The following is a 439,524-nucleotide window of genomic DNA, read 5'->3' as shown; positions in this document are numbered from 1 at the left end:
CTTTACCCAGCTCAAAGCACAAATCCACACAAATACCGCCGAAAATCCACCACCTACTGCAACAAAACCAAAGCCATCCACGTGAAAAAACACACCCCAAAATCCCCACCTACTGCAACAATAAAGGCCACGACGGAAGCTGGACTCATCAAACCCTAGGACCCTACAGCCGGGCCAAAGCGTTTGCGTTACATTCCCTTTTGGGCACACTAGATCTTTCTTGCTTCGGATTCCTGGAAACCCCGGTTTTTCAGGCATGCGGGGGCGATGAGCTGGCGTTTTCTTTCTTGACGCTTTCTTGCTTCTGGAGGGCTTTTCGAACAGCGGTCCCGTTCGTGAGGCTGCGGGGTGGAAGGCGGTTTATACCTTGTGAGTAGAAATACTCGATGAAAGGTAATTGACTATATTTATCCCCGTTGTTATTGACTACGCGCTGCTCAAGGACGTGGCTGTTGTGGCGCTGTCGGCTCGCGGTGAGTGCCGGGCTGAGGTGTGCAGGCTTGTCGACGTCGGAAAGCTAGCGACGTCGTGGTTCTTAGAGGTGGCGGTGGGGAATACCGACCATAAGGTGGGCTTATTTAGCGCGGTGGTGCGGGAGTACCCGGCGCTGTTTAGGAATGTCCGCAGGTTTAGCACTGTGGTGCCTGCGCTGCAGGCGGATTTCGCGCTCGCGCGGAACGAGAAGAATTCAATCATCCACCCCATCGAGGAGAGCATGGTGGTGGCGACCGACGCGTTGCTCGGCACCGGACACCGGGCCGGGATCGCCGCGGGGTCCACACGCGGGCGGGTGCGGGCGCGGTCGTTGCTGGTAGAAAGCGTGGCAGACGCGGAGTTCTGGGCAGTGGAGATGGCGCTTGCCACCTGGGCTAAAAAAACGCCGGTTCTGCACATTCTCACCGACCCGCAGATCGTGTACAAGGCGCTCAACGGCATCGAGAAGCCCGCTGGGTGCAGGAACTCCCTGCGAATGTGGCCAGCACCGAGGTGTTCGTACACTGGGTGCGTGGGCACCGGGGCAACGTGCTCAATGAGCTGGCGAACGATGTGGCTATGTATACGCGTCGAAAAGCGTGCTGGTCGGGCGAGAGCTGGGCAACATCGTGCCGGCGGCGGGGTACGCGGCGTAAATTCATAGTAGGTACGAACCACCGAAGAAAGGCTCGCCATGGCATCCTCCAAACAATCCCCTGCCGTCTGCGGGCTCATCGGAGCTATCGTGGTGCTCGTCGTCGCGGTTGCGGTGCTGATGTTTTTCCTGCTGCGCTCCCCCGACACGACAACGACAGCAACCGTCACGGAGACGACGACCAGCGTCCCGGAAGAAACAACCGCAGTGGCCACCACCGCTGTTGCTGCTGCGACACCGACGACGGAAGAAAAATGCGGCACGCTGGCCAGGAACGCGACCAGCGGGATGACCGACCCGGTTCAGAAGTACTGCGACGGCGAATGGATGTACGCGGTACAGGGCCAATCCGATCGCTACAGCGCCTACCGCTGGGACAATGGCCACTGGGCGCAGTACCTGACGCACCGGGATGCCGGGAACAGCTTCTGGTGCTACGACCGCTCTCAGCTCGTCGCCGACGGCGTGCCTGCGGACATGATCAAAGTGATGGCACTGTGCGAATACGGCGATCCGACGCGGGATCCGGCCAGAGGCGAGTTCGCGTGGATGGGGCCGGGCGTGACGTGTGACGGCCGCTGGATCCTCATCGTCGAGTCGGTGCTCGTGGGCCCAGGTGAGGCGGCTCCGCTTGTCATCGGCGATGCGATCGACAGGTGGCCGGGCGCCTACTCCACGCCGGGTAGTGCCTGCTCCTCGATGCGCCCGAAGTACGAGGGCAAAGAGGTGTGGGCGATTTACTACGACGCGGGGCACAGCGTAGACGAGGTGTGCGCGCTGAAGGCGAAGTATGGGGGGAACGCTCGGTCGATGAACAACGTCGGGGACTTCTCGGATCCCTGCTAAAGATAGGGAAAACGCCCGACCGGGTGCGGCCGGGCGTCGAAAAGCGAAAAACTAGTCGAGACCGAGAGCCTCAGCGATGGTGAAGTGGAGGTCGGTCTGGTCCGTGAGCGGTCTGGACAGCGGGGGTCGCGTCCTCGATCTCGGCGGTGGAGACGTTGCCCGTGGCCTTGCCAGCTTGCCTGATCGATGTCCGGACTCCGATGGTCGCGCTGCGGGGAGTAGCTATGTCGGGTGCCCGGGCGGTGGACAGACAAAAGGCACCAAAAAGATGCTGGACAGAAGAAAAGGTGCACCGTCTATCGGGTGACGGGTTTGGTCGGCGGGCCTTTCCGCAGGCCCGCTACTAAATCTTCCTCGGCTTTTTCTGGCAGCTGTTCGAGGCACGGGAGGGAATGGCTGGTGCATGGTTTTTAGTGGGGCTGTCTTTACACTCCTCCCCTCACCCTTCCTGTATCCCATATGTGCACTTTTTCACGTATCTTCGACATATTAATTTAATAGGTTTACGAGGTGTACATATGGAGTTCTAATCCGGCAGCTGCGCCGGAAGCTCTCTAGCGAACAACAACTGTATATATGACGCATTGACGTAGAGGTTTACCCGTCCCACCTTGCGCTTTTCTAACAGATCCAGATCTGCCAGCTGGTTGAGCCACTTGGCCCCCGTCTGGCGCTGGGCAAGCTGCGCCGTGACGATGTCGTCTACACGAATGTAGGGCTGAGTGAAAAGAAGGTTTGCCAGTTCATAGGCGGGAATGGTGGAAAACTGAGACCGGATCTTGTCTTCCACGACGCTACGTGCGTGGTCGATATCGTCGACAAGCTGATACGTCCACCGCGAGGTTTCCTCGACAGCCGTAAGCATGAAGACGATCCATTCTTGCCACCGACCGCGCCGAGTCACATCATTCAAGCGGCGGTAGTAGAGATTCTTGTTGCGCACGATGAAACCAGAAAGGTAGAGAACCGGGCTGCGCAGGATGCCCAAATCTCGCAGCATGAGGAGGTTGAGAATCCTGCCGGTGCGGCCATTGCCGTCCGAGAAGGGGTGGATTGCCTCGAACTGATAGTGCGCCATCGCCATCGCAATGAGAGGCGGAACCTCACCGGGATCATTGATGAAGCGTTCCCACCTGGATAGATGGCGTTCAATGACGTCCTTGCCCTGTGGCGGCGTGTAGATAACTTCCCTTGTGCGAGGATGTGCGATGACTGTGCCCGGCTTATCTCTGACTTCAACCTCAAAGCCGCGCAGGCTAGCGCACACTCGCTGCGCGAGCTTGGCGGTCAAAGGATGCCCATGGTCAAGGAGCTCATCACCAATGCGCAACGCCGCCCGATAGCGCAGCGCTTCTTTGGTTGCCGGTGTCGCAGGGGCGTTCTCCTTTAGCGCATCCGCGCGGAAAAGCTCGTCATTCGTGGTAACAATGTTCTCGATCTCCGAGGATGCTTGGGCCTCGAGGAGCGGGACGGTTTTGATGAGAACAGTAGGATCCGGAAGCCTTTTCACAGCCTCATCGAGCCTGGCAATCGCAGTGGACGCACCCACCAAATGGCGCAGGACTTCCGGCGTATCAAAGTCAGAAGGCGGAAGTGGCGGAAGGTCTTGGAATGGCTCCTTCGGGTTGTAATCCATAGCCAAATCCTAGCCCACACGGAGTCCTATATGTACACTTTTTCGCGTTTCTTCGACATATTAATGTAATAGGTTTACGAGGTGTACATATGGGGCAGGGTGGGAAGAACGATGCCGAACTGCGGGGCGATGAATGCACCGAGAGCAGCGAACACACCGAGGACGATGCCGGCGATGGCGCCGTCAGAAAGCTCAGGAGCCCGAGAATCGCAGAGAATGATCCATTCATAGGCGCCGGAGGGGAAGTCGACCGTACCGCCCTGGTTCTGTTTGCAGAGCTTGACCGCTTCATCTTGGACTGTGTAGTACGCCAGCAAGCCCTTTCTAACGTGGGCGATTTCCTTGGCGTACGTCTCTTGTAAACCGGCAGGTTGGCCGCGATCGAAGTCCGCATAATCTATTGATGGCTTGTCAGAAGGCTTGACGGTTATTGGCTCTTCCGGTTTTAGAGTGCGTTGATTTTGTTGGTGAGGCCTCCGGAGTGGATGAGGCATCGCAAGATGTAGTGGTTGAGGTTTTTAAAATCCTAGGGCGATGCAGCGGAGGTGTTCGAGACATCCGTTGATCGCTTCGACTGGCCCGTTGGAGACCCCTCAGCCGAAAAACGCGAGTATGTCACGACGCCGCTTATGAAGGCTGCGTCCTAGTTGGGCTATCTCCTTATGTGCCTTGCCTTTCATGACATTCACCTGTAAAGATCAACAGCCCTATCTACGTCCTGTGCAGAGCCCAGCATCGCTTCTAATCTATGCTTGTCTGCCATCGACTCAACTGTTATCCCCTACTACTGAGCGCTGGTGTAGACCAGCGCACTTTACTCCACGACCCCGGATCGCGTCCGGGGTCGTTGTATATCCAAAAGACTACGGCAATAATCCAGCACCGGCATTTTTTGCTTGAACCGGGCTTTCCCGAAGCAGCGGGCGTTGCCAGTCGCGATGACGGTGAGAGGGGCGCTCAGGCGCGTGCTCAACGGGTGCGGATGAGGCCGGTGAGGACGAGGAGCTGGCCGGGGCCGAGGGCGAGGGGGAGGAAAAGGAGTTCCCAACCGGTCGCCGGGAAGCAAATAAGGACGGTTTGGATGAGGAAACCGACGAGGCAGAGAGCGTGACCGGCGGAGATGAGGCTCAGCAACGCGAGGCCGCCGCCGAAAGGGATGACCGAACTAGTGAGGAGGGCGGCGAGGACGAGGAACGTCCAGGCGATCGCCGGGAGCGACACGATGACCGAGGCGATGCTGATGCGAGTGAGGAGCGTCATGGTGGCAAGCCTGCCGTGGGCAGGCCGAATGGCCCGCGGGGTGCGGGCTGTGTTGGCGCGGGGGGGCTTTAGCCGGAGGGACAGGGGTCGATGGGGAGGCGGAGCTGTTTGCGGACGAGACGGACGGCGCCGCCCTGGGCGCAGGGATGCATGTTGAGTTGGAGGGGGCCGCCGAACGCGGGCTTCCAATACTCGAGGCCGTCGGTACGCACCATACGGCCGTACATGGGTTTGTCGGGGTCGTCGTCGTTGCGGCCGTTGAAGAAACTGCACAGGAGCATCAAGTTTTCGGAGACCGTCTTGCCGCCGTTTTTGAAAGCCTCGATGTGGTGGACTTCGCACTCCGTGGCGGGGGTCGAACAGCCCGGGTGGGGGCAGACCGGATTGCGAAGTGCCTGGTTGAACCACTCGAGGAAGTCGGCGTGGCGGGAGTCGGGCGTCATCGTCACCGTGTAGACGCCGAAGTTCTGCGGGGCGTACGGGTGGACGAGGGCGGCGAGGAGGAAATTCGACAGTTTTGTGTGCACGATCTCCTCACCCGAAATCGTTGCGCCGTTGGTGAGGGAAAACCGGAACTTGCCGCGCTCCTCTTCGGTGAAACCCGTAAACGACATGTCCAGCGGGACGAGGAGACACGGGGTCGCTGCGGCGGGGAGCGTGCCGTCGTTTGCGGCCAGCGCCAGCCTGATGAGACCGTTGGCGGGGCAGGACTTATCCGTCGCGCGGGCGCGGTCGTAGATCTGCTTCACGCGGGAGGACTCTGCGGTCAGGGTGAGGGTGGCGTAGGTGGAGTTTTTGATGCTCCTATACGTCAGTTTCTTGTCTGGGTTGTCCGCGTGGTGCGTGTTCAGCTCCTGGAGGAGACGGGCGCCCTCAGCGTTGATGCGGGTGATGTCCGGGCCGAGCGGGGCGAGTTCCTCGCGGAGCCGCCACGCGTAGGCCTTCTTCTCCAGCTTCGCCACCTGGGATTCGATGGCCTGGAGGGAACGGAAGGTGTGGCCGGCTTCGCGGGCGGCGTCGCGGGCGCGCTGCTGCATGCGGGGGGCGTTCGTCGAACCGAAGTAGATGTTGCCGATCTTCACGACGGCGGCGGCGGTGGTCGCGTCGAGACCCCGGCAGACGAGAACCGCCTTCGGCGTGCCGAAGGCATCGCCGGCGATGTCAATCGCCTGGGCCAGGATGCGGATGAAGTCCCCCGTAATGCTCACAGGACAGATACTAGGGGACGTCGAAAAGCTTTGCAGTGCAAGCGGAAACAGTGCAGGTCAGGGCGGGCGGTGTGGATCTAAGAAAAGTCAAAAGGTTTCCTGCACACTTGTTATCTATTTCCGCAAAAGCGTTGAGCGCGAAACCGCATCCATGTTACTTTCTTGTTCGGACAGTTAAAACGTATTCCAATAGCTTTTCCCGTTGTCCCTACTGTTACGACACAGTCTCATGGTGTAGCTGTACGTATCAGCCGGGGCAAGAAACCCCGACTGCCCTCTATCGGAAAAGGAGCGAAAATGAAGAAATCCATAAAGCATGGATTGGTAAGTGCATTAACAGCAATGACTGTTCTTGTATCTGCAGGCGCTGTAACTCAGGCCGCCCCACAAGGAGTAGACCCAACTGAACCATGCACTGATTGCGTTCAGGAAAACGCACCAGATCGCGCCCGTCCTGTCACTGATCAAAACGAATACGATCGTGCAGTATCAGCGGTAAACGACTCTCTACGTTCCGGCCAACTGAAGAGCCCCACCGACATCAATCAGTTCGATTTCGACAAGGCGACAGTACTCGAGATCGAAAAAGAGGGCGACCAGTTTCAAACTGTAACTATCCCCCTCAAGGGAAACAGCCCACTCAGTAACTTCACGGTCGTCTACAACCACGACGGTTCTGTTTCGAACTATGCCGAATCACAGTTCTATGAGGGTCAAGACGGTAAATTTGCGATAGACCAATGGTCGAACGGGGAATACCAGCAAACCAAGAATCTCGACATCGATTACATGTCCGATGATGAAGTTGAGTCTGAATTCGCGAAAGTCCGCGAGCAATCTGAGCCGATGGCACAAGCAATACGTGAAGAGCGCGGTGTCGGTAAGGTAGCAGCGTGTCTCGCAACTGTCGCAGGCATCGGTGGACCCCTCGGCTATGTGATCGCCGGCGCTTGTGCGGGATCCTGTGTTTCCCCAGATCCTGCTACGAAGACAGTGTGTGCAGCGTGTATCGGTGCCTACGCCGCGCTCGGGGCGGGAGGAATGGGTGCTGCCGCTGCCTGCTTCCAGCTTTGGTGATGAATCGTGAAAAATGAAAGTAAATCTAAAGCAATAGCAATTCTTCGTATTGCGATTGTGGCTGCGATCCTCATGGTTGCGCTCGCGCTGGCGATGAACAGGATTTTTGTCGGCTTCGTTGTCGCGGCGATCGCGGGTGTGTTTCTCGTGTACTTCCTGGCCAAAGATCGTCGCTACCTGAGGTAGGGCGAGGCGGCGTCGATGCCTTCATCCCTGGCTTTTCGGAGCGACTCCGACATGCCGGGGATGGACTGGAGGTACAGCGTTTCCTGAATTGCTCGCCACGCATCCTCACCGACGAGGACGGCGTTTCCGCGTGGCTCTGTGATGGTGACGGGTTCCGAATCCGCGTTCACCTGGTCGATGAGCCGGTCCAGGTTGGCACGGGCTTCGGCTGCACTGAGTGATGTTATGGATGAGACCTCCGGGATAAGCGTACGCCAGGTCTGAGGTGACGGCCACGAGACCGCCTTCTTCGGTGTATTTGGCGACCGGGGACTTTTTGGACAGGATGTCTAATGGCTTTTTGGACGCCTACGGCGGTGGAATAGCCATCCGGCTATTCCATTGCACAAGCGCAGAAAAGTCGCAGATTTCGATCCCGTTCGTGACGGCAAAACGATCACACAGTTTTGCAAAGAACTGGGCATCTCGCGGCAGACGTATCACAACATCAAAAACCGGATAGCGCAGAAGGGACGATCTGGCATCATGCCGGATTCGACTGCCCCGAGGCACCCGGCAGGAAAATTCGAGGACTCCGCCAAGATCGCAGTCGTCTACGCCAGACAAACGTTGATGGAGCAGGGCTTGGATTATGGGCCTTGGTCGATCTACTACTTCTTGTTCGACTCCGTCGGTGCCGATCGCACCCCAGCACGCTCCACAATCGCTTTGTGGCTAAATGAACTGGGGTTTGTCGACGCTACTGCCCGCAAACGACCGCGAAGCTCCTATAAGCGCTTCGCCCGTGATCTCGTTGGCGAACTCTGGCAGATCGATGGTCTGGTCTATCGCCTCTTCGACCATGCGCACACACTCGTGACGATCTACCAGGTCATCGACGATGCCAGCAGATTCGATGTCGGAATCAAAGCCTTCGCTTCACTGGAAAACGGCACTGACGCCCGCTCCGTGCTGGCCGAAGCGTTCGCCACCTACGGCAAACCCCAAGAAGTCCTTTCTGACAACGGCGATGCATTTGCCGCCTACCACCGTGGATACCTCTCGGCGACTGAAACCTGGCTCGCCAGCGAAGGCGTCCTCGCCATTGCCGGGTTCGCTCCGACAACCCAGGGAAAAGACGAGCGCTCCCACCGCACGCTGACCCAGTTCCTCGACGCACGCCACCCCGCAAGCCTTGCCGAGGTCAACACCTATCTCGCTGAGTACCGGCAGGTATACAACGAGCGACGACGGCACCAATCACTGCTGGTCGGCAAGATGCACATCACCCCACGCCAGGCCTTCGAGACCTTCCCCAAAGCACCCTCGCCCACGCAACCACTTGGCCCTGACGAGGTCTGGGCCCGCGTGCTTGCCTACAACCAGGCACACAACCCGCAGGCAGCATCCGAAGTGAAAAACGGTCCCGGGGAAGCGGCAACTTCACCCGAGACCAGCACCGATGACATGGCAGCTCAACACGGCATACCTCCCACCGATACCCCCACACTAACGGTGCCGACGACACAACCAACAAACGATTGGGGCATCCCAGACCAGCTCAGTGTGAGCAAAAACGGCGTCGTCCGCGTGTGTAGCTACGGACTCTACATCGGCTTGAGATTCAAAAACCGCAAGCTCTACGCCACGGTCACAGACGACGAAGTCGCAGAGTTCTTCACAGCCCACGACGGTGAGTTCCTCTTCAGCGTGCCACTGCCGGTCACACTTCATCACAGGCCACCAGGCGGGCAAATCAACATCAACCTCGTCGAAGAGATGAAGCACTGCCAACCACCCCGGATGAACCCGAAACTGGCCAAGCCCCGACCGAAGCGCAGGCCGCAAAAATGATCCGCTAGAAAGTGTCCAAGAACTCCATGGACTCCGGGTCCAATAAGTCATTAGACTCCGTGTCCAAAAACTCTATAGACATAACACGATTGGCCTAAATTACCGCCCCTAATACTGAATAATGGATGTCTGGGTGGGGGCATTGAAAGAACTCACGACTTGCGAAATGGACTGGCTACGTAGGCTCCCAAGGCTGGTTGACTGTGGGGATTGGCTAAGCTTTGTGCTTTTCCTCACAACCGTGTTTCGAACGAAATACCTCATGCTTAGCAGCGCAGATATTTGTATAGAGCCATTGGCTCGCTCACTTCGTTGGCATTCCTCAGGACCCTAAGAAGACATGAAAAACGGGACACCGTGAAGGTGTCCCGTCGTAGGCACGCCATTTAGGCGTAAACCACAACCTGAATGATGAGGAGGACTGCGCCAAGCACGAGTTGGAATCCAACGATCGGGATCGCGTACTTCAACCAGTGGGAGAACTTTACATGGAGCATTTGGAGAGTTGCCATTATCAGGCCTGTCGGTGCAATGAACAGCATTGCGTACTGGCCCCAGTTGAATGCGGAAACCGCAACAAAGCGGGGGATTCCGACGGTGTCCGCCAGCGGCGCCATGATCGGCATGGAAAGCACTGCGAGGCCGGAGGAAGAAGGAACCACGAAGCCGAGCAAGAAGAATACGAGCATGAGCATCACGATGAACACCGGGCCGTGCATTCCGGACACAAGTCGAGTTGCGCCATCGAGCATGGTATCGGAGATCAAACCGTCATTGAGAATTTTGTTGATGCCACGAGCAAGGCCGATGATGAGCGCTACGCCAACCATTGAGGAGGAACCTTCAGTGAAAGCGTCAACAATCTCCGCCTCAGACATGCCCTTCTTGCCCAAGCAAGCAATGACCATGATGACGATCGTGATGGTGAGGAAGGACGCAGCCATGGTCGGAAACCACCAGCCTTGGCTCATAACGCCCCAAACCATGAGGGGGAATGCAAAAGCGAAAAGCACCAAAGTGAATTTCTTCTGCAACGTGAAATTCTTAACCTCGTCGCTTTGGGACTCAACACCCCATTCCTTTTGGAAATTTTCGCGATCCTCGAAGCTGTAGGAAAACTCCGGGTGTTCCTTAACCTTCTTGCTGTACCAGTGAATGTAGAACAGCAGAACAATAGTGCCGATGACCAAACCAGCAATGCGCCAGCCCATACCTTCGGTGAACTGAATACCTGCAGCATTCGAAGCAATGATTACGGAGAATGGGTTAATCGTCGAGAACGCAGACCCCATCGAACCAGCGAGGAAGATCGCGGCAATGACCGTAATGGCATCATATCCAAATGATATGAAGATCGGTGCGAGAATCGGGTAAAAGGCAACTGCCTCTTCTTCGAGACCACAGAAAGAACCGCCCATAGCCATGAGCAAAGAAACTGCCACAATGAGGAGGAATTCGCGGCCCTTGGTCTTCTTGGTGAGAGCAAAAAGGCCAGCTTCGAAGGCGCCCGTGGCGCGAACGGCACCAATAAGTCCGCCGAGGACGAGAATGAAGACGATGATGTCGACAGCTTCAATTGTGCCCTCGACCATGCTTACTGGAATATCAGCGAACGACGCAGCGTGCTGCGCGACGTATTCGAAGGTTCCCGGTACAGAAACAGGTTTGCTCAGAGAGCCAGAGAGAAAGCTTTGAATATCGATTGAAACACCGAGGTTATCCAATGTTTCCTGTGTTGCTGGAAGAACATCCACCGAGCCGTTCGGATGAGTGAGGTTGAGCATTCCTCCCTCAGAATCGTACGAAATCTTTGAATACAAACCGGCAGGAACAAACCGCGTAGCGATGGCGGCGATGACAGTCAGCACAAAGAGGATGCTGAACGCGCTGGGGAAGTTAAAACCACCCCTCTTCTTGGTCTTTCCCTCCTCCGTGATTTCTTCGGGGGGCGCGGCCGACTTGTCGTCTGCGGAAATTTTTGTAGAGGACACGTGTTTCCTTTCTTCCGATGTCCTACTGAAAAGCGTTTGCGCACAAATGTTTCCCCCATCCAGAATCTGGTGGGGGAAACGGAAGGTCAGGACGCTACTCGTTTCCCCTTTACAGGGTGATGGTAGTGCCGGCACCCTCGCTGAAGACCTTGTCGGCCTTGTCCAGGGAGGTAATGATGGCCTTGCCCCCATTGCTGTTCTTCACGAATTCGATGCAGGCTTCGACCTTGGGGAGCATCGATCCGGGGGCGAACTGTCCCTGTTCGATGTACTCCTCAGCTTCCTTGACCGTCATGTGATCCAGATCCGTCTGATCTGGCTTATTGAAGTTGATTGCGACCTTTTCCACGGCGGTGAGAATCAGGAGGGTGTCAGCATCGATCTGGCGTGCCAATAGGGCAGCAGAGCGGTCCTTATCGATCACAGCGGACACGCCGTGCAGACCATTTTCGTCGCGAACAACTGGAATTCCGCCACCGCCGGATGCAATGACGACCGAGCCTGCTGACAGACTCTGGGAGATGACCTTCGACTCGAGGATCTCAATCGGCTTCGGTGAAGCGACTACACGACGCCAACCGCGGCCAGAGTCCTCTACGTAAATGTCACCTGTCTCATCGTGCTTCGCATCGGCCTGCTCCTTGGTGAGCATCGCGCCGACAGGTTTCGTCGGATTTTCGAATGCCGGATCATTCGCGTCCACAACCGTCTGAGTTACCAAGGAGAAGGAGTTCTTATCCATACCACGGGCGGTGAACTCATTGTCGAGAGCCTGGGCAAGGTGGTAACCAATGTAGCCCTGCGACATTGCACCACACTCAGCGAAGGGGAACTCAGGGGAGGAACCGGTTTGAGCGGCAACGTCAGTTGCAACCTTGATGGAACCTACCTGTGGTCCGTTGCCGTGAGTGATGAGCACCTCAATTCCCTGCTCGACGAGGTCAGCAAGCGGTTTAGCGGTGTGGCGGATCAGTCGGAGCTGCTCCTGTGGATCATTGCCGAGGGCATTTCCACCGAGTGCTACAACCATCCTGCGCTTAGATTCAGTCATCTTAAACTCCAAAAAGTAATTGCTTCCTCGTCGCTTGCCGCTGCACAATCGACAAGAAGGGACGAGGTGAAATAGATAAATCCCCCGATAAAAGACCTTTCGGATCAAGCCCTTTTGAGCTTGATCCGATTACAACGGACTACTTCAGCGTTGCGTACATAACGGCCTTGATGGTGTGCATACGGTTCTCAGCCTCATCAAAGACGCGGGAACGCGGACCCTCGAAGACCTCGTCGGTAACTTCCATTTCGTTGATGTTGAACTTTTCAGCGATCTGAGCGCCAACAGTGGTCTTAGTGTCGTGGAAGGACGGCAGGCAGTGCATGAAGATTGCATCATCAGCAGCCATATCCATGAGCTCCTGATTAACCTGGTAGGGCTTGAGCAGCTCAATGCGCTTCTTCCACAGCTCGTCGGACTCTTCGCCCATGGACACCCAGATGTCGGTGTAGATGACGTGTGCGCCGGTAGCTGCTTCCTTGACATCGTCGGTGAGAGTGACGGAACCGCCGGTCTCTGCGGCGATCTTCTCGCACTCGGAAACGAGCTCTGCCTTCGGCATCTGGTCCTTCGGGCCACATGCAACGAAGTTGAGTCCGAGCTTTGCGCAGACAACCATGAGGGAGTTCGCGACGTTGTTCTGGGCATCACCCATGAAGACGAACTTCTTGCCCTTGAGGCCATCAGTGAAGTTCTCCTCTACGGTGAGCATATCGGCAATCATCTGGGTCGGGTGGAATTCGGTGGTCAGACCGTTCCAAACCGGCACGCCAGCGTTGGCTGCGAGGTCCTCGACGTTGGACTGTGCGAAGCCACGGTACTCAATGCCGTCGTAGAAGCGACCAAGAACGCGAGCGGTATCCTCGATGGACTCCTTCTTGCCCATCTGGGATGAACCCGGATCCAGGTAGGTGACACCCATGCCCAGGTCGTAGCCCGCGACCTCGAAGGAACAACGGGTACGAGTTGATGTCTTCTCGAAGAGAAGGACGATGTTCTTGCCCTCGAGGTAACGGTGCGGAGTGTTGGTGAGCTTGAGCTGCTTGAACTGCTTGGAAAGGTTGATCAGGTAGCGAATCTCCTCCGGCGTGTAGTCGAGGAGCTTCAAGAATGAACGACCACTAAGGCTTACTGGCATGTTGTCAATCCCTTCTGTTAGGCCACGGCATCGTTTGGGTGATGTCGTGTGCGGCTGGAGCACTTCGCTCCCGGAAGGCCGCTGATTCCCACTTTCGTTTCACTCGAGGGTTGTTTACAAGGACAAGAAATAGTAGGCGAGTGTGTAAATTTGGTTCATGCAAAAAGCAGGGAAAGTCAAGCTAGGTAAACCCGCTCTAAACGAGTTTATATACCAAGGTCAGAGGTCAATTAAAGCGGACGGGAAACTTTAGAATTTCAGATTTCGCACTCGCCCAATTCACGGGGGGTTTCATCCTGTTTAGGAATCTAAGCTCATTTCAATACCAGGTCAGAACCCCCGGAATGGGGTGATGAATGGTTACAAAGGTGAAACGGTGTCTCACGCTACTCAAAAGAAGAGAATTCGTGGCATACCTAACACAAATCGAGGTGTTTAACGGGGTGAATCAGTGGCCCCGGATTCAGGATCATCGTCTGCGTTGCTAAGGCAACTGCACAGAGTTCGGACATCTACCGGTTTATTCAGGATGAGTTGATCTGTGTTGGAGGGGATCCCGGGAGATGAGCGAAGCGTGATGGGGAAGCAGCGGATGGGGCTAAAGCTCGCTAAAGAAGGATTTCACAATTTCCTCGCGGCCGTTTTTCTCCGTCTTTTTCGAAATATTGTGGATGTGCACCTTGACTGTCCCGATGGCGATGCCCAATTCGTCTGCGATTTGGCGGTTCGAATGACCGCTAATTAGAGCCCTAAAGACGTCCTGTTCCCGCTGCGAGAGCTTGTATTTTGTGTAATAATCTTCAAACAACTGATCGGCGAACCGCTGGCGCTCGCTGTCAATCTCAGCACGGGGTGCTTCCTGGTGGAGCAAGAAAAGTCTTCGACAATGAAGTAGGACATAAAGCCCTACGCCGAGCATAACAAAGTTCTCCGCGAAGTTGCGCTCGGAAAGAAATGGTGACATTTCGTAATCTGGACGAATGATCGGCATGACCAGTTGGAAAATGATATTTTCGCCGATGATTCCCAGAATCCCAATCGTGATGAAAAGGCCGGGAATTCGGAAACGTCCCATCCTCGTTCGGTCAAATTGGTCGCTGGTGCGTAGGTAAATGAGGAGCATGGCTATTAGCAAACCGAGCGAAAAAACGTTTCGCACAGAGAAGAATGCAAATTGCCGCCAATGTGGATCTGGGATGGCAAAGTAGGCGACTGCGCTCAAGACGGCAAAACTACCACCAACTATGTACCTCCAAAATTTAGCTTTCTGGGAATAGTTGAGCATTACTGTGGAAAAGCAAACCAAAATTCCTGCGCCATAGAGGACAGACTCGAAGGGGTCGGTGATGTGACTTGCTTCTAGATGGGAGCTGACGGGAGTGAATGAAGGGCGAAAGACCAGTGTGACATCTAAGCAGTAGATGACATAGGCCAAGGCAAACCACAGGTAAATTTTATTTCTGCTTAGCATCAGTGCACTAAACGAGACTCCGGAAATGAAAGCGGAAATAACTAGTAACAAGATTGTGTAATAGAACAAAATCACTGTTTCTGGCCACAGCCTTTCTATTTTTTCAACCAAGCCAACGAGTCCGATAAGACAAAGAATACCGCAACTTAGTTGAGGCATAATTTGGAGGGTTGCTGGGAAAATTTGGGTTTATCCGGTCTGAACTGCTGATAAACCGCAGGTGGAAAAAGTATATTTTTATAAGCAACTAAAATGTGATGAACATCTCGCCGACAGATCTTGTGCTAGTGAATCCTGTCGCTAAAATTAGTACTCGGCAATATCCTTTAACGGACCGCACAGAGAGGCGGGGAAGGAGGCGCTCGATGACTCAGGATCAGAGTAGTGATTCTGCTATCGTAGATAGCGGTGAAATCTCTCAGTTGATTTCTAAAATCGCGCACCAGATAGTTGAAAATAATACGCCAGAAGCTTTTGGCAATGATGACGTAGTTCTTTTGGGAATTCCGTCAGGGGGAGTTCCGCTGGCACAGCGGATTAAGAAAGAAATTTCAGAAATTACGGGGGCCAACACACCGATCGGTTCTCTCGATATCACCCTGTACAGAGACGATCTGAAATGTCGTCCACACCGAGCACTTCGCCAGACAATGTATCCTCTAGGCGGAATCGAAGGAAAAACTGTAGTCCTCATCGACGATGTTTTGTACTCCGGCCGTACAATTCGGGCGGCGCTCGATGCACTGCGTGATCTTGGTCGAGCGAAGCGCGTCCAGCTTGCGGTGCTCGTTGACCGTGAGCAGCAGGAGTTCCCAATTCGAGCCGACTTCGTCGGCACCAAGATCCCTAACATCGAAGGTCAGAATCTGGTGTGCGAATTGCAACCTCTCGACGATTGTGACCGAATCACAGTTCAAGACGAGGAGAAGTAATGAAGCACCTAATTTCGATCGAGGACATCACCGCTGAGGAAATTACTCAGTTGCTGGATCAAGCTGACGAGTTCCGTAATGCGTTGCAGGGTCGGGAAATCCAGAAAGTACCGACGCTGCGGGGTCGTAAGGTCGCATCACTGTTCTACGAAAATTCCACTAGAACTAAATCTTCCTTTGATTCGGCCGCTAAGGCTCTTAGCGCGGACGTTCTCAGCATCTCCGCTTCAAGTTCAAGTGTGAAGAAGGGCGAATCCCTCCGGGACACCGGCCTCACTCTCAAAGCGATCGGTGTTGAAGCCTTCATCATGCGCCACCCGAGTTCTGGAGCCCCGAAGCTTCTTGCAGATTGGGTTGCTCCTAACGGTGAGGGCCCCAGCGTAATTAATGCGGGTGACGGTTCTCACCAACACCCGACTCAGGCTCTGCTCGATGCTGTCACTTTCCGCCAGCATCTCGGGGGATTCAAAGATAAGTCAATCGCAATCGTGGGTGATCTACTTCACTCGCGCGTTGTACGCTCGAACGTTGATCTCCTGAGCAAGATGGGTGCAAAGGTGTATCTTGTTGCACCTCCCACTTTGATGCCGGCTGGAGTTGAAACATGGCCCGCCGAAATCAGCTACGATCTTGACCCGATTATCAAGGACCTCGATGCTGTGATGTTGCTTCGAGTTCAGCAAGAGCGCATGTTGGGTGGATTCTTCCCCAGTGATCGTGAATACACAGCTCGATATGGACTGACATCGGAGCGTTTGGCCAAGATGCAAAAGCATGCTCTAGTAATGCACCCCGGGCCCATGATTCGCGGAAATGAAATTGAATACGCTGTCGCGGACAGCTCTCACTCCGTAGTTCTAAAACAGGTTTCAAACGGCGTCTACCTCCGTATGGCCGTACTTTTCACGCTACTGTCCGGGAAGGATGAACTGTAAGAATGAAGACCCTCATCAAGAATGTCCGCCCTTATGGCGAGGGTGAAGCTGTCAATGTCCTCCTTTCAGACGGTGTAATCGAATACATTGGCGCTGAAGAAAAGAAGGCCGACGAAGTTTACGATGGCTCCAACAATGTACTTCTGCCAGGTATGGTTGACCTCAGCGCAAACCTAGGTGAGCCCGGAGAAGAAGAGAACGAAGATCTCCGTTCAGGCTCTCAGGCTGCCGCGAAAGGTGGTATCACCGCCGTGTTTGCTCAGCCCAACACCAATCCGGTCATCGACGAACCGGTAATCGCCGAGGCGATCACTTTAAAGTCCTCAGAGCTCGGACTTTGCGATGTTATCCCGGTTCCGTCCATTACCAAGGGGCGTAAGGGAGAAAAACTCAGTGAGTTCGGTCTGCTGCGTGATAGCTTTGCTCACACCCGCTTCTTCTCTGAAGGCAAAAAGTCCGTAGCTAACTCGGTTATCATGCGCCGGGCAATGGAATATGCGCACGGGACTGACGTGGTAATTAGCGAATTCTGTCAGGAAGAGAAGCTTTCTGAGAATGCTTACGCTCACGAGGGTGTTTACTCGGGCAAGGCCGGTATTCGTGGAATTCCTCGCAGCGCCGAAGAATCAATTGCAGCCAGGGATGTTCTTCTGGCCCGCGAGTTCGATGCTGAGCTTCACTTGGCTACCATTTCTTCTAAGGGAACGGTGGAAATCGTTCAGCACGCCAAGGAGGACAAGACCAAGGTGACAGCATCTGTAGCTGCTCACAACCTTGTCCTAGATGATTCAACAATCGCAGGGTACGACGCAATCTATAAAGTTCTGCCTCCGCTGCGTGCTGAAGAAGACAAAAAAGCGCTCGTCGAAGCTCTGCTCGATGGAACCATCGACTGTGTTGTCTCTGACCACACGCCGGTTTCCCGCGAGCACAAGGCCGTGGAGTTTGATCGTGCCACCCCTGGCATGATCGGCTTGGAAACCACGCTGCCACTACTCGCGGAGACCTTTGTTGAGTCTGGCAAGGCCGATTGGCACTTTATTGCCAAGATCTTCTCTGAAAAGCCTGCAGAAATTGCTGGCCTTGAGGATCAGGGCAAGAAGATTGAGGTCGGAGCACCTGCAAACCTCACGGTTGTGAACGAAGATGGCAACTGGACTGTCGAAGAGGACGCCCTGGCATCGAAGAGCAGCAACACCCCGTTCCTTGGCAAGAAGTTCAAGGCACAGGTTCAGCTGACATTCCTGCGAGGTAATGTAACCTACCAGGCGTAATTCAACAACCAAAACCTCCGGAGGGTACCCACGGTAAGCTGTGGGTGCCCTTTGCTATTTGATTTGATGGTTCATTACGCTGAGTCCATTGTTGCAAATCATAAGAGACTCTGAGACACAGAATCCAGGCTATCCTTCCGGGCTGACATGTCGGAGAAGTTGCAGGGTGTACTCAACGGCCAAATATTCGATTGTGTGTACCACGTCAGTTTTCTCGATAACCATAACTCCGATCTGGTGTAACCCAAAATATGGCATTGGCACGAGTAAGGAGAGTTTTTCGGCCAAGCCCACAAACAATTATGAAGTCACCGAAAGTTGAGAGCTGAGTCACGAGCGTAGCTGTTGCGCGGGGGCATCTAGTAACACCGTGGTGACTATCCAGTAACGCAATGGTGAGTATCGAGTAACACTTTGGGGGAAGATTCTTCTGACCGCGTGACAACAGGGCACGTGGCATAATCAGAGGAGTCCGATCATGACTGATTACCGGGCCGTGATGGATCTTGTCTTACAAGGCTGGTCCGTCCGTCAAATCTGCTCGACTGTGCGATGCTCACACACCACAGTGCAAAAAGCCCGCCACACAATGGCGGCACACCAGATCACAACCGATGAACAACTCGCCGGTATCACCTGTCTTTTCGGGGTAGTTGGTACCGTGTGTCTGGGGTTGCCTACAAGTTGTGGACAGTGGTTTAGGCGGCTTCGGGGGTAACCGCCGGTTTCTTGGTGGGTGGGTCGGTGATCTGGGTTTCGAATTCGACGGGGCTTATCATCCGATACTGGAGTGGCGACGCCGCCGGTTGTAGACTATTTCAATCCACCGGGCGACCGCCTTTTTGGCTTCGCTTCTGGTGGCCCATGTCCTCCGGTCGTAGAATTCCGTTTTCAGGGTGGACCAAAACGACTCACTCATCGCATTATCGAAGCACGCGCCGGTGCGTCCCACCGATTGGGCGACACGAGAGTGTCTAATGGTTTGTGTGTGAGGGATTCACACTCATTGAAGGAGTTAGGCCATTATGTCTACTGTGGCACGTAGAGACCCGGCTGATCAGGCCAAGATTGATGCTTCGGTGTCGATTCGGGGTAGTTGGTACCGTGTGTCCGCGTAGTTGGCGTTACTGGAACACCGGTACCAACAAACCGCATCTGACAGACGCTCGACAGAAATGGCTTTTCACACTCCCAAAATCACGTATTCCCAAGCTTGGAGTAGTTTTATATTAACTAAAACTCATGTAAAAACAAGAGGTAGGAGACTGATCCAAGTTGTTCCGTCATTTTTTCGACGCGCTATTGTCAAAGAAGGATGACAAGCCATTAGATGAAGGCGACGGATTTTTCCGACCCCAACTTAGCAGCGATCGAGATTGGATTTTACCGCCGCGCATAGCGAAGAAGTACGATCGAAACACTTTTAACTATAAGAAGCCATACTTCCCCTCAGGGATCACCGGGCAAGCATACTTTCCTTACCGATGGAGAAAGCTCTCAGATTTCCCCAGAGCTGTCAAAATTGTACCTCAACCAGATAATACAGTAGATTGTCACGCTTTGAAAGTCGTTCACGAGACGAAACAAATTGGTTGGATAAAGGCCGAAATCGCAGCATGGCTGGCGCCTTACGTGTATTTGTTATTGCAGGCGGATAGCGAATGTTTAGTTTATTTGACGGAGCCCAATACAGAGGAATGGGAAATGTCCGGGGGCCATGCCATCCGAGATGTGCAGATCGGCGTGATGATTCTTCCAACGCTAGAGTTTATTTGGAAAGTGTTTCCGCCTCAGCGCATTTGGCGAGAATTAGATATTATTTGGAATAGCTTACCGAGCGATGTCGCAGAGAGAATTCACAAGCTCCACTGGAATCTTGACGAAGAAACAGCAACCGTTTTCAAACAAATAGGCCAAGAAAAAACTAGCTACCCTTTCGCCTTGCCTGCAACTGAGGATTGGATAATTTCAAATTACCTCTGCTGGTACCGGCGGATTGTTTATTCGCTCCAGGATAAACGCAGAAGAGCGGATCGTAATATCAAAATTTGCCAATTGGATAAGGCCGGGCTTCCAAGAAAGGAAATCGCTACTCAAACAGGACTTGCGCGGAGCACTGTTGCCAGCTTCGTGAGAAAGGGACGAGATCCCAAAATTGTGAAGTCATGGATGCAAATAAGAGACTCTATTCCTGCTGAGGAGGATGAGCTCAGAGAATACATTGCAAAAAATCACCAACCCCGCGATCCGCGGTAGACGGGTTGCAAAAAGACGCAGCAACTCGCCGATTGACGCTCAAGTACCGACATTTGGCGGGTAATTGCACGATTCGGTAGTTAAAACTCAGAACCACTAATTACGGCAACAACATAGGAAAAATGTTGTCAACCTCCCCCGTTCACAGAGGAACAGGGGCGAGATTGGCTGGCGGGAGGTGCTACACGAGAGCACCGATGATGTAATCCCACACGGCGGAGGTGACCAGCATGATGATGAATGCTGGAATCATTACTGGGACCGTGCGCTTGACCAGGTCGACAGGCGAGACACCGCCGAGACCCGCGACGGCGATCACGACGCCGGCGATGGGAGACATGGACCGGCCGATGCCGGAGGCGAGCTCCATCGGCTGCGCCAGGAACACGGTGTGAACGCCGAGGGGCTGCGCAATGCCCGGGGTGAGCTCAGAGAACGCGAACCAAGGTGCGTTGCCCGAGCCAGTAAGCACCGCAGCGAGGAAGATGATAAGGGCCATGATGATCATGATCGGCAGGGCACCCATGTTGAGCTTCTGCGCACCACCGACGATGTAATCGATGAACCCGAGCTGTGTAAGACCAGCGGCGAACATTTGACCGCCGACGATGAGGGTCACGATGTTGACGAACTGTCGCCCCATACCGTCGAAGAACACCGACATGGCCTGCGAACCACGCTCAAAGGAGCGGTAGCGGATCATCTCACACACCACGGCCAGCAGGCCGGAGATGATCATGGCCGTGGCCACGTTCATTTTGATGGTGGTGATAACGAACGGCGAGAACACGATGAGCAGCACCAGCGGGGTGAACGGCAACAGTGCGTAGAACTTGGGCACCGGCTTCACCTCGACTGCCTCGGTTGCTACAGCACCCTCAGCCTGGGCTGCGCTCGCGCCACCCTTGGCATCCGCGCGGTTCTTATCCATGCCGGCAAGTTCCTGGCGAATATCGTCCCAATCGGCGTTGTCAGGAGTCGTGCCCGCTTTGCGGTCCATGTGGCGCTGGACGAAGTAGTGCAGGACGCAGACCGAGGCGACAACGACGACGGCGACGGGGAGCTGGTAGTGGATGAAGTATTCCTGCACCGACATCTCCGAGATCCGGGCGGCCATGTTGGCGTTGGACGAAGCCGGGCCCAAGTCCAGGCACGACCCCGTCGCGATGACGCCAGTGGCGGACAGCCGGGAAATGCCCAGGGAGCGCAGCAGCGGGTAGACGGTCACCATGAGCAGCATGGCCAGGCCGGCCGCCGAGGGAATGATGAGGCAGAGGCACTGCGCCAGAATGTACGTGCAGGCGAGGACCAAATAGGGCTTGTTAATCTTGGCCAGGGGTTTGGTGGCGATGTTGACCAACGCCTCAGACGCACCGACCTTCTCCATGACCAGCGAGAAGCCGCCGACAGCCATGATGATGAGGCCGAGCTCGGCACCGAGGTGGCCGAAAGTGGCCCGGATCTGATCGAAGACATCGAGGAGGGCGCTGCCTGTAGACTTGTCCTCGGCCATGAGGGGTTTCATGGACAGGGGGATGGCGCACAGGAGCATGAACAGCCCGGAGAAGATGAGCACCGTTTGCGGGTGGTACCGGTGGAAAATGAGGTAGGCAACTACCGCGATTGTTGCTAGTGACAGCAGAAAACCGAACATTAGAATTCCATTCAGTGTTGTGGCGGTCGCCTCAGCGGGGAGGCGACCGCGAGGGACTTACTTGCTCGGCATGTACGCCATAGCAGTTGCGGTGAACACCTTGACGCCCTTGACGAGCACCGACTCATCGACGGAGAAGTCGACTGAGTGCAGGCCCACCTTCGAGGGGGTGAAGAACAGCATGAGGGAGGCCTTGCCGCCGTTTTCCTGGACTCGCTTCATCATGTAGGAGTAGTCCTCGGAGGCGGTCATTTCTTCCCACTGCGGGTTCTTCGGACGAATTCCTACAGCCTCGCCGGCCTTGGCGATCTCGTCCATGAGCTCCGGATCGGACTCGAGGGAAATTGCCTCGCCCATCTTTTCCATGGTGAAGTCGCACTCGTACATCTCCGCGGCCGCCTTCACGACGGTGCGGGCGCGATCGGCCATGTACTGGTTGATCTCGGTGTTTTCGCCGCGCACCTCCATCTCAAAGTGGGCGTGCTCGGCCACAATGTTGCGGGTATCGCCGGCCTGAAGCTTGCCGACGGAGACGCGTGTGGAGCCGCCGGAGTGGCGGGAAATGGCGTACAAGTTGAGCACCGCCGTGCAGGCCGCGAGCAGCGCGTTCTTGCCCTTCTCCGGCGCGCCCGAGGCGTGGGCGGCGAGCCCCTTGAAATCAACGTCAAACTTGGAGGTAGCGAGCGCTCCGCCGGAGCCCGGCGCGAAATCGAATTCCTCGAAAGCATGGGGCCACACGTGCTGGCCAAGCATGATATCCACGTCGTCGACGTGTCCTGCTTCGACCATGGCCTGCGCGCCCCGGACGCCCTCTTCTGCCGGCTGGAACAGGATCTTTAGGGTGCCGGACCACTGGTCCTTGAGCGCGGCCATGGCCTTGGCCACGCCGAGCCCCATGGTGATGTGGGCATCGTGGCCGCAGGCGTGCATCGACGCGGGGTGCTTGGAGGTGAAGCCGTGGTCGGCGGGGAAATGCCCCTCCGCCGTGGTCTCGTTGAGAGGGAGGCAATCAATATCGAAGCGCATGCCGATGACGGGACCCTCGCCGTTCCTCATGATCGCGACGGCGCCGGTATGGCCGCCTGCGATCGACTTGACGAACTCCGCATCGGCGCCTTCCTCGATCGCTCGGGCGATAGCCGCCTTGTCATCCTCCTCGGAGGGCAAACCCATGCGCGCATCTTCCTTGCACGCATCCTTGCCGGTAAGCACTTCATAGCCCGCCTCACGAAGTTCGGATACGATAAGGGAAGTAGTGCGGTACTCGAGGAAGCCGAGCTCCGGGTGCATGTGAAAATCGCGACGGGATTTCACAAGCTGCTCCTTCAGACCATCGACGTAATTCACGACGTTCTGTGCAGTTTCTTCTTTCAATTCAGGCATGTAATCCATTCCTTATTTGAATCCAATGAAAACGCAGACTGCCAAAGGGCTTGTGATGTGAGCACTGAAAACACCCGAAAAAAATTCGAAAGATGTATAACACACAATTCGCCAAACGCGGTCTTGCGTTGCGGAACTTACGAAAAGCAATCGCACACTCAGCATTGTTGGAGCGGAAAGACAGGTTCGCCCGCAAAGACGGCCGCTAATCGGCGCTGGGCTAAGCACTATCATCTCTGGTCCCGTGTGAATGCTTCCGTGTTGAAGTTTAGGAACACCAAAAACTGACATTCCTCTATGCCTCCTAGACATCGCCTCGTACTTAGCGACTCCGCGTTGCCGGCTCGCTTTGAGACTTCGACTAGTTATTTCGATTGCAAAATTTATACTACTCGTCTGAAGTCTTAAATCCAGTCGAAAGCAAATACCAAATTATTTTTATTATCAATAATATACGGCTCTGACCATTCGGGTACAAATTGCCTCCACCTATCATTAACCCGCCACTCAAAACTCTCATAAATCCTCAACAAGGGGCGATAAAAGGCGTGTTCCCATCCAAACTCACCCCGAAACTACGTCTCTGGCCTAAAATGGTGAACATAGGTCTGACGTTCACAATCAGGCCCCGCCAAAACAGGAAGGCAAAACGTATGAGCAAGACTCTCGAAAACGCATCCGATATTGAACTCCAGGCCATCATTGAGCAGGAGAAGGCTTCAAGTCGCCCAGGTAGTGAATTCACGGGGCTAAGCCTTCCCCATGTCATTCATGAGCTTGCCAAGAGGCTCGTAGGCAAACTGACCGATACCAACATCTCATGCGTCATTTCTTGCGAATCAGAAAGTGACGTACTGAGTTACGAAATTGCACGTCAGCTCGACGCACGTGGCGTTCGCATGTGGGAAGACCTTGGCCGTTTCTACTGTGACCACGAATTCAAAGCAGATGACAGGGCTCTCCTTGTCATCGTTGATTCCGATCGCGATGTTCTCGTCGATGCTGCTAAGACAATCACTTCTAACACCGGCGCCAACCTCGTAGCCTTAATTACTCTCGACTCATCAATCTCACGTGACGACATTCCACAGGTGAGTTTCCCCTTCGCTTCATAGGCCACACCACCACACATACCCCGCGACTCAGATGTACACGCAACCGCCAGTACATCTGAGTTCTAGTCATGTCTGTCAAGACCCGGTTCAGTGAATAGCGTAGGACCCCTTTCCTCCCCATGGGGGCAAAGGCCAACTAAAGCGGTAAAGCAAATTAACCCGTTACTATCTATTTTCTTCTGTCCTTATTCGCATACTCCTATATTTCAACCAATCGGGCAGAACCGGCTAAGCAAAACAGTTCACATAGTCATCGGACAACGATGCATAGTAATAGCTACGGACCGTTGCACTTAATTCATCTCGAAATGCTCCATGCTCTGAAGCGTTCTTGCCCTGACCTTGACCAATTGGGATCTGGCCCCAACCCTAGTTTCATCTTTTGTTAAACACCTCTTGTCGGATGCGGTTTGTTGGTACCGGTGTTCCAGTAACGCGGTGTTATGTGTCATTACCTTTTGCACGCTTGATGTCATGACATTGTGCACAGTTTCATGAACTATTTTTGCTGTGTGTCGGACACAATCGGATAATGAGTAAGGCAATTCCTCCGGCGATTCGCCGGAAAATTATTGAGTTCGACCCTTTCGACGGTCACGGTCTGTCTATCACCGCGTTTTGCGAGCAGTTGAAGATCTCCCGCCGCACGTTCTACAACATTCGTGCCCGATACGATGAGGAAGCAGGTTGGAGTATATCGGCAAGCTACCGGCTGTGATCGTGCCGGATAACGCGTCAACCGCAACATATAAACCGAGGAGGGATTCCTCGTACAGGATGGTTACCGACCGGTATGCCGATTTTGGTTCCTACTATGACATCACAATTGTGCCGACCAGGCCAGGAAGACCGAGGGATAAAGCAGCAGTAGAACGCGCTGTGTCCATCGCCTATAAAAGGATTCTGGGGTACTTCGACGGGGAGGTTTTCCACAGTTTGGAAGACCTTAATGAGCGATCACTACCCGGGTGGAAGACATCAACACCGTGATGACACGGGCTGATGGCACTACCATAAGGCAGAGGTTTGATCTGGAGGAAAACCAGTGATGCGTAATCTTCCAGCGACGCCTTTTACCCAAGTGGTGTGGAAACGGTTGAAGGTGGACCGCAACTGGCATGTCACCTGCGACTACCAGTACTACTCAGTGCCGTACACCCTGATCGGGAAAACACTTGTTGCTCGTGTCACCCCACAGGTTGTCTCCCTTTTTGATGGGGATCTACTGGTGGCAGAACACACACGTCTAACGGGGTTTAAATACCGGTATTCCACCGATCCGCAACACAGTCCTCATGGCCAAGACACCACCCACAAGGCCTTAACCCGTGATGAGCTTATTCGTTGGGCATCATCGTTTGGACCTGCAACTCAACAGGTGGTGGAGATGATTCTTGCCCGTAACAGTGCGGCGATTCCACGCGGGTTGATCCAGGCCCGTAATGTGCTTGCCAACCTGGGCAAAAAACACCACAAGGCCACCCTGGAACCAGCATGCCAGCAAGTCCTGGATAAAAAGCTTGTCCCCACCTTCAGTGTGATCAAAAGGATCCAAACAGATATCGCCCACACAACCATCCCAGAGGGTGCGTCCGCACGAAACAAGGATACTGGCCGAGCCACAGACCACATGCGCACGAAAGCGGTGGCAATCACCCCTGACCTTCACGATGCGGTGTTCATCCGCCCCGTAGACCACTACAAGGAGAAGTAAAAACCATGACAACCCTCAACGTCGACAACGCTTTTGCTGTTGATGAAAACAAGAGAAAAAGAATGAGAAGCCTTAGGGTATCCACCTTCGGTGACATCTTCTTCAAACTGGCAACAGAGGACACCTACGCCGATGCTCTCCCCGAGGACGTGTTCCTCGCAGCAGTCGATGAAGCCTTCGAACAACTCCGCCAACCCAACATTGGCAAAGCCATAGACCGTGCAGGCTTTCGCTACCCGGATGCCACCCTTGCCGAGATCATCCGACCGCAAGAGCGAGGCATCAACATGCGCCAACTGAAACGCCTCGCTGCCACCAACTGGCGGGAAACCCCCACCAACCTGCACATCTTCGCACCCACAGGCACAGGAAAAACCTACCTCGCCTGCGCAATCGGTGTAGCTGCCTGCCACAACGAATACACCGTGGCCTACTACCGATTGGATCAACTCGTCGATACGCTTGCGGTCTTCTCACCCACCGACGAGAAATACCTGGACACGATGAAAAAATTGAAAAACGTCGACGTGCTCATCATCGACGATTTCCTCACCATAGGTATCAACCAGCGCGGACAAGAAGACCTAACCAAGATCATATTCGACCGCGACGGCAGACTACCGACCATCGTCTCCTCCCAATCCACAGCCGCCTACTGGCTACAAGCCCTCCCAGACCGTGTCGGCGCCGACTCACTAGTCAGCCGCCTCAACAACGGCCACCGCATCCAACTAGGTGACTACGACATCCGCCAAGCACTGACACCACCCGAACCCCAATAACAAAAACCAAGGGGGCAGCCCAAAAACTGCCCCTACCAACAACCCGGAAACCACCCCTACCAACTCTCCAGAAAGTCCCTACCAACTAACCGCATCTGACAGCCTCTACGATATCGACGATGATTTCTTTGAGGATGATCTAGCGTAAGGGATATCAGCCATCTCGAAATCCCAGCTAATACAAAAGGCTGCCCCACCTTCTAGAGGTGGGGCAGCCTCAGTGACCTCGAGCAGAGAAGCATTCTGCAGGTGCTAACAAGCACGGAACCAATCTGTTGCTGTTAAGACACGATCCAATTTTTGAAAGGAAAATTTACAGCTGTCTTTCTTGTCAAGGTCATCACCAGGAAAGACCAATTTTTCAACGGTTGATTCCAATGTTAGACAGGAAAATCCAAATCTTCAGCTAGAGAGTACGAGTACTGCGTACCACGCCGCGTTACTGAATCCGAAGCGTAGAAGGTGGCTCGCTTCAGAGAATCTCGAAGGGTAAATCCTGCATCCAGGGACTGTGCGAAGCAACCAATAAAGGCATCGCCTGCTCCAGTCGTATCCAGGGCCTCAACTTCGTGGGCAGGTAGATCGAATACTCCGTCTTTGTTCAGGCAAATTACGCCGCGGCAGCCGAGCGTTACGATAACGTTCCTCATGCCTTTTTCAACCAACGATTGCGCTGCGATGCGGATTTGGTCGATGGAGTCCACGGGCATTCCGGTGATTAAGCCGAGCTCGCTCTCGTTGGGTAGGAAGTACTCGCATTTGAGAATCTTCTCAATGTCGAGATTGGGGCTAGCTGGTGCAGGATTCAGGATTACAGGAATCCCGAGCTCTTCTGCCAACTCGATGGTGAAGTACACCGTCTCCAGCGGGATCTCCAACTGCATCACGATCAAACTGCATTTTGCCAAATCGTCCTTGGCAGCTTCTACATCTTTAGGAGAGAGGTGAGCATTTGCGCCCTGGACGATGAGGATCGAGTTTTGCGAACTCTTTTCCACGAAAATTGGTGCAACACCGCTCGTGGCTTCAGTATCCAATACATACTTCGTGGAAATCCCGTTGGCAGCGAAGTTTTCCTTCGTGTGCGTAGCGAAATTATCGTTACCTACGCGTGTCACCATGAGGACATCGGCCCCCATACGTGCTGCTGCAACGGCCTGGTTAGCACCCTTTCCACCGCAACCCATCTGGAAATCAGGAGCCTCAACGGTTTCGCCCGGCTTAGGCATGCGGTCGACGTAGGTTATTAGATCGACCATATTGGATCCGACAACTGCAATCATTTCTTAGCTCCTTTTGCCTGTACGAACATGGAAGTTACGTGTCTCTCCGGCCTTCAACTCGATCATCGTTCCAGCCTTACGAGCTGCCGCAGCTCCTTCTGGACGGGAAGTGCCGGGGATCAGGAACGCGCAAACCTTTTGATCCGCGTTATGTAGAATCCAGCGTGTACCGACATTGAAATCTTTAGACGGGAATTCAATGAAGTAATCCCCCATTGTGACGGAGACTTCCTCACCGTATTGAGGCAAATTATCCGCGAACCAAACGATCTCTGGATCATAGTGGGTAGCTTTCGAAAGCTCTTCGACCTTCGGATTTGTAATCAAACCATCGAGCATCTCGCGCCACTCATCTGTTGGATGCACGTGATCAGGAATCGAGCTCCTTACAGTGAAAGCACTATCAGGCAAGCTACCACCGAATTTTGCGCCATCTTCGTACAAGTAGTTCATGTGGCACATGTACTGCAGAGGCATCGGCTGATATTTGCTGAGGTTAGTAACCTCCATATCGATATCGAAGAAACTCTCCCCAGCGTGCAGACGTACAACAGGCTTGGCCTCGTAGTGATCGCCAAATCCCTTGGTGTACTCGTACCTTCCACTGATCGCGATAGTGTCTTCAGAGACCTCGATCCACGCTTCCCCGAACGGTGCGCAGGAGAATTCCCCGTGGAGAGGATGGGTATCTTCAGGTCCCGGGCATCCAGCGGATAGGAGCCCCGAGTGGAAAGCAAAGCACCCGTACGTGTCGGTGATTTCAGTGGCAGGCTGAGGATACGTGAACATATTCTCCATCCGGAGCGATTTTCCATCGACCTCCACATTCCAGAGAATTTGCCCCATAAATGGAAGAACCTCTACTGTGACTCTGTCAGAACTCAGTTTTACGGATTCAATCCCGGTTGGATATGTCCAGCCTCGGACCTCAAACTTATCCGACTCGAGGAGGACGGTCTCGCTCCGTGGAAAATTTTCGCGGGCCAGATTAATTTTGGTTACCATGTCGATTCTCCTTTAAACCAACACCCTGTACCGCTTGGACTTCTGGTACAGAGAGACAAAGTGAATTAGAACTGCGGCGAAGCAAACGAGGCTGACAGAGAAAGCGATCTGCATGGATCCTGTCATATCCGAGACCAAACCTTGAAGTAGTGGAATTACCGCTCCACCGATGATTGACATCACAATGACAGCTCCACCTGTTTCCGTGTGACGCTTATCTTCAATTGCGTCCAAGGTGCGGGAGTAAATTGTTGCCCAGCAAGGCCCAAACAGCCCAGAGGTGACAACTGCGGCCCAGACGGCGGTCATGTTCGGAACAAACATGACGTACAGCAGGCTAATACAACCTAGTACTGAGTACCCTACGATCACGAGGTTCGGATCAAACTTAGACATCAAGATGTTTGCAATAAATTTGCCGATGAAGAACGCGATGAAAGAGAAGATCATAAATGTACTCGCGCTACGCTCGTTCAAGTTGTGGTCAAGTTCCAGTGCAAGGCGGATAGTGAAGGACCACACTGCAGTTTGCATACCGACGTAAAGGAACTGTACGAGAATTCCTTGCAGGAAACGACGGTTGTTGAGGAGATACCTAAGAGTTTCGCCAATAGTAGCATTGGCCTGTTCGCTGAGATTTTGAAGAGGTTTGCACGCCGGCATTTCGGTCAGTGCCACAACAGTGAGCAGCACCACCAGAATCAAAATGAGGTACTGATACGGTTGCAGAGTCCGCTGCAACATTTGCTCTCCAAAGGTGACTCGCTCTTCTGGAGCCATTGCAGCCATCTGCTGCTTTAGTGCACCTCCCTCGGTGAATACGAGGTATTTCCCAAGGAGAATGCCCGTGATCGAGCCGATTGGGTAGAACGTTTGGGAAATGTTGAGACGAAGCGTTGAACTCTTTTTGGGCCCAAGCATCGTTGAGTAGGTGTTACATGAGGTTTCCAGGAAACTCAGGCCAATAGCGAGAGCGAACAGTGCCACGAGGAATACACTGTAGGTTGCCATGTGGGAGGCCGGGAAAAACAAGGTACATCCGAGGATGTAGACTGCGAGGCCGATCATGACACCGACTTTGTATGAGGTCTTCTTGATTACTCTCGAGGCGGGAATGGCGATGAGAAAATACCCACCATAGAAAGCTGATTGAACAAACGCGGAAGCAAAATCCGAAAGAGTAAAGATCGACTTAAACTGCGTGATGAGGATATCGTTCAAGCTGGCCGCTGCTCCCCACATCGGGAAGCAAACTGAAATCAATATGAATTGAAACCATGGAATCCGATCGAGATATCCATCTTCCTCTTGTTTAGCAGGGTTTACAATCGGTGCTTTCATAGCAGTTTAGCTCCATTTGACGTCCCGATTCGGGTGGCTCCCGCATCAACCATGTCCTGGAACTGTTCCGGTGTACGAATGCCGCCGGCGGCTTTGACTCCCATTTCTTGCCCAACAGTCTCACGCATGAGTCGGACGTCTTCTGCCTTAGCTCCGCTCGCTCCAAAACCAGTGGAGGTTTTTACAAAGTCAGCTCCGGCTTCCTTCGCGGCTAAGCACGCGTGCTTGATCTGCTCATTGTCGAGGTAGCAATTTTCGAGGATTACTTTGACGATCGTGGATTCCGAAACGGCCTCCACAACTTCGCGGACATCATTTTCAACGAAGTTCCAGTCGCCATCCAAAGCCGCTCCGATGTTAATCACCATATCGACTTCATCTGCACCATCTTTCACAGCCGTCTTCGCCTCAAAGGCTTTCACCTCTGACGTGTTGGCTCCCAGTGGGAACCCGACAACGGTACAAACTTTTACGTCGGATTCTTTGAGCAGTTCCGCTGCATGGGCAACCCATGTTGGGTTAATACAAACAGAGGCAAAGTTGTGCTCGATTGCCTGGTTTACAAGGGTGTCAATTTCCTTCTCGGTCGCGGTGGCTGCGAGCAACGTGTGATCGATGTACTTGGATTTCTCCATCACATACCTTTCCATTTGTGAATTCGTCTGATTACAAATGTTATGGATCGGCGACACGAAAGGCAAGAGCTTTTTTTACATTTGTTATGTGAGGTTCAACACAGCCTGGGCGGTAACTTGATCAACGACGAGATGAGTTGCCATTCCGCAGCTCAGAGCTGTTTCTAAAATCTCAACTTTCGCCAAACCAGTTGCAACGAGAAGCCGAACAGGGAACGTACGAACCGCATCCAGGGGCACCCCAACGGTGCGTTCGTCAACTTCTGGACAACAGATTTTCCCCTCTCTGTCGACCCAATGAGAGCAAATATGCCCGACGCTTTCCCGTAAAATCTTTTCCTGCTCATCTTTAGAATAGTTACCGGAGCTAAATAGATTCGACCCCTTTCGAGCTGCGCCGACCGTGAACACACCAATGTCTACGTTTGCACCCTGTTCGCAGATCGACGAAATGAAAGGCTCTTCCAAAACGAGACGTTTCACCTGCGCACTCTTAAACACCGCCGGTAAAGGAAGTACAATCGCTTCCGCGTTAAATGCAGTTCGGTAAAAATTGATTGTCCCCCAATCACTTTCCCCCGAATTAGATAAACTAATTCCGCCTTTAAGCTGAATAACTTTCACACCGACTCGGTCGAGAATGGCCAGATTCTTTCCAACGCTTCCAATCGTTCGACCACCCGTGATACCAATTGAATCACCATCTTTGACTAGCTCTGAAAGGACTTCTGCTGCTGTTTTACAAACGCTTTCTAATACGTTTCCACCGTTTTCCCATACGACCATGGCCTCCTTAAGGCCGTATCTGAGCTCAAGTTCCCTACTTAACGCTTTACCCATCTTTCGCGGATCTTTTATTTCGATCCTGGCGAACCCTTCCGTGCGGGATAGCGATAGTAGTTTTGAAACCGTAGGGCGTGAAATTCCAAACGCCTTGGCTATTCGGGCTTGTGACCAACCCTCTAAGTAGTAAAGTTTGGCAGCGTCGATCGCCAATATTTCACGCTTATTCATCTTGGTGACACTCCTCACGGTAGTTTTCAAGAACTAGCAAACTGTAACCGACAGTTGTTAAACACCTGAAATAAGAACAACCGAATACTTTCGCTGGATTTAGGCATGCGCTACATTTTGAGAACTTCGACAGTTCTTACCACTAGTGCTCTATCTTTATTTGTCGTACTTTTACCGTTTCACAGTATCGCTAACTCAGGAAGCACTAGCTACAGCATTGAGCACATAATCTATTAATCACACACCTGATAGTTGTGGTTTAGCATTTCATATCATTCAACTAGTGAGGTCTTTTCCGGTAGAAAACAATTCAAAATTTTATTTTGACCATTAGATGAGAAAATCGAGAGAACCGACCACGATCGAGGCTCCAGAAAAGCACCTTCACAATGGTTGAATCTTATAATAATTCGGTTTCAACACCTGCCATGAACATCATGTCCACTCCTAAAAGGGACGACTTCCGTTCAGCAGCTTTTCCGCTTACCCTCTTAATATTTCAATCTTCCTAATTATACGGATCTACCCCTCTTTTAATTAGCATTACACGGGTATTCAACCCCAACGAATAGGGGTCTCCCCATGGAACGAGCCCTGATTTGGGCCGCCATCATTGCCCTGGTGCTGAACCTGATTTTCACGCGTGATCCAGTGTGGCTTACGTGGATTCCTCTGGTCGCAATACTCGCCTTTGAGGCCATCCGCCTATACAAGGACAGCAAATCCCCCGCAAGCACCGAAAAGTGGAACGGCAAGCCTGTCTCAAGGGAGCAGCTCGAGGAGGCCAAGGCACCACGGGAAGAGAACCCCGGGATGACGATTCCCGAGGCCCTCAACAAAACGTCTGGTCAGTGACCGCAGCGCACTACCCCAGCCGCTTCACCGCATCAACCACCAAGTCCCAGAACCTCGGCGCGTCGAGCTTCGTGGCCACCTGGGTGTGGCAATCGGCAGGGGCCGGGGCGCGGAAATCCGCGACCGTCATGCCGGTGGTCAGTGCCCCGGTGAGCTCCACATCAACAGGCACCTTCTGGGTCTGCACGATGGACGGATCGATGAGGTAGGCGATGGTGCAGGGATCGTGGACCGGCGGGTCGTCGAAGCCCTGGGCGTCCTGGTAGTTCTTGCGGAAGGCGGCGAAGAGGGCGACGACGAAATCCGCAAGATCCGTGCCCAGGGCGGTGAACTTCTCCTCCACCTCGGGGGTAGCAAGCGCCTGGTGGGTAAGGTCCAAACCCACCATCGTAACGGGCCACGCCTCGTTGAACACGATGTGGGCGGCCTCCGGGTCGATCTTGATGTTGAACTCGGCAACAGCAGACCAGTTGCCCACGTGGTAGCCGCCACCCATGAGGACGACCTCTTTCACGCGCTCAACGATGCGCGGCTCAAGGCGGGCTGCCAAAGCAATGTTGGTCAGCGGCCCGGTGGGAACGAGCGTCACCGTGCCGGGCTCCTCGCACATGACAGTATCGATGATGAACTGCACGGCGTGGTCGGGCTGCACATCCACCCGGGGTTCGGGCAGCTCATAGCCGTGGATTTCCATGCCGGTATCGCCGTGGATGTCCTCGGCCACCTCCACCGGACGCACGAGTGGGCGGGTCGCACCGGCGTAGAGGGGGACGTCGAGAAGCTTGGAGATGGTGAGGACCTGCCGGGCGTTGAGGGTGACCTTGTCCAGGGTCTGGTTGCCACCGACCGTCGTGACACCGAGCAGTTCGATGTCGGGGTTGCCGGCGGCCAGGAGGATGGCGACGGCGTCATCGTGGCCGGGGTCGCAGTCGAGAATGATCTTGTGCATGGGGGAACCTTTCTACGCAACCTGCGCTGCGAGCGTATCGGAGATTGTTTCTGGACGGGGGATGAGGAATGAGGTGGCCAGGGCGCACACCAGGAGGATCGCGCCGGTGACCATGCCGGCGATGTATCCACCGCCGTTATCGGCGAAGATGGTGGCGACGGCGAAGAGGATGGCGAACGACACGCCCGCGCCGAGGTTGAACGCGCCGGCGTTCATGCCCGGCAGGTAGCCCTGGTTATCTGCGGGCGAGAGAACGATGCCGAGGCCGTTGAGCATGATGTTGGCGATGCCCGCGTAGGTGATGCCGACGAAGAGCGAGATGACGAGCAACCCCGCGCGCGTGGGGTGACCGGCGATGACGATGGCGCCGATGACACCGATGAGCGTGCCGGCGATGCCCACCTGGAGGACGTTCTTGTAGCCAAACTTGGCGGCGAGCATCCCGGCGATCGGCCCGAAGGCGAGGCCTGCCAGGGCGTACGGGGTGAGCGTCCACCAGGAAACGGTGCTCGCGGAGATCCCCGGGCCGTTGGTGGCATCCTGGGCCAGGTTGGGGACGAGCCCGTTCATGATGGCGAACACGCCCGTCATGGTGAGCAGTGTGGTGAGGAGGAGCGCCCACGTGCGACGCTGCTTCATATACTCCACCGTCACCAACGGGTGCTTCACCTTCTGCTCAATCTTCCAGAACACAATCACACCGATCGCACCGATGACGATGAGGGCGACGACGAGGAGCCAGTTGGCGGCCTCGATCTTGCCGGCCTCGTTAAACGCGGTGAGGAGCGCGCCGATGGCGATGGCCAGTGGCGCCACGCCCTTCCAGTCCATGGGGAACGTCTCCTCCGCGGTGGACTCCAAGGTGGCGAGCCGCACGGTGACGACAGCAATGACGCACAGGACCGCCATGACCCAGAAGATCGAACGGAACCCGAAGTGGCCCGCCAGCCACCCGCCGGCGAGCGCATCCACGCCGCCGATGCCGCCGTTAACCGAGGTAATGATGCCAAGCAGGAGGGCGTACTGCTTCTCGTTGGCCACCTGCTGGCGCAGCATGATAAGGCACAGCGGCACCGTGGGGCCCGCCACGCCCTGGATCACGCGCCCTAAGAACAACACGGTGACGTTGGGGGCGAACGCCGCCACCAGGCAGCCAAGGCCCGTCACCGCCATCATGCCGATGAGCACCTTCCGCCTGCCGATGAGGTCGCCCCAGCGGGGCAGGAACAGGGAAAACAGGGCCGCCGCGGTGAAGAACGCCGTCTGCGTGAGCCCGATCTGCGCGGAGGTGGCGTCAAGTTCCTTCTCCATCGTGGCAAGCGCCGGCGACAGCATGGACGCGTTCAGCTGGAACGCGAACACTGCCGTGAGAAGCGCCGCCATGAGGGGGACGACGTTTTTCGTCCCGGGGATGTTTGTGGGTGGTGTGGGGGTCTGTGATGACATGGGGCACCACTCCTTTCTTGATATTTATTGGTCTTGTGGTGGGTTGCTAGCAAGCAGTACGTCGAAATCCTGCCGGCGCTGCGTGTAGCCCTGCGCGCCCGGCGCGGAGCACGCGGCGGTGGCGGCGGCGATGCCGTACGAGGCGGCGCGGGTGAGATCGGCGCCCTCGGCAAGCAGGGCCACGGTCGCCCCCACGAAGGCATCGCCGGCGCCGGTGGTATCGGCGACGTCGCAGTTCATGGCGGGTATGTGAGTCGTCTCGCCTCCGGCCGCGATGTAGGCTCCGGCGGGGCCGGCGGTGAGTATCGTCGACAAGCCAAAACGGCGGTGGATGGCGCCGGCGAGCGCCGTCTCAGGCTCCGGCGCTGTGGGTGTGGAACCGAGGAGTGTGGCGGCCTCCGTCTCGTTGACGATGAGGAGGTCGACGTGCGCGAGGAGGGAGGTGTCGGCGGTGGCGGGCGCGAGGTTGAGGACCGTGGTCGCGCCCTTCTCCTTGGCGAGCGCGAGGGCGTGCCCCGTCACGGGATCGGGGATCTCGCGCTGGCAGACGACGACGTCGGCGCTGGTGAGGCTCTCGAGCGCTTCGGTCACGTGCTCGGTTGTGATGGTGGCATTGGCGCCGGCAATGAGGACGATGGCGTTGTCGCCGTCCTTGCTGATCTGGATCATGGCCTGACCGGTGGGCGTTCCGGGCTCATCGCCCGGACCCGTTTGGCTGGTAAGGAAGTCACGGTGGAGGTTCTCCTCCCCCGCGATCGCCTCGGTGATGGTCATGGCGGCGCCGTCGCTACCGAGGTTGCCCACCATCCATGTGCTCGCGCCCGCGCGCGCTGCGGCCACCGCCTGGTTGAGCCCCTTGCCGCCGACGGCCTCCTTCGAGCTTGTGGAGGAGATGGTCTCGCCCGCTCTCACGAACGCGTCGACGTAGAGGAACCTGTCCAGGTTCGCGCTGCCGACGACGAACACCCTGCCCTTACTCATTGTTTGTGCTCCTTATTGTTGTTTTTTGTTGTGTCCCCCACCCGGAGCCTCCCAGGCAGGTAGATCTGTTGCTTGTTACGTTTCCTGTTCGTCCCGGTTTCCTCGATCTCCTGTATCAGCTTGTCGACGGCCATCCGTGCGAGCTTCTCCTGCGGCTGCACGAGCGTGGTGATCCGGGGGTACAGGGTGGTGGCCGAGGTAATGCCGTCGAAGCCGGCGACCATCGTGTTCAGGTTGTGTTCCTGCAGGCGGCTGACGATGCCCGCAGCCATGAGATCGTTGCACGCGAAGATGGCATCCGGAAGATGGGCCTGGTCGAGCGCATCGACGAAATCGATGCCAGCCTGGGAGGTGAAATCGCCTTCCTGCTCGGTGACGGTCGCGCCGTGGACAGCCTGGTAAAAGCCAGCTCTCCGCTCCTGGGCGGCGGGGATCGATAGCGGGCCCGTGAGCAGGCCAAACGTGGTCGCTCCCCGCGTGAGGAGGTGTTCGGCGACGGTTCTCGCGCCCTGGACGTTGTCGACGCTGACGAACGTGGCGTGGGCACCCGGCAGCGGCCGGTCGATGCACACCATGGGGATTGTTGTTTTCGGCGGGGTGGCCTTCGGCCACGACGAGCTGGCCAGGATGATCCCATCGACCGCGCCGCCACTTTGCAGGTTGTGGAGGCACTCGGGGAGGCTGTGATCCCCCGCGATGAGCACACCGAAGCCACGCTCACGGGCGGCTCGCTCGATGTGGAGGAGCAGCTCGAAGAAGAACTGGTTTTCAAACCCCGGAAGCACCACGCCGATCTGCTTGGTTTGTTGCGTCCGCAGGGCTCGCGCCATCCGGTTGGGGTGGTAGTTGAGCTCGTCCATGGCCTGCTGCACCTTGGCTTTGGTGGCGGGCGCGACGGCGCTTGTGCCCGAGAGGAAGCGGGAAACGGTGGCGGTGGAGACGCCTGCCTTGAGGGCGACGTCGGCTAGCGTGGCCGTTGTTACCATGGTGCGCCTCCTTAGCTGACCTCAATGTAAACGATTACATGGCTGAGCGTAGCGCGAATTGTTCGTTCTCCTAAGCAATTGCCAAATGTTGCATTTTTCACTAGCCCCGCCTGGTACCCCCTCCGGGAGAGGTGCGTGGTGAGAAACTTTGTGCCGAAAATTTCGGCACCAAGTTGGGGGCGTTTTTGCGTTTGCCCAGTTGGTCAGGTTTGCTACCAGAATTTTGGTGTCGCTTTTTTCGGTTTAGGGTGGAAACTAGTGCGCGGTGGCGCGCGTCTTTATGGCGGCGGATTGCGTCGATACCTAAAGTTTAGGGCGCGATGCAGCCGCGGAAAGGCGTTTTGCCTGGTGGTCAGGTTTGCTACATGTGCATCGCGGCCGAAACTTTAGGGCCGCGGGTGAATTGCCGGGTGGTTGGTGGGATGAGGCGTGAGGAGGGCGTCGAAAAGCGAAGAAAGGGGTGAGATACAGCACAACCGTTGAGTTAGAGGCGAGGGGGGCATAGCGTTGAATGCAGGACCTCAAGTTAGAAAGAAAGCAATGGCCAACAAACTCCTCGCCCTCGCAGTAACCGCAACGCTCGCCATGGGGGTGAGCGCGTGCAGCCCTAGCCCCGATCCCGAGCAGGAGGCCAGCGACCGTACGGTGACGCTTGCTCTGTCCACAGAAAAGAACCCGTTCTTCCTGCAGGTGCGCTACGGCGCGCAGGCCAAGGCCAACGAACTGGGACTGGACCTCAACGTGGTGGATGCCGGAGATGACCCGGCGGTGCAGGAAAGGCAGCTGGCGGAGGCTGAGGCTCAGTCGAAGGTGGTCATCGTCAACCCGACGGATTCGGATGAGGTGAGGGGGAGCGTCGAAAAGCTCAATGAAAAGGGGGTACCCGTCATCACGCTCGACCGAGCGGTGAACGGCGGCGAGGTTGCCGCGCACATCAGCTCCGACAACGTGGAGGGCGGGCGGGAAGCCGCGGGTGAGCTCGCCAAATCGATCCGCGAGCAGGGCGAAGTAATCGTACTGACGGGGCTTGAGGGGTCCAGCTCGTCCGAGGACAGGCTCGCCGGGTTCCAGGAGAAGATCGCGAGCTACCCCAAGATCCGCGTGGTGGCCGTGGAGGCGGCGGACTTTGAGCGCTCGACCGCGCGGGAGGTTGTGCAACAGCTCTTGGCGGCGCACCCTGACGTGGCCGGGATTTTTGCGGAAAACGACGAGATGGCGCTGGGGGCCGTGGAAGCGCTTGGCGAGCGCGCGGGGAAGGACGTCAAGGTCATCGGCTTCGACGGCACCGAGGAAGGCGTCCGCGCGGTGAAGAACCGCCAGCTCATCGCCACCGTCGCGCAGCTTTCCTCCGAGCTCGGGGCGCGGGCTGTGGAGGAGGCCGGGACCATCCTGGACGGCGGCACGCCTGACAAGGAGATTGCCACCAACGTGGTGGTGGTCACCCGCGACAACATTGAGAAGTACCGGCCGCTGTAGAGGCTTGGTCTTGGACAGGAAAATTCATTCCGCCGCCAGCTGGAGTTCACCTGAACGTCACTTTGCGGATCTAACGTAACCTCCCGGGTGAGCTATGTAGCTAACCCCTCTTAGTTAGCTTCACGCCCTGTGTGGGGTGAATACGGAAGGAAACGCAATGTCCAACCAAACTCAGACGTTGCCGGACGTGGATATCACGACGGGGACGACGAAGACGGATTGGCGCTGGCACCTCTGTTTCGGCGGGCTCACCGCCGTGGCCCTGGTGTGGACGATCATGTGGGGCTTTGACTACGTCAGCGCCGACGCCAACAAGGTGATTCTCATCACCGCCATCATTTTCGCGCTCTTCATGGCGTTCAACATCGGTGGTAACGACGTAGCAAACTCGTTTGGCACCTCGGTGGGTGCTGGCACACTCTCACTCAAACAAGCACTGCTGGTGGCCTCTATTTTCGAGGTTTCCGGCGCGCTGCTTGCCGGCGGGGAGGTGACCGCTACCGTCCGCTCCGGGATTGTGGACCTCAGCGCCATCAACGGCCTGGACGCGATGGAATTTGTGTACATCATGATGTCTGCGCTGCTGGGCGCCGCCATCTGGCTTTTGGTAGCCACCCGCATGGGCTGGCCCGTATCTACCACCCACTCCATCGTCGGCGGCATCGTCGGCGCTGCCCTGACCGTTGGTTTTAGCACCCACAAGGGTGGATGGAGCATGGTGCAGTGGGACGAGATTGGCAAGATCGCCATCTCCTGGGTGCTCTCCCCCGTCCTCGGCGGTATCTGCGCATACCTCCTGTTCAAGTGGGTGAAAACCTCCATCCTGGTGTACAACGAGCACGCCGATCAGGAGCTGCGCGAGATTAAGACGCGTCGCGCCGAACTCCGCCAGGCACACAAGACCAGGTTCGCCCGCCTCGATGAGCTCCAGCAGATTTCCTACACCAACGCCATGGCGCGCGACGCGGCACTTGTGGCCGAGGAGGACTACGACCCCGAGCTGCTGGAATCCGAATACTACAAAGAGCTGTACAAGATCAACGCCAAGCGCGATCAACTTGAGGCGCACAAGGCCCTGGAAAACTGGGTGCCGCTGCTGGCCGCCTTTGGTGCCATCATCATCACCGCGATGATGCTGTTCAAGGGCCTGAAGCACACCCCGATTGACTTCTCCAGCCTGCAGAAGATCCTCATCATGGGCATGGTGGGCGCTGTGGTGTGGATGGCCGTGTTTATCTTTGCCAAGTCACTGAAGAAGAAGTCCCTGTCTACCGCCACATTCCTTCTGTTCAGCTGGATGCAGGTGTTTACCGCCTCTGCGTTCGCCTTCTCTCACGGCTCCAACGACATTGCTAACGCCATCGGACCGTTTGTTGCCGTCCTCGATGTGCTCAAGACCGGCGAAATCAACGACGAGGCCGAGGTCCCCATCGCCGTCATGATGGCCATGGGCATCGGCCTCATCTCCGGCCTGTGGTTTATCGGCCGCTACGTGATTAAGACCGTCGGCTCCGGACTCACCCAGATGCACCCCTCCTCCGGGTTCACCGCTGAGCTCTCCGCCGCCGCCGTGGTCATGGGGTCCTCGCTTCTGGGCCTGCCCGTGAGCTCCACACACATCCTCATCGGCGCCGTGCTCGGCGTGGGCATGGTGAACAAGGCTGCCAACTGGAACCTCATGAAGCCCATCGCCACCGCGTGGGTTGTCACGCTTCCCGCAGCCGCCGTCATCGGCGCGGTGACCGTGTCCATCCTGCGGGTGCTGTTCTAAGACGCGGGGCGCCCCGCTTTTGGTGGAGACAAGAGCCGATACAGGGGGCTGTAGCAAACCTGACATGTACACGGCGTGTACATGTCGAGGAAACGTGTCGAAATTAGGGGGTCGATTTCGACATGTCACATTTGCTACGTGGCGTGAGCTGGGTGTGGCGTGGCGAGCGGGAGGGAGGAGCAGAGGGCGAGAGGGGCCGTCGACAAGCTAAAATTACCGGAAAGCGAAAGGAAAGCGATGACAAAAGCCCGCACACTCTCCGCCATCATGATGTGAGCATCGATGCTCACCGCCTGCTCGGGCGAGGGCGACCAAGCGAACATGGACCCGGTCACGCTGTACACCACGGTCACCCAAGAAGCGCCTGAGGCCCACACCCCCGATCCGACACCCCAGCCAGACAGCAACCCCACAAACAACGAGTACGGAACAGACGACGCCGGCACAGCCTATGCCAACGCCATCGCCCAGGTTCCGGACTGGAACGGGTACGGATGGGAGCCACTCGACATCGACGGATACGACCCGTGCGCGGCACTCTCGTGGCAATTCGTAATGCTTGAACGAGGCTTCGCCTCTTCGCCGCACCACATCCTACTTTTCCACTACGGCGAATACCTGGGCACTGCGACCCTGGTGCCGTACGGCTTCGCCGCCGACATCACGCGCGTCAGCGACGACGAGATCGCCGTCACCTACCACTACATGAAGGAAGGGGAATCCCTCGCGTTCAACTCAGGTACAACCGAAGCGAGTTTCCGCTGGGACGAAGCACAACAAAAGGTTCTCATGAGCGGAGAGGTGCCGCCCCAGAGGTAGGGGCCGGGCTCCGCGCGTTGCGGCGCCGGTTTTGCGGGGTTTTTGTGACAGGTTTGCCATTGGGTGGGGGATCGCTGACAGGCATATTAGAACATCTGTTCTTATGGTGGGCAGGCAACGGGAGGTGAGGTTAATACCTTTGCGTGTGTAAGACAGGTTGACGAAAGGTAGACGGCCATGATGGTTCCAATGGTGCTGGATTACGCGGCGAAAGCCGAGGCAAAATCCGTGTTCATCGCGATATCCGTGGACGGGATGTGCACGGTGACGGAGTGTTCGCCACAGCGATTTAGACGCTTGGCGGTTGAGAGTTTCATCGAGCTCGTGGGCGAGCACGCGGGCGACGAACTGGTGGTGTACAGCTCGATTTGCGAAATTGGTGCCCTGGTGAAGGCGTACCCGGCGTTGTTTGGGACGGTTCACATGTGCTCGACGGTAGGCGGAGTGTTGGCCGCCGACTTTGAGGCGGCGCGGGCGGCCTGCCGGAAGGCCATCGAACCCCCGGAGCGGGCCTGCGTGGTAGTAGCCACCGATGCCTCCATGCGGGATCGTTCGCACCGGGCGGGGATCTCGTTAGTCTCCAGCAACGGGCTGGTCAAGGCGCGTGCCACGAGCGTGAAGAACATTCACGACGCCGAGCTGTGGGCCATCGACTACGCGCTCGACGCCTGGGTGGGCGAGACTAAGCAGCTGCACATCCTCACCGATTCACGGTACGCGTACCAGGACTTGAGCTCGCCCACGCTGGCCGGGCACCTCAGCGACACGACGCGGCTTCCGCTGCGCCGCTGCGCCTGGAACCTGTACCGCGCCTACGGGCACACCGACGTGCACATCCACTGGGTGCGCGGCCACAACGGGCACCCGCTCAACGAGCTTGCCGACGAGGTGGCCATGTTCACACGCAGGAACGACAGCTGGGGCCTGGGCGAGACCCAGGCGGCGATGCTGGAACGCGCCAGGGCGGCGTGCGCTCAGCTGGTGGACGGGTCAGCCGCTGAGGACTTCGTCCCCGCCGTGAGCGGGCCCGATGCGTGGGTGAGTGTCACATGCGCGGCGTAACGGCTGTGGCGCTGCGGCTGCGGGCGAATGGCCGTAGAATATCCGGTACAAGGAGCGGCACTCATGAATAACTACACCTACGTGGACGAATCCGGCAGGCACATGGGAGGCCGCTGGCGCACTGTGGCGATCGCACTGGGCGTGATCATCGCGCTCACACTCGCCGGAATCCTCGCCTGGCTCATGACGCATCGCTCACACGACGTGGTGGCCGAGCCGACGACTGTGACCTCTTCTAACACGGCCTCTTCCGTGGCGACGAGTTCTGAGGCGACTACGAGCACCGAGGCGCAGGACGCTCCCGCCGAGTACACCATGGACGAGAAGTGTGGCAACCAGGCACAAGCAGTGCTGAGCAATTACACCAGCCCCGCCCAGCTGTACTGCGACGGAAACTGGATGTACGCGGGCGACTACCCCTCCGACCACCAAAGCCTCTACTACTGGACGGAGGCCGGCTGGAAAAGTTACGACACAGACGGCACAACCGGCATCGCCGATTACCCCTGCTACAAACCCACAAGCCTGAAAGCCCATGGTATTCCCGACCGGCTCACGTCGATGCTGACTGTGTGCGAGCCCGAAAGCTCCGGCACCGCGGACGACGAGTTCGCCTGGTTGGGACCCGGCATCCAGTGCGACGGACGCTACATCCTCATCGTGGAATCAGTGCTCGTCGAGCCGGGAGAAAATCTCTTTGATAAGGCGGCGGCCGGGCAACAGAAATGGCCCGGTTCCTCCGTCACCTCCGGTAGCGCCTGCTCCTCGATGCGCAGCACGGTGGACGGCAAAGACGTGTACGCCATCTACTACGACGCAGGCCACAGCGTGGACAAGGTGTGCGCCCTCAAGGCCAAGTACGGTGGCAACGCGCGCTCGATGAACAACGCCGGGGACTTCTCTGATCCCTGTTAGAGGCTCACTTCACGATATTGAGTATCCGCAAGAACGCGGGCATGGAGGTTGACGGATTGGGCCCCACAGCTGACAACCGCGTAGCGTGCGCCCCCAAAGCTCGGTTACTTGCCACCGTGAAATTTTCGATGGGAAAGCTGGCGGTAATGTTCTTACCGCTCAACAACTTGAGACGGCGACAGGCATCATCCAACTGCTTGGACGTGCGGTAACTCTTGTCCTCCGCGTGCCACACCAACCATGTTTCGAACTTGAGATTAGAAACAACCACCTTAATTCCGTGTTCCTTGGCTGCCCTTAGCGCCCGCTCAAGTTTGCTACGGCCACCGGGGGTGGCCTCATCCCACCGATCCACATCCACCACGGCGAAACACTGCTCGTAAGGCACCTCATCCCCGTGAGAATTCGTAGCTGTGCGCTCTTGCTCGGCTTTCAGCTCGACACACTTCTTCACCACAGCTTCCGGGTTCGATGTCCACTGCCCTGTACCTTTCTTGCGAGGTCTCGGACGAATATCAAGGTTAAAATCCCGGTCTTTGATGTATTGATGTAGTCGCTCTAAGTACTGAGGCTCCGTCAATTCCCCCTCGGTGACAACCAGGATCTTGCGTCTTCTTTCCGGCCGCATGCGGTTGGTAGGGCTAGAACGCGGTCCCGCTTTCTTCTTCCGTCCACTTGGCTTCGGCCTTCTACTCATCGTGATCCGCTCCAGCGCGAATGAGACCCTTGAGAGTGGAAGGGGAAATTTCGGGTATCGCACCGTAGCGGCCGCTAAGGTAACGCCGTTCATAGTTGGCATCATCACGCCTATCGAAGTTGTCCAGACTGAAGTACGAAGAACTCCCGGCAGGTGACTTCTCTGCAAACCAGAAGTTGGCGGGCGTGAGGTGCAACTTCTTCCTGTTCTCTAGCAAGTTCGTGTTGTGAGTGGTGAGGAGCAACTGAGCATTGTTGATGTTGACTTCCGGATCGGCGAAGGCCGACACAATCATGAACAACAGCGCGACGTGCAAGCTCGCATCAAGCTCATCCGCTACCAAGAAATCGCCGTTACGGAGCACGCTGAGAAGGGTCGGTGCGATAGACAGCCAACTCTTTGTGCCATCGGATTGATCGGCCAGGCTCAGCTTCGCCTCTCCGCCTTCGGCGTGGTGGATAAACCTCAGGCTATATACAATGTCCTCAAGCTCCTCATCGCTAAACTTGATCGCAAGCTGGCGTGACTCCTCGCCCGATTCCTCACCAGTGTCATTCAAAGCGGCGAGGAGACGCTTCACATCCTGCATGATCTTCGCGGGAATCTTCGTCTCATCCAGCACCACGCTGGTGATGCCAGTATCTGCAGCGACGAGAAGCGAGGAGACATCATTCAAATTCAGGTCTCCATTTCTAATCTGCCGCACCAAGCTATTGATACGCATGTTCTCATAATCGGACCCAGTGGGGAGGAACTTGATCCTCGTCACCAGCTCGCGCGCGACGTGTCCCAGAACGGGGAGCTCATCCCGAAATGCCACGGAAAACAGCAGCTCCTTATCGGAGGCACGCTCGTAGGCCTTTTGGTTCTTCTTTGAAATCGCAGATTCCGTCCAGTCCACGTCCTCAGGCGTCCGCGAGAAGACTGACGACCACCTGGCAGATGGCACTCTGCTCAACCATTCGCTGTGGATCCTCTGGGCATCCAGCTCGAACCCGTACACGTACCTGACACCATCAACGACAAAGTCCCACTCGAAGAAGCTCGGCTCAGTGCGTGATGTTTCGTCGAGAAGAAAAGGACGATAGGGCAAAGGCTGATTCTCGTCAGCCGCACGCCAGATCGTTGCCGATCCTTGAATCGCCTGCAGGCCAAACCGCATTGCCGCCAGGAAATTGCTCTTACCCGAGGCATTAGCTCCATGGATAATGCTCACGCTCCTGGTAGCACTGTCCCAGCCACCGCTGGGGGCACGGGGCGAATCCAGCCCCTGAGCGAAAGTCATCGTTTGTTGCTCACGGATGCTGAAACAGTTCCCAACTGTAAAAGAAAGGAGTCTCATGCCCAAATTGTACAATTAATTGCCACTTTTCACCGGATTCCGCTTAATTTAGCACTTTAATTTGCCCTTTTACTTGATCTTGTTCGCGGGGATTGAACGTCGACAAGCGTAAAAAAGCCCGCCTCAAGGGGCGGGCACAGGGTGACCGGGAGCCTACTTCAGACCCATCGCATCGGAGATGGTGAAGAAGAGGTCGGTCTGGTCGGTGAGACCGGCGACGTTGACGGCGCCCGGGCCGAAAGCGGCGACACGGAGCTGCGTGCCCGTGTGGCCCTGGTCCTGGAGATCGAGGTTCTCGCTGGTAGCGTAGCCAACCGTGAGGGTCGAACCGTCCTTGGTGGTGAGGTTGCGGGACAGGCCCGGGTAGACGGCCTCGCGGGCCTCCTCGACGGACACGTTGTTCTTCTCGGCGATCTTGTCGATATCCTTCTGGCTCATGTTGCCGACGATCTGCGAGGTGTGGGCGTGATCGGCGGTGACGATGACGAGGGTCTCGCCGTCCTGCTTGGCGAATTCGAGGGCCTTTTGGACAGCCTCGTCAAGGTCGACGGTCTCGCCGATCTGGCCACAGGGGTTGGCGGCATGGTCCTGCTTATCGATGGACGCGCCCTCCACCTGGAGGAAGAAGCCCTCGTCACTGTCCTTGAGAACGTCGATGGCCTTCTGCGTCATCGCGGCGAGCGTGGGGATGTCCGCCGTGCGCTTCGGGTTATCCGTGCAGGTAGCGGACTCCTGAAGGTAGCCATACTTCTCCGCCTTGGGACCCTCCCAACGAACGGGCATGTTGCCCTCGGCAAACAGGCCGAGAACCGGCTTATCCTGCGTAGCCTCGGTGATCTTGTCCAACTCGGCGGCGTTGGTAGGAACGACGTAGCCCTTCTCCTTGGCGTAATCGACAACCGTCTTGCCCTCGCCCTCACCAGCGCGAATGGTCTGGCCGAACGCCTTCGACCCACCGCCCAGCGTGATATCTGCGCGGGTCTCGACAATCTGCTCGGAGATGGAACCCTTGCCGCCCTTCTCCTTCAGATCGTCGCCACACTTTTCTTCATCCTCTGGGCCGTAGCACTTACGGGCCTTGACGTGGGCCGCCTGGACGGCCGGAGTGGCGTCCTCGATCTCCGCGGTAGAGACGTTGCCCGTCTTCTTACCCGCCTTCTTCGCCTTTTCCAACAGCGTCTCCTGCGGGGCGCCGTGGATATCGACGGAAATCGCGCCGTTATACGTCTTGGTGCCCGTAGACCAGGCGGAACCGGAGGCGGCGGAATCCGTGACGTAGTTTGGCTTGCCCTCCTTATCCAAGGAATAGTGCGTGTACTGGCCGGTGACCGGCAGGGCATCGATGCCCTTAAAGAAACCGCCCGCGCCCTCGGCGTAGTTGCGCGCCACCGTAATCTCCGAATCGCCCATACCATCGCCGATGAGGAGGATGACGTTCTTGGCGCCCGTCTGGCTAATCGCGCTCTTCATGAATTCCGTCTGGTCGCCGGTGAGGCGGCGGGCGCCACCGTGGGTGGTGATGTCACCGTGGGCGGCGCGGTTGGCGATCTCCGAATTGAGATCCGCCTGGGTGCCGGCGGCGTTGTGAATGGATGGGCTGTTACTGCTGGTAATGGAGTTATCCGAGGCGCTATTCGGGGTTGAGCAGCCGGCCGCGAGGACAGCCGCGAAGCTAAGGCCGAGGCCCATTTTTAGCATGCGATTCATTCTGTTTTTCTCCTTTAACTGAACTTTCAGCAAACGCGCAATTCGCGCTCCGGTCGAAATACTAAATCTTTCAGTTTTCCTGAATCTTTCAACAGAATGAATAATGGCTTAATAACTGTGCGGGGGTGACGGGCTGAGGAACCGTTCACGGGGGCGTCGACAAGCGATGAAGGAGCGATACTTTAAGCTAAGGGTACCCTAAGTTTAGAGATTGGAGAGTGAGTGAAGACTACCCATTCCATCATCGCGTTTGCCCTGGCCATCTGCCTCGGGCTGACGCCACAGGTCGCGGCGACACCGGCTGTGCCGACCGAGGCGACGACAAAGGATTCGGACGCGCGGCAGTGGTCCGGCATCGACGGCACGCGCTACGGCGACAGTATCCGCAGGACTTCCCGCGTCACGTACACCGACGCCGGGGTGCCACTACAGGCATCGTGCAATCTGACCGGCGATATACGCAATGACCTAGTATTTATCGATGCCGCCCGCGGGAAAATGCACATCGTTGATCACATCCCCTACGGCTCCGACAGCGACGACGTGACCCTGCCGATCGGGGCGCAGGACGGGGTTGTGTCTGTTGACCTGCCCGCGGGGACAACCGGGGTGGCCAGCTGCATCAAGGTTGAACGCGGCGCACCCGCGAAAATCGCCGTGGCCAGCGGAAAGAACGTGTTCATCGGCGATTCAACCGGGTTCCCCAGCACACCGACGTACACGTTTGACGACGATGTGACCGCCATCGCGCCGGTGACAGCCGGTGTGGACGTTCCGGGAATGGTGGTGGCCGCAGGCGGATCCGTCCACTACTTTGCGCAGGTAGACGGGACCGCGGCGACCACGGTGTGGACGGGCGCAGGTGCCGTAGGAACGCTCGCACCGATCGGCTACGCTGCGGGGGACTCGCCGACGATCGGTGTTGGCGCACCGAGTTCGGCAACGGCCTACGCACTGCCCCTCGACGCTCCAGCGGGCCCCATCGGCTCTGGCGCAACGACTATCACCGGCGGCCCGTCCTTCGGCACATCACTCGTGGGCATCGGCGACGTCAACGGCGACGACCTCGACGATTACGCCGTGGGCGCACCACTAGCCAACGACCACACGGGCGCGGTAGCGATCGTGTACGGCACTAGCTCGGCGGGCGGAAAAATCGCCGTTGACACCGCATCGGTGGGTCCCACACCCGTTGTGCGCGACGGCACACCCGCGGGCACCCTCATCAGGCAGGTGGGACGCGGACGCATCGGGACGACGCTCGCCTACATCCCGCAATACGATCCCGACAACCGTGGCGCACTCGTCATCGGCCGCCCCGACCACGAAGAACACCCCGGCGCGGTGATCGTGAGCGAAACCGAACTCAACCGGAGCTGGAACACCGGTGGCGGCCTCGATAGCGTCCCTAGCTCCTCCTCCGTCTTCCTCGCCAGCGAAGAAGGCGGCGACGGCGACGGCGGATACAACGTCGGTGTAGTCGCACCGTTCGACTCCGACACCGACCTCACCGCCGTCTACACCGCGGACACCAAGGGCAAGATCGACGTGTGGACCGTGGACATGCGCAGGCAACACGAAACCACGCCCCCGGCATCACCCCTCTACCCCGCGCCACCCGCACCTTCTGCTTCAGCTGCGTACACGCCGGTGGACGAGGTCGCGGCAAAATCCTGGCTCGGAACCTTCACCGGTGGCCTCGGCGGCGCGCTGGCCAAGGGCAGCTGCGACGTGACTGGCGACGGCATCGCCGACATCATCTCCGGCAACGCCATCCGCTCCGAGTACAAGTTCGACCCCTTCTACGAGGATTCGACCCCCACGCACGGCTGGGTGTTCAACGTGACGGGCGCGGTGCAGATTATCCCGGGTGGCACGCCGGGCGGTGTCATCGGCGAGGGGGCCGCGGATTCTGGTCGGGAGGATCCTTCCCGGGACGGCAAGGGCGTTATTACCCTCGTAGGGCCGCGCACCACCGCCGACCCCAGCACCGATTCCGCCGTCGGCTTCTCCGTCGCCTGTCTCGGCGACGTCAACGGCGACGGCGTATCCGATATTGCCGCCAGCTCCGTCACCACAGGCAAAGTGTGGGTAATCTACGGCGGTGCCACGCTCGCCTCCACGTCGCTGGAGGACCTCTCCCCCACACGCGGATACGTCATCACCCTGCCACCCGACGGGGCAGGCGGTTACCAGGTCACCCGCGTGGGCGATGTCGACGGCGACGGACTCGCCGACGTTGGATTCGTAGTTTCTAACGCCGCGCTGGCAATGCAGGACCTGTCCAAGACATACGGCTCGGCCTTCATCGTCCGCGGCAACGCCACGGGCCAGGCCGTCACGATGACCTCGCTGGAATCCCCCGCTGTGCTCCTGCGCATCAACTCACCACTGGGGCACACGTTCAACGCCTTCACACCCGTCGGCGACGTCAACGGCGACGGGCACGGGGACTACGTGGTCACCGACTTCAACAGCTTCACCCCGAAGGGCACCGTGCCCGGCGCGGCGTGGGTAATCTACGGGGGCTCCGGCGGACTCGTCGACCTCGGTGGCGCATACCCCGGGTACGCGCTGACCGTGGACGACTCCGCGTCTTTCCGGCTCGGCGCCGGCAACTCGATCGCCCGCGGTGGCGACGTCAATGGCGACGGGATTGGCGATTTCGTCATCGGCTTCGACGGTGGCGCCATCATGAACCAGACCGAGGGTGGCGTGGCGCTCGTGCTGGGGACCCCTGATGCCTCGGTGACCGAGCGACACATCGATCCGACGGGTGCCACCACCGATGATCATGTGCGGATCGTGACCGGTGCACAAAAGGAAAGCGGCTTCGGCTGGGCGGTGGACACCACCCCCACCGGCTTGCTTGCCATCGGTGCCAGTGGCGAAGGCGCTAACGGCGCGGTCCACGTGCTCCGCTTGGCCGATATCCCCGCCGGTGCGACACCCATCAGCGCACTCGGTGACCGCGTCACCACCATCGACTCCAAGGGGGAGCGCTCCCGCTTCGGGCGCACCGTGGCCTTTGTTGGCAATGTCCTGGGCGAGCCAACGCTGGCGTTTGGTGGCGACGGTGTCATCGACAACCCCGCCACGGAGGAAGAAGGATATGCCCACTCCGCACATATCCTCGCCGTCACGGCACAGTCGGTGACACCGGCTGCACCCGCAACCGGCAGCGGGGACTCCGCCGGAAGCAGCTCACCTGCGGAAATCGGCGGAATCGTCGGCGGGATCGCAGGTGCCATCGCGCTCGCTCTTGGAATTGCCGGGCTTATTCAGCAATTCTTCCCCGAGCAGCTGAAACAATTCCTCGCGGGGCTCCGGTAGCCCGTTGCCATCCCCGGGACGACGTGTGGTGATCACCGCCGTTTCCCCCGGGGATTTCTGCATTCTGGTGGCTTCAGGGGCTTAGCGACGAGCCCAGGCCCCGATGGTGCCAGGAACCATGGGAGGAGCCTCACCAACGATGGCCCTGATGTTGGCATCCTGCTCCAGCTCCGGGGTCACGGTCTTGATATTGCGCGACCGCTTGTTCCGGCCCTGCGGTGCCATTCCCATGGGCATCACACCTCTTGTTGCCCCTGCGCCACGGGCAGCTGTGTTAGTGGCACCGGCTGAGCCCATCCCCGCACCAGACGCGACCTTTGCGGTCACTCCGCGCTGCGTAAATTCTGAGCCGGTCGCCGCGCCTCCACCCGGCGCGAGAAGAGAACCCGCTGCTGCAAGACCTGCTCCCGCTCCGACGCCGAGACCAGCACTATGTCGATCGCGGTTGCCCATGGCGCGTAACGTGTTACGAGTTCCTGTTCCCCCACGCGTGGCGCTTAGCCGCTTGCGCGTCGCATCAGCATTTGCTGCAGAGGTGCGCAGCGACGACCCGCTACTTGCTTTGCTACGAGCTGCCCTCACACCGGTTGAGGAGCCGAAGCGGGATTTCTTCCCACCGGTATTTCCACGCCCGCCACGTGGCGCACCCATAGGTGCCGCCGGCACCATGCCGGAACGACCGGGGGCACCGATCGCGGGTGCTCCCACCTTGCCCTCGGGCACCAGCCCCGCCGCATTCGTACCGGAATTGCCGATCCCTGACACCTGCGGGGACGCAATGGCTGAGGCGGTGCTCTGTGGCGTTGTCCCAACCTCGCAGGCATCCAGCCCACTCACACTTGTTCCATCACCTGACGCGTTTGCCGCTGTGAGTTCGTGTAATTCCCTGACCAGTGCCTTGTCCGGATTACCCGTCCGGATCCCTTCAATGTGGCGTTCCAAGTCCTTCTTGGCCGTAGTCGCAATGTCCTCCAATTCGGCCTCGAGTGTGCCTCCCTCCGACGGCGGCACCGACACATCCAAAAGAGAATGCACGCGGGGCTCCGCCAGAGTGAGAAGCGGTGGCATGGCGTACTTTGCATAAGCCAGGAGTGCGAGCTTTTCCTCCAGCTGCCTCACCCCGGGCACCGGATTTGTCATGATCTGGCCATTAATGAACGCCGCCTCCGCCGTCCCTAACTTGTGCGTGAGGTTCATTCTCCCCGTCCACCGCGACATCGCCTGCGCATTATGCGAAAAGGATTCCGTCGCTTCACTGGTCCTGCGGATTCTGTCCACTATCGCGTCAATCGCATCCCCCTTATTTGCTGCCTGGATATCGTTAGCCACCTGGCGCAACCGGGCCGTCGCGTCGTCCATCGATTGCGCAGTTTTCTTCCACGCGTCCACTGCTTCCCCTATCGCGGATGTTTCAGTAGTGAAGTAGCTGCGCAGCAAATCAATGACGCTCGTGGGTGGCACCACGGTCTTTGGGGAGACCACCAGCGGCACGGGCGACACAGTTTCCGCCAAGGTCACCGTCCCTGTCTCCTCCCCCACACCAGCGCATCCACCGCCTTCAACCGCATCCAAGGCCTGGGAAAAACACCGCTCCTGCGCCTCGAAGCCTTGCGCAGTCTCTTTCACGCCAAGGGCCAGACCCTCAATAATCTTCGCTAACCCCTTAGTTGTCCCAGTTGCCGATGCGGGACCCGAATTCAGAACTCGCGCATGCTCGACACCTAACTGATCTAAACCCGAGACGCGAGTGAAACCGTTAAGACGATCAGATACCCATCGATGTGCTGGAGAAATATGAATTGGAATTATTATTTTCTGGAGGTCACGAACTGCATCTAGTAGTTGTCCAGCATTAATTTGTACGATACTCATTGAGTTTCTCCCCGATTAACAAATCAAAATACGTTTCAGCGATCGGGCAAGCATCCGCAGGATCGATCCGATCGCCAAATGTGGGAATATAAAGAACTTCAACAGTGCCCCTCGGAGTTTCCGCGGCAATTGAGCAGCCCGTTTCTCCATCTTGCGAGTACGCCAATGATGGGGTCTTCTCCGGAGATGGTTGATAATTCAGCGGAACGCCATCTTCCTCAAGTCGAGCTAGCTTAAACGCGGCACCATTGACCAAAATCGACCCTTCATTAGCATCGAAACTACAGGAATCCAGGCCATCTTTTTCGACCAAATACTTGTCCGCATCCGACCTCCTCAGCCCCGCTTCCTGTACCTGCGCATCCGTGATATCTTCGCACGGCTTCGCCAGATGAAAGTCCGGATCTGACCGGTCAAAAAGGTACGGCTCATCCTCCGGCGCAAGCCCCTGCGGCACGCCGAGCAGCCTCGCGCAACCCGTCAGACACAGAGCAGGCACGACGACAAACACAAAAAGGCGTGCAAAGATCCCTACCTCTTTCACTCCAGGTTCCTTTCTGTCGGTTATGCCTACACTTCTTAGACTGAGTGACACCGACCAACGGTTCCATTCACAGCAAAATTTTTTCGCATGACGTAGTTACATCTTTTTGTAACTGGTAGCGCGCAACCTTGCATGACGAAATGGGACCACGCACCCCCATCGGAGGGACTAACGGTGAGGGAGGCAGGGACGGTGACAGGGGGACGTCGACAAGCAAGAACAGGGTCGACGGGGTGGCCGGCTTAGGCCTCGATGGCCAGGGGCTGGTTGGGCAGCGGGGCGTTGCGACCGGCGGAGGTGAAGCACTCACCGGAGGCGAATTCGAAGCGGATGAGGCGGGGATCGTTCGGATCAACATAGACCTTGACCAGGCCTTTAGTGATCAAATCGTGGCAGCCGGCGCAGACGACCAGCAGGTTATCCAGGTCAGTTTCGCCGCCGGAAGCCCAATCGATGAGGTGGTGGAACTCAAGGAAACGGGTGTGGGTACAGCCGGGCATAGCACACCTGTAATTCCAGCGCGTGAGCAGGGCAATCTCCTGCTCTCGACTGACCAGACGCCGACTCCGGCCAAGGGCCAGGTGGTTGCCCTGGTGGTCAATCCAGTGGTTACGCACCGCCGAACCGTAGATAAGCCTAATCACCTGGCGCGGATCCGCACCCAGCTGACCAGGGAGGATCAGGCGGCCATCTTCTTTGAGGATGACGTTGACCTCGGCACCGGGGGCGCGCACCGAGGAACGCGGCTGACTGCGGACGATATCGACGACGCCAAACAGCGCCACGAGCTGCAGGTTCTTGCGGGGATACCCGAACCGAGTGATGGAGTCCCGCGCGGACTTTCCCGTGCCGGCATCCTTTGCCGTGGGATCCTTAGACAACGGACGAGGCGGATCGAGGATATCGCCTAGCGTTATTTTTGGCCGCTGCTTAGGCCTCTTCGTAGCGGGTGCGGGCTCATAACTGTACGACCTCCGATCTTCCTCGAGGCACTTATCAAGTGTGGGATCCGGCAACGTCGCGTTGGCCCCCGGGTGGGCAATCTGGTCCTGGAAGATCTTCTCCGACTCCTCCTTGGACACCTCCCTCAGGTGAGCCAACTCCCCGACCTTCAAAGCCGCGAGGAACTCCGCGCCATGGACCGGGTTGAGGAGCCCGGAGACGCGGACGTTGCCGTTCTTCTCCACCACGCTGACCCGGAAGTACTCCTCCTCATCCGGCTTCTCGTTGTGGTTTCGCCCGGCAAGCTCATCCTCGAGATTCTTAAAGGGCAGGGAGATGGCGAGATCGACAAGCTCGCGCTCGTTGTCCTGTGTGATGTAGGCGAGAAGCTTTCTCACCTTGGAATAGGACAGGCGAGCCGCGCAAAACGCCTGGGAAAGGTAGTCAAACTCGAGAAGCTTCACCCCCACCCTGCAGTACTCGTAGGCAGTCCGCTCCGAAATCCCGAGCTTGGATATCAAAAGATTATGCACCGCCGAGGCACCGGCCCAGTGGGCTAACCCCATCGCGCAGTAAATACCAATTGTGAGCAGCAGGCGCGCCCGCTGCATCGTCGCCAGGTAGAACGCTCCAGTCATACATTCCATCAGCTCGGGCGGGGTGGGAAACTCCTCGTCCACCACATCAACTCTTCCACTCGCTCTACACCATGCTCTACTTATCCTGATCCGAGTTAGCTCTTTCATAACCCCGAAAACCCTCCGAAAATTAGTACGTGTGTTCGTTTATAGAACCGAGCGTACACGCCCCACCGCAGCTTGCAAAGGGCATTTCGGTAACGTTTTCATAACGATTCGAACAGTTCGAACATGGCCTCTGACCTTCGGGCTATTCTTGCGTCACTTCGGGCGCTATCGGGCATGGACGTGGGAACGGACACGGAACGAAATGTTTGAAAATTGCAGGCGGCCAGGTCACGACGTTGACGGAGTGCGCCACGGCGCAATTTCGGACACAACCAGAAGGGTGTCTTAGAAACGGAAGCGTTCGGGCACGACGGTGGAAACGGACACGGAACGCAATGTCGGATAATTACAGGGCACCAGGTCACGGTGATTGCGCGTTGCGCCGTTGCGCACAAACAGACAAAAACGGACGTGCGTGGATAGGGCTGAAAAGTTTTTCCAGCGAAGAGGGAAACCGACCTTTAAAGTAGAAAGGGTGTAGTACTCCTGCGGATCAGAGAGGCGGTTGAGGTGATGTTCATTCCCGTTGTCATCGATTACTGCCAGGTCAGCAGGAGTGATAATCAGGATGTGGTGGTGTCATGCGGGGGTCACTGCGAAGTGTTGCAGGCGTGCAAGGGCGAGTACGCGCGAGTGGCGGTGGAGCGGTTCATCGGGCTGGTGGGCGACCACGTGGGCGAGCAGCTGGTGGTGTACACATCCATTAGGGATATCGCGGCGCTGGTGGACGCGCACGCGGAGCTGTTTGGGAACGTGACCGTCAGTTCGACGGTGACGCCGGGGCTGGCTGACGACTTCCGCAAGGTGAGAGAAGAGGTGAGAGAGAGGCGTCGACAAGCGAAAATAGCGGAGACGTGCGACACGGGGGCGGCGGGGGTGGTCGCGGCGACGGACGCGTCGATGGGATGCGCGGCGGGGAGGGCCGGGATCGCGATGGTCTCGACGACGGGGCTCGTGGAGGCGCGGGTGGTGAGGGCGGCGACGATCCTCGACGCGGAGTTCGAGGCGGTGCTCATGGCGCTGATGAAATGGGTGGGAAAGGCCCATGAACTGCACGTTCTCACCGACTCGCTGTACGTGTTCCGGGCGCTCAACAGGCCGTCGGTGCGCAGGAGACGCTCCGAGGTGGGTCGGAATGCGCAGCGCAAATGTTGTCAGCTGCTCTTCGGCGCGGTGGGGTTAACGGACGTCCACGTGCACTGGGTGCGCGGGCACACGGGCCACCCGCTCAACGAGATCGCCGACGAGGTGGCCATGTTTACCAGGAGAAACGGCGAATGGGGGCTTGGCGAGGCGCAGGATGCCATGGTGAGCCGGGCGCGCGAGGCGCTGGAGAGGACGGTGGCGGGGCGGGCGATGATCGACTTTGTGCCGGCCGCCGGCGACAGGAACGTGCGGCGCGGACGGCTCTAGCGCTTTGTTGCTCCAGATCCCGCAAAACACGGGTTTTTCGCGCATAAGCGGTCCGTGACCTGCGGTATTTTTATTTGACGCTTTGTTGCTTACGGCCGTGGCAGCCAGGAACCGAACGGATCGCGCTGCTGGCGCTCACACGTGGGGCACAGGGGGCCGGTACCGATGAACCGGGTGTGGCACTTGGCGCAGGTGGTGAGGGTGCCGGAGGCAAGTGCTACGACGGGGGCGGGGTCCTGGCTAGCGGCGCGGGACAGGGCGTTGTAGGGGCACACGTCGATGCACACGCCGTCGGCGCGGCAGCGGGTACGGTCGTGGTACAACGTGGCGACCGACGTATCCGTCGTCGCCACCCACAGGGCCTGCTCGGGGCAGACCTTGGTGCACACGCCGCAGGCGATGCAGCCAGTGGCGGTGAGCGCGGGAAGTGCGGGGCGCAGGGCGGAGACGTCGACGCCACGGGCCGCGAGGACATCGAGGGCCTGGGTGAGGCGGGTGGTGTCCGGGGCGGCGGGGTCGACGGGGAGCTCGGTGGCAAGACCGAGGAGGCTGCGTCGGGAAACGGGCGGGGCCGTCAGCGGCTCGACGTAGCGGAAGCGGGGCTCCGGCCCGTCCCAGGGTTCGGTCAGTGGCTGCGGGGCGCCGTCGACGTAGACCTGTGCAGCGCCGCAGGCGAGGAGTTCGGCCGGGCGCACGTCCATGGCCAGGGGCGTGACGGAGCGCGGGTACCGCTTAGTATGGTGCGTGGTGAGGACGATGACCGGGCGATCTGCCGCCACCCATACGTACAGGCGGCGGCGGGTGGCGCTATCCATGGAGGAACTGGTTCACCTCGTGGAGAAGCCCCTCGGTGAGATCCGGCAGCGCCTGGTAGACGGCGGTGGTGGCGTTGTTGCGGACCGCGGAAAGAACCTGCGGGGCGAACCGGGTGAGGTGCTCATCGAACATCTCGATGGTGGGCGCTTTCGCCTCGGCGTTGCCGGAACCGATCTCGTAGCAGCCGGTGGAGACGAAGGCGATCTCGTAGCCGATGTGATCATCGGGGTACGTGCCCTGGTTCGGAACGGCCAAACCGAATGCCGCGTACAGCTCACGGACGCGCATCGTCACCTCGTCCTCGAACACGAGGCCATCCTCGGTGACGTACGGGGACTCGTACGGCTGCGCGAGCGATGCGCTCACCCCGGTGAACAGGTAGAGGTGATCGTGGTCGAGGGCCTCCTTGGAATCGCGGGGGCCCTGCTTGAGGCGGGCGATGCCACGGGCCGAACGCTCGTCCTCAAGAGGCCAATTGTCGAGCATCGAAACGTCGAAAAGCGAATCGACGAACGTATCGACGGGTGAGGAGAGGAACAACCTGGAGAGGACGGAACCTGCGGCGTGAATGCGACGAAAATCGGTCATCAGATACCGATCCTGTCCATCGACCCGTAGAACATGAACCGGCCGATCACCTCCGAGACGATGACCAGCAGGTAACTGGCCGTGACCAGGGCGAGGACCGTATTGGAACGGGTGAGAATGCGCTCCTTGTTGTGCTCCTGCGCGCGCGTCATCTTGATGAGGAACATCCCCATAAGTCCCGCGCCGACGACGAGGAGAACGAGGCGAACAACGAGGCCAGCCATGGTGAACTCCTCCACCGGCGGGTTGACGCCCGCGGGGCGACCGTAGTTGAACAGCGCGATGATGATCTCCAGCGGCAACAGCAACACCGTGACGAAGCCGAAGCCGTTGAGGCACTCGCGGATCAGCGAGGCGGCCTTGATATCGTCCGTATCTTCGCTCTCACCACGGGGAACGATCCGCTCAGCGAGCCGAAGGATGGGCGAATTGCGCATGTAGGGGTGGGCGGCGAACGCCGTTGCGATGGCGAGGGTGCCAAGAAGCGCCGCGGTGGTATAGAACTGCGCCGGCGTGGTCCAGTGGTTCCAGCTCGGGACGGTTCGGAGCAAATACACCGACGACATGATCCACAGGAAGCCGATTCCCCACAGGGCCGTGATGCCGGCGAGGAGTTGCCGCACCTTGGGCGTGAACCAGCGCTTCCACTGCACGAACGAGTACGCAAACCCGAGGGCAGCAAAGCCGACGCCGAACCAAATCTCGCGCGACAACGGGCTGGTGAACGGGTTACGCAGGGCGTTGGGAGAATGGAACGGATCGCCCAGGTGGAAAATGGACGCCATGAGCGCCAGCACCATGATCGGGCCGAGCGCGTAGAGGGCCGGGTCACTCACCCGGTCGATGGTCTTGGAATCGTACTTAGACCGGGCCAGGACCTGGACGAATCCCAGGACGATGAACCCGCCGACCGCCATCTGGGCGAGGACGGTAAAGGCCGTCAATGGCCATTCACTCATATGCATGTTAGATCTCCTCGACGTTCAGGATCTCACCCGTGCGGTTATCCCACGGCTGGGCATCCTTGTGGGGGGTAATGACAAGATTCGGCTTGGTGATCGTGGGATCCGGCAGCGGCGCGATGCCATTTTCGGTGCCGTGCTTTTGACGCAACTGATCAATCGAGCCGAACTCCAGGGCCCGCGACGGGCAGGCAGCCACGCACGCCGGGGTCTTGCCCTCGGCGCGGTAATCCGAGCACAGGTCACACTTGGTCATGTGGCCCTCCTCGGCGTTGAACTGCGGTGCCGAATACGGGCACGCCCACTCGCAGAACCGGCAGCCCACGCACTTGGTGGGATCCACCTTGACGATGCCGTCCTCCTCCTTGTGCATCGCCGTGGTGGGGCACACCTGCACGCAGATGGGGTTCTCGCAGTGGTTGCACGAGATGGACGTGTAATAGGTGAACACGTCCTGGTTAAACGTGCCGTCCGGGTTGACGTTCCACGTGCCGCCCGAATACTCCACCACGCGGCGCCAGTTCACGCCGATCGGCGTATCGTGCTTATCCTTGCAGGCGATCTGGCAGGCCTTGCAGCCGTTGCACAGCGTCTGATCGAAGTAGAAACCTAGCTGAGTCATTTACTTATCTCCCTTGATCTTCTCCACCTGCACAAGCGCGGTGTGCTGGGCATTGCCCTTGGCCAGGGGCGACGGGTGCCAGCTGGTGAGCGTGTTCATGGATGCGCCCTGGTCAATGCCCTTGGTATCCGGGTTGTACCACGACCCCTGTGGCACGGCGACGACACCGGGCGCGATGCGCGGGGTGACGCGAGCCGTGGTGTGAATGCGGCCGCGATCGTTGAACACAGCGATCTTGTCGTTATTTTTGATGCCACGCTGCTTGGCGTCGATGGGGTTGATCCACGCGGTCTGCGGGTGGGCATCGTCGCGAAGCCAATCGACGTTGCCGTACGACGAGTGCGTGCGGCCCTTCATGTGGTGGCCGAAGCACTGCAGCGGGTACTTCTCGTTCTTCTTCGCCTCCTCGGCGCCCTCCCACGTGGCCACGTACTCCGGCAACGGGGTGAGCACATCGCCGGGAAGGTGCTCCGGGAACTCCCATTGCGTCGCAAGCTCGGCAATCTTGGACGAGTAAATCTCGATCTTGCCCGACGGGGTCTCCAGCTTGTTCTTCACCGGGTCCTCGCGGAACTCCTTGAGCGGGATGACCGACTCGCCCGCCTTCTTCCACACGCCCATCTCCTTGAGCTCGGCGTACGACGGCAGGCCCTCGACCTCCTTCTGCGACTCCGTGATCGTGCGCTCCACCCACTGCTGCTGGGTGAGGCCCTCGGTGAACTTGTCCTTCACGCCGAATCGGTCCGCCAGATCCGACATCACATCGTAGATCGGGCGGCACTCGTACAGCGGCTTGATCGCCTGCGAGGCGAGGATGGAATAACCCATGCTGCCCGACGACCCCTCCTGGATCACGTCCTCCTGCTCCGAGGTGGAGCAATCCGGCAGCACGTAATCCGCGTACCGCGCCGACACCGTCATCTGGATATCCGACACGACGATGAGCTCCGCCTTGGCATCGTCCCGCAGGAGCTCCACCGTGCGGTTAATGTCCGCGTGCTGGTTGGTCAGCGCGTTGCCGGCGTACTGCCAGATCATCTTGATCGGCACGTCCAGCTTGTCCTTGCCGCGCACGCCGTCCTTGGTCTTGGTCATCTCCGGCCCGTGATCGACGGCATCCGTCCAGCCGAACACGGAAATGGAGGTCTCCACCGGGTTTTCGGTATTGGTATTGAACGGGTACTGCATGTCCAGCGAGTACGACCCCTCGCGGCCACCGGTGCCGCCACCGGGGATGCCGATGCACCCGCACATGGCCGCCAGGGTGAAGATGGCGCGGGCCTGGTTCTCGCCGTTGGCGTGGCGTTGCGGGCCCCAGCCCTGGTTGATCGCCACCGGCTTGGCGGTACCGATCTCGCGCGCCAGCTGCTTGATCTTGGTGGCCGGCACGCCGGTGATGTGCGCCGCCCACTCGGGGGTCTTTTCGACTCCGTCCGGGCCCTTGCCCTCGATATAGGAACGGTAGGAGGCGTTCTTGGGAGCCCCCTCCGGCATGTGGTCCTCGTCGAAGCCGACGCAGTACTTATCCAGGAAGGCCTGGTCCTGGAGGTTTTCGGCGATCATCACGTGGGCGATACCGGCAATGAGTGCGGCATCGGTCCCCGGCCTCAGGGCAACCCAATCGTCGCCAAGCGCAACGGAGGTCTCAGAATACCGGGGGTCGACAACGATGGTCTTCACGCCGTGCTCGCGCTTAGACCTCTGGGTGACGAAGGTCTCGCCGCCGCCGGACATGCGCGTCTCCAGCGGGTTGTTCCCGAACAGCACCTGGAGCTTCGAGTTCTTGATGTCATCGAAGCTATTCGACGCCACCCACTCACCGTAGTGATACGGGTACGCCGCCGTAATCTGGCACGTGGAATAGTCCGAGTAATGGTTGAGGTACCCGCCGATGAGGTTCATGAGCCGCGCAAACGGCGTCTCCGCCGGCGGCCACGAACGCGCCACCGTCCCCCCGAGGGTGCCCGTGCCATAGTTCAGATAAATTGACTCATTGCCATAATCTTTGATGAGCTGCTTCATCTTATCGGCGATCTCGTCGAGCGCCTGATCCCAGGAAATCTCGATCCACTCGCCATCGCCGCGCTTGGTGCCGGGCTTGCGCTTGAGCGGCTTCTTCAGGCGATCCGGGTTATAAATGCGGTGCCTGATCGAGCGACCACGCACGCACGCGCGAATCTGCTGCGTGCCGATCTCGTTATTGCCGGTGTTATCCGGCAGCACACGCACGATCTGGCCATCCTTGACCACCAGGCGCAGCGGGCAGCGGGAACCACAGTTCACCGTGCACGCCGACCAGACGATCTTCTCCTCCTCATTCTTAATCGGCTCGTAGGCCTGCGCTTGCGGCTCGGTGGCCCCAGGGAAGGTGTTAAACACAAGGGCAGCGCTGCCGGCTGCCGCCGTCCACCCGAGGAAACTCCGCCTCGTGATGTCAGGTGCGGTCATACCTGGTCCTTTCTCCACTTTCGTGATACTTTTCTCCCCTAATCCTATCGTTCATATGTTTAAATTGCGATTTGTGCCACTTTTTGGTACTTAGGGTGACCTATGTCATGGTTTTGAACGTTGTTGAAAACCGCTGGCACCTGCCGATTTTGCGGTTGACGAGCATAAATAGGAAACATTTTGGTTGCTATTTTTGCGCCACGGGCGGTGGGGCCTTCGTGGGCCGCAAGGCTGCATCGGTTTTCGGCCGGCACGTCTTTCTATGTGTCGATCCGGGCGGGACTGTGGAGATTTGCTGCGCACGCACGTACCGGGGTGTGCGCAGTGCGTAGCTGCTGCTGACGGACACGGTGGCTGCGCGGTAGCGGTCTAGTTGGCTCTGGCCAAACATTGGCGTGGGATTAGGTGCCGAAAATTTCGGCACCAAGTTTGGGGGTGCTTCCGCGTTTGCCCTGTTGGTCAGGTTTGCTACACAATCTTGGTGACGCATTTTTTCGGTTTGGGGTAGAAACTAGTGCGCGGTGGCGCAGCGGTTTCCTGCTGCCGCGCATATCCGGACATCTTCGGGCATGGCTGTGGGAACGGGCACGGAGCGTTTTGTCGGAATGTTCCGCGCACGCAGGTCACGGCCTTTGTGGAGTGCGCCGTTGCGCAAAAACGATCAAAGTCGGACACGATGACTGCGAAGTCGCACACTAGTTCGTTGGTGGAAACTAGTGCGCGGCGGCGCACTGGTCCCCCGCTGCGCAGGTTCAGACATGCTCGGACATGACGGTGGGTTCGGACACGGAACGATTCTTCCGGGTTGGCCGCGCACGCAGGTCACAGGCTTTCTGGAGTGCGCAGCTGCGCAAAACCAGAAACACTCGGACACGATGACTGCGCGTCCGCGCACTAGTTCAGTGGACAAAAAGAGTGCGCGGTGGCGCAGCGGTTTCCTGCTGCCGCGTAAATCCGGACATCTTCGGACATGACCGTGGGAACGGGCACGGCGCGTTTTGTCGGAATATTCCGCGCACGCAGGTCACGGGGTCTGCGCCGTGCGCAGCTGCGCAAAAACGATCACAGTCGGGCGCCTGTGGGTGCGCGGCCGCGCACTAGTCGGTGGACAAAAGGAGTGCGCGGTGGCGCACTGATCCCCCGCTGCGCAGGTTCGGACATGCTCGGGCATGATGGTGGGAACGGGCACGGAATGCTACGTCCGGATTTCCCGCGCACGCAGGTCACAGGCTTTGTGGAGTGCGCAGCTGCGCAAAAACGATCACAGTCGGACACGATGACTACGCGTCCGCGCACTAGTTCGGTGGTGGAAAGTAGTGCGCGGAGGTGTTCCCCAGTTTCGGACGCGGTCGGGCATATCTGTGGGAACGGACACGGAACGATTCTTCCGGGTTGGCCGCGCACGCAGGTCACAGCCTTTGCACCGTGCGCAGCTGCGCAAAACCAGAAGCACGCGGACACGATGACTGCGCGACCGCGCACTAGTTCGGTGGACAAAAAGAGTGCGCGGCGGCGCACTGGTCCCCCACTGCGCAGGTTCAGACATGCTCGGACATGATGGTGGGATCGGGCACGGAACGCTTTGCCAGATGGTCCCGCGCACGCAGGTCACAGGCTTTCTGGAGTGCGCCGTTGCGCAAAAACAATCACAGTCGGGCGTGGTGGTGGCGTGTTTTGATCCGTGATTTTTGTCCGGGTGCCGGGGCGTATCGGGTTTGTTTGGGTGTGGGTATGTAAAACGGGCTTCGATGTCCTGGTCCTGACGTCGAAGCCCGTTTTGGGTTGCTCCCGTTTGGGGTGTCTGTGAAAGGCTTGTGTGACACCCTTGGGGGGGCAAGTTTTTAGGAGGATAGTTGTGCGCTGAGGCTGGTGAGGGGGCCTCCGTCTGCGGGGAGGTCTTGGACTGCCTCGTAGAGCTGTTGGGTGTTGGTGTTGATGGTTTTGAGGTCCTCGAGGATTTGGATGGAGGCGGGTACTTCCTCAGGTGGTGCGATGGTGCTGAAGACCATGGCGTCGTAGAGGGGGGCTTGGGTGCCTGCGGGGGTGGGGGTGGCAATGCCGGTGTGTTGGGTGATCCAGTCGTAGTGGTTGGCCACAGGTACCCACCAGCCCAGCGCCCCGGTGAGCCGGTTGTCGGCGGGGCCGGAGTTGGCCAGGGAGGCTACGCCTGCTAGTTGGCCGTTGATGAATAGGGGGCCGCCGGAGTCGCCTTGGCCGAGGTGGCCGTTGTAGACGTTGCCTTCGAGGAAGGTGTCTGCAGGGTTGATGGCACCGGGGACGTTGGTGACTTGGCGTTGGACTTCGACTTCTGCTTGTTGGATTGTGGTTTTGTTTTGTTCGCGGTAGGAGCCCCAGCCCATGGAGTAGCCGGCTTGGCCTTCGGTGGTGTAGCTGGTGGCTAGTGGGGCGACGGGGGACTGCATGGTTTTGGTGGTGTGTACCAGAAGCAGGTCGGAGTCGGGATGGGCGATGTAGTCTTTGACGCGGGCGGTTTCGCCGTGTTCGGGGGCACCGACGGAGACGAAGGAGTAATCGCCGCGGCCGATGCAGTGCTTGGCGGTGATGATCCACGTGGGGGCGATGAGCGTGCCGGTGCAACTCTTGTTGCCGATTTGGACACGGGCGGTGGAGTCGGCGATGGTGCCAACTTTAGCGTCGGTGCCGCCGGTGATTGCCCAGGCGGTGGTGGGTGCTACCAGGGGGGCGATGGCGACGATGATGGTTGCCAGTGCCGTGGTGACCTTTCGTGTGACGGTGCTCATTTTCTTGTGCCTTTCACTGTGGTGCAGGTCGATTTCCAGGACCAGTGGGAATCATTTCCTCCCTGCACCTTCAACTGTAAAAGACCTGGTAGGGGTCGTAAACCGTGCTGGTTAAGGGGTGCTTTTAAGCGAACTCTAAGCCCCTAAAACCACTTAACAGTGCAGGTCAGAGGTGGTTTCTGAAAATTCGTGAGGTTTGGGTATTTTTCCTTAAAAAACAGTGAAAGCCAGGCACCGTTTCCCTCAGTTTCATCCCGTGAAAATGTGAGAATTGACCGCCCTATGAGATGGTTTTAGCTGTTAAGAAAAAACTTTATAATGTGAACTAGCCCACACCTAGTGTGTGGGGGTTAGATAGGAAACAGCGGGAATCTTTATGGTAGCGGTGGTGGTGTGCAGGCTTTTTAAGAAACTTTCATTAAGGTCTCTCACCTGGGGTACGCGCCGGATACGTAAATGTATCTAAGACTTTATCCCGGACTGTTTTGCCTGGTAGTGGTGCATGAAGGCAGGTTCTCACAGGAAGAATACGGACCACCGGAGGCAAGGCTCAAAAACCCTTACTTAAGATAGGAGCACACCCCATGAAAGGAACCCCATGAACGCCCCCCAAAGCCACTACGACAGCATGACACAGCACGCGACAACGCAGGTCATCGCCTCTTATTCGACGTCGTTTGGGCTCAGCACGGCGCTGTTATCCCGCACCATTAGAAACGATATCCGCAACCTGTACGCCGTGGTGCGCATCGCCGACGAGATAGTGGACGGGGCGGCGGGGCCGGACGAGGCGCCGGCACTGCTGGACGAATACGAAGATGAGGTTAGAACGGCGGCGAAGAAACGGTTCCACACGGACCCCGTCCTCCACGCGTTTGGCATGACGGCCAGGCACTGCCACTTGGAGGACGAGCATCTGCAGGCGTTCTTTAATTCCATGCGCGCCGACCTCGCCCCGAGGCAGTTCACCGCCGACGAACTCGCACAGTATATATATGGGTCCGCAGAAGTCATCGGACTCATGTGCGTGGCAATCTTCTTTGCCGATCACAAACCACCGGTGGCCAGGGACGTGGTGGAGGAAGGGGCAAGACACCTGGGGGCGGGGTTTCAAAAGGTGAATTTCCTGCGTGACCTGGGCGACGACTCGGCTCGGCTGCAACGCAGCTACTACCCACGGCACCTCACGGTGGCGCAGAAGGCCACCATCATCGCCGACATCAGGCACGACTTTGCCGTGGCGGAGCCGACCATCGCCTACCTGCCGCGCGGCGCGCGGGTGGGTGTGCGGGCAGCCTACGGGATATACCAGCGGCTCACCGATGAGCTCGAGGCGATGACACCGGAGGAGCTGCTCACGAAGCGGGCCTCGGTGTCGGCACGGGAGAAGGCGCTAATCGCCGGCCGGGCGCTGGTGTTCCCAGCAAAATAGGAGCCGCTCGACGAGGCGATCGCGGACGCCCGGGTCGAGCTGCTTAAGCGCCAGGTTGGTGGGGCGGCACACGACGACGAGCTCGGCGGCGAGCTTGTCGGAGCCGAGGCCAGGGGGAACGAGGCCGGCGTCGGCGGCCTGGGTGAGGAAACCGTTCATGAGCTCAATGAGCTCCTTGCGCTTCTCCATGACGCCGGCGGGGATGGCATCCGGGTCCTCGGGAACGAGGACGGTGATGAGGGTGCCGATGCCATCGTGGACGAGGCCCCACACGAAATCGGACCACTTGGCCCGCGGATCCTGATGAAACTCCCGAGAGAGTCGAAGAATGCGTTTGCGGAGGCCGTCGAGAAGATAGTAACCGCAGGCAATGTCAAGATCGCGGCGGGTGGGGAAGTTGCGGTAGAGGGTGGCGATGCCCACGCCCGCGCGGCGCGCGATGTCATCGAGGGTGATTTCACCTGCGGGGACATGACGGAAGACGTCGCAGGCTGCGTCGATGATGGCCTGGCGCCGTCTCGCAGCGTCTGCTCGCATGAACTATCCTTTCTACTTGACAAGTCTGTGTGACGGGCGTAACTATAGTACAACCGTAAGTGATAGTGAAACCTCCGGTTAGAGGAGTAAGAATGGACGAAGCTGTAATTTCAGCACGTGATTTGCAGGTGGCCGACGACCGCCCGCCCATCACCATGGATGTCATCGAGGGCCTCACCCTCCTCATCCATGGGCGAGAGTCCCATGCCACCGAGTTGAGTCTCGTCCTCGGCGGCCGCGTCCGGCCCCGCGCGGGAAGCGTGGCGTTAGGCGGAGAAACCCTCGGGCCCAGGAAACTGTTCAAGCGTGTGGCGCTCGCCGGCGCCCCGGAGATTGACACCCTGGAGCGCGCAACCAGCGCGAAGGAAACCATCAGGGAACAAATAGCGTGGGCGCAACCGTGGTACAAGCCGGCGCCCAAGGACCCCATGAGCCACGCGCTCGCCGAGCCGTGGCTTGAGCCACTGGCGCTTGACATCGACCCGAAAACCGCGATTGGCAACCTGCGCGTTATCGACCGGATCCGCGTGCGCGTGCTGTGCGCACTAATTGCCAGACCCGACGCCGACCTTCTCATCGTGGACGATATCGACCAGCTCCGCGCCGTCGACCTGCGCGACGAGCTGTTGAGAAACCTCAAGGCTGTGGCTGAGAAACTCCCCGTCATCGCCTCGTCGGTCAACCCCGACGCTTATCACATTGCAGATACCATCATCGACCTGAGGGAGCGATAAAAAATGGGTGCATTTCATCTTGGAACAAACGCCAGGCGCTTTGGGCACGGCGTTATCCCGCCGCTCGCCTTCCTCGCGGTCTCCATCCTGCCACTGCTGTTCGGCGGCCTGTTTGTGTGGAGCTACGCCGACCCGCTAGGCAACCTGCACAAGGTGCCCGTGGCCATTGTCAACTCCGACGCGGGCGACAAGGGGCAAACAGTTGCCGACAAGCTCGTGGAATCCAACGAGATGGACTTCCACGTGGTGAGCCCCGAGGACGCCGAGAAGGGCATCGCCGACGGAACCTATTACCTGGGGATGGAGATCCCCACCGACTTCACCGACTCGGTCACCAGCATCAAATCCGACAACCCGCACCAGGCGACGCTCGCCGTGACGCTCAACAACGCCAACGGGTTTATCACCAGCATGCTGGGGAACCAGGCCACCACGCTCATGGCCGACACCATCTCCACCACCGTCTCGCACGAGGTGGTGGACCAGCTGCTCGTGGGGTTCAACACCGTGGGCGAGGGGATGGACAAGGCCGTCGACGGCGCAGGTCAGCTCGCCGACGGTGCGGGTCAGCTCCACGCCGGCGCCGACAAGGCGAAATCCGGTGCGGGGACGCTCAACGAGAAACTCGGCGAAGCAGCACACGGCGCAGCTTCGCTCGCCAGCGGTGCCGATGAACTAAGCGCCGGCGCGGGGAAGCTTCACGACGGCGCGGCGCAACTCGACGGCGGGCTCGGCACCGCGCTCGACGGCGCCACGACGCTGTCCGGCGGGCTCACCAAACTGCAAAGCGCCACCGCCCAGCTCGGCGACGGCGCAGGTAAAATCTCCGGCGGCGTGGACACCCTTACCGGGTTCGCCGCCGGGGTGGACGGCATCGTCGCCCAGCTTAACCAGGCTGCGGGTCAGCTCGACGCCCTCCCCTACCCCGAGGCGCACGGCCTGGCCGCCCAGGTTCGCGCCACCCGCGACTCCATCACCGCCAACGGCTCGCTCGGCCAGATCGCCGCCCTGCGCGACGGCGCCCACCAGCTCGCCTACCAGCTCGGCAATCCCACCGCCGACTACCGCTTAGGCATTGACCAGGCCACCCAGGGCGCACGATCGCTTGTCGACGGGCTCACCAGGCTCAAAGACGGCTCCGGCACGCTGCTCGCCGGCACCACGACTCTCACCGACGGCACCCAACGGCTCGTGGTGGGCACCCACCAGCTTGCCGACGGGACCTCCCAGCTCGCCGCCGGATCCGACCAGCTCGTCGTGGGACTGGGTGACCTGAGCGACGGCGCCGTCCGACTCGACGACGGCGCGGGAACACTCGCGCTCTCCCTGTCTGAGGGAGCCAAGAAACTCCCCCGCTTTGACGACGACGCCACGCGCGACGACGCCGCTACGGCCGGCAGCCACCCCGTAGGCAAGAACCTCGTGGCCGACACGCTCACCACCTTTGGCGTGGGGCTCTCCCCCTTCTTCCTTTCACTGTCCCTGTGGCTCGGCTCCCTCATCCTGTACATGGTGCTCAAACCCATCAACAGGCGCGCCATCGACTCCGGCACCTCGCCCCTGCGCGCGGCGCTGACGATCATGGTCCCCGGGCTCATCGTGGGCACCATCCAGGCACTGCTCCTCGCACTCGTGCAGACTGAACTCATCGGCATCGAACCCGTCCACCCACTGGGATACGTAGGGGCACTGGTATTCATCGGCGCCAGCTTCAACATGGTGGTCCTATCCATCTACTCCTTCTTCGGCGCCACCGTGGGCAGAGTAATCGTCATGGCGCTCATGTCCCTGCAGCTGGTCTCCTCCAACGGCCTCTACCCGCCGGAGGTGCAACCAGGGTTTATCCAATGGGTCCACTCCTGGGACCCGATGCGGTACTCCACCGACCTGCTCCGCCACGTCCTCGTAGGCAACTTCCCCGGCGACCCGCGGCCGGAGACGGCCATGTGGGTACTCCTCGGCCTCCTCATCGGCGGCATCCTCATCACCGTGTTCTCCAACTACCGCGAGCGCGTCATGATGCGCAAGGACCTCCACCCCGAGCTCACACTCTAGACCCCGGTTGTATTTAAGGCCCTGGACCCGGTTTTGCCGGGTCTGGGGCTTTTTGGGACTTTTGGGGATTCTGGGGGCTTGGCCGGCAGTTTTTTAGAGGGGGTTCGGGTGGGGCTTTCGGGGGTACGGAAGCGCGGTGTTTTTCTTACTCCTCTGAGTTGTAGCACGTTTGCCGCCTAGGTTCTTGCGATATCGGGGATTCCAGAGACGCAAGAAAACTACCGTTGTTCACAGCACCGCTGCCATAGCGCGACACGTGGAGCGGGAGTGCGCCGTTGCGCAATCAATGCGGGCAGGTAGTGCGCAAGCTACCTCCATCGCCACGGTTCTTGCCATGACGGGGTTAGCATGTGTGCAGTGCGCCGTTGCGCAATGGATTAGTGCGCCGTTGCGCACTAACAAACACACTCGGGCATATACGGGGTTCAGTTAATGCGCACGCCAACATGCCCGGGCATGATCGGGCAAACCGTGCGCCGTTGCGCAATCGAACAATGCGCCGTTGCGCAATGCACGAGTGCGCCGTTGCGCACTAACAAACCTGCTCGGGCATATACAGGGTTCAGTTAGTGCGCACGCCAACATGAACAGGCACGGTCGGACAAACAGTGCGCCGTTGCGCAATGGAGGATTGCGCCGTTGCGCACTCCGCTCGTTGGGTCGCCAACGCTCGTGTGGCCTTGAGGGAGTAGAGGATGTCATGACCCGGTGGAAACAAAGGCCTATTTTATTGGCTTAAAGCAGCATGAAACTGCTGGTGTAAGTAGACCTAGAAAATGCAGTGCGGAACGGTTCAACGTGGAGTTTAAAGAACAACATGGGGAATACGAAAAGGCGTGGCCACCAAGTTGATGGTGACCACGCCTGTGGGTCTATGCAGCTGGTGAACTAGTTCTTCTTATCGGAGGAACCGTTCATGATCGCGTCATAGATCTTGCCCTTGTCGGAGGAGGAACCGTTGTTATCCTTGCCCTGCTCCGAGGAGCCATTCTGGGATTCTTCGGAAGAGCCGAGGATGGTCATTCCGTGGTCGAATCCTTCGGGCTGGCAGGCCTGGGCGATGAGGGTGGAGGCAAGGGCCACGATGCCGAGGGCGCCGAGGGCGTAGCCAAGCGGCCTGAGCTGCTCGCCAAGCGGGGCGAACTGCTGGTTGATGGCCTGGATCTGGGCGTCGATCTGGGCCTGAGCCTCGCGCATCCACTCCGGGCGATCATCGCGGCGGCCGTGGCGACCGTGGTCGCCCCAGTTATCGTGGTGCCTGTCAAACTGCTCCTGGTACTGGCGGATCAGGGCGTTGAACTGGGCGTTGGCGGCGTTGATCTGCGGCTGGAGGGCCTGGGAGATCGGGCCGCCAATGGCTGCCAGGATGGCAACCGGCAGGAGCCAGAGGATCGGGCTGTTGGTGGCAAAGGCGTTGGCAAAGCAACGCTGCACCTGCTCCTCGGACGAGCCGGAAGCATCCGGGTTCGGCTTCGGGGTGCTGCCGTTTCGCTGGTCCGTGACCACCACGGAGGTGATGAGCTCGTGACCATTGGGGGTGGTTACCTTGACAGGGATCTCCACCACAGAATCCTTGGCGGTCTCCGGAGGCGTGACCTGGATCTCGCCGGTGTCCTTGTTGATGGTCGCCGTCCAACCCTCGGGCATCTTACCCAGCTCGTAGGTGTTGCCGTCCTTGTGGCCAGAGAACACCGGGATGGTGACCGTCTTGCCACTATCGGTGGTGATCACCTGCGACGGATAGGTGGGAGTGCGCTCAACAATCGGCTTGTTCGGAACGGTCGGATTGTCCGGCGTACTCGGGGTGCCGCCACCGAGGACGGTGAACACGGCGTAGGAGGTGTAGGAAGCGCTACCGTCCTTCGGCGTGACGGTGACCGGGACCTTGACGTAATCGCCAGGCTGAGCGTCCTTCGGCGCGGTGGCGGTGACGTTGCCGTTAGCATCAACGGATACCGTCCAGCCCTTGACCGTGGCGGGAACCTCGAAGGTGTTCTCGGTGCCCTGCGGGTCAGCCTTGTTGGTGACCTGCTCGCCGGGGTTCACGCTCTCCACCTCGTACTGGACGCGGGTGGACTCATCGTTGGGGTTGGCGGGGATGCCGGCCACCGCCGGTACAAGGGTGGTGGTGCCATCCTTGAAGGTCACCTTCACGGGGATGACAACGCTATCGCCCGGCTTGGCGGTCTTGGGCGCGTTGGAGGTCACCGTGCCGTTCTCATCGACGCTGGCGGTCCAGCCTTCAATGCCGGGCTTCCAGGACGGATCGATCTCATAGGACGCGCCCTCGGGGAAGACGGACTTCTCAAAGACCGGAACCTCGGCGGAGGTGCCAGGCTGCTGGTCCACCTTGGCGTAGGTGGGCGGGATGTTCACCGACTTTGTCCCTACGCGGAGGACGCGGTCGACCGGATCGGCGGTCTTCACGGTGGTGGTGGTGGGGTCGCCCTGTTTCTCGCCATTGACAAGCTTCCACACCTTGGTGGTGACCTCCTCGCCGTTGGCGCCCTCGGCATCGGTGATCACGGTGCCGGCTGCCAGCGTGTCATCGAAGATCACCTTGGTTTTAAACGGAACAGGTGAGGTGACAGCCTCGGTTATCTCGGTCTGCTTGTCTCCGGTGCCGATGGTGATGACCTCGTCCTTGGGCTCGGTCACCACGGTCTTTGTTACCTCGCCGTCGTCTCCGAGGGTGAACTTGGTCTCACCGGGCACACCCGGCTTCACGCGGTGCTCGCCTGCGGGCAGGCTCGGATCCTCCACTACCTTGACGCCGTAGGCCGTGGACCTAGTCCAGGTGGGGGTTGCGCCCTTGGTGCCAACGCGGATGATCTCCGGGGTAGGCTCGGTCACCCGCTCCTGGGTGGACTGAGTGTCGGTGACCACGGAGTTTTCGATGGTCTTGGTGGTGGTGATGCGGAGAACGCCCGGTTTGCCGACTTGGGCTACCTCCTGGGTTCCCGCATCCATCGTCGGATCGAAGACTATCTGGGTCTCATAGGCGATATCGACATCGGTGACGGTGACATCCTTATTCTCAGTCAGCGCACCGACGCGAATCTTCTCGTTGACGGGCTCTTTTGTCCGCTCGGTTGTCACTTGCGGGTCGCCGCTTGGTTTGCCGTCGACAAGCTTCTGAGTGGACGTCTCCGTATCCTCACCGAGGGCACCAGCCTGGTCAACAACCTTTTGACCGGGGGCAAGCTTCGGGTCGACGGTGACCTCAGTGGTGAAGGGAACCGGCTTAGTGGTGGTGGTGACGAGCTCGGTGGCGCCGGCCTTGGGGCCGTACTCAATGATCTCCTGGACGGCGTCCTTGGTGGTCTCCTCGCTTGTCGACGTCGCCTTCCCGCCGGTGGCCTCGAACTTCACTGTCTTTTTCAGCTCGCCATTCTGGCCCTTCTGGACCACCTTGGTCTCGCCGGGCTTGAGGTTCTTGTTCTCGCGCAGGACCGTCTGGTAGGGCACGGGCACCGTCCAGGAGACAGAATCTTGAGCTGGCTTGGTGCCCACGACGACAACCTCGTTGACTGCCTTATCGGTTGTCACCCACTCGCCGTTTTGAAGCTCAGCGCGACCGGGCTTGCCCACGGTTTCGGTCTTGTACGTCCCCGACTCAACCGTGGGATCGTACTTGTACTCCACCGTGAACGGGATCGGACGAGTGGGCTGAGCAGCGACGTTGATCTCCGCGGAGCTCACGTCCGTGGTGCCATCGGCGTAGGTGACCTTCACAGGCACCGACACCATATCGCCGGGCTGGGCCTCCTTGGGGGCGGTGGCAACAACGTTGCCGTTATTATCAAGGCTCACCGTCCACGTGCCGTGGTCGGTGGTCACCGCGTACTCGGGGTTGCCAAACTCGTTTTTATTGCCGGTGGGCTTGACCTTATCCGATGCCTCAATAGCGTACGGATCATTGGCCGACACGTTGACATCATCGGGCTTGTCCATGTTGAGCGGACTCGTCACCGTCTCGCCCGGGACCACCGTCTTGGGCGGGTAGATGGGCGTGGCCTCGTAGTTATTGGTGAGGTTCACCACGAACGGGGCGTACACAACATCCGAGCTGCCATCCTGGTAGTGCACCGTGACCGGCACATCGATGTGGTTGCCCGGGCGGGCATTCGCCGGCGGGGTGGCCGTGACGTTGCCGTCCTTATCCACCGAGACTTTCCAGCCGTTGACGTCGCTTGGCACCTCGTACGGGGTGGTGGGCTGGAGATCGCGGGCAGGCGGCTGAGAGCCTTGCGTGATATTGCTGGTCACAGCGTTGCCGGGGGTGGTAGTGGACTGTTTGTAATCCGGGCTATACACGCGGGACTGATCGCCCACCACAACCACGGTGGCGAAGGTGGTATCGGTGGAACCATCCTTGTAGGTCACCTTCACCGGGATATCCGCGGAACTGCCGGGAACGGCCTTTTCACTAATCGGGGTGGTGATAACGCCCGTTTCCGGGTCGATTTCCACCATATCCCACGTGATGTTGCGAGGCGGTGCGATATAACCGGGCTCGTTTGGATCCGTGATGATGGAGTACTTGGGCTCGGACAGTGCATGCATGCGGGTTGTATCCACCTTGCTGGTGGTCTTGGTGCCCGGCTTGCCACTGACCGTGGCGTAGGACGGATCGTTGGCGTCCTTATCCGCGCCGACGACGGTGAACTCCGCCGGCACCAATGCCTTGGAGCCATCCGGGTAGGTGACGCTGACGTTAATGGTCGCGATATCGCCCGGCTGCGCGTCCTTGGGCGGGGTGGCCGTAACGGTACCCGACTCATCGACGGTCACCGTCCACCCCTGGGGGAGCTTCTTAGGAAGCTCGTACTTGGCCAGCTTTGGATCGCTGAGCTGCGTCCTAATCGTGCTCTCCACCGGATTGCCGGCCGTGGTAACACGCTCCAGGTACTCGGCGGCATCCTTGCCGTCGCCCTTGCCGTTCACGCGGAACGTGCCCGTGACGGTCTGATCGGCAACGCCGCCGGCGTAGTGCGCCACCACCGGCACGGTGAGAAACGCCCCCGGCAGCGCCGTATCCGGCACCGTAGTGCTGATCACGCCGGTGGTGGGATCGATTGTCACCTTCCAATCGCCGATGGTTGTCTCGGTGGCACCATCCTGGAACGAGTACGAGGTGGGCATAGCATCATCGGGCTTGCCGCTCAGGCCGTTTTTCGGCTCGACCGGCTTGAGCGAGAGCCCATCTTTCACCACACCCGCGGTGGAACCGTAATCCGGCACCTTAATGTTGGAGACCACCTGGAATGGCGCCTCAACAACATCGGTGGTGCCATCGGGGTAGGTGGCCTTCACCTTGGGGGTAATGGAGGAGTTATTGGGGGCATCCTTAGGCGATGTGGCATGCACCGTGCCGTCTGCATCAACGGTCACCGTCCAGCCCTCCGGGTAGCTACCCGGCACGACCTCGTAACTTGCGGGTGTAATCGGGGTGCCCTTGCCCAGGATCCGCTTGAGTGCGACAGGCTGAGTAAGGTCCGCGCCCTGCAGGCCCATGGCCGGCTCCGTGGGGTAGGCCACGTCCGTGACCTGCGTATTATTGGGCTTCACGATAGCAAGAAGCGGAATGGAATCCACCGACCCGTTGGTGTATGTCACCTTCACCACCGGCTGGGAGAAGGTGCCCGGCCGCGGCTCGCCGCCACCAAACGGGGCTGTGACCTTCACCGTGTAATCGCCCTTGTCGGGATCGACGAACTCGGCCTTCCAGCCCGGCTGCACGAGCTCGGTATCAAGCTCCACCGTGGCCAGCTGGTTTTTAACCAAGTCCGCGATCTTATCCTTGATCCCGGTGAAGGTCACCGACTGCGCGCTCGTTGCCGGCTTGCCGTCTGCAATGCCGGAAATGATCTGCACCTGCGTCGGGTCATACTGCGGATCGTGGTACTTTTCATCGTCCGTGGTGATGGTGTGGGTGGAAATCTCATTGGCCACCTTGTACCTGTCCAGCGAATCGATCGATGCCTGGTAGACGTAGGTATCATCGGCGAACTCGTTATTCTTCGGATCCGTAGCCGCTGCCTTGAGCTGAGCGAGGTCGCGGGGAAGGGCGACGGCGGTGAAGTTCACGGTGTCATCGTCTGCCCACTTTTCACCGATAAACTTAGGCCACGTGTAGTACAGGTCCTTCCCGTCCCGTTGCACCTCGCCCGCATAGCTGCCCCTTTGGGTCTTGGCCGAGACCCTGATGCGTGGCAGCGAGGCATCGTCGGCGTTAATCGTGCCGATCTTCACCTGCTCGCCGGGCTTAATCACCGCCTTATCCACATCTAACCAGTCAATAGTGATGGGCGAGCAATCGAATTGCTCGCTCGGCCAAGGGTTGACCTGGGCCGTGACACGAGTGTTACCACCCGAAAAGTATTTTTTGCCCGGGTTATCCGCTGTGTATTGGCTCTTCCACGCCGAGACGATGCCATCGGACGTGGCCATTTTTTTCACGTCGTCCTCGGAAAAATTCTCGTTAAGATTGAGATTTCTCTGCGATCTACTAGATGTGATAGTCAGGCGTTCGGTGCTCTCGCGGTTGACCTTGGGGATATCTTTATAAAGCTCGGAGCCTACGGCCATAGCCGGGATATCCCCGGGGTTAACCGGAATCAGGCCCGAGTCGGTCAAGGAGAGTCTGGCAAAAGTACGATCCTGAGAATTGGTGATGCGGTACTGAAAGCCGTAGGCCCGCTTATCCGGCGATTCAGTGCCGGGGTTGAGGGTAAATGTCTCCAGGCCGGCCCTTTGCTGATCACCTAGCGGGGCCGAGAATTCAACCACGCAGCTGCCATTACCGCTGATGTCAGAGACCTTCTGGTTATTCTTTTCAATGAAGGTGTCACTCTGCTTCGCGGTGACATCTTCCCCCACGGGCTCCGCCGCGAACGCCGGTGACACAGCCGTCAGCGTTCCTAGAGCCAGGGAGATGGATGAAATGACTGAAATGACGCGCCTGCGCGGCTTCGGGGCGCTCGAACCACCTTTGGTCTCCACGGTGGATCACTCTCCTACTCGTTTATTTTTTATGGATAGGGTTGACGGTTTTGAGTCCAGACTCTTTAATATTTTACCAGGCTTTTCACAGCGCTTCTAAAATCGGCGGTGAGCTACCACTCATCTTTTCTCAGCGAAACACGCTTGGAACGAGAGGTTGACCCGGTTTGCAGGCCCTGAACTGGGCGCATAGGCGCTGTTCATAGGCTAATAACGCTCCGACTGGGGTTCACATTATGCTGCGCTTATATAACCGCTCACGTTAGTGATAGAAAACACATAAATTACGGCGAATGAGTCCCCCGAGCGATGCATTTTATGCCACATTACTTGCCGTAATTCCACGGCGGAACCACGGCAGCTACGGTGAAGGGAGGAAAGGAGATCCCACACGATGACCAAACGGGCGAGCCTTGTGGCGCTTGTGATTGTGGCCATCGTCATCTACGGGGTGTGGTCGCAGCACCGCAGCGTCGGCAACATAGGCGGCACTGGCGGGACCGCAGTTACTGAGGTAACTGCTGCAATTGCGGTGACTGCGGTAAGCACCGCCCGCGATGAGCTGCTCTCCCTTGAGGTCAAGGGGAAGGCACCGAAGAAGGACAACCCCGGCGGGATGTACCAGTACTCCCGGGACAGGTTTGGTCAGCGGTGGTCCGACGACGTCACCGTGGACGGCGGGCACAACGGCTGCGATACCCGCAACGATATCTTGCGCGCCCAACTCGATGACGTCACCATCAAGCCGGGAACCCACGAGTGCGTGGTGTTATCGGGCAGGTTGGTGGACCCGTACAGCGAAGAAAGCGTGGAGTTTGTTCGCGGCCACAGCGATGTGGAGATTGACCACGTGGTGGCACTGGCAAACGCCTGGCAGACGGGTGCGTTTGCGTGGGACGACGAGAAGCGACGAAACTTTGCCAACGATCCGGCCAACCTGCTCGCCGTGCGCGGCGACCTCAACAGGCACAAGCGCGACGGCGATGCCGCGACGTGGCTGCCGCCCCGCGGGCGGTGCGAGTACGTAATAAGGCAGGTGAACGTCAAGCACACCTACGGCCTGTGGGTGACAAAGGCGGAAAAGGACGCGCTGGAGCGGGTGCTGGACGAGTGTGGCGAAGCCTAAGATACTGTCAGCCCGCTTACCGATTCGTGCGGTAGTACCAAATGTCGGCGATAAGCGCCACGAGGTGCCCCGGGGCAAAGGCGATGGGGAAATCGAGCCCATCGACGGCGGAGTTGCCCCTGGATGCCCAGATGCGGTACGCAATGAGGCCTAGACCGACACCACGTACGATGCCGCCATGAGGATGAGGGGACCTGTTGTGAGCTGGCCTTTTATGAGGGTGACGACGCTTGAGATGAAACCGACGACGGCCGTGGGGAAGCTCAAAGAAGAAGAGGCCTGCGCTGGAATCGAGGTTGTTATTTTGAAAACCTTAGCTAACCCATTTACGCATAAGAAAGCGAGCATGGGCAGCCCGATGATGGCTAGACGTGACGTATTTGAGAAAAACCATGCGCCCCAGAATACGGAAAAAACACCAGACAAATAATTACCCGGTGCTTCATAAGCGTGGAGCATAGGAGAATCGAACTCCTGACATCCTGCTTGCAAAGCAGGTGCTCTACCAACTGAGCTAATGCCCCTTTGTTCCTGGTGGGCCTAGCAAGAGTCGAACTTGCGACCTCTTCATTATCAGTGAAGCGCTCTAACCAACTGAGCTATAGGCCCCTTCGCGGAACGTGTATGTACTTTACGTGCCGCTTGGAACGTTATGCAAATCAGCTGGTGAGAGCGCTAAAAGGGGGCTATCGTCGGTTAGACATGGTGATGGAGATGCCGCCGGTGAAGCCCGCGAAGGCGTTATACAGCGCCGCGGTAATGGGTGCCATAACCACGATGAGGAGGGCGACGATGGCCCCGAGGAGGGTGGCGGCGCCGAGGACGATCTGGAACGTGATGGTTCCCTCGCCGCCGGCACCGCCAATGACGGCGTTGACCGCATCCCACACGCCGGCCGCATCGAGGCCGACGTAAAGGAGGCACACGCAGATTACCCAGGCTACAAGCCCCGCCAGCGCGAGGAACAACGCCGTGCGGAGGACACTCAAGGCGTTGATTCTGGTGATCGCTACTCGGCGTGAAGCCATCCGGTTACTCCTCTTCGTCAGTGGGGACGCCGTTGGCATCGACGTCGGCGTCGTCGGTGTCATCGACGGTCAGCTGGTTATCGTCGAGAGGCAACGGCTCCTTCGGATTCTTCTCCGCGGGACCGGTCACCTCGCCGCGAGCGATAGCCTCGGCCTGTTCTTCACCAGATTCTTCCACGTTCCGGTCGATGGCGTACAGCGAAACGCCCTTGGGCAGGTTGACCAGGCGCACACCCATGGTCGACCGCGAGGACGGGCGAATCTGCGACACCTCGGTGCGGATGACGCCGCCCACGGAGGTGATGGCCATGATCTCGTCTCCCTCGTTGACCGCCAGCGCGCCAATAAGCTTGCCCCGCTTGGGCTGGTACTTGAGGGTGGTGACGCCCAGGCCGCCGCGGCCCTTGGCCGGGTACTCCTCCATGGCGGTGCGCTTGCCGTAGCCGCCCTCGGTGGCCACGAGCAGGTAGTCTCCGTCGGAGGTGACGCACATGGATAGCAGCTCGTCGTCCTCCTTGAAGCGCATGCCCTTGACGCCAGCGGTGGCGCGGCCCATGGGGCGCAGGACGTCGTCGGCGGCGGAGAAGCGCATGGCCTGGCCGCGCTGGCTGACAAGGAGGAGGTCATCCTTACCGGAGGAGAGCACCGCGCCGATGAGCGAATCGCCCTCGTTCAAGTTGATGGCGATGAGGCCCGCCGAACGGGAGGACTCGTAATCCGTCAGGCGCGACTTCTTCACCCGGCCCTTGCGGGTGGCGAGCACGAGGTACGGCTCGTCCTCGTAGGACTGGATCTGGATCACCTGGGCGATCGTCTCGCCCGGCTGGAACTCCAGCAGGTTGGCCACGTGCTGGCCGCGGGCCGTGCGGGACGCCTCGGGGATCTCATACGCCTTGAGGCGGTAGACGCGGCCGAAGTTAGTGAAGAAGAGGATCCAATCGTGGGTGGAGCACACGAAGAAGTGGCGCACGACGTCATCCATCTTGAGCTCCGCGCCACGCACGCCCTTGCCGCCGCGCTTCTGGCTGCGGTAGGCATCCACCTTGGTGCGCTTGGCGTAGCCGCCCGAGGTGATGGTGACGACGACGTTCTCCTGGGCAATGAGGTCCTCGTCGGTGACGTCACCGGTGGCCGCGACGATGTGGGTCCGTCGCTCGTCACCATGCTTTTCGACGATCTCCTTCAGCTCGTCTGCCACGATCTGGCGCTGGCGTTCGGGCTTATCGAGGATATCCTTGAGGTCCGCGATGGTCTCCTCGAGCTCAGCCAACTCGTCGATGATCTTCTGGCGCTCGAGGGCCGCCAACTTCCTCAGCTGCATGTCGAGGATGTGCTGGGCTTGCTCCTCATCGACGTCGAGAAGCTCCATCAACCCACGGCGAGCGTCGTCGACCGTAGCGGACGCGCGAATGAGCGCGATGACCTCGTCCAACGCATCGAGGGCCTTGACCAAACCGCGCAAGATGTGGGCGCGCTTCTCGGCGGCGTTGAGGCGGAAACGGGTGCGCCGGACGATGACATCGACCTGGTGGTCGGTGTACAGCGTGAGCATTTGATCCAGACGCAGGGTGCGCGGGACACCGTCGACAATAGACAGCATGTTGACACCGAAGTTGGACTCCAGCGCCGAATGCTTGAACAGGTTATTGAGCACCACGCGCGGGACGGCATCGCGCTTGAGCGTGACGACGATGCGCATGCCCACGCGATCGGAGGACTCATCATCGATCTTGGAGGCGCCGGGGAGCTTGCCGTTATTGATCTGATCAGCGATGTTGCTCACCAGGTTATCCGGGTTCACCATGTACGGCAGCTCGGTGATGACGATGTACGTGCGGCCCTTTTCCTCCTCGATGGAGGTGACGCCGCGCATCTTCACCGACCCGCGGCCCGTGGTGTAGGCATCCTTAATCCCCTGGTCGCCGACGATGAGCGCGGCGGTGGGGAAATCCGGGCCCTTGACGCGCTCCATGCACGCCTCCAGGGTCTCCTTATGGGAGGCATCCGGGTGATCGAGGATCCAGTAAATGGCCTCTGCCAGCTCGTTCAAGTTGTGCGGCGGGATGTTGGTGGCCATGCCCACGGCGATGCCGTTCGAGCCGTTCATAAGGAGGTTGGGCACGCGCGACGGCAGCACCGTGGGCTCGGCGGTCTTGCCATCGTAGTTCGGCTGGAAATCGACCGTGTCCTCGCGGATATCGCGCACCATCTCCATAGCGAGAGGCGTGAGCTTGCACTCCGTGTAACGCATGGCGGCCGGGCCATCGTTGCCGCGGGAACCGAAGTTGCCCTGGCCCTGCACCATGGGATAACGCATCGACCACGGCTGCGCCAGGCGCACCAACGTGTCATAAATGGCCGAATCGCCGTGCGGGTGGAACTGGCCCATCGTATCCGCCACCGGGCGCGACGACTTCACAAACCCGCGCTCCGGGCGGTAACCCGAATCGAACATGGCGTACAAAATGCGACGGTGCACCGGCTTGAGGCCGTCGCGCACCTCCGGGAGCGCGCGCCCCACAATGACGGACATGGCGTAATCGATGTAACTCGACTGCATCTCATCATTGAGATCGATCGGCGTCACCCGATCAAAAAGAGTATCGTCAGACACTTAACTGCCTTTCTTGTAAAGCTTGTATACCATCTTACAGGCTCCTACGGGTGTAGATGGGTGTGGTGGCGGTATCAGTGCGGTATCATGGGGGGCTATGGAAAACATTCTCTTGGGATCACAGCGACCCGCCGTTGTTTCAGCACTGACTAATGTGGCACACTCCGTTATCGAATCCACCGGCGGCATCACCGGCATGGCGCTCAAGGGCGGGCTCAAGACCGCCACCGCCGTCCGCGACGACATCGTCCCCCACGCCATCGACACCCTCCTGCCCGACCTCGCCGCCGCGCTCGAACCCTACTGGAACACATACTCCGCCGGAGGTTTTGCGGGCAGCTTCGGCGCCTACCTGGCAGAAAACTCCTCCTCCGTCACCGCCGACCTCGCCGCCATCGCCGACGGGTACGTGGAGGGCCACGACATCGGCGCACTGAAGAAGCTCTACACCTCCGCCCGCAACAAGGGGCTCGAGGTACTGGGCAAGCACCTGGGCGAACTGGGCGACACGCTAGAAAAGTTCGCCTAACAGTGGCCATGACACTGCGCCTCACCCCCACCGAGGAACGCGCGCTCACCCTCCTCGCAGATTCCTGGAATCTCACCAAAGCCGACGCCGCCCGGCGCGCCATCATGACCGCCGCCACCCGGATGCTGCGCGACGAGGAGGCGCGGCAAGCCGCGCGTGAGGAATTGACCAGGTACGGGCTGTGAGGCTCGACACCGACACCGTGGCGGCGATCGCGGCTGAGGTGTGTGACACCACGGGGGCACGCGTGGTGCGGCCATGGGCGCTGGCGGCGGTGGCCGGGGCGTGCGAGGGAGTCATCGGGGTGGAGCGGGTCGGCAGCAGCGCTTCTGCTGCGGACGCCGTGCTTTTGCTGCAGCCGCTGGACCGCGCCAACGGGGTGCTGGCGCGGGTGGTGCGGGGGGTGGCGGAGAAGTAGGTTTTTCGGGGCTGCTTCTGGTGCGCTGCGCCAGGCTCGGCTGATGTAGCGGAGCTGCAAAGAAAAACGTCACCGTTTGCGATGTAGCAGATGTGACCGCCTGGGAAAGAATGGGGTTTGCTACAGGATCCGTTGACATTTTTCTTAGCGGTTGCGCTACTATCCCCAGGCCATCCATCCCCCCAGCCACTTGTTGGATGCGAGGGGAACCCCCACGGCCCACGACTCCTCCAGTTCTTTCAACCATAGGTTCTTTGCCCAGTTTGCATTCGCGTCGATCCGGATGACATCGAGATGCTCAGCGCGAAGGAGGCGTTGCCGGGAGTGCTCGCCTTGGATTGATCTTTTGGGGGGCTGGCCGTAATTCCCTCGGGTTTTGCCGCGCCCGTCGTACTCGAGGACGATGGAGGTCTGGGGGAAGAGGAAATCCACACGCCCGATGCGGCGGCGGAAAGCGTCCAGGATGATGGGCTGTTGAATAGGTGAAGGGTAGCCGGCCTCAAAAAGACGCGACTTTACGTCGCTCTCGCGGGGACTTTCGGAGTGGCCGTTGATGAGGCGAACGGCGGTGCGGGCCACCTCGGCACCGGTGAAGCCACTGCGCCTTTTCAATGAGTAGCGCAGCTTGCTGAGCGTCGTAAGCCGCACCCGGACGGCCCAATCGCCACAGCGGACGGCGTCTTCAATGCCGTACCAGCGCGCGATGTCGACGATGGTATCCGCCGGCGACGTGAAGTAAATCTCCTGGCCGCGGACGGTTAAAGAGTAAAGGTACTCCTTGGGCAGGCGCCTCTTGTTGATACCGGGGCGCTTCCTGCCCTCACCGACAATGTCTACATCATTCGACATCCAGGTTTTGGTGGGCATCCCGTGCATGACCGCCGCCGCCCGCCCGGCCAGAACCCGGCCCTCGAGCCCAAGGGCACACGCCCGCAGCACGTACTGATCCCACGAGTTCTGCTCCCGGAAAAAGTACTTAGGAACGTAGACCCCGCGCGCCAGCTGAAGAACGGATCCGCTCTTCAGCTGGCGCTGGATTTCTTCACGTAGTGGCGCGCTCAGCCCCCGGGTAAGGATTACATGCTCCCCCATTTTCATACAAGGGATCCTGCCACGGCACGGGGGCGCCCGCCACTCGAGCGGAGGTTAGGCCATTGTCACTGTGGCGACGGTGTCGCCCTGGGAGACTGCGCCGGTGATGGCGTGGACCTCGGCAACCTGGGACTTCTCACTGAGGACAACAGGGGTAATGAGGTTTTTGCCCTTTTGCTTGAGTCGGGCAAGGTCGACCTCAATGATGGGTTGGCCAGCGGTGACCTGCTCGCCCTGCTGGGTAAGGACAGTGAAGCCCTCGCCCTTGAGCTCGACGGTGTCGAGGCCGATGTGGACGAGGACATCGAGGCCCTCGGTGGTTTTGACGGAGAAGGCATGGCCCGTCTTGAAGACCATCTGGAGGGTTCCCGCGGCTGGGGCGCAGACCAGGAGGGAACCGGAGGTGGACTGGGGTGCGACAGCGAAGCCGTCGCCAAGCATTTTGCCAGAGAAAGTCGGGTCAGGGACGTCGGCGATCGTGGCGGCCTGGCCGGCGAACGGTGCCTGGAGCTCGACGGTAACCTCCTTCTCACCTTCGAGGGACGCATCGGTGTGGCTCATTTGGCGGGCCACCTCGTCGTACACAAACTGTACCTTAGGTCCGACGACAACCTGAACATTCTTCTGCGAGGGTCGGATGACGCCGGCGATGCCGGACTTCTTGATCGCCGACTCGCTGACCTTGACGTTATCCTTCACCTGGACGCGCAGGCGCGTGGTGCAGTAATCGATGGAATCGATGTTGTCCTCGCCGCCGAGACCCACGATGATCTGGCGGGCGACGTCGGAGGTTTCGGCGTCGGCAGCAAGAGTGGCACCATCGTCGGCCTCGTCCTCACCGCGGCCCGGGGTGTGGAGATCCATAAGCCCGATGAGGAAGTAGAAGATGACAAAGTAGAGGACGAAGAAGATCACGCCCATGACCAGGAGCATCCACCAGTTATTTGCCAGCGGGTTGCGGGCAGAAAGGAGCATGTCCACGAAACCGGCGGAGAAGCCGAAGCCCGCCGTCCAGTGGAAGGCCGCGGCGATAGCGACGGAGATACCCGTGAGGACTGCGTGGACGACGTAGAGCAGCGGGGCCAAGAACATGAAGGAGAACTCCAGGGGCTCCGTCACACCCGTGAAGAAGGAGGCCAGAGCGGCGGCGAGCATGAGGGAGCCGACGACCTTGCGGCGCTTCGTGTCCGCGCGGAGGTACATGGCCAGTGCTGCGCCTGGGAGGCCGAACATCATGATGGGGAAGAAACCGGCCTGGTAACGGCCCACGAAACCGACGACCTGGCAGGCGCCGTCCGCCCAGATACCCGGGCAGGTGGCGGCCGTCGTCGCGGCGGCGGCGGCCTCGATCGTCTTGCCGCCGGCGAGGAAGTTACCAATGTCGTTGATGCCGATGATGTCGAACCAGAAGATCGAGTTCAGGGCGTGGTGAAGACCCGTCGGAATGAGGAGGCGGTTAGCGAACGCGTAGAGGCCGGCACCGACCGCGCCCATGCCCTGGATCCACGTACCGAAATCGAAAAGCACACCGTAGATGAGCGGCCAGAGGAAGTAGAAGATGCCGGCCAGGACGATGGAGAAGAGCGATGTGAGAATCGGGACAAGACGACGGCCGGCGAAGAAGGCCAGCGCATCCGGAAGCTTCGTGGCGTGGAAGCGGTTGTAGACCCAAGCGGCGAGGATGCCGACGGCGATGCCGAAGAGGACGTTCTTCGGGCCGACGGCGGCCCAGCCCTGGGAGGCCCAGTCGAGGGCCGCCTCATCAGACATGGACTCGAGGTCGACGCCACGGTAACCGGCGACCGCCTCTTCGTCGAGAAGCGAAATCAGGGTGGTGAAGCCGAGCCAGCCGGACAGGGCCGCAGCGCCGTTGTGGTCTTTGGCCAGACCGAACGCGATCGCGATGGCGAAGATGACGCCGAGGTTGTTGAGGACCGCGGAGCCGGCGGTGATGAGGACGGCGGCGAGGAGGTTGCCTTCGCCCCAGCCTTCTGGATCGATCCAGTAGCCGATGCCCATGAGGAGGGCGGCGACCGGCATGATGGCGACGGCACCCATGAGGGCGCGGCCGAGCTTCTGGAACGCCGTCATGATGACATTGCCAGTTTGTGATTTTTCTTTTGTGGGAGATGTCGCGGTGGACATGATTCCTTCTTTCTCCTGGGTGGGGAGTTACGTGCTTGGGCGAACCGATTGCCGCCAGCCGTGGAGGAAAACCGCAAGGTAGGCGGCCTCCCCCGCCGCGTGCGACGGCAGCGTCGGGACGTCGATCATGCGACACAGAACCTGCTGCGCCACATCGAATTCGGAGGGCAGATCGCGTTCAATCGACCGCCTCGCCAGATTGGAACGGAACTGCTTCGACCCCACGCGATTGCTCATCCTCGTGAGCTCCAACGCGAGGGAATGATCCACAGTCCCGTCAAGGTTGGTGGTTGTCGCCCCAAGCCGCGCGCACACAAACCGCAGCAACCCCGCCAACTCGTTCGCCACGGCCAGAGGCTGCTTCACCGTCACGCCCTGGCGGGCCGCGTTGAGGTGAAGGGCGATGAAGGCCGCTTCGTCGACAGGAAGGGTTGCGTTGGTGGTATGCGAGTTGATGTAACTCACCATGAGCTGCGCCGCCTGAAATTCCAGGGGGAAGGCCGCCCGGATCTCATCCACCAAAGAGTTCCGGATCTGCTCGCCCGAGCCCGCACGCTGCACCGCAAACGAAATATGCTCAGCAAGTACCACGTACACCGAGGGGTGCAGACCACCAAGCAGGTCAACCGCCAAATCCACCGCCGCCGAGATCGTCTCCATCACCGCCGGGTCAAGCGACAGCACGCCTTTGAGGAACTGCGCCCGCTCCGGGCTCAGCTCCAGGTACTGCCGATCCGCCGTCGCCGGCGAAATCTCGTCGCCCGGCTTGCGCTGGAAGCCAATGCCGCGGCCGACGAGGACCTGGGTGTCGGTGGTTTGGGTTTCGGTTTGGGTGGTTTGTTGTTGGGTGTTTTTGGTTTGGGCTGTGTTTTGGGCTGTGTCCTCCCCTGGTACCCCGCTGGGGACGCGGACAAGCACGGCATTGTTGCTGAGAACCCGGATAATCCTGGGATTTCTTGCACCTTCAGTCATGACTTTCTCCTGCGTATCGCTGCGGGAGGGCACCAAACGACACCGCGCGGGCATGCGTCCGTGGGTATGCGGGGCTGTGATCCTGTGGGTTTGGCACCCGAATTTCCAGTCATGCCTGATCGAATCAGTAACACCCGGAGGGCTAGAACGCCTTTAGTATAAGCCCTCCTACTGCCCCCACCTCAAAAATATTTCTTCTTTTTTTCCTGATCGTTATTTGAATCACCCGCACATGGGGTGATTTTGCTGTGAAACAATTAAAAATTAGGGATATACGTCACAAGGGGGCGGGATGGATAACGAAAAGGCGGTCGTCGCTCAGCGGCTCGGAGGCCGTGTCGACGATCGCCTTAATCGCTTGTGAGTCTTCCACCGCAGTGTCCGCCTTTTCACTTGCGTCACTGCAATCACAACAGAATCAACTGTCCCATGCGTCACATACTTGCGTCAAGTCTTATTCCCCTTAGGGGGTAAACATTGTGTGGCTTGGGGCGGGGTTGTGCGGGGTTTCGGGCAGGCCATCTTCATGCGATGAGGTGCACGCTGACAAGCTACCATATAGAATTAGCGAATCTAGTGGGAAGAAAGAACATGAATTTTTTGCAAATAAAGAAAAGCATTGCTCGCCTGTTTGATACCCAGTCGCCTAGCTTGATGAGCGGGCTTCGTGAAGCAATGAGCCTCATGGATGGAATCCATCTCACTGATGATGAGTTCAGGGATTATCTCGTCAACGGTTCGGAATCTGATGTTCAACCACTAGTTTCGTTCATTACTGCTGCGATGAAGTCAGAAGGCGATAAATTACGTCCCGAAACAGAAACTGTTCCAGATACACCCGAACGACGTGATTGGGTACTGAGCAAACTTGGCTTGACCAATTTTACCGATGAAGTTGCAAAACTGATGGTCTACGCAGAGCCAACTGTGATTGTGGATCAGGTGTTTGAGGACTGGTACACACCTGACCGGGCTGCCGAAAATGCCAATTACTGGAACGATTACCAACGAGTGCTTTCTCGCAACGGGTGGGACGCATCTTCCATTTCTGCTGTCGACGATCAAGCGACCCAGGTTTTACGCCGTCTTGAGGATCCTACGGCGGAGCATTATCTCTCAGCTCGTGGTCTTGTTGTCGGCTACGTCCAGTCTGGTAAAACCGCCAACTTCACTGCTCTAGCAGCGAAGGCAATTGATGCCGGATACCGCTTTATCATTATTCTCGCCGGCACCATGAATAACCTGCGGGAACAAACTCAGCGCCGAATGGATAAAGAACTGTGCGGTAAAGAGGCTGTGCTCGACGGCTTGGTTTATGAAGAATTAGACAAGAACGAGGTGAAATATGAAACGTATTTCACCGATGATGAGGAGTGGGAGCGGGATTGGTCTGAGCGCGGCGGTGCTTTCCTAAGCCACGGGGAACCATATGGAACCTTGGGCTTCCCACGTATCCGTCGTGTGACGACTTCGAAGAGGGATTACCAGCGATCGGGCACGAACGTCATCGAAATTGAACGTCCAGACAAGTCAAAGCCAGTGCATGATCCAGCCAACCTCGAGAACATGAAGTGCCTTGTCGCGGTGGTTAAGAAGAACGCCACTGTCCTGCGAAACTTCAATTCCGATCTTCGTCGCGCTGCGAAAGCAAACTCAGATTTCAAAGACCTGCCCGTCCTGGTCATCGACGACGAATCGGACCAGGCCTCAATCAACACGAAGAATCAGAAAAACCGTTCCAAGAAGGAAGAGTTCGAACGCACTGCAGTTAACGACGAGATTACCCAAATCTTGCAGAACTGCCCGCGTGCCCAGTATGTCGGATATACCGCTACACCATTTGCCAATGTCTTCATTGACCCAAACGATCCTGTCGACCTCTACCCTCGTCACTTCGTATTGATGCTCAATGAGCCACCCGCCTACCGAGGTGCCAGATGGTTCCACGATCGCTCTGAATTTGTCGATGGTAGCGAAATCCCAACTATCGAAAACTCTCAAAGCAAGGCTTTTATCCGAGATCTACTAGACGCAAGCTCAGCTAGCGATGATTTTTATGATGAAACCCGTCGCGACGAGTTGCAAACTGCACTCGACATGTTCGTGCTAACGGGAGCGCTCAAGAAATACCGTGAAACCAAAGATCCCAACTTTTCATTCCGGCACCACACCATGCTCGTTCATGAAGGCGTAGGAACGGAGATCCACCAAGATGCCACGCAGATTCTTCGAGAACTGTGGAGGAAACGCGGATACAATCTCGGCCGTCCGATCCCAGAGATGAAACGCCTGTTTGAGGAGGATCTCCTTCCTGTCATGCAGGAGGGACGATACAACCCTGGGTACCCAGTACCGGAGAACTATGCAGAGCTGATTCCTTTTATCAACGAGGCATACGCCGAGATGATGGTGGGTACAACACCACTATCCGGCCCGATCCTGCAGGTTGATACCGATGGCAACGACTCCCCGAACTTCGAGGCTGGAAAAGTGTGGAAGGTCCTGGTTGGCGGGGCGAAACTTTCCCGTGGTTACACGGTGGAGGGCTTGACCATTTCCTACTTCCGTCGTCGCGCCGGCAGCGCCGATACTCTCATGCAGACTGGACGGTGGTTCGGTTTCCGGAAGGGTTACCAGGATCTCGTCCGTCTGTACGCTCCGGCCGACCTTGTGGATATGTTCGAAGCGGCAATGCACGACGAGGAGATTTTCCGGATCAACATCCGAGGATATGCGGAATTGGATAACAACAATGCTCCACGCTTAACCCCCATGATGCTCGCCCCGCTTGTGAATCAGTCATTGCCATTCTTGAAGCCAACCAACAGCAGCAAGATGTTCAATGCCTACATCACTAAGCAGGCCGCAGCACCGAATGCAGTGGAGCTAAATGCCATCCCTGCAAAGGAACAACCCACCGAACTGGCGGAAAACTTCCGGAACGTTGCACTTCCCATGTTGAAAACCATGAAGGAAACGCCTTTCAAGGCTGTATATGCCCGTGAGGAAGGTATCCGTTCCGGGAACATTAAGCGCTACTCCGGTACAAAGTATTACTACTGTGGCACCATGCCTGCACTACAGTTCCTCGAGATCCTCGAATCAATGAAGTGGAACGATGCTGGTGCCTTCAAGGCAGACATGGTGATGCCACGAATTGAATACCTTCGTGGATTACTTGGTACGGGTCAGCACTCCAATGTGGCGATCTCGGACTTCACCGAGGTAGGCATCATCCTGCCGAAGAACAAGGGCAGCCACGACACCATTTCGATCCCGGGTATTCCCTTCGAGATTCCTCTTGTTGGGCGTTCTCGCCGTGAAGGTCGTCACGACATCACTGGTACCGACCGAAAAGACACCTATGTAGTTGACAGCATCGCCGCGGGCCATCCCATAACCATCCCTCGTCTAGGTGAGCTAGAGGACCATGCAGAGGAATTCGGGATCGACGTTAACTCGTATGATCCCGCGGACGAGCCTTTCAACCTTCACCTGGATACAGCTCATAAGCGTGGTGCCGTACTATTGACGCTTTTTGATGATCGTGGCAGCGACGTTATCGATCAGGCGAAGAAAGATGGGACGTACACACCACCGAACTGGGAAAAGGGTGAAGTTGGCGTTGCCCTCGCCATCGGTTCTCCTCACGCTGCGCTTGTAGGCAGCGAAGGAAGCCTAGAGTGGAGTGTCCGCCGCGAAGCACCGACTGGTGAAGAAGCCGCTCCAATCGTTGATGAAAGCGAGATGAACCAAGAGCAGGATATTCAGCTAGCCAACTAGTTTTTCCCTCGCTGCTCCAATTCTGCCTTTGCGGCTGCAGTCAACAAAGCGCTCCAGACCTCCACATTCGCGTTGGATTTCTTGGTCCTCTTTTGGATTGCAGTATCATTAAAGAGAAGATAAAGCAGGGTCTTCACAATGGGTGCGTCATTCCCCGCACCCCTTCCCGGGTTCAACAACTTACGGTACTTGGAATTGATGAAGATGCAGTGGTTCGGCTGGTCGATTTCAACAAATTCGTCGCCTCTGAGCCGCTTGTATTTGATATCAACCGGGTCAGTAAAGCGCAGGTTTGCCTGTTCTTCGATAACACGCTTGATCTGTGGTGCAATGCCTGTCCCTGCTTCAGAGATCGGATCTGCGTTGCCGGACTTCTGGTTCGATCTACGGAGTACGTCGCGCGCATCAGCGCACACACCCTCGAATGTGAGATCCGGATCATCAATCGCGACCAGCGAATCAATAAACCGGTGAAAGCCCTCATTCAATAAAACACTGCGTTTCTGCGGGCTAACCGTGACAAAGTCGTCAATCACCCGTGGATCATCGACAACAATGCGCAACAACTTGGTGTTTTTGCTTGTCCGCCTAAATCCGCTCCAGCCACCACTTGTGAGAAGGCGGTCCGCATCGTAGAAGTAAAACCCTTGATGCCCCATTGGATCCTTCCCCTCGAGGATGAACTCATCGAGGGTAGACCTGTTATTCCAGATATGTGCAGTGATACCCGGCGCGTCGGGCTGACCTTCGACAGTTAGCACCCGCGGATAATCTTTCCGTGGCGACTTCCTATACCCAACCGGGTTAATTGGCTTGACCTCAGGATTTTGTACCCAATCCGTGTCATCCCAGCGGGTGAACATGGGCAGCTGCAATTCGCCTCTTTCGATAAACCGGTGGTAGCGAATCCCGATATGCCTGCGAACCTTTTCAACAGTATCGGAGATGAAGAGAATCCCTTGTTCTTCATCATCTCCGCAGTACACACTGGTGAGGCGGTTCCAAATAATGCTTGTCCCATGTTTCGGTGTGAGCATGCCTGCCCGAAGGTTCCATACATCCATCGCTGAACGCTCATTCAGCACACCCGCGTTGAACGTGTGTTTTTTCAATTGGTAACCGGACGAATGCTGCCCGCGCTGGCGGGACACGATAGTCATCACGTTAGCGTTACTGAATGAGCCTTCCTTCATGCCCATTCCGTAGCGACCAATATTTTGCTCGTTTCGCGATTGATGTCCGCCCAAACGCAGAATATCCTGCATCTGTTCCTTGGACATGCCGACCCCATCGTCGTGGATGCCGATCTGCACCAAACGAAACCCATCCACGTGGAAATGCAGAACAACCTTAGTGGCGCCGGCATCGATGGCGTTATCAATCAGTTCATCCAGACCGGTGACCAGGTCATGGTTTGCACCAATAGAGTGATGGATCGCCTCCGTTGGGGGAAGTGCAATAACTTGGTCAATTTCGCTGGATATCTCAAGCGAACTCATTCGCTGACTACCTCAACCCTTCAACGATTCGCACGGTCTCCATAGCTACGCGCACAACCTTTCCGATAAGGTCCACGATGTAGCGCGGGTTGCCAACCTCTTCTGCCCAATCGTTCGGGTCGTTGACGATTCCGGAAGCCTTGTCCTTTTTGACCTGGTAACGATCGATAAGCCAGGCCACAGCAGAGCGTGCACCCAGCATGTACTCGTCGGCCTCCGCAGGAATACCACAGATTGTCACGCGCTTGTTGTAAATCAGCTTCGTCACATCGTTTACGTTCTTACCCGTCTCCGGATCCTTCTTCTTCGCCCACTTCATCTTGACGACGCGCCACGTCTCCCGATCGGACTCGTCACCCTTGACCTGGATATTCAGCGGGAACGGATCCACGTCCTCATAGCCGACGTGCAGATCCATCAGTTTCTTACCCGCACGCGCAAACTTGTCGAACTCTTTGCGAGAACCAGGTGTTTCAATGTGTGGCAGCATCTTCTTCAGATCCGCCTTGTACATCTCCCGGTACGCCGGATCGTGCAGCTTGCCGTACACAAAGTGGAAGATGTCATCGCCCGTGATATCCGCACCAAGCGCATCCCAGTACAGCTTTTTGATATCTGGCGTAATGTTGTCCTCACGGACATACCCGTCAACAACCTCACCAACCTGGCCGTAGATGGAGGTCTCCCCCTCCCCTACCGTCGCGCCTTCGGCGAAGAGGCCACCATCGGTGGACTCGACAAGCTTCCATGTGAAGCGGGTGAAGAATTGTGTGCCCTCCGATCCATAAAAATTCAGGTCTGGCAGAATCCTTGTCGCGAAAACACAATAAGGCTTAACTGCCCCTACAGTTGGTTGCATGAAACCAATGTTGGGATGCTGTCGAGTTGGAAACATCGACGGCAGCTGATATCTCCTATCGTTGAATTCTTTTGCGAAATAACCACGTTGCTTGAAGAACGGGCGATAAAGCGAAGTGTAGACACGCTCTGGTCTTTTAGTGACTTCGGTACCACGAGCCAATTCTTGTTTCAGATTCACACTCCACGACCCCTTTTTAGAATCGACCAGCTCCGGGTGAGACGTAAAGAGTTCATCCACACCTGTTCCGGAATTTTTCAGTAATACCTGCGCCTCGTTGTAGTTTGTGATGTGGATATCGATATTAGAGAGGAGTTTTTCCTTTGAAGAGTTGTAAGCCCAAGCATCGCGAGCGGTAGATAAACCACGAGAATGCGTTGCAAAGAACCTGGTTACCTTATCCTTCTTCTCCCCTATGACTGGCCACGTGGCGAACTCGTCACTGCGCTTATTTAACCAATCACCGTGTTTATTCGGGGTGATCGTCTGCCACTCGATTTGCTCGATGCTGGTTTTCTCAGCAGCTTCGAGTTTCTCCTCTCGCTTTTGATAGTCCGGTGTTTGGGCGTAGTGCAACGTGAACCCGGATTGGTTCGGATCCTTCACACCGATGAATACGGCAACTCCGACGCGAATATCGAAAATGTTTCCGCCTTCCCGCTTCGCCTGCTCCCCTGCCATGCGGGAATTGCCTCGGAAATTGTAGACGTAAACGTCAGTAAAATCCTCAGCTAGTGAAAGACGCACACCGTCACTCGTATTGCCGTCCAACCAACCATTATTTGAGACAAAAGCCACCACGCCCTGGTCCTTGATGCGGTCCGTGGCCCACCGGAAGGCGCGAAGATACGAATCATAGAGTGAATTCTTGTTCGTACCTGTAGATTTCGCAGCGTAGGTTGCAGCAATGCGGGAATCCAACGTCTTGTACTTCATGTTCGCATTGTTGTCATTCGCACTGGTCTGTCCCACCGAGTAAGGCGGGTTGCCGACAATGACGTTGATCCTGGCTTTCTTTTGCCGTTCTATGCGATCATTATTGTCGACGAAGAAGCCGAGATCAGGCGTGTCGCCTTTTTCGTGGATCTGGAAAGTATCGGCAAGGGCGATGCCATCAAAGGGGACGTAGTCCGGTTCGGGGTCGCCGTTGCGCTGGGCTTCGGCGGCGCGGAGGGCGTTGTAGGTGGTCTCGATGTTGACGGCGGAGACGTAGTACGCGAGGAGCATGATTTCCGTGGCGAAGAGCTCGCCGGCGTACTTGCGGGCCATGTCGTCCGGTTTGATGAGGCCAGACTGGAGCAAACGAACCATGAACGTGGAGGTGCCGGCGAACGGGTCAAGGATGCAGACCCCTTCGTCGGTTAGCCCCTTACCGAAGTGGGTGACCGAGACGTCGTTGGCGGCGCGGAGGATGAAATCAACGATTTCTACCGGGGTGTAGACGATACCGAGCTTATCCGCATCGCGTTTGAAGGCCTTTTGGAAGAAGCGCTCGTATAGCTCCTTGATGACCTGCTGTTTACCGGAGGCGCTCGAGACTTCGGCGGCGCGGACGCGGACCGACTCGTAGAACTTCTCGAGGGAATCGGTCTCGGACTCGAGGTTCGCATCCGAGAGGGCGTCGGCCATGCGCTGCATGACCTGAGCAACCGGGTTGTGCGCGGCGAAATCGTACTCCGTGAACAGAGCATTAAAGACCGGGGCGGTGATGAGGTGCTGAGAGAGCATCTCCACTGCCTGCTGCTCCGTGATCGAATCATTGAGGTTGCCACGCAGGCCCTCGACAAAGGCGTCGAACTCGCGACGGAGTGTTGGGTTTGCGGTTTCCAGGAGGGCGTTGATACGGGTGATCTGCGCCTGCGCGATCGAGGCGACATCGCCTGCCCAATCCTCCCAATACGTGCGGGTACCGACCTTGTCGACGAGCTTGACGTAGAGGGCCTCCTCCCACTTTTCCAGGGAGAAGAGGGCGATCTGCTGGGCGGTGTTATCAGTGTCCAGGTACGCCTCCGGACTCTTCGTATCCGTCTTGTCAAGCTCCTTGCGCGGGTCACCGACGTGGCCGGTCTCGATCGGGAGCTTCTCAACGTTGCCGCCGTTAAGGGCGATGGAGTTGACCTTCGCGTTGAAACGATCGTCGTGGGCGCGCAGCGCGTTGAGGATCTGCCAGACAACCTTGAAACGCGTGTTATCGTTCAAGGCTGCCGACGGGGACATATTCGGCGGAACCGCCACCGGGAGGATGATGTAGCCGTAATCCTTGCCCTCCGCCTTACGCATCACACGGCCGACGGATTGGACCACGTCAACCATGGAGTTACGCGGATGGAAGAAAATCACCGAATCCAGGGCGGGAACGTCGACGCCCTCGGAAAGGCAGCGGGCGTTAGTGAGGACGCGGGTGACCTCCGTATCCTGTGCATCCTGGGCGGACTGGAGCCAGGTGAGCTTCTCGGCGCGCTCCATGGCGTTCATTGTGCCGTCGACGTGGTCGACCTCGATGTCCAGATCGACGTTGAGAAGGTCGACATCGTTAAGAGCTGCTGCCTCGCGGAGGGTGTCCTGGTAATGGTGGATGAGCGCCGGATACTGCTCCGCAATCGCCTTCGACGTCTTAATGTCCTTGGCGAAAGCCACGGCGCGGTGCATCGGCTCTGCTGCTTCGTCGAAACCGTATTTCTTGCCCTGCTCCCTGCCCGAGCGCTTGGCGAGACCATTCCACGCACCGATCATGGACGAGGCAAGAGTGAGATTAATGCCCTCCGTGCCACCACGGCCCATGACCTCAGCGGCAACATCCTCATCCACCGTCATGACGAGGACCTTGTAATCGGTGAGCAGACCCTTTTCCACCGCCTCGCCGAAGCCCAGGCGGTGGAACTCTGGGCCGTAGATGGCCTCGTCATCCATGGAGGCGAGCTCTGCCGAGTGTTCTGCAGCTTTGCCCTTCACGTGGTCGTCGAAAAGCCGAGGAGTAGCCGTCATGTACAGGCGCTTGTTGGCCTTGATATAGCTAGCATCGTGGATACGGACGAAGTTGGACGCATCCTCCCCCGCCAGCGTGACACCCGTGGTACGGTGCGCCTCATCACAAATAACCAGATCAAAGGGGTCGAGACCGTGCTCCTGGGCGCTGTGGACCGCGGGCAGCGACTGGTAGGTGGAAAAGACAACGTGCAGGCCAGAGGCGCGCTTGCCGCCAGCGTTCAGGCACGCGGCGATCTCCTCACCATTAGTGGAAACAGGAATCTCCACATCATAGGCAGCGATATCCTCCGCCTTCTTGCCGACCTTCGCATCCGAACACACCGCATAGGAACGAAGCTCAACAGTGGACTGCGCCGTCCACTCCTTCAGTGTTTGCGAAAGGAGAGAAATGGACGGGACGAGGAATAGCACACGAGCGCGGCCCCCCCCCGCCGATTTGCGTAGGCTTCTGCAAGACGCAGGGACGTAAACGTCTTACCCGTGCCACACGCCATGATCAGCTTGCCGCGATCATGGGATTCGAAGCCCTGCAGCGTCTTATCGATCGCCTCCTGTTGATGCTTGCGCGGAGTGAACGGCTCCTTGCGGGTGAGGTTCACACGCATCTGTGACCCAGGGAAGACAACATCCCAATCCAGCGGCGACTGCGCAATATCATTCAGGCCAATGCGCTGGCACGGGATGAGCTGATCTTTTAAGGCATCCTCGGCGTTGTGGGACCAGCGATCCGTCGTGGCGATGATCAGGCGATTTTTGAAATGCTCCTTGCCGTTTTCGGTTTCGAAGCTGCGGCCCGAATCCTCGAAGAAAGAATCGATCGCGCTCTTTTGGAGGTAGGTTTTCTCCTCGTAGAACTTGCACTGGATCGCCGTCCACGAGTGGTCCTCGCGGCGGCGAGCAACCAGGTCAATGCCGGTGTCCGGGCCGTTCGCGTAACGCCAATCGGTCCAACGGAAGACCTCGTCATACTCCGACGACAGCAACGGATCCGTCTTGAGGAAGTTCACCATCAACTTCTCAAAACCGATGCCATACTTGGCCTTCGGCTGATTCTCGCGGAGTTGGGCAAGGGCTTCTCTAAACGTGGACATGATGGTAATTATGCCTTGCTTTACATGAAAACACGTCAACATTAAACGCGAAGTTCGTGCGGTTCAGCGGTCTGTTCATCGAGTCTCCCGGAGTGTAGGCATCAACCGGATGTACCTTTCTACATTACCGTTTGGTGCTACACCCTGCAGTTATTGCCAAGAACAGGTTTTCGGATTCCACCTTTTCTGAGCAGTTATCTGTTCCGGTGACACCGTGCTTTCCTCCGGCAATCTGGCAAGCACTGGGTTTAGACACTGACCAGCGAATTGAAGGGCATCATCCAAGGTAGTGGTGCCTCTTGCGAAAATTTTGTTATCTCTGGCAGTTTTGGCGTATCCACTATCCCATTTTTGGCCAGGAGAAATCATCTCTTTCGGTAGCGTCATTCTCCGTCTTTGATGCTCGTGGCTGAGAGTTCTGACCAGCTTCTCGAAATCGAATTCTTGGGTCTGAAGAATCGTCAATATATCAAGCAAGTCATGGTACCTAGTACTAGCCTCTCGCCCCTCCCGGTGGCGCTCATACATCGCACAAACCTTATCTGCGAGATGGCTCTCGATCGGTGTAGCAGTAATCGCGAATTCGGGAATGTCATAGCTAGTGAAAGAAGACAAGACCGGCTTCACCATGATCTCTTCGGTTGGCTCCTGTGTATGTCTGTGAACTGTGACATCAACTTTGAAAATTTGAAACTGTTTTCCCCCGTAATTCACTTGAATGTGTACTGCCATAGTAGGTGTTGCATACCCGGTGTCATCGCCGACCGAATGGGTACCAACCTTGGTGACAAAATAGGTAAACGGATCACCGCACTTTCGTGAGCAGATATCCGCGAATTCTTGTTTCACCTCTTGAGAGTCGGACCAAGCCTGATCTCGTGAAAAGTCCATATCTGAGGTATAACGGCCGCTTCCATTGCGCATGAGGAGCGAGGTTGCCCCCTTTAATGTCCACCCCGGGTCTGGCACGCTATACAGACGACCAAGGAGCCCTTCAAAGGCGATCTGATGTCTCAAATGTTCAATAGAAACTCCTCTAGCCACTGCCTCTTTCTTGATCCTCTCATTCAGTGCCCGCTGAAGATTCTTATTCCTCGCTTGACTCATCATTAGCCTCCGTTTCAGCTATCGAGTCATCCTGGCCTTGGTCTTCATCCGCACTAGTCTTGTCGGATTCATCGGCTGCTTCGACTTTGTATTTGTGATTTCCAAAAGCTCCGGGAAGAAGTTGATTCCAGTTTATCTTTTGGGATTGCACTAAAGCCTCGCTGAGTTTCGCGGCTCCCAAATTATCAATCCAATGGCCACCTTTAAGCGCCTTCTCGATCTCTTCAGACCCGACGATTAGATTTACTTGCGGAGACCAATTCTTCATCAATGCTTCGACTTCTCGCATGACCATCGGCTGCAGCATTTTTCCAAATTTTTCTCCCTGCTGAGCGAGCTGCGTTGCTGCAACATCAGCAATGTGGGGTTTGGCCAATTCCATTTCTGGTCTTTCCAGACTTTCCATCGCCATCTTAAATGCAGGGGATACTTGTTCCATCAGCTTGTTGCTGATCGTGTTAGCACGCTCAACGAGATTCTTCTGGCTCTCCAATGGAGCATTTTCAAGATAAAACTTGTCCACTAATTCACGGCCAGATGTTGCACCATAATGAGTACAGTATTCGTCCAGCTGTGATGCCAAAGAAAGATACCCAACGTTTTCCTTCTCTAAAGCATCAGCGACAATCATCGAAAGGTACTCACGCTCGATTTTTTGTGCTGCCAGGTCAACCACTGTCCTCTTGACGGACGTAACTGGTAAACCATCGACATTGACGATGTCTTCCCTATCTATTTTCTGGTTGCTCAGGATTTTGATCCCAGATCTCGACGTTTGCTTCCGGAACGTCGCTGAAAATGTATCCACCTGAGGGATAAGGTTCCCGATGCGGTGGATAGCAGCTGCAGATTCATGCGATACGACAATCCTCGGCCCCTCTTCCCAACGCTCCGATAGAAAGTGCTTGGGATCCAGAGAAATCCACGACGCTTGAATGTCCGAAAGAGCACCCATAGGTGCGGAAGGCAAATAGTAGACACCGTGGCTGGACTTATACAGGACACCTTTCTGGGCAAGCCGATTGATCTGCACCCGGGTAATCCCCTCCCTTTGCGCTTGCGCGGTTGTAACAATGCCCCACTGATCGGAAGCAATTGTTTCTAGAGTCTCCAAGATATTACCGGATCCCATGACTCACCTACTTCAAAAGTAACCTTGAATACTTTGAATGTATCACCCAAGAGCGAAACATTTCAAGTAATTGCTGATACAAATAAAGTTCTCGCCGACCGAGGATCAAGCTACCCAGGTATCGACTGAAGTACTTATCACTACAGGGGGAGCCCACCGGTGTAGGCGTCTCCGTGTTCACCAGCAAAATGCAGCGCAAACCACTGTCTACGATGGCTTTCTCATTCGAGGCAGAAAACATGCCTGCACCACCAACCACAGTGATTTCAATAAGCCGCTAGGCTTCCTGCATGCGACGGATCCTAGGAAACATGTGTATGCCCCAGTAGTTGTTGGACACGGAGTCTCGGGGCTTTTTGGACTGGGAAAAATGGTGCGCATTCGAAGCCTTGTTTCCTGCAAGAATACCCACCAACAACAGGACAAACCTTGAAAACCGAGTCACTGCTGAGCACCCTTTTTGACCACAAACTGTAGTCCACTCGCTGACACCGATGCAGAAACCAACGTTTACTGCAGCTGGACCACCTTGGCAGGCATGGTGAAACTTTCGGGAGACTACGGGGTTAAGCGCACACGCTACGTTAGTGAACTAGTCCGCTCTATCCTATTGCCTATACCTTTGGGTAGATGAACCACTGCATTAAGTAGACAGCAATCATAGGCACTCCGCAGAATCCAGCTAATACGTAAATGATTCTGACGGTATCGGCGGAGATTCCATATGTTTCAGCCACTCCGGCACAGACCCCTGCTATACGCTTATCTTTTTCGACCCGGTGCCATTTATTTTCTTGAAACATTATGAATATCCGTACTCAAATGTCGAGATGCCGCCACTGCTGCTTAGCACGTTTGTACTTACAACGATTCCGAGACACTGTTCGTGACGGTGTGCTCGAATTGCATCGTAGCCTAGTTTTCCTGCCACCGTTAAGATGGCGATTGCCACAGGGCCTGTAGCCCCGAGTGCAACCATCCAAGGGAGAGCTGCAATCGCTCCGGCTTCTCCTGCCGCGCCGGTCGCTTTCATTTCCTGCTCGCTCAACTTAATAGTAGCTTTCTCCCAACCCCAATCGATCTGCGGATCTGCAGTAACAGGGAAAGCTGTTTTTGAGTCATGCTCAACGATTTGTACAAGAGTTCCATTCTCAACTACGAGTGAGGTTTGGAGGGCAATGCCATTAGCATCGTAAGCCCAGGAGTTACCGATCGTTGCCAGTAGGTTTCCGTCTAGGAAAATTCCCATAGAGTCTGCGCTCCCTTCGCTAAATGGGATGACTTCAGCTCCTTGTGAAATACTGAGAGGAAAGCGATATTCGGTAGGTGCCTCTGAGTTCCCGATATGGATAAGCGTCTGCATACTGCTTTCAAATTTATTCGTTTCGAAAGAGTAAGCTTTCGTTGAACGCTTAGAGCGACATTCCTTGCCCTAATACTCATCACTGCATTTGACCAACGACGGCAGTTCGAATCCTTAGGTTAACGTCCTCCAGAGAGGCCTCAATCTGAGAAAAATCCTCATTCCAACCTCCCCCTCTTTCAAAACCCTGCTGTCCCGAGAGTGCCAGTGCAGTGAACTCGAGGTTCTTGATGAGTCCCAACCACCTGATCACCAAGGAAGGTAACAAGGTGATCGACTGCTTCCACACATGCGTTCATTTCTTCCCGGGTAGGTTCGTAGACTTCGCGAACCGCTCTATTTCTCAATTGCTCGACCTGCTCCGACCATGCAGCAATAGGTTCTGGGGCCTCTCGACCCAACCGATCATTTCTGGATAAAAGGAAACAGGCCATTACTCTCGCATTGGAGTTTTTATGAATCACTAAGTCTCTTCCGGGGTAAGAACGTAAACTTCATAGTCGTAGTGTGGCGCTTAGCCACGACATAGACCCATCTCCAACCCTGACCCCTTGAAAGTAACCACAACAACTATGCCACCGAAGCCCTCCAACCCTCACCGGATCATTCCCGTCACGGTCGTATCCAACGAGCAGCTCGCCCCGCGTCTCCACCGCGTAACCTTCACAGCTTCCGACTTCGCTGACTACCCGTTGGACGGCCCCGATGAATTCTTCGGCTTACTCATGCCGCGACAGGGCGAACAGTTCCATCCCTTTGACCTTGGCGACAGTAACATCCGCGCAACGGTGGCTAACCTCCCGGAAGAAACCCGCCCCGAACTGCGCTGGTACACCATCCGAGGGTTAGATCCGGCCACGAGCACCATGTGGACTGACGTGGTCACCCACGGAGATTCCGGCCCCGGCTCTCGCTGGGTTCGGCGCGCCCTCCCCGGCGATACCGCCGGCATGTATACGTGTGGGGCAATCTGGGTTCCGGCCTCCTCACCGCAACTCATGATTGCCGACGCCTCCTCTATCCCCGCCCTCCGCCACGTCCTCGCCCACCTGCAAAGAACCAACCCGGAAGCGCTGGCGCTCACCGACATCATTGCTGTAATCACCGACCTTGACGAGGTCGAACCTGACTTCTCCACCGAGTGGTCGCCCCAAGTGCGCAGCCTCACTGTTGTCACTACTTCTAAGACTTTGGAGTCGGACGCTACGCTGGCTTCCCTCCGCGACCATTACTCACCCGAACACGGGAGTCTGCCTAGGTCTCTGTGGGCGTGTGGTGAAGGCAGTCTGGCAAAAACAGTACGCAAATTCGCGGTCGATGAGTTGCAGCTGTCCCCCGACGTCATCGAATGGAGCCCATTTTGGTTCCACGGGAAGGCCCGCCCCTAGCGTCCAGGCTTTTCCCAATCCTAGCCGGGCTGGCTGGACCTGAGCGCCTGCGTATTCGTTCTCCGTTCAGCCAATGCCTTTCGCGATAACGGACGTTCGAATGGAGGAAAGATGAAATAATTTTTCTCCAACGCGCATCTGCGTCTGTCAGATCTACAGGGTTCCCCGCGGAACTATCACCGGGCTTTCACCATGCGGATCCTCCCAGACTTCCGCCCTCAGCCCATATGCTTCCGCCAGCACGTCCGGGATCAGAGCCTCAGCCGGAGTCCCCTGGGCAAGGATCTGCCCGTCCTTCATCACGATTAGAGTGTCCGAGAACATCCCGGCCAGCATCAAATCGTGCAGCACCATGACTACAGCCTTCCCCTTCTGCGCCTGATTGCGCGCCAGCTCCAGCATTTCCATTGCATGGGCTGGGTCTAGAAACGTGGTCGGCTCATCGAGTAATAGCACCGGAGTATCTTGCGCCAACGTCATCGCCAACCATACGCGCTGGCGCTGCCCACCGGACAACGAAGAAACCTCGCGATCCACCAAGTCAACAATCCCGGTTGTTTCGCAGGCATGGGCAATCACCTCCCGGTCACGGGCCGATTCTCCACGCAACCAACCTTGGTGAGGATGTCGACCGCGGGCTACCAGCTCCCCCACCAAGATCCCCTCTGGCGCCATGGGGTGTTGCGGCAGCATCGCGATCCGCCGGGCCGCATCCTTGGTGTGTAGCTCATGGACGATCTCACCCTGAACGTATACTTCACCGGCCCGCGGAGTGACCAATTTAGACATCGTCTTCAGCAGCGTTGACTTCCCGCACCCGTTTGGACCAATCAGAGTAGTGACCTGTCCTGGGTATGCGCGCACGCTAACCCCTTTGAGTACGTCCCGGGCTTCGGAGTACCCGGCGTACACCTCAGTTGCGTTCAGAATCGCCTCGTTCTCAACCATTGTTGCCTCGCTTGTTCATTTTCTTGATGACCAATCCCACCAGTGCAATTCCACCGATCACGGAAGATACCGCCCCGACCGGAGCACTCGTTGGTATGAACCCCGCAATCACCGCGCACACCCCCAGCAGTGCCGCACCGGCGGCGGCCGACACCATCGGTGATGGCGTTCCGGTATTAGCCACGATCCTTCCCAGGTGTGGCGCGATCAGCGCAATGAAACCGATCGGCCCCACCACAGAGACCACCACAGCCGCCACGCCTGTTGCCGCTATCAACAGGGCTGCCCGCCGTGCCTTTATATTCACACCTAGCGATGATGCCGAACTGTCATCGTGCGCAAGGACGGGTAGATCCCTCGCGCACCACAAGCCGATGGCGATGAATGGTGCCAGACCGACCAACAACGGAATCAACGCATTCATACGTACGAACCCTGTGGAGCCCGCTAGCCAAGTCTGAGTCTCGGCCGCCCGCAGGATTTCGGCTTTGAGCAGCAGGTAGCTCACGACTGCTTGGAGCATGAGAGACAGGGCGAAACCGATGAGCACAATCTTGTCGCTGGTACCCACGCCACCCAGCAGGGTGAGCATGACGAGTACCGCCACGGCCCCGACCATCGCTAGCCCGGCGCGCCACCAGAACATGGGCAAATCTTCCAGCCACGTCGGCCGGACAGTGACAGTGCCCAGTACCACGAGCACGGCCGCCCCGGAGGTCACACCCAGGATGTCTGGGGAGGCGAGGGGGTTTCTGGCCATTGTTTGCGTCCATGCGCCGGCGGTACCTAAGGCCGCACCGACAATCATCGTGGCTAGCGCCACGGGCAAGCGCAGGTCCCACACCACGGCAATTTGGCGAGCGGTACCGCCACCACGGAGCACGTCGAGTACCTCCGCCGGGGACATTTTCACTGTGCCTTGTCCCAGGAGCACGAGGTAACAGGCAAAAGCCACGACCGCGAAGAACCCAGTGCTGCCCACGATGCGTGCGATGCGGTTGCGCCGCTGGCAGGTGAGCTGCTGGGTGAGATCCTCGGTGATGGTTTGCAGGGAATTGTTCTGCGGTGAATGTGTCACTGCATGCTCCCCGCTTTCTGACAACTCGAACGCCTGCGCACCACAGCAATCATCAGTGGCGCACCCAGGATGGCGATAACGATAGACATCTCTAACTCCCCCGGACGCAGTACCAACCGACCCACAATATCCGCAGCGAGCACCATGATTCCCCCGGTCAGCGCCGCCGGAAGTATCAGCCGGGTTACCTGCGGACCCAGCACCACGCGCATCACGTGCGGGGCGGCGAAGCCGACGAAAACGACCGGGCCTGCTGCCGCCGTCGCGCTGCCCGCGAGCAGGACCACCCCGAGCGCTGAGAGCAGTCGCGCAAGGCGGGGTGAGCCACCGAGAGCTTGGGAGGCGTCATCACCAAAGGCCAATAGATCCAATGGTCGGGCGGCAATCAAAGCAAGCACAAAGCCGACTACCAGGCCCGTCCAAGCCAGCACTATTTCACTGAAGCCACGGCCGAAGGTGGAGCCCACGACCCAGTGGCGCATGCTATCGAGGACGTCGGTGTCGAACAGGCCGATGAGGACGGTGCCAGAGCGCAAGGTAGCATCCACGCCCACGCCCACCAAGAGGAGCGTTATGGGATCAGGGGCACGGCGCGCAATGAACATAACCAGTCCGGCTGCGAGTGCGGCGCCGACCAGCGCGCACGATGCGGCACTGCCCACGTTGGTAACCACCCCGACAACAGATCCAAAGGCCACGGCGAACGAGGCCCCTGAGGTGATGCCGATGAAGCCCGGATCGGCCAGCGGGTTGCGCGTCCACGCCTGGGCGAGAACCCCAGCAACGGCCAGGGACGACCCGACTGCGAAGGCTAGAAGCGTGCGAGGGACGCGCAGGTCCCAAATGATGCTGCCAAGCTCTTGCTTGCTGGCGCCGCGGAGAGCCTCGAGCACCTCGGCGGCCGGAATGGAGCGCGAGCCTACGAAGAGGGATGCGATTGCCACGACGACGCTGGCCGCGATGAGGGTGGCAATGGTGCGCTTCATACGGTCTTCACGGGAGCTGACGGGGAAGGTACGAAGTGGTTTTGTACCGCCAGCAAGGTCGGATGTTCCGGTAGCCGTGCCAGCCGTACAGCTAGGTCGGCGAGAGCGCAAACGAGTGGCGAGGAAATCAGATGACATTAGGTTATGGAGTTTCTGTGGGATGTGTTGAAGTCGGCGCTAGTACGAGCCGCGCAGGCAGGTGTCAGCTACTTCAGTTGCTCTGCGAACTTGTCAATTACCCACGGAATGGTTACCGGGTTAGGCATGCTCATCGCATTTCCCACATCGGTTTCTAAGTACCGCACACGGCCGTCCTTAACTACATCCAGTTTCTGGAAAGTCGCATCCTTCTTGAGTGCATTCAGGGCACCGTTGTAGTCCAGTACAAATAAGTAGTCCACGTTGTTGAGCTTGGCGTAGTTTTCTGGAGCATAGTCCACGAAGAACGACGAGCCATCGCCCTGCAGCTCCTTCGGGTTGGTGAAGCCCAAATCCCTAATGAATTGGCCACGGCCGTCGCCGTCGGTGTACAGACCAATCTTGCCCTCGTAGGGCATCACGATGGCCGCACGCTTGCCCTGCAGTTCTGGGTGGTCCTTCTTGAATTGGGCGAACTTTTCCTCGGTCTCCTTGATGAGCCTGTCGCCCTCCTCCTCTTTGCCGACGGCCTGGGAGATCGTTTCAACCTGCTTGTCCCACGGAATCTGCCAATCCTGATAGCCCTCGGGTTTGACTGTGGTGCTGGCGATCTTGTCCAGGGAGGCCTTCGCCTGGGCGTCCACCGCTTGGTTCACCGCGATGATTTGGGTGGGGTTGGTAGCGGTGACTTTTTCTAGGATGTCGACGGTGAAGCCACTGGCCGTGTTAAAGATTTTCTCCGGTTTCGCATCCCCAAGCAGATCCTCCGACCACGGACCCACGCCAGATTCTGAGCCGTCACCTTCGGCACCCCATGGGGCAATCGCAACGGGCGTGATACCGAGCGCCAAAAGGGTATCGGCATCCCCCAAGCCAAGGCTGGCCACGCGCGAAACCGGGCTGCTCTCGGTGGAATCGTTCTCGCCATCGCCTCGAGCGCATCCCGTCAGGGCAAGGGACGCCACAGTAAGGAACACCGTTATGGCCTTGGCATGTTTGGAAAAGAAGTGCATGGTACTCCTTGGTTAGTTGTGGCCGGGTGTGGAGCTTCCGACCTGCGGAGTCACGTGGACTTGAACTGCCCCGGCGTAGCACACCCCACCATTTTTGGTAACACTTATGTAGCGTTATTCCGTGACTGCTGACACATTACCCGCCGTTCATACACTAGGCAAGCCTTACCTTACGCTTCTCCGTCCGTGCGTGACATACGTCAAGTTTTCTTCCACATGATTGGGATGCCACGCGCTGCTCATCTTTCACGCGGTCGTGCGACGTATTTTTGCGGTTGTCCCACCTCCGCGCCCATACCGCACGACGACAACGTTCCCAGGTAACTTGGCTCAAACCTGGTGGATCAACCCACGGTGAGCATCCGGGAAAGCGGTAGAGGGGGGCGTCGAGAAGCTAGAGGGAGAGCTTGAGCAGGCGCGCGGCGTTGGACCACAAGATCTCCTTCTTCTCCTCGTCGGCGAAGCGGGAGGTCCGCACATAGTCGAAGGCGCGGACGTACTTCTCCTCCTGGAAATACGGGAAATCGGAACCACCCATCAGCTGCGAGACGCCGAAGGTCTCCGCGGCCAGGGCCAACGACGGCTCGTGGAAGTTGGCGGCGTCGAAAAAGAACTTCCGCAGGGACTCGTTCGGCGAGGCCGGGAAGGCGTCCCAGTCCTCGTAGTTATCCTCGATGCGCTGCGCCAGCATGGGGAGATCGCCGCCCAGGTGCGCGACGTGGAACGTGATGTGTGGGAAACGGCGCGGTATATCGGCCTTCAGGAGCTCCAACGTAGCCGTCGCATCCTCGACAGGCGCACCGTTGACCCACTCCAGCTTGTGGCGGAGCAACCACGGCGAATTAACACCGCAGCCAGTCGGGTGAATATTGACCACCATGGCGTGTTCATCGAGGAAGCTCCAGACCGGGTCGAGGGAGGAATCCGACAGATAGGGCTGCTGCGCCAGCAACGTGGGCAAGCCGATGCCACAGAACTGACCGGAATTTTCGATCCACTCCAACTCCTTCAACGCCGCGTCGACGTGTTCGCGTATTTCATGCCGTACCGGAAACTGTGGCCTGAATCATCAGGGAGGGAATCAGTCAAGCTCTTGTGGATGTAGATTTTCTTCTTGTAGGACTTGCAGTGGACAACTGTCCAAAACTGATCCTTACTGCGGCGAACCAGCAGGTCAATGCCGGTGTCCGGGCGCTTCGCGTATGGTAGGTCTGACCCTATCAGGGGATCCGTCTTGATCAACTACTCAAAACCAATGCCATACTCGGCTCTGGGCCGATTCCCGCGGAGGTGGGCAAGGGGCTTCTTTAAACGTCAACATGGTGATGATAATTGCGCCTTGCTCTACCTTTTCCGTGGCCGCAGGCACTGTAACGCGCCTACCAGGACGTAGGATAGATATAACAGTTAGCCGAAAAACTAGGGAGAGGTAGGACAAAGATGAAGACGAAGCGGATGGTGGCGGCGACGGTGGCGTCGGCAATTGCGTTGACGGGGGTGACCAGCGTGGCTGGTGCCGAGGAAACGCAGAAGGGGTACCAATGCGTAGCTAACGGCACCACGTACACGAACCCGCTCGTGTGGTCTGCACCCGTTGTGGGCATCATCAGCATCTACGCCGCCATCCCCGAGAACATCCGCGCCCAATACGGGCTGCCCACCTCGCAGAACGTGCGGGACATTATTGGGCAGGCGCTGCCGCAGGTGGACAAGCAGCAAGTGGAGAAGTTCGTCACCAACGGGACGATCGCCGCGTTTTCCATCTTCAGCTTTGTGATCGGTGCGCTGGCCAGCGCACCCGGGTACTACCAAAACTGCGTCACCGACATCAAGACGCCGGAGACCGGGGATAACTCCGAGACGGAGTGGGATAGCTCCAAATGGCGGGGATCCTCTAAGGAGTAGTGATGTGGGGGCTCGTCATTCGCTGTCCCAGGCGAGCCCCGGGGCGAACCACTGATCGGAGGGGAACCGGCCGCGTAGTGGCCAGAGGCGGTCAAGCTGGCGGAGAAAAAGCTTGGACTTCCAGGAAGCGTTATCGATGCGAATCGGCGTTAGCGCCTCGCTTTCGAGTTGGCGGTGGCGGGTGAGCTCGTCGTTTACGGATTCGGCAATGGGTTCATCGAACTCGCCGTGGGTTTTGCCGACGCCGTCGTACTCGAGGGCGATGGATCTATCGGGGTAGAAGAAATCGACGCGGCCGATGAAGGCGCCGTCGGTATCCAAGATGCTGGCTTGCTGGAAGGGGGCGGGGAAACCGGCCTGGAAAAGGGCGACCTTGACGTCGGATTCGCGGGGGCTTTCCGAGAAAGCGTTGATGAGGTGGACGGCGGTGCGGGCGGTATCGATGCCGGTGGTTCTGGCTCTTTGCGCGAGAGCGTAGAGGAGCTCGTCTTCGGTGGTGAGGTTGGTGGCGACGGCGAAGTCGCCGCAGCGGACGGCTTGGGCAAGACCCTCCCAGCGGGCGATATCGATGACCGTCAGGGCTGGGGAGGTAAGCGAAATTTCAAAACCGCAGACGGTGGTGGTGCGCAGATCGTCCCTTGTGAGGCGGGTCTGGCACACGCCTGCGCGGGGTCTTCCGGTGCCGATGATGTGCACCTGCTCGCGCTTGTGGACGATCGCGGGCATGCCCCACAGGGCCGCCGCTGACGCACCGATTAGTGGTCGTCCCTCAATGCCCAGGGCGGCGCAGCGGAGGAGGTACTTATCCTCGCGGCTGAGTTTTTGGTATTCCTCCTGAACTACGTAGACGCCGCGGGCGAGCTGCATGTGCGCATACACCGCATTGCGCTGAAAAGAGTTAAGACCCCGAGTGAAAAGAAGATATTCCCCCACATTCATGGCTCACATTTTCACACAGGGCGGGGGTCTATGCCACGTGAGCAGAAAAAGGTAGACGTTTGACGCGTAGCAAAGCTGACGAACTTGGGCGATGGGAGCAACCCACGGATAGGTGTCTACCTTTTGTCAGGTGGGCGCGAAAAATGCCCCGACACACGGGCGTGTGCCGGGGCGTCGTCACCGCTCGGGTTTACACGTCGAGGAAGCGGACGTCCTTGGCGTTGCGGGTGATGAAGGTGCGGCGAGCGACGACATCGTCACCCATGAGGATGGAGAAGAGCTCGTCGGCACGCTCGGCGTCGTGCAGGTCGACGCGGCGCAGCGTGCGGTAATCCGGGTCGAGGGTGGTTTCCCACAGCTCGGAAGCGTTCATCTCGCCCAGACCCTTGTAGCGCTGGATGCCGTCGTCGGTGTTGATCTTGCGGCCGGCCTCGAGGCCCTCGGCAAGAAGCTGGTCGCGCTCGGCGTCGGAGTAGGCGAAGCCGGGCTCACCTTTCTGCCACTTGAGCTTGTACAGCGGCGGGTTGGCGAGGTAGACGTGGCCTTCCTCGATGAGCGTCGGCATGAAGCGGAACAGCAGGGTGAGCAGGAGAGTGGCGATGTGCTGGCCGTCGACATCGGCATCGGCCATGAGGACGATCTTGTGATACCGCAGCTTGGAAATATCGAACTCGTCGTGAATGCCAGTGCCCAGGGCGGTGATGATTGCCTGGATCTCGGCGTTTTTAAAAGCACGATCGAGGCGCGCCTTCTCCACGTTCAAAATCTTGCCGCGCAGCGGGAGGATCGCCTGGAACATGGAGTCACGGCCGGCCTTGGCGGAACCGCCAGCGGAGTCGCCCTCCACGATGTAGAGCTCGGACTTTTCCGGGTCCTTGGAGCGGCAATCGGCAAGCTTGCCGGGCAGGCCGCCCATATCGGTGGGAGACTTCCGGCGCACCATCTCGCGGGCCTTGCGGGCGGCCAGGCGCGCCTGAGCCGACGAGGAGGCCTTCTGGATGATGATCTTCGCCTCGGCGGGGTTCGCCTCAAACCAGTGCGTGAGGTGCGTGTTCACCACGCGCTGTACGAAGGACTTGACGTTGGTGTTGCCGAGCTTGGTCTTGGTCTGGCCCTCGAACTGCGGATCGCCGACCTTGACGGAGACGACGGCAGACAGGCCCTCGCGGCAATCGTCGCCGGTGAGCTTGGGATCCTTCTCCTTCACCAGCTTGTGATCGCGCGCGTACTTGTTCATGATGCTCGTCAACGCCGCACGGAAGCCCTCCTCGTGCGTGCCGCCCTCGATCGTGGCGATGGTGTTGGCGAAGGTGTAGACGTTTTCCTTGTACGAGGTGTTCCACTGGAGGGCCACCTCGAGCTCGAGATCCTCCTCCTCGTCCTCAAAATCGACGATGGAGGGGTGGAGCGCCGTCTTCTTCTTATTGAGGTATTCGACGTAATCCTTGAGACCATTGGGGTAATGGAACTCAACTGACCGGGGGGTGACCTCCTCCTTCTCGGCCTTCGACGGAGCGTCGGCAAGCTTCTCATCTACCTCATCGAGGGACAGTGAGTCAGCCTGGAGCAGCGACTCATCGGCCTCGAGGGACTGCTCCTCCGCCTGGTTCTTGCGCTTATCCGTGAGCCGGATGAACACGCCCTTGTTGAGGAACGCCATCTGCTGGAGACGGTTGGCGATGGTCTTGTAATCGAACTCGACCGTCTCAAAAATGTCCGCGTCCGGCCAAAAACGGATCTTCGTGCCCGTGCCGCGGGCCTTGCCGCCCTTCTCCAGATCGTCCGGAACCTGGTTATTAAAACGCTGATACCAGTGGAAACCGTCGCGCTTGATGTCCGCCTCCACGCGCGTGGACAAGGCGTTGACCACGGAAATACCCACGCCGTGCAAGCCGCCGGACACCTTGTACGAATCATTATCGAACTTGCCGCCCGCGTGCAGCTGCGTCATGACGACCTCGACCGTCGGGCGCCCCGTCTGGTGCATCTCCACCGGGATACCGCGGCCGTTATCCGTGACCTCCACACTGCCATCCTCGTGCAGCACAACGTCTACCTTGTCGGCGTACCCCGCCAAAGCCTCATCGATCGAGTTATCCACGACCTCCCACACCAGGTGATGCAGGCCGCGGGACCCTGTCGAGCCGATATACATACCCGGGCGCTTGCGAACCGCTTCCAGCCCCTCGAGTACAGTAATCGACGTCGCATCATAATCGTGATGCTCCGGGTGCATTTGGTCAACCAAGTTTTCCTGAGATTCAGCCACGATAAATTCGAAACTTCCTCGCTATTTTTAGACGTGTAACATACGTTATTCTACACTGTCGAGGGGGACCACACACAAATAGGTTCATCCGCCTGACGGGCACGTGACGGGGGAATACGCGTATTTTGCCTCGTCGGTTGTTACGGTCGCGGGGCTCTTGTTGTTTTCGCTTGCCGACGGCTGGGGCTGGGGTGGATTTTGTGGTTCGAGCTGGTCTCGGGGTTGGCGCGGCTATGCGGGCTGGGCGCTGCGAGCTGGGGTTGGGGCTGGGGGCTGCGCGGCTTTGCGAGCTGCGAGCTGCGAGGGTCCGAAACTTTCGGCCCCAATCTTGGGGCAATTTTGTGTTTGCGCAGGTGGTCAGGTTTGCTACAAAAAATCGGGGACGGTTTTTTCGGTTTGGGTTGGAAAGCAGTGCTCGGCAGCGCGGGTGCGGGGGGTTTGTAAATTAGATACCGAAAATTTCGGCAGTAAGTTTCGGCCGGTTTTGTGTTTGCGCAGGTGGTCAAGTTTGCTGCAAAATTTTGGTGTCGCTTTTTTCGGTTTGGAGTGAAAAGCAGTGCTCGGCAGCGCGGGTGCGGACACGTTCGGGCCTCACTGTGGGAACGGGCACGGAACGGCTTGTCGGATATTTATGATTGTACTGGTCAAAGGTTTTGCGCAGTGCGCAACGGCGCAAAAACGGAAGCATACGGGAATCGGGAGGGTTTGGCGTCGACTCAGGGTAGGCTCGGAGAAACGCTGACGGTGGCGCTCAGCGTTTCGGGCACGGGTGTGGGGTCGGGCACGGAGCGGTTTGTCGGAATTTTGTGCGCACGCAGGTCACAGGGTTTGCGCAGTGCGCCGTTGCGCAAAAACAGAAGCATACGGGCATAGGTGACGCTCCCCTAGTCTTGCGCGGGTCGTGTGGGCACGGCTGCCGCTGACTCGGCACGCAGAGAGGGAAAAGAATAGGGTCCGAAAGTTTCGGACCCAATCTTGGGGCGAATTTGCGTTTACGCAGGTGGTCAGGTTTGCTACAAAAAATCGGGGCCGGTTTTTTCGGTTTGGGGTGGAAACTAGGGCGGGGTGGGCTATCCGTAGGTGTCGCGGGGGCCGCGGCCCTTGACGTGGAGTCGGCCCTTGCGCCAGCTGGGGGGCTTGGGGCCGAAGATTTTGAGCTGGGTGATGATGTTGGGGCCGATCATCTCGGCGATCGTCTGCAAGATGCGGCGCTGCATGAGGCGGAGGTTGGTGGCCCAGGCAGTGGAGTCGCAGGTGATGAAGAGGGTGGAGCCCTTGACCATCTCGATTTTGGTGTGGGCGGCGATGTCGTGGCCAACGACGCTCGGCCATTGGCCCATGATCCAGCCTGCGGCCAGGGGCTTTTGCCAGCCCTGCTTTTTGATCTCGCGGCCCAAGATGGAATTGAAATTCTCCACCTTGCGGGGCTTGAAGAGGCGGCGACCGTCCTTGCCGGTGGGGAAACGGGTGGTGCGGGGTCGCAAGCGGCCGCCCGTGGCGGGGTTGGGATTGGCGCCGACGTGGCCCATGCGCTGGAGTTTTTCGAAGGAGGCGACGAAGAAATCGTCACTCGGCATCGGGCGTCGCCTCCTCTACGTCGAGGCGGGAGGTGCCGTTCTCCAGGAGGACGGTGTGGAGGGTGTGGTCGAGGTCGGCGGGGATGTCGGTGGGGACGGCGGTGGTGATGAGGACCTGCTCGGCGCGGTCGATCATGGAGGTCACGGCCTGGCGGCGGGGGTTGTCGAGCTCGGCGAAGACGTCGTCAAGAATGAGAACCGGGATGCGGCCCGAGGCGGCCATGAAGCGGAAGACGGCGATCTTCAAGGCGATGGCAAAGGACCAGGTCTCGCCGTGGGAGGCAAAGCCCTTGGCGGGCGAATTACCGAGCATGAGCTGGAGATCATCGCGGTGGGGGCCGATGAGGGTGCGGCCGGCCTCGATCTCGCGGGGGCGGATCGCGGCCAGCGAGGTGAGGAGGAGGGCCTCCGTCTCCTCGGTGGATTCTCCCTGGTCACGGGTGAGATAGGAGATCGCCGGGGGGCGGGAATGCGGCGCGATCTCGAGGTAAGCGGACTGCACAAGCGGCTGGAGGCGGGCCACGAGTGCGGCCCGGGAAGAGACGAGGGAGGCCCCAAGGTGAGCAAGCTGACCATCCCACACGTCGAGAAGCCCAAAGTCGGGGGACCCCTGTTTGAGCAGGGCGTTTCGTTGGCGCAGGACCCGATCGTACTCGGCCTTGGTGGCCGAGAACAGGGGCGTCTCCTGGGCGATGACCGAGTCCACGAGCCGACGGCGACCCTCCGGCTCGCCGGTGACCAGCGACAGATCCTCCGGGGAGAAGAGGACGCAGCGCACGCCGCCGAGGATCTCGCGCGGATTGCGCAGGCGCGTGCGGTTGAGCTGCGCGAGGTTGGCGGCGTGGGGCTTGACCGTCATGCGGACGGTGAGCTCGCGAGTACCGGACACCACCGTGGCCGCCAGCTGCGCGGCCGCCGCACCCTCCCTGACCAGCGGCGCATCCCGGCTGACGCGGTGGGACGAGAGGTTGGCGAGGTAATAGACCGACTCAACGATGTTGGTTTTGCCGAATCCGTTCGAGCCCGTGAAAACCGTGACGCCCGGGGATAGCTCCAGGTCAAGGCTCGGCCAGCTGCGGAAATCCTTCAGTGCCAGGTGGCGGACGAACATGTTAGCCCGGCAGGCGCACCGGCATGAGCAGGTACGTCATGTGGCTTTCCGGTGAGGGGAACTGGCCCTCGGCGTTCTTCTCGGGGATCTCCTCCGGCTCCGGGATGAGGATGGCCGAGCGGTTGGAATCCGTGAACCCGAACATGACCCGCTTGGACCGCATGACGCCGAGCCCATCGCGCAGGTAAGCCGGGTTGAACGCGATGACGAGGTGATCCTCGGCGCCGGCAAACGACGCGGGCAGGACCTCCTCGGCAGCACCCGACTCGGCGTTGGCCGCGGTGAGCGAGACCTGGCCGGCGGAGAACGTCATGCGGATCTGGCCCGACTTATCGGCGACGAGCGACACGCGCTTAATGGCCTTGAGAAGATCCTCAACGTCGCAGGTGGCGACGTAATTGTGGGCCTTGGGCAGAAGCGGGTTGTAGTTGGGGAACTCGGCGTCCAGAAGGCGGGTGGTGGTCTGGCGGTTTTCCGTCACCATGCCGATGAGGCCCTCGCCAAGGGCGATTTCCAGTGGCGTGTTGAGGCCCGTGTCCATGGATTTTGCCGTGTCTTGCAAGGTGCGGGCGGGGATGAGGAGGGTCTCGCCCTCGATCTCGCGGGACGGCTGCCACTGCAGGTGGCGAACCGCCAGGCGGAACCGGTCTGTGGCGGCCATGACCAGGTCGGATCCCGAAATCTGGACGTGAATTCCCGTGAGCATAGGAAGCGCGTCATCCTTGCCGGCGGCCGTGGCGACCTGGGAGACGGCCTCGGTGAACTGGTGCGGATCGACGGTGCCCGCGACGGTGGGCATCTCCGGCAGAGAGGGATATTCATCAAGCGGGATGATGGGCAGCTCGAACTTCGCCGTGCCACAGGAAAGTTGCAACTTCGAGTGAGCCTCGTCCGTTTCCACCTCGACGGTGCCGGCGGCAAGCGAGGCGGTGATGTCACTAATGAGCTTGCCGGCCACCGCTAACCTGCCGTTTTGGATCACCTGGGCGTTGAGGCGGACCTTGGTGGAGACCTCGTAATCGAAGCCCGCGAGCTCCAGGCCCTCGTCGGTGGCGGTAATGACAAGACCGCGAAGCACAGGCTGCACCGGCCGTGCCGGCAAGTTGTGGGCAACCCAACTTACCGCGTCGGCGAAGTCGTCCTGAGCTACACGGAAGGCGACAGCCTGAAATTCCACTTTTTCTCCTTTGCTTGGCGTACGTCCAAACCTACCCCGTAGGCCGCGGGCTACGAAAAGTTATCCACGAGCCCTCTTTCTTCTTGTAATTCTAGGTAACCAATGTGGTAAAGGCAGTAGGTCCTGTGGAAGGTGTGGAAAATGACAAAAATTCGCCGGTCGGCTCGCGTGTCGCGGGTGTGTATGGGGGTGTGAAATGCTTGTGGATAACTCCCCCCGGTCTGTGGATAACTTTGTGGTGGGTCGGGTTATCCACACTTTATCCACAGGTTCGAGGTTGTCATTCCACAACGGCCACCTGCGGTTTGTGAATGTTGTGAACTGGGCTTTTGGGAGTGTTGTGATGAATTTCACCAAATTACAAAGCCGTAATTTCACAATTGTGAATAAGGTTGTGGATAACTTTCGAAAGTGCTACTGGGCTGGGGAATACTTGTGGAGGAGGGGTGCGCTCGGGTGAGTTGTGCACAGGGGGTGAGAGGTGAACGCGGACAAGCAAAAAAAAGTCCCCCGAGGGGGACTGTGATCTTATTGCTGGGGGTGCTGGGCGGCCGCCTGTTTGATCTTCTGGGCGAGCTGCTGAACCTCGTTGTACGTGTCGCGGTTCTTGGACATCTCCTTGCGGATTTTGCGATCCGCGTACATCACCGTCGTGTGATCCTTGCCGAACTCCGCGCCGATCTTGGGCAGCGACAACGACGTGAACTCACGGCACAAAAACATGGCCAGCTGCCGCGCATGCGACACGGGACGCGTCTTGGTGCTGCCCTTGAGCTGCGAGATCGGAATATTGAAGAAGCGGGCCGTCTCCTGGAGGATATCCGCCGGCGTGATGTCGACGTTCTGCTCGGCGCCGATCAAGTCGCTCAACGCCTCGCGCACCAGGTCAGGGGTGATGAGCCGGTGCGTGAGCGACGCAAACGCCGTGACGCGGATGAGCGCGCCCTCCAAAGAACGGATCGAACCCGGAAACGGCGTGGCGATCTCCGTGAGCGACGCCCGATCGATGGTGACGTGCTCGGCGATCGCCTTCTTCTCCAGGATCGCGATGCGCGTTTCCAAATCCGGCGGCTGAATATCCGTGATGAGCCCCGCCTGGAACCGCGTGCGCAGGCGATCCTCCAAGGTCACAAGCTTGTTCGGCGGCCGATCCGACGACAGCAAAATCTGCTTATTTGCCTGGTGAAGGGCGTTAAACGTGTGGAAGAACTCCTCCTGCGTGCCCTCCTTGCCCTCGAGGAACTGGATATCGTCCACCATGAGAATGTCGAGGTTACGGTAGCGGCGCTTGAACGACTCCTGGCGATCATCGCGCACCGAATTGATGTAATCGTTGGTGAACTCCTCGCTGGACACGTACATGACGCGGATCGACGGGTTGAGCTGCAGAGCATAATTGCCCGTCGCGTGGAGGAGGTGGGTCTTGCCGAGGCCCGAGCCGCCCCAGATATACAGCGGGTTGTACGCCTCCGCCGGGGACTCCGCCACCGCAAACGCCGCCGCGCGCGAAAACGCGTTAGACTTGCCCGTCACAAACGAATCAAACGTGTGCTTGGGGTTAAGGGACCGCGCCTGGGGTTGGGTTTTTGCTGTGCTTTGGGCTGTTGTGGTTGGCGGTTGGCTCGGGGTTGGGGTTTGGGTGGTTGGGGCTTGGGTGGTTGCCGGGTAGCTCGGGGTTGCCGGGTTGAAGGTGGTGGGCTGCGCGGCTGGTTTACTTGCTGGGGCGTACGGGTTTTGTTCCGGGGTGTCCGGCTCCGGGATCGACGTGGGCGGTAGGGAGTCCTCGACAAGCGACGTATCGACGCTGACGGCCAGGTGGATCGGGGCGCCGGTGAGCTCCTCCCACACGAGCGAAATCGCCTCGCCGAGATCGTTTTCGATGACCCGCTTGGCGATCTGGTTCGGGGTGGCGAGGACCGCATGGCCCTGAACAATCGCAATCGGCTTGGTGATGCGCAGGTAGCTGCGCTGGGAGGCGGTGAGGCCGTCGAGAGGAAAGTCCGGGTCGCTGGCGCGCGATACGAGCGCCTCGGTAACCTGCCGCCAGGTATCGACCGGGGAAGATGAACTGTAATTCACGGCGGCGGACGGTCTTTCTACATCGGCGGACAGTAAGCACACAGCGCTGACTGATGGCCCTTGTTGCTCGTGTTTGGGCAGCCTGGGGCCGGTGACGGACTGTGTTATTCACAATCTATCAACAGGGCTGTGGATAACTTTTAACACCCCTCCTTTGCTGCCTGACTTGCTGGTTTGTGTGAAAGCTTCAACCTGAAGTTGGAAGTTATTCACAAGCCGGGCGCACACAGGGGTGTGAAAAGTTGTGTACTTCTAGATTTACATGCAGGTAGGGGGTTATGTCTAAAAGGCTCAACTTCGGCTCAACCCCCCGACATCTCAAGAGGCTGCGGAGCCCGCTCTCCGGTGGGGTGCGACAGGCCTCAAAAGTGCGACGCGCACCCTGGGGCGATGGCGCTGAGGTAGGAGTGCCACAGATGTAATTACCCTTTTGTAATTAGGGGGTAATCTTTTTTCCGCCGTTAAGGTGGTGATTTGTGATTTGGTGTTTGGGGGGTATTCGCGTAGGCTATAACGGTCTGTCATACGCACCGGTCGCGTTTTTCGCGTCTACGCTGCGTGTGCGTGTGGATTCTCCGGCATCTCATCCCGCCAGGTAAGGGCCATCCTCTTGGCACTGACGAGAGCCAGAACCACGTGAAATTGAACGTATGTAAAAACTTGTAAAGGAGTGTTCACCGTGGCAAAAGGAAAGCGGACGTTCCAGCCGAACAACCGTCGTCGTGCCCGTGTTCATGGCTTCCGTACCCGTATGCGTACCCGCGCTGGTCGCGCAATCGTGTCCGCACGCCGGAAAAAGGGCCGTGCTCGCCTGAGTGCTTAAGTGTTACCTCGGCCTAACAAGCTCACCCGGAGCGACGACTTCCGGAAAGCGGTAAAAAATGGGGTGCGCGCGGGGAGTCACGTCCTCGTAGTGCACGCCTACGACCGCTCCACGGACATCGCCCGTGAGGGTGGGCCACGAACAGGCCTGGTTGTTTCGAAAGCCGTCGGGAATGCTGTGGTACGCCACCGCACCTCCCGGCGGCTTCGTCATCTGGCCTACACGGCGATGCAGGGCGGGACGATGAGGCGTACCTGCGACTACGTCATCCGGGCGCTCCCCGCCATCGCCACCGCCGAACCCAAGGAGGTGGCCCGTGAGTTCGACAGAGCACTCGCCAAAGCGCACAAACGACTCGACGAACACCAGGCCTAACCTCGCCCAACGGGCAATCCTCTTCTATCAGGATCACCTCTCCGGCCTCAAGCCGTACTCCACCTGCCGGTTTGACCCAGTGTGCAGCCAATACGCACTCGAGGCGATTGGCAAAAAGGGTACTGTGGTGGGCATAATCATGGCGATAGTGAGGATTGCCAAGTGTGGCCCCTGGCACCCAGGTGGCTACGATCCTGTTAAATGAAGCTACCTAAGACCCTCGAAGGAATAGATAGTGCTTAACTTTATTTACTGGCCAATTTCCGCCGTGCTGTGGTTTTGGCACAAGGCGTTCGGGCTCATCATGAACCCGGACTGGGGCATCACGTGGGCCCTGTCCATCGTGATGCTCACCTTCACGGTGCGCGCACTCCTGCTCAAGCCCACCATCAACTCCATGCGCTCCATGCGGAAAATGCAGATCCTGCAGCCGCAGATGCAGGCCATTCAGGAAAAGTACAAGAACAACCCTGAGAAGATGATGGAGGAAACCCGCCGCGTGCAAAAAGAGGTGGGCGCCTCCCCAATAAAGGGCTGCCTGCCCATGCTCGTGCAGATGCCGGTGTTCATCGGCCTGTTCCACGTGCTGCGCTCCTTCAACCGCACCGGCACCGGGCGTGGCCAGCTGGGCATGTCCATTGAGCAGAACTACAACACGTCGAACTACATCTTCGGCGTAGACGACGTTCGCTCCTTCCTCGAGGCCCGCCTCTTCGGCGTGCCGCTGTCCGCCTACATCTCCATGCCGGAGGACATGTACCACGCGTTTGGCGAAGGGGACTTCACCCGCACCAACGTCATCATGGTGGCCGCCCCGTTCATTCTGCTCATCGCCGTGGCAACGCACCTCAACGGCCGGTTCTCCGTCAACCGCCAAAAGGAGCGCCAGGCCTCCGGCAAGCAGAAGGCACCCGAAAACGACCAGGCGCAGATGTCCATGAACATGATGAACAACATGATGCTCTACTTCATGCCGCTCACCATCCTGTTCACCGGCGCCGTCTGGCACATCGGCCTCCTGTGCTACATGGCGGGCAACAATATCTGGACCTTCTTCCAGCAGCGTTACGTGTTTAACAAGATGGACGCCGAAGAAGAAGCCGAGGAGCAAGAGCGCCAGGCGAAGGCCCAGGCCACCGCTCCAAAGGTGGGCGTCAAGCCGAACAACCCGAAGAAGCAGAAGAAGCGCAAGAGCAACTAGGTTCACGCTCCCACAACCGGTCACCAACGCGTGGCCGGTTTTTTGCCGCCGGCGTTCATGGCGGTCTGACGGTACAGCGGATTGAGGCGCCGAAAATTTCGGCACCAAGTTTGGGTTGATTTTGTTTTTTCCGTGTTGATCAGGTTTGCTACAAAATCTTGGTGTCGCTTTTTTCGGTTTGGGGTGGAAACTAGTGCGCGGTGGCGCAGTCCTCCACCAGGGCTGACATTGCTGTGGGTTCGGGCACGGTGCGCCGTTGCGCAAAAACGATCACAGTCGAACACGATGACTGCGCGGCCGCGCACTAGTTCGGTGGGGGAAAGCAGTGCGCGGTGGCGCACTGCTCCCCCGCTGCGCAGGTTCGGACACGTCCGGGCACGGGTGTGGGATTGGGCACGGAACGCTTTGCCAGATGGTCCCGCGCACACAGGTCACAGGCTTTCTGGAGTGCGCCGTTGCGCAAAAACAGAAGCACTCGGGCGCTGGTGAGTGTGCGGTGGCGCACTGGTTGCCCGCTGCGCCGGTTCGGACATGACCGTGGGTTCGGACACGGAGTGGTCGGTCGGATTTTTCCGCGCACGCAGGTCACAGACTTTGTGCGGTGCGCCGTTGCGCAAAAACGATCACAGTCGGACACGATGACTGCGCGGCCGCGCACTAGTTAGGTGGTGTGAACTAACCGTGTGAACTAACCGGGGGTGAAGGCTAGGGTCCGAAAGTTTCGGACCCAAGTTTGGTTCCGTTTTGAGTTTCCCTCTGGGAAGTAGGTGTGCTACAAAAATTTGGGGACGGTTTTCGGTTTGGGTTGAAAACTAGTGCGCGGCGGCGGAGCCGGGCTTCCGATTTGCGGAAGGGGCCGGCGTGGGTGGGGTGTAGTAGAATTTGTTGCGCTATGACAAGTATTGAGGAGCTTATCGACAAGCTGTTTGGGGAACGAGCCGATCTCGCGCGGGCGTACCACGATTCCCTCGCCACTGACGGGCTGACCAGGGGATTTATGGGGCCGCGGGAGAAGGACCGGCTGTGGGACCGGCACATCCTGCCGTGCGCGCTGACGCAATCTCTGTACAGGGAGGGGGCCAGCGTGGTCGATGTGGGGTCGGGAGCTGGCCTTCCGGGTATTCCCCTGGCGATCGCGCGGCCGGACCTCGAGGTAACCTTGCTCGAGCCTTTGCTGAAGAGGAGCAACTACCTCCGGGAGGTCGTCGACAAGCTAGGGCTAGACAACGTGTGGGTGGCGCGGGGGCGAGCCGAGGACAAACCGGTGGGGAAACAGGACTACGCGATGTCGCGGGCGGTGGCGCCACTGGCGAAGCTGGCGAAGTGGTCGCTGCCGCTCGTGCGGAAAGACGGCGGCGAGGTGCTGGCCATGAAGGGCGATAGCGCGGCCGAGGAAATCGTGCGTGACCGGGGGAAAATCAAGGGCACGCAGAAGCCGGAGATTGTCACCTTGGAAAACGAGGCGCTCAGCCACCCGACCATCATCGTTCGACTCGTCCGGGTAGCATAGGAACCTATGGAGGATAATGTGTTTGGCGACACGCCGATAGCCGAAGCCGCCCGGAGGGCAGCGCAAATCCGCAGCCTAAACGCCGATAAACTGCCGGCGCCCGAGGAGACGCGGATCATCGCCGTCGCCAACCAAAAGGGGGGCGTGGGCAAAACCACGACCGCCGTCAACCTCGCCGCAGCGCTTTCGCTCGCCGGGCTCAAGGTCCTCGTCATCGACCTCGACCCGCAGGGCAACGCCTCCACCGCGCTCGGCGTGGAACACTACTCCGGGACGCTGTCCAGCTACGAAATGCTCATTGGCCAGTGCGAACCCAGCGAGGCCACGTACCCCTCGAGCTTCACAGACAACCTCTACTGCATCCCCGCCACGCTCGACCTCGCCGGGGCGGAAATCGAACTCGTCTCCATCGTGCGGCGCGAATACCGGCTGGCAGACGCGCTGGCGAAAATCGACGGCTACGACTACATCTTCATCGACTGCCCGCCGTCGCTCGGGCTGCTCACCATCAACGCGATGACCGCCGCCACCGAGGTACTGCTACCCATCCAGTGCGAATACTACGCGCTCGAGGGCGTGGGGCAGCTGCTCAACAACATCACGATGATCCGCGACAACCTCAACTACCGGCTCCACATTTCCGCCATCGTGCTGACAATGTTCGACGGGCGCACCAAGCTTTCGGCACAGGTGGAAAACGAGGTTCGCGGCCACTTTGGGGAACTCGTACTCCACAACATCATCCCCCGCTCCGTGAAGGTGAGCGAGGCCCCCGGCTACGCGCAGACCGTCCTCGAATACGACCCCGGCTCCCCTGGCGCCGGTGCCTACATGGAGGCCGCCACCGAGCTGGCGACCCGCGGCACGATGGACGGCTACGAACCAAACCCGAAGGACGAGGGGTAATGACAGGAAAGAACTCGAAGAAAGGCGGGCTGGGCAAGGGCCTGGCCGCACTCATCCCCGAGCGGCGTGAGGAGAACCCGCACCTCGGGGACTCGGCCGCGGATATCCTGCTCGGTGGCGGCGGCTCTTCCGGCCGGCAGCGCGGGTTTGCCGACGGACGGGCCAAGCAAGAGGCGCGGCAGGCGGCGCGGAAGGCCGCTGCTGGTGTGGTCTCGGCTGCGGATTCGGGCTCGGCTGCGGATTCGGGCTCGGCTTCGGCGGAGCAGCTGGGCGCCAGCTACCAGGAGATCTCCGTTAAGGACATCGTTCCCAACGCCAAGCAGCCACGCAGCGACTTTGACGAGGATGCACTCAACGAGCTCGCGCACTCCATCAAGGAATTCGGGCTGTTGCAGCCCATCGTGGTGCGGCCCATTGCCGAGCCGGCGAAGCGGCTGGGCGCGCACTTTGAGATCATCATGGGTGAGCGGCGCTGGCGGGCGGCTAGGAAGGCCGGGCTCGACACCATCCCGGCGATCGTCCGCGAGACTGAAGACTCGTCCATGCTGCGCGACGCGCTGCTGGAAAACATCCACCGCGTGGAGCTCAACCCGCTCGAAGAAGCGGCCGCCTACCAGCAGCTGTTGGAAGAATTCGACGTAACACAGGCGGAGCTCGCCGAAAAACTCGGCCGCTCCCGGCCCGTCATCACCAACACCATCCGGCTGCTGCAGCTGCCCGTCGGCGTGCAACGCAAGGTGGCCGCACGGGTCATCAGCTCCGGGCACGCGAGGGCCCTGCTGGGGCTCAAGGATCGCTCGCTCGCGGAAGCGCTGTGCACCCGGATCATCGCCGAGGGGCTCTCCGTGCGCGCCACCGAAGAGGCCGTCACCTTGGCCAACCGCGGTGGTGCCGACGAGGGTCCCGCGAAGAGGAAACGGGAACCCGTGCCGCTTCCCGCCTACGCCGAGCAGGCCGCGCACCGGCTTGCCGACGGCCTGGACACCAAGGTCACCGTCAACGTGGGCAAGAAGAAGGGCAAGATCGTGGTGGAATTCTCCGGCCGCGAGGACTTCGAACGCATCGTGGGGCTATTGGAAGGACACTAAATGAGGCTCGCGCCCATCGACTCGGAAAACTTCCGCACCCTGCCGGTGTACGCGCGGCTCTCGACGTACTGGGAGCTCGACCCGGCGACCGCCAAGGACCTGACCTCCGGGGAGCGCGAATTTGAGAAGGAAGCCTGGGTGGCGACGGTGGGCAACTGCGGGTTCACCTTTGGGCCCTCGGCCATCTTCTACTGCCACCCCGACATGGCGCCCGGGGCGGTGCGCCTGGACACGGCCCCCGTCTCCGGCGACGCGCAGCTGGTGACGAGCATGTTTGTGGACCCCGGGTTCACCGACATCGGCATCGAGGCAGTGCTCATGGACTCCGTCATCATGGAGGTCACCCTCGGCGGCTCCCCCGCCCTCGAGGCGTTCGGCTGCATGGCCGAACCCACCGAGGTGGAGGCCGTCTCCGGGTTCTTTAGCGCGCAGTTCCTCGAATCGTGCGGCTTCAAGCTCATCAAACGCGGCGAGAACGTGTCCCGCTACCGCATCGACCTGCCCCCACGTGACCGCGTGCTCTCCATCGGGGCGCTGGCGGATATGGTGGCATCCATCTAGGGTCGCTGCGCCAGCGCTAGCGAATACCCTCCTGCTCCAGGAGCTTGGAGAAAGTGAACGTGCCCGTCGGCTGATCGTCGTTATCGAGAAGGTACAGGCGCTTGACGGCGACGACGACGGCCTCAGCGATCTTGTTGCGCTGCACCGGATCCGTGAGGATCTGCATGTCCGTGGAGTTGGTGACATACCCCGCCATGACCTGGACGGTGGGCATCTTAGTCAGGCGCAGGAGCTCCCACGTGCGGGCATGGTTGCGGCAATTGCCGAGGTCCGTGCGGGCCACGATCTCGCGCTGAATGTAGCCCGACAACATCTCGCCCGTCAGCGAGCTCGCGCCGTGGGGGGAACCGAAGTAGAACGTGGCGCAGCCGTGCGCCTTGTCGTTGTGGTACCGGTCGAGCCGCAGGCTGATCATGACGTCCGCGTTGAAGGCGTTGGCCACGTCGGCGCGGCCGGACTCCGTGGGGTCATCGACACGCGGGCGGGACAGGATCGTCTCCATGCCGGCGGAAATCATCCGGCCCTCGATGCGGGTGGCGAGATCCCACAGGATCTCCTCCTCCGTGATGCGGCCGAACTTGCCCTCCGTGGATAGGCCCTTGTTCTCGCCGCCAAGGCCCGGATCGATGACGACGCGCTTGCCGGACAGCAGCGGGCCGGCGTTGCGCACCACCTCGCGCTCGCGGATCGCCAGCGGGTTGCCGCCGGTGATGTGGCGGCCGAGGAGACTCAAGGCGCGGACCGTCTCCGGGCCGCAGATGCCATCCTCGGTGATGCCCGAGTTGAGCTGGTAGCTCTTCACGGCCTCGTAGGTGAGATCGTCGTAGTGGCCATCGACCTTGTCGGCGTAAAAACCGAGCTCCTGCAGCTGCGTCTGGAGCTGGACCACGTCATCGCCGACCATCTCGCGACCGGGGATGAAATTGAGCACGCGGGTGCCGAGCGTGTACGACGCCTCCCGCAGCGCACGCAGGGTGGGCTCGTCGATCATGCCGGTGGCAAGGATCCCTCGCGACTGCTGGAATGCACGCAGCAGGTCCGACAACTGATCGTCGAAAAGCGTCTCCTCGACGCGGAAGTTGTCGCCCAACGGTGCCTCAAAGGCGTCGTTACGCCCGAGGCGAGCGAGAGTCGCGCGAACCTCAGCCACCCGAGGACTGCGGTCCCCGACCGAGAGCTTCTTAAGCACCTACACGTCCCTTCTTTCTCAGTACCCGCACCATTGTAGTGGGCCGGCCGGCGCGCGCCTAGTTGGCGTAATTTTCCACCAACGCCAAAATCTGCGGCGCCGGGCGCACGCCCGAAAACTCCTCCACCTTGCGGCCGCCCGCGAACAACATGACCGTGGGAACAGCCATGATCTGGTGCTGCATCGCAAGCCCGCGCTCCTCGTCCACGTTCACCGACGCGACAATCGCGGAATCGCCGAGCTCCTCCGCGATGTCCTCGAGGATGGGGGTCAACTTCTTGCACGGGCCACACCAGCTCGCCCAAAAATCCACCAACACCGGCACGTCGGAGGTGAGGGTCACCTCATCAAAAGTGGCTTCCGTCAGTTCCTTCATAGCCACAATCCTACTGGAGGGCCTGCAGGTAGTGCTCAGCATCAAGCGCCGCGCGGCAACCCGACCCCGCCGCCGTCACGGCCTGCTGGTAATGGTCATCCACCAGGTCACCGGCGGCAAACACGCCCTCGACGTTGGTCTTGGTGGAGGGGTGGGCGACCTGGACGTAGCCCTTGGCGTTGAGCTCCACCTGGCCATCCAAGAAGCCGGAATTGGGCTGGTGGCCGATGGCGAGGAACATGGCGTCCATCGGGATTTCCCTGGTTTCCCCGTTGACGTTGAGCACGAGGCTTTCCACCTTCTCCTCGCCCTTGACCTCCGTCACCTGGGCATTAGTGATGAACGTGATCTTCTCGTTGCTCTTCGCGCGCTCCAACATAATCGCCGACGCCCTAAACTCATCGCGCCGGTGAATAATCGTCACCTCGCGCCCAAACCGCGTGAGGAACGTCGCCTCCTCCATCGCCGAATCACCGCCGCCGACCACGGCAATCTTCTTGTCCTTAAAGAAGAAGCCATCGCAGGTGGCACACGCCGACACGCCATGGCCCTTGAGGCGCTCCTCGCCGGGAACTCCCAGGTAACGCGGGGCGGCACCCGTTGCGAGAATGATCGCCTTGGCCTGGTACACATCGTTACCCACATGGACGCGCTTAATCTTATGGTTAAGCTCCACGCTGTCCACATACTCCATCCTGAGATCCGCGCCAAACTTCTCCGCCTGATCCCGCATCTTATCCATGAGATCCGGGCCATCCACGCCCTCGGGGAACCCCGGGAAATTCTCCACCTCTGTGGTGGTTGTCAAAAGGCCGCCGGCATCGATACCCTCAAACACCAGCGGCTTCAGCTCCGCCCTCGCGGTATACAGCGCCGCCGTGTACCCCGCCGGGCCCGAGCCGATAATGATCACATCATGGATCTCTTCGTGCACGGTTTCCTCCTGTGGCTCCTGCGGTTGCACGAGGTTGACATTTCCGCCGAGGCCCGAGACGGTGAGGCCGAAATCGGGGGCTGCGGTGGAGTTCTGGGTGTTTTCTTTCTCGGCCACGGTGGCTGTGTGCTCCTTTAGCGATCGGTTCAGTCCTATTCCTAACTTCCAACAGTCTAACCTGTCCATTTATGCCACCGCGTAGACCAGGGCATTCGGTCCTGGCTCGGGTTTTGGCTTGTCGACGCCGTCCATCCCGCGTTTTGCTCCCGTGTCCCCCGCCGCTGTGGCTGGGGCTGGTTGTGGGATCGGGTACCAAGTGGTCCGTCGGAATTTCGGCTGCGTGTTGGTCACGGGATTTACGCGGTGCGCGGCCGCGCACTAGTTAGTAGTGCAAAAGGGTGTGCTTTCGGAGCGTGGGGATTTAGGTGCCGAAAATGTCGGCACGAAGTTTGGGGCGCTTCGGCGTTTTCCCTGATGGGCAAGTGTGCTAAAAAATCTTGGTGTCGCTTTTTTCGGTTTGGGGTGCAAACTAGTGCGCGGTGGCGCACTTTCAAGCGCAATCGGGCGTAGCAGTGGGATCGGGCACGGAACGCTTTGTCGGATGATTCCGCGCGCTCAGGTCACAAGATGTGCGTGGTGTGCCGTTGCGCAAAAACGATCACAGTCGGACACGATGACTGCGCGGCCGCGCACTAGTTCGGTGGGCAAAAGGAGTGCGCGGCGGCGCACTGCTCTCCCGCTGCGCCTGTTCGGACACGTCCGGGCACGGGTGTGGATTCGGGCACGGAACGCTACGTCCGGAATTCCCGCGCACGCAGGTCACAGCCTTTCTGGAGTGTGCCGTTGCGCAAAAGCGGAAACTTTCGGGCACCTCTGGGTGCGCAGCCGCGCACTAGTTAGTAGTGCAAAAGGGTGTGCTTTCGGAGCGTGGGGATTTAGGTGCCGAAAATTTCGGCACCAAGTTTGGGGCGCTTCGGCGTTTTCCCTGATGGGCAAGTGTGCTAAAAAATCTTGGTGTCGCTTTTTTCGGTTTGGGGTGCAAACTAGTGCGCGGTGGCGCACTTTCAAGCGCAATCGGGCGTAGCAGTGGGATCGGGCACGGAACGCTTTGTCGGATGATTCCGCGCGCTCAGGTCACAAGATGTGCGTGGTGTGCCGTTGCGCAAAAACGATCACAGTCGGACACGATGACTGCGCGGCCGCGCACTAGTTCGGTGGGCAAAAGGAGTGCGCGGCGGCGCACTGCTCTCCCGCTGCGCCTGTTCGGACACGTCCGGGCACGGGTGTGGATTCGGGCACGGAACGCTACGTCCGGAATTCCCGCGCACGCAGGTCACAGCCTTTCTGGAGTGTGCCGTTGCGCAAAAGCGGAAACTTTCGGGCACCTCTGGGTGCGCAGCCGCGCACTAGTTAGTAGTGCAAAAGGGTGTGCTTTCGGAGCGTGGGGATTTAGGTGCCGAAAATTTCGGCACCAAGTTTGGGGCGCTTCGGCGTTTTCCCTGATGGGCAAGTGTGCTAAAAAATCTTGGTGTCGCTTTTTTCGGTTTGGGGTGGAAACTAGTGCGCGGTGGCGCACTTTGAAGCGCAATCGGGCGTAGCAGTGGGATCGGGCACGGAACGCTTTGTCGGATGATTCCGCGCACGCAGGTCACGGGCTTGATGGAGTGTGCCGTTGCGCAAAAACAGAAGCACTCGGGCACCGTGAGTGCGCGGCCGCGCACTAGTTTGGTGGTGGAAAGTAGTGTGCGGTGGGTGGTGGCTATGCGGCGGCGTCGACTGAGAGGAGGCCTTTGAGCTGGTCGCGGGCGCGGGCGCGGCGGGATTTGATGGTGCCGGGGGCGCAGTGGAGCTGGGAGGCGGCCTCGGCAACTGAGAAGCCCATGACGTCGGTGAGGAGGACGGCGTCGCGCTGCTCGGGAGGGAGCTGGGAGAGGGCGTCGGCAATCCACAGGATGCCCTCGAAGCGGTCGACGTGGAAATAGGAAAGGGTGTCGGCGATGCCGAGGTCGGCGTCGACAAGCGGGAGCTCGGCGTTGACCTTGGGGCGGTAGTAATCGTAGCTGGCGTTGACGACGAGGCGGAACAGCCAGGTGCCAAAGGAGCACTCGAAACGGAAGGCGTGCAGGCGCTGGCTGGCGCGCAGGAGCGCGTCCTGGGCGATATCCCACGCGTCCGCGACGTTGCGGGCGCGGCTGCGCGCAATGGTGAGAAGCCGCGGCAAGTGGCGCTGCGCCAGGTGCGTGAAGGCCCGCGAATCGCCGGCCAAGTACAGACGAATGAGCTCGTCATCCCCCATAATGATCCCCCTTGAATACACGGGGGCGTCTCCCCCGTGCCCCTCATTATGGCAGCGGGTGAGCGGACGCGCAGCGCCCCCGTGCACAACGCGTTGTGCGCTTAAGTCATGACGGAGACCAGGAACATCGTCAGCGTGGCGATGAGCACGAGGATGCCGATGATGGCCGCCACCATGACGACCTTGCCGGTGGTGGTGTAATCGCGGGCACCAAAGCCGGTGTGCGGGGTGGGGTGCGGGATGAACTCGTCGGTGACGTCGTAGTTCTCGCTGGCGGCGGCGAGGTCCGCGGCGATCTCTTCGAGTGGTCGCCCGTCGGGGGCGTCCAACTCCGCGCGCAGAGCCGTAAGCCAGGAGGGAACCGAGGGCGAATGGACGTCGATAAGCCTGTCGAGGGTGGCGGCGACGAGGCGACGGGGGTCGGAGGAAAAACCGGCGACCGGGAAGGCGTTGTGGACCGCGCCGTCCGTGCCGATGCGGAGCTGATCCGGGGAGTGGACACCCGTGAGCGTGGCGACCTCGGCAGCCGCGCGGGCCGCCTGAGCTGGGTCGAAGGAGACCGCATCGAGGGACTTGCCCTCCACCCAATTGTTGATGACGAGCGAGCCCGAGCGGTAGTCGACCACCTTGCCCGGGGCCGATGTCGGACGATCCGTGAAGGTGAGGGCGACGGGCGCGTTGTGCTCCGTATCCATCGCCATCCACAGCGTCACACCAGGCCAGCCGCCGTGCGAGCGCAGCAGGCGGAAGCGGCCGGAGAGGATCGGGGCGCCGGGAACGAGGCGTGGACGGCGCACCTCGCCCGCGCTCATCGGCGGCAGCGTGGCCAAGGTGGAGACGATATCCTCGTTCGAGCCACGGCGCACGAGGCGCTTGATGAACGACGGATCCGCCCTGTACATGATTACGCCCGTGACCGCGAGAAAGACGACGCCGCCGATGCCCGTGCGGACGAGGTACCACAGCGACGCGCGGGTGGCGATCGTGTGCGCCAGGCCGAAATCGAGCGCCAGGGCCACCGCGACGCCGACGAGGGAGGCGAGGAGGGCGATGACCGACGCCTTGATGATCTTCTTGTTGCCCAGGTGGCCGAGCTTGCGGCGCAGAAGCACCGTGCCGATCACCGCGCCGGCCACGAATCCGAAGCCGTTGGCCGCGCCCAGGAGGACCACGACGTTGCGGGTGGAGGTGGCCACCAGCGGCGCCAGCATCGACAGCAGGACCTTAGTCAGCGTGATGCCCGCGATGATCCACGTGGGCGTCCACGCCTCCTCGCGGGCGTAGAAAACACGCAGGTGAAGGAGGACCGCCGCGTACGGCAACAGGGTAAACGCCGATGCCGCCAGCGTCACGCCGATGAGGTTCGCCGTGCCGGGATCCATATTGAGGTAGCCGAACAGGCCGCGGCCCATGTGCGGGCCGAAGCACGTCATGAACACGACGACCGGGATGAGCGCCATGAACGTGAGCCGCATCGCCAGCGTCAGATCGCTGACGACGGCCTCGTCGTCGCCGTCGGCCGCGTTGCGCGACAGGCGCGGCATGATGGCAGTGAGGAGCGTCACGCCGATGATGCCGTAGGGCATTTGGAGGAGGAGCCACGCCTGCATATAAATGTTCGGTGCCGCCGCATCGGCCGAGGCCGCAATATTAATAGTGACGAAGTAGCCGGCTTGGGAAATGGCCACGTAGACGATGATCGCCATGGCCATGCCGCCGAACTGCTTGAGGCGATCGTCGATCCCCCACAGGGGGCGCAGATCCACGCCCAACTTTTTTAGGGCTGGCAGCATGACCACCGTTTGCACGACGACACCGAGGGTGGTGCCAAGGCCCAAAAGGGCAATCCGCGGGTTGAAGATCCCCACCTCCTCCGGGGCGAGGTGGCCGGGGATAATCCAGTACAGCGCAAACGTGGCAAGGCACACGACGTTGTTGATGACCGGCGCCCACGCCCCCGGTTTGAACACGCCCCGCGTGTTACAAATGGCCATGAACAGGGCGAACACGCCGTAGAAGAAGATCTGCGGGAGGAGCAGGTAGGCAAACGATGTGGCCTGGCCGGTGTTCACCTCGCCGTCGCCAAGCAAGAGGTACGTGAGCACGGGGGCGCCCGCCACCGCGATCACCGTCACCACGCCGAGCAGCGTAAACGTCAAGGTGGCCAGGCGCCGGATGAACGCCGCGCCGTGATCCTCGTCCTCCTGCTGCGCGCGCACGAGCACCGGCACGACCAGCGCCGTGAGCACCGCGCCGAGGACGATCTCCGTGATGAGGTTGGGCAGCACGTTGGCCGCGTTGAACGTGGACGCGATCGCCGCGCCCAGCGTGGCCGAGATGGCGAGGTTGCGCAGGAACCCCGTGATGCGGCTGACGAGCGTGGCAATCGCCATCGACCCCGTGGAGCGCACCACGTCCGCGTCGGAGGCCTGCTGGCCCGCGTCCGCGGTAGTCGCCTGGGCGGCCGCGGGGGTGGTAGCCGCGCTCGGAACCGGGGCCGGGGGTGCCGGCTCGACGATCCGTCTTCTTGCTCCTTGGGTATCAGACACGGTGCCCATTCTAAAAGGTGGGACTTAAAAGTCCTAGTGGCGCCTCCGCCGCAGCGCCAGGCGAACGACGAAGAACAACGCCGTGACGATCGCCACGAGCCACACCCACCAGTTAGAACCCTTCGTCTGCACAGTGATGGTCACCGGCTCGCTGATCGCCGCGCCCGCGTCGTTGGCCAGCCACAACTTAATGCTCGCCTGCTCTTTCTGCTTCGGCACATCCGCCGTCAGCTGCGTGGTGATCGACCCCTGCGCGGGAATCCACAGCGTCCCCGGCAGCGCCACCGTCGCATCCTCCGACTCCGCGTGGATGGTCGCTTCCACCGGTAGCGGCAGGCCGTTTTGCGCCACGATGACCACCGGTGAGCTATTCGACGTTCGGGTGTACACGTTTCCGGGTGGCAGCAACGTCACCGACCTGCGCAGTTGTTGCAGCACGTCCCGGCCTGCGTCGAGCTTCACCCGGGTGGCGGACGTCGCCTGCTCATGCAGGTCGATGGAGCGCCGCCGATAGAGACTCAGCGACTCCACGATGGAGCGCCGCAGCGGGGCGGTGAACCCCTCCGGGGTGACCGCGATGTTCGGGTCCTTCACCATGAGGTTTTTAAGATCCGCCGCGTAGCGCAGCTGCTGGGCCGCGGTGGTGATCTCGACGTCGGTCAGCCCCGTGGGATCTACCTGCGGCGTGGCGGGCTCGTACGGCGGCACCGTGAGCTGCGCGGGGTCCGGCACCTCCTGGGCGAGCATCGCCGCGTCGGCGGCCTCCACCAGGCGCGGGGGCACGATCACCGGCGGAGGCGTGGTTGTGGGATCAGCGGTCTGCCGGGCGAACTGGATCGCCGCCGCCGCCGACTGGCGACGCGCCGCCGGCGAATCCACCGCGTACCTAAACCGCGTCAGCGGATCCGTGTAGCCCACCGTCTCCGGGTGCTCGCCGAGGGTGGCGAGCTGCGCCGTGAGTCCGTCGCCGGTGATGGCGCCCGTGCCCTGCGGCAGCGCCGCCGCCGTCTCCGGGGTGATGTAGCCCGACGACGGCACGACGAGGTTCTTCGCCACCGGTGTCTCCAGCTCCTCCTCGAGCACCGATGCATCGAGCGCCTCGCCGAGCACGCCGGCGCGGGTCGCCGCCGTGAGATCCGCGCCGCCCCACGGCAGGGCGACGACGCAGCGGTTCTTCGCCACCTCACGCAACCGGGCCAGGAACTCGCCCGCCAGTGCCGCACCCTGGCCGGGGGTGGACGAGGTGTCCTTCTTGGCGGTCCAGCGTTCACGCAGCCGCACCGTCGGCTCTACTGGGGAGGGGCGGGTGGACGCGACCTGGTAGCCGTCGGACATGCGGGAGAGGACGTCGACAAGCTGGGGGTCGATGGCGAGACACGCGTGACCGCCCGGGTACAGGTCCAACAGGCGCGCCAGACGACCGCCCGGGCGCAGCTCCGCCATGAGGCTCTCGTCGCGCAGGAGGAGCGGCGGGCGCTCCGGCGCGGTCCCCGTCTCGCCCGGGACCAGCGGAATGTCCGCCGCCAGGGGCCACAGAAGAGCCACAGCTCCCGCTGTGACCGTCGAAATGGTTTCGCTCGGCGAATCGGTTTCGCTGGGCGAAACCGTTATAAGGAAATGGGTGGTCTCCTCCCCCACCCGCAGAAGAACTGCGTGGATGCCCGGCTCGGTGATGCCCAGCTCGGCAAAGGTGAAGTGGAACTGGCCCACCGGGAACGTGGGGCCCGGGATGGGATAGGCCTCCGGGTTGAGGCCCAGCAGGTTAAACGCGCTGGGGAGATCGCCGACCGGGGGCGCCAGGAAAATCTGCGCCTGCGTGCCGAGGGACTCCGGGGCCTCCACCGTGCCCGTGACATCGTTATCGGTGATCGTGAGCTCCGTGAGCTTGACCGCGCCGGTATCCCCCACCCTGAGCATGGGGTTCACCCACTGCTCGGCGACCGCCTCCGACGTGGGAGACGCAGGGGCGGGCAGGGCGCCGGCTGTGACCGGTTCAAAGCCGCCCACCGGAGCGAGCGCTCCAGAGACGAGGAATGACGCCGCCGTCGCCGCGGCTGCCAGCTTGACACACCACTGCCTCACCGGGGAGTGCTCCTCCCCTGCTTCTTCTCCTGGCGCGCAAGCTCCGGCAACGTGTCGTGGGCGATGCGGGCCAGCTTGCGCTCGTCGGAGTAAGCAAGGCGCTCCACTAGATGAGCAGCCGGAACCCAGGCAACTTCGGTGACCTCCGGATCTTCGTCGTTAAGCTCCCCATCGACGTACCGGAGGAGATGATGATGGACCGTCTTGTGGACCCTCTTGCCCTCCGACACGAACCAATAATCAATGGTCCCGAGGTCGGCGAAGACCTCACCGACGATGCCGGTCTCCTCCCACACCTCGCGCTCGGCGGTGTGGCGGTGGTCCTCACCAGGCTCGACGTGGCCCTTTGGCATCGACCACAACAGGCGGCCGCGGCGATCGAGGCGGCCGATGAGCGCCACGTATACCGCCGACAGATCCACCTCGCCACGATCGTTGACGGCCTCCGGCAGGCCCGAGATGACAAGGCCGCCCGCCGAGGTCTCCACCGACACCGGCCCGCGCGGCGCCGGACGGGAATGGCGGCGCTGCGTGGAACGCTTGCGGGCGGCGGCTGAGGTGCGCTTTCGCTTGGTGCGAGAGCTCCGGTTGTTGTGGGAGGTCCCGGAGCTGTGGTTCTTGCCGGAACCGTTGGATTTCTGGGAGCTCCGGGAGGATCTGGTGCTCCGGGAGGATCCGGAGCCGTGGTTATTGGCCGCCGCGCCCGAACGGCCACGCCGAGGACGCCGACGACGACGCCTCCGTGCGGGTTCGTTCTCGGTCATGGACTTGATGTTACCCACCTCCGGTAACATTAGCGAAGTGATTGAGCTGGAACCGTACAAAGAAATTCTCACCTCGCTCGCAGGCGAGTTTAGCCGCCGCGGCGAAGAACTCTACCTCGTCGGCGGCTCCGTGAGGGACAGCTTCCTGGGCAGGCTCGCGGGCGACCTCGACTTCACCACCTCCGCCCGGCCCGACGTCACCCACGCCATCCTCGAGGAATGGGGCGATGCCGTGTGGGACACCGGCATCGAGTACGGCACCATCTCCGCAGCTAAAGACGGCCAACAGGTGGAAATCACCACCTTCCGCGCCGACACCTACGACGGCGACTCCCGCAACCCCGTGGTGACATTCGGCGACACGCTGGAAGGCGACCTCATCCGCCGCGACTTCACCATCAACGCCATGGCCATCGAGCTGCACCCCGACGGCAACCACGTGTTCCGCGACCCGCTGAACGGGCTCACCGCCCTGCAAAACCGGGTCATCGACACGCCCGACGCGCCGTCCATCTCCTTTAACGACGACCCCCTGCGGATGCTCCGCGCGGCACGATTCGCCTCCCAACTGGAATTTAACGTCGAAAAGCGGGTACAGGAAGCGATGGCGACGATGAGCGGGGAGATCAACCGAATCACCCGCGAACGTATCCAAGCAGAGCTCAACAAACTACTGTGCGGTGCCGCCCCCGAGCGCGGGATCGACCTGCTCGTGGAGACCGGGCTCATGGAGCACATCTACCCCGAAATTTCCGCGCTCAAGGCCGAGGGCGACGAGCACCACCAGCACAAAGACATCTACCAACACTCGCTCACCGTCCTGCGGCAGGCCATCGACCAGGAAGAAGACGGGCCCGATCTGGTGCTTCGGTGGGCCGCGCTCACCCACGACATCGGCAAACCCGCCACCAAGAAAATCCTGCCCGACGGGCAGGTCACCTTCCACCAACACGACGTGGTGGGCGCCAAACTCGCGCGCAAACGGCTGCGGGCCCTCAAATACCCCAAGCAGGAAATTCGCGACATTTCCCAGCTAATCTACCTGCACATGCGGTTCTACGGATTCCCCGACGGCGACTGGACCGACTCCGCCGTCCGCCGCTACGTGTCCGACGCCGGCCCTCTCCTGCCACGGCTGCACAAACTCGTCCGCGCCGACACCACCACGAGAAATAAGAAGAAAGCCCGGTGGATTTCCGGCGCCTACGATAGGCTGGAACAACGAATTGAAGAACTGGCAGCCGAGGAAGACCTCGCCAAAATCCGGCCCGACCTCGACGGCAACGAGATCATGGCCATCTTGGGCATCGCGCCCGGGCCCTCGGTTGGAAAGGCGTGGAGCTACATGAAGAACCTGCGGCTCGACCGCGGGCCGCTAGACCACGACGAGGCCGTCGCCGCTTTGAAGGAATGGTGGGCCGGGCAGTAGGTCTCTTTGGGGCTGGTTGTGGGCTGGTTGTGGGCTCTTTGGGTGGTTGTGTTTTTGGATAGTGTCTTTGGATAGGAGGAACAAATGAATGATGGACGATTTATAGACCCGTCCCCGTCGACGGAGATCGACACCGGCAGGCTCATCGTCGCCGCGCCGGGCAACGCCTACGGCTTCCTCCAACGATCCGTGCAGCTCATCGTGCTCGTGGAAGAGTCAGCGGCGATCACGGTCACGCTCAGCCGGATGACAGACGTGCCGCTAGCAGGCATGATCGATCCCTGGGTGCCACTGTCCGGGAAACCGCACGCCTTCTTCGCTGGCGGCATGGCAAACCGCCGCAGCGTCATCGGCATTGCCACCGGACACGGCGTCGACCTGGAATTTACGCGCTGCCCCGGGGTGGGCATCATCCGCGTGGAGGGCGACCCCGCCAGGTACATTGACACCATCGGGCAGGCACGCTTCTACCTCGGCTGCAACGCCATGGGGTTGGACGATCTGCGCGCCGGCATCGATGCCGGCCAATTCAGGCTCCTCGACGGCACGTCGGACCTGGTTTTCGCGCCACGAGCCGTGGATATTTGGCGGGAATGCATGCGCATGCTTCCCGGGGCCGCGCCGCTGTGGTCCACCTTCACGCCATACGACGAAAATTAGTTTCTCCTCTTCCTCTTTGGCTCCCGATCCTTCGGGTGGGCAGCCACTAGAAATGCAGTCACCATGGGAAATCCCCCTACTGCTCCCGGCCCGCCGGGCTCGTCCGATTCCTTTGGCAAGGTGTTTGCCGAAAGCCTCCGCACCATGTGGCCCGTCGGCCTCGGCCTCATCCCCCTCGGCCTCGCCTTCGGCGTGCTCATGGTCCAAACAGGGTTCGCCTGGTGGTGGACGCCCATCTTCTCCCTCGTGATCTACGCCGGCAGCGTGGAATACCTCGCCATCTCCATGGTCACCTCCGGCATGGGGCCGCTAACCGCAGCATTCACCGGCGGCATGATCAACTTCCGCCACATCTTCTACGGCATCACGTTCCCCCGCCACCGCGTCCGCTCCTGTCTGGCACGCGCCTACATCACCTACGCGCTCACCGACGAGGTGTACGCCATCGTCTCCGCCAAACGGATCCGCAACGGCACCTCCATCGTGCTCATCACCGCACTGTGCCAAACCATGTGGGTGCTCCCCGGGATCTGTGGGGCACTCTTCGGGCAGGCGCTTCCCGACGGCCTCCAGGGCATGGAGTTCGCACTCGTCGCCCTCTTCGTCGTGCTCGCCTTCGAGTCCTTCAACGCCACGAGGTTGTGGGAGTTAGTCGGTGTGGCGGTATTCTTGGGGCTGGCAAGCTACCTGCTGTTCCCCTCCAACCTGCTGGTCTTCGCCCTCTCGGCATACTTTGTGTTCCTGCTTGGACGCTGGAGGCTCTGCAATGCTGAGTAACTCCTTGCCCGACGGTGTGACCCCCGCCGACGTGTGGGCCGTCCTCATCCCCATCTGCATCATCACCGTCTTCCTGCGGTGGGTGCCGTTTGCCGCCACCAAGCGGCTCCGCAACTCGCGGATCATCGACTACCTCGGCGCATCCATGCCCATCGGCGTCATGGTCATCCTCGTGGTCTACACGTACTTCGGCCAACGCTCGGCGCAGGGCGGGCTCGTGGCGGCAGGGCTCGCTCTCGTAGTCACCATCGCCATCCACTGGTGGCGGCGCTCCCCCGGGCTCTCGATCCTCGGAGGAACTCTGTTCTACATGCTGCTCGTCAACATCGTATGGTGACGGCTCGGCGGGGAAATATCGTCGACAAGCCGAAAAAACCGACTACAGGGAGCGACCAGTGGCGCGCAACCACAGGACCTCGAACTCCTCCTCCGACAGGCGGGTCGCCGTCACGTCCGGGAAATCATCATACGAATCCGGGTGCGGGACCGTATCCAGGGGCAACGCCGGGTCGCCGTGGACCTCCCCATGATCGATGAAACCGGGGAAATCGTCGCCCTGCTGCTCGATGAGGCGCAGCACGCGACAACTCTGGGAATCGAGTTCCTCCAGCTCAGCGATGCTAACCGGGGCGATAACGTCCGGATCCTTCAACTCAATCTTGATAAAATGCTTAGCCACGACTCCGAGCATACTTGGATGCCAACCACGAACACATCATGAGCTGCACCTGGTGGAAGATCATCAACGGCAAAATCAACAACACAGTCGGCTGACCAGCGAAGATAACCGCCGCCATGGGAAGGCCGGTGGCGAGCGACTTCTTCGTGCCACAGAACTCAATCGCGATCGTATCCGCCTCGTTAAAGCCCAGCTTAAGGGCGACAAACCGCGTCAGCCACAACATAAACGCGACGAGGACTATCGAAAGCACGACGAGAAACACGATGTGGCCAACGGCAACCGAGGACCAAATCCCCTCGACCATACCCTCCGAAAACGCCACGTACACCACCAACGCGATCGAGCCGCGGTCCACCACCTTCGTGGCACCACGCTCCGCAATCGTATGCACCCAACGGTGCGTGAGCTGCCCCAATACAAACGGCAGCAGCAGCTGGATCGCGATATCTGTGAACACGGACGCATCAATGTGGAACTCCCCCGACTGGCCCATGAGCAGCATGACCAGAATCGGAGTGGCGAAAACGCCCACCAAGTTCGACGCGGAAGCCGACACAATCGCGCCCGCCACGTTGCCCTTAGCGACCGACGTAAACGCCACGCTCGACTGCACCGTCGACGGCACAAGAGTGAGGTAAAGGATTCCCATATAAATCCCGTGAGGAATGAAGAGCTCCAGCGGCTTCAACGACATGCCGATAATCGGGAAAACCACAAACGTAAATGAAAGGATGAGGAGGTGCAAGCGCCAATGCTTCAAACCCGCCAGCGCTTCCGAAGTGGATAGGCGCGCGCCGTAGAGGTAGAAGAGGAGTGCGATGCCCAAGGATGATGCAAGTTTAAAGGCATCGGCGACCCCGCCACGTGCTGGGAAGAATATCGCCAACACCACCGCAGCGAGGATGAGGACGATCAGTACATCGACTTTCAGGCGCTTGAACATGGTGTACATGTTACTTGCGGGGCGGTCGCGGTCGCATATCTGTTGCTCGGTAGTTTAGGGCTTGGCGTGGCTTTGTAGCTTTTGTAGCCTATCGGTGGCGGGGTAAGGAAATCCCTTTAACTAGTTACGGAAAGAGAATTGCCGTCCTGCGAAACCTGCGCCTGCGTCAGCGGTTTAGTCGCGGGACTATTGAGAACCGAGCCATCGACGATGGAGAATTCCGACCCGTGCTTTGTGCACTTCACGCGGTCCCCCTCCACCTTCGTAATGGGCGTGCCCTGGTGGGGACAGGTCTGCGAGTAGGCAACGTAATTTCCAGCAGTGGGCTGCGCAATGATGAAGCCATCGACGATCACAGCCGAGCCGACCGGAACGTCATCAACTGACACGTTGGCGGACTTGCTTCCACAAGCGACGAGGAGAGCGCCAGCAAAGGTGGTGGCTGTGCCGAGCATGAACATTCGGCGAGAACATTTGGGAGAAGTATTTTCGCTCATGCACTTAGTATAGGCCAGACCACGTTGCTCCATGTTGTATCTCCTGGTGGAGGCCATTTTCCGCGCGGCGACGAGGTTTTCGCGGAAGTCTTAGTGATGTACCGTGCGCTCCATTCGTGGTGGTTCATGTGCCTTACCGTTGTTTAAAGTATTGGCTTTGAAGTGGTGGTTTCACGTGAAACATACTGGGTGTTTGGGTTGGCGAAATCACTTGGGTAGGTAGATGTCATTTTTCGGGTACGAATGAATGGAACGGGTGTGTGAATTAGATGCACCTTTCCGTTAGCCATTCTAATGCGGTGTTTTTGGCTTGGTGTTTTTTGGGAGATTCCAATTCTACGCCTTCTTGGTATTGTGGTCTCAAGTCTGAGCTGGTGAAATTGCGGAAGTTGGCAGAGTACTGACCAGCCGGGTGGCTTCCACCGCCCCGAAAGTATGGACAAGGTTCAGTGGGCAGCGAGCAATTTCGCGGCCGTGCTAAGGAATAGAACAGGCGTCTTTTTTTGGGGGTGTCGGTTCGTTGGTTGAGGCTACCTAGGCGCCTGCAATTTGATTTGGGACCGGGGGCGGCCATCGTTGATTTCCCGTTGGATTGGGGGTGTCCCCTGGTAGCCACTTGGGAGCAACTTGATGTGCCTGCGAACCTTCTTTGGGCGGATTCCCTTCAGACTTGCGGGTCGCATCTCGGGGCGCAGTGGTAGTGAAACGCGTCCGGGTAGCTTGATGTCAAATTTAGCTCGGTGGGAGGGTTCGATTTATTTGTGGCCGAACAGCTGTGTCGCTCTACTCCCCCGACTTGTGATTGGCCTCACCTCGTCAGAACGGAGGCGCATTAGAAAGAACCCACCTCAACTGGATCCTGGATGGGGGCCAAGTGAGGTGGGTTTACTTTGAGTTTGTACTTTTTTCAACGTTACTAGGTATAGGGTTAAAACGTCACTGTGACGATTTAATTTGGTCCATTTACACCGCGCGGGTCGCAGCTTTCATTTCCCTAGTGAAGTTGGCAAGCTCGTCGAGCATAGCTCCCTCATCGTTAACGGTGCGGGGAGTGGGGTGACTCCCCTTTACGTGTTGTTCGATAATCTTCGTTATCGCGGATCCTGAAATCGCCGCGGAAGCGCCCGCTGCGATGGCATCGGTTACATGCTGTGGCGTGGAAATCCCGAAGCCGAGTACTACCGGGGCACCTCCGTAGGCCTGCAAGTTGGATACAACCTCGTGTAGGCCAGTAGTCTCGGAGGCCCACTCGGTTCCGGTGACGCCGTCCCTGGAGATCGCGTAAATGTAGCCCTCGGAGCTGTGAGCAACACCCTCGAGTGTCTCTGAACTTGCGTGCGGCGGTGCGATATAGATGGGCGATACTCCTGCAGCTTTGGCGGCTGCGGTAAATGGTTCGGACTCGCGCACCGGAACGTCGGGTAGCAATACCGAGTCGGCCCCGGTCGCGCGAACCTCGTCGTAGAACCTCTCCAACCCGTGTACTACAGCGACGTTGGAGTAGATCAACAGCCCGATGGGAAGATCAGGGTGGCGGTCACGTACCTTCCGAATTATTCCGAAGGCATCGGCGACCGATACCCTGGCATCGAGCGCTCTCACGTGAGCGGCCTGGATGGTGGGCCCGTCGGCGATCGGGTCGGAGAACGGAACGCCCAATTCGAGCGCGTCGGCGCCCGACTCGATAAGAGTCTCAATTATGTGTTCTGAGACTTCAGGATTGGGGTCTCCCAACAGGACGAAGGGGATGAATCCTCCCTCTGACTTCTCTTTGAGCGAGTTGAAGAGTGTGTCGTAGCGCTTCATGATCTATACCTCCAGCTTGTATTCGGGGTGCTCTTCCAGCGTGTGGCGAATGTGGTCAATGTCCTTATCGCCGCGGCCAGATAGTGAAACGAGAATGTTGATATGCTCCTTGTTCTCCTCGGCTTCCCGGGCCCGCTTGAGCGCGTACGCGAGGGCGTGCGATGACTCCAAAGCGGGGATAATCCCTTCCTTCAGCGAGAGGATCTGGAATGCCTTCAGGGCTTCCTCATCGGTTACACCGACGTACTGCGCGCGACCGCTGTCGTGGAGGTAGACGTGCTGAGGTCCAACAGCGGGGTAATCCAATCCTGCGGAAATGGAGTAACTTTCCTCCACCTGACCGTCATCGGTTCGCATGAGGTACGTTTTCGCACCGTGGAGAACGCCGGTCTTTCCCGCGTAAATGGCCGCACCGTGTTTGCCTGAATCAAGACCCATGCCCGCTGGCTCCGTGCCAACTAGGTCTACACCTTCCTCATCGATGAAGTCGGCGAACATACCGATGGCGTTTGACCCGCCGCCGACGCATGCGACAACCACATCGGGAAGCTTCCCGGTGATTTCCTTCATCTGCTGCTTGGCTTCACGCGAAATCACCCTGTGAAATTCACGGACGATTGTGGGGAACGGATGTGGTCCGGCGGCCGTTCCCAGCAGGTAGTGAGTAGTTGCGTAATTGGCTGTCCAGTCACGAAGAGCCTCGTTAACGGCGTCTTTCAAGGTCCCGGATCCGTTATTCACTGACACGACCCTGGCACCCATTAGCTCCATGCGGTACACGTTGGGTTGCTGACGTTCAACGTCGACCTTGCCCATGTAGATGACGCATTCGAGGCCCATGAGAGCGCAAGCCAGAGCGGTAGCGGTGCCGTGCTGCCCAGCGCCAGTCTCGGCGATAATCCTCGTCTTGCCCATTCTCTTAGCAAGCAGTACCTGCCCCATGACTTGGTTCGTCTTGTGGGCACCACCATGGACAAGATCCTCCCGCTTAAGGAAGATGCGGGCGTAACCCCTCCCCTGCCCTTCGAGAGGAAGGTTGCGACATTCGGTTACCGGAGTCGGTCGGCCCAAAAAGTCCTTGAGAAGGTGGTGAAGTTCATCGAGGAACTCTGGGTCATCCATGGCATCAACAAAAGCTTTTTCCAGCTGGTCGAGGGCTGGAAGAAGCGTCTCGGGGACAAACTGTCCACCGTATTCACCGAAGTAGGCCGGAAGGATTGTCTTTCTATCGGTCATAGTTAAATCTCCTGATTTCGTTGAAGGTTGCAAAAAGCTTGTGTGCGTCTTTGTACCCGAGGGCATTTTCGGTCTGTGAATTGAAGTCTAGCCCTCGAGCTCCCACGGTGAGAGCTGCTGTGACATTTTCTGGGCCGATGCCGCCGGCGAGGAGGGAGTCCTCCAGAACCTCCGGTGGGATCCTCTCCCAGTCGAAGGCCGAGCCGGATCCTCCACTGCCGTTGTCGAGCACGAGGGTAAACTTCTCATCCGCGCAAAGATCGGCGGCGATGGCGGCCGCGTTGGGCGACGACATCGAGATGGCCCGCCAGACTGAAGTCTCGGGCCCAACAGAGGCCTGAACTGACGCTAGGTACTCGAGTTCCTCCTCGGCTGTAGGCAAGAGTGGGGAATGAACTTGTACAGCGTAGAGCCCGAGGCCGGCGAATTCGTCCCAATCTTCGGTTCGCCGGGAGACGCCAACGTACTTCAAACCCGGCTCGGCATCAAAAATATATGAGGCAGTTTCACGTGAAACATGGCGAGGTGACGATTCGTCGATGATGAGGCCACCATACAACGCACCAGCCGCACGCGCAGCTTGGGCCTCATGAGGAGTCTGCAAGCCACACACCTTGTTCTCTCCAAATAGCAACTTGCGCGCGTTGAAGTCGACGTCTCCCTCCCTCACGAGGTTCGTGCCAACGAGGAAGCCGTCGACAACCCCACTGAGCCGTTCGATATCTCGCTTGGTGCGGATGCCCGATTCTGAAATGAGCCGCACGCCTGAGGGAGCCAAGCCGGCGAGCTCCTCGGTCCGGGAGATATCGACCGAAAGGTCATTGAGGTTTCTGTTGTTGATGCCAATGATTTTGGCACCGAGCGCAGTCGCTCGACGCATCTCTTCGGGAGAGATGACCTCGGTGAGGACGTCCAAATTCCATGAGTTGGCTAGGGAGGATAGAGATCCATAGTCGTCGTTGCTTAGGACGGAGAGCATAAGAAGGATGGCATCGGCCCCAAAGTAGCGAGCTGCGTAGATTTGTACCGGGTCGATGATGAAGTCCTTACATAGAACCGGAAGGTGCGTCGAACGAGTCACCGTAGCCAGGTGGTCGTAATCACCGTTGAAGTAATCCGGTTCGCACAGAACAGAAATCCCGGCCGCGTAACGGGAGTAGACCGCTGCGAGTTGATCGGGGTGGTAATCGGGCCGGATCGATCCGAGCGAAGGGGATGCGGACTTGCACTCCATGATGACGCTCGGTTCATCAGCGCCCAGGGATTCGTATAGTGACCGGGTTGACGGCGAAACAACGGGGTTCTCCCCTATGCGTCGTCGGATTCCGGCAAGATGTGTTCTGTGGTTGGCAACGATTTTGTCCAAGACTGTCGGCATTATGCTGTCTCCTTCGTGGTGAGCAGGTCGAGGATTCTGTCGAGTATGACCGGCCCTTGGGGGGTGAGAATGGACTCGGGGTGGAACTGGACTCCGTATGCGGGTGCGTCGCCGCCCCTGGACGAGCACGCCATAGCCACGGGCCCAAGAGAGGAACTGCACGTCCCGTCGCACCGCACGGTCGCGGGGAGCTCGTTGGCCGGTATGCCCAGGCTGTGGTATCGAGCCACGGGAACCCGTCCGTTTGGATCAGTCAGGCCTTCGAATATGGCCGAAGTTTCACGTGAAACATCCATGCCGTCAGTCTTTCCGTGCACCGGGCCACAGGGCCGCACGCTCACGCCTTCGTGCAGCAGCAGCGCCTGGAACCCCAAGCACACGCCGAGAATCGGAACGTGACCAAAGGCCGAGGAAACCACGTCCATGAGGCACCCGGCATCGCGCGGGTGGCCGGGCCCGGGACTCAGCACGAGCGCGTCGGGCGCGGAAGACAATACTGTAGAGGCCGGAACCGTGTTACGGAAAACGGCACATTCGTGGCCGAGCCCGACCAGGGTATCGACCAGGTTGTACACGAAAGAATCCTGGTTATCCAGCAGAGTAATCTTCATTATCGCACCACCTCGAGCTTGCTGCCCTGCGCCTCGGCGATAGCGCTGAGTGTTGCGAGGGCCTTGTGATAAGTTTCGTTGGCTTCGGATTGGGGGTCGGAATCTCGGACGACCCCGGCACCGGCCTGAACCAGCGCCGAGCCTTGTTGAACAAAAGCTGACCGAATAACGATGCAATTATCCATGTTCCCCTGCCCATCGAAGTACCCCACCGAGCCCCCGTACGAGCCGCGACGCGCGTTTTCGACCGAGCGCAGCAGCTCCGTGGCGCGAATCTTTGGGGCTCCGGTGAGCGTCCCCATGTTCATGCACGCGCGGTAGGCGTCGAACGCATCGTACCCGTCTGCGAGCGTCGCTGTGATGCGGGAAACGAGGTGCATGACGCGGGAATATCGATCGATGTGCATGAGGTCGACCACCGTGCGCGTCGTGGGCGCCGCCACTCGCGCGACGTCATTGCGGGCGAGATCAACGAGCATGGTGTGCTCGGCCAGTTCCTTGCTATTGGTTCTCAGCTCGAGCTCGGTGCGGATGTCCAGCTCCTCCGTCGCTCCCCGAGGTCGGGTTCCAGCGATCGGACAGAGCTGTAGGAATCGGTGCTCGGCGTCGTATTTAAGGTTGGATTCCGGCGAAGCTCCGAAGAGCTCGTAGGGCTTACCCTCCGCGTCTAGCCCACGAATGTAGAACATGTACGGTGAGGGGTTGGCATCGCGGAGGCACCGGTAGGCTGCGAAGGCATCCGGACACGGAATCTCGAATCCTCGCCCAGGTACGACCTGGTAGATGTCACCGTTGTAAATATTCTTCTTTAGCTTTTCGACGTCCTCCCGGAACGTTTCATCGTCAGGAACCGCCGTGGCTCGTACGGTAGTCGGTGCAGCAGCACCGATTTCGGGGGCCTCGGCATCTGCACCCGTATAGGCTTCGATACGCGCGGCGTAGGACTCCACCAGATCCGCGTCGTAGCCGTACAGAATGGCAGTGCGGGAGGTGTGGTCCTCAACGAGGAGAACGTCGGCGAGGAGGAACTGGTAGTCGGGGAATCGGTTTAAAGATTCCGGTACCGGTGGGAGTTCCTCAAACGTGGCGAGGTAATCAAACGCGATGCCGCCGGCGAGATAGGGCAGCCGCGATGCGTGCCCCTCCCCCGCGCTACCTGCCGATTGCTGTGGCGTGGCGGCGGCGAGGATCGCCCGGAGCACGTCCATCGTGGAGGGCTCCTTCAATCGGGCGGACTCCTCAAAGGCGCGTGCGCGTGTATAGGTGAGCGGAACGTTAAGGCGGGAAACGATTTCGCGGCCGCGCTCGTTGAGCGACTCGGCGGAAACTGTAAATTGGTTGCACGTGAGCCGGACGGAAGCCACGAGGACAGCCACGGATTGCAGCCCGTCTTTTGATTCGATGTCGGCGGACTCGAGCAGCACGGAGGATTCCGCCTCTCGGCCGCCGAGCGCATCGAAGAGCGCGGAGGCGTCCGCGTGGTAGCGCACGTGGCGGGCGTGCTCGTACAGTGTCATTGTTGTCCTTTCCGTGGGGGCTGGTCGGCGCCGGAGGATTGCTATAAGGGGTGCCATGAGGGATGAGGGCCTGCCCTGCGACGAGCCCGGGCTGTGGACCGGGCAGCTGCGAGTAGCGTCCGCGGAAAGGAGAGTAAAAAAATTCCCGCGAAGACTAGGTTCCTCGCGGGTTGCAGAGCAGAAACATCGGACCCGCGAGCTATTTCGCGAGCCACCACCAGTTGTAGCAATGTTTCTCTAAACGCATGGTTGGGATGCTACCAGGTGAGTCGGTGGCCAGCTCACCAGCACCCTAAGTAGGGGGTATGTAACCAGAACACACGTTCGATAATAGCTAAGCTGTGGTGTCGGATCCATCCTGGCGCGAGCGCTGGGCCGCCTTGCGCACAGCATCCACGTCGACCCTGACCGGCGCCGGTTGTGAGTCGCCGCCCTCCCCTGCCGAGCCGTCGGTGCCACTGTCCGCAGCGGCCGAGGAGGAGGCGTCGTAAAGCGCGGAGAACCGTGCCCCGCTGCCGACGCCGAGCGCGAGCAGGACCAGCCCCAACAGAGTCGCGATGACGGCGAGGATCCACGAGCCGCGGTAGCTGAACAGCGCGGCGAAGACAAAGGCGAGCGCGCCGATGAGCCAGAACGGCCCGGCGACGAAGTGGGCGCGCTCCCAGGCCTCGCGGGATTTCCGGGTGCCGGCGGTGATGATGCCGATGTGGGAGTTGCCGGGGAAGTGCCGCGTCCAGCCGAGGACGCCGGCGATGCCCATGATGATGGCTAGGATGGCGCAGATGACTGCGCAGACGACGGTCGCATTCATACGGTTTACTGTACCGCCTGCCGCCAACGGGATTGCCCGCACAGGTGGGGCAGAAAAAACTACACCCAACCTATTTGAATATTATTCACAGCGGGCTATAATCCTCGTATGGATTTTAAGAAGTTGAGCGGAAGTCTCCTGTTCCGCATCGTTGTCGCGATTATTCTGGGAATTATTGCGTCGTTTATTTTTCATGGCTCTGGCTGGGGTGTTGCCATTTCCAGGATCTTCGTTACCTTTAACGGCCTGTTCGGCAACTTCCTCGGCTTCTTCATTCCGGTTTTGATCTTCGCCCTCATCGCGCCGGCGATCGCCTCCCTCGGCCGCGGCGCCGGCAAGTGGCTGGGTATCACCACTGCCATTGCTTATGTGTCCACGATTATTTCTGGCTTCATCGCCTACGGCATCGCTTTGAGCCTGTACGGCTGGCTTCTTGCTGGTAACAGCACCGCCAAGGTGGATGATATCGATGCGGGCGCGTTGCAGCCCTACTTCGAAATCAAGATGCCTGCGCCGATGGACGTGATGACGGCGTTGTTGCTGGCGTTCACGGTGGGCGTGGCGATGACGGCCGTGAAATCGGATACCTTGTTCCGTGGCACGCAGGATCTCCAGCGTGTCATTATGCACGTGATCAGCGGTTTTATCATTCCGCTGCTGCCGCTTTACATCTTCGGCATGTTCCTGTCGCTGGGCATGAATGGCAACCTTATTAATACCCTGTCCGCCTTTGGTAAGGTGCTCCTCCTCGCGGTGATCATGACGTGGATTATCCTCGTTGGCCAGTACATTATCGCAGGTCTCATCGCCGGCAAGAACCCGTTCACGTCGCTGAAGAATATGCTTCCGGCGTACGCGACGGCGCTCGGCACGTCCTCGTCAGCTGCGACGATTCCGATTACCTATGGGTGCGCGAAGAAGAACGGCGTGACGGACGCGGTCGCCGGCTTCGTCATTCCGCTGTGCGCGACGATCCACCTGTCCGGCTCGATCCAAAAGATTGCCCTGTTCGCGTTCGCGATTGTGTGGATGGACGGCATGGATTTGCCGCCGACGATGGCTATCGGTTTCATCCTTATGCTGGGCATTTTCATGATTGCGGCGCCGGGCGTTCCGGGCGGCGCGATCATGGCCGCGGTCGGTTTGCTGCAGTCGATGCTGGGCTTCGACGATGATCAGGTTGCGCTTATGATTGCGGCCTACATTGCCATCGATTCCTTCGGCACCGCCTGCAACGTCACTGGTGACGGCGCTATCGCGATGGTTGTGAACAAATTCGCTCGCGGTGATATCAAGCGCACGGCCGAGCTCGCCGAGTCCTCCCCCCTCGATTACCAGGCCGAGGCCGCGGCGTCGGTGTCCAAGGATTCCTAGCTTGTCGACGTCCCTTTCTTACTCACTTCGGTAGACCTCACGGTCTCCTGCGGGCGCCCCTGACGGGGCGCCCGTTTTTCATTTCTCTTCACGCGTGCACCCCCACGCCCGTGTGCGCGCACGCGCCCGAGCCAAAACGCGCGGGTGTACGTCTATCTACTACACTCTTGTTGCATGACGAACGACTCTTTTACGTACCGGTACGATGCGCGCTTGGCGCATGACATTGAGAAGAAATGGCAGGGCTATTGGGCGGATAATAATGTGTTCGCGGCCCCGAACCCGGTGGGTGATCTCAAAGAGCCGAATGCCGAGCTGCTGAACAAGCCGAAGCGCTTTGTGCAGGACATGTTCCCCTACCCGTCGGGCGCGGGCCTCCACGTGGGCCACCCGCTGGGCTACATCTCCACGGACGTGTTTGCCCGCTACAGCCGCCACAATGGCTTTAACGTGTTGCATACGCTGGGTTACGATGCGTTTGGCCTGCCGGCGGAACAGTACGCGATCCAGACGGGCACGCATCCGCGGGAGACCACGGAGAAGAATACTCACAACATGGAGCGCCAGCTGGGCCAGCTGGGCCTCGGCCATGATAAGCGGCGCGCGATTCGTACGATCGATACAGATTATTACCGCTGGACGCAGTGGATTTTCCTCACTATTTACAATTCCTACTTCGACGAGGATGAGGAGAAGGCGAAGCCGATCAGCGAGCTGGAGAAGAAGCTCGCGTCCCGCACGGACATGACCCCCGAGCAAAAGGCTGATTACGTCGATTCGAAGCGCCTCGTCTACCGCACGAAGTCGCTGGTCAACTGGTGCCCGGGCCTGGGCACGGTGCTCGCCAACGAGGAGGTCACTGCCGACGGCCGCTCGGAGCGCGGCAACTTCCCGGTGTTCCGCAAGGAGCTCTCCCAGTGGATGATGCGCATCACTGCTTACGGTGACAGGCTTATCGACGACCTCGCTCTGCTCGACTGGCCCGAGAAGGTTAAGTCCATGCAGCGTAACTGGATCGGCCGTTCGACGGGCGCGGAGGTCGATTTCACCATTCGCTGCGACGCTGGCGCAGGCGAAGCCGGCGATCTAAGCGGAAACGACGAGGTCGTTTCCGTCTACACCACCCGCCCCGATACCCTCTTCGGCGCGACGTACATGGTGCTCTCCCCCGAGCACCCCCTCGTCGATAAGCTCATGGATGCCGAGGGTGACACCCCCTACGAGGCCAGCACCAACCCGCAGTGGACGCTCGGCAAGCAGACCCCGGCCGAGGCCGTCGATGCCTACCGCCTCTCCATCGCCGCGAAGTCGGACCTGGAGCGGCAGGAGAACAAGGAGAAGACGGGCGTCTACCTGGGCGTGAAGGCCGTCAATCCGCTCAGCGGCGCGGAGGTCCCGGTGTTCATCTCGGATTACGTGCTCATGGGCTACGGCACGGGCGCGATCATGGCCGTGCCGGCCCACGATACGCGTGACTACGAGTTTGCCACGGTCTTTGGCCTGCCCATCGTGCCGGTTCTCGATGGCGGCAACATCGAGGAGGAGGCGTTTACCGAGGACGGCCCGCATATCAATTCGGATTTCTTGAACGGCCTTAACAAGGAGGACGGCATCGCTGCCGCCATTGAGCGGCTCGAGGAGAACGGCACGGGCCGCGCCAAGAAGCAGTTTAAGCTGCGTGATTGGCTGTTTGCGCGGCAGCGTTACTGGGGCGAGCCGTTCCCCATCGTCTATGACGATGAGGGTCGCGCCCACGCCCTGCCGGAGGACATGCTCCCGGTGGAGCTGCCGGATGTGGAGGACTACAAGCCGGTGACGGCGGATCCCAATGATCGCAATTCGGAGCCGCACCCGCCGCTGGCCAAGGCCACGGACTGGGTGAATGTGACCATTGACCTGGGCGATGGCCCGAAGCACTACACGCGTGATACCAACGTCATGCCGCAGTGGGCGGGGTCGTCGTGGTATCAGCTGCGCTATATCGATCCCACCAACAGCGAGAGGTTCGTTGACATTGAAAACGAGCGCTACTGGACGGGCCCGCAGCCGGATCTCTACGGCCCGCAGGACCCGGGTGGCGTGGATCTGTACGTCGGCGGCGTCGAGCACGCTGTGCTGCACCTCTTGTACGCGCGTTTTTGGCACAAGGTGCTCTTTGACCTGGGCTTTGTCTCCTCCAAGGAGCCGTACCGCAAGCTCTTCAACCAGGGGTACATCCAGGCCTACGCGTACACGGACAAGCGTGGCGTGTACGTCCCGGCGGCCGAGGTAGAAGAGAAGGACGGAAAGTTCTTTTACCAGGGCGAAGAGGTCAATCAGGAGTACGGCAAGATGGGTAAGTCCCTGAAGAACGCAGTCTCCCCCGACCAGGTGTGCGAGGACTTTGGCGCGGATACGCTGCGTCTATATGAGATGGCAATGGGTCCGCTGGACATGTCGCGCCCGTGGGCGACGAAGGATGTCATCGGTTCGCATCGTTTCTTGCAGCGCCTGTGGCGCCTTGCCGTTAATGAAGAGACAGGTGAGCCGGTGTTCACAGATGATGAGCTCACGGCTGATGATGAGAAGCTCCTGCACCGCACGATCGCGGGTGTGCGCGATGATTATGAGCATCTGCGTATCAATACCGTTGTCGCCAAGCTCATCGAGTTGACCAACCACCTCACCAAGCACTACCCCGGTGGCGCCCCCCGCGCGGCCCTCGAGCCGCTGACCATCATGGTGTCCCCCATCGCCCCGCACATCGCCGAGGAGCTGTGGTCGCGCCTCGGTCACTCCGGCGGCATCACGTACGCCCCGTTCCCCACGTTCGACGAGTCTTTGCTTGTCGACGCCTCGGTGGAGCTTCCCGTCCAGGTCAACGGTAAGGTGCGCGCTCACATCACCGTTGCGGTTGAGGCGTCTCGGACGGACGTCCTCGCCGCTGCGAAGGAGGCGGCCGCCTCGCAGCTCACGGGTAAGACGGTGGTGAAGGAGATCGTCGTCCCCGGACGCTTGGTTAACCTCGTGGTGAAGTAGTTAAGCGAAGAATTTCTTAAGGTACCGGGCTCGCCGTTGTGGCGGGCCCGGGTTTTGTTTGTTATCCACCAGGTTGAGGCGGCTTTTTCCCCGGTAAGGACTTTAATAAAACCTTATGGTGATAGCCAGACAAGTAAATATTCATTTATCTGCAGATTTAAGAGTATACTGTGTGTGACCTGTAAATATACGTGGCAGCTGGCATCGGAGTCAGTGCGCTACCAGCTAAATCAAAGGATCTATAACTGTGAGTTCACATGCTTTGCGGAGGAGCCGTCCGCGCGGCTTCTCCATCGCCGCTGCAGCGGTGTCCCTGACTATGGTGTTGCCGGGCCTCGTCCCGGCACAGCCGCCCCAGGCGGTGGCGCAGGAGGCCCCGGCTGCTGATGCGGGTGCGTCGCAGGACGCCAAGCCTCAGCCGGATATGTCCGATGCTCCCACCGACCCGCAGGCCGTGGAGAACGGCTTCTACGATGGCGCCATCGTCTCCCCCGGCGTGAAAGATGCCAAGGGCACGGTCAACGGCAGCGTCGTGGAGATGGGCATGACCCCCACGGAGTGGATCGCCGATGCCGTTACTAACGGCACGCCACTGGGGGGCATTGAGGTCTACGCGCAGTGGACGGAGAAAAACAAGAACGGCCAGATTTCCTCGCCGGTGTACAAGACCACCACAGCGGAGGACGGCTCGTACTCCATCGCGTTGAAGCCGTACAAGGACGCCAACGGCAAGGAGCACACGTTCGAGGCCGATCCCACGGCGGCGTTCAAGGAGAAGGTGCAGCTGTGGTTCCGCGCTCCCAACGATAACGAGGAGCTGTTTTGGGCGTATGGTTACCGCCCGGTGCCTGACGGCATTGTGGTGGATACCACGGGTGGCGCGAGCTGGACTGGTGGCCGCGTGCGCGGTGCCAACGCGATCTTTAAGGCGAAAGAGGATCCGTCGCTGCCGAACCACAAGCCGAAGGATCAGTGGGTGACGCAGTCGCCGGAGAATCTGAAGGGTGGCAACGGCGATATCAACGGCCGTATCTACTGGAACTGGGTGCAGGGCGTGGGTTCGCTGCGCTGGCAGGACGTGAACAACCCGAACCACGATCGCGGTATCCCGGATGTCCAGGTGGTGGCTTCGTACCTGTCGGATGACGCGGTCAACCAGATCGAGGCCTACTACAACGAGCATAAGGCCGACTTCAATAACCACCCCCTGCGCGGCAAGGGGTGGACGCCGCAGGACCAGAAGAAGCTCAACGATTGGATCATGGAGCAGGTCAAGGCGCACCCGGAGTGGATCGCCGAGACGGTGCAGACCGTGACGGATGCCAAGGGCAATTACAAGATCCGCTTCAACGGCACGTACGGAATGGATAACCGCAAGCCCGGTAAGGTGCCCGCCGACAAGGTGGGCAAGGTCGCCGGCAGCCCGCTCGAGGGCTCGTGGGGCGATAGCGGCCTCGCCAAAGACACCAAGCACGTCAACTGGAACTGGATGTACGTGTCCACGCCGAATATGCCGCGTGTGGCGGGCGTGACCACCCCGTGGCGCAACGAGAATTGGGGCGGTTCTAAGTACGCGAACTGGGATCCGGTGGGTACCGAGATCCCCAATGGCGTGACCGCCACCCAGACCATCGCGGCGGATTACTTCTCGCCCGTCAATATCGGTGCGCTTACTCCGCATGCCGTGTTTGACGTGCTCAAGTACGATACGCGGAAGAATTTCGCCACCCCGGGCGTGACGGTGCACACGGGCGCCACCGGCTGGCCGTCGCAGGCCGACCAGAAGTACAAGATCGTGTGGACCGATCCGAACGGCAACGAGATCGAAAGCTGCGAGGCCACCGCCGACGCGAACGGCATGATTCCCACGTGCCCCATGGTGGTGCCGAAGGATCTGAAGGAGGTCTCCACCTACAACGCGACGCTGTACGCGCTCCCTGATGGTGACGATCCGCTCATCATGGGCATCGATAGCTTCACGGCTATCCCCGCCCGTCTGCACACGCCGTACGGCACGGTGGGCCAGGCATACCCGCTGCAGGATCCGGGTAACCCGGCGAACAAGGACGGCAAGGTTGCCGCGTTTGTTGAGGTCCCGGAGAAGATCGGCGATTCCCCGGTGACCTGGACCTACGAACTCGATCCCACCACACCGCTGCCGGCGGGGCTGACGTTTGACCCGAAGACGGGCACGATCACGGGCACGCCGACGGAGTTCGGCACGTGGCCGGTGAAGGTGACGGCGGTTGGTTCCGTCCCTGGCGCGAACAATGAGACCAAGGAAGTTCGGGTCGGCACCACCAATAATCTCACGGTGACCAAGGCGACGATGGTGGATTACACCTTCAAGGAGGGCGAGAAGGGCTCCAAGCCGATCACTGTCCTGGGGCTTCCCGAGGGCGTCAAGGCGACCAACTTCAAGCCTGTCGGCGACCTTCCGGCTGGCTTCTCGCTCGCCCCGGACGGCACGTTGACCGTCGATGAGACGGCCAAGACGGGCCTGTACGAGGATGTCACCATCCAGTACGACGTCGTCGATAAGGACGGTGTCACCCACACCATCCAGGGCAAGGGCAAGGTTGTTGTCACCCCGAACCCGGCGTTGGTGAAGCAGGATAAGGATCTCTACGAGCCGCAGGCCCCGGCCGAGACCGCCACCACCGAGCAGGGCGGCACGGTGACCACCAAGCCGTTGTCGTTCGATGATCCGGCGACGGATGCCACGGAGACGGCCCCCGCCGGCACGCAGTTTGCCCCCGGCAAGGACGCGGACGGCAAGGATGCTCCGTCCTGGGTCACCGTAGATCCCAAGACCGGCGCCGTCACCGCCACCCCGGGCACCGACGTTGCGCCTGGCGTGTACCAGGTCCCGGTCACGGTGACGTACCCGGATGGCACGTCGGATACGGTCAACGTTCCGGTCGAGGTCACCAAGCGCACGCCGGACGCGGAGCGTTACAAGGCCGCCTACCCGTCCACCCCGACGAGCGTGGCGCAGGATTCCACGGGCACGGTCACCGAGCCGAGCTTCGACGATCCCTCCACCGCCGACGTGAAGGAGACCGTGCCCAACGGCACGAAGTTCGGCCCCGGCAAGGGCACCGACGGTAAGGAAACTCCGAATTGGGTGACGGTCGATCCGGATACCGGTCGGCTCACGGTCAAGCCGGGCACCGATGTTGCCCCCGGCACCTACCACGTGCCGGTGCTGGTCACCTACCCCGATGGCTCCACCGCGACAATCTATGCCGATGTCGAGGTGACGGAGAAAAAGCTCACCCAGGCTGAGGCGAGCGTTCCCGCGTACCCGCAGGCCACGGAGGTGTCGCAGCGCGGCGAGGCGAAGGTCCCGGTGACCTTCGACCGCCCGCGCACCTCGGAGACCGAGACGATGCCGGAGGGCACCACCTTCAAAACCGGAACGGCAGCTCCGTCCTGGGCCACCGTTGATTCCAAGACCGGCGAGCTCACCGTCAAGCCCGGTGCGGACGTTCCGGCCGGCGATTACAAGATCCCGGTCGAGGTCACCTACCCCGACGGCTCGAAGGAGACGGTCGAGGTCCCGGTCAAGGTGACGCCGTACGTCTCGGACGCGGAGAAGAACAAGGCCACCTACCCTGCACAGCCGACGGTGGTGGGCAAGGACGCCGAGAAGACGGTGCCGGCCCCCACGGGCGTCAACGGTGCTCCTCTTCCGAATGGCACCACCTTCGCGCCCGGAGCAGACGCACCGACGTGGGCCACCGTCAACCCCGACGGCTCCGTTACCCTGAAGCCCGGCGCTGACATCAAGCCCGGCGAGTACAAGGTCCCCGTCGTCGTCACCTACCCGGATGGTTCGACGCAGACGGTCGAGGTCCCGGTCACGGTTTTGCCCACGGCCGCCGCCGTCGAGCCCACCGCGCCGGCCACCACGCCGGTCAACGCCGGCGAGAAGGCCACCACTGCCCCGTTGCTTTTCGACGATCCGTCGACCCCCGCCACCGAATCGGCCCCGGCTGGCACGACCTTCGCCAAGGGCGAGGGCGCACCGGACTGGGCGACGGTCAACCCGGACGGCTCCGTCACGGTCGAGCCTGGCAAGGATGTCCCCACCGGCGTGACCGAGATCCCCGTCGTTGTCACCTACCCGGACGGCTCCACCGATACGGTGAAGGTCCCCGTCAAGGTGAACCCGTACGTGACCCAGGCCGAGAAGACGCAGCCGAGCTACCCCAAGTCCAACACGATGGTGCAGGCCGGCCAGGAAACCACGGTTCCGGCGCCCACGTTCGATACCCCGGCTCCGGCGGGCACCACGTACGCACCCGGCGAGGGCGTTCCGTCCTGGGCCACGGTCAACCCTGATGGCTCCATTTCCATCAAGCCCGGCAAGGACGTGAAGCCCGGCGACTACACCGTTCCGGTGAAGGTCACCTACCCGGATGGCTCCACGGACATCGTCAACGTCCCGGTGACGGTGACGGAGGCGCCGAAGGACGCCGCCGTCAATAAGCCGCGTTACTCGTCCGAGGATCTCACGGCGGAGGCCGGCAAGGGCCCGGTGACGGGCACGGCCCCGAGCTTCGACGATCCGACCACCGCCGACAAGGTGGAGAAGGCTCCCGCGGGCACGACGTTCAAGGCCGGAACGGACGCACCGACCTGGGCGACCGTCGATCCCGCGACCGGCGCCGTGACGGCCAACCCGCCAGCCGGCACCAAACCCGGCACGTACAAGATCCCCGTCGTGGTCACCTACCCGGATGGCTCCACCGACGAGGGCACGGTCGCCGTCGTGGTGACGGCCCAGAAGAACGCCGCCGCCTACCAGCCGGCGTACGAGACCACCGAGGTGACGCAGGGCACTCCGGCTACGGTTGCCGCGCCCAAGGATGAGAACGGTAAGGATCTTCCGGCTGGCACGACGTACAAGGCCGGAACGGACGCACCGGCGTGGGCCAAGGTCAATTCCGATGGCACCATCACTGTGAACCCGGATGCCACCGTCCCGGCCGGCCGCTACAACATCCCCGTCGAGGTCACCTACCCGGATGGCTCGAAGGAGACCGTCATGGTGCCGGTGAACGTCACCGAGGCGGCCCCGACCAAGGTTGAGAATAAGGATTCCTACGATCCGATCGCCCCGGCCGCCACCACGGTGGAGCCCGGTAAGTCCACCACGACCCCTGCTCCGACGTGGGCAAACGGCAAGACCGCTCCGGCAGGTACGACGTACAAGGCCGGAACGGGCGCACCGTCCTGGGCCACGGTCAACCCCGATGGCACCCTCACCCTCAAGCCGGATTCCACCGTTGAACCCGGCACGTACAACGTCCCGGTTGTCGTCACCTACCCCGATGGCACCACGGACACGTTCTACGTCCCGGTGACTGTTGCCGCCCCGACGGCGCAGAAGACGCAGGCCCAGCAGTCCGAGCCGCGGTACAAGGCGAACGACACCGCCGTTCAGGCCGGGACCACGGTGACGTCGACGGCCCCGTCCTTCGATGATCCCACGACCCCCGCCACGGAAACCGCCCCGGAGGGCACGAAGTTCTCCTTCGATGGCCCGTCGTGGATCACCGTCGATCCTGCCACCGGCCAGGCCACCATCGCCCCCGGTGCCGATGTCAAGCCCGACACGTACCCGGGCACGGTGAAGGCCACGTACGCTGATGGTTCCACCGACGAGATCCCGGTCAAGGTCACGGTGCTGCCGGCCAACGATAACCACCGCTACGAGCCGTCCCCGGCCTCCCCTGGCGCCTCCGTCGCCGCCGGTGAGACCAAGCCGAACGTCACGGCGGTGAGCTTCGACGATCCAGCGACCCCCGCCAAGGAGACCGCCCCCGACGGCACCACGTACAAGGCCGGTGCGGACGCACCGAAGTGGGTCACCGTCAACCCCGACGGCACCTTCACCCTCGCCCCCGGCAAGGACGTCAAGCCCGGCACGTACAACGTCCCGGTCGTCGTCACCTACCCAGATAACACAACGGATACGGTGACGATCCCGGTCACGGTCACCCCGCGCACCACGGACGCCGAGGCACTCCAGCCCCGCTACGCCTCCACACCGGTCACCGCTGGTGAGAAGGCCACCGTTCCTGCTCCGCTTGTCGACGCCTCGGCCGCGCCCTCCGGAACCTCATACAAGGCCGGCGACGGTGTGCCCTCGTGGGCCACGGTCAACCCCGATGGCAGCGTGTCGCTGGCACCCGGCAAGGACGTGGAGCCCGGCACCTATAAGATCCCGGTCGTTGTCACGTACCCGGATGGCTCCACGGAAACGGTCGAGGTCCCGGTGACGGTGGGCGCCCCTGTTAAGCAGGCCGATAAGCTCGCCCCGCGCCTGGATACGGCCTCCGTCCCCGGCGGCACGCTGTCCGAGGCACCGGTCATCGCCGGCGAGGTGATCTCCATGCCCACAGTGTTCCCGGGTGCCGAGGCCCCGGCCGGAACCACGTACACCGGCGATCGCGCGAACCCGTCCTGGGTGACGGTCTCCCCGAGCGGCGGCGTCACCGCAGTCCCGCCGGCCGATGCCAAGCCCGGCCGCTACCCGGTCAAGGTGCTCGTCACCTACCCGGATGGCTCCACCGACGTGATCGAGACCACCATCGTGGTCAAGGCTCGCCCGCAGCTCACGCCGAACTACGGCCCGGCTCACCCGGTGAAGGCCGGCGAGCAGCTGGTCATCGACCCGCCGACGGTGGACAACCCGTTCACCGAACAGGTCGAGCGCCTGCCGGAGAACACCTCGTTCGCCCTCGGTAAGGATGCCCCGTCCTGGGTCACCATCAATCCCGCGACCGGCGCCGTGACGGTCGCCCCGGGCGAGGATGTCGCCCCCGGCACGTACGAGATCCCGGTCGAGGTCACCATCGGTGGCCAGACAAAGACCGTGATGACGCAGGTGACCGTCGTGGTGACCAAGAAGGCCGAGGAGGCCACGCTGCCCGATGCTCGCAAGCACCAGCCGCAGTACCCGGCCAAGACGCCACGCGTCACCGCCGGGAAGGACGGCTCCGTCGCGGCCCCGAGCTTCGACGATCCGACCACTGACGCAGTGGAAGAGACCCCGGAGAAGGTCTCCTTCGCCCCCACGGATGAGACTCCCTCGTGGGTGAAAGTCGACCCGAAGACCGGCGCGCTCACTCTCGCCCCTGGCGCGGATGTCGCCCCCGGCGGCTACCTCGTCCCGGTCAAGGTAACCTACGCCGACGGTTCGAGCGAGGTCGTAAGCGTCCCGGTGATCGTCGAGAAGCCGAAGGCTGAGCGCCTCAGCGATGCCAACCAGCCCGCCTACCCGGCCTCCACCCCAATGGTGTTCGCCGGAAAGCAGGCCACGGTCCCGGCCCCGAGCTTCGACAACCCTGCCACGGAGGGCACCGAAACTGCCCCCGCCGGCACCACCTTCGCGCTTGGTAAGAACGCTCCGACCTGGGTGACCATCGATGCCACCACCGGCGCGCTCACCCTCGCCCCCGGTGCCGACGTTCCCGCCGGCACGTATCAGATCCCGATCGTCGTCACCTACCCCGACGGCTCCACCGACACGGTGTACCAGGACGTCGCGGTCGTCGTCTCCGGCCTCAGCTACGCGCCCACCAAGGTGGGCGACAAGCCGGTGACCCTGCCCCTCGTCTCCGACAAGGAGCTCCCCGCGGGTGCCACCTTCAAGGTGACCGAGGTTCCCCAGGGGTGGGACAACGCCGTCACGGTTGACCCGAAGACCGGCGCCCTCACCGTCACGGCCCCCAAGGACGCCAAGCCCGGCACGTACAGCATCATGGTGACCGAGTTCATAGGCGGTGCCCCCGTGAGCGCCGCCGTCGCCACCGTGACGGTCCCCGAGGAGCTGAACATCCCGGCCATCGTCGGCGGTGTCCTCGGTGGCCTGGCGGTTCTCGGTGGCGGTGCCTGGGCCCTCAGCCAGCTGGGGATCATCCCCTCCGGCTCTGACAACCCCGGTTCCCACGCCAAGCCCGAGGCTCCCGAGGCTCCCGCTCAGCCCGAGACGACCAAGCCCGACACCACCAAGCCTGGCGACCAGCCCGGCCAGCAGGGCAAGGGCGACGGCAAGGCCTCCGAGCCGATTCGCTCCGGCGACAAGGCGCCGAGCAACGCCAAGCCTGGCAAGCACGCCAAGAAGGACCTCGCGTCCACCGGCGTGCAGTACGTGCAGATCGCTGCCCTCCTGGGCGCGCTCTCACTGCTCATCGGTGCCGCGTTCATCGCGCTGCGCCGCCGCCGCGAAGACTAATTATTAGTCACGCATAGGGCCCCACCTCCCCGGTGGGGCCCTTTGTGCTGCTCGAGCCTTGCCCCAAGCTCCACATAGTTCACACCACCGAATTAGTGCGCAACTGCGCCGCCGCGCACTACTTTCCCCCACTGAACTAGTGCGCGGTCGCGCATGACGATGAGCTTCGGCAAGCTCGTGCCACCGGGCGGAGTGCCCGCCCGCGCCCGAGTCTGCGCCGCCGCGCACTAGTTTCCCTCCAAACCGAAAAAAGTGGGCACGATCTTTTGTAGCAAACTTGCCCAACGGGGCAAACGGGAAACCGCCCCACGATCGGGGCCGAAAGTGTCGGACCCAAGTTTGCGTGGGAATATTTTCAGGTGCAGAACTAGTGCGCGGTCGCGCACAGAAGCTCGGCACCTGCAGTCCCCTCGCGTGTCATACTCGATGGCTTTGCCACCGCGCACTACTTTCCCCCACTGAACTAGTGCGCGGTCGCGCGCAAAGCGATATTTCGGGCCTGGCCGAGAAACCTGGCGGAGAATCCGATCGTGCCCGCCCGCGCCCGAGTCTGCGCCGCCGCGCACTAGTTTCCCCCCAAACCGAAAAAAGTGGGCACGATCTTTTGTAGCAAACTTGCCCAACAGGGCAAACGGGAAACCGCCCCACGATCGGGGCCGAAGTTTTCGGACCCAAGTTTGCGTGGGAATATTTTCAGGTGCAGAACTAGTGCGCGGTCGCACACAGAAGCTCGGCACCTGCAGTCCCCTCGCGCGTCATACTCGATGACTGCGCTGCCGCGCACTACTTTCCCTAACCGAACTAGTGCGCGGTCGCGAATAAAGCCAGATCTTTGACCTGGCCCAGCGGTCTGGCGGAGAATCCGATCATGCCCGACCGCGTCCCACACTGCGCGGCCGCGCACTAGTGTCTACCCCAAACAGAAAAACGCAGCACCACCCACCTAGTAGCGAACCTGATTAGCCGCGCAAAGGCAGAAGCACCCCAAACCCCCAGCTGCTAACTACCCGGAACCATAAATGCTGTCGCGCAAACCGCCCGCGCCACGGGCCGGCTCCACTACGGAAGAACATATGAGAACATATACCGCCTTCGCGCTCACCGGGCTCGTCGCGGCCGGCCTGCTCGCTGGTTGCTCAACCAGCACCGCGTCTGAGGATCCGCTTACCGTCACCACCACGTCCACGGAGCCCGCTTCCACGGAGTCCACGCCCACCGAGGCGCCCAAAGAAGCCTGCACCGACCCCACCATGGACCTGGCGGAAACGCAATTCGGCCTGTACCTCAGCGACGAGGCTCTCCCCTCCGACCCGTCCCCGTGGACTTTCGAAGTTGAGGAGAACCAATTCGATCCGTGTGCCCAGTTGTCCTGGGTGGTCCTGGAGGGCAAGAATGACCCTGGTAAGGCCCTGGTGTTCTTCCATGGCGAGGATATGATCCGCGATCAGGAGCCCGTCGTCTTGCCGGTGGCGGATGTGATCCGCGTGTCGGATACGCAGGTGAAGGTCGGCGATACTACCTATACCCTCGAGGGCGAGAGTCTTACGGTGGACAATCCGTCGCAGGGCCAGACCCTCAGCATTGCCACTCCTCCGCCGGCCCGGGAGGCTATCACCAGGTATTACGGCAACGTCAACGGCAAGCCGTGGGACCAGGAGCTCAAACCATCCGGCATGTACACCTACCCCATCGGCGAGCACAACCTGTTGTGCAGTAACCCGTATGAGGGCAGGATCATGTGCCAACGCGGCAACTTCCCGCACGTCAACACGATGGAGCAGGATGGCCTCATCGATGACCAGTCAGCCGATGTCGCGATGATGTCGTTTAGCCTACCCTTTTACTTGGAGACGCAGTACCTCCCCGGCGGCAACATGGAGGGCGACGGCACGCTCGCGCCGGGCACGTACCGGCAGGGCGATCTCCTCATCAAGTACACCGGCGACACCCTCACCTTCACCAATGGCACGGTGGCCTACGAGCTTGGCGACGGCATCGCCCGCTTCAACGACGATTCCCCGCTCCTCCTCGATTCCATCAAGGCCTCCGAGTACCTCCGCAGCATCGGCGGCTAGAAAAACCGCACACAGATATGGTCTGACCACTGCTAAAACCGCAGTTGGTCAGATCTGCTACAACCGGTTGTGCCAACTTTTTCTTAAATCAGCCCCAAACCCAGCCCAAAACCCCCAAACCTACCCCTGGCACCGCGGGCACCAGTACAGCTTGCGGCCCCCGTCCACCTCCATCGAAATGGGCGTGCCGCACACGAGGCACGGCTCGCCCGCGCGCCGGTACACGTACACCTCGCCGCCGTGCGCGTCCACCCGCGGTGGCCTGCCCTGCGCCTCGGGCGAATGCTGCGCCCTAACCGTGTCGATGCGTCCGTGCTCCTCCCCGTAGCGCATCAAATCGACCAGATCGGCCCAGATCGCCGCCTGCTGTTCCTCCGGCACGGAACTAGCCACCTCAAACGGCGAGATCCCCTGCCTGAACAGCACCTCGCACCGGTAGATGTTGCCCACGCCCGCGTACAGCCGCTGGTCCATGAGCGCCGCCCCGATGCTCCGTCGCACCCGCGCCAGGTTCGGTGCCTCCGTTCCGGTCACCAGTGGATCTGCTCCTAGCTTGTCGACGGCCCCCTCAACGTCCGCACCACCCACCAGCCGGCACCACTGTGGTCCGTGCAGGTCGGCGGCGACCAGGGAATCGGAGATCCGCATCCGCACCACCCCCTGCGGCGGGGCGAGCGGCGCCACCCGGAACTTCCCTATGAGGCCCAGGTGGATATGAACAAAACGAGACCCCGCGAACTCGATGAACAAGTGCTTGCCGTACGCCCGCGCGGCGACCAGCGACGAGCCGTCGAGAAGCCGGGCCTCGGCAGCGAAGCGCCCCTGCGGCGAGGTGACGTGGACACGGTGACCACCGAAGGCGTCGGTAAGCGTGCGAGCGAGTCGGTGGATGACGTGTCCTTCAGGCATACTCCATTACTTTACTGGGCGCAGTGTGCTGCAGCCGAGGAGCACCAGGCCCACCACGCCAAAGGCGAGGAGCGCCGAGGAGAGTCCCAAGGACCAGTTGCAGCGATATACGAAACTAATTTCCGAATTGTCAAGAAGGCTAGGGAAGCTGACTTGAACGTATTCGTGGATAAGGATGCGGAACAAGGCATCGCCATTGTTAAGGATGTGCGAGATAGCTCAAGCTACTATCCGTTTACGGCCAAGGGTTGCATCAATGAGGTCAGGAAGAGGCTCAAACGGGCGAGAATCACAATCAAGTGGAAAGGCGAGGATGTAACCTTCAACAAATTTCATTTCGACTTGTTCGTCAGAGTATTTTCCATGAAGTCCAACGCCAAGTTTGCCTACGATCGCAAAGCAAAGAATGAGAAAGCTTCTTCTTGGATTTATTCTCAGCAGGCTATTGATTTCATTGTTCGCTATCTAACGAAGGACCCAATGAACTGTCTCGACCAGCTGAGGCTGAAGACCACCGAAAAGATATAACAACAAAACGCCGACCCCGGGAGCAAAGGAGTTCTCGGGCCGATCAAGCCTTACTCCCATGTGGGAACCCAGCTTTATCCTTCTCGGGTCGACGTCTTTGGCCCCGAGCTTACAATCCTCCTTCCTCCCCCGCAAGAGCAACCGCGCTCGCAAGCCACAGTAACCGTCTGTACTACTATGGGGGGACGTGGAAATAGGATTTGATCGCGATAAGTACATTGAGATGCAGTCGAAGCACATCGCCGAGCGCCGCGACGCCATCGGTGGCAAGCTCTACCTGGAGATGGGTGGCAAGCTCTTCGACGATTACCACGCCTCGCGCGTGCTTCCCGGGTTCACGCCCGACAACAAGATCGCGATGCTCGAGACCCTGAAGGACGAGCTCGAGATCCTCGTGTGCATGAACGCGAAGGACCTCCAGCGTCAGAAGGTCCGCGCCGACCTCGGCATCACCTACGAGGATGATGTTTTGAGGCTTATCGACGTCTTCCGGGGCCGGGGTTTCCTCGTCCAAACGGTGGTCATCACCCAGTTCGAAGACGATAACACCCTCGCCTTCGATTTCCGCGACCGCCTCGAGCGCCTCGGCCTCACCGTCCGTCGCCACCGCGTTATCCCTGGTTACCCCAACAATCCCAACACCATCGTCAGTGACGAGGGCTTCGGCCGCAACGAGTACGTGGAGACGTCCCGCGACCTCATCATTGTCACCGCGCCGGGCCCGGGTTCCGGCAAGCTCGCCACGTGCCTGTCGCAGGTCTACCACGATAACAAGCGCGGCATTCCCGCAGGGTACGCCAAGTTTGAGACGTTCCCCATCTGGAACCTCCCGCTCGAGCACCCGGTCAACCTCGCGTACGAGTCGGCCACCGTCGATCTCGCGGACCTCAACGTCATCGACCCGTTCCACCTGGCGGTCTACGGCGAGCAGGTGTCTAGCTACAACCGCGATGTCGAGTCGTTCCCGCTGCTCAAGACCCTCCTGGAGAAGTCCACCGGCAGTTGCCCCTACCAGTCCCCCACGGACATGGGCGTCAACATGGCCGGTTATTGCATCGTCGACGATGACGCCTGCCGCGCCGCCGCCGGCCAGGAGATCATCCGCCGCTACTACAAGGCGCTTGTGGAGGAGAAGCAGAACGCCCTGGACGATACTCTTTCTTCCCGCGCCGCGATGGTGATGAACAAGGCGGGGCTGTCCACCTCGGATCGCGCCGTCGTTGCCCCGGCCGTCGAGCTTGCCCAGTCCACCGGTGCCCCCGCCTCGGCCCTCCAGCTCGCCACCGGCGACATCATCACCGGCAAGACCTCTCCGCTTCTTGGCTGCTGCTCAGCCATGCTCCTCAACGCCCTCAAGCACCTGGCGGGCATCGGTCGCCATATCGATCTGCTCTCCCCCGAGTCGATCGAGCCGATCCAGACTCTCAAAACCAAGCACCTCGGCTCCCGCAACCCGCGCCTCCACACCGACGAGGTGCTCATCGCCCTGTCGGTGTCGGCCTCCACGGATGACAACGCCCGCCGCGCCCTCGATAAGCTCGGTGAGCTCTACGGTTGCGACGTCCACACCACCACCATCCTCGGCCCCGTCGACGAGGGTATCTTCCGCAACCTCGGCGTCCTCGTCACCTCCGAGCCCGTCTACCAGCGCAAATCGCTGTACAAAAAGAAGTAAATGCGCGTTTCCCGCCGACTCCTCGTCGCGAGCCTCGTCGCCGCCCTTACGGTCATCGTCCTTCTGACGGTGGGAAAATCCGCGGTCACCATCCCCGGCCTGTGGCAGGCGAGCGTCCAGCACACCCGCACGTTCCGCTGGGTCCCGTTCGGCGATTTCTTCCGCTATTCTCACCCCCTCATCCCCCTGTATTACCTGCTCGGCAACGTCGCCCTCTTCGTCCCCCTCGGCTACGTCCTCCGCCACCGCCTCACCCTCCGCACCACCGTCGCCGCCGGCGCCCTGACCTCCGCCCTCGTCGAAGCCTCCCAGTTCATCTTCGCCCTCGGCTACACCGACCTCAACGACATCCTCAACAACACCCTCGGCACCGCCCTCGGGGCCGCCGCCTTCCACCTCTTTGGCCCGCGTCGTTGGGCCCACGCCATGATCCTCGCCTCCCCCCTCGCTGTCCTCTCCCTCTACGCTCTTTTTTCGCTTGTCGACGTTTAGTAGCTGCCCCCGAGCCACGTCCCGGACCCCTTTACTTCCCACCCCGGACTATCAAGCCCCCCTCGGACCTCATTCCTCGTAATCATCGTATGGACAGTTGTGAGGGGCTAACTAGTGCGCGGCCGCGCAGTGTCCTTAGAACTGCTTTCGTACTGCTAACTAGTGCGCGGTCGCGCAGTCCGCGCAGCGGCCCGCCCTGGATCGCGATATGTTTGTAGTACGAATAAGTGCGCGGTCGCGCACCGTGAAGTGTCATGAACTGCTCCTTTATTCCCTTGGGCTACGGATTAATGAGCGGCGGCGCGGGGAAATTCAACGAGTCTTGGTGTTGTGCTGGTTGATAACTTGCCGCATCATACTTCACCCCGGAAGGTATGTCCGGTGTGGCTGAAGCACTGCGCGGCGGCGCACTAATTAGCACCGCAAAAACAGTGCGCGGAGCTGGTTGGGGTTGGGATGTGCCGTGCCCTATTCCTCTCGTAGTTGCCTGCGGTGAAGCGCACAAGTGACGTATACGACTGAAGCACTGCGCGGTCGCGCACTAGTTTTTGCCGCAAAATAAACCGTATGGACAATCGCATATCACTGCCTAAACGTGGGAACACGCCGGTCATGAGCCTGCGAAAGTATAAGAGTTCGAATGCATCGAACTGTTACCAAACTGTTACAAAAAACCCTAGGCAGGGGAGGTATGACGGTGTAGGCTCAAACTTGTAATAGAACACACATACTAATTTGCGGGAGGATTTTCGGGGGATATGGACGAGATAGCTAGAAGCCGTACATCCCGGGCATGGTGCCGAGCACAAGGTAAAGAGGTCTCTGCAGAAGTGAAGTTGCCCGGTCCTCAGGACCTGATACGCTGCCTCAGCGCGAACTTTGTTTCCACTACGATCTATAGAGCCCGCTTGTTGTTGGCTATCGGGATCTACTGTGAGATGGGTCTATCAAAGTGCGTGGGAGCATCCACGGACCATAATTACTTGGTTGCCAAGTTGGGGATATCTCACCGCACGGCATTTGAATATTGCCAGGTAGGCAGGCGGCTTCTGGAGTTTGACTACCTGTCGGAAGTGTTTTGTTCAGGCAAGCTTTCGTATTACAAGGTGCGTAAGTTGATCCACTATCTCTCGCAGGAAAATGAGCATGAGTTGGTGGATTTGGCGGTCTCGTTGACGTATGACGGCCTGGAGGAGCAGCTGGCGGGCAAAGAGAAGAATGAGGAGCCAGGTGAAGAGGAGTATTTCCGGGTCTCGGTCGACGATGATACTGGTAAGGTGCACTTCTCAGGTACATTAAATCCAGATCACGGGGCTCAATTTTTGGCGGCCCTGAAGATCGGGGAACTTGCCCAGTTGCGCGACGTTGGGTGCGACGAAGCCGAAGAGATCTTCCAAGGTCGGGATGCTAAAGCTAGCGGGAGAGGCGAACAAGGTACTGCCACTGAACCTGCACCTAAACTTATGCCTGTGCTCGAGGGCGAGTTAGTGGATTCGGACGAGAGCATCGAGGAGGACCTGAAGTTCTACGATTTCGAACCAGCCAAACATCCGCAACAAAGTCGCCCGAGTTTTTCGTTGCAGGATGTTTTGGCACCGCCTGAAAGCCAGCCATCGGACCAGCCAGACGTTCCCGCTGCTGAAAAGAAAAAGGATGCCGCTCGTGAGTCCGTTACCAGGTTTGGAAAGACGCGCCGCTCTCTCTATCTCGACGCGCTTTTCGGTGTCATCGATGTAGTCCGCAGTCAGCCACGTTCCACGGTGCGAGCACCGGGGGCCCAGGTCAACGTGATAGTCAAAGAAAATGGCCAGATGTATCTCCCGGACCAGCTTGGTGCTGATCCACGCCACGTCATGCGCCTTATTTTGGATGGGGCGTTCCGCTATCACTGGGTCGATCACAACGGTAATCACCTGGCGCTCGGCCGCGAGCACAGGCTGGTGACAAAGGACCAGGAGTTTGCGCTGCTTGCACGCTGGAATTACCGTTGCGCGATGCCCGGCTGCGACCACTCGCGGTTCCTGGAATTCCACCACATCTTCGATTGGGCTTCCGGTGGCGAGACGGACATGGATAATCTCCTTCCCCTGTGCGCCGGCTGTCACGCGCTGGTCACTCGTGGGCTGGTCAAGATTTACGTCGATGAGCATGATCCGCGTCTCCTGCGCTTCGAGTTCCCCTCCGGCGACTGCTTCACCTCCATCGGTCGCACGCCCCCGCGCCTCAACGATCAGCTCCCCTTCGATGCCCAGCCCCGCCCCCACGTTCCGGAGCGCGTGTTTAACCTCGAGGCCGGTGAGGTGCCGAACTTCGATGATGTCCCTGTTTCGGTTTAGTTCTCTCTTGCTTGTCGACGTCCTCTTCTCACCGTTCCTGCATCAGTCACCGAAGCCCCGGCGTGAATCACATGCTGGGAAAAGAGATTCGCGCCGGGGCAGGGCTAGGCATGAAATGAACGAACTTTCTTACTTCATCACCTCGCTTTCGTTAGTATCACTGAGGTTTGCTTACTGTCTGCTGAAGGCCTGGAGAGCCTGCTTGAAAAACAGCTCTCCAAAAAACTTCACCAGGGCGGCCACCACGGCCACCACTCCTACGCCACCGATGATGGCGGAGAGCCACTCGATTCCGGCCTCAAGGTCGGAGCCTTTCTCGGTGTCGACACCGGTGGACCCGGAGGCCTGCACGGCAGTTCCCGTGGTGGTCGGAGTCGCGGCTTCTGCTATAGGCAGTGCACCTACGGTGAGGCTTGCTGCGAGACATAGTGTGAGCGGAGTTCGTGTGCGCATGGTGGCTGGTCCTAGAAGTGCGGCAGTTGGTCTACGAGTGCCTGCAGTTGCTCCCCGAGGCCGGGAACCGCCCCGTTCACCGCGGCGGCGATACCGGCGATGATGAAGCCAAGTGCGGCGAGGATGCCGATGACAACGCCGGCGAACTTCCCTGAGTCTTGCCCCATCTCCACGGAGAATTGTGCGGAGCTGGTCAGCTCGTTGGGGGTGGTTGCTGCGGGGTCTTTGCCGTCGTCGTAGTCAAGGACGAGATCCACGGCGGAGTTAGCGAGCTCCTCGCCTACTTCGTAGTGCTGCAGGGATTTCACCATGCCGGTGGCCGCGTAGCTGGTGGCATCCTGGAAGTTGGAATCGTGACCGGGTGCAATGGCGCTGGGCAGCGAGAACGTGATCAGCGGCTCTTGGGTTCCGGTCTTATCGATCTTGTTTTCTTCCTTGCCGCCAACAACCCCGGAGACCACGTAATCGCCCACCAGCGTCGCCTTCGTGTCGTCTACCGTGATCTTGAGGTTGGAGTAGGTGAGATCGAGGCCGTGTTTGCCGGGTCCACCGAAGTTCTTGTGGCCGATGATGTGGACGGAGCCGCGCAGCGCGACGCTGCCATTTCCGGTCGCATCGAGGTGAGTGGCGCCTGGATCAACGGGAAACAGGAATTGGTTTTGCTCCTCGGAGAAGCTGGCACCATCGGTGAAGCTGAAGGAACCTTTGGCCAGTGGCCCGCGGACGTAGCTAATAAAGGAGGATTTGATTGGCCACGCGAACGTGCCACCGAGGAGTGCGTTGCTGTGTGAGGCAGTGGTGCCACTGTCAGCCGTCGATACGGTCGGCGTTTCCGCTGCGCCAGCTGGAGCAACGACCCCCATAGCAAGTGCGCAGGTAACACCTGCCGCCAGGAGAGATTGTGAAAGGAAACGCGTGGTCATAAATGTGAGATCCTTCTAACTACTGTGCGTCTTACGTGGGGTTACAGGCCAAATGCGTGCAGGTCGAGCCCGGGGATGAGCCCGTTGGCAATGGCGGCCGCTGCGGCGCCGAGGATGGCGAGCACGCCGCCAATAACGCCGCCGATGATGGCGCCGATCTTTTGCTGTTCTGTCATCGTGGAGCTGCCGGAGGCGGTGTTGTCGCCCTGGTTGCCGGAGGCCTTGTCCCCCACGGTGAATGTGGTGTTGATGCGACCGTCTTCCACGGGCCCGGCCTGGTAGGCAAGCAGTGCCTTTTCCACGATGGGCTCGAAAGAGTAGGACTGGTCCTTGATGGATAGCTGCGCGCCAGCGCTGGGCGAGAGTGCCTTGTCCAGGGTGAAGGAGGCAAAAGTAGCGTCGTTCTCGTCCACGCTGGTGGAACCCGCGCCGGGCATTGCACCCTTGGCCTTGATGTCCATGGTGAGCGTGGCCTTGGTGCCGTCGGCGATGGTGATTTTGATGTCACTCATCTCAACGTCGAGCATGTACTTGGTGATCTTCCCGTCTGTGCGTTCGGGGTGGGAGAGGAAGTGGAGGTCGCCCTTGTAAGCGAGGGTGCCGTTACCGTCGGCGCCGATCGTGGAGGCGGCGGGGTTGAGTTCGAATTTGAAGGTCCCAGGGTAGTTCTTGGCCCGGTCGCGGGGCACGTAGGTGGCGCCGTCGGTGGCGGAGATCGTGGGCTCGAACACCTTCATGTTCATGTAGTTGATCCACGATTCCTTGATCGGCCAGTCGAGCTCGCCCGAGGTCACCGTGTAGGTGTCGGCCGCGGCAGGGGCCGCGCCAGCCAGCGGAGCCGAAATCCCGCCTACCATAGTTGCCAGTGCAACGGCGCTTGCAGCAGCGCTGCGTGTGAGTACGTGCATGAGAGAACCTCCAAGTACAAAGCCTACAAACACAGGTAAGGCTAACCTTACGTCGAATGACAAAATTAGGAAAGAGGGGGTACACCCGCCCGCTCCGGCTGCACCACGACTGAACCGCCGACACCCCCATCCCGCGACACCCGAATCGGCCAGTCGTACACCTCGCTCAGCACGGATGATTGAAACACCTGGTCCACCCCGCCACATGCGGCCACGGCCCCGTCGCGCAGGCAGTAGAACCGGTCGCAGTAGGCCGCTGCCGCGTTCAAATCGTGGAGCACCACCACCGCGGTTCCACCGGCGGCGGCGAGCCCGCGAATGATCCCCAGTGTGCGCTCCTGGTAACCGATATCCATCGCCGCGGTCGGTTCGTCGAAAAGCGTTACCGGCGTCTCCTGTGCCAGCACCCGCGCCAGCGCCACCCGAGCGCGTTCGCCGCCGCTCAGCGTCATGATGTCCCGGTCCGCGAGCTTAGCCGTCCCGGTGAGTTCTAGTGCCGCCAACACACGCTCCGCATCGTCCGCCGACCTTTCCGTCCCGGCCCACGGTCTCCTTCCCATGGATACAACGTCGCGCACGAGGAACGAGAATGCCACGTTGACATCCTGCAGCATAACGGCCCGCACCTGCGCAAGCGCCCGCGCGGACGAAGAATTCGGTGCAAGCCCACCGATTGTGACGCTCCCCGCAGCCAGCGGCAGATCCCCTGCCAGGGCGGCGAGGAGCGTCGATTTGCCGGCTCCGTTCGGTCCGATAATTCCGGTGACGGTGCCCGGTAGCGCGGTAAACGTCACGTCCCGCAGTAGCGTTGCCCCGCCCACCCGCACAACAACATCGCGTGCCTCAATCACCTGGCCACCCCCTTCTTCATCATTCGCCGCAACAGGTAGAAGAATGTTGGCCCGCCCACGAGTGCGGTGAAGATCCCGATGGGCAGGTCGGCAAAGGGGATGACGGTGCGCGAGAAGACGTCGGCGGCGCCGATGAGTGCGGCCCCACCGAGCGCGGAGGCGGGCACGAGGATGACGTTGGATGGCCCGGCGACGGTGCGCACGATGTGCGGAATGACGAGCCCGACGAACCCGATGAGCCCGGCGTAGGATACGGCGCCCGCGGTAAGCAACGTCGCCAGCACGATCGCCACCGCCCGCAGCCGTGGCACGTTGATGCCCACGTGGGTGGCGGCCCGCTCGCCCAGGGCCAAGAGGTCAAGTTGCTTCATAATCAAAAGCGCCCCGCACACGCCAAGCACGACGATTGTCCCCACCACGCCCACGTGCGCCCACCTGGCGCCGGAGAGCGTTCCCATCTGCCAGAAGATGATTTGCTCCCGGGAGGTGGTGGGCGCGAAGAAGATCATGAACGAGATCATGGCCCCGGCGACGGCGTTGACGGCGATGCCCACGAGGATGAGGTTGACCACCCTGATCTGCCCGTTCCAGCGCGCGAGCGTGTACACGAGCACGGTGGTTGCCATGCCAAAGAGGAACGCGGCCACCGGCACGGTGGAGGTGCCGAGCGCCGTCACCCCGCTGACGATCACCAGTGCCGCCCCCACCCCGGCGCCGCTGGTGACACCGATGACGGACGGTTCCGCCAGAGGATTGGCAAATACCGCCTGCATGAGCGCCCCGCCGACCCCGAGGGCAGCGCCCACAAAGAGCCCGAGCACGAGCCTGGGCAGCCGAATCCGCCACACGACGGAGGCATCCATGTCGGTGGCGTGCAGCGGGCCTACGGCCACCAGCCTGGGAAGCGAGCGCACGGGGATCTCGTACTGCCCCACGCATGTCGAGGCCACGGCGATTCCCACCAGGGCCACCGCCAAGGTCACCACGAGGATCGCCCGCGCCCGCCGCCGCCTCACAAACGCCGACCCAGCCGACCCAGCCGCTCCAGCCGACCCAGCATCAGTATCAGCCCCAGCCCCAGCAGCGCCCCTACCCCACATACAGCGCCTTCGCCGCGCGGAGCAGGAGTTCGCCGGTCTGCGGCCCGAAGGCGAGCGAGTCCCCGTCGGGTAGCACGAGCACGCGGGAGTGCTGCCCGGCATCCGTTTGGGCGACCCCGGGCCTACTCACAAGCCCAGAGATGGAGCCGGTTGATTCGAGCCCCTTGGTCATCATGACGAACACCTCGGGGTTGAGTCCGGCGAGCGCCTCGGGACTGGCCGGTGAGGGCGCACCGATTCCGGATTCTGCGGCCACGTCTTCCCCACCGAGCGCACCGATTAGGTCCTCCGTGCTGTTCTCCTTGCCCAGGATGTAGAACACCCCGCCGGTGCCGCGCGCGTACAAGAACGCCATCCGCATGGGTGTCTCAGGCGCGAGCCCGGCAATCACCGAGCGAGCCTCCTCAACTTGGTCCACCGACCGTTTGGCCAGCGTGGCCCCCTCGGAGGGGAGTCCCACCACGCCGGCGACGTTTTCGATATCGGTGCCCAAAGTCGCAAGCGACCGGGTGGGGTTCATGATGACGGTGGGGACCCCGGCGGCGCGGATCTGCTCGATGGCCTCGGGCGGGCCGATGGAGTGGTCGACGATGACGAGCGTCGGCTTGAGGTTCAGCACGGCCTCCACGTTGATGTCGTGCCCGCCGACGGTGACCACGGGAACGTCGGCAAGCGAGTCCTCGGTGGAGCTCACGGTGCGCCCCACGATGTTCGGCCCGAGCCCCAGCCCACGCAGGGTTTTCGTGTACGTCCCGTAGAGGTCGAGCGCGAGGATCCGTGACGTGTCGGTCACCGTCACATCGTTGCCGTCCGCGTCGGTGAGCTCGACGGGCAGCGCCGGCTTCGGGTTGTCGGTGACCGGTTCCACCTCGTCTAGCTTGTCGACGCTCACCACCCCGTCTCTCGCCCGAGGGTCGACAGTGCTCGCCCCGGACAGCTCGTCACTGAGCTTTCCTGCCTGCGGTGAGTCCCAGCTCGCGCACCCGCTGACGAGCGCCACCACGCACGCGAGGCTCGCAAGCCATGTGGCTACCATTCTCATCACTTTCCTCCTACCCGACGCGCGGTTCCGCTGAGCGCCGACCCGCCAACCACGAACGCCGCGACGATGAGCAGCACCACCGTCGAGTCGAGGTTCGTCGCCTGCCCGCCGGCGGTCGACGTCTTGATCTTAAACTGGTCGCCCTTCGGCGCCCCGTCGCGCGAGTCGGAGGTGGTGGCCTGCGTATCCAGCAATCCGCCCCCCGCCTTGAGCGCCGCGGCCTTCGCCTTGCCGTCCGCAGGCCCCGCACCCGCAGAGCCGCCCGCGCCCGCAGTCGCCCCCTGCCCCGCCGCGCAGTTCGCTGCCCCGCCGAGCGATGCGGTGAAGCTCACGGGGTCGAGCGGCGCGCCGGGCTCGTAGAAGTCCGCAAACGCGGCTGCCCCGGCACTGGTCAGCGTGGCGTTCGCGGTTCCGGAGGCGGCCCCGTCAGACACGTCCAGCGTGGAAAACGCCAGGTCTGCGATCGCCACCCGCCCGTAGTCGTGCGCCGTGCCCTCCACGTCGTTCGACGTCACGGTGGCCACGAGCTGCCCGGACTGCCCGGAGAACTGGATCTCAATGTTGGAGATGGTCATGTCAAGGATCCCGCCGTGCCCATAAAAGTTGAGGGTGCCAGGAAACGCGATGGTGCCCTCGGACTGGTTCACGGCCCCCTGGTCGCCGTTGAACACGAACGCGCCACTGCCCTCGTCCCAGCTCACGCCACCGAGTTTCCACCCGCCCTTGGCAATCGAGCCGCGGATGTAGTTCCTAAACGAGCTCCTCACGCCCCACTGCGCGGTCGCGCTCGTCACCCCCGTCCCCGCGCTGCACACATCCTTGCTTGTCTGCGTCCCCCCGCCCGTTCCCTCGGACCTGCCGCTGCGCTGTGTCTCCCCTGCGGCGGGCGCCCCCACCGTGCCCACGTAGTGCTCGGCCTTCGTCGTGGCCGCCGAATTCGCTGTCGAATTCCCCGCAGTGCCCGCAGTTCCCCCAGCACCCGTCGGGGCCGCCGGGATCCCGTTGACACGCCCGAGCAGCTTCGTCGAGTTGTCCATCACGTTGCCGGAGTTGACGATGAGCCCGTTGACCTCCACGAGCGTGTCGTTGAGGTTGCCCACAAGCCCGGCCACGCCGGTCGTGGCACCGGAGTCGGTTTTTCCTACAAATCCGCTTCCGCCACCGGTGGAACCGCTACCTGCGGAACCGCCGCACATTCCCAGCGACCCGCCGAGGTCGTCGAGCTGCAGGCCGGGCTCGTAGAAGCCGCCGAAGATGGTGGCGCCGCGCTCGGTGAGGTTCGTGGACCCGGCGAGGCTCACGCTTCCCTTGGTGAAGCTGATCGGGTTGCTAAACCGCACGGTTGCCAGCACCTCGCCGCTGCCGTGTGCCATCGGCCCGATGTGGTTGTAATCCATCCCCTCAAAGGCGCGGGAATCGTAGTCCACGAGGAGTTCCCCCTGGTCGCCGTCGACCCGCAGTGTGAAGTTGTACAGCTTCATGTCCAGCAGGTTGACGTCGTGGGCGTGGTGCCCGGTGAAGTGCACGCCGCCCTTGAAGCGGATGGTGCCGGCGCTGTCGGAGGTGATGTCGGCGGAGGCGAGTGGGAAGGAGAAGTCGCTCGCGCCGTCGGAAAAGTCGATGGCGCCGTGGGCTGCCCCGGTGGCGATGTATTTCCTGTAGGACTCTTTCACGCCCCAGTGGAGCGCCCCGGAGGTCACCTCCTTGCAGGTGTTGGCTGCCGCGACCGGTGTGCCCCCACCCGCGACTGTACTCAAAAGAACCAGGAATGTGGCTGCTACGAGGGCTAGCAGCCGTCTCGTCAACGTTACTGGCATGTGTCTTTCCTCTGGGAGTTCGCTGTCTTATACTTAGCGGTTAGATGGTAAGGGTAGGCTAACATGGCCCACGTTGACCAGTGAGGAGGTACCCCCGTGGATGAGCTGCGCGCCTTCACCCGCCTTTACCCCGATGTTGATCCCGCCACCCCCCTCCCCCTCACCCGCGGCGAGCGCCTCTCCATCACCGTCGCCACCGCCGTCCTCGCCTACGGGGGCTCCCGCGGCGATCTCCTCGTCACCGGCGCGGGCCTCGCCCTCCTCCTCTTCGCCCTGGGCGTGGTCGCTTTCTCCATCCCGCGCCGGGTGCGTCACGAGGCTCGCATCCGCTTTCCCGGCGTCGGCTGGGTCGAGGGCTCCTTCACTAAAACCCTCCTCACATGGGCCGTCATCGCCGTCCTCGTCCTCGCCACTCTCCTTGTGGCGCCCGGCCTCGCGCCCGTCACGGCGCTCGTGTCCGCCGCTCTCCTCTGGTTCGCCCTGGCAAAATGTGCACCGATATGGTCAGACCACTCCTAAACCTCCAGGTGGTCACATCTGCTACTTTCTTTTCTGTCAACTTTTTCCACGCGCCGGCGCTACACTGGTGGTTATGACATCTCTCCTTGCAGGCAAAACGGCCCTGGTCACCGGCGGCTCCATGGGCATCGGCTTCGGCATCGCGCAGGTCCTCGCGTCCCACGGTGCCCGCGTCGCCGTCACCGGTCTCACCGATTCCGAGCTTGTCGACGCCTCCTCTCAAGGTTTCTTGACCCTCACCCTCGACGTCCGCGACAGGTCCCAATGCGCCGCCGCCGTGGACGCAGTTGTCGCCGAGTTCGGCGAGCTCACCATCCTGTGCTCCAACGCGGGCATCTACCCGCAGGCCACTATCGCGGAGATGACGGAGAAGGATGTGCATGACATCTTCTCCATCAACGTGGCGGGCACCATCAACATGGTCCAGGCGGCGCAGCAGGCGCTCGCGGATACTGGCCGCGGCCGCGTCGTCGTCACCTCATCTATCACCGGCAACTACACGGGTTTCCCAGCGTGGAGTCACTACGGAGCCACCAAGGCGGCCCAGATGGGCTTCGTCCGTTCTGCGGCGTTGGAGCTCGCCAAGGATAAGACCACCATCAACGCGGTCATGCCCGGTAACGTCCTCACCCCCGGCCTCGAGGCGATGGGCGAGGCATACCTCAAGCAGATGGCCGCCGCCGTGCCGCTGGGGTACCTGGGCGAGCCGAAGGACATCGGCGAGGCGGTGGCGTTCCTCGCCTCCGACGGCGCGCGTTACATCACCGGCCAGTCGATTGTTGTTGATGGTGGCCAGATTCTCCCGGAGTCTCCCGACGCTTTAAAATAACCTCGTGACCGTAAACAAGATTCTCCTGTACTACAAGTTCGCGCCCCTTGCTGATCCGGAGGCCATCAAGCTGTGGCAGAAGGAGCTGTGCACCCGCCTCGGGCTTACCGGCCGGATCCTCGTGAGCAAGCACGGCATTAACGGCACGGTGGGTGGCCCCATCGATGCCTGCAAGGCCTACATCAAGGGCATGAAGCAGTACCCCGGCTTCAAGGACACGGAGTTCAAGTGGTCGGAGGGCACGGGCCATGATTTCCCGCGCCTCACGGTCAAAGCCCGCGACGAGATCGTCTCCTTCGGCGTTCCCGAGGAAGTCAAGGTGGACGAGCACGGTGTCGTCGGCGGCGGCGTCCACCTCAAGCCTGAGGAGGTCAATAAGCTCGTGGAGGAGAATCCCGACGTTGTCTTTTTCGACGGCCGCAACGCCATGGAGGCCCAGATCGGCAAGTTCAAGGACGCCGTCGTCCCCGATACCCACACCACCCACGATTTCATCGGCGAGCTCGAGTCCGGCAAGTATGACTGGATGAAGGACAAGCCAGTGGTCACATATTGCACCGGCGGCATCCGCTGCGAGATCCTCTCCGCCCTCATGAAGAACCGCGGTTTCGACGAGGTCTACCAGATCGACGGCGGCATCGTCCGTTACGGCGAGAAGTTCGGCAACGACGGCCTGTGGGAGGGCTCCCTCTACGTCTTCGACGACCGCATGCACATGGAATTCGGCGAGGGTTCCAAGCAGCTCGGCCACTGCGCCGACTGCGGTGCCCCCACCAACACCTTCTTCAACCGCGACACCCCCGACGGCACCCGCGTCCAGGTCCTCCTCTGCGAGGACTGCGCTGCCAAGACCCACGCCGAGTAGCCCCACACAGCCCCCACCCCGGCAAAACCCCACACCGATATGGTCAGACCTCTTGCATTTACCCAGGTGGTCAAACCTGCTACAAAGTTTTCGGCCAACTTTTTCCATCCGGCCCGCCAATCCAGACTCGATGGCTAGGCGTCCAGACCAAGTAGCGCTCTCCCTTGCTCTGTTAGTCCGACTACTAGGGGCTTCTGGCTCAGTTTTGTGGCAAGTCCTCGCTGCTCCAATGAGTTGAGCGGAGATCGCACGGTTTGCTTCGTGCGGTCGAGGAATTGGGCGATTTCATCCCATGTAGCACCGCTTCGTGGCCCAAAGAGATCCACTTGACCGAGGAGGAAAAGGATCTTTTGTTCGTAGTCGGTGAGTTCTTCTGAGTTACTACTTTCCCAGTCGGTCACTACGTGACTTAGCCTTGCGAGTGCAGTCAGCTTTTCTGTCAAGTTTTCCGTGCGACTTTCTTGCGCGTGTTGCAGAATTCTCATCATGCTGTCCACAAAGAAAGTCGCTTCGCCGTGGTTAAGTGGGTGTTCCGTCTCTTTAAATGCTTTGTAATAAGCCTTCTTCTCACGCATTATTTCTGCAGAAAGTGAAAGAGCTGTAGGGGCAGAAAGCAAAGGTTTGAGGCGCAATCCGAGAAGGAAGCGGCCAAACCTGCCGTTTCCGTCGTAGAAGGGGTGGGTGTGTTCGAGGATGAAATGCTCAACCAGCGCTCGCATGAGTGCCGAGCCCCCTTCCATCTCCTGCATGTCGAGCATCGCTTGGAGACGTGTGTGGATCTCCGCTTCAGTTGACGCACCACGGTGAACCGGATCCGGATTGACTCCGTCAATGATCGATACAGGTCCGCGTCGGAACAGCTCCCCATCTGGGCGGTCATCCGGACTGATCTCGTCTTTCAACAAGGTGTCATAAAGTTCACGGAGGCCCGATAGTGACGTGGGGAGTTGTGCGGACGTGTCTGTTTCAAAGAACAGGTGGAATGCCCTCGCCATTTCTTGGAATCGCTTGCGTGTCTGTCCGTTCGGTTGGTTTCTAGCGGCAACCAGTGCCTCTTGGATCTCGTGCCTGGTTGAGTGTACGTTTTCGATTTCGTTTGTCGACTGAATTTCCTCGACAAGGAGGCTATACAGGTAATGAAGCTGTGCCGCTTGCGGAAGCTGGCCCCATAGGCGCGTTAGCTGAACCTCATTGCTCCACACCCGTTCGAGTTGGGCGAGAATTTCGTTCGTGACTACAACGAAGAGCTCATCGTCTCCTATTTTATAGTCAAGTAGAAGGGCTCCGGGTGCGGAGAGCCTGCGCTGCAACTCACCGTTAACGTTGAATTTATCCTGGTTAGAGTGCTGATGGAACAGTGTCTTGAGGCTCTTGTATCCCGTCATAATCCGGCTCCTTGGGTCGAAACTGACTATAAGATAGGGGGTTTATTTTCTATCCTATCTTACAAAAAACGCCATTTTTAAAAGATAGCCTCTGTGATACTTAGCCCCATTGCGAGGTCTGCGCCGCCAAAAAACATGCGGAGTAGCCCCGTCTATCACGATTGGGCGTAACCCTCGGTAGCACTTGTTACCACCGGGCGGTCCATAATCAGCTACCAGTACTTACGCCCACTTTTTCTCACGCCCTTGCCCTCACCCCGGCAAAACCCCACACCGATATGGTCAGACCTCTAGCATTTACCCAGGTGGTCAAACCTGCTACAAAGTTTTCGGTCAACTTTTTCCACCCGGCCCGCGAAATGCAGACCCGGCCTGCCGCATGGCGGGCGCTATCTTCCAAAATCCCCCAATTTTAAAAGATAGTGAGCCAAATCGTGGCCCTATCTTATAAAAATCGCCATTCTTAAAAGATAGCAAACAGGCTACCCTTAGCTGCCAAGCCAACCCAAATAACCTACTTCCCCGCCGCCTCATACTCAGCCGAGCTCACCGGCTCGAGCCATTCGTTGGAGGCCTCGGTCCCGGGGATTTCGATGGCGAGGTGCGAGAACCGCGAGTCGGCCGCGGCACCGTGCCAGTGCTTCACGCCTGCGGGGATCGAAATAGCGTTCCCGGGTTCCATCAAAACTGCAGGTGAGCTCCATTCCTGGTACCACCCTCGCCCGCCGACGCACAGGAGCAGCTGCCCGCCGCCAGTTGTCGCGTGGTGGATGTGCCAGTTGTTGCGGCAGCCGGGCTCAAAAGTCACGTTGTTCACCGGCAGCGCCCCGCCGACCACGGGCGCGAGGTAGCTCTGCCCCCGGAAGTACTGCGCGTACGCGTCGTTGGGCTCGCCCACCTCGAACATCAGCGAGCTCGCGTACTCCTCCAAACCGGAACCCAAACTCCCGGAACCCCCAGACTCAGTCCCTGCGTCCGCCTCGCGGACCCCCACACCTCTTTGGCCAGGTTGAACACGGCCCACTCCTTGGGCCGCCCCACGTACATCGTCGCATGCGTGATAATGGCCGCGATCTCTGTCCGCCTCACTGACGTTCTCCAGGTGGCACTTGAGGGAGCTGTCGGTGATTCCCGAGCTCATGAGCGCCACGACGGTGACGATGCACCTGGTCTTGGTGTCGATTCCGCCCGCGTTCCACACTCGCCGAATGGCACGCCGTCGTTGAGTTCCGCAAACAGCGGCGCGAACGCTCCGAGTTGTTCTCAACCTGCGGTTTGTGTGTTTCTCGTCTCTGTCCCCCATCGTAGCCCGTCGCTCGCCTGTCCATGTTTCCTCCTTTTTCGCTTCTCGACGCTCATTCTCACCCCTCCTCCCCCACCCGCAACTCGTACGCCTGCTTCTTCCCACCCCAAAACATGTGCGCGACCGCGCACCCCTCCCCTCCCTGACTTTTAACCCCCGAACTAGTGCGCGAGTGCGCGACCGCGCACCACGCCGCATCGCCCAACGTAGGCCACCCCGCCATCCTTGTATAGTACTTTCTATCGGAAAACTAGTGCGCGGTCGCGCACGAAACCTCCTGAGGTTAATGTGCTCCGCCCATCCCCTTACTAGTCCCGCGCACTGCTTAGCACCTGCAAACTAGTGCGCGGTTGCGCACAAACCTCCTGAGGTTTCCGTGCTCTGCCCATCCGCTTATCAATTTCGCGCACAACCTTTCATAGCAAAACCAGTGTGTAACTGAACAGCCCGACTATCCCCGTGCGACTTCCTCGACTCATCCTTTGTACACTGCTTAGTACCTGCGAACTAGTGCGCGGTCGCGCACACTGACCCTTCCATGTCGAGGGCATCTACCGGTTTCGCGCACTATGTCGCCCCAGCCTCCGACGCACTACGTCGCCCCAGATCCCGCGAATTTCCCCAGCCCGACTCCACTCCAACCCGCCTATAATCGTGAGAGTCGGCCCGCAGAGCGACCCCCAAAATGCCAAGTCGCCCCACAAGGCCAAGCCGCGCGCACAGCGCACAGCGCCCACCCCACAGAAGGAGCACGCGCATGATCTACACCATGCAATACGAGTCGCCCCTAGGACCGATCGTGGTTTCTTGCGATGACCACGCGGTCACGGGCCTGTGGTTCGAGGGCCAGAAATATTTCGGCAGCACCCTCCCCGCGGAGTCCCTCCCCAAGGAGTCCCCATCCCCCGGTTCAACAACCCCCACCCCATCCCCCGAAGCAACTCCCACCCAAGCCCCCGCAACACCCCAATCCCTCCACCCCCTCCTTGCCGAGGCCACGCGTTGGCTGGACATCTACTTCAGCGGCCGCCGCCCGGATTTCACGCTTTCCCTGCGCCTCCCCGCCACGCCGTTTCGCGCCCTGGTCAGCGAAATCATGCTCGAAATCCCGTTCGGCACCACCACCACGTACGCCGCCATCGCCGCCGAGGTCGCCCGCCGCCAGGGTCGCTCATCCAGTTCCGCCCAGGCTGTCGGCGGCGCCGTCGCCCACAACCCCATCTCGCTCATCATCCCGTGCCACCGCGTCGTCGGCTCGAACGGCAGCCTGACAGGGTACGCCGGCGGCCTGCGCCGCAAAATCGCACTCCTCACCCTCGAAGGCACCGACACCACCGGCCTGTTCGCGCCCCGCCACCCCACCGCCTGACCTTCGCTCCCGACGCCCCCTCCCCCATCCTCCCCTCCCCGGGCCTCCTCTCGCTGCATCCTCCCAGCGCAATCCCGCCGGACCAGCCGATCCCGCCAGCTCCACCCACTCCGCTCTCGCCTCGGCAAAACCCTATACAGATATGGTCAGACCTCTCCGAAAGTCCCAGCTGGTCACATCTGCTACATCCGGTTGTGTCAACTTTTTCCACCAGCCCCTCCCAATCACCACCATGATCCCAACCGCCACCTAGACCGCCACCAACCCCCGAGCCCAAGACCCGCCCCACCCCATTCGAACACCAGTCCAAAATCGGCATAACCCGCGAAACCTCAGCCGTTAGCATAAATCCGCTCACTATTTAGAAAGGTTTTGTGGTGGGCTGAGCCCCCACTTTTAAGCTATGGCGAAAATTACAATTGAAGAAATTTTTCTCCTCCAAGGTCAGGGCCTCACCCAGGCGGAGATTGCCCGCAGAGCAGGCGTGACGCGGCAGTATATTTACAAACTCCTGCGTGAAAGCGGCTACCGCAGCGAGTTCGCACTGCAGACGAGGTTAATCCGCAACAATTTCCCCTGGGAACTGGAGAATAACGAGGTCATGGATAACACCGTGTACATCCAGCTGTGGCTGGCGGCGCGGTTCAACCACAATCCCGCCTCGATTAGTAAGACTTCCACCGAGCGGGTCCGTGCCCTCATCCGGAAGCTGGTCCGTTTCCACCAGGTCATCGATTATGACCCGCATTATCCGTGGGTGAAAGGCCTGTTTAACACCCGCGGCCTCGCGTTCCTCCCCCGGTCACTGACTGATGAGAACTACATGATCAAAATCCGCCCCGGCGTCACGCTCACCGAGGTCGGAAAGACCCTGTGGCAGATGCCCGACCTGAAAAAGTTACGGTTGTAGTCCCTCCCCTTTTCGCTTCCCGACGCCTCCCTCCCCGCAGGCCCACGACAGCTCAGCTTTGCTGGTTTAAGAGCGCCTAGGTGTGAGGATTCCTTCCGTATACATTTGGGATTCGCCGATGAGAGCGGAACACTGGTCTAGGAATCCATCGCGTAAATCTGCGCACGTGAGAAACTCGTTCATGGCTACGATGACAGCGAAGACGGAGTTAGAAGCGTAGTTGCCAAAGAGATCCCTTGCTTGGCGTTTTGCCTCGGGCTGAATTCTAGGTGGCTTTAGGACGACCGAATTCCACAACCGGGAGTAGTGCGCGCAACGGTTTCTTAGGAAGGTAAACGAGTGAAGCTGTGAGGCCAAGAAGGGTTTCTTTGTTCCAAGCATGGAGCACACGGCCTCGTAAACTTGGTTGTGATCGTTTCGGTACTGGATTGCCTTGGAAAGAGTCCCGAAGGACATTACCTCCACGGCTGCCCATACCGGAACGCCATTAAACCGGCGATCGTTAATCCCGTGGCTTTCGAACTTGGCGATGAACGGTTCTTTCGATCGTTTCAATTCACTGATAATGAGTTCGTTCGTTGGAACAATTCTCCGATTCGATGGGGGCAGAGTATACGCATCCTCGCGCAGATACTTTTCGTAGGGACTGTGTATATCAGCCTCGCAGTGCGCGAACGCCGTCCGGGTGGTTACTGCAATTTGTTGTAATGCTTCAGTGAGAAGTGAACGGAGCTTACTGTCCTGGGCGTAAATTTGATGAACGTCCTGCCACGTGGTACCGGCGCGAAAACTCTCGTCGCCGTGAGCTGGTGCATTTTGAAAGTATCTGAAGTATCCAGAAATCCGGTAGTAGCTGTTACGTTTCAAGAAGCTCTCAACGCTGCCGTCTTTAGGGCACAACAACCCCGTGCCTTCATTAACTCCACTTGGCGGGGAATCGAGAGGAACTCCTTGCGCCTATTAGCATCCACCGTGTCAGAATAGCAGTGGGAACAACATAAAGCCCCCCTCTCGCGTGACGCTGATCTTACGAGAAGCTTGGAGGGGGGATCTGTCCTTATTAGTTTAACTTACCTAGTGCTGATCAGCAAGCGGCATAGCTTGGTAGGGATCCGCTCACGACGGGTCAGGACCAGAAAGTGGTATATCGGTAACTTCTGATTCGGAGACGGTGTGTGTAGTGGAGCAGGTCCGCGGCCTCGCGTTCCTCCCCCGCACACTTTCCGACGAAAACTACATGATCAAAATCCGCCCCGGTGTCACGATCACCGAGGTCGGTAAAACCCTGTGGCAGATGCCCGACCTAAAGAAGTTACGGTTGTAGCCCCTCCCCTTCCCGCTTCTCGACACCCACCTCTCGTCCATCCTCCCCTCCCCAGGGCTCCCCCACAGCGCATCCTGTGTGGCAGGCGGGCCGACAGGCACGAAGTTGATAACCAACCCGCAGAATCGCCCTCCGCGGAAGATTGCTGTGATGAGGAAGATAATAGCCGCGGCAAATGCCACGACTCAACCTGTGCAGCCATTCTTATCTAACTGGTTAAGGATTACAGGTTTGATTGCTACCCGGATCCCCCACGTGTCAGTTCCCAATTCGCGCACATTCCGCTTAAGTCAACCATGCGGAGCTAGAGATTAGCCGGCTGAAAGGATTCCGCCTCCTTGGGTCTGTTTGTGACTTACTTTGGATTGGATACACCAATATATGCAGCTTAATCCACTGCTCTTATTCTTGAAGCAATGAACCTTGGTGAGGAGCATCAAAGACTTTGCAAATATAGTCGAGGTCATCGAGCAAATAGAGTTGTCAGCAAAAGAAATGGAGGGGTCCTAGTACGAATTCAATATTCGCGGTGTGATCATGTTCCAGTTGGATGACTAAGTCTTTATTACCCTAACTTGGTTGAGTTGACATGGAACGGTTGCATCGACCATGCGTGTCAACTTACGCTGCTCTAGTGGATTACGGTTTCGATAAGCATTGATCCGATGTTCTGTTTTCGCTATTGAATTTCGACCACGAAATCTTCCGGTGCGAGGAGCAAGAGGAGGGGAACTTACTTAGGGAAAAGTTGCTATGTCGCCTTTTGATAGCCTGAAATTTGGTACTGATAGATAACCACCCGTCGAGTATTGTTAAGTTCACGGTCTCAATGGGCCACAATTCACTAGATTATAAAAAGTTGGTATCTATATGCAGTGTTCATGCGGTAGGCAAGTGCGATCTGGGGATCAGTTTTGTCCAGGATGTGGTAGGCCCTTGACTGGGCAGTCGTACACAATCAATAACAGTAGGAACAAGGTCGCCGGCAACCAATACCAAGCTGGCAGGGATATTTATCTTTCTTCCGACGGATCTTCATCGAAACCTCAAGCGTCTTATGAAGCAGTTCCAGTATGGCGCAGCCCTTTTACTCAAGCTGTTCTGTCCTGGATAGGGGTAATAACAGGTATATTAGGACTAATCCCGTCAGCTAGGATCATTGGTAATGTTTTCAATCTGCCTCAATTGGTGTCGAGCAATGCTTTGGATTCTTCAAACTTGTTAGCCCCACTGGTGAGTCTTGTTGTTCTATTTTTTATTTGTATAGGCGCTATTAAACTTAGAGAAATAGCTCAAAAGCAGATCCGTGTTCCAATTCCATTCGTGCAAGACTTGGCAATGAGCGGCCGGGGCCATCGAATTAACGTCGAGCGCATTGCAGCTGAAATGTGTCCGATTTGCAATGGCCGGTTGAAGTATTACAGCAAACCTGTCGAGTCGGGAGGAAAAAAATACCCGTTTTGGAATGCACACGTAATCCGGAACACTCCTGGTCAGTGGATCCCACTGATGCAATTATATAGAACTAACCTATATTCGTCTCCCCATTTATAAAATTGAGTACTTCTTTCTGTAACGGATTCTGTAGAGATCAGACGCTTTCTTAATGGGATTCCGCTAAACATTCGGGGGCTATCTGCAAAAATCCGTCTTGGCAATGTTTGTCGAGACGGTTCGAAGAATGAGTCGTCTTCTGCGTCGAAAAAGTCTATTGACCGTTCCTATTGCACCTCTTTATGCTCGAGGGCGGAAAGGTGACTGCGGGGCACACGGGCTAGCTGAAAGTACTTCCGAAAGCTCTAGGTTGTCTCTTCGATTTTTTCAAATTTCTTGCTGAGTTGTCGTTCTTGAAAAAGATGGCACTTGAGATGACTCTAAAGCCGAAAGAGGTACTGAGAGCGGTTGGAAGTGCTGGTGATTTTATCTGTTTCTCACTCTGATGGTAAACAACCAAAAAATAAAAAAAGTTAGAAACTCCTTAGCAAGACGCGAGAAATAAGCTAAAATTGCATTAGAAGATTCTGACTTTGAAAAGGAAGTCCAACATGGCAAGAGTCGATACAAAATCGCGCACGATTCAGTCTCTCTATTCTTTGTATGCGGCAGATAAATTGCGAGTCAATCGTCGGTACCAGAGAAAATTGGTCTGGACACTTGAAGAAAAGCAACGGCTAATTGAATCTGTATTGAACGAGTACCCAATTCCCGCGATACTCGTCGCGGAGCACGAAGACGGTGTGTTGGAAATTATCGATGGTCTTCAGCGTCTCCACACGTTGATGTCATTTATCGAACAAGAATTTCAAGACTGCAACAACAATGTGTTTGATCTAGAAAAATTCCCAACAGCCAAAGATAGAGTTGCTGAACGCGAATCAATGGAGCAAACGAGCCATATTGATAATGAAGGTGACTCGTCTGAAAAGAGCTACATTGCGGATTCTACAAAGTTCTTGGACTATGAAATAGCGATGCTGGTGATGAGAAATGCGTCACTGAGTGAAATTGAGGATGTCTTTCAGCGGATTAACGCATACGGTCATCAATTGAGCGATCAGGAAAGACGGCAATCGGGTATCGATAGCGCCTTTTCGGCATTTGTCAGGAACATTGCTGCTGACATTCGAGGTGATCAAACTTTTGAGACGCTCCCTCTCTCCAAGATGCCATCCATCTCCATCGATATGCCAAAGACGAAATTCGGATACGAGATTCAGGCCGGGGACGTATTTTGGAATCGACATGGGATACTCCTAGGCAAACAACTAAGGGATAGCTTGGATGAGCAGTGTTTGGCAGACTTGGCCGCTTGTATCGTAGGAAAGAAGCTAATACCAAGGACAAAGGATGCTCTCGACAAGATCTATACACGAGGGAGTTCGGAAAGTAAGCGTATTCAGAGTTCGTTAGATATTTTTGGCGAGGATAATTTAAGAGACCGCATACGGGAAGTCTTTAACGTAATCGATAGAGTTGTCAGCGCATCGGATGATTCAAAGTTGCTCAACCTGTTGTACACCAAGACTAATAATAACGGTTTTCCTGCAGTGTTCACGGTGCTGGCCATAGCATTTTATCAAACAATGTTCCCCTCAATAGATGGGGACAAAATGAGGGTTCTGCCAAAAAAGAATGAAAGATTGGTAGCTGAAGCTATTAAAGGAACCGCAAATGATGGCAAAATCGAAAGCGGTAAACAGGCTACGAGCGTAGATCGAAGAGAACATAACGTTAACGCCATCAAAGGTTTGATCGGTGACTACTTTGAAGAAACAGAGATTGGTCCCTTTCTCGGTGTTGGGGAAGGTCTCATTGACACGATAATTAGGCGATCGAAGATTGAAAGTCCGAGTTTTGAACTGAAGCAAGGAGGTTTAAGTCTTGGGTCAAAGCGTTCTTGGAATAAGAACGCTGTTGAAAAGATTATGCATACATTTGTTGCAATGGCCAATAATGGGGTTTCGGGCGACCAATACCTTCTAATTGGTGTGGCCGACAAGGACGCAGACGCGGACCAAATAGCGAGAATCGATGCGATTAGTCCTATTCGGGTTGCAGGTGTTTCCGTCGTGGGTGTGGATCGTGAGGCTAAGGCGTTAGGGATCTCACTCGAGAGTTACCAGCAGAAATGGAGAGATGCAGTTGAGAACTCGAAGATTAGTGAACCCTTGAAGGGGCAGTTGCTCTCTAATATGAATTACAGTCCATACCGTGGGCTGGGCGTTATCATTTTCAAAGTTCCTGCTCAAGACAAGCTTTCGTTTTACGATGGCGAGGTGTACATACGCAAAGGCGATTCCACACGGAAGTTAATAAATGCCGCTGCAGTTATCGATGTAAATACTCGATTTGAAAAGCGATAAACGTAGTTGGCCTCCTAGGGATCAGGGCTGCTAGATTGCGAATCATGAAAACTGGCCGTCAGTACAACTTTCGGCAGTTGGGCGAGTAAGTTGAAAGATTATGCGGTTTGTGGGGAGTTGTTCGCTCCAAATGCTAGATATCCCAAATCAAAATTCGACTGTTCCTTGATTCGCAATCTGTGTTATACCACTGATCGTCTGCATTGATAGAGGTGGTATTCGCTAGAAATTGCTCAACGAAGAAGCCCATAGGGTGAGATCTAAGTGGTGCAGTCAACAATCGTCACTTAACGCCTCGGCGCAAATGGGAATATGTGGTGCCCCTTAGTCGGCCAGGCTCGAAAGAATCTGGATGCGGTGGAGTATCAAGCCTTTCCGGTCGCGCCTTCGGCAAGGGCTAATAGAACTGAGATTGGGTTGCCTCCTGCGATATGAAGAACTTGCACTTCTGAAATAGAAGTATCCATGACTAATCGGAGTATTTTATTGATTTGGATCTAACCCGCTTTTGCCATCGAACTTGATTCAGCAGCTAAATTATCTAAGGAGTTGGGCTGAAATTAATGCGACAGTTACAGTAAAAGAGCGATGTTTGTAGCTGGCCTAAGAAAAGCTGGATAATGTATGCATTTTGCCTTCAAAATCTTTAGGATCATTTGCAGGGGATTGGCTTTCAGGGTGGGGAGTGAAATGCCTACAGGGGTCTAGATATGGCGCCGGTCTTGTTTTAAAAACGACCCCTATGTTAATTTGAATTCATGAAAATGGCGCGCGCATTCGATCCTACTGTCAAACCAGATGCGGCTACGGGATTGTATGATAAGAAAACCCTGGCTAAGGGGCTGGGGGTGAAACCCTCTACAATAAAAACACTCAAAGCTCGTGGCCAAGTTCCAGACCCTACGACCATAATTGGTGGTGTCTCCGTTTGGTCGGCGGACGAAGTGTTTTCATTCTATGGGTTGTCCGATGCTAAGGAGGGTTGGCGGCTGAGCGGGTTGCCTGAAGTGAATGCGGACTTGCCAAAGGTAGTAGATCTGTTTTCTGGGTGTGGAGGGCTTTCGCTCGGATTTCAGATGGCTGGATTTGATGTGCTGGCTGGCTATGATAACTGGCCTTGCGCTGTTGATACTTATAGAGCTAATATGTCCCATAAAGCACAACTATTGGATCTGAGCGACATTAAGCTAACGATTTCCACGTTAGAAGCCCTTAACCAAGAGTTATCTTCTCAACCGGCCTTTATAGGGGGGCCGCCTTGTCAGGACTTTTCTTCGGCTGGGAAACGGAAAGAAGGTGCTCGGGCTGATCTGACAGAAAAGTATGCTACCTATGTAGCTCATTTCCAGCCCCCATTTTTCGTAATGGAAAACGTTGCACGGGCCCAGCATGCGGATGCATTTAAATCTGCAGTGTCAACAATGCAGCACGCAGATTACAATGTGCGGTACCTTGTAATTGACGCAAGTAGAGTAGGTGTCCCGCAAATTCGAAAACGTTTAATTACTTTCGGTACCAAGAGCCAAGAGCTCACTGATCGCATTTTCGAGATGCTCATTAGAGAACAATCGGATCATCAGACAACGATCCGAGAATATTTCACTGAGCAACTTGGAAAGCCACTTGACATCGACTTTTACTACCGCCATCCGCGTAGTTACGCGCGTCGTGGAATCTTCTCCGTTGATGAGCCGTCACCGACAATTCGTGGTATGAATCGGCCTATACCGAAAGGCTATCCAGGTCACAAAGGTGACGCTGGGCCAATCGAGAAAGCTCGTCCGCTCACTACTATGGAGAGGGCTCTGATACAGACTTTCCCAGACAACTTTCATTGGATTGGATCCCGCACGAATGTAGAGCAGATGGTGGGGAACGCAGTTCCTGTTCTCTTGGGACGCTACATTGGTCAGTCAATTTCTAGAGGGCTTCGAGAATCGAACCTTGCAGACTAGTTGAATTTTTCCCCTTTATCTGACTGCTTTCTTTCATAGTCGATGTTAAGTGATAGCTTCTGAGCGGGGTAAGAGAAGTCAGGACTTCCGTGGTGAGCAGATTCTTGCGCATCTCTAAAACCGGCAGCGTATCCTCGGGATTCTGCCTTACGTGTCAAATACTGCAAGGCAATTGCCTGGTCGAGCCGACGCTCAGGAAGAAGTTCGTCAAAGGCCTCTTCCGCAATGATATCTTCGATGGAATAGCGAGAGAGCCTTGGGTGAAAAAACTCCTGCGATGCCAGATACTTAAGTGGCGCATTTCCGGCAAATGCCCCGGCTTTGTCAGTCTGGAAACCGAAGCTCATACTATCCTTTGTGCGAGCGAAGTTGAAAGTACCCTGGGAAGCAAATTCGTAGAGGCATGATATTAGCCACATTAATGCTCGTGATGGGCGAGACACTGATCCTTCTTTCCGTGAAGGTTTGGCGGCATCTATAAATAGCTGGAGAAAAGCCATATCTGTCCATACAAAAGCATCAAACGCATCGTCATCCAATTCAGGAGACTGTCCTTTTGTTCTCCAAACTGCCGTAATAACAAGAGGTGTTTGTACCTGAATTCCAGCTCGAATTAGGTTTACCGCAGCCTCCCTAAAGGCATTCACACGTGTACTCATGAAGCTGGCATCGCTCCAACGATAGTCATGAGGGTGCCCCAGCGCGTCGTTAATAATGTCAAGCATTTTGAGACGGTTTTCTACTCCGAACGAATTGGCTATTGAGAACGCGATTTGCTCTACAGTAGAAGGCCTTGTAACGATTTCGCACGATTGTTTTTCTCGTGACTTCTTTGCTGTTGAACTTGTAGGAACCACAACGAGCTTTATCTCAAAAGGACGAGTGTGTTTCGCTTCGTTGGCAACTACGACATCAGATTTATTCGCTCCATTGTGAGTGTATCGGTTGTATCCGTCATAAACCGTCTCGAAGTTAAATCTTGCAAGTGAAGGCTCCACACCGATGATTTTCCTCCATGGAGTCATCATGTGAGTAGTTGAGACATCACCGTTGACGGTTTGATAGGCGCGAATCACCGGGATGTCCAGTTGCAAATTAATTGAGAGATACTGAATCATAGCGAGAGGAAAAGCATTTGTGAAAATATTCTTGCCCATAGATCCCGGTGAAGTGAAATCGTGATTGGATCTGTCCATCCCGAAAAGAAATGACAAGGGTTTGCCTTCCTCTTTCAACTCATGGCCGGCTTTCTCTCTTGAGCTTTTCGACCTTTTCTCAACCAAACTGCCAAACAGCAAGCTTACTGCAGGCAAACTAATTTCGAGTCAAATCTTGGGATTTGGGTGTAAGAATTGAGAGAAATGTTCGTGAAGTAGCTTGCTGAATATGATTTGGAACGGAGACTGAACCCCTCAGAGGAAAATGCCTTGGCTATTGACAGTGACAATTGCGAAACCAAGGAAGAGACGAGATACAGCTGCTAATCGGAGAATTGGAACTGAATTTTCATGGGAAAAGGCGAAATAGATACCCGACAATGTGGGTTCTGGGCTATCAACTAGCAGAAGTTTAAGCCCCTATCCCCGCCCAATTATCGCAATCGTCCCGAATGATGTCATCCACCCGAGGGTGAAGGGGATGAGGACCCACATGACGGCGAGCCAGGGCCACCAGCGGTTGTAGGTCTTGAACTTGATGTAGCACTGGATGCCGGCGCCGACGAGGCCGCCGAAGGAGACGATGAGCGGGGCGACACAGATGGCGATCTCCGCCCAGCGGGTGCACAGCCAACTGGCTAGTCCCGCGTCGCACAGCGGGCCGCCGCCCGCGCGGGCGATGACGGCGACGAGGAAGCCGGTGATGATCGTGAGGATGGGGACGGCGAATCCCCAGACGACGGCCTGAACGGAGCTTGTGTGGCGGCGTTCGAGGCGCAGGAGCGGGTCGAACTCGTAGTCGAGCTCCGTGTAGCGGGGCTTCTTCTTCATCGGGGCCTCACTTCCGCCGATCCGATTCAAGGGCCACGCCCGTGGCCCCATCGTGACCGTTGGGACCATCGTTACTGTGACGGGCCACGTTGGTGGCCCGCGGCCGGATCATGATCTCCGTCGGCGTGGCGTCGGGGGTGGTCGCCAATGCTCCCATGATGACGGTGGCCACGGTTGCGGGCTGGATGAACTTCGCGCCGTCGTAGGTGCCGCCCTCTGTGGCGACGATCTTTTGCTGCATGGGCGTGTTGATGCGCCCGGGGTGGATGCTCGTGACGCGGAGGGCGGGCTCCTCCTGGCGCAGTGTGTCGCACCAGGCCTTGGCGGCGAACTTGGAGGCGCAGTACGTGCCCCAGCCCGCCTTGGCGGTAAGCCCGGAGCCGGAGTTGACGTAGATCACGTGGCCGCCCGCGGCGCGGAGGGCGGGCAGGAGCGCGTTGGTCATGAGCGCGGGTTGGGTGACGTTGACATTGAAGGCGCGGTCCCATTCGTCGCGGGTGGTGTCCTCGAGGTTGTTGAGCTCACAAACGCCGGCGAGGTAGATGGCGGCATCCAGGGGTTCGTCAAAGCCTCCGAACCCGTCCGCATCGTGGAACCACGTCACGCCCGGCACGTCCGCAGGCTCCTGCCTGTGCCACTGGGCGTAGACCTCGTAGCCTTTCTCAACGAGCAGCGGGAGGAGCGCCCGGCCCACTCCCCCGGTTGCGCCTGTGACGAGTGCTTTCATGCGGTACCCCTTTCTGTTCTCCCCTTATCGTATCCTCCCGGTCGCGGCTGCGAGGCGCGCCCATCGCCTATTCGGGCTTCCCCGCCGGGATGACGATCGCGGGGGTTTTGATGTTGCGGAGGATCTCGCCGGCGGTGGAGCCCACGAACACGCGCTCGAGGGTGCCTACGGGAGTTGAGCCGAGGAGGAGGAGGTCGCCCTTCTTCCACCGTGGGGTCTCCATGGCGTCGGCGACGCTCGGCCCGTAGGCGAGCTCAGCTTCCACTGTCTGCTCGGGGTGCTTGTCCGCAATGCTGTCGTGGAGCGAATCGAGGAATGCGAGCGCGTCCTCCCGTGAGGAGTGGTGGAGCTCGGACTGCAGGGAGGTGGGCGTGTCCACGTCCTCCCGCAGGATGGCGAGCACCCGGACGGGCACGTCGAGGCGCCCGGCGAGCCCCAGGGCGGTGTCGAGGGTGTCGGAGTCGAACTCGAGGGAGGTGAAGGCCACCGTCAGCCGCTTGACGCCGTGCTTGGCCAGCTTTGGGGCGCGCGGGGTGAGCCCCAGCGCGTAGGGCGAGGAGTGCAGGAGCGCATCGACGGTCGAGTTGGCCCGGAAGGAGCCCTTGCGGGCCGCGCCCTGGGAGCCGAAGAGGATGATGGAGGCGTCGAAGTCGGTGGCGATGTCGTTGAGGAGGGCGGCCTGCGACGAGCCGTCGACAAGCACATTGACGGGGTCGTCCCAGGAGTCCTCGGGAACACCGGCGGCCGTGAGCGCCTTCTTGGCCTGCTGGCAGGCGCGGTGAGCCTCCTTGGCCAGCTGTTTTTCGTACTTGGACGTAAGTTTGGACAGCGCGAGCCAGGGGCGCACGACGATGGTGGCCGTGCGGACGATGGTGGGGGTGGTGCGGCTGAGCCAGGCGGCAAACTCGAGGGCTTCGTTGCCAGAGGCGTTGGGGTGCCAGGCAACGAGTAGCCTCAGGGGGGTTTCGCCATCCACGGATACCTCTTTATTGTTGATTACGTTAGTAACACCAATTGTGCCTCACCCGGGCGTGCAGGCCTAATCCACCCTCCAGTCTATCCGTGCTACCCGCCCCGCGGGCTACTTTTCGTCGCTGTCGCGGCGGGCGTTATACGTGGTGGCGAGCTTGTGGATGACGGGTACCATCTTGTTGCACAGCTCGAGCTCGTCCTCGTTGAGCACGGAGAACACGTCGGCGAGGTGCTCGGTGCGCTGCTTGCCCACCTGCACCACGGTGTCGTGGCCGAACTCGGTAATGGAGACGAGGATGCCGCGGCGATCGTACGGGTCGCGCTCCCTCTTCACCATGTTGCGTTTTTCCAGGTTGTGGATGGCGTTGGAGGCGGTGGGCATCTGGATGCCTTCCCGCTGCGCGATGTCCGAGACCCGCGAGGGGCCATGCTTGTCCAGCATGGAGAGGATGGTCAGCTGCGGGCCGGTGAGATCGGCGCTGTCGGCGAGCCGGAAGTAAGTGACGTACAAGGCGGTCATGTCGGCGCGCATTTTCTCCGCGACCTCGTAAGGTGTCACGCTCATGAGATTTACAGGTCCTTTCCTCGCATGGCATCGGCTCGGTAATGCGAGGCATTATCGAGCACGAATCAATATGGACTTCAGTTTAGCGTGAAAACCATTTATCTACTCAATCGTTTAAGGCATTGTTTACCGGGCATATCCCACAAATAATCTCATGCTTTGGAATAATCTTCCCTCTGTGCGGGTGGGGTCCGGCGGCGCGCCTATCGGTGACTGACCACTCACCAGCGGGGATAGAGGTGTATCGTTCGTTCTAACTAGGTTTATCCTATCGGTTCGGGAATTTGCTAGAATGGTCGAACTGTCTAGTATCCGAGACAATTCGTTTGTCTCAGTGAGGAGAAACACACCATGCCCGCCATCCTTCCCTGGGTCAGCCACGGCCTCGAGCGCGCCCGCCTGCTCCGCGATTACCGCGCCGACCGCATCGACGAATCCGCCGTGCACGACGCCGATTTCCTCCTCATCGCCGCCGCCAACTTCCACGGCTACCCCACCGACAAGGCCTGCCCTATCTGCGACGAGCCAGGCCTGCGCACCGTCTACTGGGTCCACGGCAACGAGCTCGGCCGCCACACCAACACAGCCCGGTCGCTGGAAGAAATAGACGAGTTCTCCCGCGCCGGCCTCACCTTCGACCTCCACGAGGTCGAGGTGTGCCCGGCCTGCAAGTGGAATTTCCTCCTGCGTACCACGATGGTCCTCCCTCAGGAGCCGTCTCAGCGTGAGCCGAGGGAATAACCGTCCGCCTTCCGGGAGATGTGCGGCACTGCCGGGGCTTTCCGCAAAGTTGCAGTAAGTTAATGTCACGGTTTTTCCCCGCCTGTGTGTCGCGCGCGGCGGGGTGCGCATTGCGCGGTTGTGCCCATGTGCATTCGGGATTGCGGCGGGGGTCGGTTTTTTGCGGGATTCACGGGGGTTTTCGTGCCCGCCGCAAAGTTCCAGTAATTTACTGGAACTTTGTAAAACGCGACCTGGGGTTTTGTTTTCGAGGTGCCGCAGAGTTCCAGTAATTTACTGTAATTCTGTATTTCTGGCTGTTCCGCCGGTGTGCGGCGGGGTGCGCATTGCACGGTTGTGCCCATGCGCGTTCGGGCTCGCGGCGGGGATCGGCCTCCCTCGGGCCGGTTTTCTGCGGAATTCACGGGGTTTTCGTGCCCGCCGCAGAGTTGTAGTAATTTCCTACAACTTTGTAAAACGCGACCTGGGGTTTTGTCTTCGAGGTGCCGCAGAGTTGTAGTAAATTATTACAAGTTTGCATTTTGCCAGTTCGGCGGTTCGTCGCGCGGGGCGGGATGCAACCGACGCACGATCCGCTGCCGGTTCGGGAACGGCACGGGCGGAGCCAAGCGGCGGAACGGTGAGCCGCAGATGCGGAGCGGAACCGCACCGGTGTCCAGTGTGGATTACGCATTGCACGGCGTAAAGGGGAAGAATGATAATAAAGGCCTGTCAGCTGGGTGCGCGCATTGTGTCAGGTGCTGTGGCCTGGAGGTATGGGCGGCCGTGTGGCAAGGCACGCGGTGGCCTGTATCGTGCCTGTTAAGCTAGCAGAATCAGCAAGATCCTCCGAGAGAATTGGGATACCTGAGTTAATGTCGAACGATAATTCTGGGTCGCATAGGAAAAACGAGCCGGGTGCCGGCGGGAACGCCAAAACCGGCAAGGCCGCAACAACTGGCAAGGCCGGCCGCACACGCGGCGGCAAGTCCGGTGCGAAGCGCGCCGGGACGGCTACCCGCGTGTCCGCACACGGCGACGGTGGCGGGCGCGGCCCCTTGCCGGTGTGGGGCAAGATCCTCGTCACGCTGCTCGTTGTTGTTGTGGCGGTGCCGCTCATGCTGTTTGGCGTCGCGTATGTCAGGGCGGATATCCCGGAGCCGGGCGAGCTGACCAACCCGCAGATCGCCACGATTTATGCGGCGGACGGTGAGACGCAGCTGGCCCGTCTCGTGCCGCCGGAGGGTAACCGCCGGCAGGTGAGCCTGGATAAGGTGCCGCAGCATCTGCGGGAGGCGGTGCTGGCCGCGGAGGATCGCGAGTTCTACACCAACCCGGGTTTTTCTCTTAGTGGCTATGCGCGTGCGGCGTGGGGCATGCTCACCGGCAATGAGTCGGCGGGCGGCGGTTCCACTATTACGCAGCAGTATGTGAAGAATGCGCTGGTGGGCAACGAGCGCACCATCTCGAGGAAGCTGCGGGAGCTCGTGGCCAGCGCGAAGATGACCAACCAGTGGTCCAAGGATGAGATCCTCGAGGCGTACCTCAATACGATTTATTTTGGGCGTAATGCCTATGGCGTGGCGGCGGCGGCCGACGCGTACTTTGGCAAGGATTTGTCGCAGCTCACCCCGGAGGAGTCGGCGGTCATCGCGGCGGCGATTCAGCGCCCGAGCCAGCTCGATCCGTGGGTGAACCGCGAGGAGGCGGAGCAGCGCTGGAACTACGTGCTTGACGGCATGGTGCAAACCGGCGCGATCACGCAGGCGCAGCGCGTTTCGGCGCGTTACCCGGAGACCATCGATCCGGCGAATAACCGGGCGTTTACGGAGGCCACGGGCGCCAACGGGTTGCTGAAGAACCGCGTGGTGGAGGAGCTTGCCACGGTGGGGATCTCGGAGGAGGACGTGGAAACGTTGGGCCTCAAGGTCACTACCACCATTGATGCGCAGGCGCAGCAGGAGACGGAGGAGATCGTCAAGGAGAATCTCGCCCCGCAGGTGGACAAGATGCGCAGCGCGGTGGTGTCCATCGATCCGCGCAACGGTGAGATCAAGGCGTACTACGGCGGCGAGGATCCCAACGGTTGGGATTACGCGAACGCGCCGGTGCAGACGGGCTCCACGTTCAAGATCTTCGGCCTGGCGGCGGCGCTCCAGCAGGGCATCCCGCTCAACCGGATGTACTCGTCGGATCCGGTGCAAACCGGTGATGCGACGGTGACGAACTCGGATGGGATGACGTGTGGCACGTGCACCATCCAGCAGGCCACCAAGATGAGTCTCAACACGAGCTTCATTCGCCTGCAGAAGGACCTGAAGAACGGCCCGGTGGACACGCAGCACATGGCGTGGGCGCTGGGTGTGCGCAAGAACAACCCGGACGGGTCGCAGACGCTGTCGGAGGCCAACGGCGAGCCGTACGAGGGCATCATTTTGGGCCAGTACCCGTCGCGCCCGCTGGATATGGCGGTCGGCCTGTCCACGCTCACCAACAACGGTGTGTGGCACCAGCCGCACTTCGTCCGCAAGGTGACCACGGGTTCCGGCGAGGTGCTCTACGAGTACAAGCCTAACGAGGGCGAGCGCCGCGTGGATAAGAACACGGCCAACGGTGTGACGGCGGCCATGCTGCCCATCGCCGCCTGGTCCAACGGCAACGTGCTGGGTGGCGGCAATCGCCCGAGCGCGTCCAAGACGGGCACCACACAGTACGGCGAGTGGGGCACCAAGGATGCGTGGATGATCGGGTCCACGCCGCAACTCGCCACGGCCGTGTGGGTGGGCAACTCGGATAACTCCCTGCTGGTCAACTCGTGGGGCGGCTCGGTGTACGGCGCGGGCATCCCGGCGACGATCTGGCGCCAGGTGATGGATGCGCAGCTGGCTAACGAGCCGGTGGAGGAGTTCGATCTGCCCATCGGCCTGGGCTACAACGCCGCTGGTTACGGCGTGGGTTATGGCACGAGTTACCCCACGGCGACGGGGAGTACGGCCACGTCGTCCGCACCGTCGGCAAGCCAGGCCCCGGGTGAGGGTGCAGGAACGGGTGCCCCGGCGCAGTCCCCGGCCGGTGAGGCCCCAGCCCCCGCACCGCAGGCCCCGGCGCCGGCGCCGTTGCCCGTCCCCGAGGTCCCGCAGCTTCCTGATCTCGGAAATCTCATCCCCCCGGCGGCGTAGCGTGACGCGCCCGGCCCGCGATACCCACCGCGTCCTGCCCTCCTTCACGGAGCCGCTGGCGCGCGGGTTTGTCGAGTTTCTCGGCGGCCCGGTCGGCCGTTACGCGCTCATCGGCCGCCAGCGCGTGTGGTCGCCCGTCACGGTTCTCACGCTTGTGGCCATGGTGTTTCTCGCCCTGGCCTACATGTTCCGCGTTCCCTGCATCACCGGTTCGCTTGTCGACGCCCAGTGGTCGCTCAACTGGTCCGGTCACCGTCAGTACGTGGCTGCCTGCTACAACGATATCGTCCCGCTCTACGCCGTCGAGGGCCTCGAGGATGGGCACCTCCCCTACGCGTACTCGTGGGACGATGATGGCCAGACCCGCTACATGGAGTACCCGGTGTTAAGTGGCTACTTCATGTACCTCATGGCTGCGGTCGCCCGCTTCCTACGGGCGACCGGCTTGGTGGGCATCCTGCCCATGCCGGAGGTAACCGTCTACTTCACCGTCACCGCGTTCGTCCTCGGTCTGTGCTGGGTGTTCACGGTGCGGGCGTGCTGCAGGCTCGCCGGCAACCGGATCTGGGACGTGTGGCTCATCGCCGCCTCCCCGCTCGTTATCGTCCACGCGTTTACCAACTATGACGCGCTGCCCATCCTGTGCGCCGTGCTCGCCGTCGAGGCGCTGGGGCGCCGGCGGTTCGTGTGGGCCGGCGTGCTCGTGGGGCTTGGCACGGCCTTCAAGCTGTGGCCGTTGTTCCTCCTCGGCGCGGTGCTCACGCTCGCGGTGCGGCGAAAGGACTTTCGTCCCTTCGCGCTGACAACTGCCACGGCGGCGGTGACGTGGCTGGTCGTCAACGTCCCCGTGGCGCTTGCGTACCCCACGGGCTGGCGCGAGTTCTTCCGCCTCAACTCCACCCGCGGTGCCGAGTGGACCACCGTCTACGAGCTGGTCCGGCGCCTCACGGGGGTTGGACTCGAGCCAGAAACGCTCAACACCGTCAGCCTCGTCCTCTTCGGCGCGGCCTGCCTGGCCATCTTCGTGTTCGGGCTGCGCTGCCCCAAAGAGCCGCGGCTCGTCCAGCTCTTTACCCTCATCGTGGCGGCGTTCCTCCTGTTTAATAAGGTGTGGAGCCCGCAGTACTCGCTGTGGCTTGTGCCCCTTGTGGTGCTGGCACTCCCCCACTGGCGCCTCGTGTTCACGTGGGCGTGGGCGGAGGCGCTCGTGTGGCCGATCCTCATGTGGCACCTGCTCGGCACGGAGAACAAGGGCCTCGGCCCGGAGCTTCTCAACGTCGCCGTCATTGTCCGGGACGGTCTCCTCATCGCCGTGTGCGTGGGTATCATCTATGTGTTGATGGATAAGAGCGTCGATGTGGTGCGCACGGCGCACGGCGGCTTCGATCCGGTCATGACAAAGTTAAGGAACTGAATTCTATGTCGATGTGGGTGATCCTGACCATCGTGTCGGTGGCGCTCGGGTTTGTGGCGTTCACCATCGCCTTTGCCATGTTTTATTACAAGAAGAGCAAGTGGGCTATTCTTGCGCTCATGGGGGCGGCATTCCTCCTCGTCACCGTCATCCCGCTGTACGTGGCGATCTGGCAGGCGGCGTACGTCTAATGTTTGGACCGTTTACTATCACCCAGGTTGTGGTCGTCGGCATCATCGTCGTCGCCATCGGCTTCGTCGGCCTCGGCGTGGCCTACTACTCGTTCATGGTGACAAAGAACATGAAGCGGGTGAAGATCGGCGTCGGCGTTGCCATTGTCTGCATCCTCGTCTTGCCGTTCGGCTTTACCGTGGCCTCTACTTTCATGCCTAACGCTCCGATTGGGTAATGAGCCTTCCGTGGTGTACCCTGGGGTGGTTGCTGACGCAACGACCCTCCTGCCACGCTCATCGTACGAGTGTGGCCGAAATTTGTAACTACTAGACCATAGGAGGTGATGAGGTCCCGTGCGTCACTACGAAGTAATGGTCATTCTTGACCCTTCCCAGGACGAGCGCACTGTCGCCCCGTCCCTAGACAAGTACCTTGACGTTGTCCGCAAGGAAGGCGGATCCGTAGATAAGGTTGACGTTTGGCCGAAGCGCCGTTTGGCATACCCCATTAACAAGAAGGATGAGGGCATCTACGTTGTCCTCGATCTGACCTGCGAGTCGGATACCGTTCTTGAGCTGGACCGTCTGCTGGGCATCAGCGAGCTGGTGCTGCGCACGAAGGTTCTGCGGGCAGACCGCTAAACACCTGCCGTTCTACATAACACCGGCGCGTGTGACCGTCCGCGTTTAGGATGGGAAGCACACGCCACGTAGAGCACAAGTGAGACGTCCACCAGCATCGGAAAGGTAAGAAATCATGGCCGGAGAAACCCCCATTACCGTTATCGGCAACCTCGTTGCCGACCCTGAACTGCGCTACATTCCGTCGGGAGCAGCAGTGGCGAACTTCCGTATCGCCTCCACGCCCCGCACGTACAATCGCCAGACCGGGCAGTGGGAGGATCAAGAGGCCCTGTTCCTTACCTGCAACATCTGGCGCGAAGCAGCCGAAAACGTGGCCAACTCCCTCACCAAGGGGATGCGCGTCATCGTTAACGGTCGCCTGCGCCAGCGCTCGTACCAGACCCGCGAGGGCGAAAACCGCACCATCTTCGAAGTCGAAGTGGATGAGGTCGGCCCGTCGCTGAGGTACGCCACAGCCCAGGTCACCCGCAACGAACGCGGAGGCGCTAACGGCGGCTCCGGCAATTTTGGCGGTGGCCGCGGCGGTAACTACGGATCCGGCAACGGCGGATCCGCCACCGGTGGTTCCAACTACGGAGCTACCAACGGCTACGGATCCGGCAACGGTGGATCCGCCGGAACTGGCGGTTTCGGCGGAGGTCAGATGCAGCAGTCGCAGCAACAGCAGCGGCCGCAGCAGCAGAGTGACCCGTGGAATAGTTCGAGCCCTGCCGATGGTTTTGGTGGAGAGGCCGCCGGAGATCCTCCGTTCTAAGCGCCTCATTACCTACATTGTGAAACAGCCAAACTTTTAACGAAACTTATAGGAGCGATCATGAAGCTGATCCTCAACGCTGCGGTTGACAACCTCGGTGTCGCTGGCGACATCGTCGACATCAAGCCCGGCTACGGACGTAACTACCTGCTTCCCCGCGGGCTCGCCATCGTGGCTACCCCCGGTGCAGAGAAGCAGATCGAGGAAATTAAGAAGGCTCGCGAGATCCGCGCGATCAACGACCGCGAGCACGCCATCGAGCTCAAGCAGCAGCTCCAGGAGCTGAAGGGCGTGACCATTAGCGTCCGCACCTCCAACAAGGGCAAACTGTTCGGCTCGGTCAAGGCCGATGACATCGCCAAGGCCGTCAAGGCTGCCGGCGGTCCGGTTCTTGAAAAGCGCGCAATTGAGGTTCCGAAGGGACTTGTCACGGGTACCGGGAAGTACAACGTTCTGGTTAACCTGCATGACGACGTCTCTGCACGCGTGAACTTTGAGGTCGTGTCTGCCTAACTAAGGCACGCACACGGCGGTCCTTCGATGGGCCACATGACAACAGCAAACCAGGTGGCGGTTACCCCGTGTGGGTAACCGCCACCTGCGTCTATATGGCCTGTGGATAACTCCCCGAAAAATGTGGATAACTTTTGTGAGATTCTTTATTCAGCTGCCCGTTTCTGTGAATTCCCTGCGTATGGCCGGTAACTGAAGGTTTCGAGGACAAATTTAAACCCGTTACCACCTAAAACGCTCTGACCTGCACGTTTGCTCCTGTTCGAGTGACGGGAATCACAAATAGAAAAGGTACAGGTTACGGCTATATGAACAAAATCACTTCCTGAGAGCCGTATAAGAATTCCACCGCGCCTGTGGATAACCCTGTGGATAGCCTTGTGTACTAGTTGTGGATAGATTGTGTATAACTCGCCGTTTTTAGGGGTCAGGTGTTCTATTCTCGGCTACTAGAACAGGTGTGTGAACGCTCGGACGGTCACGGGCTTCGGGTGTGTGCGCGAGGCGCTATGGTTAAGGAACGTCTAGATGAGGTAAGGATGTGAGCGGTGACTACCCCCAGTTTTGATGATGACTACGTGCCCCCGAGTGAGCCCCCGGCACTGGAGCCGGAGCCGGCGGAGCCGTTGGGCCGGGGCGGCCGCGGTGCGGGCGGTGGCAGTGGCTCGGTACCCTACGAGCCCGGGCGCCTGCCCCCGCACGATATCGAGGCGGAGCAGGGCGTGTTGGGCGCGATTCTCGCGTCCCCGTACGTCCTCACGGACGTGCTCGAGGTGCTCAAGCCGGACGATTTCTACCGGCCGATGCACCGCATCATCTACTCCACCATCATTGACCTGTTTAGTGAGAACCAGGAGATCGATTCCCTCATCCTCGCCAGCCGCCTGGAGCGGGATAACAACCTGGAGCGCGCTGGTGGCGCCCCGTACCTGCACACGCTCGTGCACTCCGTGCCCACGGCTGCCAACGCCCGCTACTACGCCAACATCGTGGCGGAGAAGGCCACGTTCCGCCAGCTTGTGGATGCGGGCACCCGCGTCGTCCAGCTCGGCCACCAAAGCGAGTCCGGGATCGACGCGGACCAGGCCGTCGACCTCGCCCAGCAGGTCGTGTTCGATGTTCAGCGAGAGGGCAAGCAGGACGATTACCAGGTCCTGGCGGACATCCTCGGCCCCACGATGGAGGAGCTCGATGAGATCGCCGCCCACGGCGGCCTCGCCGCCGGCGTGCCCACGGGTTTCGTCGATCTCGACGCCGTCACCAACGGCCTTCACGGCGGGCAGATGATCATCATCGCCGCCCGCCCTGGCGTGGGCAAGTCCACCCTGGCGCTCGACTTTGTGCGCTCGGCCTCCATCGCCAACGGCAAGACGTCGGTCATCTTCAGCCTGGAGATGTCCAAGAACGAGATCGTCATGCGCATCCTCTCGGCGGAGGCGGACATCAAGCTCACAGACATGCGCTCCGGCAAGATGGAGGATAACCAGTGGAACAAGCTGGCCAACACGATGGGCCGCATCGAAAACGCCCAGCTGTATATCGATGATTCCTCCAACCTCACCATGATGGAGATCCGTTCCAAGGCCCGCCAGATCGCCACCAACCACGGGCTCGACCTCGTGGTGGTGGACTACCTGCAGCTCATGAGCTCCAACAAGCGCGTCGAGTCCCGCCAGCAGGAGGTGTCGGAGTTCTCTCGCCAGCTCAAGCTTCTGGCCAAGGAGCTGAACGTCCCCGTTATCGCCATCTCCCAGCTGAACCGTGGCCCGGAAAGCCGTACGGATAAGCGCCCCCAGCTTGCCGATCTTCGTGAGTCCGGCTCCCTCGAGCAGGATGCCGATATCGTTATGCTCCTCTACCGCCCGGACTCCGCCGCCGGCGAGCAGGATAACGAGCGTGCCGGCGAGGCGGACATCATCATCGCCAAGCACCGTGGCGGCCCGCTGGACACCATCTCCGTGGCCCACCAGCTCCACTACTCCCGCTTCCGTGATCTCGCCCGCCCGGGCATGCGCGAGGCTCCGCCGGAGGTCGAGCCACCGGCCCCGGTATAGGGGAATGAAATCGTGCGCTGTATCGTTGCACATGGACGAAAGCGGTTACCAGGTGTTGGTAGCGTAACAACAACGAACGTTTAAGGAGTTAAACACATGGCAACCATCGAAGTTAATGAGTCAAACTTTCAGGACACGATTTCTAGGGACGGCATCGTCCTTATCGATTGCTGGGCCAGCTGGTGCGGCCCCTGCCGTGCCTTCGGCCCCGTCTTCGAGGAGGCCTCCGAGAAGCACACGGATGCCGTCTTCGGCAAGCTAGACACCGAGGCCAACCAGGGCATCGCAGCCGCCCTGCAGATTCAGTCCATCCCTACCCTCATGATCTTCCGCGATAACATTCTCGTCTACCGCGAGGCAGGTGCGCTCCCCGCAGCCGCCCTGGAGAACCTTATCCAGCAGGTCAAGGGCCTCGATATGGACGACGTTCGCCGCCAGGTTGCAGCCCAGCAGGAAAACAACTAGTCGTCCTTTCTACTCCTCAGTCCCCGCCATGGAGCGGGGACTGTTGTGTGTAGGGGGTGCAGTGTATGCCGGTCGTGCGTGTGCATCGGATAGTGCGAGGGGCAACGGTCGGAGTGTTGCAAGCTCACCTGCGGATATTCTTAACCGCGCAGATCAGAGAGTGTGGTGCACGATGCCGTTAAATGCCGTCTCGTGTGAAGGCACTTTACCTGCGAAAACGAGGTTTTCGCGAGAATTTTCACTCCCCCGATCGTCCCAAAAGTGGTCTCGTGTGAATTCTTCTCCGGAAACGCAGGTCAAAGGCTGCGTTTTGGTGGTAGGGTTGACGACATGTCTCGCGAATGAGCGAATTGATGGCGCCGGCGCTGGTGCTATGGGGAGCCCGGGTTTTCGCTGGGGTGGGGGAGACCTCGGGGCGGGAGTCTTTTCCCGCTTGCCCGCCATGAAGGGGAAAAAGAGAATAGAATGTGATACGTCGAGGCCATGCGTTTTGGCCAAGCGCTACTCATTCACCTATTAGATAAGGAGCCGATGGACCGTGGCTAACCCGTTTAAAAAGGGGTGGAAGTACCTGACCTCCTCCCTGGACAAGAAGATCGAGGACAACGCGGACCCGGAGGTCCAAATCAACCAGGCCGCGGAGGAATCCAGAAGGCAGACCGCGGAGATTCAGGAGCAGGCGGCCAAGATCATCGGCAACAAGAAGGCCCTGGAGCTGAAGCTCAACAGGCTGCTGAAAGACCAAGCAGACCTGCAGGATAGGACGAAGACGGCGCTGCAGGCGGCGGAGAAGGCGCAGGCCGAGGGCAACGCGGAACGGGCGAACCAGTTCACGTCCTCGGCGGAGATCTGCGCGTCGCAGCTTGTCGCGGTGGAAAACCAGATCGCGGAAACCAAGGTCATGTACGAGCAGGCGGCAGCAGCCGCCGACCAGGCGACGGCCCAGGCCAAGCGGTCACAGGCGGAGTACGAGCAGCAAAAGGGGTCGCTTGACCAGCTGCGCAGCCAGGCCCGGCAGGCGAAGATGCAGGAGGCCACCGCCCGTGCGAACGATCAGATCGGCGCCATCGAGCGCGATTCCTCCGTTCCCACGCTTGACGAGGTGCGCGACAAGATCGAGCGCCGCTACGCCGACGCGATGGGCGCCCAGGAGCTCACCCAAAACGCGGTGACCAACCAGATGTCGGAGATCACGGCCTCGGGCACGGACGTCAAGGCCAACGCGCGGCTGGAGGAGATCCGCGCCTCCCTGCACGCGGAGGAGAAGCCGCAGCTGGCTAAGGCCGCTGAACCTGAAGAGGAGACAGCACCGTCGGAGGAGACGGTGGAGGAGGGCGTCGACAAGCCTTAAGGAGCCGGAAGAAAAGTAAAAACCTAAGCAAAACCCCCGGTCACCGCGTGGTGCCGGGGGTTTGGTGTGCGTCGGAAGCGCACGTGAACATTTATTTCCGGGTGCTGATGTTGACTAGAACGCCACGGATCCCGGAGTGGAACCCGTCGCGGAGGTTGACGCGCTGCGTCTCGCTGAGGGTGTATTCGTGCAGCGTTTCGCAGGCGAACTGGAGGAGCGGGCGGTCGATCTCCGGGGGGAGTCCGCCGCCGCTGAGGAGGTGCGCGGAGTCGCGCTGCTCCGGGGTTGCGGCGTGGTCGTACCACCAGGAGGCGTACTGTTGCCCCACGTCAAACGGGGTCTGGAAGCCGGCGGAGGCCCACACCTCGTTGGGTAGCGGCACGTAACGGGAACGCAGCTTGCGCCGCGGCGCCATCATGGAGGGGTTGGGCACCGTCTTCTTCGGCTGCTGCTGCGCCTCGTCGTTGCCCTTGTCCTGCTTGTTCTCGTCGGGGGCGCTGTCGTCCGACTGTGCGTTGTCGTGTTGACCGTAGGGGTCGGCTTCCTTGTCCTTATCAACAGCTTCGTTAGAAGCTCCATCGCCGCTGGTGGGGGAGTCCTGGGCGGATTCGCCCGTGCACTCCTCGCCACCGGTGACGATGTCGTGCTCCATCTGCTCGTCCACGGTGTCGGTGTCGTGCGAGACGGAGTACCGCGGGTCGCTGAGCGAGAACACGCCCTCGTCCCGGTCTGCGGGTTCGCCCGGCCGCGGGGATGTCATCGGCTCCTCGTGCTGGTCGGAGGGGGGCGGTTCCTTGTGGGCAGTGGGTGGAAGCCCCACCTCGGCGGCGGCCTGGGGGATGAGGGTGGATTCTGCAACCTCGAGCGGCTCGGCATCGCCGATAGGTTTGACCTGCGGCACAACGGGCGGGATGGGCCCCTCGAGGATATGCAGCTGCATACAGTCGGCGAAATCCTCGCGCGGGTCGAGGATCGTCGTCGTGTCGCACGCATGCCGCAGCGCCGAGGACATGGAATCCCAGCCAAATCCGTAAAGGTGCACGCGCACGCCGGCGTTGGTCGCCTCGTTGACGCCAGGGATCATGTCGGCGTCGCCGGAGACTAGCACCGCGTCGGAGCAGGTCTGGTGCACGCCGGCGAGAACAAGGTCGGCTACCAGGCGCGTATCCACGGCCTTTTGTGTGCGTCGCTCACCCCATTCGATGAGCTGCCCCACGCGCAGTTGCACGCCGTTACAGGCGCGAAGTGCCCGGTGGTAGCGGTGCGGGCCGGAATCAGGGATTCCGTCGTACCACAATTGCCGGTGGATGGGTTGTCCTAATTGTTCTTCGATCATTCCTTTCAGTTGGGCTACGACCTCGGGGAGGTCAATTTCTAATTGAGCGCGGGCCCCTGTTTCCCACGAGTTGTAAAAGCTCGCCAGTAAATACGAGGTGTCCACGAATACCATTGTTCGTTCAAGCATGGCTCCTAAAATCCGTTCTCTATAAAAATGTTCTCCTCCAGCATGCCTGAAATTCCACCGAAGCGGTAGTGGGAGGGGGCTAGCCAGGCAAAAAAGGGTGACCACTGGGTCGGTGCACACGTTACGGTTGTCTCTTTTCGCTTTTCGACGATTATTTTCTTCCCCTGGTCGGGGCGCTTTAGCGCCCTGACCAGGGGAGTTGCATATATTTGTGGGCGTGCTATTGTTATCCCTCGTTGGTCAGCAAGGCCAACGCCCCCAAGACTGCAGGAGCCCTTAACAGGGAGCCTTGAGTCATGGGAACATGTTGTGTGAGAACTCGATAGTGTGTTGATGTACTACTTTTTATAAGTTTTGTTGTTGGCATGGTTTGTGTGCTGGGTTTGTGTTGGTTTTCTGGTTTTGTGGCTGGGGGATTTGGCACGGATTCTGTAGGTGGCGTTTTTGTCACCGGCGGTCGTTTGGTCGTTGTGCATGGATTGTGTTGGCAATGTGGGTGGTGGTTTTCTCGTTGAGGCCATTGCCTTTTTTTGTTTACATTTTCTTTACGCTTCTGGTTTTTTTAACTGGATTTTTGATGCTCGTTTTTTTGAGTGTTGTTTTTTTTTTGAAGCACTGTTTTGGTGTTTTGTTGGGTTGGTTTTTTGCTTATTCGACGTTTTTTGTTGGAGAGTTTGATCCTGGCTCAGGATGAACGCTGGCGGCGTGCTTAACACATGCAAGTCGAACGGAAAGGCCCTTGCTTGCAAGGGTGCTCGAGTGGCGAACGGGTGAGTAACACGTAGGTGATCTGCCTTTCACTTCGGGATAAGCTTGGGAAACTGGGTCTAATACCGGATATTCACTATGCCGTGGTTGGTGTGGTGGAAAGCTTTTGCGGTGGGAGATGAGCTTGCGGCCTATCAGCTTGTTGGTGGGGTAATGGCCTACCAAGGCGGCGACGGGTAGCCGGCCTGAGAGGGTGTGCGGCCACATTGGGACTGAGATACGGCCCAGACTCCTACGGGAGGCAGCAGTGGGGAATTTTGCACAATGGGCGGAAGCCTGATGCAGCGACGCCGTGTGGGGGATGAAGGCCTTCGGGTTGTAAACTCCTTTCGTCAGGGACGAAGTTTGTTTGACGGTACCTGGATAAGAAGCACCGGCTAACTACGTGCCAGCAGCCGCGGTAATACGTAGGGTGCGAGCGTTGTCCGGATTTACTGGGCGTAAAGGGCTCGTAGGTGGTGTGTTGCGTCGTCTGTGTAATCCAGGGGCTTAACTTTTGGTTGGCAGGCGATACGGGCATTGCTTGAGTGCTGTAGGGGAGACTGGAATTCCTGGTGTAGCGGTGAAATGCGCAGATATCAGGAGGAACACCGATGGCGAAGGCAGGTCTCTGGGCAGTTACTGACGCTGAGGAGCGAGAGCATGGGTAGCGAACAGGATTAGATACCCTGGTAGTCTATGCTGTAAACGGTGGGCGCTAGGTGTGAGCCTCTTCCACGGGGTTTGTGCCGTAGCTAACGCTTTAAGCGCCCCGCCTGGGGAGTACGGCCGCAAGGCTAAAACTCAAAGGAATTGACGGGGGCCCGCACAAGCGGCGGAGCATGTGGATTAATTCGATGCAACGCGAAGAACCTTACCTGGGCTTGACATAGGCAGGATGGGCGCAGAGATGTGTCGTCCCTTTGTGGTCTGTTTACAGGTGGTGCATGGTTGTCGTCAGCTCGTGTCGTGAGATGTTGGGTTAAGTCCCGCAACGAGCGCAACCCTTGTCTTATGTTGCCAGCACGTTGTGGTGGGGACTCGTGAGAGACTGCCGGGGTTAACTCGGAGGAAGGTGGGGATGACGTCAAATCATCATGCCCCTTATGTCCAGGGCTTCACACATGCTACAATGGTTGGTACAGTGCGTGAGCAACATCGTGAGGTGGAGCTAATCGCTAAAGCCAGTCTCAGTTCGGATTGGGGTCTGCAACTCGACCTCATGAAGTCGGAGTCGCTAGTAATCGCAGATCAGCAGTGCTGCGGTGAATACGTTCCCGGGCCTTGTACACACCGCCCGTCACGTCATGAAAGTTGGTAACACCCGAAGCCCATGGCCTAACCGGTTTTTGCCGGGGGGAGTGGTCGAAGGTGGGATTGGCGATTGGGACGAAGTCGTAACAAGGTAGCCGTACCGGAAGGTGCGGCTGGATCACCTCCTTTCTAAGGAGTTTATTTTTTATTATTTTTGTCAGCTGTCACACGCTCATGGTGTGGTGGTTGTGGGTGTTGGGTGGCCGTGTGTGTTGCCGCACCTTTTTTAATCCAGTGTGGACGCAAAACGTTTGTTTCATGGATTCGGTACCGTGTTGTGTTGGCGACAAGGCTTGTGAGTGGTGCATTGGCATGCTGTTGGGTGTCTGGGGCAATATGTTTGTTCCTGGTGCCGCCTTGTGTGCACGAAGCATTGTGTTGTTTTGTGTGGGTGGGGTGGTGTGGTGTGTGTGAATTGTATAGTGGACGCGTGTGATTTCTTTTTTTGTTCATGTTTTAGTTTTTTTGGCGCCTGATTGTTTGTGTGTTTTGTTTTTTAGGCACACGGTGGATGCCTGGGCATGGCAAGCTGATGAAGGACGTGGTGGGCTGCGTTAAGCCTCGGGGAGTTGCCGTATGAGCGTTGATCCGAGGGTGTCCGAATGGGGTAACCTAGCTTTCAGTGATGGGAGTTACTGTCTGGTGAATTCATAGTCAGGCAGGAGTGGTCAGGGAAGTGAAACATCTTAGTACCTGGTGTGAGAAGAAAACAATTGTGATTTTGTGAGTAGTGGCGAACGAAAGCGAATTTTTGACTAAACTGCATGCAGCGTTGATGCCTTGGTTGGGGTGTTGTGTGTGGGGTTGTGGGGTCTGCGTGGGTGGTCAACCTTTTGCCGCCAGTGGCTGTGCGCGTGTAGCGGAAGTGGTGTGGAATCGCCTGCCGGAGTGGGTGAGAGTCCCGTACGTGAAATGTGTGTGTGGCTGTGTGCGTGGTGTCCCCGAGTAGCAGTGGGCTCGTGGAATCTGCTGTGAATCTGCCGGGACCGTCCGGTAAGTCTGATTTCTTGCCAATGACCGATAGTGGATTAGTACCGTGAGGGAATGGTGAAAAGTACCCCGGGAGGGGAGTGAAATAGTTCCTGAAACCGTGTGTTGACAATCCGTCAGAGCCTTTTTGTGGGCGATGGCGTGCCTTTTGAAGAATGAGCCTGCGAGTCAGCGGCATGTCGCTTTAAGTTAACCCTTTGTTGGGGGTAGCTGGAGGGAAACCGAATCCTAAGTAGGGTGTTGGTGGCATGTTCTGGACCCGAAGCGGGGTGATCTACCCATGGCCAGTGTGAAGCAAGGGTAAGACTTTGTGGAGGCGCGAACCCACGTAGGTTGAAAACTGCGGGGATGAGTTGTGGGTAGGGGTGAAAGGCCAATCAAACTCCGTGATAGCTGGTTCTCCCCGAAATGCATTTAGGTGCAGCGTTATAGTAGTGCTGTGGAGGTAGAGCTACTGGTTGATTGAGCGGGATTTTGTCTTAGTGACGTCAGCCAAACTCCGAATGCCGCATGTATGTTCTATGGCAGTGAGACTGCGGGGGATAAGCTTCGTAGTCGAGAGGGAAACAGCCCAGATCGCCGGTTAAGGCCCCTAAGGGTGTGCTAAGTGGAAAAGGATGTGTAATCGCGATGACAGCCAGGAGGTTGGCTTAGAAGCAGCCATCCTTGAAAGAGTGCGTAATAGCTCACTGGTTTAGTGGTTGTGCGCCGACAATGTAGTGGGGCTGAAGTACACCGCCGAAACCGCGGCAAGGATAATTTTTTTGTTTTTGGGTAGGGGAGCGTCGTGCATGGTGTGAAGCAGGCTGGTGACGGTTTGTGGATGTGTGTGCGAGTGAGAATGCAGGCATGAGTAGCGAATGGTAGGTGAAAATCCTACCCGCCGGATGACTAAGGGTTCCTGGGTGAAGCTGGTCTTCCCAGGGTGAGTCGGGACCTAAGGCGAGGCCGACAGGCGTAGTCGATGGATAACCAGTTGATATTCTGGTACCCGCGTTTGTGCGACAAGTGGTGAATCATTGATACTAACCGCTTCCATGTGCTTCCAATAGCAGGATTTTGTTCTGCTGGTTGTGTGTGGTGGTGGGACCTGAGGTGGTAGTAGCCAAGTGATGGGGTGACACAGTAGGGTAGCCGCGCCACTGAGTGGATTGTGGTGTAAGCGTGTGGCACGATGGTTTGTTAAATGCGACTGTCATATGTGTGAGGCGTGATGCGTAGCCCTTTTAAGGGTGATGGTGGTGATCCTGTGCTGTCGAGAAAAGCCTCTAGCGAGTGCAAGTGTGGCCCGTACCCTAAACCGACACAGGTGGTCAGGTTGAGAATACTAAGGCGAACGGGTGAACTATGGTTAAGGAATTCGGCAAAATGCCCCCGTAACTTCGGGAGAAGGGGGACCCATGACCGTTGCTGACAGCATTTTGGCGGTTGTGGGGCGCAGAGAATAGAGGGAAGCGACTGTTTACCAAAAACATAGGTCTGTGCGAAGAAGGTTAATTCGATGTATACGGACTGACGCCTGCCCGGTGCTGGAAGGTTAAGAGGACCTGTTAGATCATTTTTTGGTCGAAGCGGAGAATTTAAGCCCCAGTAAACGGCGGTGGTAACTATAACCATCCTAAGGTAGCGAAATTCCTTGTCGGGTAAGTTCCGACCTGCACGAATGGCGTAACGACTTCTCTGCTGTCTCGACCATAGGCCCGGTGAAATTGCAGTACGAGTAAAGATGCTCGTTTCGCGCGGCAGGACGAAAAGACCCCGGGACCTTCACTATAGCTTGGTATTGGTGTTCGGTTCGGTTTGTGTAGCATAGGTGGGAGACGTTGATGCGGTTGCGCTAGCAGCCGTGGAGTCGGAAGGTGAAATACCACTCTGATCGGATTGGATGTCTAACTTCGGGCCATGATCTGGTTTCAAGGACAGTGCCTGGTGGGTAGTTTAACTGGGGCGGTTGCCTCCCAAAGTGTAACGGAGGCGCCCAAAGGTTCCCTCAGCCTGGTTGGCAATCAGGTGGAAGAGTGTAAGTGCATAAGGGAGCTTGACTGTGAGACGGACATGTCGAGCAGGTACGAAAGTAGGGACTAGTGATCCGGCACCGATGTACGGAAGTGGTGTCGCTCAACGGATAAAAGGTACCCCGGGGATAACAGGCTGATCTTCCCCAAGAGTTCATATCGACGGGATGGTTTGGCACCTCGATGTCGGCTCGTCGCATCCTGGGGCTGGAGTAGGTCCCAAGGGTTGGGCTGTTCGCCCATTAAAGCGGCACGCGAGCTGGGTTCAGAACGTCGTGAGACAGTTCGGTCTCTATCCGCCGCGCGCGTAAAGGAAACTTGAGAAAGGCTGTCCCTAGTACGAGAGGACCGGGATGGACGTACCTCTAGTGTGCCAGCTGTCACGCCAGTGGCAGGGCTGGTTGGCTACGTACGGGAAGGATAACCGCTGAAAGCATCTAAGCGGGAAGCCTGTTTCAAGATAAGGTTTCCATGAGGTTCCCCACAGACGATGGGGTTGATAGGCCAGAATTGGACGCACCGCAAGGTGTGAAGGTGACTGGTACTAATAACCAATATAAACAACCACGCAAACAAAAGCCGCAAAACTAAAAAACACAAACACACACGTTGTCCACTATGCAATATCAGACACACCACACACACGCACAAACGTGTGCACCAAAACCCAAGAATTGAACAAGCCCTGAACAAACGTGTCGGTGGCGATAGCGGTTGGGAAACGCCCGGACCCATTCCGAACCCGGAAGCTAAGCCAACCCACGCCGATGGTACTGCACCCGGGAGGATGTGGGAGAGTAGGACACCGCCGACCACAAACAAACAAGGACCCTGGAACCAAACAAACGGTTCCAGGGCCTCTTGCTATCCTGCGTCCTAGCAGTGGAGGAACGCATTCCTTGTGGCCTAAACCTTATTGTGAATGCCAGAGTCGGTTGGCTCGTGGGATGTGAAACCGGTGACAGTAAGAGTGAAAGTTAATCCCGATGTGCTTAGGTGGGCTGTCGATCGCACCGGAATGCCCCTACATGAATTGATCCAGCGCGCTGGTTTCCACCGTTTGGAAGAATGGATGGAAGGAACACAGTGTCCTACTCTTAAACAGGCTAGAGCGCTTGCTGATCTTGCGTGCATTCCTTTTGGCTATTTGCTTTTGGATGCCCCTACCGATGATCAGCCGCCCCTTCCGGACTTTCGCTCGGTAGGAAGCGAAAGGGTAACGGAATTCAGCCCTGAGCTAAAGACCACCATTTTTTCTTGTGAGCAACGTCTGGGCTGGTTTTCGGAATTTTCGCGAGTACATGACATTCAACCTCCCCTCTTTACAGGCTCCTTTTCTGTTGAAGACGATCCTGTAAATGCTGCGCTCCACATAGGAGAAGAGTTGGGATCTAGAGGGTGGACGGCGGGACGGGCGCCCCGAGGCAGGGATAACGTTCTCGAGCTGGCTGAGGTCATTGAAGAGTGTGGGGTGCTCGTCATGCGAAGCTCGGTCATGGGAAAAAATTCACATAGGTACCTGAAGGTTGAAGAGTTTCGGGCGTTTACGCTGTTAGATGGCCAGTATGGCTTGATTTTCGTGAACGGGTCTGATTCCAAGGTTGGCCAGTATTTCAGCTTGGCCCATGAGTTGGGTCACGTGTTGCTTGCTCGGCAAGGCGTAACCGGAGACAAAAATGACCACGTTGGAGTTGAGCGTTGGTGTAACGCCTTTGGCGCTGCACTGATTTTGCCTCCGGGCGAATTGCTTACACGATGGATTAGCGTTGGCAATCTAGATTCTGTCGTCGAGTGGGCGTATGAGAATTATGGTGTAAGCGCTGATACGGCGGTATGGATGTTAGTGGACAGGTCGCAAATAATGCGGAGGCAGGCTATTGACTTCCTTAGTGAAAGAACCCAGCACCGCAATGCTCACGAAGGAGATGCAGGCGGAGGAAACTATTATCGGAATTTGAAGTCCAGATTGGGAAGTCTGTTTCTCAGCACGGTCGTTGATGCTTATGTGGATAAAGTTATCTCTCAGGAAGAGGCCGCAAAACAACTTGGGATTCCAAAGACAGCCACTTTCGAGAAGGCAGTTTCTTCGATTCTGAAGGTCGCTTAGATGTTCTTGATCGATACGAACATAGTTCTGAACTCGTTTACCTACTATCCTCGGGACGTTTTCGTATCGTATTGGACACAATGTGAAACGCATATCTTGGGCGGCCAGTTTTTCTTTCATGAGGAAGTAGAGAGAGAAATTCTCAGAAAGGATGATGAGAAATCTCGCTGGTTCCGGGACTTTGTGCCAGCGAGTCAGATTTTGAAACCGTCAGACGGTGAGATTTCGTCCTATCGGCTTGTCACGATATGGCTCGATAGGCATAGAGAAGATCCTTATACGGAGTCGGCGATCAGAGATTTTCTGGGCGTCGCCGACTCCTGGTTGGTTGCTAGTGCCAATGCTCGCGGATGTGAAATAGTCACCAATGAGACTTCCTCGCCGGTAAAGAAAACGAAGGTAAAGCTTCCTGATGTTGCCCGTGGGCTGAACGTTAGGTGCATTTCCGTTCTCGATTTCTTCCGGGAACAGAACATTCGTCTTTAGTGTGACATTGCCATTTATATATCACTGTGTAACTGCGTAGTGGAATAACTCGATTGGCTAATTCGGGTTTTTAGAGCAATGCTCCTAGTGCCATTTTCTCGACCTCCGCTGTGTCCCGAATTCCCCCATCTTACGTAATCACCGTCGGGAGATGAGTGTACCCTTACGTGTCATGACAACATTGTATGATCCGGTGGAGCTCGGTTCCATCACGCTGAAGAACCGCATTGTTATGGCCCCGCTCACGCGCACACGAGCGGAGCTGGACGGCACCCCGAACGACCTGCTCGTCGAGCATTACCGGCAGCGCGCCGGCATGGGCCTTATTATCGCCGAGGGAACGTGGCCGGTGATGGAGGGTCGCACATGGTTTAAGCAGCCCGGCATCGTCACCGACGAGCACGAGGCGGGCTGGCGCAAGGTGACCGACGCCGTCCACGCCGAGGGCGGGAAGATTTACCTGCAGATCATGCACGGCGGCCGCATTTCTCACGAGGAGCTTTCGCTGACGGGCCGCATCGTCGCCCCCAGTGCTATTGCCGGCCCCAACCCGATTCGTGTTTCCGGCGGCAAGAAGGTCCCGGCTCCGGTCCCGCACGCGCTGACAACCGACGAGATCTCCGCGGTCATCGGCGACTTCGTGGCCGCCTCCCGCCGCGCCATCTCCGCTGGCTTCGACGGCGTCGAGCTCCATGGCGCCAACGGCTACTTCATCAACCAGTTCTTCTCCCCGGCGTCCAACACGCGTGACGACGCGTACGGCGGCACCCCGGAGAACCATGCCCGTTTCGCCGAGGAGCTCGTAGCTGCGGTCGCGGACGCCATCGGCGGCGATAAGCTTGGCATTCGCCTCTCTCCGGGGGAGAACATCCAGGGCGCCGACGAGCTCGACCCGGAGTTTACCCGCGCCACGTACATGCACTTCGCCCGGTCGGTCGCCCCTCACCACCTGGCCTACCTTCACATCGTCAACCCGGATCCGTCGTGCGCGCTCGTGCAGGACCTCCGCGAGGCGGCATCGGCGCCCCTCATCGTCAACACGGGCTTCGATATCGTGACCTCCAAGGAACTCGCGGAATCAATTGTGGCCGCAGGCCACGCGGAGGCCGTCTCCGTCGGCCGCCGCGCGATGGCGAACCCGGATCTGGCCCGCCGGTGGCGGGAGGGGCTGCCTGAAAACGAGCTCAACCAGGCGACGGTCTACGGCGACGGCCCGGAGGGCTACACCGATTACCCCTTGGTGTAGCTCTCCGAGAAAGGTGGACTCTGACCCCTGGCTCGAAGTAGGCCGCGATTCCGTCGCATCACTATGACTACTAGTGAGCCGGGGGCCAGTTGCGCGGGCTGAAGCGAGTGTTGAGCCAACAATGCCGTCGCGATCTGGATAGGTAGCTTAAGCCGGTAACTCTGAAACACTTGCCACCTAGATGTACAAGATGTACATTAAGCAGTATGGAAACAAAGTCGGTAACTTCCAGCGAATTTCGACAGTCCCAAAGCCAGATTCTTGAAGATGCCCAACGCACGCCTGTAGTCATTACTAGTCGGGGAAGCCGTGTGCGAGGAATTGTCGTCTCCCCTTCGTTTTTTGAACGCGCCATCGAGGCGCTAGAGGAGCAGGAAGATATTCGAGCTGCTGAGATCGCCCGGGAGGAAACCGAGGAGATCTCCCATGAAGACCTCAAGGCAGAATTAGGGTTGGCCTAGCCTCCTGCCATGTCACAGGTCAAGTATCACATCATTTACAAAGGCTCTGCTGCTAAGGAATTGCGCAAGCTCGATAAGGAGGCCCAAAGGCGTCTCTTGATGGCGATCGAAACCCTAGGAATTACTCCTCGGCCAGATGGCGTGAAGAAACTTAAGGCCCGGTTTAACCAGTATCGTATCCGTGTGGGCAGCTATCGTGTGGTGTACGAAATACGAGATGAACAGCTACTTGTGCTTGTACTTCGTGTTGCTCACAGAAGAGATGTCTATCATTAATCACCGCAGATTTCCTGCGTCGTGCTGATTCAACAATAAACCGAGAAAGTGAAGTAATTTCGTGGCTGACCTATGAGGTAGGCCGGTGAATCCAGTGTCGAGCTCCATGCGGTGTCGTGGGGTTCGTCAGGCCGCTGAACGAAAAACGATTCCAGTAGCCTGTTACGGATCGATCGCCTAGGCCTTCCCCCTCCTGCGAATAATCCCCACCAGCGCCGCCACCACCCACAGCCCAACGGCGAACGCGGCCTGGATACCGATGTTGGCCCAGAACGTGGCCGCCTCGCCACCACCGATGCTGGCCGCGGTGGCCAGCGCGTCGTTGTTGGCCACGTAGTAGTAGGTGGGCAGTACGTGGCCCACGGCGCGCACGAACCAGGGGAGCATCTCCTGCGGGATGAACGCCCCGCACAAAAACGCCGAGGACAGCGCCACCACGTTGATGATGGCAGAAAGCGCCTGCTTGTTGCGGGTGAGCCGCGCAAGGAGGAAGCAGAGCGCCAGCACCGGCAGCCCGTAGGCGCACGCGTTGAGCGCGAACAACCCGGCCCGGCCCGTGCCCGCCACCTGCGGGATGAGGGTGTGGACGAGGCCGATGTTGAGTGCCACGAGGAGGGCGACAACGATCGCGCACCCGGCGGCGAGGCTCGCGTCGATAAGCAGGGGACGGGCGGAGGAGACAACCGTGCGTCGGCGCACCGGACCGGCGGTGAACGCGGCGAGCACCATGGTGATCACGTAGCCGGCCCCGGCGAGGAGGGTGTAGCTGCCGAAGTTGTACAGCTGGGACACCCGGCGCAAGAGCTTCTGGTCGAGGTGGCTCGTCACCGTGACCGGGGTGGTGATGTCGTCGCTCGAAGCGATCGCAGCCACGAGGGCGTTCTCGTCGTGGATGGTGGTGGCGTAGCCGGTGGCCAGCCGCAGGAACCTGGAAACAAGCACCTCGGCGGTGGCGCTGTCTGCCGTCCCGCGGGTCTTGATCCCCACGGTGGGCTCCCGGCCGGCAAGGATCTCGGCGGTGAAGCCTTCCGGCAGGTAGACGGCGTAAGCGAGGGACTCGTAGTAGAGGGCGTCGTCCACCGCCTTAGCAGAAGTGGCGTCGATGTCCGGGGCCACCGTCCTCTCCTCCAGGTAAGATTCAAATGCCCGTGTCAAGGCGGTGTCCGGGCCCTCGTTCACCACCGCCACGGCGGGTTTCTGGGCAGCGAAGTCGCCACCACCGGGCGGCGCGTGGAACGCGGTGAGGCCCATGACCACCATTATCCCCGTAAACAGCACGAGGAATCCGATGTTTCGCAGCAGAACAACGAGGAATGCCTTAAACGCTGTCATAGCGCTGCCTCCTCAAAACGAGCGTCGAGGCGCCAACCAGCACGAGCGAGATCGCAAGCAGGATCCCCACGTCCAGCCACAGGCCGCCGTCGCCGGGGTGGTAGTAGAGGTTGTAGAAGGCGTCGGTGATGAGCGCCACGGGGTTCACCTTGTTCACCAGGGGCGCTGCCTGATCCACCTGGTAGCGCATGGGCCCGCCCATCAACCCGGCGAGCACCGCCCCGAGCATCGTCACGCCGATGAGCACGCCGATCTTCATGTTTTCCCCGCCGGGCACGAGCGTGGAGATCGCCACCCCGAAGGCGAGGCCCGCCAGTGCCCCCACGGAGGCGACCAAAACCGTCAGCCCCCAGTTGGAACCGAAGTCGATGCCGAAGAGGAACCGGCACACCACGATGAGCAGGATGAGGCCCACGAGCTGCGCGAGGTAGCTCGCCACGATCCCGGAGATGACAACCACGGATTTCCGCGTCGGCGCCACGCCGATCCGCCGGCCCACGGCCCCGAGTGGCGGCTGGGCGAGGTTCATGAGAGTCTCGGAGAACATGCCGCCGTACAGCGCCGCCATGGCGACGAGTGTGAAGAACTCGGCCATGAGCGGGTCCATGGAGGAGGGGCTGCGGTCGTCGAGCACAAACCCGGCGCCCGAGAGCCTGTCCATGATGGCGGCGGCCACCTGCTCGGGGTCGCTCCCGGGGGTCATCTCGCTCGCCGTCAGGGTGGTCACCATGTCCACGCGCTGGGCGATCTCGTCCAAAATGAGCGTGAGGATGGTCTGTTCCATGCCGCTTGTGGTAACGGTGAGGCGGGCCCGCGGTGCCTCCATCCCAAACCCCGTCCCGTCGCCGGCGGAGCCGCCGCTTACTTCCACCACGCCCGCCACGTGGTCGTCGGCAAGCAAAGAGGAACCCTCGGCCGTGGTGGCCACGGAGGTGACGGTGACCAGCGCATCGTCGCCCCGGCTGAGCTCGTCAAACGCGGTCTTGTAGGGGCTTAGCCTGTATTCCTGCGAGTCGACCACGGCCACGGGCACGGGGTCGAAGCTCTGCGTCGTCATGAGCCCGCCGAGCGCGGCCTTGAACAGCACGCCGAGGAGGATGGGGAACGCGAGCGTCCAAAATACCAGGCCCCGGTTGCGCAGCAGCAGGCGGATGTTGTGTGCGATGAGCCGGCCCATGTCAATCCCGCAATTCCTTGCCCGTGAGCTGCAAAAATACGTCGTTGAGCGTGGGCCGCTCGGAGTAAATCGACTCGTACCGCACGCCCCGCCGCGCAAGCTCCGCTACCAGCCCCGCCAGGTTGTTCTCCCCACGCCGGAACACCAGCGTCACCGTCTTCCCCCGTTGTTCCACCGACTCGATCTGCGGGTCCTCCCGCATGTCCTCCGGGAGTTCGCACCCCTGCAATGTCACCCGTTCCTCCAGGTCAGACAGTTCCTTTAGCTTGTCGACGCTCCCAGCCGCAATTATCTTCCCCTTATCCAAGATGATCACCCTATCGCACAGGTGCTCCACCTCCTCCATGTAGTGCGTCGTGTACACCACCGTCGCCCCGCCGTCGCGCAGCTTGCCGATCCCATCGAGGATGTTGTTCCTACTCTGCGGATCGACGGCCACGGTCGGCTCGTCCAAAAAGATGAGCTCCGGCCGGTGCGCGATCCCGCACGCCAGGTTGAGCCTGCGCAGCAGCCCGCCGGACAGCTGCTTGGGCCTAAACCCCAGGTAGTCCTCGAGCCCCACGAGCGCCACCGCCTCCCCAATCATCTCCGCCCGCTCCGATTTGTCTTTCACATACAGCCCGCAGAAGTACTCGAGGTTCTGCTTGACGGTGAGCTCGTCAAACACCGCGACATCCTGGAACACCACCCCAATCCTCCGCTTGATGTCATAGGCGTCGGGCCGCATCTCCTCCCCAAAAATCCTCACGCTGCCCGCATCGAACGTGAGGAGCGAGAGCATGCAGTTAATTGCGGTGGACTTACCGCTGCCATTGGGCCCCAATAGCCCGACGATCTCCCCCTTATCCACGTGGAAGCTCACCCCGTCGAGCGCCCGCAGCTGCTTGTAATCCTTTGTCAGTCCCTCGACCTCAATCACGCTGGTCATCGCGATGTCTCCCGTCACTCAAGGGGGTGTATCACTAATTCCTATCGTAGCGACAACCCCAGGTTCCACAACCGCTGCACGTGTGATTTGCCTCACAAAACCACCCCGCCCTGATCCCGCATGGCCTCCGATCCGGCGTGGGAATATCCCGCCCGCCGTTCCGATTAATCCCCCGTCCCAGTCTGCTAGAAGGTGGTGCCGAAAATTTCGGCACTAACTTCACGCTCCCCATTGCGCTTCGATCCGGCCGCACGATCCCATGCCCGCCGTTTTTACCCCTCCCCGCGCTCGCCTGTCCGCGGGTCCGAAACTTTCGGGCCCTATTTTGTGTAGCAAACTTGACCATCTGCGGAAATAGATTTTTTGCCTCAGATTGGGTCCGAAACTTTCGGCCCCAATCCCCCACCCTGCAGCGCGCTCCGATGTGGCCCGGGAATATCCCACCCGCCGCTCCGATTAATCCCCCGTCCCAGTCTGCTAGAAGGTGGTGCCGAAAATTTCGGCACTAAAATTTGGTAGCAAACCTGACCATCAGGCGAAATGGAAATTTTTGCTGAATTTGGTGCCGAAAATTTCGGCACCACCTGGGCCGGCGCAGAATTAACCCGCAAAAACCGCTAAATCTGCAGGATCCGCAAGCAGAATCCCCGCCTACTCGTCGGCGATTGCCTCGAGCGGGCTCGTGCCTGCGGCGGAGCGGGCGGGGATCGCGGCGGCGACGATGCCGACGATGGCGGATGCCACGAACATGAGGCCGATCTGTCCCCACGGCATGACAATCGTCTCGATGCCGGCCCCGGCCAGGGCGGTGAGGAATCCCCAGCCGATGAACAGGCCAATCGCGGTGCCGAGCAGCGCCCCGTAGATGGCGATGATGACGGATTCGAGGTAGATCATGCCGCGCACTTGGCGGGCCTGCGTGCCCACGGCGCGCAGCATGCCGATCTCCTGGCGCCGCTCCGTCACGGAAAGCGCCAGCGTGTTGACAATTCCGAGGATTGCCACGAGTACGGCGAGGCCGAGCAGCAGGTACAAGATGGTGAGCATCTGGTCGATGAGTGCCGCGTAGCTGTTGGTGTATTCTTCCTTGTTTTTCACGGAAACCACGAGGTACGGGTCGGTGACCTCCTCGATGGCGGCGCGCCCGTCTTGCTCGCTCACGCCGGATGCCAGGGTGACAAAGGCGGTGTCCACCTTGATGTCGTTGCCGCCGACGATGCGTTCCGCCACGGGGGTGGCGATGATGGCGCGGCCGATGCCCGGCACCTGCCCGTAGATTCCCACCACGGGGGCGGTTGTGGCGTGCCCGTCGAGGGAGGCGAGCTGCACCTCGGAGCCGACGCCGATGCCAAAGCGCTGCGCCATGGTGTCGGCGAGGAGTACGCCGGGGTGTGCGGCGAGGTCGTCGGTGCCGTCGAGAAGCGGGAAGTCGGTGATGGAGGCGGGGGAGGCGGAGGCGACGGGAGAGCTGGGGCTGCCGAATGTGTCGGACATGGGGACGCGGTTAACAAAGATGGGGGCCTTGTACATCGTCGTCACCGACTCGACCGATGGCAGCGAGGCGATCCGAGCAGGCACCTCGCTGGGGATCGTCAGCGTTGAGCCGCCACCGGCACCACCGGGCCCAGTGAGAACGAAGTCGCTGGTGACGGACGTATCCAGCTGGCCGGTGAGGTTATCCTTCATCGTCGCGCCAAGCGCGCCCACGGAGGTCACCAGCGCGAGCCCGAGGGTGAGGGCGAATGCGGTGGTGGCGTTGCGCCGCGGCGTGCGGCGAGTGTTGGTGGAGGCGAGTTTGCCGACGGTGCCAAACGGCAGCGCGATCACCCCGCCGATGACGGTGGTGAAGAACCGTGCGAGCGTCGGGCCGGCAAACCACGAGCCCAGCAGGAGCCCCACGGCACCGGCGGCCATGCACCACGCGCGGGAGCTCGTCGAGTAGCTCTCCGTCAAAGCACCGGCGAGCCCGGTCAGAATACCAGCCACAACCAGGGCGAACCCCACAAGGGTGCGGCCCCGGAGGGAATCGGAGGAGCTCTGGTCGCCCGAGCGCATCGCCTGCACGGGGTGGACGGATCCGGCGCGCCGGGCCGGTGCCCACGCGGCAGCCACGGTGACGATGACACCGAGTACCACGGGCACCACCACGGACTGCCCGGTGAGCATGAACGTGCCGGGCGCGAGCACGGCGCCGCGGCTGGCGGCGATCGCCATGAGCCCCTGCACGAGCACCCAACCGGCGATAACGCCAAGGCCGGAGCCGATCAGACCCACGATGATCGCCTCGCCGAGCACGGAGCGGGTGATCTGCCGCCGTGAGGTTCCCAGGGCCCGGAGCAAGGCAAACTCGCGGGTGCGCTGCGCCACGATCATGGAGAACGTGTTAGTAATGATAAAGGTGCCCACCACCAAAGCGATGCCGGCGAAGGCCCACAGGAAGTAGTTGACAAACTTGAGGGAGTCCGTGATCATCGAGGTCAGCTTGTCGGCGATGGCCTGCCCGGTCTCGAACTGCACGCCGGGGTACGCCTCGGTGAGGTCGTGGCGCAACGCCTCTATGTCGGCGCCGTCGGCGGTGGTGATGGCGATTTCGTAGAGGTTTGTGCCGTCGGTGAAATCGCTGAGGTAGGTGTCCTCGTCAAAGGCGACGGTGACGAGCCCGGTGCCCGCCATGACGGGCGAGAAGATGCCGGTCACGGTCTTGGTGGAGCGCCCCTTGGGGGTCACCACGTCGAGCTTGTCGCCGGCACTCACCTGCTGTTTCTTGGCGGTGTCCTTGTCCAGCAGCATCTCGCCCGCGCCGCTGGGCGCGCTGCCCGAGTCGAGCGTCCCGGCGATCCCGTCGATCCAGATCACGCCTTGCGATGCCCCGCCGGGTGTGAGCCGCACGGGCTGCCCCTCGGGCGTTGCCACGACGATGCTGGTGGCGTGGCTACTCGAGGGCTCCACGCGGGCCACGTCGTCGCGCGCCCGCAGTACGTCCACCGCGTCGGCCGGCACGTTGTCGGTGAGCGCCATCGTCGAGCCCATGACCAGGTCAACATCGGCGTAGCGGGAGGTGGCCATCTGGTTAAAGGTGGAGGACAGCCCGGCGGTGAGGATGGACGATCCGGCGATAAACGCGGTGCCCAGCACCACCGCCAGCACCGTGAGCACCAGCCGCACCTTGTGCGCGAGCACGGTGCGCCAGCTCACCTTGAGCAGCGCCCTCCCGCCGCCACCCGCCGCCCGTGACCCACTGCCGTCGCGCCGCCACCACCGTTTCGTATGCTTGCCCATTAGTTGAGTCCCGCCATGGTCTCGAGGATCTCCTCGGTCGTGGGGTGGACAAGCTCGGTGACGATGCGCCCGTCGGCAAGAAAAACCACCCGGTCGGCGTAGCTCGCCGCGGTCGCGTCGTGGGTGACAATGACCACGGTCTGCCCCCACTCATCCACGGAATCGCGCAGGATTGTCAGCACCTCCTTGGAGGCGTTGGAGTCGAGGTTGCCCGTCGGCTCGTCGCCGAAGATGATCTCCGGTTTGCTCACCAGGGCCCGCGCCACGGCCACGCGTTGCTGCTGGCCACCCGAGAGCTCCGAGGGTCGGTGCCCCAGTCGCTCCCTCAGTCCTAGCTTGTCGACGACCTCCTCAAACCACTCGTAGTCGAGGTCCCTGCCTGCTATGTCGGTGGGCAGGGTGATATTCTCCTTGGCCGTTAATGTTGGCACGAGGTTGAAGGACTGGAATACAAACCCCAGCTTGTCGCGGCGCAGCGCGGTGAGCTCCTTGTCATTGAGGGTGCTCACGTCCACGTCCCCCACGAAGGCCTGGCCCTCGGTGATGGAGTCGAGCCCCGCCATCGTGTGCATGAGCGTGGACTTCCCGGAGCCGCTCGGCCCCATGATGGCGGTGAACTCGCCCTCCCCAAACTCAATGGATACGTGGTCTAATGCAGTGACGAGTGTATCGCCACTGCCGTAGGTTTTCACGATATCTACCGCGCGCGCTGTTGACTGCATATCCTTAACCTTACATATCGCGGGTTTTGGTTGAGTGACCTGCACTAATCGCGGCCCTGTTGCAAAATAAAGCAAAAGTGTCAAAATCGGCGCTTTGAAATCATGCAAAAGTGTTTGATAGGTGGTGTTATCTGTGCTTAAAAGGAGAATAGAGGAGAGGATTCTCAATTGGAAACAAAAGCACTCGGATGTGGCTCTCGTGGTGGCGGGTGCCCGTCAGGTAGGGAAAACGCACACGCTTACACACTTTATCGAGTCGACGTACCACAACGTGGTGAGTGTCGATCTCGTTGCCGATCCGAAATTAGCGTCTGCGCTAAATCAAGCGGGGACGGCTCAGGAAATGATGGCTCTCCTCACAACAGCCGGGGGAGTGCACCTTGTGCCAGGTGAATCGGTGATCTTCGTCGATGAGGTCCAGCAGGCTCCGAACATCGTGACTCAGATTAAGTATCTCGTGCAGGAGTACCCGTATGACTTCATTCTTTCGGGATCGCTCTTAGGCGTGGAGCTGGAAAACATCGCGTCCATTCCGGTTGGCTATGTTCACACGCTCTACATGTATCCCTTGGATTTTGAGGAGTTTTGCTGGGCCAATGAGATAGCTAGCAGCACAAGCGCCATCGTTAAAGAGGCAATTGAAGCGGAGAAACCGATCCCGCAATATATTCACGAGAAATTGTTTGGCCTTTTCAAGACCTACCTCGTTGTTGGCGGAATGCCGACGGTAGTCGATTCCTACGTGGAGAAAACAGATATTCAAGCGGTTCGGACAATCCAGAAAGACATCGTGTCGCAATACCGCGCGGACATATCCAAGTACGCACCTCGTGATAGGCGTCTTGTTATCAGAAATATCTATGATCTCATTCCGTCTGAACTGGCAAAGAAAAATACGCGCTTCAGAATTAACAGTATTGATGGCGTGAAGCGATTCTCGTCGATTGCCGACGAGTTCCTGTGGCTCACTGCAGCAGGCGTCGCCATCAGCATCCCGCAGGTGACAGCGCCGGTATCTCCTCTGGTGATGCAACAAACCCGGGGTAAATTCAAGTTCTTCAGCTCAGACGTGGGACTCCTATCTAGCGTTTTCTCAGATAGGGTGACGCTCGACATCCTATCTACCGGTTCGACCAACCTGGGCGGACTCTACGAGAACTTCGTGGCTCAGGAGCTCATTGCCCACGGCCGGAATCCTTTCTATTTTTCCAAGCGCAATGTCGGTGAGCTGGATTTTCTCGTCGAGGAGCCGGGGGTGACCTCATCGCCCTGGAGGTGAAGTCGGGGGCGGGATACCTTACCCATCGTGCTCTGGATAATGCGCTGGCTACCAAAGGCTATGGCATTGACCGTGCCTTAGTTGTGGGGCCAACCAACGTGAAGGTTGAGGGGCGCATCGCGTACCTTCCTATTTATGCCGTTTCGTGGTTGCCCATTTCCTAGAGAGTAGGAATGGAATCCCATAGCCATGACCACTAAGGAAGCGATCTGGGCGATGTGGTGGCCATGCGATTCTTTATTCCCAGCTTCCTTGTCGACGATGGCCTACAGCGAGAATTCCCGCGTCGTCCCGTCCACGGGGTCGGTGAATACGAGGGTGTGGGCGGTGAGCTTCAGTGGCTTGGTCATGTTGTCCATGAGGTCATCGCGGATGGCGGGGTAGAGCGGGTCGTTGATGATCGGCACGCCGGCCTCGCACATGTGCAGTCGGAGCTGGTGGGTCCTGCCGGTGTGCGGTTTGAGCACGTAGGTGGCGGTGTCGCCGTGGGGGATCACCTCGGCGAGGAGGGTCTCGGCGTTGGGCTCCCCGTCGACGGTGTGTGCCTGCAGGTCGCCGGGGGTTTTCCTGATCCGGGAGCGCCACACCGTCGGTGCCGTGAGCTGCGTGTTGAAGGCGGCCTCGGCGTGGTAGGTTTTTTGCACGTCGCGCCGGGTGAACATCTCCTGGTAGGCACCGCGGAACTCACGCTTCTTGGTGAAGAGCAGCAGCCCGCTGGTGTGCCTGTCCAGGCGGTGGGCGGGGGCGAGTTCCTCGTTGCCGGTGGCGCGCCTCAGCCTCACGACGGCGGTTTCGGTGATGTGCGCGCCCTTGGGCGTGGTGGCTAAAAACGGTGGTTTGTTCACCACGAGGATGCGGTCGTCCTCGTACACGGTGGTGATCTTAAAGGGGACGTGCGGCTCCGGGGCGGGCATGCGGTAGAAGTACACGTCGTCCCCAGCGTCGAGAAGCTGGGTGGGGGAAAGCGGAACCCCGCGCCTATCCACAACCTCCCCGGCGGAGAAGCGCCGGTCCACCGCGCGGGGTCCGTCCTCGGGGTGGCGGTGGCGCTGGCCATTCACGACGGCGAGGAGGAAGTCGCGGGCGAGAACCTCTTCCGGGACCCGCACGCGGGAGGCGGTGAGGCCGCCACGGGGCGGGAGTGGTTGAAATCGCGAGCGCATGGCGTAAATCGTATCCGGGTTGGGGAGCAGTCCCAACCGCCTGCGGGCAAAACCCCACACTCATATGGTCTGACCACTGACGAAACCCCAGGTGGGCACATCTGCTACAATCGGTTGTGCCAACTTTTTCTGTGGGACCCGCTAAAAAACTATCCCGCGCCTAGCCCACTGTCCGCGGATCTCCTCAAGGTAGGCTGGCTGCGCGAAGGGGCTAGCAGCCCAGGCGTGCAATAGAGGCACGAAGAATTCCTCGCTCGGAGGATTGCTGAGCAGTGAAAAGTCCTCCCCGGCGGCCAGGTCGTGGCGGGTGAGGATAAACGGCCTTGAGCAGTCGATCACTGTGTCCTTGGTGATGAACGGGTGGGATCCCGCGGGAAGCCGGACAGTTACATCGGTTGCCGCTACGCCAAACATCCGCAGCGTCGCGTCCAGGTTGTGGAGCCGTTTATGCACCTGCGAAGTCGCGTTCACGAGGACTATTTTGTCGGTGCCGAGTGTGCCCAGGACAAAGAACATGTGGCGCTTGTCCGAGGAAAAGGGCGGGTTGCCCTTAAACCACAACGATGCACCTGCGACGCACGCGTGCCGGATCCACAGTTCTCGATTGTTCCCCCCGATTGTGACCATGAAACTGTTACAACGCCATCCCTACTGCTTTGGAGAGCGTGGCTTGTTCCCTATATAAGTAATGTGACGCGGCGAGCACGTCGTCTTCCACGCGGAAGTACGGGTCCTCGGCATCAGCGGGGTTTAAAAAGAAGTCCTCCATATCGATGGGGAAACTCGTCCTTCGGGCCTGAAGCTGAAGCGCGAACCTGGACCATTCGGGATAGATGTGGCTGATGTCGTCGGCAACGTGGAAGCGGCCCGAGCTGCGAAAAGCGGAGTAGGCCCTTTCCAGCATGACGGTATCGGCGGGGGAGAGCAGGCTCTCGTCCGGCCCGCTTACCGCGTGAATAGAGTAACCGTTGACCTCGAAGTTGTTCCGCCACAGCGCCGCGTCAGCGTGAGAGACGTACGTGCTCGGACCATTCGTGGGCGCGCATGCCTTAATAAGGTTGTAGCTGCCGGAGGCGACGGGCCCGTGAGGCAAGGCTGAGTAGCGGTCCAGAGTCACCGAGTGTCCGACATAGCGGAGGCTAAACCGGTCTGCAGCCCACAAAAGCTTGACAATCTTGAGGTACATCGAGCCATCGACGCTCTTGGAGTCGTGCTCCGCCTCGTGCAGAAAGAAATGGACTGCCTGGGCGGATTTAGTAGCCATGAGACTTGGTTCTGTCGAAGTCATTGCTTTACCCCCTTTGCCTATATATCGGCGAGTATAGCAGCGGGACTGCGTATTTTCCTGTCCCGCGAGAAGCACGCTCTGGCCCCAACCGCCGTGGGCAATACCGCATACGCATATGGTCTGACCACTTGCAAAACCCCAGGTGGTCACATCTGCTACAACCGGTTGCGCCAACTTTTTCTGCAACCCACCCAAAACCCGCCCAAAACCCGCCCAAAACCCGCCCAAAACCCGCCCAAAACCTCACCAACTCCAAACCTCACCAGCCCCTCCTGTAAAATAGGCCTCATGAACCTCGATTTTCTCACGGACGCATTCGTCACCTACTCCTCGGACGGCATCGGCAAGGCCATCGCGGACCTCATCAAGGCGCTGTACCACGTCTTTTTTCCCGCTAACGCGGATGCGCCGCACGTGATCGCCCCCGAAAAGTAACAATCACTGTTCTTCGGGTGTGAAGTTTAGGTAAACTTGGGGGTAGTAAACCTCGACAAGAAGGGTGGAAACATGTCCCAGGAACAACTCATTGTCTGTGCCGTTGACGGCTCGGAGGCCGCCGAAGTGGCTGTCGCGTGGGCGGCCAACACTGCGAACAAGCGCGATTGCCCGCTCCAGCTGGTTTCCAGCTACTCCATGCCCCAGTTCCTCTACGCCGAGGGAATGATTCCGCCCCAGGAGCTTTTCGACGACCTCCAGGCCGAGACCATGGAGAAGATCAACGCGGCCAAGGAGGTTGCCCTCAAGGTCGCCCCCGATATCAAGATTGGCCACACCGTGGCCGAGGGCAGCCCCATCGACATGCTGCTGGAGATGGCGGAGGAGGCCACGATGATCGTCATGGGCTCCCGCGGCCTCGGCGGCCTGTCCGGCATGGTCATGGGTTCCGTCTCCGCGGCGGTTGTGTCTCACGCCTGCTGCCCGGTCGTCGTCGTGCGCGAGGATAATCAGCTGACCACGGACAACAAGTACGGCCCGGTGGTCGTCGGCGTCGACGGCTCCGAGGTGAGCGAGAAGGCCACGCGCTACGCGTTTGAGGAGGCCCACGCCCGTGGTGCCAAGCTCAAGGCGGTGCACACGTGGATGGACATGCAGGTGCAGGCCTCGCTTGCCGGCCTTGCCGCCGCCCAGCAGCAGTGGGAGACGGTGGAGGAGGAGCAGCAGGAGCTCCTGTCCGAGCGCCTCGCCGGTTACTGCGAAGAGTTCCCGGACGTCGAGGTGGAGAAGATCATCACCCGCGACCGTCCGGTTCGCGCGCTTGCCGACGCCGCCGAGGGCGCCCAGCTCCTCGTCGTTGGCTCCCACGGTCGCGGCGGATTCCGCGGCATGCTGCTCGGTTCCACCTCCCGCGCCCTGCTCCAGTCGGCCCCGTGCCCAATGATGGTCGTGCGTCCGGACTGCAAAGATTAGGTAACATTTCTGCATCTTTCCTGATGCTGGCAGAATCGGTGCGTATACTAGGCTGTGCACTGAAACCGGAAGCACATTAAAGGAGAAATAGTTATGTCACCAGCACTTGGATTCTTTGGTTGGATCATCGTTGGCGGCCTCGCCGGTTGGATTGGTTCCAAGATTATGAAGACCGACGAGCAGATGGGGCTCTTCCTTAACATCGTCGTCGGCGTTGTCGGCGGCCTGCTCGGCGGCTGGGTCCTCGGCCTGGTCGGCCTCGGTGGCTCCACGGGCAGCTGGATCCTCAGCTTTATCACCTGCCTGATCGGCGCGTGCTTGCTGCTGTGGATCGTGGGCCTTGTGACCAAGAAGAAGTAGCCAGCGGCTAAACATAAACCACCCCGCCACGGGGTGGTTTTTTATGTCCACTTGTGAGAGACTAGCCTGTCTAGTTTTGCTATGGTTAAGGCATGGCTACCACAAAGAAAGCGAAGAGCAGGAGGCGCGATCGCCCGAGTCCGCGGGTGCGCCTGTTGGCAAGTGCCACCAACCTGTTCACTACTGAGGGCATCCGCGTCATCGGTATCGACCGCATCCTCCGCGAGGCCGACGTAGCCAAAGCCTCCCTGTACTCGCTGTTCGGCTCGAAGGATAACCTCGTCATCGCCTACATCAATGAGATGCACGAACAGTGGGTGGACAACTTTGCGGCCCGCACGGCAAACATCGAAGACCCGGAGCGCCAGATCGAGGCGTTTTTTGACCAGGTCATCGAGCAGCAGGAGAAGGAGGGCTTCCCGGGCTCCCACTTCACCCACGCCGCCAGCGAGTACCCCAACCCGGAGACGGAAAGCGAACACAACATCGTCGGCGCTGTTTTGGAGCACCGCCAGTGGCTCTTTGATACGCTCACGTCCCTGCTCACCCAGCGCAACGGTTACCCGTCCCAGTCGATCGCCCGTCAGCTCATGATTCTTATCGACGGTGGCATCACCAACGCCCAGCTCACAAACTCGCGCGAGCCTCTCGACCTCGCCCGCACACTGACCAAGCAGCTCCTCGGCGAGCCCGCGGCGGACTACTCTATTTAGCCTCCGCCTTCTTGGCTTTCTGCAACCGCTTCTTTTCCTTCTTAAACTCCTTGTCCTCCCGCTTGCGGTCCTTCGCCTCGGCGCGCAGCTGCCTGCGCTTTTCCACGTATTCGGCGGGGTCCTCGCCCTTCATGCGGGCCTTGAGCGCCCGCCACCTCAGCCCCATGGGCTCGTAGCGCTTGCGTCGCCCGTCGTCGCGAAACTCCTTGAACTCGCGGGGCAAGGGATACTTGATGGTGAGCATGGTCCACAAGACGATGAGCTGGGAGAGCGTCCAGAAGTTGTTGACAAACCAGTAGAAGATGATGGCCACGGGGATGGGGCCGGTAAACGCGATGGTGAGGATGGTAAACGGCATGTAGAACGCGAACGCCACCATGGAGAAGCTCATGTTGACGGCGAACGAGCTGCGCCAATCCATCGTTTCAAAGGAGCGGACGGTGGACAGGATCATGTTGAGGGTCATGAACGCCGCCGCCGCGATGACCACGGGCGTGATGGCGTGCACGAGGTGGTCGCCGCTCGTCCCCAGGGTCTTAAGCGTCTCCTCGGGCATGGAGGCGTACGCGGCGATGGGCAGCCCGAACGCCCTGGTTTCCAGGAACGATGCGACGTCGTTGGAGCTCAAGAACCCCACCGGTGGGTACGGTAGGTTCCCCAGTCCCCCTTCTGGTCTCGCTATTCTGCGAATCATTTGATACAAACCCAAAATGACCGGCATCTGCACCATCATGGGGAGGCACCCCGCCATGGGGTTGACCCCGTGCTCGGCCATGAGCTGCTTCGACTTGTCGGAAAATTCCTTCTGGCTTTCCTCGTCTAGCTTGCCGCGGTAGTCCTCCTTAAGTGAGGCCATGTGCGGGCGCATGATGGTGGTTTTGCGCGCGTTGACGTACATTCCCCACGCCAGCGGCGCGATGAGGCTGCGCACGGTGAGGATGAGGCCCACGAAGGAGAGCATCCATGCGAGGTTCTCGTTTACACCCAGGCCTCCGTGCAAGAAGGTGTGCCACAGCTTGAGCACGGCAGACACGAGGTAAATGAGTGCATCCATGGCGGCGGGCTGCTCCTTCCTTATTGCTACGTTGTATCAGATATTATCGAGGGCGTGACATCCTCCGCAAAGCGATTTTCCTGGCTGCAGTTTCTGGGTGAGCTGCTCATCACCCTGGGAGTCCTGTTCCTGCTCTTCGCCTTCTACGAGGCTTACTGGACCAACCTCGAGGCCGGCAGGAACCAGACCGTCGCGGAGCGAAACCTTGACGAGCGTTGGGAGAACCCCCGCGCCCGCCACACCCCCGAGCTTGGCCAAGCCATGGCCCGCCTCTACATCCCCGCCTTCGGCCCGGATTACCAGTTTGCAATCATCGAGGGCACCGATGAGCAGGAGCTTCTCGCAGGCCCCGGCCACTACACGGATTCGCAGCTGCCCGGTGAGCCCGGCAACTTCGCCGTCGCAGGCCACCGTGTGGGCAAGGGGGCCCCGTTCAACGATCTCGGGCACCTCAACGCCTGCGATGCCATCATCGTGGAGACGGCCACCAACTGGGAAATCTACCGAGTCCTCCCGATCGATTCGAGGGACCTCGATTGCTACCCACCTGACGTCGACAAGCGAGTGAGGGACGGGGACTACTCGCACCTTGTGGGCCGACACATCACCGACCCCAGCGACTACAGCGTGATCAGCCCCCTGCCCGGCACCGACGCGGAGGGCCCGGGCCTCCTGCCCATCCTCACGCTCACCACGTGCCACCCGCAGTTTTCCAATGCCGAGCGGATGATCATCCACGCGGTGCACGTGCGCACCGAACCCAAAACCGGCGATCTACCTCAAGAAATGATGGAGGGCTAAATGTACGGATACTTGTGGCGGGCGCTGCCCGGGCCCACGTGGGTGAAGGCGATCATCCTCATCGCCCTGGCGGTGGCCGTGTTCTTCCTGCTCATGGAGGTCATCTTCCCCTGGCTTTCGTCCATCATGCCGTACAACGACGTCTCGGTGAAGCACTAGCTGTCGTACCAACAGCTTCACCTGGCACGGCCTCACTAAAGCCGCGGGTCCGAAACTTTCGGACCCAATTTTTTGTAGCAAATCTGACCACCAGGACAAACGGAAAATTTTCCCGGAATTGGGGCCGAAAGTTTCGGACCCAGCATTTCCAACCCCGCAGGGCGCTCCGATTTGGAACCGCTCCATGCCACTCCATGCCTTGCCACGCCCGTGGAAACCCGGCACAACGCGCAGGAGAACTAAGTGCCGAAATTTTCGGCATCAAGCAGGCTGCCCGGCCTCCGGCCAAGCTAAGCCCTACAACCCTAGATTGCGGATCACTTCCTCGGCTACAAGCTCGGCTTTCACGGATTGTTCCTGGTCGGTGGTGATTACCACGGCCGTATCGTCCTTGCTCACCGCGTACACCGCACCACCGTCGACCGGACCGCGGCCACCGTCCCAGCCGGCGGGGGACGAGGCGGGCGAGGTCAAGCCGATGGGCGCGTAGTGATCCACCACCGCCCGCGCGTCTTCCACCGAACCCATGTGCCGCACCAGGACGGTGAGCTGCGGGGCGTCGCCGTAGGACCAGAATTGGCAGGCCACGGGGTCAAAGCTGGGATCCACGGCGGTGCGCAGCACTTTCTGCCCGTTGAGGTCAGCCACCACCTGCGCGTCGAGGTAGGGGCAGGGGCCGTCCTGCACCGCGTTGACCCCGGCAGAAACCGGAGCGACGGCTGCAGAAGACGGAGCAGAGGACACTGTCACACCAGACGAACCCGACGGCCCGCCAGAACACCCCGCAAGCACCATCACCGGCAGTAACCCGAAAGTAATCCGACGCATCATAGGGCATAGGATACCTGTATGGCCACGAACAAACACGCGCCCGGGTTCTCCTATATAACAGTGGGGATCCACATCATTACCGCGTTACTCCTCGGGGTGACGATTGCGACGTCGCTCATGGTGGGCGTGTTCGAGTTCATGCAGGTGAGTTTCCTGGCGGCCACATTCGGCGCGCTGTACTACGCCGGCAATCACTTCTTTGAGCAGCTCAATTCCACCCAGCATGGGCTGTGGGCGTTTGGGCTTTCGGCCTTGTGGATCCTTTTGTTGCCGCATCACCTGTCGGCGGTGTACCTGGTGGCGGCACTGTACTTTGTGTACCTGCGCAGTTTTGATGAGAAGATTTCCACGGCGGCGATCCTTGGCGCCACGGGTGTTGTCATCATCGCCAACGTGCCCACGGGGATGACGGTGGGCTCGGTTGTGGGCCCGCTCCTCGGCGGCATCGTGACGGTGGGCATTGCCTTTATTTTTCGGCGCATGTGGCGGATGTCGGCGGAGAAGGAGGAGCTCATCGAGCAGCTCATGAAGACTCGCTCGCAGCTGGCGGAGTCGGAGCACGAGGCGGGGATGGCCGCCGAGCGCCAGCGTATTGCCCACGAGATCCATGACACGGTGGCGCAGGGCTTGAGCTCCATCCAGATGCTGCTGTCGGTGGCGGAGGAGGACATTAAGGCCGGTAAGCCGCAGGAGGAGCCGCTGAAGAAGATCGCCATTGCCAAGAAGTCGGCGGCGGATAACCTGGCGGAGGCGCGCGCGATGATCGCGGCGCTGCAGCCGGCGGCACTGGCCAAGACGAACCTCGAGGGCGCCCTGGAGCGCATCGCCGAGAACATCGACACGGTCGACGTGAACATTTCCGTCGAGGGCGAGGATCGCCAGTTGCCCATGCGCACGGAGACGACGCTGTTGCGCATCGCGCAAGGGGCGCTCGGCAACGTGGTCAAGCACTCGGAGGCGACGGCGGCGCTGGTGACGCTCACCTACGATACCGACGAGGTCCGCCTCGACGTGGTGGATAACGGCACGGGTTTTGATCCCGCCCAGGTGGCCGCCCGCCCGCGGGGACTTGGCCACATCGGCCTCGATGCGATGCGCGAGCGCGCGAAGGAGGTCGGCGGCACTCTTGCCATTGAGTCCGCGCCGGGGGAGGGTACTGCAATTAGCGTGGCTGTGCCTATAATCAATGAAAAGAGTGATAAACGAAAGGATGAGTCACTTTCATGATTCGTGTGCTGCTTGCCGACGACCACGAGATCGTCCGCATGGGTTTAAAGGCCGTCCTCGACAGCGCCTCCGACATTGAGGTGGTGGGCGAAGTCGCCACCGCCGAAGACGCCATCGCCGCCGCCCAGCAGGGCAACATTGATGTCATCCTCATGGACATGCGCTTCGGCGCGGGTGCCGAGGGCTCCAAGATGCGCACCGGCGCGGATGCCACCGCCGAGATCAAGCGCACGATGAAGAACCCGCCGGCCGTGCTCGTGGTCACCAACTATGACACGGATGCCGATATCCTCTCCGCCATCGAGGCGGGCGCGCTGGGCTACCTGCTCAAGGATGCCCCGCCGCAGGAGCTCATCGCCGGTGTCCTCTCCGCCGCCGAGGGCGACACCACCCTCTCCCCGGTTGTGGCCAACCGCCTGATGACGCGCGTCCGCGGCCCTAAAACCACCCTCACCCCGCGTGAGCTGGAGGTTCTCCGCCTCGTCGCCGCCGGCAGCTCCAATAAGGAGATCGGCCGCGTCCTCTTCCTCTCCGAGGCCACGGTGAAGAGCCACCTCGTCCACATCTACGACAAGCTCGACGCCCGCTCCCGCACTGCAGCCGTCGCCGCCGCCCGTGAGCAAGGTGTGCTCTAGGCTTGTCGACGTTCAGGTGGATAGGTTCAGCGTTTTCTAGGACTGCTGGCCTATTCACCTTTCGCGTCTAAGTAGGCTCGTAGCATTTCCTCCACGTTGATTTCCACTTTGCTGGCTCTTTGGACTAAATCCGGTTGTGAAATCACGGAGTTGATAACGAGTTTTCGCTCCGTCGCCACGTGCGAATACTGTGCGGGGTTAGACCAGTAACAGCTTCTACACACGTTTGGGTCTCGTGCAGTCCAATTAGGACACTTCGTCTCGCAAGTCCATGACTTTTCACGATTACATGAACCGCAGAGCGCCATGAATTCTGAGGGCACGTGGGGGAAACTTTCCCCTGCGATAGCAAATGGTATACGATGATCAGCTTGCAAGTTGGTGGTTGATCCGCAGGCTTCACAAGTTCCTCTCTGCTTCACGGAGTCCGAGAAAGCCCGTGTCAATGGACGCCGCCCGTGGGATTGTTCGTAGCCTACGATGGAGTACCGAGCGCGGCGACTTGGCTTGCCGCTGACAGGATTTTGATATTTCTCCATTTTCGTTACAACGATGACCCCTGCATCTTTTAGATCGCGCACGGCACGAGGAGGATGATTATATCCAGCCTGAGCAAGGTCTGAGGTGGTGCATGACCCGTTCAAAAGAAGATGGTTGAGAACACTGCGCGCCCGCAAGGAAGCTCCACCTCTATCGGCTTGTTCAAGAATGCCTATAATCGTCTTAGGGGTGAGGCCAGTAGCTTTCGAAGCTTGCAGGATTTTAGAGTCCGAATATTCTTCACGCATGTTAAAAAAGGGAAGTTTCGGTCATGCGCTGCGGAGTCAGTCGGGCCTTAACGGAGCTGAGGCCTCCTAAATCGTCGACGAGCGCAGGCGAAAGATACAGTGTCTCGTGTGCTTCGATCTTTTTCCGCAGGAGCATCGCTTGGCTCGAAATACCGGTGACCAGGTCAATCGGGGTGAGCTTTAGAGCCGGGTCAAGTGGTCTGCCATAGACGACGGGGCCGACGAGCGCATCGTAGCTTATGATCATTTTGAGACCATGGTGTACAGCCCAATTAATTCCTTTCTCGAAAGCATCGACGTCGAGCCCTTGGATGTAACGCTTATCGGCTGCCGTGGATGTTCCCTGGTATGGAGGGTCGAGGTAGATGATGTCATCAGGTACAGCTTGGAGTAGCGCCTCCCTCCAATCAATGGTGCGCGCATTAGCTCCTTGCATGACTGCGTATGTATCGAAGATGCGCCGTCTGACGGTGGTGTCTTTTGCGCCTACTCGACGCTTGTCAGCCGATTGATTCATTCGCGTACCTGAATACCGAAGGGCTGCCTTGACAATGCGGTTGAGGAGGAACAAGAACTCAGCGGCGTATTCGTCGCCCTCATTCCTCTGGTTGTAATGATTCCGTATGTGAAGGAAGTAAGCCTTATAGTCGCCATTCCACGTTGGAGAAAACTGCGCATTCCAAACCTGTGAGTACTCGTCAGCAAGAGCATCCGGTGCGGAAAGAATATTCTGCCAAAGGTCGATGATCGAGGGATTTATGTCGGAAATTGTTACCTCGGACACGAGTCCAAGCATTCGCAGACCGATGCTCACAGCGGCGGATCCACAGAAAGGTTCGATGAGGTTCGGTTGGCCTGCGGGAATAAGGCGGGAAATGATGGGAACCTGGGTCCGTTTGCTCCCCTGCATAGGGAAAGGTGTTGGCTGGTTCGACTTGGGGAAGTCGCTGAGTTTACAACACACGATTTCAGATTCCATGTTGTATACTCTACACGCTGAAGAATGCTCAAATGAGTTAGAAGCGAACAAATATTCGAAAAGTGAAGCTGCCATAGGGTAGAGCTGGTAACAGTAAAAGTAACTGAGTTCCTTTTTGGCTAATTATTTCGACCCCAGCTACTGCCTGAGCCCCGGCACACAATTGACGGCGGCGGCACCACCGGCGATGAGCGCAACGAGGACCGCCACCGCAATTCCCACATTGCGGGCGGTCACCTCGGGTGCGTGGAAAATCTTGGCAAAGTTCACCAGGGCGATATCGTCCTTGGTATAGGCCTCGAGCGGGCACTTCGGCGGGTAGCCCTCGGTGGTCTGCGGGTTGCCCAGCTCCTTCCAGCACTTCTCTACCTGCTTGGGCGTCGTCACGCCCCAGTAGTCGGCATCAAGCATGGGACTAGTGAGCTGCCCCTTTTTCACCACCTCCTTGAGGTCGGAGGAGCCGAAGATGTTGGGGCGTGGGGCGTCTGCCGCCTGGGCGGGTGCCCCAATGAGGGCGCAGGCGGTGCTCTTTTGCATTCTGTATTCGTTTGCAGTTAGACGAGTCAAAGGACTTAAGCATATAACGGATAATTTGCATCCCAAAAGGGGAAAAACCTCCCTGCGCTGTGAGGCGCGGGAGGCTTAAAAAAAGATCTTTTTTGCTAGGATTGCTTTCGCTGTTCAAAATAGGCCGCTAGGGCGCATCCGAATCCAGCGATAGTGACAATCTTGGCCGCCCACAGGGTTTCTCCGCTTATCCAGCCGATAAGGGCAATCGTCGCGAGTACCCCTAGAGCGATTACTGGTGACTTCTGAGTATTCATCCTATCGTCCCCGAATTGCATTCAAGTCGCAGGTGGAGTAGGCAACCAAGCCGATCGTCGTGGCACCCTTTAAAAGATGTTCAGTTACCACTTTAACAATGCTTTCGTAAGCTAGTCCGGTCGCAGCGACTCCGGCTAAGCACTTTGACCATGCCCGTATTTGAGAAGTAGATGCGTCCGGCATGCCGAATTCGGGAGGCAGGCCTACGCACCCCATACCGGCCGGATATCCGGCGGCATGACAGTCCGCTGCATTAGCGGAGTTTGCAGGGGCCATTAGCGGGGCGCTGGCGAGTGCAAGAGTCAGTACAAGGGGGGGGGGAAATCTCATAGAAATCCTTTCTCTTGATGTATGGGGCCAAGGCCGAGCCTATCAAAGCCGGAACGCGTTTAGAGTAACGAACGCTGTTTAAGGCTTACGGATTTGATGAGAATAGACTGGCATGGATCTAAAAGCGCCGACCTATCGGTATACAGCCGTGAAGATTGTGAAATGATCGCTAATATGCACAACCGCAAAACACTCGGTTGGCTCACCCCTGCTGAAGTTATGGCTGAAGCACTGCGACAAACAGGTAGTATCGACCCCAACTAACCGTCATCGTTGCAACGACCCCTAGACTCCACTATCCAGCCACCTACCCAAAAAGCCCGCTCCCCAAAATAGGGGAGCGGGTTATCCGCTTTAGCGGACACGGTTATTTGCGCAGCTTCTCGTCGATTTGCCCGGCGATCATGTCCAGGTCGGAGCTGATGGAGCGGTGGGTGGCCTGGCGCTGCTCGGGGGTCATGTGCTCGGCGTTGTCCACGGCCTGCTCGAGTTCGTCCAGGCGGGCGTCCACGTCCTTCTTAAAGCCGGTGGGCAGGCCCTCGGTGGCGCGCAGCTGATCCATCCGCACCTTGAGCGGGGCGCCGTGCCCGCCGCGGCTTGCCAGCTGGTCGCTGGTGAGGCCGAACTTGCTGGCCTCGCGGTTGACGGAACTGTCGCGCCACTGGGTGACGGCCCTGTAGATGAGCGGGATGGCCAGCGGTGCGAGAGCCCGCAGGGCACCGGCGTAGCGGTTGACGTTGTCCTTGTTGAAGCGGCCGGCGCGGATCTTGGCGAGCTCCTGCTTGGCCAGCTTGGTGTCTTCCTTGAAGCGCTTCTTCTCCTGCTTGGCGTTGAACTTGGCCAGCTTGCTTTCGTGCTTCATGAGCAGCTTGTTCAACTTGAGCTCGTTTTTGGAATCAGCCTTGGCGCGGGCCTCGGCGGCCTTGATCTCTGCCTTGGTCTTGGCACGTGCCTTGCGGATTGCTCCGAACAGTCCCACGGGGTGCTCCTTACACAGTTGTCTACAGTTGACCTCCACTATAGTTTAAAGCCATGGTGCAAGCCTCCGATTTGGTGGGGTGCCGGTTCAAGAGCGTCATGCGCCGCCGGTATCCCGACGCGCCGTACCCACCGGAGGCGCAGGCGAGGCACCAACGGCGGCAGGAGGGCGTCGAGAAGCTCCTTGCAAGCCTTCCCACGAGGAAAGCGATCGGGGACAGGGGCGTGTTCACCCGCGCGGATGCGGGCGGCGATTTCTTCACCACGCTGGAGGAGATGGCGGCAAAGACCACGCTCATCACCAGGCCGTACATCGATTGCGAGGCGCTGGTGCGGGTAGGTGACCTCTACGCGCCGCTCGTCATGAGCACCCACAAGGTTGCCTACCCTGCGAAGACGACCACCCAGGTCCTCGCGGTGCCGCGGATCGGGCTGGGCGCACCGGTCACCGCGCACCTCATCGCGCGCCACCACACGTTCGACAGCTACCGTGTCAGCCTCGCCGCTCGTGAGCTCGCGCGTCTCGGCCACGACTGCGGGCGCGCCATCGTCGTGGGGCAGGACCTCGAGGTGGGTCTCATCGTCGCCTCCGCCGAGCTCCACCCCGCCACCGACCGGGCGCTTTCCACCCCGGAGCCCACCGGCCCGCGCCGGGTGAAGGAGTGCGCGGGCTGCAGGTTCTGGCCCCGCTGTGAGCGCATCCTCACTGATGAGGACCACATTTCGCTCTTCCTTCCCGGCGACAAAGCCTGCCCCTACATGGCGCGTGGCATCCACACCGTGAGTCAGCTCATCGGTACCGGCAACCGGCTGGCCCGCGCGTGGCGCGACGGGGTTCCCGTGTTGCGGAAGGTTTCCACCTCTGCCCCGCTTTTCGACGTAGAAATCGACGTGGATATGGAAGCCTACCTCAACCACGGCGTGTACCTCTGGGGCACCTACGATCAGCACACCTACCGCCCCTTTGCCACGTGGGGTGAGCTCGGCGGGGACGCCGAGGCCCGCAACTTTGCCGAGTTCTGGACGTACCTCATGGATATGCGCGCCTCCACCACCTCCTTCGCCGCCTTCTGCTACGCCGCCGGTGGCGAGAACCACTGGCTTCGCACCTCCGCCAAGAAGTTCCATAGATATAAAGGTGTGCCCTCGCTAGTTGAGGTGGATTCCTTCATCACCTCCGGCCAGTGGATCGACGTGTTCAAGCTGGTGAAAAGCCAGCTCGTCGGCCCGACCGGCCTGGGCCTCAAGGTCGTCGCCCCGCTGGCGGGCTTCACCTGGGAGGAGGAAGGTGTCGACGGCGAGGAGTCCATCGAGCTTTACCGCGCAGGCGAAACAGACCGCCTCCTCCGCTACAACCGTGACGACTGCATCGCCACCGCCGCCGTCCGTCACTGGCTCGCCCAGGGCGCGCCGGGAATCCCCGATCTTAACCCCTAATCCTGCAGGCCACAGTGGAGTTATAAAAGTTCTAAAAGTTATAAAAGGTTATAAAAGTCGGCTACACTAGGGGCATGAATTTCGTTCGTAATCCGTACAGAGCGACCCTTGGTGCGAACCCGCCCATGCTGGTTGGTAGGGAAGAAGAGATCGAAGAGTGTGACCGAGCGCTTCGCAATGGACCAGGGACACACGAGCGGATCTCCCTCGTCTCTGGCCCGCGTGGTGTTGGCAAGACTGTGCTTCTCAATAAGTTCGAGGAGGTCGGGCGTTCGCACTCGTGGTGGGTGATCTCGGAAACCGCTTCGCACGGTTTTATCGAGCGGATTCGCGACGCCGCCTACCAGATCGCGGTTGAACAGCTGCGTTCCAGTAGGACGCGCATCCGTGGCATCTCCCTCCCGCATGGATTTGGTGTGACCCTGGAAGATGCGGAGAAGCATTCGCCAAAACTGACGCTTAGAGCAGCGTTGACCGATCTTCTCACCCTGCAGTCGGAAATCGATCGTCACCTTGGGCAAGAGCCCGTGGGTGTCTTCATCACGCTGGATGAGCTGCACCACTCTCAACGTGACGAGGTCATCGAGTTTGGCACCACGATCCAACACCTAGTTCGAGAAGATCGCGAAATCGCCGTCGCCATGGCAGGCATTCCCAGTGCGGTGAAACCACTGTTGGCAAGCGACGCTGGCTCTAATCCCGTCACCTTCCTTCGCCGCGCCAATATGATCGAGCTCGGTCTGGTTAGCGACGACGAATCACGCCGGGCCCTGGAAGAACCACTGCTTGATCTCGCTTCTTCCTGGGAACCAGCCGCACTTGACCAGGCCGTAAAGGCATGTGCTGGCTATCCGTTTATGATTCAGCTCGTCGGCCAAGAGGCATTCCTTTGCAGGGAAGGTAACGCCATTACCGCTTCCTCAGTCGCTCGGAGCCTCCCCGTCGCACGCAGAAAGCTCGGCCAACTCGTCCACGAACCCGCGCTTGCCGATCTTTCCGAGAAAGATCGCCAGTTCCTCGTCGTCATGGCGCGCAACGACGGCCCAACCCGTACGTCAGACATCGCGGACCGTCTTGGCGTTGGCGCGTCATATGTGAGCGTTTATCGCGCACGTCTCATAGAAGCGGGAATCATTGCGGCTCCAAGCTACGGCCACGTTGATTTCGAACTCCCATATCTACGTGATTACATCCGCAACCAGGAGTGGTCAAAGGAGGATTTCGCCTGATAGGAGCTGAGTTCTAAAAGTTCTAAAAGGTTATAAAAGCAGACTTGCGGACAATTTTGCTGAAACTATACTTTCAACAATTCGTAAAACTGCCGAAACCTGAAAGTATATTTACAGCGTCAGCGCCCACACGGCCACCACGGTCAAAACGCCGCCTGCTACCTGCCACCAGGGGTTATAGCGCGCCAGACCCGGTTTCTCCGCTTCACCCGAGAGCACCGCCTGCTGCTCCCTGCGTGAGACGAACTGCGCCGGCAGGAACATTGCCAGCGACGCCACCGCCAGCACCGGAAAGCCCGCGAGCAGTCCCAGGTTGGTGAGCACCACCCGGTAGTACGCCCCGCGGTTGTGCGCGTACATGCCGGCCCGCACCGCGCCGGGGCCGCCACCCATCCGCGAGGGCAGGAGGAAGCTCATGGCACCGATGAGCAGCTGCCCGATGAACCCGATGACCAGCGCCGCCGTCGGAACCACGCCCGAAAACGCATATGTAACCAGCCCGCCGATGAGCCACGGGATGGACAGCGCCATTGTCAGCGCCGCGTATCCCACGCGGTCGCGTGGATCGCGCAGCACGGTGGCGATCTCCCGCGCCCAGCCGATGCACGCCCACAGCCAGCCCAAAACGTAGACAACGAGACCCACCACGCTGAACGGCACGATCACGACACCCACCGTGAGCAGCGCAATCGCCACCTCTATCCGAGAGGACTTCATCTGTGTCCGCCACACCATCGGCAGCATCAGGGCGAGCGTCGATAGCGCCGTGATCCCCACGAACCCAAGCACCATAAACGCGACGTGTACGTCCATCCGTTCCAGCACCCCCGCCCCGGCACCAACCACGAAACACGTCGCCGCAATCACGTACCCAAGCACGGAACTGGAAAAGCGACGCCCCGGCCGGTACTGCCGCGCCAGTCGCCAGCCGTGGTACAGCAATACGCCCACAGCCCCCGCGGCACCAGCGCAGAACAGCGCGAAGAGCTCCACAGCCTGCCCCACAAACATGAGCGCAATAAACGCATTCAGCACCAGCACCCGCGGCACCGCGTCCGTTTTGCACGCCATGAACTTGTCTGTCCAGTGCTGTGACCAGTACACAATGGACGTCGTTACAGCGCCGAGGGTGAACGCGTGGATGACGAACCAGCGGGGCTGCGCCGTAACTGCCAGCACAATAACCGCGACAAACCACGCCATCACCGGTGCCAGGGCCTTTGTTTTCATATAGTCAACAGTAGACAAAAGGAACGAAAGTACATTGCCCCCAGGTCACCGCGCCTCTACCGTGGGCACCATGCACATAGACAGAAATATCCTCATTGGCCTGTGGATCTTCATGGTGGCAGCCCTCGCCTTCTTCATCTGGCTGGACTGGAATGCGCTCTCCATCGGCATTATCATCTTCCCCCTGATCGTCGTGAGCGTCGTCTTCACCACCCGTTTGCTCATTAAAAAACGCGACACCCAAGAGGGTGCCGCGTAAATCGTTATAGCGGGTTCGCCAGAACCTACTTAGCTTTCGCTGCGGCGTAGCGCTCTGCCACGTCGTCCCAGTTGAAGACGTTCCAGACGGCCTTGACGTAGTCGGCCTTGACGTTCTTGTACTGGAGGTAGAAGGCGTGCTCCCACATGTCGAGCATGAGCAGCGGGGTGAAGTTCACGGAGATGTTGCCCTGCTGGTCGGTGAGTTGCTCGATGATGAGGTGGCCGGAGAGGTGGTCGTAGCCGAGCACTGCCCAGCCGGAGCCCTGCAGGCCGGTGGCTACTGCGGAGAAGTGGGCCTTGAACTGCTCGAAGGAACCAAAGTCTGCATTGATAGCCTCGGCAAGCTCACCGGTGGGCTCGCCGCCACCGTTGGGGGAGAGGTTCTTCCAGAAGATGGAGTGGTTGGTGTGGCCACCAAGGTTGAATGCGAGGTTCTTGGTGTAGGCGCGAATCTTGTCGGCGTTGGCGTCGCCGGCACGCTCCTCCTCGAGTGCCTTGAGCGCGGCGTTGGCGCCCTTGACGTAACCTGCGTGGTGCTTGGAGTGGTGCAGCTCCATAATCTCAGCGGAGATATGCGGCTCCAGAGCGTCGTATGCGTAGTCGAGTTCGGGGAGGGTGTAAATGTCAGCCATATCGATTGTCCTTTCTTGTTGACGTGGCCCCCATCATAGGTGAATTTCCGCTCTTGTAAAGGGGTTTTGTGAAATTTTTTTCGCCGCACCCCGCTGACCTGGGGTAAGGTAGCCCTATGTTGTTCAACGAGCCGATCATGCCCACCCCCGACACTGCACTGAAGGGCGGAAAATCGCCCGTCCTCCCCAACCCGGGCACCCACGCGGTCCTTGGCACTCCACTTGATTCCCCTGGCGCTTACGTCCTATTCGGCCTGGGCTGCTTTTGGGGCGCCGAGAAATTATTCTGGTCCACCCCTGGTGTAATCACCACAAGCGTGGGATTCGCCGGCGGCTACACCCACAACCCCACCTACCGGGAAGTCTGCACCGGCCGCACCGGCCACGCCGAGGTGGTGAAGGTTGTGTACGATCCGGAAAAAATCTCGTTCGAGCAGCTGGTGAAGATCTTCTTCGAGGCCCACGATCCCACCCAGGGCTTTAGGCAGGGCAACGACGTGGGAACCCAGTACCGCTCCTGCATCTTCACCGAGACCGATGAGCAGGCGGACATCGCCCGCCGCATCGCCACCGCCTACGCCGCCAAGCTCAAAGAGGTAGGTTACGGCGAGCTCACCACCGAGATCCGCGCCCACGTGGACTACTACCTTGCCGAGGTCGAGCACCAGCAGTACCTGCACAAGAACCCCGGCGGCTACTGCCCGGTCCACGCCACAGGCATCGCCTGCGGCTAACCCCACCCGCCCCATCGGCCCCATCCGCCCCATTCTTTCCGCCTGTTCCTCCCCCAGCAAAGTTCCAGTAAATTACTGGAACTTTGCATTTCGCCACCTGGGCTTTTGTTTTCCTCCACCCGCAAAGTTCCAGTAATTTACTGGAACTTTGCAAAAGTTTTTTCCCCGAGTGGCGTGCCCGCGCGATCCGTGCGAAACTAGACACATGTTAGGGGAGGACATAATTTTCACGGGGGACTTTTCTCACTCGGGAAAGCAACGGATTTCTGGGCGGTTCCGCCGCGGGGAGCTGATCAAGCTTGCGCGTGGCATGTATGTACCAAGGGATACATTTGCTGGGCTGCGCCCGGGGGAGAAGTCGGTGCTCAGATCCGGTGCGCTCGGAATATCAGGGCGCGTACTTGTCGGGCGTTCCGCCGGAGCGATGTGGAGACTCCCGCAGGTGGACGAGCGCCACGGATTTCCGGCGGAGGTCAAGGGTCGCACCGATGCTCCACTTCCCGGCGTGGTCAATCGGTTTTGCTCCGCTGCTGGCATCACCCAGTTCACGTGGGCGGGGCGCCTCATCGCCGTCACGTCCCCGGAGCTCACGGTCATCGATATCGCCCGCTGGCACGGCCTTCACGAGGCCGTGATTATCGGGGATCAGCTGGCAAACCGTGGCCTCATCACGCATGCGTTGCTGATAAAGGCCCTCGCACAGCGCCGCCGGGCGGCGGGTATCGCCACCGCACGGGCGGCGGTTGGCCTCATCAACAACCTTTCGGAGAGCCCGCGCGAAAGCGAGGTCAAAGCGGCTTTGTACGAAAACTACATCCACGGCTTCCGCCAGCAGGTCACCATCATTTCCAGTGCGGGCAAGAGGATCGGGCGCCTGGATTTCTTCAACCGGGAGCACTCCGTCGGCCTCGAGTACGACGGCCACGGCAAAACTCACGGACAGTTCGGCACCAGCCCCGATGTGGCCCGTGAGAAAGAGCGCGCCCGCGAGCGCGAGCTCGTCAGCGAAGGAATTTACCTGGTCAGGGTGGCCAAAGACACGTTCGCCTCGGGCGAGTGGCTCGATTCGCTCACCCGGGCTCTCGAGGTTAATCGCGGGCGGTGTTTTCCGCAGGAGCAGGTTCTCCCACCCAATCGACATTCCTATACAGCCGGATGGAGCTGACAGCCCCCACGAGGATGAGCACGCCGCCGACGATGTAGGCGATGCGGTAGCCGTGCGTAGCCATGAAGGTAGTGCTCACGCGCCCGCCCCACCACGCGTACGCAGCCCAGACGAGGTATCCGCAGGTAGACACGATGGAGAAGAACGCTGATTTGGCGGCGCTCACCGCGCCTAAGTAGTGCTTTTCGGTGTTGGATACCCACGCCACCTCGAAGATGCCGCCGATCAAGCAGCACGCAAAGAACACCCAGATGGTGGGCGCGAACCCGCGGCTGACAAAGCTGACTGCAAAGATGGTGTAGAAAACCACGGGCCACCACCACTGTTTCCAGCGCGCAGAAATCCAGGATTTTGCCGCCGTGCCGATGACCATGCCGATAAACATGAACACGGAAATCGCCCCGAAGCTCGTGGCGGGTTGGTGGAAGGTATCGGTTACGTAGAACACGTCGAACGAATCGCGGGAGCGGTTTCCCAGTGCCTCGGCGGCGATGAGAAAGAGGATGAAGCCGGCGAAGTCCAGGTGGCGAAACGCCCCGAACCCCTGGAATCGTTCGCTGGGATCGCGGGGCTTCGTCCTAGTAAATTCCCGTGCGTACCGCACCACCGTGAGAGTGGGCTTGTCCGCAAAAGCAGAAGAAGGAACCTTGTGCGTGCGGGTCCACGCGAGAAGCAGCGCAGAGACGAGGCTGAGCGTGGCGCACACGGCGATGGCGACGTATACGTTGTGTTGGAACAGCCCCGCGCCCAGTAGGGGGGCCGTCAGCGGGGTCACCAGGTTGGCGCGGAAATTCCAGGTGAAGAACGCGGGTTGCTTGTCCTCCGGGACGCGGGTGGTGATGATGACCATGACTGCTGAGTCGAAAAGGATGCCTCTGTTCATAAAGGTCATCTGGATAAGCGCCATGACGGCAAGCGTCACAAAGGGGTGGCTTGGAGCTGCTAAGAGCAATAGGCAGGTAAGAACGGCCATAGAGGCGATGTTGAGGTATTGGGAAAGCTCGGCCACCGTGTAAGGCGCGTACGTGTCGGCGATGTGGCCGGCGCGGGCGAAGACAGGCAGCACGAGGAGGCCTTCTACGGCGAGGTAGATCGCAAGGGTGGAAGGCGGATCAAGGGTGGTACGCGGAAGGTAGTCCAACGTTAGCCAGAGGATGATGACGGTGCTGGTGAGAACGCCGTTGAACGAGCGCCTCTCAGATGGCCGATCATGTTTTCCTCCAATCTTGATTGGAAGACTACAGCCGTCGGTTCCCCTTCGCCGGGCGAATGGCGCTCCCTCCCGAAAGGGTGCTAGTTCAGCGAAGTCAGCGCATCCCCCGGAATCTCCATATAGGCGCGGGCAACGTCGCGGGCTACCTCACACCCCGCTTCTGAGGTGGTGAAATCGTGCCCGATGCGGGTGATAAGGCGCACTCCGCGGGCGGCGTTGGTGCCTATGGCACCGATGTAGCGCCCTAGCTCACAGGTATGGATCTCCCGCCTGGTGCTTGGCCAGATACCCTCGATGAGCTGTTGCGTTGTGCCGAGAAGAACCTCACCTTCGGGCCACTCGAGTGCGCCGTCGGGGGTAATGAAGGCCACGTTGAACATGGACCCCTCGGTGATGGTGTCGCCGGTGACGAGGATGGCATCGTCGGCGGCGACGTGTTTCTGCGCGTACCACTGCGGGGCGAGCCCCAGGTGTTTCACGCGTGGCAGGTTCCGCGTCAGCGGGAAGAAGTCGCAGCTCATCGGAGCGGAGGTGGGAACAGGGCGGGTGGTCACCTCGACGTCGTCGTCGTAGAGGGTGACCTTTACAATTGTCGGCTCGGTGCACGAAAGACCGTCGACAAGCCCGGTGGGGAGAGCCCGACCAAAAAGCGTGCGGTGACCCTCAGCCAGCCGAGCGCGGTGAAACGTGAGGCCGCGCACGCGATTCGGGGGCTCCAAAAGGAAGGTGGTGAAGTGCCCGTACCCCGGAAGCATCTACTTCTTCACCTTGCTCCTCAGCCAGGAAATGATGATCGGCAGCACGGAGATGCCAACAATAATGATGACGATGGCGTCGACGTTGTCCGCGATGCCAGGGATGTTGCCCAGGAAGTAGCCCACGGCCACCATGGAGCACACCCAACCGATAGCACCGAGGACGTTCCAGCGCAGGAACGAGGTGTAATGCATCTCGGCGGTGCCGGCGGCCAGTGGCACGTAGGTGCGGACGATCGGCACAAACCGGCCGAGTACCAGGGCTAACGGGCCGTGTTTGGCAAAGAAGTCCTCGGCGCGCTGCAGGTACTCCGTCTTGAGTACGCGGGCATCGTCCTTGAACAGCCTGCGCCCGAACTCGCGGCCGAGCCAGAACCCCACCTGGTCGCCGAGGAACGCGGCGACGATCGCCACACCCAGGATCGACGGCACGGAAAGGTGGAAGGTATCGCGCAGGATTGTCGCTGTGACCAGCAGGGAATCGCCGGGCAGGAACGGGAACAGGAATCCCGATTCGATGAACACGACGATGGCGAGTCCTGGGAGCACGAAAGGGCCGAATGCCTCAAGGAGGGCACCGGCATCGAGAATATTCGATAAGGACATCAAGCACTCTTTCACGTGACGGGTACAACGTGTTAGCAACTTACTCCGGCAAGCTGGCAAACCGTTAGCATATTACCAGCAATAGGCAGGGAACGCGCTAGTCACACGAACTCGGCCCGCCTAGAGGCACCATCCCGCCAACCGCACCCCGCCCGCTACACTTATTCATTGTGCGTGTGCTTCTCATTGATAACCACGATTCGTTCACCTACAATCTCGCTCACCTGGTGTTTCAGGCTGCGGGCGTGATGCCCACGGTGGTGTTGGCGGAAGATGTCACCGAGGAGGACATCCGCGCCGCGGACCGCATCATCATCTCCCCGGGCCCGGGCCGCCCGGAGGAGTATCCCACGTGGTACCCGCGCATTTTCACGGACCCGGCCTTAAAACCCGTGGCCGCCGGTACCCCCGTGGCCGCGCCAGCGGCCACCCCCATCCTCGGCGTGTGCCTCGGGCTCCAGGGCATGTGCATGGCGTTCGGCGCGAACCTGTCCCGGGCCGCGCATCCCCGCCACGGCGAGGTGACCGAGGGGCACACGCGCTACCATTCGCTGGCGGTGACGGATCTTCCGCCGGAGCTTGAGGCCACGGAGTTCGCGGCCGACGGCACCCTCATGGCGGCCCGCCACCGCAGTCTGCCTTTTCAGGGCGTGCAGTATCACCCGGAATCCATCGCCTCCGTTGGCGGCGTGGAGCTCATGCGCGAGTTCCTCGGTGTGCAGCAGGGTGTGCAGCAGGGTGTCCGCACGGTGTGGTGCGAGCAGGTGGACACCAAAGCCCAAGCAAGCGAGCTTTTCCAGGCGAATTTCGCCGCGGAGGAGCACGCCGTGTGGCTCGACTCGTCCGACGGTACGGGGTGGAGCTACCTGTGCACGGGCTCCCGCACGTGCGGGCTTGACGAGGTCGAGGCCACGGACATCCCGGTGGATACGTCGGCGGTGCCGTGCGATTTCGCCCTCGGCTGGGCGGGTTACGTCACCTACGAGGGCGAGGCCCGGCTCTTGGAGGTGGATCGCTGTCTCGCCGTGAGCCCCACCGGTGAGGTGTTTGCGCTGGGCTTTGAGCCGTGGCAGCCGCGCACCTCCGCCTCCATTCCCGCTGAACCTCTGCCCGCCACACCGCGGGAATTCCGCTTTGATCACGCGACGTACCTGGATAAGATCCGCCGCTGCCAGGAGTTTATCGCCCGCGGTGACTCGTACGAGCTGTGCCTGACCAATTCGCTCTCCTTCGCCTTCCCGGCCGACCCGCTGGCGGTGTACAACGCGTTGCGCCGCGAGCACCCCGCCCCGTTCGCGTCCTTTGTCCGTTTCGGTTCCACCTCCGCTCTCTCTACTTCACCGGAGCGGTTCTTGAGGCTTGTCGACGCTTCTCTGGAGGCCAAACCAATCAAGGGCACCCGCCCCCGTGGTTCCAGTCGCGTGCAGGACGCGCAGCTGAAGGAGGAGTTGGCCACGAGTGTGAAGGATCGTGCGGAAAACCTCATGATCTGCGACCTGTTGCGCAACGATCTCGGCCGCGTGGCGGTTCCCGGGTCGGTGACGGTTCCTGTGTTGTGCGGAATCGAGTCTTTCGCCACGGTGCACCAGATGGTGTCCACTATCCGTGCGGTGAAGAGACCGGATGCCACGTCAGTCGATTGTTTCCGCGCGGCTTTCCCCGGCGGATCTATGACGGGTGCCCCCAAGGAGCGCTCCGTGGAAATCCTCCGTGAACTGGAGGAACACCATCATCGTGGCATTTACTCCGGCGCGATCGGCTACATCTCCTTGAGTGGCGCGATGGACTGGTCAATCGTCATCCGCACGATCGTTGTGGAGGGGGAGACAGCCACCTACGGCATGGGCGGAGCGATCACGAGGCTCTCGGACCCGGAGGAGGAGTGGCAGGAGATCCTGGTCAAGGCCGCGCCGGTGCTGTAATCACCGGGGCCGAGGCCCCGCACACGTGCAGGTTAATTTTTAGCCTTCACGTTGCCGTCCAGGCATGAGTGCTCCTGGGGTTTTGCGTTTTCGCCCGCCGCTTGTGGGTTAATTTTTAACCTGCACGTGTGAAGCGCTTTCCTTCGGATGGAGTCGAGTGGCAAAGGTCAGGGATACAAGCAGCGGGAAGTTAGCAGTCGAGATGGTCCACCAGCCACCGGGCAATCTCTTTACCGGCTAAAGCATGATCCATGCTTGGCACGGATCCAACAAAATCCGCAACTACCGTGTCCGCAATATCGGTGAGCGGAAAACCTTCGTTGCTCAAATAGTAGGAGGTCACCACCCATGCCGTGCGTTTGTTGCCGTCAATAAACGCATGTGCATGGATAATCCCCTCCAACAGCATGGCGGCTCGCTCAATTGACGATTCAACAAGGTAGCGTCCAAAAAATGTCTGGAGTGGCGCTGCCAGCGCAGATTCTAATTTCCCACGGTCGAGCAGGTTAAATCCATCGGAGCAAATGATTGTGGCGTTGACCCGGATTACAGCATCCGGTGGAACGCAATATTCATTCACTTTTCAGCTAAGAGGGCTAAAGCACCCTTCCACCGTTCGGCTTGCGCTTCAAGCTTCACAAGCGCTTCCTCGGTGCTGTCCGGTTGTGCCAACGTCAGAAATGGACGACGCGGGCCGTCGTTACTGGTCGCTTCGTGAGCTGCATAGAATTTTTTCATCTCGGATTCCAAAACTGGTGCATTGCTGCGATCGTGGGGAGACATGTCTCCTCTGGCTTTTATCCACGGAGACTCGGAATGAGTGATCGTCACAAGTTCTGAGCTGGAGAAATCAGCGTAATAGTCAATCACCGAGGCGACAACAGCTCGTTGCCATTCGTTCAATGTGGACGAGTCTGCCCCGTGAATTGTGGTGCCTTTAGGCCACTCTCGGTTGTTCTTATTGGCTTGGTAGAGGGAAGGCTCGACGGGACCGTTCACCCATGCCTCAAAATGTCCGTCAAAAAGCGGCCGACCATACCACCCGAGGCTCCACGCTTGAGCATAGTACGTAAGCTTCTGCAATTTCCATGCGTCTACCCATCCAAGAGAATCGTAAATCTGCTGTGCAACATCGATAGCTTTGACCATTACGCCTCCTTTCCCTTCTCACAGGCCATCATATATGAAGAGTGAAAAATGGGATAAGACATCAAAAAACTTTAAACTCGAACCGGCCTCGTGAAGGTCCTAAGGCGAAAGGACAATGACTCTCCTATATTGAGTTGTGTATCTCACGGTAGAGCTGCAACAGTTTTCTCGCCGAGCGCCTCCTATCACTTGTGGGCTGAAACCGGCGTAGCATCGCTGCCGTGGAAGCACAGTCCTTGGTATCAATTTCAGTAAGACGAATCTTGAAGGTTAATTCTTAGCCTTTAAACCGCCGTGCAGGAGTGAGTGCTCCTGGGGTTTTGCGTTTTCGCCCGCCGCTTGTGGGTTAATTTTTAGCCTGCACGTGTGAAGGGCCCGCAACTTGTAGGGAGAAAGCCGCCGTCGCCGGCACAATGAGTTCGCTATGCGTGTGTCTTCTGCGCCGCCGTTAACCCCCAGTGAACTCTTCGTGAAGATTGTCTCGCCACCCTAGCCAAGCCGAACGCTACCGGCCACAATGAGGGCCATGGGGTTAACGCGTAGGACGTTTTTGGCAACAGTGACCACAACTGTAGCTGCAACGATGGGGGTCGCCCGCGCACAATACTCCGAGCGAGACGATCCCGGCGGTGTCTTCCAGCACGGCGTGGCAAGCGGGGATCCCACGCCCACGTCGGTGATCATCTGGACGCGCGTGACCGTTCCAGGAGAGCCATCCGAGCCCATTCCCGTCGCGTGGGAGGTCGCAATCGACGAGAACTTCACCCGCCTCGCCCGCACCGGCATCGCCTACGCCAGCCCGGTGCACGATTACACCGTCCATGTCGATGTCACGGGTCTTACGCCCGGCACCACGTACTTCTACCGTTTTTCTCTCCCAGAAGGCGGGGCACCAACTGCCCCGGACATCAGCCGCACTGGCCGCACCATCACCGCCCCACTGGATCCGCAGGAGCTTCGCCTGGCGGTGACAAGCTGCGCGAACATGGAGAGCGGCTACTTCGGCGCGTACAGCGAGATCGCGCGGCAGGCGGAAAACGGCGAGATCGACGTGGCGCTCCACCTCGGCGATTATTTCTACGAGTACGCATCCGGGCGCTACGCGGGCAAACACGGCATCACCCGGCCGACGGCACCCGAGTGGGAGTGCGTGACGCTTGAGGATTACCGGGCCCGCTACGCGCACTATCGCCGGGACGCGGAGCTGCAGTGGGCGCACGCGGCGCTGCCGTGGATTGTCACGTGGGATGATCACGAGTGTGCGAACGATTCGTGGGCGGCGAGCGTGGATATGGATCGCCGGGCGGGCGCGATGCAGGCGTACCTGGAGTGGATGCCGATCCGTGCGACCACCCCGAGCACCGGCGGGCACATCTACCGCAGCCTCGCCTTCGGCGAGCTTGCCGAGGTTTCCATGCTCGACCTGCGCACGTACCGCAGCGCCCCGACGCGCTTTAAATCCCAGGATCCCACACGCCAGATGCTCGGCTCGGAGCAGTTCGAGTGGCTGAGCGGCAGGCTCTCCACGTCGGATGCCCGGTGGAAAATCATCGGCAACTCAGTAATGATGGCGCCACTCAACATTCTTGGCACCCCATTGACCGAATACCTGGGACACGGCATGGGGTCTCTCCCTCTCAACCCGGATCAGTGGGACGGCTACCAGGCGGAGCGCACGCGCCTGTTGGAGCTTGTCGCCCGCACGCCGGGGTGCGTGTTCCTCACCGGCGACATTCATTCGGAATGGGCGACGGAGTTGCGCGTCGAGGGCCGCACGGTCGCACCGGAGTTCGTGTGCACGTCGGTGTCGGCCCCCAATGTGGACGATAAGCTGCACCTGCCCGCGGGAAACCCCACCTCCCGCGCCCTTGCCGCCTACGTGCGCCAGGTGAATCCGCACGTTCACCACGTTGAGCTCGATTCTCACGGATTCATGCTGGTCACACTCACTTCCGAGCTTGTCGACGCTCGTTGGTTTCGCGTGGATGACGTGGAGACGAAGGGATCCCCCATCCGCCTCGCGCACGAGGAGAGCTGGGACGGGGAGAGAATCGTCTAGGTTTTCCGCGCCGTGATACGCGCTCGGAACGCCTGATTCTGTGGCGCTCGGAGCAATTCACTTTTGCGGTGCTCGGAGCTTCGGTTTTGCGGTGCTCGGAGCTCCGCTCCGAGCACCCCCGAATGTGCATGGACAGCGCAATTTTGCGCGTAGTGTGACGAAGATTATATGACGCTTCAACAAAAACTTATACTGCCTGGCTGCTGGCGGTGAGTCGTAACTCGCGATTTTCTGGCTTTTGAAAAGCCTAATATGTAGCAGGTTTCCGCAATTTCGCTTATGTGAATAAAGAATCCTTGCTTGAACAGTGCAAATATGACCGGAACCTGCAAAAATGCGTGGAGGGTGCGTAAAATTAAAGAGAACTTATGTGCGCAAAACTAATTGCAAAAGTAAAAAGTAGGCGCTAACCTCGGGCGCAGTCGTGGTAGTTGGAAAAGGACAACTACATCAGATCGCGTGCGGGCCCTCCAGCCGGAGTCATTCCGGGGGGCCAGGGAGCCGCGAAATCTTGCGACTCGGACGTCGCCCCGTGAGGGGAAGCGTTCTCATTCATCTCCGAGGAGGGAAGAATTTAACATGGCTAGACGAGCCTACGGAAAGCGGCGTAAGGGAATCTCCATTGCCACCGGATTGGTGGTCCTTTCGCCAGTCGCGGGTCACAGGATCGTAGAAGAACCCCCAGCCGTCGCCGGAGTCCATGACGAGTAGCCTCCCGTGGTAGTAAAACCGGGGCTCGATGGGGTCGAATTCGATTGCCGATGCCTCGTCGCGCCACTTCACTACGGCGCTGGTGTGGGGGTAGTCGATGCCCGCCTCGTCGAGGAGTTCCAGCGCCTCGAGGAGGGAGTCCGCGTTCTGCTGTTGTATAATGACACTTTTCCGCATCTCCTCCCACGGTTTGGAGTGGAATTCGGAGTAGCTTTCCCAGTAGCAAAGGTAGCCGAGAAAGGTACGGGTCCATCGCCTGTTGCGTGGGTCGTACATGTACCAGTGATGCTTTGGGTCCTCCATGATGCACAATCCGCCGCTGGAGTAGAAGGTTGCTCCCTCGCACGGGTTATCGTCGGGGGTCGTCTCGAACACCCGACCGTTGGGGCCCTCTACATCGCGGTCGTAGGTGTCATCGAGGATTTTCGTCTCGGCAACCACCTCGGCCTTCGCTTGGTTGTCCTTGATGTTGTAGGGCCACAAAAGCCTGTTTCCAAAGGTGGGAGTGTAGCCGTACCAATCGTCAAGGTCCTCCATGGATTCGGGATCGTTGTAGACGAAGTGGTCGTGAAAATACCACCGTCCGCAGTCGCCGTCGGTGGAGATGTGTTCCCACTCGTTGCGCAGCTGTTGGGCACGGTTGCGGGCCTCGTCCGCGTTGAGGGTTTCGCACGTGCCGGCCCACGCGGTGTCCATAAGCCAGTTGGCAAGCGTCGTGCGCACCCACTCGTTACAAGTGGGATCGTAGAGGAAGCGGATGTCGCGCCCGTCATCCATGATGAGGAGCATCCCGGTGCTCACGTACAGGGGCGCCGGGGGAACATTGCCCCATTCGGAGCGCAGTGCTTCACTGTCCTCGTCTTCGGGCTCCCAGGCGTTTTCCCACTCGTCGTAGGATTTTTGGATTTCATCGAGCTTGGCCTGGGCTTCGTCCTCGTCGAGTTCCTCGTGGGGCACCTCGTAGCCGCGACGGTTGAACCATTCGGCAAAAGAAGTGTTTTGCCAGTCACTCATGCTGGGGTCGTAGAATCCGCTATCGCCAGGGCCACAGTCGCTGAGAAGCAGGCCTGCAACAACGTAGTAGTTGGTCTCCATGAGACAACCTTTCACTTGTGGGGTGGTTGCCTCGAACACCGGGGCAACCAGTGTTTAGGGGGATTGGTGGTGCGAGCGCACTGGAGAAGTGTCGCAGCGTGTGCTGCGGGCAATCGTGGGAGCGTCAAAGGTCGCGCCTGAAAAGATGAAGAAGAGGCCATGCGCCTTGAAAAATATTTTTGCCCCCGATTGCATTAGTAACATTACACCCCCGAGCGGTTTTATGGAACCTCGAGACGCCAGTCACGGTCCCGATGCGTCAACACGGTCCCGAGGTACCCCCGATTTCCCCCTCTACGGAATCTTCTTGGTCCACGCCTCGGTGCCGTACTTTTCGTCGACAAGCTTTTCGGCGGCGGCGAGGTCGGCGTCGGTGAGCTCTGTGGGGGTGGCGGCGTAGCGGGTGGTGAACTCGCGGGCCATGGTATCGATGATCTCCTCGCGGGGCACGCCGGTCTGGCGGCGCAGCGGGTCCACGCGCTTCTTGGCGGAGGCGATGCCCTTGGAGGCGGTCTTCACCTTGCCCACGCGCAGCACCTCCATCATCTTGTCGGCATCGATGTCGTAGCTCATCGTCGTGTGGTGGAGCACGGTGTGTCGGCGCCGCTTCTGTGCCGCGCCGCCGATCTTCCCGCCGGTGGAGGTGATGTCATTGATGGGCACGTACCACGCATTCACGCCCAGCTTTTTAAGGCTTGCGAGCACCCATTGATCGAGGTAGGCGTAGCTGTCGGCGTAGGAGTACCCGGCCACGAGGCTGTCCGGTGCGTAGATGGAGTAGGTGATACAGTTCCCGCCCTCCATGAACATCGCGCCCCCGCCCGACATCCTGCGTACCGGTACGATTCCATGCTTATCGACGCCCCCCTGGTCGAGCTCGTTGGAATAGCTCTGGTAGCTTCCGAATACAACAGCTTTATCGTTCCACTCCCAAAAGCGCAGTGTCGGTGGGCGCGTGCCGTCCGCCACCTGGCCCTGGATGACCTCGTCGAGCGCCACGTTCACCGGCGTGGGCAGCGGGCCCGGGCGGAGGATCTCCCACGTGTGGTCGGTGAAGTCGGTGCCGCCGGAGACGGCACGCTTGATGGCGGTGGCGATGTCGTGGGTGGTAAAGCCGTGGTATTCCAGGTCCTCAAACTCGCCCAGGGCCTGGTCAAGCCGGGCCGTCATGTCGTCGGTGGGCTCCTTGACGGAGATGCCGGCGAGTGCCGGGCCGATGGCGTCGTAGGCCTCCTCGGGGTCGAGGAAGAAATCGCCAGAGACCTGCGCCTTGGTGATGGTGTTGTCTTCCACATCGGTGTCCACCACGAGCAGTTTCCCGCCGGGCACCTTGAGTTCAAAATGGTGAGAAGTCATGGTATCAAGGGTAGCCTTACTTTCCCGTTCTGGTCGTGGTGCTTCCTCTTCCAGGGTGCTGGATCTATGATCCGGCACCGTTGGATCTTCCTTACTCATGGTGCTGGATCTTCCTATTCCACGGTGCTGGATCTTCCTATTCCACGGTGCTGGATCTACGATCCAGCACCCTCTGCCAGATGGGCAGCAGCTCCTCGTGGTAGGTGTGGCCGTGGCTGCCGGTTTGGCGGTGGGAGGTGGGCATGTCCACCAGGAGTTGCCAGCCGGTGACAAGGGGCCACCACAGGAGGGCATTCGTGCGGTCCGCGCCGGGCAGGTGGTCCCGCATCCAGCGGGGCGGGAGGAAGAAGATCGGCCAATCGAAAAACGCCACGGGGTCCGAAGGGTGCTGCACAAAGGCGATCCGGGGGCGTTCCCACGCGGACCGGTACGGCCGGTCGAACACGTCGCGGTCGAGGTGGTCCGGCGTGGCCAGGAAGCGGATGTGTGCGCCACCGTCCACCACGGGCATGGAGTGCGGAGCCTTACTCACCGTGGTGATGATCGGGGTGAACCGCGGGGTGCCGGTGAACACTGCGCCGTCGACGCGTTCCAGGAGGTCGGCGTTGGAGGCCGCGCCGTAGGCACCAAGCGATTCACCGGCAATATACACGCCCTCGCTGCGGCGGTTGAGGATGGCGGTGATGAGCGCGCGGGCGGAGGTGACAGGAGTCTCGCGGTCGACGGCGTAGGCGATGGGGCTTTGCAGGTAGGAATACTGCATGGAGACGCTGGCGCAGCGGCCGCGGGCGGCGATCTCCGCCGCCGAGACCGACCACGGGTTCACCCAGCCGGTGCCGGTGGAGATGTGGATGACGAGGTAGTCGCGCGCCCACGCGCCGGTGCGATCCATTTCTTGGAGGATCTCGTCCACCGTGGCGCCGATGCCGCCGTAGATGCGAATCGGTTCGTCGTCCCAGTCGATGTCGCGCCCGGTGGTTTCCCGCGCGTCGCCGGAGACAAACTCGCGCCCCTTGGCGCCCAACAATTCCCAGCTCATGAGCGATGCGGGGGAGCCGGAGCGCAGCGGCGAGGCGGGACGCGGATGCTTCGGGTTGACCATGAGGTTCACCTTCTCGGCGTTCTCCGTCACGCGGGCGGCAAGCCTGCGCACCACGAGGAAGCGGGTGCCAATGAGCCACGTCGTCGCCGTCACCGCGAGGGCAGAAATCGCTGGGTACGGTATCCGCGGAGGGTGCGGTACGAACCTCTTTGCGAGGCTCCGCACGAGGGAACGCACGAGCCGGAACTGTGCCTTCATTGCCTCACCGACGATGACGAACCCGGCGTAGCCCGCCGTCCCCATGAGCGCCCCGGAGAGTAGGTCCCGCGTCGTCGGGCGCGGGGATTCCACCAGGTCGGCGATCTCGTTTTGTTTGCGCACGGAGCGCACCACCGCCAGGGCGGTGATAGCAGCAATAGGGAGGTGAGGAGTGCGGAATCCACCCACGAAACGGTGTACCGCCGCGGCGATCGCGTGCCCCACGGATTGGCAGCCGGCCACGCTGAGCGCGGTCTGCCAGGGCCGACGCGGCAGAAGCGACGGGGAAAGGGCTGCCCACGTGCCAATCTCCGCGCCGAGCACGCCCGCCGATACCTCCTTGCCGCGCGCCACGAGGAGACGCACGCCGGGGATGATGCGCAAGACGGTGCGGGCAAGTCGGTTCACCCGATACAGCGTAACCGTATCCGGACGTTCTGTCCGCGCAACTGGGTGCCGGGCGCTCCTGTGGGGCGCGGGCTTGGATACCCTGCAAAACTGCGCCGAGTGATGGAAGATATAGGTATGGATGACTTGCTCAAGGAACTGGACGAGCTGCTGGAGGGTATGGCAGACCACGCGAAGCAGTACGAGGACAAGATAGCCAAGGTGCACCCGCGGCACACGGTGGGTGCGGAAAATGTGGTGGACTACGCCTACCTGCGCGGGCACGACCACTCCAAGCTGCAGGCGGCGCTGTCCCGGGTGGGGGCCACGCGGCTATCCACCACCGAGCCGTGCGTGCGCGCGAGAATCCAGGCGGCCCACAACGTGGTGTCCAGCATCCAGGGCAAGGAGATGAAGTACAGCTTCGCCGAGATCAACCACAAGATGGCCCAGGCCGATGACCTCTTGGAGGAGCACTCGGAGCTGTTGCTTGGGACCTCGCCCAACGAGTCACCGGCGCTCATCATGGTGACGCTGCCCGCTGAGGCCGCCGAGGATTACGAGCTCGTCCTGGGGTTTGCCCAGGCGGGCATGGATCTCGCCCGCATCAACTGCGCCCACGATGGCCCCGAGGCGTGGAAGAAGATGATCGCCAACGTCCGCCGCGCCGAGAAGGAGATCGGCCATAAGCTCGACATCTCCATGGATCTGGCGGGTCCCAAGATCCGCACCGCCGGCATCGCCGATGGCCCGGCCGTGGGGCGGGCGCGTGTCACCCGCGACGAGGCCGGCGTGGTGCTCACCCGCTCCAAGCTGTGGATCACCCGCAAGCCGTATACCACCGATACCGCGCAGCCGCCGGTGCCGGAGGGGCTGCCCGGCAGGCCGGCTCTTCCCGTCCAGGTGGATGCGGGCTGGTTCGATCGTCTCACCGTCGGCGCGCAGATCATGGTGCACGATACCCGCGGGTCGCGCCGCTACTTCACGGTCACGGACCTCACCCCCGACGGGGCGCTGGCGCAGGGCGAGCGCAACGCCTACATCGCCGATGGCACTCTCCTCGAGTGCGAGTACGAGCGCACGCGTGTTTCCGGCATCCCCACCACCACTCGCAAGCTCCGGCTGGAGGCGGGCGACAAGCTCATCCTCACCACGGATCAGTCGGACGCTGATTTGGAGCTCCCCGGCGTCCCCAAAATCGGTTGTACTCTTCCGGTTGCGGTCACTGCCATCAAGGTCGGCGAGGAGGTGCTTTTCGACGATGGGGCTATCGCATCCCACGCCATAAGCGTCGACAAGCGGGGAGAGGAAACGGAGGTGACCCTCGAGATCGACCGGACGAAGGTGGGCGGCGCGAACCTCGCGGCGTACAAGGGGATCAACCTCCCGGACACGGAGCTACCGCTTCCCAGCCTCACCGAGGAGGACGAGGAAAACCTCAAATTCATCGGCGAGTACGCGGACATTGCCGCCGTGAGCTTCATCCGCACGCCGGAGGATGTCGCCTACGTGCTGGAGAGGATGCCGCGCGAGGATCTCGGCCTGCTGCTCAAGATCGAGACCATCCCCGGGTTTGAAAACCTGCCGCTCGTCCTCCTTGAGGGCCTGCAGCACGAGCGCTTCGGTGTCATGATTGCCCGCGGGGACCTCGCCGTGGAGCTCGGCTTCGCCCGCATGGCAGAGGTCCCCCAGCAGATTCAGGCCGTGGCCGAGGCGGCCCACATCCCCACCGTCATGGCCACCCAGATCCTGGAAAACCTGGCCAAGAACGGTTTGCCCTCGCGCGCGGAAATCACCGACGCCGCCGTTGCGCTGCGCAGCGAGTGCGTCATGCTCAACAAGGGCCCCCACATCACCGATGCCATCAAGATCCTCGATAAAATGGCGAAGAAGCTGGGCAAATCCCAGCGCAAGAACCGCATCATGCTGCGGCACATCCATTCCTGGGACCGAGACTGACACATGTTGATTGTTGCGCATCGTGGAGATAACGAGAATTACCCCGAGCAGACGAAAATTGCCTACCAATCGGCCTTCGAGATGGGGGCCGGGGGAGTGGAGACCGACGTCCGGCTCACCCAGTGCGGCGAGCTCATCTGCATCCACGATCGCTTCTTAAACCGCGTGTCCGACGGCTCCGGCAAGGTGTCCACGTGCACGATGAAGGACCTCGAGGGCGTGAACTTCGGCACCGAGGAGTGCCCACAATCGGTGCTCACGTTCCGTACCTTCCTCGAGATGGCGACGGGCTACCCCGATACGCACCTGTTCATCGAGACCAAGCACCCCTCCCGCTACGGCGTCATGCTGGAGGAGCAGATCGTCCGCCAGCTTTCTTACTTTGGCCTGCTCGATTCGGACCGGGTGCACATCATTTCGTTCTCGCCTGTCTCCATCAACCGGATCCGGCGCCTGGCACCACGGCTGGACCGCATCTGGCTGCGCCAGCTGCGCTACCTGTGGGCCAACCTCGCCATGGAGCGCTTCGGCAGCCCCACAGGTCACGGCCTGTTTATTGGGGAAGCGAAAATCAACCCGGACCTCATCGGCCGCCACAGCCTGCCCACCTACATGTACACCGTCAATGACCTCGACGATGTGGATTGGTGCCGTGAGCGGGGAGTTAAGTATCTTGCCACGGACAATATCGGTAAAGTGATTGCACATGAGCAAGAAAAAGAAGAAGGACCAGGATCTCCCCGAGGGGATGACCCGCAGGCAGGCCAAGCTGGCTAAGCGCGCCGCCGAGCGCGCGGCCCTGGAGAAGGACCCCCGCCCCTACGCCGGGCTCGACGCAGAAACCATGCTCGTCGCCCTGCAGGAGTTCGTGCCGTCAGCCACCGCCGAGATCGAGGTCAAGGGCGAAAAGGTCACCCTGGCCACCGTCCTCCCCGGTGCCGTCGCAGCCCTCGTGCGCGACACCGGTGAGAGGTTCGTGGCCCTCCAGTCGCGGCTCCGCTCCCACAACCCGGGCCGCGACCTCGCCTACTGCCTCGCGTGGGTGGTAGAGGCCAAGCCCGGCGCCGTGCTGGAAAACGCCACCAACGACGGCTCCCAGCCCGCCATCACAGACATCTTCCCCGCAGGGGAGCTCGATGTTACCGAGCACCAGGACTTCAACTGGTGGCTGCCGGAGAACGCCGATGCCCAGTCCAAGCAGATGATTGAGCAGGCCAACAACACCATCATGCCGTCATACCAGGTCAACGCCGATGTTGACGGCACGATCTTCTGGGTCGACGCGGGCGACAAGGCCCACATCCGCTGGGTGCGCTCCGATGCCGAGGACTCCCTCCTCGCCTCCTTGGCCCGCGCCGCGGCCAAGGACGAGCTCAACCTAGGTGAGGGCACCAAGTTCGCCGGCGTGTTCCGCACCCACGGCATCCTCGTCCCCGTCTTCGATCTCGACCCGACGGTCTCCCACACGGAGTACGACGCCGAACTTACGCGCCTCAACGAGTTCTTTGCCAAGGATAAGGACAACTCCGCGCCCCTTACCTCCGAGGAGCGCCACAAGATGGAGAACATTAAATCAAGGCAGGTAACAATTAGATAATGAAGAAGGTTGCCGCCCTCACCGCAGTTTTGGCGATGGCAGCGGCAACCTCTCCACCACACTCTTCGGGCTCTCCTCCGAGCTCGGCTCGAGTGACAATTCCACGCTTCCGGTGCTGCCGGAAACTCCGGATTAGACGCAGCCGTTGCCCGGCAACACCGCCGAGCACACCGAGTACGGCTTCCCCACGGGGAAGGCGCTCGGCCCGGGGAATGATTTCTACACGGCGATGGTTAAAACCCTGGCCTACAAAGGCCAGTACCCCAAGGGGATGAACGATCTTTCGTGTACCTCGGATAAGAACCCGGTCGTCCTCCTCCCCGGCACCACCACGAACGTGTACAGTGACTTCTCCAAGATGACACCGGTACTCATGGAGGAGAGCTACTGCGTGTACGGGGCACCATCCCCGCCACCCAATTCGCGGGCGATATCCGCGATTCCGCCCGGGCGCTGGGGCTCGTCGTCGATCGTGTGCTGGCCCACACCGGGGCCGAGAAGGTCACCATCGTCGGCCACTCGCAGTGCGGCGGCATCCTGCCGATCTACTACATCACCGAGCTCGGCGGGGGTAAGAAGGTGGATCACCTCGTGGGGTTTGCCCCCTCCAACAACGGCACCACCGTCGGTGGCATGTTCGACGCCTCCGCGGCGGCGAGCGGCATCGTCGGCTTCGTTGCCGGTACCGCCTCCCAGCAGCAGATCGTGGGCTCGGAGCTGGTCAACGAGGTGTACAAATCCGGCCCCGTGCCCCGCCCCGGCGTGAAGTACACGTTCATCGCGTCAGAAATGGATAAGACGGTGACCCCGTACACCAACTCGTTTGTGGACGAGCCCGGCGTGGTGAACGTGACGGCCCAGGATCACCACCCGGGTCTTGTCACCGACCACAACAACATGACCTACTACGAGCAGGTCATCGACCTCGCCAAGAAGGCTCTCAACCATAAGCTGTAGAGTGTGTGGTGATAGCGCCGTCAAGCGTTGGCCCAGCCGGGCCCACGCTTTCTTTGTCTCCGGCCGCGCCTGTCATCGCTGGTGCCATGATAATTCAAGCGCCACACGACGCTTAACAATAAGATCTTGAAGTAGGATGCACATACACATGAAGTTGATGAAGAAACTCGTAACAATCGCAGCCACGGCGGCCGTGGCATTCACCTGCAGCACCATCCCCGCCACGGCGGACGATGCTCTGTCCGCGAGCCTATCCTCCGACCTGCCTCTCGCCTCGGCACCCGTCGCCGGCGAGCAGGTCGATCACGGTGACTACACGGGCCCGCTGCCCGGTTCCGCTGCGCCGTTTACCCAGTGGGGCTTCCCCACCGGCCCTGAGGTCGGCCCGGAAAACGATTTTTACACAGCGTTTGCCAAATCGGCCGTGGGCTACCAGGGACAAAAGCCCGCAGGGCTCAATGATTTCTCCTGCACCTCGGACAAGAACCCGATTGTTCTCATCCCAGCCACCGTGATGAACGTGTACGACGATTACTCCAAGCTCGTTCCAGCCCTCAGGGCGCAGGGCTACTGCGTGTACGGCTTCAACCACAACCCGGGCCCCATCCCCGGCACGGCATTCGCCGGTGATATTCGCGATTCCGCTCGGGCGCTGGGGCTCGTGGTCGATCGTGTGTTGGAACAAACCGGGGCCGAGAAGGTGACGCTCGTGGGACACTCGCAGGGCGGCGGAGTGCTGCCGATGTACTACCTCACCAAGCTCGGCGGGGATAAGAAGGTGGACCAGCTCGTGGGTATGGCACCGTGCAACCACGGCACCACCGTGGCTGGCATGTTCAACGCTAACAAGTTCGCCCACGATCTGGTGGGCTTTGTCGTGGGCTACTCCTCCCAGCAGCAGATTGTGGGCTCCGACCTCATGAATGAGGTGTACGGTCATGGCCCGGTCACCCGCCCCGGCATTAAGTACACGTTTATCGCCTCGAATACGGATATGACGGTGACCCCGTACACCAACTCGTTTGTTGATGAGCCCGGTGTCACCAACGTGACGGTGCAGGATTACTACCCAAGCCTTATCACCGACCACAACAACATGGCTTACTATAACGAGGTTATTGATCTCACCGTCAAGGCGCTTGAGGGTTCCCTGTAGCTTCGCCCTGCGTTTCGTGCCCTGGTGTTGCACAATTGGAGGGAGCCGCACAGCAAGGAGCCCCTATGCCGTCCATTCGCTGCACCCACAATAAGCATGAATTCAAGGCCCGCCGGATCCTCCAGGTGGTCACCGATGTTGACCACTACCTCGATCACCCAGATCATCCGACGGGCCTGTGGCTGGGGGAGTTGTCCCACTCGTGGGACGTGTTTTTAACGTCGGCTTCGAGCAGACGATTGTGAGCCCCAACGGCGGCATGGCACCCATCGATCCGCGCTCCATCCGCTTCCCCAACTTCGATGCGTCGACCCGTGCGTGGTACAAGGACCCCGCTAAGATGGCGCTTCTCGATTCCGTCGCCCCCGCATCCTCCGTCGACGCGGGCGATTACGAGGCGATCTTCTTCACCGGTGGACACGGGGCCATGTACGATTTCCCCGGTTCGGAGGAGCTCAAAGCCCTCGCGCGCGGTATTTTTGACGCAGGCGGCGTGGTCGCCTCCGTGTGCCACGGCTACTGTGCGCTGTTGGAAACCGACCTCGTCCGTGGTCAGGTGCTCACAGGCTTCTCCTGGGCCGAAGAGGTTCTCGCAGGGGTTGCCGATCTTGTTCCCTACAACGTGGAGCAATCCATGCGCGAGCGTGGCGCCACCTCCCGCAAGGGGCTCCTCCCTTTCGCGCCGCACACTGAGGTCTCCGGCCGCCTGGTCACAGGGCAAAACCCGGGTTCGGCGCGCGCCACCGCGCACAAAGTGGTTGAGGTACTGGGCTAGTTCAGCGAGTTAAACAGCTTGGTGGCCGCATCCTGGTCCCAGATCACCACGGAGCCGACCTCCGTATCGGCGAAGCTCGCCACGGGGATGGTCTGCTCGTTGATGCCCGAGCGCATCGCCAGCGCCACGCGTGCCAGGTGCCAGATGTGATCGCTGTTGTCCACGGTGAAGGAGCCCGCGACGTGGCGCACAAGCGGCACAATCTTGAGCGGGTTCGCTAGCGTTGCGGGGCTCGTCATCGTATCGAGCAACACACCGAGGAATTGGCGTTGCCTGGCCACGCGGTCAATATCGCCGAGCGCGGTCGCGCGTGACCGCGTGAATTTGAGGGCCTGCGCGCCGTCGAACTTCTGGCAGCCAGGCTCCATGTAGAAGCTGATGACATCGTCGTAGATCGGCTCCTCGGTGCACAGCGTCACGCCACCAACGGCCTCCACAATGTTGGCCAGGCCGGCGAAGCCGACCTCGGCGTAGTGGTCGATCTTGAGTCCGGTGTTTTGCTCTACCGTCTGCGTGAGCAGCTGTGATCCGCCGATAGCAAACGCCGCGTTGATCTTGTTGTTGCCGTAGCCGGGGATGGGCACGTAGCTGTCGCGCGGGATAGACATGAGCGTGGGCTTGCCGCCCATAGGCAGGTGCAGCACCATGATCGTGTCGGTGCGGGAGCCGCCCTCGTCGTCGCCGGTCATGAGCTCGTCCTTCTGCTTTTGGGTGAGCCCCTCGCGGGAATCGCTGCCCACCAGCAGCCAGTTGGTGCCCGCCGTGTCCGCGATGTGCTTGGGCGGGAAGGCATCGATGCGTGTGAGTGACCGATCCGCCCACACGCCACCGCCGACGAGGACTACGAGCAGCACAGTGAGGAAGATCGCCAGTGGCTTGGCGCAGCCCCCGTTTGACCGCTGGGCGCGCCTGCGCGCCGGGCGGTTGGCGCGGCTCGGAATCCGTGACTCCCGTCCGCTAGGAATCTGGCGTGGTACTCGCTCGACGCGGTTGTTGATGGGCCGTCGTTCTATCGGTGCCCGCTGTGCGGGCACCCGCTGTGCGGGTGCCTGGTCAGGAGATTGGTTGGCAGGTACCCGCCCCGCGGGTGCCTGTGACACCGGCTCGTTGCGCCTCTGCACACGCTCGGCTAGGCCAGAATGATCGCCATCCGCTGCTGCTGGGCGCAGGTCATCACGGGAGACCCGAGTCCTTTTGGGAACGGGCCTGCCGTAGCGGTCCCTAATCACCTTCCCGTTGCGGTCAGTGGCGTATTCACTCATAGCTTCCCATTCTAGGGTGTCGGCGCTACGCCGCGCGCAAGAAGTAGGAGATCCTCCGCAGTCGCGTGTACTCCCACCAGCTGCACACCAAGACCGATCGGCAGTGTGAGTGCCGGGTAACCACCCATGTTTGCCAGCGTCGCCCAGGGAGTCCAGCGGGTTTGCTCGGCAAAATCATCCCAGGGGGCAAGCGAGGAAAAGTACCCGATGGGTGGTGGCTCGTAGGCCAGCACCGGCATGACCAGCACATCCACGTCGAGCGCGTCCACCATCTGCTCGGTGGCCATGAAGTCCTCGGCGGCCCGCACGTACTGCGCCGATGTCACCGCCTGACCCGTTTCCCTCAGCCACTCGCCAATGGGCTGGAGCGGGCCATGGATGCGCGTCGCCCGGTAGGCGAACACGGTGGCAAAGGAGTCGAAGTGGCTGATGGGGTACGGGCGGGCGACAAAGTGCCCGCCCAGCGCCCGCGCCACGCGCACGGTCTCATCAATAGCCCGCGGGTCCGGCTCCACCTCGGCATGCAGGGGTTCGGTGATGTAGCCCACGCGGAGGTCTCGTCGCACGCTCCGAGACGCAGGTATTTCCTGTCGCACGCTCCGAGACGTGGGACCCGATTCGTGTCGCGCGCCGATGAGGATTTCAAGGTCATCAAGGCTACGGGCGAGGAAACCGTGGCCGGTGGGGACGGCGCCCTGGTTGTTGTGTGCAAGCTTGAGTCCGTACACCCCGCAGGCGGCCGCCGGCACACGGATGGAGCCACCACCGTCGGTGCCGTGGGCGGCACGCACAAGCCCCCGGGCCACCGCCACGGCCGCGCCACCGGAAGAACCGCCCGTGGTCGCGCCGGGAAACCGCGGGTTCATCGGTGCGGGCATTCCGTTTGGTTCGCAGTAGGCAGTGAGCCCCAGCTCACTGGTCTGGGTCTTGCCGTAGATCGTCGCCCCGCGTGCGCGCAGCGCCCGGATGGCGGGGTCGGTGGAATCCGGCATGAGGGTGCGGTGGATGGACCCGAGACTCATGGGCAACCCTTCCACCGGCGCGAGGTCCTTGGCGGGGATGTTCCACCCGGTGAGGTCGCCCTCGACCTCAGGCAGGAGGACATCGGTGCACACAAACCCGTGTTCTTCGGGGGTGAGCCCCTGGGTATCCACTCCATCTCGCACGATCCTCACCCGTATTAAGATACATGCATGACCACGGTATCTTTCCTTGGCCCGCAGGGCACCTTTACTGAGCAGGCGGCCCGGGCACTTGTCCCCGGGCTTACTCCCCACCTTGTATCCTCCCCGGCGGAGGCGATCGCGGCGTGCGCTTTAGGGCTTAGCGACGCCGCCGTCGTCGCCATTGAGAACTCGGTAGATGGGGCCGTGACGGCTACTTTCGACGCGCTGGTGGACGCCGGGGTGACCATCACCGCCGAGGTCGACCTCGCCATCAGCTTCACCATCGCGGGTACTCTTCCCGCCCGCAGATTCGCCACCCACCCCATCGCCTACCAACAGGTAAAGAACTGGGTGGAAGAGCACTCGCCGGGGGCCGAGTTTGTGCCCGCGAGTTCCAACGCGGCCGCGGCGGACATGGTGGTGGCGGGCGAAGCCGACGCGTGCGCCTGCCCGCAGCCGGCGGCATTTTCACGTGGCCTTCCTGTCCTCGCCACCGACGTGGCCGACCACGCCCGCGCGAGGACGCGATTTCTGCTCGTGGAAAAGCACCCGCGCGAACGCGTGCCGGGGGCGACGTACCGGACCTCGGTGGCGTTCACCCTCCCCAACGAACCGGGGACGCTCGTGGGGGCGCTGACGGAGTTCGCCTCCCGCAGCGTGGACCTCACCCGGATCGAATCGCGGCCCACCAAAACGCAGCTCGGCACCTATATTTTCTACTGCGATCTGCTCGGCCACGCCGAGGACGAACCGGTTGCTGCGGCCCTTGCCGCGCTCAAGACAAAGGCGCTGAACGTGGAGCTGTTGGGCTCGTGGCCTGCAGGCGAGAAGATTTAAGGGGATAATTGGGGGCGTTATGATTATTTTGCTGCGCCACGGACAAACCACCTCCAACGTTGATAGTCGCCTGGATACCGCGCTGCCCGGTGCCGAGCTCACCGACCTCGGCCGCGCCCAGGCCCGCGATGTGGCCCCGGAGCTGACGGGCATGACCACCACGTTCGCCTCCCCGGCCCGCCGTGCCCGTGAGACCGCGCACCACGCCGGTCGCGAGTTCGAGGTGCTCGCCGGCATCCAGGAGATCAGCGCTGGTCACCTGGAAATGCGCAACGATGTGGAGGCGCTGGAGACCTACCACCGCGCCGTGTTTGACTGGCTCACCGGCACTGATACGCCGATCCCCGGGGGCGAAACGCGGGAGAGCTTCCTTGCACGCTACCTCCCCGCCATCGAGCAGTTGGGGGAAAACACTCTCGTGGTGTCCCACGGCTGCGCGATCCGTATCTTCTGCGCCCTGGCCTGCGGGCTTGACCCGGTGAAGGTGATGAAGAACCCCCTGTCCAACTGTCAGTGGGTGGGCCTGGAGCGCTCCGGCGAGTTCGGCTCCTGGCAGGTCACTAACCGCGACGTGTGGCTATAAAAACCATTGACACTGGTTTCATTTTTTTTTACTCTAGAAGTCACGCGCGGACGGGAGTAAAAGGTAAATGAGAAGAATCCACATTGTTGCCTTGGCCGCAGCGCTGTAGATGTGGATGCGGATGGCGGGCTAGGTGTTTATCCAACCGATGTTCGCGATGATGACCAGGTGACGCCATATTATAGGAGGTAATCGTGAGTGAGTCGAGCTTACGGTCCGTCGGCTGGAGGCACCTTGTAGCTGTATCATCGGCCGTAGTGATACTGCTGCTGTCGGTGTTTTGGTTGAGTGGAAATGAAAAACCCGTGGATCCGCAGGAGTGGTCTAAGACGGGAAATTTCATCGTGGCGTACGGCCCGGTTTTTGAGCCTTACCCTGCGTGGGTGAAGAACAGTTACTACCTGTATTCACCGTCGGGAGAGTTGATTGATCACAAGGTAGAAGACGGTGGTTGGTGGCCAGTATCTCTGCCTACTAAGGGCGGCGCGTACCTTTATTTCGCTCATTCCTTGCAACAAGTGGGTGTTAATAGAGCAACGTACGAACACGTCAAGTATGACTACACAGATGTATACGGTTCCTCACCGGATGGTTCCTATGCCGTTGCGCTTTTAAATACCTCCCATTCGGGAGAGTGCTCCTACACAGCCGCGATCCTTAAAGATACGGGGCAGACTTTTACACACGATCTGCCGTTCATGCCGTTTCGCGTTGCTGTAGGTGAAGACCATACCATCGCTGTGGGGTACGATTGCCCTCCACCTGGAGCAGAGACAAAGAAAGGATTCTACCTGCTAGAACCTGATGGTAGCGGAAAAGAACTGAAGTTGCCACAAGGGTATGACATAGGCTTGGTTGATTTTCCTGCTTCACCCGTCAATTATCTCGGCGATGGGCTATTTGAGATCATCGAGGGGCGGAAGGACGGAAATGTGATCCATATGAAGTCTTTTGAAGTCAGGGTAGACAGCCAAGAAGCCGCGCTGGTGACTGAACGCGTGACGGAGCACAAATTTACGTTACCGGATGATTTTTTGGTTACTGTAATGCTTAATCACGGTGAGGGTGCATTCATCGATAAGTCCGGTCGGGTTTTCATTGATAGGAGAGATCTTTCCGAGCCTGAATACATGGGGCAAGTGGAAAAATTTGAAAGAAACGACTTTGTTCCCACCTACACCGTGGGGGATGACCCCAAGTTTGGGATCAAAAGAGATGGGAGGCTGGAGCTGTATCGCTGGGAGTCTCCTGATCAGCCTATCTTGACGGTGAATCAGGTGAGGGGAGCATGCTGGGAAGACGTGTGCGATCTTGCCTCGGTGAGCGAGATTATGTAGCTGCTGTGAGGCTACATGTGTAGGCGGGCGTGAGCCCCTTGGGTGGGGCAGTGAGTCTCTGTGCTAGCTAGCCCCACCCCAGCTCGTGGAGGCGGGCATCGTTGATGCCAAAGTGGTGGGCGATCTCGTGCACCACGGTGATGGCTACTTCCTGCTCGAGCTGCTCGCGGTTCTCGCACCAGTCCTTGAGGGATTCGCGGTAGATGGTGATCCGACTCGGTTCAAACGCACCGAAAAACGTTTGCTCGGTCAGCGCCTCTCCCTCGTACAGGCCGAGGATGGTAGGGTCGTCCTCGTTGTAATCATCAATCAAGATGACGGTGTTTTCCAGGCGAGCGGTGAGCTCGGTGGGAACGAGGTCGAGGGAGCGGTCGACGAGCTCCTCAAACTCTTCGTCGGAAATCTCCACGCTCAATGCTCGGCCGGTGGGTTGCGCAGGGGGCGGCGCTCCGGGCGCTGCTCCGGGGGGTGGCCGTCGATGGTGAATTCTCCGGTGGCCGAACCCTGCAGGGTGGCAAAGCCGTTGGCACCGGGGTGGAAGAGGCCGCAGTTGGCGGAGGTGCTGCCCGCGTTCCAGCTGGCGGTGGGGATCGTCGTCCAGTACACGGCTAGGGTGGAGAAGTATAGAGGATCGTCCCCGCCCATGTAGTCCAGGGCCGCCTTCGTGCAGGCATCCTTCAAGTGGGCGTCTTGCTCCTCGGTTGTCGGCGGGTGATCGAACACGTCGGCGAGGTTGACCTTGGCCGTCACCTCGTAGGAGTGGGGCTCGCCGCAGTCCACCTTGTGGCTGCCGTTGGCCGAGTCGATGGCGATGCACTCGCCGCGCTCCGCCACGCGGGACTGGTCCTGGTTCTGGGCCTTGCCGCTGCTCACGGTGATGTTGCCGGCGTCGTCGGTGGTTTGCACGCCGCACAGCATGGTGCGGTCGCCGGCGGCCCAGTTGTCGGCCGGGGGCAGGATGGAGGCGATGGAGTACACGCCGGTGGGGTCGTACTTGCCGCCGAGGTAGGTGATGGTTTGCTGTTTGCACAGCTCCTCGCGCAGCTGTGCCTGGCGGGTGATGTCCGGGGCCGGTGCGTCCGCACCAAACTCGCTCGAGGGGTAGGTGGCGAGGTCCTCACGGGAGGAGATCTCAAACCGGTGGTTTTCCGCGCAGTCCACGGTGGTGAAGTTGGTGGCCTTGCCGTCTTCCGTCACATCCCACGTGAGGCACTGGCCGGGGCCGGCGGCGGTGAAGCTCACCGGCTTCACCTTCGTCGTGCTCGCGGGGGCGGCGGAGGTGATTTCCGCCGAGTGCTCCTCGTCGCCGCTTTGGGTGGCCTCGTAGCCACCCATGAGGGCGCCGCCTGCCAGCGCCGCGATGATGGCGGTGTGCAGGAGCGTGGAGTTCCGCAAAGCATTCATCGTTACGTAACCTTACACGTCCGAATCTTTGCGGGTGACGTGCGAGCGCAGCGTGTAGCGGTCCGCGCGGTAGAGGGAACAGCACCACTCGATCGGCCGTGTGCCGGAGCGGGCGCACCGAATGGTGCGCAGCAGCGGCTCACCCACCTCCACCTCGAGGGAGCTGGCGACATCCTCGTCGGCGGGCACGGCGTTGACGGCCTGCTCCGCATCGGTGATGGGGAAACCGCGAGCGTCGAGGATCCGGTAGACGGACGCCTCCACATCGTCGGCAAGCAAATCGCAGAGGAAGGTGGCGTTGTACCAGGCGTCGTCGATGCAGTACGGGCGACCGTCGCCGAGCCGCAGGCGGGTGAGGTGGACGTGGGGGCCGGTGGCGGAAAAGAAGTCCTCCACCATGCCCGGTGCCGGTTCGATGCCGGCGTGCAAGATCCGCGAGGTGGCCTTGAGCTGCTGGGCGCGCATCTCGGAGGAGAAACTCGCGAGGTTCAAGCGTGTGGTGAGAGGTGTGGGGGCCACAAAGGTGCCTTTCCCGCGGGCACGGACGAGGTGCCCGGAGGCAACGAGGTCGCCGATGGCACGCCGGACGGTGATCCGGCTGACGCCGTACGTCTGTTCAAGCTGACGCTCGCCGGGGAGCATATCGCCTGGTTGTAGCTCTGTGGTGCACAGCTCCTCCAGTTTTTCGCGCAGCAGTTGGTGCTTGGGTTTGTCGGGCATGAATTCAAGTATAGGCCCGCTGGTCATAACCTTTCTCGTTTATGACGAGGCATGTAGGCTAGTAGGCATGATCGATCTTAAATTCCTCCGTGAAAACCCGGATGTTGTCCGCCAGTCCCAAATCACCCGTGGCGAGGATCCCGCCCTGGTAGACAAGCTGTTAGCAGCCGATGAGGCGCGCCGAGAGGCGATTAAGAACGCGGACGCGCTGCGACAGGAGCAAAACGGCTTTGGCAAGAGGATCGGTCAGGCATCCCCGGAGGATCGCCCCGCCCTCATCGAGCAGTCCACCCTGCTCAAGGCCAAGCTCAAGGAGGCCGAGGCCACGCAGAAGCAGGCCGAGCAGGACGTTTTTGATATCCAAATGCAGCTGGGCAACGTTGTCCAGGGCGCGCCCGCCGGCGGCGAGGATGACTTCGTCGTTGTGGAGGAGGTGGGCGAGAAGACCACCTTCGATTTCGAGCCTAAGGACCACCTCGATATCGCCGAGGGGCTCGGCATCCTAGACATGGAGCGCGGCGCCAAGGTCTCCGGCAGCCGCTTCTACTTCCTCAAAGGCCTCGGCGCGCAGCTGCAGCTGGCGATGATGAACCTCGCCGCCCAGAAGGCCATCGAGCACGGCTTCACCCTGATGATCACGCCGGTCATCGTCCGCCCCGAGACGATGCAGGGCACGGGTTTCTTGGGTCAGCACTCGGACGAGATCTACTACCTGCAGGAGGACAACCAGTACCTGGTCGGCACCTCTGAAGTTGCCCTCGCCGGGTACCACTCCGACGAGATTATCGACCTCTCCCAGGGCCCCCTCCACTACGCGGGCTGGAGCTCCTGCTTCCGCCGCGAGGCCGGCTCCTACGGCAAGGACACGCGCGGCATCATCCGCGTCCACCAGTTCGACAAGCTGGAAATGTTCGTCTACTGCAAGCCCGAGGATGCCGAGGCCCAGCACCAGGCGCTGCTCAACATGGAACGCGACATGCTCGCCGCCATCGAGGTCCCCTACCGTGTCATCGACATCGCTGGCGGTGACCTCGGCAGTTCTGCCGCCCGCAAGTTCGATACCGAGGCCTGGATCCCCACGCAGAACACGTACCGCGAGCTCACCTCCACCTCGAACTGCACCACCTTCCAGGCCCGCCGCCTGAAGATCCGCTACCGCGACGAGGACGGTCGCACGCAGATCGCCGCCACCCTGAACGGCACGCTCGCCACCACCCGCTGGCTCGTCGCCATCCTCGAAAATCACCAGCAGGCCGATGGTTCAGTCATCATCCCCGCCGCCCTCCGTCCGTTCATGGGAGGTATTGAAAGGATCACCAAGTGATAATCGTCACCGATGTCGACGGCACGCTTCTCGACGACTCCGAGCGCGTCCCCGCCGACACCCTCTCCGCCCTCACGGAGGCTTTAGCCTCCGGTCACCGATTGGTTCTCGCCACCGGTCGTCCCCCTCGTTGGCTTTCCGACGTTTTGGAGCAACTGCCGCTGCGTCCCACCTGTATCTGCGCCAACGGTGCCATCATTTACGACTCCGAGCACGACCGCATGGATGCCGTCCACCCACTCGACCCGAAGGCGATGCGCTCCATCGTCCGCGCCGCCCGCGAGGCGATCCCCGGCATCACCATCGCCGTGGAGCGCGCCGGCAACAGCGCCTTCAACCCGGAGAGCGAACTCTTCGTCGTCACCCCGGACTACGCCCCCACGTGGGACACGGACGCGCCGGGCATGGAGGACGACGATAAGATCCTCCGCATCCCGGCGACGAAGCTGCTGCTCCGCCACGAGGGCATGAGCTCCGCGCAGATGGCTAAGGTCCTGGCCGACCGCATCCCCTCCGACCTCGGCTACATCACCTACAGCGTCGACGAGGGCCTTCTCGAAGTCTCCCACCCCGGCATCACCAAGGCCACCGGGCTTGTGGACCTCGGCTTCGCCCCCGAGGACGTCGTCGCCTTTGGCGACATGCCCAACGACATCGAGATGCTTCGCTGGGCTGGTACCGGCGTAGCCATGCCTCACGCCCCCGCGGAAGTCCGTGAAGCCGCCGACGAAGTGGGCACCATCGCCGAGGTGCTGGGGAGGCGCTTCTAACAGGCGCGCAGAAGCGCGCCTGCCTCGCGTGCCTGTTATGTGGCGTGTTTCTTGTGCTCCGGCTCGGAGCCGGGGCATGATCCCAAGGAAGCTAATGATAGAAAAATTAACCTCTACCAGGGCAAGCGTGAGCACTCTACACAACACACCACACAACACTCGCGTGTGTTGTGTTTGTAGTGTGTTGTGTAGTGTGTTGGTTACGCGGGCGACTTTCTAAGACGCCCGCGACTCTCCAAGACGCCCGCGACTCTCCAAGACGCCCGTGAAAAGAGCTAACGTACTAGGCGGTACCGTTGTTTGGGGCTCCTTAGCGGTCGGGTGCGTTCGAGTTCGCCTTCTTCAACGAGGTCTTTAAGGATCCGGCGCGCACCACTGAGCGTGATTCCAGCTGCTGCAGCTAGTTCGCGACTGGAAGAAGTTGCATGCTTACTGGCGTAATCAATGATTCTCTGCCTACTACTCTGCGCATTTGCCGCTTGCTTTTCAGGGGCAGTCGGCTGCCGAATTTTGAAGGTGAGGCGGAAACCGGTGAGTGAATCCTCGGGGATTGGAGGTGGAAGCATCTGTGCTTCCAGTTGGCTGAGTATCTCTTGGTAACCACTACCACGGTTTTCTGCGACAAAACCACCGGCCGGATACTCGCAAACTTCCAGAATCCGGGATAAGTATTGATTCCGGGTGCTCGAGATACCAGCTTGGCCGAGATTATCCTCTGTGACTATGCCGTAAAGTCCTCCGGGATTGAATATCTCCAATCGATCGGGGTACATGTTGACCTGTACTTGTGCACCTCGAGCTTGGGGAGAATAATCCCTGTGCATGAGTGCATTTGTGATTGCTTCGCGTACTGCAATTGGAGGGTAATCAGGAAGATCCTTGCGGTAAACTCCTTCGATCATGCCTCCTACGCGCATATTGCGCTGAACGGCGGTTACCGCGTCGAAAACAAGTAGGGGAATAGGTCCGACGAAGCTCTGGTTGTCTATGAATCGCTGACCAGTGTCATTTGCCGCCTTTGAATCGCCAACATAGTTGGAAAATGTGACGCTGAGCCGTGGAAAGAACTGCTGTGGGAAAGCGCCTGCGCATAAAAGCCCGGCGATTGTAGGGCGTGGTACTCCGCGATCGTCTCGTGCAAGAACGTTGAGGCTCAAGAGGGCATCTTCATCAGATTTGCTTTTGAAGATTCGCTCGTGGATCAAACGCTCGCGTTGTAGTATTCCTTGGATAATTTCTGGATCCAGATCCACCAGCCCTGCCCGAGGAACGATTTCACTATCCCACAATGGCTGTGTCCGGTTCTCTTCCAACCTGTCTATCTCATACGGCTTCAGCTTCCGCGCTCCATCGTGTGCGCGAATAAAACTTCCGCGGTATTTTCCCTGTGCTGCAACGTAGCATGGTCGAAGTCGTGGGTCGAGAGGTGCGATCGTTCCAACAACTACGGGCGCATCTTCACACGTCAGGATATCGATCTGGGGTGTGACACTGGGAACTAGTTGCTCCCTGCATACTGTTGCTAGGGCATCTGCAATGCTCCGGGCATCAAAATGTGGCGATGAGGCGAATCCATTCTCCTCATCAAGACCTAGAATCACAGTTCCCCCGTCTGTATTTGCAAAAGAAGAGATGTCGCGGACCAGTTTCTTGGGGAAGCCACGAGCAGCGGCTTTGACCTCCACGCTAGAGGTGTCTGTCCCGATTTGCCGCAGGCTTTTCACTAGTGCATCAAGCTCTCTTTGATCCACTGCAATCCTTTCCCAAAATCAACACTCTACACAACACTCTACACAACACTCTACAAAGCACACCACATGCGAGTGTTGTGTGGTGTGTATGTGTTGTGTTGGTCTGACCTGGGAAAAGGGCGAAAAGGCACATAATCGCTACTTTTTGATGTGTCGCGTCACCCACAACCCGTTTACACTGAAGAGTGTTTTAACTCTGATTCAATGTGAGGATGTGACTTGTGACTATTCCAGCCTGGGGTCTAATCCCCTTCGTATTGATGCTTTTAAGCATCGCCATTTTTCCGCTTGTGCCCGCACTTTCTGGCTTCTGGGATAAACCCCGTAACCAGCTGATTGTCGCACTCATCCTGGGCGTGCCCGTCGCCGCGTGGATGATCCTCGGCGGGGAGCCCGCAGCCGTCGTTGGCGCCGCCATCGAATACTTCAACTTCATCATGCTGTTGCTGTGTCTGTTCACGGTGGCTGGTGGAATCTATTTGCGTGGCGATGTGGAAGCGACACCCCGTAACAACACCATCTTCCTCGCCATCGGTGGCGGTATTGCCTCCTTCATCGGCACCACGGGTGCGGCGATGCTGCTCATCCGGCCGATACTTAAAACCAACGAGGAACGCAAGCACGTCGCCCACACTGTTATTTACACAATCTTTATCGTCGCAAACGCCGGTGGTCTGTTGACCCCGCTGGGTGATCCGCCGCTGTTCCTTGGCATGCTCCGCGGCGTGCCGTTCACATGGACGTTCAGTCTGTTCAAGGAATGGGCATTCGTGTTCATCCTCCTGCTCGTGAGCTACTACTGCCTCGACTGCAAGATTCACGCGATGGAGTCTAAGGAGGACACCGAGCGCGACCGCACGGAGACCGAGCCGATCCACCTCGACGGCAAGATCAACTTCCTTTTCTTCGCCATCATCATCGTTGCCGTTGCTCTTGCTCCCTCGATGAATGCTGAGGCAATCGAGTCAGGCACCGCAACGCTCACGGATTGGATTCCCACCCGCGAGATCATCATGGGGCTTGCAGCACTCGCCTCCCTCAAGTTCGGTTCGGATAAAGTCCGCTACGATCTCAACAAGTTCGTGTGGGCCCCGATTCTCGAGGTCGCCGCCGTTTTCGTCGGCATCTTCCTCACCATGATTCCGGCGCTTCGCTACCTCGCCGAGGTTGCCCCCAAGCTTCACCTCAACGAGGCGAGCTTCTACTTCCTTACCGGCTCCCTGTCGTCCTTCCTGGACAACGCGCCGACGTACGCCACGTTCTTCTCCATCGCGGGAGAGCTGCCGGGCGATCCCCGCGTGGCTGGAGTTCCCGAGCACTACCTTGTAGCCATCAGCCTCGGTGCCGTGTTCTTCGGTGCCATGACCTACATTGGCAACGGGCCGAACTTCATGGTGAAATCCGTCGCTGAATCCGATGGTGTGGATATGCCGTCCTTCGGCGGGTACATCGGTAAATCCTGCATCCACCTGCTGCCGGTGCTCGTCGCTGTGTGTGGCTTCTTTGTTGCCCCCGGAGCGATTATGACGCCCATCGCCGTGGTGTGCACTCTGTTTGAGCTGGGCCGTGCCGCGCTTAACTTCCGGGCAGGAAAGAAAGCGTTACCAGCATAATCAGGGGAGTGTAAGAACACCCCTAAACTAAAAACCGCCACAGTTCCGGTGAGGAACGTGGCGGTTTTTTGGCGGTAGCCCACCATCGAGGAATCCACGCGGAACAGCGTGTGCTCCGCTGCTACTACGAGCGTGGCTCCCATCGGCCTTGCGGATATCCACCACCGCAGAACGCAGCGTGTCTCTTCACGCCGTGAGGCGCGGTGAACGTGGTTTAGTCTCGCGCGCGGCGGGACAGGTAGTTGCCAAGTGACTGGATTCCCTGCACCACCACGATGAGAATGATGACGGTTATCACCATTGCGACGGTATCAAACTGCTGGTAGCCGTAGCTCAACGCCAGGTCACCCACGCCGCCACCGCCGACGTACCCGGCCATCGCCGTGGCGGAGATGAGTCCCACGGTGGCGGTGGTGAGCGCCAAGATGATGGACGCCTTGGCTTCCGGCAGGAGGAAGTAGCGGATGGTCTGCCACAAGGTTGCCCCCATGGAATCTGCAGCCTCGAGGATGCCGGGGCTCACCTCAAGCAAGGATTGCTCGATGAGCCTGGCAACAAACGGAGCGATGTAGATGGTCAGTGGCACCAGTGCTGCTGTGGTTCCAATGGAGGTACCTGTGATGAGCCTCGTCAGCGGCACAATGGCCACCATGAGGATGACGAACGGGAGCGAGCGCAGGATGTTCACCACCACGTTGACCACCTGGTAAATGGCAGGCTGCGGGCGCAGCCCGCCGGGCCGGGTGATCACCATTAAAAGCGCCAGCGGGATACCGATGAGAGCGCCAATGGCTAGGGCGATTCCCACCATGTAGGCGGTTTCTGCCCCGGCGTTGAGGTACATTTCTGGGGTCACGCGGCTCATCGGATAACCTCCACTGAGAGTCCGTCGGTATGTGAAATAAGGCCGATTGCCTGGTCAGCTCCCGGATTGTCCAGCCCGATGAGCATGGAGCCCACGGTGGTGCTGCGCAGTGGCAGGTCGTTTGACTGCAAAAGTGAGGCACGCACACCGAGGTGAGCGAGCTCCTCAAATAGCGATCGCGCCGCGCCGTCGCGGTGGTGTACACGGATGAGCCGCTCGGTATCGCTGTCAGCCTCTGCTCGCGGCACCGTGGTGGCCACAAACTTGCGGGTGAGCTCCTGCTGAGGGCTGGAAAACACATCCTCCACCGGGCCGTGCTCAATGAGGTGGCCGTGTTCGAGCACGGCGACCTCATCGGCGATGCGGGCGATGACGTTCATCTGGTGGGTGATAATAAGGATGGTGATCCCCAGCTTCTCATTAATGCGGGTAAGGAGCTCCAAGATCTGGCCGGTGGTCATGGGGTCGAGCGCGGAGGTCGGCTCGTCGCAAAGCAATAAACGTGGACGGGTGACAAGCGCACGGGCGATGCCCACGCGCTGCCGCTGGCCGCCGGAGAGCTGGGCGGGCTTTGCGTCAGCGCGGTGGTTGAGCCCCACAAGCTCAAACGCGTCGGTGACTCGCCGTCGATCGCGGATTCCCGCCAGCGTGAGGGGCATCCCCACATTCTCTGCGACGGTCTTTGAACCGAGCAAGTTGTGCTGCTGGAAAATCATCCCCACTTCTCTGCGCAGGTCGCGCAGGCCCTTGTGATCGAGCGTTGCCGGATCAACCCCCAGGGTGGTGACCGTGCCGCCAGTTGGCTTTTCCAGCCCATTGACGGTACGTAAAAGCGTGGACTTTCCGGCGCCCGAGGTCCCCACAACGCCGACGATGGAGCCATCGGGAACGCTGAAGGTGACGTTATCCAGCGCGGTGACGCCGTCGAACTGCCGTGAGACGTGATCGAACTCTACAGCCATGGCCTAGCCTCTGAGTGAATCAGGGATGAACCAGTAGTCGTTAACGTTCTGGTCCTCCACGGACTGCAAGAACTCGGGGTCGCGGTAGGCCTCCTCCACGGCGTTAACCCACTCCTCGTTGACCTTGTCCTCGGTGGTCGTGGCGTTGAGGATGAGCTCGGGGCGCAGGTTTTCCTGGAAAAGCTGCAGCTTGGGGTCAACCTTGGAGGCGTAGCTCATGGAGCCGGGAATGACGCCCCAGTCCACGTCCGGCAGCACGCGCGGGATGCCCGCCGAATCCATCGGCTTGAAATCAAGGTTGTGCGGGTTATCCGCGACGTCTTGCACCGTGAGAAGGGCCGGGTTAGCCTCCGGCTTGAGCGTGATCCACCCGGCGTCCTTGAGCAGGTTGAGCGCGCGCGACAAGTTCGACGCATCGATTGGGATGGCTACGGACTGGCCGTCTGCTACCTCATCGAGTGACGCGTGGCGCTCCGAGTATAGGCCCGCCGGGACGGTGGGGATGTCGGTGAAGTTGACTAGGTCTGCGCCCTTTTCCTCGTTAAAAACCCTGGTGTAGGCGGAGTGCTGGTCAACGTTGAGGTCCACAGATCCCTCAGCCAGTGCGGTATTAGCTTGCATCAGATCGGAGAAGTCGGTGTATTTCACCTCGTAACCGTCCTCTTTAAGGATGGGCTCAATGCCGTCCTTAAACAGGACCGAGTACGGCCCCGGCGAGGTACCAACCGTAATGGTCTTGCCGTCTGTTTCGGTGTTACCGGCGCACGAAGCGAGCCCAAAGCTCATGGCTACGGCGCTGGCGAGCGCGATGATCTTCTTCACTACTAACTTCTCCGTGTACTAATCGGTCTAGATTGGAAAGACTACCAGGTCTATCGGATTAGAACAGGAAAGGGGTATGAGTTTTTCCGGTGGTGACCTTTCTTATTGTTGTGAATGTCTTTTAGTACCAAGGGGTAAGCGTTGTCAGGTTGTTTCCGAAGTCCTCCCCGTGGATGATTGCTCCACCAAAGTGGGTGAACTTGTCGATCGGGCTCGATTCCTTGTGTGACAAAACGGTTCCCGGCCATCTCTGGTTGATGTAATCTAGACCGTGGGAGGCGATCGTTGTCCCATCAGGGAAAATGGTGGTCTCGTCCACGTTCGCTCGTGAGAAAGCATGGGAGTGAACCCGACAACCACGCAAGTTGGCTCCCTGGAGATCGGTCCGAGTGAAGTTAGCAAAAAGTAGATCGCTACCGGAGAAATCGGAGTGGGATAGATCCGCGATATCAAAATGTGCGCGGTAGAAATCACCGTTGAACCTGGAGTAAGGCATGAATGCGGCGATGAAGTGGCTACGCTGGAAATCGCCGTTAAACAGACCGTGATGGCAGTTCGCTTTATGGAAAATAGCCCGTCTTGCTGTGATATCAACGAACGTGGACCTGTTCAGTACACTGCACAGAAACGAAATGTCATTGAGACTGACCTGTTCTAGTTTGATGTGTGGCAAACGGGTGTATGCAAATCTGACGCGCATGGGGCAATCCGATAGCAACACGTTGTAGCGCGGGACGAGCAATTGGAGAGCTGGTTGAGTGAAGAATAGCGATTGGGTAATTCGCTCTGCAATACCCTGTATAGCTGCGGAAACGGGATCCCAGTTGCATTCGTGGAAAAGACGATCGAAATTATATTCCGCTTCTACCCCGGCTCGAACCGCCAGCCGCCATTGGCGTGTGTTTGAAAGCTTCCTGTTACGAGGGCACCCCAGATTTGAGTGGGCAAACAATGTGAGGGTGGTAACGATATGTTGGGCCCGTTCGTAAGCATTGCCGCTGACGTACCGGTCAAGCAGGCTAAGCAGGCCGTCGACTCCGTAACGTTGGTCCTGACAGGTAGAGGATGAGAGGGCTTTGAAATAGTCGTTGGTTTCTACCACAGGTCGCCTAATTTCTTAAAGTCATTAACATAATCTGGGCACTGGGATCGCTGTGGTTCTCCATTGCCTGTCTTATTCTCATCTTCGCACCAAGCAGTGACAGCACCTACTTCGTGAGTATCGCCAGGCATTTGTGAAGGTGCGTTCTTGTAAGTTAAGTTTAACCTTATGTGGTAAATTAAAGTTATATATTGTTCCTTCTCTGCTTTTTCGCAACTCGGTACAACATCAACAGAAAATCCTCCACACTTGAGAAAATCAACCCGCCCTTTATACTTCTTATTTCCGGGCTCAGTCACGCCAATTCGGTATTCGGGGTTGTACTTGTACACCGCACGTAACATGCGGTGATTTTTCATATTGTGTTTGTGCTTCATTTTCTCGGCACCCCAGCCGATTTCCTTTCCCTCCTTTCTAGTATAGAAACCTCTGCGAACTATGAAATTACCTAACGCGGGTCCCCCTGCTTTCATTGTTGGCTCTATGTATACGATGACCGCGCTGGTAAGAGGAGGTAAAGCGCTCATCCGTGTTGGAGTGTCACTTTCAACAGAATCATTGGAATAAAATGATCGGTTGGTTTCCATGGTGCCTTTGACTACTCCGATTCCTTGACTCATTCCGAGTATGACCCCTTTGGTGAAGTCTTGTTCGTAGCTGTCTTCGAGGGGTGTTGTTGAAGGTAGAGGATAGCCGAGGTCCTCTGCCGTATTCCGAACACTGTGCCAGTACGCGTACGCCTGGCCAGTTAACTCCCTCGCACCAAGCACATTGTTCCACGCAATCATTCCCCCTGTGAACGGAACATAATGAAACACACCAGGAATTTCCGCCACCTCATCACTGACAGGAAAACCCAAACTACCCTCCTCTCTTCCTAAAGCCTGCCACACACGCTGAGAGGCAAGAAACATAAACCTCGTCTGCCTATCAACCTCCCGCCACGAAATCGTGCCATTGGAAAAATTATTAAACCGAAACCCCGTCCCCGCACCCTGCTCATTAGTCATCGGCACACCAATAGGGTGATGCGACCCACCCATCGCATCATATTTGGCCTTAATATCTCCCCACACAGCACCACCAAACAGCGGATTATAGTAATTATCCCCACCCTCAAACTGCTGATACTGCGTCGCAGGAACCCCCGTATCCTGCGGTTCCGATATTGGATACCCAAGCGCTCCTGATTCCCACCCGAGGGTTCCCCACTGACGCATCCCATCACGGGTGACAGCATGCGCCCCGGTACGCGGGTGCCAGTAGATAAACCCTGCTACAAACTCCGTGCGTTTTCCCACCCCGTCCGGATTGGTCAACTCATCACTTAGTGGCAGACCAAGCCACGAACCTCGTCCCCCGATAGCGTTATAATGCGCCAGAATTGCCCCACACACGGTTTTTTTAGTTTCAGCAAAAAAATCGCAGCCGCCGTCCCGTACCGAATACACACTGGCCGGTGTCACCGCAGTCTGCCGTGCATACTCCAACTCCACATCCGGGTGAGAGGTAACATACTCATCCAACAACTCATCCCCCGACGGATCAAACCGATCCACAACATAATCACTACCCCCCACCTCCCCAGACCCCACCAACTCCGCAGCAAACCCCCCAACAGGAAAAACCAAACACAACAAAACCACCAAAAATAGAACTGAAAGTGGAAGTGAAATATTCATCGATCCCTGTAGCTCGGGATGACGCTGGGGTTTACAGGCATGTAAATAGAGTCGCACAGGTAGCTTTCTCCCTTTTCGCTTCGCCCCAAGCACTCGGAGTACTCGGGAGGACAAAACTTGCAGTTGGTTCTTGAGTCATACACACAGTTAGTGAAAGTGCAATCGGTAAAAAAACAATCACTAAGAGCCGGAAAGTGCACGTCCGTAAAGGTACAGCTGTAAAAATGGCACTCTTTAAGGTGAGAATCTGCGAAATTAATGGTTGTGAAGTCAGATCCTTGAACACGGCAATCCATGAACTCGGTCCGGGTGAAGTGGCATTTTTCCATGAGTGTTGCGGAGACCTCGATGTCGCGACAAACTAGATCACCGGCGTGGAAATCAGTTATATCACAAGCGGTGAGGCCAGTGTAACGGAGGAAAACAAAGGAAAAACTCCAGGGTACGGCCCTAAAATGGTCAGAGCCTGGCGCGCACCAATAAAGCTCGTCGGTATCGGGGCGAACAGTTAGTCGCCTTGTTAGGGCACTAAGTATTTCATTTGGGCCGATTTCCCAGCTGTATGTGGTCATTCGTGGCGAATCGATTGGTAGCCCGCAGGCGTAGTCGCACAAGCGCGCAGCGATAGGATCAAATTCTCTTGAATCAGTCAATGAGAGCTCGTCAGCACGGTAGAGCAGCTCGTATGCAGTAGTAAGCTGCTCTAGCGCAGAGATTGCTTGGAGTCCACTCATATTCTTAACTCTAGTGCGCGAAGCACGTAATCGGTGCAGGTTGGGAGCAGGAAATGGGGGCAGCAGGGCAGCACGGTGAGGCGACCCAGGCGGCACAGGGTGTACGGCACGGCGCGATCCGTGCGGGAGGAAAGCGAGTACACCGTGACGTTATCGGGAACGGTGTGGGGGAAATGCTGACTAGCGAGATCACGGTGGGAGGCGCCACCGAAGTAAATGCGGTTGGGCTGGCCGAACCACGGGGAACCGAGTCCCACGATGCGCCGCACGCGACCGGAAAGCTCCGGGCGACGGGCGAGCTCGAGGCCGACAAGACCGCCGAACGAGTGCCCCACGATGTCGATCTCTTTGTAGCCAGCCACGGTTTCTACCAGCTCGTCCACGCACTCGGTGACCGGTGCCGAGCCGTGCGTGCCGTAGGACGGCGCCACAAACGCGATGCCACGGCGAGCAAGCGCAAGGCTCAGCCGCCGGAACACTCGCGGCGAGGAATTGGTGCCGTGCAACAGCACCACCACCGGGCGGTCCGTCACCTGCGGGGAGGCGGCGAGGCGCCTGCGTGGAAGGTAGGCGAGGACGTTGCGGAGAGCGATCATGGGATGCGCAGCGGGCTAAGAAGTGCGCCCAGCGCGCGTGAATTCCACATCATGAATGCCAGCTTACACACGAGTAAACCGTGCGACCAGCAGTTATACCGATGAGGAAAGTGACAGTGTTCCTCATTGACATAAACGAGCTGCGGCTATTGCTCCTGAGGGAACTACACTCGAAGGCATGGAAAAACGCATGAATGTAGAGTCCTTCAACCTCGACCACACGAAGGTCGCCGCCCCCTTTGTTCGCATTGCCGACGAAAAGACGCTCCCCGGCGGCGACGTCCTGCGCAAGTTTGACGTCCGCTTTTGCCAGCCGAACAAGGAGCACCTGGAGATGCCCACGGTGCATTCCATTGAGCACATGACGGCGGAGCACATGCGCAACCACACCGACCGCCTCATTGATTTCTCCCCCATGGGTTGCCAGACCGGCTTCTACGCCATCACCTTGGATCTCAGCCCCGAGGAGTTCATGGATATTCTCGAGGTCACCTTCAAGGACATCCTCGCCGCCACCGAAGTTCCCGCCGCCAATGAGAAGCAGTGCGGCTGGGGCGCGAACCACTCCCTCGAGGGCGCCCAACAGGCCGTGCGAAAGATGCTGGATAAGCGTGACGAGTGGGCGACCATTTACGCGTAACGGGGCCCTTACCCGGTTGGTTTCCCCGCAGCCGTCGGGTGCACTGTGGCGCCAGCGATCACGCTATAATCACCTGCGTCGAAAAGCAGCAAAGGAGACCGACCGGTGCACTACAGTGAGCGTCACGCCCGCCTCAAGTTGATCCTCGGGGAGGAGGGCCTGGAAAAACTGTACGGGTCGAGGGTTGTGGTGCTCGGCCTCGGCGGGGTCGGCTCGGCGGCGGCGGAGGCGCTCGCCCGCGGCGGGGTGGGCCACCTCGTTGTGCTGGACCGCGACGTGGTGGACGAGTCCAACATCAACCGGCAGGCGCTCGCGTTCACGTCCACCATCGGCAAGGTGAAGGCCGACGTGATGGCGGGGATGATCCGGGAGATCAGCCCGGAGTGCGAGGTCACGGCCGTGAAGGCCTACCTGGATAAGGACGATATCGACGGGGTGCTGGGCACGTTCCCGCGCCCGGATTACGTGCTGGACTGCATTGACACGATCTCGCAGAAGCTCGCCATCGCGCACTGGTGCGCCGAGCGCCACATCCCGCTTCTAAGTTCCATGGGCGCGGCGAACAAGCTCGACCCCGCCCGCCTCCGGTTTGCCAACATCAAGCGCACCCTCAACTGCCCGATGTCGCGGGTCATCCGCCTGCAGTCCATCAAGCGCGGCATCCGCGGGCTGGAGGTGCTGTTTTCCGACGAGGTCGCCTTCAAGGTGGATAACCCGGCGGCCCGCACGAAGGGGGAGACCCTCGGCTCGATGAGTTACATGCCGCCGATCATGGGGCAGATGCTCGCCGGCAAGGCAATCCGGCGCCTGGCGGGCCTCGAGCCGTTTCCCACCCCGCCGAGGCTCGCCCGTGCTCATTGATACCCACTTCCACCTCGATTTTTGTCCGGGCTTTTCGCCGCTTGTCGACGTTCCGGTGGTCGCCCAAACACTTTCCCCGCACGGTTTTTCCATCCACCCGCCCACCCGGTTCCTCTCCCTGGGCCTCCACCCGTGGTACGCCACAAAGGAGGCGATCGCCGAGTTTCCCCGCTACGCGGAAAGTGCACGGCTCATCGGGGAGGTGGGCCTCGATTTCGCCCGCGGCACTGCGTGCCAGGTAGAGGCGTTCGCCCGCGTCCTCGAGTGTGTTCAGCCGGGGTCGGTCCTGTCCATCCACGCGGTGCGTGCCGTAACCGCGGTGCTGGACATGCTCGAATCCCGCCCGGACGTCACCCGCATCATCCACTGGTTTTCTGGCACCTCCGACGAGCTCACCCGGCATATCCGCGCCGGGGGCTTTATCTCCGTCAATCCCCGGATGCTCGCCACCAAGCGGGGTCGCGCCTACGTGAAGCAGGTTCCCGGCGACCGCCTCCTCGTGGAGACGGACCTTCCCGCCCACGGCGAGACGATCACTCCCGCCGAGCACGCGCGCATCCTCACCGCTACCCTGGATGGCATCAGCGACCTGCGCGGCGAGGACATGCGCCCGCAGATTGAAAAGACCCAGGAGGCGATTTACCTATGACCGATGACGAGCTCGCACCAGTTCCAGGCGCGCCGGAGTTCTTCTTCGATGCCTCCTGTGCGTCTTGCAAGAGCGCGCTGGTGCGGTCGTACATCAGGCCGGGCGCGGTGTCCTTTGTGCCGCTTAATCCCGGTGAACAAGCGGTCCGCTTCGGCGATGCCACCGGCGCGGAGGCGATGGGCCGCCTATGGCGGTTCAGCAAGCTGTGGTACCTGCGTGCCGTTGGCTGGACGATCGTCCACATCACGCCTGTGCGATGGGTGGCGGAGCGGGTGTACGCCCGTCACGCGCGCAATCGTTCTTGTCTCAACAGTTGCGCGGTCGGTAGTGATCCCAACGGGGGCAAGTAATCGCGAAGCGTCTGGTCGCAGCTCCAATTATGGTGAGAAACGCGTCATACCGCGAAGATTTACCACCCCTTAGCCCGAAGACTTGCCACCCATTACCGCGAAGATTTGTCACCCGTGGTTAGTCCAGCTCTGGGGTTGGGGTGTGACGTGTTTCCTGTCTAAACACGACAAAGCCCCACCTATTTGCGGCAGGTGGGGCAAAGGAAACCGAGATTAGACAGTGAAGGTTGAGACGTGGGAATCGTCGGTGGCATCGTGGCCGACGTACACGGTGAACTCACCGGAGGGAACCACGAAGTCGTGGGCCGCTACGTCCCACACGGACAGCGGGTGGTTGGAGGCATCGGCATCGATGACGATCTCTACCTTCTCGCTCGCGCCGGGCTCCACGCCAACCTTGGCAAAGCCGACGAGGCGCTTGGCGGGCTGCCCCTCAGCCGGCACACCGAGGTACACCTGCACAACGTCCTTACCGGCGACGTCGCCGGTGTTGGTGACGGTGGCAGTGACCGTGACCTTGGAGGCAGAGCCGTCGACGGAGACGTCGGCAAGCTCAAAGGTGGTGTAGCTGAGGCCGTAACCGAACGGGAACGCGGGGGTGATGTCCTCGGAGCGGTAGCCCATGTGGAGGCGCTCGGTGTAGGTCATCGTGTTGTAGCCCTCGCCGAGGTTGACGCCGGGGTAGCGCTCCTCGTGGCCGTGGCCGATCCAATCGTCCTCGGTCTTGGGGTACGTGGTGGGGACGCGACCGGAGGGGTTGACCTTGCCAAACAGTAGGTCGCCCACCACGTGGCCGTCCTCCACGCCCTGGTTCCACACCTCGAGGATCGCCGGGGCATCGTCCGTCCACGGCATGACCATGGGGGCGGAGGACTTGAGCACCACAGCCGTCTTCGGGTTGGCCGTGAGCAGCTGAGCGATCATCTCGTTTTGCTGGTGCGGCATGATCATCGTGGGCATGTCCGCGCCCTCGGTGGCGATGAGGCCGGCCATGATGACAACCACGTCGGCATCCTTGGCAGCGGCGACTGCCTCGGAGAGGTTGGACAGGTCGCGCTCCACGATGAAGCTCTCCACGGTGGCGGAGCCGCCGAGCTCCTCCACCACGTCCTTCATGCCCGGCTCAGGATCGACGGTGTACAGCGGGTCCACCTTGGACGAACCGCCACCGCCCTGGCAGGCGAACTCGGCGAACTTGGACTGGCCGACGATGAGGATCTTCCCGGCATCGGGCGACAGCGGCAGGAGCCCCTCGGAGTTCTTGAGCAGCACCGCCATGTCCGCGCCGATGCGACGCACGATCGCGCCGTGGCCCTGGGCGTCGATCTCGCGCGGTGCGTAGGGGCGATCAAACTGGTTGAAGCGGTACATCTGCGTGTAACGGCGGATGAGCGCGCGGTCAATGAGCTCGATCTCGGTGGAGGTGTCCTCTAGGGCGGCCTTGAGGTTGTCCTCGTTGAACCACTTGGCATCCGGCATTTCGTGGTCGAGGCCGGCGTTGAGGGAGGCGGCGCAGGAACGCGTGGACCAGAAGTCACTTTGCACGTAGCCCTCGAAGCCCCAGTCGCCGCGCAACACGTCGTTGAGGAGGTAGCGGTTCTCGGTGGCGTAATCGCCGCGAACGCGGTTGTACGCACTCATGATGGCGGCCACCTTGCCGTCCTTCACTACCATCTCGAACGGCAGCAGGTACATTTCGCGCAGCGTCTGCTCGTCGATCTCAATGTTGGTGCGGAAGCGCTCGTACTCCTGATCGTTGACCACGAAGTGCTTGGCCATGGCGATGATGTTGTGCGACTGGATCGCCTTGGTTACCTCAACACCCATGACACCGGTGAGGTAGGGGTCCTCGGAGAAGTACTCGAAGTTGCGCCCAGCGGTGACGGTGCGGTGCAGGCACAGGCCGGGGCCCTCGAGGACGTGCTGGCCGAGGTCGTCCGTCTCCTGGCCGATGATGTCACCGTACTGGTAGGCGAGCTCCGGGTCGAAGGAGGCGGCCACGCCGATGGTCATAGGCAGCGCCGTTGCAGGCGGGGAGGGAGTGCCGTCGCCCATGCCGACGCCGACGGGCCCGTTGGTGATGCGGAAGCGGGGGATCCCCAGCTCCTCGATCTCCGGCACGTGGCGTTCGATCTGGATCTGGGCGGCCAGTTGCTCCATCGCGTCTTCGTCGTCGGGGTCGATCTCGTTGGAGTATCCGTAGATATTGATCGTCTCCATGCCCCCGTGGAGCTGGGCGATCTTCTGCTCAAGTGTCATGCGCGACACGAGTTCCTCGGCGCGCTCGCGGGGTGTCTTTGTCATGTTTCCCACTCTAAATTTTTTGCTTGTCGACGGCTTCTTGTTGCCGTTTGTTGCCTCCGTTACGGTGGTCATGGGTGCTCCCTCGTCGCACTAAGATGGAAAACTACAGGTCGCATTCCCCTCTACTGTCTGGAGCACGTGATGAACGGTGAAGTTGAGAACACTGCGGATGGCATTGAAATCTACAAGGACGATAAGGGAAATCGTCTTGTCAGAATTGGCGATAAAACGTTCTTCGTCGGAAACATTGGGGACGTGAAGGACGTTGTTGAACGCCTTGGCCTCGAAGATTCGCCGCAGCAGATTCCAGGTTACTTCAAGACTCTGCTGGGTGCCGGATTAGACGGCGCGAGTGTCCTGCCTTCCCTTTTAGGAAATGCAGAGCAGTGGGTGAAACTAACAGACAAAACCTTCGAGGCCGTGAGAAAGCACGGTCTCATGCCCACCGGGGTGAAAGGCGAGAGCTACGCGATGGTGGGAAGCCCCGGAAAAATCAAAGAATGGCCGCGCGTCGATCTCGGCTCCCTTTCGCAGTCGACAAACCCAGTCAATCTCGCCCGATTCAGCAACATCATGAGCGCCATGGCACGCCAGTATGAAGTTAGGCGGCTCCATGACCACCTGAATCAGATCGAAGGTTCAGTGGAAAAGGTTCTCCAGAACCAGTTGAACGAACGTATAACGGAGATCCGGAAATCTGCTCGAATTCTGGATGATGCGTGGACATCCCTGGAAGAAGGGGGAGATCTGGAGATCAATTGGGAAAAAGTGCGTGAAACCTATGGAGACATCACCAATTCGCATGAGCGTGCACTGGAGGAGCTACAAAACATTCATAAGAAGTTGAAGGAAGCCACGGGACTCAAAGCGCTCAAGGCTCTTGAAAAAGACCAGGTTGAAAGATCCATCAAGGTTGAGTCAGCTTTTCTTCTTCAATCCTTACAGCTGGAAGGCCAGCGTGCACTATTCGAGTTTGTCTACAAGCTTGCGACAAAACCGGAAGGGGCGGACGGCCACTTAAAGGGGCTGGAAAAAGACATGAGCAAGCGAAAGGAAGATATCGTCGAAATTGCCAAAGGCATTGTTAAGGAACTCGACGAAGCGGGTGGGCGTGCGAAGAGGTGGGCTCTCTTCCATCCCGACTTAGCAAACGCATTCGTCGCGTCATCTAACGAAGTTGCTAAAGAAATCGAAGCGCACTTCGACGCACTGGAAGTGCCAAACGAGAAGCGGTCACAATTGTCTGCGATTACTAGAGGTCAGGTTTTAAGGAACAGTGAGGCTCTACTCGCAGCTGGCGAAGAAGCACTTCCCGTGGTTGGGACAGCTGTGGTAGCAATTGCAGCTACGGCGGTGGTAGGGGGGCGCAATTAGAAATGGAGTAGGCGGTGGACTGCAATCACTCATGAGTGGCGCTAACAATCAGATACAGAAAATGCCTCCGGCGAAGTAGCCCCCAAAGCCCAAAAGTCGCCAATTTCCGCTAACCAACGTCATTGTCCCGATGGAGGGAAATCGAACACGTTTCCATATGCATCCCAAATTTCGTGATCCTCATGTGCGATAGTGAATATCAGAGAAAAATGGCATGAGCCTTTCCCGGTTGTTTAAGCGGGAAGGGGATGAGCTTTGCAAAAATTAGACCGGCAGCAGGAGTGATGAAATGGCTACGTCGAGCGCGTTGTACCAGGCAGTGTGGGGTACCGCAGATACCTACCTGAGGGGTGTGGTTTCCCGCCAGGATTACGGCGATTTCATTCTCCCATTTACTGTCCTGCGCCGCATGGAGTGCGCGCTTGAGTCCACCAAGGAAGACGTGCTGGAGACGGTGGCGGGCCTCGGAGACATGCCACAGCACATGCAGGACGCCATGGTGTACGCGAAGCACGGCCTGCCGTTTTATTCCTCCTCGCCACTGTCGCTGAAGGCTATCGCGGCCAGCGATGACAGCGTGATGGAGGGCATGCTCACCTACTTGTCCTCCTTCAACGCGACGGTGCGGGAAGTGTGGGCCGCCTTCAAGTTCGAGGACCTCCTGCAAACACTGCAGGGCGGCAACATTTTGTGGGGCGTGGTCAAGCACTTTGCGGGGATCGACCTCTCGGACGAGGCGCTGGCAAGCGAGTCCAATAAGTCCGCCGAGAACGTCATGGGGGACCTGTTCGAGGATCTAATGTTCCGCTCGTTCTCGGAAAACGGGCAGGTCGCCGGTGAATACTACACCCCGCGCGAGGTCATTCGCCTGATGGTGGATGTGCTGCTGAACTCGGACGACGATGGGTTGCAGGGCAAGAATCCGGCCCGAACGGTCTACGACCCGGCGGCCGGCACGGGCGGCATGCTGCTCGTGGCCAAAAACGCGATGAAGGAGCTCAACCCCAATATCGAGGTTGGCCTCTTCGGGCAGGAAAGCATGCAGAAGACCTACGCGTTGGGCCGCTCCGATCTCATCATGGCGGGCGCGGATCCCGAGGCCCTCAAGCTCGGCGACACGCTTGCCGACGACAAATACGCCGGTGAGTACTTCGATTACGTCCTGTCCAATCCTCCGTACGGCACTGATTGGAAGAAGTCGAAGGAAGCCGTCACCGAAGAATCAAAGATCGAGGGCTCCCGTTTCAGTCACGGCCTCCCGCCGGTATCCGATGGCCAGATGCTGTTCCTGTGTCACGTCGTCGACAAGCTCAAAGACCCGGTGAAGGGCACTGCGAAGGGCGGACGCGGTGGCGTAGTCACCAACGGCTCGCCCCTGTTCACAGGCTCCGCTGGGTCCGGCGCCGACCAGATTCGTGGCTGGCTCATTGAAGAAGACCTCATCGACGCGATCATCGCCCTGCCCACCGACATGTTCTACAACACCGGCATCGCCACCTACATCTGGATCGTGGACAAGAACAAAGAACCGAGGCGTCGGGGCAAGATTCAGCTCATCGATGCCACCGCTCAGTGGTCACCGATGCGCAAGAGCATGGGTAACAAGCGCCGCTACTTCTCGGAAAGGGATCGGTCTTTCATCGGCAAGCTTTACGATGCCTTTGAAGATGCCGACCCCGAATTCTCCAAGGTAGTCACGCCGAAGGAGCTCAGCTTTTTCGACGTTCCCATGTACCGAGTCAAGCGTTACGTAACGTCCATAACCGACGAGACGGTGGCGCAGGCGATGACCCACAAACAGGCGCTTACCGGGCATGAGGTGATCATCCGCTCTTGCGAGGGCGTGGCATGGAACGACCTGCCCAAACACCTGAAAAAACAGGCGAAGGAGGCTGGTCTGAAAATGGGGGCGCCTCTCCTCGGACACATCATGCAGTCCGTGGCGGTGGAAGACGAAACCGCACCTGAAGCAATCGACCACAAGGGCAAACCCGTCATCGACACGGCCTCCAAGATCGTGGAGCGCGTGCCCCGCACCGAGGACATCAACGAGCACATGGAGCGCGAAGTCTACCCCTTCGCTCCCGACCTCACCTGGAACGAAGATGATGTCAAAATCGGTTATGAAATTCCGATGACACGCATGTTCTACCGCCCGGAGGAAACCGAAACCCTCGAAGAGCTGGACAAGGCGCTCGCCGAGAAGCTAGAGCGGATCCAGGAGCTGTTCGCGGAGGTGAGAAAGTAGTGGTTGCCGACACGCGGTTTGATGTTTCAGAGGACTTTTATGGAGCATTTTGGCTGAACTCCATTCCATCTGATTGGAATTTGGTTCCGGCGTGGGCATTGATGAGGGAGCGTGGCGAAAAATCCCGTGAAGATGACATCCATTTGACCCCATCTCAGGCCTATGGAGTTATCAGCCAGGAAGAATATATGGCAATCACTGGTAGTAAAGTAGTTCTAAACCTCACTGGAGCGAACAACATGAAGCATGTTGAGCCTGGTGACTTCATCATCCACTTGAGAAGCTTCCAAGGCGGGTTGGAATACTCCGCAATAACAGGAAAAGTCAGCAACGCCTACACAGTGCTTAAACCGGTCGTAGATATGGATGATGGATACTATAAATGGCTGTTCAAATCATCGGCTTTTATCTCTGCTTTGGCGGGTTCAACAGATCAACTGAGAGATGGACAGTCGATTAACTTCAAAAAGTTTTCAACATTCTCTGTTCCTTTTCCGCCACTCGAAGCGCAGCGACGCATTGCAGATTTCCTCGATAAGGAAATCTCTGAGATTGATACCTTGGTAGGGGAGTTGGATGAGTTTATTGAGCTGCTAGTGAAAAGCCGGTCCAGTATTATTTCTGAGGAGCTACGTAAATCAAACTCCGGTGTTTTTTTCCCGCTTGTTTCCTTGAATCTGGTAGTAGGAGTTTCCGATGGATTGGTGGATCCGCTGGATGAAAACTTTTCGGATTTGCCCTTAATAGCTCCTAATCATATAGAGAAAAATTTAGGTAGGCTCATTCACCCGATCGAATCAGCTAAGGAACAAGGCGCTATTAGCGGAAAGGGGTATGTCCGTGCTGGCCAGGTAGTCTACAGTAAGATTCGACCTGCCTTAAATAAGGTTGCGATCGCGGAAAAAGACTCGCTGTGCAGTGCGGATATGTATCCGTTGGAAATTCTTGGGAACCTGACAGAGCAGTATTTGCTTTACGCTCTGTTGGATAAGAGATTTGTGGATTCAGCGGTGTTGGAATCTTCAAGGGTCGCAATGCCGAAAGTTAATCGGGAGACCTTAGGCATGCTGAAGATCCCACTTCCTTCTTTGGAAGAACAAAAGAGAATTGTGCATGAAATCCAAACCGAAATGACACAGATAGACTGCCTAATCGATGAATGTACCGAACTCAAAGAGATCCTTTTAAAGCGTCGGCAGGTGCTGATTACGGATGTCGTGACGGGAAAGGTGGAGGTGTAGGCCATGAATGAGTCGGTGGTTGAAAACCGGGCGTTCAAGGTTGTCGAGCGGGGGTTTGAAGATGTGATAGTGCGGTCGCTGCAGGAGTCCGGGTGGCTGCACGACCCATCGAACGAGGGGTGGGACGTGGGGCGGGCGCTGTACGTGCCCGACGTGCTGCACTGGTTGATGACCCAGTTTCCTGCGGAATTTGAAAAGGCAGTGGCGTCTTCGTTGGGGGAGATGGAACGGAAGGTGGCGATCAACAAGCTGCTGGATCGGCTGGTGCAGCTGTTGGGGAAGCAGCCGACGCTCACATCCAAGACGAAGCAGGTGAAATACGGGCTGCTCGGCACGCTTCGGCATGGGTTCTCTCACACTGCCGTCGGTAGGCAAAAAGCCACGTTTGACAAGATGGTTGGGTTCTACCCAGAAAACCCGCTGTACACCAACGTCACCGAAGTGGCGCAGCAGAACCGGCTCCGAGTGATGCGGCAGGTGCGGTTTGATACCAAGAGCACAGAGACGCTAGACCTGGTGCTCACCGTGAACGGGATCCCCGTCGTCACGATGGAGCTGAAGACCGATAACACGCAGTCTGTCTGGGATGCTATCAAACAGTATCGCCGGGACCGTGTTCCCGGTAAGTCGCGGCCACTGCTCGCGCCGGGGCGCGTGCTGGTGCACTTCGCGGTGTCCAACCAAGAGGTGTACATGACTACGGTGCTCGCAGGGTCGGATACGACATTCCTGCCGTTCAACCAGGGTGATGGCTACCACGCTGGTAACCCAAGTAACGAGTACGGATCTGACACAGCATACCTGTGGAAGAAGGTTCTTCAGCCGGAACTGTTCCTGCGAATCCTGCGTGACTACGCGCTCTGGGAACCCGCGACCAAAGGCAACAGCGGGCGTCTGATTTTCCCGCGCTACCACCAGCTTCGCGCGACGGAGAGAGTAATCAATGACATGATAAACGGTGGACCCGGACAGAGGTTCCTCATCCAGCACTCGGCGGGATCCGGCAAGACAAAGACCATCGCGTGGCTAGCACACCGGGCGAACCGGGCTTTCTCCTCATCGGGGACACCGCTATTTGATTCCGTCATTGTGGTGACCGATCGCAGGGCGCTCGACGACAATATCAGGGAGGGCCTCGATCTTCTTCGCGCATCCGAAGGCATGGTCATCACCGTCGATAACGAGCTTGGATCGAAGTCGAAGAAGCTGGAAAAGGCGTTGACTGAAGGCAGCCACATCATTTCCTGCACCATCCAAACCTTCCCCGCGCTGGCACGGCTGATGGAGAAAACACCGGATCTCGCGGGGCGGAATTTCTGCGTCATCATCGATGAGGCACACTCCTCCCAACACGGCGAATCCGCGAAGAAGCTCCGGGAAACGCTTGTCGATGTATCAGCCGTTTCGAGCTCGGCCACGAACTCGGTGGTTGACTCGGACACGGACACGGAATCGGATGAGGGGATGAGCGCCGATGAGATTTTGCTCGCCGTCGATTCGGCGGTGGCGAACTCCGCCAACCTGACGTTCGTGGCACTGACCGCGACGCCGAAGGCGAAGACGCTGGCGGCGTACGGACTGCAGGATGAAAACGACCCGGAAAAGCGGGTGGCGTATGACGTCTACTCGATGAGCCAGGCGATCGAAGAGGGCTTCATCCTGGATGTTCTCTCCAACTACTCCACGTATTCCATGTTCGCGCGCATTAGAGATGAGCTCGGGCGGACGAAGCCCGTGGACGAGTCGGAAGCCGTGTCCGATATGGTGCGCTTTGTCCGCATGCACCCCACCTCCATCGCGCAAAAAGTAGAGGTCACGGTTGAGCATTTCCGACGTAACGTCATGCAGCACCTGCACGGCACGGCGAAGGCCATGGTTGTGGCATCGAACCGGCGAGCCGCGCTGAACTGGTCGCTGAAGATGAACGAGTACATCGCCCACAAGGGGTACTCGGACATGACCACGCTCGTGGCGATCTCCGGATCACTGGGGCTCAATGGCGAACAAGTCACCGAACACTCTTTGAACGGTGTGAAGGACACGGCCAAGCATTTCCGCGATCACGATGAATGCAAAGTGCTTATCGTCGCCAATAAGTTTCAGACCGGCTTCGACGAACCACGCCTGTGCGCCATGTACGTTGACAAGGCCCTTTCTGGTGTCATGGCAGTGCAGACACTGTCCCGGTTGAACCGAACGTTCCTGGGAAAGCCCGATCCCATGGTCGTGGATTTCGTGAATGACCCGCAGACAATCGTTGAGTCTTTCAAGCCCTACTACCAAGAGGCGCACATCGACACGGACATTCCGGCGAACGCGCTGGATGACCTCGGACAGCAGCTAGACGATGCGGAGTTCTACACCGAGGAAGAACTCGACGAACTGGGCTCTGCTTTTGTGGAAGGATCCTCAGAACGTATACAGTCCCTCATTTCACCCATCCGTCAACGGTGGAACGCGCAGGTTCGGGATGCACTATCGTCCGGAGATAAAGAGGCCTATAAGGAAGCGAAAGCCTTTAGGTCGAACTGCATCAAGTACACGAATGCCTGGGAGTTTCTCTCGCAGATCGTTGACTACCAGGATGTCACGTTGCACAAGCGCGCGATCGTGGCGGGGTTGTTGAAAAAGAACCTTCATCTGGAGCGACAAGATGATCACGAGGACTACACCACCGGCATCGAGCTCGTCGGCGTGGCAGTCGAGCCCACGGAGGTGGAGCAGGATCTCAACCTGGCAGCGGAAGACATCGACGGTGGTCTTGAACTGCCGGGATTCGACGGTAAGCCAGTGGGAGAGAATTCGCCGGTGCAGGCCGCTTTCGATCTCGCAGTGGAGAAAGTCAACGCGATTCTCGCTGCGGCGGGAGTTTCCGCATCAGATGAGGCGAAGGCGAGTGCCATTCGAGCGTCCTACGGAAAGCTTGTTGAAGACGAGCAGATCCAAGGCTTGGCCGGTGAAAATGACGCGAAACAATTGGCGAGTACAGGTATCTACAAGCAAAAGGGCTATGCTGCGCTGATAGAGGCAGCACAGGAATCCCAGGACGTGTTTACGACGATCTACGCTGATTCGGAAAACATGGAGATAGTCCTCAACGCACTTGCTGGTCTCCTTGTCGCGGCATCAAAAGACGCGGAGGTGAAGAAGAGACTAGAGGGGTAGCGCAGGAACCTCGAAAACGTGGATCACGTCCGCTTCGCTGATCTGCAAGAGTCTACCTCTTGCCACGGGTGGAGTCTATGTTTGTTTTGAAGGGAATACTCTGCCCGCCTCGACGTCCGCTGGGGTGGGCTGATCACGCACCTAAACTGCGATCCACCTGGTCGTTGGCCCACGCTGCGGACCGGTGGGATCGATACGGGCTTTCCCCGTGCGGCGGAGGTGGGAAAAAATCTCGGAAATTTCCTTGCGGTCCGCCCCCAATTCATCTGCCACGTGCCTGGACGTTAGGACCTCGCCGTTGTTGAGCTGTGTGACAATCCAATCTTCCACGGAAACAGCGGAGATTCTGTCAGCCGAGCGGAGTCCCAAAAGGGATTGGGCCTTGTCGGACAGAACCCACTCGGGAGCGTTACGAAGAGGATTAATGAGGCCTTGTTGAGAGAACCAATCCAACCGGCTGCGTGCCTGATCCTCGGTGATTTGCATGAGTTTCGCGGCGGTGGAGCAAAGAAGAATGGGGTTATCCTTCAAATGGCGCATGACGATGAGCCCGTTGACGCTATCGATGACCTCGCTGCCGAACTCGTCTCGCAAGCGGGGGATGGCCTTAACAAACTCCTCATCCACACGACCGGACGTCAACGTCACTTCGACGAAATCCTTTGAGGCGACGACATGTGGAGGTCTTCTACCCGTTGAAAGCATGGACAACCACATGCGATCAAATCCGCGAGAGGATTGCTCTGCTAAACCAAGGTTGCGAAGCGCGCCCATGAGTAGGGGACTACGGGGAATTGACTGGGTAGTAAGCACATTTGATTCCGTTACGCCAAGAGGAAAACCTCCTGGAGACCACACAGTTAATTCGGTCGGCGACTGGTCGACAACAACTGCGTTGAGCGCGCCATAATCCCGATGGGCGAGCGCGTTGGAGATCAGTTCATCAACAGCAGCTCTCGGGAAGAGCGGAATCTCAATTTCCTGGCCCGTGGGTAACTGCACTCGGGAGATTTCCGTGGATGAAAACGTCTCGACGAGGCTTGATAAACGCAGAAAAGTGGTCACAAGCGGGGCGGAAATTTCGGTCCGCCGCGGTTCGCCACCGGGAACTGCGCGATGAAGATGTCGGGCATAGGACAAATGCGAAGGCGGTTTAACAAAGAGTAGTTCAGCAGCCACCGTAGGTTCGCCGGTTTCCGTTAAAACACCAAGCGTGGTGCACAATTCACGCGCTGTTTGCGGTGGTGCGGACACCTCACCTGCCTGCGACCACTGCGTTGCCAGGAGGGATAAGGCTTGGTCAACGGCCGTAGGGTCAAAATCATTGAAACTGCATCGTGACGGAGACGCGGTGTAATCGGGATTAGCTCGTCGAAAAGCCAACTGTCTCCTTTCGACCTCTTCCATCGGCTTGCATTTCTTCCCAATTCGTCGGCTGGCCTGCCCCTTTGGCCTTTGATAGAGGGTTAGCCCACGGGGAACCCGAATAATGAGAAGTCTTTTTCCTGCTCGTTCAACTGGTGTTATTTCCACCTGAATGTGCGGCTGGGTGTTGTTGTAGATCTTCCGGACAATCCAGTCGGGGTCCCGATTTGTTCCCGTAAATGCGGCTTGCCCTGGGGTCTTATCGGAAACCCCCAGCACAATGTACGAAACCCCTCCGTCGCCATTGGAGAAACAGACTGTCTCATCAGCGAGGAACTCAACGAGAGACGCGTCGGGGTTACCGTTTTGTGGATGAACAGCAGGATCTTCCTTGAAGTCGAGTGTCTGCGATTCGAGGGAGTTTGCGGTCGCTCCATCCTCAATTGCGTCAAGGGCCTGTAAGACCTCTAATGGCTCGGTGAGCTTATCGTCTGTCACGGGTTACATCCTACCAGGAGTTGTTTCAAACAACTAGATGGAAAGTAATTGAATAACTCATAAAATCCGAGGTAGTGGCGTTTAGGTTCTTTTTCCCTAAGGGTTTCTCTCTAAGAAATGACAGAAAAGTGTCCCAATAGTTGTCTGAAACAACTCTGGGGAAAGTTGCTTTGAAACGCCTCCGAAAACTGTCCGGGTGGAGTGTCCTGTGTAGCTGGTTGGACGGGTGCGGTTTTTTTCTAGATCGGGTGATGTGGCAGGTCAGTGCGTGTTCTTGGATTTTGTCTGGCTGTAACGCTCTTGCGGTAGGGGAGTTTATTGAAAACTATCAGCAGAGTTGTTTGAAACAACTCTGGCGAAAGTAATTAGATTACTTCAGGTTTGCGCAGGTGATGGCATAGTTTGTTTATTTTTCTCATTTTGGGGATGGGGTGGGGGCTGTGGAGTTTTCTAAAAACTAGGGAAATAGTTGTTTGAAACAACTCTTGCGAAAGTAATTCAATTACTTAAGGTTTGTGCAGTTGAGGGCGTATTTTACTAATTTTGCCTATTGTGAGGATGGGGTCGGGGCTGTGGAGTTTTGTAAAAACTCGGGAAATAGTTGTTTGAAACAACTCGGCGGCGAGTTTCCTCATTACTCTGTGGCGGACCGCATGCTGTTGGGGAGTGCCTGGTCGTGGCGTGCCCATTTAACTATCAGCCGGATCTCCTATAGAACAGGGATACATCAAAATTCACGCGACTATAGCCTCCTCGCGAATTGGCGTGCCGGACCGGTGCGCGTGCGGTGTTGACGGTGTGCAACGTGCCCCCTCATGGGTGTAAAAGGTAAGCCTCCTCTTAGTTGTAACATTTACTGGAAAGGAATGGTGGAGTGGCTTGAGACCTTATAGATATCGTGCTCTTGATCATTACTCTGGCCATTGTGTGCTCGATTGATTACCTTGTTATTCGCTGGTGGGGGAGGAAACTCCGCAAACGTCAATAGTTTTAGTGGGGTGGTTGGTCGCAGAGTGTGGATGGATTGTGTGAGCGAATGGATTCCGGGTAGGGGTATTCTGTCCGGGTGCTCGTTACTGTCCTGCTTTCCACTACTTTCGCTTGTGGCCTGATAATTGCCGGCCTGCATGTGATCAATCGATTGTTTATTGCGCCCCAATACGATGTTGTGCTGAACCTCCTCGCGTTCAGTGCAGCTACTGCCTCGAACGCGTTACTTGGCCAGCTCCTGCCGGCGATCTTGTCCGCGTGCGCGGTGGCAGCATGGATCTGGCTGGGGCTTCGCACGTATCGCGCGGTCCACAATGGGTTGATCGCCGGTGGCCAGTCTAACTTTCATTAGAACGTGCAAGGGTTGTGGGAGGAATCAGTATGAGCTTCGCGCACGCTGGAGCACGCCTGGCTACGCCGGTGTACGAGCTTCCTTTACTGTCTGCCTAGCTCAGCTTCTTGGTGAGGCGCTCGACCATGACGGCCACGCCGTCCTCGTCGTTGGTGGCGGTGGCGAGGGTGGCCTTTTCCAGAGCCTCGGGGACGGCGTTGCCCATGGCGACGGAGGTGCCCACCATCTCGAAGAGCTCGATGTCGTTGGGCATATCGCCAAAGGCGAGGACGTTTTTGGGGGAGACGCCTTTGTACTCGAGCACGTGGGCGAGGCCGGTGGACTTGTTTACGCCGGGCACGGAAATCTCCGCGAAGCCGCCCTCGGCGGACCACGTGACGGTGGCGCGGTCACCCACGCGTGTGGCGATCTCGGCGCAGAGCTCGGCGGAGGTGAACTGGTCGTCGGAGACGAGGCACTTCACCTTCTCTGACCAGGCGATTGCGGCATCGTCGCTGACGGCGCGGACACACGAGTTGATGAACTGCACGTCGGCATCATCAAACTCGGCTCGGTAGAGTACCCGATCCGAGGCGGAATCCCACACCATCGCGCCGTTGGCCAGCACGCACAGGGGCTTAAACGGCAGCTGGGAGACGACCTTGTCGATTTTATCCAGGGGCCTGCCGGTGGCGAGGACGACGGGCACGGGGGCCTGGACAAGCGCATGAGCTGTGCGCTCAGAAACGGTGCCGTCCGAGCGGAGGATGGTGCCGTCGACATCGCAGGAGATGAGCTCGATGGTCTTGGGGAGGGTGAAAGGGAGCTTGGAGTACACCTGCTTGGTTTGCAGGGCGAGGGCCTGGAGGGATTCGTCGGAAAGCTTCATTGAACCGTTCTCCCACGCCTCACGGATTTCCACGCCGGCGGCGGTGATCTTATCCTGGCCTTCCGAAAGCCCCTCGGAGACGTTGACCAGCAGGTTATCGAGGTGGGCCTTGGCTTTGGCGAGGTTCTCGTCGGAGGCGGCCTCGACGTAGAGCTCCCGGGTCTTGGTTTGGATCGTGGCGGAGATGGCCTTCAAATCATCGCGTAGCGTGCGTACCCGGGAACGCTCCTCTTCTACCTTCTTGTACGCCTTCTCGGTTTCGTCCAGCGTGGGGGCAGTGCCGCCGAAGCGTGCCGGCACCCAGTATTCGGGCGGCAGCGGCCCCTCCTTCTCCACGTAGCCGGCGATGACCTCGTCTAGGCCCTGCTGCATCTGCTCGCGCAGCTTCGTGGTATCGGCGGCCACCTCCTCCTTGGTGGTGGCGGTGGACCGCCAGCCGGGGAGTACCTTGATGTGGATCGGCGTGTGGCTGCGGCCGAGGTTCGCCTTGTGGCCCTTGGTCAACACGCGCTGGGAACCGAACATGATGACGGGCACGATGGGAGTGCCGGACTCGGCGGACATGCGCACCGCGCCGGAGCGGATCGACTTGATCTCAAAGCTTCGTGAGATTGTTGATTCCGGGAAGATGCCCACGAGCTCGCCGGACTTCAGTGCCTCGACGGCGGCTTCCAGGGAGGTGTGGCCATCGATGCGATCGACGGGGATGTGGTGCATCGCGTTGAGGATGGCGCCGACGATGGGATTCTTGAACGCCTCGGCCTTGGCCATGTAGCGCACGTAGCGCTTGTGTAGGCGGAACGGGATGCCGGCGTAGAGGAAGTCGAGATAGCCCGTGTGGTTGACGGCCACCACGGCACCGCCGTCCTTGGGAACGTTCTCCCAGCCACTGACCGTGAACTTAAGTCCCTGGGCCTTGAACAGGGTGCGTGCTAGGCCGATGACTGTGAAGTAAAAAGGCTCTCCCATGGTCACTAATCGTATCCCATGGGGTGGGGTGATGGGCCGGTATACCGGCGGACACAGGCGTCGCGGCCACCGTTAAGGGGTGGCCGCGACGCGTCACAGGGGCGGGTGGATCACGTCCACCCACGTTCTTATCTAGTTGTTGTGCACCTCAACGTGGTCGGTGGCCGGGTCGTAGGTGATGAACCCGTGCTCGAAATCGACGCGGATGAGGTTGCCATCCGGGTGCTCCATGTTGACGGGGAGTCCCAGCTTGCCGGCATCGAAGCCCTGCGCGGCCCAGGCATCGCCGATCTTGCCCCACAGGGCCTGCGTGCCCACGCGCGGGTTATTAAGGACAATGCCGTTTTGGAAGGTCTGGAACGCCACGTCCGATCCGGCGGCGTAGGCAACCACGCCGGTGGCGGCACCGATGACCTTGCCCAGGGTGGAGGACAGGTTACGGATGAGGTCCGCGCGCTCCGGGTTGGAGCCGCTGGACAGGTTGGCCACCTTATCGCCCAGCGCGGGGATGTCCTTTAAGGTGATGTTGCCCAGGATGTTCTTGCTGGACAGGTCCTTGAGCCCCGGGGGCAGCATGTCATTCTTGGACAGGAAAGCGAGGACGAGCGCGAGGATGGTGCCCACCGCGCCCATGGCGATGATCGCCTTCGACGTGTCCGACTTGGCATCGGAGGACAATCCGGTGAGGGCCTGCACGGCCTGAATCGCCTGGCCAAGCTCGCCGCCGCTGCCCGTGGCGCCGCCGGTGCCCGGGTCGAGCGGGTTGGCTGGGTTAGCAGGCATGACGCTGCCAGAGGAGTGGCCGCCGAGCGAATCGTAGTTGCGCTTGGCAATCCTGCGAATTTCATCCATGCGCGCGTAGCCGGCATCGCCGGGACACGTGGTGTTGCCCACGTCGCGGTGCGCGAAGATGTTGGGCAGGCGGACGGACTGGCCCATGGGGAACTTGGTGTAGCTCGTGCCCTCGGAGGTGTGGGTATCGTAGCCGGTCGGATCGAACCCGGCGACGGCGGCGCGCCACCCGGCGAGCTGGCCCACGGCATCGATGGTGTCCTGGGGTGGGGTTTGGGAAACGAAGTTGCCCATCATGGAGATGCCCCACGTGTTCTGGTTGAAGCCACCGGCGTGGGCACCCTGGACGGGTTTGCTAAAGCCGCCCTTGCGGCCCTCGTAGATGTTGCCGTACTTATCCACCAGCGCGTTGTATCCGATGTCGCACCAGCCGAGGGTGTTGGCGTGGTAGTTCCAGATGCCGCGGACGATGCCGGCGGCCTGGCCCTGCGTGTAGTTGTTGGAACCCGCGGTGTGGTGGATGACGATGGCGGAAACCTTATCGTCGTAGGTGACGTTGCAGCCCTTATCGCCGGCACCCCAGCCCTGGCGGCTGATGACGCGGGGAATTCCGGTCTGCGCGGCGGCGAGATCGATGGCGGAACCTTGCTCGGCAAGCCCCTCGCCGCCGTCGATAAAGTGAACGTCCATGGAATCCATGGACTGCGGGTTGTTGAAGTCCACGTTGTTCATGGACACCTGGATGTCATGGGTGGGCTCCACGTAGATCGGCTCCGTGCCGTTGGTGCCCTGGGTGGGGACATCGAGTGGGTCGGCGTCGTACCACTCGGACCACGAGCCGTCGGCACGCTTGGCGCGGAAGAACACGCCGAACTGGCGGTCGCCCTGCCACGTGAGGGCGAACATGGAGAATTCCTTGTCGCTGTGGAATTCCTTCACCGTCTTATCGCCGGCCTCGCCCTGGGAGGCGATGGCGGCATCGGGGACGGTCACTGACCGTCCTGCGGCAAGTGACTGGCTATCGTTTGTGACGTCGGTGGACCCGGCGGTGCGGGTGACGTCGAGGACGCGCGGGGCGGCCACTAGCATGGCCGCGACCATCGCGATCGCGACAAGGAAGGCGACGATGGGCACCCGCCTTGTCGGATTCAAGGTCTTTCTTTGGATTTGCACTTTTTTACTCCCTGTGACTCGAAAAAATGTGCGAACTGCTACTCAGTTTTCGTAACTAAAGATACCAGTGTTACTAATGTTACTAGTGTGACACGCCGGTGTGAAGACAATTTTTCCGTCAGTGGCAGGGGACCCGTTGCTATTGCGGGACGAGGGCACTGGTTTTATGCTCACAACTACGCCCACGCGCGTGGTGCGAGTTGGTGTGTTGTACACGCGGCAGAAGGAGCCACCATGTTCGTTTTCAACAAGGACACCATTATTTCCACCATCGGCACCGTCGTCGCGGTGCTGGGGGCGCTGGCTGGGATTATTGCGGGGATCATCTCCGCAACGCCGCTCAATCAGGAACTCGGAACGTCGAGTAGCGTGCGGGAAGAGGAGTTCACCGGGACGGACGAGAAACCGGCCCCGGAGCTGACGGAGAAAACCCCGCTGCGCTGGGGCGCGTGGCAAAAAGTGGGCGAGGAGGGCACCAAGGTGCGCGTCTTCTTCAACGGCGCCACCCCCACGTGTCACGGCTGGCAGGCCGAGGTGAGCGAGAACGCCGTCGCCGTCACCATCAAGCTGTACGAGGGCGGGCTGCCCGGGGCACCCACCGACTGCAGCGCCGAGGGCGTGCGCGGCTCGCTCGTGGTGGACCTGGAAAAGCCACTCGGCAACCGGCTGGTACTGCAATAACCCGCGGGCACCCGCTAGGCTTAGGCACATGAAATATGACTTGATCGTTGTAGGTGCGGGCCTGTTCGGCCTGACGGTGGCCGAGCGCGTGGCAAACGAGTACGGCAAGCGGGTGCTCATCGTCGAGCGCCGGGATCACATCGGTGGCAACTGCTACTCCGAGCGCGACCCGGAGACCAACATTGAGGTGCACAAATATGGCGCGCACCTCTTCCACACCTCCAACAAGCGGGTGTGGGATTACGTCAACCGGTTCACCTCGTTCACCGGCTACCAGCACCGCGTGTTCGCCATGCATGACGGCCAGGCCTACCAGTTCCCCATGGGGCTGGGGCTCATCTCCCAGTTCTTTGGCAAGTACTACTCCCCGGAGGAGGCTAAGAAGCTCATCGCCGAGCAGGCCAGCGAGATCGACACTGCGGACGCGACCAACCTGGAAGAAAAGGCGATCAGCCTCATCGGCCGCCCGCTGTACGAGGCGTTCATCAAGAATTACACCGCCAAGCAGTGGCAGACCGACCCGAAGAAGCTGCCGGCCTCCAATATCACGCGCCTGCCCGTGCGCTACACGTTTGATAACCGGTACTTCAACGATACGTACGAGGGACTGCCCGTCGACGGCTACACCGCGTGGCTTGAGAAGATGATCGAGTCCGAGCTTATCGACGTCCAGCTGTCCACCGACTGGTTCGAGGTGCGCGACCAGTACGCGGGCATCCCCGTCGTCTACACCGGCCCGGTCGACCGCTACTTCGACTTCAAGGAGGGTCACCTCGGCTGGCGCACTCTCGACTTTGAGTGGGAAACCCTCGATGTCAAGGATTTCCAGGGCACCCCGGTGATGAACTACAACGATGCCGACGTCCCCTACACGCGCATCCTCGAGTTCCGGCACTTCCACCCCGAGCGCGCCGAGGAGTACTCGGACTCCAAGACGGTCATCGTCAAGGAGTACTCGCGCGCCGCCGAGGACGGCGACGAGGTGTACTACCCCATCAACACGCCGGAGGACCGCGAGAAGGTGGCGGGGTACCGCGAGCTGGTGGACAAGGAAGAGGGCGTGTTGTTCGGCGGCCGCCTCGGCACCTATCACTACCTGGATATGCACATGGCCATCGCCAGCGCCCTGACCATGGTGGATAACAAGATCCCGGAGCTTTTGGGGCTGTAGGTTTTTTAATTGGCAATGTTTGCGTCTATGTAGTACCCGTAGGGAGGCACAGGCGCTTTCATAGGACCGCAGGTATTGCCTGCGGTCTTTTCCTGTAGCGGACTTGACGGGCTGGGCCGATATGAAGTTGTATGCAGGATCGGCGCAATGATTTCCTGGATTGGGTCATCGGTGTTGTGTGTAGCTACCTATCTACCGGTGCCGGCTTCATATCGGGGTCGCACGAAGAGGAGGACGCGTAGTAATGCGAAGTCCGTCGTTGCGAAAGGCTCGTAGCTACTGTGTTTCGACGCAAAACGTTGGTAGGGTGCCGGATGAGCCATCTAGAGCCGTCATCGTCTGAATAATTACTGATAGGATGCGCCGGGTCTGCTAACGTATCGCGCGAATTGGCATGGTTGACTGGGCCTTTAAAGTTTAGCGTGATTTATTCATTCCGCCTGAGGACGAAAGGCCAATCCGGAATTCATAAACAAAGACCGGCCCTGGACTCCCTAACGGGCAGCGGAACCGGTCGTGTTGAAACCCAATATACAGTGTGTCGTCACTTTTGGCTACCACCGCTCAAACAACCTTTACCCTGCTATTTTGCGCTGCTAGGGGTGCGTGTGTGTAGTAAAGGGCCAGGTCAGACGATCATGTAGTGGTTTAGCTTCTGCTGGCCGAGGTTTCGGGTTAAGTGATGGAATAGCATAACGCTGTTGCTGGCTGTAGCCGCTAGTGCAGCGACTCGTAAGTGTGCAGGTGGCAGTACGTGTAGCAGGGGTGCCAGTTGTAGTCCCACACGGTGGGCAGGCGGCGCTTCTCCAGCTTCTTCAGGCTGATGACGGTATCCGTGAACTCGGAGTAGTCGGTGTACAGCCTGGCCAGCTTGGACACGAACTCCGGGTCGGTGGCCTGCAAGCTCGTCGTGCGGCTAATGAGCTGGTTGAGCGTGTCATCGCGCAGGTCCGAGCGGGCGCGGCGCATGTCGCGGGCCAGCCACTTGAGCTCCGCCTCGCGGGCGTTGGGATCGTTGTTCTCCAACGCGTAGAGGTACTCGATGTTCGCGCACGCCGTGTTGAAACCGTCCACGTTGTTGCGCATGACGGACACGCCCTGCTCGATAGTGTCGCGCTCCTCCTGGGTGGAGGCATCATCGACGGTGGGAAGCGCCGGCAGGAGCTCATCAATCTGACGCATCTCGGTCGAGATGGAGTCCCACTGCTTGTGCAGCTCAGCGGTGGCGAGCGGGGATTTCAGCGCCTCGGCCTGGAGGTCCACCTGCTTGAAGTTGAGGGCGATGGTGGGGACGTTCTTCTGCAGCCACTTGATGTCGGCGGCGGCGGAGTGCTGGCGGGCCCGCACGAGGCGAATGGCGCCCCACACCATGGCGATGAGGCACATGACGCTGATCCAACCGACAACGAACTTCAACCACAGGGGAAGCGTCGTCGCGGCAGCAGACGGGTCGGCGGCGGCGCGGGCGGCGTCGAGAAGCGCACGATCGTACCGGTTCTGGGAGGTGTGCACGTTCATCGCGGCGCGGGCACCGTTCAACCGGTTGGAATCATTAAGCCCCAGCGCCTCACACACCTCGGGGGCGCAGTAAATGCCCTTGGACTTGGGGTTGGTGCCGATGGCGATGATGAGGGTGCCGGGGGTGAACTGCTTGCCGTCCTCGCTGAGGAGCTCCGCCGGGTACGTGTTGGCGATGCTGCGGGAGAGGTCGGACTCGTTGTTCATGAACACCACGTACGCCAGGCGGGTGACTTCCTCGGGGAAGTTGATATCGTAGGTGAGCTGCGTGATCACCCACTCCTGGTTGTAGGGGATGAGGTCGCTGTCATCGTAAATCTCCACAGGGCCATTCAAGGGGCCACTAGCAGCTAAAGCTACGGAGGGACCACCGAACGCGAGCACAGCGGAAACAAGAGTAGCTACAACCTTCATAACCGCTATGCTAACCCATCGGCGCGGAAACTCCATGAGGATGACTGGGACAAGTAAGATTTGGGCGAGAGTTATGTGTGTACGTGAAAAGGATGTGGCATGACCGGCACAACTAAGGCAGTCGAACGCCTGCAACGCGTGATCCTCCCCAGGAGGGGTGAACCGAAGGATGTTCGCAGCTTGTATCTTTTGGAAAACGGTGGCTGCAGGTGGTCTGACCGCGTCAGCCTCACCATCCCGGCGGGCGAGGAAGTGAGCTTTGAAACCTACTTCGGCGCCTTCCCCGCCTCCTACTGGCGTCGCTGGACCGTGCTTGATTCCGTGATCCTCCGCATTGAGGTGGAGGGCTCCGCCCGCATCGAGTGCTACCGCTCGAAGATCGACGGCGCCCGCATCGGGCTCGGCGGCGAGCTCGTCACCGACGGCGTCCACGAGTTCGAGCTCAGCCTCGCCCCGTTTGAGGACGGCGGCTGGCTGTGGTTCGAGGTGACCGCCGAAACCGAGTGCCGGATCGTCTCCGCCGAGTGGTGGGCCCCCTGCGGACCCGCAGACCACGCCGGTGAGGCGAAGGTCACTGTGGGTATCCCCACGTTCAACCGTCCCGCCGATGCCGTCGCGGCGCTGTACGCCCTCGCCGAGGACCCGGATGTAGATGCCGTGGTGGATGCCATCATCATGCCCGACCAGGGCACCAAGCACCCGGCGGACGAGCCCGGCTACGCGGAGATCACCCAGCACTTTGGAAAGCGCTACTTCGAGTTCCGTCAGGGCAACCTCGGCGGCTCCGGCGGCTACTCCCGCATCATGTACGAGGCGCTGGGGGACAAGACCCCAAACAGCCCCTACATCGTCTACATGGACGATGACATCGCCATTGAGCCGGACTCCATCCTCCGGGCGCTCGCCGTGTCCCGCTACGCCGAGAAGCCCATGCTTGTCGGCGGCCAGATGTTGAACCTCCAGGAGCGCAGCCACCTGCACTCCATGGGCGAGGTCATCGATCGGCACACGTTCATGTGGACCTCCGCACCGCACGTCCACTACGACCACAACTTTGCCAAGCACCCGTTAAGCGACCAGGGCGAGTTTGGCGATAAGCCCGACGCCCCCAACTCCCGCGACCTGCACCGCCGCATCGACGTGGACTATAACGGCTGGTGGATGTGCATGTTCCCGCGCGAGGCGGCCGAACAGATCGGCCAACCGCTGCCCCTGTTTATCAAGTGGGACGACGCCGAGTTCGGCATCCGCGCCGGCAAGGCAGGCTACCCCACTGCGAGCTGGCCGGGCATCGCCATCTGGCACATGGCCTGGTCTGATAAGGACGACGCCATCGACTGGCAGGCCTACTTCCACCTCCGCAACCGGCTCATCGTCGCCGCCCTCCACCATGACGGCCCGGTGAAGGGGATCGTGCGCAGCATGCAAAAGGCCACCATCAAGCACCTCATGTGCCTCGAGTACTCCACCGTCGCCATCCAAAACGAGGCGATGCGGGACTTCCTCAAGGGTCCGGAACAGATGTTCAGCATTCTGGAGACGTCCCTGCCCAAGGTCGCCGGTATCCGCAAGACGTACCCCGACGCCGTGAAGATCCCCACGGCTGCGGACCTCCCGCGCCCCTCGGGCGCGCCGGGCGTGCCCACCCATGATATCGGCGGCAGGCTCGCCCCGCTGAAGAAGGCAGTGTGGCTGGCCAAGGGCCTCAAGCACTCCCTGAGCAAGGAAGATAAGCACCACCACGAGGTGCCGCAGGCGAATTGGGCGCCCATCGAGGCCCGCTGGTTCTCGCTGTCGCGGGTGGACGGGGCGACGGTTACCACCGCCGACGGCACCGGCGTAGTGTACCGTAAGCGTGACCGCGACAAGGCCAAGAAACTGCTGGAGGAGTCGCATGCGTTGCAGCAGGAAGTGGTGCAGCGGTTCGATGAAATGCGTGAGCGCTACCGTGGCGCCCACGAGTGGTTGACATCACGCGAAGCGTGGGGAGAAGTTTTTGAAGGTTAAAGGTGACCCGTGGGGCGAGTCCAACGCACTCGTCGCACTGCAGAAGCAAACATCGGGCCTGGAGCCGGGGCTGGCAACCGTCGCGCGCGGCATGAGCCACTTCGGTGAGCACGCCCTCGGCTGGATGGGCACCGCGGCGCTTGGTGCCGTGGTGGACAAGAAGCGCCGCACCCAGTGGGTGGAGATGGGCGTCGCCGCGTTCACCTCGCACGCCGCGTCGGTGGTGTTGAAGCGCATCGTGCGCCGCCCCCGCCCGCACCGGGAGGACATCCGCATCGGCGTGAAAACCCCGTCGGCGCTGTCCTTCCCCTCGTCGCACGCGACCTCGACCACGGCGGCGCTCGTACTGGCCGCGCGCATCACCGGCTGCCCGGCCCTGTACGTGGGGATTCCCGCGATGATGGGCTCGCGAATGCTGCTCGGCGTACACTACCCCACGGACGTGACGGCCGGCGCCCTGCTGGGTGCCGCGACCGCCGTCGCCGTGCGGAAGAGCAACGTAGTGGGAAGGATTCTTGATCGTGGTGGACGACTTTAACTCAGAGCCCCATACGCAGGGCCTCGACATAGCCGAGCAGGTGGACACGAAGGGCAAGAAGCCCCCGAAGAACTTGCCGGATGCCATGGTCAAGGCGCTGCGCCCCAAGCAGTGGGTGAAGAACGTCCTCGTGGTGGCAGCTCCGGCGGCCGCCGGGTCGGAGGCGATCTTCCACGGCCCCACCATCCGGGACATCGCCATCGCCTTTGTGGCGTTCTGCATGGCGGCGAGCTCCATCTACCTTATTAACGACGCGCGCGATGTGGAATCGGATCGCCAGCACCCCACCAAGCGGTTCCGCCCCATCGCCGCCGGCGTGCTGCCGGTGAACCTGGCCTACGTCATGGCGGTGGTGCTCATCCTTGCCGCCGTAGGGATCTCGTTCCTCGCCACCGCGGGCGGCTCGCTCGCCATCGTTGTGGCTATTTATATTGTGCTGCAGTTGGGCTACTGCTTCGGCTGGAAACACCAGCCGGTGCTCGATATCGCCCTGGTGAGCTCGGGATTCATGCTGCGGGCGATGGCCGGTGGTGTGGCTGCGGGCATTGATTTGTCGCAGTGGTTCTTGATCGTCGCGGCCTTCGGATCACTCTTCATGGCCTCGGGCAAGCGGTACGCCGAGCTCATCCTGGCCCGTGAGACGGGCGCGAAGATCCGCAAGTCGCTCGCCGGGTACACGGATACGTACCTGCGCTTTGTGTGGACGATGTCCGCCACGGCCGTGGTCATGAGCTACTCCCTGTGGGGCTTCGAGATGGCCGAGGCCGCCCGCGACGCCGGGTCCGCCGGGGCGATCTGGTACCAGATTTCCATGGTCCCGTTCACCATCGCCATCCTGCGTTACGCGGCCGATGTGGACCGCGGCGACGGTGGCGCTCCGGATGAGCTGGCGCTGACGGATCGCACGCTGCAGCTCCTCGCCGTCGCCTGGCTCGTGTGCATTGTCCTTGCTGTTTACATCACACCGGCGGTCATCGGCTAGTTTTAATAAGCGCTATGGTTAGTCGCACTTCGTCTCCTCGTCACATCGTTTCCGAGTCGTCCACCATACGGAGGGTCTTTCCCGCCCAGGTGGAGGCCCTCGTCCTCGTCGTGGCGCTCGGGGTGTGCACGGGGATCTGGGGGTGGATGCGCCGCTGGATGAGCGACGACGGCCTCATTGTCCTGCGCACGGTGCGCAACCTGCTGGCCGGTCACGGTCCTGTGTTCAACGCCGGTGAGCGCGTGGAGGCCAACACCTCTACCCTCTGGCAGTACCTCATTTATGGGGTCAGTTTGCTTAGCGACGCCCGGTTGGAGATCATCGCCCTCTGGTTGGCCCTCGGGCTTTCGGTCGCCGCGGTGGCGGTGTCCACGTGGGCCACAGCGAGGCTGAACTGGGGATCCTATGTTCTGCCCGTCGGCGCGCTCGTGTACATCGCGTTGCCCCCGGCCCGCGATTTCTTCACCTCCGGGCTCGAGTGGGGCCTGTCCATCTTCTGGATCGCCGTCGCCTGGCTGCTGCTCGTCCGCTGGTCGGGCGTGACCACCAACACCGTCACCTACGTGCTTGCTTTCTGGGCCGGGCTCTCCTGGCTCGTCCGTCCGGAGCTCGCCCTCTACGGTGGCTTCATTGGGATTCTCCTGCTCGCCGCGTGCAGGAGCTGGAAGCGGGCCGGCCTCATTCTGTTGGCGGCGCTGCCGGTGCCGGCGGGCTACGAGATTTTCCGCATGGGCTACTACGGCCTCCTCGTTCCGCACACCGCAGTGGCCAAATCGGCCTCGGACGCGATGTGGGGGCAGGGCTGGAAGTATGTGAGCGACCTCACCAGCCCTTACAACCTGTGGCTCGTGCTGGCCTTCGTGGTGGCCGGCGGGCTCCTCGCCGTGTGGCGCCGGCCCGGCCACTTCGCGCTGCGCTCCCGCACGATGGTCATCGTGCTCATGCTCGCCTGCGGCATCATCCACGTGGTGTACGTGATGCGTGTCGGCGGCGATTTCATGCACGGTCGGATGCTGCTCCTGCCGCTGTTCGCCATGCTGCAGCCGGTGTGGGTGCTGCCCGTGCGCCACGTCATCGAGGCGATCATCCCCATCGCCGTGGCGGTGTGGGCAACCATCGTCTCCATCAACGGCTACCACTGGTACTACAACAACGATCCGACCACCCTTGACATCGTGGATGAGCGCGCTTTCTGGCTGCGCATCACCCACCACTCGGCAGAGGACCCGATGCTTGTGGCCACGGACTTCCTCAAGGCGGACCGGATGAGCGGCTACCAGGAGGCCCTGGATGAGGCGTTCCGTCAGCCCACGGGCATGCTCATGCCGATTCTCAAAAACCCGGACCCGGAGGAGTTTGGCTGGATCACCGTGCCTCGCATGGTGCGGGAATCCGCCCCGGCGTACACCCACCAGATGGATACCATCCCGATCACCGTGTACTACACCAACATGGGCATGACGAGCATGAACGCGCCGCTCAACGTGCGCGTGTTGGACCCGATCGGGCTATCTACCCCGATCGCCGCCCGCGGCCCGCGCATCGAGGGGGAGCGCATCGGCCACGATAAGTACCTGCCGGAGTACTGGCAGCTTGCCGATTCCGCCTCCGACGTCCACCGGCTGCCGTTCTTCGCCAGCCCGGAGAAGGTGCCCGCCGCCCGCGACGCCCTCTTCACCCCCGATTTCGTCGATCTCTACGCCACATACAGGGCACCCCTTACCCCGCAGCGGTTTATTGCCAACATGAAGTGGGCGCTGAAGAACGGTCGCACCCTGGAAATCTCCCACGACCTCGACGACTACGCCGGCCAGCCGGTGCAGACAGGGGAGACCATCGTGTGGCCGATCCGCTGGGGTGATGACTCGCACCCGCAAACGTTCCTCACCTGGCCGATGTAACGCCGCGGGTGCCTCAACCGCTGTACTTCACATAGGTGCCGATTATGCGGTACCGTGAGAGCAATAAAAGTTACCGTTTTGTTATCTGGAGGAACACGTATGAGGAAAGCGATGCGACGCGCCCTTGCCGCGATCATGGCCTTTTTCCTGGCCGTGACCGTCACGCCGGCGGCGCAGGCAGCCAACAGGGACTGGCTGCGGGCCGACTCCACGGGGCAGTGCGAGTGGGACCAGGCGCAGTACTGGGTGCAGTACTGCACGGTGTGGTCGCCCTCGATGGAAAAGCACATCCCCGTCCATATCCAGCCCGCCGCGCGCGGCGGTAACGCTGGCCTCTACCTGCTCGACGGCATGCGCGCCCTGCCGGATCGCTCCGCGTGGACCACGGACGTCAACGCCGGTGAGGTGTTCGCGGACTCCAACATCACCGTCGTCATGCCCGCCGGTGGTGCCGGTTCCTTCTACTCCGATTGGGACGGCCCGGCCACCTTTGATACGAAGAACCCGGTGAAGTACCGCTGGGAGACGTTCCTCACCCAGGAGCTGCCCTCCTACCTGGAAACCAACTTCGGCGTGGCCAAGAACAACAACTCCATCGCCGGCCTGTCCATGGGCGCCACCGCCGCCATGTCCATCGCCGCCAAGCACCCGGGTCAGTTCAAGCAGGCGATCAGCTGGTCGGGTTACTTGAACACCACCCAGCCCGGCATGCAGACCCTCCTGCGCCTCGCACTTCTCGATGTGGGCGGTTTCAACATTCTCACCATGTACGGCTCGACCATTAACCCGCGTCGCTTTGAGAACGATCCGTTCTGGAACATGGGTGGCCTGAAGAACACCGACGTGTACATTTCCTCCGGTTCTGGCATCCCCGGTGCCGCCGATGCCGGTTACCCCACCGGCCAGAAGATCTCCGGCGCCCTCCTCGAGTGGTTCTCCGCGTACTCCACCACCATCTGGGAGACGAAGGCCCGCGCCCAGGGTCTCCACGTCACCGCGGATTACCCCAAGTACGGCCTCCACAACTGGCAGAACTGGCGTGACCAGATCTGGCGCACTAAGCCGCGCATCCTCGACGTGATGAACGCGCACTAGTTCGCATTCGCTTACGCTCATGCGAACTGTATGAGCGGAAAAAACGGCCCCCTCGTGGGGCCGTTTTTGTTGTTGCCAAAAGTGGGCACGGAACGCGAATTGGGATTTTATAACCCCAGTTGGTCACATCTGCTATCCGGTTCAGTGCCCACTTTTGGCAGCCATGTCTCGCACAGGCCCGCGTGTCTCTTGCAAAAAGTCTCAAGTGTCACTTAAGCTTGAGGCCAAGTCGAAACCAGACGCCGGAAGAGGGGAACTTTCGGACCTGCGTTTTTCCTCATGTCAATTTGCCCTGCGAAAAAACGTTTTAAAGGAAGTTCACCATGTCTCGCTTGCGCTACCTCGCGTACCCACTCGCGTTGACCCTCGCCTTGGCGCCACTTGCTGGCGCGCAAAGCTCCATCCCGAGCGTGCCCAACCAGCCGGGGGTCTCGGACTACCTGCAGGATAACGTCCCGCAGCGCACGCCCATCCGCACCGATTACCCCGAGATCAAGGGGCTTCCCGACGGCGTCTCCGTCGACCGCGTCGAGTGGATCACCGACCGCCGCATCGCCGTCTTTATCAAGTCGGCCGCCATGCCAGGCGAGCCCGTCCAAGTGCAGATGCTGCTCGCGCGCGACTGGTACTCCAACCCGTCCAAGACGTACCCCGAGGTGTGGGCGCTCGACGGGCTGCGGGCGCTGGACACCGAAAACGGCTGGACCATCAACACCAACATCGAGCAGATGTTCGCCGATAAGAACGTCAACGTCATCCTGCCTGTCGGCGGTGAGAGCTCCTTCTACTCGGATTGGCTCGAGCCCAACAACGGCAAGAACTACAAGTGGGAGTCTTTCCTCACCCAGGAGTTGCCCGCGGTGCTGAAGCAGGGCTACCGCTCCAACGGGCAGCGCGCCGTCACCGGCATCTCCATGGGTGGCACGGCGGCGATGAACCTCGCCGAGCGGCGCCCGGACCTGTTCAACTTCGTCGGTTCCTTCTCGGGCTACCTTGACACCACCTCGCCGGGCATGCCGCTGGCCATCCGTGGTGCGCTGTCCGACGCCGGTGGCTACGATGCCACCGCCATGTGGGGCCCCGACGGCTCTCAGCAGTGGATCGACCACGATCCCAAGCTTGGTCTCGACGCGCTCAAGGGCAAGACGGTGTACGTCTCCTCCGGCTCCGGCAAGGACGATTTCGGCCAGCCGGATTCCGTCGCCAATGGCCCCGCCAACCCGGCGGGTGTGGGGCTTGAGGTGATCAGCCGCATGACCACGCAGACGTTCGTCGACCGCGCCAACCAGGCCGGCCTCGAGGTTGTCAGCCAGTTCCGTCCCTCCGGCATCCACGCCTGGCCGTACTGGCAGTTTGAGATGACGCAGGCGTGGCCGTACATCGCCGATTCGCTCGGCCTGTCCAAGGAGGACCGTGGCGCGGACTGCACCGTCATCGGCGCCATCGCCGATGCCACCGCCTCCGGCGACTACGGCTCGTGCACCGTCAACGAGTACGACGTCAAGGGCGGCAAGGCGCAGGACTTCCGCGGCGGGCGCGCCTACTGGTCCGCAGAGACCGGCGCCCACGTCCTCTTCGGCCGCATCGGCGCCGCCTACGCGGAGGCCGGCGGCCCGGATAGCTGGCTCGGGTTCCCCGTCACCGGCGAACAGGCCACCCCCGACGGTGTCGGCCGCTACGTCCACTTCCAAAACGGCTCCATCTACTGGACCCCGGAGACCGACGCCCAGGCCGTGCCCAAGGACATGGTGGACGCGTGGGCCGAGATCGGCTGGGAGGCAGGCGACCTGGGCTACCCGGTCGGAGCCCCCAAGGAGATGGGCGGCAAGCTCGTGCAGCAGTTCCAGCGCGGCTATATCGTCCGTAATGGCGACAAGGCCTACTGGGTGCGCGGCGAGATCGCCAAGAAGTACGGCCTCGTGGATACCGTCAATTCCAAGCTCGGCGCCCCGGTGGGCAACGAGGAGCTCATTAATGGTGGCGCTCTCCAGCGCTTCGAGCAGGGCTCCATCTACTGGTCGCCGAAGACGGGCGCGAACATGATCTTCAACGGCGATATCCGCGACGCCTGGGGCCGTGCCGGCTGGGAAAACGGCAAGTACGGGTTCCCGGCAAAGGACCAGGAGCCCATCCCCGCAGGCGGCGAGAAGGTCGTCTTCGAGCACGGGACGATCTCCCAGGTCAACGGGAATATCGTGGAGAAGTAGCAGATGCGAAAGATTGGTCTTGTAGCCCTCGCGTTCCTGCTCACCGCCTGCGGTTCGGCGACGAGTGAGTCCACCGATGTCACCGACACCACAGTGACGAGCCTGCCCCGGATCGAAAGGAGCACCGGGGCGTCGACAAGCGTGGCGGCCCCCGTCCAAACCGCACCTGAGGTGCGCGACGGCGAGGCGAGCGAAGTCACCTCCGTGCCGGTGCCAGCCGACCAGCACACCGACGGCGAGGTAGACTACCTGGCCCAGCTCGACGAGCAGGGCATCACCACCTCCGGGATGGAAGACCAGCTCATCGGCGCCGGTCAGCAGGTGTGTGCCAACGGCAAGAAGTCGTACATCACGCCCGCCGTCGGCGGCCAGCTCGTCGAGCAGAAGAAAACAACCCTCACCCCCGAGGAAGCGGCCAACGTCATCCGCGCTGCCGCCTCCGATCACCTGTGCAAGTAAATGAAGAAGATTCTCACCGTCCTCGCCGCCCTCATCGTCCTCGCCCTCATCATCGCCGGAATCGCCACGTGGCTCTCCAGCGAGAAGGAGGGGGAGGCCCCCACGGCACCGCCACCGACCACCGAGGCGCAGCAACCAGACTGGTGCCCGGATTACGAGGTGCTCGCGGCGCCGGGGACGTGGGAATCTACCAAGACCGATGACCCGGTCAACCCCACCTTCAACCCCGAGAGCTTCATGCTCTCCATCACGGGGCCCATCCAGGCCTCCTACTCCCCGGACCAGGTGAAAGTGTGGACCCTGCCGTACACGGCGGAGTTCAAGAACATCCAGTCGCTGGGTGAGATGAGTTACGACGCGTCCCGCGAGGAAGGGTCCGCGACGCTCATCAAGGAGCTGGAGAAGACGCACTCCGAGTGCCCGCTCACCCCGTTCATTCTCGCCGGCTTTTCGCAGGGCGCGGTGATTATGGGCGATGTGGCAAGCGAGATTGGCAACGGCCGGCTGGACATCCCCGCCGAGTCCATCGCGGGCGTCACCCTCATCGCCGACGGGCGCCGCGAGGCTGCCTACGGCCAGGTGGTGGGCAACCCCGTCGCCGGTGTCGGCGCGGAGATCGCGCTGCACCCGGTCAACGCCCTCATCCAGCCGATCGTGCCGCAGGCCACCATGCGTGGCACGCGTGCCGGCGGCTTTGGCGTGCTCGATGCCAAGGTGAACGAGATCTGCGCGCCGGATGACAGCATTTGCGATGCGCCGCCGAACGTGGAGGACGCCCTGGGGCGGGCGCAGGCGCTCATTGATGCCAACGGTGTCCACGCCCTCTACGCCACAAACCCCAACGTCATCCCGGGTACCACTGCGAACCAGTGGACGGTGGACTGGATCCATGGCATCATAAACGGGTAATTTTGCACGCAAAAGTAACACGCACGGGCGTGTGCTTCGATATGGAAAATAGAACATCAATCGAAGGAGCTTTATGAAGATTTCAGCTGCCATTGCCCAGTTCATCGGATCCGACGGGAACCTCGACTTCCCGCCCACTCTCAGCGTCCCCGCTGTGGCCGAGCTTATGGCCTCCATGGGCGGCAAGAGCGACACCGTCGTCCTCATCGGCCACGATTACTCCGCCTCGCGCGAGGGAGTAGAGGAGCGGCTCACCGGCGCCGAGGTCAACGCCCGTGTCAAGGCACTCGCTGTGCGGTTGGGGCAGGTTGCTGAACCCGGCGATCGCGCCGCCATCCTGGCGGAGAACTCGCCCTCGTACCTCATCGCTTTCCTCGCCGCCATGTACGCGGGTCTCATCCCCGTGCCGCTGTACGATCCCAACGAGCCCGGCCACGCCGGCCACCTCGCCGCCGTGCTCGGCGACTGCACGCCCGCGGTCATCCTCACCACCCGTTCCTCCGCCCGCGCCGTGCGCGCCCTCCAGGCCGACCGCCCCCAGGCTGAGCGCACGCGCGTCATCGCCGTCGATGCCGTGCCGGCGGCCTTGGCTTCCGAGTACCAGCCCGTCCCCGTGGGGCTCGATTCCCCCGCGTTCATGCAGTACACCTCCGGGTCCACCCGCACGCCCGCCGGCGTCATCATCACGCACCGTTCCATGCTGGCCAACATGGTGCAGATCCTCACCGCCGCCCACGTGCAGGAGCCGCCCCGCATTGTTAACTGGCTGCCGCTCCACCACGACATGGGCATCATCCTCTGCGCCCTCGCCGTGGCGATGGGCATTGAGCTGGACGTCATGACCCCGCAGGCGTTCCTGCAGGATCCCACCCGCTGGATTGCCCAGCTCGACCGCCGCTACGACAACGATCACATCTACACGGTGCTGCCCAACTTCGCCTTCGAGCTGGCCGCCACCCATGGCGTGCCCGCCGAGCAGGTGGACCTGACGGCCGTGGAGGCGATCATCAACGGCTCGGAGCCGGTCACCATCAACACCGTCGACCAGTTCGCCCGCGCGTTCGCGCCGTTCGGGCTCGGGCGCGAGGCTGTCCGCCCGTCCTACGGCCTGGCCGAGGCGACGCTCCTGGTCACCACCCCGCAGACGGACAACCGCCCGTACACCGTCCACTTCGAGCGGGCCGCCCTGGGCGAGGGGTGCGCGGTCAAGGCTCCGGAGGGGCCCTCCACCGTCGCCGCGACGGCCGTCGGCGAGGTTGTTCGCCCCCAGTGGCTCGTCGTCGTCGACCCGGTCACCCATGATGAGCTTGTCGACGGCTCCGTGGGCGAGCTCTACGTCTACGGTGCCAACGTGGCCGGCGGTTACTACGAGCGCCCCGACGATACGGCGGCCACGTTTGTCAACCGCCTCGGCGCACGGCTCGCGGAAAACTCCCGCGCCGCCGGCGCCCCCGACGATGATAAGTGGCTCGCCACCGGCGACCTCGGCGTGTTCGTCGATGACCAGCTGTTCATCACCGGCCGCATCAAGGATCTCATCGTCATCGCCGGGCGCAACCACTACCCGGCGGACATCGAGGGCACGGTATCCGAATCCACCGACCAGGTGGGCGACTCCGCCGCCTTCGCCGTCCCCGGCGAGGACACCGAGCAGCTCATCATCCTCGCCGAGCGCGCCACCGACGCCACCGCCGATGACAAGACCATCAGCGACGCGATCACGGCCGCGGTCACCTCGGCGCACGGCGTCAAGCCTAGCGACGTGAGGATCATGCGCCCCGGCGAGATCCTCCGCAGCTCCTCGGGCAAGATCGCCCGCAAGGTAAACCAAAAGAAGTACATCGCCGGAGAGTAACGTTTCTGGCGTATGAGACAATAGAGAGCATAGGAAGTGCCCTGTGTGAATACGGGGCATCTTCGTGTGTCCGCACATCGTCAGACGAAAGGGTAACGCTGGTGTCAGTTCAAAAGGCCACCGAACTTGCAACATGGATCCGCGAGTGGGTGGCGCAGGCGACTCAAACCGAACCGGACACCATCGCCCTGGACGCGGACCTCACGTCCCTGGGGCTGAGCTCCCGCGATGCCGTCGTGCTCTCCGGCGAGCTGCAAAAGCGCCTGGATAAGCAGGTCGATCCGACGATCGTCTACCAGTACCCCACCATCACCGCGCTCGCCAACGCTCTTGTTGCCGAGCCGCAAGAAGCCCCCGTTACCACGTCGCGGACGGTCGCGCCCGCGACACCGGCGGATCACGATATCGCCATCATCGGCCTGGCGGGCCGCGTGCCCGGGGCCGATTCGCGCGCCGAGGGAGCCAACAACCTCGACACCCTGTGGCAGCTGCTGGAAACCGGCACGTCCACGGTGGGGGAGAAGCCCGAGGGGCGGTGGAAGGAGTACCTCTCCGACCCGGCGTCCGCGCAGAAGATGAAGGAGAACAACCTCACCGGCGGCTACTTCTCCGATCTCGCCTCCTTCGACGCCGAGTTCTTCGGCCTGTCGCCCGTGGAGGCCGCCAACATGGATCCGCAGCAGCGGATCATGCTCGAGCTCGCGTGGGAGGTGCTGGAAAACGCCGGTTACCCCGCCAACACGCTGCGCGGCGAACGCGTCGGCGTGTACGTGGGCGCCTCCAACTCTGACTACGGCATGCTCGTCACCTCCGACCCGGAGGAGGCCCACCCCTACGCCCTCACCGGCACGTCGCACTCCATCATCTCCAACCGGATTTCCTACTCCTTCGATTTCCGCGGCCCCTCCGTCACCGTCGATACCGCCTGCTCCTCCTCCCTCGTCGCCGTCCACCAGGGTGTGCGCGCGCTGCGCGAGGGGGATGCGGACCTCGTGCTCGCCGGTGGCGTCAACGTCATGGCCGCGCCGTTCGTCTCCACCGCCTTCGGTGAGCTCGGCGTCATCAGCCCCACCGGGGGGATCCATGCCTTCTCCGCCGCCGCCGACGGCTTCGTCCGTGGCGACGCGGCGGGGCTTTTCGCCCTCAAGCGCGTGGGTGACGCCATCGCCGATGGCGATAGGATCCTCGCCGTCATCCGCGGCAGCGCCGTCAACCAGGACGGCCACTCCAACGGGCTGACTGCCCCCAACCCCGAGGCGCAGGCCGACGTGCTGCGCCGCGCCTACGCCGACGCCGGCATCGACCCACGCCAGGTGGACTATGTGGAGGCCCACGGCACGGGCACCATCCTCGGCGACCCGATCGAGGCCCAGGCCATCGGCACCGTCCTCGGCGCCGGGCGCGACAACGCAGACCCGGTGCTGCTCGGCTCCGCAAAGACCAACTTCGGTCACTCCGAGTCCGCCGCCGGCGCCACCGCCCTGGCCAAGGTGGTGCTCGCCATCGAGCACGACACGCTGCCGGCCTCCCTCGGCTTTGACGAGCCCAACCCCTACATCGACTTCGACGGCCAGCACCTTGAGGTCATCACCGATGCCCGCGAGTGGCCCGAGTACTCCGGCACGAAGATCGCCGGCGTCTCAGGCTTCGGCTTCGGCGGCACGAACGCCCACGTGGTGGTCTCCGAGTTCAACGCCGAGGACTATGGCGTGGAGGCGGACGACGCCACCCCGCAGTTTGCCGCCCCCGCCGTGGTGACCGTCAGTGGCCTGTTGCCGTCGCGGCGCAAATCCTCGGCCGTGAGCCTCCTTGCCGCGGACCTGTCCGATCCCCACGCCGTCGCCCGCGCCACCGCGCGCCGCAACCACGGACGCTCCCGCGCCGCCATCGTCGCCACCGACGAGGAGCAGCTGCGCCACCGCCTCGAGCTCGTGTCCCAGGGCAAGAAGGGCCCCGGCATCGAGTTCGCGGATTCGCCGGCCACCGTCGGCCCCGTATTCGTGTACACGGGCTTCGGCTCGCAGCACCGCAAGATGGCGAAGAACCTGTACGAGCAGTCGCCATGGTTCAAGGCCCGCATTGATGAGCTGGACGAGCTGGTGAAGTTCGAGTCCGGCTGGTCCATGGTGGACATCATCACCGATGACGGTGAGACCTACAACACGGAGACCGCCCAGACCACCATCACCGCCATCCAGATCGCGCTGACGGACCTGCTCGCCTGCTTCGGTGCCAAGCCGGCGGCCGTCATGGGCATGTCCATGGGCGAGATCGCCGCGGCCTACGCCTGCGGGGGACTTTCGGCACACGACGCGATGATGATTGCCTGCCACCGCGCCCGTCTCATGGGTGAGGGAGAGGCCATGCTCACCGAGGAGACCCAGGGCGCGATGGCCGTGGTGGAGGTCGCCGCCGAGGATCTTCCGGAGGGCATCGAGCCCGCCGTGTTCGCAGGCCCCGGCATGACCACGGTTGGCGGCCCCCGCCAGCTCGTGCTCGATTTTGTGGAGAAGCTTGAGAGGGAGGGCAAGTTCGCCCGCGCCCTCAAGGTGAAGGGCGCCGGCCACACGAGCGCGCTCGACCCGTTGCTCGGCGAGCTCGCCTACGAGATCTCCGATATTCAGCCGCATCCGCTCACCATCCCGTTGTATAGCTCCGTCGACCAGTCCGTGGTGTACCCGGCGGGCTCCGTTGTCCATGATCCGGACTACTTCCTGCGCTGCACCCGCGGCTCGGTGTTCTTCCAGGATGCCACCGAGCAGGCCTTCGGCGCGGGGCACACCACCCTCGTGGAGATTTCTCCCAACCCAGTGGGCCTCATGGGCATGATGGGCACCGCGTTTGCCGTGGGCAAGCCGGATGCCCAGCTCACCTTCGCGTTGAAGCGCAAGATGGACGAGGGGCAGACCATCGTCGAGCTTTTGGCCAAGCTGTACGCCGCCGGCAGCCCCATCGATTTCGGCGCCGTTTACGGGGCGGGCGAGACCGCCACGCTCCCGCACACCCCGCTCAAAGACACGTCCTACTGGACGGCGGCCACGCCGAGCTCCTCGCACCACGGTGCGGGCACGCTGCTGTCTGCACCGGTGACACTGCCCACCGGCCAGCTGGCGTTTACCGCCCTGGCCGAGCAGACACCGAGCGCCTACGCCCTGTTGGAGGAGGCGGCCCGCGCCGTCAACCCGGATGCCGAGCTCGTCGCCTCCGAGGACCGCGCGACGCTGCCCGCCACCGGCGAGGTGACCACATTGGCCCGCCCACACATCGGCGGCGTCAACGTGGAGGTGTACCACAAGGACACCCTCATCGCCGAGGGCTTCGCGTCCACGGTCGCCGCCCCCACGGCCCCCACGGCCCCCACGGCCCCCGCGGCGGAGGAAGCCGACGACGCGATCGTCGTGGAGGAGCGCCACTGGGATCCCAAGTCCGGCGAGACCATCGAGGAGCGGCTGCGGTCCATCGTCAGCGAGTCCATGGGCTACGAGGTGGAGGATCTCCCCGCCGAGCTGCCGCTCATTGATCTCGGTCTCGATTCGCTCATGGGCATGCGCATCAAGAACCGGGTGGAAAACGATTTCCAGATTCCACCGCTCAACGTGCAGGCACTGCGCGACGCCTCCGTCGCCGACGTGGTGACCATGGTTGAGGAGGCCGTGAGCGGTAAGGAAACCGAGAAGAAGGACGTCGACAAGCCAAAGAGCGACAACCACCAGGGCGTGGGCGTCGCCCCGCGCGATGCCTCCGAGCGCCTCGTGTTTGCCACGTGGGCCGGGATGACTGGCGCGGCGGCCGCGGGCGTGACCAGTGAGCTGCCCGAGATCGACGAGGAGACGGCGAAGAAGATCGCCGAGCGCCTGTCCGAGCGCGCCAACGTCACCATCACCACGGAGCAGGTGCAGGGTGCCGAAACCCTCGAGCCGCTGGCCAACCTCGTGCGCGAGGGGCTGGAGACCGAGGTCCAGGGCAATGTCCGCGTGCTGCGCGAGCGTCCGGAGGGATCCGACCAGCCCGCCGTGTTCCTGTTCCACCCGGCTGGCGGCTCGTCGGTGGTGTACCAGCCACTCATGCGCAGGCTCCCCGAGGACGTCCCCGTGTACGGCATGGAGCGGCTCGAGGGCACGCTGGAGGAGCGCGCCGCGGCGTACGTGCCGGACGTGAAGAAGTACGCCGGCGACCACAAGATCATCCTCGGCGGCTGGTCCTTCGGCGGCGCGCTCGCCTTCGAGGTGGCCTCGCAGCTCGACCGCGACGTGGCCACCATCGTGTTGCTCGATACGGTGCAGCCCAGTGAGAAGATCCCCGATACCCTCGAGGAAACCAAGGCCCGGTGGACCCGGTACGCCGAGTTTGCCAAGAAGACGTACGGGCTCGACTTCCCCGTGCCCACCGAGCTGCTGGAAACCCAGGGGGAGGACGCCGTGATTAAGATGCTTACGGACTTCCTCGCCACCACGGATGCCTCCAGCCACGGGCTCGCCGCCGGCGTGCTTGAGCACCAGCGCGCCTCGTTTGTGGATAACCGCATCCTGGACAAGGTGGACTTCAACCGCTGGTCGCACGTCAAGGCCCCGGTCATGCTGTTCCGCGCCGAGCGGATGCACGACGGCGCCATCGAGCTCGAGCCACGCTACGCCAAAATTGACCCCGATGGGGGGTGGTCTACTATTGTTGACGATTTGGAGATAATCCAGCTCCACGGGGATCACTTGGGAGTAGTAGACGAACCAGAAATCGCCACCGTGGGTGCTTACCTCACGCGTCGGATCAAAGGAATGTAATGGATCTTTCAACCACAGCAGGAAAGCTCGCCGACCTCCGCGCCCGCCTCGAGCAGGCGAAGGACCCGGGTAGCGAGCGCTCACGGGCGAAACGCGACGCCGCCGGGCTCACCACCCCGCGCCAGCGGATCGACGCGCTGTTGGACAAAGGCTCCTTCGTGGAAGTCGGTGCCCTGGGGCGCACCCCCGGCGACCCGGACGCCCCCTACTCCGATGGCGTGGTCACCGGCTACGGCCGCATCGATGGCCGCCCCGTGGTCATCTACGCGCACGATAAGACCGTGTACGGCGGTTCCGTGGGTGTTACCTTCGGGCGCAAGGTGTGCGAGGTCATGGACATGGCCATCAAGGTCGGCTGCCCCGTCATCGGCATCCAGGATTCCGGCGGCGCCCGCATCCAGGATGCCGTCACCTCGCTTGCCATGTACTCGGAGATTTCCCGCCGCCAGCTGCCCCTGTCCGGCCGCAGCCCGCAGATCTCCATCATCATGGGCAAGTGCGCCGGCGGTGCCGTCTACGCCCCCGTCACCACCGATTTCGTCGTCGCCGTCGACGAGCGCGCCGAGATGTACGTCACCGGCCCCGCCGTGATCAAGGAGGTCACCGGCGAGGAGATCACCTCCGCCGAGCTGGGGTCCGCCCGCCAGCAGGAGCTCAACGGCAACGTCAGTTACGTCGCCGCCAGCGAGAAGGATGCCTTCGATTACGTCCACGATCTCCTTGATTTCCTGCCCACCACGTGCTTTGACGAGCCGCCGCGCTGGGCCGCCCCCGCCGACGATGAGCTGGACTCCCCGGACCTCGATTTCTTCATGCCCGACGACACCAACGCCGGGTACGACATGATGGACCTGCTCACCAAGCTTTTCGACGACGATAACGTCCTGCAAATCCAGGAGAACTTCGCCCCCAACCTCATCACCGCTTTCGCGCGTGTCGACGGCCGGTCCGTGGGCGTGGTGGCCAACAACCCGATGTACTCCGCCGGCTGCATCGATGCCGACGCCGCCGACAAGGGCGCCCGCTTCATTCAGATCTGCGACGCCTACAACATCCCCCTCATCTTCGTGGTGGATACCCCCGGCTACATGCCCGGCGTGCAGCAGGAGAAGGTGGGGCTCATCCACCGCGGCGCGGGGCTCGCCTACGAGATGGTCAACGCCACCGTGCCCAAGATCGCGCTCATCGTGCGCAAAGCCTACGGTGGCGCGTACGCCGTCATGGGCTCCAAGAACCTGTCCGGTGATTTCAACATGGCGTGGCCGACCGCGCAGGTGGCCGTCATGGGTTCCAGCGCCGCCGTGGTCATGATCCAGGGCAAGCAGCTGGCCAAGATCGAGGACGAGAAGCAGCGTGCGCACATGAAGAAGGTGTTCATGGACTTCTACGACGAGAACATGACCTCCCCGTACGTCGCCGCCGAGCGTGGTTACATCGACCGCATGATCCAGCCGCGGGACTCCCGCCTCGAGCTGCGTCGCGCGGTGCGCCAGCTGGAAAACAAGGTTGAGGTGCGCGTGGCAAAGAAGCGGTCGATCTCGCCCATGTAGGGCTTGATTGATGGGCAACAAACCGTTACACTATGCTGCGTTAACAATACTGGGAGGAGAAAATCCATGCTAAGCACTGCGCTTGACCTCGTCGGAGACATTCTGACGTTCATTGGGACGCTGTGGCCGAACTACATTGCTCCGGCTCTCGGCATCCAACTGGGTTCTTCCTAAACCATGTGAGGAAAAACCACACCAATGCACCTGCCTCGCGCGGGTGCATTTTTTTGTTCTGTACGAAGAAGAGAAGTGGTTGCGGTTCCTAGAAACCTCAAGGCATTGGTGCAGCGCCTGTGGATAGATACCGCGAGGCACTACCCGGTAGTAATGCGTAGAGAGTCAGAAGTGCACGGACAGTGACACCATCGGCGTGAGCGTGAGGATTGGTAAGCAACGCGGTTTGTATCAGCACCGGACAAGTGATGCGAAAGCGCCGTTCTTCCAGCATTTTTAAGCGTTGCCTACCGGATACCGCTGAGCTGCTGAGCGTAGTCCGCAGTCACGGTCTGAGTGTGTATGGTGAGCTGGACCGATGGCTGATGGGTTCACTAGTCTTTAGTAGACGGGCCAAAATAGCAGATGCCGAATTTATAATCGGGTTCTTGGTCAATGACGGATTCTAGCCGTTGAGCAAAAGCTCTACGTTTTTCTTCTGCCCCCTGGAAACTGGCCACGTTATAAAAAGCCGGAAGCATAGATTTCCTATGGCAGAGTTTGATTTTCTGGCGGAAAAGACCTTTCTTTGACACCGTATTAGTGGTCGGTCTTAGCCAGAGACGCGCTTGGTGCGATACCAGGTTGCGTAAGGATCTCAATGATTCCATTCCTGTATCGAAGCGCCCGGCAGGAATCCCCATGTCATCGGCGATCTTACGCCAAACGCGTTGTTTATCCTCCGGGGTCCTGTCGCAGCGCTGGATTAGCTTCACCAGGCGCCCGAGTGAAAAACTATCCACGACCGACCATAAAGGTAGGTCTTTGGTGATTTCCTTGCACTGCTCCCAATTTTGCTCAGCGCAGCGCTTGGGACGGGAGCACCCTTGTGCCTTGCTAGCTTCGGAGAGTTGGTTTACTACGTATGCTTCGCTGTATTCAAGAATGTCATTCATCAGGCCACGAGCTAAGTAGTCATTGGTGTACTCCCCGCCAAGGTCCAAGTAATTTTCGCAGTCAAGAAAGGAACCAAAAGGATCAAACTTCTCGCAGTACTCTTGCACAAGATAATGCCGTAAAAGCCATTCCGCGTTTCGAATCCCTGAATAGAGTACTTCCGAAACTTCAGCATCTACATCGATGAGGTGGAATACATGGGCAGGAGTTTTCGGGCCCTTCATTTTCCCAGCAAAGTACAGTTCCCGGAAATTGCGGGCGTAGCCCAGAAAGTAATGGAAGTTCATCGCGTCGAGGCGAGCAACATCATGGTCCGTGAGGCTTCCGGGGGCAAAGTAATCCTTTTTGGATAGGTAATCCACCCGCTCATCAAGGGTGAGAAAAGGAGGCCTGTTCGTCATTGCGTTAACTCCTTGCAGATGGGATAAGCCCTAGAAACCGTTGGTCTCTAGGGCTTACCAGGGCCACATCAGCGGGACGCTTCCAAGAGAGGCGGCTGAGGGAACTGTTGCCCACCACCATAGCGCGCCCCGTCTGCTGCTGCAACCAAACCACGCCAAAAAATGAGAAAACAAGCTTGTGGTTATTCCCACCGGATGGTCCGCGATTTCAACGGGCCCATGTGCACGTGCTTGAGCTTTACTGAGGAGGGAGTGGCTGTTCAAGCACTAGCGAAAGCGCTTGGCAATAGCACGCCAACCGAGGAGGAATAGTGCAGACATAGAGCTTGCGACGATGATGAAGGACCAGTGCGGGAACGCGCTGTGGCGGATGCCCCAGATTCCCAGTCCGGTGATCACGGTGACCAGCCAGACGGCGACGCCACCGGGGGCAACGTGGGACGGCTCCCACTTCTTGGCCAGATCAAGGATCCAGCCGAGGATGATACCGGTGACAAACGGCCATGCCGTGTCCAGCCAGCCAACGAAGTTAAGTGGGAGTTCGGGCGAGTTGTGCGCAATGCGTGCGAGCAGGGCAAACGCAAGGATTGAGGCGATATCTGCTGCTGCGGCTGTAGTTTTGGACATAGTAAAAATCTACTATACCGGCTATTGTTAGGCTTATGAAAAAAATTGTCACTTCTGCTACGGTTGCTGCGCTTGCGTTGAGCACGGTTGTAGCACCGTCGGCTATGGCGGAATACAAAGAGAGCTTTGAAAACAACACCTGCACCATCGAGCTGACGCAGGCCGACAAGGATACCGTTAACGAGTACCTGACCAAGCCTAAGGACAGCGCCAATAACCTCGCAACGGCGTTGCAGGAGATCCTGTACAAGCAGCACCCCGAGCAGAAGGACAATATTGCCCTCCTGGAGCAGTACCGCGCGAATCACCCCAACGACGCGATCCTCGCAGGGACTCTGTTCGCTGGCGGCCTGAAGACGGAGCAAGCCAAGCAGTCCCTCATCAAGGCTGTCGACGGCTTGACGGATACCGTGGGCGACGTGACGGTCACGTTCAAGGGTGGCGATGCCCGCTGGTTCGTCCGTGGCCCGCAGAAGACCGACGCGGACAAGGCGGAGTTCCCCGCCACAACCCTCACCATGGAGCAGGTTGATTCCATCCTGAACTCCGGCAAGTACGGGGATGCCATCCCCAGCTATCAGGCGCTGAAGACCAAGATTGACAAGGGTTACCAAAAGGAAACGGGCGATCTCAACACCTTCATTGTCGGCAGCTTCTACTCTGATTCCATCAAGAATCTAGCCAAGGCGCTGGGGACCTCCGCCACGAAAGAGCGCGACGCGGCGTACAAGGTGCTCGGCAACGAGCCGCTGAAGAAGTCGCTGGAGAACTGCAAGATCCTCTCCCAGGGCCGTGACCCGGAGCAGGTGCGCGAGGATATGGGCTCGTCCAAGGATCTGGAGATCCTCCGCCCGCTGTCCTACATCCTGGCCGGCGTGTTCGGCCTGTTCGCGGTGCTGGGCATCGCCTACGGCTGGGTGCGCGAGCACATGCCCCAGCTCTTGGGAATGTAAATAATCCAGCCCGCAAGGGTCATGAGCAGGAAGCTCACAATGCGGTAGGCCACCACTGCCCCCGCGGCGGTGGTGGCCTCCACTCCTGTGGAGACAAACGCCGCCACCATGGCGGCCTCCACGGGGCCAAGGCCGCCGGGGGTGACGGGGATGGCGCCGACGATTTTGGCGGAGGCGTAGGCCAAGAGCACGCCGAAGAGGCTGGGGGTGGCGTCCACCGACCACAGGCAAAGGGATAGGGTGGCAACGTCGAAAAGCCTGTTTGCCAGAGAGAACACAGCCGCAACCAGAAACTGGGGCACCGACAACCGGACATCGGAAAGCTTGGGGTGGAGGCGGGAGGCCACAAATACGGCGACGGAGAGGGTGACCAGCACCGCAAGTGTCCCGAGCAGCGACGTGAGAGAAAGTGACGCGCCGGTGAGGACGATGGCAGCGATGCCGAGGCCCGCGAGCCACACGTTCGACAGCGTGCCGGAGAAGAGGATGAACCAGCCGCACACGAGCCGGGAGGCGCCCCACGAGCGCTGGATGGAGTACTGGTAGGCGGCCGAGAGCGCCCCGCCGCCGGGAAACGTGGTGGCCCACGAGTTGCCGATGAACGTCAGTGCCACCGTGTCGCGCCGCCGCACTTTCACTCCGGCGCCGGTCAGTAGCGTGTGCATGACCAGGCCCATGGCCACCAGCGTCAAGACGGCGCTGACCACGGCGAGCATAAGTGGGCCGACGGAGGCATCGCGGAGCTCCTTCACCCCATCCCTAAAGTAGCCCAGCTTACCGCGGAAGAACCACAGTGCCGCGGCGAGCGCGACGAGGGAGACCGCGAGCTGGACGTACTTATTCGTTCTCAAGGCGGGCAACAAGCTCGGCCACGTTGAGTTGCTGGGTAGGAACATCGGCAAAGCCATCGCTCGTGTCGTTGTGCCCCAGCGCCGCCGAGGCCTTCTTCACCCAGCGGGGCGCCCACCAGCAGTCGTCGCGCAGCATGTGCATGACGGCGGGTACGAGCAGCATGCGGATGATGGTGGCGTCGAGGAGCAGGGCCGCGATCATGCCAAAGGCGATGTACTTCATCATGACGATCTCGGAGAATCCGAACGCCCCGCACACCACGATCATGATGAGCGCGGCGGCGGTGATGATGGAGCCGGTGTGGGCGGTGCCGTAGCGGATCGCCGTGTCCGTGTCCGAGCCGTTCTCGCGGGCCTCCACCATGCGCGAGAGGAGAAATACCTCGTAGTCGGTGGAGAGCCCGTAGACGATGGCGACGATGAGCACAAGCACGGGCGACATGAGCGGGCCAGGCGTGTAGCCGAGGAAAGACGAGCCGAGGCCGTCGACGAACATAAGGGTCAGGATGCCGAGCGTGGCGCCGAGGCCGAGGATGTTCATGATGACGGCCTTGGCGGGCAGGATGACGGACCCGAAGATGAGCGAGAGCAGGATGAACGTGGCGGCCACGATGTAGAGGGCCATCCACGGCAGTTTGCCCAGGAGCGCCTCGATGGATTCCACCTCGAGCGCGGGCGTGCCGCCGATGTGGAGGGAGACCCCTTCCGGTGCCTCAATCTGCCTCAGTTGGTCGATGACCTTCCCGTTGTCTTTGCGGTCGGCGATGCCTGCGGTCAGTACAGTCGTCTTGTCGACGGTTGGTTTAGCGCCGAACCTGCCCGTCAGCCCCTCCACCTTGTTGGCCTGCACAAATACCTCGGCAAGCTGCTGCGGTGTGGCGTTTTCCACCACCAGTTTGACGGGGTCGGTGCGCATGGAGAACGTCTCGTCGAACTCCTGCTGCGCCTGACGCACCGGGTTGCTGGGTGGCAGGTACGTCTCGTTGATACCGCCGAACTTGATGCCCCCGAGCGGCAGGGTGAGCCCCAGCAGCACGGCGACGATGGCGACGGTGACGATCTTGGAGTGCTTCATGGCCCACGTGGGGATCCGCGACCACAGGGTCTGCGACCAGTGCTTGGTGGAGCCCTTCGTGCGCCGCAGCGACCACTTGTCAATGTTGGGCCCCAGCATCCCGAAGATGGAGGGCAGCACAGTGATGGACAAGATGGCGGCGAGCCCCACGGCGGAGATCGCGCCGTACGCCACGGATTTGAGGAACGCCTGCGGGAAGATGAACAGCCCGGAAAGCGCCACGGCCACCATGGCGGCGGAGAACACCACCGTCTTGCCGGCGGTGGACACCGTGATGCCCACGGCGTGCTCCACGTCCTCGCCGCGTGCCATCTCCTCGCGGAAGCGGGAGACCAAGAACAGGCCGTAATCGATGGCGAGCCCCAGGCCCAAGAGGGTGACAACCGATTGGGCGAACACGTTGACCTGGGCCACCGAGGCGATCATGGAGAGGATGCCAAGCGAGCCCAAGATGGAGAGGATGCCCACCAACAGGGGCATGCACGCCGCCACGACGGAGCCGAATACGATGAGCAGCAGGATCCCCACGGCGGGGAGCGCGACCACCTCGGCGCGGGAGATGTCGCTCGACATCCCCTTATCCAGCGCGTCGGCCACGGCGGTGGCGCCTGCCACCTGCACCGTGGCACCGGCGACCTCGGAGGGGAACTGGTCGGCGATGGCGCGGAAATCCTTGAGCGTCTGCTCCCCGTCGCCGTTGAGGCCGATGGCGGCAAAGGCCTGCTTCTTATCGGCGGAGGCGAGGTTGGGGTTGAGCGTAGTGAAGTAGCTGGTGACGGTCTCCACCTGCGGGTTGGCCTTGAGTTTTTCCACCTCGGCACCCATCGCCTTGTACAAAGTGGGATCGTCCACGGTCTTCCCCTCGGGGGCGGTGACGAGGAGGATGACGTCGCCCTGGTTATCGCGGCCGTAGATCTCTTGCTCGATCTTCGCCGCCTGGGTGGACGAGGAGTTCGGGTCATCCCAGCCCTCCTGGCTCATCCGCTCGCCCAGCTGCGTGCCGGCGAGCGCGAACAGGAGAACGATGAAGGTGATGACCACAAGCGGCACGACGCGCCGGTGGCGGTAGGCAAATAAACCCCAGCGGTAAAACATGTATTACTCCTCGCTGTGGTGGGCGTTGCGTCCCGTGAGCAGGGCGGACAGCGGCCTGAACGGCTGCAGCCAGGCGCCCTCGGAGGGCAGAGCGTCCAGCGACACGCGCGGCAGCGGCTCGCGGAAGACGCCGGGGATCTCCTCCAGGTCCACAAACTCGATGCGCTCGTCGGTGACGGCCCACGAGGCGTGCTCGTGGAAGCCGATGACGGTGGCGGGGATGCCCTCGCCCGCCAGCTTGGTCAAAAGCTCACGGAAGTTTTGCCCGTCGGCGCTTGCCACCACCACGGCGCGGAGGATGCCCTCGCTGTAGCGGCGCCTAATGTGTTCGAGCATGTCGGGGTCCACATCGGAGTCCTCGTCGGACTTCGGCTTGGCAAACACGGCGAAGCCCACGTTGCGCAGGGCCTCCACCCACGCCCGCATGACCTCGGCGCCGCCGGGGGCGACGTTGGTGAACACGGTGGCCTCGGGCTCCACGTCCTCGCCCAGCTCCTCCGCCAGTGCGGAGGCGCGCTTCAACAGCCACCGGCCGATGGCGTCAAAGCGGGGCCGGTAGGCGGAGGTGGGTCGCCCGCCGAGGATGGAGCCGAGCCCCATGTCCACGTTGGGTGCGTCCCACACGAGGAGGTAGTCCGGCGGGCCGGGTTCGGCGCCGGGGGTGTAGTGGTGGGGAATCTCAATATCGTGCATCATGAACGTTTCCTCCACAGGAACTCGGTGATGGTGTGCTCCTGGCGGAGGCCTTTACCTTCAAATTTGGTGATTACTTGTCGGTCGGTGAGGATGGGCGCATCCTCCCACGGCCAGCCCATGTATTCCAGGCTTGGTTCCACGTTAGTAAGTTCGGTGATCCACTCGGCGTAGTCGGCGTGGTCGGTGGCCACGTGGAGCACGCCGCCGGCAGCGAGCTTGTCGGCCAGAAGCCTAAGCGTCCCGGATTGGATGATGCGGCGCTTGTGGTGGCGGGCCTTGGGCCACGGGTCCGGGAAGAAGATCCGCACGCCGGCAAGAGAGCCGTCGGGGATCATGCGGTTGAGTACCTCGACGCCGTCGCCGCGGACCATCCGGATGTTGGTGAGCCCCTCGCGGACGATGGCGCCGAGGAGCTTAGCCAGGCCCGGCTTGTAAATCTCCACGGCGATGATGTTGTACTCGGGCTCGAGCGGCGCCATCGCGGCGGTGGAGGTGCCGGTGCCGGAGCCGATCTCGAGGATGGTGGGGTGGCCGGTGCGTCCGAACCATCCGTCGATGTCGAGCGGCTCGTCGGCGAGGTCGCGCCCGTAGGTGGCCCAGTTCTCGTCCCACGTTTTGTTCTGGTTATCAGTTAATGTCCCGCGCCTAAAACTCACTGACCCCAGGCGCGGGTAGGCGAGTCCATCATCAAAGGTGGACTGCATTTTTCTATCAAAATCAGTCATAGCGCACTCAATTGTTCCCGTCCGGGGGTGAATTTTCAATTTGCGGGCCCGGTGTAGTAGTTGCACAATGGGGAAAAGACTGCAAGGGGATGCTGATGGGGGATCTTAGAAATCGCTGTAACGCCTGGTTACGCTCACGGCCGGCGGATTGCCCGGCCCGAGCCGAAGTGGAGCGCACGCTCAAGCGCCTGACCGGCCCACTGCGGGTGGCGGTGACCTCGCCAGTGGCGGCGCTCGAGGTGCCGCTTTCAGGCGCGGTCCGCGTGCGCTGCGCGTGGCCGCTCACGTGCCCCTCCATCGACGTGGGGATACTCGTCACCCCGCAGGTGACGGGGCGGATGCGGGCACGGATCGCCGCCGGGCCCTGTCCTATTTATTCCTGCGCCACGGTGGCCGAGGTGCAGGCGATCGTTGATGCTGTCGACGTGCGGGCGGTGCGGGAGCGTCTGCTCGCCGTCCAGCTTGCGCACGTGGCCCGGCGCTTCCCCGGGGCGGGCGTGCCGTCCTCTCCGCGGCCGCTCACGGCCGCTGCCCCGCGGCCCAGGGTGTGCGTGGTGGGCCGAAACACCGTCAGTGTGCTGGAGGAACTCCGGTGTGCGTGTGACGTGGTGGAGGGGCCGGATAAGGCGGCGGACGTGTGCGTCGCGGTTGCCGGCCCGGGAGGGTGGCTGCCGGGTGACGCGGAGATTCTCGCCCGATCCTTCGCCGCCGTCGGTCGCCTCGTGGTCACCGCGCCCCCGCCGCCGGGGTTGGACCCGCTGGTGGTGACGGCCCGCGGCGGCCTCACGGAGACCGTCTTTCGCGCTTGTCGACGCCCCCCTGCCGCGCCTTTACCCACCGTCCAGGCCTCCCACGCCAGCTTGGCGGTGCGCACGTTGCACCCGCGCCGACGGGTGTGGCAGGAGCAGCTGCTGCTTAGCGTGGTCGTGGCCGTGGGGCTCTCCCGGGTGTTGCCAGTGCTGCTCGCGGCGGCGGTGGCCGGAGCGCTGTTTGTGCTGCGTCGGCGGGCGCGCCGGGAGCTGCCGGGCCGGGCGTGGGTGGAAAACTTAGTAAGGGGGTAATCAAATGGATGATGTATTGGATTTTTTTATGGATGGGGACCACTTCGAAATCCCGAATGCGTTTGGGGGCGAAGCCACGTTTTACTCTGAAAACGGCATCCTCGTGTTCGCCGATCTCGATGGCGACGGAACCGTTGACCAGGTGCTCCACACCGATTTTGATGGTCATAGCCAGGTGTGGAATAAAGGCATGTGGGATGACTGAAATACTGGTTATGACAGGTGGTAGTGTGTGGGGTATAAAAGTGTTACCCGATTTCAGGAGATGTAGATGACTGCACCCACCATCCCAGGGCTCAAGGGGGAAGCCCCCACCAACAACGTTGACATGCTTCAGTGGATCGCCGAGGCTGTCGAGCTGTTTCAGCCGGACGAAGTTCAGTTCTGCGACGGATCCCGTGAGGAATGGGACCGCCTCACCTCGGAGCTGGTAGACAAAGGCACGCTCACCAGGCTCAACCCCGAGAAGCGCCCGAACAGCTTCCTGGCCCGCTCCAACCCGAGCGACGTCGCCCGCGTTGAGAGTCGCACGTTCATTTGTACGGAGGATCCGGATGGCGCTGGTCCCACCAACCACTGGGTGGACCCCAAGAAGATGCGCGCCGAGATGACGGAACACTACAAGGGCTCCATGAAGGGGCGCACGATGTACGTTGTTCCGTTCTGCATGGGCCCCATCTCGGACCCGAAACCCAAGCTCGGCGTCCAGCTCACGGACTCCGCCTACGTGGTGCTGTCCATGTCCATCATGACCCGCATGGGCACGGAGGCGCTGGAGAAGATCGGCGAGCACGGCGACTTTGTCCACTGCTTCCACTCCGTCGGCGCACCCCTCGAGGAAGGCCAGGAGGATGTCCCGTGGCCGTGCAATGACACCAAGTACATCACCCAGTTCCCGGATACCCGCGAGATCTGGTCCTACGGCTCCGGCTACGGCGGAAACGCCATCCTGGCTAAGAAGTGCTACGCGCTGCGCATCGCCTCCGTCATGGCCCGCGACGAGGGCTGGATGGCAGAGCACATGCTCATCCTCAAGCTCAACTCCCCGGAGGGCAAGAGCTACTACATCACCGGCGCGTTCCCGTCGGCCTGTGGCAAGACCAACCTCGCCATGATCACCCCGACGCTGGAGGGCTGGACCGCGGAGACCGTCGGCGACGATATCGCCTGGCTGCACTTCGGTGAGGACGGTCGCCTCTATGCCGTCAACCCGGAGAACGGGTTCTTCGGCGTCGCACCCGGGACGAGCTACGATTCCAACCCCAACGCCATGAAGTCGATGGAGCCCGGCAACACCCTGTTCACCAACGTCGCGCTCACCGACGATGGCGACGTCTGGTGGGAGGGCATGACCAAGGAGCCGCCGGCCCACCTCATCGATTGGCACGGCAACGATTGGACCCCGGACTGCGGCGAGCTCGCCGCCCACCCGAACTCCCGCTACACCGTCCCGGTGTCCCAGTGCCCGGTGGCTGCGCCGGAGTATGACGATCCCAAGGGCGTGCCGGTGACGGCCATGCTGTTCGGTGGTCGCCGCCCCGATACGGTGCCGCTGGTGTCCGAGGCCCGCAGCTGGAAGCACGGCGTGCTCACCGGCGCGCTGCTCGCCTCCGGCCAGACGGCCGCCGCCGAGGGTGAAGTTGGTGCCCTGCGCCACGACCCGATGGCTATGCTGCCGTTCATCGGCTACAACGCCGGCGATTACCTGGCCCACTGGCTGGAGATGGGTAAAAAGGAAGGCGTCAAGCTGCCGCACATCTACCTGGTCAACTGGTTCCGCCGTGGCGAGGACGGCCGCTTCCTGTGGCCGGGCTTTGGCGATAACTCCCGCGTGCTCAAGTGGATTGTGCAGCGCATGGCCGGCGAGGTTGAGGCCGATGAGACTCCGGCAGGCTTCACTGCCCGCTTCGAGGATCTGGACCTCACGGGCCTGGATTACGAGGAAGAGGACATTCGCGAGTGCCTCACCGCCCCCAATGACAAGTGGCGTGCGGACATTGAGGATAACGAGCAGTGGCTCAAGCACCTCGGCGACCGCGTCCCCCAGGAGCTGTGGGACGAGTGGGAGGCCCAGAAGGCCCGCCTGAATAAGTAAATAACCACCACAGGGCGACTATCGGCAGCGATGGTCGCCCTTTTTGCTACCCGGAAAACGCCTCTAACTTTGCTTTCACGTTGCCGTGAATGAGGTGGTACCCGTGGAATGGTCATATCCTACGTTGTCCGGATGGGGCTTGTGCGCTCGGTGGTGCCTCTCGCGGGTGTGGATTAGAGCGTAGCCACCGAGTCCCGCTCCACCAGCGGCATGGGCAGGAGGGTCTCGGTGGGGATGTCCGTGTTGCCGGCGAGCATGTCTAGAACAAGGCAGGCGCCTACCTGGCCCATTTCCTTGTACGGCAGGGCGATTGTGGTGAGGCCGGGGCGGGTGTAGGAGGCGAGGTCCTCGTTATCAAAGGAGATGACAGAGAGATCCTCGGGCAGGCGCAGTCCGCGCTCCTTCGCCGCGTTGTACACGCCGGTGGCGATGCGGTCGTTGCCGGCGATGATAGCGGTGGGGCGGGCGCTGGAGTCCAAAATCTCCTGCGTGGCCTCGTAGCCGAGCGGTTCCTCCCAGTCCTTGCCGCGGAGGTTGGCCACAAATTCCAGTCCCGCGTCGGCCATGGCGGTGTCCATGCCGTGGAAACGGGCGTTGATGGAAACGGTGTGCCGGGGATCGTCCGCCCAACGGGACCGGCCGATGGTGGCAATCCGCGTGTGACCGTGTTCTACAAGGTAGCGCACGGCGAGCTCTCCGGCATCGTGCTCGGCGGGGAGGATGGAGGGGACCCCCGCTGCTCGGGCGTTAATCACAATGCCGACGTCGCCTTTTCGCAGCGGTTGGATGTCCACCTCGCGTGCGGTCATGACGCCAAAGAGGAAAGCCCGGACCCGGTTGCCGCGGAAGGAATCGAGTTCCTTTTTTAGCCGGCCCGCGTCTCCCCCGTACTCGGACATGAACAGGGCCATGCCATTTTCTTCGGCCACGTTTAAAATGCCGTGGATCATGCCGGTGGCAAAGCGCGTGGTGATGACGTTATCGGAGACAAACGCCAGCGCATCCGCCTGGCCGGTACGCAGGGTCCGCGCCGTTTGATCGGGGGTGTAGCCGAGCTTATCTGCCACGCGGCGGATCTTCTTGGCGGTGGTGTCGGGGATCCGCGTGCCGGTCCTGCCGTTGAGCACCAGGGACACGGCGGAAACGGAAACTCCCGCCTCCTGCGCCACCTGGGCCTGGGTCACTTTCTTCACGCGGTTTCCTCCTTTTCTGGGCTTTTATTGTAATCCCCATATGTGAAGCCCCATCAACGCCGTAGTTTTACCCCTGAAAGTGTGAATTTCGCTAAAACGATTTACCAATTTAATCTGGGTCACTAAACTGGGTGCTAACACGATTTAGCACAGGGATTTGGAAAAAAAGACCAGGTGTCAAAGGCGTCAGTACGCGTTAGTACGCAGTCAGATCCACGTGGCTTCATCGATACACAAAGATCAACTCGAATGTGATGCGAGGAAAAATGTCTAATATCATGCAGCAGCTGAAAAATACTGCGTATCAGCAGTCATCGGCGCAACTTCTGCTCTTCTTCATGTCCTGGGGCATCTGGTGGTCCTTCTTCCAGCTGTGGCTCTCCAGTGAAACACGCGGTCTCGGCTTCAACGGCAGCGAGATCGGCACCATCTACTCGGTGAACTCCGCCGTCACCCTCGTCCTTATGCTCCTTTACGGCACCATGCAGGATAAGCTCCGCACACGTCGCACCCTCGTCATCGGCGTCGCGGTGCTCATGAGCCTCACCGGCCCGTTCTTCATGTGGGCGTACTGGCCGCTTCTTCAAAGCGAGTCCTTGTACATCGTCGGCGTGGGGTTGGGGGCACTGTTTATCGGCGCGGCCTTTGTGGGTTCGTGCCCGCTGTTTGAGGCGCTCGCCGAGCGCATGTCACGCAAGCATGGTTTCGAATACGGCCAGGCGCGCGCCTGGGGGTCCTTCGGCTACGCCATCGTGGCGCTTGTCGCCGGATTTAACTTCACGGTAAACCCCGCCATCAACTTCTGGCTGGGCTCTGCCTTCGGTGTTCTTCTCCTCTTCATCCTCGTTTTGTGGAAGGAGCCGGAAGCGCCGGATACGGAATTCACCAACACCACCCCCAGCTTCAAAGAGATGGTGTCCGTCCTGAACGTGCCCTCCCTGTGGGTTGTCATCGTCTTGGTGTTCTTCACCTGGACCTTCTACACGGTCTTTGATCAGCAGATGTTCCCGCAGTTCTACACCTCACTCTTCCAAGACGCAGCCACCGGTGAACGCACCTACGGCATCCTCAACTCGGTGCAGGTATTTGTTGAAGCACTGATGATGGGTGTAGTCCCCATCTACATGCGCAAAGTCGGCGTGAAAAACACCCTCATGACGGGATTCGCCGTCATGGCTCTGCGCATCCTTGGCTGTGCCATCTTCGCCGACCCGGTCATCATCTCCTTTGTCAAGATGTTCCACGCGCTGGAGGTGCCGCTGTGCATCCTGCCCATCTTCCGGTACTTCACGCTGCATTTCCCCACGAAGATCTCGGCCACGCTCTACATGGTCGGCTTCCAGGTCGCCTCGCAGGTAGGAAACGTTGTCCTGTCGCCTGTGCTTGGTGCCATGCGTGACCGCCTGGGATTCCACCCCACCTTCTACGTCATCGTCGGCTTTGTTGTGGCATCGGCGACCTTCGGGTGGTGTGCACTCAAGGGCGATAAGGAAGACGTACAGGGCGATCCGTTCTTCACAGACAAAGAAATGGCGAAAGGAATAGAAAAATGACCGACGAGCTAATGCGCACACGCATTGAAAAAGCCACGGCAGCGAACAAGAAGCTTGCAGAAAACCTCAACACCCGCTGGTACCCGCGCTTCCACATCGCAGCACCTGCCGGTTGGATCAACGACCCCAACGGTCTCATCCACTTCCAGGGTCGCTACCACGTGTTCTTCCAGCACCACCCGTATTCGGACGAGTGGGGTCCAATGCACTGGGGCCACGTCTCCTCTCCCGATTTGGTGACGTGGGAGCGCCACCCGATCGCGCTTGCCCCCTCCATCGAGGAGGACAAGGACGGGGTTTTCTCCGGCTCCGCGATCGTGGGGCTGGACGGCAAGCTCAACGTCTTCTACACCGGCCACCGCTGGCGCAACGGAAAGGACGGCACCGACGGCAACCTGCAGGTTCAATGTCGCGCGATAAGCGAGGACGGCATCCACTTTGAAAAGGTCGGCGTCGTCGTCGAGGGCCCGAGCGAGCTTCCCCACTTCCGCGACCCGAAGGTGTGGAAGCAGGGCGACCGCTGGTACATGGTCTTCGGCGCGCAATCGGCAGATCACCGTGGCGAGGTCTGGATGTATGTCTCCCGCGACCTCGAGACCTGGGAGTTTGACCGCGTCGTCTTCCAGGATCCGAACCCGGATGCCTACATGCTGGAGTGCCCGGATCTCTTCCCGCTCGGTGATCACTGGGTGCTCGTCTACTGCCCGATGGGCCCTGCGAAGGACGGCTACCGCAACCGCAACGGCCACAACGCGGGCTACGTGGTGGGGGATTGGGCCCCTGGCCAGGATTTCACCCCGCTCACCGAGTACCGCCCGCTCGACTGGGGTGCGAACTTCTACGCCCCGCAGACCTTTGCCGCCCCCGACGGCCGTCGCCTCATGTTCGGGTGGATGGGCGCCTTCGACGATCCGGTTGCCTCCCAGGGCACGGACAACTGGGCCGGTCAGCTCACGGTTCCGCGCGAGGTTTCGCTTCTCGACGATCTGCAGGTCGCACTCCGCCCCGCCGCCGAACTAAGCCAGGTGCTTCCCAACGAGAAGGACTTCGGCACCTTTACAATAACCGGCGCAAAGACCCTTGCAGAGGATCTCACCTGCGCCGATATCGAGCTCACCATCGATTATGCCGCCTCAACCGCAGAGCGCGTCGGTCTGCAGCTTGCCGATACCTTCGTCTACTACGATGACCTTGCGCATCGAGTGGGCATCGACCGTCGACAAGCCCCCGTCGAACCCCGCAGCTACCGCGCAGCACCCGTCGAGCCTGACAGCGAGCTCACGCTTCGCGTCCTTGTCGATGTCGGCTCCGTCGAGGTCTTCGCAGGTGATACGTGCGTCTCCTCGCTAACCGCAGCAAGCGACGGCCCGCGCGCGGTGACGCTTACGGCCGAGGGCGGCGACGCCGTCGTCACCGCCTGTCGCGTGCGGACGTTGGACTAGACGACGCTTGCTTCTCGCCCCACGGTGAAAGCAGAAGCACGAGGAAGATGACAAGTGCGACGATCCCCATCCACCGGGATTCCACGGTGATGGTCAGCGCAGTCACGCAAATGACAAAGATGGACAAAACGATACGTTTAGTGGTCGTCATCGGCGCCTGTTACCTGAGTTCCTTGGCAGAAACGAAGTCTTCGTCATGCTTCGGCGACGGCACCGACTTCACAAACTGGTACCCATATTTTTCGTAAAGCCCGTGATGCTGGGTGACAATATACGTCTTATTCCACCCCGCGTCGCAGGCTTTGCCCTCCAGAAAATCAATCATCTTTTCGGACAGCGTGTTGCCGCGGAAGTCGGGGTGGACATAGATTAAAGAAATCCACGGCCGGTACTCGGGAATGGGGTTAAAGTCCTGCTCCACGAGCGCGCTGAATCCCATGATCTCGTCGCCTTCCGTGACGAAGAACAGCTGCGAGCTTTCGCCGAGGCGCTCATAGAATGTGCCCTCGGCGAGGAGCGTCCGCAGAAATCCAGCAGCTTTCCACTCTGCGGCATCGAGGAAGTCGAGGAAGCGGTCCTGTTGTGATGTAGTTTCCCAGGAAATAAATGTCGGCATGGTTCCCACTGTAGAGTCATTACCCATGTTTTCTGCGAAGCGATGATCAGGTTACGGGTGAGGAACTCGCGGTGCATCGGGATGTGGATAATAGCAAGTGGGGGCGGTCGCCGATGGTTACGGAGAATGCCTCTTAGGTATTGCTTCCGTTCACAGCGTGCATCAATTACGGAAAAGTTCATCGTGTGAGCCCGTACGTTGGAAATATGCTATGTCTCCCGCTGTTGTCCAAATAACAGGCCAATCTCCAGCATTTGCAACATGGCACTCGCTACTCCCGGTCCACTTGCCGGTCCACTTGCCGGTCAATTTGTGCATGTTGTGCCTGCGTCTCAATATAAGAAGGGAGTCTGTTGAGTTCTCCAGAATGAGGTTACCAACAGACTCCAATTCGGACAGATTACATTTTCTCTTCGTGGTTTACGGTCCCGATTGAAAGCTGGTGTGAACGCAGCGCGCAGTCGTTTATTCACGACAAGGCTGCTTCGATCATTTCCCGCCCATTTGAGTATGTCGGGGTATATCCATCAGCGATCATCTTCTTTGTTTCCTCGATGGCCTTCATGCTTTCGGCATTAGGCTGCCTGTAATCCAGCGTGAGTGGGATGGACTTTGTATATACCATTTCGGTAAAAAATGCGCGGACGACCGTAGAAAGGTCGAACCCATAGCATTCAGCAACTTCGGCCGCACTCTCCTTGAGATCCTGATCAAGGCGAATTGTTAAACTGCTTGCAGGCATAGCTCCTCCATTCTCTATGTATGTACATCGTAATGCTAATGCACATACAAACACAATAGTTAAGACTCGGCTTTCTTCAATGCGATAACCAGGTTGCTGGTGAGGAACTCACGGAGGATCGGGATGCGGGTGACCCACCAGGCCCATTGTGGGTGGTAGCGGGGGAACAGTCCGAGGATGTCGGCATCTGGTACGGAGTGTGACCAGCGGATGCCATCGGCGCAGGAGACGTCGAAAAGGGTTTCGCCGAAAACGTTTTTTGGTGGGTGGCCGTGGGTTTTGGTGTAACGGTCGCGGGCGAAGGCGCCGCCGAGGTAGTGCTGCCAGAGGCCGGTCTCGTGGCCGCCGAAGGGGCCAAGCCAGATGGTGTAGCTGAGGATGATGAGGCCGCCGGGCTTGGTGACGCGCACCATTTCGTCGCCCATCTGCTGCCAGTTGGCCACGTGTTCTGCGGCGTTGGAGCTCATCGCGCAGTCGATGGAGCCGGTGGCAAAGGGGAGGTTTCTGCCGTCGGCGCGGATGTCGGCGGGCTCGTAGGGGTCCACGGAGATGTAGGTGGCGGGCGCGAAAGCCCCCTGGAAGTAGCCGGGGCCTGACCCGACGTCGACAAGCGTGGAGGGCAGGGGGAGCCCACAGTCACGGTGCAGGGCGGTGACCAGCGCGGCGGTGTCGCGGGCAAGAGGGAGGTAGAACTCGTCGGGGGAGGTCTGCTCCTTAAAAAAGCTCAAGAAGAGGCGCCAGGAGCGGGCCAGGGTGGCCAGGCGGCGGGTGTGAAGGAGCATTGTCTTAACGTAACCGCTTCCAGCTCGGCTTAACAATATCGCCGTGGCGGTAGAGGTCCGTGAGGATGAGGATCCCCAGGGCGGTGAGCAAAACGATGGGGACGATGGATGCCTCCAGCCCAAACGGTCCTCCGGTAAGTATCTCCGGGCCGGGCGGGGTGGACTGGTAGGTGACCGCGCCGGAGACAGTGATCCCCAGGATCGGCCCCTGCGTCACGTTCCACGCCGTGTGCAGGCCTATTCCCACCCACAGGTTGCGGGTATAGGCGTAGACGGCGGCGAAGAGGATGCCCGCTTCCAGGGCGATGCCCACCGCGCCCATGAGGGAGCCAAGCGGATTCGCCAGGTGAACAAGCCCAAAGATAAGAGCGCTGACGGCGATGGCGAGCCACGTGCCCACCCGGTATTCCAATAACCTGAACAAAAGCCCGCGGAAGAGGATCTCCTCCACCACTCCGGCGACGAGCCCCACCTGCACCACAGACCACCAAAAATCGGGTTGGGGATGGAAGCCGTCGGTGAGGAACACACCGAGGAGGGCGAGCACGCCGACGCTGATGAGGATGCATGCGCAGCCGAGCACGAGCCCCACGGGGAGCCCGCGGGCGAGCCCCCGCCACGTGAACTCCACGGCGGGACGGCGCCGTTCGTAGAAGTAGGCGAGCACCCAGTAGGCAACCAGCGCCGCGGGCACTGCCGCCACCGTCGTGATGCGGGTGACGGAGGCGGTGATGTCCTCGTCGGTTAGCCCCTGCGCCGTCAGGATTCCCACGGCAACAAAGCCCACCACGAAAAGCAGCGGGACGAAGATGGCAAAGAACACGAGCGCCCGCACGATGGGCAAACGCCGGGAAGCAGGCAGGTCCAAGGAGGGTTGATCCTCGGTGAGCGCGTCGGCCGGTCGCACCGTGGCAGGCGAGCCGAGAACGCGTGACATTAGCTGGTGCGTGGTCATACCTTGAGCCTAGGCGAGGGTGCGGCGCTTCGCACCCATTAGGATTGATGGTCGTACCACTTCCACGAAAAAAGGGCCGAATGAATATCCTCCTTCTGTGCTGGCGCGACACCGACCACCCGCAGGGCGGTGGCTCCGAGTGCTACCTCGAGCACGTGGGCGCGTACCTGGCCCGGCAGGGACACACGGTGACGTACTTCTCGGCCCGGGCCAAGGGGATGCCGGCGCACTCCACCAAGCGGGGCGTGCGCCACATTCGGCGGGGCGGCAAAATGACGGTGTACATCGCCGGGCTTATCCACGCAGCCCTGCACAGCTACGACGCGGTGGTGGACACCCAAAACGGCATCCCGTTTTTCGCCCGGCTCACCCACCCGCGCTCGACGGTCCTCCTCACGCACCACTGTCACAAGGAACAGTGGCCGGTCGCGGGCCCGCTGCTCAGCAGGCTCGGGTGGTTCCTGGAATCCCGCGTGGCACCGCGCGTGTACCGGGGCGCGCCGTACGTGACGGTATCGGATTCCTCCAAGCGAGAGCTCGTGCGGCTGGGGGTACGGGAGAAGGACATCCGCGTCATCCATAACGGTGGGCCCGCACCGGCCCCTCAATCGAACAGGCATTCGGATCGGTTGGTCACCCTCTCCCGCCTCGTCCCGCACAAGCGCATCGAGCACGTCCTCGATTATTTGGCGGCCCGACCGGGTGCGCGCCTCGACGTCATCGGCTCCGGCTGGTGGGACCCAAAGCTCCGCTCCTACGCCCGTGAGCTGGGGGTGGAAAGCCAGGTTATCTTCCACGGCCAGGTCACCGAGACCCGCAAGGGGGAGCTATTAGATCGGGCCGGCATCCACGTCATGCCGAGCGTCAAGGAGGGCTGGGGGCTCGCCGTCATCGAGGCGGGCCTGCACGGCGTCCCTACCGTCGGTTACACACGGGCAGGAGGGCTCACGGATTCCATTCGGAACGGTTCCACCGGTTTGCTTGTCGACGATAAATCGCACCTCTTTTCCGCCATCGACACCCTGCGCGCCAACCCCGACCTGCGGGCGGAACTCGGCGCTAACGCGCGCTTATTTGCGGCCCAGTTTTCCTGGGATGCCACCGGTAAGAAGTGGGAAGGGTTGCTACTTGAACGTGGTGGGATCAATTCCTAACGAGACGAGCGTGGCATCGTCGTTGAGGAAAATGGAATCGATGGCTTGGAACGAGTAGTAGCCGGTTCCCTTCAGCAATTCTCTGGGGATCAACCAAGGGCCGACGTGCTTCGTCGGATCATCAATGTTTACGGAGGTGAGGTACTGTCCTGCCCCAACGTTGTCGTCCCGGTAGAACACGTAGTTAGCTATCGGGCCGTCAAACGTTACGGAAACGAGATCGCCGGGGATGAGATCGCTCACATCGTGGTAATCCATGTGTATTTCGGTGGTGTCTGTGGTGGGGAAGGGAAAGCTGACGATGCCGCGCTTCTTTGAGGTTATAAAGTAGATCTTTCCGTCTCTGGTGAAATAGTTTGTGACTACGCTGTAGGTAGAACTATCGTAATCCCACGTTGATTGGTCATTTGTCAGCGTCCAGCCACTAGCCTCAAGGCGGTAGAGGCTCCAGCCTTGCTCGCTATCGGTATTCCATTGGAGGAAGAGCTCCGGGGTGCCACGGTGGAAGGAGACCATCGGAAAACTTGCCCGACGATCGCCGGGCAGGTCGATGCAATCCTGGGATAGATCGTGAAGGTAAGAGAAAGAATTTGTACAAATTACTCGAGAGTCCTCGTCATTTGCCACAGAAATATCGAGTGCGAATCCATCGTTTGACACGGCTGGGCCAAATCCCATGTGGGGTATATACTGCGATTTCAGCCGGGTCCCATCGGTCAAAGTGTAGCTAGTTCCCACCCCGCCCGAATAACTCACCAACAGGGCTTCGCTGCCGTCATCTGACGTAGCACCGTGCATCATTCCATTCGTATCAACTGTGCCGGAAAGTGTCGTGGTGGTGACCGTCTCTATGTCTCTTACGAGTAGCTCCTTGCCCCTCATTATTCCAAAGCGATTCCGGTCAAGACGGGTGAACACTGGGTTGTACACCGGGTCGGTGAGCTCGGTGCGAAACTGTCCATCACTGCCTGTCTGAAACCAAATATTGGACGCTGACGTGTCGCTGGCAGAAGAGGCAGATCCAAACACTGCAACGTTATCCGGAAGGAGTGGAATAGTAGCACCCGATTCGCTTCGCGTGTCGTAGTCATCTGTGGCATCGGTGAGAAACGCAAAACCGAGAATAACAAGCAACGGCACAAAAAAGATCCCCAAAATGAGGTAGCCGATTTTTGTATAGCTCATGAAAACCTCTCCAAAGAATCACTACCTGTGATTTTATCGCGATACAACGTCAGCGTGACAGCTTTCTGAGCGAAGCCACTGCCGTGCCGAGGCAGATCCACCAACTTGTAAGTCCTAGCCCCATCCACCAGTCGCCCCGCGTCGGCCGCGGCGCGGGGGCAGCTTCCTCTACCGTTTCCCCACCCACCACGAGCTCACCGGACGGCGGGATGGATGAAGCCTTGAGGGCCGGGTTGAGCGCGGGGTGGCCGTCGATAAGCGTCATCGTGTCAACCGGGGCCGTGGCGGTGTACCAGGAGTGCTGCTCGGCCACGGGCCGAAGCGCCCCAACGTCGGCGGGGAGGCTGGGGACCTGCAGCACCGTCAGTGCGATGGCGACGGCCGGCCAGCGGACGCTTCCTGCCAGTTGGGTGAGCGCGGGGGCTGCAAGGAGCAGCCACTTTTGGCCGTCGCGGAGGAGGCCAAGACCTGGGACAGTGGCGTACAGCCCGCCGAGCGGGAGGAGAGAGCTAAGCGCGAGGGCGAACCCCACCGCCGCCAAGGCGAGGAGATATTTCTCGGCGCGGGCAGTGAGCAGGAAGGCAGCGAGGGCGAGACCCGCGAGCGGAACGTAGATCTCGGGCGTGACCTCGCTGTTCCACATGCCGCCGAGGCCCACGAGTTCAAGCACGGAACTCGGGCGGAACACGTCGGTGGCCGAACCCACAGGTCGGTGGATGAGCGACGGCACCAGCCACGGCAGGCTGAGTCCGAGGGAAAAAACTGCCGTGAAGCGCCGGTTGGTGCTGGTGACAAGGCCTGTTGTGGCGGCGGCGAGGCAACCGGTGGGCGTGAGCGAGGCGGCCCACATAGCAATGGCCTGCGCGCCGGGGAGGTGGCCAAGATAGGCCACGAGTGGGAGCAGCCAGAACGCCGCCACCACGGTCCAGTGCCCCTGGAGCAGCCGCTCCACCGCAAACGGATTCCACATGAGCACAGCCATGGCGGCCACCTCGCCGGTGAGGCTTTTTGCGTTCTTTGTAGCAGCTACGCAACCAGCGATCGCGGAGGCCACAAGGATGAACCGGGCGAGCCACGAGGCGGGAAGAACAAGGCCCGCTAGGGCAAGCACCCCGTCCTGCGGGGCGTTGCGGGCGGCGACCCCCGGCGCGGTGCCAAAGTTCCACGCCGAAAGCGCCGGCGAATTTACCACCACCATGTCGCGGTGGACGAGCACGCCGGGAAACACGAGGAACCACAGGGCGCAGCCGATGAGGAACGTGGCCGCGGCCACGCGGATTACAACACGCGCCTGACCCATAGCCACCCGCCTGCGATGAGGAAGCCGGCACCGGCGATGGTGAGGAGGAACCGGGCAACCTGCAGGGAGCGGTACTGCCGGTACGATTCCTCGGCGCGGGCGAGGGCCTCCTCCCGGGTTGCCTCATCGTAGGCGATGACGGTGCCGTTCACGTCCTCCTTGGCATCCACGATGATCCCCGAGCGTGGCTCGAGGGTGATCTCCCGCATCCGGGGCGAGGACTCCTTGTAGGTGTAATACTTGATCCCATTTTCCTTGGTGGGATCAACGTAATCCAGGGTAGAAGGCTCGCCGGTGAGTGGGTCGAACACCACGTACGAGCGCTCCTCGCTGGGCATGGGGAAGAAGTAGGTGAGGCCCACGTGCGTGGCCTTCTTGGCGGGGAAGCCGGACTTCGGGTCGATGAGGTACGTGCCGGACACGTCCTTATCCACCGCGCCCTGGTAGCGGTCGGTGGCCGTGATCTCCTTGCCCTTGATGGTCACCTCGATGGTGCGAGTCTCACCGTCGCCGGTGAGCTGCACCCGGTAGGGCGCCATCGTGGGGGTGATGAGCGTGGTGAGTAGCCACAACGTGGCCAACAGTGCGGCACCGATGCCGATGAACAGGTTCCTCACCTAGTGCTCCTCTCCCATAAAATGTGGTGTAGCTATGAGTAAATCGTACCTTCCCGCCCTCGATGCTCTCCGCGCCATCTCCGCGCTGGGCATCATGACCACGCACGTTGCCTTCCAATCGGGGCTTGGCGTGCGGGTGGTGGAACGCTTCGATTACTTTGTCGCCGTGTTCTTCGCGCTCTCCGGGTTCCTTTTGTGGTGGCGCTACTCCTCGGGGTGGGCCCGCTACGTGCGCTCCCGCTTCCTCCGCATCGTGCCCGCCTACGTGGCGGTGCTGGTGATCACGTTCAGCGTGTTCAACTCGGCGGGCGTGGGCGCGTTTATAGCCAATTTGTCCTTTGTCCAGATTTTTGTGCCCGGCGCGCTCATGACGGGGCTGACACACCTGTGGACCATGTGTGTGGAGGTGGCGTTTTACGTTATTTTCCCGTTCTTGAAGGAGATCGTAGGCCGGTTGCCCACGCTGCGCCTGCGGGTGGGGGTGGTGGCGCTCGTGGGCGTGGCCTCGCTCGGCTGGGCGTATATTCCCGCGCTGCAGGACGGGTGGGCGGTGAACACCCAGATTTTCCCGCCGGCGTACTGCTCCTGGTACGCGGTGGGTATCATTCTTGCCGAGCTGTTCATGGCCGGAAGGATTCCCCGTGTACCGCTGTGGGCGTGTGGTGTGGTTGCCGGCGTGGCGCTTGTGGCCGGCACCTACCTCGGGCCCGCGGGGCTCACCCACCCCACGCCGGGGCAGTTCGCGGTGCGCATCCTCTTTGGCGCCGTCTTCGCCTGGGCGCTTCTCCACCCGGTGGTGGAGCGTCGCCCGGATGTGCCCGGGTGGATTGGGTTTTTGGGCCGGATCAGCTACTCCATCTTTCTCTGGCACCTGCCCGTGCTCACCGCGATCTACGCGCTCACGCCGATCCCGCTGTTCGGCGGAAAGTTTGTGGCCGTATGGGTGCTCACGTTTCTTTTCACCATCCCGGTGAGCTACGTCAGCTACGAATGGACGGAAAGGCCGTTCCATTCGAGTGGCAAGATGACGCCTGCGCTGCAATAATCTAAAAACATGGCATTGGGGGATGGGTTTTTTCTCACGAGCGGACAATCGACTACACAACGACACTGGGTATCGCACCTGTATAAGTTGGGGAGCGTGACAAAGCTAGCGCGAGGCGTGTACTACGAAACGGCAAGAATACTACGGGCTCACGCCCCAGCAGCGCTTCTATGTGCAGTGCCTGGCCCTGGGGTGCGAAGGGCGAAGCCTTGCCGGACGGTCGGCCGCCTGCTTGTGGGGGTTGCCTATTTCCTCCACCGGAACATTGACTGTTGAGGTGGTGGGAAAGACGGAGCGTACTCGTGCGCGCACTGTGTACCGCCACGTACCTCCTGGTGGAATCGTCTCGGCGGAGGTGAATGGATTCCGAGTTTTGCTCACCTCCCCGCAGCTCACTGTTATCGACATCGCCCGCTGGCACGGAATCGGTGAAGCCGTTCGCGTGGCTGAGGCCGCTTTATACAAGAAGGTAATCGACATGGAGGCATTGGAACGTGCGCTTACGTCGCGCTCGAGGTGCCACAACATGGATCAGGCGCGGGAGGCCATGCGGTTTATTACCGGTTTTTCTGAAAGCCCCGGGAAAGTGACCTCAAAATCGCACTCTTTGAGGCTGGTTACCCGCCTCCGTACCAGCAAGCCGAAATAGTCAGTAGTGACGGTGTCTTCCTTGGCAGAATTGACTTCTTCTATCCGCACTGCTCATTAGGCATCGAATACGACGGCCGCGGCAAGACCTGGGGTGCCTTCGGTGTCGAACCCACCAAGGCGGTGAATAAGGAGAGAAGCCGGGAGCGTGCTTTAGTCAGTGAGGGGGTAGCGCTGATCCGGGTAGATAACGCGTCCTATGTAAGCGGAACCTGGTTAAAACAATTATCCAGACTCATAAACCGATACGGGCCGTTTCCCGAGAAGCAGTGGAGTTCGCCTGGTTTCGCGTGGTTTGCCAAAAGTGGGCACTGAACGGGGTAGTAAGTTTGACCACCTTGTATTTTAAAAAGCGTATCGGCGTTCAGTGCCCACTTTTGGCAACGGGCATACAGGCCCCCAGCGCGACGGCGATGAAAAGTACCACGGCAAGGCTGCCCGCCGGGTAATCGGGGGAGGGCCACGGTGCGAGGGCGAGCCAGATGCCGGGGATCCCCACGCCGAGGGAGATGAGGAGGGTGGGGGACACCCAGCGGGTGAGTGCGTAGCCCGCCACGGCGGCGAGGAACGCCCACGGGCCGAGCGCCGCCCCCACGAGGATGAGTAGGATCCAGGAAGGTAGCCGGAATGGGGCGCGAGCGGGGAATTCCCGCCTTCGCAGCGCGAAGGAAATTATCAACATCGCTGTGAGGAGCACGAGGCCAAAAAGCAGGAGCCGCTGGAAGGTGGCCGTGGGGGCAAAGGTGACCTTTCCACTTCCGCCGGTGAAGCCCTGCTGGCCCGCACCGAGGACGAGGGGGTCGCCGTCGCTTTGGTAGCCGGGGTTGGCCGAGAGGGTGGTTTTGACGAATTCGCCTCCTACGGGGAGTGCGAAGTCCGGGGTGGTGAGTCTCACCCACGGGGCGAGGGTGCTCACCGTGTGCGAGCCTTGGGTGAGGGTGAGAGGGGAGGTGGCGGGGGAGCCGTCGATAAGCACGTGCGCGTCACCCGCGGCGGTGACGGTGACCTCCATGTCGCGCGGGGCGGTGAACTCGCGGGTGAGGCGGCCGGTGCCGGAGAAGACGAATTCCTGCACGTTGGGGGAGGTATCTGGGACGGTGACAATGCGCCGGATGGGGGCGTCGGTGAGGTTGACCTCCGCGAGTCCTCCCCCGTGCGGCTCGACGCGGACGGAGGAAACGCTCTCCGGGAGTGTTATTTTTCCCGAGCCGGTGACGAACTCCCGCCCGCCTGCGGTGACGGTGGCCTCGCCCTTAGTGAGGGCAAGGGAAAGCAGCTTTCCGGGATGGTCGGGATGCAGCTCCAGCCACGTGCCGTACCAGGCGGTATCGGCAAACCCGTCGACGGCGGCGGTGACTGAGTGCTCGGGGTTGGCACCACCGAAGCGGGTGGGGTCCGCCTCGTCGGGGCCGTGCGTGACGTGCCCGCCGGTCTCGCGGACGGCGGTGCGCGGCCCCACGGATGCGTAATCCTTCACCGGGTTCTTTATTCCTGTTGTTTCCCCCGGGGCGAGGATCCCCGAGGTGGCGCCGGTGAGGGTGCCGTAGTTGCGCTCCACGAGGGCGGGGGTGTCGGTGACAATAATTGCGTCGCCTTCCACCAGCTGCCACATTCCCGGCCCGTGGAGGTAATCCAAAAGCGCCACAGATTCCCCGCCGCCGGCGACGGTGACGGGCGTGCCACGGCGCGGGCCGTTATCTGGGTCGATCTCGTACACGCTTAAGGGGCCAAAATCGCGGTGGGGCACGCCGTGAAGGGCCTTCTCCCAGGATTCCTCCGGTTCACGAAGTACCACGTAGCCGATGCCAAAGCCCTCGAGCGCCTCCACGCTGGGGTGGGCCATGATGCCGTCGAGGCCGCGGATGAACTCGGGGTTGTGGATGGGGATCGCGTCGCGGGTGACCCACGGGACGGTGAGCAGCGGCTGAAGCGGTTCGTCGCGGGTCCAGCCCCAGTTCTCCCGGGCAAACGAGCGCTCTGGTGCAAGAAGGGTAGTGGTGTCCGCCGCGTGGGCGTTCACGTAAGCGGCCGCCTCTTGGTAGTACTCCGGCACCTCCTCGTAGGCGCCCTTGGGCGCGAGCTGACCCGACAGGGCGGGGGAGATGGCCACGACGGTGACAAGCCCGAGTGCTACGAACCCGGTGCGGCCCACCCGGTCGACCACCCAGGCAACGCCCACCACCAGCGGGAGGGTAACAAGCGGGGTGAACTTGTGCAGGTTGCGAAACGCCGCGAGCGTTCCATCGAGGAGCGGGGAAGTAAAGGAGAGGGCCACAACGCCGACCACCAGCATCCCCACCCACGGGGAACCGGCGCTCCCCCGCAGCCCCACCGCGGCCACCACCACCGTGGCGAGGATGAGCAGCGGAACCGTAATGAGCAGCACGCCGGCGGTGCGCTCGTTATCCACAAACGGGGCCCAGCTTGTTGTGCCGCGCAGGATCTCCAGCGGGTTGAGCCAGTAGGTGGTGACAAAGGAGGATTCGATGTAATCGGTAAACGGCGGGGCGTATTTCCCCAGGATGAGAAGCGGCCCGATCCACCACACGGACACGCACGTAACGCCCACAAGCCACACGGTAAGGGCCTTCCATGCGCGCCGGGATACGAGCACGAGCCCCGCGGGGACGAGGGCGGCAAGCGTCGCGGTGGCGTTGACCGCGCCCATGCACGCCACGGCGATGACGCTTACAAACGGGCGTGGCCCTTGGCCACGCCCCCGCCCCACCAGCGGCGCGACCGTCCACGGCACGAGCGCCACCACCCACGCCTCGGAGGAGATGGCGCCCACGGTGGTGAGAATGCGGGGACAGAAAGTGTAGAGGAGAGCCGGGAGGAGGGGGTGTCGACAAGCGAGGTTCTTGAGCAGGGCGACGGTGCCCGTGTAGGCGAGGGCAAAAAGCAGCCACCACCACAGGCGCTGCACCACCCACGGCGGGAGGAAACTGAACACCGTGAAGAACAGGCCCTGCGGCCACAGGTAGCCGTAGGCCTGGTTTTGCAGCCCCCACGGGGCGAAGAATTCCACCGCGCCGTGGAGGAACCCCCACGGGTTGACGGTGAGATCGTGTTTGGTATCGGCCACGGTGAGGCCGGGGGATTGGATAAAGGCGATAACGCCTAGCAGGAGGACGACAAGTTTAGTCTCGTGAGCCGTAATCCGGGTTGCCCAGGACGGCGTCGTCGGTAGAAACCGTGTGCTCAACCGTGCTCCCATCCTCAGAGGTCAGCGACACCACGCCGATGACGCCGGCGATGCCCGCAACAAGGCCCACCACGGCGCTTGCCACGGCGGGACCGGCGGTGCGCCTGGTCAAAGACTCGTACGTAAATGGCACTACATTCCCCTTTACACCCGTAACGTGACTCCAATCCTATACCCTTGAGGGGCATCTGGTCGAGCGACCGCGTATTGTGGTGTGCGTTTCTAGCGTTAGGAGATGGGGTGAGCACATGGCAGTGACAACCCGCGCTGTGGTGGCGCTCACCTGCGCATTGACGCTGGCCTCCTGCGCCTCCACCCCGGAGCCGGAGACGGTCACCTCCGTTGCCACCACCACGCAGACGGAGACGGAAACCGTCACCGCCACCGAAGAGGAACTCGTGCCCGTGCCCGCCGATCAGCGCGCGCAGGTCGCCTCCCTCATGACGGTGGGCGTGAAGAACTACGACGATGCCCTCCACGCCCTGCGCGAGGGGGCTGGTGGCATCTTCATCGCCAGCTGGACGGACCCGGCTCTGCTCACCGCCCCGGAGCGCAACCTCGCCGCCCTCAAACGCGAGGTGGGCAGGCCGTTTGCCGTCACTATCGATGCCGAGGGCGGGCGTGTTGTGCGCCAGCCTGAACTCCTCGGTGAGATCCCGGCACCACGCACGATGGCGGACACCTCCTCCGCCGAGGACGTGGAGAACGTGGCCTTCGAGCTGGGGAAGAAGCTCAACAGCTTTGGCATCACCGTCGATTTCGCCCCCGTTCTGGATACGGACGCGGGCCCCAGCGACGGCGCCATCGGAGACCGCTCGTTCAGCCCCGACCCGCAGCGCGCCGCCGAGTACGCCACGGCGTTCGCCCGCGGGCTCGTCCGCGCCGGCGTCACGCCCGTGTTCAAGCATTTCCCGGGCCATGGCCGGGCCACCGGCGATTCCCACACCGGCGAGGTGCACACCCCGCCGCTGGAGGAGCTGGAAAAGCTCGACCTGTTGCCCTACGAGCAGGCGATGACGGAGTTCCCCACCGCCGGTGTCATGGTGGGCCACGTGACGGTGCCGGGGCTCGGTGAGGCGCCAGCCTCCCTCAACCCCCAGGTGTACCGGCTCATCCGCTCGGGCGAGTATCCCGGCGGGGTGCCGTTTGACGGCGTCATTTACACCGATGACCTGTCCAGCATGCACGCCATCTCGGACACGCACTCGGTGCCGGAGGCCGTCATCGCGGCGCTTGTGGCCGGGGCTGATAACGCTTTGTGGGTGTCCACCGATGAACTAGTAGAAACTATAAATGCTGTTAACGCTGCCGTTGACGCGGGCACGTACAGCCGGGAGCAAATGTACGCCTCGGCGCTGCGGGTGGCCCGCTTCAACCACGAAGGGATGTAGATGAAGCGCGTTGGATTGGCCATTGGCCTGTTTCTCCTGCTCCTCCTCGGCCTGTACGGGGTGGACACGGCGCTCGCGCAGGGCACCGTCCCCCGCGGCACCACCGTCGGCGGGGTGACAATCGGCGGCATGAAGCCCGCGGCCGCCCGCGAGAAGCTCGACTCTGCCTTCGCCTACCGGCCCGTCACGGTGAAGGGCAACGATATGCGCGCCACCATCGATCCGGAGGCCGCCGGCCTCGCCCCCGATTGGGACGCCACCATCGCCGCCGCCGGCACGCCCTCCCTCAACCCGATCACCAAGGTCACGAGCTTCTTCACCACCACCGAGGTGCCCATCCAGTCCGAGGTCGACCGCGCACGTTTTAACCCCGCGATGGAGAAGGTCGCCGGTGAACTCACCCGTCAGCCCGCCGACGGTGGTTTGGAGCTTGTCGACGGAAAACCGCACCGCATTGACCCTGTCGTGGGGCAAAACGTCGCCCCCTCCACCGTGGGGGACGCGGTGGTGAGCGGCTGGCTCAACCCCGACGGCGTCGATGTCGACGTAACCGAGGTGCCCCCGGCGATCGGCGACGATGAGATTGACGTCGCCGAGAAGGGCCCCGCCAAAAACGCGCTCGCCGGTGACATCGTCGCCCACGGCACCGACAAGGTCGACGGCATCATCCCCACCGCCCGGATGGGTGAGATCGTCACCTTCGTCCCGCGTGTGGGCGATTCTGCCCACGCGGCCCTAGAAGCCGAAGTTAACGTTGACCGCGCCCGCGAGATCCTCTTTGAAAACCTCCAGACCACGGAGGTCTCCATGAAGAACGCCACCATCACGCTCACCGCCGGCGGCCGCAACGTCACCCCGCACGCCGACGGCACCGTGGTGGACTGGGAGAAAACCCTGGACACGTTCCCCGACCGCGTCACCGGCACCGCCCCCAAGACCTTCGACGTGACCTACAAGCCCGAGCCCGCCACCTTCACCACGGAGGCCGCCAACGCCGCCACCTTCAACGATGTCGTGGGCAGCTTCACCACCGGCGGCTTCTCCGGCCCCAGCGGCACAAACATTGCGCTGGTGGCGCGCACCGTCAACGGTGCCATCGTCGCCCCCGGTGAAACGTTCTCCCTGAACGGCTACACCGGCCCGCGCGGCACCGCCCAGGGCTACGTATCCTCCGGTGTCATCTTGAACGGCCACTCCGACACCGCCGTCGGCGGCGGAATCTCCCAGTTCGCCACCACCTTGTACAACGCCAGCTACTTCTCCGGCATGACGGACATCGCCCACACCCCGCACAGCTACTACATCTCCCGCTACCCCGCGGGCCGCGAGGCCACCGTGTACGAGGGTGCCATTGACCTGGTGTTCCGCAACGATACCCCGGACCCCGTCCTCATCGAGGCCGGCGTGAGCGGCAACGAGGTCACCGTCACGTTCAAGGGCACCAAGTCCCGCAACGTGCAGTCCATCTCCGGCGGCAAGTGGGCCTACACGCAGCCGCAGCCGATGTCCGTCAGCGGTTCCAGCTGCTCGCCGTCGAGCGGCGCGCCGGGCTTCACCACCTCGGATACCCGCATCATCACGGACCTCGCCGGAAACGAAATCGGCCGCGACTCCACCACTACGGTGTATGACCCGGTGCCGATCGTTCGCTGCTCCTAGCAGCGGCTTCGGCCTGCCCGTTTCTCGGGCTCGTGCCCCGACACTTGCCCTCGCAAAGTTCCAGTAATTTACTGGAACTTTGCGAGGGTGCGGTTGTTAAAAGCCCAGGTGGAGAAAATAGAGTTCCAGTAATTTACTGGAACTCTGCGGCGGGTCTGGTGACAGGCAGCGGGGCACCGAGCTTGCACATGACGCGTGGATATTGCAGCAGTCCTTCTCACCTGATACACGAAAGACGTGGAAGAGGGTGTGGCGGAGGTCGCTGAGAATGCCGGAATTGACCTGTCTAGCGTGGTCGGGGACCTAAATATGATTGCCGCCGGTGCAGGGGCATGAAGGGAACGGCGGCGCGCTTCGCTGAAATGCGATGTCTATTCGTCCCCGTGCGGGTAGTCGCCGCGGAAAACGTGGAATCCGGCAGCTGTTAAAAAGGCTGCTCCAAAAAAGACTAGCCACGCCAGGGGCCCATCGATGAGCTTTGCAACTACGAGCACCACAAATGCGAGTAGGAGCAATCCGCAGCCGTATAGCCGGTCCTTAACCATGCTGTGAATGTAAGGCACGGGGGCCCGGACCGCCACCGGAAGCGGGGGTAAAGTTCTCACACCTCCCCACTAGTGTGTAACGCATGGTACTATGTTAGGCATGGTAGAAAAACACGGTGCCGGCATGGATTCCCAGCTGCGCAAAGGGGTGCTCGAGCTCGTGGTCCTTACACTCCTCGAGCGCGAGCCCACCTACGGTGGGGCGCTCCTCGATCATCTCAAAGGAAACGAGGAGCTCGCCGTCAGTCAGGGCACGCTCTACCCGCTGCTCGCGCGCCTGAGAAAGGCCGGCTACCTCGATATTTCGTGGGAACCCTCGCCCAGCGGTCCGCCGCGCAAAATCTACGCGGTGACCGACTCCGGCCGGGCCCACCTCCACCGACTCACAGATCTTTGGAACAGTTTCAGCGCCGCCGTTTCGGCGCTTATCAGATAAGGAAAATCATGGATAACATTCTCGGCGTCTTCGGCGCCCGCCTCAGCTCCTTCGAGCCGGAAAACCCCTCGTGGCTCATCGCCAAACCGTACGGCCTCGGCTGGAACCTGAACCTGGGTAAGGTTGCCGTCGCCACCGGCCTCATTCGCCCCGACGATTCCCTCCCGGACCTGGAAGAACACATCCCGGCCCGGGTCTCCACGGCGCTCACGTGGGCCCCGCTCGCCGGTGCCGCCGTCGCCGCCGTCGCTGGCCACTTCGTGGGCATGCGCGATACCTTGCTCCCCACCCACTGGGGCATTGACCTGCGCCCGGACCGTCTTATCAAGGCCCGCCCCGCCGCCGCCGTCCCGGTCCTTCTCTCCGTTGGTCTTGCCACCTGGATGCTTATCGACGCCCGCCAAAACCGCAAAGTGGACACCTCACTGTCTGCTCAAACACTCGGGATCGAGGTCTTTTGCCTGGCGGCCCTTGCCGAGCTCGCCCGGTACACCGAGGGCGACGAATCCCCGGCCTGGGGCATCGGTCTCGGTGTCCTCGCCATCCCCGCCACCGCCCTCGGCGTGCTGGTGGGCACGGTGAACGCGGCACTGGGCAATATCCCCGCGGAGGCGTAGGGAGCACTACAAAACAAGCCGCGAGTTGTAGTCGATCGTTCGCTTCGGCGGGAGGCGGAAGTAGCCGATCGGCTGGGCCTGGTTCTGGTACAGGAAGAAGAACACCTTCTTGCGCCACGTCATCATCTCGGTGTTGTCGCCGGGGACGAGGCTCAGCCTGCCGGTGTAGTAGAACGGCTTCTCGTCCACGCGCACGCCCTGCTTGCGGATGAGCGGGATAGCCGCCGCAATATCGGGGGTCTCAAAAAACCCGTAGTTCAAGGTGAGACGGGTGATGTGCGGATCGTTGCAGATGGTGTCCACGGTCACCCGCTGCGAGCGGAGCACCCGCGGCCAGCTTGTGGTGATGACGCGAATGACGATGACGTTTTCGTGCAGGACGTGGTTGAACCGCACGTTGGTTTCCAGTGCTGCCGGCGGGGTTTCCTGGTTGAGGTGCAGGTAGATGGCTGTACCGGGCACCGTTGCCACGTTTTTCTCACGTAGCCCGGCGATGAACTCGTCCCAGCCGGGGGTGATCTCGTTGCGGCGGTTGAACAGCATCCGCAGCCCGTGGCGCCACGTCACCATGGTGAACACGAGGACAGTGCCGATGGTGAGCGGGATCCAGCCACCGAGCAGCAGCTTGATGGCGTTGGCGGAAAATAGGACGAGCTCGATGGATCCGAGCCCAACGGCGAAGAGGACGAGCTGCCACTTCTTCCAGTGGCGTACCGTCGCCGCGTACCAGGTGAATAGCGAGGTGGTCATGAGGAACGTGCCGGTGACGGCGAGGCCGTAGGCCGTGGCCAACCGTGCAGAAGATTGGAACACCAAAAGCAGCGTCATGACACCGGCGAACAGTAGCCAGTTCACCGCCGGGATGTAGATCTGGCCCCGCTCCTTGTGGGAGGTCTGCTTGATGTTGAGGCGTGGCAAAAGCCCCAGGGACTGGGCCTGCTTAGATACGGAATAGGCGCCGGTGATAACGGCCTGGGCGGCGATAACTGTGGCCAGGGTGGAAACCACAACCAGCGGGATCTTTGCCCACTCGGGCGCCATAAGGAAGAACGGGTTGGAAATGCGCTCCGGGTAGGCCACGAGCATGGCTGCCTGCCCCAGGTAGTTGAGCAGCAGCGAAGGGAGCACTAGTGCGAGCCACGCGTGGCGGATGGGGGCTTTGCCAAAGTGGCCGATGTCGGCATACAGTGCCTCAGCGCCGGTGACCGCGAGCACCACGGAGCCAAAGGATAGGAATGCGAGCCCTGGGTTGTGAAGGATGAAGCTCACGGCGTAGGTGGGGGACAAGGCGAGGAAGATCGCCGGGTGGATGACTATCTGTGCTACTCCCAGCGCCGCGAGGATGATGAACCAGGCGACCATGACCGGCCCGAAGGCGCGTGCGACCACGGCGGTGCCGAACCGCTGGGCCACAAACAGCACGATGAGGATCGCGGCCCCGAGCGGCACCACGAGGTGTGTGAGCTGCGGGTTAATCACGCCCACGCCCTCGATGGCGCTCATGACGGAAACAGCAGGGGTGATGACGGAGTCGCCGTAGAACAGGCTGGCACCCACGATGCCGAGCGCCAGCGCCCACGGCTTGTGGTTCTTGATAGAGCGGTAGACCAGCTCCGTCAGGGCGAGGATGCCGCCCTCGCCGCCGTTGTCGGCGCTCATGACAAAGCGCACGTATTTCACCGTGACGATGATGATGAGCGCCCACACGATGGTGGACACGATGCCGTAGATGTGCTCAGGTGTCGGCGCGATAGCGCCATGTTCCAGGGAAAACACGGACTGAAGCGTGTAGAGCGGGCTCGTGCCAATGTCACCAAAGACAACGCCCAGCGCTGCTACAGTGGCAGCAATTCTTGCGCCCTTATTCGGGTGCATGAGGCTCTGCTTTTGCATGAGCAGAAATCATACGCCGGAATAACCGCAAGGGAAACTGGAATGATAAGTACTGGGCAAAAGGGAAAATTGGGTGTTTTCAGGGGTTTATTTATTATTCGGCGGGGCGAATGTGGGTGGGGAACCGCATAGACTACACGGAAAGAGCCCGTCACATGCGGTGATGAATGTGTCTTGGATATAAGAGTTGGGGGGCGGTGGCTAAAAGGTGACGAGTTGCCCGTTGTGTGCCAGGGCTTAAGCTTGTAGCTATGAGTTCCGAAACCGTTCGCACCCGCCACATCGGGGATCTGCGCATTGATGATCACACCCTCACCGTCCCGCTGGATTGGAACAATCCTGCCGATGGCCGCACCATCGATATCTTCGCCTCCGTGGTCACTCGTCCCGGTGGCGAGGATCTGCCGTACCTCACGTTCCTTCAAGGCGGTCCCGGCTGCGAGGCGCCGCGCGTGACGCACGGCCCGACCACCCCGGACTGGCTCGACGTGGCCCTCGAGCATTACCGCGTCGTCATGCTTGACCAGCGCGGCACGGGCAACTCCACCCCGGTGGGGGACAAGGACCTCTCCAAGGGGGCGGCTTTCCTTGCCGAATACCTCACCCACCTGCGTGCGGATTCCATCGTCGAAGATGCCGAGGCGCTGCGCGAGCACCTGGGCGCGAAACAGTGGAACACCCTCGGCCAGTCCTTCGGTGGGTTCACAACGCTGGCGTACCTCACCAAACACGCCGAAAGCCTGGATAATGTGTACTTCACCGGCGGCCTGTCCGCCGTCGGCCACCACCCGGACGACGTGTACGGCCTGTGCTACGAGAAGATGCGCGCCTACTCCGAGGCCTACTACCGCCGTTTCCCCGAGCACCGCGACGTGGTCCGCTCACTTGTTGGCATGGCCGAGCGCGGCGAGATCGTCCTGCCGTCCGGTGAGGTTGTCTCGCCGTCGCGCATCCGTTCTCTGGGACATATTCTTGGCGCCGATAACGGCTGGATTACCCTCCATAACCTGCTCGAACGTGACCCGCGCACCAACGCGTTCCTCTACGATCTTGAGCACGCGCTCCCGTTCGGCGGCCGCGATATTCTCTACTACGTCATCCACGAGTCGAGCTACTCCGACGGTTTCGTCACCGACTGGTCCGCCGAGCGCACGTTCCCAGATGCTTTCCGCGGGGATCCCACCCTCCTCACCGGCGAACACGTGCGCCGCGAGTGGGCGGACACGGTCCCGGCGTTCCAGCCGTGGAAGGAAGTCATCGATAAGATCGCACAGGTCAAGTGGCCGAAGCTGTACGATGCCGAGGTGCTAAGGAACTCGGGTGCCACCGGTGCCGCCGCGGTCTACGTCAACGATTGCTACGTCCCGCTCGAGTTCTCCCTCGAGACCTCGCGGCTCCTGCCCGGCGTGAAGACGTACGTGACGAGCCTCCACGAGCACAACGGCCTCCGCGCCTCCGGCGGTGCCGTCCTGCGCCACTTGATCGACCTCGCCCACGGTAGGAAGGTCCGCTAAGTGCGGTTTTCCTCCCGCGTTTCGGTAACCGAGCCGAACCGCATCGCCAAGGCGCGCACGCCAGACGTTGTTGACGCCAGCGATTCCAATCCCACCCACCATGGCCTCGCGCCCAGGCGCTACGCCGCCGATCCGCGTGGGGCTCGCGCCGCGCGTGAGCAGCTTGCCGCGTTTATCGGCGCGCGTGACGGAAGGACGGTCGATCCGGACCGCCTCTACCTCGTCAGTTCCACCTCGCAGGCCTACGCGTGGCTGACGAAGCTGCTGTGCGACCCGGGCGACACACTCCTCGTCCCGCGCCCGGGCTACCCGCTCGTCGATTCGCTCGCCGCGCTGGAAACGGTGGGCACGCAAAGTTACCGTCTCGAGTGGGCCGGTTCCTGGCTTGTCGACGCTTTGTCCCTCACCCCCTCACCTTCCGCGCGTGGGGTGGTGCTCATCAACCCGAACAACCCGACCGGCTCGTACCTGTCCGGCGGTGAGTTGGACTTCTTCGCGAGCCTCGGCCTGCCGCTCATCGCCGACGAGGTGTTCTTCGAGTTCCCGCTGGATGATGCGGTGGAGCGCCACCGCATCGCCGGCGAGGACCGCGTCCTCACCTTCGCGTTGGACGGCATGTCCAAGAACCTTGCGGCCCCGTACGCCAAGCTCGGGTGGATCGAGGTCTCTGGCCCCGGCGATCAGGTGGAGGAGGCGCTGAAGCGCTTGGACATCATCGCCGATGCGTACCTGCCGGTGGGTGACCTCATCCTCGACCACCTGCCCGCCATGCTCGAGGCGATCCCCTCCCAGCAGGCCCGCGTGCGCGAGCGCGTGAGGGGCAACCTGGAGGCCCTGAAGGCGCTGGCCAGCGGCGTTGTCACGGTGTACCCGCCGGAGGGCGGGTGGAATGTGCTCCTGCGTTTTCCCGATGTCATCGACGAGGAAGACCTCGTGGTGAGGCTCATCCAGGAGGAACGCGTCACAGTCCAGCCGGGCTTCTTCTTTGATATGCGGGTGCCGGGCTTTGTCAGCCTCTCCCTGCTCTTGGAGCCGGACGCATTCGCCAATGCAGCGCGGCGAATCCTGCAGGTGATCGAGGAGGTCAGCCTATAGGCCCTGGGTCAGCGGATCTCTAAACCTCCTTTGCTTTTCAAATGTGAAGTAGTCGATGCAATCGTCGCGGGTCACCTTGTTTTGTGGCCAATCTCTTTGCTGGTCAAGCCACGGCTTCTCCGGCGGTGTGTGGAGTGGATGTTTGGAGGATATTGATTTGCTTTCCGGCAGGCAGACTGCTCGTGTCATAGCACAGAGCTTCCGCACGCCGATCGCTACTCGCGTAATGCTGAATCCCCTCAACCACTCGGCGGTCCAGTGGCTTTCTTGGGCCACGTAGTCGTAGTAAAGCTCAGCAGAACTACTTTCAATGCCCAGAATTCGCTCAACCATGTACGTAGCTGTCTCTGCCTCAAACTCCTTCATCTGGTCTGGAATCATCACCCGGTTGCGATCCGATTCCTTCCCCCTCTTATCCTCGTTGCGCGCACGAAGTGGGCCGAGGTGTCCAAGGATGACATGGGCGAATTCGTGGATCAGTATCTCGAACTCGCTGATGTTGGTGAGTTGCGGGTAGTAGCGAACAAGGAAATTCAGGTTGTAATGGGTTTCGCTGTTGCCAGCCTGAATGACCTTTACTCCTCGGTCCTCGCGGCGTGCTTCCCCCACGAGGTCTGAAGTCAACTCGTAGGGATCAATATCGATGGCGAAGCGGTACGCATTCCTTTTCAGCCAGTAAGAAAGCGCGGAAGGTTGTGTGGTTGGCTGAACAAACTCAAAGGGTGGGATCTCTTCCCGGTGCAGGGCGAGTTGTCCCTTGGGCTCGACGGATACCGTTTCGTTGACATCCCACGCCGGTTGCTGGCCACTTTCGAGTCCTGGGCAATGGACATAGACGGGAGTGGCAAGCGGAAGATCCTGTAGCTGGAATCGTTGAAGGTACCTGCTGGTGAGGCCGTAGGAGGCGGACAGAGGTTTTGTCAGCGTGAACGTGGCTGCGTCGAGTGGGGAGAGGAAGCGTGAGCGCTTGATGATGGAGTCGATCATGCGGACAAACGCCGACTCGTTGTGGTCCTGCTCTCTCATCGCTCGCGTGAACTTGTAGAAGTGTGCGTCCATGGTGCCACTTGGAACCATCATGCTGGTTGTCCTTTCTCTTATTTCATGGGAATTTACGCCTCGTGACACCCGCTTTCGCGAGCGTGGGGGAACACATGTTCGAATTTTGGGGTATAAAAATCCCATGAGGAAATTTTCTTTCTTTCAATTATAGAAAAAGTCTCAGTGCTAAATAGTCGAACTACTCTCATTTGGGGGTGCTTGCAAGAACGCGGCCGTGGTTGATAACTGGTGTCGTCAGACTGTCGCTCGAAGAATGTCGGCTGCTCGCAGGGGCGGGTAGAAAGTTGACAAGCAAAAGCGCCGAACAAATTGGTCGTTCGGCGCCTTCGCGGTGAGCTAGTTCAGCTCGTAATCGGGCTGGTCGATGCGCAGCTCGGAGTACTTGGTCTCGGGGATGGAGGCGGTGTAGGGCTGGCCCACGGGGTGCCAGGAAAGATCCTCGCCGCAGCGGACGTCCTGGTTGTCGGTGTCCAGCACGATGAATCCCCACACGAGCCTGCCCTGCGTGTGCGGGGCGAGGGTGTAGGGGCCCACAACCTGCTTGAACTTCCAGTGGATCTGGTTGACGTAGGTGAACCCGAACGCGTTGGTGGCAAACTTCGCCAGCTCACCGGTGGCCTTCGCCTTGGCAGAAACCTCGGTCGTCTGCGTGCGGGTCTGCGTCACCGTGTGCTTCACCGGCACCGGCTCGCTATCAAAGTTGGCCACGCTCACGGCGTCGGTCTGGTTGAACCAGCGCTGCTTGGCGGTTACGTACGTGCCGTTTTCACCCGGCGTCGCGCAGTGGAAACCCGGCGTGTAGTCGGTGTTCCAACGCTGCGGGAGCTCAAAGTCGATGGGGTCGGCGGAGGCGGTAGCCGCGGGGAGAGCCATGATCGCCGCCACCGCCAGTGCGATGAGGCGCCTCATTTAGAACTCCTGCTTGCCGTTGTCGCGCGTGGAGATCTGCACGTGGCGCTCCTTGGGCAGGGTGGCGGTGAAGTAATCGCCGGTGCCCTGCCACGTGTGGTCGGAGCCGCACACGGTGTGCTGGCCGCGGAAATCGGAGACAATCCAGCCGGCGCGGAGCACGGCGGTCTTGCCGGGCTTGACGTTGTACGGCCCGATCTGCTCACCCACGGTGTAGCTCTGGGAATCGGTGTAGCTGGTGGAGAAGGAGAAGTGGATGAGCTGCAGGATGGGGAAGTCCACGCCGGCGGACACGTTCCACGTCTTGGTCTTGGTCTCCTGCACGGTGCGGGTGAGCGGCAGCGGCTCGTCGTTGAAGTTGGACACGGTCCACGTGCCGGCGGAGCCGTCGAAGTAGGTGCGGGTGATGTCGATGGTCTGGCCGCGGTCACCGGGGTTGGTGCAGGCCGCGCCGATAGTGGTGGGGTTGGCGGTGCCGAGGTCGCGGACGGGTAGGGCCTGGGCGGCGGGGATGCCCGCCACGAGGGTGGCGGCAGTGGCGGCGGAGGCAATGAGACGGCGGATGAACATGGTGAGCTCCTTTGAAGCAACAGGTGGGGGGATTAGTAGTTGGATTGGGTGGGCACGGGCAGGGTGGCGTAGGTGTCCGGGGTGATGTCCACCACGCGGGTGGAGCCGTCCTTAGACGTGACTGTCGCCTCGGCCCAGAATCCGCTCGGCGCGGAGGACTGCGGGTAGTTGGACACCAGGGAATAGGTGCCGTCGGTTCCGCAGTGCACCTCGCGGTAGTTGATGCGGGTCATGGTGGTGCCGTACTCCACGCGCACGCGGTCGCCGGGGGCCAGGTCAACGCCCTTGAGCTTGGTTCCCACGGGCATGTACGCCCGCTGGACGGCGCCAACGGAGTTGAGCCAGCCGACGGGCACGTGGCCCGTGTTGCCGTTCCAGTTGGTGTACTGGTAGTTTTCGGCGCCAACGACGTGGTCGGTCACCGGGTGGTACTCGTAGTCGCCCTTGGACCAGTTCATGAAGTCCTGGGAGTACCCGGGCTTACGGAAGGTGGGCGCCACGGCCGTGATGTCGAGGGGGTACCACCGTGGGTCGCTGGCTGAGCACGTCTCGCCCTCTTCCGGCCACGAGGGGTCCTTGTCTAGCTTGTCGACGGGTTCAACCACCGTATCCCGGACCGGATCGGCGATCTTTTCCAGGCTGGGGCCGGAAACCGAATTGTACGTTCCCTCGATCGGCCGGCTGTTGGCGGACGGGGAGCGGCTGGGGATCTCGAGCGCGAGGTCGGAGATGGAGCCGTCGGCGCGAATGATGTAGGCGAACGCGTAGCGCTCGGCGGGGCCGGTGCCGCGGATGACGTTGGCGGAGGGCCCGTTGCGCAGCACGCCGTTATCGCAGGTGACAAACATGGAGATGAAATCCTTCTCCACGGTGCCGTACTCCACGCGCAGCGATTCGCCGGGCTTAAGGTTGACCGGTCCCACGGTCTCGCCCTCGGTCCAGCCGTTGGACAGCTTGAGGCCGATGTCGCTCTTCGCGGTGGTCTGCCAGCCGTTGGGGAGGCTCGCCGCCGAATTGGCCTTGATCTCGTGGTTGACACCGGTCTCCACGGTCGCCGTGTAGGGCACGGTCTGCTGCGTGCGGTTGGTGAACTGCAGCGTGCCGTCCGAGAGGTAGCGCCGGGCGGTTTCGCCGAAGTGCCACTCGGGGTAGCCCTCGGCGTGTGCGGATGCCTCGGTACAGGTGGAGTACAGGTTGGCGATGGGGTAGCCCTGCGGCAGCGGCGGAATGTCGGCGGCCTGGGCGGCAGGCGCGAGGGCGAGTGCAGCGAGAGCGACGGCACCCACCAACGCCCGGAATGCCCGGCGCTGTTGCGTGAACGCCATGGTGGAACCGTCCTTTCTTTTACCCATAAAATAAGAATTGCTTAGGTTGTGCTCTAAAATTACATGGGGACGGGTTAGCGTGCAAGGGGAAGGGGAAAACTTTTCCAAAGCGTTATCAACGCACATGTGCTGCACAAATGTGTTTGCCTTCCTACGTTTGGGTAAGAAAAGGTGGTCGTGGGTTATGGAACAAAAAGAGGTTTTTCTACGGAAAACAGCTGTCGTCGTGATAAAGGATTGTGATGCGAGAAAAGGGGTTCGGGCGCAATTGTGGAGGATCCTGGTCGGGTGTCTGTCGGGGGGTGCGGTCGATTGCCGTTGAAAAGTGTCTACAGCCAGCAACAAACGGGAAGTCCGGCCCCCTTGGGTCCTGGGATCCCAACCGAATACGGCATCCCAAGTGGCATGAGGATAGGACATACGCAGGCCAGATACACCTTTGCTACCCCACCCTGAAATAAAAAACCCGGAGTGGAAACACTCCGGGAGTTTGGAGCCGATGACGGTCGGCACCCAGGGTTTCGATCCTGTCCATGTTGCTGAGCAGGTCGTGATGATCGAGGCCTTCGAGCATCAGCTCACATTCCACCTCGCGGATGGAACCATGACGCCGGTGGGGTTAACCAGTGAGGGGAGGTTGGCATGAGTCGCACCGTCACAGCGATACCCGCAACAAAGAAGCTTCGATCTGCCGCAGCCTCATCTGGTGTACCAGCACACAGGCGGGTGGCCGCGTATGCGCGAGTTTCCACCGAGATGGAAGAGCAAACCTCCTCCTACGAGGCTCAAATCGACTACTACACCACCTACATTTATTCCCGTAATGATTGGCAGTTCGCGGGCATGTACTGCGATGAGGGCATCTCTGGCACCTCCATGAAACGTCGCGAAGGTTTCCAAACCATGATCGATGACGCCCTGGCAGGCAAAATCGACCTGATCCTCACCAAGAGTGTGTCCCGGTTCGCACGCAACACCGTCGACTCGCTCACTACCGTGCGCAAGCTCAAAGACGCAGGCGTCGAGGTTTATTTTCAGAAAGAAAATATTTACACCTTTGACGCCAAAGGCGAGCTATTGATCACGATCATGAGCTCACTGGCGCAAGAAGAATCCCGCTCGATCTCCGAGAACGTCACCTGGGGGCACAGGAAGCGTTTTCAAGATGGGAAAGTCATGGTGCCCTACAAATCCCTACTCGGATACAAGAAAGGAGCAGGCGGCAGCCTCGTCATCGACGAAACCCAAGCTCCGACCGTCAGGCTGATCTACCAGCTGTTCCTTGACGGGATGGCCATCAGCGAAATCAAAACCGAACTCGCTGCCCGCAAGATCCTCACCCCACGCGGGAAAGAAGTGTGGTCGACATCGACAGTGCGCTCCATCCTGTCGAACGAGAAATACAAAGGCGACGCCCTGCTGCAAAAGACGTTCACCACCGATTTCCTTACTAAAAAGATGAAGGTCAACGAAGGCGAAGTACCCCAATACTACGTAACAGGCAACCACGAGCCGATTATTGCTCCACGCATCTGGGATCAAGTGCAATACGAGCTCGCCACCAGGCATGGCAACATATCGTCAGCGAAAGTCGGCTTGTTCTCCACCCGGCTCAAATGTGCTCGGTGTGGGGTGTGGTATGGGCGTAAGACGTGGGCGTCGAACACGAAATACAAGTACACAGTCTGGCAATGCAACCACAAATACACAGACGAACATCCCTGCAGCAGCGCGACGGTGAAAGACGAGCAGATCAAGGATTCTTTCGTGCAAGCGCTCAATCAACTGATCGCCCGCCGTCCGCAGCAAAGCCAGCTACCGCAGGTGCTTGGCGACATGTTCGGTACGAGCCGTTTGGAAGAACAGGCCGCTGCCTGCCAAACAAAAATCGTGGAGCTGACCGAGCAGATCGAGGCGCTGATTGCGGAAAACCAGCGGTGTGCGCTCAACCAGGACGCCTACCAAGCCCGCTACACCGAACTCGATACTATCTACCGTAAGACGCTCGCACGTAAAACAAGCCTGGAAGCAGATATCGCAGCGAACACCGCCAAGCACGCCGCCATCACCACAACCCTAGGCGATTTGACGGGCGAACCTGTGAGCGAGTTTCACCCCGCACAATGGAGCGCTCTCATCGATCACGCCATCGTAGACGAGGATACGATCCGGTTCGTGTTCCGCACAGGTGAACAGGTGAGCATGGCCCTGAAAGAGTGATGCTCGTATCAGTTGACGTGCACGGTTAGGCACACCTCACAGAAATAAAGTAAGGTGAGCCTTACCTAATAAGGATGGTGTTTACGTGAACGATAGTGTAACGGATCAGGTTGTTGAAGACGAGTACGGGTCGGCGAAGGAAAAATCTGTCGCTGGCCAGAACGCGATCCGTCAGCTATCGCAGCCGGTGAAAGGCAAACTGTTTATCGCGCAGGTTTTGGCTTTTCTCTCTGGTGTGTTGGCTATTGCCCCGTATGTGGCTCTGGTGGAGCTTGGCAGAGAACTTATGCAAGACCAGGTGGACCCGGCGGGGGTGAACTGGATCGTGATGCTCCTCGTCAGCGCATACATGGCCCGGTTGACCTTATATTTTGTTGCATTGGGCGTGACGCATTTTATTGACCTGTCGTTGCGTAATCAGATGCGTCGGCAAATTGCCGCCCGAATGTCGACTGCTCCGCTGTCGTGGTTTACCCGCGAGGGTGAGGGAAAGATCCGCAAGACCATTCAGGATGATACGGCCACGGTGCACACAGTGATCGCGCACGGGCCGATCGAGAAACTGAACGCGATCGTCTCCCCGCTCGCTTTGTTGGCCTATGCATTCGTGGTGGATTGGCGACTCGCGTTGCTGTCGATCGCGACGATCCCGATCTATGTGGGCATGTATGGCATGTCGATGCGCGGCATGAACGAAAAGACCGCGCAAATGGACACCAAGCTCGCCCAAGTTTCGGCAACGATGGCCGAGTTCGTGGCCGGTATCTCAGTGGTGAAAGCGTTCGGCAAGGTCGGCCAAGCACATAAAGCCTATTTAGATGCAGCTAACGAGTTTTCTAAGTTCTACCGGGCTTGGTGTATGCCGCTGGTGTCGATGTCGGTCGCCTCATTTTCGTGGGTGTCAATCCCGGTGTTGTTGATCGTGAACCTTGGCGGTGGCGCGTTGATGATGAACGCCGGTTGGGTGAGCATCTACGAGGTGATAACGACCACGTTGATCGCCTTGGTGCTGCCGGGAGCGTTGATGGCAGTCGCAACCATCGCCTGGTCGTACCAGCTCGCAGGGTCTGCGGCAGTGAGGCTGGTGAACGTCATGGAGCTACCGGCATTGCCTCAGCCCAATGCGCCGCAGACACCACACGGTCATGATATCGAGATTCGGGGTGTGTCGTATGCCTATGACGAGACCCAAGCGTTAGACGAAGTGAGCCTGAGCATTCCGGCAGGCACGGTGACCGCGCTGGTTGGGCCTTCGGGCGCGGGGAAGTCGACGCTGGCGAGTTTGATTGCCCGCTTCGATGACCCGGACGCTGGCACGATCACCATCGGCGGGGTTGATCTAAAGAACATTTCCCAGGACGTGTTGTATTCGACGGTCGCATTCGTCCTGCAAGATGCACAGCTTATTCGCGACACCATTCGAAACAACATCGCTCTTGGCGCGCCAGAGGCGACTTTAGAAGAGGTGCGGCAGGCGGCGCGGGCAGCGCAGATCGACGAGTTCATCATGAGCCTGCCAGATGGTTACGACACCGTGTTGGGGGAGGACACCCACGTTTCGGGCGGGCAGGCAGCCCGTATCGCGATCGCCCGGGCGCTCATGGTTGATGCCCCAGTGTTGGTGCTGGACGAGGCGACGGCGATGGCGGACCCGGAATCAGAATCGAAAATCCAACAAGCCCTATCCACGCTTGCCAAAGGCAGAACCGTGATTGTGATAGCCCACCGACTGGCCTCGATCAGAGGGGCAGTCCAAATCGTCGTCATGGAACGCGGGCGCATTGCTGTGGTCGGTACACACGACGAGCTGTTGGGTAATGCGCACTATCAGGCACTTCTTGCCCAAGGTGCATGCGAGGAGATGACACGATGAACCAACTATTGCTGCCACGCTTTAAGCGTTTGATGGAACCCGCCTCGTGGCGAAACCTCTCGGTCGGCCAAGCGTGGGGTGCGGTCTCAGGACTGTGTCACGGCTTTGCCCTGCTCGCGCTACTCCCCGCAGCAAGTGCCCTAGCGACCGGAATGCCAGTGTGGGGGTTATCGTTTTGGGGATGGCTCATCGCCTTGGCGGTAATCGCGGTGCTGGGCGTGGGCACGGAGTTTTATGGCATGCGCACCGGCTATATCGGGGCCCTCGGATTCATTCACGACGTCCACCAAGCGGTCGGCAACAAGGTAGCCCGCCTACCACTGGGCATGTTCGATTCGGGTAGTTCTGGACGGCTGTCGCGCATGGTCACCCAGGAAATGATGAACTTGGGTGAGTCGGCGGCGCACTTTATTTTCTCCCTCCTCCAAAAACTCTCAGCCGTGCTCGTAGTCACTGTGGGAACCTGGTTCTGGGATTGGCGGCTGGGACTGACCTTGACGATCGCCTTCCCAATCATGCTCGCCTTCCTCCATATCTCCCGCGTGCTTCTTGATAAAGGTAAGAAGGTTTCCGAACCAGCCGAGTCAGAGTTGGCGGCTCGCATGGTCGAATTCGCCACCTGCCAAGGCGCATTGCGCTCCTGTCACGTCGCCGACGACTACCCGGCCCTTGATCGGGCATTCAAACAGGCTGACCGCAAAAGCCGCAAAGCATTGTGGATCGAAACATTAGCGAACCTGATAAACGGAATGTTCGTCCAAGCCCTTGTCGTGGTAATGATTTGGCTGACCGCCCAACTCGCCCTCGGCGGGCAGATGAATGCGTTGAACGCTGTGGTCACCATCGGCATGTGCCTGCGGTTCACCACCATGCTCCAAGACATCGGTGGCTGCATGACCGGGCTGGAAGAACGCCGTCAGCAGATGAATCACGTCGACAAGGTCATGGACGCTCCCGAACTGTCCGAACCCGATGTCTCCACACCGGTGAGCGCTCCTGGTGATGTTCGTTTCGAGGACGTCACCTTCGGCTACGATCCGGACACCCCGGTTCTCCGTGATATTTCCTTCCATGTCCCGCAAGGCGGCATGTGTGCCCTGGTTGGCCCTTCCGGCTGCGGAAAAACCACAATCGCGAGGTTGGTTGCACGTTTCTGGGATGTGCAGTCCGGCAGCGTACGCGTTGGCGGGGTTGATGTGCGCGAGCAGACCACCGAAGATTTGATGCGCCAGGTGTCTCTCGTTTTCCAAGACGTCTATTTATTCAATGACACTCTCGAAGCCAACATTCGCCTTGGCAACCCAGAAGCTACCGATGAAGAAATCAGGTGGGCCGCTGACCTGTCGGGCGTGACGGAAATCGTCAACCGGCTCCCAGACGGCTGGAATTCATTGGCAGGTGCTGGCGGGCGCGCACTGTCAGGTGGGGAACGCCAACGCGTCTCTATCGCCCGCGCCTTGGTGAAGAAAGCCCCGATCGCGCTGTTCGACGAGGCCACCAGCGCGCTGGATGCGGAAAACGAAGCCAACATTGTTGCGGCGATGAACGAGCTACGCAGGCACTCCACGCTAATCGTGATCGCCCACAAACTTGAAACCATTCGCCAAGCCGACCAAATCATCGTCCTCTCCCACGGTGGGCATATCGCCCAGCGCGGGTGCCACGACGAGCTGGTCAACCAGCCAGGTCAATACCGCGATTTCTGGCAAGAGCGCATCAACGCAGCCGGATGGCAACTCGTCTAAACACAGCACTGTTCACAATCGTGAAAGGAATAACTATGTCCACACGCACGTCCTCGCGCCTCAACACGCGCGACTTCATCAACATTGGCGTCTTCACCGCCTTGATGTTCGTCATCGTGTTTGCATTCGGAATGCTCGGCTTCTTCGGTCCGGCCGCGATGTTCCCCGGCTTCTTAATCTCGATCCTCATTAACGGCATTGTCTTCGCTCTATTCACTGCCCGTACGCCGAAGATGTGGGCATTGACAATCATGCTGATTATCATCGAAATCCTCTTCTCCGTGACCGGGCACTGGGTAGGCGGCATTGCTATTGCTATTGTGTTCGGCCTGCTTGCCGATTTGGTCGTCACCAAGGGGCCGAAGAGCATGAAAGTGCGCGTTCCCCTGGCCTACGCATTGTTTATTTTGCCGATCTACGTGTCACCGTGGATGCCGCTATTTATGAACCAAGACGCATATATGTCGCAGATCGCCGAACAAATGGGCGCAGACTACGCCGCCAAGATGGCGCAGGTGGTCACGATTCCGATTCTGCTGGGCTTCTTCGTCGTGATGCTCATCGTTGGCTGGATCGCAGGTCTGATGGGAACTCGGATTGCGCGTAAACACTTTGAACGGGCCGGTCTTGTCTAAACTTCCCGACCCGCGCACCATTATCGCAACGCTCGTCATCGTTTCCACCACGATCTACAGTGCCTACTCGCCGTGGTTCGTGTGTGCTCTGGGCGGATTCGCCGCCGTGATGCTGGCGAGCGTTGCGATCAACCCCAACACGCTCGTGCGCCCGATCTGGGTGGCCGTCTACCTGGCCACGTTTGCGGTCCTCGGCGGGCTCGTCTTCGTGATACCACAGGTGTGGAAGTCAACGGCCGGCGCGTTCCTCGTGGTGTTTTTGCAGTGGATGTGGCGATTCAGTGTCAGCGCAGGAATGGGAGCCTACGCGATCGGCGTGATCCGACCCGCCACCTTGCAAAAAGCACTCGCCGGCTCACGGATCCCGACCTGTTTCACGATCCCAATCTCGGTTGCCTTACGTGTGCTGCCCGTGATCGGCCACGAGGTTAAAGCGATCTCAGATGCGATGAGGCTACGCGGCATGTCCGCGCTTTCCCTGCGCGCGGCCCAGTACTTCACAATCCCGCTGCTATCGACCGTGGTACGCAGTGGGGACGAACTGGCATCGGCCGCCCTCGTGCGCGGACTGGGTGGAACCGCAAAGCCCACCTCAGTCACGGTCGTGAAATTCCGTGTGATCGACGCAGTCATTCTGCTCATCGTTATCGGTTTCGCGATATGGAGAATCGTCCTATGACAACAGCCCAAGCCACCGGCGTCACCTTCACCTATCGGGGAGCAGACCACCCCTCAATCAATGACGCAACCATCACCATCACACCCGGAACCGTCACCTTGCTGTGTGGCGCTTCAGGGTCGGGGAAGACCACCGCGTTACGGCTGTTTAACGGGCTCATCCCACACTTTCACGACGGCGACCTTACCGGAAGCGTCACGGTTGACGACATTGACGTGGCACAAACAGACCTGCCACGCCTTGCCCACCACTGTTCGACAGTGTTTCAAAACCCGCGCACCCAGTTCTACACCACTCACGTGCGTCAAGAACTCGCCTTCGGCCCAGAAAATCTCGGTCGCGACCCGCAGAAGATCTGTGCCCGCATTGACGAGGTTGCAGCCGAGTTAGGTATCGCCGACCTGTTGGAATCCCGCGTCACACAACTATCAGGCGGACAGATGCAACGCGTGGCCTGCGCCGTCGCCATGTGCAACAACACGTCGCTGATTGTCTTTGACGAGCCGACCGCGAACCTGTCAGCTGACGTTATCGACCAACTCGCCATTCTCATCGCCAGGCTCAAAGCCGATGGACACACCATCATCATCGCTGAACACCGGCTGAGTTTCCTTGCCGGGATCGTCGACTGCGTTTACTGTTTCGATAAAGGCAAGATCGCCCTCACCGCAACCGGCGAAGAGTTCTACGCTACCTCGGATGAGGAGCGCAAACAGCTTGGACTGCGATCCCTAGTGCCCGTACCCATGCCGAGCCTGCCCGAACCAGAAGGTGAAGGGCTCACGATCGACAACCTCACCTTCGCCTACCGCCACGGGAAAACGGTTCTCAATGTCGGCCATGTGCTCTTTCCGGCAGGGAAAATCACAGCGCTCATTGGCCCGTGCGGGTCGGGCAAATCAACACTGGCACGGATCGTCTGCGGACTCGAAAAAGCCAAAGGTGCATCCATCACACTCAATGGGCAAAAATTCGCCGGCCGGGACGCCTACCTCGTCATGCAAGACCCCACCCGGCAGCTGTTCTCGGACACCGTTATTGACGAAGTCACGCTCGGCACGACCAAAGCCGAAAAGCAGCACATCGACGCCCACACGATCCTTGAAGAACTCGATCTTGCGGAGCACGAGTCCGATCATCCTCAGGCTCTGTCCGGTGGGCAGCGCCAACGCCTGGTTATTGCTACAGCGCTTGCCGCGAACAAGAAAGTTTACATCTTTGACGAGCCAACATCAGGTGTGGGCTACAAGCACCTTGTCGCGATTTCCCGAGTAATGCGTAAACTCGCCGATACCGGTGCCGTCGTCATTGTCATCACCCACGACGCCGAACTCGTTACCGAGGTCGCCGACCATAGCGTCCGCCTCGACCAAATCAACGCCTGCTAACGCAAACGCTCGCTCAGCCGAAAGAGAGGAAAGCGTTTCCGCAGGTCAGGGCAAACGCGCTATACACTCGCTAACGCAAGCGATTTTCTTGACCCCCTTGGGCCATACTCGCTAACGCTAACACCGACTTATCATTTTCGACGTCTAAGTGGAGCCGATGACGGGAATCGAACCCGCGTATTCAGCTTGGGAAGCTGACATTCTACCATTGAATTACATCGGCAACGGTGCCGTTTAGTGTACCACCGCAACGGCACCCGCTAAAAATTGGGGGCTAGGACCCCCTGTTTTGCATGGCGATGGCGGAGCCAATCGATTCGGCAATCTTGGTGGCGCGCGTCGGCGCGGGCCCGTACGGCGTCTGGGCGGAGAGGTAGGCCGCTGTCGCGTGGAGGCTCACCGCGGTGGCCGGCGAATAGTAGTTCTCCTGGCAAACGTCCGGGAGGTCCAAGATGAACCCCATGCGCGCATGTACGTTGGCGCACAGTGCCGCGATGACGCCGGCGAGGACATCCCCGGAGCCCGGCACCGAGCCCCAGCTGCTGCCCGCATCGACGGTGGTGAGAAGGGGGGCCTGCACGGAGTCGGCCCACTCGGCAATCGTCGTGATGCGTCCCTTGAGCAACACGATGCACTTGAGGTCGGTGGCCAGCGCGGCGGCGCGCTCCAGGGGGGTACCCGTGGCGTCGGAAAGCCTCTTGAACTCGCCCTCGTGGGGGGTGAGGATGGTGATTGCCTCCCTGCGCCTTACCGCCTGCTTGAGCAGGTCGTTATTGGCCAGCGCGGTGAGCGCGTCGGCGTCAATCACCAGCGGCACCTTAGTGCGCAAGAGGGCCGCCAACTCCTCGCTGCAGTCGCCACGCCCGGGCCCGATCACTGCGGCATCAAAGCGTTCCACATCCTCCAGCCGCGGGCGCATCACCACCTCGGGGCACGCCGAGATGACCTCCGGCGAATCGCCCACGTAGTAGGTGAGCCCCGAGTTCGTATTGAGCGCCGCCAGCGTGGTGAGCACCCCGGCGCCGGGGTACTTTTCGGAGCCGGCGAGCACGGCGACCACACCGTTGGTGTACTTGTTGCCCCGCGGGTGCGGCTGGAAAATGAACATGTCGTGCGCGGGCTCGAGAGTGAGCATCTCGGGCGGGATGGGGGTGGTAGCAGTGTGGACGGCCCGGTGCGCCTCAGTGAGTGGGCGGTGGGAACTGTAAAGGAGCCGCTGGAGGGTGCCATCAACGGGGATGTCCTCGCCGATATCGGCAACGATCACCTCGCCGCACTCGGGGGCAATAACGTGCGCGTAGCGCAGGGCGCCGAAGGTGATGGTGACGTCGGGGAACACGGCCAGCCCCTCGGGGTGGAAGGTGCCGGTGTCGGCGTCGATGCCACTGGGGACGTCGATGGACAAGACGGGCACACCGATCGACCCGGCGAACAGGTGAGCAACCTCGCCCGCGAGCGGTCGGGTGCTTCCCAGCCCAGCTACGCCGTCGACAAGCAAATCAAAGTCGCGGGGGTCGACGGCATCGATGCGGTTAACAATCCTGCCGGGGAACGCGTCGAGGGCGCGCTTCTGGGCCTTGGTGAGGATGAGCGCGGTGACCTCCGCGCCACGGGCGGCCAGGTCCCTGCCCGCGTAGAGCGCGTCGCCACCGTTGCCACCGGAACCCACCACGAGGAGGACGGAGTAGCCGGCAAGCGGGGCCGGGTCATCCATCTCGGCGTCCTCGTCAAAGAGATCCGGGCCCACAAACGGGGTGGGGCCCAGGAGCATCGCCTCCGCAACCTCGGCCACCTTCGAGGCGGCGTCCTGCATGAGCTGGTCCGGGAACTGCTCGGCGTCCAACAGCGTCTGCTCGCAGCGGCGAATAATCGAGCGGGGAAAGGCGCTCATGAGAGTTATCATGGCACTAATCGTAGTGGACCGTAATAGACTGGTCGCGTGTTACTTTCTGATCGTGATATAAAACAGGCCATCGAGGACGGCACCCTCGGCATCGACCCGTACGACCCGGCGCTCGTCCAGCCCTCCAGCGTCGACTGCCGAATGGACAGCTTCTTCCGCGTGTTTAACAACTCAAAGTACACGCACATCGACCCGAAGCTGAAGCAGGACGATCTCACCACCCTCGTCGAGGTTCCCGAGGGCGAGCCGTTCGTCCTCCACCCCGGCGAGTTCGTCCTCGGCTCCACCCTCGAGCGGTTCACCCTCGCCAACACCATCGCTGCCCGCCTGGAAGGCAAATCCTCCCTCGGGCGCCTGGGCCTGCTCACGCACTCCACCGCCGGGTTCATCGACCCGGGCTTCGATGGCTGCATCACCCTTGAGCTTTCTAACGTGTCCAACCTCCCCATCACCCTGTGGCCCGGCATGAAGGTGGGGCAGCTCGCCATCTTCACGCTCAGCTCCCCCGCAGAGGTGCCGTACGGCTCCGGGGCTCTGGGAAGCAAGTACCAGGGGCAGCGCGGCCCCACCCCCTCGAGGGCATATTTGAATTTCCAGTAGCGGGCCCGGCGGGTGGCACTTAAACTCTGGTGTCATGAAAATGACAGTGATTGGAACTGGGTACCTCGGTGCCACCCACGCGGCCTGCATGGCAGAACTCGGCCACGAAGTCCTCGGCGTGGACGTGGACGAGTCCAAGATCTCGGCGCTCGCCGCCGGGCGCGTGCCGTTTTACGAGCCCGGCCTCCCGGAGATCCTCTCACGCGGCAGCGAGTCGGGGCAGCTCAACTTCACCACCTCGTACGAGGAGGCCGCCAACTTCGCCCACGTCCACTTCCTCGGCGTGGGCACCCCGCAAACGCACGGCTCGTACGCCGCGGATCTCCGCTACGTCCACGCCGTCATCGATACCCTCGTCCCGCTCCTGCGCGGCGAGCACATCATCTTTGGCAAGTCCACCGTCCCCGTCGGCACCGCCGCTGAGCTGCAGAAGCGGGTGGATTCCTTAGTGCACGACGGTCCCGACGGTGACGGAGGGACCCGCGTGGAGATCGTGTGGAACCCCGAGTTCCTCCGCGAGGGCTTCGCCGTGAAAGACACACTCTCGCCCGACCGCATTGTGCTCGGCACCGCCACGCCCGACTCGCCCGCCATCGATGTCGCCCGCGAGATCTACGCGCGCCCCCTAGCCGAGGGCACGCCACTCGTCCTCACCAATCTGCCCACCGCTGAGCTGGTGAAGGTTTCGGCCAACTCGTTCCTCGCCACCAAGATCTCCTTCATCAACGCCGTGAGTGAAATCTGCGAGCTCACCGGCGCGGACGTGACCAAACTGGCCGAGGCCATCGGCTACGACGACCGCATTGGCAAGAAGTTCCTCCGCGCCGGCCTCGGCTTCGGCGGTGGCTGCCTGCCCAAGGACATCCGCGCCTTCATGGCGCGCGCCGGCGAGCTGGGCGCGAGCGAGGCCCTCTCCTTCCTCCGGGAGGTCGACACCATCAACATGGGTCGCCGTGAGCACGTGGTCACCCTCTCCAAGAAGCTTCTCGACGGTTCCCTGCTGGGCAAGAACGTCACCGTCCTGGGCGCCGCATTCAAACCCAACTCGGATGATGTCCGCGATTCCCCGGCCCTCTCCGTCGCCGGATCGCTCTCCCTCAAGGGCGCCTCGGTGACGGTGTACGACCCACAGGCCATGGGCAACGCGGCCAAAGTGTTCCCCACGCTCGATTACGCCCCCGATGTCCTCACCGCGCTGACGGGGGCAGACCTTGTGATCCTCGCCACCGAGTGGGACGAGTTTCGTAATATGGACCCGGAAAAGGCCGGTGAACTGGTCAAACAGCGCCTCATCCTGGACGCGCGCAACGTCCTTCCTATCGACGATTGGACCCAAAAGGGGTGGCGAGTTCAGGCTCTCGGACACGGTGAGTGACAATAGGAGGTATGGCCGTCACCTCTAAGCAGCGAACGTCGAAGGGAACTGACAGAGTTCTCCACATCGTCTTCGCTACCTTACTCACCGTAACAGTCATCGCCTTTACCATCTGGGCCACCCGATCGGTGGGGATGAACAGGCATTTTCCCATCCTCATCCTCACCATCATCTTCGGCTCCTTTATGGCCTTCAATATCGGTGGCAATGACGTAGCTAACTCCTTTGGCACCTCCGTGGGGGCGGGAACTCTCTCCCTCAAGCAGGCCCTGCTCATCGCCGCCGTGTTCGAGATCGGTGGTGCCATGCTCGCCGGTGGCGAGGTGACGGACACGGTGAAATCCGGCATCGTCGATCTCGACGGCATCGCCTTAAACCCCATGGACTTCGCCTACATCATGATGTCGGCGCTCGTTGGGGCCGCCGTGTGGCTGCTCTTAGCCACCATCAAGGGCTGGCCCGTGTCCACCACACACTCCATCGTCGGTGGCATCGTCGGCGCGGCCGTGACCACCGGGTTTGTCGCCTCCGCGGCGAGCCACCCGTGGCAGATGGTCCAGTGGGGCGAGATCGGCAGCATTGTCCTCAGCTGGTTTATCTCCCCGCTACTCGGCGGGCTTGCCGCCTACTTCCTGTACAAGACCATCAAGAGCACCATCCTGCGCTACAACGACAACGCCGAGCGGCGCCTGTCCACCATCCGCGAGGAGCGCAACGCCTGCCGCGCCCGCCACAAGAAGCAGCTGACCAGGCTTAGCGATGCTGACCGCGAGCGCGAGGTGGCCGCTATGGCCCGCGATACCATCACCATGTCCGGCGATCACTACTGTCTGGAAGACCTCGAATCCTCCTACTACCAGGATCTCTACCGCATCAACGAGCGCGCCGAGTCCATCGATTCCCACCGCGCCCTCATCCATGGCACCCCCTTCCTGGCCGCCCTCGGCGCCGTCATCATCGCCGCCATGCTCCTGGTCAAGGGCCTGAAAAACGTCGGCCTTGAGCTCACCACCACCTCCACCGTCATCCTCCTCATCATGGTGGGCGTCACCGCCTGGTTCGCCGTCCACGTGTTTGCCAAACAGCTGGCCTCCAAGCCCCTGGACATGGCCACGTTCACCATCTTCTCCTGGATGCAGGTGTTCACCGCCGCGGCGTTCGCCTTCTCCCACGGCTCCAACGACATCGCCAACGCCGTCGGCCCTTTCGCCGCTGTTCTCGATGTCCTCCACTACGACGCCATCGTCGCGGAGACCCAGGTCCCGCCCTTCCTCATGCTCACGGCCGGCGTGGCGCTCGTCGTCGGCCTGTGGTTCATCGGCCGCAACGTCATCCACACAGTGGGCACGGGGCTGACAAAGATGCACCCGGCCAGCGGCTTCTCGGCCGAGCTGTCCGCCGCCACCGTCGTCATGGCGGCCTCCATGCTGGGGCTGCCCGTCTCCTCCACGCACATCCTCATCGGTGCCGTCCTCGGCATCGGCGTGGTCAATCACTCCGCCAACTGGGCGCTCATGAAACCGATCGGCCTTGCCTGGGCAATCACCGTCCCCGCCTCTGCGCTCATCGGTGCGATCACCGTGGTCATCATCCGCTTCTTCTTCGCCATGTAGAAACGGCCCCGCATTGTACTCGAAACCGTTTCGAGTACAATGTTCTCCGCAGGTCAGACTAGAAAAATTCGTTTCGAGTACGTTTCTAGTACTGGTGTGAGTTGAGTGGAGCGACCACATTCCACGTTGCCCGTGGGTCGCGTGGACCGTTTCCGCTCCACGTGATGAGGCCTGCGTCTCTGAGTGCCTGGAGCGCACGGCGTACAGGTGGATTGGAAACCCCGAGTGTATCTGCGACCTGGCCGGTTGATAGGGGAAGCGGACTGTTTTGCAGGGCGAGTAGAGCTTCCTCCGAATACCGGGGAAGCTTCTCCTTTAAGCCCTGGCCGAGCCTCTGAACCGCGTTGAGTGTGAGGACTACGCTTCCACTGGTCTGCGCGTAGATGGGGTCGGCGAAGCCGACCTTCCGCATTCCCGCAAACATTCGCCGAATACCTTCCCCAAGTTCTTGGCCGATGCGAAGCTCAGCAGTCACCCGAGCGATGAGGGGATTTCGGGCAAACCTGGAGATCTGTTCTGGTTTCGTTGGGTCGGCGAGGCCCGGGAAGCGACCTGGGCTGGAGATCTCGATGCGGTCGGGGTAAACCTCAAAGCGGATGTGATCCCCGCTCATACTGTAGGAGCGATGGATGACCGCGTTGACTAATCCCTCAAGCCACACGTCTTGGGGAATGAGGTTTTCTTCCTCGAACAGGCCGTCTCGAGATAACCTGCGTACCTTGGGCAGGATCGATGAGATGTAGTTGCGTGCGTGGTGGATCTGCTGGGGGAGAGTGCCCTCGAAACGCTCGTCGCCTACAATTTGCTGCTCTTGCCCGGGCAAGCGGGCGGGTTCATTGAATCGAACCACCCGGACGTGCGCGTTGGGAAAGAGGTGCTGCGGAGAGTTTCCAAACAAGAGGATCGCGGCCGTGCGGGGTTGTTCGTTCCTGCTAATCAGGTTTCTTGCCTTTAGCGCATCCATCGCGGACGACGAGCCGATAGCCTCCGCGTACTGTTCCACCAACTGCATGTCAAGATCTTCGAGCGATGTGTGGGCTGGCACGGAGGCATCAAACTGCTGCTCCCCCTTGGAGTAGCGAAGTTCGAGGATATCGTCAGGGCCGAGGGAACGTGTCTCGTCACCCACACGGAGGAAGCACTCGCCGGATTTGAGATAGTGCACTCGATCGCTGGGCAAGACATGAAACAAATAAACGGAGACGTTCTCCTCGGGGTTTACCGTCTCAATTTTCACTCTCACTGTGGGGTCGGTGTGATCGAACGTCGCCTGCCGGAGCTCATTGTCCTGCTTTGTCGACGGCATTCCGTCGAACTTCCTGTCCGTGATCCCAACTGCGATGGTTCCGCCCTCCGCGTTTGCAAAGGCGATGATCGTTTTCGCCAAATCCTTCGGTTTAATGCGGAAGGACTTGCGGTCAAACCATTGGTCCTCGTCTCGTGTGAGAAGGGTTTTCTCGTCGGTGTGCAGCGCCATGCCCAACATTGTACTCGAAACCGTTTCGAGTACAATGTTCTCCGCAGTTCAGGCTAGAAAAATGCGTTTCGAGTACGTTTCTAGTACATGAAAAAGCCGGCAGAGACACATGCGTGCGCGCTCTGCCGGCTCCTCAATTTTACTGGTGGTAGCTTGCCAGGAAGTTCCCCAGCCTCTCGATCGCCTCCGCCAGATCCTTGGCGTACGGCAGTGTCACCACGCGGAAGTGGTCCGGCGTGGGCCAGTTGAAGCCCGTGCCCTGTACGAGCAGGATCTTCTCCTGCAGTAGCAGGTCGAGCATCATCTTGGTGTCATCGTGGATTTCGTACACCTCGGGGTCAAGGCGTGGAAATGCGTACAGTGCACCCATCGGCTTGACGCAGCTCACGCCCGGGATTGAGGTGAGCGATTCGTACGCGGTGTTGCGCTGCTCGAGCAGCCTGCCACCCTCGCCGGTGAGCTCGTAGATAGATTGCTTGCCGCCGAGTGCCACCTGGATGGCGGATTGGCCTGGCACGTTGGCGCACAGACGTGTGCTGGCCAAGAGGTCGAGGCCTTCGATGAAGCCCTGGGCGTGGTGCTTCGGCCCGGTGAGCACCATCCAGCCGACGCGGTAGCCGGCCACGCGGTACGCCTTGGATAGTCCGTTAAGCGTGATGCAGAGAAGGTCCGGCGCGAGCGTGGCCAGTGAGACGTGCTTGGCTCCGTCGTAAAGAATTCGGTCGTAGATCTCGTCGGCGAGGATGAGCAGGTCATTCTCCCGTGCGATCTGTGCAATCTCCTTGAGCACGTCGCGCGAGTACACGGCACCGGTGGGGTTGTTCGGGTTGATGACGACGATGGCCTTCGTCTTGTCCGTCACCTTGGCGCGAATATCCTCCACCGACGGCATCCACTCGTTCTCCTCGTCGCACAGGTAGTGCACGGGCTTGCCGCCGGCCAGCGACGTGGCGGCGGTCCACAGCGGGTAGTCCGGCATGGGGATGAGGACCTCGTCGCCGTCGTTCAACAAAGCCTGGGTGATCATCGTGATGAGCTCGGACACGCCGTTACCAATGTAGACGTCGTCCACATCGAAATCAGGGAACCCCGGAATCGTCTCGTACCTGGTGACGATCGCGCGCCGAGCGGGGAGAATACCCTTCGACGTGGAGTAACCCTGCGCGTGAGGAAGCGCCGCGATCATGTCGCGCATGATGACATCGGGCGCATCGAAACCGAAGGCGGCCGGGTTGCCGGTGTTGAGCTTCAAGATCCGGTGTCCATCGAGTTCCATCTTCTCGGCGGCTGCTGCCACCGGTCCACGGATCTCGTAGAGGACGTTCTTCAGTTTCTCTGACTGGTCAAACACACGCTTTGTCATAGCAATTCACACTAGTCTCTCCGAACAACTAAAACCGTATTCCTTGCCCCCGATTCACCCACGCTGAGGTTACCCTCGTTTAGTGGACACCCAACGTGTACGGATGTTGTGCCTGTAGGTGAGGATGTCTCCCGCTGGATTGAAGTGGTCTACAACCGTCGCCGGCGGCATTCCGTACTCGGGATGCGCAGCCCCGTCGACTTCGAGCACCACATCACCCAGACCACCAACGAAGAAGAAACAGCTGCCTAACTATGAGGTAGCTCCACTGGGTGTCCACCATTTGCGGGCAACCCCAGCCTGGAAGCCACGGTTGAACAAAGTTCGTGGTCTAAATTTTAACCTGCAAGCAGACGAGTATGGAAAGCCCAGCACAGCATCACAGCAAGACCCCGCCCAGCACAACCCCAGAAACCACGCCCCTCCGCTACGCTTGAAACCATGTCGATTGAAACGTTTCTCCTTCACCCGCCGGTAACGCAGGTATTCATCATTCACGGGCTGCATTCGTCCCCGCACAAGAAGTGGTTCCAGTGGTTGAGCATTGAGGGCCTCATGAAGGGTATTAAGTTCAAGGCGATTGAGCTACCGGACCCGGATCACCCGGACCCGGAGGCGTGGCGGGAGAAGATTGCGTTGGAGATAGGCGTGGTGACCAAGCAAATTGGCATCGTGGGGCATTCGCTGGGCTGCTCTGCGGCGTTGCAGTACCTGGATTCCCTTACTAATAGTGATTGGAAGCTGGGCCGCATGGTCCTCGTCGCGGGTTTCAATGAGAAGTTCGGAAAAGACCCGCTCATCGATAACTTCGTCGGCGAGGGTGTGGACCTGGCCAATATTAAGGAGCACGTCGGCGGCATCACGGTTATCCGCTCCGACGACGATCCGAGTGTTCCCGCCGAGCTCACCGATAAGCTGGCTATCGGCTTGGGCGTCCCGCCGACGGTGGTGCCTGGGCAAAAGCATTTTGCTGATTCCGACGGGGTGAATAAGGTCCCCGAGGTCCTCGAGGGTCTGGTCAAGTAGCCCTGGTCGAATAGCCCTAATCCCGCCCGAGGAAGTTCTCGGCCGCCCCGAGCGCCCGGTTTTTCAGCGCCCGCATGCGCTCTTGGTCGCTCCGTTTTTGTTCCAGGGCGAGGAGCTTCTGCTTGTATGTAAGCTCCCTCACCCTCTCGCGTTGTAGCTGGCGCGCCGAGGGCATGTGCCACTCGTCCGGGCCGATCTTCATCACGTAGAGGAGGATGAATACCACCACGGGAATCGTGAGGAATACGAAATCCAAAGCACCCGTGGTGGTGGCCAACCCGACAAAAGCACCGACCATGGAAAGCCCAAGAATCCCGGCCTTGGGGTGTGATGATTTCCTGTGGTACTCCTCGATCTCACTCACGGTGTAGGACTGCTCCGGCAGATCGCGAAATAACTGCGCAACCTCGTCATCGGTGACAGCCTCTGCTACCTTCTGCACGCGTTCTTCGTACTCTGCCAATGTGAGCCGGCCCTCGGCGAAGTGGCTCCCCAAGGCATTCATTGCCTGCGCCCGCTCGTTATCCGACAGTCTGTAACCCATAGGCCCAGCCTACATTCCCTTTCTTAGCTTGTCGACGCTCCGTCCCCACCCTTCCCAGGTTTCGGCACCGTAGGCTTCGGTGTGGGTACCTTCGGTGCCGCCGGGCGTGGAACCGCCGGGGTGGGCGCAGCAGGAGTCGGTGCTGCAGGTGCTGCCGGGGTCGGCGCGGCCGGTGTTGGCGCTGCCACCTTCGGGACGGCTGGGGTTGGTGCAGCAGGCGCTGCAGGTGTGGGGGCCACGGGCGTGGACGTGACAGGGTTTGAAGCCGCCGGAGTTGCTGGGATTGGTGCCCGTGGTGTGGTCGGTGTCGGGGCTGCAGGTGTGGGTGTGGCGGCCTTTGGTACGCCGGGGACTGGGGTGGCCGGCGTTGGAGTTGCCGCCTGCGGGGCGACGGGAGTCTTTGGTGCAGCCGGGGTGGGAGCTACCGGGGTTGGAGTGGTCACCCGAGATGCTGGCGGAGTCGGTGCTGCAGTCGTGGGCGTGACTGGCGTCGTCGCGGGCATCGTGACCGTTGCGGGCGTCGTGGGAGTCGTGGGTGTCTGCTTAAGAGGCAGGGCACCGTCGACGAGGATGGAATCTCGGAGGCGGACGGCGACGTCGGTAACGGTGGTGGTGTAACCGCCGGACTTGACGCCGGTTTCCAGCATGGTGGAGCAGAACGGGCAGGCCACGGCGATATCGGTGGCGCCGGTGGAGGCGGCCTCCTCGGCGCGGAAGTCGGAGATGCGGCGGCCGATGTTCTCCTCCATGAACATGCGGGCACCGCCCGCGCCGCAGCAGAACGCCTCGTTTTTGTTGTGGGGCATCTCGGCAAGCTCGGCGCCGGTTGCGGCGAGGAGCTCGCGGGGCGGGTCGAAGACCTTGTTGTGGCGGCCGAGGAAGCACGGGTCGTGGTAGGTGATGCGCTCGCGGTGCTCGGGGCCGCGGGGGACAGGCTTCAGCTTGCCGTCACGGACGAGTCGGTTGAGCAGCTGCGTGTGGTGGAGGACGCGGTAGTTGCCCCCGAAGTCCGGGTACTCGTTGGAGAAGGTGTTAAAGCAGTGTGCGCAGCTGGTGATGATCGTCTTCACGCCGGCGGCGTTGAGATTGTCAATGTTCTCCTGGGCGAGCTGCTGGAAGAGGAACTCGTTGCCGGCGCGGCGCGCCGGGTCACCGGTGCAGGTCTCGCTTTGGAGGACGGCAAAGGAGACTCCGGCGACGTTGAGTAGTTCTACCAGGGCACGGGAGGTCTTCATGCCGTTGTCGTCAAGGGAGCCGGCGCAGCCGACCCACAGCAGGTAATCGTATTTCTCGGCGGAATCGCCGGGCTTGAGCACGGGGACGTCGATGCCGTCGCGCTGGGCCTTTTTCACCCACGCCATGCGGTCTTTCTTGTTGCGTCCCCAGGGGTTGCCCTTGACCTCGAGGTTTTTGAACATGCCGGTGAGCTCGCTGGGGAACTGCGATTCCTCGAGGACGCGGTAGCGGCGCAGGTTGGCCACGTGGTCGATGTGTTCGATGTCGACGGGGCACTGCTCCACGCAGGCGCCGCAGTTGGTGCAGGACCACAGCTCGTCGTCGGTGACGGGGACGCCGTCGCGCAGGCCCGTGATCACCTTGCGGGGGCTCAACGGTTTGCCGGTGTTCCAGGCGGGGCAGAGCTCCTGGCAGCGGTTGCATTCGGTGCAGGTGTGAACGTCGAGAAGCCCCTTCCAGGAGAGGTCCTCCGGCGAGCCGACGCCGAGGCGAGGGGCGTCGTCGGCGTTGTCCAGGGTGAGGGGCGTGCCCTCGTGTTCGAGCGGGGCAAGCGCACCGAGGGCCGGGGCGCCGGTGGGGTTGCGCTGCAGGAAGATGTTGAAAAAGGCGAGGAACCGGTGCCAGGCCACGCCCCAGGAGAGCTGGGTACCCACCACCCACAGCCAGATCGTGCCGGTGGCGAGCTTGACAAATGCGAACACCGAGACGAGGACGGGGGAGGCGGGCAGGAGCTCGGCTACGAACCGGGAGAAGAAGTCCACCACCGGGTCGCCGCCGCCGTACGTGGCGATCTTGCCGGCCTTGACCAGCACCATGCCCAGGCCCTCGAGGAGGACGACGAGCTCCACAAAGAGCGCGGCCCGCCAGTTCGTGCCCCGGTGGCGCGAGCCCAGCCAGTGGATTGACATGAGGACGAGGATGCCGATGACGGTGCCGAGCCCCAGCAGCTCGTCAATGAAGTGGTAGACGGCCGTGTGGCCGATGAGTGGCCAGCCGCCGGCCGGGTTGAACATCTGGATGTAGGCCTCGAACCACACGACGGAGCCGAGGAGGAAGCCGACCATCACCAGCCAGTGGGTGACGGCCACAACGGGTTTGCGGAACAGCTCCGTGTGGAGCACCACCTCTTTAATGAGGGTGCCGAGCCTGGTTACCGGCTGTGCCGCGCGGGGCGTTGTCTTCTTCCCGCGGGCGATGGTGGAGTACATGGTCCACGCGCCGCGGAGGAAGAAGCACCAGGCGGGGATGGTGATGGCTACGCCGATGAGGCCGATGATGGTGGTCGAATCCATGAGGTCAAACGGGTCCTAACTATGTTTCTACTTGTCCAACAGCGTACCCGGCGCGCGGGGTGGGGAGAAACGATGTATAGTGAAAATACTTTTCAGTAGATGGGAGTTTTCATGCACGCCACCGCCTTTGCCCGCGCCCTCGGTTTCCTCCTCCTCGCCGTAGTTTCCTGCGCTGGCTTTTCGACGGCCACTGCAGACCCCGTCCCGGAAAAAACCGTCATCAGTGCCGGCCACACCGATTCCCCCAAGGTGTTTTGGGATGCCGAGGCTCGCACCTTTTCGCTCCGCACCGAAAACGGGCTGCTGGAACAGCCGGTGCCGATTGAACACACCATCTCGTGGCTCACGGCTGACTCCACGTGGACCGTCCCCGATGAAGAGGCCTACGCCAGCTTCGGCGCGCCGGGCGACACGTTCTACGCCTCCCCGGAAAACGTGGGCCGCGATTGGGACACCAAGCTGTGGCAGGGGATCGGCGCCGATGTGGGCCTGCCCGTGGAGACGTTCCGCGACGCGGCGGTGGCGCTCGACCTCATTGATTTCTCCGGCCCGGGCGAGATGACGATGTTCCAAGACCGGGTCAACCCAGGCGAGTCGCCCGTCATCTTCCTCTCCTCGGCCCGCCCCGGGCGTCAGTGGACGCCGCTGACCGCCGGCTCCCACACCCACCTCAACACCATCTTCACCGCGCCCGGCGTCTACCACCTCACCTACCGGGCCACGGCGCGGCTTCTAACCGGCGAGCTTGTCGCCTCCGCGCCGCAGGAAACCACATGGTGGGTGGGGCCGCGCCCCACAGGTGATACGCCAGGCGACTCGCGTGACTGGCGCAATCGGCCGGTGCTCATGCCCCACGAGCTCGGCACCCCGGTCTACCACGTGGAAAACTCCGTGCATGAGGGGTATCACGAAATCACCGTGACGGGCGAGGAGCCCGTCCACGTCACCGGCGGGGTGTACGAGACAGCGGACGATGCGTACCCCACGTGCGAATTCGATTACGTCGCCACCCCGGCTGAACCCGCGCAACGCTACTCTGATTACTGCACCGAGGGCGTGATCAAGGCGACGCTCACCCCGCACCCGCTGGTCACCGGCGCTTCCGCGCACACCGTCAGCCTCCCTGCAGGCAACGGTGCAGGCGAGGTCTCCCTTGCAGGTGACGGCGGTGCTGGCGAGGCCGATTCCCCCGCGCCGGAGACCCCGGCGAGCGGGGAGATCACCGCCGGACACGTGGACATTGGCCCCGTGGAAGAAAACGGCTCGGTGGTGATGCGGGTGATAGACAAAAACCACACCGCGTACGCGCCATCTGAGACGGTGCTCGTGGTGAACGAATCCGCCCGCAAGGCGCGCCGGGGCGCGGCCATGATGCAGCCCGCCTTCGACTTCCTCGGCCCGGAGGGCACGGAATTCTCCCTCCTGGAGCAAAGCGGGGCCCACCAGAACCGCCTCATCTGGCCTGGTTTTTCCACCGAGTATCTGCCCCTGGAGCTGCGCAAGCAGGGCTGGGATGTGGAGGTGCAGCGCGTGGGTAACACCGAGTGGACCGGGTTCCTCACCCGCCTCACCGGCCCGGAGCGGATCCTCCCCGGCACGTTGAACAACGTGGGGCACCTGCACCTCAACTGGGCTTTTATGGGGACCGGCGACCATCAAATCAAAGTCCGCGCGGTCAACCGGACAACCGGGCAGGCCACGGCGTGGGAGGAGGTGCGCTTCCGGGTGGAAGGTAACGCCGCAACGCCGGGCGCGTCGGCCTCGACAACGCCAACAACTCCCACAGCGCCGTCAACCTCCACCCCCGCGCCACCTGCGGACGGGAAGGGCGCGGGCGAGCCTCGCCCACTGGATGGCGCGCGGGTACAGATGGAACACGGCCACGCGGACCTGGCGTTCAAGGGCAGCGAGGCGTACTTCGACATCTCCGGCTCGGGCGGTGCCGATGGGAGGCGGAAATCCGGCACGGTGACCTTCGTTGTGCCCAAGGGGGTGATCCCGTTCTCGCAGGAATCCGGTTCCCCGTGGGTGGGCTTTAGCTGGTCGCCCGTGGGTGGCACCGTGCGCCTTGCACAGTTTTCCGGCCCGGGCACGATGACCGCGTTCACGCCGGATTCCTTCGGCGGGCGGGCCGTCCACCTTGATAGCGATGACCTGGGTAAGACGATGGAACTGGAGGGCACGAGCGGGCACCGGCACACCGCCTTCATGTTCAGCGCCCCCGGGGAGTACACGGCGGTGTTCGCCTTCACCGGCACCGACGGTACGCGGCTGTCTCTTACGGCACACTTCGATGTGCGGGAGGCCGCCGTGGAGCACAACACCGGTACGAAAACCGCCGGTACGACACCTACCACCCCCCACACTGTGCCTCCCGCCGCGGCGAAGCAGAAGGGCGGCGCCGGACGTGCCCCCGCCGCCACCGCCCGGGGCGACCAGGAGGAGCCCGCCCCACAGGCGCGTGCGCGTGCATCCCAGAAGCCTGGTTCCTCGACCGCCACGCGGGCGGGCACCCGGACAGCAGCGAAGAAGCAGGCCACCCAGCCTGGCGCGACACAGCAGCAGGGCGGCACTCCCCGCCACACCACCGCGCCTCTGGTTGGTGCGGGGACGAGCGCAATCCGTGCCGTGGACACGCAGCCCCCGCAGCAGGCGGACGGCGCAAGTTGGGTATCCGGCGTGGTCACGGGTGTGGGTGGCGCGTGCCTTGTCTTCGGCCTTGGGCTGCTCGGCGTGGCGTTTGCGCGACGCCGCAACACCGCGCGTGCGTAGGTAAAAATGGACAAAAACGCCCGCGTATGTGCGCAAAGGCTGCGACGAGGACGGTACGGTGACTGCCACGGCACCGAAGGATGCCAAGCCCGGCGATTACGTCAAGATTCCGGTCACCGTCACCCCAGAGGGCGGTGAGCCGTACACCGTGTACTCCGTGTTCACGGTCACCGAGACGGCAACGCCGGAGAAGCCAGACACCGTCCCGTTCTACCCGCCGGAGGTCATTGAGGTCACCGACAAGGCCACCATTCCGGTTGCCCAGGGCCACACCGATGGCAACTCCTACGAGCTCGGGGCAGTGCCGGAAGGCTGGACCGCCTCCATCGATCCGGCCACCGGTGAGCTGCAGGTTACCCCGCCGGAAGGCGCCAAGCCCGGCGACCAGGCGATCATCCCGGTGACGGTCACCACGCCGAGTGGTAACAAGTACCAGGTTCTGTCCGTGGTTGCGGTGAAGATGTCCGGCGACATGCCGGCACCGGATCCGGACCCGCATGCGGATGGCTCTTCCTCCGAGGTCATCCAGCGTTGCTTCGCCAACGCGTTCGCGCTGAACAGCCCGATCCTGTGGATGCTGCCCGTCGCCATCCTTGCCGCCATCGGCGGTCCGCTGGCCCAGGCTCTGCAGCCGCAGATCGACGCGGCCTCCGCGCAGCTCAACGCGATGATCGCGGAGCACCGTGAGGCATTCGACCGTGCGAACAGGAACAGGGATCACGGCGATCGTGGCATCTTCGGTCGTGTGAGGGCCGTCGCGACGAGCCTCCCGAGTGGATGCGTCAGGCTGAAGCTCAGCTCAACGCGCAGATCAACGCGCTGAACCAGGAGTTCGCTCCGATTGGTGAGCAGGTGAAGCCGCTGGGGTATGCGCTTGGTGCGCTGGGCCTTGTGGCTCTGGCGTCCTCGCTTATCGCGCAGGCTTGCCAGCCGGAGGGCTTCGATCATGGGATGACCATCTTTGGTTCCTCCAAGGATGGCGAGGTTGCTCCCGGTTCGAGTGAGAAGGGTGCCATCCATGATGCGATCATGAATGGTTCCTTGGACAACTCGAAGAACTCGGGAAGCTCCGAGAACTCGGAAAAGACGAGCTCCTAACCCCCGCTGTTCGGGGAGCTTAACTCCCGGGAAGGCGGTGAGAGGTCGCTTTCAAGGCGGTCAGGTTTTACCTGGCCGCCTTTTCCGTTGTCGGTGAGGGATCTCCGCTCTCACGGTTTCGGCCTTTTAGCGGTTTCGTCCCTTTAACGGTTTCGGCCTTTGGCCGAAACCCCGTGAAAAGCCACACCACAAGAAAGATGGCCGTGAGGGTGAGGACGATGGTGGCTCCGGTGGGGATGTCGATCGCCCAGGAGAGGTAGAGGCCGACGGCGGAGCCGGTGACGCCGATGCCCACGGCGGTGAGCATCATGGCGGAAAGCTGCTGGGTGACAAGGCGGGCGGTTGCCGGCGGCACGAGTAGGAGCGCAAGAACGAGGATGTTGCCCACGGTGCGGATCGATAGCACGACGGCGGCGGCGACGGTGAGGTAGAGAAGGCAATCGAGAAGCAGCACGTTGTAGCCCAGGGCGCGGGCAGTCTCCCGGTCGAGGGTGACAATGGTGAACGGCCGTGTGAAAAGCAGCACCGCGGTGACGATGACGGCCCCGCCGCAGGCGGTGATGACTACGTCGCGGGAGGGGACGCCGGTGATGGAGCCGAAGAGGAAGCTCGTCAGCGTGGCGGAGTAGCCCTCGATGCGGCTCATGACGATGAGCCCGGCGGCGAACGCCGCGGCGAAGAAGATGCCGATGAGCGTGTCCTCCTTCACCGTGCGGCGCTGGGAGAAGTAGGCCACCGCTAGCGCCACCGCCGCCCCGGTGACGGCACCGCCGAGGAGGACGGAAACTTGGAGCGAGAAAGCGACGGCGATGCCGGGGAACACGGCGTGGGCGACGGCATCGCCGATGAACGCCATGCCACGCACGACAACGTGGGTGCCCACCACGGCGCACACCGCAGAGCAGAGGACGGCGATGATGAAGGCGCGCGGCAGGAACGCGAGGGCGGGGTTGGTGAGGTCGTGAAGAAACTCGGGGATCGTCAGCACGGGGTCCCTCCTAGGACGCGGGTGAGTGGCACGCCGAAGGTGGTCACCCACAGGTCGGGCCGTGCGGTGAGCTCGTCGGGGGTGCCGGTGGCGATGATGGTGGACTTGAACAGGCTGGCGCGGTCGCACGCGTTCAGGGCCTCACCGATGGTGTGGGTGGACATGAGGATGCCGGCGTCAAGTCCGGTGAAAAGCTCGAGGAGAGCGTCGGTGGTGGGGAAGTCGAGGCCGGTGAACGGCTCGTCGAGAAGCAAAAAATCGGGGTGAGTAACGAGTGCCCGGGCGATGAGGAGACGTTGCCGTTGGCCGCCGGAGAGCACACCGATGGGGGCGCGGGCGAGGGAGGAGAGACGGACGGCAGCGAGCGCCTCGCGGACACGATCGGTGTTATGCTTCCGCAAACCGGTGCCCACGCACCGATCGACCGTGATGGGGAAGTCCCAGGCGAACTCGTGGCGCTGCGGGACGTACCCGAACCGGCCGTGCGAAACCTGCCCGGAGGTGGGGAGAAGCCCGAGGAGTCCGCGAAACAGCGTGGTCTTGCCGGCACCGTTGGGGCCGAGGAGCGCGTGGAACTCGCCGGGTGCGACGGTGAGGTTTACGTGCTGGACGACGGCGGGGTTGAGGACGGAGAAGTCCCTCATACAAAGTTCGGAGCTCACCTGCGGCTCCTTGCAAAGAGGATGACACCCGCCACCAGAACGAGCGCACCGATTGCGAGAATCCACCAGGGGACGGAGGCGGAAACACTCGGCGTGGACGCGCTGGCCGTGGACGAGTCCAGCTCAAACGTGAGATTCACGGGGGTGGTGGTCACATCACCCACGGTGGCGCTCAGTGCAACGGTGTGCGTGCCGGGCGCGGTGAATACCCAGTTGGCGTGGGCGTGGGTGCCGGCAGCCACGTACATGTCCTGGCCGATCACCTGCGGGGCAGTGAAACCGCCGTTTTGCAGGAACAGGGAGAATGCGCCCGCGCCCTCATGGGGGCCGAAGTGGAGGGTCGCGTCCTTCCCGGCGAGCGAGGGGTGCTGCGTGTTCCAGCCGAGCCAGGGGACTCCTGCGATCTCGGTCTGGGGCACAGCCCACACGGTGTCTCCGGCCTTTGCGCCGGTAAACGCGTACCCGTCGGCTACCTGCTGCTGCGCGGCATCGGTGAGCTGGACGGTGACATCGTCGAGGTAGCGCCACGTGGGTGGGGTGGCGGAATCGTCGCGGAGCAGGAGCTGGAGTTTGTTATCCACGATGACGGGGCCGATATCGGCGTGGCCCTCGGTGAGCGTGACGGCGGTGCCGTGCGGGGCGATCGGCTCGTCGGCGGTGACAACCTGGCTCAGTGCCGGTTCGGTCTGCGCCTCAGCAAGCTGAGGCGCCGCGATAAGCGCCGCCGCGACGAGCGTCGCGGTGAAGAATGTGGGGATACGAGAGGAATTGTGCATGGGGATCATCCTTTGAGGCAGGTGGTAAGAGATTCGGCGTTGAAGTTCATGAGCCCGACGTAGGTGGTAACTGGGTCGGCGAAGGAATCGCCGAGGATCCGGCACACGCGCACGCCTCTGTCCCGGGCAATGGTGGCGAGGTGGGTGGTGCGGCGCTCAGCGGCGGGCTCGATGAACACGGCGGGGACGGCGAGGTCATCGATCGCCCGGTTAACTGCGGTGAGGCTCCTCGGCGTGGGCTCTACATCTTCGTTGGGGGAGACGATGCCGGAGAGAGTGAGACCGTAATCGTGCGCGAGGTAGGCGTAGCCCTCGTGGCTGGTGATGAGGTGGCGCCGTTCGGGTGGGATCGCCTCCACCGCCTGACGCATCGTGGCATCGGCCTGGGTGATATCGGCGGTGAGCTTGTTCGCCCGGCCCCAGTAGCCCGCGGCGTGGGCCGGGTCAGCGGTGGCGAGGCGCTCGGCGATGACCTCCACCATCGCCTGCGCGTTGCGGGCGGAGTGCCACACGTGCGGGTCTATCTCGCCGTGCATGTGCTTGCCGGCCACGGCCTGGGGCAGGATGTACACGGTGGAACCGGGCCTGCCGATGAACCGAAACTGCGGGTCACCGGGCACGGTGTCGACGCTTGTGGCGGGGACGGCGACCACGGGGTTGCCCACACGCCCGTCGTCCGCCCACAAGGAAATAGTGCGAGTGGCGTCCTCGGCACGCACGTCGATGTGCCCCTCGCTCACCACGGTGGCACCGGGCGTGGTGGGGTCGATGCCGACGGCGAAGTCGAGGTCGAACGGCGCGTAGCCGGGCGCACCAAACCGCAGGGTGTAGTGGCCTGGCTCGGTAAAGGCCCAACTCATGTGGGTGTGGGCGCCGCTTGGCAGCGAGATGGAGCCGGGTCGGTCGCCACCGAGGAGCCGCTCCGGCGCGCCGAAGGTACCGGTGACGTACGCCGAGGCATGACCCGGTCCGGCTACCTGCTCGGCGGTGAGCGTCACCGCCGGCATCCCTCGATCGCCGTCGGCGCGCAGCCCGAGCCACGGGGTGCTGAGGCTCACGTCCTCCACCAGCGGGAGAAGTGTCCCGCCGTGGAGAACGATCTCCTCCGCCACGGCGACGGGTGGCACGCGGCCCGCGGAGTCGATGGCTCCCACCATGGACTGGGGCTCAAGCAACAACCCGTTGGTGAAGATGGTGTCCGCGTTGGCGATGTTCCGCACGGCCCGCAACGTTGGCTCGTAGGTGTGCGGGTCGGCGCCCTGCGGGATGAGGCCGTCGACGTGGGTATCCTCGCCCGCGACTGTGCGCACGAGGTCCGTGAGGATCGGTGTGGTGGCGACGGCGCGTGGCGTGGCGGTGGCTGCATCGTGGTGGGAGGCACAGCCGCCGGTGAACGCGGCTGCGGAGACCACAGCGGCGACGAAGAGTGCCACACGGAGACGGGTGGAGGCGTGGCGCGTCACGGGCGGCGCACCGAGGTGAGAACGCCGCAACCGAGCACGGTGAGCCCCAATCCCAAGAGTGCTAGGGGGCCGGTGAGCTGCGTCGGTCCGGTGGAAGCCAAGGCTTTGGGTGCGGTGGATGGCGTGGACTGCGAAGCGTTGCTCGCTACGGGGGAAGTGGATGTGGTCGTGTGCTGTTCCGCGGTGGGGGTCGCCATTGTGGCGGGAGCTGCGACATTGGTTGGGGCATGGCTTTCAGATGTGGCGGAGGAATTTCCGTCCCCCACCTGCCACGTGTACGTAGCTTCGCGGGATTCGCGGCCATCGGCGGCAACCGCCTGGACGGTCATCCTGTACGTGCCAGCCTCGGTGAAGGCCCAGTTAGCGTGGACGTGCGCGGGGTGATCTTGGTTGATCTCGGACCCGGAGGCGAGCTCGAGGGCGCCTCCGGCGAGAAGTGGATCGACCCCGCCGAAGGTGCCCTGGCTGAACAGGTATACCGTGCCGGGCCCGGACACCTCGTGGAAGACGAGTCGCAGCGGGGTGCCAGATTCCGTCGTATCCCAGCCGGGCCAGATGAGGCCCTGGCTCTGAGCCTGGGGTAAGAAGTAGGCGCCGACACCGAGGAATTGGGCGGTTTCTTCCCGGTAAGCGGAGGCAGGGATGGAAAGCGTGACATCCTCCGGCTGGTGCAAGCCGTCGTCGTTTTCCAGCATGAGCTGCATGTCGGAGGTGACGTAGAAGGCATCGATGTGCCCGTCGGTCAGTGTGAGCGCGGTCGCGGGTGTGCAGGAGAACACCACCGCGAGGAGTGTGAGGACCGTCGCGGCGAGGTGTCGAAGCACGGTGTCCACCCTTCAGTATTGGAAATATATTGCAGTTAGAGACTAACTGTAATGGCAAATGTTGTCAATAAGGCGAATTAGTAGACCGATGTGTCTATCCAGTGACGGGCAGATTTGTGAAGTGCGAGGTGAAGCGCAGAAACAGGATAGTCTATTGCGAACAGGCAGGCCGGTATGCGGTAATCGTTCTAAGACGAACAGAGAGGTTCAACAAATGACCACACAGCTTGCCGTCCACACAGACATCCCGCGGGGAAAACGCTCCGAGGGGCAATGGGCTCTCGACGGGCGCGAACCCCTCAACGGAGACGAGGTAATCAAGCAGGAAGACCCGGGTCTTGCCGTCAAGAAACGGATCATTGATTACTACTCCCGCGAGGGCTTCGATTCCATCGTCCCCGACGATCTCGCACCACGCATGAAGTGGTGCGGCATCTACGCGCAGCGCTGCCAGGACCTCGGCGGGGAGATGACGAACAAGCTGGACAACGCGCAGCTGCAAGACAAGTACTTCATGATGCGCGTCCGCTTCGACGGTGGCCAGATCACCCCGGAGCAACTCCGCGTCGTCGGCGGGGTTTCCCGCGACTTCGGGCGCGGCACGGCCGACTTCACCGACCGCCAAAACGTGCAGATCCACTGGATCGAGATTGAAAACGTACCGGAAATCTGGCGCCGGCTCGACGCCGTCGGGCTCTCCACCCTCCTCGGCTGCGGCGACGTGCCCCGCGTCATCCTCGGCTCACCCGTCGCCGGAGTCGCGGCCGACGAGATCATCGACGCCACCCCGGCCATCGAGCGGATCAAGAAGCAGTACCTGCCCTCCCCGGAATTCCACAACCTGCCACGCAAATTCAAGTCCGCCATCTCCGGCAACTCCCGCCAGGACATCACCCACGAGATCCAGGACCTCGCCTTTGTGGGCGTCAACCACCCAGACCACGGCCCCGGCTTCGACGTGTGGGTAGGCGGGGGACTGTCCACCAACCCGATGATCGCCCGCCGCCTCGGCGTGTGGGTGCCCCTCGAGGAGGTGTCCGAGGTGTGGGCCAACACCGTGCGGATCTTCCGCGACTACGGCTACCGCCTCCTGCGCAACCGGGCCCGCCTCAAGTTCCTCATCGCCAGCTGGGGCGTCGAACGGTTCCGCGCCGTGCTCGAGGAGTACATGGGCCACCCGCTGATCGACGGCGTCGCCCCGCCCATCGTCATCGGCAACCGCGACCACATCGGAGTGCACAAGCAGAAGGACGGACGCTACTACGTGGGTGTCAAGCCCACCGTGGGCCCCGCCTCCGGCGACCAGCTCATCCGCATCGCCGACGTGGCCGAGAAGTACTCGGTCACCCGGATCCGCTCCACCACGTCCAAGGAGCTGCTGTTCCTCGACGTCTCCGGCGCTGATGTGGCAGCGCTCCAAAGCGACCTCGAGGCACTCGGCCTGTACCCGCGGCCCTCCGAATTCCGCCGCGGCATCATCAGCTGCACCGGGCTGGAATTCTGCAAGCTCGCCCTCACCACCACCAAGACGCGCGCCATCGAACTCGTCGGCGAGCTGGAACAGCGCGTGGGCGACCTCGACGTACCCATCACCATCTCGCTCAACGGCTGCCCCAACTCGTGCGCCCGCACCCAGGTCTCCGATATCGGCCTGAAGGGGCAGATCGTCGAGGGCGAAGAAGGCTTCCAGGTACACCTGGGCGGCACCCTCGGCGTGCAGGACCCGGACTTCGGACGCAAGCTGCGGGGGCTCAAGGTCAAAAGCCGTGACCTTGGAGATTACGTGGTCCAGCTCGTCGAAAAGTTCAAGGACCAGCGCGAGCCAGGCGAACAGTTCCGTCACTGGGTACTGCGGGCCGAGGAGAGTGACCTCCCGTGGCAGTAAGGAGAAAACCCAACCCCAACCGGAATTTCCCCACCTACTGCCCCTACTGCGGGTCCAGCGTGCTCGCCCCCGACGAGGTGGACGAGTTCGGCTGGAAGTGCGGCGAGTGCCTGCGCGTATTCTCCGTCCGCTTCCACGGCCAAGACGACCCTGAAGCACGCCCCCTGCCCAGCGCCTCTACCCACGAGGCCTATGTGAAGGATACAGCCCATGACTAGCAACACCAACCGCCCGCTCACCGGCGGCCAACTCGCCGGGCTTCCCCGGCCCACAATCGAGCAGACCGGACAGCTCCCGGAGGACATCCGGGCCGAGAACGCTCGGCTCGTGGAGGAGTACGCCGACGCGCTCTACGATGCCACCGCCGAGGAGATCCTTTCCTGGGCGCACGAGTACGCGCCGGGCCGGCTCGTCCTCACCCTGTCCATGGAGAACACCGTGCTCAGCGAGCTTGCCTCGCGCTACCTGCCCGATGCCGACGGCCTGTTTCTCGATACCGGCTACCACTTCCCGGAGACCCTTGCCGTGCCCTCCGCAGTGGAGAAGCACTACCCGCGCCAAAGGCTCGTGCGGGCCCACCCGCGGCAGACGGTGGAGGAACAGGACGAGACGTGGGGAACAGGTCTCTTCTCCTTCAACCCCAGCGCATGCTGTGACCTGCGCAAGGTGGAGCCACTCAGCCGGGCGCTCACCCCGTACGCGGGGTGGGTGACGGGGCTGCGCCGCGCGGACGGGCCCACCCGGGCGACCGCGCCGGCACTCAGCCTGGATAAAACCGGCCGCCTCAAGATCTCACCGCTCATCACGTGGACGCTGGAGGATACCGAGCGCTACATCAAAGAACACGACCTCATTGAAAACCCCCTCACCCGTCAGGGTTACCCCTCCATTGGCTGCGCGCCGTGCACCCGCAGGGTGCGCCCGGGGAGGATCCCCGGGCCGGGCGTTGGTCAGGATTTGCCAAGACAGAATGCGGGCTTCACCAGTGACTATTTCACCACACCTGAAAGACCTAGAAAACGAATCGATCTACATCCTGCGCGAGGTAGCAGGCCAAACGGATAAGGCCGCCATCCTGTTTTCCGGTGGCAAGGATTCCTGCCTCGTCCTCGAGCTGGCCAAGCGGGCGTTCGCACCGGCAGCCATCCCGTTCGAGCTTTTGCACGTGGACACGGGGCACAACTTCCCCGAGGTGATCGAGTTCCGCGACCGCGTGGCGATGGAGACCAACCTGCGCCTGCGCGTGGCCCATGTGCAAGACTGGATCGACCGTGGCGACCTGAAAGAGCGCCCGGACGGCACCCGCAACCCGCTGCAGACGGTTCCTTTGGTGGAAACCATCGAGGAGCAGGGCTACGAGGCCGTCCTGGGCGGCGCCCGCCGTGACGAGGAGCGGGCCCGGGCCAAGGAACGCATCTTCTCCGTGCGCGACAGCTTCGGCGGGTGGGACCCGCGGACGTCAGCCCCCACTCCTCCTGGTTCCTCGCCGGCCTCGGGTTCTTCGGTGGGCTTGTCGACGCTACGGGGGGCGGTGGCTGGGGTCCGGTGACCACGTCGACGATGCTGGTCTTGGGTAAGCAGAATCCCCGGCGGATCGTCGGCACCGTCAACACGGCGGAGTTCGTCGTCACCGTGGCGGCCTCCCTGGGGTTCGTCATCGGGATGTGGGACGAGATCGTCGCCCACCTCGCGCTCATCGCGGCCCTCCTCATCGGTGGTGTGCTCGCCGCGCCCATCGCGGCGTGGCTGATTTCCAGGTTCAACCCGACGGTGCTCGGCATCCTCGTGGGGACGCTGCTCGTCGCGCTCAACGCGCCACGCATCTTCGGCGCGACCGTCCTGTGGCAGGCGCAGCTGCCCATCATCGCGCTGGGCATCGCACTGGCGCTGCGTGCGCGACTAATCCGGCGCGCGGCGCACGCGTCTGGGCAACCGGTTGCTCGTGCGCAGAAACCGGTCACGGTCACTTCCGAGGAGCCCGCCTCCGCGCCCGCCGCGGGAGGGCACGTGCCCGCATCTGAGGGCGCGACGGTTGCCGTAGGATAGGTTCTATGACCACACTGTTTGTCTCAGCAACCACCGAAGAGGCCGTCTACCTGCCCCAAGACCGCGAACTCGTGATTTCCGGCGTGGGGCTCGTCGCCGCAGCAGCCACCGTCATGGAGGCGGCGCTTACCAGGCGGCCGGACCGGATTGTCAACTTCGGCACCGCCGGCGCCCTCGCCGCGGGCCACTCGGGTGTGTACGAGATCTCCCACGTGCTGCAGCACGATTTCGCCGGCACCGGCATGGACGAGGACTTCGCCCAAAAGGAATTCGACCTGGCAACCTCCGGGGAGCTGCCCACCGCGCGGTTGGCCAGCGGCGACCACTTCGTCTCCTCCACGCAGGAGAAGGAGCGCATCGTGGCGCTGGCGGAGCTCGTGGATATGGAGGGCTTCGCCGTCGCCTGGGTGGGCGAGCGCCTCGGCATCCCGGTCACGCTGCTCAAGCAGGTGTCCGATGAGGCCGACGAGGAAGCCGCCGCGAAGTGGGCCGGCGCGGTCGAACCCGGCGCGGTGCAGCTGGCCAAGGCGATCGAAAAGCTGGGCCTTTAACAAAACACAGAAGCAAAGGCCACCGACCGTGAGGTCGGTGGCCTTTGTGCATCCGTTGGCCGCTAAAGGATAACCGCCAAAGAATGTGTCTGAATATTGGCAATTAACCAGCCCAGCGGCCAAATTGGGGGCGTTTATGAGGCCCCAAGACTACTTGTTTCATGGGTGGGTTAGCGTTGCACGATGATTTCGCCGTGCTCGCCAATGTGCACCTGTGGTGCGGTGGGAATGGCGCCTTGCAGCTGCTCGCCGATCTCTTGCACGGGATCGAACGGGTGCCATTCAGAGGACAGTGGCTGGGGCGCTTCTGCGCCGACGGGTTGCGGCGCCGGGGCGGGGGTTGCAGGAGGGACAGGGACAATACTGGAGAGCGCAGCAGTCGCGGCCGCTGCGGTCTGTGTCAATGTGAACATGGTTCCTACCGTAACGGTCACAGTTTGGATTCCAGTGGGTGCAAAGTAGCAGCTTGCGCCTGGTTGACAACATAATATTGGGCGGTTACCTGGAAGCATCGGGACGTGTGTGTGGTTGCGTTGAGGCATCTATAGAGTGTGGCTGCGCCCACCCTGTGCCGGAACTGAATCTCCCAGTTTGTTCTTTGGCATTCACCACATCTCCACGGCCGCGGCGCCCAGCCCTCTCACTCCATTGGAGTTGTGGAGGTGCTCAAGTTAAGTAGTGAGGCTCACAATCATGGTCGGGCATGGTGATGCTCCTGTACAGTTGACACTGCCTAGAGAGTAGGGGAATCTCATGTGCGCGCTGTTACGTGGGGTGGCTAAATTATTACCCAGTAGGTAAATTTGGAGTACAGATACAAGGACGAACGTACCCGGAGACTGTTCGAAGATGACCGAGAATTTCGCAAGAACTACGGTGTGCAGGGACTAAGGAATCGGGATCGCCGTCTCAATGAGATATCCAGCTACGAAGATGTGGCTGAAATGCTCAGAGTTGGTAGCGGTGGTCCCGGGCGCTGGCATGTTCTTGACGGCAGACGTGGTGGAGCCGACAAAGGGAAAATATCTGGTGATCTCACCGGAAATTTCAGGCTCCTACTGGCACCACCAGTGGGGGAATACGGGAAAACACACCGGGTAGTCATAATAGAAAAAAGACACACACTGAGAGGAAGCGAGGTGATCCAGATGGCGGTGCGCCCCACACGAACGTCACTCATACTTCCCCCTGGCACGTATGTTGAGGAGTGGCTCGAGGACAACGAAGGGATGACCCAGACTGAGTTGGCCCTACGGCTCGACGTGTCTGTCAAGCATCTCAATCAGCTGATTCGGGGTCACGTTCGGATCAGTAGAGAAATGGCTACCAAACTCGAACTAGTCACCGGTTACACCGTGGAATTCTGGCTCACCCTGCAGGCTCGCTACGAAGCGCGCCAGTCAGAAATCGAGGTGACGGAAGAAGATAGCGATACCGTCACAAGTCTCTTTCCTAAACAATGCATCAGTCGGCTCCGGGAGACGGGCCTGATCAGGTGCTCGTGGAGGACTCCCGAGAAGCTCGTCGAGGAGCTGTACCGGTTGCTACAGGTAGCGAGCCCGCGTGCGTTAGTGGCTGTCGTAGAAAGGCAAGTTTCCGCTGCCAACCTGCACGGCGCGGTAAGCGACGTGCCACTAGGGGAGCGATGGACGTGGCTGGCTATCGTTAGAAACCGGGCCAACAAGGTGGTTGACGTTCCTCGTTTTGATAGGCGAAGGCTACGCCACCTCGTGCCCGAGCTTCAAGGCATCACTAAGAACAACCCTGAAACGGTAATTGAATCAGTCACCGCTTTGTTGAAAACAGCAGGCGTAATTTTTCTCGCGGAGCTGGAGACGTCTGGTTCTGGACTCAGCACTGCGTCTTTTGACCGCTGCGGAAACCCAGTCATTGTAGTGACCGCTAGCCGCAAGCAAGACGGTGCATTTTGGTTGGCAGTATTTCATCAAATCGCCCAGGTGCTGGGCGACGATGAGAATGAAGCGCCTAGAAAGTATCGCCTCGTAGGTGAGCGCCGGGAAATAGGTGCGTGAACTCCTGAGAGCGGTGATACTCGCTGTTCCCCGGCGCCCCGCTTGCCAGATGACGCGGTGGCATGCTGGCGCCTGGGCGCGAGAACTGGCCGAACAAGAAAAGACAACCCGGCAGCTGTTGTAGGAGTATCTAGCAGTGTGGAAGATCCATCCCCAGCGAGGAAACAATTGTGGGGAAGCGCGGAATTTTCCACGGTGGGGAGTTACGCCAGCGTGATGGACTGTGGCGCAAAGAGCGCCCGCCCCACGCCTTTGTAACTGTCACTGGGAGAGGTGTGCCCTCCAATTTTCCTCGACGCACAGGGCCGCGGCGGGAAAGGAAGGTGCGCCCGTTGGGTCAGGAAGACAGCCACCGATCTGTGGGGATGGTGGCTCCTGGCATCAGTGAGTTTCGGGGATGGGTGCTAACGCTGGAAAGCGATGCGCTTGTCACCGTGCTGGAGGACGAGCTCACCGTGGTCCCCGGCCAATACCTGCGGGTGGGCGAGGAGCACGCTGCGTAGTTGCTGTCCGAGCTCGTTTTCCTCCGGGCTGCAGGCCATACGGGTGGTGCCACCACCGGTGACGACGAGGGTGCCCTCAGGTGTCAGCGTCGCGTCGGCCTGCGAGGTGGGGTTGCAATCGCCCTGGTAAGTCAGTTTTGAGGGGGCGGAAAAATCGAGAGTCACGGCGGGGAAATCCACGGCATGCCAGCTGCCGGTTAGCAACTGGTCAGCCTCCGTGGCGGCGGGGTGGGCGGCGATGTGAGATGCTGTGAGCAGTAGCGCGGGGTCAGAAGTGGCTGGCACGGGGGCTCCAAAAGTACTGGATAGAAGGGTGGTCAATGCGACGGCGGAATGTGCGAGTGTAAACATGCTTTCTACGGTAACAACCGCAGATTTACGGCAGCTGAACCAAGTTTAGGAATTTGAGCAGGCTTTGCTAGTGGCGAGGTGCGGAGGCAATGCACAAAAAACTCGCCACCGGCAGGTGCCGGCAGCGAGTTGCGGTGCGGTTGGGGCTAGTCCTCGTCGCCCTCGGAGCGCTGATCCTCAACGGCGGAATCAACAACCGTGCGGGCCTGCGTGCGGCCACCACCCATGCGCTTGAAGCGGGCGCGGACGTTAGCAAAGGCCTCCTCCGTCGTGATGGAGGGATCCCCATCGGCGGTGGAAATCTTGATGTCATCGTAGGTGATCTCACCCGTGCGCAGGGACACCATCTCCTGGTGGTAGCGGATCCACACGGCCACCGTGGCGGCCACCGGCACGGCGAGGAATGCGCCGATGATGCCGAACAACCCGCCACCGACGGTGACAGACAGCAACACAACAACCGGGTGCAGATCCATGGCTTTGGACTGCAGCATCGGGGAGAGGATATTACCCTCCAGCTGCTGCACCAAGATGATGAGAATGAGGGCGAAAATGGCCGTCTTCAACCCACCGTCGACAAGCGCGATCAACACAGCCAGAGCGCCAGCCGAGAACGCACCGACGATGGGGATGAAACCAGCGAAGAACGTAATCACAGCAAGGGTGAGGGCCATGGGGACCTTGAGCACCCACAGGCCAAGACCAATGATGACCGCATCGATGGCGGACACCGCGGCCTGGGCGCGAATGTACCCGCCGAGGGTGTTCCACGTGCGGGTGAGCACCTCAGACAGGTGCCAGCCCACGTTCTGGCCCACCACACCACGGATGGTGGGCAGCAGCTTGGAGCCGTCCTTCAGGAAGAAGAAGCTCAAGATCACGGCAACACCGAAGGTGACCACGGCCGAGGAGACGGCGGACAGGCCGCTGAACACGCCGGAGGCGATATTGGATGCCTGATCCTGCAGCCAGCCGAACACCTCGTCAATAACCTGGTCTACCTGCTCACTCTGCACGTTGAGTGGCGGGCCCTGGATCCAATCGCCGAGGCGGTAGACGCCTTCCTTGCCGGAATCAAACAGGCGCTTGCCCTGCGTGCTAAACGTCGGCGCGATGGCGGCAACAACGCCGGAGAACACGGCCACGAACCCGAGCAGGGTGAGGACCACGGACAGCGCCATCGGCACCTTGTGATCCTTCAGCCACTTCGTCGGCGGCCACAGAACCGTACACAGCAGTACGGCGATGAGGATGGGGAGGATACCGGCCCACACGGAGCCGATGACCTTGCCCAAGATCCACAGCGCGATGGCTAAGCCGATGAAGCGCCAGGCCCAGGCGGCAACCATCTTCGCGTCGGCGCTCAACACAACGGAGCGATCGGCGCCGTCGGCACCGGACTCCGGGAACGGGTCCTCGCGCGGGTCGGCGTCGTTGGCCTCCGCAAGCGAATCCTCCACGGCTTGGTGGAGGTCCTTCCGGGTCTCACCGTCGACGTAATCGTCGGGAGAGACCCTCCTACTAGTGCTCATAAACTCATTCCTCTATATAGGCAGTAGACGGCGAGAAGCTTAGCCCATATAGCACGTTTTTTGTAGCTCGGGTGGGGTGACACCCACGAGGAGGCCCAGGTGAGGCCGGATTACACCAGTTTTCGCGAGGAGATAGTAAACCCGGCGGCGCGCAGGCGCGCGATGTAGGGCGCGCCGAGGCCGGAGGCCGGGGTGAGGATGCCGCCGGCGGTGTGATCGGGGGTGGCAAGGAGCGTCATGGCGGCCTCGCCGAGGAACTTCGCCGTGCCCTTGTAGCCGGGGTCCTCGTTGCCGCGGAAAGTGGTGGCCCAGTGCTTTCCAGTTGTTGTGATGCCGTGGTGCACGGTGGTGAAGTGCCCGGCTTCCTGGGATTTCTCGCTCGGCCCGGTGCCAGGCTGGGGGATGAGGCGCTGCCACGGGCCGTCGGTGGTGACGGCCTTGAACGCCACGCCGAGCCCCGCGGCGAGCGCTATGGCGGCGAGCTTGGAGCCGGTCTTTTGGCGCTCGGTGTAGCGCAGCTCGCGGCCGTACTGGTGATCCAGGAGGCTGTTGGAGCGCCGGACGATCCGCGTGTTGAACCCGGCCATGAAGAACGGTCCGGCCCAGCCCTCGGGGGTGCGGTCGATGTCCATGTCCTTCTGGCCGCCCGGGTTGGCCTCGCTGGCCGGGTCGGGGCACAGCGAGTACTTGCCGTGGATGGCGGTGTCCGGATTTTCCTGCGCTGCGAGCGATTCCTTCATGCTGGCGATGGTGCCGCCGGAAAGCCCGCCCTTGAGGTCGGTGACCACCATAGTGACCTTGGTAAATGGCTCCTCCGCCTGGCGGGAGAGCTCGTACATGCCGATGTCGCTGGGGACGGAGTCGAACCCGCAGGCTTGCACGATGCGGGCTCCTGTCTCGTGGGCCGTGGCCTGGTACTGGTCGATCATCTGGCGGATGAAGGGGGCCTCCCCGCACAGGTTGACGTAGTCGGTGCCACGCTCCGCGCAGGCCATGATGAGGTGCGCGCCGTAGCGGGTGTATGGGCCGACGGTGGAGATCACCACGCGGGCGTGCTCGGCGAGGAAGTCCATGTCCGCCGGGTCGTTGGCGTCGGCGATAATGAGCGGCGCCTCGATGCCCAGCGCCTCGAGCTTCTCCTGGCTGCGCCCGGCCAGGCCGAGCTTGAGGTCGGGGTAGGTCTCGCGCAGGTAGAGGGCGGTGAGCTGTCCCACGAAGCTGGTGGCGCCAAAAATGATGATGTCCAAATCCATGGGCCCATTGTTCCACGTCTGTCACGCTGCGCGCTCTGTCGTACTTGTCGCGCAGTACGCCTTGTCGCGCTGCGTGCCTGGCTACACTGTGTGCATGGCTACAGTGATTTCGTGCAATCGCGCAGTTGCCCACACGGACCCGGGCGGTAGCGCGCGGATGAGCGGGATGGCGAAGGTTCCCGTTTCCTCCCTCGAGCTGTTCATCCCCGGTCCCCACTACGGCGACGGCTCCGGGGTGGTGGGCGATTTCGTGGGGGATACCAAGCACCACGGTGGCGCGCAAAAAGCAGTGTACGCGTTCGCGCGGGAGGAGCTTGACTGGTGGGAGGGCGAGCTCGGCCGAAAACTGGCCAACGGGGCGTTCGGGGAAAACCTCACCACTACCGGCATCGCCTGGGAGGACGCGGTGGTCAACACCCGCTTCCGCATCGGCAGCGCCGTGGTGGAGGTGTCCGTTTCCCGCACGCCGTGCCGTACGTTCGCCGGCTGGATGGGTGAGCCGGGGTGGATCAAGCGGTTCACCGCGCACGGCCGCACGGGCAGCTACCTGCGGGTTATTACGCCGGGGACGGTGCACGCGGGAGACGAGCTGGTCGTGGTGGACGTGCCGGGGCACGGGGTGACCATGGGGGAAGTCTTCGCGGGCGCGTGCGGCGATAAACAGGCCGCCCGGCGGCTGGTTGCTGCCCGCTGCCTGCCGGTGATGTACCACGAGCGGATGGTCGCGCTCCTCGGGGGTTAGGGTTCTTGTGCTTGTCGACGCCCGCTCGTGACCTCGTCTTTTACCGCGAATGCGCGCCGGGAAAAAGAAAGTTGAGTCGAGTGGGAATAACTTTGGGCGTGGTGTGTTGTACTGAGTGTGAGATTGAGTGGCGCAGGCTCAAGGGTGCTGGTACAGTGGCTCTTGAAATTGAGTGAGGCTCAATCAACTCCCCCGGCACGGTGGTGACAGACCTGGCCGGGAGACAGTAGACAAACGGATTTCGAAGAAGGAGAAAAATATTATGGGACGCGCAGTAGGTATCGACCTCGGTACAACCAACTCGGTTGTGGCAGTGCTCGAAGGTGGGGATCCCACCGTCATCGCTAACTCGGAGGGCTCCCGCACCACCCCGTCGGTGGTCGGCTTTGCCAAGAACGGCGAGGTGCTCGTCGGGCAGTCCGCTAAGAACCAGGCGGTGACCAACGTTGATCGCACCATCCGCTCCGTCAAGCGCCACATGGGTACGGACTGGACCGTTTCCATTGATGATAAGAAGTACACGCCGCAGGAGATTTCGGCACGTACGCTCATGAAGTTGAAGAGGGACGCAGAGGCCTACCTCGGCGAGGACGTCACGGACGCCGTCATTACCGTTCCTGCGTACTTCGAGGACGCACAGCGTCAGGCCACCAAGGAAGCCGGCCAGATCGCAGGCCTCAACGTCCTGCGTATCGTCAACGAGCCGACGGCGGCAGCACTCGCCTACGGCCTGGAAAAGGGCGACAAGGACCAGACCATCCTCGTGTTCGACCTCGGTGGCGGCACGTTCGATGTGTCCCTGCTGGAGATCGGCGACGGTGTGGTCGAGGTGAAGGCCACCGCTGGCGATAACAAGCTCGGTGGCGATGACTGGGACCAGCGCATCGTTGATTGGCTGGTAGAAAAGTTCAAGGCCTCCCACGGCATTGACCTGACCAAGGACAAAATGGCCCTGCAGCGTCTGCGCGAGGCCGCCGAGAAGGCCAAGATCGAGCTGTCTGCTTCGCAGTCCGCCACGATCAACCTGCCGTACATCACGGTGGATGCTGAAAAGAACCCGCTGTTCCTGGACGAGACGCTGTCCCGCTCCGAGTTCCAGAACATCACCAAGGATCTTCTGGACCGTACCAAGCAGCCGTTCAACCAGGTAGTTAAGGATGCTGGCATCTCCACGTCCGATATTGACCAGGTTGTGCTCGTCGGTGGCTCCACCCGTATGCCCGCCGTCACGGAGCTCGTGACCGAGCTGACCGGTGGCAAGAAGCCGAACAAGTCCGTCAACCCGGACGAGGTTGTGGCTGTCGGTGCCGCCCTCCAGGCCGGCGTTCTCCGCGGCGACGTCAAGGACGTTCTGCTCCTTGATGTCACCCCGCTGTCGCTCGGCATCGAGACCAAGGGTGGCGTCATGACCAAGATCATCGAGCGCAACACCACCATCCCGAAGCGCGAGACGCAGACGTTCACCACGGCTGAGGACAACCAGCCGAGCGTCCAGATCCAGGTGTTCCAGGGCGAGCGCGAGATCGCGGCCCACAACAAGCTGCTCGGATCCTTTGAACTCGGCGGCATCGCCCCGGCCCCGCGTGGCATCCCGCAGATCGAGGTCACCTTCGACATCGACGCCAACGGCATCGTCCACGTGACCGCCAAGGACAAGGGCACCGGCAAGGAGAACACCATCACCATCCAGGACGGCTCCGGTCTGTCCCAGGACGAGATCGACCGTATGATCAAGGATGCGGAAGAGCATGCCGAGGCCGATAAGAAGCGCCGCGAGGAGCTGGAGATCCGCAACCAGGCGGAATCCCTCGTCTACTCCACGCGCTCCTTCATGGATGAGAACAAGGACAAGGTGTCCGAGGATATCCGCACCAAGGTGGAAGAGGCCGCCAAGGGCGTGGAGAAAGCACTCGAGGGCGACGATATCGACGCAGTGAAGAGCGCTGTGGAGAAGCTGTCCACCGAGTCCCAGGAGATGGGCAAGGCCATCTACGCTCAGGAGGCAGCCCAGGGCACCACGGAGGCCGGCGCCGCAGGCGGCTCCGACGACGACAACGTTGTTGACGCCGAGGTTGTGGACGAGGACACGGACAACAAGGACGGTGACAAGTAGTGAGTGACCCCGAGAACCGCGAGCACCCCACGCCTGAGGAGCCCGAGGTGACGGAGTCGGCCGTCGGCGGTGCCGACGGTGGCGAACCGGTCGCTGACGCGGAGGTGGCGGACACCGCCGCCGACGCGGCGGCCGCAGCCGACACCGCTGAGCAGGCTCCCGAGGAATCCCCGGAGGACAAGCTCACCGCACTGCTCGCAGAACGCACCGATGACCTGCAGCGGGTCAGCGCCGAGTACGCGAACTACCGTAAGCGCGCGGCGCAGGACCGGCAGACCACCATCGACCACACGACATCGTCCGTGGTGCAGAAGTTCCTCCCCGTCTTTGACGATCTGGATCTTGCTGAACAGCACGGCGACCTCAAGGAGGGCCCGCTCAAGGCCTTCGCCGGGAAGCTCGCCGGAATTCTCGGCCAGCTGAAGGTGACCCCCTTCGGTGCCGCGGGTGACGAGTTCAACCCGGAGATCCACGAGGCTGTCCAGGACCTGTCCAGCGGCGACGAGAAGCGCATCGGCGTGGTGCTCCGCAAAGGCTACATGATCGACGATCGCCTTCTCCGCACCGCCATGGTCATCATTGACGATGTGGAAGAGGCACAGTCGGGGTCTGCCGATGAACCGGCCCCCGAGGCCGCCTCGGCAGACGAATCAGAGAACAACGAGTCTTAAGTACGTCTCGTTGACAATAAAATGAACAAGTGAATAAGGAAGTGTAAAGGAAAGGAGGAGATGCCCAGTGGCAGAAAGCGAATGGGCTAATAAAGACTATTACGCGGACCTGGGGGTCTCCTCGTCCGCAAGCGCGGATGAGATCAAGCGGGCCTACCGGAAGTTGGCGCGTGAGAACCATCCGGACACCAACCCCGGCGACCCAGCCGCGGAGGAACGCTTCAAGAAAGCCGCCGAAGCCTACGATGTCGTGGGCGACTCGAAGAAGCGGAAGGACTACGACGAGTTCAAAGCCATGGTCGGCTCCGGCCGGTTCTTTGGCGGAAACGGAGGCCCGGGCTTTCCGGGTGGGTTTCGCACATCGACGGACGGCGGCGGGTTCTCGGAGTTCTTCACCCAAGGCGGATCGGGATTTGCTGGCGAAGGTGGCATTGGGGATATCCTCGGTGGCCTTTTCAACCGCGGCGGGGGTGCTTCTCGCACTGCGCAACCGTCGCGGGGGGCCGACGTCGAAACGCACATAACGCTCGACTTCCGCGAGGCCGTGGAAGGCACCGTCATCCCCATCCAGCTGACCGGCGACGCGCCCTGCGGGACGTGCCACGGGTCAGGATCGAAATCCGGGAACCCCACCACGTGCCCGACGTGCCACGGGACGGGGTTCACCTCGGAGCAAAAGGGAGCCTTCGGGTTCTCCGCGCCCTGCACCGATTGCGGCGGCAGTGGCAAGAAGATCACGGACCCCTGCTCCAACTGTCACGGCACCGGAACCGTGCGCCGAACACGCTCCATCACCGTCCGCATCCCTGAGGGTGTGCGCGACGGCCAGAAAGTGCGGCTCGCCGGCCAGGGCGAGGCGGGGCCGAACGGGAAACCCTCGGGCGACCTGTTCGTCAACGTCACCGTCCGGCCGGACAAGGTGTTCACCCGCGACGGCAATGACCTTGAGGTGACCGTCCCCGTGACGTTCGCCGAGGCCGCCCTGGGAGACACGATCACCGTGCCCACCCTGGGTAAGCCCGTCAAGGTGAAGCTGCCCGCAGGAACCCCCTCGGGCCGCACGCTGAGGATCAAGGGGCGTGGCGTCAAGGGTGGCGACCTCATGGTCACCGTCACGGTCACGGTTCCCACCCACCTCGACCCGGCGGCCACAAGCGCACTGCGCTCGTACGCCCAGGCGGAGAAAGACTCCGGTTTTACTCCGCGCGAGGATTGGATGAAACAACACAAGTAATGCGTCGGCGTGGGCGTCAGCTCACGTGCGTGCTGTCACAGAAAGGAGGTGACGGATGTCTAAGGAAAATAATTCGCAGGAAACCGAAGTCTTCGTCATCTCTGTGGCGGCGGAGCTCGCGGGGATGCACGCGCAGACGCTGCGTTCCTACGACCGCATGGGGCTTGTCACCCCGCGCCGCACGCGCGGCGGTGGCAGGCGCTACACCAAGCAGGACGTGGAGCAGCTGCGAGAAATCCAGCGGCTCAGCCACGACGAGGGCGTCAACCTCGCAGGAATAAAGGCGATCACGAGGCTTCAGGAGGAGAAATCCGCGCTGGAGCGGCGCCTGGAAGAGCTGCAGGAGGAAAACGAGGAGCTTCGCCAGAAGCTCGAACACGCCCCCCGTCGCGGCGGCGAACTCGTCCACGTTCCCGCCTCCACAGCAGTAGTGGTGTGGAAGCGCAGGCGTTAGCGTCGCGCTTTGTGGGCAGAGGCGACGTGGTCGGCGTTGCCTTCTTAATCGAAGTGCTCCCCCATCAGTTGAATTGTGAAGTGCAATTTCAACGGGTGGGGAGCATTTGTGTGGCTGGTGTGTAAGTGATGTCGGCCCGGGTCCGCCAATCCAATGCTGGGGGTCCAAACGGGTCGTCGCAAGAGCCGGTTCGCGTGGTGAATCTGTGAGTTACGGTTCGGCGTGTTTGTGCTTGAGAGGCCACCACCGTAGCTATCCGTTCGGATCAATTCACTTTTTCTCGAAGGGATGGGATTTTACGAGGGCGGCTGAGCCCGATCGTATTGTCCGGCGTGTCTATCGTGACCGATTTTTCCCGAGCGTCCCCTAATTTTGATGCGCACTAGATTAAGAGACTTCATTTTCCGGATCTTGTCCGGCTGTGGCGTACCTGTGAGTGGGGCAGAACACGCGACAGCTTCTGGTCGCTGGACGAAAAAACGGTTGCCCAATGGAGCTACTTATGAGGGCACCGAGGAGAAAAAGCTTGTGCATCTACTCCGGTTACTTTCAGTCTTCACTACTGTGTTGAGCTGTATTCGCTTGTTACTTCGGCCGTGACATGAATGACGAGAAGTCAACGGAGCTGATGAAGGATCGTGGCCACTCCTCATCATCGGTCAGGAGCATGTCCTCCCACAACCGTGACACCGTTGCCCCGGGCTCAATGGGTTCATCTATCGTTCCTAGTGCGGTGGAGTAGCTGTACATTTCCCATTCGTCCCCGTCAACCGGTTCATCGCTCTGAGCCTGGAGATCGTCAAGCAGATTCTTTTTCACAAGTGAATCCACCTCATGGAACTCCGAATCAGCGATTAGATAGACGGTAGTGAACTGTTTCACACGCTCCACTCGCTCGAGATAGCGCTGATAACACCGAGGCAAATCCTCTTCCTTTGCAAGGAAATAGGTTCTGGTCAGAGTAATGTCACTGGGCATTATTTTGGAATCCAATTCGTGTCATAGGCGTATGATGGCCGATATTTCCTCTGAGAATAGCAATGCCTCTTATAGGCATTATTCCACCTTGCCAGTCTGTGAAAGTGGCGATATCGATATTTGGTGGGTTGAAGCGAAGGCTGATCCAACTCCTGCGTGCTGTGTTGGTATTTGCTCACATGCGCTCGGAGGAAATTAGTCTCAGCATGGCCTGGTTGATTCAGCGGTGGGATTATGTAGTGTCATCATCGGCCCGCGTGGGTGGGCTTGCTCGTGCAGCCTCCGCAACGATCACCAGCTGTGGCTGTACCGCTGGGAGTTTTTTCACTTTTCCCCCGATCCCGCTGAAGCACAAGTCCCCCAGATATGGAATCGGTAACGCGGCAGCCTCGATTCGGAAACCAAAAGGTGTGTTCAAGCACATTTACACATGGACCTCCGATGAATCGCAGGCGTTAGCCGAATTGTGAGTTGAAGAAAGGGCTCAGCTTTCTTCGATGCTGGGCCCTTTTGTGACGCGTGGACTCGGGAAAACCGACGAGCTACTTCTCGGAGCTTCCGTTATCTGCGGAGTTCGTGGAGCTACTGGAGCTCGAGTCTCCATCTTCCTGGGCGACGGGGGCGGGACCGAGGATCGGGCTGCCGATGATGAGCCCCGGGTAGACGGGCTCCTTGCCGGTGGTGGGATGGACAGTGATGGTCGTCGGCTCCCCGGCGGTGAGCCCCAGCGTCCAGAACTGGCCGCCGTACACGTTGGCCAGCTCGCTCACGGTGTCCTCCTTGCCGGGCCGGCTCACCGTCACCGTGTACGGGGCCTTCGTGCGCCCGTCCACGGTGTTGGAATCGTCGTAGCCCACGTGCAGGTAGAGGCGCGAATCCGTGGGTGCAGTGATGGTGAGGCTGGGGTTGCCCTCACCGGTGGAGGTGTACGAGCTCGGGCACTCGGAGCGGTCGAGCTGCGCGTCGCCGGCGGTGAAGCCGGCGAGTTTCACCGTGGCGGGCGACTTGGCCAACAGGGCGACGGAGGTGCCGTCGATGACGGGGATCTCGTCGCCTGCCCAGTTGCAGGTGGTTTCGCGCGGTGGCGCGGGCTGGGTGGCGGAGACGGCGATGCCGATGATGGCGCTGAGCGTGGTAATCACGCCGAGGACTGCGCCTGCGACCTGGAGGGCGTCGAACTCGCCGATGCCGGGGATGGTGATTTTCATGTTCGCCTTTCGTGCACTGGTATTTGAGATAAGTCTACAATCGCGACCATGTTGGTAGCACTATGTCAGATCAATAGTTCAGGCGATATTGAGGCGAACGCGAAGCTGGTGGAGTCCTCTATCCGCGAGGCCGCTGCAGCCGGTGCCCGCCTCATTGTCCTGCCCGAGGCGACGATGCACGCGTTCGGCGCCGGCCCGCTCACCGGGTCTGCCGAGCGTTTCGGTTGGTTTTCCTCGCTGATCCAGGGGCTTGTCCGCGCTCTGTCGGTCACCGTTGTGTGCGGAACGTTCCGGCCCGCAGAAGACGGGCGTGTTTTCAACACGGCGCTCATTGCCCGCCCCCACGCCGAGCCACTCATGTACGACAAGATGCACCTCTACGACGCGTTCGGCTTCGCGGAATCGGACTCCGTCGCCCCGGGCGACAACATCGTCACCTTCGACGTCGATGGCATCACCTTCGGCGTGGCCATCTGCTTCGATATTCGCTTCCCCGCCTTCTTTAAGGAAATGGCGCGCCGGGGTGCCCAGGCGATCATCGTGCCCACAAGCTGGACGCCGGGTAACACCAAGGAGTACCAGTGGAAGCTCCTCATTCGCGCCCGGGCGCTCGACAGCGGGTGCTTCATTCTCGCCGCGGATCAGGGCTTTCTTGACGACGGCCGCACCGACCCCGTCGGCGTCGGCTACTCCGCAGTCATTGACCCGTTCGGTGGCGTGGTTAAAGAATTGGGCCACGAGCAGGGGATCCTCTACGCGGAGATCGATCCCGCAGTGGTGGACAAGGCCCGCACGACGCTGCCGGTTCTCGAGGCGGACTAAGCCCTACTCCTCCGAATCGTCGGTGCCGCGCGGTGGCCGCCGCGTCGCCTTGTGCGCGATGACGGCGGCGAAGATGGGACCGACAAACCCGCCGAGGATGACGGCCCACTCGGCGGTTGTGCGGAAAATGAGGACCGTCAAAAGGCTAAACAGGCCAAACAGCGGCACCGCGAGCACGAAGAAGACGATGCTCAAGGCGATGAACTCGCCGGAGGATTCCCGGTTTTTTACTGTTCATGAGTTGATCCTAGAGTGCGTTGTACAGGATGTTCTGTGGTGGCGTGCCGTTTCGGACCAGGGCATCGCGCATGGTGGGGATCCATGCGGGCGGGCCGGCGATGAGAATCTGCCGGTCGGACCACGCGCCGTAACGGGGGAGAACCTCCTCCAGCGTGCCGTGCTCGGTGACGTTCAAGCCACGCGGCGCAGTGCACCACTCGGTGGGGCTCACCCACCACGGATCCTTCTCGTTTTCCACCACCGGGGTGACCGTGAGCCACGGGGAGGTGGAGGCCACATCCCACAGGGTGCGCAGGTCATAGAGCTCGCCGGGGTACTCGGCGCCGAAGAACAGGTGCACGCGCGCCGGGTTGAGCATCCCCACCTGGCTCAAGATGAGGGAGCGCAGTGGGGCGAGCCCCACCGAGTTGGCGATCATGAGCACGTCCTTGTCCCCGTCGATAGCTACTCGGCCGTACGGGTTGCCCAACAGCCATGTGTCGCCCACGCGGGAGTTTGCCAGCGGTACCGAGGACATGCCCTGCGGGTTGGTGCGCACGTGGAACTCCATTTCGCCGGTCTCGGTGGCGGGCAACGCCGAGGTGTAAAAGCGCCAAATACCGGGCGTGACCTCGGAGGAAATGGGGAAATAAGAGCCGGGCTGGAAGTTGATGGGGGTGCGCGTTTTGAGGCGCACCACGGAGATGCGTCGGCAACGGCGCTGTACGTCCACCACAGTGGCCGAGTAGTTGCGGGGGATGCCAGCAGAATCGTCGCGGGCGATGGACTGGGCCAGGAGCGTTGAGATCTCGCCCAGTGCCGTATCCGCCCCGACGAGGTACCGGAACGATAAATCGGAGCAGAGGGAGAACAGTCCGTCGCGAAGCGCCTCCACAAACGGGTGGAAGTACTTGGGTGAGACGTTGTACTTACGGTGATCCTTGCCCAGCTGGGTGACGAGCGTACGCATCTCGTCGGTGATGTGGCCGGAGACCGGCGTGCGCTCAAACACAAACGAGAGGGCTCGCCCCATGTCGGCGTGCACGTTCTGCTTGTGCAGAGGAAACACGAGCATGGTCTCGGGGCACTTCTCAAAGAAGGCAGCGCGGACGTGCTCGTGGAACTCGGGTGAGACGGAGCGCAGCCTTTCGGCTACGGGGGAAAGTGTGTCATCCACGGTGCTTAGTCCTTAGGGCGTTACCGAATCGTTATCTACTGTAGTTGTAGTGTACAGCGTTTGACGGCGTGGGATGACAAAAGCCGCGATAATTGTGGTAATCGGGACAGCGAACACGATGGCCAGCGCGCCCGTCCCGGAGCGGAGCAACTCCGTGGCCACCTCGTCGCCGGTGAGAATGAGGCCGGCGGAGCGAGTAGAAACATACTGTATTAACAGCATCGGCAGCGCCGCGCCCGTGTAGGTGAGAACGAGGGTGTACGTCATGGAGGACACGTGATCCCGGCCCACTTTCATGGCGGAGGAAAACAGCTGCCACGGCCGGGCCGTGGGGTCCGCGCCAACAAGCTCTTTGACGGTGGAGGCCTGCGCGACGGTGACATCGTTGAGCCCGCCGACGGCTCCGACGATAAAGCCACACATCATGACGCCGAGGATCTGCACCTCAGGCAAATAGAGCACGAGGTTGAGGTTTTCGTCATTGCCAAGCCCCCGCAGGTTGGTGGAGCCGATCGCCCACGTGGCCAACACGGCGGTGACCAGCACCGAGACAAGTGTGCCGCTGAGCGCGGAGGCGGACTTCCAGTTGAGGCCGTGGACGAGCGGTACTGAGACGATGACGATGGCGCTCACCGCCGTCACCGCCAGCGGGATCGCCGGACCGCCGTGCAGAAGCGCCGGGACGAGGAAGAAGAGGATCACACCCAGGGAGTAGGTGAGGCCAATGAGGGAGCGCACCCCGTACCACGCGGCCAGGGCGACGATGGCGAGGCAGATGACGATCCCCCACATGGCTAGCGGTACTCCGCGCTGGTAATCGCCGAATGCGTAGGTGTATCCGTCGGGGGTGTGCGTCTGCGTGAGCAGCACCTTGTCCCCCTGGTTGAGCTGCGGCTCGCCCGCCACCTCGTGGGTAATGAGGTGGGTAGAAATGCTCTTGTTGGGGCCCTCCTCGATGCGGACGGTGTTGCGCTTACAGCCCTCCTCGTTCGGCGGCGGGCAGCCCCCGGGGTCGACGGCCGTGACGGTGCCGCGCACGTACTCCTGGTTGAGTCCAAAGGAGCTCGAAAACGAATCGCTGATGGCGGGGGCGGTGGACGGTGGCCACAGCAGAACGAGTCCCGCGAGGGTGAGCGCGCCGCAGATCCCGATGAACGCGAGGAGCAGCCGTTGGGGGTTCGTCATGTTTGACGGGTTCTTCATAAATGACGAACCCGCTTTAAAAGGCGAACCCGCTGTAAAGGACGAGCTGGACGCGACAGTTGCGTCCGTCGTAGAAGTCGGTTTGGCGTGGCGGGCCATGGCGTCGTCCTCCTTGCTCCGGTCTCGGTGGTGACCGGGTGATTCTACCCCTAACTGGGAGGTCTTTTCGATTGTAGCGGGGCTGAGTGCGCGCCGGTAAAGTTGAGTGAGGAAGGCTCAAAAAAAGTTTGCCTTGAGTGGAACATACTCAACCTGTGGTGCGTTGTACTAGATGACTAACCAAAAAAGGAGAAGATGAATCATGAGTGATTTCACACCAACAACCAAAACAGGGGAGGCCCTGCAGACCGCTTTGCAGCTCGCCTCCGGCAAAGGCAACCCGGATATTCGCCCCGCGCACATCCTGGTAGCAATCGTTGAGCAGCAGGACGGCGTCGCCGCCCCCGTGCTCAAGGCAGCAGGGGTTGCCCCGCAGGTCATCGCCACCGAGGCCCGCAAGCTAGTCGATGGCTACCCGTCGGCATCAGGCTCCAATATGGCCAACCCGAACTTTAACCGCAGTGCCCTCAACGCTTTCAACGCCGCCCAGGAACTCGCCGGCGAGCTTGGCGACGAGTACGTCTCCACCGAAGTGCTTCTCGCAGGTATCGCTCGCGGCGATTCGGACGCGGCCAAGATGCTCGCCCGCCACGGTGCCACCTACGAGAACATTAAGGCAGCCTTCGAGCAGGTTCGTGGCGGCCACAAGGTCACCAACGCGGATCCGGAGAACCAGTTCCAGGCCCTGGAAAAGTACTCCACCGATCTCACCGAGCGTGCCCGCCAGGGCAAGATCGACCCGGTCATCGGCCGCGATCAGGAGATCCGCCGCGTGATGCAGGTGCTCAGCCGCCGCACCAAGAACAACCCGGTGCTCATCGGCGAGCCCGGCGTGGGTAAAACCGCCATCGTCGAGGGCCTTGCCCGTCGCATTGTCGCCGGTGACGTGCCGGAGAGCTTGAAGAACAAGAAGCTCATCAGCCTTGATCTGGGTTCCATGGTTGCCGGCGCGAAGTACCGCGGCGAGTTCGAGGAGCGCCTCAAGGCTGTCTTGGAGGAGATCAAGAACGCCGAGGGCGAGATCATCACCTTCATCGATGAGCTGCACACCATCGTCGGTGCCGGCGCGACCGGTGATTCGGCGATGGATGCCGGCAACATGATTAAACCGCTGCTTGCGCGCGGTGAGCTGCGACTGGTGGGTGCCACCACCCTGGACGAGTACCGCAAGTACATTGAGAAGGACGCCGCCCTCGAGCGCCGCTTCCAGCAGGTGTACGTGGGTGAGCCGTCCGTCGAGGATGGCATCGGCATCCTGCGTGGCTTGAAGGAGCGCTACGAGGTGCACCACGGTGTCCGCATCCAGGACTCCGCCCTCGTGGCGGCCGTGACGCTGTCGGATCGCTACATCACCAACCGCTACCTGCCGGATAAGGCCATCGACTTGATCGACGAGGCCGCGTCCCGCCTGCGCATGGAGATCGACTCCTCGCCGCAGGAGATCGACGAGGCCGAGCGCATCGTCCGCCGTCTCGAGGTAGAGGAGCTGGCGCTGCAGAAGGAAACCGACGCCGCCTCGAAGGAGCGGTTGGAGAAGCTGCGCCGCGAGCTTGCCGACGAGAAGGAAAAGCTCTCCGAGCTGCGCGCCCGCTGGGCCAACGAGAAGGAAGCCATCAGCCATGTGCAAAAGGCCAAGGAGGAGCTCGATCGCCTGCGCACTGAGTCCGAGGAGGCCGAGCGCGAGGGTGACCTGGCCAAGCTGTCCGAGATCCGCTATGGCAAGATCCCGGCGGCCGAGAAGGCCCTCGCCGAGGCCGAGCAGGTGGTGAACTCCGAGCAGGACACCATGCTCACCGAGGAGGTCACCCCGGACACCATCGCCGAGGTTGTCTCCGCGTGGACGGGCATCCCCGCCGGCAAGATGCTGCAGGGCGAGACCGAAAAGCTCCTCCATATGGAGGCTGAGCTGGGCAAGCGTGTCGTCGGCCAGACGGATGCCGTCACCGCCGTGTCCGACGCGGTCCGCCGTGCGCGCGCCGGTGTTGCGGATCCGAACCGCCCGACCGGCTCGTTCCTCTTCCTCGGCCCCACCGGCGTGGGCAAAACGGAGCTGGCCAAGGCGCTCGCGGAGTTTCTCTTCGACGACGAGCGCGCCATGGTCCGCATCGATATGTCCGAGTACGGGGAGAAGCACTCCGTCGCCCGCCTCGTCGGCGCCCCGCCCGGATACGTCGGTTACGACCAGGGTGGTCAGCTCACCGAGGCTGTCCGTCGCCGTCCGTACACTGTTGTGCTTTTCGACGAAGTGGAGAAGGCGCATCCCGATGTGTTCGATATCCTCCTGCAGGTGCTCGACGATGGCCGCCTCACCGACGGCCAGGGTCGCACCGTGGATTTCCGCAACACGCTGCTCATCCTCACCTCGAACCTGGGTGCCGGTGGCACCAAGGACGAGATGATGGCCGCCGTGAAGCGGACGTTCAAGCCTGAGTTTGTCAACCGCCTCGATGACGTGGTCGTCTTCGATGCCCTGAGCCCCGAGCAGCTCACCGGCATCGTCGATATCCAGGTCGGTCAGCTCGCCGAGCGCCTTGCCGCCCGCCGCCTGACCCTCCAGGTCTCGGATGCCGCCAAGAGCTGGCTTGCCAGCCGCGGCTACGACCCGGCCTACGGCGCCCGCCCGCTGCGTCGCCTCATCCAGCAGGCCATCGGCGACACCCTCGCCCGGAAGCTCCTGGCCGGCGATGTCCGCGACGGCGACACCGTCCATGTCGACGTTGCCGCAGACGGCGAAAGCCTCGACATCGCGCCCGTGCGCTAACCGCGAGCCTCCCGCCCCCGCTGCCCTCCGCAGCGGGGGCTTTCGCCTGCCCACACCCTGCCTGCGGGAGCGATTTCCACCCAGCCGCAAAGTTGTATGAAATCCACACAACTTTGCAAAACGCGACCTGGGCTTTCAGTTTTCAAACCTCGCAAAGTTGTATGAATTTCATACAACTTTGCGCGCGCACCCGGCGCAGCGCCAAAAATCCGTAAGTAACAACCACCCCGATCCCAAAGCCGTCCCCGCACCCGCTACATTTTCTACCTATGACAATGAGACCCGGGTCTGGGCAGGGCGTGGCTGCGGCCGCGTCCGGAAAACCCCGCCACATCGAAATCCAGCGATCCTTCTACACCCCGCTCGTCGTGGTGTTCGTGGTCGTGTTCCTCATCTCCAACATCAACGCCACCAAGGGCGTGGAGATCGGCCCGTTCGTTCTCGACGGCGCCTTCTTCCTCTTTCCCATCGCCTACGTCGTCGGCGACGTCCTCTCCGAGTGCTTCGGCTTCCAGGCAACGCGCCGGGCCATCTTCTTGGGCTTCGGCTGCATGATCCTGGCGGTGGTGAGCTTCTACATCGCGATTTATCTGCCGCAGGCGAGCTTCTACGAGGGGCAAGATGCGTTCGCCGCCACCCTCGGCCTCGTGCCGCAGATCGTCGCCGCCTCGCTCGCAGGCTACCTCGTGGGCCAGCTGCTCAACTCCTGGACGTTGGTAAAGATCAAGGCGCGCACAGGAGAAAAGTCCATGTGGGCGCGCCTTATCGGGTCAACGATCGTCGGTGAGTTCGGCGATACTCTCATTTTTTGCACCATTGCGGCGCCGGTCATCGGCATCGATTCGGGCGGTGCGTTTGTCAATTACGTGGCCGTCGGTTTCGTGTGGAAAACCCTCATTGAGGTTGTCCTCCTGCCCGTCACCTATTCTGCCATCGGCTGGGTTAAGCGCCGGGAAGATTACTAGGTTCCCACCCCAGCGCGGGCGCGACGTGCTCGGCGAAGGCTGCAAGGATCTTCACGTTCACGTCCACGCCCATGGTGTTGGGGATGGTGAGCATGAGGGTGTCCGCGTCCATCACCGCTTTGTCTTTCTCTAGCTTTTCGACGATCCGATCAGGCTCATCGGCATACGTCTTCCCAAACGTGACCTGCCGTCCCTCACCCAGCGAACCGATCTGATCGTGGCTCTCACCGTGGAGGGCAAACAGGCGACGGGTCTCGTCGTCCACGATGGGGAACACGGTGCGCGAGACGGAGACGCGCGGAGTCCAGTCGTGATCCCAGGCCTCACGGTACTGGCGGATCTGCTCGGCCTGAATATCGCCGAGCGAGGAGCCGTCGGCCTCGCTGACAAGCGTGGAGCTCATGAGGTTGACGCCGTCCTTGGCGGCCTGCACGGCGGTGGCGTTGGTGCCGGAGCCCCACCAAATCCGCCGGTCGAGGCCGGGGAGTGGGGGAAGATGGGCAGCGGCGTGCCTGGCTGGTACATCTGCGGGTACTGGCGCTCCAGGGTATCGGCCTCGGCGACGGCCTCGCCGCGGACGGCGGAGAGCAGCTGGAGGAACTTGCGGCGAGCCATGTCGGAGCCGTTTTTCTGCTCGGCGTCATAGCCAAAGGCGCGCCACCCGTCCTTGGCGGGCTCCGGTGATCCGCGCGAGACACCGAGGGCGACGCGCCCGTCGGAAAGCAAGTCGAGGGCTGCGGCCTCTTCGGCGAGGTAGTAGGGGTTTTCGTAGCGCATGTCGATGACGCCGGTGCCCACCTCGATGTGTTTGGTGGAGCCGGCGATGGCGCTCATGATCGGGATGGGGGAGGCGGCCTGCGGCGCGAAGTGGTGCACGCGGAAGTAGGCGCCGTTCACGCCGAGGTTGTCGGCGGCCTGGGCGAAGTCGAGAGATTGTTTCAGGGAGTCGGCGGCGGTTATTCCGCACTGGTGGCCGATGGCGTAGTGTCCGAAGCTTAAGAATCCAAATTTCTTCAAGTCTCCATTATGGGTGATGTGTCCACAATAGTCGAGGGTTAGTACGCCGACGTTTCAGGTGACGCAAAGTTCCAGTAAATTACTGGAACTTTGCCAAACGCGACCTGGGGGTTTAGTTTTACGCCCCCGCAAAGTTCCAGTAATTTATTGGAACTTTGCGTAGCGCGTGGCGCGCGCGGGCGTTATGCCGAAGCGGCGGGGCAAAATAGGAAGCGTAATTCCGGCTCGCGCATCACGCGCGTGGCGCGACCGTAAACCGCACAGTGCAGTGGGCAATTTCCCCGCGGGAACATAGACTGGGTGGCATGAGTATTCTCGTGAGCCCGCAAGAGTTACAAGACAGCCTTCAAAGTGGTGGCAAGCAGATGCTGCTCCACGCGATGTATGAGGAGTCCCGCACCGACGGGTTTGCCCTCTTCAACGCGGGGCACATCCCCACGGCCCAGTTCTGCGATGCCGCCAACGCGCTGGCCGGCACGCCGAGCAAGGAAGGCGGCCGCAACCCGCTTCCCAATGCCACTATCCTCCAGCGCTGGTTTGACCGCTGGGGCTTGAGTGAAGATCGCCCGATTATCTGCTACGACGAGGCGCGCGGCATCCTCGCGGCGCGCGCGTGGTTCGTGCTCAAGTGGGCCGGAGTGAATAACGTCAAGGTTTTGGACGGCGGGCTGACCAAGTGGCGCGAGCTCGGGTACCCGGTCATGGGTGGCCCCGGCAACCCGCCGAGCCAGGGCCGCATCACCGTCGATCCGGGCCACATGCCCATCGTCACCACCGAGGATGTGAAGAAGCACTCGGGCCTCCTCGTGGATACGCGTGGCCGCAACCGCTTCACGGGCAAGACGGAGCGCCTCGATCTCAAGGCGGGCCACATTCCGGGCGCGGTCAATGTGCCCACCGCCGCGTTCCTCAACGATGACGGCACGTTCAAGGATCCGCAGGTGATCCGCGAGGCGTTCGTGTCCAAGGGTGTGAAGGATGGCTCGGAAGTCATCCTGTACTCGGGTTCCGGCCTGCACTCCGCCCAGGGCCTCATCGCCATGGAGCTGGCGGGGCTGACAGGCGCCGCCACGTACCTCGGCGGCTGGTCCATGTGGTGCGCCGATCCGTCGAATCCCGTGGCTACGGGCGAATAAGATGCGCCTGGGTCTCATCGTCTTCGCCCTCGTGCTGCTCGCCGTCGGCGTGTACCTCGTGCGCCGCGGCACCGCGGAGCCGCTGCCGCTGAAAAAGTGGGCCGAGGATAACGGCTTCACGTACGTGGGCTCGTGCGAGGAGTTCCCCGGCAAGCAGGTTTCGCGCGGCATTGTCGGCGGCTACGAGGCGTTTTCGGGGATTCGGGACGGCGTGCCGGTGTGTGCTGTGCGGCGGGATGAGAGCGTCGATAAGCCTGTGGAGCTGGACGGTTCCTTTCCGGACGCTCGGGTGACCGAGGCTCTTGCGAGCCTCCCGGAGACGGTGACCCGCGCCTACCTCACCGGTGAGTGGGTGGTGATCGAGGGGTCTGCCACGGCTTTCCCCCAGCTCACTCAGCTTGCCGACGCCGCCTACGCGCTTCCTCCCGCAGGTGGCTACCGCGAACTCGCCCTCGTTGGGATGGATCCCACGCGGCCGCTGCGTACGAGGCGGCTGGATTCCTCCGAACCCGAGCCGCTGCCGCAGGGGCCCGCCGTGGAGCTGCCACAACGCGCTGTGGGCACGCGGCTGGGGGAGACAGGGGAGCACGTTGTTGCCGCCGATGAGGTCCAGCCCATCGGTGATGAAAACGTGCCCACCAAGCCCTCCGCCACGGGAACCGGGGCGCGTCCCGCGCAGGCAACCCGGCAGATGGAACCGAGTTCCATCTTTGACGATAAACTAGATTCGTGACTGAAAAAGAAGAATTAGCCCAGCTCGTTTCCGACCTCTGCGTAGTGCGCGGCAAGGTCACCCTCTCCAGCGGCAAGGAGGCCGATTACTACGTCGACCTGCGCCGCGCCACCCTCCACCACCGCGCCTCCGCCCTCATCGGCAAGCTCATGCGCGAGATGGTGGAAGACCTCGAGTTCGATTCCGTCGGCGGCCTGACCATGGGTGCCGACCCGGTTGCCGACGCCATCATGCACGCCTCGGGCCGCCCCATCGACGCGTTCATCGTGCGCAAGGAGGCCAAGAAGCACGGCATGCAGCGGCGTATCGAGGGCCCGGAGATCAAGGGCAAGCGGGTGCTCGTGGTGGAAGACACCACCACCACCGGCAACTCGCCGCTCACCGCCGCCAAGGCCTGCGAGGAGGCCGGTGCCGAGGTGGTCGCAATCGCCACCGTCGTTGACCGCGAGACCGGGGCCGATCAGGTCCTCGCCGAGGCCGGCTACGAGTACCGCCATTTGCTGGGGCTCAAAGACATTGGACTCGCTTAAGGGCCCCACCGAGTGGGGCGAGGGACGGCACGGCGTGGGCCCCTGGGAGGGGACGTACCCCACCGACCCGCGCTATGATCCGGAGCTCCTCCGCGAGGGCGATCACCGCAACGTTGTTGATGCGTACCGGTACTGGAAGCGAGAGGCCATCGTGGCCGATATCGATACGCGCCGCCACCCGCTGCACATCGCCATCGAGAACTTTGAAAACGACGCCAACATCGGCACCGTCGTGCGCACCGCCAACGCGTTCGCCGTGGATACCGTCCACATTGTGGGCAGGCGCCGGTGGAACCGCCGCGGCGCCATGGTCACCGACCGCTACCAGCACCTCATGCACCACGATACGGTGGAGGACCTGGTGGAGTGGACGCGCGGGCAGGAGCTCAGCCTCGTGGCGATAGATAACATCCCCGGCAGCGTGCCCCTGGAAACGGCTACCCTGCCTGAGCGCTGCCTGCTCCTCTTCGGCCAGGAAGGCCCAGGGGTAACCGCCGAGGCGCAGCACGCCGCCACGATGACCCTGTCCATCGCCCAGTTCGGATCCACCCGCTCCATCAACGCGGGCGTGGCCGCCGGCATCGCCATGCACGCCTGGATTAGGCAACATGCGGACCTATCCAAAGCGTGGTAAATAATTCTGTAACAATAATGCGCAGGACCGCGAAGGAAATAGTGTGTTAGAGATGTGGGCCCACAGGGCCGACCTTGCGGAGGCGGCGATCAACGATCGCCACGCCTCCAAGGTGTGGGGTATCCCGGGAACCAACCTGGGTGTGGTCGCGTGGCCGTCCGCCAGCCGCGACGAGATGTTTCTGCACTGGCACTATTGGTGGCAGGCCCACTACCTCGATTGTCAGATCGATGCCCTGTCCCGCGGCGCCACCAACGTGCGCGTGAAAAGGTTGAAGCGCACCGTCCGCGGTGCCCGCATCCGCAACCTCGGGCCACTGACCCGCAACCGTTACTACGACGATAAGGCCTGGATGGCCCTTGCCCTCGGACGCCTGCGTGGCACCCAGCGCATCCAACCGCCGTCCACCCTTGACACGCTGGAGTTCGACATCATCTCCGGCGTGGATCCCGCCCTCGGCGTGCTGCCATGGAAGGTGGGGGCAAACTTCTTCAACGTGCCCGCCAACGGGCCGGCGGCCATCATGTGTGCCCGCACCGGCAGGCTCGACCTCGCCATTTCCATCGCCGATTGGATCGAGCGCAACCTCGTCAGCGACGAGTTCCTCGTCATGGACGGCGTCCGCATGTCCATGCATGGCCCGGAGGTTAACCGCGATATCCACCCCTACAACCAGGGCACATTCATGACGGCCGAGCTGGAGATCGCCCTCGCCCTGCGCGCCATGGCCACGGCTCCCAGCGATGCCGACAACATGGAGTACGCCGAGGCCGACAACGCCGACGCCTACATTCCGCACGTCATGCTCCTGCGTGACCTTGTGCAGGCCACGGCGACACACCTGGCCTCCACCCACTACGTGCTCAACTGGCCCACCGCCGGTGGCGATGGTGGCCTGTTTAACGGGATCCTCGCCCGCGCGCTTGCCGAGGTTGCCCTCCGCCTCCCCTCGGACAGCCACCTCAACCGCGCCACCAAGCGCCTCGCTGCACGGCTCGTGCTCAACTCCGCGGACTCCGCGTGGCGCCATCGCCTGGAAGTAGACGGCCTGCCTGTTTTCCCACACCACTGGGATGAGGATGCCCAGCTGCCACGCAACTCGGTTCCCGCCACCAGTGAGCGCGGCACGATCCTGGGGTCCACCGTGGCGGAACGGGACTTTTCCGTGCAGCTATCCGGCTGGATGCTCATGGAGGCGGCCGCCCGGGTGGCGGAAAAGTACTCCGCCACGCGAGTGTGATACCGGTCATGGTCTAGCCCTCGGTGTGCTACTTCGTGCATAATAGGGGTTAGACACGTCAAAAATCTCCCGAGGAGGAAAATACATGCCAATTGCAACTCCGGATATCTACAACGAGATGCTGGACAAGGCCAAGAAGGGCGGCTTCGCCTACCCGGCCATTAACTGCACGTCCTCTGAGACGATCAACGCAGCTCTCAAGGGCTTCGCCGAGGCAGAGTCTGACGGTATCATCCAGTTCTCCACCGGTGGTGCTTCCTTCGGCTCCGGCCTGGCCGTGCAGAACAAGGTGAAGGGCGCCGTCGCCCTCGCCGCCTTCGCACACGAGGCCGCCAAGAGCTACGGCATCAACGTCGCTCTGCACACCGACCACTGCCAGAAGGAAGTTCTTGACGAGTACGTCCGCCCGCTGATCAAGATCTCCCAGGATCGCGTCGATGCCGGCGAGCTCCCGCTGTTCCAGTCCCACATGTGGGACGGTTCCGCCATTCCGATCGACGAGAACCTGGAGATCGCCCAGGAGCTGCTGGCCAAGGCACGCAAGGCCAACATCATCCTCGAGCTCGAGATCGGTGTCGTCGGCGGCGAAGAGGACGGCGTTGAGGCCAAGCACGGCGCCAACCTCTACACCTCCGCCGAGGACTTTGAAAAGACCATCGATGCCATCGGCACCGGTGAGAACGGCCGCTACCTCCTGGCCGCCACCTTCGGCAACGTCCACGGCGTGTACAAGCCAGGCAACGTGCAGCTGCGCCCCGAGGTGCTCAAGATGGGCCAGGAAGTTGCCACCAAGAAGCTCGGCCTTGCCGAGGGCTCCCAGCCGTTCGACTTCGTCTTCCACGGTGGCTCCGGTTCCGAGAAGGAGAAGATCGAGGAGGCTCTCACCTACGGCGTCATCAAGATGAACGTTGACACCGACACCCAGTACGCTTTCACCCGCCCGATCGTCACCCACATGTTCCAGAACTACGACGGTGTTCTCAAGATCGACGGCGAAGTGGGCAACAAGAAGGTCTACGACCCGCGTTCCTACATGAAGAAGGCTGAGCAGGGCATGTCCGAGCGTGTCATCGAGGCCTGCAAGGATCTCCACGCTGTGGGCTCCCACAACAAGTAAATAACCTCCTGAAAGGCCCCGCCCCGGCGGGGTCTTTTTCATGCGCAGAGTCACCTCTGGCGGCACTGCCACAAACTTCCAGTAATTTACTGGAACTTTGCACAACCCCACCAGGGGTTGTGGTTTTGAAGCCCCGCAAACTTCCAGTAAATTACTGGAACTTTGTACAACCCCACCAGGGGATTTGGTTTTGAGCTGCCGCAAACTTCCAGTAAATTACTGGAACTTTGCACAAGCGCACCAGGGGATTTGGTTTCGATCCCCCGCAAACTTCCAGTAAATTACGGAACTTTCCCGTTTGTGCATGTTTTCCCGCGGAATCTGACGGGAATGCGAACAAGCCGCTTAGATCCGCAGGGCACGTAGCCGATGGCGGCACGAAAAGAACGCTGCTAGGGCGGTGAACAGATCGATCATTGTCAGGCGGACGATTCCCATCCGCGCGCCGTTGGGCTTAGTATGGGGTGTCAACAAGTAGAGATGAAAGGGTGGAAGATGCGGATTCCTTCGGCGCGGTCGGCGGGTTCCTACGTAAGCGACAAGGTGGATTTTCCCCACCGTTTGCGCCGAATGGCCAATTCGATCTTCCCGGCTATCCAGGGCGGCATCGCCGCGGGATTGGCGTTCTATGTTGCGCGGCACGTTGTGGGCCACGAGCAGCCGTTCTTTGCGCCGATGGCGGCGATCATCATTTTGTCCATGTCCGGCGGCGGCAAGGTGCAGCGCGCGGTGCAGATGGTGATCGGCTCGTCGCTGGGCGTTGGCCTGGGTGATTTGATTATCTCCAACATCGGCTCCGGGCCGTGGCAGATCACGTTGGCGGTGATGATTGCCCTGGTGTTGGCCACGTTCGTGGATGATGCGCCACTGGTGGTGAACCAGACGGCGATCGGCGCGGTCCTCATTGCCACGATTATGCCGCCGGGTACGTCGGGCGGGCTGGACAGGATGATTGACGCGCTCATCGGCGGCGTCATCGGGCTGTTCGTGGTGGCGCTGTTGCCGCAATCGTCTATCCACGGGGAGCGGGAGATTGGCAAGGTGCTGGCTACGGCCTCGGGCGTGTTGCACGATGTGGCCCGGGGCCTGAAGAACAAGGATGCGGAGCTGGTGGGCTTGGCGTTGAAGCAGGCGCGCGGCTCGCAGGCGGGCATTAATAACATGATTACGCGGGCGAAGGCGGTGGAGGAGCAGACGAAGGTGTCGCCTCTCAAGTGGAAGAATCGCCGCCGGATGGTGAGCCTGTTGCTGCTGCTCAGCCCGGTGGATAACACGATGCGCACCACGCGTGTGTTGGCGCGCCGCGCGGAGGTGTTGGTGCAGGATCACGACGAGGTGGCCCCGGAGCAGGTGGCGCTCATTGAGCGGCTGGCGGATATCGCCGGCGAGCTTGCGGAGGTGTACCTGGAGGAGCGCGATGATGCGGCGGATACCATCAGCCGGGTGACTCATGAGCTGCGGGAGCTTGGCCCCAAGACGCCGGAGTCGCTGGTCACGGGCCGGGTGTTTTCGGCGTACGCGATCTTGGCCCAGACCCGCTCGCTCATCGTGGATCTGCTCATGGTGTGTGGGCACAATGCGGAGTCGGCGCGGGCGGTGCTCGCCCCCACGTCGGATACCCCGGCAGTGCCGCCGGAGGCTTAGCGCACGATCTGCATGTCGCGCAGGTGGCGGTAGAACGTGACGCGTTTGAGTGGCCGCGGGTGGTCGACGCCGTCGATGGTCACCCCGAGGTTTACACCACCGGCTTGCACGGCCCTGCCTGTGGTGACGCTTTCTGGGTCCGTTCCGCCTGTCACCGCTCCTCGCATGAGCTTGCCGACGATGGGGAGCTTGGACAAGCGTTGTCGAGCAATGGGGTCCGATTCGTGGAATGGCCCGGTAGGGGCGTCGGCAAGCAAGGGGGTGGTGAGCCGGGCGGCGGCGATACCGGGGGTATCGAGCATGGGGACCAGCCGGGCGCCAAAGGTGCCGTAGAACCGGGCGGCGGGGTCGGCGCCGTGGTGAACAAGGACGGCGTCATCGACGATGATTTCCCCGGAGATCTCCTGCGTGCGGTCCATGTTGGTGATGGTGGCGGAGCCTACTACAACGATGGCTTGGTCGGAGCGGATCGTCGGCGCGGGCACAGCCGGCGCGGAGAGTGCACGGGAGGCATCCACCGCCCATGTCACGTTAGTGGCCCCCGTGGCAACGTAGGCGACCTCCATCCACATCGTGTCGGCCCGCATGAGCCGGGTGAGGACGGCGGAGAGGGCCGCGTCGGAGCCGCACACAACGATGCGGACGGGCTCGCTGGGGTGCTGCGGGGCGGGCTTGGGCGTGCCCAGGTGCTCGACATCGGGCATGGCGGCGATCTCATCCAGGGAGGGCGTGGGATCGTGGGGGAGGACGAGACGGGCCAGGATATCGAGGGGGCGTAGCTGGCTGCGGGTGGGAACCTCGTCGCAGCGGATGTGCTCTACGCCTGGCAGCGGGTCGGTGCCGCATGCCACACAGAGGATCTTCATACCATAAGAGAGTACAATGCCTAAACGGTTATTAAGGCAACGACTGATGTGGAAACAAATATGGCTGTAATCGTAATTGTGGGCGCCCAGTGGGGCGACGAAGGTAAGGGCAAAGCCACCGACATTTTGGGTGGCAAGGTTGACTATGTGGTCAAGCCCAACGGCGGCAACAACGCCGGGCACACCGTGGTGGTCAACGGCGAGAAGTACGCGCTTAAGCTGCTGCCCGCAGGCGTGCTCTCTGAGAACGCCATCCCCGTTCTGGGCAACGGCGTGGTCATCAACCTCGAGGCGCTGTTCGATGAGATGGACGGCCTCATCGCCCGTGGCGCGAAGGCAGACCGGCTGAAGATCTCCGCCAATGCGCACGTGGTGGCCCCGTACCACCGCGTCCTCGATCGCACCCAGGAGCGCTTCCTGGGCAAGCGCGCCATCGGCACCACCGGCCGCGGCATCGGCCCCACGTATGCTGACAAGGTGTCCCGCGTGGGTATCCGCGTGCAGGACATCTTTGATGAGTCGATCCTCCGCCAGAAGGTGGAGTCCGCGTTGAACGTGAAGAACCAGATGCTGGTGAAGATGTACAACCGGCAGGCCATCGACGTGGAAGAAACCGTCCAGTACTTCCTCTCCTACGCCGACCGCTTGGAGCCCATGGTCATCGAGGCAGAGCTAGAGCTCAACAAGGCGCTTGAGGCCGACAAGTCCATCCTCATGGAGGGTGGCCAGGCCACCATGCTCGACGTGGACCACGGCACCTACCCGTTTGTCACCTCCTCCAACCCCACCGCCGGCGGGGCGTGCGTGGGATCCGGCATCGGGCCCACCAAGATCACCCACTCGCTGGGCATCATCAAGGCGTACACCACCCGCGTGGGCGCAGGCCCGTTCCCCACGGAGCTGTTTGACAAGTGGGGAGAGTTCCTGCAGACCACCGGCGGCGAGGTGGGCGTGAACACCGGCCGCAAGCGTCGCTGTGGCTGGTACGATTCCGTCGTCGCCCGCTACGCGGCCCGCGTCAACGGGTTTACGGATTTCTTCCTCACCAAGCTGGACGTGCTTACCGGCATCGGCGAGATCCCGATCTGCGTGGCGTACGACGTGGATGGCAAGCGTTTCGACGAGATGCCCGTCAACCAGTCCGATTTCCACCACGCGGAGCCGATCTACGAGACGATGCCCGCCTGGGAGGAGGACATCACCGAGTGCCGCACGTTTGAGGAGCTGCCGCAGAAGGCGCAGGATTACATCCTCCGCCTGGAGGAGCTCTCCGGCGCGCAGATGAGCTACATCGGCGTTGGCCCCGGCCGCGAGCAGACGATCGAGCGCTTCCCCATCCTGTAAGACCGCAAGCGCAAGGGCCCGGGCATCGAGCCCGGCCCAAATACAACGCAACGGCCCCGAGCAATGCTCGGGGCCGTTGCGCGTAGGTTTGCTATTTATCTGATTTTCCTCCTACGGCGTAAATTTCTCGAAGAGAAATTTACGCTGCTAGCTTATCCTCCGTGAACACGGCGACACCCTCGGGGCAGTTGCACTTGCGAACCTGGTCGAGGCTCGTCGTGTTGTCCATGGACTCGGAGGTCTGCGTCACCTTGGGGATAAACACGAGGATGAGGGTGATGGCGACGGCGCACATGAGGGCGTTGGTGCCCAGTGCCATGAAGCCGGCCTCGCGGATGGTGATGTTATCCTGGCGTCCCACAAAGTCGAGGATGTACGTCGGCAGTGCGGAGCCGGTGTCCTTGAGAGCAGTGTAGGTAGCGGCGGCAATGGCCGCGCCGAGGCCCGCGCCGAGGGAGGAAGCCATCTTGAAAATGCCGGCGCCGGAACCGTACTGGTCCTCCGGGAGGCCGCACAGGGCGGCGTCGGTGACCGGGGTGGCGAAGAGGCCGAGGCCGAGGCCGTAGAGGCTGAAGGCCACCGCGGCGATGATGACGTACGTGCCGGTCATGACGTTGGTGAACATGAGCATGAGGATGGACACAAACACGATCCCGCAGCCGAGCAGCATGGGGGTGCGGACGTTCCAGCGCTGCATCATCTTCTCACCCACGCGGATGAAGGAGACCACGAAGATGGCGTAGCCGAGGGTGCACAGCCCGGCGGTGCCGGCGGAGAAGCTTGCGCCGTCCTGCATCACCCAGAGGAAGGCGGCGAGGATGCCGCTCGTGGCGTTCATGATGGCGTTGACCACGCACGTGGCGGAGAACGTCCGGTTCTTAAAGAGGCGGAAGTCCACAAAGGCACTGTCATTGTGGTTTTCCATGCGGACGAAGAACCAGAAGGCGACGACGAAGGTGGCGGCCAGGCCGATGACGGTGGGGGAGAGCCAGCCGAAGGACGCACCCTGCGTGATGATGAGCTGCAGGGAAACGATCGTGATCATGAGGCTGACAATGCCCTTGAGATCGAAGCCGGAGGAGCTGACGTTGGCCTTGGCCTCAGGCATCTCCCGCATGAGGAGGATGGAGGCGATGGAGACGGCTGCGCAGAGGAAGAAGATGGAGCGCCAGCCGAGTGCGGAGGAGGCGAGCGCCCCGCCGAACACGGCGCAAATGCCACCGCCACCCCATGAGCCGATGGACCACATGGACAGGGCGCGCTGGCGGTCGCGGCCGTGCCAGTAGGTCTGCACGAGCGCCATGGTGGACGGCATGATGGAGGCTGCGGCGATGCCTTGGAGGATGCGGCCGCCGATCATCATGGAGGTGCCGAACACGCCGAAGGCGGTAGCCACAAGGAGCGAGCCGACGATGTTGATGAGGTTGCCTACGGTGGCGACGCGTTTGCGGCCCCAGCGGTCGGCAAAGCCGCCGGCAACCACGATGCACATGCCGGAGAACAGGCCGGAGGCGGAGATGGCCACGTTCATGATGTGCATGGGGATGCCCACGTCCTTAGCCATCAGTGGCCCAACGTTGAGCGTGGACTGGGCGAACAGCCAGAATGTCATGACGCCCAGCACGATGCCGGCGAGAGCCTTATCCGTGCCTTGGTAGGTCTCTCGCGTGGCAGTGGTCTTGCTAGTCATGTGTTTACCGCCTTACGAGTGTGGTTTGTAGCTTGGGCAAATAGGAGCAATATATTTTTTAAGGATGACCTTTACGCTACCTGCTGTGATCGAGTGAATACGCGAATTGCCAAAAGTTTTAGGTCACATTTGTGAGGCTGTACCCCCCGAAAGTGATCCGACCATTGGCGGTGGTAAAACCCAAAAAACGGTAAATAACCAGTAGAAAAGAGAAAAGGTATGATGAGCTCGCCCGTTTTGACATAGATCACATACGGGGGTAAGTACGGAAAACCGCCCGTCGGGGGTATGTTGAACAATTGCATGGGTTGCACGGAGTTTCAACGTCAACCCCCCTAATGGTCGAATTTATGCGGGCAAAAGGCGGGGTGTTGGACAATTTATCACACGCGAACCGCGAGCGCTGAATATTATGCACAGTTGCCAGGTGTTGCCATCCACTATCGGGCCGGTTATAACCGGTAAGTCACGAAATTTTACTCCCCATGCAGGCCTAACGTGGCGACGCTAGCGTAACAACAGTTTTAGTCATGAAAGTGAATAGAAGCCCTTCTTTGGCACCCCACTCCGCCCCGTGGGATACTGGGAGAATGAACGACACGCCTGACATACACGGAACGCGGGGCAGGCTCGTGCGCGATGACGCGCCCTACGTCGCCCCCGAGCACGATGCACCCGTGGGCTCTGACGAGGCGGTGCGCGCGCTGCACGACCACGAGGCCGCCGAGGCGCTCGCGCACCTGGGGGAGATCGCGGCGGGGCTCACCCCGGCGAGCTTGCGCCCCGTGTCCTTTAACAGGGCGGACAGCAGGTGGCTGGCGGGGGAGACCCTGGGCAGCCCGGTGGTGAAAACCCGCACCGCGTCCACTCCGCAGGAGCTGCGAGAGGCGCTCAACAGCGTGGGGTTGCCGGCCCGGCTCATTCCCGCCGAGGGGCCGTACAGTTATTACGAGGTGGCGACGGCCGAGGAGGCTGAAGCCCAGTGGGACGGTCACCCCACGCTCGTGGAATCTGTGTTGGAGGGCGCGGAGCTCATCACCCTCCAGGTGGTGCGCTCCGTCGACCCCACCACGGGTGAGGATGCCTCGTGGTTTGCCGAGCCGATCGGCCACGATGTCTCCCAGGCCGTCCAGCCGATGCCGATGAGCGACGCGGCGCGGGATTCGGCCCGCTCCATCGCGGTGCGGATCGTGCAGTCCATGAACGAGAGCGCGCAATCTTTCGGCCGCGGCCTGTATTCGGTGACGATGCTCGTGGCGAGGGACCGCTGCTACTTTGAGGATGTTGTGTACGGCCCGCGCCGCATCGGGCTCATTACGCTGTACACCCAGCGTTATTCGCAGTACGAGCTGCATGCCCGGGCAAAGCTCGGGCTGCCGGTGGATGTCACGCTCATGACGCCGGGGGCGGCGATGATTACGGAGCGGCCCGTGCGTGTGAAAGAGGCGCTAGGTGTGGATGAGGTTGACGTGCGCGCCTGCGAGATCGGCAACCTCATTGTGGCGACGGCCGCGACCGTCGAGGAGGCCGCGGTTCGCATCGCCGAGGTCGAACGCCAGGCGATGTAGTTACTTCGCCAGCGTCATGGGGACGTGCGTGATGCCATCCCAGTCGTATTCCTCGCCGGCGACGGTGAAGCCGAACTTCTCGTAGAAGCCCTGGGATGCCACCTGGGCGTCAAGCTGCACGGTGGCGCCGGGGTACTGGCCCTCGATGAGCGCGAGGGTTTCTTCCATGATGCGCTCGCCCAGCCCGGTGCCACGGTGGTCGGCGGCGACGGCGACGCGGCCGAGGTGGACGGTGTCGCCGTCCTTGTACACCCGGGCACACCCCACGAGGCGCTGGTTCTCCAGCGCGCGGATGTGGAGGGTGGCGGGGTCGAGGTCGCGGTCCTCAATCTCACCGTAGGGGCATTTCTGCTCCACCACGAAGATGTCGGTGCGCAGCTTGTACAGGTCGTGGACCTCGCGTGCGCTCAAGTGTCCCAGATGGGAAACGGCAAAGTACGTTTTCATGAGGGGGGAGGATAACCCCACTGGGCGCTGTTTGCCAAATCGGGCCAAAGTTACTTGAGGTCGTCGGCGGGGCACACCATCTTGATGTGATTGATTCCGCCGAGCTCAAATACCTCGCCCACGGTGTGGAACCCGTGTTTTTTGTAAAAATCGATGGCGTGGGTTTGCGCCTCGAGCGCCACGTCAATGTCGTGGAACTCTTTCTGGCAGATTTTCAGGGACTCTTCGATGATCTTCCTGCCCAGGCCCTCGCCCCTGTTGTGCTTATCGACGGCCACCCGTCCAATCCTTACTTCCAACTCACCCTTGGTTGTATCGTCGACGCTCGGTGCGAGGAAGAGGCGCGTGTAGGCCTTGAGGTGGTCATTTTCGTCGTACGCGCGGACATGCCAGGTGGAATCCCGGGAGTCGATTTCGTCGGCCTCGGCCCAGCTGGCGCGTTGTTCTGCTGTAAAAACCTCGGTGCGAAGTTTGTACAGCGCGTGGACATCGTGTGGGCTCAAGTCCTTCAGATGTGCGTGTGCGTAACGTGTCGTCATGTCCACAAAAAATACCGAAAACCGCCCCGGGCTTCAATCGGGGCGGCAAAGGTGCAGAAAGGCGCTACTTTCTGCACGCGTAAAATAGAGATCCTCCGTGCAAAAAGTTTTAACATTTGGCGCCCGCAAAAAGTTTTACCTTTTTGCGGGTAGAAATCTCCTTCTTTACGTGTAAGGATCTCGACTCTTACGTGTAAGAATCTCCGATTCTTACACGTCCCGCTCGGGGTGGGCGTACTTGACCATGTCTTCCCACTCCACAACCTTCTTGCGCTCGCGACCTTCGGCCTCGCCGAGGGCGCGCTCGTGGGCGTCGAGGTTGTACCAGCCCTTCCACGTGGTGTACGGGATGTTGCGGGATTCGAGCAGCTCGATGACTTGCTCGCGCTCCGGCTTGGAGGGGGTGGCCAGCTTGCCCGTGTCGTAATCGCTGAGCAGCATGTCCGTGGTCTCCTTGGCGTCCGACTTGGTGTTGCCAATGAGGCCCACCGGGCCGCGCTTGATCCAGCCGGTGGTGTACAGGCCTGGGATGCGGTCGCGGGTCTCGGAATCGATGACGTGGCCGCCGTCGTTGGGGATCACGGCAGAGCGGTGATCGAACGGCACGCCCTTGACCTCATCGGAGCGGTAGCCCACGGCGCGGTACACGGCCTGAATGTCCCACTCGGTGATCTTGCCGGTGCCGCGCACGCCACCCTTGCCGTCGTACTCCTGGCGCTCCGTCTTGAGGGCCTTCACCTTGCCGTTTTCGTCGCCGACGATCTCCACGGGGGCTTCAAAGAAGTGGATGAACAGCTTGTGTGGAGCGTTCTTCGGCTCGCGCAGAGCGTACTGCTCGAGGGTCTGGCACACGAGGTCCTGGGTCTTGGAGTCGCGCCGGGCTTGCTCGGCGGCCTCGTCGTAGATGATGTCCTCGGGGTCGACGATGACCTCGATGGTGGGGGAGTGATCCAGTTCTTTGAGCTCGAGGGGTGTGAACTTGGCGTTGCCGGGGCCGCGGCGACCGAAGATGTGCACCTCGTCGGCCGCGTTGGCGCCGAGCCCCTCGTACACGTTGTCCGGGATCTCGGTGACGTGGAGCTCGTCGGCGGTCTTGGCAAGGATTCGGGCCACGTCAAGGGCGACGTTGCCCACGCCGATGACGGCTACGTGCGGGGCGGTGAGGTCCCAGGAGCGGCGGAAATTGGGGTTGCCATCATAGAAGCCGACGAATTCGGCCGCGCCGTGGGAGTCCTCGAGGTCAATGCCGGGGATGTCGAGATTGCGGTCGCCGGTGGCGCCGGTGGCGAAGATGATCGCGTCGTAGTAGTTGCGCAGCTCCTCCACGGTGATGTCCTTGCCAATCTCCACGTTGCCAAGTAGCTTGATCTGCGGTTGGTCGAGCACCTTGTGGAGGGAGGTAATGATGCCCTTGATGCGCGGATGGTCGGGTGCCACGCCGTAGCGGATGAGACCGAAGGGGGCCGGCATCTTCTCGTACAAGTCGATGGCAATATCGTGGCCAGATTTGATGAGGATGTCCGAGGCGTAGATGCCTGCGGGGCCGGAACCGACTACTGCGACGCGAAGTGGGCGAGTCATACTTCTCCTGTGTTTGTCTTGTGTGTAAACCGTTACTACCTTAACCCGAAATTTTCGGGCGGGCTAGTACCTTTTTTTCCCGCAAGGGTACCAAGTGGTCTATATAAAGTAAACAATACGGTTCAAAAGGGTCGTTTACCTCCCACGTTCGCGTGGGTCTTGTGGGGGTGCGCCCTCAACTCGCAGAATTCATATGACGTTTTGTAGAGTAGTGTGGTGGCGCCAACTCCGAAATGTGTAGTGTGCTGGAGACCACGCGCGACAGCGCGCGGTCGCGGGTGCGTATAGTGTGGCGCTCAGGAAACTGACCTATATATAAGGACGTGCATTATGAACTCACCTCGCTCTGTGCTGCTCACCACCGTGGGCCAGGCAACCGCTAACGCCCGCGCCATCGCTGCTGACGGCGGTCTCCGCTTTGTCGAGCTGTCAACCATTAGCGAGCCGGTTATCCGCCAGCTCATCGCCGCCGAGCCCTTGGCTGAGGGGCCAGCGCTCATCGAGGGTACCGGCAATATCGCCTACGATGCCGACGCCGCAGCGGCACTGGGCATTCCGCTCGCACTGATCGTCGAGAAGCAAAACCTCACGGCCGAGCTTGCCGTAAGGGAGGCGGAGACCAGGCTCGCCACCACCGTCGTCGTGAGCGAGGGTGAGTTGAGCGCGGAGCGGCTGGCTACCGCAACCGAGGGGCTGGAACCGTCCCCCGTCATGAGCGCGGACTACCTGCAGACCTGGCTGCAGAAGAAAGCCCAGGAGAAGACCACCCGCATCGTGCTGCCGGAGGGCGAGGATGACCGCATCCTTGAGGCCGCCGACGCTGTGCTCAAAGAGGGCGTGTGCGAGCTCATCATCCTCGGGGTGAAGGATACCGTCCTGGGCCGCGCGAAAGAGCTGGGGCTTGACCTGACCGGCGCCGAGATCGTCGATCACCTCACCGACCCGCGCGCCGAGAAGTTCGCCGCACAGTTCGCCGAGCTGCGCAAGAAAAAGGGCGTCACTATCGAGCAGGCGCGCGAGACTATGAAGGATGTCTCCTACTTTGGCACCATGCTCGTCCACACGGGCGAGGCCGATGGCATGGTGTCCGGCGCCGCGCACACCACGGCGCACACCATTCGCCCGAGCTTCCAGATCATCAAAACCAAGCCGGGTACCTCCGTGGTCTCGTCCATCTTCCTCATGGCGATGCCAGGGCGCCTGTGGGCGTTCGGCGATTGCGCCGTCAACCCCAACCCCACCGCCGAGCAGATCGGCGAGATCGCCGTGAGCTCCGCCGAGACGGCCGCGGCCTTTGGCATCGACCCCAAGGTGGCTATCCTCAGCTACTCCACCGGCACGTCCGGTGCTGGCCCCGATGTTGACCGGGCGGTCGCCGCCACCGCCAAGGCAAAGGAGCTCGCCCCCGACACGCTTATCGACGGCCCCCTCCAGTTCGATGCCGCCGTCGACCCGGGCGTTGCAGCCAAAAAGGCACCGCAGTCGCCGGTCGCCGGGCAGGCCACCGTCATGATCTTCCCCGACCTTGAGGCCGGCAACATCGGCTACAAGACGGCGCAGCGCACCGGCGGCGCGCTCGCCATCGGACCGATCCTCCAGGGGCTGAACAAGCCCGTCAACGACCTGTCCCGTGGCGCCACCGTCCCGGACATCATCAACACCATCGCCATCACCGCGATCCAGGCAGGAGAGGAAAAGTAAATGGCTTACGCACTCGTTATTAACTCTGGCTCATCGTCCATCAAGTTCCAGATCGTCGATACGACGGCCGACGCCAGCGAGGACCCCTTCGTCTCCGGCGTGGTGGAACAGATCGGTGAAGACGGCGGCAAGCTCACCGTCAAAACCGGTGGCCACAAGCATGTGGTGCAGACCCCCATCGCCAACCACACCGAGGGGCTCGACCTCTCCTTCAACCTCCTCAACGATCTCGGTGTGGGGCCGGACCAGGTGGACCTCAAGGCTGTGGGGCACCGCGTGGTGCACGGCGGCCTGCTGTTCTCCCGGCCCGTGGTCATCACCGACGAGGTGCTCGGCATGATCCGCGACCTCATCCCGCTGGCCCCGCTGCACAACCCCGCCAACATCGACGGCATCGAGGTGGCGCAGAAGATGTTCCCGGAGCTACCGCACATCGCGGTCTTTGACACCGGCTTCTTCCACACCCTGCCCCCGGCGGCCGCCCTCTACGCCATCAACAACAGGGTGGCTGGCGACTACGGCATTCGCCGCTATGGCTTTCACGGCACCTCCCACGAATTCGTGTCCAAGCAGGTGCCGGCCCTCATTGGCCGCGACCCCAAGCACACCCGGCAGATCACCCTCCACCTGGGCAACGGTGCCTCGTGTGCGGCGATCCACAACGGGGCGGCAATTGATACGTCCATGGGCCTCACCCCGTTGGCGGGCCTTGTTATGGGCACCCGTTCCGGTGACATCGACCCGGGCATCGTGTTCCACCTCTACCGCCAGGGCATTTCCATCGATGAGATTGATGACCTGCTCAACCGCAAGTCCGGCGTCAAGGGCCTGGCGGGCGTCAACGATTTCCGAGTCCTGCGCGAGATGATCGAGGACGATAACCAGGATGCGTGGGCGGCGTACAACGTGTACATCCACAACCTGCGCAAGTACATTGGCGCCTACATGCTGCAGCTCGGCCGCGTGGATGCCATCACCTTCACCGCGGGTGTAGGCGAAAACGATCAGGACGTCCGCTGGGACGCTCTGGCCGGCCTGGAGAACTTTGGCATCAAGGTCGACCCGGAGAAGAACAAGCTCCCCAACGATGGCCCCCGCATCATCTCCACCGATGATTCCAAGGTCACCGTCCTTGTGGTCCCCACCAACGAAGAGCTCGCCATCGCCCGCTACGCGGTGGCGCTCGCCGGCCTGTAAAACATCACCACCGCCTGCCCCGTTGAGTGAGGCGGGGCACTCACTCGCCCGCCCCTGAGATGGGGGCGAGGGGCGTGTGACCGAAGAAATCAGTCTTCGTCTTACTCGATCTCCCCCGTTGTGGGGGAGTTTTTCTTGTTTCTGCTTCCTGGTAGAAAAGCTCGTTTCCCCGCGATAATGAGTACGTGTCCACATAGCGTATGGAGGGAATAATTGCGCTACGTGCGCAAACGGCACATAATAGAAACCTAAGTGATGCTAAAAATTGGGTAAGAGCTAAAAGGAACCTGTTAAAAGGTGGAAAACCCTCCCAAACTTCTTTAAAATGGGCGATGGTTACGAACAGTGTAGTAGCACCGGTGGTTAGTGATGTGCTAACCCAGTGTGCTAACTGACAAATTCGTAATAGAAACTTTCACCTTTAATTTCTTCGAAAGGAACAGTTCTTATGACTGCTATCCGAAACCAGCGAGGGGGTGTCCGTCGCGGCGTAAGCATAGCGGCGGCTGCACTTTCACTTGCCCTCGTTGCACCTGCAATCCAGCCGGTACAGGGTGGTGTCGCTCCTTTGGCATCTGCTCAGGGCGCAACAACTCAAGCTTCCGGCGACTACGTTCCTGCCAACGTGGGTCGTGTCTTCGACGAAGGTAAGGATCTGCGCTACGCAGGTCTGGCCCCCGTGTCCGTCAAAGATGAGACAGACGGCACGGACTTCAAGCTTCAGGTTCCCCACTGGTTGGTGAAGGACCGGACCGGCTTCCTCACCGGAGGATCCACGGAAGATCCGGATGCCAGTAAGGCTGTCCTGCGGTTCCAGGATAAAGCCCTCTACTCGCAGATCGATCGCATTTCCGTTGTTGGTGAAAATAACGATAAGCAGGGCGATTTTGTCAAACGCGACCCGAACGGTTCCGAGTGGTCTCTGGATCTGTCAACGGTAAAAAACTTCCCTGGCTCAGCGGGTAAGAACTACTCATCCTTCTACAAGATTTACCTCAATAACGGTGTAGAGGTGTCCTCTCTACAGGATGCTGGTGACGGCTTCGCAGTCACGCAGTACTGGATCCGTCAGGACGGCCGCATTGTCAAGAACTCTGTCTCCAGAGCTCTCCTGTCTACCGACGGCAAACTTCCTCCCTCTATGCCGAAGACGGTTTTCGACGGTTCGAAGGATGCTGCCGCCGGCAGTCAAAATATTCTTAACCGCCCGGTATCCAAGTTTGTCAGCTACGACCAAGGCAAGAACGAGATCAACAGCATTATCTGGCTGCCGATGACGCAGAACTTCCTGCAGGCCAGCTACGACTGGGCCTGGCAGCTTGAAGAGCAGATCGACCCTGCGCTCATCCCCTTCATTGACTCTGTGGTCGTCTACAGCTCCGATAGGGACGGAAACCTCAGTAAGCAGGATCGTACGCAGTTTGAGCTTGCTGTTGATTCTGAGCGAAATGTTGTCACCACCACCCAGAATAAGCAGCTCACCTGGGGCAAGGACGATGCCGATATAACTGGTGCAACAGATCCTCGTTTCAAGGAAGTTCGCAACAACTGGGATAACATCCTCTATGGCACACTCGGTCAGTCCCGTCCAATTACGATCAAGTACAAGCTCAAGGACGGGGCACTGGAAGGTATCCAGAATGCAACCGGCGGATACGTCGATTTTGCTAGCTGGATTAACGCCGATGTCTTTGACAAGCTAGACGGTGGCGCGCCCGTAGATGTTCTCAAGAATTCCTACGGCTACACCTACCTCAGCCTGTCAGATACCGATGGCGACGGCCTTCTCGATTCCTACGAGTCCGAGCTCGGCACCGACTCCTCCAAGTTCGATACCGATGGTGACGGTGTTCCGGATGGTCAGGAAGTTCTGAAGGATAAGACTGATCCGAAGAATCCCGGCAGCTACAAGCCCAGCACTCCTGATCCGGAGATGACGAAGATTCGTACCAACGACACTGATTTCAAGGTGTCCGTGCCGAAGGAAATCTTCAAGGACAAGAACGATAACAACGTTCCGGTTACAAGCGATGACACAAAGCTCACCGTGGCTCTCGTTCCAGAAAGTGCTGTGACGACTGATCCGCAGACCGGCGCCACCAAGGTTGACCTTGACAAGGCTGTTGGTAAGACTGAGCTGCCCCGCACAGCTGTGGAGAAGGGCGATGCCAATATCACCGGCATTTCCGGTGTGGAAAACGGTGTGAAGTACAAGGCAGTAGCCATCACTCCGAACGGTGAAGTCGCCGTTTCTGAGAAGACGATCGAGGGCACGGACCAGCCGATCGAAAAGACGAGAACCCCGGAAGTTGCACCCGTGACAACGAACGATGAGAAGATCACCGTCACGGCGGAGAAAGGCTCTGAGGTCAAGATCGAGCTTCCTGATGGCACCGTGCTCGTGCCGAAGGAGGATGCCAACAAGCCGGGTACATTCACTGCTTCTATCCCGAAGCAGATGAAGGATGCCCAGATTAAGGTAACCGCACAGGCCCCGGATAAGACGAAGTCCGATACCCAGACCGTAACGGTTACTGAGGCTGCTCAGCCGAAGACTACTGTGTCTGGTACTCCGAAGGCGGTGAACCCGACTGCTGATAAGCAGGACACGGGTTTGAAGGTTGCCAATAAGGATAAGGACACCAAGGTTACC

Annotated in this window: 356 protein-coding genes, 3 tRNA genes, 3 rRNA genes and 9 pseudogenes; 186 read left to right on the top strand and 185 right to left on the bottom strand. The window is 60.5% G+C overall.

Going from position 1 to position 439,524, the window contains the following annotated elements; translation table 11 throughout:
• Positions 1-397 precede the first annotated feature (397 nt).
• Complete coding sequence (locus HMPREF1219_RS09115) at positions 398-1,138, top strand: hypothetical protein (protein ID WP_016458628.1); 741 nt, start codon at positions 398-400, stop codon at positions 1,136-1,138.
• Between the two features lie 30 nt (positions 1,139-1,168).
• Positions 1,169-1,975, top strand: coding sequence for a hypothetical protein (locus HMPREF1219_RS12995; RefSeq protein ID WP_016458627.1), 807 nt, complete (start codon positions 1,169-1,171; stop codon positions 1,973-1,975).
• A gap of 103 nt (positions 1,976-2,078) precedes the next feature.
• On the opposite strand, the pseudogene HMPREF1219_RS13255 reads toward HMPREF1219_RS12995, so the two are convergent.
• From HMPREF1219_RS13255 to HMPREF1219_RS09090, 6 genes and pseudogenes are all read right to left on the bottom strand, one after another.
• Positions 2,079-2,201 (bottom strand): annotated as a pseudogene (locus tag HMPREF1219_RS13255) (alkaline phosphatase); the annotation flags it as partial.
• Positions 2,202-2,501: 300 nt separating this feature from the next.
• Complete coding sequence (locus tag HMPREF1219_RS09105) at positions 2,502-3,611, bottom strand: Fic family protein (RefSeq protein WP_016458626.1); 1,110 nt, start codon at positions 3,609-3,611, stop codon at positions 2,502-2,504.
• A 74-nt stretch (positions 3,612-3,685) separates the two neighbouring features.
• A complete protein-coding gene (locus HMPREF1219_RS09100; protein ID WP_040427521.1) occupies positions 3,686-3,928 on the bottom strand; it encodes a hypothetical protein in 243 nt (80 codons plus the stop codon).
• Between the two features lie 128 nt (positions 3,929-4,056).
• Positions 4,057-4,276 (bottom strand): annotated as a pseudogene (locus HMPREF1219_RS12610) (transposase); the annotation flags it as partial.
• Positions 4,277-4,580: 304 nt separating this feature from the next.
• Positions 4,581-4,871, bottom strand: a complete 291-nt coding sequence (locus HMPREF1219_RS09095; RefSeq protein ID WP_016458624.1) for a hypothetical protein — start codon at positions 4,869-4,871, stop codon at positions 4,581-4,583.
• Positions 4,872-4,939: 68 nt separating this feature from the next.
• Complete coding sequence (locus HMPREF1219_RS09090; RefSeq protein ID WP_016458623.1) at positions 4,940-6,079, bottom strand: HNH endonuclease signature motif containing protein; 1,140 nt, start codon at positions 6,077-6,079, stop codon at positions 4,940-4,942.
• Positions 6,080-6,376: 297 nt separating this feature from the next.
• Between HMPREF1219_RS09090 and HMPREF1219_RS12295 the strand changes: the two genes are divergently transcribed.
• Both HMPREF1219_RS12295 and HMPREF1219_RS13365 read left to right on the top strand, forming a co-directional pair.
• Positions 6,377-7,156 (top strand): hypothetical protein, encoded by a 780-nt coding sequence (locus HMPREF1219_RS12295; protein WP_016458622.1) that lies wholly within the window; start codon positions 6,377-6,379, stop codon positions 7,154-7,156.
• Positions 7,157-7,213: 57 nt separating this feature from the next.
• Positions 7,214-7,342 (top strand): hypothetical protein, encoded by a 129-nt coding sequence (locus tag HMPREF1219_RS13365; RefSeq protein ID WP_257877792.1) that lies wholly within the window; start codon positions 7,214-7,216, stop codon positions 7,340-7,342.
• Here HMPREF1219_RS13365 and HMPREF1219_RS09075 read toward each other — a convergent pair.
• Entirely contained in the window at positions 7,330-7,569 is a 240-nt protein-coding gene (locus HMPREF1219_RS09075) for a type II toxin-antitoxin system Phd/YefM family antitoxin (protein WP_040427520.1), read from the bottom strand. The two genes, HMPREF1219_RS13365 and HMPREF1219_RS09075, sit on opposite strands and share 13 nt — an antisense overlap.
• Positions 7,570-7,717: 148 nt before the next feature.
• On the opposite strand from HMPREF1219_RS09075, the gene HMPREF1219_RS09070 reads away from it, so the two are divergent.
• Entirely contained in the window at positions 7,718-9,175 is a 1,458-nt protein-coding gene (locus HMPREF1219_RS09070; RefSeq protein WP_040427519.1) for an integrase core domain-containing protein, read from the top strand.
• A gap of 386 nt (positions 9,176-9,561) precedes the next feature.
• On the opposite strand, the gene HMPREF1219_RS09065 is transcribed toward HMPREF1219_RS09070, so the two are convergent.
• The 4 genes from HMPREF1219_RS09065 to HMPREF1219_RS09050 all read right to left on the bottom strand — a co-directional run bounded on the left by HMPREF1219_RS09065 (position 9,562) and on the right by HMPREF1219_RS09050 (position 14,985).
• The gene (locus HMPREF1219_RS09065) at positions 9,562-11,166 is read right to left on the bottom strand and encodes a YfcC family protein (RefSeq protein ID WP_016458618.1); all 1,605 of its coding nucleotides are present in this window, start codon (positions 11,164-11,166) and stop codon (positions 9,562-9,564) included.
• A 109-nt stretch (positions 11,167-11,275) separates the two neighbouring features.
• Positions 11,276-12,217 (bottom strand): carbamate kinase, encoded by a 942-nt coding sequence (gene arcC / locus HMPREF1219_RS09060; protein WP_016458617.1) that lies wholly within the window; start codon positions 12,215-12,217, stop codon positions 11,276-11,278.
• Between the two features lie 139 nt (positions 12,218-12,356).
• The gene (gene argF, locus HMPREF1219_RS09055; protein WP_016458616.1) at positions 12,357-13,355 is read right to left on the bottom strand and encodes an ornithine carbamoyltransferase; all 999 of its coding nucleotides are present in this window, start codon (positions 13,353-13,355) and stop codon (positions 12,357-12,359) included.
• A 598-nt stretch (positions 13,356-13,953) separates the two neighbouring features.
• On the bottom strand, positions 13,954-14,985 hold the full coding sequence (locus HMPREF1219_RS09050; protein ID WP_084594739.1) for a helix-turn-helix transcriptional regulator: 1,032 nt from the start codon (positions 14,983-14,985) through the stop codon (positions 13,954-13,956).
• A gap of 206 nt (positions 14,986-15,191) precedes the next feature.
• On the opposite strand from HMPREF1219_RS09050, the gene pyrR reads away from it, so the two are divergent.
• The 4 genes from pyrR to HMPREF1219_RS13435 all read left to right on the top strand — a co-directional run bounded on the left by pyrR (position 15,192) and on the right by HMPREF1219_RS13435 (position 18,685).
• A complete protein-coding gene (pyrR, locus tag HMPREF1219_RS09045) occupies positions 15,192-15,758 on the top strand; it encodes a bifunctional pyr operon transcriptional regulator/uracil phosphoribosyltransferase PyrR (RefSeq protein WP_016458614.1) in 567 nt (188 codons plus the stop codon).
• Positions 15,758-16,693 carry an aspartate carbamoyltransferase catalytic subunit gene (locus HMPREF1219_RS09040; RefSeq protein ID WP_016458613.1) on the top strand — a complete coding sequence of 312 codons (936 nt, stop codon included), beginning with the start codon at positions 15,758-15,760 and terminating at the stop codon, positions 16,691-16,693. Before pyrR ends, HMPREF1219_RS09040 begins: the two co-directional genes overlap by 1 nt.
• Positions 16,694-16,695: 2 nt before the next feature.
• A complete protein-coding gene (locus HMPREF1219_RS09035; RefSeq protein ID WP_016458612.1) occupies positions 16,696-17,967 on the top strand; it encodes a dihydroorotase in 1,272 nt (423 codons plus the stop codon).
• 478 nt (positions 17,968-18,445) lie between these two features.
• Positions 18,446-18,685 carry a helix-turn-helix domain-containing protein gene (locus tag HMPREF1219_RS13435; RefSeq protein WP_016458611.1) on the top strand — a complete coding sequence of 80 codons (240 nt, stop codon included), beginning with the start codon at positions 18,446-18,448 and terminating at the stop codon, positions 18,683-18,685.
• Here HMPREF1219_RS13435 and HMPREF1219_RS12600 read toward each other — a convergent pair.
• Positions 18,666-18,925 (bottom strand): annotated as a pseudogene (locus tag HMPREF1219_RS12600) (integrase core domain-containing protein); the annotation flags it as partial. The gene HMPREF1219_RS13435 and the pseudogene HMPREF1219_RS12600 overlap by 20 nt on opposite strands.
• A 317-nt stretch (positions 18,926-19,242) precedes the next feature.
• On the opposite strand from HMPREF1219_RS12600, the gene HMPREF1219_RS09030 reads away from it, so the two are divergent.
• Positions 19,243-20,223, top strand: coding sequence for an HIRAN domain-containing protein (locus HMPREF1219_RS09030; RefSeq protein ID WP_016458609.1), 981 nt, complete (start codon positions 19,243-19,245; stop codon positions 20,221-20,223).
• 181 nt (positions 20,224-20,404) lie between these two features.
• On the opposite strand, the gene dcuC is transcribed toward HMPREF1219_RS09030, so the two are convergent.
• Positions 20,405-21,877, bottom strand: a complete 1,473-nt coding sequence (dcuC, locus tag HMPREF1219_RS09025; protein ID WP_016458608.1) for a C4-dicarboxylate transporter DcuC — start codon at positions 21,875-21,877, stop codon at positions 20,405-20,407.
• A gap of 57 nt (positions 21,878-21,934) precedes the next feature.
• The gene (locus tag HMPREF1219_RS09020) at positions 21,935-23,260 is read right to left on the bottom strand and encodes an amidohydrolase (RefSeq protein ID WP_016458607.1); all 1,326 of its coding nucleotides are present in this window, start codon (positions 23,258-23,260) and stop codon (positions 21,935-21,937) included.
• Positions 23,261-23,913: 653 nt separating this feature from the next.
• On the opposite strand from HMPREF1219_RS09020, the gene HMPREF1219_RS09015 reads away from it, so the two are divergent.
• The 4 genes from HMPREF1219_RS09015 (at position 23,914) to HMPREF1219_RS09005 (ending at position 26,871) form a co-directional block, all read left to right on the top strand.
• A complete protein-coding gene (locus tag HMPREF1219_RS09015) occupies positions 23,914-24,375 on the top strand; it encodes a hypothetical protein (RefSeq protein WP_016458606.1) in 462 nt (153 codons plus the stop codon).
• 532 nt (positions 24,376-24,907) lie between these two features.
• Positions 24,908-25,093, top strand: coding sequence for a helix-turn-helix domain-containing protein (locus HMPREF1219_RS12595; protein ID WP_016458605.1), 186 nt, complete (start codon positions 24,908-24,910; stop codon positions 25,091-25,093).
• A 330-nt stretch (positions 25,094-25,423) separates the two neighbouring features.
• Positions 25,424-26,089: a Mu transposase domain-containing protein gene (locus HMPREF1219_RS12860; protein ID WP_016458604.1), complete on the top strand. Its 666-nt coding sequence runs from the start codon at positions 25,424-25,426 to the stop codon at positions 26,087-26,089.
• A gap of 5 nt (positions 26,090-26,094) precedes the next feature.
• Positions 26,095-26,871, top strand: coding sequence for an ATP-binding protein (locus tag HMPREF1219_RS09005; RefSeq protein ID WP_016458603.1), 777 nt, complete (start codon positions 26,095-26,097; stop codon positions 26,869-26,871).
• Between the two features lie 380 nt (positions 26,872-27,251).
• On the opposite strand, the gene rbsK is transcribed toward HMPREF1219_RS09005, so the two are convergent.
• The 5 genes from rbsK to HMPREF1219_RS08980 form a co-directional block, all read right to left on the bottom strand.
• Entirely contained in the window at positions 27,252-28,154 is a 903-nt protein-coding gene (rbsK, locus tag HMPREF1219_RS09000; RefSeq protein WP_016458602.1) for a ribokinase, read from the bottom strand.
• A 3-nt stretch (positions 28,155-28,157) separates the two neighbouring features.
• Positions 28,158-29,159 carry a DUF4432 family protein gene (locus tag HMPREF1219_RS08995; RefSeq protein ID WP_016458601.1) on the bottom strand — a complete coding sequence of 334 codons (1,002 nt, stop codon included), beginning with the start codon at positions 29,157-29,159 and terminating at the stop codon, positions 28,158-28,160.
• Positions 29,160-29,171: 12 nt separating this feature from the next.
• Positions 29,172-30,500 carry an L-fucose:H+ symporter permease gene (gene fucP / locus HMPREF1219_RS08990; protein WP_016458600.1) on the bottom strand — a complete coding sequence of 443 codons (1,329 nt, stop codon included), beginning with the start codon at positions 30,498-30,500 and terminating at the stop codon, positions 29,172-29,174.
• Positions 30,497-31,135 (bottom strand): deoxyribose-phosphate aldolase, encoded by a 639-nt coding sequence (gene deoC, locus HMPREF1219_RS08985; RefSeq protein ID WP_016458599.1) that lies wholly within the window; start codon positions 31,133-31,135, stop codon positions 30,497-30,499. Before deoC ends, fucP begins: the two co-directional genes overlap by 4 nt.
• 84 nt (positions 31,136-31,219) lie before the next feature.
• Positions 31,220-32,149, bottom strand: coding sequence for a sugar-binding transcriptional regulator (locus tag HMPREF1219_RS08980; RefSeq protein WP_016458598.1), 930 nt, complete (start codon positions 32,147-32,149; stop codon positions 31,220-31,222).
• A gap of 582 nt (positions 32,150-32,731) precedes the next feature.
• On the opposite strand from HMPREF1219_RS08980, the gene HMPREF1219_RS08975 reads away from it, so the two are divergent.
• The gene (locus tag HMPREF1219_RS08975; protein ID WP_016458597.1) at positions 32,732-33,004 is read left to right on the top strand and encodes a hypothetical protein; all 273 of its coding nucleotides are present in this window, start codon (positions 32,732-32,734) and stop codon (positions 33,002-33,004) included.
• A 10-nt stretch (positions 33,005-33,014) separates the two neighbouring features.
• Here HMPREF1219_RS08975 and uriH read toward each other — a convergent pair whose 3' ends face one another.
• Genes uriH through HMPREF1219_RS08955 form a run of 4 tightly spaced genes read right to left on the bottom strand, consistent with a single transcriptional unit; the run spans position 33,015 to position 37,366 of the window.
• Complete coding sequence (gene uriH / locus HMPREF1219_RS08970) at positions 33,015-33,953, bottom strand: uridine-preferring nucleoside hydrolase UriH (RefSeq protein ID WP_016458596.1); 939 nt, start codon at positions 33,951-33,953, stop codon at positions 33,015-33,017.
• Positions 33,954-33,965: 12 nt separating this feature from the next.
• On the bottom strand, positions 33,966-35,399 hold the full coding sequence (gene uriT, locus HMPREF1219_RS08965; RefSeq protein WP_016458595.1) for a uridine transporter UriT: 1,434 nt from the start codon (positions 35,397-35,399) through the stop codon (positions 33,966-33,968).
• 24 nt (positions 35,400-35,423) lie between these two features.
• Positions 35,424-36,380, bottom strand: coding sequence for a ribokinase (locus HMPREF1219_RS08960; protein WP_016458594.1), 957 nt, complete (start codon positions 36,378-36,380; stop codon positions 35,424-35,426).
• Positions 36,377-37,366: a LacI family DNA-binding transcriptional regulator gene (locus tag HMPREF1219_RS08955; RefSeq protein WP_016458593.1), complete on the bottom strand. Its 990-nt coding sequence runs from the start codon at positions 37,364-37,366 to the stop codon at positions 36,377-36,379. The genes HMPREF1219_RS08960 and HMPREF1219_RS08955 overlap by 4 nt, the downstream gene beginning before the upstream one ends.
• 540 nt (positions 37,367-37,906) lie before the next feature.
• Here HMPREF1219_RS08955 and HMPREF1219_RS08950 point away from each other — a divergent pair.
• From HMPREF1219_RS08950 to HMPREF1219_RS08930, 5 genes are all read left to right on the top strand, one after another.
• The gene (locus HMPREF1219_RS08950; RefSeq protein WP_016458592.1) at positions 37,907-38,842 is read left to right on the top strand and encodes a D-ribose ABC transporter substrate-binding protein; all 936 of its coding nucleotides are present in this window, start codon (positions 37,907-37,909) and stop codon (positions 38,840-38,842) included.
• A 157-nt stretch (positions 38,843-38,999) separates the two neighbouring features.
• Positions 39,000-40,613: an inorganic phosphate transporter gene (locus HMPREF1219_RS08945; protein WP_016458591.1), complete on the top strand. Its 1,614-nt coding sequence runs from the start codon at positions 39,000-39,002 to the stop codon at positions 40,611-40,613.
• A gap of 282 nt (positions 40,614-40,895) precedes the next feature.
• Positions 40,896-41,432, top strand: coding sequence for an LppP/LprE family lipoprotein (locus tag HMPREF1219_RS08940; RefSeq protein ID WP_016458590.1), 537 nt, complete (start codon positions 40,896-40,898; stop codon positions 41,430-41,432).
• A 177-nt stretch (positions 41,433-41,609) separates the two neighbouring features.
• A complete protein-coding gene (locus HMPREF1219_RS12285) occupies positions 41,610-42,494 on the top strand; it encodes an RNase H family protein (protein ID WP_016458589.1) in 885 nt (294 codons plus the stop codon).
• A 63-nt stretch (positions 42,495-42,557) separates the two neighbouring features.
• Entirely contained in the window at positions 42,558-43,409 is an 852-nt protein-coding gene (locus HMPREF1219_RS08930; protein ID WP_016458588.1) for a hypothetical protein, read from the top strand.
• Between the two features lie 4 nt (positions 43,410-43,413).
• On the opposite strand, the gene HMPREF1219_RS12280 is transcribed toward HMPREF1219_RS08930, so the two are convergent.
• From HMPREF1219_RS12280 to phoA, 3 genes are all read right to left on the bottom strand, one after another.
• Entirely contained in the window at positions 43,414-44,037 is a 624-nt protein-coding gene (locus HMPREF1219_RS12280) for an RloB family protein (RefSeq protein ID WP_051120541.1), read from the bottom strand.
• A 61-nt stretch (positions 44,038-44,098) separates the two neighbouring features.
• The gene (locus HMPREF1219_RS08920) at positions 44,099-45,391 is read right to left on the bottom strand and encodes an AAA family ATPase (protein WP_016458586.1); all 1,293 of its coding nucleotides are present in this window, start codon (positions 45,389-45,391) and stop codon (positions 44,099-44,101) included.
• 210 nt (positions 45,392-45,601) lie between these two features.
• Entirely contained in the window at positions 45,602-47,155 is a 1,554-nt protein-coding gene (gene phoA / locus HMPREF1219_RS08915) for an alkaline phosphatase (RefSeq protein WP_016458585.1), read from the bottom strand.
• A 222-nt stretch (positions 47,156-47,377) separates the two neighbouring features.
• Here phoA and HMPREF1219_RS08910 point away from each other — a divergent pair, with 222 nt between their 5' ends.
• Positions 47,378-50,488 (top strand): hypothetical protein, encoded by a 3,111-nt coding sequence (locus HMPREF1219_RS08910; RefSeq protein WP_016458584.1) that lies wholly within the window; start codon positions 47,378-47,380, stop codon positions 50,486-50,488.
• Between the two features lie 81 nt (positions 50,489-50,569).
• On the opposite strand, the gene HMPREF1219_RS08905 is transcribed toward HMPREF1219_RS08910, so the two are convergent.
• The 3 genes from HMPREF1219_RS08905 to HMPREF1219_RS08895 all read right to left on the bottom strand — a co-directional run bounded on the left by HMPREF1219_RS08905 (position 50,570) and on the right by HMPREF1219_RS08895 (position 54,484).
• Positions 50,570-52,114, bottom strand: a complete 1,545-nt coding sequence (locus HMPREF1219_RS08905) for a hypothetical protein (RefSeq protein ID WP_051120540.1) — start codon at positions 52,112-52,114, stop codon at positions 50,570-50,572.
• A 226-nt stretch (positions 52,115-52,340) separates the two neighbouring features.
• Positions 52,341-52,904, bottom strand: coding sequence for a DUF3558 family protein (locus tag HMPREF1219_RS08900; protein ID WP_016458582.1), 564 nt, complete (start codon positions 52,902-52,904; stop codon positions 52,341-52,343).
• A 242-nt stretch (positions 52,905-53,146) separates the two neighbouring features.
• The gene (locus HMPREF1219_RS08895) at positions 53,147-54,484 is read right to left on the bottom strand and encodes an HNH endonuclease signature motif containing protein (protein WP_169455929.1); all 1,338 of its coding nucleotides are present in this window, start codon (positions 54,482-54,484) and stop codon (positions 53,147-53,149) included.
• Positions 54,485-55,105: 621 nt separating this feature from the next.
• On the opposite strand from HMPREF1219_RS08895, the gene HMPREF1219_RS08890 reads away from it, so the two are divergent.
• Complete coding sequence (locus HMPREF1219_RS08890; protein ID WP_016458580.1) at positions 55,106-56,005, top strand: RNase H family protein; 900 nt, start codon at positions 55,106-55,108, stop codon at positions 56,003-56,005.
• An 89-nt stretch (positions 56,006-56,094) separates the two neighbouring features.
• Here the strand turns inward: HMPREF1219_RS08890 and HMPREF1219_RS08885 are convergent, their stop codons facing one another.
• The 6 genes from HMPREF1219_RS08885 to HMPREF1219_RS08860 form a co-directional block, all read right to left on the bottom strand.
• Entirely contained in the window at positions 56,095-56,820 is a 726-nt protein-coding gene (locus HMPREF1219_RS08885; RefSeq protein ID WP_016458579.1) for an NADH-quinone oxidoreductase subunit I, read from the bottom strand.
• Positions 56,813-57,409: a TorD/DmsD family molecular chaperone gene (locus HMPREF1219_RS08880; RefSeq protein WP_016458578.1), complete on the bottom strand. Its 597-nt coding sequence runs from the start codon at positions 57,407-57,409 to the stop codon at positions 56,813-56,815. Before HMPREF1219_RS08880 ends, HMPREF1219_RS08885 begins: the two co-directional genes overlap by 8 nt.
• Positions 57,409-58,368, bottom strand: coding sequence for a dimethyl sulfoxide reductase anchor subunit family protein (locus HMPREF1219_RS08875; protein ID WP_169455927.1), 960 nt, complete (start codon positions 58,366-58,368; stop codon positions 57,409-57,411). Before HMPREF1219_RS08875 ends, HMPREF1219_RS08880 begins: the two co-directional genes overlap by 1 nt.
• 7 nt (positions 58,369-58,375) lie before the next feature.
• Positions 58,376-58,993, bottom strand: coding sequence for a DMSO/selenate family reductase complex B subunit (locus HMPREF1219_RS08870; RefSeq protein WP_016458576.1), 618 nt, complete (start codon positions 58,991-58,993; stop codon positions 58,376-58,378).
• Positions 58,994-61,441, bottom strand: a complete 2,448-nt coding sequence (locus HMPREF1219_RS08865; protein WP_016458575.1) for a DMSO/selenate family reductase complex A subunit — start codon at positions 61,439-61,441, stop codon at positions 58,994-58,996. It abuts the gene before it with no gap.
• Between the two features lie 1,841 nt (positions 61,442-63,282).
• Positions 63,283-64,203 (bottom strand): S1 family peptidase, encoded by a 921-nt coding sequence (locus tag HMPREF1219_RS08860; protein WP_016458573.1) that lies wholly within the window; start codon positions 64,201-64,203, stop codon positions 63,283-63,285.
• Positions 64,204-64,801: 598 nt separating this feature from the next.
• On the opposite strand from HMPREF1219_RS08860, the gene HMPREF1219_RS08855 reads away from it, so the two are divergent.
• On the top strand, positions 64,802-65,635 hold the full coding sequence (locus tag HMPREF1219_RS08855; protein WP_016458572.1) for a phytoene/squalene synthase family protein: 834 nt from the start codon (positions 64,802-64,804) through the stop codon (positions 65,633-65,635).
• Here HMPREF1219_RS08855 and HMPREF1219_RS08850 read toward each other — a convergent pair.
• Positions 65,597-66,172 carry a TetR/AcrR family transcriptional regulator gene (locus tag HMPREF1219_RS08850; protein ID WP_016458571.1) on the bottom strand — a complete coding sequence of 192 codons (576 nt, stop codon included), beginning with the start codon at positions 66,170-66,172 and terminating at the stop codon, positions 65,597-65,599. The two genes, HMPREF1219_RS08855 and HMPREF1219_RS08850, sit on opposite strands and share 39 nt — an antisense overlap.
• A gap of 92 nt (positions 66,173-66,264) precedes the next feature.
• On the opposite strand from HMPREF1219_RS08850, the gene HMPREF1219_RS08845 reads away from it, so the two are divergent.
• Both HMPREF1219_RS08845 and HMPREF1219_RS08840 read left to right on the top strand, forming a co-directional pair.
• Positions 66,265-66,906, top strand: coding sequence for a hypothetical protein (locus HMPREF1219_RS08845; protein ID WP_016458570.1), 642 nt, complete (start codon positions 66,265-66,267; stop codon positions 66,904-66,906).
• A gap of 3 nt (positions 66,907-66,909) precedes the next feature.
• The gene (locus HMPREF1219_RS08840) at positions 66,910-68,961 is read left to right on the top strand and encodes a YhgE/Pip domain-containing protein (protein WP_016458569.1); all 2,052 of its coding nucleotides are present in this window, start codon (positions 66,910-66,912) and stop codon (positions 68,959-68,961) included.
• A gap of 888 nt (positions 68,962-69,849) precedes the next feature.
• Here HMPREF1219_RS08840 and HMPREF1219_RS08835 read toward each other — a convergent pair.
• Positions 69,850-75,966, bottom strand: coding sequence for a YPDG domain-containing protein (locus HMPREF1219_RS08835; protein WP_016458568.1), 6,117 nt, complete (start codon positions 75,964-75,966; stop codon positions 69,850-69,852).
• A 394-nt stretch (positions 75,967-76,360) separates the two neighbouring features.
• Between HMPREF1219_RS08835 and HMPREF1219_RS08830 the strand changes: the two genes are divergently transcribed.
• Positions 76,361-77,092 (top strand): HNH endonuclease family protein, encoded by a 732-nt coding sequence (locus HMPREF1219_RS08830; RefSeq protein ID WP_016458567.1) that lies wholly within the window; start codon positions 76,361-76,363, stop codon positions 77,090-77,092.
• Positions 77,093-77,327: 235 nt separating this feature from the next.
• Positions 77,328-77,522 (top strand): hypothetical protein, encoded by a 195-nt coding sequence (locus HMPREF1219_RS08825; RefSeq protein ID WP_156823280.1) that lies wholly within the window; start codon positions 77,328-77,330, stop codon positions 77,520-77,522.
• A gap of 21 nt (positions 77,523-77,543) precedes the next feature.
• On the opposite strand, the gene HMPREF1219_RS08820 is transcribed toward HMPREF1219_RS08825, so the two are convergent.
• From HMPREF1219_RS08820 to gyrA, 4 genes are all read right to left on the bottom strand, one after another.
• Positions 77,544-77,616, bottom strand: a tRNA-Ala gene (locus tag HMPREF1219_RS08820).
• Between the two features lie 8 nt (positions 77,617-77,624).
• Positions 77,625-77,701 (bottom strand) — tRNA-Ile (locus HMPREF1219_RS08815).
• A 77-nt stretch (positions 77,702-77,778) separates the two neighbouring features.
• Positions 77,779-78,120: a DUF3566 domain-containing protein gene (locus tag HMPREF1219_RS08810; protein WP_016458565.1), complete on the bottom strand. Its 342-nt coding sequence runs from the start codon at positions 78,118-78,120 to the stop codon at positions 77,779-77,781.
• Between the two features lie 4 nt (positions 78,121-78,124).
• Positions 78,125-80,734, bottom strand: a complete 2,610-nt coding sequence (gyrA, locus tag HMPREF1219_RS08805; protein ID WP_016458564.1) for a DNA gyrase subunit A — start codon at positions 80,732-80,734, stop codon at positions 78,125-78,127.
• 97 nt (positions 80,735-80,831) lie between these two features.
• Between gyrA and HMPREF1219_RS08800 the strand changes: the two genes are divergently transcribed.
• The 3 genes from HMPREF1219_RS08800 to HMPREF1219_RS08790 are packed head-to-tail and all read left to right on the top strand — an operon-like array spanning position 80,832 to position 81,681.
• Positions 80,832-81,263, top strand: a complete 432-nt coding sequence (locus tag HMPREF1219_RS08800) for a DUF6918 family protein (RefSeq protein ID WP_016458563.1) — start codon at positions 80,832-80,834, stop codon at positions 81,261-81,263.
• Between the two features lie 8 nt (positions 81,264-81,271).
• Complete coding sequence (locus HMPREF1219_RS08795) at positions 81,272-81,448, top strand: hypothetical protein (RefSeq protein ID WP_016458562.1); 177 nt, start codon at positions 81,272-81,274, stop codon at positions 81,446-81,448.
• The gene (locus tag HMPREF1219_RS08790) at positions 81,445-81,681 is read left to right on the top strand and encodes a hypothetical protein (RefSeq protein ID WP_005391512.1); all 237 of its coding nucleotides are present in this window, start codon (positions 81,445-81,447) and stop codon (positions 81,679-81,681) included. The genes HMPREF1219_RS08795 and HMPREF1219_RS08790 overlap by 4 nt, the downstream gene beginning before the upstream one ends.
• 159 nt (positions 81,682-81,840) lie before the next feature.
• On the opposite strand, the gene HMPREF1219_RS08785 is transcribed toward HMPREF1219_RS08790, so the two are convergent.
• From HMPREF1219_RS08785 to HMPREF1219_RS08775, 3 genes are read right to left on the bottom strand one after another with little or no spacing between them, the layout of a single operon-like run.
• On the bottom strand, positions 81,841-82,779 hold the full coding sequence (locus HMPREF1219_RS08785) for a hypothetical protein (RefSeq protein WP_016458561.1): 939 nt from the start codon (positions 82,777-82,779) through the stop codon (positions 81,841-81,843).
• 48 nt (positions 82,780-82,827) lie between these two features.
• The gene (nagE, locus tag HMPREF1219_RS08780) at positions 82,828-84,918 is read right to left on the bottom strand and encodes an N-acetylglucosamine-specific PTS transporter subunit IIBC (protein WP_016458560.1); all 2,091 of its coding nucleotides are present in this window, start codon (positions 84,916-84,918) and stop codon (positions 82,828-82,830) included.
• A 27-nt stretch (positions 84,919-84,945) separates the two neighbouring features.
• On the bottom strand, positions 84,946-85,890 hold the full coding sequence (locus HMPREF1219_RS08775; protein WP_016458559.1) for a CAT RNA binding domain-containing protein: 945 nt from the start codon (positions 85,888-85,890) through the stop codon (positions 84,946-84,948).
• Between the two features lie 576 nt (positions 85,891-86,466).
• Here HMPREF1219_RS08775 and HMPREF1219_RS08765 point away from each other — a divergent pair.
• Entirely contained in the window at positions 86,467-89,673 is a 3,207-nt protein-coding gene (locus HMPREF1219_RS08765) for a Z1 domain-containing protein (RefSeq protein WP_245554440.1), read from the top strand.
• Here HMPREF1219_RS08765 and HMPREF1219_RS08760 read toward each other — a convergent pair.
• The 6 genes and pseudogenes from HMPREF1219_RS08760 to HMPREF1219_RS08740 all read right to left on the bottom strand — a co-directional run bounded on the left by HMPREF1219_RS08760 (position 89,670) and on the right by HMPREF1219_RS08740 (position 99,712).
• Positions 89,670-91,172 (bottom strand): ATP-binding protein, encoded by a 1,503-nt coding sequence (locus tag HMPREF1219_RS08760; RefSeq protein WP_016458556.1) that lies wholly within the window; start codon positions 91,170-91,172, stop codon positions 89,670-89,672. The two genes, HMPREF1219_RS08765 and HMPREF1219_RS08760, sit on opposite strands and share 4 nt — an antisense overlap.
• Before the next feature lie 7 nt (positions 91,173-91,179).
• Positions 91,180-96,110: pseudogene (locus HMPREF1219_RS08755) on the bottom strand (DEAD/DEAH box helicase).
• A 150-nt stretch (positions 96,111-96,260) separates the two neighbouring features.
• Positions 96,261-97,220 carry a nucleotidyl transferase AbiEii/AbiGii toxin family protein gene (locus tag HMPREF1219_RS08750; protein ID WP_051120536.1) on the bottom strand — a complete coding sequence of 320 codons (960 nt, stop codon included), beginning with the start codon at positions 97,218-97,220 and terminating at the stop codon, positions 96,261-96,263.
• The gene (locus HMPREF1219_RS12275; protein ID WP_016458552.1) at positions 97,198-98,349 is read right to left on the bottom strand and encodes a type IV toxin-antitoxin system AbiEi family antitoxin domain-containing protein; all 1,152 of its coding nucleotides are present in this window, start codon (positions 98,347-98,349) and stop codon (positions 97,198-97,200) included. Before HMPREF1219_RS12275 ends, HMPREF1219_RS08750 begins: the two co-directional genes overlap by 23 nt.
• 614 nt (positions 98,350-98,963) lie before the next feature.
• The gene (locus HMPREF1219_RS12585; protein ID WP_016458551.1) at positions 98,964-99,152 is read right to left on the bottom strand and encodes a PspC domain-containing protein; all 189 of its coding nucleotides are present in this window, start codon (positions 99,150-99,152) and stop codon (positions 98,964-98,966) included.
• On the bottom strand, positions 99,152-99,712 hold the full coding sequence (locus tag HMPREF1219_RS08740; RefSeq protein ID WP_016458550.1) for a hypothetical protein: 561 nt from the start codon (positions 99,710-99,712) through the stop codon (positions 99,152-99,154). Before HMPREF1219_RS08740 ends, HMPREF1219_RS12585 begins: the two co-directional genes overlap by 1 nt.
• A 572-nt stretch (positions 99,713-100,284) precedes the next feature.
• Between HMPREF1219_RS08740 and HMPREF1219_RS08730 the strand changes: the two genes are divergently transcribed.
• Positions 100,285-101,100 (top strand): siderophore-interacting protein, encoded by an 816-nt coding sequence (locus tag HMPREF1219_RS08730; RefSeq protein WP_016458548.1) that lies wholly within the window; start codon positions 100,285-100,287, stop codon positions 101,098-101,100.
• Between the two features lie 153 nt (positions 101,101-101,253).
• On the opposite strand, the gene HMPREF1219_RS08725 is transcribed toward HMPREF1219_RS08730, so the two are convergent.
• The 6 genes from HMPREF1219_RS08725 to HMPREF1219_RS13430 form a co-directional block, all read right to left on the bottom strand.
• Positions 101,254-102,048, bottom strand: a complete 795-nt coding sequence (locus HMPREF1219_RS08725) for an ABC transporter ATP-binding protein (protein WP_005391533.1) — start codon at positions 102,046-102,048, stop codon at positions 101,254-101,256.
• A complete protein-coding gene (locus HMPREF1219_RS08720; RefSeq protein WP_016458547.1) occupies positions 102,041-103,126 on the bottom strand; it encodes a FecCD family ABC transporter permease in 1,086 nt (361 codons plus the stop codon). Before HMPREF1219_RS08720 ends, HMPREF1219_RS08725 begins: the two co-directional genes overlap by 8 nt.
• Positions 103,123-104,250: a FecCD family ABC transporter permease gene (locus HMPREF1219_RS08715; RefSeq protein ID WP_040427512.1), complete on the bottom strand. Its 1,128-nt coding sequence runs from the start codon at positions 104,248-104,250 to the stop codon at positions 103,123-103,125. The genes HMPREF1219_RS08720 and HMPREF1219_RS08715 overlap by 4 nt, the downstream gene beginning before the upstream one ends.
• Positions 104,251-104,318: 68 nt before the next feature.
• On the bottom strand, positions 104,319-105,263 hold the full coding sequence (locus HMPREF1219_RS08710; protein ID WP_016458545.1) for an ABC transporter substrate-binding protein: 945 nt from the start codon (positions 105,261-105,263) through the stop codon (positions 104,319-104,321).
• Between the two features lie 394 nt (positions 105,264-105,657).
• The gene (locus tag HMPREF1219_RS08705) at positions 105,658-106,299 is read right to left on the bottom strand and encodes an amidohydrolase family protein (protein ID WP_084594735.1); all 642 of its coding nucleotides are present in this window, start codon (positions 106,297-106,299) and stop codon (positions 105,658-105,660) included.
• Positions 106,272-106,505 (bottom strand): restriction endonuclease, encoded by a 234-nt coding sequence (locus HMPREF1219_RS13430; protein ID WP_084594733.1) that lies wholly within the window; start codon positions 106,503-106,505, stop codon positions 106,272-106,274. The genes HMPREF1219_RS08705 and HMPREF1219_RS13430 overlap by 28 nt, the downstream gene beginning before the upstream one ends.
• Before the next feature lie 198 nt (positions 106,506-106,703).
• Between HMPREF1219_RS13430 and HMPREF1219_RS08700 the strand changes: the two genes are divergently transcribed.
• Complete coding sequence (locus HMPREF1219_RS08700) at positions 106,704-107,168, top strand: hypothetical protein (RefSeq protein WP_016458543.1); 465 nt, start codon at positions 106,704-106,706, stop codon at positions 107,166-107,168.
• 15 nt (positions 107,169-107,183) lie between these two features.
• Here the strand turns inward: HMPREF1219_RS08700 and HMPREF1219_RS08695 are convergent, their stop codons facing one another.
• The 6 genes from HMPREF1219_RS08695 to dnaA all read right to left on the bottom strand — a co-directional run bounded on the left by HMPREF1219_RS08695 (position 107,184) and on the right by dnaA (position 116,320).
• Positions 107,184-108,035, bottom strand: coding sequence for a hypothetical protein (locus tag HMPREF1219_RS08695; protein ID WP_245554438.1), 852 nt, complete (start codon positions 108,033-108,035; stop codon positions 107,184-107,186).
• 262 nt (positions 108,036-108,297) lie between these two features.
• Positions 108,298-110,343, bottom strand: a complete 2,046-nt coding sequence (gyrB, locus tag HMPREF1219_RS08690) for a DNA topoisomerase (ATP-hydrolyzing) subunit B (protein ID WP_040427511.1) — start codon at positions 110,341-110,343, stop codon at positions 108,298-108,300.
• A gap of 1,103 nt (positions 110,344-111,446) precedes the next feature.
• The gene (locus HMPREF1219_RS08685) at positions 111,447-111,905 is read right to left on the bottom strand and encodes a DciA family protein (RefSeq protein ID WP_423777405.1); all 459 of its coding nucleotides are present in this window, start codon (positions 111,903-111,905) and stop codon (positions 111,447-111,449) included.
• Between the two features lie 37 nt (positions 111,906-111,942).
• A complete protein-coding gene (gene recF, locus HMPREF1219_RS08680) occupies positions 111,943-113,064 on the bottom strand; it encodes a DNA replication/repair protein RecF (protein WP_016458539.1) in 1,122 nt (373 codons plus the stop codon).
• A gap of 1 nt (position 113,065) precedes the next feature.
• On the bottom strand, positions 113,066-114,241 hold the full coding sequence (gene dnaN / locus HMPREF1219_RS08675) for a DNA polymerase III subunit beta (RefSeq protein WP_016458538.1): 1,176 nt from the start codon (positions 114,239-114,241) through the stop codon (positions 113,066-113,068).
• 528 nt (positions 114,242-114,769) lie between these two features.
• Positions 114,770-116,320, bottom strand: coding sequence for a chromosomal replication initiator protein DnaA (gene dnaA, locus HMPREF1219_RS08670; RefSeq protein ID WP_040427510.1), 1,551 nt, complete (start codon positions 116,318-116,320; stop codon positions 114,770-114,772).
• 679 nt (positions 116,321-116,999) lie between these two features.
• Between dnaA and rpmH the strand changes: the two genes are divergently transcribed.
• The 8 genes from rpmH (at position 117,000) to HMPREF1219_RS08640 (ending at position 122,784) form a co-directional block, all read left to right on the top strand.
• Positions 117,000-117,143: a 50S ribosomal protein L34 gene (gene rpmH, locus HMPREF1219_RS12575; protein ID WP_005391571.1), complete on the top strand. Its 144-nt coding sequence runs from the start codon at positions 117,000-117,002 to the stop codon at positions 117,141-117,143.
• Between the two features lie 63 nt (positions 117,144-117,206).
• The gene (locus HMPREF1219_RS08665) at positions 117,207-117,518 is read left to right on the top strand and encodes a ribonuclease P protein component (protein ID WP_245554437.1); all 312 of its coding nucleotides are present in this window, start codon (positions 117,207-117,209) and stop codon (positions 117,516-117,518) included.
• A complete protein-coding gene (gene yidD, locus HMPREF1219_RS12570; protein ID WP_016458534.1) occupies positions 117,460-117,723 on the top strand; it encodes a membrane protein insertion efficiency factor YidD in 264 nt (87 codons plus the stop codon). The genes HMPREF1219_RS08665 and yidD overlap by 59 nt, the downstream gene beginning before the upstream one ends.
• Positions 117,724-117,753: 30 nt before the next feature.
• Positions 117,754-118,719, top strand: a complete 966-nt coding sequence (gene yidC, locus HMPREF1219_RS08660) for a membrane protein insertase YidC (RefSeq protein ID WP_016458533.1) — start codon at positions 117,754-117,756, stop codon at positions 118,717-118,719.
• Between the two features lie 892 nt (positions 118,720-119,611).
• Positions 119,612-120,229 carry a 16S rRNA (guanine(527)-N(7))-methyltransferase RsmG gene (rsmG, locus tag HMPREF1219_RS08655; RefSeq protein ID WP_016458532.1) on the top strand — a complete coding sequence of 206 codons (618 nt, stop codon included), beginning with the start codon at positions 119,612-119,614 and terminating at the stop codon, positions 120,227-120,229.
• A gap of 6 nt (positions 120,230-120,235) precedes the next feature.
• Positions 120,236-121,135: a ParA family protein gene (locus HMPREF1219_RS08650; protein WP_016458531.1), complete on the top strand. Its 900-nt coding sequence runs from the start codon at positions 120,236-120,238 to the stop codon at positions 121,133-121,135.
• The gene (locus HMPREF1219_RS08645) at positions 121,135-122,223 is read left to right on the top strand and encodes a ParB/RepB/Spo0J family partition protein (protein WP_016458530.1); all 1,089 of its coding nucleotides are present in this window, start codon (positions 121,135-121,137) and stop codon (positions 122,221-122,223) included. Before HMPREF1219_RS08650 ends, HMPREF1219_RS08645 begins: the two co-directional genes overlap by 1 nt.
• Positions 122,224-122,784, top strand: coding sequence for a hypothetical protein (locus tag HMPREF1219_RS08640; RefSeq protein ID WP_016458529.1), 561 nt, complete (start codon positions 122,224-122,226; stop codon positions 122,782-122,784).
• Positions 122,785-122,800: 16 nt separating this feature from the next.
• On the opposite strand, the gene HMPREF1219_RS08635 is transcribed toward HMPREF1219_RS08640, so the two are convergent.
• From HMPREF1219_RS08635 to HMPREF1219_RS08605, 7 genes are all read right to left on the bottom strand, one after another.
• Positions 122,801-123,973 (bottom strand): N-acetylmuramoyl-L-alanine amidase, encoded by a 1,173-nt coding sequence (locus HMPREF1219_RS08635; RefSeq protein WP_016458528.1) that lies wholly within the window; start codon positions 123,971-123,973, stop codon positions 122,801-122,803.
• Between the two features lie 58 nt (positions 123,974-124,031).
• A complete protein-coding gene (trxA, locus tag HMPREF1219_RS08630; protein ID WP_016458527.1) occupies positions 124,032-124,349 on the bottom strand; it encodes a thioredoxin in 318 nt (105 codons plus the stop codon).
• A 10-nt stretch (positions 124,350-124,359) separates the two neighbouring features.
• Entirely contained in the window at positions 124,360-125,313 is a 954-nt protein-coding gene (gene trxB, locus HMPREF1219_RS08625; protein ID WP_051120560.1) for a thioredoxin-disulfide reductase, read from the bottom strand.
• A 1,729-nt stretch (positions 125,314-127,042) separates the two neighbouring features.
• Complete coding sequence (locus tag HMPREF1219_RS08620; RefSeq protein WP_016458525.1) at positions 127,043-127,579, bottom strand: RNA polymerase sigma factor; 537 nt, start codon at positions 127,577-127,579, stop codon at positions 127,043-127,045.
• 101 nt (positions 127,580-127,680) lie between these two features.
• A complete protein-coding gene (locus HMPREF1219_RS08615; RefSeq protein ID WP_016458524.1) occupies positions 127,681-130,137 on the bottom strand; it encodes a murein biosynthesis integral membrane protein MurJ in 2,457 nt (818 codons plus the stop codon).
• A gap of 24 nt (positions 130,138-130,161) precedes the next feature.
• The gene (locus tag HMPREF1219_RS08610) at positions 130,162-132,210 is read right to left on the bottom strand and encodes a hypothetical protein (protein WP_016458523.1); all 2,049 of its coding nucleotides are present in this window, start codon (positions 132,208-132,210) and stop codon (positions 130,162-130,164) included.
• On the bottom strand, positions 132,207-132,974 hold the full coding sequence (locus HMPREF1219_RS08605; protein ID WP_016458522.1) for an NUDIX hydrolase: 768 nt from the start codon (positions 132,972-132,974) through the stop codon (positions 132,207-132,209). Before HMPREF1219_RS08605 ends, HMPREF1219_RS08610 begins: the two co-directional genes overlap by 4 nt.
• A 7-nt stretch (positions 132,975-132,981) precedes the next feature.
• Between HMPREF1219_RS08605 and HMPREF1219_RS08600 the strand changes: the two genes are divergently transcribed.
• The 4 genes from HMPREF1219_RS08600 (at position 132,982) to HMPREF1219_RS08585 (ending at position 136,177) form a co-directional block, all read left to right on the top strand.
• Entirely contained in the window at positions 132,982-134,403 is a 1,422-nt protein-coding gene (locus HMPREF1219_RS08600) for a CCA tRNA nucleotidyltransferase (protein ID WP_016458521.1), read from the top strand.
• A gap of 84 nt (positions 134,404-134,487) precedes the next feature.
• On the top strand, positions 134,488-135,063 hold the full coding sequence (locus tag HMPREF1219_RS08595) for a YqgE/AlgH family protein (RefSeq protein ID WP_016458520.1): 576 nt from the start codon (positions 134,488-134,490) through the stop codon (positions 135,061-135,063).
• Between the two features lie 144 nt (positions 135,064-135,207).
• A complete protein-coding gene (locus HMPREF1219_RS08590) occupies positions 135,208-135,840 on the top strand; it encodes an AzlC family ABC transporter permease (protein ID WP_051120559.1) in 633 nt (210 codons plus the stop codon).
• Positions 135,830-136,177: a branched-chain amino acid transporter permease gene (locus HMPREF1219_RS08585; RefSeq protein WP_016458518.1), complete on the top strand. Its 348-nt coding sequence runs from the start codon at positions 135,830-135,832 to the stop codon at positions 136,175-136,177. Before HMPREF1219_RS08590 ends, HMPREF1219_RS08585 begins: the two co-directional genes overlap by 11 nt.
• 42 nt (positions 136,178-136,219) lie before the next feature.
• Here the strand turns inward: HMPREF1219_RS08585 and HMPREF1219_RS08580 are convergent, their stop codons facing one another.
• From HMPREF1219_RS08580 to HMPREF1219_RS08540, 9 genes are all read right to left on the bottom strand, one after another.
• On the bottom strand, positions 136,220-136,519 hold the full coding sequence (locus HMPREF1219_RS08580; protein WP_156823278.1) for a hypothetical protein: 300 nt from the start codon (positions 136,517-136,519) through the stop codon (positions 136,220-136,222).
• Positions 136,512-137,465: a bile acid:sodium symporter family protein gene (locus tag HMPREF1219_RS08575; protein WP_040427654.1), complete on the bottom strand. Its 954-nt coding sequence runs from the start codon at positions 137,463-137,465 to the stop codon at positions 136,512-136,514. The genes HMPREF1219_RS08580 and HMPREF1219_RS08575 overlap by 8 nt, the downstream gene beginning before the upstream one ends.
• Positions 137,466-137,581: 116 nt before the next feature.
• On the bottom strand, positions 137,582-137,962 hold the full coding sequence (locus HMPREF1219_RS08570; RefSeq protein WP_040427652.1) for a Rieske (2Fe-2S) protein: 381 nt from the start codon (positions 137,960-137,962) through the stop codon (positions 137,582-137,584).
• 963 nt (positions 137,963-138,925) lie between these two features.
• Complete coding sequence (gene trpA / locus HMPREF1219_RS08565) at positions 138,926-139,768, bottom strand: tryptophan synthase subunit alpha (RefSeq protein ID WP_016458514.1); 843 nt, start codon at positions 139,766-139,768, stop codon at positions 138,926-138,928.
• Positions 139,769-139,771: 3 nt separating this feature from the next.
• On the bottom strand, positions 139,772-141,004 hold the full coding sequence (trpB, locus tag HMPREF1219_RS08560; protein WP_016458513.1) for a tryptophan synthase subunit beta: 1,233 nt from the start codon (positions 141,002-141,004) through the stop codon (positions 139,772-139,774).
• The gene (trpCF, locus tag HMPREF1219_RS08555; protein ID WP_016458512.1) at positions 140,994-142,382 is read right to left on the bottom strand and encodes a bifunctional indole-3-glycerol-phosphate synthase TrpC/phosphoribosylanthranilate isomerase TrpF; all 1,389 of its coding nucleotides are present in this window, start codon (positions 142,380-142,382) and stop codon (positions 140,994-140,996) included. Before trpCF ends, trpB begins: the two co-directional genes overlap by 11 nt.
• Positions 142,382-142,993, bottom strand: a complete 612-nt coding sequence (locus HMPREF1219_RS08550; protein ID WP_016458511.1) for an anthranilate synthase component II — start codon at positions 142,991-142,993, stop codon at positions 142,382-142,384. Before HMPREF1219_RS08550 ends, trpCF begins: the two co-directional genes overlap by 1 nt.
• Entirely contained in the window at positions 142,993-144,510 is a 1,518-nt protein-coding gene (locus tag HMPREF1219_RS08545) for an anthranilate synthase component 1 (RefSeq protein WP_016458510.1), read from the bottom strand. Before HMPREF1219_RS08545 ends, HMPREF1219_RS08550 begins: the two co-directional genes overlap by 1 nt.
• Before the next feature lie 334 nt (positions 144,511-144,844).
• A complete protein-coding gene (locus tag HMPREF1219_RS08540) occupies positions 144,845-145,321 on the bottom strand; it encodes an SdpI family protein (RefSeq protein ID WP_016458509.1) in 477 nt (158 codons plus the stop codon).
• A gap of 108 nt (positions 145,322-145,429) precedes the next feature.
• Between HMPREF1219_RS08540 and HMPREF1219_RS08535 the strand changes: the two genes are divergently transcribed.
• The 4 genes from HMPREF1219_RS08535 to HMPREF1219_RS08520 all read left to right on the top strand — a co-directional run bounded on the left by HMPREF1219_RS08535 (position 145,430) and on the right by HMPREF1219_RS08520 (position 160,036).
• Positions 145,430-146,695: a dicarboxylate/amino acid:cation symporter gene (locus HMPREF1219_RS08535; RefSeq protein WP_016458508.1), complete on the top strand. Its 1,266-nt coding sequence runs from the start codon at positions 145,430-145,432 to the stop codon at positions 146,693-146,695.
• Positions 146,696-146,869: 174 nt separating this feature from the next.
• Positions 146,870-149,713, top strand: a complete 2,844-nt coding sequence (leuS, locus tag HMPREF1219_RS08530; protein ID WP_016458507.1) for a leucine--tRNA ligase — start codon at positions 146,870-146,872, stop codon at positions 149,711-149,713.
• A gap of 247 nt (positions 149,714-149,960) precedes the next feature.
• On the top strand, positions 149,961-157,961 hold the full coding sequence (locus HMPREF1219_RS08525; RefSeq protein ID WP_016458506.1) for a Rib/alpha-like domain-containing protein: 8,001 nt from the start codon (positions 149,961-149,963) through the stop codon (positions 157,959-157,961).
• A 1,073-nt stretch (positions 157,962-159,034) separates the two neighbouring features.
• Positions 159,035-160,036, top strand: coding sequence for an LppP/LprE family lipoprotein (locus HMPREF1219_RS08520; protein ID WP_040427506.1), 1,002 nt, complete (start codon positions 159,035-159,037; stop codon positions 160,034-160,036).
• Positions 160,037-160,156: 120 nt separating this feature from the next.
• On the opposite strand, the gene HMPREF1219_RS08515 is transcribed toward HMPREF1219_RS08520, so the two are convergent.
• Complete coding sequence (locus HMPREF1219_RS08515; RefSeq protein ID WP_016458504.1) at positions 160,157-160,945, bottom strand: Fpg/Nei family DNA glycosylase; 789 nt, start codon at positions 160,943-160,945, stop codon at positions 160,157-160,159.
• On the opposite strand from HMPREF1219_RS08515, the gene HMPREF1219_RS08510 reads away from it, so the two are divergent.
• The 4 genes from HMPREF1219_RS08510 to HMPREF1219_RS08495 all read left to right on the top strand — a co-directional run bounded on the left by HMPREF1219_RS08510 (position 160,931) and on the right by HMPREF1219_RS08495 (position 165,976).
• Positions 160,931-161,473 carry a hypothetical protein gene (locus HMPREF1219_RS08510; RefSeq protein WP_051120534.1) on the top strand — a complete coding sequence of 181 codons (543 nt, stop codon included), beginning with the start codon at positions 160,931-160,933 and terminating at the stop codon, positions 161,471-161,473. The two genes, HMPREF1219_RS08515 and HMPREF1219_RS08510, sit on opposite strands and share 15 nt — an antisense overlap.
• Before the next feature lie 187 nt (positions 161,474-161,660).
• On the top strand, positions 161,661-163,148 hold the full coding sequence (locus HMPREF1219_RS08505) for a DUF1846 domain-containing protein (protein ID WP_016458502.1): 1,488 nt from the start codon (positions 161,661-161,663) through the stop codon (positions 163,146-163,148).
• Positions 163,149-163,640 (top strand): VanZ family protein, encoded by a 492-nt coding sequence (locus HMPREF1219_RS08500; protein ID WP_016458501.1) that lies wholly within the window; start codon positions 163,149-163,151, stop codon positions 163,638-163,640.
• Positions 163,641-164,746: 1,106 nt separating this feature from the next.
• Positions 164,747-165,976, top strand: a complete 1,230-nt coding sequence (locus tag HMPREF1219_RS08495; protein WP_425387092.1) for an HNH endonuclease — start codon at positions 164,747-164,749, stop codon at positions 165,974-165,976.
• 171 nt (positions 165,977-166,147) lie between these two features.
• Here HMPREF1219_RS08495 and HMPREF1219_RS12855 read toward each other — a convergent pair whose 3' ends face one another.
• The 7 genes from HMPREF1219_RS12855 to HMPREF1219_RS08460 all read right to left on the bottom strand — a co-directional run bounded on the left by HMPREF1219_RS12855 (position 166,148) and on the right by HMPREF1219_RS08460 (position 173,070).
• Complete coding sequence (locus HMPREF1219_RS12855) at positions 166,148-166,429, bottom strand: hypothetical protein (protein ID WP_016458498.1); 282 nt, start codon at positions 166,427-166,429, stop codon at positions 166,148-166,150.
• 11 nt (positions 166,430-166,440) lie between these two features.
• Positions 166,441-167,352: an HtaA domain-containing protein gene (locus HMPREF1219_RS08485; protein WP_016458497.1), complete on the bottom strand. Its 912-nt coding sequence runs from the start codon at positions 167,350-167,352 to the stop codon at positions 166,441-166,443.
• 41 nt (positions 167,353-167,393) lie between these two features.
• Positions 167,394-168,260, bottom strand: coding sequence for an HtaA domain-containing protein (locus HMPREF1219_RS08480; protein ID WP_016458496.1), 867 nt, complete (start codon positions 168,258-168,260; stop codon positions 167,394-167,396).
• Positions 168,261-168,325: 65 nt separating this feature from the next.
• Positions 168,326-169,111, bottom strand: coding sequence for an ABC transporter ATP-binding protein (locus tag HMPREF1219_RS08475; RefSeq protein WP_016458495.1), 786 nt, complete (start codon positions 169,109-169,111; stop codon positions 168,326-168,328).
• On the bottom strand, positions 169,108-170,211 hold the full coding sequence (locus HMPREF1219_RS08470) for a FecCD family ABC transporter permease (RefSeq protein WP_016458494.1): 1,104 nt from the start codon (positions 170,209-170,211) through the stop codon (positions 169,108-169,110). Before HMPREF1219_RS08470 ends, HMPREF1219_RS08475 begins: the two co-directional genes overlap by 4 nt.
• The gene (locus HMPREF1219_RS08465) at positions 170,201-171,253 is read right to left on the bottom strand and encodes a heme/hemin ABC transporter substrate-binding protein (protein WP_016458493.1); all 1,053 of its coding nucleotides are present in this window, start codon (positions 171,251-171,253) and stop codon (positions 170,201-170,203) included. Before HMPREF1219_RS08465 ends, HMPREF1219_RS08470 begins: the two co-directional genes overlap by 11 nt.
• Complete coding sequence (locus HMPREF1219_RS08460; RefSeq protein WP_016458492.1) at positions 171,253-173,070, bottom strand: HtaA domain-containing protein; 1,818 nt, start codon at positions 173,068-173,070, stop codon at positions 171,253-171,255. Before HMPREF1219_RS08460 ends, HMPREF1219_RS08465 begins: the two co-directional genes overlap by 1 nt.
• A gap of 96 nt (positions 173,071-173,166) precedes the next feature.
• Here HMPREF1219_RS08460 and HMPREF1219_RS12270 point away from each other — a divergent pair, with 96 nt between their 5' ends.
• From HMPREF1219_RS12270 to trhO, 3 genes are all read left to right on the top strand, one after another.
• Positions 173,167-173,589, top strand: a complete 423-nt coding sequence (locus HMPREF1219_RS12270; RefSeq protein ID WP_016458491.1) for a hypothetical protein — start codon at positions 173,167-173,169, stop codon at positions 173,587-173,589.
• Positions 173,590-173,662: 73 nt separating this feature from the next.
• Positions 173,663-174,418: a 3-oxoacyl-ACP reductase FabG gene (gene fabG, locus HMPREF1219_RS08450; RefSeq protein ID WP_016458490.1), complete on the top strand. Its 756-nt coding sequence runs from the start codon at positions 173,663-173,665 to the stop codon at positions 174,416-174,418.
• Between the two features lie 4 nt (positions 174,419-174,422).
• The gene (gene trhO, locus HMPREF1219_RS08445) at positions 174,423-175,283 is read left to right on the top strand and encodes an oxygen-dependent tRNA uridine(34) hydroxylase TrhO (protein WP_016458489.1); all 861 of its coding nucleotides are present in this window, start codon (positions 174,423-174,425) and stop codon (positions 175,281-175,283) included.
• Positions 175,284-175,417: 134 nt separating this feature from the next.
• Here the strand turns inward: trhO and HMPREF1219_RS08440 are convergent, their stop codons facing one another.
• Both HMPREF1219_RS08440 and HMPREF1219_RS13250 read right to left on the bottom strand, forming a co-directional pair.
• Positions 175,418-176,668 carry a Fic family protein gene (locus HMPREF1219_RS08440; RefSeq protein ID WP_016458488.1) on the bottom strand — a complete coding sequence of 417 codons (1,251 nt, stop codon included), beginning with the start codon at positions 176,666-176,668 and terminating at the stop codon, positions 175,418-175,420.
• A gap of 514 nt (positions 176,669-177,182) precedes the next feature.
• Positions 177,183-177,869, bottom strand: coding sequence for a cupin domain-containing protein (locus tag HMPREF1219_RS13250; protein WP_016458487.1), 687 nt, complete (start codon positions 177,867-177,869; stop codon positions 177,183-177,185).
• Positions 177,870-178,728: 859 nt separating this feature from the next.
• Between HMPREF1219_RS13250 and HMPREF1219_RS08430 the strand changes: the two genes are divergently transcribed.
• Together HMPREF1219_RS08430 and HMPREF1219_RS08425 are read left to right on the top strand one after the other, a co-directional pair.
• Positions 178,729-179,340: a methylated-DNA--[protein]-cysteine S-methyltransferase gene (locus HMPREF1219_RS08430; RefSeq protein WP_016458486.1), complete on the top strand. Its 612-nt coding sequence runs from the start codon at positions 178,729-178,731 to the stop codon at positions 179,338-179,340.
• A gap of 403 nt (positions 179,341-179,743) precedes the next feature.
• The gene (locus HMPREF1219_RS08425) at positions 179,744-180,250 is read left to right on the top strand and encodes a helix-turn-helix domain-containing protein (protein ID WP_016458485.1); all 507 of its coding nucleotides are present in this window, start codon (positions 179,744-179,746) and stop codon (positions 180,248-180,250) included.
• Between the two features lie 66 nt (positions 180,251-180,316).
• On the opposite strand, the gene HMPREF1219_RS13425 is transcribed toward HMPREF1219_RS08425, so the two are convergent.
• Complete coding sequence (locus HMPREF1219_RS13425) at positions 180,317-181,117, bottom strand: Abi family protein (RefSeq protein WP_169455919.1); 801 nt, start codon at positions 181,115-181,117, stop codon at positions 180,317-180,319.
• 313 nt (positions 181,118-181,430) lie between these two features.
• Here HMPREF1219_RS13425 and HMPREF1219_RS12850 point away from each other — a divergent pair, with 313 nt between their 5' ends.
• From HMPREF1219_RS12850 to HMPREF1219_RS12565, 3 genes are all read left to right on the top strand, one after another.
• The gene (locus HMPREF1219_RS12850) at positions 181,431-181,574 is read left to right on the top strand and encodes a hypothetical protein (protein WP_016458483.1); all 144 of its coding nucleotides are present in this window, start codon (positions 181,431-181,433) and stop codon (positions 181,572-181,574) included.
• 2,045 nt (positions 181,575-183,619) lie between these two features.
• Positions 183,620-185,437: a GmrSD restriction endonuclease domain-containing protein gene (locus tag HMPREF1219_RS08415; RefSeq protein WP_016458481.1), complete on the top strand. Its 1,818-nt coding sequence runs from the start codon at positions 183,620-183,622 to the stop codon at positions 185,435-185,437.
• Between the two features lie 758 nt (positions 185,438-186,195).
• On the top strand, positions 186,196-187,392 hold the full coding sequence (locus tag HMPREF1219_RS12565) for a DNA cytosine methyltransferase (RefSeq protein ID WP_245554435.1): 1,197 nt from the start codon (positions 186,196-186,198) through the stop codon (positions 187,390-187,392).
• On the opposite strand, the gene HMPREF1219_RS12560 is transcribed toward HMPREF1219_RS12565, so the two are convergent.
• The 5 genes from HMPREF1219_RS12560 to HMPREF1219_RS08385 all read right to left on the bottom strand — a co-directional run bounded on the left by HMPREF1219_RS12560 (position 187,389) and on the right by HMPREF1219_RS08385 (position 191,644).
• Positions 187,389-188,549: a HindVP family restriction endonuclease gene (locus tag HMPREF1219_RS12560; protein ID WP_169455917.1), complete on the bottom strand. Its 1,161-nt coding sequence runs from the start codon at positions 188,547-188,549 to the stop codon at positions 187,389-187,391. The two genes, HMPREF1219_RS12565 and HMPREF1219_RS12560, sit on opposite strands and share 4 nt — an antisense overlap.
• A gap of 420 nt (positions 188,550-188,969) precedes the next feature.
• The gene (locus HMPREF1219_RS08400) at positions 188,970-189,380 is read right to left on the bottom strand and encodes a hypothetical protein (RefSeq protein ID WP_016458478.1); all 411 of its coding nucleotides are present in this window, start codon (positions 189,378-189,380) and stop codon (positions 188,970-188,972) included.
• A gap of 7 nt (positions 189,381-189,387) precedes the next feature.
• Positions 189,388-190,107, bottom strand: coding sequence for an SDR family oxidoreductase (locus HMPREF1219_RS08395; RefSeq protein ID WP_016458477.1), 720 nt, complete (start codon positions 190,105-190,107; stop codon positions 189,388-189,390).
• A 67-nt stretch (positions 190,108-190,174) separates the two neighbouring features.
• Positions 190,175-191,083 (bottom strand): universal stress protein, encoded by a 909-nt coding sequence (locus tag HMPREF1219_RS08390; protein WP_016458476.1) that lies wholly within the window; start codon positions 191,081-191,083, stop codon positions 190,175-190,177.
• A 105-nt stretch (positions 191,084-191,188) separates the two neighbouring features.
• The gene (locus HMPREF1219_RS08385) at positions 191,189-191,644 is read right to left on the bottom strand and encodes a MarR family winged helix-turn-helix transcriptional regulator (protein ID WP_016458475.1); all 456 of its coding nucleotides are present in this window, start codon (positions 191,642-191,644) and stop codon (positions 191,189-191,191) included.
• 351 nt (positions 191,645-191,995) lie between these two features.
• On the opposite strand from HMPREF1219_RS08385, the gene HMPREF1219_RS08380 reads away from it, so the two are divergent.
• From HMPREF1219_RS08380 to HMPREF1219_RS08330, 11 genes are all read left to right on the top strand, one after another.
• On the top strand, positions 191,996-192,385 hold the full coding sequence (locus HMPREF1219_RS08380; protein WP_016458474.1) for a DUF5318 family protein: 390 nt from the start codon (positions 191,996-191,998) through the stop codon (positions 192,383-192,385).
• An 854-nt stretch (positions 192,386-193,239) separates the two neighbouring features.
• Positions 193,240-195,543 (top strand): transglycosylase domain-containing protein, encoded by a 2,304-nt coding sequence (locus HMPREF1219_RS08375; RefSeq protein WP_016458473.1) that lies wholly within the window; start codon positions 193,240-193,242, stop codon positions 195,541-195,543.
• A gap of 1 nt (position 195,544) precedes the next feature.
• Positions 195,545-196,957, top strand: coding sequence for a glycosyltransferase family 87 protein (locus HMPREF1219_RS08370; protein WP_016458472.1), 1,413 nt, complete (start codon positions 195,545-195,547; stop codon positions 196,955-196,957).
• A 5-nt stretch (positions 196,958-196,962) separates the two neighbouring features.
• Positions 196,963-197,148, top strand: coding sequence for a hypothetical protein (locus HMPREF1219_RS08365; protein WP_016458471.1), 186 nt, complete (start codon positions 196,963-196,965; stop codon positions 197,146-197,148).
• Positions 197,148-197,366, top strand: coding sequence for a hypothetical protein (locus HMPREF1219_RS08360; protein WP_016458470.1), 219 nt, complete (start codon positions 197,148-197,150; stop codon positions 197,364-197,366). Before HMPREF1219_RS08365 ends, HMPREF1219_RS08360 begins: the two co-directional genes overlap by 1 nt.
• 118 nt (positions 197,367-197,484) lie before the next feature.
• Entirely contained in the window at positions 197,485-197,772 is a 288-nt protein-coding gene (gene rpsF, locus HMPREF1219_RS08355) for a 30S ribosomal protein S6 (RefSeq protein WP_016458469.1), read from the top strand.
• Positions 197,773-197,887: 115 nt separating this feature from the next.
• The gene (locus tag HMPREF1219_RS08350; protein ID WP_016458468.1) at positions 197,888-198,529 is read left to right on the top strand and encodes a single-stranded DNA-binding protein; all 642 of its coding nucleotides are present in this window, start codon (positions 197,888-197,890) and stop codon (positions 198,527-198,529) included.
• Between the two features lie 60 nt (positions 198,530-198,589).
• On the top strand, positions 198,590-199,042 hold the full coding sequence (rplI, locus tag HMPREF1219_RS08345; protein ID WP_016458467.1) for a 50S ribosomal protein L9: 453 nt from the start codon (positions 198,590-198,592) through the stop codon (positions 199,040-199,042).
• Positions 199,043-199,590: 548 nt separating this feature from the next.
• Positions 199,591-201,096, top strand: a complete 1,506-nt coding sequence (gene dnaB / locus HMPREF1219_RS08340) for a replicative DNA helicase (RefSeq protein ID WP_016458466.1) — start codon at positions 199,591-199,593, stop codon at positions 201,094-201,096.
• 96 nt (positions 201,097-201,192) lie between these two features.
• Positions 201,193-201,561, top strand: a complete 369-nt coding sequence (gene trxA, locus HMPREF1219_RS08335) for a thioredoxin (protein WP_016458465.1) — start codon at positions 201,193-201,195, stop codon at positions 201,559-201,561.
• A 538-nt stretch (positions 201,562-202,099) separates the two neighbouring features.
• Positions 202,100-202,912: a PspA/IM30 family protein gene (locus HMPREF1219_RS08330; RefSeq protein ID WP_016458464.1), complete on the top strand. Its 813-nt coding sequence runs from the start codon at positions 202,100-202,102 to the stop codon at positions 202,910-202,912.
• A 91-nt stretch (positions 202,913-203,003) separates the two neighbouring features.
• On the opposite strand, the gene HMPREF1219_RS08325 is transcribed toward HMPREF1219_RS08330, so the two are convergent.
• Entirely contained in the window at positions 203,004-204,377 is a 1,374-nt protein-coding gene (locus HMPREF1219_RS08325) for an NYN domain-containing protein (RefSeq protein ID WP_016458463.1), read from the bottom strand.
• A gap of 662 nt (positions 204,378-205,039) precedes the next feature.
• Here HMPREF1219_RS08325 and HMPREF1219_RS08320 point away from each other — a divergent pair.
• The 8 genes from HMPREF1219_RS08320 (at position 205,040) to HMPREF1219_RS08285 (ending at position 214,019) form a co-directional block, all read left to right on the top strand.
• Positions 205,040-206,567 (top strand): 16S ribosomal RNA (locus HMPREF1219_RS08320).
• 358 nt (positions 206,568-206,925) lie between these two features.
• Positions 206,926-210,011: ribosomal RNA gene (locus HMPREF1219_RS08315) — 23S ribosomal RNA — on the top strand.
• A gap of 129 nt (positions 210,012-210,140) precedes the next feature.
• A 5S ribosomal RNA gene (rrf, locus tag HMPREF1219_RS08310) occupies positions 210,141-210,257 on the top strand.
• The 16S, 23S and 5S rRNA genes sit together here, the layout of an rRNA operon.
• Before the next feature lie 108 nt (positions 210,258-210,365).
• Positions 210,366-211,550, top strand: coding sequence for an ImmA/IrrE family metallo-endopeptidase (locus HMPREF1219_RS12255; RefSeq protein ID WP_084594730.1), 1,185 nt, complete (start codon positions 210,366-210,368; stop codon positions 211,548-211,550).
• A complete protein-coding gene (locus HMPREF1219_RS12250; protein WP_016458461.1) occupies positions 211,551-212,036 on the top strand; it encodes a DUF4411 family protein in 486 nt (161 codons plus the stop codon).
• Between the two features lie 172 nt (positions 212,037-212,208).
• The gene (locus HMPREF1219_RS08295) at positions 212,209-213,282 is read left to right on the top strand and encodes an alkene reductase (protein WP_016458460.1); all 1,074 of its coding nucleotides are present in this window, start codon (positions 212,209-212,211) and stop codon (positions 213,280-213,282) included.
• Positions 213,283-213,488: 206 nt separating this feature from the next.
• Entirely contained in the window at positions 213,489-213,743 is a 255-nt protein-coding gene (locus HMPREF1219_RS08290; protein ID WP_016458459.1) for a type II toxin-antitoxin system Phd/YefM family antitoxin, read from the top strand.
• A 9-nt stretch (positions 213,744-213,752) separates the two neighbouring features.
• Positions 213,753-214,019 carry a type II toxin-antitoxin system RelE family toxin gene (locus tag HMPREF1219_RS08285; RefSeq protein WP_016458458.1) on the top strand — a complete coding sequence of 89 codons (267 nt, stop codon included), beginning with the start codon at positions 213,753-213,755 and terminating at the stop codon, positions 214,017-214,019.
• Between the two features lie 177 nt (positions 214,020-214,196).
• Here HMPREF1219_RS08285 and HMPREF1219_RS08280 read toward each other — a convergent pair whose 3' ends face one another.
• From HMPREF1219_RS08280 to HMPREF1219_RS08260, 5 genes are all read right to left on the bottom strand, one after another.
• Positions 214,197-215,351, bottom strand: a complete 1,155-nt coding sequence (locus HMPREF1219_RS08280) for an ABC transporter permease (RefSeq protein ID WP_016458457.1) — start codon at positions 215,349-215,351, stop codon at positions 214,197-214,199.
• Positions 215,338-216,528 (bottom strand): ABC transporter permease, encoded by a 1,191-nt coding sequence (locus tag HMPREF1219_RS08275; RefSeq protein ID WP_016458456.1) that lies wholly within the window; start codon positions 216,526-216,528, stop codon positions 215,338-215,340. Before HMPREF1219_RS08275 ends, HMPREF1219_RS08280 begins: the two co-directional genes overlap by 14 nt.
• A gap of 1 nt (position 216,529) precedes the next feature.
• A complete protein-coding gene (locus HMPREF1219_RS08270; RefSeq protein WP_211212641.1) occupies positions 216,530-217,474 on the bottom strand; it encodes an ABC transporter ATP-binding protein in 945 nt (314 codons plus the stop codon).
• A 633-nt stretch (positions 217,475-218,107) separates the two neighbouring features.
• Positions 218,108-220,735, bottom strand: a complete 2,628-nt coding sequence (locus tag HMPREF1219_RS08265) for an ABC transporter permease (protein WP_016458454.1) — start codon at positions 220,733-220,735, stop codon at positions 218,108-218,110.
• Entirely contained in the window at positions 220,735-221,457 is a 723-nt protein-coding gene (locus HMPREF1219_RS08260; RefSeq protein WP_016458453.1) for an ABC transporter ATP-binding protein, read from the bottom strand. Before HMPREF1219_RS08260 ends, HMPREF1219_RS08265 begins: the two co-directional genes overlap by 1 nt.
• A 133-nt stretch (positions 221,458-221,590) precedes the next feature.
• Here HMPREF1219_RS08260 and HMPREF1219_RS08255 point away from each other — a divergent pair, with 133 nt between their 5' ends.
• The gene (locus HMPREF1219_RS08255; RefSeq protein WP_016458452.1) at positions 221,591-222,736 is read left to right on the top strand and encodes an ATP-binding protein; all 1,146 of its coding nucleotides are present in this window, start codon (positions 221,591-221,593) and stop codon (positions 222,734-222,736) included.
• Between the two features lie 266 nt (positions 222,737-223,002).
• On the opposite strand, the gene HMPREF1219_RS08250 is transcribed toward HMPREF1219_RS08255, so the two are convergent.
• From HMPREF1219_RS08250 to HMPREF1219_RS08240, 3 genes are all read right to left on the bottom strand, one after another.
• A complete protein-coding gene (locus HMPREF1219_RS08250) occupies positions 223,003-223,899 on the bottom strand; it encodes a pseudouridine synthase (RefSeq protein ID WP_040427620.1) in 897 nt (298 codons plus the stop codon).
• A 141-nt stretch (positions 223,900-224,040) separates the two neighbouring features.
• A complete protein-coding gene (locus tag HMPREF1219_RS08245; RefSeq protein ID WP_016458449.1) occupies positions 224,041-224,526 on the bottom strand; it encodes a hypothetical protein in 486 nt (161 codons plus the stop codon).
• Positions 224,527-224,533: 7 nt separating this feature from the next.
• The gene (locus tag HMPREF1219_RS08240; protein WP_016458448.1) at positions 224,534-225,187 is read right to left on the bottom strand and encodes a Panacea domain-containing protein; all 654 of its coding nucleotides are present in this window, start codon (positions 225,185-225,187) and stop codon (positions 224,534-224,536) included.
• Between the two features lie 288 nt (positions 225,188-225,475).
• Between HMPREF1219_RS08240 and HMPREF1219_RS12985 the strand changes: the two genes are divergently transcribed.
• From HMPREF1219_RS12985 to HMPREF1219_RS08225, 4 genes are all read left to right on the top strand, one after another.
• Positions 225,476-225,622 carry a hypothetical protein gene (locus tag HMPREF1219_RS12985; RefSeq protein ID WP_016458447.1) on the top strand — a complete coding sequence of 49 codons (147 nt, stop codon included), beginning with the start codon at positions 225,476-225,478 and terminating at the stop codon, positions 225,620-225,622.
• Positions 225,623-225,694: 72 nt separating this feature from the next.
• On the top strand, positions 225,695-226,594 hold the full coding sequence (locus HMPREF1219_RS08235) for a universal stress protein (protein ID WP_016458446.1): 900 nt from the start codon (positions 225,695-225,697) through the stop codon (positions 226,592-226,594).
• Between the two features lie 93 nt (positions 226,595-226,687).
• Entirely contained in the window at positions 226,688-226,954 is a 267-nt protein-coding gene (locus HMPREF1219_RS08230; RefSeq protein WP_016458445.1) for a GlsB/YeaQ/YmgE family stress response membrane protein, read from the top strand.
• A 92-nt stretch (positions 226,955-227,046) separates the two neighbouring features.
• A complete protein-coding gene (locus HMPREF1219_RS08225; RefSeq protein ID WP_016458444.1) occupies positions 227,047-227,667 on the top strand; it encodes a TetR/AcrR family transcriptional regulator in 621 nt (206 codons plus the stop codon).
• Here the strand turns inward: HMPREF1219_RS08225 and yidC (HMPREF1219_RS08220) are convergent.
• On the bottom strand, positions 227,660-228,721 hold the full coding sequence (gene yidC / locus HMPREF1219_RS08220; RefSeq protein WP_016458443.1) for a membrane protein insertase YidC: 1,062 nt from the start codon (positions 228,719-228,721) through the stop codon (positions 227,660-227,662). The genes HMPREF1219_RS08225 and yidC (HMPREF1219_RS08220) overlap by 8 nt on opposite strands.
• A gap of 54 nt (positions 228,722-228,775) precedes the next feature.
• Between yidC (HMPREF1219_RS08220) and HMPREF1219_RS08215 the strand changes: the two genes are divergently transcribed.
• On the top strand, positions 228,776-229,522 hold the full coding sequence (locus tag HMPREF1219_RS08215) for a class E sortase (RefSeq protein ID WP_016458442.1): 747 nt from the start codon (positions 228,776-228,778) through the stop codon (positions 229,520-229,522).
• Positions 229,523-229,681, top strand: coding sequence for a hypothetical protein (locus HMPREF1219_RS12980; protein WP_016458441.1), 159 nt, complete (start codon positions 229,523-229,525; stop codon positions 229,679-229,681). It abuts the gene before it with no gap.
• A gap of 297 nt (positions 229,682-229,978) precedes the next feature.
• On the opposite strand, the gene HMPREF1219_RS08205 is transcribed toward HMPREF1219_RS12980, so the two are convergent.
• The gene (locus tag HMPREF1219_RS08205; RefSeq protein ID WP_016458440.1) at positions 229,979-230,512 is read right to left on the bottom strand and encodes a DUF2020 domain-containing protein; all 534 of its coding nucleotides are present in this window, start codon (positions 230,510-230,512) and stop codon (positions 229,979-229,981) included.
• 18 nt (positions 230,513-230,530) lie between these two features.
• On the opposite strand from HMPREF1219_RS08205, the gene HMPREF1219_RS08200 reads away from it, so the two are divergent.
• Entirely contained in the window at positions 230,531-231,739 is a 1,209-nt protein-coding gene (locus HMPREF1219_RS08200; protein WP_016458439.1) for a sensor histidine kinase, read from the top strand.
• The gene (locus HMPREF1219_RS08195; RefSeq protein ID WP_016458438.1) at positions 231,736-232,374 is read left to right on the top strand and encodes a LuxR C-terminal-related transcriptional regulator; all 639 of its coding nucleotides are present in this window, start codon (positions 231,736-231,738) and stop codon (positions 232,372-232,374) included. Before HMPREF1219_RS08200 ends, HMPREF1219_RS08195 begins: the two co-directional genes overlap by 4 nt.
• Positions 232,375-233,163: 789 nt before the next feature.
• Here the strand turns inward: HMPREF1219_RS08195 and HMPREF1219_RS08190 are convergent.
• The 3 genes from HMPREF1219_RS08190 to HMPREF1219_RS08175 form a co-directional block, all read right to left on the bottom strand.
• Positions 233,164-234,141, bottom strand: coding sequence for a DNA adenine methylase (locus HMPREF1219_RS08190; RefSeq protein ID WP_016458436.1), 978 nt, complete (start codon positions 234,139-234,141; stop codon positions 233,164-233,166).
• A 138-nt stretch (positions 234,142-234,279) separates the two neighbouring features.
• Entirely contained in the window at positions 234,280-234,708 is a 429-nt protein-coding gene (locus tag HMPREF1219_RS08185; RefSeq protein ID WP_156823274.1) for a hypothetical protein, read from the bottom strand.
• A gap of 955 nt (positions 234,709-235,663) precedes the next feature.
• Entirely contained in the window at positions 235,664-236,275 is a 612-nt protein-coding gene (locus HMPREF1219_RS08175; protein ID WP_016458432.1) for a DUF6474 family protein, read from the bottom strand.
• 53 nt (positions 236,276-236,328) lie between these two features.
• Here HMPREF1219_RS08175 and HMPREF1219_RS08170 point away from each other — a divergent pair, with 53 nt between their 5' ends.
• Positions 236,329-237,711 carry a ribonuclease H-like domain-containing protein gene (locus HMPREF1219_RS08170; RefSeq protein WP_016458431.1) on the top strand — a complete coding sequence of 461 codons (1,383 nt, stop codon included), beginning with the start codon at positions 236,329-236,331 and terminating at the stop codon, positions 237,709-237,711.
• A 74-nt stretch (positions 237,712-237,785) separates the two neighbouring features.
• Positions 237,786-238,940 carry an AAA family ATPase gene (locus HMPREF1219_RS08165; protein WP_016458430.1) on the top strand — a complete coding sequence of 385 codons (1,155 nt, stop codon included), beginning with the start codon at positions 237,786-237,788 and terminating at the stop codon, positions 238,938-238,940.
• Positions 238,941-239,051: 111 nt separating this feature from the next.
• Here the strand turns inward: HMPREF1219_RS08165 and HMPREF1219_RS08160 are convergent, their stop codons facing one another.
• A complete protein-coding gene (locus tag HMPREF1219_RS08160) occupies positions 239,052-240,170 on the bottom strand; it encodes a hypothetical protein (RefSeq protein WP_016458429.1) in 1,119 nt (372 codons plus the stop codon).
• A 70-nt stretch (positions 240,171-240,240) separates the two neighbouring features.
• Here HMPREF1219_RS08160 and HMPREF1219_RS08155 point away from each other — a divergent pair, with 70 nt between their 5' ends.
• Positions 240,241-240,429 (top strand): hypothetical protein, encoded by a 189-nt coding sequence (locus HMPREF1219_RS08155; protein ID WP_016458428.1) that lies wholly within the window; start codon positions 240,241-240,243, stop codon positions 240,427-240,429.
• Between the two features lie 25 nt (positions 240,430-240,454).
• Here HMPREF1219_RS08155 and HMPREF1219_RS08150 read toward each other — a convergent pair whose 3' ends face one another.
• Entirely contained in the window at positions 240,455-241,063 is a 609-nt protein-coding gene (locus tag HMPREF1219_RS08150) for a superoxide dismutase (RefSeq protein WP_016458427.1), read from the bottom strand.
• A gap of 116 nt (positions 241,064-241,179) precedes the next feature.
• Here HMPREF1219_RS08150 and msrA point away from each other — a divergent pair, with 116 nt between their 5' ends.
• Together msrA and HMPREF1219_RS12845 are read left to right on the top strand one after the other, a co-directional pair.
• On the top strand, positions 241,180-241,797 hold the full coding sequence (msrA, locus tag HMPREF1219_RS08145) for a peptide-methionine (S)-S-oxide reductase MsrA (protein WP_016458426.1): 618 nt from the start codon (positions 241,180-241,182) through the stop codon (positions 241,795-241,797).
• Between the two features lie 310 nt (positions 241,798-242,107).
• Positions 242,108-242,962 (top strand): hypothetical protein, encoded by an 855-nt coding sequence (locus HMPREF1219_RS12845; RefSeq protein WP_169455915.1) that lies wholly within the window; start codon positions 242,108-242,110, stop codon positions 242,960-242,962.
• On the opposite strand, the gene HMPREF1219_RS08135 is transcribed toward HMPREF1219_RS12845, so the two are convergent.
• The 3 genes from HMPREF1219_RS08135 to HMPREF1219_RS08125 all read right to left on the bottom strand — a co-directional run bounded on the left by HMPREF1219_RS08135 (position 242,886) and on the right by HMPREF1219_RS08125 (position 245,536).
• A complete protein-coding gene (locus HMPREF1219_RS08135) occupies positions 242,886-244,103 on the bottom strand; it encodes an MFS transporter (RefSeq protein WP_156823272.1) in 1,218 nt (405 codons plus the stop codon). The genes HMPREF1219_RS12845 and HMPREF1219_RS08135 overlap by 77 nt on opposite strands.
• A gap of 152 nt (positions 244,104-244,255) precedes the next feature.
• Positions 244,256-244,930, bottom strand: a complete 675-nt coding sequence (locus HMPREF1219_RS08130; protein ID WP_016458423.1) for an aminotransferase class IV — start codon at positions 244,928-244,930, stop codon at positions 244,256-244,258.
• Entirely contained in the window at positions 244,931-245,536 is a 606-nt protein-coding gene (locus HMPREF1219_RS08125) for a DedA family protein (protein ID WP_016458422.1), read from the bottom strand. It lies immediately after the preceding gene.
• A 170-nt stretch (positions 245,537-245,706) separates the two neighbouring features.
• Here HMPREF1219_RS08125 and pabB point away from each other — a divergent pair, with 170 nt between their 5' ends.
• The gene (gene pabB / locus HMPREF1219_RS08120; RefSeq protein WP_016458421.1) at positions 245,707-247,458 is read left to right on the top strand and encodes an aminodeoxychorismate synthase component I; all 1,752 of its coding nucleotides are present in this window, start codon (positions 245,707-245,709) and stop codon (positions 247,456-247,458) included.
• Between the two features lie 190 nt (positions 247,459-247,648).
• Here pabB and HMPREF1219_RS12245 read toward each other — a convergent pair whose 3' ends face one another.
• Both HMPREF1219_RS12245 and HMPREF1219_RS08110 read right to left on the bottom strand, forming a co-directional pair.
• The gene (locus tag HMPREF1219_RS12245; protein WP_051120530.1) at positions 247,649-248,038 is read right to left on the bottom strand and encodes a type II toxin-antitoxin system death-on-curing family toxin; all 390 of its coding nucleotides are present in this window, start codon (positions 248,036-248,038) and stop codon (positions 247,649-247,651) included.
• Positions 248,035-248,607, bottom strand: a complete 573-nt coding sequence (locus HMPREF1219_RS08110; protein ID WP_016458419.1) for a Panacea domain-containing protein — start codon at positions 248,605-248,607, stop codon at positions 248,035-248,037. Before HMPREF1219_RS08110 ends, HMPREF1219_RS12245 begins: the two co-directional genes overlap by 4 nt.
• A gap of 559 nt (positions 248,608-249,166) precedes the next feature.
• Here HMPREF1219_RS08110 and HMPREF1219_RS08105 point away from each other — a divergent pair.
• Positions 249,167-250,666 (top strand): alkaline phosphatase D family protein, encoded by a 1,500-nt coding sequence (locus HMPREF1219_RS08105; protein ID WP_245554434.1) that lies wholly within the window; start codon positions 249,167-249,169, stop codon positions 250,664-250,666.
• A gap of 552 nt (positions 250,667-251,218) precedes the next feature.
• Here the strand turns inward: HMPREF1219_RS08105 and HMPREF1219_RS08100 are convergent.
• From HMPREF1219_RS08100 to HMPREF1219_RS08090, 3 genes are all read right to left on the bottom strand, one after another.
• Positions 251,219-252,472: a hypothetical protein gene (locus HMPREF1219_RS08100; protein ID WP_016458417.1), complete on the bottom strand. Its 1,254-nt coding sequence runs from the start codon at positions 252,470-252,472 to the stop codon at positions 251,219-251,221.
• A 294-nt stretch (positions 252,473-252,766) separates the two neighbouring features.
• Positions 252,767-253,828 (bottom strand): lipoate-protein ligase small subunit, encoded by a 1,062-nt coding sequence (gene lplB / locus HMPREF1219_RS08095; protein WP_040427481.1) that lies wholly within the window; start codon positions 253,826-253,828, stop codon positions 252,767-252,769.
• 136 nt (positions 253,829-253,964) lie between these two features.
• A complete protein-coding gene (locus HMPREF1219_RS08090) occupies positions 253,965-255,536 on the bottom strand; it encodes an alpha/beta-hydrolase family protein (RefSeq protein WP_016458415.1) in 1,572 nt (523 codons plus the stop codon).
• A 117-nt stretch (positions 255,537-255,653) separates the two neighbouring features.
• Here HMPREF1219_RS08090 and HMPREF1219_RS08085 point away from each other — a divergent pair, with 117 nt between their 5' ends.
• The 6 genes and pseudogenes from HMPREF1219_RS08085 to HMPREF1219_RS08060 all read left to right on the top strand — a co-directional run bounded on the left by HMPREF1219_RS08085 (position 255,654) and on the right by HMPREF1219_RS08060 (position 261,959).
• The gene (locus HMPREF1219_RS08085; RefSeq protein WP_016458414.1) at positions 255,654-257,474 is read left to right on the top strand and encodes a pyruvate kinase; all 1,821 of its coding nucleotides are present in this window, start codon (positions 255,654-255,656) and stop codon (positions 257,472-257,474) included.
• A gap of 3 nt (positions 257,475-257,477) precedes the next feature.
• Entirely contained in the window at positions 257,478-258,251 is a 774-nt protein-coding gene (locus tag HMPREF1219_RS08080) for a glycerophosphodiester phosphodiesterase family protein (protein WP_016458413.1), read from the top strand.
• Positions 258,223-259,071, top strand: coding sequence for a DUF5926 family protein (locus HMPREF1219_RS08075; protein ID WP_016458412.1), 849 nt, complete (start codon positions 258,223-258,225; stop codon positions 259,069-259,071). The genes HMPREF1219_RS08080 and HMPREF1219_RS08075 overlap by 29 nt, the downstream gene beginning before the upstream one ends.
• A gap of 474 nt (positions 259,072-259,545) precedes the next feature.
• Positions 259,546-260,028 carry an esterase/lipase family protein gene (locus tag HMPREF1219_RS13240; protein ID WP_016458411.1) on the top strand — a complete coding sequence of 161 codons (483 nt, stop codon included), beginning with the start codon at positions 259,546-259,548 and terminating at the stop codon, positions 260,026-260,028.
• 157 nt (positions 260,029-260,185) lie between these two features.
• Complete coding sequence (locus HMPREF1219_RS08065) at positions 260,186-261,184, top strand: esterase/lipase family protein (RefSeq protein ID WP_245554433.1); 999 nt, start codon at positions 260,186-260,188, stop codon at positions 261,182-261,184.
• Between the two features lie 65 nt (positions 261,185-261,249).
• Positions 261,250-261,959: pseudogene (locus HMPREF1219_RS08060) on the top strand (type 1 glutamine amidotransferase domain-containing protein).
• Here the strand turns inward: HMPREF1219_RS08060 and HMPREF1219_RS08055 are convergent.
• Together HMPREF1219_RS08055 and HMPREF1219_RS08050 are read right to left on the bottom strand one after the other, a co-directional pair.
• Positions 261,956-263,221 (bottom strand): LCP family protein, encoded by a 1,266-nt coding sequence (locus tag HMPREF1219_RS08055; protein ID WP_016458407.1) that lies wholly within the window; start codon positions 263,219-263,221, stop codon positions 261,956-261,958. The pseudogene HMPREF1219_RS08060 and the gene HMPREF1219_RS08055 sit on opposite strands and share 4 nt — an antisense overlap.
• 11 nt (positions 263,222-263,232) lie before the next feature.
• A complete protein-coding gene (locus HMPREF1219_RS08050; protein WP_245554432.1) occupies positions 263,233-264,396 on the bottom strand; it encodes an amidase family protein in 1,164 nt (387 codons plus the stop codon).
• 18 nt (positions 264,397-264,414) lie between these two features.
• On the opposite strand from HMPREF1219_RS08050, the gene pheA reads away from it, so the two are divergent.
• The 3 genes from pheA (at position 264,415) to HMPREF1219_RS08035 (ending at position 267,144) form a co-directional block, all read left to right on the top strand.
• Positions 264,415-265,224: a prephenate dehydratase gene (pheA, locus tag HMPREF1219_RS08045; protein ID WP_016458405.1), complete on the top strand. Its 810-nt coding sequence runs from the start codon at positions 264,415-264,417 to the stop codon at positions 265,222-265,224.
• Positions 265,225-265,243: 19 nt separating this feature from the next.
• On the top strand, positions 265,244-265,807 hold the full coding sequence (locus tag HMPREF1219_RS08040; protein ID WP_016458404.1) for a histidine phosphatase family protein: 564 nt from the start codon (positions 265,244-265,246) through the stop codon (positions 265,805-265,807).
• Positions 265,808-266,064: 257 nt separating this feature from the next.
• Positions 266,065-267,144 (top strand): hypothetical protein, encoded by a 1,080-nt coding sequence (locus HMPREF1219_RS08035; RefSeq protein WP_156823270.1) that lies wholly within the window; start codon positions 266,065-266,067, stop codon positions 267,142-267,144.
• 67 nt (positions 267,145-267,211) lie between these two features.
• Here HMPREF1219_RS08035 and HMPREF1219_RS08030 read toward each other — a convergent pair whose 3' ends face one another.
• Genes HMPREF1219_RS08030 through HMPREF1219_RS08020 form a run of 3 tightly spaced genes read right to left on the bottom strand, consistent with a single transcriptional unit; the run spans position 267,212 to position 269,295 of the window.
• Complete coding sequence (locus tag HMPREF1219_RS08030) at positions 267,212-267,559, bottom strand: metallopeptidase family protein (protein ID WP_040427472.1); 348 nt, start codon at positions 267,557-267,559, stop codon at positions 267,212-267,214.
• On the bottom strand, positions 267,556-268,548 hold the full coding sequence (locus HMPREF1219_RS08025; protein ID WP_016458401.1) for a septum formation family protein: 993 nt from the start codon (positions 268,546-268,548) through the stop codon (positions 267,556-267,558). Before HMPREF1219_RS08025 ends, HMPREF1219_RS08030 begins: the two co-directional genes overlap by 4 nt.
• Before the next feature lie 12 nt (positions 268,549-268,560).
• Entirely contained in the window at positions 268,561-269,295 is a 735-nt protein-coding gene (locus tag HMPREF1219_RS08020; protein WP_016458400.1) for a GntR family transcriptional regulator, read from the bottom strand.
• Between the two features lie 40 nt (positions 269,296-269,335).
• On the opposite strand from HMPREF1219_RS08020, the gene serS reads away from it, so the two are divergent.
• Positions 269,336-270,592 carry a serine--tRNA ligase gene (gene serS, locus HMPREF1219_RS08015; protein ID WP_016458399.1) on the top strand — a complete coding sequence of 419 codons (1,257 nt, stop codon included), beginning with the start codon at positions 269,336-269,338 and terminating at the stop codon, positions 270,590-270,592.
• Positions 270,589-271,362: an HAD family hydrolase gene (locus HMPREF1219_RS08010; RefSeq protein WP_016458398.1), complete on the top strand. Its 774-nt coding sequence runs from the start codon at positions 270,589-270,591 to the stop codon at positions 271,360-271,362. Before serS ends, HMPREF1219_RS08010 begins: the two co-directional genes overlap by 4 nt.
• 275 nt (positions 271,363-271,637) lie before the next feature.
• Here HMPREF1219_RS08010 and HMPREF1219_RS08005 read toward each other — a convergent pair whose 3' ends face one another.
• Positions 271,638-273,113 carry an ATP-binding protein gene (locus HMPREF1219_RS08005; protein ID WP_016458397.1) on the bottom strand — a complete coding sequence of 492 codons (1,476 nt, stop codon included), beginning with the start codon at positions 273,111-273,113 and terminating at the stop codon, positions 271,638-271,640.
• 221 nt (positions 273,114-273,334) lie between these two features.
• Here HMPREF1219_RS08005 and HMPREF1219_RS08000 point away from each other — a divergent pair, with 221 nt between their 5' ends.
• The gene (locus HMPREF1219_RS08000) at positions 273,335-274,726 is read left to right on the top strand and encodes a sodium:proton antiporter (protein ID WP_016458396.1); all 1,392 of its coding nucleotides are present in this window, start codon (positions 273,335-273,337) and stop codon (positions 274,724-274,726) included.
• A gap of 214 nt (positions 274,727-274,940) precedes the next feature.
• Here the strand turns inward: HMPREF1219_RS08000 and HMPREF1219_RS07995 are convergent, their stop codons facing one another.
• From HMPREF1219_RS07995 to HMPREF1219_RS07970, 6 genes are all read right to left on the bottom strand, one after another.
• Positions 274,941-275,591, bottom strand: a complete 651-nt coding sequence (locus HMPREF1219_RS07995; RefSeq protein ID WP_016458395.1) for a methionine ABC transporter permease — start codon at positions 275,589-275,591, stop codon at positions 274,941-274,943.
• A complete protein-coding gene (locus HMPREF1219_RS07990; RefSeq protein WP_016458394.1) occupies positions 275,588-276,553 on the bottom strand; it encodes a methionine ABC transporter ATP-binding protein in 966 nt (321 codons plus the stop codon). Before HMPREF1219_RS07990 ends, HMPREF1219_RS07995 begins: the two co-directional genes overlap by 4 nt.
• A gap of 3 nt (positions 276,554-276,556) precedes the next feature.
• Complete coding sequence (locus HMPREF1219_RS07985) at positions 276,557-277,339, bottom strand: MetQ/NlpA family ABC transporter substrate-binding protein (RefSeq protein WP_051120555.1); 783 nt, start codon at positions 277,337-277,339, stop codon at positions 276,557-276,559.
• Between the two features lie 157 nt (positions 277,340-277,496).
• The gene (locus tag HMPREF1219_RS07980; protein ID WP_016458392.1) at positions 277,497-278,477 is read right to left on the bottom strand and encodes a pentapeptide repeat-containing protein; all 981 of its coding nucleotides are present in this window, start codon (positions 278,475-278,477) and stop codon (positions 277,497-277,499) included.
• Positions 278,471-280,159 (bottom strand): LGFP repeat-containing protein, encoded by a 1,689-nt coding sequence (locus tag HMPREF1219_RS07975; protein ID WP_016458391.1) that lies wholly within the window; start codon positions 280,157-280,159, stop codon positions 278,471-278,473. The genes HMPREF1219_RS07980 and HMPREF1219_RS07975 overlap by 7 nt, the downstream gene beginning before the upstream one ends.
• A gap of 730 nt (positions 280,160-280,889) precedes the next feature.
• Complete coding sequence (locus HMPREF1219_RS07970) at positions 280,890-281,489, bottom strand: esterase/lipase family protein (RefSeq protein WP_016458389.1); 600 nt, start codon at positions 281,487-281,489, stop codon at positions 280,890-280,892.
• Positions 281,490-281,667: 178 nt separating this feature from the next.
• Between HMPREF1219_RS07970 and HMPREF1219_RS07965 the strand changes: the two genes are divergently transcribed.
• From HMPREF1219_RS07965 to HMPREF1219_RS07950, 4 genes are all read left to right on the top strand, one after another.
• Positions 281,668-282,129, top strand: a complete 462-nt coding sequence (locus HMPREF1219_RS07965) for an S-ribosylhomocysteine lyase (RefSeq protein WP_040427466.1) — start codon at positions 281,668-281,670, stop codon at positions 282,127-282,129.
• A gap of 105 nt (positions 282,130-282,234) precedes the next feature.
• Positions 282,235-282,990, top strand: coding sequence for a tRNA threonylcarbamoyladenosine dehydratase (locus HMPREF1219_RS07960; RefSeq protein ID WP_016458387.1), 756 nt, complete (start codon positions 282,235-282,237; stop codon positions 282,988-282,990).
• Positions 282,980-283,639, top strand: a complete 660-nt coding sequence (locus HMPREF1219_RS07955) for a TatD family hydrolase (protein WP_016458386.1) — start codon at positions 282,980-282,982, stop codon at positions 283,637-283,639. Before HMPREF1219_RS07960 ends, HMPREF1219_RS07955 begins: the two co-directional genes overlap by 11 nt.
• Positions 283,636-283,989: a thiol-disulfide oxidoreductase DCC family protein gene (locus HMPREF1219_RS07950; protein WP_016458385.1), complete on the top strand. Its 354-nt coding sequence runs from the start codon at positions 283,636-283,638 to the stop codon at positions 283,987-283,989. The genes HMPREF1219_RS07955 and HMPREF1219_RS07950 overlap by 4 nt, the downstream gene beginning before the upstream one ends.
• A 213-nt stretch (positions 283,990-284,202) precedes the next feature.
• Here the strand turns inward: HMPREF1219_RS07950 and HMPREF1219_RS07945 are convergent, their stop codons facing one another.
• The gene (locus tag HMPREF1219_RS07945; protein WP_016458384.1) at positions 284,203-286,365 is read right to left on the bottom strand and encodes a beta-glucosidase family protein; all 2,163 of its coding nucleotides are present in this window, start codon (positions 286,363-286,365) and stop codon (positions 284,203-284,205) included.
• 66 nt (positions 286,366-286,431) lie between these two features.
• Between HMPREF1219_RS07945 and HMPREF1219_RS07940 the strand changes: the two genes are divergently transcribed.
• The 4 genes from HMPREF1219_RS07940 to HMPREF1219_RS07925 all read left to right on the top strand — a co-directional run bounded on the left by HMPREF1219_RS07940 (position 286,432) and on the right by HMPREF1219_RS07925 (position 294,321).
• Positions 286,432-287,667 carry a hypothetical protein gene (locus HMPREF1219_RS07940; RefSeq protein ID WP_156823269.1) on the top strand — a complete coding sequence of 412 codons (1,236 nt, stop codon included), beginning with the start codon at positions 286,432-286,434 and terminating at the stop codon, positions 287,665-287,667.
• A 289-nt stretch (positions 287,668-287,956) separates the two neighbouring features.
• Positions 287,957-289,915, top strand: a complete 1,959-nt coding sequence (locus HMPREF1219_RS07935; protein ID WP_016458382.1) for a type I restriction-modification system subunit M — start codon at positions 287,957-287,959, stop codon at positions 289,913-289,915.
• A complete protein-coding gene (locus HMPREF1219_RS07930) occupies positions 289,915-291,156 on the top strand; it encodes a restriction endonuclease subunit S (protein WP_051120528.1) in 1,242 nt (413 codons plus the stop codon). The genes HMPREF1219_RS07935 and HMPREF1219_RS07930 overlap by 1 nt, the downstream gene beginning before the upstream one ends.
• Positions 291,157-291,159: 3 nt before the next feature.
• Entirely contained in the window at positions 291,160-294,321 is a 3,162-nt protein-coding gene (locus HMPREF1219_RS07925) for a type I restriction endonuclease subunit R (RefSeq protein ID WP_016458380.1), read from the top strand.
• A gap of 141 nt (positions 294,322-294,462) precedes the next feature.
• Here HMPREF1219_RS07925 and HMPREF1219_RS12540 read toward each other — a convergent pair whose 3' ends face one another.
• The gene (locus tag HMPREF1219_RS12540) at positions 294,463-296,184 is read right to left on the bottom strand and encodes an RNA-binding domain-containing protein (RefSeq protein WP_016458379.1); all 1,722 of its coding nucleotides are present in this window, start codon (positions 296,182-296,184) and stop codon (positions 294,463-294,465) included.
• 1,066 nt (positions 296,185-297,250) lie between these two features.
• Between HMPREF1219_RS12540 and HMPREF1219_RS07915 the strand changes: the two genes are divergently transcribed.
• Positions 297,251-297,526, top strand: a complete 276-nt coding sequence (locus HMPREF1219_RS07915; RefSeq protein WP_016458378.1) for a hypothetical protein — start codon at positions 297,251-297,253, stop codon at positions 297,524-297,526.
• A gap of 94 nt (positions 297,527-297,620) precedes the next feature.
• On the opposite strand, the gene HMPREF1219_RS07910 is transcribed toward HMPREF1219_RS07915, so the two are convergent.
• Together HMPREF1219_RS07910 and HMPREF1219_RS07905 are read right to left on the bottom strand one after the other, a co-directional pair.
• Positions 297,621-299,363: an HAD-IIB family hydrolase gene (locus HMPREF1219_RS07910; protein WP_016458377.1), complete on the bottom strand. Its 1,743-nt coding sequence runs from the start codon at positions 299,361-299,363 to the stop codon at positions 297,621-297,623.
• Between the two features lie 132 nt (positions 299,364-299,495).
• Positions 299,496-301,307, bottom strand: coding sequence for an N-acetylmuramoyl-L-alanine amidase (locus tag HMPREF1219_RS07905; protein ID WP_245554431.1), 1,812 nt, complete (start codon positions 301,305-301,307; stop codon positions 299,496-299,498).
• A 255-nt stretch (positions 301,308-301,562) separates the two neighbouring features.
• Here HMPREF1219_RS07905 and HMPREF1219_RS07900 point away from each other — a divergent pair, with 255 nt between their 5' ends.
• Entirely contained in the window at positions 301,563-302,009 is a 447-nt protein-coding gene (locus HMPREF1219_RS07900; RefSeq protein ID WP_016458375.1) for a hypothetical protein, read from the top strand.
• A 28-nt stretch (positions 302,010-302,037) separates the two neighbouring features.
• Positions 302,038-303,180 carry a UDP-galactopyranose mutase gene (glf, locus tag HMPREF1219_RS07895; protein ID WP_016458374.1) on the top strand — a complete coding sequence of 381 codons (1,143 nt, stop codon included), beginning with the start codon at positions 302,038-302,040 and terminating at the stop codon, positions 303,178-303,180.
• A gap of 717 nt (positions 303,181-303,897) precedes the next feature.
• On the opposite strand, the gene HMPREF1219_RS07890 is transcribed toward glf, so the two are convergent.
• On the bottom strand, positions 303,898-305,112 hold the full coding sequence (locus HMPREF1219_RS07890) for a hypothetical protein (RefSeq protein WP_016458373.1): 1,215 nt from the start codon (positions 305,110-305,112) through the stop codon (positions 303,898-303,900).
• Between the two features lie 99 nt (positions 305,113-305,211).
• Here HMPREF1219_RS07890 and HMPREF1219_RS07885 point away from each other — a divergent pair, with 99 nt between their 5' ends.
• From HMPREF1219_RS07885 to HMPREF1219_RS07835, 11 genes are all read left to right on the top strand, one after another.
• Complete coding sequence (locus tag HMPREF1219_RS07885; protein WP_016458372.1) at positions 305,212-307,119, top strand: glycosyltransferase; 1,908 nt, start codon at positions 305,212-305,214, stop codon at positions 307,117-307,119.
• Positions 307,109-307,657, top strand: a complete 549-nt coding sequence (locus tag HMPREF1219_RS07880; RefSeq protein ID WP_016458371.1) for a phosphatase PAP2 family protein — start codon at positions 307,109-307,111, stop codon at positions 307,655-307,657. Before HMPREF1219_RS07885 ends, HMPREF1219_RS07880 begins: the two co-directional genes overlap by 11 nt.
• Positions 307,641-308,639: a decaprenyl-phosphate phosphoribosyltransferase gene (locus tag HMPREF1219_RS07875; RefSeq protein ID WP_016458370.1), complete on the top strand. Its 999-nt coding sequence runs from the start codon at positions 307,641-307,643 to the stop codon at positions 308,637-308,639. The genes HMPREF1219_RS07880 and HMPREF1219_RS07875 overlap by 17 nt, the downstream gene beginning before the upstream one ends.
• 14 nt (positions 308,640-308,653) lie before the next feature.
• A complete protein-coding gene (locus HMPREF1219_RS07870) occupies positions 308,654-310,540 on the top strand; it encodes an arabinofuranosyltransferase AftB family protein (RefSeq protein WP_016458369.1) in 1,887 nt (628 codons plus the stop codon).
• A 99-nt stretch (positions 310,541-310,639) separates the two neighbouring features.
• Positions 310,640-311,635, top strand: a complete 996-nt coding sequence (locus HMPREF1219_RS07865) for an alpha/beta hydrolase (protein WP_016458368.1) — start codon at positions 310,640-310,642, stop codon at positions 311,633-311,635.
• Between the two features lie 323 nt (positions 311,636-311,958).
• On the top strand, positions 311,959-313,842 hold the full coding sequence (locus tag HMPREF1219_RS07860; protein WP_016458367.1) for an alpha/beta hydrolase-fold protein: 1,884 nt from the start codon (positions 311,959-311,961) through the stop codon (positions 313,840-313,842).
• Between the two features lie 3 nt (positions 313,843-313,845).
• Positions 313,846-314,301, top strand: a complete 456-nt coding sequence (locus HMPREF1219_RS07855) for a DUF732 domain-containing protein (protein ID WP_016458366.1) — start codon at positions 313,846-313,848, stop codon at positions 314,299-314,301.
• Complete coding sequence (locus HMPREF1219_RS07850) at positions 314,302-315,210, top strand: cutinase family protein (protein ID WP_016458365.1); 909 nt, start codon at positions 314,302-314,304, stop codon at positions 315,208-315,210.
• 73 nt (positions 315,211-315,283) lie between these two features.
• Positions 315,284-317,065, top strand: a complete 1,782-nt coding sequence (locus tag HMPREF1219_RS07845) for an AMP-binding protein (RefSeq protein WP_016458364.1) — start codon at positions 315,284-315,286, stop codon at positions 317,063-317,065.
• A 101-nt stretch (positions 317,066-317,166) separates the two neighbouring features.
• Positions 317,167-321,843 carry a type I polyketide synthase gene (locus tag HMPREF1219_RS07840; RefSeq protein ID WP_016458363.1) on the top strand — a complete coding sequence of 1,559 codons (4,677 nt, stop codon included), beginning with the start codon at positions 317,167-317,169 and terminating at the stop codon, positions 321,841-321,843.
• The gene (locus HMPREF1219_RS07835; RefSeq protein ID WP_016458362.1) at positions 321,843-323,393 is read left to right on the top strand and encodes an acyl-CoA carboxylase subunit beta; all 1,551 of its coding nucleotides are present in this window, start codon (positions 321,843-321,845) and stop codon (positions 323,391-323,393) included. The genes HMPREF1219_RS07840 and HMPREF1219_RS07835 overlap by 1 nt, the downstream gene beginning before the upstream one ends.
• 548 nt (positions 323,394-323,941) lie before the next feature.
• Here HMPREF1219_RS07835 and HMPREF1219_RS07830 read toward each other — a convergent pair.
• Both HMPREF1219_RS07830 and HMPREF1219_RS07825 read right to left on the bottom strand, forming a co-directional pair.
• Complete coding sequence (locus HMPREF1219_RS07830) at positions 323,942-324,904, bottom strand: Abi family protein (RefSeq protein WP_016458360.1); 963 nt, start codon at positions 324,902-324,904, stop codon at positions 323,942-323,944.
• Positions 324,905-325,171: 267 nt separating this feature from the next.
• Positions 325,172-325,531, bottom strand: a complete 360-nt coding sequence (locus tag HMPREF1219_RS07825) for a DUF3054 domain-containing protein (protein ID WP_016458359.1) — start codon at positions 325,529-325,531, stop codon at positions 325,172-325,174.
• 35 nt (positions 325,532-325,566) lie between these two features.
• On the opposite strand from HMPREF1219_RS07825, the gene HMPREF1219_RS07820 reads away from it, so the two are divergent.
• Positions 325,567-326,484, top strand: coding sequence for a hypothetical protein (locus HMPREF1219_RS07820; RefSeq protein ID WP_016458358.1), 918 nt, complete (start codon positions 325,567-325,569; stop codon positions 326,482-326,484).
• On the opposite strand, the gene HMPREF1219_RS07815 is transcribed toward HMPREF1219_RS07820, so the two are convergent.
• From HMPREF1219_RS07815 to trmB, 4 genes are read right to left on the bottom strand one after another with little or no spacing between them, the layout of a single operon-like run.
• Complete coding sequence (locus tag HMPREF1219_RS07815) at positions 326,439-327,335, bottom strand: lysylphosphatidylglycerol synthase transmembrane domain-containing protein (RefSeq protein ID WP_040427461.1); 897 nt, start codon at positions 327,333-327,335, stop codon at positions 326,439-326,441. The two genes, HMPREF1219_RS07820 and HMPREF1219_RS07815, sit on opposite strands and share 46 nt — an antisense overlap.
• Entirely contained in the window at positions 327,322-329,505 is a 2,184-nt protein-coding gene (locus HMPREF1219_RS07810; protein ID WP_016458356.1) for an MMPL family transporter, read from the bottom strand. Before HMPREF1219_RS07810 ends, HMPREF1219_RS07815 begins: the two co-directional genes overlap by 14 nt.
• A 3-nt stretch (positions 329,506-329,508) precedes the next feature.
• Positions 329,509-330,198 carry an NYN domain-containing protein gene (locus HMPREF1219_RS07805; protein ID WP_040427597.1) on the bottom strand — a complete coding sequence of 230 codons (690 nt, stop codon included), beginning with the start codon at positions 330,196-330,198 and terminating at the stop codon, positions 329,509-329,511.
• The gene (trmB, locus tag HMPREF1219_RS07800; protein ID WP_016458354.1) at positions 330,198-330,926 is read right to left on the bottom strand and encodes a tRNA (guanosine(46)-N7)-methyltransferase TrmB; all 729 of its coding nucleotides are present in this window, start codon (positions 330,924-330,926) and stop codon (positions 330,198-330,200) included. Before trmB ends, HMPREF1219_RS07805 begins: the two co-directional genes overlap by 1 nt.
• Positions 330,927-331,021: 95 nt before the next feature.
• On the opposite strand from trmB, the gene HMPREF1219_RS07795 reads away from it, so the two are divergent.
• The 3 genes from HMPREF1219_RS07795 (at position 331,022) to HMPREF1219_RS07785 (ending at position 334,082) form a co-directional block, all read left to right on the top strand.
• On the top strand, positions 331,022-331,987 hold the full coding sequence (locus tag HMPREF1219_RS07795) for a hypothetical protein (protein WP_016458353.1): 966 nt from the start codon (positions 331,022-331,024) through the stop codon (positions 331,985-331,987).
• Between the two features lie 4 nt (positions 331,988-331,991).
• Complete coding sequence (locus HMPREF1219_RS07790; protein WP_016458352.1) at positions 331,992-332,192, top strand: hypothetical protein; 201 nt, start codon at positions 331,992-331,994, stop codon at positions 332,190-332,192.
• Between the two features lie 66 nt (positions 332,193-332,258).
• Positions 332,259-334,082, top strand: a complete 1,824-nt coding sequence (locus HMPREF1219_RS07785) for a phosphoenolpyruvate carboxykinase (GTP) (protein WP_016458351.1) — start codon at positions 332,259-332,261, stop codon at positions 334,080-334,082.
• Positions 334,083-334,255: 173 nt separating this feature from the next.
• On the opposite strand, the gene HMPREF1219_RS07780 is transcribed toward HMPREF1219_RS07785, so the two are convergent.
• On the bottom strand, positions 334,256-335,275 hold the full coding sequence (locus HMPREF1219_RS07780) for a LacI family DNA-binding transcriptional regulator (RefSeq protein ID WP_016458350.1): 1,020 nt from the start codon (positions 335,273-335,275) through the stop codon (positions 334,256-334,258).
• A 266-nt stretch (positions 335,276-335,541) separates the two neighbouring features.
• On the opposite strand from HMPREF1219_RS07780, the gene HMPREF1219_RS07775 reads away from it, so the two are divergent.
• Complete coding sequence (locus HMPREF1219_RS07775) at positions 335,542-336,828, top strand: oligosaccharide MFS transporter (RefSeq protein WP_016458349.1); 1,287 nt, start codon at positions 335,542-335,544, stop codon at positions 336,826-336,828.
• Positions 336,825-338,270, top strand: coding sequence for a glycoside hydrolase family 32 protein (locus tag HMPREF1219_RS07770; protein ID WP_016458348.1), 1,446 nt, complete (start codon positions 336,825-336,827; stop codon positions 338,268-338,270). Before HMPREF1219_RS07775 ends, HMPREF1219_RS07770 begins: the two co-directional genes overlap by 4 nt.
• Here HMPREF1219_RS07770 and HMPREF1219_RS12535 read toward each other — a convergent pair.
• The 6 genes and pseudogenes from HMPREF1219_RS12535 to HMPREF1219_RS07750 form a co-directional block, all read right to left on the bottom strand.
• Positions 338,239-338,421, bottom strand: coding sequence for a hypothetical protein (locus HMPREF1219_RS12535; RefSeq protein ID WP_016458347.1), 183 nt, complete (start codon positions 338,419-338,421; stop codon positions 338,239-338,241). The two genes, HMPREF1219_RS07770 and HMPREF1219_RS12535, sit on opposite strands and share 32 nt — an antisense overlap.
• Positions 338,422-338,430: 9 nt before the next feature.
• A complete protein-coding gene (locus HMPREF1219_RS12230) occupies positions 338,431-338,886 on the bottom strand; it encodes a GNAT family N-acetyltransferase (RefSeq protein ID WP_051120526.1) in 456 nt (151 codons plus the stop codon).
• Positions 338,887-339,048: 162 nt separating this feature from the next.
• Positions 339,049-339,288 (bottom strand): annotated as a pseudogene (locus HMPREF1219_RS13420) (type II toxin-antitoxin system RelE/ParE family toxin); the annotation flags it as partial.
• Between the two features lie 67 nt (positions 339,289-339,355).
• On the bottom strand, positions 339,356-339,628 hold the full coding sequence (locus tag HMPREF1219_RS07760; protein ID WP_016458345.1) for a type II toxin-antitoxin system RelB/DinJ family antitoxin: 273 nt from the start codon (positions 339,626-339,628) through the stop codon (positions 339,356-339,358).
• Between the two features lie 59 nt (positions 339,629-339,687).
• A complete protein-coding gene (locus HMPREF1219_RS07755) occupies positions 339,688-340,410 on the bottom strand; it encodes a class I SAM-dependent methyltransferase (RefSeq protein WP_016458344.1) in 723 nt (240 codons plus the stop codon).
• A gap of 4 nt (positions 340,411-340,414) precedes the next feature.
• Positions 340,415-341,347, bottom strand: a complete 933-nt coding sequence (locus tag HMPREF1219_RS07750; protein WP_211212638.1) for a CPBP family intramembrane glutamic endopeptidase — start codon at positions 341,345-341,347, stop codon at positions 340,415-340,417.
• 98 nt (positions 341,348-341,445) lie between these two features.
• Here HMPREF1219_RS07750 and HMPREF1219_RS07745 point away from each other — a divergent pair, with 98 nt between their 5' ends.
• Positions 341,446-342,519: a glycosyltransferase family 4 protein gene (locus HMPREF1219_RS07745; RefSeq protein WP_016458342.1), complete on the top strand. Its 1,074-nt coding sequence runs from the start codon at positions 341,446-341,448 to the stop codon at positions 342,517-342,519.
• Here HMPREF1219_RS07745 and HMPREF1219_RS07740 read toward each other — a convergent pair.
• The 3 genes from HMPREF1219_RS07740 to HMPREF1219_RS07730 are packed head-to-tail and all read right to left on the bottom strand — an operon-like array spanning position 342,490 to position 345,621.
• A complete protein-coding gene (locus HMPREF1219_RS07740) occupies positions 342,490-343,704 on the bottom strand; it encodes a hypothetical protein (RefSeq protein ID WP_016458341.1) in 1,215 nt (404 codons plus the stop codon). The genes HMPREF1219_RS07745 and HMPREF1219_RS07740 overlap by 30 nt on opposite strands.
• 49 nt (positions 343,705-343,753) lie before the next feature.
• Positions 343,754-345,004 carry an MmpA family trehalose lipid delivery protein gene (locus HMPREF1219_RS07735; protein WP_016458340.1) on the bottom strand — a complete coding sequence of 417 codons (1,251 nt, stop codon included), beginning with the start codon at positions 345,002-345,004 and terminating at the stop codon, positions 343,754-343,756.
• Complete coding sequence (locus HMPREF1219_RS07730; RefSeq protein ID WP_016458339.1) at positions 344,983-345,621, bottom strand: porin PorA family protein; 639 nt, start codon at positions 345,619-345,621, stop codon at positions 344,983-344,985. The genes HMPREF1219_RS07735 and HMPREF1219_RS07730 overlap by 22 nt, the downstream gene beginning before the upstream one ends.
• Positions 345,622-345,655: 34 nt before the next feature.
• On the opposite strand from HMPREF1219_RS07730, the gene HMPREF1219_RS07725 reads away from it, so the two are divergent.
• Both HMPREF1219_RS07725 and HMPREF1219_RS12225 read left to right on the top strand, forming a co-directional pair.
• Complete coding sequence (locus HMPREF1219_RS07725) at positions 345,656-346,666, top strand: acyltransferase family protein (protein ID WP_016458338.1); 1,011 nt, start codon at positions 345,656-345,658, stop codon at positions 346,664-346,666.
• Between the two features lie 355 nt (positions 346,667-347,021).
• Positions 347,022-347,315: a hypothetical protein gene (locus HMPREF1219_RS12225; protein WP_156823268.1), complete on the top strand. Its 294-nt coding sequence runs from the start codon at positions 347,022-347,024 to the stop codon at positions 347,313-347,315.
• 363 nt (positions 347,316-347,678) lie between these two features.
• On the opposite strand, the gene HMPREF1219_RS07715 is transcribed toward HMPREF1219_RS12225, so the two are convergent.
• Both HMPREF1219_RS07715 and HMPREF1219_RS07710 read right to left on the bottom strand, forming a co-directional pair.
• Positions 347,679-350,519: an alpha-(1->3)-arabinofuranosyltransferase domain-containing protein gene (locus HMPREF1219_RS07715; RefSeq protein ID WP_245554430.1), complete on the bottom strand. Its 2,841-nt coding sequence runs from the start codon at positions 350,517-350,519 to the stop codon at positions 347,679-347,681.
• A complete protein-coding gene (locus HMPREF1219_RS07710) occupies positions 350,455-350,652 on the bottom strand; it encodes a DUF2613 domain-containing protein (RefSeq protein ID WP_016458335.1) in 198 nt (65 codons plus the stop codon). Before HMPREF1219_RS07710 ends, HMPREF1219_RS07715 begins: the two co-directional genes overlap by 65 nt.
• A 115-nt stretch (positions 350,653-350,767) precedes the next feature.
• Between HMPREF1219_RS07710 and HMPREF1219_RS12840 the strand changes: the two genes are divergently transcribed.
• Together HMPREF1219_RS12840 and HMPREF1219_RS12835 are read left to right on the top strand one after the other, a co-directional pair.
• Positions 350,768-351,910 (top strand): glycoside hydrolase family 3 N-terminal domain-containing protein, encoded by a 1,143-nt coding sequence (locus HMPREF1219_RS12840; protein WP_016458334.1) that lies wholly within the window; start codon positions 350,768-350,770, stop codon positions 351,908-351,910.
• On the top strand, positions 351,911-353,569 hold the full coding sequence (locus HMPREF1219_RS12835) for a VanW family protein (RefSeq protein WP_016458333.1): 1,659 nt from the start codon (positions 351,911-351,913) through the stop codon (positions 353,567-353,569).
• A 371-nt stretch (positions 353,570-353,940) separates the two neighbouring features.
• On the opposite strand, the gene HMPREF1219_RS07695 is transcribed toward HMPREF1219_RS12835, so the two are convergent.
• Positions 353,941-354,114 carry a hypothetical protein gene (locus HMPREF1219_RS07695; RefSeq protein ID WP_156823267.1) on the bottom strand — a complete coding sequence of 58 codons (174 nt, stop codon included), beginning with the start codon at positions 354,112-354,114 and terminating at the stop codon, positions 353,941-353,943.
• A gap of 91 nt (positions 354,115-354,205) precedes the next feature.
• On the opposite strand from HMPREF1219_RS07695, the gene HMPREF1219_RS07690 reads away from it, so the two are divergent.
• A complete protein-coding gene (locus HMPREF1219_RS07690; protein ID WP_016458332.1) occupies positions 354,206-354,550 on the top strand; it encodes a PadR family transcriptional regulator in 345 nt (114 codons plus the stop codon).
• Between the two features lie 8 nt (positions 354,551-354,558).
• Positions 354,559-355,167, top strand: a complete 609-nt coding sequence (locus HMPREF1219_RS07685) for a hypothetical protein (protein ID WP_016458331.1) — start codon at positions 354,559-354,561, stop codon at positions 355,165-355,167.
• Between the two features lie 6 nt (positions 355,168-355,173).
• On the opposite strand, the gene HMPREF1219_RS07680 is transcribed toward HMPREF1219_RS07685, so the two are convergent.
• On the bottom strand, positions 355,174-357,060 hold the full coding sequence (locus tag HMPREF1219_RS07680; protein WP_016458330.1) for a potassium transporter Kup: 1,887 nt from the start codon (positions 357,058-357,060) through the stop codon (positions 355,174-355,176).
• A gap of 251 nt (positions 357,061-357,311) precedes the next feature.
• Between HMPREF1219_RS07680 and HMPREF1219_RS07675 the strand changes: the two genes are divergently transcribed.
• Together HMPREF1219_RS07675 and HMPREF1219_RS07670 are read left to right on the top strand one after the other, a co-directional pair.
• Positions 357,312-358,574, top strand: coding sequence for an alpha/beta fold hydrolase (locus HMPREF1219_RS07675; protein WP_016458329.1), 1,263 nt, complete (start codon positions 357,312-357,314; stop codon positions 358,572-358,574).
• Positions 358,575-359,669, top strand: a complete 1,095-nt coding sequence (locus HMPREF1219_RS07670) for a pyridoxal phosphate-dependent aminotransferase (RefSeq protein WP_016458328.1) — start codon at positions 358,575-358,577, stop codon at positions 359,667-359,669.
• Here HMPREF1219_RS07670 and HMPREF1219_RS07665 read toward each other — a convergent pair.
• The 4 genes from HMPREF1219_RS07665 to HMPREF1219_RS07650 form a co-directional block, all read right to left on the bottom strand.
• The gene (locus HMPREF1219_RS07665; protein WP_016458327.1) at positions 359,664-360,749 is read right to left on the bottom strand and encodes a hypothetical protein; all 1,086 of its coding nucleotides are present in this window, start codon (positions 360,747-360,749) and stop codon (positions 359,664-359,666) included. The two genes, HMPREF1219_RS07670 and HMPREF1219_RS07665, sit on opposite strands and share 6 nt — an antisense overlap.
• 318 nt (positions 360,750-361,067) lie before the next feature.
• Positions 361,068-361,640: a hypothetical protein gene (locus HMPREF1219_RS07660; protein WP_016458326.1), complete on the bottom strand. Its 573-nt coding sequence runs from the start codon at positions 361,638-361,640 to the stop codon at positions 361,068-361,070.
• A complete protein-coding gene (locus HMPREF1219_RS07655; RefSeq protein ID WP_016458325.1) occupies positions 361,641-362,210 on the bottom strand; it encodes a hypothetical protein in 570 nt (189 codons plus the stop codon).
• A gap of 32 nt (positions 362,211-362,242) precedes the next feature.
• A complete protein-coding gene (locus tag HMPREF1219_RS07650; RefSeq protein ID WP_016458324.1) occupies positions 362,243-363,535 on the bottom strand; it encodes a hypothetical protein in 1,293 nt (430 codons plus the stop codon).
• Positions 363,536-364,177: 642 nt separating this feature from the next.
• On the opposite strand from HMPREF1219_RS07650, the gene HMPREF1219_RS07645 reads away from it, so the two are divergent.
• The 6 genes from HMPREF1219_RS07645 (at position 364,178) to HMPREF1219_RS07620 (ending at position 372,075) form a co-directional block, all read left to right on the top strand.
• Positions 364,178-365,755, top strand: a complete 1,578-nt coding sequence (locus HMPREF1219_RS07645) for a recombinase family protein (protein WP_016458322.1) — start codon at positions 364,178-364,180, stop codon at positions 365,753-365,755.
• Between the two features lie 85 nt (positions 365,756-365,840).
• Positions 365,841-367,628: an ABC transporter ATP-binding protein gene (locus HMPREF1219_RS07640; protein ID WP_016458321.1), complete on the top strand. Its 1,788-nt coding sequence runs from the start codon at positions 365,841-365,843 to the stop codon at positions 367,626-367,628.
• Positions 367,625-369,373, top strand: coding sequence for an ABC transporter ATP-binding protein (locus HMPREF1219_RS07635; RefSeq protein WP_016458320.1), 1,749 nt, complete (start codon positions 367,625-367,627; stop codon positions 369,371-369,373). The genes HMPREF1219_RS07640 and HMPREF1219_RS07635 overlap by 4 nt, the downstream gene beginning before the upstream one ends.
• A 35-nt stretch (positions 369,374-369,408) precedes the next feature.
• Positions 369,409-370,008, top strand: a complete 600-nt coding sequence (locus HMPREF1219_RS07630; protein ID WP_016458319.1) for an MptD family putative ECF transporter S component — start codon at positions 369,409-369,411, stop codon at positions 370,006-370,008.
• Positions 370,001-370,687, top strand: coding sequence for an energy-coupling factor transporter transmembrane component T family protein (locus HMPREF1219_RS07625; protein WP_040427455.1), 687 nt, complete (start codon positions 370,001-370,003; stop codon positions 370,685-370,687). The genes HMPREF1219_RS07630 and HMPREF1219_RS07625 overlap by 8 nt, the downstream gene beginning before the upstream one ends.
• The gene (locus HMPREF1219_RS07620) at positions 370,684-372,075 is read left to right on the top strand and encodes an ABC transporter ATP-binding protein (RefSeq protein ID WP_016458317.1); all 1,392 of its coding nucleotides are present in this window, start codon (positions 370,684-370,686) and stop codon (positions 372,073-372,075) included. Before HMPREF1219_RS07625 ends, HMPREF1219_RS07620 begins: the two co-directional genes overlap by 4 nt.
• A gap of 149 nt (positions 372,076-372,224) precedes the next feature.
• On the opposite strand, the gene HMPREF1219_RS07615 is transcribed toward HMPREF1219_RS07620, so the two are convergent.
• Positions 372,225-372,298, bottom strand: a tRNA-Gly gene (locus tag HMPREF1219_RS07615).
• A 51-nt stretch (positions 372,299-372,349) separates the two neighbouring features.
• Positions 372,350-373,978 (bottom strand): bifunctional ADP-dependent NAD(P)H-hydrate dehydratase/NAD(P)H-hydrate epimerase, encoded by a 1,629-nt coding sequence (locus HMPREF1219_RS07610; RefSeq protein ID WP_016458316.1) that lies wholly within the window; start codon positions 373,976-373,978, stop codon positions 372,350-372,352.
• Positions 373,979-374,014: 36 nt separating this feature from the next.
• Here HMPREF1219_RS07610 and dcd point away from each other — a divergent pair, with 36 nt between their 5' ends.
• Genes dcd through HMPREF1219_RS07595 form a run of 3 tightly spaced genes read left to right on the top strand, consistent with a single transcriptional unit; the run spans position 374,015 to position 377,566 of the window.
• A complete protein-coding gene (dcd, locus tag HMPREF1219_RS07605) occupies positions 374,015-374,578 on the top strand; it encodes a dCTP deaminase (protein WP_016458315.1) in 564 nt (187 codons plus the stop codon).
• A 34-nt stretch (positions 374,579-374,612) separates the two neighbouring features.
• Positions 374,613-375,953, top strand: a complete 1,341-nt coding sequence (locus tag HMPREF1219_RS07600) for a UDP-glucose dehydrogenase family protein (RefSeq protein ID WP_040427453.1) — start codon at positions 374,613-374,615, stop codon at positions 375,951-375,953.
• A gap of 11 nt (positions 375,954-375,964) precedes the next feature.
• Complete coding sequence (locus HMPREF1219_RS07595) at positions 375,965-377,566, top strand: inorganic phosphate transporter (RefSeq protein WP_016458313.1); 1,602 nt, start codon at positions 375,965-375,967, stop codon at positions 377,564-377,566.
• Between the two features lie 85 nt (positions 377,567-377,651).
• Here the strand turns inward: HMPREF1219_RS07595 and HMPREF1219_RS07590 are convergent, their stop codons facing one another.
• Both HMPREF1219_RS07590 and HMPREF1219_RS07585 read right to left on the bottom strand, forming a co-directional pair.
• Positions 377,652-379,043: an RNA-binding domain-containing protein gene (locus tag HMPREF1219_RS07590; protein ID WP_016458312.1), complete on the bottom strand. Its 1,392-nt coding sequence runs from the start codon at positions 379,041-379,043 to the stop codon at positions 377,652-377,654.
• Positions 379,044-379,182: 139 nt separating this feature from the next.
• A complete protein-coding gene (locus tag HMPREF1219_RS07585) occupies positions 379,183-380,406 on the bottom strand; it encodes a pyridoxal phosphate-dependent aminotransferase (RefSeq protein ID WP_016458311.1) in 1,224 nt (407 codons plus the stop codon).
• A 108-nt stretch (positions 380,407-380,514) separates the two neighbouring features.
• On the opposite strand from HMPREF1219_RS07585, the gene HMPREF1219_RS12975 reads away from it, so the two are divergent.
• Both HMPREF1219_RS12975 and HMPREF1219_RS07580 read left to right on the top strand, forming a co-directional pair.
• Positions 380,515-380,658, top strand: a complete 144-nt coding sequence (locus tag HMPREF1219_RS12975; RefSeq protein WP_169455913.1) for a hypothetical protein — start codon at positions 380,515-380,517, stop codon at positions 380,656-380,658.
• 189 nt (positions 380,659-380,847) lie between these two features.
• Entirely contained in the window at positions 380,848-381,432 is a 585-nt protein-coding gene (locus HMPREF1219_RS07580; protein ID WP_016458310.1) for an RBBP9/YdeN family alpha/beta hydrolase, read from the top strand.
• A gap of 16 nt (positions 381,433-381,448) precedes the next feature.
• On the opposite strand, the gene HMPREF1219_RS07575 is transcribed toward HMPREF1219_RS07580, so the two are convergent.
• A complete protein-coding gene (locus HMPREF1219_RS07575; RefSeq protein ID WP_016458309.1) occupies positions 381,449-381,976 on the bottom strand; it encodes a DUF1707 SHOCT-like domain-containing protein in 528 nt (175 codons plus the stop codon).
• Between the two features lie 23 nt (positions 381,977-381,999).
• Entirely contained in the window at positions 382,000-384,504 is a 2,505-nt protein-coding gene (locus HMPREF1219_RS07570; protein WP_016458308.1) for a (Fe-S)-binding protein, read from the bottom strand.
• A 99-nt stretch (positions 384,505-384,603) separates the two neighbouring features.
• On the opposite strand from HMPREF1219_RS07570, the gene HMPREF1219_RS07565 reads away from it, so the two are divergent.
• The 3 genes from HMPREF1219_RS07565 to HMPREF1219_RS13230 are packed head-to-tail and all read left to right on the top strand — an operon-like array spanning position 384,604 to position 388,374.
• Positions 384,604-387,276, top strand: coding sequence for a choice-of-anchor M domain-containing protein (locus tag HMPREF1219_RS07565; RefSeq protein ID WP_245554428.1), 2,673 nt, complete (start codon positions 384,604-384,606; stop codon positions 387,274-387,276).
• Positions 387,277-387,334: 58 nt separating this feature from the next.
• A complete protein-coding gene (locus HMPREF1219_RS07560) occupies positions 387,335-388,099 on the top strand; it encodes a YPDG domain-containing protein (protein WP_156823266.1) in 765 nt (254 codons plus the stop codon).
• Positions 388,054-388,374 carry a hypothetical protein gene (locus HMPREF1219_RS13230; RefSeq protein WP_016458305.1) on the top strand — a complete coding sequence of 107 codons (321 nt, stop codon included), beginning with the start codon at positions 388,054-388,056 and terminating at the stop codon, positions 388,372-388,374. The genes HMPREF1219_RS07560 and HMPREF1219_RS13230 overlap by 46 nt, the downstream gene beginning before the upstream one ends.
• Before the next feature lie 67 nt (positions 388,375-388,441).
• Here the strand turns inward: HMPREF1219_RS13230 and HMPREF1219_RS07550 are convergent, their stop codons facing one another.
• From HMPREF1219_RS07550 to HMPREF1219_RS07530, 5 genes are read right to left on the bottom strand one after another with little or no spacing between them, the layout of a single operon-like run.
• The gene (locus HMPREF1219_RS07550) at positions 388,442-389,362 is read right to left on the bottom strand and encodes an anchored repeat-type ABC transporter permease subunit (protein ID WP_016458304.1); all 921 of its coding nucleotides are present in this window, start codon (positions 389,360-389,362) and stop codon (positions 388,442-388,444) included.
• Positions 389,356-390,006, bottom strand: coding sequence for a metal ABC transporter ATP-binding protein (locus HMPREF1219_RS07545; RefSeq protein ID WP_211212654.1), 651 nt, complete (start codon positions 390,004-390,006; stop codon positions 389,356-389,358). The genes HMPREF1219_RS07550 and HMPREF1219_RS07545 overlap by 7 nt, the downstream gene beginning before the upstream one ends.
• A 14-nt stretch (positions 390,007-390,020) precedes the next feature.
• Complete coding sequence (locus HMPREF1219_RS07540; RefSeq protein ID WP_016458302.1) at positions 390,021-390,800, bottom strand: choice-of-anchor M domain-containing protein; 780 nt, start codon at positions 390,798-390,800, stop codon at positions 390,021-390,023.
• 5 nt (positions 390,801-390,805) lie between these two features.
• Positions 390,806-392,263 (bottom strand): anchored repeat ABC transporter, substrate-binding protein, encoded by a 1,458-nt coding sequence (locus HMPREF1219_RS07535; RefSeq protein WP_016458301.1) that lies wholly within the window; start codon positions 392,261-392,263, stop codon positions 390,806-390,808.
• Positions 392,260-393,087 (bottom strand): choice-of-anchor M domain-containing protein, encoded by an 828-nt coding sequence (locus HMPREF1219_RS07530; protein WP_016458300.1) that lies wholly within the window; start codon positions 393,085-393,087, stop codon positions 392,260-392,262. Before HMPREF1219_RS07530 ends, HMPREF1219_RS07535 begins: the two co-directional genes overlap by 4 nt.
• Before the next feature lie 214 nt (positions 393,088-393,301).
• Here HMPREF1219_RS07530 and HMPREF1219_RS07525 point away from each other — a divergent pair, with 214 nt between their 5' ends.
• The 6 genes and pseudogenes from HMPREF1219_RS07525 (at position 393,302) to HMPREF1219_RS07500 (ending at position 397,569) form a co-directional block, all read left to right on the top strand.
• Positions 393,302-394,972: a nitrite/sulfite reductase gene (locus tag HMPREF1219_RS07525; protein WP_016458299.1), complete on the top strand. Its 1,671-nt coding sequence runs from the start codon at positions 393,302-393,304 to the stop codon at positions 394,970-394,972.
• Entirely contained in the window at positions 394,963-395,190 is a 228-nt protein-coding gene (locus tag HMPREF1219_RS07520; RefSeq protein ID WP_016458298.1) for a hypothetical protein, read from the top strand. The genes HMPREF1219_RS07525 and HMPREF1219_RS07520 overlap by 10 nt, the downstream gene beginning before the upstream one ends.
• Positions 395,183-395,961: pseudogene (locus HMPREF1219_RS07515) on the top strand (phosphoadenylyl-sulfate reductase). The gene HMPREF1219_RS07520 and the pseudogene HMPREF1219_RS07515 overlap by 8 nt, the downstream one beginning before the upstream one ends.
• Positions 395,943-396,440: pseudogene (cysD, locus tag HMPREF1219_RS07510) on the top strand (sulfate adenylyltransferase subunit CysD); the annotation flags it as partial. The pseudogenes HMPREF1219_RS07515 and cysD, both read left to right, overlap by 19 nt.
• Positions 396,416-397,018, top strand: coding sequence for a sulfite exporter TauE/SafE family protein (locus HMPREF1219_RS07505; protein WP_016458296.1), 603 nt, complete (start codon positions 396,416-396,418; stop codon positions 397,016-397,018). The pseudogene cysD and the gene HMPREF1219_RS07505, both read left to right, overlap by 25 nt.
• A 5-nt stretch (positions 397,019-397,023) precedes the next feature.
• On the top strand, positions 397,024-397,569 hold the full coding sequence (locus HMPREF1219_RS07500) for a nucleosidase (RefSeq protein ID WP_016458295.1): 546 nt from the start codon (positions 397,024-397,026) through the stop codon (positions 397,567-397,569).
• 170 nt (positions 397,570-397,739) lie between these two features.
• Here HMPREF1219_RS07500 and HMPREF1219_RS07495 read toward each other — a convergent pair whose 3' ends face one another.
• Positions 397,740-397,982: a hypothetical protein gene (locus HMPREF1219_RS07495; RefSeq protein ID WP_040427445.1), complete on the bottom strand. Its 243-nt coding sequence runs from the start codon at positions 397,980-397,982 to the stop codon at positions 397,740-397,742.
• Positions 397,983-398,372: 390 nt separating this feature from the next.
• Between HMPREF1219_RS07495 and HMPREF1219_RS07490 the strand changes: the two genes are divergently transcribed.
• On the top strand, positions 398,373-399,602 hold the full coding sequence (locus HMPREF1219_RS07490; RefSeq protein ID WP_084594722.1) for a HigA family addiction module antitoxin: 1,230 nt from the start codon (positions 398,373-398,375) through the stop codon (positions 399,600-399,602).
• Between the two features lie 404 nt (positions 399,603-400,006).
• On the opposite strand, the gene HMPREF1219_RS07485 is transcribed toward HMPREF1219_RS07490, so the two are convergent.
• The 3 genes from HMPREF1219_RS07485 to HMPREF1219_RS07475 all read right to left on the bottom strand — a co-directional run bounded on the left by HMPREF1219_RS07485 (position 400,007) and on the right by HMPREF1219_RS07475 (position 403,241).
• A complete protein-coding gene (locus HMPREF1219_RS07485) occupies positions 400,007-400,456 on the bottom strand; it encodes an META domain-containing protein (RefSeq protein WP_016458291.1) in 450 nt (149 codons plus the stop codon).
• A 146-nt stretch (positions 400,457-400,602) separates the two neighbouring features.
• Entirely contained in the window at positions 400,603-401,988 is a 1,386-nt protein-coding gene (locus HMPREF1219_RS07480) for an AI-2E family transporter (protein ID WP_016458290.1), read from the bottom strand.
• 110 nt (positions 401,989-402,098) lie between these two features.
• Positions 402,099-403,241: a saccharopine dehydrogenase family protein gene (locus HMPREF1219_RS07475; RefSeq protein WP_016458289.1), complete on the bottom strand. Its 1,143-nt coding sequence runs from the start codon at positions 403,239-403,241 to the stop codon at positions 402,099-402,101.
• A gap of 94 nt (positions 403,242-403,335) precedes the next feature.
• Between HMPREF1219_RS07475 and HMPREF1219_RS07470 the strand changes: the two genes are divergently transcribed.
• From HMPREF1219_RS07470 to HMPREF1219_RS07450, 5 genes are all read left to right on the top strand, one after another.
• Positions 403,336-403,983 (top strand): MOSC domain-containing protein, encoded by a 648-nt coding sequence (locus HMPREF1219_RS07470; protein ID WP_040427576.1) that lies wholly within the window; start codon positions 403,336-403,338, stop codon positions 403,981-403,983.
• Between the two features lie 262 nt (positions 403,984-404,245).
• On the top strand, positions 404,246-406,096 hold the full coding sequence (gene dnaK, locus HMPREF1219_RS07465; RefSeq protein ID WP_016458287.1) for a molecular chaperone DnaK: 1,851 nt from the start codon (positions 404,246-404,248) through the stop codon (positions 406,094-406,096).
• Entirely contained in the window at positions 406,096-406,767 is a 672-nt protein-coding gene (grpE, locus tag HMPREF1219_RS07460) for a nucleotide exchange factor GrpE (protein WP_016458286.1), read from the top strand. The genes dnaK and grpE overlap by 1 nt, the downstream gene beginning before the upstream one ends.
• Positions 406,768-406,834: 67 nt before the next feature.
• Entirely contained in the window at positions 406,835-408,001 is a 1,167-nt protein-coding gene (gene dnaJ / locus HMPREF1219_RS07455) for a molecular chaperone DnaJ (protein WP_016458285.1), read from the top strand.
• A 55-nt stretch (positions 408,002-408,056) separates the two neighbouring features.
• The gene (locus tag HMPREF1219_RS07450; RefSeq protein ID WP_016458284.1) at positions 408,057-408,455 is read left to right on the top strand and encodes a heat shock protein transcriptional repressor HspR; all 399 of its coding nucleotides are present in this window, start codon (positions 408,057-408,059) and stop codon (positions 408,453-408,455) included.
• A gap of 585 nt (positions 408,456-409,040) precedes the next feature.
• Here HMPREF1219_RS07450 and HMPREF1219_RS12825 read toward each other — a convergent pair.
• Positions 409,041-409,274 (bottom strand): hypothetical protein, encoded by a 234-nt coding sequence (locus tag HMPREF1219_RS12825; protein WP_156823265.1) that lies wholly within the window; start codon positions 409,272-409,274, stop codon positions 409,041-409,043.
• 701 nt (positions 409,275-409,975) lie between these two features.
• Positions 409,976-410,641 carry a hypothetical protein gene (locus HMPREF1219_RS07435; RefSeq protein ID WP_016458281.1) on the bottom strand — a complete coding sequence of 222 codons (666 nt, stop codon included), beginning with the start codon at positions 410,639-410,641 and terminating at the stop codon, positions 409,976-409,978.
• A gap of 48 nt (positions 410,642-410,689) precedes the next feature.
• Here HMPREF1219_RS07435 and HMPREF1219_RS07430 point away from each other — a divergent pair, with 48 nt between their 5' ends.
• Positions 410,690-411,463: a carbon-nitrogen hydrolase family protein gene (locus HMPREF1219_RS07430; protein ID WP_016458280.1), complete on the top strand. Its 774-nt coding sequence runs from the start codon at positions 410,690-410,692 to the stop codon at positions 411,461-411,463.
• 3 nt (positions 411,464-411,466) lie between these two features.
• Here HMPREF1219_RS07430 and HMPREF1219_RS07425 read toward each other — a convergent pair whose 3' ends face one another.
• From HMPREF1219_RS07425 to HMPREF1219_RS07415, 3 genes are read right to left on the bottom strand one after another with little or no spacing between them, the layout of a single operon-like run.
• Entirely contained in the window at positions 411,467-411,658 is a 192-nt protein-coding gene (locus tag HMPREF1219_RS07425; RefSeq protein WP_016458279.1) for a hypothetical protein, read from the bottom strand.
• Between the two features lie 52 nt (positions 411,659-411,710).
• Entirely contained in the window at positions 411,711-412,859 is a 1,149-nt protein-coding gene (locus HMPREF1219_RS07420) for an FAD-binding oxidoreductase (RefSeq protein WP_016458278.1), read from the bottom strand.
• Between the two features lie 12 nt (positions 412,860-412,871).
• Positions 412,872-414,044: a YibE/F family protein gene (locus tag HMPREF1219_RS07415; protein ID WP_051120523.1), complete on the bottom strand. Its 1,173-nt coding sequence runs from the start codon at positions 414,042-414,044 to the stop codon at positions 412,872-412,874.
• A 319-nt stretch (positions 414,045-414,363) separates the two neighbouring features.
• Here HMPREF1219_RS07415 and clpB point away from each other — a divergent pair, with 319 nt between their 5' ends.
• The gene (gene clpB / locus HMPREF1219_RS07410; RefSeq protein WP_016458276.1) at positions 414,364-416,922 is read left to right on the top strand and encodes an ATP-dependent chaperone ClpB; all 2,559 of its coding nucleotides are present in this window, start codon (positions 414,364-414,366) and stop codon (positions 416,920-416,922) included.
• A 275-nt stretch (positions 416,923-417,197) separates the two neighbouring features.
• Positions 417,198-417,887: a queuosine precursor transporter gene (locus tag HMPREF1219_RS07405; protein ID WP_016458275.1), complete on the top strand. Its 690-nt coding sequence runs from the start codon at positions 417,198-417,200 to the stop codon at positions 417,885-417,887.
• Here HMPREF1219_RS07405 and HMPREF1219_RS07400 read toward each other — a convergent pair.
• A pseudogene (locus tag HMPREF1219_RS07400) lies at positions 417,865-418,904 on the bottom strand (LLM class flavin-dependent oxidoreductase). The gene HMPREF1219_RS07405 and the pseudogene HMPREF1219_RS07400 overlap by 23 nt on opposite strands.
• Before the next feature lie 305 nt (positions 418,905-419,209).
• Between HMPREF1219_RS07400 and HMPREF1219_RS07395 the strand changes: the two are divergent.
• The 7 genes from HMPREF1219_RS07395 (at position 419,210) to HMPREF1219_RS07365 (ending at position 425,938) form a co-directional block, all read left to right on the top strand.
• On the top strand, positions 419,210-420,040 hold the full coding sequence (locus tag HMPREF1219_RS07395) for a sulfurtransferase (protein ID WP_016458272.1): 831 nt from the start codon (positions 419,210-419,212) through the stop codon (positions 420,038-420,040).
• 1 nt (position 420,041) lies between these two features.
• Complete coding sequence (locus HMPREF1219_RS07390; RefSeq protein ID WP_016458271.1) at positions 420,042-420,773, top strand: type III secretion system chaperone family protein; 732 nt, start codon at positions 420,042-420,044, stop codon at positions 420,771-420,773.
• Positions 420,770-421,303, top strand: coding sequence for an orotate phosphoribosyltransferase (gene pyrE, locus HMPREF1219_RS07385; RefSeq protein WP_016458270.1), 534 nt, complete (start codon positions 420,770-420,772; stop codon positions 421,301-421,303). Before HMPREF1219_RS07390 ends, pyrE begins: the two co-directional genes overlap by 4 nt.
• On the top strand, positions 421,290-421,937 hold the full coding sequence (locus HMPREF1219_RS07380; protein ID WP_040427437.1) for a TrmH family RNA methyltransferase: 648 nt from the start codon (positions 421,290-421,292) through the stop codon (positions 421,935-421,937). The genes pyrE and HMPREF1219_RS07380 overlap by 14 nt, the downstream gene beginning before the upstream one ends.
• Positions 421,938-421,980: 43 nt before the next feature.
• Complete coding sequence (locus HMPREF1219_RS07375) at positions 421,981-423,177, top strand: glycoside hydrolase family 76 protein (protein WP_016458268.1); 1,197 nt, start codon at positions 421,981-421,983, stop codon at positions 423,175-423,177.
• 85 nt (positions 423,178-423,262) lie between these two features.
• Positions 423,263-424,294, top strand: a complete 1,032-nt coding sequence (gene fbaA, locus HMPREF1219_RS07370) for a class II fructose-bisphosphate aldolase (protein ID WP_016458267.1) — start codon at positions 423,263-423,265, stop codon at positions 424,292-424,294.
• A gap of 570 nt (positions 424,295-424,864) precedes the next feature.
• Positions 424,865-425,938, top strand: a complete 1,074-nt coding sequence (locus tag HMPREF1219_RS07365; RefSeq protein WP_040427571.1) for an FUSC family protein — start codon at positions 424,865-424,867, stop codon at positions 425,936-425,938.
• Here HMPREF1219_RS07365 and HMPREF1219_RS07360 read toward each other — a convergent pair.
• Entirely contained in the window at positions 425,935-426,804 is an 870-nt protein-coding gene (locus HMPREF1219_RS07360) for a hypothetical protein (RefSeq protein ID WP_016458265.1), read from the bottom strand. The two genes, HMPREF1219_RS07365 and HMPREF1219_RS07360, sit on opposite strands and share 4 nt — an antisense overlap.
• A gap of 60 nt (positions 426,805-426,864) precedes the next feature.
• Between HMPREF1219_RS07360 and HMPREF1219_RS07355 the strand changes: the two genes are divergently transcribed.
• A complete protein-coding gene (locus HMPREF1219_RS07355) occupies positions 426,865-428,148 on the top strand; it encodes an adenylosuccinate synthase (protein WP_016458264.1) in 1,284 nt (427 codons plus the stop codon).
• A 139-nt stretch (positions 428,149-428,287) separates the two neighbouring features.
• Here the strand turns inward: HMPREF1219_RS07355 and HMPREF1219_RS07350 are convergent, their stop codons facing one another.
• Positions 428,288-429,838 (bottom strand): MFS transporter, encoded by a 1,551-nt coding sequence (locus tag HMPREF1219_RS07350; RefSeq protein WP_016458263.1) that lies wholly within the window; start codon positions 429,836-429,838, stop codon positions 428,288-428,290.
• Positions 429,839-430,428: 590 nt separating this feature from the next.
• Between HMPREF1219_RS07350 and HMPREF1219_RS07345 the strand changes: the two genes are divergently transcribed.
• Entirely contained in the window at positions 430,429-431,406 is a 978-nt protein-coding gene (locus HMPREF1219_RS07345; RefSeq protein WP_016458262.1) for a hypothetical protein, read from the top strand.
• Here HMPREF1219_RS07345 and HMPREF1219_RS07340 read toward each other — a convergent pair whose 3' ends face one another.
• From HMPREF1219_RS07340 to HMPREF1219_RS07330, 3 genes are all read right to left on the bottom strand, one after another.
• Positions 431,407-431,853: a GNAT family N-acetyltransferase gene (locus HMPREF1219_RS07340; protein WP_016458261.1), complete on the bottom strand. Its 447-nt coding sequence runs from the start codon at positions 431,851-431,853 to the stop codon at positions 431,407-431,409.
• A gap of 50 nt (positions 431,854-431,903) precedes the next feature.
• A complete protein-coding gene (locus tag HMPREF1219_RS07335; protein WP_016458260.1) occupies positions 431,904-432,392 on the bottom strand; it encodes a GNAT family N-acetyltransferase in 489 nt (162 codons plus the stop codon).
• A 210-nt stretch (positions 432,393-432,602) separates the two neighbouring features.
• Positions 432,603-433,973: an FAD-dependent oxidoreductase gene (locus HMPREF1219_RS07330; RefSeq protein ID WP_016458259.1), complete on the bottom strand. Its 1,371-nt coding sequence runs from the start codon at positions 433,971-433,973 to the stop codon at positions 432,603-432,605.
• Between the two features lie 330 nt (positions 433,974-434,303).
• On the opposite strand from HMPREF1219_RS07330, the gene pta reads away from it, so the two are divergent.
• The 3 genes from pta to HMPREF1219_RS12970 form a co-directional block, all read left to right on the top strand.
• Positions 434,304-435,674 carry a phosphate acetyltransferase gene (pta, locus tag HMPREF1219_RS07325; protein ID WP_016458258.1) on the top strand — a complete coding sequence of 457 codons (1,371 nt, stop codon included), beginning with the start codon at positions 434,304-434,306 and terminating at the stop codon, positions 435,672-435,674.
• Positions 435,675-436,871, top strand: coding sequence for an acetate kinase (locus HMPREF1219_RS07320; protein WP_016458257.1), 1,197 nt, complete (start codon positions 435,675-435,677; stop codon positions 436,869-436,871). It abuts the gene before it with no gap.
• A 448-nt stretch (positions 436,872-437,319) separates the two neighbouring features.
• The coding region (locus HMPREF1219_RS12970) for an Ig-like domain-containing protein (protein ID WP_016458256.1) at positions 437,320-439,524 on the top strand (2,205 nt) is incomplete at its 3' end.

Source organism: Corynebacterium pyruviciproducens ATCC BAA-1742 (assembly GCF_000411375.1).
GTDB lineage: Bacteria > Actinomycetota > Actinomycetes > Mycobacteriales > Mycobacteriaceae > Corynebacterium > Corynebacterium pyruviciproducens.
Note: the sequence above shows the minus strand (reverse complement) of the source record. Positions and strands in the feature narration are given on the sequence as shown.

What these genes read in the sequence shown, in the direction of transcription:
- HMPREF1219_RS07725 (WP_016458338.1), top strand. Translation starts at nt 345,656, where the DNA reads ATGAGTAAATCGTACCTTCCCGCCCTCGATGCTCTCCGCGCCATCTCC.
- HMPREF1219_RS07990 (WP_016458394.1), bottom strand. Translation starts at nt 276,553, where the DNA reads ATGGCTGTAGAGTTCGATCACGTCTCACGGCAGTTCGACGGCGTCACC.
- pyrR (WP_016458614.1), top strand. Translation starts at nt 15,192, where the DNA reads ATGACTCAGGATCAGAGTAGTGATTCTGCTATCGTAGATAGCGGTGAA.
- HMPREF1219_RS07610 (WP_016458316.1), bottom strand. Translation starts at nt 373,978, where the DNA reads ATGATAACTCTCATGAGCGCCTTTCCCCGCTCGATTATTCGCCGCTGC.
- HMPREF1219_RS12295 (WP_016458622.1), top strand. Translation starts at nt 6,377, where the DNA reads ATGAAGAAATCCATAAAGCATGGATTGGTAAGTGCATTAACAGCAATG.
- recF (WP_016458539.1), bottom strand. Translation starts at nt 113,064, where the DNA reads ATGTTCGTCCGCCACCTGGCACTGAAGGATTTCCGCAGCTGGCCGAGC.
- uriH (WP_016458596.1), bottom strand. Translation starts at nt 33,953, where the DNA reads ATGCACAAGATCATTCTCGACTGCGACCCCGGCCACGATGACGCCGTC.
- clpB (WP_016458276.1), top strand. Translation starts at nt 414,364, where the DNA reads ATGAGTGATTTCACACCAACAACCAAAACAGGGGAGGCCCTGCAGACC.
- HMPREF1219_RS08085 (WP_016458414.1), top strand. Translation starts at nt 255,654, where the DNA reads ATGGATGACTTGCTCAAGGAACTGGACGAGCTGCTGGAGGGTATGGCA.
- HMPREF1219_RS08325 (WP_016458463.1), bottom strand. Translation starts at nt 204,377, where the DNA reads ATGCTTGAACGAACAATGGTATTCGTGGACACCTCGTATTTACTGGCG.
- trpCF (WP_016458512.1), bottom strand. Translation starts at nt 142,382, where the DNA reads ATGCCGACAGTCTTGGACAAAATCGTTGCCAACCACAGAACACATCTT.
- fabG (WP_016458490.1), top strand. Translation starts at nt 173,663, where the DNA reads ATGACATCTCTCCTTGCAGGCAAAACGGCCCTGGTCACCGGCGGCTCC.
- HMPREF1219_RS08995 (WP_016458601.1), bottom strand. Translation starts at nt 29,159, where the DNA reads ATGGTAACCAAAATTAATCTGGCCCGCGAAAATTTTCCACGGAGCGAG.
- HMPREF1219_RS08645 (WP_016458530.1), top strand. Translation starts at nt 121,135, where the DNA reads ATGACAGGAAAGAACTCGAAGAAAGGCGGGCTGGGCAAGGGCCTGGCC.
- HMPREF1219_RS08055 (WP_016458407.1), bottom strand. Translation starts at nt 263,221, where the DNA reads ATGAGTGAATACGCCACTGACCGCAACGGGAAGGTGATTAGGGACCGC.
- HMPREF1219_RS08485 (WP_016458497.1), bottom strand. Translation starts at nt 167,352, where the DNA reads ATGACCACGCGTTTCCTTTCACAATCTCTCCTGGCGGCAGGTGTTACC.
- HMPREF1219_RS08290 (WP_016458459.1), top strand. Translation starts at nt 213,489, where the DNA reads ATGGAAACAAAGTCGGTAACTTCCAGCGAATTTCGACAGTCCCAAAGC.
- HMPREF1219_RS08830 (WP_016458567.1), top strand. Translation starts at nt 76,361, where the DNA reads ATGACCAAACGGGCGAGCCTTGTGGCGCTTGTGATTGTGGCCATCGTC.
- deoC (WP_016458599.1), bottom strand. Translation starts at nt 31,135, where the DNA reads ATGGAGAAATCCAAGTACATCGATCACACGTTGCTCGCAGCCACCGCG.
- HMPREF1219_RS08480 (WP_016458496.1), bottom strand. Translation starts at nt 168,260, where the DNA reads ATGCACGTACTCACACGCAGCGCTGCTGCAAGCGCCGTTGCACTGGCA.
- HMPREF1219_RS08285 (WP_016458458.1), top strand. Translation starts at nt 213,753, where the DNA reads ATGTCACAGGTCAAGTATCACATCATTTACAAAGGCTCTGCTGCTAAG.
- HMPREF1219_RS08730 (WP_016458548.1), top strand. Translation starts at nt 100,285, where the DNA reads ATGCCACCGAAGCCCTCCAACCCTCACCGGATCATTCCCGTCACGGTC.
- HMPREF1219_RS08465 (WP_016458493.1), bottom strand. Translation starts at nt 171,253, where the DNA reads ATGAGAATGGTAGCCACATGGCTTGCGAGCCTCGCGTGCGTGGTGGCG.
- HMPREF1219_RS08265 (WP_016458454.1), bottom strand. Translation starts at nt 220,735, where the DNA reads ATGGGCAAGCATACGAAACGGTGGTGGCGGCGCGACGGCAGTGGGTCA.
- HMPREF1219_RS07335 (WP_016458260.1), bottom strand. Translation starts at nt 432,392, where the DNA reads ATGACGACACGTTACGCACACGCACATCTGAAGGACTTGAGCCCACAC.
- fbaA (WP_016458267.1), top strand. Translation starts at nt 423,263, where the DNA reads ATGCCAATTGCAACTCCGGATATCTACAACGAGATGCTGGACAAGGCC.
- HMPREF1219_RS07760 (WP_016458345.1), bottom strand. Translation starts at nt 339,628, where the DNA reads ATGCCTGCAAGCAGTTTAACAATTCGCCTTGATCAGGATCTCAAGGAG.
- HMPREF1219_RS07365 (WP_040427571.1), top strand. Translation starts at nt 424,865, where the DNA reads ATGGCCAATTCGATCTTCCCGGCTATCCAGGGCGGCATCGCCGCGGGA.
- HMPREF1219_RS12585 (WP_016458551.1), bottom strand. Translation starts at nt 99,152, where the DNA reads ATGTTTCAAGAAAATAAATGGCACCGGGTCGAAAAAGATAAGCGTATA.
- HMPREF1219_RS08750 (WP_051120536.1), bottom strand. Translation starts at nt 97,220, where the DNA reads ATGATGAGTCAAGCGAGGAATAAGAATCTTCAGCGGGCACTGAATGAG.
- HMPREF1219_RS08785 (WP_016458561.1), bottom strand. Translation starts at nt 82,779, where the DNA reads ATGAAAATGGGGGAGCATGTAATCCTTACCCGGGGGCTGAGCGCGCCA.
- HMPREF1219_RS09035 (WP_016458612.1), top strand. Translation starts at nt 16,696, where the DNA reads ATGAAGACCCTCATCAAGAATGTCCGCCCTTATGGCGAGGGTGAAGCT.
- fucP (WP_016458600.1), bottom strand. Translation starts at nt 30,500, where the DNA reads ATGAAAGCACCGATTGTAAACCCTGCTAAACAAGAGGAAGATGGATAT.
- arcC (WP_016458617.1), bottom strand. Translation starts at nt 12,217, where the DNA reads ATGACTGAATCTAAGCGCAGGATGGTTGTAGCACTCGGTGGAAATGCC.
- HMPREF1219_RS08865 (WP_016458575.1), bottom strand. Translation starts at nt 61,441, where the DNA reads ATGACCGCACCTGACATCACGAGGCGGAGTTTCCTCGGGTGGACGGCG.
- HMPREF1219_RS07805 (WP_040427597.1), bottom strand. Translation starts at nt 330,198, where the DNA reads ATGCACGATATTGAGATTCCCCACCACTACACCCCCGGCGCCGAACCC.
- HMPREF1219_RS07645 (WP_016458322.1), top strand. Translation starts at nt 364,178, where the DNA reads ATGAGTCGCACCGTCACAGCGATACCCGCAACAAAGAAGCTTCGATCT.
- HMPREF1219_RS08200 (WP_016458439.1), top strand. Translation starts at nt 230,531, where the DNA reads ATGGCCACGAACAAACACGCGCCCGGGTTCTCCTATATAACAGTGGGG.
- HMPREF1219_RS07935 (WP_016458382.1), top strand. Translation starts at nt 287,957, where the DNA reads ATGGCTACGTCGAGCGCGTTGTACCAGGCAGTGTGGGGTACCGCAGAT.
- HMPREF1219_RS07345 (WP_016458262.1), top strand. Translation starts at nt 430,429, where the DNA reads ATGAACGACACGCCTGACATACACGGAACGCGGGGCAGGCTCGTGCGC.
- HMPREF1219_RS08615 (WP_016458524.1), bottom strand. Translation starts at nt 130,137, where the DNA reads ATGGGCACCGTGTCTGATACCCAAGGAGCAAGAAGACGGATCGTCGAG.
- HMPREF1219_RS08540 (WP_016458509.1), bottom strand. Translation starts at nt 145,321, where the DNA reads ATGAATGCGACCGTCGTCTGCGCAGTCATCTGCGCCATCCTAGCCATC.
- HMPREF1219_RS08950 (WP_016458592.1), top strand. Translation starts at nt 37,907, where the DNA reads ATGGCCAACAAACTCCTCGCCCTCGCAGTAACCGCAACGCTCGCCATG.
- HMPREF1219_RS07635 (WP_016458320.1), top strand. Translation starts at nt 367,625, where the DNA reads ATGAACCAACTATTGCTGCCACGCTTTAAGCGTTTGATGGAACCCGCC.
- HMPREF1219_RS07950 (WP_016458385.1), top strand. Translation starts at nt 283,636, where the DNA reads ATGACCGATGACGAGCTCGCACCAGTTCCAGGCGCGCCGGAGTTCTTC.
- HMPREF1219_RS12995 (WP_016458627.1), top strand. Translation starts at nt 1,169, where the DNA reads ATGGCATCCTCCAAACAATCCCCTGCCGTCTGCGGGCTCATCGGAGCT.
- HMPREF1219_RS12845 (WP_169455915.1), top strand. Translation starts at nt 242,108, where the DNA reads ATGTATGTACCAAGGGATACATTTGCTGGGCTGCGCCCGGGGGAGAAG.
- HMPREF1219_RS08230 (WP_016458445.1), top strand. Translation starts at nt 226,688, where the DNA reads ATGTCACCAGCACTTGGATTCTTTGGTTGGATCATCGTTGGCGGCCTC.
- phoA (WP_016458585.1), bottom strand. Translation starts at nt 47,155, where the DNA reads ATGAATCGCATGCTAAAAATGGGCCTCGGCCTTAGCTTCGCGGCTGTC.
- rsmG (WP_016458532.1), top strand. Translation starts at nt 119,612, where the DNA reads ATGACAAGTATTGAGGAGCTTATCGACAAGCTGTTTGGGGAACGAGCC.
- HMPREF1219_RS08810 (WP_016458565.1), bottom strand. Translation starts at nt 78,120, where the DNA reads ATGGCTTCACGCCGAGTAGCGATCACCAGAATCAACGCCTTGAGTGTC.
- HMPREF1219_RS07470 (WP_040427576.1), top strand. Translation starts at nt 403,336, where the DNA reads ATGGCTACAGTGATTTCGTGCAATCGCGCAGTTGCCCACACGGACCCG.
- HMPREF1219_RS12565 (WP_245554435.1), top strand. Translation starts at nt 186,196, where the DNA reads ATGAAAATGGCGCGCGCATTCGATCCTACTGTCAAACCAGATGCGGCT.
- HMPREF1219_RS08840 (WP_016458569.1), top strand. Translation starts at nt 66,910, where the DNA reads ATGGGTGCATTTCATCTTGGAACAAACGCCAGGCGCTTTGGGCACGGC.
- HMPREF1219_RS07600 (WP_040427453.1), top strand. Translation starts at nt 374,613, where the DNA reads ATGAAAATGACAGTGATTGGAACTGGGTACCTCGGTGCCACCCACGCG.
- HMPREF1219_RS07910 (WP_016458377.1), bottom strand. Translation starts at nt 299,363, where the DNA reads ATGGGAGAGCCTTTTTACTTCACAGTCATCGGCCTAGCACGCACCCTG.
- HMPREF1219_RS07945 (WP_016458384.1), bottom strand. Translation starts at nt 286,365, where the DNA reads ATGACCACCGTAACGGAGGCAACAAACGGCAACAAGAAGCCGTCGACA.
- HMPREF1219_RS13230 (WP_016458305.1), top strand. Translation starts at nt 388,054, where the DNA reads ATGCGTCAGGCTGAAGCTCAGCTCAACGCGCAGATCAACGCGCTGAAC.
- HMPREF1219_RS08075 (WP_016458412.1), top strand. Translation starts at nt 258,223, where the DNA reads ATGACCCGCAGGCAGGCCAAGCTGGCTAAGCGCGCCGCCGAGCGCGCG.
- HMPREF1219_RS08600 (WP_016458521.1), top strand. Translation starts at nt 132,982, where the DNA reads ATGTTACCCACCTCCGGTAACATTAGCGAAGTGATTGAGCTGGAACCG.
- HMPREF1219_RS08380 (WP_016458474.1), top strand. Translation starts at nt 191,996, where the DNA reads ATGCCCGCCATCCTTCCCTGGGTCAGCCACGGCCTCGAGCGCGCCCGC.
- HMPREF1219_RS07430 (WP_016458280.1), top strand. Translation starts at nt 410,690, where the DNA reads ATGTTGGTAGCACTATGTCAGATCAATAGTTCAGGCGATATTGAGGCG.
- HMPREF1219_RS08775 (WP_016458559.1), bottom strand. Translation starts at nt 85,890, where the DNA reads ATGACTGAAGGTGCAAGAAATCCCAGGATTATCCGGGTTCTCAGCAAC.
- HMPREF1219_RS08190 (WP_016458436.1), bottom strand. Translation starts at nt 234,141, where the DNA reads ATGGAATCTGAAATCGTGTGTTGTAAACTCAGCGACTTCCCCAAGTCG.
- HMPREF1219_RS08960 (WP_016458594.1), bottom strand. Translation starts at nt 36,380, where the DNA reads ATGAGTAAGGGCAGGGTGTTCGTCGTCGGCAGCGCGAACCTGGACAGG.
- HMPREF1219_RS07575 (WP_016458309.1), bottom strand. Translation starts at nt 381,976, where the DNA reads ATGGGTTACAGACTGTCGGATAACGAGCGGGCGCAGGCAATGAATGCC.
- HMPREF1219_RS08280 (WP_016458457.1), bottom strand. Translation starts at nt 215,351, where the DNA reads ATGACAGCGTTTAAGGCATTCCTCGTTGTTCTGCTGCGAAACATCGGA.
- HMPREF1219_RS07675 (WP_016458329.1), top strand. Translation starts at nt 357,312, where the DNA reads ATGAGTTCCGAAACCGTTCGCACCCGCCACATCGGGGATCTGCGCATT.
- nagE (WP_016458560.1), bottom strand. Translation starts at nt 84,918, where the DNA reads ATGTCCACCGCGACATCTCCCACAAAAGAAAAATCACAAACTGGCAAT.
- HMPREF1219_RS07450 (WP_016458284.1), top strand. Translation starts at nt 408,057, where the DNA reads ATGTCTAAGGAAAATAATTCGCAGGAAACCGAAGTCTTCGTCATCTCT.
- HMPREF1219_RS08715 (WP_040427512.1), bottom strand. Translation starts at nt 104,250, where the DNA reads ATGTCATCTGATTTCCTCGCCACTCGTTTGCGCTCTCGCCGACCTAGC.
- uriT (WP_016458595.1), bottom strand. Translation starts at nt 35,399, where the DNA reads ATGTCATCACAGACCCCCACACCACCCACAAACATCCCCGGGACGAAA.
- HMPREF1219_RS08945 (WP_016458591.1), top strand. Translation starts at nt 39,000, where the DNA reads ATGTCCAACCAAACTCAGACGTTGCCGGACGTGGATATCACGACGGGG.
- yidC (WP_016458443.1), bottom strand. Translation starts at nt 228,721, where the DNA reads ATGGATGCACTCATTTACCTCGTGTCTGCCGTGCTCAAGCTGTGGCAC.
- HMPREF1219_RS08545 (WP_016458510.1), bottom strand. Translation starts at nt 144,510, where the DNA reads ATGACACTGTACGAGCACGCCCGCCACGTGCGCTACCACGCGGACGCC.
- HMPREF1219_RS08100 (WP_016458417.1), bottom strand. Translation starts at nt 252,472, where the DNA reads ATGGAGACCAACTACTACGTTGTTGCAGGCCTGCTTCTCAGCGACTGT.
- HMPREF1219_RS08980 (WP_016458598.1), bottom strand. Translation starts at nt 32,149, where the DNA reads ATGAATAAGCGTGAAATATTGGCGATCGACGCTGCCAAACTTTACTAC.
- HMPREF1219_RS08620 (WP_016458525.1), bottom strand. Translation starts at nt 127,579, where the DNA reads ATGGGGGATGACGAGCTCATTCGTCTGTACTTGGCCGGCGATTCGCGG.
- HMPREF1219_RS08740 (WP_016458550.1), bottom strand. Translation starts at nt 99,712, where the DNA reads ATGCAGACGCTTATCCATATCGGGAACTCAGAGGCACCTACCGAATAT.
- HMPREF1219_RS12980 (WP_016458441.1), top strand. Translation starts at nt 229,523, where the DNA reads ATGTACGGATACTTGTGGCGGGCGCTGCCCGGGCCCACGTGGGTGAAG.
- HMPREF1219_RS07405 (WP_016458275.1), top strand. Translation starts at nt 417,198, where the DNA reads ATGAGACCCGGGTCTGGGCAGGGCGTGGCTGCGGCCGCGTCCGGAAAA.
- HMPREF1219_RS07850 (WP_016458365.1), top strand. Translation starts at nt 314,302, where the DNA reads ATGAAGAAGATTCTCACCGTCCTCGCCGCCCTCATCGTCCTCGCCCTC.
- HMPREF1219_RS08170 (WP_016458431.1), top strand. Translation starts at nt 236,329, where the DNA reads ATGGTGCAAGCCTCCGATTTGGTGGGGTGCCGGTTCAAGAGCGTCATG.
- HMPREF1219_RS07885 (WP_016458372.1), top strand. Translation starts at nt 305,212, where the DNA reads ATGACCGGCACAACTAAGGCAGTCGAACGCCTGCAACGCGTGATCCTC.
- HMPREF1219_RS08725 (WP_005391533.1), bottom strand. Translation starts at nt 102,048, where the DNA reads ATGGTTGAGAACGAGGCGATTCTGAACGCAACTGAGGTGTACGCCGGG.
- HMPREF1219_RS08080 (WP_016458413.1), top strand. Translation starts at nt 257,478, where the DNA reads ATGTTGATTGTTGCGCATCGTGGAGATAACGAGAATTACCCCGAGCAG.
- HMPREF1219_RS08860 (WP_016458573.1), bottom strand. Translation starts at nt 64,203, where the DNA reads ATGAGCACCGTCACACGAAAGGTCACCACGGCACTGGCAACCATCATC.
- HMPREF1219_RS07475 (WP_016458289.1), bottom strand. Translation starts at nt 403,241, where the DNA reads ATGGATTTGGACATCATCATTTTTGGCGCCACCAGCTTCGTGGGACAG.
- HMPREF1219_RS12560 (WP_169455917.1), bottom strand. Translation starts at nt 188,549, where the DNA reads ATGGGCAAGAATATTTTCACAAATGCTTTTCCTCTCGCTATGATTCAG.
- argF (WP_016458616.1), bottom strand. Translation starts at nt 13,355, where the DNA reads ATGCCAGTAAGCCTTAGTGGTCGTTCATTCTTGAAGCTCCTCGACTAC.
- HMPREF1219_RS08535 (WP_016458508.1), top strand. Translation starts at nt 145,430, where the DNA reads ATGGATTTTAAGAAGTTGAGCGGAAGTCTCCTGTTCCGCATCGTTGTC.
- HMPREF1219_RS12855 (WP_016458498.1), bottom strand. Translation starts at nt 166,429, where the DNA reads ATGCGCACACGAACTCCGCTCACACTATGTCTCGCAGCAAGCCTCACC.
- trxA (WP_016458527.1), bottom strand. Translation starts at nt 124,349, where the DNA reads ATGAAGGAACTGACGGAAGCCACTTTTGATGAGGTGACCCTCACCTCC.
- HMPREF1219_RS08855 (WP_016458572.1), top strand. Translation starts at nt 64,802, where the DNA reads ATGAACGCCCCCCAAAGCCACTACGACAGCATGACACAGCACGCGACA.
- dcuC (WP_016458608.1), bottom strand. Translation starts at nt 21,877, where the DNA reads ATGTTCGGTTTTCTGCTGTCACTAGCAACAATCGCGGTAGTTGCCTAC.
- HMPREF1219_RS08930 (WP_016458588.1), top strand. Translation starts at nt 42,558, where the DNA reads ATGAATAACTACACCTACGTGGACGAATCCGGCAGGCACATGGGAGGC.
- HMPREF1219_RS08875 (WP_169455927.1), bottom strand. Translation starts at nt 58,368, where the DNA reads ATGAGTGAATGGCCATTGACGGCCTTTACCGTCCTCGCCCAGATGGCG.
- HMPREF1219_RS08275 (WP_016458456.1), bottom strand. Translation starts at nt 216,528, where the DNA reads ATGGGCCGGCTCATCGCACACAACATCCGCCTGCTGCTGCGCAACCGG.
- HMPREF1219_RS08595 (WP_016458520.1), top strand. Translation starts at nt 134,488, where the DNA reads ATGAATGATGGACGATTTATAGACCCGTCCCCGTCGACGGAGATCGAC.
- HMPREF1219_RS07390 (WP_016458271.1), top strand. Translation starts at nt 420,042, where the DNA reads ATGCGCCTGGGTCTCATCGTCTTCGCCCTCGTGCTGCTCGCCGTCGGC.
- HMPREF1219_RS12250 (WP_016458461.1), top strand. Translation starts at nt 211,551, where the DNA reads ATGTTCTTGATCGATACGAACATAGTTCTGAACTCGTTTACCTACTAT.
- HMPREF1219_RS07975 (WP_016458391.1), bottom strand. Translation starts at nt 280,159, where the DNA reads ATGAATATTTCACTTCCACTTTCAGTTCTATTTTTGGTGGTTTTGTTG.
- HMPREF1219_RS08650 (WP_016458531.1), top strand. Translation starts at nt 120,236, where the DNA reads ATGGAGGATAATGTGTTTGGCGACACGCCGATAGCCGAAGCCGCCCGG.
- HMPREF1219_RS08240 (WP_016458448.1), bottom strand. Translation starts at nt 225,187, where the DNA reads ATGACTTCGACAGAACCAAGTCTCATGGCTACTAAATCCGCCCAGGCA.
- HMPREF1219_RS08205 (WP_016458440.1), bottom strand. Translation starts at nt 230,512, where the DNA reads ATGATGCGTCGGATTACTTTCGGGTTACTGCCGGTGATGGTGCTTGCG.
- HMPREF1219_RS12860 (WP_016458604.1), top strand. Translation starts at nt 25,424, where the DNA reads ATGCGTAATCTTCCAGCGACGCCTTTTACCCAAGTGGTGTGGAAACGG.
- HMPREF1219_RS07525 (WP_016458299.1), top strand. Translation starts at nt 393,302, where the DNA reads ATGACCACACAGCTTGCCGTCCACACAGACATCCCGCGGGGAAAACGC.
- HMPREF1219_RS07925 (WP_016458380.1), top strand. Translation starts at nt 291,160, where the DNA reads ATGAATGAGTCGGTGGTTGAAAACCGGGCGTTCAAGGTTGTCGAGCGG.
- HMPREF1219_RS08955 (WP_016458593.1), bottom strand. Translation starts at nt 37,366, where the DNA reads ATGGTAACAACGGCCACGCTAGCCGACGTCGCCCTCAAGGCAGGCGTC.
- HMPREF1219_RS07745 (WP_016458342.1), top strand. Translation starts at nt 341,446, where the DNA reads ATGAATATCCTCCTTCTGTGCTGGCGCGACACCGACCACCCGCAGGGC.
- HMPREF1219_RS07790 (WP_016458352.1), top strand. Translation starts at nt 331,992, where the DNA reads ATGGATGATGTATTGGATTTTTTTATGGATGGGGACCACTTCGAAATC.
- HMPREF1219_RS08165 (WP_016458430.1), top strand. Translation starts at nt 237,786, where the DNA reads ATGAATTTCGTTCGTAATCCGTACAGAGCGACCCTTGGTGCGAACCCG.
- HMPREF1219_RS08710 (WP_016458545.1), bottom strand. Translation starts at nt 105,263, where the DNA reads ATGCACTTCTTTTCCAAACATGCCAAGGCCATAACGGTGTTCCTTACT.
- HMPREF1219_RS07810 (WP_016458356.1), bottom strand. Translation starts at nt 329,505, where the DNA reads ATGTTTTACCGCTGGGGTTTATTTGCCTACCGCCACCGGCGCGTCGTG.
- lplB (WP_040427481.1), bottom strand. Translation starts at nt 253,828, where the DNA reads ATGACTTCTCACCATTTTGAACTCAAGGTGCCCGGCGGGAAACTGCTC.
- HMPREF1219_RS08550 (WP_016458511.1), bottom strand. Translation starts at nt 142,993, where the DNA reads ATGAAGATTACTCTGCTGGATAACCAGGATTCTTTCGTGTACAACCTG.
- HMPREF1219_RS09105 (WP_016458626.1), bottom strand. Translation starts at nt 3,611, where the DNA reads ATGGATTACAACCCGAAGGAGCCATTCCAAGACCTTCCGCCACTTCCG.
- HMPREF1219_RS07820 (WP_016458358.1), top strand. Translation starts at nt 325,567, where the DNA reads ATGAAAAAAATTGTCACTTCTGCTACGGTTGCTGCGCTTGCGTTGAGC.
- HMPREF1219_RS07860 (WP_016458367.1), top strand. Translation starts at nt 311,959, where the DNA reads ATGTCTCGCTTGCGCTACCTCGCGTACCCACTCGCGTTGACCCTCGCC.
- HMPREF1219_RS08040 (WP_016458404.1), top strand. Translation starts at nt 265,244, where the DNA reads ATGATTATTTTGCTGCGCCACGGACAAACCACCTCCAACGTTGATAGT.
- HMPREF1219_RS08685 (WP_423777405.1), bottom strand. Translation starts at nt 111,905, where the DNA reads ATGGGCCACGTCGGCGCCAATCCCAACCCCGCCACGGGCGGCCGCTTG.
- HMPREF1219_RS08365 (WP_016458471.1), top strand. Translation starts at nt 196,963, where the DNA reads ATGTCGATGTGGGTGATCCTGACCATCGTGTCGGTGGCGCTCGGGTTT.
- HMPREF1219_RS07775 (WP_016458349.1), top strand. Translation starts at nt 335,542, where the DNA reads ATGTCTAATATCATGCAGCAGCTGAAAAATACTGCGTATCAGCAGTCA.
- HMPREF1219_RS07495 (WP_040427445.1), bottom strand. Translation starts at nt 397,982, where the DNA reads ATGTTCACATTGACACAGACCGCAGCGGCCGCGACTGCTGCGCTCTCC.
- HMPREF1219_RS09050 (WP_084594739.1), bottom strand. Translation starts at nt 14,985, where the DNA reads ATGCCTCAACTAAGTTGCGGTATTCTTTGTCTTATCGGACTCGTTGGC.
- HMPREF1219_RS07340 (WP_016458261.1), bottom strand. Translation starts at nt 431,853, where the DNA reads ATGAAAACGTACTTTGCCGTTTCCCATCTGGGACACTTGAGCGCACGC.
- HMPREF1219_RS07855 (WP_016458366.1), top strand. Translation starts at nt 313,846, where the DNA reads ATGCGAAAGATTGGTCTTGTAGCCCTCGCGTTCCTGCTCACCGCCTGC.
- gyrB (WP_040427511.1), bottom strand. Translation starts at nt 110,343, where the DNA reads ATGCACCCGGAGCATCACGATTATGATGCGACGTCGATTACTGTACTC.
- HMPREF1219_RS09015 (WP_016458606.1), top strand. Translation starts at nt 23,914, where the DNA reads ATGAGCAAGACTCTCGAAAACGCATCCGATATTGAACTCCAGGCCATC.
- HMPREF1219_RS07360 (WP_016458265.1), bottom strand. Translation starts at nt 426,804, where the DNA reads ATGAAGATCCTCTGTGTGGCATGCGGCACCGACCCGCTGCCAGGCGTA.
- HMPREF1219_RS09040 (WP_016458613.1), top strand. Translation starts at nt 15,758, where the DNA reads ATGAAGCACCTAATTTCGATCGAGGACATCACCGCTGAGGAAATTACT.
- HMPREF1219_RS12840 (WP_016458334.1), top strand. Translation starts at nt 350,768, where the DNA reads ATGGCAGTGACAACCCGCGCTGTGGTGGCGCTCACCTGCGCATTGACG.
- HMPREF1219_RS07580 (WP_016458310.1), top strand. Translation starts at nt 380,848, where the DNA reads ATGTCGATTGAAACGTTTCTCCTTCACCCGCCGGTAACGCAGGTATTC.
- HMPREF1219_RS07830 (WP_016458360.1), bottom strand. Translation starts at nt 324,904, where the DNA reads ATGACGAACAGGCCTCCTTTTCTCACCCTTGATGAGCGGGTGGATTAC.
- HMPREF1219_RS07845 (WP_016458364.1), top strand. Translation starts at nt 315,284, where the DNA reads ATGAAGATTTCAGCTGCCATTGCCCAGTTCATCGGATCCGACGGGAAC.
- glf (WP_016458374.1), top strand. Translation starts at nt 302,038, where the DNA reads ATGAAATATGACTTGATCGTTGTAGGTGCGGGCCTGTTCGGCCTGACG.
- HMPREF1219_RS08515 (WP_016458504.1), bottom strand. Translation starts at nt 160,945, where the DNA reads ATGCCTGAAGGACACGTCATCCACCGACTCGCTCGCACGCTTACCGAC.
- HMPREF1219_RS08130 (WP_016458423.1), bottom strand. Translation starts at nt 244,930, where the DNA reads ATGCTTCCGGGGTACGGGCACTTCACCACCTTCCTTTTGGAGCCCCCG.
- msrA (WP_016458426.1), top strand. Translation starts at nt 241,180, where the DNA reads ATGTTGTTCAACGAGCCGATCATGCCCACCCCCGACACTGCACTGAAG.
- pta (WP_016458258.1), top strand. Translation starts at nt 434,304, where the DNA reads ATGAACTCACCTCGCTCTGTGCTGCTCACCACCGTGGGCCAGGCAACC.
- rbsK (WP_016458602.1), bottom strand. Translation starts at nt 28,154, where the DNA reads ATGATTGCAGTTGTCGGATCCAATATGGTCGATCTAATAACCTACGTC.
- HMPREF1219_RS08245 (WP_016458449.1), bottom strand. Translation starts at nt 224,526, where the DNA reads ATGGTCACAATCGGGGGGAACAATCGAGAACTGTGGATCCGGCACGCG.
- pheA (WP_016458405.1), top strand. Translation starts at nt 264,415, where the DNA reads ATGACCACGGTATCTTTCCTTGGCCCGCAGGGCACCTTTACTGAGCAG.
- HMPREF1219_RS07770 (WP_016458348.1), top strand. Translation starts at nt 336,825, where the DNA reads ATGACCGACGAGCTAATGCGCACACGCATTGAAAAAGCCACGGCAGCG.
- HMPREF1219_RS08395 (WP_016458477.1), bottom strand. Translation starts at nt 190,107, where the DNA reads ATGAAAGCACTCGTCACAGGCGCAACCGGGGGAGTGGGCCGGGCGCTC.
- HMPREF1219_RS08885 (WP_016458579.1), bottom strand. Translation starts at nt 56,820, where the DNA reads ATGGATAGCGCCACCCGCCGCCGCCTGTACGTATGGGTGGCGGCAGAT.
- HMPREF1219_RS09095 (WP_016458624.1), bottom strand. Translation starts at nt 4,871, where the DNA reads ATGACGCTCCTCACTCGCATCAGCATCGCCTCGGTCATCGTGTCGCTC.
- HMPREF1219_RS08585 (WP_016458518.1), top strand. Translation starts at nt 135,830, where the DNA reads ATGCTGAGTAACTCCTTGCCCGACGGTGTGACCCCCGCCGACGTGTGG.
- HMPREF1219_RS07995 (WP_016458395.1), bottom strand. Translation starts at nt 275,591, where the DNA reads ATGAGCCGCGTGACCCCAGAAATGTACCTCAACGCCGGGGCAGAAACC.
- HMPREF1219_RS12535 (WP_016458347.1), bottom strand. Translation starts at nt 338,421, where the DNA reads ATGACGACCACTAAACGTATCGTTTTGTCCATCTTTGTCATTTGCGTG.
- HMPREF1219_RS07650 (WP_016458324.1), bottom strand. Translation starts at nt 363,535, where the DNA reads ATGGCGTTCACGCAACAGCGCCGGGCATTCCGGGCGTTGGTGGGTGCC.
- HMPREF1219_RS07485 (WP_016458291.1), bottom strand. Translation starts at nt 400,456, where the DNA reads ATGTTTACACTCGCACATTCCGCCGTCGCATTGACCACCCTTCTATCC.
- HMPREF1219_RS07735 (WP_016458340.1), bottom strand. Translation starts at nt 345,004, where the DNA reads ATGGGTCAGGCGCGTGTTGTAATCCGCGTGGCCGCGGCCACGTTCCTC.
- HMPREF1219_RS08795 (WP_016458562.1), top strand. Translation starts at nt 81,272, where the DNA reads ATGACACTGCGCCTCACCCCCACCGAGGAACGCGCGCTCACCCTCCTC.
- HMPREF1219_RS08800 (WP_016458563.1), top strand. Translation starts at nt 80,832, where the DNA reads ATGGAAAACATTCTCTTGGGATCACAGCGACCCGCCGTTGTTTCAGCA.
- HMPREF1219_RS08110 (WP_016458419.1), bottom strand. Translation starts at nt 248,607, where the DNA reads ATGGTCAAAGCTATCGATGTTGCACAGCAGATTTACGATTCTCTTGGA.
- HMPREF1219_RS08850 (WP_016458571.1), bottom strand. Translation starts at nt 66,172, where the DNA reads ATGCGAGCAGACGCTGCGAGACGGCGCCAGGCCATCATCGACGCAGCC.
- HMPREF1219_RS07415 (WP_051120523.1), bottom strand. Translation starts at nt 414,044, where the DNA reads ATGACGAACCCCCAACGGCTGCTCCTCGCGTTCATCGGGATCTGCGGC.
- HMPREF1219_RS08195 (WP_016458438.1), top strand. Translation starts at nt 231,736, where the DNA reads ATGATTCGTGTGCTGCTTGCCGACGACCACGAGATCGTCCGCATGGGT.
- HMPREF1219_RS07825 (WP_016458359.1), bottom strand. Translation starts at nt 325,531, where the DNA reads ATGTCCAAAACTACAGCCGCAGCAGCAGATATCGCCTCAATCCTTGCG.
- HMPREF1219_RS08575 (WP_040427654.1), bottom strand. Translation starts at nt 137,465, where the DNA reads ATGTTCAAGCGCCTGAAAGTCGATGTACTGATCGTCCTCATCCTCGCT.
- HMPREF1219_RS08640 (WP_016458529.1), top strand. Translation starts at nt 122,224, where the DNA reads ATGAGGCTCGCGCCCATCGACTCGGAAAACTTCCGCACCCTGCCGGTG.
- HMPREF1219_RS12285 (WP_016458589.1), top strand. Translation starts at nt 41,610, where the DNA reads ATGATGGTTCCAATGGTGCTGGATTACGCGGCGAAAGCCGAGGCAAAA.
- HMPREF1219_RS08500 (WP_016458501.1), top strand. Translation starts at nt 163,149, where the DNA reads ATGCGCGTTTCCCGCCGACTCCTCGTCGCGAGCCTCGTCGCCGCCCTT.
- serS (WP_016458399.1), top strand. Translation starts at nt 269,336, where the DNA reads ATGATCGATCTTAAATTCCTCCGTGAAAACCCGGATGTTGTCCGCCAG.
- HMPREF1219_RS08025 (WP_016458401.1), bottom strand. Translation starts at nt 268,548, where the DNA reads ATGAATGCTTTGCGGAACTCCACGCTCCTGCACACCGCCATCATCGCG.
- HMPREF1219_RS07750 (WP_211212638.1), bottom strand. Translation starts at nt 341,347, where the DNA reads ATGTCACGCGTTCTCGGCTCGCCTGCCACGGTGCGACCGGCCGACGCG.
- HMPREF1219_RS08890 (WP_016458580.1), top strand. Translation starts at nt 55,106, where the DNA reads ATGTTCATTCCCGTTGTCATCGATTACTGCCAGGTCAGCAGGAGTGAT.
- HMPREF1219_RS08350 (WP_016458468.1), top strand. Translation starts at nt 197,888, where the DNA reads ATGGCCGGAGAAACCCCCATTACCGTTATCGGCAACCTCGTTGCCGAC.
- HMPREF1219_RS07545 (WP_211212654.1), bottom strand. Translation starts at nt 390,006, where the DNA reads ATGAGGGACTTCTCCGTCCTCAACCCCGCCGTCGTCCAGCACGTAAAC.
- HMPREF1219_RS07655 (WP_016458325.1), bottom strand. Translation starts at nt 362,210, where the DNA reads ATGTTCATCCGCCGTCTCATTGCCTCCGCCGCCACTGCCGCCACCCTC.
- HMPREF1219_RS12230 (WP_051120526.1), bottom strand. Translation starts at nt 338,886, where the DNA reads ATGCCGACATTTATTTCCTGGGAAACTACATCACAACAGGACCGCTTC.
- HMPREF1219_RS08250 (WP_040427620.1), bottom strand. Translation starts at nt 223,899, where the DNA reads ATGCGCTCGCGATTTCAACCACTCCCGCCCCGTGGCGGCCTCACCGCC.
- HMPREF1219_RS13435 (WP_016458611.1), top strand. Translation starts at nt 18,446, where the DNA reads ATGACTGATTACCGGGCCGTGATGGATCTTGTCTTACAAGGCTGGTCC.
- HMPREF1219_RS07890 (WP_016458373.1), bottom strand. Translation starts at nt 305,112, where the DNA reads ATGAAGGTTGTAGCTACTCTTGTTTCCGCTGTGCTCGCGTTCGGTGGT.
- HMPREF1219_RS07355 (WP_016458264.1), top strand. Translation starts at nt 426,865, where the DNA reads ATGGCTGTAATCGTAATTGTGGGCGCCCAGTGGGGCGACGAAGGTAAG.
- HMPREF1219_RS12985 (WP_016458447.1), top strand. Translation starts at nt 225,476, where the DNA reads ATGAACCTCGATTTTCTCACGGACGCATTCGTCACCTACTCCTCGGAC.
- HMPREF1219_RS08375 (WP_016458473.1), top strand. Translation starts at nt 193,240, where the DNA reads ATGTCGAACGATAATTCTGGGTCGCATAGGAAAAACGAGCCGGGTGCC.
- HMPREF1219_RS12255 (WP_084594730.1), top strand. Translation starts at nt 210,366, where the DNA reads ATGCCAGAGTCGGTTGGCTCGTGGGATGTGAAACCGGTGACAGTAAGA.
- HMPREF1219_RS08065 (WP_245554433.1), top strand. Translation starts at nt 260,186, where the DNA reads ATGAAGAAACTCGTAACAATCGCAGCCACGGCGGCCGTGGCATTCACC.
- HMPREF1219_RS07565 (WP_245554428.1), top strand. Translation starts at nt 384,604, where the DNA reads ATGGGAGTTTTCATGCACGCCACCGCCTTTGCCCGCGCCCTCGGTTTC.
- HMPREF1219_RS07330 (WP_016458259.1), bottom strand. Translation starts at nt 433,973, where the DNA reads ATGACTCGCCCACTTCGCGTCGCAGTAGTCGGTTCCGGCCCCGCAGGC.
- HMPREF1219_RS09005 (WP_016458603.1), top strand. Translation starts at nt 26,095, where the DNA reads ATGACAACCCTCAACGTCGACAACGCTTTTGCTGTTGATGAAAACAAG.
- HMPREF1219_RS08225 (WP_016458444.1), top strand. Translation starts at nt 227,047, where the DNA reads ATGGCTACCACAAAGAAAGCGAAGAGCAGGAGGCGCGATCGCCCGAGT.
- HMPREF1219_RS08470 (WP_016458494.1), bottom strand. Translation starts at nt 170,211, where the DNA reads ATGTGGGGTAGGGGCGCTGCTGGGGCTGGGGCTGATACTGATGCTGGG.
- HMPREF1219_RS07835 (WP_016458362.1), top strand. Translation starts at nt 321,843, where the DNA reads ATGGATCTTTCAACCACAGCAGGAAAGCTCGCCGACCTCCGCGCCCGC.
- HMPREF1219_RS07785 (WP_016458351.1), top strand. Translation starts at nt 332,259, where the DNA reads ATGACTGCACCCACCATCCCAGGGCTCAAGGGGGAAGCCCCCACCAAC.
- HMPREF1219_RS08590 (WP_051120559.1), top strand. Translation starts at nt 135,208, where the DNA reads ATGTGGCCCGTCGGCCTCGGCCTCATCCCCCTCGGCCTCGCCTTCGGC.
- HMPREF1219_RS08695 (WP_245554438.1), bottom strand. Translation starts at nt 108,035, where the DNA reads ATGCAGCTCGCCCGCGGCGTCTACGTAGTTCAGGAGGAATACCAAAAA.
- HMPREF1219_RS08125 (WP_016458422.1), bottom strand. Translation starts at nt 245,536, where the DNA reads ATGTCCTTATCGAATATTCTCGATGCCGGTGCCCTCCTTGAGGCATTC.
- HMPREF1219_RS08385 (WP_016458475.1), bottom strand. Translation starts at nt 191,644, where the DNA reads ATGAGCGTGACACCTTACGAGGTCGCGGAGAAAATGCGCGCCGACATG.
- trmB (WP_016458354.1), bottom strand. Translation starts at nt 330,926, where the DNA reads ATGACTGATTTTGATAGAAAAATGCAGTCCACCTTTGATGATGGACTC.
- trxA (WP_016458465.1), top strand. Translation starts at nt 201,193, where the DNA reads ATGGCAACCATCGAAGTTAATGAGTCAAACTTTCAGGACACGATTTCT.
- HMPREF1219_RS09020 (WP_016458607.1), bottom strand. Translation starts at nt 23,260, where the DNA reads ATGCCTGAATTGAAAGAAGAAACTGCACAGAACGTCGTGAATTACGTC.
- HMPREF1219_RS08920 (WP_016458586.1), bottom strand. Translation starts at nt 45,391, where the DNA reads ATGACTTTCGCTCAGGGGCTGGATTCGCCCCGTGCCCCCAGCGGTGGC.
- HMPREF1219_RS08235 (WP_016458446.1), top strand. Translation starts at nt 225,695, where the DNA reads ATGTCCCAGGAACAACTCATTGTCTGTGCCGTTGACGGCTCGGAGGCC.
- HMPREF1219_RS07695 (WP_156823267.1), bottom strand. Translation starts at nt 354,114, where the DNA reads ATGGTTAAGGACCGGCTATACGGCTGCGGATTGCTCCTACTCGCATTT.
- HMPREF1219_RS07685 (WP_016458331.1), top strand. Translation starts at nt 354,559, where the DNA reads ATGGATAACATTCTCGGCGTCTTCGGCGCCCGCCTCAGCTCCTTCGAG.
- dnaK (WP_016458287.1), top strand. Translation starts at nt 404,246, where the DNA reads ATGGGACGCGCAGTAGGTATCGACCTCGGTACAACCAACTCGGTTGTG.
- trpB (WP_016458513.1), bottom strand. Translation starts at nt 141,004, where the DNA reads ATGACCGATAGAAAGACAATCCTTCCGGCCTACTTCGGTGAATACGGT.
- HMPREF1219_RS08460 (WP_016458492.1), bottom strand. Translation starts at nt 173,070, where the DNA reads ATGCCAGTAACGTTGACGAGACGGCTGCTAGCCCTCGTAGCAGCCACA.
- HMPREF1219_RS08260 (WP_016458453.1), bottom strand. Translation starts at nt 221,457, where the DNA reads ATGCAGTCAACAGCGCGCGCGGTAGATATCGTGAAAACCTACGGCAGT.
- HMPREF1219_RS07350 (WP_016458263.1), bottom strand. Translation starts at nt 429,838, where the DNA reads ATGACTAGCAAGACCACTGCCACGCGAGAGACCTACCAAGGCACGGAT.
- trpA (WP_016458514.1), bottom strand. Translation starts at nt 139,768, where the DNA reads ATGAAGCGCTACGACACACTCTTCAACTCGCTCAAAGAGAAGTCAGAG.
- HMPREF1219_RS07740 (WP_016458341.1), bottom strand. Translation starts at nt 343,704, where the DNA reads ATGAGCTATACAAAAATCGGCTACCTCATTTTGGGGATCTTTTTTGTG.
- HMPREF1219_RS07480 (WP_016458290.1), bottom strand. Translation starts at nt 401,988, where the DNA reads ATGAGCACTAGTAGGAGGGTCTCTCCCGACGATTACGTCGACGGTGAG.
- HMPREF1219_RS08760 (WP_016458556.1), bottom strand. Translation starts at nt 91,172, where the DNA reads ATGAGTTCGCTTGAGATATCCAGCGAAATTGACCAAGTTATTGCACTT.
- HMPREF1219_RS07755 (WP_016458344.1), bottom strand. Translation starts at nt 340,410, where the DNA reads ATGCTCCTTCACACCCGCCGCCTGGCCACCCTGGCCCGCTCCTGGCGC.
- HMPREF1219_RS08895 (WP_169455929.1), bottom strand. Translation starts at nt 54,484, where the DNA reads ATGACTGGAGCGTTCTACCTGGCGACGATGCAGCGGGCGCGCCTGCTG.
- HMPREF1219_RS08020 (WP_016458400.1), bottom strand. Translation starts at nt 269,295, where the DNA reads ATGACCAGCGGGCCTATACTTGAATTCATGCCCGACAAACCCAAGCAC.
- HMPREF1219_RS08700 (WP_016458543.1), top strand. Translation starts at nt 106,704, where the DNA reads ATGAAGACGAAGCGGATGGTGGCGGCGACGGTGGCGTCGGCAATTGCG.
- HMPREF1219_RS07795 (WP_016458353.1), top strand. Translation starts at nt 331,022, where the DNA reads ATGGGGGATCTTAGAAATCGCTGTAACGCCTGGTTACGCTCACGGCCG.
- HMPREF1219_RS08825 (WP_156823280.1), top strand. Translation starts at nt 77,328, where the DNA reads ATGAAACCGACGACGGCCGTGGGGAAGCTCAAAGAAGAAGAGGCCTGC.
- HMPREF1219_RS08400 (WP_016458478.1), bottom strand. Translation starts at nt 189,380, where the DNA reads ATGAAGAAGAAGCCCCGCTACACGGAGCTCGACTACGAGTTCGACCCG.
- HMPREF1219_RS07320 (WP_016458257.1), top strand. Translation starts at nt 435,675, where the DNA reads ATGGCTTACGCACTCGTTATTAACTCTGGCTCATCGTCCATCAAGTTC.
- HMPREF1219_RS08975 (WP_016458597.1), top strand. Translation starts at nt 32,732, where the DNA reads ATGGAACGAGCCCTGATTTGGGCCGCCATCATTGCCCTGGTGCTGAAC.
- HMPREF1219_RS07435 (WP_016458281.1), bottom strand. Translation starts at nt 410,641, where the DNA reads ATGAAAATCACCATCCCCGGCATCGGCGAGTTCGACGCCCTCCAGGTC.
- HMPREF1219_RS08360 (WP_016458470.1), top strand. Translation starts at nt 197,148, where the DNA reads ATGTTTGGACCGTTTACTATCACCCAGGTTGTGGTCGTCGGCATCATC.
- rplI (WP_016458467.1), top strand. Translation starts at nt 198,590, where the DNA reads ATGAAGCTGATCCTCAACGCTGCGGTTGACAACCTCGGTGTCGCTGGC.
- leuS (WP_016458507.1), top strand. Translation starts at nt 146,870, where the DNA reads ATGACGAACGACTCTTTTACGTACCGGTACGATGCGCGCTTGGCGCAT.
- HMPREF1219_RS07985 (WP_051120555.1), bottom strand. Translation starts at nt 277,339, where the DNA reads ATGAGCTTTGGGCTCGCTTCGTGCGCCGGTAACACCGAAACAGACGGC.
- HMPREF1219_RS08415 (WP_016458481.1), top strand. Translation starts at nt 183,620, where the DNA reads ATGGCAAGAGTCGATACAAAATCGCGCACGATTCAGTCTCTCTATTCT.
- HMPREF1219_RS07970 (WP_016458389.1), bottom strand. Translation starts at nt 281,489, where the DNA reads ATGATCGCTCTCCGCAACGTCCTCGCCTACCTTCCACGCAGGCGCCTC.
- HMPREF1219_RS07680 (WP_016458330.1), bottom strand. Translation starts at nt 357,060, where the DNA reads ATGCAAAAGCAGAGCCTCATGCACCCGAATAAGGGCGCAAGAATTGCT.
- HMPREF1219_RS08940 (WP_016458590.1), top strand. Translation starts at nt 40,896, where the DNA reads ATGCTCACCGCCTGCTCGGGCGAGGGCGACCAAGCGAACATGGACCCG.
- HMPREF1219_RS08845 (WP_016458570.1), top strand. Translation starts at nt 66,265, where the DNA reads ATGGACGAAGCTGTAATTTCAGCACGTGATTTGCAGGTGGCCGACGAC.
- HMPREF1219_RS07865 (WP_016458368.1), top strand. Translation starts at nt 310,640, where the DNA reads ATGAGGAAAGCGATGCGACGCGCCCTTGCCGCGATCATGGCCTTTTTC.
- HMPREF1219_RS08425 (WP_016458485.1), top strand. Translation starts at nt 179,744, where the DNA reads ATGGCGAAAATTACAATTGAAGAAATTTTTCTCCTCCAAGGTCAGGGC.
- HMPREF1219_RS12595 (WP_016458605.1), top strand. Translation starts at nt 24,908, where the DNA reads ATGAGTAAGGCAATTCCTCCGGCGATTCGCCGGAAAATTATTGAGTTC.
- HMPREF1219_RS07595 (WP_016458313.1), top strand. Translation starts at nt 375,965, where the DNA reads ATGGCCGTCACCTCTAAGCAGCGAACGTCGAAGGGAACTGACAGAGTT.
- HMPREF1219_RS12835 (WP_016458333.1), top strand. Translation starts at nt 351,911, where the DNA reads ATGAAGCGCGTTGGATTGGCCATTGGCCTGTTTCTCCTGCTCCTCCTC.
- HMPREF1219_RS08880 (WP_016458578.1), bottom strand. Translation starts at nt 57,409, where the DNA reads ATGACCGATTTTCGTCGCATTCACGCCGCAGGTTCCGTCCTCTCCAGG.
- HMPREF1219_RS08570 (WP_040427652.1), bottom strand. Translation starts at nt 137,962, where the DNA reads ATGAGCGAAAATACTTCTCCCAAATGTTCTCGCCGAATGTTCATGCTC.
- HMPREF1219_RS07540 (WP_016458302.1), bottom strand. Translation starts at nt 390,800, where the DNA reads ATGCACAATTCCTCTCGTATCCCCACATTCTTCACCGCGACGCTCGTC.
- HMPREF1219_RS07900 (WP_016458375.1), top strand. Translation starts at nt 301,563, where the DNA reads ATGTTCGTTTTCAACAAGGACACCATTATTTCCACCATCGGCACCGTC.
- HMPREF1219_RS12280 (WP_051120541.1), bottom strand. Translation starts at nt 44,037, where the DNA reads ATGCGGCCGGAAAGAAGACGCAAGATCCTGGTTGTCACCGAGGGGGAA.
- HMPREF1219_RS07690 (WP_016458332.1), top strand. Translation starts at nt 354,206, where the DNA reads ATGTTAGGCATGGTAGAAAAACACGGTGCCGGCATGGATTCCCAGCTG.
- HMPREF1219_RS08440 (WP_016458488.1), bottom strand. Translation starts at nt 176,668, where the DNA reads ATGACGGGATACAAGAGCCTCAAGACACTGTTCCATCAGCACTCTAAC.
- HMPREF1219_RS07660 (WP_016458326.1), bottom strand. Translation starts at nt 361,640, where the DNA reads ATGAGGCGCCTCATCGCACTGGCGGTGGCGGCGATCATGGCTCTCCCC.
- HMPREF1219_RS07870 (WP_016458369.1), top strand. Translation starts at nt 308,654, where the DNA reads ATGGTTAGTCGCACTTCGTCTCCTCGTCACATCGTTTCCGAGTCGTCC.
- HMPREF1219_RS08605 (WP_016458522.1), bottom strand. Translation starts at nt 132,974, where the DNA reads ATGACCGAGAACGAACCCGCACGGAGGCGTCGTCGTCGGCGTCCTCGG.
- HMPREF1219_RS08870 (WP_016458576.1), bottom strand. Translation starts at nt 58,993, where the DNA reads ATGACTCAGCTAGGTTTCTACTTCGATCAGACGCTGTGCAACGGCTGC.
- HMPREF1219_RS07585 (WP_016458311.1), bottom strand. Translation starts at nt 380,406, where the DNA reads ATGACAAAGCGTGTGTTTGACCAGTCAGAGAAACTGAAGAACGTCCTC.
- HMPREF1219_RS07590 (WP_016458312.1), bottom strand. Translation starts at nt 379,043, where the DNA reads ATGGCGCTGCACACCGACGAGAAAACCCTTCTCACACGAGACGAGGAC.
- HMPREF1219_RS07570 (WP_016458308.1), bottom strand. Translation starts at nt 384,504, where the DNA reads ATGGATTCGACCACCATCATCGGCCTCATCGGCGTAGCCATCACCATC.
- HMPREF1219_RS07665 (WP_016458327.1), bottom strand. Translation starts at nt 360,749, where the DNA reads ATGATGGTTCCAAGTGGCACCATGGACGCACACTTCTACAAGTTCACG.
- HMPREF1219_RS08155 (WP_016458428.1), top strand. Translation starts at nt 240,241, where the DNA reads ATGCACATAGACAGAAATATCCTCATTGGCCTGTGGATCTTCATGGTG.
- HMPREF1219_RS08150 (WP_016458427.1), bottom strand. Translation starts at nt 241,063, where the DNA reads ATGGCTGACATTTACACCCTCCCCGAACTCGACTACGCATACGACGCT.
- HMPREF1219_RS08160 (WP_016458429.1), bottom strand. Translation starts at nt 240,170, where the DNA reads ATGAAAACAAAGGCCCTGGCACCGGTGATGGCGTGGTTTGTCGCGGTT.
- HMPREF1219_RS08430 (WP_016458486.1), top strand. Translation starts at nt 178,729, where the DNA reads ATGATCTACACCATGCAATACGAGTCGCCCCTAGGACCGATCGTGGTT.
- HMPREF1219_RS07620 (WP_016458317.1), top strand. Translation starts at nt 370,684, where the DNA reads ATGACAACAGCCCAAGCCACCGGCGTCACCTTCACCTATCGGGGAGCA.
- HMPREF1219_RS08295 (WP_016458460.1), top strand. Translation starts at nt 212,209, where the DNA reads ATGACAACATTGTATGATCCGGTGGAGCTCGGTTCCATCACGCTGAAG.
- HMPREF1219_RS07965 (WP_040427466.1), top strand. Translation starts at nt 281,668, where the DNA reads ATGGAAAAACGCATGAATGTAGAGTCCTTCAACCTCGACCACACGAAG.
- HMPREF1219_RS07630 (WP_016458319.1), top strand. Translation starts at nt 369,409, where the DNA reads ATGTCCACACGCACGTCCTCGCGCCTCAACACGCGCGACTTCATCAAC.
- HMPREF1219_RS08520 (WP_040427506.1), top strand. Translation starts at nt 159,035, where the DNA reads ATGAGAACATATACCGCCTTCGCGCTCACCGGGCTCGTCGCGGCCGGC.
- HMPREF1219_RS12275 (WP_016458552.1), bottom strand. Translation starts at nt 98,349, where the DNA reads ATGGGATCCGGTAATATCTTGGAGACTCTAGAAACAATTGCTTCCGAT.
- HMPREF1219_RS07500 (WP_016458295.1), top strand. Translation starts at nt 397,024, where the DNA reads ATGACCACACTGTTTGTCTCAGCAACCACCGAAGAGGCCGTCTACCTG.
- HMPREF1219_RS07395 (WP_016458272.1), top strand. Translation starts at nt 419,210, where the DNA reads ATGAGTATTCTCGTGAGCCCGCAAGAGTTACAAGACAGCCTTCAAAGT.